This window comes from Flagellimonas flava (assembly GCF_050617915.1).
GTDB lineage: Bacteria > Bacteroidota > Bacteroidia > Flavobacteriales > Flavobacteriaceae > Flagellimonas > Flagellimonas flava_A.
In genome coordinates, this window is the sequence record NZ_JBODQE010000005.1 from 1 (window position 1) to 427,705 (window position 427,705).

General features: G+C 42.2%; 405 protein-coding genes and 4 tRNA genes. 183 read left to right on the forward strand and 226 right to left on the reverse strand.

The genetic code is table 11. The features are described from left to right. Window positions 1-476: 476 nt before the first annotated feature. Window positions 477-749, reverse strand: coding sequence for a hypothetical protein (locus ACRHOZ_RS13195; RefSeq protein ID WP_431126372.1), 273 nt, complete (start codon window positions 747-749; stop codon window positions 477-479). Between the two features lie 226 nt (window positions 750-975). Between ACRHOZ_RS13195 and ACRHOZ_RS13200 the strand changes: the two genes are divergently transcribed. Continuing rightward, complete coding sequence (locus tag ACRHOZ_RS13200) at window positions 976-1,992, forward strand: helix-turn-helix domain-containing protein (protein WP_431126374.1); 1,017 nt, start codon at window positions 976-978, stop codon at window positions 1,990-1,992. A 207-nt stretch (window positions 1,993-2,199) separates the two neighbouring features. Then, the gene (locus tag ACRHOZ_RS13205) at window positions 2,200-3,366 is read left to right on the forward strand and encodes a hypothetical protein (protein WP_431126376.1); all 1,167 of its coding nucleotides are present in this window, start codon (window positions 2,200-2,202) and stop codon (window positions 3,364-3,366) included. Window positions 3,367-3,486: 120 nt separating this feature from the next. On the opposite strand, the gene ACRHOZ_RS13210 is transcribed toward ACRHOZ_RS13205, so the two are convergent. The 5 genes from ACRHOZ_RS13210 to ACRHOZ_RS13230 form a co-directional block, all read right to left on the reverse strand. Beyond that, on the reverse strand, window positions 3,487-4,059 hold the full coding sequence (locus ACRHOZ_RS13210) for a hypothetical protein (RefSeq protein WP_431126378.1): 573 nt from the start codon (window positions 4,057-4,059) through the stop codon (window positions 3,487-3,489). 334 nt (window positions 4,060-4,393) lie between these two features. Then, window positions 4,394-4,696: a hypothetical protein gene (locus ACRHOZ_RS13215; RefSeq protein ID WP_431126380.1), complete on the reverse strand. Its 303-nt coding sequence runs from the start codon at window positions 4,694-4,696 to the stop codon at window positions 4,394-4,396. Between the two features lie 85 nt (window positions 4,697-4,781). After that, the gene (locus ACRHOZ_RS13220) at window positions 4,782-6,974 is read right to left on the reverse strand and encodes a molybdopterin cofactor-binding domain-containing protein (protein ID WP_431126382.1); all 2,193 of its coding nucleotides are present in this window, start codon (window positions 6,972-6,974) and stop codon (window positions 4,782-4,784) included. Further along, window positions 6,971-8,488, reverse strand: coding sequence for a CRTAC1 family protein (locus ACRHOZ_RS13225; protein WP_431126384.1), 1,518 nt, complete (start codon window positions 8,486-8,488; stop codon window positions 6,971-6,973). Before ACRHOZ_RS13225 ends, ACRHOZ_RS13220 begins: the two co-directional genes overlap by 4 nt. 118 nt (window positions 8,489-8,606) lie before the next feature. After that, window positions 8,607-9,362 (reverse strand): LytTR family DNA-binding domain-containing protein, encoded by a 756-nt coding sequence (locus ACRHOZ_RS13230; protein WP_431126386.1) that lies wholly within the window; start codon window positions 9,360-9,362, stop codon window positions 8,607-8,609. A 184-nt stretch (window positions 9,363-9,546) separates the two neighbouring features. On the opposite strand from ACRHOZ_RS13230, the gene ACRHOZ_RS13235 reads away from it, so the two are divergent. From ACRHOZ_RS13235 to ACRHOZ_RS13250, 4 genes are all read left to right on the forward strand, one after another. Beyond that, on the forward strand, window positions 9,547-10,386 hold the full coding sequence (locus ACRHOZ_RS13235) for a bifunctional helix-turn-helix domain-containing protein/methylated-DNA--[protein]-cysteine S-methyltransferase (protein ID WP_431126388.1): 840 nt from the start codon (window positions 9,547-9,549) through the stop codon (window positions 10,384-10,386). A 14-nt stretch (window positions 10,387-10,400) separates the two neighbouring features. Then, a complete protein-coding gene (locus tag ACRHOZ_RS13240; RefSeq protein ID WP_431126390.1) occupies window positions 10,401-11,096 on the forward strand; it encodes a 2OG-Fe(II) oxygenase in 696 nt (231 codons plus the stop codon). After that, window positions 11,096-11,344, forward strand: coding sequence for an Ada metal-binding domain-containing protein (locus ACRHOZ_RS13245; RefSeq protein ID WP_431126392.1), 249 nt, complete (start codon window positions 11,096-11,098; stop codon window positions 11,342-11,344). The genes ACRHOZ_RS13240 and ACRHOZ_RS13245 overlap by 1 nt, the downstream gene beginning before the upstream one ends. Before the next feature lie 164 nt (window positions 11,345-11,508). Then, complete coding sequence (locus ACRHOZ_RS13250; RefSeq protein ID WP_431126394.1) at window positions 11,509-12,105, forward strand: GNAT family N-acetyltransferase; 597 nt, start codon at window positions 11,509-11,511, stop codon at window positions 12,103-12,105. 76 nt (window positions 12,106-12,181) lie between these two features. Here the strand turns inward: ACRHOZ_RS13250 and ACRHOZ_RS13255 are convergent, their stop codons facing one another. The 5 genes from ACRHOZ_RS13255 to ACRHOZ_RS13275 form a co-directional block, all read right to left on the reverse strand. Beyond that, a complete protein-coding gene (locus tag ACRHOZ_RS13255; RefSeq protein WP_431126396.1) occupies window positions 12,182-13,312 on the reverse strand; it encodes a glycerate kinase in 1,131 nt (376 codons plus the stop codon). 9 nt (window positions 13,313-13,321) lie between these two features. After that, window positions 13,322-14,926: a sodium:solute symporter gene (locus tag ACRHOZ_RS13260; protein WP_431126398.1), complete on the reverse strand. Its 1,605-nt coding sequence runs from the start codon at window positions 14,924-14,926 to the stop codon at window positions 13,322-13,324. After that, window positions 14,923-15,516: a GNAT family N-acetyltransferase gene (locus ACRHOZ_RS13265; RefSeq protein WP_431126400.1), complete on the reverse strand. Its 594-nt coding sequence runs from the start codon at window positions 15,514-15,516 to the stop codon at window positions 14,923-14,925. Before ACRHOZ_RS13265 ends, ACRHOZ_RS13260 begins: the two co-directional genes overlap by 4 nt. Before the next feature lie 8 nt (window positions 15,517-15,524). Beyond that, window positions 15,525-16,841, reverse strand: coding sequence for an MGH1-like glycoside hydrolase domain-containing protein (locus tag ACRHOZ_RS13270; RefSeq protein ID WP_431126402.1), 1,317 nt, complete (start codon window positions 16,839-16,841; stop codon window positions 15,525-15,527). Window positions 16,842-16,928: 87 nt separating this feature from the next. Continuing rightward, window positions 16,929-19,598 carry a TonB-dependent receptor domain-containing protein gene (locus ACRHOZ_RS13275; protein ID WP_431126404.1) on the reverse strand — a complete coding sequence of 890 codons (2,670 nt, stop codon included), beginning with the start codon at window positions 19,596-19,598 and terminating at the stop codon, window positions 16,929-16,931. Window positions 19,599-19,767: 169 nt separating this feature from the next. Between ACRHOZ_RS13275 and ACRHOZ_RS13280 the strand changes: the two genes are divergently transcribed. Genes ACRHOZ_RS13280 through ACRHOZ_RS13290 form a run of 3 tightly spaced genes read left to right on the forward strand, consistent with a single transcriptional unit; the run spans window position 19,768 to window position 22,061 of the window. Continuing rightward, entirely contained in the window at window positions 19,768-20,793 is a 1,026-nt protein-coding gene (locus ACRHOZ_RS13280) for a LacI family DNA-binding transcriptional regulator (RefSeq protein ID WP_431126406.1), read from the forward strand. A 43-nt stretch (window positions 20,794-20,836) separates the two neighbouring features. Further along, window positions 20,837-21,535, forward strand: a complete 699-nt coding sequence (locus ACRHOZ_RS13285; protein WP_431126408.1) for an SIMPL domain-containing protein — start codon at window positions 20,837-20,839, stop codon at window positions 21,533-21,535. Between the two features lie 34 nt (window positions 21,536-21,569). After that, window positions 21,570-22,061 carry a DUF6265 family protein gene (locus tag ACRHOZ_RS13290; RefSeq protein WP_431126410.1) on the forward strand — a complete coding sequence of 164 codons (492 nt, stop codon included), beginning with the start codon at window positions 21,570-21,572 and terminating at the stop codon, window positions 22,059-22,061. Here ACRHOZ_RS13290 and ACRHOZ_RS13295 read toward each other — a convergent pair. Both ACRHOZ_RS13295 and ACRHOZ_RS13300 read right to left on the reverse strand, forming a co-directional pair. After that, window positions 22,055-22,639: a TetR/AcrR family transcriptional regulator gene (locus ACRHOZ_RS13295; protein WP_431126412.1), complete on the reverse strand. Its 585-nt coding sequence runs from the start codon at window positions 22,637-22,639 to the stop codon at window positions 22,055-22,057. The two genes, ACRHOZ_RS13290 and ACRHOZ_RS13295, sit on opposite strands and share 7 nt — an antisense overlap. 36 nt (window positions 22,640-22,675) lie before the next feature. After that, window positions 22,676-23,425 (reverse strand): SDR family NAD(P)-dependent oxidoreductase, encoded by a 750-nt coding sequence (locus tag ACRHOZ_RS13300; RefSeq protein WP_431126414.1) that lies wholly within the window; start codon window positions 23,423-23,425, stop codon window positions 22,676-22,678. A gap of 134 nt (window positions 23,426-23,559) precedes the next feature. Here ACRHOZ_RS13300 and ACRHOZ_RS13305 point away from each other — a divergent pair, with 134 nt between their 5' ends. Together ACRHOZ_RS13305 and ACRHOZ_RS13310 are read left to right on the forward strand one after the other, a co-directional pair. Then, a complete protein-coding gene (locus tag ACRHOZ_RS13305; RefSeq protein ID WP_431126416.1) occupies window positions 23,560-24,132 on the forward strand; it encodes a pentapeptide repeat-containing protein in 573 nt (190 codons plus the stop codon). Window positions 24,133-24,143: 11 nt separating this feature from the next. Then, window positions 24,144-24,497 (forward strand): hypothetical protein, encoded by a 354-nt coding sequence (locus ACRHOZ_RS13310; RefSeq protein WP_431126418.1) that lies wholly within the window; start codon window positions 24,144-24,146, stop codon window positions 24,495-24,497. Between the two features lie 7 nt (window positions 24,498-24,504). Here ACRHOZ_RS13310 and ACRHOZ_RS13315 read toward each other — a convergent pair whose 3' ends face one another. Further along, the gene (locus ACRHOZ_RS13315) at window positions 24,505-24,978 is read right to left on the reverse strand and encodes a CBS domain-containing protein (RefSeq protein ID WP_431126419.1); all 474 of its coding nucleotides are present in this window, start codon (window positions 24,976-24,978) and stop codon (window positions 24,505-24,507) included. A 122-nt stretch (window positions 24,979-25,100) separates the two neighbouring features. Between ACRHOZ_RS13315 and ACRHOZ_RS13320 the strand changes: the two genes are divergently transcribed. From ACRHOZ_RS13320 to ACRHOZ_RS13335, 4 genes are all read left to right on the forward strand, one after another. Then, entirely contained in the window at window positions 25,101-27,380 is a 2,280-nt protein-coding gene (locus ACRHOZ_RS13320) for a M28 family peptidase (RefSeq protein WP_431126422.1), read from the forward strand. Further along, a complete protein-coding gene (locus ACRHOZ_RS13325) occupies window positions 27,373-28,182 on the forward strand; it encodes an SDR family oxidoreductase (RefSeq protein ID WP_431126424.1) in 810 nt (269 codons plus the stop codon). Before ACRHOZ_RS13320 ends, ACRHOZ_RS13325 begins: the two co-directional genes overlap by 8 nt. Before the next feature lie 122 nt (window positions 28,183-28,304). Then, a complete protein-coding gene (locus tag ACRHOZ_RS13330; RefSeq protein ID WP_138836255.1) occupies window positions 28,305-28,679 on the forward strand; it encodes a hypothetical protein in 375 nt (124 codons plus the stop codon). Between the two features lie 124 nt (window positions 28,680-28,803). Beyond that, window positions 28,804-29,499 carry a hypothetical protein gene (locus ACRHOZ_RS13335; protein WP_431126428.1) on the forward strand — a complete coding sequence of 232 codons (696 nt, stop codon included), beginning with the start codon at window positions 28,804-28,806 and terminating at the stop codon, window positions 29,497-29,499. A gap of 3 nt (window positions 29,500-29,502) precedes the next feature. On the opposite strand, the gene ACRHOZ_RS13340 is transcribed toward ACRHOZ_RS13335, so the two are convergent. Beyond that, window positions 29,503-30,000 carry a nuclear transport factor 2 family protein gene (locus ACRHOZ_RS13340; protein WP_431126430.1) on the reverse strand — a complete coding sequence of 166 codons (498 nt, stop codon included), beginning with the start codon at window positions 29,998-30,000 and terminating at the stop codon, window positions 29,503-29,505. Beyond that, window positions 29,990-30,493, reverse strand: a complete 504-nt coding sequence (locus tag ACRHOZ_RS13345; protein ID WP_431126432.1) for a hypothetical protein — start codon at window positions 30,491-30,493, stop codon at window positions 29,990-29,992. Before ACRHOZ_RS13345 ends, ACRHOZ_RS13340 begins: the two co-directional genes overlap by 11 nt. A gap of 64 nt (window positions 30,494-30,557) precedes the next feature. On the opposite strand from ACRHOZ_RS13345, the gene ACRHOZ_RS13350 reads away from it, so the two are divergent. Beyond that, complete coding sequence (locus ACRHOZ_RS13350; protein ID WP_431126434.1) at window positions 30,558-31,502, forward strand: NAD-dependent epimerase/dehydratase family protein; 945 nt, start codon at window positions 30,558-30,560, stop codon at window positions 31,500-31,502. Window positions 31,503-31,505: 3 nt separating this feature from the next. On the opposite strand, the gene ACRHOZ_RS13355 is transcribed toward ACRHOZ_RS13350, so the two are convergent. From ACRHOZ_RS13355 to ACRHOZ_RS13415, 13 genes are all read right to left on the reverse strand, one after another. Continuing rightward, window positions 31,506-31,796, reverse strand: a complete 291-nt coding sequence (locus ACRHOZ_RS13355) for a hypothetical protein (RefSeq protein ID WP_422349869.1) — start codon at window positions 31,794-31,796, stop codon at window positions 31,506-31,508. A gap of 42 nt (window positions 31,797-31,838) precedes the next feature. Then, the gene (gene moaC / locus ACRHOZ_RS13360) at window positions 31,839-32,267 is read right to left on the reverse strand and encodes a cyclic pyranopterin monophosphate synthase MoaC (RefSeq protein WP_431126436.1); all 429 of its coding nucleotides are present in this window, start codon (window positions 32,265-32,267) and stop codon (window positions 31,839-31,841) included. Window positions 32,268-32,271: 4 nt separating this feature from the next. Then, entirely contained in the window at window positions 32,272-32,712 is a 441-nt protein-coding gene (locus ACRHOZ_RS13365) for a molybdenum cofactor biosynthesis protein MoaE (RefSeq protein ID WP_431126438.1), read from the reverse strand. A gap of 244 nt (window positions 32,713-32,956) precedes the next feature. Continuing rightward, a tRNA-Arg gene (locus ACRHOZ_RS13370) sits at window positions 32,957-33,028 on the reverse strand. 47 nt (window positions 33,029-33,075) lie between these two features. Next, complete coding sequence (locus tag ACRHOZ_RS13375) at window positions 33,076-33,489, reverse strand: DUF6691 family protein (RefSeq protein WP_431126440.1); 414 nt, start codon at window positions 33,487-33,489, stop codon at window positions 33,076-33,078. After that, window positions 33,486-34,049 carry a YeeE/YedE family protein gene (locus ACRHOZ_RS13380; RefSeq protein WP_431126442.1) on the reverse strand — a complete coding sequence of 188 codons (564 nt, stop codon included), beginning with the start codon at window positions 34,047-34,049 and terminating at the stop codon, window positions 33,486-33,488. Before ACRHOZ_RS13380 ends, ACRHOZ_RS13375 begins: the two co-directional genes overlap by 4 nt. A 111-nt stretch (window positions 34,050-34,160) precedes the next feature. Next, entirely contained in the window at window positions 34,161-34,736 is a 576-nt protein-coding gene (locus tag ACRHOZ_RS13385; RefSeq protein WP_431126444.1) for a RidA family protein, read from the reverse strand. A gap of 36 nt (window positions 34,737-34,772) precedes the next feature. Then, on the reverse strand, window positions 34,773-35,987 hold the full coding sequence (locus ACRHOZ_RS13390) for a selenocysteine synthase (RefSeq protein ID WP_431126446.1): 1,215 nt from the start codon (window positions 35,985-35,987) through the stop codon (window positions 34,773-34,775). A 16-nt stretch (window positions 35,988-36,003) separates the two neighbouring features. Next, window positions 36,004-36,474, reverse strand: coding sequence for a RidA family protein (locus ACRHOZ_RS13395; protein ID WP_431126448.1), 471 nt, complete (start codon window positions 36,472-36,474; stop codon window positions 36,004-36,006). A gap of 33 nt (window positions 36,475-36,507) precedes the next feature. Then, window positions 36,508-37,446 (reverse strand): RraA family protein, encoded by a 939-nt coding sequence (locus ACRHOZ_RS13400; RefSeq protein ID WP_431126450.1) that lies wholly within the window; start codon window positions 37,444-37,446, stop codon window positions 36,508-36,510. 10 nt (window positions 37,447-37,456) lie between these two features. Continuing rightward, entirely contained in the window at window positions 37,457-38,554 is a 1,098-nt protein-coding gene (locus tag ACRHOZ_RS13405) for a bile acid:sodium symporter family protein (protein ID WP_431126452.1), read from the reverse strand. Between the two features lie 10 nt (window positions 38,555-38,564). Continuing rightward, window positions 38,565-39,818: an amidohydrolase/deacetylase family metallohydrolase gene (locus tag ACRHOZ_RS13410; RefSeq protein ID WP_431126454.1), complete on the reverse strand. Its 1,254-nt coding sequence runs from the start codon at window positions 39,816-39,818 to the stop codon at window positions 38,565-38,567. Window positions 39,819-39,830: 12 nt separating this feature from the next. Continuing rightward, the gene (locus ACRHOZ_RS13415; protein ID WP_431126456.1) at window positions 39,831-41,603 is read right to left on the reverse strand and encodes a PQQ-dependent sugar dehydrogenase; all 1,773 of its coding nucleotides are present in this window, start codon (window positions 41,601-41,603) and stop codon (window positions 39,831-39,833) included. A gap of 278 nt (window positions 41,604-41,881) precedes the next feature. Between ACRHOZ_RS13415 and ACRHOZ_RS13420 the strand changes: the two genes are divergently transcribed. The 3 genes from ACRHOZ_RS13420 to ACRHOZ_RS13430 are packed head-to-tail and all read left to right on the forward strand — an operon-like array spanning window position 41,882 to window position 44,446. After that, entirely contained in the window at window positions 41,882-43,102 is a 1,221-nt protein-coding gene (locus ACRHOZ_RS13420) for a sulfite oxidase (protein ID WP_431126458.1), read from the forward strand. A 1-nt stretch (window position 43,103) separates the two neighbouring features. Further along, window positions 43,104-43,556 (forward strand): monoheme cytochrome C, encoded by a 453-nt coding sequence (locus tag ACRHOZ_RS13425; RefSeq protein WP_431126460.1) that lies wholly within the window; start codon window positions 43,104-43,106, stop codon window positions 43,554-43,556. Window positions 43,557-43,564: 8 nt separating this feature from the next. After that, window positions 43,565-44,446, forward strand: a complete 882-nt coding sequence (locus ACRHOZ_RS13430; protein WP_431126462.1) for a sterol desaturase family protein — start codon at window positions 43,565-43,567, stop codon at window positions 44,444-44,446. Here the strand turns inward: ACRHOZ_RS13430 and ACRHOZ_RS13435 are convergent. The 18 genes from ACRHOZ_RS13435 to ACRHOZ_RS13520 form a co-directional block, all read right to left on the reverse strand. Further along, complete coding sequence (locus tag ACRHOZ_RS13435; RefSeq protein WP_431126464.1) at window positions 44,443-44,712, reverse strand: heavy-metal-associated domain-containing protein; 270 nt, start codon at window positions 44,710-44,712, stop codon at window positions 44,443-44,445. The two genes, ACRHOZ_RS13430 and ACRHOZ_RS13435, sit on opposite strands and share 4 nt — an antisense overlap. 33 nt (window positions 44,713-44,745) lie before the next feature. Continuing rightward, a complete protein-coding gene (locus ACRHOZ_RS13440; protein WP_431126466.1) occupies window positions 44,746-45,126 on the reverse strand; it encodes a rhodanese-like domain-containing protein in 381 nt (126 codons plus the stop codon). Window positions 45,127-45,132: 6 nt separating this feature from the next. Then, window positions 45,133-46,542: an MBL fold metallo-hydrolase gene (locus ACRHOZ_RS13445; RefSeq protein WP_431126468.1), complete on the reverse strand. Its 1,410-nt coding sequence runs from the start codon at window positions 46,540-46,542 to the stop codon at window positions 45,133-45,135. Window positions 46,543-46,608: 66 nt separating this feature from the next. Further along, complete coding sequence (locus ACRHOZ_RS13450) at window positions 46,609-48,333, reverse strand: SulP family inorganic anion transporter (RefSeq protein ID WP_431126470.1); 1,725 nt, start codon at window positions 48,331-48,333, stop codon at window positions 46,609-46,611. A gap of 62 nt (window positions 48,334-48,395) precedes the next feature. Continuing rightward, window positions 48,396-49,028, reverse strand: coding sequence for a Crp/Fnr family transcriptional regulator (locus ACRHOZ_RS13455; protein WP_431126472.1), 633 nt, complete (start codon window positions 49,026-49,028; stop codon window positions 48,396-48,398). 51 nt (window positions 49,029-49,079) lie between these two features. After that, the gene (locus tag ACRHOZ_RS13460; RefSeq protein WP_431126474.1) at window positions 49,080-49,493 is read right to left on the reverse strand and encodes a GNAT family N-acetyltransferase; all 414 of its coding nucleotides are present in this window, start codon (window positions 49,491-49,493) and stop codon (window positions 49,080-49,082) included. Window positions 49,494-49,538: 45 nt separating this feature from the next. Further along, window positions 49,539-50,690 carry a phosphatidylserine decarboxylase gene (locus tag ACRHOZ_RS13465; protein ID WP_431126476.1) on the reverse strand — a complete coding sequence of 384 codons (1,152 nt, stop codon included), beginning with the start codon at window positions 50,688-50,690 and terminating at the stop codon, window positions 49,539-49,541. A 20-nt stretch (window positions 50,691-50,710) separates the two neighbouring features. After that, a complete protein-coding gene (locus ACRHOZ_RS13470; protein WP_431126478.1) occupies window positions 50,711-51,289 on the reverse strand; it encodes a DinB family protein in 579 nt (192 codons plus the stop codon). A 6-nt stretch (window positions 51,290-51,295) separates the two neighbouring features. Further along, entirely contained in the window at window positions 51,296-51,622 is a 327-nt protein-coding gene (locus ACRHOZ_RS13475; RefSeq protein WP_431126480.1) for a winged helix-turn-helix transcriptional regulator, read from the reverse strand. Between the two features lie 91 nt (window positions 51,623-51,713). Next, entirely contained in the window at window positions 51,714-52,388 is a 675-nt protein-coding gene (locus tag ACRHOZ_RS13480) for a hypothetical protein (RefSeq protein ID WP_431126482.1), read from the reverse strand. After that, window positions 52,385-55,030, reverse strand: a complete 2,646-nt coding sequence (locus ACRHOZ_RS13485; RefSeq protein WP_431126484.1) for a T9SS type A sorting domain-containing protein — start codon at window positions 55,028-55,030, stop codon at window positions 52,385-52,387. Before ACRHOZ_RS13485 ends, ACRHOZ_RS13480 begins: the two co-directional genes overlap by 4 nt. Before the next feature lie 126 nt (window positions 55,031-55,156). After that, window positions 55,157-56,242: a phosphoglyceromutase gene (locus tag ACRHOZ_RS13490; RefSeq protein ID WP_431126486.1), complete on the reverse strand. Its 1,086-nt coding sequence runs from the start codon at window positions 56,240-56,242 to the stop codon at window positions 55,157-55,159. A gap of 101 nt (window positions 56,243-56,343) precedes the next feature. Beyond that, complete coding sequence (locus ACRHOZ_RS13495) at window positions 56,344-57,525, reverse strand: Gfo/Idh/MocA family protein (RefSeq protein ID WP_431126488.1); 1,182 nt, start codon at window positions 57,523-57,525, stop codon at window positions 56,344-56,346. A 15-nt stretch (window positions 57,526-57,540) separates the two neighbouring features. Then, on the reverse strand, window positions 57,541-58,869 hold the full coding sequence (locus tag ACRHOZ_RS13500; protein ID WP_431126490.1) for a Gfo/Idh/MocA family oxidoreductase: 1,329 nt from the start codon (window positions 58,867-58,869) through the stop codon (window positions 57,541-57,543). Window positions 58,870-58,873: 4 nt separating this feature from the next. Next, window positions 58,874-60,256 carry a 3-keto-disaccharide hydrolase gene (locus ACRHOZ_RS13505; RefSeq protein WP_431126492.1) on the reverse strand — a complete coding sequence of 461 codons (1,383 nt, stop codon included), beginning with the start codon at window positions 60,254-60,256 and terminating at the stop codon, window positions 58,874-58,876. Between the two features lie 59 nt (window positions 60,257-60,315). Next, window positions 60,316-61,740, reverse strand: a complete 1,425-nt coding sequence (gene uxaC, locus ACRHOZ_RS13510; protein WP_431126494.1) for a glucuronate isomerase — start codon at window positions 61,738-61,740, stop codon at window positions 60,316-60,318. After that, window positions 61,737-62,942, reverse strand: coding sequence for a mannonate dehydratase (gene uxuA / locus ACRHOZ_RS13515; protein ID WP_431126496.1), 1,206 nt, complete (start codon window positions 62,940-62,942; stop codon window positions 61,737-61,739). The genes uxaC and uxuA overlap by 4 nt, the downstream gene beginning before the upstream one ends. 12 nt (window positions 62,943-62,954) lie before the next feature. Continuing rightward, window positions 62,955-63,806 (reverse strand): SDR family oxidoreductase, encoded by an 852-nt coding sequence (locus tag ACRHOZ_RS13520; RefSeq protein WP_431126498.1) that lies wholly within the window; start codon window positions 63,804-63,806, stop codon window positions 62,955-62,957. A 91-nt stretch (window positions 63,807-63,897) separates the two neighbouring features. Here ACRHOZ_RS13520 and ACRHOZ_RS13525 point away from each other — a divergent pair, with 91 nt between their 5' ends. The 3 genes from ACRHOZ_RS13525 (at window position 63,898) to ACRHOZ_RS13535 (ending at window position 65,436) form a co-directional block, all read left to right on the forward strand. After that, the gene (locus tag ACRHOZ_RS13525) at window positions 63,898-64,572 is read left to right on the forward strand and encodes an NUDIX hydrolase (protein ID WP_431126500.1); all 675 of its coding nucleotides are present in this window, start codon (window positions 63,898-63,900) and stop codon (window positions 64,570-64,572) included. A 109-nt stretch (window positions 64,573-64,681) separates the two neighbouring features. After that, window positions 64,682-64,894 (forward strand): hypothetical protein, encoded by a 213-nt coding sequence (locus ACRHOZ_RS13530; RefSeq protein WP_431126502.1) that lies wholly within the window; start codon window positions 64,682-64,684, stop codon window positions 64,892-64,894. Between the two features lie 62 nt (window positions 64,895-64,956). Further along, the gene (locus ACRHOZ_RS13535) at window positions 64,957-65,436 is read left to right on the forward strand and encodes a GNAT family N-acetyltransferase (protein WP_431126504.1); all 480 of its coding nucleotides are present in this window, start codon (window positions 64,957-64,959) and stop codon (window positions 65,434-65,436) included. Between the two features lie 123 nt (window positions 65,437-65,559). Here ACRHOZ_RS13535 and ACRHOZ_RS13540 read toward each other — a convergent pair whose 3' ends face one another. Next, window positions 65,560-67,806, reverse strand: coding sequence for a DUF5916 domain-containing protein (locus ACRHOZ_RS13540; RefSeq protein ID WP_431126506.1), 2,247 nt, complete (start codon window positions 67,804-67,806; stop codon window positions 65,560-65,562). Between the two features lie 102 nt (window positions 67,807-67,908). On the opposite strand from ACRHOZ_RS13540, the gene ACRHOZ_RS13545 reads away from it, so the two are divergent. After that, the gene (locus ACRHOZ_RS13545) at window positions 67,909-68,796 is read left to right on the forward strand and encodes a helix-turn-helix domain-containing protein (RefSeq protein ID WP_431126508.1); all 888 of its coding nucleotides are present in this window, start codon (window positions 67,909-67,911) and stop codon (window positions 68,794-68,796) included. Between the two features lie 372 nt (window positions 68,797-69,168). Here ACRHOZ_RS13545 and ACRHOZ_RS13550 read toward each other — a convergent pair. Both ACRHOZ_RS13550 and rseP read right to left on the reverse strand, forming a co-directional pair. Continuing rightward, window positions 69,169-69,242 (reverse strand) — tRNA-Asn (locus ACRHOZ_RS13550). Window positions 69,243-69,415: 173 nt separating this feature from the next. After that, a complete protein-coding gene (gene rseP / locus ACRHOZ_RS13555) occupies window positions 69,416-70,750 on the reverse strand; it encodes an RIP metalloprotease RseP (RefSeq protein ID WP_431126510.1) in 1,335 nt (444 codons plus the stop codon). Window positions 70,751-70,903: 153 nt separating this feature from the next. Here rseP and ACRHOZ_RS13560 point away from each other — a divergent pair, with 153 nt between their 5' ends. From ACRHOZ_RS13560 to ACRHOZ_RS13600, 9 genes are all read left to right on the forward strand, one after another. Continuing rightward, complete coding sequence (locus tag ACRHOZ_RS13560; RefSeq protein WP_431126512.1) at window positions 70,904-71,578, forward strand: SCO family protein; 675 nt, start codon at window positions 70,904-70,906, stop codon at window positions 71,576-71,578. Between the two features lie 91 nt (window positions 71,579-71,669). Next, entirely contained in the window at window positions 71,670-71,912 is a 243-nt protein-coding gene (locus ACRHOZ_RS13565; protein WP_431126514.1) for a FeoA family protein, read from the forward strand. Further along, window positions 71,909-74,134 (forward strand): ferrous iron transport protein B, encoded by a 2,226-nt coding sequence (feoB, locus tag ACRHOZ_RS13570; protein WP_431126516.1) that lies wholly within the window; start codon window positions 71,909-71,911, stop codon window positions 74,132-74,134. The genes ACRHOZ_RS13565 and feoB overlap by 4 nt, the downstream gene beginning before the upstream one ends. Continuing rightward, window positions 74,134-74,283 (forward strand): hypothetical protein, encoded by a 150-nt coding sequence (locus ACRHOZ_RS13575; RefSeq protein WP_431126518.1) that lies wholly within the window; start codon window positions 74,134-74,136, stop codon window positions 74,281-74,283. The genes feoB and ACRHOZ_RS13575 overlap by 1 nt, the downstream gene beginning before the upstream one ends. Before the next feature lie 162 nt (window positions 74,284-74,445). Beyond that, window positions 74,446-74,943, forward strand: coding sequence for an RNA polymerase sigma factor (locus ACRHOZ_RS13580; RefSeq protein WP_431126520.1), 498 nt, complete (start codon window positions 74,446-74,448; stop codon window positions 74,941-74,943). Between the two features lie 5 nt (window positions 74,944-74,948). Continuing rightward, window positions 74,949-75,743, forward strand: a complete 795-nt coding sequence (locus ACRHOZ_RS13585; RefSeq protein ID WP_431126522.1) for a zf-HC2 domain-containing protein — start codon at window positions 74,949-74,951, stop codon at window positions 75,741-75,743. Between the two features lie 44 nt (window positions 75,744-75,787). Next, the gene (locus ACRHOZ_RS13590; protein ID WP_431126524.1) at window positions 75,788-76,540 is read left to right on the forward strand and encodes a DUF4097 family beta strand repeat-containing protein; all 753 of its coding nucleotides are present in this window, start codon (window positions 75,788-75,790) and stop codon (window positions 76,538-76,540) included. A 38-nt stretch (window positions 76,541-76,578) separates the two neighbouring features. Continuing rightward, window positions 76,579-77,292, forward strand: a complete 714-nt coding sequence (locus tag ACRHOZ_RS13595; protein ID WP_431126526.1) for a hypothetical protein — start codon at window positions 76,579-76,581, stop codon at window positions 77,290-77,292. A 54-nt stretch (window positions 77,293-77,346) separates the two neighbouring features. Next, the gene (locus tag ACRHOZ_RS13600; protein WP_431126528.1) at window positions 77,347-77,817 is read left to right on the forward strand and encodes a nuclear transport factor 2 family protein; all 471 of its coding nucleotides are present in this window, start codon (window positions 77,347-77,349) and stop codon (window positions 77,815-77,817) included. Window positions 77,818-77,821: 4 nt separating this feature from the next. Here ACRHOZ_RS13600 and ACRHOZ_RS13605 read toward each other — a convergent pair whose 3' ends face one another. The 6 genes from ACRHOZ_RS13605 to ACRHOZ_RS13630 form a co-directional block, all read right to left on the reverse strand. Continuing rightward, the gene (locus tag ACRHOZ_RS13605) at window positions 77,822-78,214 is read right to left on the reverse strand and encodes a DUF423 domain-containing protein (protein ID WP_431126530.1); all 393 of its coding nucleotides are present in this window, start codon (window positions 78,212-78,214) and stop codon (window positions 77,822-77,824) included. An 11-nt stretch (window positions 78,215-78,225) separates the two neighbouring features. Then, window positions 78,226-78,657, reverse strand: a complete 432-nt coding sequence (locus ACRHOZ_RS13610) for a DUF2141 domain-containing protein (RefSeq protein WP_431126532.1) — start codon at window positions 78,655-78,657, stop codon at window positions 78,226-78,228. A gap of 9 nt (window positions 78,658-78,666) precedes the next feature. After that, window positions 78,667-79,092: a hypothetical protein gene (locus ACRHOZ_RS13615; protein ID WP_431126534.1), complete on the reverse strand. Its 426-nt coding sequence runs from the start codon at window positions 79,090-79,092 to the stop codon at window positions 78,667-78,669. Between the two features lie 66 nt (window positions 79,093-79,158). Next, a complete protein-coding gene (locus ACRHOZ_RS13620; RefSeq protein WP_431126536.1) occupies window positions 79,159-79,890 on the reverse strand; it encodes a CPBP family intramembrane glutamic endopeptidase in 732 nt (243 codons plus the stop codon). 79 nt (window positions 79,891-79,969) lie between these two features. Continuing rightward, window positions 79,970-81,100: a helix-turn-helix domain-containing protein gene (locus ACRHOZ_RS13625; RefSeq protein WP_431126538.1), complete on the reverse strand. Its 1,131-nt coding sequence runs from the start codon at window positions 81,098-81,100 to the stop codon at window positions 79,970-79,972. Beyond that, window positions 81,100-83,130 carry a S9 family peptidase gene (locus ACRHOZ_RS13630; protein WP_431126540.1) on the reverse strand — a complete coding sequence of 677 codons (2,031 nt, stop codon included), beginning with the start codon at window positions 83,128-83,130 and terminating at the stop codon, window positions 81,100-81,102. Before ACRHOZ_RS13630 ends, ACRHOZ_RS13625 begins: the two co-directional genes overlap by 1 nt. A gap of 133 nt (window positions 83,131-83,263) precedes the next feature. Between ACRHOZ_RS13630 and ACRHOZ_RS13635 the strand changes: the two genes are divergently transcribed. The 7 genes from ACRHOZ_RS13635 to ACRHOZ_RS13665 all read left to right on the forward strand — a co-directional run bounded on the left by ACRHOZ_RS13635 (window position 83,264) and on the right by ACRHOZ_RS13665 (window position 88,080). After that, window positions 83,264-83,611, forward strand: a complete 348-nt coding sequence (locus tag ACRHOZ_RS13635) for a hypothetical protein (protein WP_431126541.1) — start codon at window positions 83,264-83,266, stop codon at window positions 83,609-83,611. 30 nt (window positions 83,612-83,641) lie between these two features. Next, entirely contained in the window at window positions 83,642-84,748 is a 1,107-nt protein-coding gene (locus ACRHOZ_RS13640; protein ID WP_431126543.1) for a helix-turn-helix domain-containing protein, read from the forward strand. A gap of 83 nt (window positions 84,749-84,831) precedes the next feature. Beyond that, window positions 84,832-85,350 carry a hypothetical protein gene (locus ACRHOZ_RS13645; protein ID WP_431126545.1) on the forward strand — a complete coding sequence of 173 codons (519 nt, stop codon included), beginning with the start codon at window positions 84,832-84,834 and terminating at the stop codon, window positions 85,348-85,350. A 117-nt stretch (window positions 85,351-85,467) separates the two neighbouring features. Then, window positions 85,468-86,226: an SDR family NAD(P)-dependent oxidoreductase gene (locus tag ACRHOZ_RS13650; protein WP_431126547.1), complete on the forward strand. Its 759-nt coding sequence runs from the start codon at window positions 85,468-85,470 to the stop codon at window positions 86,224-86,226. A gap of 1 nt (window position 86,227) precedes the next feature. Continuing rightward, on the forward strand, window positions 86,228-86,701 hold the full coding sequence (locus ACRHOZ_RS13655; protein ID WP_431126548.1) for a hypothetical protein: 474 nt from the start codon (window positions 86,228-86,230) through the stop codon (window positions 86,699-86,701). 61 nt (window positions 86,702-86,762) lie between these two features. Next, on the forward strand, window positions 86,763-87,458 hold the full coding sequence (locus tag ACRHOZ_RS13660) for a DUF4386 domain-containing protein (protein ID WP_431126550.1): 696 nt from the start codon (window positions 86,763-86,765) through the stop codon (window positions 87,456-87,458). A gap of 88 nt (window positions 87,459-87,546) precedes the next feature. Next, the gene (locus ACRHOZ_RS13665; RefSeq protein ID WP_431126552.1) at window positions 87,547-88,080 is read left to right on the forward strand and encodes a hypothetical protein; all 534 of its coding nucleotides are present in this window, start codon (window positions 87,547-87,549) and stop codon (window positions 88,078-88,080) included. Window positions 88,081-88,083: 3 nt separating this feature from the next. Here ACRHOZ_RS13665 and ACRHOZ_RS13670 read toward each other — a convergent pair whose 3' ends face one another. Then, on the reverse strand, window positions 88,084-88,905 hold the full coding sequence (locus ACRHOZ_RS13670; RefSeq protein WP_299382546.1) for a ZIP family metal transporter: 822 nt from the start codon (window positions 88,903-88,905) through the stop codon (window positions 88,084-88,086). Next, window positions 88,905-89,561, reverse strand: coding sequence for a metal-dependent transcriptional regulator (locus tag ACRHOZ_RS13675; RefSeq protein ID WP_431126554.1), 657 nt, complete (start codon window positions 89,559-89,561; stop codon window positions 88,905-88,907). The genes ACRHOZ_RS13670 and ACRHOZ_RS13675 overlap by 1 nt, the downstream gene beginning before the upstream one ends. A gap of 158 nt (window positions 89,562-89,719) precedes the next feature. Here ACRHOZ_RS13675 and ACRHOZ_RS13680 point away from each other — a divergent pair, with 158 nt between their 5' ends. The 3 genes from ACRHOZ_RS13680 (at window position 89,720) to ACRHOZ_RS13690 (ending at window position 93,014) form a co-directional block, all read left to right on the forward strand. Next, on the forward strand, window positions 89,720-91,990 hold the full coding sequence (locus ACRHOZ_RS13680) for a TonB-dependent receptor (RefSeq protein ID WP_431126556.1): 2,271 nt from the start codon (window positions 89,720-89,722) through the stop codon (window positions 91,988-91,990). A gap of 74 nt (window positions 91,991-92,064) precedes the next feature. Next, complete coding sequence (locus ACRHOZ_RS13685) at window positions 92,065-92,619, forward strand: hypothetical protein (RefSeq protein ID WP_431126558.1); 555 nt, start codon at window positions 92,065-92,067, stop codon at window positions 92,617-92,619. A 215-nt stretch (window positions 92,620-92,834) separates the two neighbouring features. After that, the gene (locus tag ACRHOZ_RS13690; RefSeq protein WP_431126560.1) at window positions 92,835-93,014 is read left to right on the forward strand and encodes a SymE family type I addiction module toxin; all 180 of its coding nucleotides are present in this window, start codon (window positions 92,835-92,837) and stop codon (window positions 93,012-93,014) included. 240 nt (window positions 93,015-93,254) lie between these two features. On the opposite strand, the gene ACRHOZ_RS13695 is transcribed toward ACRHOZ_RS13690, so the two are convergent. Beyond that, entirely contained in the window at window positions 93,255-94,541 is a 1,287-nt protein-coding gene (locus ACRHOZ_RS13695) for an alpha/beta hydrolase family protein (RefSeq protein WP_431126562.1), read from the reverse strand. A gap of 110 nt (window positions 94,542-94,651) precedes the next feature. Between ACRHOZ_RS13695 and ACRHOZ_RS13700 the strand changes: the two genes are divergently transcribed. After that, the gene (locus ACRHOZ_RS13700; protein WP_431126564.1) at window positions 94,652-95,794 is read left to right on the forward strand and encodes a lycopene cyclase family protein; all 1,143 of its coding nucleotides are present in this window, start codon (window positions 94,652-94,654) and stop codon (window positions 95,792-95,794) included. Here the strand turns inward: ACRHOZ_RS13700 and ACRHOZ_RS13705 are convergent. Continuing rightward, on the reverse strand, window positions 95,791-96,774 hold the full coding sequence (locus ACRHOZ_RS13705; RefSeq protein ID WP_431126566.1) for a polyprenyl synthetase family protein: 984 nt from the start codon (window positions 96,772-96,774) through the stop codon (window positions 95,791-95,793). The genes ACRHOZ_RS13700 and ACRHOZ_RS13705 overlap by 4 nt on opposite strands. 120 nt (window positions 96,775-96,894) lie before the next feature. On the opposite strand from ACRHOZ_RS13705, the gene ACRHOZ_RS13710 reads away from it, so the two are divergent. From ACRHOZ_RS13710 to ACRHOZ_RS13735, 6 genes are all read left to right on the forward strand, one after another. Continuing rightward, a complete protein-coding gene (locus tag ACRHOZ_RS13710) occupies window positions 96,895-97,464 on the forward strand; it encodes an RNA polymerase sigma factor (RefSeq protein ID WP_431126568.1) in 570 nt (189 codons plus the stop codon). A gap of 10 nt (window positions 97,465-97,474) precedes the next feature. Continuing rightward, complete coding sequence (locus tag ACRHOZ_RS13715) at window positions 97,475-97,897, forward strand: hypothetical protein (RefSeq protein ID WP_431126569.1); 423 nt, start codon at window positions 97,475-97,477, stop codon at window positions 97,895-97,897. 217 nt (window positions 97,898-98,114) lie between these two features. Next, the gene (locus ACRHOZ_RS13720; RefSeq protein ID WP_431126571.1) at window positions 98,115-98,720 is read left to right on the forward strand and encodes a TetR/AcrR family transcriptional regulator; all 606 of its coding nucleotides are present in this window, start codon (window positions 98,115-98,117) and stop codon (window positions 98,718-98,720) included. Beyond that, window positions 98,721-100,055 carry a TolC family protein gene (locus tag ACRHOZ_RS13725; protein ID WP_431126573.1) on the forward strand — a complete coding sequence of 445 codons (1,335 nt, stop codon included), beginning with the start codon at window positions 98,721-98,723 and terminating at the stop codon, window positions 100,053-100,055. A 25-nt stretch (window positions 100,056-100,080) separates the two neighbouring features. Further along, window positions 100,081-101,256 carry an efflux RND transporter periplasmic adaptor subunit gene (locus ACRHOZ_RS13730; protein WP_431126575.1) on the forward strand — a complete coding sequence of 392 codons (1,176 nt, stop codon included), beginning with the start codon at window positions 100,081-100,083 and terminating at the stop codon, window positions 101,254-101,256. 19 nt (window positions 101,257-101,275) lie between these two features. Further along, complete coding sequence (locus tag ACRHOZ_RS13735; RefSeq protein ID WP_431126577.1) at window positions 101,276-104,785, forward strand: efflux RND transporter permease subunit; 3,510 nt, start codon at window positions 101,276-101,278, stop codon at window positions 104,783-104,785. Between the two features lie 70 nt (window positions 104,786-104,855). Here the strand turns inward: ACRHOZ_RS13735 and ACRHOZ_RS13740 are convergent, their stop codons facing one another. Then, window positions 104,856-105,206, reverse strand: coding sequence for a toxin-antitoxin system YwqK family antitoxin (locus tag ACRHOZ_RS13740; RefSeq protein WP_420401641.1), 351 nt, complete (start codon window positions 105,204-105,206; stop codon window positions 104,856-104,858). Window positions 105,207-105,540: 334 nt separating this feature from the next. Here ACRHOZ_RS13740 and aspS point away from each other — a divergent pair, with 334 nt between their 5' ends. From aspS to ACRHOZ_RS13760, 4 genes are all read left to right on the forward strand, one after another. Further along, the gene (gene aspS, locus ACRHOZ_RS13745) at window positions 105,541-107,289 is read left to right on the forward strand and encodes an aspartate--tRNA ligase (protein WP_431126580.1); all 1,749 of its coding nucleotides are present in this window, start codon (window positions 105,541-105,543) and stop codon (window positions 107,287-107,289) included. A gap of 61 nt (window positions 107,290-107,350) precedes the next feature. After that, window positions 107,351-109,135, forward strand: a complete 1,785-nt coding sequence (locus ACRHOZ_RS13750; protein WP_431126582.1) for a chloride channel protein — start codon at window positions 107,351-107,353, stop codon at window positions 109,133-109,135. Beyond that, window positions 109,132-109,395 carry a hypothetical protein gene (locus tag ACRHOZ_RS13755; protein WP_431126584.1) on the forward strand — a complete coding sequence of 88 codons (264 nt, stop codon included), beginning with the start codon at window positions 109,132-109,134 and terminating at the stop codon, window positions 109,393-109,395. The genes ACRHOZ_RS13750 and ACRHOZ_RS13755 overlap by 4 nt, the downstream gene beginning before the upstream one ends. An 80-nt stretch (window positions 109,396-109,475) precedes the next feature. Then, a complete protein-coding gene (locus ACRHOZ_RS13760; RefSeq protein ID WP_138836430.1) occupies window positions 109,476-109,670 on the forward strand; it encodes a cold-shock protein in 195 nt (64 codons plus the stop codon). Between the two features lie 63 nt (window positions 109,671-109,733). On the opposite strand, the gene ACRHOZ_RS13765 is transcribed toward ACRHOZ_RS13760, so the two are convergent. Both ACRHOZ_RS13765 and ACRHOZ_RS13770 read right to left on the reverse strand, forming a co-directional pair. Beyond that, complete coding sequence (locus tag ACRHOZ_RS13765) at window positions 109,734-110,099, reverse strand: hypothetical protein (RefSeq protein ID WP_431126586.1); 366 nt, start codon at window positions 110,097-110,099, stop codon at window positions 109,734-109,736. A 78-nt stretch (window positions 110,100-110,177) separates the two neighbouring features. Further along, a complete protein-coding gene (locus tag ACRHOZ_RS13770) occupies window positions 110,178-110,627 on the reverse strand; it encodes a nucleoside deaminase (RefSeq protein ID WP_431127130.1) in 450 nt (149 codons plus the stop codon). A gap of 84 nt (window positions 110,628-110,711) precedes the next feature. Between ACRHOZ_RS13770 and dxs the strand changes: the two genes are divergently transcribed. Together dxs and ACRHOZ_RS13780 are read left to right on the forward strand one after the other, a co-directional pair. Beyond that, window positions 110,712-112,475, forward strand: a complete 1,764-nt coding sequence (gene dxs / locus ACRHOZ_RS13775; RefSeq protein ID WP_431126588.1) for a 1-deoxy-D-xylulose-5-phosphate synthase — start codon at window positions 110,712-110,714, stop codon at window positions 112,473-112,475. 6 nt (window positions 112,476-112,481) lie between these two features. Continuing rightward, a complete protein-coding gene (locus ACRHOZ_RS13780) occupies window positions 112,482-113,540 on the forward strand; it encodes a DUF3078 domain-containing protein (RefSeq protein WP_431126590.1) in 1,059 nt (352 codons plus the stop codon). Here the strand turns inward: ACRHOZ_RS13780 and dgt are convergent. Continuing rightward, window positions 113,537-114,895: a dGTP triphosphohydrolase gene (gene dgt, locus ACRHOZ_RS13785; RefSeq protein ID WP_431126592.1), complete on the reverse strand. Its 1,359-nt coding sequence runs from the start codon at window positions 114,893-114,895 to the stop codon at window positions 113,537-113,539. The two genes, ACRHOZ_RS13780 and dgt, sit on opposite strands and share 4 nt — an antisense overlap. 150 nt (window positions 114,896-115,045) lie before the next feature. Here dgt and ACRHOZ_RS13790 point away from each other — a divergent pair, with 150 nt between their 5' ends. Further along, window positions 115,046-117,322: an inorganic phosphate transporter gene (locus tag ACRHOZ_RS13790; protein ID WP_431126594.1), complete on the forward strand. Its 2,277-nt coding sequence runs from the start codon at window positions 115,046-115,048 to the stop codon at window positions 117,320-117,322. 18 nt (window positions 117,323-117,340) lie between these two features. Then, entirely contained in the window at window positions 117,341-118,057 is a 717-nt protein-coding gene (locus tag ACRHOZ_RS13795) for a DUF6503 family protein (RefSeq protein WP_431126596.1), read from the forward strand. A 2-nt stretch (window positions 118,058-118,059) separates the two neighbouring features. On the opposite strand, the gene nadD is transcribed toward ACRHOZ_RS13795, so the two are convergent. The 6 genes from nadD to ACRHOZ_RS13825 form a co-directional block, all read right to left on the reverse strand. After that, window positions 118,060-118,644, reverse strand: a complete 585-nt coding sequence (gene nadD, locus ACRHOZ_RS13800; protein WP_431126598.1) for a nicotinate (nicotinamide) nucleotide adenylyltransferase — start codon at window positions 118,642-118,644, stop codon at window positions 118,060-118,062. Window positions 118,645-118,648: 4 nt separating this feature from the next. Then, window positions 118,649-119,248, reverse strand: a complete 600-nt coding sequence (gmk, locus tag ACRHOZ_RS13805) for a guanylate kinase (protein ID WP_431126600.1) — start codon at window positions 119,246-119,248, stop codon at window positions 118,649-118,651. Beyond that, window positions 119,245-120,102 carry a YicC/YloC family endoribonuclease gene (locus ACRHOZ_RS13810; protein WP_420401628.1) on the reverse strand — a complete coding sequence of 286 codons (858 nt, stop codon included), beginning with the start codon at window positions 120,100-120,102 and terminating at the stop codon, window positions 119,245-119,247. The genes gmk and ACRHOZ_RS13810 overlap by 4 nt, the downstream gene beginning before the upstream one ends. Before the next feature lie 76 nt (window positions 120,103-120,178). Beyond that, on the reverse strand, window positions 120,179-120,937 hold the full coding sequence (locus tag ACRHOZ_RS13815) for a 3-keto-disaccharide hydrolase (protein ID WP_431126602.1): 759 nt from the start codon (window positions 120,935-120,937) through the stop codon (window positions 120,179-120,181). Between the two features lies 1 nt (window position 120,938). After that, complete coding sequence (locus tag ACRHOZ_RS13820; RefSeq protein WP_431126604.1) at window positions 120,939-121,688, reverse strand: 3-keto-disaccharide hydrolase; 750 nt, start codon at window positions 121,686-121,688, stop codon at window positions 120,939-120,941. Next, on the reverse strand, window positions 121,685-122,737 hold the full coding sequence (locus ACRHOZ_RS13825) for a sugar phosphate isomerase/epimerase family protein (protein ID WP_431126606.1): 1,053 nt from the start codon (window positions 122,735-122,737) through the stop codon (window positions 121,685-121,687). The genes ACRHOZ_RS13820 and ACRHOZ_RS13825 overlap by 4 nt, the downstream gene beginning before the upstream one ends. 143 nt (window positions 122,738-122,880) lie before the next feature. Here ACRHOZ_RS13825 and ACRHOZ_RS13830 point away from each other — a divergent pair, with 143 nt between their 5' ends. Then, window positions 122,881-124,584 (forward strand): GMC oxidoreductase, encoded by a 1,704-nt coding sequence (locus ACRHOZ_RS13830; RefSeq protein ID WP_431126608.1) that lies wholly within the window; start codon window positions 122,881-122,883, stop codon window positions 124,582-124,584. Between the two features lie 9 nt (window positions 124,585-124,593). Beyond that, window positions 124,594-125,058, forward strand: a complete 465-nt coding sequence (locus ACRHOZ_RS13835) for an ASCH domain-containing protein (protein WP_420401623.1) — start codon at window positions 124,594-124,596, stop codon at window positions 125,056-125,058. A gap of 51 nt (window positions 125,059-125,109) precedes the next feature. Here ACRHOZ_RS13835 and ACRHOZ_RS13840 read toward each other — a convergent pair whose 3' ends face one another. The 5 genes from ACRHOZ_RS13840 to ACRHOZ_RS13860 are packed head-to-tail and all read right to left on the reverse strand — an operon-like array spanning window position 125,110 to window position 130,193. Then, complete coding sequence (locus ACRHOZ_RS13840; protein ID WP_431126611.1) at window positions 125,110-126,246, reverse strand: Gfo/Idh/MocA family protein; 1,137 nt, start codon at window positions 126,244-126,246, stop codon at window positions 125,110-125,112. Window positions 126,247-126,264: 18 nt separating this feature from the next. Further along, window positions 126,265-127,485 carry an MFS transporter gene (locus ACRHOZ_RS13845; protein ID WP_431126613.1) on the reverse strand — a complete coding sequence of 407 codons (1,221 nt, stop codon included), beginning with the start codon at window positions 127,483-127,485 and terminating at the stop codon, window positions 126,265-126,267. 22 nt (window positions 127,486-127,507) lie between these two features. Further along, window positions 127,508-128,737, reverse strand: coding sequence for an MFS transporter (locus ACRHOZ_RS13850; protein WP_431126615.1), 1,230 nt, complete (start codon window positions 128,735-128,737; stop codon window positions 127,508-127,510). A gap of 7 nt (window positions 128,738-128,744) precedes the next feature. Continuing rightward, window positions 128,745-129,188, reverse strand: coding sequence for a DinB family protein (locus ACRHOZ_RS13855; RefSeq protein WP_431126617.1), 444 nt, complete (start codon window positions 129,186-129,188; stop codon window positions 128,745-128,747). Between the two features lie 21 nt (window positions 129,189-129,209). Further along, window positions 129,210-130,193 (reverse strand): sugar phosphate isomerase/epimerase family protein, encoded by a 984-nt coding sequence (locus ACRHOZ_RS13860; protein WP_431126619.1) that lies wholly within the window; start codon window positions 130,191-130,193, stop codon window positions 129,210-129,212. Window positions 130,194-130,329: 136 nt separating this feature from the next. On the opposite strand from ACRHOZ_RS13860, the gene ACRHOZ_RS13865 reads away from it, so the two are divergent. The 3 genes from ACRHOZ_RS13865 to ACRHOZ_RS13875 all read left to right on the forward strand — a co-directional run bounded on the left by ACRHOZ_RS13865 (window position 130,330) and on the right by ACRHOZ_RS13875 (window position 134,445). Then, window positions 130,330-132,048, forward strand: coding sequence for a GMC oxidoreductase (locus ACRHOZ_RS13865; protein ID WP_431126621.1), 1,719 nt, complete (start codon window positions 130,330-130,332; stop codon window positions 132,046-132,048). Beyond that, the gene (locus ACRHOZ_RS13870; RefSeq protein WP_431126623.1) at window positions 132,048-132,698 is read left to right on the forward strand and encodes a gluconate 2-dehydrogenase subunit 3 family protein; all 651 of its coding nucleotides are present in this window, start codon (window positions 132,048-132,050) and stop codon (window positions 132,696-132,698) included. Before ACRHOZ_RS13865 ends, ACRHOZ_RS13870 begins: the two co-directional genes overlap by 1 nt. Before the next feature lie 205 nt (window positions 132,699-132,903). After that, the gene (locus tag ACRHOZ_RS13875) at window positions 132,904-134,445 is read left to right on the forward strand and encodes a Kelch repeat-containing protein (RefSeq protein WP_431126625.1); all 1,542 of its coding nucleotides are present in this window, start codon (window positions 132,904-132,906) and stop codon (window positions 134,443-134,445) included. Between the two features lie 299 nt (window positions 134,446-134,744). Here the strand turns inward: ACRHOZ_RS13875 and ACRHOZ_RS13880 are convergent, their stop codons facing one another. Next, on the reverse strand, window positions 134,745-137,222 hold the full coding sequence (locus tag ACRHOZ_RS13880) for a ribonucleoside-diphosphate reductase subunit alpha (protein WP_431126627.1): 2,478 nt from the start codon (window positions 137,220-137,222) through the stop codon (window positions 134,745-134,747). 45 nt (window positions 137,223-137,267) lie between these two features. On the opposite strand from ACRHOZ_RS13880, the gene ACRHOZ_RS13885 reads away from it, so the two are divergent. Then, a complete protein-coding gene (locus tag ACRHOZ_RS13885; protein WP_431126629.1) occupies window positions 137,268-137,465 on the forward strand; it encodes a hypothetical protein in 198 nt (65 codons plus the stop codon). Here ACRHOZ_RS13885 and ACRHOZ_RS13890 read toward each other — a convergent pair. The 3 genes from ACRHOZ_RS13890 to ACRHOZ_RS13900 form a co-directional block, all read right to left on the reverse strand. Continuing rightward, window positions 137,462-138,448, reverse strand: a complete 987-nt coding sequence (locus ACRHOZ_RS13890; RefSeq protein WP_431126631.1) for a ribonucleotide-diphosphate reductase subunit beta — start codon at window positions 138,446-138,448, stop codon at window positions 137,462-137,464. The genes ACRHOZ_RS13885 and ACRHOZ_RS13890 overlap by 4 nt on opposite strands. 287 nt (window positions 138,449-138,735) lie before the next feature. Next, on the reverse strand, window positions 138,736-138,930 hold the full coding sequence (locus ACRHOZ_RS13895) for a hypothetical protein (RefSeq protein WP_431126633.1): 195 nt from the start codon (window positions 138,928-138,930) through the stop codon (window positions 138,736-138,738). Window positions 138,931-138,940: 10 nt separating this feature from the next. Beyond that, window positions 138,941-139,063, reverse strand: a complete 123-nt coding sequence (locus ACRHOZ_RS13900; protein WP_422349769.1) for a hypothetical protein — start codon at window positions 139,061-139,063, stop codon at window positions 138,941-138,943. Window positions 139,064-139,350: 287 nt separating this feature from the next. Here ACRHOZ_RS13900 and ACRHOZ_RS13905 point away from each other — a divergent pair, with 287 nt between their 5' ends. Both ACRHOZ_RS13905 and ACRHOZ_RS13910 read left to right on the forward strand, forming a co-directional pair. Beyond that, window positions 139,351-140,085 carry a LytR/AlgR family response regulator transcription factor gene (locus tag ACRHOZ_RS13905; RefSeq protein WP_420401609.1) on the forward strand — a complete coding sequence of 245 codons (735 nt, stop codon included), beginning with the start codon at window positions 139,351-139,353 and terminating at the stop codon, window positions 140,083-140,085. Window positions 140,086-140,160: 75 nt separating this feature from the next. Next, complete coding sequence (locus ACRHOZ_RS13910) at window positions 140,161-142,068, forward strand: tetratricopeptide repeat-containing sensor histidine kinase (protein ID WP_431126636.1); 1,908 nt, start codon at window positions 140,161-140,163, stop codon at window positions 142,066-142,068. On the opposite strand, the gene ACRHOZ_RS13915 is transcribed toward ACRHOZ_RS13910, so the two are convergent. Next, window positions 142,058-142,630, reverse strand: coding sequence for a DUF3109 family protein (locus ACRHOZ_RS13915; RefSeq protein WP_431126638.1), 573 nt, complete (start codon window positions 142,628-142,630; stop codon window positions 142,058-142,060). The genes ACRHOZ_RS13910 and ACRHOZ_RS13915 overlap by 11 nt on opposite strands. A 123-nt stretch (window positions 142,631-142,753) precedes the next feature. On the opposite strand from ACRHOZ_RS13915, the gene ACRHOZ_RS13920 reads away from it, so the two are divergent. Together ACRHOZ_RS13920 and ACRHOZ_RS13925 are read left to right on the forward strand one after the other, a co-directional pair. Continuing rightward, window positions 142,754-143,332, forward strand: coding sequence for a MarC family protein (locus tag ACRHOZ_RS13920; protein WP_431126640.1), 579 nt, complete (start codon window positions 142,754-142,756; stop codon window positions 143,330-143,332). A 20-nt stretch (window positions 143,333-143,352) separates the two neighbouring features. Next, complete coding sequence (locus ACRHOZ_RS13925) at window positions 143,353-143,556, forward strand: hypothetical protein (RefSeq protein WP_431126642.1); 204 nt, start codon at window positions 143,353-143,355, stop codon at window positions 143,554-143,556. On the opposite strand, the gene ACRHOZ_RS13930 is transcribed toward ACRHOZ_RS13925, so the two are convergent. The 4 genes from ACRHOZ_RS13930 to ACRHOZ_RS13945 all read right to left on the reverse strand — a co-directional run bounded on the left by ACRHOZ_RS13930 (window position 143,553) and on the right by ACRHOZ_RS13945 (window position 147,161). After that, window positions 143,553-145,178, reverse strand: coding sequence for a S41 family peptidase (locus ACRHOZ_RS13930; protein WP_431126644.1), 1,626 nt, complete (start codon window positions 145,176-145,178; stop codon window positions 143,553-143,555). The two genes, ACRHOZ_RS13925 and ACRHOZ_RS13930, sit on opposite strands and share 4 nt — an antisense overlap. Before the next feature lie 17 nt (window positions 145,179-145,195). Further along, a complete protein-coding gene (locus ACRHOZ_RS13935; protein ID WP_420401604.1) occupies window positions 145,196-145,633 on the reverse strand; it encodes a deoxycytidylate deaminase in 438 nt (145 codons plus the stop codon). Between the two features lie 86 nt (window positions 145,634-145,719). After that, on the reverse strand, window positions 145,720-146,304 hold the full coding sequence (locus ACRHOZ_RS13940) for a HupE/UreJ family protein (protein ID WP_431126645.1): 585 nt from the start codon (window positions 146,302-146,304) through the stop codon (window positions 145,720-145,722). Window positions 146,305-146,420: 116 nt separating this feature from the next. Next, a complete protein-coding gene (locus ACRHOZ_RS13945) occupies window positions 146,421-147,161 on the reverse strand; it encodes a TerB family tellurite resistance protein (protein WP_431126647.1) in 741 nt (246 codons plus the stop codon). A gap of 122 nt (window positions 147,162-147,283) precedes the next feature. Here ACRHOZ_RS13945 and ACRHOZ_RS13950 point away from each other — a divergent pair, with 122 nt between their 5' ends. From ACRHOZ_RS13950 to ACRHOZ_RS13970, 5 genes are all read left to right on the forward strand, one after another. Then, on the forward strand, window positions 147,284-147,694 hold the full coding sequence (locus ACRHOZ_RS13950; protein ID WP_422349761.1) for a BrxA/BrxB family bacilliredoxin: 411 nt from the start codon (window positions 147,284-147,286) through the stop codon (window positions 147,692-147,694). A gap of 113 nt (window positions 147,695-147,807) precedes the next feature. Further along, window positions 147,808-148,548 carry a lysophospholipid acyltransferase family protein gene (locus ACRHOZ_RS13955; RefSeq protein ID WP_431126649.1) on the forward strand — a complete coding sequence of 247 codons (741 nt, stop codon included), beginning with the start codon at window positions 147,808-147,810 and terminating at the stop codon, window positions 148,546-148,548. After that, window positions 148,545-149,195, forward strand: a complete 651-nt coding sequence (locus ACRHOZ_RS13960; protein ID WP_431126651.1) for an HD domain-containing protein — start codon at window positions 148,545-148,547, stop codon at window positions 149,193-149,195. Before ACRHOZ_RS13955 ends, ACRHOZ_RS13960 begins: the two co-directional genes overlap by 4 nt. A gap of 60 nt (window positions 149,196-149,255) precedes the next feature. Then, the gene (locus tag ACRHOZ_RS13965; protein WP_431126653.1) at window positions 149,256-150,680 is read left to right on the forward strand and encodes a Gfo/Idh/MocA family protein; all 1,425 of its coding nucleotides are present in this window, start codon (window positions 149,256-149,258) and stop codon (window positions 150,678-150,680) included. Window positions 150,681-150,759: 79 nt separating this feature from the next. Next, window positions 150,760-151,854, forward strand: coding sequence for an acyltransferase family protein (locus tag ACRHOZ_RS13970; protein WP_431126655.1), 1,095 nt, complete (start codon window positions 150,760-150,762; stop codon window positions 151,852-151,854). Here the strand turns inward: ACRHOZ_RS13970 and ACRHOZ_RS13975 are convergent. Genes ACRHOZ_RS13975 through ACRHOZ_RS13985 form a run of 3 tightly spaced genes read right to left on the reverse strand, consistent with a single transcriptional unit; the run spans window position 151,851 to window position 153,859 of the window. Further along, complete coding sequence (locus ACRHOZ_RS13975) at window positions 151,851-153,092, reverse strand: RNA polymerase sigma factor (RefSeq protein ID WP_431126657.1); 1,242 nt, start codon at window positions 153,090-153,092, stop codon at window positions 151,851-151,853. The genes ACRHOZ_RS13970 and ACRHOZ_RS13975 overlap by 4 nt on opposite strands. Before the next feature lie 51 nt (window positions 153,093-153,143). After that, window positions 153,144-153,497, reverse strand: a complete 354-nt coding sequence (locus ACRHOZ_RS13980) for a YciI family protein (RefSeq protein WP_431126659.1) — start codon at window positions 153,495-153,497, stop codon at window positions 153,144-153,146. An 8-nt stretch (window positions 153,498-153,505) separates the two neighbouring features. Beyond that, window positions 153,506-153,859, reverse strand: a complete 354-nt coding sequence (locus ACRHOZ_RS13985; protein WP_420401593.1) for a YciI family protein — start codon at window positions 153,857-153,859, stop codon at window positions 153,506-153,508. A 156-nt stretch (window positions 153,860-154,015) separates the two neighbouring features. Here ACRHOZ_RS13985 and ACRHOZ_RS13990 point away from each other — a divergent pair, with 156 nt between their 5' ends. Next, a complete protein-coding gene (locus tag ACRHOZ_RS13990) occupies window positions 154,016-154,669 on the forward strand; it encodes a hypothetical protein (RefSeq protein ID WP_431126661.1) in 654 nt (217 codons plus the stop codon). Here ACRHOZ_RS13990 and ACRHOZ_RS13995 read toward each other — a convergent pair. The 8 genes from ACRHOZ_RS13995 to ACRHOZ_RS14030 all read right to left on the reverse strand — a co-directional run bounded on the left by ACRHOZ_RS13995 (window position 154,666) and on the right by ACRHOZ_RS14030 (window position 165,923). Next, window positions 154,666-155,739 carry a PA0069 family radical SAM protein gene (locus tag ACRHOZ_RS13995; RefSeq protein ID WP_431126663.1) on the reverse strand — a complete coding sequence of 358 codons (1,074 nt, stop codon included), beginning with the start codon at window positions 155,737-155,739 and terminating at the stop codon, window positions 154,666-154,668. The two genes, ACRHOZ_RS13990 and ACRHOZ_RS13995, sit on opposite strands and share 4 nt — an antisense overlap. Before the next feature lie 52 nt (window positions 155,740-155,791). Then, window positions 155,792-156,244: an META domain-containing protein gene (locus ACRHOZ_RS14000; RefSeq protein WP_431126665.1), complete on the reverse strand. Its 453-nt coding sequence runs from the start codon at window positions 156,242-156,244 to the stop codon at window positions 155,792-155,794. A 54-nt stretch (window positions 156,245-156,298) separates the two neighbouring features. After that, the gene (locus ACRHOZ_RS14005; RefSeq protein WP_431126667.1) at window positions 156,299-157,855 is read right to left on the reverse strand and encodes a hypothetical protein; all 1,557 of its coding nucleotides are present in this window, start codon (window positions 157,853-157,855) and stop codon (window positions 156,299-156,301) included. A gap of 21 nt (window positions 157,856-157,876) precedes the next feature. After that, window positions 157,877-158,659, reverse strand: a complete 783-nt coding sequence (locus tag ACRHOZ_RS14010) for an enoyl-CoA hydratase/isomerase family protein (RefSeq protein WP_431126669.1) — start codon at window positions 158,657-158,659, stop codon at window positions 157,877-157,879. A gap of 122 nt (window positions 158,660-158,781) precedes the next feature. After that, window positions 158,782-160,188 (reverse strand): ATP-binding protein, encoded by a 1,407-nt coding sequence (locus tag ACRHOZ_RS14015; protein ID WP_431127133.1) that lies wholly within the window; start codon window positions 160,186-160,188, stop codon window positions 158,782-158,784. A gap of 143 nt (window positions 160,189-160,331) precedes the next feature. Continuing rightward, window positions 160,332-160,877, reverse strand: a complete 546-nt coding sequence (locus tag ACRHOZ_RS14020) for a CopD family protein (RefSeq protein WP_431126671.1) — start codon at window positions 160,875-160,877, stop codon at window positions 160,332-160,334. A 59-nt stretch (window positions 160,878-160,936) separates the two neighbouring features. Beyond that, window positions 160,937-162,712 (reverse strand): MutS-related protein, encoded by a 1,776-nt coding sequence (locus ACRHOZ_RS14025; protein ID WP_431126673.1) that lies wholly within the window; start codon window positions 162,710-162,712, stop codon window positions 160,937-160,939. A gap of 76 nt (window positions 162,713-162,788) precedes the next feature. Continuing rightward, the gene (locus tag ACRHOZ_RS14030; protein ID WP_431126676.1) at window positions 162,789-165,923 is read right to left on the reverse strand and encodes a WD40/YVTN/BNR-like repeat-containing protein; all 3,135 of its coding nucleotides are present in this window, start codon (window positions 165,921-165,923) and stop codon (window positions 162,789-162,791) included. A 213-nt stretch (window positions 165,924-166,136) separates the two neighbouring features. On the opposite strand from ACRHOZ_RS14030, the gene ACRHOZ_RS14035 reads away from it, so the two are divergent. From ACRHOZ_RS14035 to ACRHOZ_RS14085, 11 genes are all read left to right on the forward strand, one after another. Next, complete coding sequence (locus ACRHOZ_RS14035) at window positions 166,137-167,270, forward strand: SPFH domain-containing protein (RefSeq protein WP_431126678.1); 1,134 nt, start codon at window positions 166,137-166,139, stop codon at window positions 167,268-167,270. Window positions 167,271-167,341: 71 nt separating this feature from the next. Next, the gene (locus tag ACRHOZ_RS14040) at window positions 167,342-168,430 is read left to right on the forward strand and encodes a DNA helicase PriA (RefSeq protein ID WP_431126680.1); all 1,089 of its coding nucleotides are present in this window, start codon (window positions 167,342-167,344) and stop codon (window positions 168,428-168,430) included. A gap of 103 nt (window positions 168,431-168,533) precedes the next feature. Next, window positions 168,534-168,740, forward strand: a complete 207-nt coding sequence (locus ACRHOZ_RS14045; protein ID WP_431126682.1) for a hypothetical protein — start codon at window positions 168,534-168,536, stop codon at window positions 168,738-168,740. Between the two features lie 17 nt (window positions 168,741-168,757). Next, entirely contained in the window at window positions 168,758-169,399 is a 642-nt protein-coding gene (locus tag ACRHOZ_RS14050) for a hypothetical protein (protein ID WP_431126684.1), read from the forward strand. Between the two features lie 151 nt (window positions 169,400-169,550). Further along, entirely contained in the window at window positions 169,551-170,306 is a 756-nt protein-coding gene (locus tag ACRHOZ_RS14055) for a LytR/AlgR family response regulator transcription factor (RefSeq protein WP_431126686.1), read from the forward strand. A gap of 95 nt (window positions 170,307-170,401) precedes the next feature. Continuing rightward, window positions 170,402-172,627, forward strand: a complete 2,226-nt coding sequence (locus tag ACRHOZ_RS14060; RefSeq protein ID WP_431126688.1) for a DUF5916 domain-containing protein — start codon at window positions 170,402-170,404, stop codon at window positions 172,625-172,627. An 11-nt stretch (window positions 172,628-172,638) separates the two neighbouring features. After that, complete coding sequence (locus ACRHOZ_RS14065) at window positions 172,639-173,103, forward strand: nuclear transport factor 2 family protein (RefSeq protein ID WP_431126690.1); 465 nt, start codon at window positions 172,639-172,641, stop codon at window positions 173,101-173,103. A 41-nt stretch (window positions 173,104-173,144) separates the two neighbouring features. Next, window positions 173,145-174,257: an alpha/beta hydrolase-fold protein gene (locus tag ACRHOZ_RS14070; protein ID WP_431126692.1), complete on the forward strand. Its 1,113-nt coding sequence runs from the start codon at window positions 173,145-173,147 to the stop codon at window positions 174,255-174,257. 96 nt (window positions 174,258-174,353) lie between these two features. Then, window positions 174,354-175,301 carry an SMP-30/gluconolactonase/LRE family protein gene (locus ACRHOZ_RS14075; RefSeq protein ID WP_431126694.1) on the forward strand — a complete coding sequence of 316 codons (948 nt, stop codon included), beginning with the start codon at window positions 174,354-174,356 and terminating at the stop codon, window positions 175,299-175,301. Between the two features lies 1 nt (window position 175,302). Next, window positions 175,303-175,719, forward strand: coding sequence for a hypothetical protein (locus ACRHOZ_RS14080; RefSeq protein ID WP_431126696.1), 417 nt, complete (start codon window positions 175,303-175,305; stop codon window positions 175,717-175,719). Continuing rightward, entirely contained in the window at window positions 175,712-176,689 is a 978-nt protein-coding gene (locus tag ACRHOZ_RS14085; protein ID WP_431126698.1) for a hypothetical protein, read from the forward strand. The genes ACRHOZ_RS14080 and ACRHOZ_RS14085 overlap by 8 nt, the downstream gene beginning before the upstream one ends. Here ACRHOZ_RS14085 and ACRHOZ_RS14090 read toward each other — a convergent pair. After that, window positions 176,686-177,786 carry a lactonase family protein gene (locus ACRHOZ_RS14090; RefSeq protein WP_431126700.1) on the reverse strand — a complete coding sequence of 367 codons (1,101 nt, stop codon included), beginning with the start codon at window positions 177,784-177,786 and terminating at the stop codon, window positions 176,686-176,688. The genes ACRHOZ_RS14085 and ACRHOZ_RS14090 overlap by 4 nt on opposite strands. Window positions 177,787-177,868: 82 nt before the next feature. On the opposite strand from ACRHOZ_RS14090, the gene ACRHOZ_RS14095 reads away from it, so the two are divergent. The 3 genes from ACRHOZ_RS14095 to ACRHOZ_RS14105 all read left to right on the forward strand — a co-directional run bounded on the left by ACRHOZ_RS14095 (window position 177,869) and on the right by ACRHOZ_RS14105 (window position 180,557). After that, window positions 177,869-178,882: a helix-turn-helix domain-containing protein gene (locus ACRHOZ_RS14095; RefSeq protein ID WP_431126702.1), complete on the forward strand. Its 1,014-nt coding sequence runs from the start codon at window positions 177,869-177,871 to the stop codon at window positions 178,880-178,882. 81 nt (window positions 178,883-178,963) lie between these two features. Then, window positions 178,964-180,115 (forward strand): PQQ-dependent sugar dehydrogenase, encoded by a 1,152-nt coding sequence (locus tag ACRHOZ_RS14100; protein ID WP_431126704.1) that lies wholly within the window; start codon window positions 178,964-178,966, stop codon window positions 180,113-180,115. A 16-nt stretch (window positions 180,116-180,131) separates the two neighbouring features. Then, the gene (locus ACRHOZ_RS14105; protein ID WP_431126706.1) at window positions 180,132-180,557 is read left to right on the forward strand and encodes a nuclear transport factor 2 family protein; all 426 of its coding nucleotides are present in this window, start codon (window positions 180,132-180,134) and stop codon (window positions 180,555-180,557) included. Window positions 180,558-180,562: 5 nt separating this feature from the next. On the opposite strand, the gene ACRHOZ_RS14110 is transcribed toward ACRHOZ_RS14105, so the two are convergent. Together ACRHOZ_RS14110 and hemH are read right to left on the reverse strand one after the other, a co-directional pair. After that, window positions 180,563-181,945: an MATE family efflux transporter gene (locus ACRHOZ_RS14110; protein ID WP_431126708.1), complete on the reverse strand. Its 1,383-nt coding sequence runs from the start codon at window positions 181,943-181,945 to the stop codon at window positions 180,563-180,565. Then, window positions 181,946-182,977, reverse strand: a complete 1,032-nt coding sequence (gene hemH, locus ACRHOZ_RS14115) for a ferrochelatase (RefSeq protein ID WP_431126710.1) — start codon at window positions 182,975-182,977, stop codon at window positions 181,946-181,948. 244 nt (window positions 182,978-183,221) lie between these two features. Here hemH and ACRHOZ_RS14120 point away from each other — a divergent pair, with 244 nt between their 5' ends. After that, window positions 183,222-183,947 (forward strand): N-acetylmuramoyl-L-alanine amidase-like domain-containing protein, encoded by a 726-nt coding sequence (locus ACRHOZ_RS14120; protein ID WP_431126712.1) that lies wholly within the window; start codon window positions 183,222-183,224, stop codon window positions 183,945-183,947. Here the strand turns inward: ACRHOZ_RS14120 and ACRHOZ_RS14125 are convergent. Both ACRHOZ_RS14125 and ACRHOZ_RS14130 read right to left on the reverse strand, forming a co-directional pair. Next, a complete protein-coding gene (locus ACRHOZ_RS14125; RefSeq protein ID WP_431126714.1) occupies window positions 183,933-184,685 on the reverse strand; it encodes a ThuA domain-containing protein in 753 nt (250 codons plus the stop codon). The genes ACRHOZ_RS14120 and ACRHOZ_RS14125 overlap by 15 nt on opposite strands. Window positions 184,686-184,694: 9 nt before the next feature. After that, window positions 184,695-185,573, reverse strand: a complete 879-nt coding sequence (locus ACRHOZ_RS14130; RefSeq protein WP_431126716.1) for a helix-turn-helix domain-containing protein — start codon at window positions 185,571-185,573, stop codon at window positions 184,695-184,697. Window positions 185,574-185,783: 210 nt separating this feature from the next. Between ACRHOZ_RS14130 and hemA the strand changes: the two genes are divergently transcribed. From hemA to ACRHOZ_RS14200, 14 genes are all read left to right on the forward strand, one after another. Beyond that, a complete protein-coding gene (gene hemA / locus ACRHOZ_RS14135; RefSeq protein WP_431126718.1) occupies window positions 185,784-187,040 on the forward strand; it encodes a glutamyl-tRNA reductase in 1,257 nt (418 codons plus the stop codon). Next, window positions 187,037-187,963 (forward strand): hydroxymethylbilane synthase, encoded by a 927-nt coding sequence (hemC, locus tag ACRHOZ_RS14140; protein WP_431126719.1) that lies wholly within the window; start codon window positions 187,037-187,039, stop codon window positions 187,961-187,963. The genes hemA and hemC overlap by 4 nt, the downstream gene beginning before the upstream one ends. Beyond that, entirely contained in the window at window positions 187,941-188,606 is a 666-nt protein-coding gene (locus ACRHOZ_RS14145) for a uroporphyrinogen-III synthase (RefSeq protein WP_431126721.1), read from the forward strand. The genes hemC and ACRHOZ_RS14145 overlap by 23 nt, the downstream gene beginning before the upstream one ends. 59 nt (window positions 188,607-188,665) lie before the next feature. Further along, on the forward strand, window positions 188,666-189,691 hold the full coding sequence (hemE, locus tag ACRHOZ_RS14150; RefSeq protein ID WP_431126723.1) for a uroporphyrinogen decarboxylase: 1,026 nt from the start codon (window positions 188,666-188,668) through the stop codon (window positions 189,689-189,691). A gap of 59 nt (window positions 189,692-189,750) precedes the next feature. Next, window positions 189,751-190,245, forward strand: a complete 495-nt coding sequence (locus ACRHOZ_RS14155) for a DUF6973 domain-containing protein (RefSeq protein ID WP_431126725.1) — start codon at window positions 189,751-189,753, stop codon at window positions 190,243-190,245. Next, window positions 190,242-191,147, forward strand: coding sequence for an oxygen-dependent coproporphyrinogen oxidase (gene hemF, locus ACRHOZ_RS14160; protein ID WP_431126727.1), 906 nt, complete (start codon window positions 190,242-190,244; stop codon window positions 191,145-191,147). Before ACRHOZ_RS14155 ends, hemF begins: the two co-directional genes overlap by 4 nt. Before the next feature lie 33 nt (window positions 191,148-191,180). Continuing rightward, a complete protein-coding gene (locus ACRHOZ_RS14165) occupies window positions 191,181-191,540 on the forward strand; it encodes a four helix bundle protein (RefSeq protein ID WP_431126729.1) in 360 nt (119 codons plus the stop codon). A gap of 27 nt (window positions 191,541-191,567) precedes the next feature. Further along, window positions 191,568-192,356: a PhzF family phenazine biosynthesis protein gene (locus ACRHOZ_RS14170; RefSeq protein ID WP_431126731.1), complete on the forward strand. Its 789-nt coding sequence runs from the start codon at window positions 191,568-191,570 to the stop codon at window positions 192,354-192,356. Window positions 192,357-192,443: 87 nt separating this feature from the next. Next, complete coding sequence (locus ACRHOZ_RS14175) at window positions 192,444-193,052, forward strand: hypothetical protein (RefSeq protein WP_431126733.1); 609 nt, start codon at window positions 192,444-192,446, stop codon at window positions 193,050-193,052. Between the two features lie 13 nt (window positions 193,053-193,065). Next, window positions 193,066-194,055 (forward strand): porphobilinogen synthase, encoded by a 990-nt coding sequence (gene hemB, locus ACRHOZ_RS14180; protein ID WP_431126735.1) that lies wholly within the window; start codon window positions 193,066-193,068, stop codon window positions 194,053-194,055. Between the two features lie 121 nt (window positions 194,056-194,176). Continuing rightward, window positions 194,177-195,373, forward strand: coding sequence for a serine hydrolase domain-containing protein (locus ACRHOZ_RS14185; RefSeq protein ID WP_431126737.1), 1,197 nt, complete (start codon window positions 194,177-194,179; stop codon window positions 195,371-195,373). 52 nt (window positions 195,374-195,425) lie between these two features. Continuing rightward, window positions 195,426-196,547, forward strand: a complete 1,122-nt coding sequence (locus ACRHOZ_RS14190) for a CNNM domain-containing protein (protein ID WP_431126739.1) — start codon at window positions 195,426-195,428, stop codon at window positions 196,545-196,547. Continuing rightward, window positions 196,547-197,017, forward strand: coding sequence for a methylated-DNA--[protein]-cysteine S-methyltransferase (locus tag ACRHOZ_RS14195; protein ID WP_431126741.1), 471 nt, complete (start codon window positions 196,547-196,549; stop codon window positions 197,015-197,017). Before ACRHOZ_RS14190 ends, ACRHOZ_RS14195 begins: the two co-directional genes overlap by 1 nt. A 9-nt stretch (window positions 197,018-197,026) precedes the next feature. Further along, window positions 197,027-197,740: a 3'-5' exonuclease gene (locus ACRHOZ_RS14200; RefSeq protein ID WP_431126742.1), complete on the forward strand. Its 714-nt coding sequence runs from the start codon at window positions 197,027-197,029 to the stop codon at window positions 197,738-197,740. Window positions 197,741-197,828: 88 nt separating this feature from the next. Here ACRHOZ_RS14200 and ACRHOZ_RS14205 read toward each other — a convergent pair whose 3' ends face one another. Both ACRHOZ_RS14205 and ACRHOZ_RS14210 read right to left on the reverse strand, forming a co-directional pair. Further along, window positions 197,829-200,024 (reverse strand): S8 family serine peptidase, encoded by a 2,196-nt coding sequence (locus tag ACRHOZ_RS14205; RefSeq protein WP_431126744.1) that lies wholly within the window; start codon window positions 200,022-200,024, stop codon window positions 197,829-197,831. 157 nt (window positions 200,025-200,181) lie between these two features. After that, entirely contained in the window at window positions 200,182-201,126 is a 945-nt protein-coding gene (locus ACRHOZ_RS14210) for an endonuclease (RefSeq protein WP_431126746.1), read from the reverse strand. A 95-nt stretch (window positions 201,127-201,221) separates the two neighbouring features. Between ACRHOZ_RS14210 and hflX the strand changes: the two genes are divergently transcribed. Then, window positions 201,222-202,433 (forward strand): GTPase HflX, encoded by a 1,212-nt coding sequence (gene hflX, locus ACRHOZ_RS14215; protein ID WP_431126748.1) that lies wholly within the window; start codon window positions 201,222-201,224, stop codon window positions 202,431-202,433. Window positions 202,434-202,460: 27 nt separating this feature from the next. Here the strand turns inward: hflX and ACRHOZ_RS14220 are convergent, their stop codons facing one another. The 3 genes from ACRHOZ_RS14220 to ACRHOZ_RS14230 all read right to left on the reverse strand — a co-directional run bounded on the left by ACRHOZ_RS14220 (window position 202,461) and on the right by ACRHOZ_RS14230 (window position 207,481). Next, window positions 202,461-203,030, reverse strand: coding sequence for a porin family protein (locus ACRHOZ_RS14220; RefSeq protein WP_431126750.1), 570 nt, complete (start codon window positions 203,028-203,030; stop codon window positions 202,461-202,463). A gap of 123 nt (window positions 203,031-203,153) precedes the next feature. Next, window positions 203,154-205,874 (reverse strand): hybrid sensor histidine kinase/response regulator transcription factor, encoded by a 2,721-nt coding sequence (locus ACRHOZ_RS14225; RefSeq protein WP_431126752.1) that lies wholly within the window; start codon window positions 205,872-205,874, stop codon window positions 203,154-203,156. A 677-nt stretch (window positions 205,875-206,551) separates the two neighbouring features. Continuing rightward, on the reverse strand, window positions 206,552-207,481 hold the full coding sequence (locus ACRHOZ_RS14230) for a DUF3078 domain-containing protein (protein WP_431126755.1): 930 nt from the start codon (window positions 207,479-207,481) through the stop codon (window positions 206,552-206,554). Between the two features lie 714 nt (window positions 207,482-208,195). Between ACRHOZ_RS14230 and ACRHOZ_RS14235 the strand changes: the two genes are divergently transcribed. After that, window positions 208,196-209,713 carry an IPT/TIG domain-containing protein gene (locus ACRHOZ_RS14235; protein ID WP_431126757.1) on the forward strand — a complete coding sequence of 506 codons (1,518 nt, stop codon included), beginning with the start codon at window positions 208,196-208,198 and terminating at the stop codon, window positions 209,711-209,713. 53 nt (window positions 209,714-209,766) lie between these two features. Here ACRHOZ_RS14235 and ACRHOZ_RS14240 read toward each other — a convergent pair whose 3' ends face one another. From ACRHOZ_RS14240 to ACRHOZ_RS14285, 10 genes are all read right to left on the reverse strand, one after another. Next, window positions 209,767-210,270 carry a DUF2480 family protein gene (locus ACRHOZ_RS14240; RefSeq protein ID WP_431126759.1) on the reverse strand — a complete coding sequence of 168 codons (504 nt, stop codon included), beginning with the start codon at window positions 210,268-210,270 and terminating at the stop codon, window positions 209,767-209,769. 72 nt (window positions 210,271-210,342) lie between these two features. After that, a complete protein-coding gene (locus ACRHOZ_RS14245) occupies window positions 210,343-210,672 on the reverse strand; it encodes an iron-sulfur cluster assembly protein (RefSeq protein ID WP_431126761.1) in 330 nt (109 codons plus the stop codon). Between the two features lie 74 nt (window positions 210,673-210,746). Then, window positions 210,747-211,169: a SufE family protein gene (locus ACRHOZ_RS14250; protein WP_431126763.1), complete on the reverse strand. Its 423-nt coding sequence runs from the start codon at window positions 211,167-211,169 to the stop codon at window positions 210,747-210,749. A gap of 71 nt (window positions 211,170-211,240) precedes the next feature. After that, window positions 211,241-212,467: an aminotransferase class V-fold PLP-dependent enzyme gene (locus ACRHOZ_RS14255; protein ID WP_431126765.1), complete on the reverse strand. Its 1,227-nt coding sequence runs from the start codon at window positions 212,465-212,467 to the stop codon at window positions 211,241-211,243. Window positions 212,468-212,470: 3 nt separating this feature from the next. Then, window positions 212,471-213,787 (reverse strand): Fe-S cluster assembly protein SufD, encoded by a 1,317-nt coding sequence (sufD, locus tag ACRHOZ_RS14260; protein ID WP_431126767.1) that lies wholly within the window; start codon window positions 213,785-213,787, stop codon window positions 212,471-212,473. 96 nt (window positions 213,788-213,883) lie between these two features. After that, entirely contained in the window at window positions 213,884-214,636 is a 753-nt protein-coding gene (gene sufC / locus ACRHOZ_RS14265) for a Fe-S cluster assembly ATPase SufC (RefSeq protein ID WP_431126769.1), read from the reverse strand. Between the two features lie 83 nt (window positions 214,637-214,719). Next, the gene (gene sufB, locus ACRHOZ_RS14270; protein ID WP_420401539.1) at window positions 214,720-216,165 is read right to left on the reverse strand and encodes a Fe-S cluster assembly protein SufB; all 1,446 of its coding nucleotides are present in this window, start codon (window positions 216,163-216,165) and stop codon (window positions 214,720-214,722) included. Between the two features lie 45 nt (window positions 216,166-216,210). Next, window positions 216,211-216,540, reverse strand: a complete 330-nt coding sequence (locus ACRHOZ_RS14275) for a HesB/IscA family protein (protein WP_138836632.1) — start codon at window positions 216,538-216,540, stop codon at window positions 216,211-216,213. Window positions 216,541-216,657: 117 nt separating this feature from the next. Next, window positions 216,658-217,998, reverse strand: a complete 1,341-nt coding sequence (locus ACRHOZ_RS14280; protein WP_431126772.1) for a hypothetical protein — start codon at window positions 217,996-217,998, stop codon at window positions 216,658-216,660. 9 nt (window positions 217,999-218,007) lie between these two features. Next, window positions 218,008-219,285 carry a choice-of-anchor B family protein gene (locus tag ACRHOZ_RS14285; protein ID WP_431126774.1) on the reverse strand — a complete coding sequence of 426 codons (1,278 nt, stop codon included), beginning with the start codon at window positions 219,283-219,285 and terminating at the stop codon, window positions 218,008-218,010. A gap of 65 nt (window positions 219,286-219,350) precedes the next feature. Between ACRHOZ_RS14285 and thiL the strand changes: the two genes are divergently transcribed. After that, complete coding sequence (gene thiL / locus ACRHOZ_RS14290) at window positions 219,351-220,397, forward strand: thiamine-phosphate kinase (protein ID WP_431126776.1); 1,047 nt, start codon at window positions 219,351-219,353, stop codon at window positions 220,395-220,397. Between the two features lie 119 nt (window positions 220,398-220,516). Here thiL and ACRHOZ_RS14295 read toward each other — a convergent pair whose 3' ends face one another. Beyond that, complete coding sequence (locus tag ACRHOZ_RS14295; RefSeq protein ID WP_431126778.1) at window positions 220,517-220,774, reverse strand: hypothetical protein; 258 nt, start codon at window positions 220,772-220,774, stop codon at window positions 220,517-220,519. A gap of 271 nt (window positions 220,775-221,045) precedes the next feature. Between ACRHOZ_RS14295 and brnQ the strand changes: the two genes are divergently transcribed. Then, window positions 221,046-222,329: a branched-chain amino acid transport system II carrier protein gene (gene brnQ / locus ACRHOZ_RS14300; protein ID WP_431126780.1), complete on the forward strand. Its 1,284-nt coding sequence runs from the start codon at window positions 221,046-221,048 to the stop codon at window positions 222,327-222,329. Here brnQ and ACRHOZ_RS14305 read toward each other — a convergent pair. After that, complete coding sequence (locus tag ACRHOZ_RS14305; RefSeq protein ID WP_431126782.1) at window positions 222,326-222,490, reverse strand: hypothetical protein; 165 nt, start codon at window positions 222,488-222,490, stop codon at window positions 222,326-222,328. The genes brnQ and ACRHOZ_RS14305 overlap by 4 nt on opposite strands. 81 nt (window positions 222,491-222,571) lie before the next feature. Next, window positions 222,572-223,894 (reverse strand): aminopeptidase P family protein, encoded by a 1,323-nt coding sequence (locus ACRHOZ_RS14310; RefSeq protein ID WP_431126784.1) that lies wholly within the window; start codon window positions 223,892-223,894, stop codon window positions 222,572-222,574. A gap of 86 nt (window positions 223,895-223,980) precedes the next feature. Between ACRHOZ_RS14310 and ACRHOZ_RS14315 the strand changes: the two genes are divergently transcribed. From ACRHOZ_RS14315 to ACRHOZ_RS14340, 6 genes are all read left to right on the forward strand, one after another. Continuing rightward, window positions 223,981-226,824 carry a glycosyl hydrolase gene (locus ACRHOZ_RS14315; RefSeq protein WP_431126785.1) on the forward strand — a complete coding sequence of 948 codons (2,844 nt, stop codon included), beginning with the start codon at window positions 223,981-223,983 and terminating at the stop codon, window positions 226,822-226,824. Window positions 226,825-227,020: 196 nt separating this feature from the next. Then, complete coding sequence (locus ACRHOZ_RS14320; protein WP_431126787.1) at window positions 227,021-228,199, forward strand: DUF1624 domain-containing protein; 1,179 nt, start codon at window positions 227,021-227,023, stop codon at window positions 228,197-228,199. Window positions 228,200-228,247: 48 nt separating this feature from the next. Further along, on the forward strand, window positions 228,248-229,114 hold the full coding sequence (locus tag ACRHOZ_RS14325; RefSeq protein WP_431126789.1) for a helix-turn-helix domain-containing protein: 867 nt from the start codon (window positions 228,248-228,250) through the stop codon (window positions 229,112-229,114). A gap of 120 nt (window positions 229,115-229,234) precedes the next feature. After that, window positions 229,235-230,356, forward strand: coding sequence for an acyl-CoA dehydrogenase family protein (locus ACRHOZ_RS14330; RefSeq protein WP_431126791.1), 1,122 nt, complete (start codon window positions 229,235-229,237; stop codon window positions 230,354-230,356). A 20-nt stretch (window positions 230,357-230,376) separates the two neighbouring features. Next, the gene (locus ACRHOZ_RS14335) at window positions 230,377-230,913 is read left to right on the forward strand and encodes a hypothetical protein (protein WP_431126793.1); all 537 of its coding nucleotides are present in this window, start codon (window positions 230,377-230,379) and stop codon (window positions 230,911-230,913) included. Window positions 230,914-231,064: 151 nt separating this feature from the next. After that, window positions 231,065-231,553: a hypothetical protein gene (locus ACRHOZ_RS14340; protein WP_431126795.1), complete on the forward strand. Its 489-nt coding sequence runs from the start codon at window positions 231,065-231,067 to the stop codon at window positions 231,551-231,553. Here ACRHOZ_RS14340 and ACRHOZ_RS14345 read toward each other — a convergent pair. Beyond that, window positions 231,550-232,509, reverse strand: a complete 960-nt coding sequence (locus ACRHOZ_RS14345; protein WP_431126797.1) for a succinylglutamate desuccinylase/aspartoacylase family protein — start codon at window positions 232,507-232,509, stop codon at window positions 231,550-231,552. The two genes, ACRHOZ_RS14340 and ACRHOZ_RS14345, sit on opposite strands and share 4 nt — an antisense overlap. Beyond that, window positions 232,487-233,377: a RimK family alpha-L-glutamate ligase gene (locus ACRHOZ_RS14350; protein ID WP_431126799.1), complete on the reverse strand. Its 891-nt coding sequence runs from the start codon at window positions 233,375-233,377 to the stop codon at window positions 232,487-232,489. The genes ACRHOZ_RS14345 and ACRHOZ_RS14350 overlap by 23 nt, the downstream gene beginning before the upstream one ends. Before the next feature lie 198 nt (window positions 233,378-233,575). On the opposite strand from ACRHOZ_RS14350, the gene ACRHOZ_RS14355 reads away from it, so the two are divergent. From ACRHOZ_RS14355 to ACRHOZ_RS14365, 3 genes are read left to right on the forward strand one after another with little or no spacing between them, the layout of a single operon-like run. Beyond that, window positions 233,576-234,244 carry a succinate dehydrogenase cytochrome b subunit gene (locus ACRHOZ_RS14355; RefSeq protein ID WP_422349693.1) on the forward strand — a complete coding sequence of 223 codons (669 nt, stop codon included), beginning with the start codon at window positions 233,576-233,578 and terminating at the stop codon, window positions 234,242-234,244. Window positions 234,245-234,246: 2 nt separating this feature from the next. Beyond that, entirely contained in the window at window positions 234,247-236,250 is a 2,004-nt protein-coding gene (locus ACRHOZ_RS14360) for a fumarate reductase/succinate dehydrogenase flavoprotein subunit (protein WP_431126802.1), read from the forward strand. Window positions 236,251-236,255: 5 nt separating this feature from the next. Next, window positions 236,256-237,002, forward strand: coding sequence for a succinate dehydrogenase/fumarate reductase iron-sulfur subunit (locus ACRHOZ_RS14365; protein WP_138836668.1), 747 nt, complete (start codon window positions 236,256-236,258; stop codon window positions 237,000-237,002). Window positions 237,003-237,054: 52 nt separating this feature from the next. Here ACRHOZ_RS14365 and ACRHOZ_RS14370 read toward each other — a convergent pair whose 3' ends face one another. Both ACRHOZ_RS14370 and ACRHOZ_RS14375 read right to left on the reverse strand, forming a co-directional pair. Further along, entirely contained in the window at window positions 237,055-238,020 is a 966-nt protein-coding gene (locus ACRHOZ_RS14370; RefSeq protein ID WP_431126804.1) for a WD40 repeat domain-containing protein, read from the reverse strand. Then, window positions 238,021-238,605 (reverse strand): YceI family protein, encoded by a 585-nt coding sequence (locus ACRHOZ_RS14375; RefSeq protein WP_431126806.1) that lies wholly within the window; start codon window positions 238,603-238,605, stop codon window positions 238,021-238,023. A 108-nt stretch (window positions 238,606-238,713) separates the two neighbouring features. On the opposite strand from ACRHOZ_RS14375, the gene ACRHOZ_RS14380 reads away from it, so the two are divergent. Genes ACRHOZ_RS14380 through ACRHOZ_RS14390 form a run of 3 tightly spaced genes read left to right on the forward strand, consistent with a single transcriptional unit; the run spans window position 238,714 to window position 241,270 of the window. Continuing rightward, window positions 238,714-239,595: a winged helix-turn-helix domain-containing protein gene (locus tag ACRHOZ_RS14380; protein ID WP_431126808.1), complete on the forward strand. Its 882-nt coding sequence runs from the start codon at window positions 238,714-238,716 to the stop codon at window positions 239,593-239,595. A gap of 59 nt (window positions 239,596-239,654) precedes the next feature. Then, window positions 239,655-240,128 carry a very short patch repair endonuclease gene (locus ACRHOZ_RS14385; RefSeq protein ID WP_431126810.1) on the forward strand — a complete coding sequence of 158 codons (474 nt, stop codon included), beginning with the start codon at window positions 239,655-239,657 and terminating at the stop codon, window positions 240,126-240,128. Then, a complete protein-coding gene (locus ACRHOZ_RS14390; protein ID WP_431127136.1) occupies window positions 240,128-241,270 on the forward strand; it encodes a methionine aminotransferase in 1,143 nt (380 codons plus the stop codon). The genes ACRHOZ_RS14385 and ACRHOZ_RS14390 overlap by 1 nt, the downstream gene beginning before the upstream one ends. A 4-nt stretch (window positions 241,271-241,274) precedes the next feature. Here the strand turns inward: ACRHOZ_RS14390 and ACRHOZ_RS14395 are convergent, their stop codons facing one another. Continuing rightward, the gene (locus ACRHOZ_RS14395) at window positions 241,275-241,982 is read right to left on the reverse strand and encodes a helix-turn-helix domain-containing protein (RefSeq protein ID WP_431126812.1); all 708 of its coding nucleotides are present in this window, start codon (window positions 241,980-241,982) and stop codon (window positions 241,275-241,277) included. A gap of 144 nt (window positions 241,983-242,126) precedes the next feature. Between ACRHOZ_RS14395 and ACRHOZ_RS14400 the strand changes: the two genes are divergently transcribed. Continuing rightward, window positions 242,127-242,447, forward strand: a complete 321-nt coding sequence (locus ACRHOZ_RS14400; protein ID WP_422349684.1) for a hypothetical protein — start codon at window positions 242,127-242,129, stop codon at window positions 242,445-242,447. Here the strand turns inward: ACRHOZ_RS14400 and ACRHOZ_RS14405 are convergent. From ACRHOZ_RS14405 to ACRHOZ_RS14435, 7 genes are all read right to left on the reverse strand, one after another. After that, window positions 242,436-242,966: a GNAT family N-acetyltransferase gene (locus ACRHOZ_RS14405; protein ID WP_431126813.1), complete on the reverse strand. Its 531-nt coding sequence runs from the start codon at window positions 242,964-242,966 to the stop codon at window positions 242,436-242,438. The two genes, ACRHOZ_RS14400 and ACRHOZ_RS14405, sit on opposite strands and share 12 nt — an antisense overlap. Before the next feature lie 313 nt (window positions 242,967-243,279). Continuing rightward, window positions 243,280-243,933: a CoA transferase subunit B gene (locus ACRHOZ_RS14410; protein ID WP_431126815.1), complete on the reverse strand. Its 654-nt coding sequence runs from the start codon at window positions 243,931-243,933 to the stop codon at window positions 243,280-243,282. A gap of 151 nt (window positions 243,934-244,084) precedes the next feature. Next, window positions 244,085-244,324 (reverse strand): four helix bundle protein, encoded by a 240-nt coding sequence (locus tag ACRHOZ_RS14415; RefSeq protein ID WP_431126817.1) that lies wholly within the window; start codon window positions 244,322-244,324, stop codon window positions 244,085-244,087. A 59-nt stretch (window positions 244,325-244,383) separates the two neighbouring features. Beyond that, complete coding sequence (locus tag ACRHOZ_RS14420) at window positions 244,384-245,085, reverse strand: CoA transferase subunit A (RefSeq protein ID WP_431126819.1); 702 nt, start codon at window positions 245,083-245,085, stop codon at window positions 244,384-244,386. A 226-nt stretch (window positions 245,086-245,311) separates the two neighbouring features. Next, on the reverse strand, window positions 245,312-247,645 hold the full coding sequence (locus ACRHOZ_RS14425; RefSeq protein ID WP_431126821.1) for a penicillin-binding protein 1A: 2,334 nt from the start codon (window positions 247,643-247,645) through the stop codon (window positions 245,312-245,314). A gap of 4 nt (window positions 247,646-247,649) precedes the next feature. Further along, a complete protein-coding gene (locus ACRHOZ_RS14430; RefSeq protein ID WP_431126824.1) occupies window positions 247,650-248,138 on the reverse strand; it encodes a gliding motility lipoprotein GldH in 489 nt (162 codons plus the stop codon). Next, a complete protein-coding gene (locus ACRHOZ_RS14435; protein ID WP_431126826.1) occupies window positions 248,128-249,285 on the reverse strand; it encodes a PSP1 domain-containing protein in 1,158 nt (385 codons plus the stop codon). The genes ACRHOZ_RS14430 and ACRHOZ_RS14435 overlap by 11 nt, the downstream gene beginning before the upstream one ends. 500 nt (window positions 249,286-249,785) lie before the next feature. Here ACRHOZ_RS14435 and ACRHOZ_RS14440 point away from each other — a divergent pair, with 500 nt between their 5' ends. Continuing rightward, a complete protein-coding gene (locus tag ACRHOZ_RS14440) occupies window positions 249,786-251,246 on the forward strand; it encodes a BspA family leucine-rich repeat surface protein (protein ID WP_431126828.1) in 1,461 nt (486 codons plus the stop codon). Window positions 251,247-251,457: 211 nt separating this feature from the next. Here ACRHOZ_RS14440 and ACRHOZ_RS14445 read toward each other — a convergent pair whose 3' ends face one another. Further along, on the reverse strand, window positions 251,458-252,489 hold the full coding sequence (locus tag ACRHOZ_RS14445; RefSeq protein WP_431126830.1) for a rhodanese-related sulfurtransferase: 1,032 nt from the start codon (window positions 252,487-252,489) through the stop codon (window positions 251,458-251,460). Between the two features lie 293 nt (window positions 252,490-252,782). On the opposite strand from ACRHOZ_RS14445, the gene recA reads away from it, so the two are divergent. The 5 genes from recA to ACRHOZ_RS14470 all read left to right on the forward strand — a co-directional run bounded on the left by recA (window position 252,783) and on the right by ACRHOZ_RS14470 (window position 257,801). Further along, window positions 252,783-253,790: a recombinase RecA gene (gene recA / locus ACRHOZ_RS14450; RefSeq protein ID WP_431126832.1), complete on the forward strand. Its 1,008-nt coding sequence runs from the start codon at window positions 252,783-252,785 to the stop codon at window positions 253,788-253,790. 89 nt (window positions 253,791-253,879) lie between these two features. After that, on the forward strand, window positions 253,880-254,302 hold the full coding sequence (locus tag ACRHOZ_RS14455) for a hypothetical protein (protein ID WP_431126834.1): 423 nt from the start codon (window positions 253,880-253,882) through the stop codon (window positions 254,300-254,302). 42 nt (window positions 254,303-254,344) lie between these two features. Beyond that, a complete protein-coding gene (locus tag ACRHOZ_RS14460; protein ID WP_422349671.1) occupies window positions 254,345-254,875 on the forward strand; it encodes an RNA polymerase sigma factor in 531 nt (176 codons plus the stop codon). Further along, window positions 254,876-256,408, forward strand: coding sequence for an outer membrane beta-barrel protein (locus ACRHOZ_RS14465; protein ID WP_431126836.1), 1,533 nt, complete (start codon window positions 254,876-254,878; stop codon window positions 256,406-256,408). A gap of 226 nt (window positions 256,409-256,634) precedes the next feature. Then, window positions 256,635-257,801, forward strand: a complete 1,167-nt coding sequence (locus ACRHOZ_RS14470; RefSeq protein WP_431126838.1) for a histidine kinase — start codon at window positions 256,635-256,637, stop codon at window positions 257,799-257,801. On the opposite strand, the gene ACRHOZ_RS14475 is transcribed toward ACRHOZ_RS14470, so the two are convergent. After that, window positions 257,784-258,515 carry a lysophospholipid acyltransferase family protein gene (locus tag ACRHOZ_RS14475; RefSeq protein ID WP_431126840.1) on the reverse strand — a complete coding sequence of 244 codons (732 nt, stop codon included), beginning with the start codon at window positions 258,513-258,515 and terminating at the stop codon, window positions 257,784-257,786. The two genes, ACRHOZ_RS14470 and ACRHOZ_RS14475, sit on opposite strands and share 18 nt — an antisense overlap. 56 nt (window positions 258,516-258,571) lie before the next feature. On the opposite strand from ACRHOZ_RS14475, the gene ACRHOZ_RS14480 reads away from it, so the two are divergent. Both ACRHOZ_RS14480 and trpS read left to right on the forward strand, forming a co-directional pair. Next, window positions 258,572-258,814, forward strand: a complete 243-nt coding sequence (locus ACRHOZ_RS14480; protein WP_420401493.1) for a GlsB/YeaQ/YmgE family stress response membrane protein — start codon at window positions 258,572-258,574, stop codon at window positions 258,812-258,814. A gap of 85 nt (window positions 258,815-258,899) precedes the next feature. Next, the gene (gene trpS / locus ACRHOZ_RS14485; protein ID WP_431126842.1) at window positions 258,900-259,868 is read left to right on the forward strand and encodes a tryptophan--tRNA ligase; all 969 of its coding nucleotides are present in this window, start codon (window positions 258,900-258,902) and stop codon (window positions 259,866-259,868) included. Between the two features lie 412 nt (window positions 259,869-260,280). On the opposite strand, the gene dprA is transcribed toward trpS, so the two are convergent. After that, entirely contained in the window at window positions 260,281-261,387 is a 1,107-nt protein-coding gene (gene dprA / locus ACRHOZ_RS14490) for a DNA-processing protein DprA (protein ID WP_431126844.1), read from the reverse strand. A 104-nt stretch (window positions 261,388-261,491) separates the two neighbouring features. Here dprA and ACRHOZ_RS14495 point away from each other — a divergent pair, with 104 nt between their 5' ends. Together ACRHOZ_RS14495 and ACRHOZ_RS14500 are read left to right on the forward strand one after the other, a co-directional pair. Continuing rightward, complete coding sequence (locus ACRHOZ_RS14495; RefSeq protein ID WP_431126846.1) at window positions 261,492-262,436, forward strand: SPOR domain-containing protein; 945 nt, start codon at window positions 261,492-261,494, stop codon at window positions 262,434-262,436. 61 nt (window positions 262,437-262,497) lie between these two features. Continuing rightward, window positions 262,498-263,010: an acyl-CoA thioesterase gene (locus tag ACRHOZ_RS14500; protein ID WP_431126848.1), complete on the forward strand. Its 513-nt coding sequence runs from the start codon at window positions 262,498-262,500 to the stop codon at window positions 263,008-263,010. A gap of 130 nt (window positions 263,011-263,140) precedes the next feature. Here ACRHOZ_RS14500 and ACRHOZ_RS14505 read toward each other — a convergent pair whose 3' ends face one another. The 7 genes from ACRHOZ_RS14505 to ACRHOZ_RS14535 all read right to left on the reverse strand — a co-directional run bounded on the left by ACRHOZ_RS14505 (window position 263,141) and on the right by ACRHOZ_RS14535 (window position 270,001). Beyond that, entirely contained in the window at window positions 263,141-263,977 is an 837-nt protein-coding gene (locus tag ACRHOZ_RS14505) for an aldo/keto reductase (RefSeq protein WP_431126850.1), read from the reverse strand. A gap of 1 nt (window position 263,978) precedes the next feature. Beyond that, the gene (locus ACRHOZ_RS14510; protein WP_431126852.1) at window positions 263,979-265,205 is read right to left on the reverse strand and encodes a murein hydrolase activator EnvC family protein; all 1,227 of its coding nucleotides are present in this window, start codon (window positions 265,203-265,205) and stop codon (window positions 263,979-263,981) included. Window position 265,206: 1 nt separating this feature from the next. Further along, on the reverse strand, window positions 265,207-265,995 hold the full coding sequence (locus ACRHOZ_RS14515; RefSeq protein WP_431126854.1) for a DUF4292 domain-containing protein: 789 nt from the start codon (window positions 265,993-265,995) through the stop codon (window positions 265,207-265,209). Next, window positions 265,995-266,912, reverse strand: coding sequence for a tetratricopeptide repeat protein (locus ACRHOZ_RS14520; protein WP_431126856.1), 918 nt, complete (start codon window positions 266,910-266,912; stop codon window positions 265,995-265,997). Before ACRHOZ_RS14520 ends, ACRHOZ_RS14515 begins: the two co-directional genes overlap by 1 nt. A gap of 28 nt (window positions 266,913-266,940) precedes the next feature. After that, window positions 266,941-267,957 (reverse strand): sugar phosphate nucleotidyltransferase, encoded by a 1,017-nt coding sequence (locus ACRHOZ_RS14525; protein ID WP_431126858.1) that lies wholly within the window; start codon window positions 267,955-267,957, stop codon window positions 266,941-266,943. Window positions 267,958-268,107: 150 nt separating this feature from the next. After that, window positions 268,108-268,542: a dUTP diphosphatase gene (gene dut / locus ACRHOZ_RS14530; protein WP_431126860.1), complete on the reverse strand. Its 435-nt coding sequence runs from the start codon at window positions 268,540-268,542 to the stop codon at window positions 268,108-268,110. Then, window positions 268,532-270,001, reverse strand: coding sequence for a lipopolysaccharide biosynthesis protein (locus ACRHOZ_RS14535; RefSeq protein ID WP_431126862.1), 1,470 nt, complete (start codon window positions 269,999-270,001; stop codon window positions 268,532-268,534). The genes dut and ACRHOZ_RS14535 overlap by 11 nt, the downstream gene beginning before the upstream one ends. Before the next feature lie 118 nt (window positions 270,002-270,119). On the opposite strand from ACRHOZ_RS14535, the gene ACRHOZ_RS14540 reads away from it, so the two are divergent. Then, the gene (locus tag ACRHOZ_RS14540) at window positions 270,120-271,757 is read left to right on the forward strand and encodes a sulfatase family protein (protein WP_431126864.1); all 1,638 of its coding nucleotides are present in this window, start codon (window positions 270,120-270,122) and stop codon (window positions 271,755-271,757) included. A gap of 177 nt (window positions 271,758-271,934) precedes the next feature. On the opposite strand, the gene atpG is transcribed toward ACRHOZ_RS14540, so the two are convergent. The 11 genes from atpG to ACRHOZ_RS14595 form a co-directional block, all read right to left on the reverse strand. Beyond that, entirely contained in the window at window positions 271,935-272,795 is an 861-nt protein-coding gene (atpG, locus tag ACRHOZ_RS14545; RefSeq protein ID WP_431126866.1) for an ATP synthase F1 subunit gamma, read from the reverse strand. A 99-nt stretch (window positions 272,796-272,894) separates the two neighbouring features. Beyond that, a complete protein-coding gene (gene atpA / locus ACRHOZ_RS14550; protein WP_431126868.1) occupies window positions 272,895-274,475 on the reverse strand; it encodes a F0F1 ATP synthase subunit alpha in 1,581 nt (526 codons plus the stop codon). 102 nt (window positions 274,476-274,577) lie between these two features. Beyond that, window positions 274,578-275,117: an ATP synthase F1 subunit delta gene (gene atpH / locus ACRHOZ_RS14555; protein ID WP_431126870.1), complete on the reverse strand. Its 540-nt coding sequence runs from the start codon at window positions 275,115-275,117 to the stop codon at window positions 274,578-274,580. Between the two features lie 6 nt (window positions 275,118-275,123). Beyond that, window positions 275,124-275,624 (reverse strand): F0F1 ATP synthase subunit B, encoded by a 501-nt coding sequence (locus ACRHOZ_RS14560; protein ID WP_422349649.1) that lies wholly within the window; start codon window positions 275,622-275,624, stop codon window positions 275,124-275,126. Window positions 275,625-275,710: 86 nt separating this feature from the next. Beyond that, entirely contained in the window at window positions 275,711-275,902 is a 192-nt protein-coding gene (gene atpE, locus ACRHOZ_RS14565; RefSeq protein WP_045801726.1) for an ATP synthase F0 subunit C, read from the reverse strand. A gap of 91 nt (window positions 275,903-275,993) precedes the next feature. Then, window positions 275,994-277,124 (reverse strand): F0F1 ATP synthase subunit A, encoded by a 1,131-nt coding sequence (gene atpB, locus ACRHOZ_RS14570; protein WP_422349648.1) that lies wholly within the window; start codon window positions 277,122-277,124, stop codon window positions 275,994-275,996. Between the two features lie 119 nt (window positions 277,125-277,243). Further along, on the reverse strand, window positions 277,244-277,633 hold the full coding sequence (locus ACRHOZ_RS14575) for a DUF6168 family protein (RefSeq protein ID WP_431126873.1): 390 nt from the start codon (window positions 277,631-277,633) through the stop codon (window positions 277,244-277,246). Further along, window positions 277,633-277,863 carry an AtpZ/AtpI family protein gene (locus tag ACRHOZ_RS14580; protein ID WP_420401473.1) on the reverse strand — a complete coding sequence of 77 codons (231 nt, stop codon included), beginning with the start codon at window positions 277,861-277,863 and terminating at the stop codon, window positions 277,633-277,635. Before ACRHOZ_RS14580 ends, ACRHOZ_RS14575 begins: the two co-directional genes overlap by 1 nt. Then, window positions 277,841-278,275: a bactofilin family protein gene (locus ACRHOZ_RS14585; RefSeq protein WP_422349646.1), complete on the reverse strand. Its 435-nt coding sequence runs from the start codon at window positions 278,273-278,275 to the stop codon at window positions 277,841-277,843. The genes ACRHOZ_RS14580 and ACRHOZ_RS14585 overlap by 23 nt, the downstream gene beginning before the upstream one ends. Before the next feature lie 6 nt (window positions 278,276-278,281). Continuing rightward, complete coding sequence (locus ACRHOZ_RS14590; protein WP_431126876.1) at window positions 278,282-280,837, reverse strand: tetratricopeptide repeat protein; 2,556 nt, start codon at window positions 280,835-280,837, stop codon at window positions 278,282-278,284. 242 nt (window positions 280,838-281,079) lie between these two features. Then, window positions 281,080-282,093: a GlxA family transcriptional regulator gene (locus ACRHOZ_RS14595; protein ID WP_431126877.1), complete on the reverse strand. Its 1,014-nt coding sequence runs from the start codon at window positions 282,091-282,093 to the stop codon at window positions 281,080-281,082. 110 nt (window positions 282,094-282,203) lie between these two features. Here ACRHOZ_RS14595 and ACRHOZ_RS14600 point away from each other — a divergent pair, with 110 nt between their 5' ends. The 4 genes from ACRHOZ_RS14600 to ACRHOZ_RS14615 are packed head-to-tail and all read left to right on the forward strand — an operon-like array spanning window position 282,204 to window position 283,921. Continuing rightward, window positions 282,204-282,518: a hypothetical protein gene (locus ACRHOZ_RS14600; protein WP_431126879.1), complete on the forward strand. Its 315-nt coding sequence runs from the start codon at window positions 282,204-282,206 to the stop codon at window positions 282,516-282,518. A gap of 2 nt (window positions 282,519-282,520) precedes the next feature. Then, entirely contained in the window at window positions 282,521-282,847 is a 327-nt protein-coding gene (locus ACRHOZ_RS14605) for a TfoX/Sxy family protein (protein ID WP_431126881.1), read from the forward strand. A 4-nt stretch (window positions 282,848-282,851) separates the two neighbouring features. Beyond that, complete coding sequence (locus ACRHOZ_RS14610; RefSeq protein ID WP_431126882.1) at window positions 282,852-283,511, forward strand: DUF2461 domain-containing protein; 660 nt, start codon at window positions 282,852-282,854, stop codon at window positions 283,509-283,511. 38 nt (window positions 283,512-283,549) lie between these two features. Beyond that, window positions 283,550-283,921: a SnoaL-like domain-containing protein gene (locus ACRHOZ_RS14615; RefSeq protein ID WP_431126883.1), complete on the forward strand. Its 372-nt coding sequence runs from the start codon at window positions 283,550-283,552 to the stop codon at window positions 283,919-283,921. Window positions 283,922-284,080: 159 nt separating this feature from the next. Here the strand turns inward: ACRHOZ_RS14615 and ACRHOZ_RS14620 are convergent, their stop codons facing one another. The 3 genes from ACRHOZ_RS14620 to ACRHOZ_RS14630 all read right to left on the reverse strand — a co-directional run bounded on the left by ACRHOZ_RS14620 (window position 284,081) and on the right by ACRHOZ_RS14630 (window position 288,564). Continuing rightward, a complete protein-coding gene (locus ACRHOZ_RS14620; protein WP_431126885.1) occupies window positions 284,081-285,883 on the reverse strand; it encodes an Ig-like domain-containing protein in 1,803 nt (600 codons plus the stop codon). A 332-nt stretch (window positions 285,884-286,215) separates the two neighbouring features. Continuing rightward, entirely contained in the window at window positions 286,216-286,911 is a 696-nt protein-coding gene (locus tag ACRHOZ_RS14625) for an ABC transporter ATP-binding protein (RefSeq protein WP_431126887.1), read from the reverse strand. Between the two features lie 183 nt (window positions 286,912-287,094). Then, window positions 287,095-288,564, reverse strand: coding sequence for a DUF5687 family protein (locus ACRHOZ_RS14630; RefSeq protein WP_431126889.1), 1,470 nt, complete (start codon window positions 288,562-288,564; stop codon window positions 287,095-287,097). Window positions 288,565-288,687: 123 nt separating this feature from the next. Between ACRHOZ_RS14630 and ACRHOZ_RS14635 the strand changes: the two genes are divergently transcribed. Next, the gene (locus ACRHOZ_RS14635) at window positions 288,688-289,737 is read left to right on the forward strand and encodes an FAD-binding oxidoreductase (protein ID WP_431126891.1); all 1,050 of its coding nucleotides are present in this window, start codon (window positions 288,688-288,690) and stop codon (window positions 289,735-289,737) included. Between the two features lie 110 nt (window positions 289,738-289,847). Here ACRHOZ_RS14635 and ACRHOZ_RS14640 read toward each other — a convergent pair whose 3' ends face one another. Further along, window positions 289,848-290,633: a patatin-like phospholipase family protein gene (locus ACRHOZ_RS14640; protein WP_431126893.1), complete on the reverse strand. Its 786-nt coding sequence runs from the start codon at window positions 290,631-290,633 to the stop codon at window positions 289,848-289,850. A 308-nt stretch (window positions 290,634-290,941) separates the two neighbouring features. Between ACRHOZ_RS14640 and ACRHOZ_RS14645 the strand changes: the two genes are divergently transcribed. The 3 genes from ACRHOZ_RS14645 (at window position 290,942) to arsS (ending at window position 293,237) form a co-directional block, all read left to right on the forward strand. Next, window positions 290,942-291,634 (forward strand): TIGR04282 family arsenosugar biosynthesis glycosyltransferase, encoded by a 693-nt coding sequence (locus ACRHOZ_RS14645; RefSeq protein WP_431126895.1) that lies wholly within the window; start codon window positions 290,942-290,944, stop codon window positions 291,632-291,634. A 102-nt stretch (window positions 291,635-291,736) separates the two neighbouring features. Beyond that, window positions 291,737-292,072, forward strand: coding sequence for an arsenosugar biosynthesis-associated peroxidase-like protein (locus ACRHOZ_RS14650; RefSeq protein ID WP_055397919.1), 336 nt, complete (start codon window positions 291,737-291,739; stop codon window positions 292,070-292,072). Between the two features lie 76 nt (window positions 292,073-292,148). Beyond that, window positions 292,149-293,237: an arsenosugar biosynthesis radical SAM (seleno)protein ArsS gene (gene arsS / locus ACRHOZ_RS14655; protein ID WP_431126897.1), complete on the forward strand. Its 1,089-nt coding sequence runs from the start codon at window positions 292,149-292,151 to the stop codon at window positions 293,235-293,237. A 23-nt stretch (window positions 293,238-293,260) separates the two neighbouring features. On the opposite strand, the gene bla is transcribed toward arsS, so the two are convergent. The 4 genes from bla to ACRHOZ_RS14675 form a co-directional block, all read right to left on the reverse strand. Then, window positions 293,261-294,163: a class A beta-lactamase, subclass A2 gene (bla, locus tag ACRHOZ_RS14660; protein WP_431126899.1), complete on the reverse strand. Its 903-nt coding sequence runs from the start codon at window positions 294,161-294,163 to the stop codon at window positions 293,261-293,263. 122 nt (window positions 294,164-294,285) lie between these two features. After that, a complete protein-coding gene (locus tag ACRHOZ_RS14665; RefSeq protein ID WP_431126901.1) occupies window positions 294,286-294,765 on the reverse strand; it encodes a hypothetical protein in 480 nt (159 codons plus the stop codon). 24 nt (window positions 294,766-294,789) lie between these two features. Then, on the reverse strand, window positions 294,790-295,668 hold the full coding sequence (locus ACRHOZ_RS14670) for a HEPN domain-containing protein (RefSeq protein ID WP_431126903.1): 879 nt from the start codon (window positions 295,666-295,668) through the stop codon (window positions 294,790-294,792). 94 nt (window positions 295,669-295,762) lie between these two features. Continuing rightward, window positions 295,763-296,473: a hypothetical protein gene (locus tag ACRHOZ_RS14675; protein WP_431126905.1), complete on the reverse strand. Its 711-nt coding sequence runs from the start codon at window positions 296,471-296,473 to the stop codon at window positions 295,763-295,765. A gap of 415 nt (window positions 296,474-296,888) precedes the next feature. Here ACRHOZ_RS14675 and ACRHOZ_RS14680 point away from each other — a divergent pair, with 415 nt between their 5' ends. Continuing rightward, window positions 296,889-297,506, forward strand: a complete 618-nt coding sequence (locus tag ACRHOZ_RS14680) for a TetR/AcrR family transcriptional regulator (protein ID WP_431126909.1) — start codon at window positions 296,889-296,891, stop codon at window positions 297,504-297,506. Between the two features lie 364 nt (window positions 297,507-297,870). On the opposite strand, the gene ACRHOZ_RS14685 is transcribed toward ACRHOZ_RS14680, so the two are convergent. From ACRHOZ_RS14685 to ACRHOZ_RS14695, 3 genes are read right to left on the reverse strand one after another with little or no spacing between them, the layout of a single operon-like run. Then, a complete protein-coding gene (locus ACRHOZ_RS14685) occupies window positions 297,871-298,920 on the reverse strand; it encodes a glycosyltransferase family 9 protein (protein ID WP_431126911.1) in 1,050 nt (349 codons plus the stop codon). Beyond that, window positions 298,904-299,509 (reverse strand): DUF4254 domain-containing protein, encoded by a 606-nt coding sequence (locus ACRHOZ_RS14690; RefSeq protein ID WP_431126913.1) that lies wholly within the window; start codon window positions 299,507-299,509, stop codon window positions 298,904-298,906. Before ACRHOZ_RS14690 ends, ACRHOZ_RS14685 begins: the two co-directional genes overlap by 17 nt. Before the next feature lie 36 nt (window positions 299,510-299,545). Continuing rightward, window positions 299,546-300,478: a DUF6427 family protein gene (locus ACRHOZ_RS14695; RefSeq protein WP_431126915.1), complete on the reverse strand. Its 933-nt coding sequence runs from the start codon at window positions 300,476-300,478 to the stop codon at window positions 299,546-299,548. Between the two features lie 39 nt (window positions 300,479-300,517). Here ACRHOZ_RS14695 and ACRHOZ_RS14700 point away from each other — a divergent pair, with 39 nt between their 5' ends. Continuing rightward, on the forward strand, window positions 300,518-300,739 hold the full coding sequence (locus tag ACRHOZ_RS14700) for a DUF6341 family protein (protein WP_420401455.1): 222 nt from the start codon (window positions 300,518-300,520) through the stop codon (window positions 300,737-300,739). A 49-nt stretch (window positions 300,740-300,788) separates the two neighbouring features. Here ACRHOZ_RS14700 and purD read toward each other — a convergent pair whose 3' ends face one another. From purD to ACRHOZ_RS14720, 4 genes are all read right to left on the reverse strand, one after another. Next, window positions 300,789-302,060: a phosphoribosylamine--glycine ligase gene (gene purD, locus ACRHOZ_RS14705; RefSeq protein ID WP_431126918.1), complete on the reverse strand. Its 1,272-nt coding sequence runs from the start codon at window positions 302,058-302,060 to the stop codon at window positions 300,789-300,791. Window positions 302,061-302,119: 59 nt separating this feature from the next. After that, window positions 302,120-303,112, reverse strand: coding sequence for a UDP-glucuronic acid decarboxylase family protein (locus ACRHOZ_RS14710; protein WP_431126920.1), 993 nt, complete (start codon window positions 303,110-303,112; stop codon window positions 302,120-302,122). A 77-nt stretch (window positions 303,113-303,189) separates the two neighbouring features. Continuing rightward, on the reverse strand, window positions 303,190-304,488 hold the full coding sequence (locus ACRHOZ_RS14715) for an exopolysaccharide biosynthesis polyprenyl glycosylphosphotransferase (RefSeq protein WP_431126922.1): 1,299 nt from the start codon (window positions 304,486-304,488) through the stop codon (window positions 303,190-303,192). Between the two features lie 159 nt (window positions 304,489-304,647). After that, complete coding sequence (locus tag ACRHOZ_RS14720; RefSeq protein ID WP_431126925.1) at window positions 304,648-305,652, reverse strand: NAD-dependent epimerase/dehydratase family protein; 1,005 nt, start codon at window positions 305,650-305,652, stop codon at window positions 304,648-304,650. A gap of 41 nt (window positions 305,653-305,693) precedes the next feature. On the opposite strand from ACRHOZ_RS14720, the gene ACRHOZ_RS14725 reads away from it, so the two are divergent. Together ACRHOZ_RS14725 and ACRHOZ_RS14730 are read left to right on the forward strand one after the other, a co-directional pair. Then, window positions 305,694-306,767, forward strand: a complete 1,074-nt coding sequence (locus tag ACRHOZ_RS14725) for a glycosyltransferase (RefSeq protein ID WP_431126927.1) — start codon at window positions 305,694-305,696, stop codon at window positions 306,765-306,767. Window positions 306,768-306,771: 4 nt separating this feature from the next. Next, a complete protein-coding gene (locus ACRHOZ_RS14730; protein ID WP_431126929.1) occupies window positions 306,772-307,923 on the forward strand; it encodes a hypothetical protein in 1,152 nt (383 codons plus the stop codon). 12 nt (window positions 307,924-307,935) lie between these two features. Here the strand turns inward: ACRHOZ_RS14730 and ACRHOZ_RS14735 are convergent, their stop codons facing one another. The 19 genes from ACRHOZ_RS14735 to ACRHOZ_RS14825 all read right to left on the reverse strand — a co-directional run bounded on the left by ACRHOZ_RS14735 (window position 307,936) and on the right by ACRHOZ_RS14825 (window position 328,045). Further along, window positions 307,936-308,706 carry an O-antigen ligase family protein gene (locus tag ACRHOZ_RS14735; RefSeq protein ID WP_431126930.1) on the reverse strand — a complete coding sequence of 257 codons (771 nt, stop codon included), beginning with the start codon at window positions 308,704-308,706 and terminating at the stop codon, window positions 307,936-307,938. 484 nt (window positions 308,707-309,190) lie between these two features. Further along, entirely contained in the window at window positions 309,191-309,823 is a 633-nt protein-coding gene (locus tag ACRHOZ_RS14740; protein ID WP_431126932.1) for a DUF6418 domain-containing protein, read from the reverse strand. A 635-nt stretch (window positions 309,824-310,458) separates the two neighbouring features. Further along, the gene (locus ACRHOZ_RS14745; RefSeq protein ID WP_431126933.1) at window positions 310,459-311,487 is read right to left on the reverse strand and encodes a polysialyltransferase family glycosyltransferase; all 1,029 of its coding nucleotides are present in this window, start codon (window positions 311,485-311,487) and stop codon (window positions 310,459-310,461) included. Continuing rightward, entirely contained in the window at window positions 311,468-312,766 is a 1,299-nt protein-coding gene (locus ACRHOZ_RS14750) for a lipopolysaccharide biosynthesis protein (protein WP_431126935.1), read from the reverse strand. Before ACRHOZ_RS14750 ends, ACRHOZ_RS14745 begins: the two co-directional genes overlap by 20 nt. Further along, complete coding sequence (gene pseI / locus ACRHOZ_RS14755; RefSeq protein WP_431126936.1) at window positions 312,748-313,761, reverse strand: pseudaminic acid synthase; 1,014 nt, start codon at window positions 313,759-313,761, stop codon at window positions 312,748-312,750. Before pseI ends, ACRHOZ_RS14750 begins: the two co-directional genes overlap by 19 nt. A 13-nt stretch (window positions 313,762-313,774) precedes the next feature. After that, window positions 313,775-314,377: a hypothetical protein gene (locus ACRHOZ_RS14760; protein WP_431126939.1), complete on the reverse strand. Its 603-nt coding sequence runs from the start codon at window positions 314,375-314,377 to the stop codon at window positions 313,775-313,777. 5 nt (window positions 314,378-314,382) lie between these two features. Further along, on the reverse strand, window positions 314,383-315,423 hold the full coding sequence (locus tag ACRHOZ_RS14765; RefSeq protein WP_431126940.1) for a hypothetical protein: 1,041 nt from the start codon (window positions 315,421-315,423) through the stop codon (window positions 314,383-314,385). A 2-nt stretch (window positions 315,424-315,425) separates the two neighbouring features. Then, the gene (locus tag ACRHOZ_RS14770; protein ID WP_431126942.1) at window positions 315,426-316,298 is read right to left on the reverse strand and encodes a hypothetical protein; all 873 of its coding nucleotides are present in this window, start codon (window positions 316,296-316,298) and stop codon (window positions 315,426-315,428) included. Further along, the gene (locus tag ACRHOZ_RS14775) at window positions 316,288-316,533 is read right to left on the reverse strand and encodes an acyl carrier protein (RefSeq protein WP_420401441.1); all 246 of its coding nucleotides are present in this window, start codon (window positions 316,531-316,533) and stop codon (window positions 316,288-316,290) included. The genes ACRHOZ_RS14770 and ACRHOZ_RS14775 overlap by 11 nt, the downstream gene beginning before the upstream one ends. A gap of 9 nt (window positions 316,534-316,542) precedes the next feature. Then, window positions 316,543-317,466 carry a ketoacyl-ACP synthase III gene (locus ACRHOZ_RS14780; protein WP_431126945.1) on the reverse strand — a complete coding sequence of 308 codons (924 nt, stop codon included), beginning with the start codon at window positions 317,464-317,466 and terminating at the stop codon, window positions 316,543-316,545. A gap of 24 nt (window positions 317,467-317,490) precedes the next feature. Next, complete coding sequence (gene pseF / locus ACRHOZ_RS14785) at window positions 317,491-318,156, reverse strand: pseudaminic acid cytidylyltransferase (protein WP_431126947.1); 666 nt, start codon at window positions 318,154-318,156, stop codon at window positions 317,491-317,493. After that, window positions 318,149-319,300, reverse strand: a complete 1,152-nt coding sequence (pseC, locus tag ACRHOZ_RS14790; protein ID WP_431126949.1) for a UDP-4-amino-4,6-dideoxy-N-acetyl-beta-L-altrosamine transaminase — start codon at window positions 319,298-319,300, stop codon at window positions 318,149-318,151. Before pseC ends, pseF begins: the two co-directional genes overlap by 8 nt. After that, window positions 319,290-320,315, reverse strand: a complete 1,026-nt coding sequence (gene pseB / locus ACRHOZ_RS14795) for a UDP-N-acetylglucosamine 4,6-dehydratase (inverting) (protein ID WP_431126951.1) — start codon at window positions 320,313-320,315, stop codon at window positions 319,290-319,292. Before pseB ends, pseC begins: the two co-directional genes overlap by 11 nt. 22 nt (window positions 320,316-320,337) lie before the next feature. After that, complete coding sequence (locus tag ACRHOZ_RS14800; protein WP_431126953.1) at window positions 320,338-321,381, reverse strand: hypothetical protein; 1,044 nt, start codon at window positions 321,379-321,381, stop codon at window positions 320,338-320,340. Between the two features lies 1 nt (window position 321,382). Further along, entirely contained in the window at window positions 321,383-323,068 is a 1,686-nt protein-coding gene (locus ACRHOZ_RS14805; RefSeq protein WP_431126955.1) for a DUF6909 family protein, read from the reverse strand. Between the two features lie 140 nt (window positions 323,069-323,208). Beyond that, window positions 323,209-324,462: a sulfate adenylyltransferase subunit 1 gene (locus ACRHOZ_RS14810; protein ID WP_420401434.1), complete on the reverse strand. Its 1,254-nt coding sequence runs from the start codon at window positions 324,460-324,462 to the stop codon at window positions 323,209-323,211. Window positions 324,463-324,474: 12 nt separating this feature from the next. After that, window positions 324,475-325,380 (reverse strand): sulfate adenylyltransferase subunit CysD, encoded by a 906-nt coding sequence (gene cysD, locus ACRHOZ_RS14815; protein WP_431126958.1) that lies wholly within the window; start codon window positions 325,378-325,380, stop codon window positions 324,475-324,477. 298 nt (window positions 325,381-325,678) lie between these two features. Continuing rightward, window positions 325,679-327,175, reverse strand: a complete 1,497-nt coding sequence (locus ACRHOZ_RS14820; RefSeq protein ID WP_431126960.1) for a GH3 auxin-responsive promoter family protein — start codon at window positions 327,173-327,175, stop codon at window positions 325,679-325,681. Next, entirely contained in the window at window positions 327,176-328,045 is an 870-nt protein-coding gene (locus ACRHOZ_RS14825) for a M23 family metallopeptidase (protein ID WP_431126962.1), read from the reverse strand. Between the two features lie 170 nt (window positions 328,046-328,215). On the opposite strand from ACRHOZ_RS14825, the gene tatA reads away from it, so the two are divergent. The 3 genes from tatA (at window position 328,216) to ACRHOZ_RS14840 (ending at window position 331,132) form a co-directional block, all read left to right on the forward strand. Further along, window positions 328,216-328,410 (forward strand): twin-arginine translocase TatA/TatE family subunit, encoded by a 195-nt coding sequence (tatA, locus tag ACRHOZ_RS14830; RefSeq protein WP_138836833.1) that lies wholly within the window; start codon window positions 328,216-328,218, stop codon window positions 328,408-328,410. A gap of 229 nt (window positions 328,411-328,639) precedes the next feature. Then, on the forward strand, window positions 328,640-330,700 hold the full coding sequence (locus ACRHOZ_RS14835; protein WP_431126964.1) for an OmpA family protein: 2,061 nt from the start codon (window positions 328,640-328,642) through the stop codon (window positions 330,698-330,700). Window positions 330,701-330,961: 261 nt separating this feature from the next. Continuing rightward, on the forward strand, window positions 330,962-331,132 hold the full coding sequence (locus ACRHOZ_RS14840) for a DUF6747 family protein (protein ID WP_431126966.1): 171 nt from the start codon (window positions 330,962-330,964) through the stop codon (window positions 331,130-331,132). 86 nt (window positions 331,133-331,218) lie between these two features. Here ACRHOZ_RS14840 and ACRHOZ_RS14845 read toward each other — a convergent pair whose 3' ends face one another. The 3 genes from ACRHOZ_RS14845 to ACRHOZ_RS14855 form a co-directional block, all read right to left on the reverse strand. Further along, window positions 331,219-332,208 (reverse strand): DUF4837 family protein, encoded by a 990-nt coding sequence (locus ACRHOZ_RS14845; RefSeq protein WP_431126968.1) that lies wholly within the window; start codon window positions 332,206-332,208, stop codon window positions 331,219-331,221. Window positions 332,209-332,220: 12 nt separating this feature from the next. Then, window positions 332,221-333,852: a LysM peptidoglycan-binding domain-containing protein gene (locus ACRHOZ_RS14850; RefSeq protein WP_431126970.1), complete on the reverse strand. Its 1,632-nt coding sequence runs from the start codon at window positions 333,850-333,852 to the stop codon at window positions 332,221-332,223. A 118-nt stretch (window positions 333,853-333,970) separates the two neighbouring features. Then, the gene (locus ACRHOZ_RS14855; RefSeq protein WP_431126972.1) at window positions 333,971-335,161 is read right to left on the reverse strand and encodes a phosphoglycerate kinase; all 1,191 of its coding nucleotides are present in this window, start codon (window positions 335,159-335,161) and stop codon (window positions 333,971-333,973) included. Between the two features lie 132 nt (window positions 335,162-335,293). On the opposite strand from ACRHOZ_RS14855, the gene ACRHOZ_RS14860 reads away from it, so the two are divergent. From ACRHOZ_RS14860 to ACRHOZ_RS14870, 3 genes are read left to right on the forward strand one after another with little or no spacing between them, the layout of a single operon-like run. Further along, window positions 335,294-336,445 (forward strand): ATP-binding protein, encoded by a 1,152-nt coding sequence (locus tag ACRHOZ_RS14860; protein WP_431126974.1) that lies wholly within the window; start codon window positions 335,294-335,296, stop codon window positions 336,443-336,445. Between the two features lie 12 nt (window positions 336,446-336,457). Next, window positions 336,458-336,853, forward strand: coding sequence for a DoxX family protein (locus tag ACRHOZ_RS14865; RefSeq protein WP_431126976.1), 396 nt, complete (start codon window positions 336,458-336,460; stop codon window positions 336,851-336,853). A 22-nt stretch (window positions 336,854-336,875) separates the two neighbouring features. Then, window positions 336,876-338,867, forward strand: coding sequence for an amidohydrolase family protein (locus tag ACRHOZ_RS14870; protein ID WP_431126978.1), 1,992 nt, complete (start codon window positions 336,876-336,878; stop codon window positions 338,865-338,867). Between the two features lie 53 nt (window positions 338,868-338,920). Here ACRHOZ_RS14870 and ACRHOZ_RS14875 read toward each other — a convergent pair whose 3' ends face one another. The 5 genes from ACRHOZ_RS14875 to ACRHOZ_RS14895 all read right to left on the reverse strand — a co-directional run bounded on the left by ACRHOZ_RS14875 (window position 338,921) and on the right by ACRHOZ_RS14895 (window position 346,357). Then, complete coding sequence (locus tag ACRHOZ_RS14875; protein WP_431126980.1) at window positions 338,921-339,427, reverse strand: OmpH family outer membrane protein; 507 nt, start codon at window positions 339,425-339,427, stop codon at window positions 338,921-338,923. 238 nt (window positions 339,428-339,665) lie between these two features. Continuing rightward, complete coding sequence (locus tag ACRHOZ_RS14880; protein WP_431126981.1) at window positions 339,666-340,496, reverse strand: class I SAM-dependent methyltransferase; 831 nt, start codon at window positions 340,494-340,496, stop codon at window positions 339,666-339,668. 149 nt (window positions 340,497-340,645) lie between these two features. After that, complete coding sequence (mnmG, locus tag ACRHOZ_RS14885) at window positions 340,646-342,514, reverse strand: tRNA uridine-5-carboxymethylaminomethyl(34) synthesis enzyme MnmG (protein WP_431126983.1); 1,869 nt, start codon at window positions 342,512-342,514, stop codon at window positions 340,646-340,648. Window positions 342,515-342,516: 2 nt separating this feature from the next. After that, window positions 342,517-342,936, reverse strand: coding sequence for an rRNA maturation RNase YbeY (gene ybeY / locus ACRHOZ_RS14890; protein WP_431126985.1), 420 nt, complete (start codon window positions 342,934-342,936; stop codon window positions 342,517-342,519). Continuing rightward, window positions 342,929-346,357, reverse strand: coding sequence for a hypothetical protein (locus ACRHOZ_RS14895; protein WP_431126987.1), 3,429 nt, complete (start codon window positions 346,355-346,357; stop codon window positions 342,929-342,931). Before ACRHOZ_RS14895 ends, ybeY begins: the two co-directional genes overlap by 8 nt. 141 nt (window positions 346,358-346,498) lie before the next feature. Between ACRHOZ_RS14895 and gltX the strand changes: the two genes are divergently transcribed. The 3 genes from gltX to ACRHOZ_RS14910 all read left to right on the forward strand — a co-directional run bounded on the left by gltX (window position 346,499) and on the right by ACRHOZ_RS14910 (window position 350,320). After that, window positions 346,499-348,007 carry a glutamate--tRNA ligase gene (gene gltX / locus ACRHOZ_RS14900; protein WP_431126989.1) on the forward strand — a complete coding sequence of 503 codons (1,509 nt, stop codon included), beginning with the start codon at window positions 346,499-346,501 and terminating at the stop codon, window positions 348,005-348,007. A 58-nt stretch (window positions 348,008-348,065) separates the two neighbouring features. After that, a complete protein-coding gene (locus ACRHOZ_RS14905; RefSeq protein ID WP_431126991.1) occupies window positions 348,066-349,289 on the forward strand; it encodes a hypothetical protein in 1,224 nt (407 codons plus the stop codon). Between the two features lie 98 nt (window positions 349,290-349,387). Then, window positions 349,388-350,320: an SPFH domain-containing protein gene (locus ACRHOZ_RS14910; protein ID WP_431126993.1), complete on the forward strand. Its 933-nt coding sequence runs from the start codon at window positions 349,388-349,390 to the stop codon at window positions 350,318-350,320. A 73-nt stretch (window positions 350,321-350,393) separates the two neighbouring features. Here ACRHOZ_RS14910 and ACRHOZ_RS14915 read toward each other — a convergent pair whose 3' ends face one another. Both ACRHOZ_RS14915 and ACRHOZ_RS14920 read right to left on the reverse strand, forming a co-directional pair. Beyond that, complete coding sequence (locus ACRHOZ_RS14915) at window positions 350,394-351,671, reverse strand: POTRA domain-containing protein (RefSeq protein WP_431126995.1); 1,278 nt, start codon at window positions 351,669-351,671, stop codon at window positions 350,394-350,396. Window positions 351,672-351,882: 211 nt separating this feature from the next. Then, window positions 351,883-353,568: a glutamine--tRNA ligase/YqeY domain fusion protein gene (locus ACRHOZ_RS14920; protein WP_431126997.1), complete on the reverse strand. Its 1,686-nt coding sequence runs from the start codon at window positions 353,566-353,568 to the stop codon at window positions 351,883-351,885. Between the two features lie 259 nt (window positions 353,569-353,827). On the opposite strand from ACRHOZ_RS14920, the gene ACRHOZ_RS14925 reads away from it, so the two are divergent. The 6 genes from ACRHOZ_RS14925 to ACRHOZ_RS14950 all read left to right on the forward strand — a co-directional run bounded on the left by ACRHOZ_RS14925 (window position 353,828) and on the right by ACRHOZ_RS14950 (window position 373,387). Beyond that, window positions 353,828-356,089, forward strand: a complete 2,262-nt coding sequence (locus ACRHOZ_RS14925; RefSeq protein WP_431126999.1) for a gliding motility-associated C-terminal domain-containing protein — start codon at window positions 353,828-353,830, stop codon at window positions 356,087-356,089. Window positions 356,090-356,094: 5 nt separating this feature from the next. Continuing rightward, window positions 356,095-358,152, forward strand: coding sequence for a PorP/SprF family type IX secretion system membrane protein (locus tag ACRHOZ_RS14930; protein WP_431127001.1), 2,058 nt, complete (start codon window positions 356,095-356,097; stop codon window positions 358,150-358,152). Window position 358,153: 1 nt separating this feature from the next. Beyond that, window positions 358,154-371,896 (forward strand): T9SS type B sorting domain-containing protein, encoded by a 13,743-nt coding sequence (locus ACRHOZ_RS14935; RefSeq protein ID WP_431127003.1) that lies wholly within the window; start codon window positions 358,154-358,156, stop codon window positions 371,894-371,896. A 19-nt stretch (window positions 371,897-371,915) separates the two neighbouring features. After that, the gene (locus ACRHOZ_RS14940) at window positions 371,916-372,866 is read left to right on the forward strand and encodes a PorP/SprF family type IX secretion system membrane protein (RefSeq protein WP_431127005.1); all 951 of its coding nucleotides are present in this window, start codon (window positions 371,916-371,918) and stop codon (window positions 372,864-372,866) included. 42 nt (window positions 372,867-372,908) lie between these two features. Further along, window positions 372,909-373,271 carry a dihydroneopterin aldolase gene (folB, locus tag ACRHOZ_RS14945; RefSeq protein ID WP_431127007.1) on the forward strand — a complete coding sequence of 121 codons (363 nt, stop codon included), beginning with the start codon at window positions 372,909-372,911 and terminating at the stop codon, window positions 373,269-373,271. A 45-nt stretch (window positions 373,272-373,316) separates the two neighbouring features. Further along, window positions 373,317-373,387, forward strand: a tRNA-Cys gene (locus ACRHOZ_RS14950). 28 nt (window positions 373,388-373,415) lie between these two features. On the opposite strand, the gene ACRHOZ_RS14955 is transcribed toward ACRHOZ_RS14950, so the two are convergent. Genes ACRHOZ_RS14955 through rnr form a run of 3 tightly spaced genes read right to left on the reverse strand, consistent with a single transcriptional unit; the run spans window position 373,416 to window position 376,990 of the window. Next, entirely contained in the window at window positions 373,416-374,075 is a 660-nt protein-coding gene (locus tag ACRHOZ_RS14955) for a LysE family translocator (protein ID WP_431127009.1), read from the reverse strand. A gap of 1 nt (window position 374,076) precedes the next feature. Continuing rightward, complete coding sequence (locus ACRHOZ_RS14960; protein WP_431127011.1) at window positions 374,077-374,757, reverse strand: head GIN domain-containing protein; 681 nt, start codon at window positions 374,755-374,757, stop codon at window positions 374,077-374,079. A gap of 49 nt (window positions 374,758-374,806) precedes the next feature. Beyond that, window positions 374,807-376,990 carry a ribonuclease R gene (gene rnr / locus ACRHOZ_RS14965; RefSeq protein ID WP_431127014.1) on the reverse strand — a complete coding sequence of 728 codons (2,184 nt, stop codon included), beginning with the start codon at window positions 376,988-376,990 and terminating at the stop codon, window positions 374,807-374,809. A gap of 590 nt (window positions 376,991-377,580) precedes the next feature. Between rnr and ACRHOZ_RS14970 the strand changes: the two genes are divergently transcribed. The 15 genes from ACRHOZ_RS14970 to ACRHOZ_RS15040 all read left to right on the forward strand — a co-directional run bounded on the left by ACRHOZ_RS14970 (window position 377,581) and on the right by ACRHOZ_RS15040 (window position 385,820). After that, window positions 377,581-378,012: an RpiB/LacA/LacB family sugar-phosphate isomerase gene (locus ACRHOZ_RS14970; protein ID WP_431127016.1), complete on the forward strand. Its 432-nt coding sequence runs from the start codon at window positions 377,581-377,583 to the stop codon at window positions 378,010-378,012. A 9-nt stretch (window positions 378,013-378,021) separates the two neighbouring features. Then, window positions 378,022-378,939: a cation diffusion facilitator family transporter gene (locus tag ACRHOZ_RS14975; RefSeq protein ID WP_431127018.1), complete on the forward strand. Its 918-nt coding sequence runs from the start codon at window positions 378,022-378,024 to the stop codon at window positions 378,937-378,939. After that, window positions 378,939-379,379, forward strand: a complete 441-nt coding sequence (locus ACRHOZ_RS14980; protein WP_431127020.1) for a GNAT family N-acetyltransferase — start codon at window positions 378,939-378,941, stop codon at window positions 379,377-379,379. Before ACRHOZ_RS14975 ends, ACRHOZ_RS14980 begins: the two co-directional genes overlap by 1 nt. Before the next feature lie 188 nt (window positions 379,380-379,567). Beyond that, window positions 379,568-379,789, forward strand: coding sequence for a type II toxin-antitoxin system RelE/ParE family toxin (locus ACRHOZ_RS14985; RefSeq protein ID WP_431127023.1), 222 nt, complete (start codon window positions 379,568-379,570; stop codon window positions 379,787-379,789). A 1-nt stretch (window position 379,790) separates the two neighbouring features. After that, on the forward strand, window positions 379,791-380,081 hold the full coding sequence (locus tag ACRHOZ_RS14990) for a helix-turn-helix domain-containing protein (RefSeq protein WP_431127139.1): 291 nt from the start codon (window positions 379,791-379,793) through the stop codon (window positions 380,079-380,081). 4 nt (window positions 380,082-380,085) lie between these two features. Then, on the forward strand, window positions 380,086-380,481 hold the full coding sequence (locus ACRHOZ_RS14995; protein ID WP_431127025.1) for a VOC family protein: 396 nt from the start codon (window positions 380,086-380,088) through the stop codon (window positions 380,479-380,481). 114 nt (window positions 380,482-380,595) lie between these two features. Continuing rightward, the gene (locus ACRHOZ_RS15000; protein ID WP_431127027.1) at window positions 380,596-381,492 is read left to right on the forward strand and encodes a carboxypeptidase-like regulatory domain-containing protein; all 897 of its coding nucleotides are present in this window, start codon (window positions 380,596-380,598) and stop codon (window positions 381,490-381,492) included. A gap of 59 nt (window positions 381,493-381,551) precedes the next feature. Then, on the forward strand, window positions 381,552-382,046 hold the full coding sequence (locus tag ACRHOZ_RS15005) for a hypothetical protein (RefSeq protein ID WP_431127029.1): 495 nt from the start codon (window positions 381,552-381,554) through the stop codon (window positions 382,044-382,046). 40 nt (window positions 382,047-382,086) lie between these two features. After that, window positions 382,087-382,944 carry a HEPN domain-containing protein gene (locus tag ACRHOZ_RS15010; RefSeq protein ID WP_431127031.1) on the forward strand — a complete coding sequence of 286 codons (858 nt, stop codon included), beginning with the start codon at window positions 382,087-382,089 and terminating at the stop codon, window positions 382,942-382,944. Next, window positions 382,931-383,347: a hypothetical protein gene (locus ACRHOZ_RS15015; RefSeq protein ID WP_431127033.1), complete on the forward strand. Its 417-nt coding sequence runs from the start codon at window positions 382,931-382,933 to the stop codon at window positions 383,345-383,347. The genes ACRHOZ_RS15010 and ACRHOZ_RS15015 overlap by 14 nt, the downstream gene beginning before the upstream one ends. A gap of 118 nt (window positions 383,348-383,465) precedes the next feature. Then, window positions 383,466-384,038 carry a hypothetical protein gene (locus ACRHOZ_RS15020; RefSeq protein WP_431127035.1) on the forward strand — a complete coding sequence of 191 codons (573 nt, stop codon included), beginning with the start codon at window positions 383,466-383,468 and terminating at the stop codon, window positions 384,036-384,038. After that, entirely contained in the window at window positions 384,035-384,508 is a 474-nt protein-coding gene (locus ACRHOZ_RS15025) for a hypothetical protein (protein WP_431127037.1), read from the forward strand. The genes ACRHOZ_RS15020 and ACRHOZ_RS15025 overlap by 4 nt, the downstream gene beginning before the upstream one ends. A gap of 22 nt (window positions 384,509-384,530) precedes the next feature. Next, window positions 384,531-385,223, forward strand: a complete 693-nt coding sequence (locus ACRHOZ_RS15030) for a nitroreductase family protein (protein WP_431127039.1) — start codon at window positions 384,531-384,533, stop codon at window positions 385,221-385,223. A gap of 56 nt (window positions 385,224-385,279) precedes the next feature. Further along, a complete protein-coding gene (locus tag ACRHOZ_RS15035; protein ID WP_431127041.1) occupies window positions 385,280-385,531 on the forward strand; it encodes a type II toxin-antitoxin system ParD family antitoxin in 252 nt (83 codons plus the stop codon). Next, on the forward strand, window positions 385,524-385,820 hold the full coding sequence (locus ACRHOZ_RS15040; protein WP_431127043.1) for a type II toxin-antitoxin system RelE/ParE family toxin: 297 nt from the start codon (window positions 385,524-385,526) through the stop codon (window positions 385,818-385,820). Before ACRHOZ_RS15035 ends, ACRHOZ_RS15040 begins: the two co-directional genes overlap by 8 nt. A 5-nt stretch (window positions 385,821-385,825) precedes the next feature. On the opposite strand, the gene ACRHOZ_RS15045 is transcribed toward ACRHOZ_RS15040, so the two are convergent. The 21 genes from ACRHOZ_RS15045 to ACRHOZ_RS15145 form a co-directional block, all read right to left on the reverse strand. Further along, window positions 385,826-386,434 (reverse strand): hypothetical protein, encoded by a 609-nt coding sequence (locus tag ACRHOZ_RS15045; protein WP_431127045.1) that lies wholly within the window; start codon window positions 386,432-386,434, stop codon window positions 385,826-385,828. Beyond that, window positions 386,424-387,656, reverse strand: coding sequence for a DNA (cytosine-5-)-methyltransferase (dcm, locus tag ACRHOZ_RS15050; RefSeq protein WP_431127047.1), 1,233 nt, complete (start codon window positions 387,654-387,656; stop codon window positions 386,424-386,426). Before dcm ends, ACRHOZ_RS15045 begins: the two co-directional genes overlap by 11 nt. Window positions 387,657-387,674: 18 nt before the next feature. Beyond that, window positions 387,675-388,202 carry a DinB family protein gene (locus ACRHOZ_RS15055; protein WP_431127049.1) on the reverse strand — a complete coding sequence of 176 codons (528 nt, stop codon included), beginning with the start codon at window positions 388,200-388,202 and terminating at the stop codon, window positions 387,675-387,677. Then, window positions 388,199-389,602 carry a pyridoxal phosphate-dependent decarboxylase family protein gene (locus tag ACRHOZ_RS15060; protein ID WP_431127051.1) on the reverse strand — a complete coding sequence of 468 codons (1,404 nt, stop codon included), beginning with the start codon at window positions 389,600-389,602 and terminating at the stop codon, window positions 388,199-388,201. The genes ACRHOZ_RS15055 and ACRHOZ_RS15060 overlap by 4 nt, the downstream gene beginning before the upstream one ends. A gap of 41 nt (window positions 389,603-389,643) precedes the next feature. Next, window positions 389,644-389,946 (reverse strand): ArsR/SmtB family transcription factor, encoded by a 303-nt coding sequence (locus ACRHOZ_RS15065; RefSeq protein WP_422349564.1) that lies wholly within the window; start codon window positions 389,944-389,946, stop codon window positions 389,644-389,646. A 66-nt stretch (window positions 389,947-390,012) separates the two neighbouring features. Beyond that, entirely contained in the window at window positions 390,013-391,362 is a 1,350-nt protein-coding gene (locus ACRHOZ_RS15070; RefSeq protein WP_431127054.1) for an amidohydrolase family protein, read from the reverse strand. Window positions 391,363-391,389: 27 nt separating this feature from the next. Then, window positions 391,390-391,878 (reverse strand): GDYXXLXY domain-containing protein, encoded by a 489-nt coding sequence (locus tag ACRHOZ_RS15075; protein ID WP_431127056.1) that lies wholly within the window; start codon window positions 391,876-391,878, stop codon window positions 391,390-391,392. Continuing rightward, window positions 391,875-392,939 (reverse strand): DUF4401 domain-containing protein, encoded by a 1,065-nt coding sequence (locus ACRHOZ_RS15080; protein ID WP_431127058.1) that lies wholly within the window; start codon window positions 392,937-392,939, stop codon window positions 391,875-391,877. Before ACRHOZ_RS15080 ends, ACRHOZ_RS15075 begins: the two co-directional genes overlap by 4 nt. Continuing rightward, complete coding sequence (locus ACRHOZ_RS15085; protein WP_431127060.1) at window positions 392,918-393,877, reverse strand: DUF2157 domain-containing protein; 960 nt, start codon at window positions 393,875-393,877, stop codon at window positions 392,918-392,920. The genes ACRHOZ_RS15080 and ACRHOZ_RS15085 overlap by 22 nt, the downstream gene beginning before the upstream one ends. A gap of 108 nt (window positions 393,878-393,985) precedes the next feature. Beyond that, window positions 393,986-394,537 (reverse strand): DUF7010 family protein, encoded by a 552-nt coding sequence (locus ACRHOZ_RS15090; RefSeq protein ID WP_431127062.1) that lies wholly within the window; start codon window positions 394,535-394,537, stop codon window positions 393,986-393,988. A gap of 17 nt (window positions 394,538-394,554) precedes the next feature. After that, entirely contained in the window at window positions 394,555-395,280 is a 726-nt protein-coding gene (locus ACRHOZ_RS15095; RefSeq protein WP_431127064.1) for a GNAT family N-acetyltransferase, read from the reverse strand. Window positions 395,281-395,284: 4 nt separating this feature from the next. Continuing rightward, window positions 395,285-395,698, reverse strand: coding sequence for a nuclear transport factor 2 family protein (locus tag ACRHOZ_RS15100; RefSeq protein WP_431127066.1), 414 nt, complete (start codon window positions 395,696-395,698; stop codon window positions 395,285-395,287). A gap of 12 nt (window positions 395,699-395,710) precedes the next feature. Beyond that, complete coding sequence (locus tag ACRHOZ_RS15105) at window positions 395,711-396,250, reverse strand: NADPH-dependent FMN reductase (protein ID WP_431127068.1); 540 nt, start codon at window positions 396,248-396,250, stop codon at window positions 395,711-395,713. Window positions 396,251-396,323: 73 nt separating this feature from the next. Further along, the gene (locus tag ACRHOZ_RS15110; protein WP_431127070.1) at window positions 396,324-396,902 is read right to left on the reverse strand and encodes a Crp/Fnr family transcriptional regulator; all 579 of its coding nucleotides are present in this window, start codon (window positions 396,900-396,902) and stop codon (window positions 396,324-396,326) included. A 56-nt stretch (window positions 396,903-396,958) separates the two neighbouring features. Continuing rightward, on the reverse strand, window positions 396,959-397,246 hold the full coding sequence (locus ACRHOZ_RS15115) for a DUF6150 family protein (protein ID WP_431127072.1): 288 nt from the start codon (window positions 397,244-397,246) through the stop codon (window positions 396,959-396,961). Window positions 397,247-397,338: 92 nt separating this feature from the next. After that, window positions 397,339-398,529 carry a hypothetical protein gene (locus tag ACRHOZ_RS15120; protein ID WP_431127074.1) on the reverse strand — a complete coding sequence of 397 codons (1,191 nt, stop codon included), beginning with the start codon at window positions 398,527-398,529 and terminating at the stop codon, window positions 397,339-397,341. A gap of 3 nt (window positions 398,530-398,532) precedes the next feature. Continuing rightward, window positions 398,533-400,158, reverse strand: a complete 1,626-nt coding sequence (locus ACRHOZ_RS15125) for a S41 family peptidase (protein WP_431127076.1) — start codon at window positions 400,156-400,158, stop codon at window positions 398,533-398,535. Continuing rightward, complete coding sequence (gene rnpA / locus ACRHOZ_RS15130; RefSeq protein ID WP_431127078.1) at window positions 400,139-400,522, reverse strand: ribonuclease P protein component; 384 nt, start codon at window positions 400,520-400,522, stop codon at window positions 400,139-400,141. Before rnpA ends, ACRHOZ_RS15125 begins: the two co-directional genes overlap by 20 nt. A 65-nt stretch (window positions 400,523-400,587) precedes the next feature. Further along, complete coding sequence (locus tag ACRHOZ_RS15135; protein WP_431127080.1) at window positions 400,588-402,432, reverse strand: M1 family metallopeptidase; 1,845 nt, start codon at window positions 402,430-402,432, stop codon at window positions 400,588-400,590. 1 nt (window position 402,433) lies between these two features. Next, window positions 402,434-404,083 carry a S8 family peptidase gene (locus tag ACRHOZ_RS15140; protein WP_431127082.1) on the reverse strand — a complete coding sequence of 550 codons (1,650 nt, stop codon included), beginning with the start codon at window positions 404,081-404,083 and terminating at the stop codon, window positions 402,434-402,436. Between the two features lie 29 nt (window positions 404,084-404,112). Next, window positions 404,113-404,979: an MBL fold metallo-hydrolase gene (locus ACRHOZ_RS15145; protein ID WP_431127084.1), complete on the reverse strand. Its 867-nt coding sequence runs from the start codon at window positions 404,977-404,979 to the stop codon at window positions 404,113-404,115. Window positions 404,980-405,267: 288 nt separating this feature from the next. Here ACRHOZ_RS15145 and ACRHOZ_RS15150 point away from each other — a divergent pair, with 288 nt between their 5' ends. Both ACRHOZ_RS15150 and ACRHOZ_RS15155 read left to right on the forward strand, forming a co-directional pair. Then, window positions 405,268-407,094: a cation:proton antiporter gene (locus tag ACRHOZ_RS15150; protein ID WP_431127086.1), complete on the forward strand. Its 1,827-nt coding sequence runs from the start codon at window positions 405,268-405,270 to the stop codon at window positions 407,092-407,094. 153 nt (window positions 407,095-407,247) lie between these two features. Beyond that, on the forward strand, window positions 407,248-407,562 hold the full coding sequence (locus tag ACRHOZ_RS15155; RefSeq protein ID WP_431127089.1) for a hypothetical protein: 315 nt from the start codon (window positions 407,248-407,250) through the stop codon (window positions 407,560-407,562). Between the two features lie 4 nt (window positions 407,563-407,566). On the opposite strand, the gene lepA is transcribed toward ACRHOZ_RS15155, so the two are convergent. Then, entirely contained in the window at window positions 407,567-409,363 is a 1,797-nt protein-coding gene (gene lepA / locus ACRHOZ_RS15160) for a translation elongation factor 4 (RefSeq protein ID WP_431127091.1), read from the reverse strand. Between the two features lie 154 nt (window positions 409,364-409,517). Here lepA and ACRHOZ_RS15165 point away from each other — a divergent pair, with 154 nt between their 5' ends. Together ACRHOZ_RS15165 and dusB are read left to right on the forward strand one after the other, a co-directional pair. Beyond that, on the forward strand, window positions 409,518-411,935 hold the full coding sequence (locus ACRHOZ_RS15165; protein ID WP_431127094.1) for an outer membrane beta-barrel protein: 2,418 nt from the start codon (window positions 409,518-409,520) through the stop codon (window positions 411,933-411,935). 51 nt (window positions 411,936-411,986) lie between these two features. After that, window positions 411,987-412,979, forward strand: a complete 993-nt coding sequence (dusB, locus tag ACRHOZ_RS15170) for a tRNA dihydrouridine synthase DusB (protein ID WP_431127097.1) — start codon at window positions 411,987-411,989, stop codon at window positions 412,977-412,979. Here dusB and ACRHOZ_RS15175 read toward each other — a convergent pair. Both ACRHOZ_RS15175 and rbfA read right to left on the reverse strand, forming a co-directional pair. After that, window positions 412,976-414,184: an FtsX-like permease family protein gene (locus ACRHOZ_RS15175; RefSeq protein ID WP_431127099.1), complete on the reverse strand. Its 1,209-nt coding sequence runs from the start codon at window positions 414,182-414,184 to the stop codon at window positions 412,976-412,978. The two genes, dusB and ACRHOZ_RS15175, sit on opposite strands and share 4 nt — an antisense overlap. Window positions 414,185-414,186: 2 nt before the next feature. Beyond that, window positions 414,187-414,579 (reverse strand): 30S ribosome-binding factor RbfA, encoded by a 393-nt coding sequence (gene rbfA / locus ACRHOZ_RS15180; protein ID WP_420401368.1) that lies wholly within the window; start codon window positions 414,577-414,579, stop codon window positions 414,187-414,189. A 103-nt stretch (window positions 414,580-414,682) separates the two neighbouring features. Here rbfA and mce point away from each other — a divergent pair, with 103 nt between their 5' ends. The 4 genes from mce (at window position 414,683) to ACRHOZ_RS15200 (ending at window position 417,600) form a co-directional block, all read left to right on the forward strand. After that, window positions 414,683-415,090, forward strand: coding sequence for a methylmalonyl-CoA epimerase (gene mce / locus ACRHOZ_RS15185; protein WP_431127103.1), 408 nt, complete (start codon window positions 414,683-414,685; stop codon window positions 415,088-415,090). A gap of 58 nt (window positions 415,091-415,148) precedes the next feature. Then, window positions 415,149-415,222 (forward strand) — tRNA-Ile (locus ACRHOZ_RS15190). A gap of 223 nt (window positions 415,223-415,445) precedes the next feature. Continuing rightward, on the forward strand, window positions 415,446-416,669 hold the full coding sequence (locus tag ACRHOZ_RS15195; protein WP_431127105.1) for a site-specific integrase: 1,224 nt from the start codon (window positions 415,446-415,448) through the stop codon (window positions 416,667-416,669). A gap of 97 nt (window positions 416,670-416,766) precedes the next feature. Continuing rightward, a complete protein-coding gene (locus tag ACRHOZ_RS15200) occupies window positions 416,767-417,600 on the forward strand; it encodes a hypothetical protein (RefSeq protein ID WP_431127108.1) in 834 nt (277 codons plus the stop codon). Between the two features lie 175 nt (window positions 417,601-417,775). On the opposite strand, the gene ACRHOZ_RS15205 is transcribed toward ACRHOZ_RS15200, so the two are convergent. Then, window positions 417,776-418,438 (reverse strand): ATP-binding cassette domain-containing protein, encoded by a 663-nt coding sequence (locus ACRHOZ_RS15205; RefSeq protein WP_431127111.1) that lies wholly within the window; start codon window positions 418,436-418,438, stop codon window positions 417,776-417,778. Between the two features lie 856 nt (window positions 418,439-419,294). Then, a complete protein-coding gene (locus ACRHOZ_RS15210; RefSeq protein WP_431127114.1) occupies window positions 419,295-420,290 on the reverse strand; it encodes an IS110 family transposase in 996 nt (331 codons plus the stop codon). Between the two features lie 436 nt (window positions 420,291-420,726). Between ACRHOZ_RS15210 and ACRHOZ_RS15215 the strand changes: the two genes are divergently transcribed. Continuing rightward, a complete protein-coding gene (locus ACRHOZ_RS15215) occupies window positions 420,727-423,153 on the forward strand; it encodes a S8 family peptidase (RefSeq protein WP_431127116.1) in 2,427 nt (808 codons plus the stop codon). A gap of 15 nt (window positions 423,154-423,168) precedes the next feature. On the opposite strand, the gene ACRHOZ_RS15220 is transcribed toward ACRHOZ_RS15215, so the two are convergent. Further along, entirely contained in the window at window positions 423,169-424,197 is a 1,029-nt protein-coding gene (locus ACRHOZ_RS15220; RefSeq protein WP_431127119.1) for an AAA family ATPase, read from the reverse strand. A gap of 311 nt (window positions 424,198-424,508) precedes the next feature. Here ACRHOZ_RS15220 and ACRHOZ_RS15225 point away from each other — a divergent pair, with 311 nt between their 5' ends. Continuing rightward, entirely contained in the window at window positions 424,509-425,270 is a 762-nt protein-coding gene (locus ACRHOZ_RS15225) for a hypothetical protein (protein ID WP_431127122.1), read from the forward strand. 566 nt (window positions 425,271-425,836) lie between these two features. Then, window positions 425,837-427,054 carry a phage integrase SAM-like domain-containing protein gene (locus ACRHOZ_RS15230; RefSeq protein WP_431127125.1) on the forward strand — a complete coding sequence of 406 codons (1,218 nt, stop codon included), beginning with the start codon at window positions 425,837-425,839 and terminating at the stop codon, window positions 427,052-427,054. 117 nt (window positions 427,055-427,171) lie between these two features. Here the strand turns inward: ACRHOZ_RS15230 and ACRHOZ_RS15235 are convergent, their stop codons facing one another. After that, window positions 427,172-427,645 carry a tetratricopeptide repeat protein gene (locus ACRHOZ_RS15235; RefSeq protein WP_431127128.1) on the reverse strand — a complete coding sequence of 158 codons (474 nt, stop codon included), beginning with the start codon at window positions 427,643-427,645 and terminating at the stop codon, window positions 427,172-427,174. Between the last annotated feature and the right edge of the window lie 60 nt (window positions 427,646-427,705).

The window sequence follows — 427,705 nt, forward strand, 5'->3', positions numbered from 1 at the left end:
ATTTTTTCAAATACAAAAGAAACCACTATACAAAACCATAACAGTCTAGCCTTTGTCCCATATTGTATATAGGTGCCTGGATTAAGGACGATTGAAAGTCAACCCCTAGATTCTTTTTCAGGTTCAGGAGGGTTTTTTATCTTCGAGGTATGAACCCAAAGGACTTGATTATAGGCGTAATCATTGGAGTAGGAGCTGCGATATGGTTGCGGCTTTTGATAAAATCCAATAGAGAAAACAAGCATTACAGCCATTCTCTGCTGTCGTATGACATTAAAATTGTCTTCAGTTTGGTCGTCATCATTATTATAGGACTTCTTTTAATACTCAGAGGGGTAGGCATCCATGTAATTTGAACCGATACTGTACCAACCAAGATTAACCAGTAACATTCAATCTCTTCAAATCCGTTTGTCCCATATTGTATATAGGTGCTAGTTAACGCAATTATCTGGCCTCTAGATTCTTTTTCAGGTTCAGGTGGGTTTCTTACTGTCTCTGTAAAAGCCTATTCCTGTCCTAAAAATGACGTATGCCAGTAGCCAACCAACAAATTGAGTGAAAGAAGAATATCTAAAGGAAAACAAATCACCTGGTTCGTAGGTAATCAATTTGGTTAACTTTCTTATCAGTGCCCAAAGACCCGGAATAAGGAAGATGGCAATTGCAACGCTCAGAAGTATGAGCAATACCCCAACTGTTCTATCTAAAATTTTTCGGCTTTTGGACACTTCATTAAAAGTATCCATTTTCAATCATTTGAAAAACTTCTTCAGTGTTTGTCCCGCTTTGAATATAGGTGCCGACTAGGCCGGAACTTATCTCACTACCCATTGCATCGTACATAAACTAATTATTTTGCTTTGTCTCACGTCTCACGTCTCTTGTCTCTTGTCCCCAATATTGCCCAATCACTAAAACCCCATAATTATTTTGATTATTTTGTAACCCTACAAAAAGGAATGAAATGCATACATGACCTCGATTTTCATCAACATTTTTACCATTGCCGTTACCTTGGTCCTGTTGTTTATCATGTCCATACTTCCGGTTAGAAAAAAGGAGCGCACCAATTACCTAACACTGCTTTTTGCTGCGCTACTGGTGCATTTGGGAAGTGAGCTTCTGTATCTCATCGGTGCATTTGAACCTGTTGAATATTCTGTGCTAAGTGTAAGCGCTGTTCTTATTTTTGGGCCTACTTTGTATTTCCATGCCCGCGAACTTAGTGGGCTGTCCACAAGAAATTTTCTGGTCCATATCATTCCGTATCAAATTGGGGCAATTACCATATGGATTCTTCTTTTTAGCAATGCATGGCGCGTACCACAATGGTTCTTGAGCGGCTATTATGGTTCCATTCTTTTCATTTACTTTTTACTCACCTTGGATATCCGCATAAAAAAACCTTTGACAAAGCACAGTTCGTGGGTAAAATCCATTGAAATTGGTTTTGGCATACTTGTAATGCTGCTGTTATCCGAAATTTTATGGCTGAACTTTTTTAAGACCAGCAAGTATATCGCAATTCAATACTTTAATTCGGGCCTTGATATCTACTCCATTCTTTTTATGACATTGGTCCTGAAACAGATAATTACCAAACCCACCTTATTTTCAAAGGTTCAGCTTAGGAGACCTTACAAACACGACAATTCCCCTATTAACCCAACCCAGCTTCAACTTATCACTCGCTATGTGACTGAGGATAAAAGCTTTAAAAACTCCAATCTAAATCGTGAAACAATCGCCAATTCCACTGGATTGAGCATCAATCAAGTATCCGAGATCATCAATACCTCTTTTAAGAAAAATTTCAACGATTGGATCAACGACCTAAGAATAGAAGAGGCAAAGCACTATCTAAAAGAATCCGAACTTAGTATTAAAGAAATCTACTATGAAGTGGGGTTCAATTCAAAATCGGCTTTTAACAGCGCCTTTAAAAAACGTTTGGGGACAACTCCATCCTCCTATAGATCCACCCTTTGATTTATTTGTAATTATTTCTACTGGCCGTTAATAACCTGAGCATACAGAAAAAGGTTCTGGATGCTACTTTCGCACTCCTGTTGGGCATTTATCCTTTTTATTTACAAAACAACGTTACATACGCAAAAAGATGGACAAAAAAGATTGCCTTATTCTTTCCTTGCGGAAGCAATGAACGGATTGAAGGCAGCATAAAACACCCAATACATGAAAAAACATATCCTGTTTCTGTTTATCCTTCTTAATTCCCTCCTGCTAATAGGTCAAGAATGCTATAGGACCATTCCTTTCTCCCACACCCCTTTGTATTCATTTCAAGGAGGCCTTCAGCATATGGGCAAAAAGGACTCGGTGGTCCTTTATTGTTTCGATTATGAAAACGATGCCCTGCAAAGCGTTACGTACCAAATCAATGGCAAGATAAAACCATTGTATGAAAACTACACCTGTAGTGATTTTATCTGGGCCCCTATTAACCTATTTGAACATCGGGATTTTAAAATCACGATAAAACATTATAACTATTTAGGCCTTCCACCAGAACCAAACCCGGCATCATCAGTATATACAAAGGACGCGGAAGGTAGAATTGTAGGGCTCAAATTCTTTGACCATTCCGGAAAGCCAACAGAGTTCAGAGGTATTCATGCGTATAAATGGAGCTATCTTAAAAATGGGATTGGCGAAATCAGGTACTCCAAGGACCAAAAAGTTGTTCCCATGAACAACTGGTTTTCCTATACCTGGGCCATCCTAAATTTTGACAGCAACAACATCCTAAAATCCATTTTATCAACCGGCCCAAACTGGGAACTTCAAAAGGATGCCGTTCAAATAGATTTGATCAGTGATAAAAAGGAAATTGTACATTGGTTCGCCACCAATGCAAGTTCCGGTGATAAAATAAATGCAACAGGGCCTAAAATTGCCGAAGCATGTCATGATTTTAACGAAAATGGGTACTTAATTCGCACACGATTTTATGATGTTGATGGCAACCGCACCAAAGCTGCTTGGGGCCACAAAGGCTTTGAAAGAACATATAACCCGCAAGGCAACCGATTATCGTACCATTTTATCAATGAAAAGGATAAAATTGAACTTTCAGAAGATCGGGGATATAGCGGTCAAAAATTTATGTGGGACAAAGAAGGAATGTTTAGACTACGAACCCATTACATGAATGAAAAAGGGGAACCTATATATAGGCAAAGCCGAGGTTATGCGAGCATCCAATATTTGTATGACCATAAAGGCAAAAAAATAGGCGAAATCTACAAGGATGAAAAGGAGCAACTACTTCGAACGGAAAAAGCACAATCCTTTATCCTTTTGGAAGACATTAATGGAAAAGTAGATAGAGTAAACCTCTAATACACTTTTTTACTGCATTCCAATATACATAGAACAGGCTTCGTTTTTAGGTTCACGAAAGCTAAAAAAAGAAATGGCCCGCAATTATGCGGGCCATTATAAACTTCTTTGGTATTGGTCTTAATTGCCGTCCTTACATACCACGGCATGTGCTATCATGTAGATTTCCCCAGATAGTCCTTCAATGGTATACGTGTCCGATACCGCTCCGTCCAAATCACCATGCTTATAGGGATATTGACCGGGAGCCACCGTAGGAACATAATTCCTCCCACGCTGTTGCATCGGGTAGGGGTCTTTTCCTATATAAAGGTGCGTTTCCTTAAGGGTATAACCCTCCTTGGCGTTGTACTCAACAACCGCTACTCCAGTTTCACTGTCATAGTCGATACTGACACCAACGGCCAGTTTACCCTTTGAGGTATCACATTGACCGGCTCCGGTAAACATTTTAAACAAATGTTCGCTCGTGGACATTGGCCCAATTGTCCATCCCCATCGGTTAAATCCGTCGTCAATAAAACAACTGGATAGGTTGGCGGCACAGATGGCAAAGCCAGTTTCACATCCGGCATCGGAAGAGGCCTTTGCATTCGTCGCTTCCAAAGTGTTTTCCTCGTACGATTCAACCTCACAGGAAACGGAAAAAAGCATTACCCCCATTAACATCAATAGTAATTTAATGTTCTTCATAAGGTTCTTGTTTAAATGGTTTCCAGCAAAATAGCAAAGAGCTGTTGGAATGCACAAGATGCTCCACAAACAGCCTATTTAAACTATAAAATGCTAGATTTTAGTCTATTATCGCTCAATGCTGTGCATAGACGCTTAAGTTAGGTGTAAGAAAGGGGCTAAACTAGACTATTCCTTAATTCTTTTTTTAGATTGGTAACGTCTGTACAACCAAATTGCCACCAAACTTAAAGCGGTCAAAATTGCACTTGTAAGTACTGCAGTGATTTCGTTTTGGGCTTCCATAGTAGGGTTTTATAGGCTATAAGTTAGCACATTTATTGCAACCCTGTTGTTATTCCTTGACAATCACGATGTTCCCAAATTCCTTATTCACTGAAAATGGTAAATGAATCTGTTGCACCCTATTCTGCCAATAGGTCATTTCATATTGGCCCGGCTTCATTTTTTTGGTAAAAGGAAATTCCACCCGTTCCATGATAAATTCTGTTGGCCCCGAAACCTCAAACTTATTCTTGATCTTGCAACTTTCACACTTGAACGTGACCAGAATCAAATCTTGTTCTCTCAAATTATCGGGCTCAAATTGAGGAATCAACAAAAGAAACAATATGAGTAGACCTCCTATAATTTTCATGACGCTTTAATTTTTATGGGATTCGCTTTCATAACAATAGACGTCTCTACCAAGGAAATGGTTGTCTAATATATTTGGGCTTAGATCATACCTTAAAACTCCGAGACAAAGGCAACTTCCTGATTCGCTTCCCTGTTGCAGCAAAAATGGCATTGGCCAAAGCGGGAATGGCAGGTGGTAAGGGAGGTTCGCCCAAGCCTCTTGGTGGCAAATCGTTTTGAATGAACTCCACATGGATTTCAGGCACATCCCTCATCCGAATCCAGGGATAGTCATGAAAATTGGACTGCTCAGTTGCTCCATCCTTAAAAGTTAACTCTCCATACATTGCGGCAGAAAGTCCTTCCAATATCCCACCTTCCACCTGAGCTTCTGCTCCCGAAGGATTCACCACAATACCACAATCCACCACGGCATGCACCTCCAATATCTTGATGCTGTCCTCAACCACCTCTACCTTAATCACTTCGGCGATAAAGGATCCTGCGCCTTTCCGCGCCGCAAAACCCCTTCCCTGCCCTTTGGGCAGCGGGGTATCCCAATTGCTGAGCTGCCTTACCTTTTCAATAACATGGATAAACCGTCCATTATCAAATTCGTACTCCCCTACCACAGGCACCATTCGGGCAGGTCCCAAAAATCTTAGAAAGTAATCGATGGGATCCATCCCATTTTCAAAGGCCAACTCATCCAAAAAACAGCCTATGCTAAAAGCATTGGCAGAGGCTGATACGGCACGCCATTGCCCTAAGGGAATATCGCTCAGTACATGTCCATATTCCAATTGCAAATTAGGGACGAACCCTGCCGGAAACTCATATTCGTCTATTTCTGTACCAGCTACCCTTCCTTCCCGTCCCAAAGAAGTCATTCGGGAAGCATTGGCCAACACATGTCGCCAAGCCGTTACCATTCCATCTTTGTCCAAGGCAGCAGACAATTTTTGTATGCTTCCAGGTCTATACCAATCGTGTTTCACATCTTCTTCCCGGGTCCAGGTCAACTTAACCGGTTGTCCCATTTTTTTGGAAAGGATGGCAGCGTCCATGGCGTAATCCACATAATATCTTCTTCCAAAAGCGCCCCCAATCCTTGGAATATGGATTTTGATCTGCTCAGCTTCCAAACCAAACAGCTTAATCAAGCCATTTTGTAGTGCCTCTGGATTTTGGGTGGGTGCCCAGACCTCACAAAGATCATCCCTAAAATCCACTGTACAATTCATGGGTTCCATGGGCACGTGCGCCCAAAAGGGGAGCTCGTATATGGCTTCATGGATCCTTTCCGCATTTTGCATGGCAATGGCAACGTTGCCATCTTTTCGTTCTATAGTGGTGTCTGAAAGTTGGTCATGGAAGCGCTGAAACAGTTCCTCGGAATTCTCCAACCTACAGCCTGAATTATCCCATTCCACTTTCAATTTTTCCGCTCCTTTAAAAGCTGCCCAAGTTGAATTGGCCACCACTGCAACTCCATTCACGAAATTAGGACTGTTGGAACCTAAAAGTCGCCCCCCATAATCTTTGTTGTTGAGTTCATGTACAGCAATTACCCCTTGCATCGCTTTGGTTTCAGACGCATCAAAACTGGATACACCACCCTCGTGGACTGGGTTTTTCCGCACGGTGGCATATAGCATATGGGGCAATTTTATATCTATCCCAAAGATGCTTGATCCCGTGACCATCTCGTCCAAATCGGTTTGAGGCGCGCTTTTGCCGACAATGCTATAAGCATCCAAAGGTTTATATTCCACTTCTTCCGGAAGCTCCACCTGAGAGGCTTGTTCCAATAAAACTTCAAAAGGCAGGGAGTTACCTGACTCCTGATGGATTACCTTGTTGTTTTTGGTAGTTAGTTCCTCAAGCGGTAAATGCATTTGCTTGGATGCCGCTGTTTTCAATGCATGCCGTACCTGGGCCCCAGCTTTACGCATTAAATCCCAATTGAGGATGATGGCATAACTGCCACCGGCCCATTGTTCATCGTACATTTTATCAAAATCGGCCTGCTCAATCTTGACTTTATTCCAATCGGCACCCAATTCCTCGGCCAAAATCATAGGCAAAGCCGTCTTTACACCCTGACCTATTTCAGGGTTTTTGGCCATCAGGGTTACCCATCCATCCGTATCAATTTTAATCAGTGGTGAAAACTGGTGTGTGATGACAGGTGATTTTTCAGTGAGACAGGACTGAAACTGCACCCCAACCACCAATGCTCCGCTGGCAGTGGCCGTGAGTTTGATAAAATTCCTTCGATTTAAAGCGTTTTTCATTTTTTTATGGGTTTGATTTCCTTTCCCTCAATGGCTACATACTCGGTGTTTACCAAAATGTTTGTGCTGGATTGTTGGATTCCTGATGGCCATTCAATGTCCATTTTTTTGATTTGATTTTCGGATGGAATTCCAATGTGGATTTCCGGAGCATTTTCACTTCCGTAGCCTGTTTCGCGAATAAAATAGCGGGTCAACTGGGTTCCATCGGTAAGCGTTAAGGTAACCCAGCTTCCAACTCCAAAACTGTTGGATTCCGTACCTTGAAGTCTCAACTTTAGCCATTGCCCAGTTGTATTGTCATTGATGTAAATGTCATCGTCCTCTGCCTCTCCACCCCAATTGCATACATAAAGGTCCAAATCACCATCATTGTCCATATCCCCAGAAGCTGTACCTGCCGAAATATGCCCCTGATTGGCCGGAAGGGAATTGTAAACTCGTTTGAAACCACCGTTTTGTTTTCCAGAAATGAGAAAATTCTGGATTTCTGGATATCCTTCGGTCCCATTTGCTATGTAAAGATCCAGCCAGCCATCATTATTAAAGTCCCCCCAAGTCTGCCCTTTGGAAGGTCTTCTTACTTCGTACGTAACTCCGCTTTCCAATTGCTTTTGAAACTTTCCGTCTCCCAAGTTTTCATAGAGTGCGTTTTCATCCGAACGGGCTACGTTGGTCACATAAATATCCAAGTCCTTGTCATAGTCTACATCTACCAAAGCAACTCCATAGGTGGCTTGCAGTTCTTCGACCAAAACACCCTCCTTTTGCTCTGCAAAACCACCATCAGAAGTGCTTAGATAAAGGTAATTTCTGTGCTTTCCTGTAAACTTCCCATCTTTTTTAACGACAAAATTGGCCACAAACAGGTCAGGCTTGCCGTCTCTGTTCAAATCACCCCATACGCAGGATCGACCGTCACCTTTGTTCCCAATCCAAGGTCCATTTTTTGCCCTATTAAAAGTTCCATTTCCATCATTCACATACAAACTATCGTCCGCTCCATCCCTGTTCACCACAAAAACATCCATGTCCCCGTCCAAATCAAAATCGCACCAACAAGCCCCCGGAGAATTCGTCAAATCTGTGGTTAGATCTCCTGCATCGGTCGGGTTGAAATTACCTTTGCCATCATTTTCAAAGAGTAGATTAGGGACACCAAATTGGGTAGTAAAAAAGATATCCAGGTCATGATCGTTATCTACGTCCACTGTGTGTACCGATTCACTCCAGGCTTCTAACTTGTTATTTGCAATAGCCTTTCGATTGAATCCTTCGCCAGTATTGAAAAGAATCGTATTGCCAAGCTTTAACAAGGAGTCCACCTGATTGGCAACCACAATGTCCAAATATCCATTCCCATCCAGATCGGCAATGGAGACCCCTCTGGAACCCTGAGGTTTTACATTAAGATCCAATCGTGTGAACTCCCATTCTTGGGCACTTAGTTGCAGCATCGGTAGTATCAACAATACCCAGAATTGCGGAAAACGGTATATACAATTGAAACCCATAGCGAAGATTTGATTGATGATTGAATGCTTGGCTTGGTCGGTTCCTTAAACTTACCCAATAGCATGGCAGCGGCAACCATGTTGCAGTAAAATGACTGAATTTTGATAGCGAACGGTCTTAATAGGTTCGCTCCCTAAACAATTGTGTGATTTCCTTAATGAAGCTTTTGCTTACCCTTCTTCGAGTACCGTCCTTCATGATCACTTCCAGGGTGCTTCCATTGCCCCTTGCAAGTTCCGAGACGTAATCAAGGTTGATAATGGTGGATCGGTGAATTTTTCGAAAAGTATCCATGGGCAAGACTTCCAAGAATGTTTTCAACGGCTTTCGCATGACAAAAACTCCTTGGGTGGTAAACAATTTGGTATAATAGTTCTCTGCAGCCAATAACTGAATCTGGGAGGGTTCACAAAAATAGGTGCTGCCACCACGGGTGAGTTCCAGCTTTATGGAAGGTTCGGTTTCTTGGGGTTTTGGGTTCCTCAACTTATCAACAACAAACCAAACCAGGCCAATATCTATCAGCGTCCAAAAAATAAAGAAGTAACGATATACCCCAAACTTGGATCCTTCCAAATCCAAATAGGGGCTAACCGTTGAACTAAGTCCAAAAAACCATCCAAAATGAAGGCAAATCAATAGCAACCCTCCTGCCAAGAGAAAGGGAAGACCCCATTTTGTATTTCTGCTGCGCTTTTCGATTCTGTCCAACACCAAAAAGCCCAAAATCCACGGTATCCATATCCCAATTTGCCATAACACTACCTGAAACCAAGTTACCTGATCTCTTGTTGCATATTCGCGCCAATAGATCAATACGCCCAGCAAGAGTGCTATCGATAAAACAAGAATTGTGAAGTTTTTAAGTTTCATTTGTACTATCCAAGCTATTGGGAATTCATAAAGTTACTAAACCCAAAGCAGCTGTACCCAACCAAAATTATTTCATTTTAGGAAACCCTTGCTAAATTTATGGGTACAAAGACAAGTCCGCAAGAAACGGGTTTTAAGCCCTTCTAGGTCGCTTTACTTTTGGGTCAAACAAAATGCGAATATCATGAGTGAACAGGAAAATTTGAACTACGACCGAATAGCCAAAGCGATTCAGCACATTAGCAGCAACTTTAAGGAGCAGCCTAGTTTGGATGAAATTGCAGAACAAGTGCACCTGAGTCCATACCATTTTCAGCGAATTTTTAAGGAATGGGCAGGTGTTACCCCCAAACAATTCCTAAAATATACAAGTGTACAACATGCAAAGACACTGCTGAAAGAAGGAGGAGCCACCTTGTTTGATACCGCCATGGAAACTGGACTTTCGGGTACCAGCAGGCTACATGATCTTTTTGTCTCCTTGGAAGGTATGACTCCTGGAGAATTTAAAAACGACGGAGAAAACCTCTTCATAAATTATAGTTACGCCCAAAGTCCATTCGGCTTGGTGACCATAGCCTCTACCCAAAAAGGGCTGTGCCATGTGGCTTTTATTGAAGATGAAGAAAAGGGCCTTTATGAGCTAAAACAACAATTTCCGAAAGCGACCTATCACCAACGCGTGGATCAAACCCAGGTAAATGCCTTGATGATCTTCGCCAACGACTGGAGTCAGATATCCGAAATAAAACTCCATCTCAAGGGCACCGATTTTCAGCTCAAAGTATGGGAATCCCTATTAAAAATCCCTAAGGGAAAACTGGCTACCTATGGCAGCATTGCCGAGGACATTGGAAAGCCCAAAGCTTCAAGGGCGGTAGGTACGGCCATTGGCAGTAATCCCATCGCCTATTTGATTCCATGTCATCGAGTAATACAATCTTCCGGACAATTAGGCGGTTATCGATGGACCCCTACCAGAAAAACGGCCATCATTGGCTGGGAAGCAGCACAAGTTCAATAGTAAATCATAGAACCATGCAATTGAAAATCAATAGGGATTTCGTTCAAAACGAAATCTCCCAAAAAGGTTATGCCGTCATTGAAGATGTTCTAAGTGATCAGGAATGCCAACAGCTCATTTCCAAATTTGAAACAGCCCATCTCTATCGAAAGACCGTGGACATGGAACGCTACCGATTTGGAGCTGGAACCTACAAGTACTATAAATATCCTCTTCCCAACATCATCCAAAGACTTCGGGAAATGGTGTATCCCGAATTGGTTCCCATTGCCAATCAATGGATGTTCCAATTAAAATTGGATATGGTCTATCCGCAGGATTTGGGGAAACTTCATCAACACTGTGCCAATCATGGGCAACACTTGGCCACTCCCTTGATTCTTAAGTATCAAGAAGGTGGCTTTAATACGCTCCATCAGGATTTATACGGTGAAGTATACTTCCCCATGCAGGCCGTGCTATTTCTAAACGATTATGGCACCGATTATTCTGGAGGGGAATTTGTGCTCACGCAACAGGTTCCCAGAGCGCAGTCAAAAGCCATGGTCTTGCATCCCAAAAAAGGATCTATGCTCATTTTTTCCACCAATTTTAGGCCAGTTCAAGGGAAAAAAGGTTTTTACCGAGTGACCATGAAACATGGGGTGAGCGAAGTGCATTCTGGGGAACGGTACACCTTGGGCATCATCTTTCACGATGCGGCGCAATAATGAAAAAGCATGATGAACTCTCCAAATCGGAACTCTTTCATGCACTAAGGCATCAAAAGCTCCAATGGGCGGGAAACCGCAGGCTTAAAATTTATGGCACTTTACGCTGTAAATCCGGAATGCGGATGAAAGTGGAAAACCGAGTCTTTTTCCACACGGAACAAGAAGCCAAGGATGCGGGATATCGCCCTTGCGGGCATTGCATGCGTACAAAATATGTGGAATGGAAACAATATCAAGATTTCTAAGATTCAAGCTTAATGGGATACTTGCGTAAACCTAGTTCTCGATACTTTTTCTTGTCGAAGAAACTCGAACTGACGGTTTGCGCAATAAAATCTTATCGAGAATAGAATTTTCATTGAAACACACCATGGTTTAAAACTATCTTTGGGGACTAAAACCGAACACCATGGCAAACTGGCTGCAACCAACTACCCTTGAAGGCAAGAGGTCCAAATTGATACCGCTTCAAAAATCCCATAAAGCTGAACTTTTGCAAGCGGCTTCAGATGGTAAATTATGGGAACTATGGTTTACGTCAGTTCCTTCGGAAAAAAACATTGATTCCTATATTGAAACAGCATTACAAAATCAGGAGGAGGGGACGGCCTTGCCCTTTACCATAATTGACAAAACCACCAATCAAATTGTAGGGTCTACCCGATACCTCAATGTTGAGGCCGAGCATAGACGACTTGAAATTGGCGCCACCTGGTATGCCAAAAACAACCAACGAAGCGGTCTAAACATAGAATGCAAACATTTGTTGCTGCAATATGCCTTTGAACAATTGAAGTGCATTGCCGTGGAATTCCGAACGCATTACCATAATCTTGCTTCCAGGACAGCTATCTCAAAGCTTGGGGCCAAACAGGAAGGAATCTTACGCAATCACCGGATTGACCCCCAAGGAAATTATAGGGATACCGTAGTGTTTTCCATTTTGGAAAGTGAGTGGGCCACCGTGAAATACGGATTGGAACACCGGATGAATAAAACGTATTGAAATTTCTAGGTGTCTTATGTCTCGACAGCTCTTTCGACTGCGCTCAAGATTACAGCTCAACCTGACATGAGTAGTGCTATCCTACTTCTAGTAGCTTCGCAAAATTGAAACTGGCTTGTTCCAAATTGGAAAAACTGTTGGCCTTGGCGTCCTCCAAACTCCCCACTTGGTTAAGCACAGATACGGCATAGTCCAAGCCCATTTCCTGAATTTGTTCAATAGAAGCATTAACGGATCCACATAAAGCCGCCACTGGAATTTGGCGGGCTTTTGCCATCTTGACTACTCCAGCTATGGTCTTTCCTGCAGCAGTCTGATTATCCAATTGTCCTTCTCCGGTAATCACCCAATCCGCATCCATTAAGGCCAAATCAAAATCTGCCATTTCCAAGACCAAATCCACTCCTGAGACCAATTTGGCATTTAAAAAAGTCATGGCTCCTGCGCCCATTCCCCCGGCGGCACCCGCACCAGGGACATCCCGAACATCATTACCAAAATGGGATTGCAGTACATTGGCAAAATTCTCAAGGCCTTGATCCAGTATATCAATTTCTTCGGGCGAAGCTCCCTTTTGTGCCGCGTAAACATGGGCGGCCCCATTTTCTCCATACAACGGATTGTTTACATCACATGCCACCTTAACTTGGATTTTCTTCAACAACCCTGAAGTTTCATCATCCACAATCTTTTTTGCATGGACCAAATTCTTGCCCACAGGTTGCAATCGATTTCCATCGGCATCTAAAAACGCATAACCAAAGGCTGATGCCATTCCCATTCCGCAATCATTGGTAGCACTCCCCCCAATGCCCAAAACAATGTGCTGCGCTCCCTTATGCACAGCATCCAAAAGCAATTGCCCTGTTCCCAAAGTGGAGGTATGCATGCAGTTCATTTCATCTTTCCGAAGCAGTTTGTAGCCAGAGGCTTCAGACATTTCTATATAGGCTGTTTTTTTGTCTTGGGACAATAAATAACCTGCTTCAATATCCCTAAACAGGGGGTCTTTAACCTTGATTGTTTCCAAAGATGCCTTCAGGTAGTCTTGGACCACCTCCAATGTGCCATCTCCCCCATCTGCCAAGGGTTTTTTAAGTATTTGCGCTTGGGGAAACACCCTTTGGATCCCTTTTTCAACAGCCTCACAAAACTGTGATCCTGTCAAGGAACCTTTGTATTTATCGGGTGCTATCACAAACTTCATAGGAGATTCTTAACTGAACAAGCGGGGCAATCCCATGCTCAATATTACGATGAAAAGAAAGAATCCCAATAAAATATAGAGCTCTTTTCTCCCCGGATAGTATACCACTTCCAGACCTTCGTTCACTTTTCTTCTGATCAGGTAACTGGATAACATGGCCACAATGATGGTAACCATGCATCCAATGGCATTCCACCAAAACCAGAAAATTTCTGGTACGTACAACCACAAATACATATTGAACAGCACCCCCACCACAATACCTAAATTGGCTCCCAAAGCGTGGGTCTTTTTAGTAAGAATGGCCAAGACAAAAGCGGCCAAAATGGGACCGTAAAAGATAGAACTGATTTTGTTGATGACCTCTATGACAGTTCCTTCAATATTTCCTGCAAAGAAGGCAAAGAACAGGCAGACCAATCCCCAAAACAAGGACAGTAGTCTTGAAGTGAAGACGTATTTCTTATTGTCCATATCGGGTTTAAATCGCTTGACAAAGTCTTCCATGGTCACCGCAGAAAGTGAATTCACGGTAGAGCTAAGGGAAGACATGGCGGCAGACATTATAGCCACGATCAATACACCGATGACCCCATTTGGCAGGTACTTAATGATGAAAACCGGCACCATCAAATCTGCCTTTTTCCCCTCCAAGGAACCTATATTGGCCTGATACACCGCATCCATGGACGCTTGAAAACCGCCATCCTGCATGAGCAAGGTTCCTAAAACCAATCCCATGATACAGTAGGTCAGGGTTAGTGGAAACCTGAAAAGTCCGTTGGCCAATAGTAGTTTTTTAATGGTGGGCAACCCTTTGGCGGATAAAAGCCTTTGCGATTGGGTTTGATCCGTGCCGTAGTAGGAGGCATACAAAAAGAATCCGCCTATGACCATGGGCCAAAACCCAAATTCATCTTGTTTATCTGCATTATCGAATCCCCATTTACCAAAATCCACGGCAGTAATCCTGTCTTGGTCCACATGGGTCAAAAAGTTATCAAAGCCACCCAGCTCGCTTATTCCAAAGGCCAGGCATATGATAATCCCCAGAAATAGGATGACCATTTGGATGACATCGCCCCAGATAACAGCTTTCATCCCTCCTTGAAAGGAATATACCAAGGTAATTACCCCGATGATCAGGATGGATATCCAAAAATCGACCCCAACAGTTGCCTGTAGGATCAAGGCCATGGTATAGACCATAACCCCAGTGGCCACGGAACGACTCACTTGGAACACAAAACTGATCAGTAATCTGGAAGAAGCATCAAAGCGTGTCTCTAGATATTCATAAACACTGACAATTCCAGATTTGTATAAGGTTGGAATCAGGGCAATGAGCAAAAATGCCATGGCCAAAGGCACCCCAAATTCGTATGTCAACCATTGCATTCCACCTCCATCTTTTAATCCAACAAAGGCTGGGGCGGAAATAAAACTGATTGCGGACAATTGTGTGGCCATGGTGGAAAGACTCAAGGGTAGCCACCCCATACTTCGTCCACCCAAAAAATAGTCCCCTGAGCTTTTATTTTCCTTGAAGAAATATCCTATCCCCAAAAAACCGATGAGATAGACCACAATAATGATATAGTCAACGTAATTCATAATCTAAGTCTTAAGTTTTTTTCTATTCCGCTCTTCCATTCTTGTTTTAAAATTCCCAAGAGAACGGCATCAGCCCTACCTTTTCCGTGAATTGAAGGAAAGAGGTTTCTTACCACTCCCTCGCGCTTACAGCCCACACTTTCCATGGCGGCCAGACTTATCTTGTTTTCTGCATGTGCCCCCAACCCAACACGTTCAACTCCCAAGTGTTCAAAGGCGAATTGAAACATTAGGTACTTGCAGTTTTTATTGAGACCCGTTCCCCTAAATTCTTTACCGTACCACGTATATCCCAGACGTATCGTATTTAAGTCCTGTTGATAGTCAAAAAAACGAGTGCAGCCCGCAAAACTTTCGGTCTTCTTGTCAAATACTGTAAAAGGATATTCCTTCTTCTGTTTTCGGGCATCAACGGCATCATTTATATAATGGGTAAAGTCCTGGCTTCCATCAGAGCGGCCCAAAAAATATGTCCAGATTTGTTGTTCTTTTGCCACTTCCTTTAGAACATCAATGTGTTCCAATTCCAATGGCAACAACTTTACCCGTTTATTTTCCAGTATGTATGTTTTTTCAAAATCCAACCGCACGATCTAACTTAAGGGTTCTCGTTCAAAAAGTCTATCAACAAGGCAGCGCTCCAGGAAAAATTGTTCCCCCCGTATCCGTTCAAAGGCCCATCAGGGTTATCTTTTCTAGAGTCAAAATATTCATAAAAACCGTTTTTGGAAATCAGTTCCAGGGAATCCGCCTTAACCTGCTTTGCCACTTCTTCAAAACCGTAGCGTTGCAGACCATGGTACAACATCCAATTCAGGTTGATCCAGACTGGCCCCCTCCAATATTTTCTGGGATTGAACCGATCATGGGTAGGGTCAAAAGAGGCACATAAATAGCGCCCTTCATCCCCAAATTTTGCCAGCATGGTGTTCACCAAACTCTGCGCCTGCTGGTTTGTAGGTGCGCCTGAATACAGGGGTGCAAAGGATGAGGAACAGACATAAGGTATTTGTTTGTTGTTCCTTTGATCAAAATGAACATAGGCCCCCAGCTCTTTATTGTACAATTTGCTATTTAGACTCTCAATGCCCATAGCTTGTTTGGACTTCAGGTAATCTACCTTGTCCTGACTCCCTCCAAAAAGATCATAGAGTTTGATAAGGGCCTCATTAGATCGTATGAGCATGGAATTGAACAAAGGATCTATCACCAAAAAGGGAGAATGGGCCGCTATTTTGCTATCCTCGTAATTGTACTTTTTGGCAATGTCAATAATATATAGATAATGGTCGTATTCTCTTTTGGATGGTCTTTGTGCCGGATCAACATGTGAGGTATCCCTTCTTTCAAACTCATATTCCGGGGGATTCATGGTATCCCAGATATCGTCCCAGATCGGAGAATTATCTGTACCTGATTCCCAATTGTGATAGATATAAACAAGTCCGTCATTTTCCACGTCCCGATGCTCATAGAAATACACATGGTTTTGATATACCTTATCAATATGTTTTTTGATAAATCCTATCATGTCTTCACTATGCTTGGAAATTTCCAAGAGCCTTTCCAATACAAATCCCGTTACCGGAGGTTGTGTCATTCCAGTAGATGGAAAATTCTTGTTGGATTGCGGATGCAAATGGGACTGGTGAAAATCTGCCCCAGGAAAATAGGTGTCGCTATCATTATGGAAAATGATATGGGGAATAAAACCATTCTCCCACTGCGATTGCAGCAAGGTTTCAATTTCCTTTTTGGCCTTTTCCATATCAAAGTATGCAAACCCCAATGCTATAAAGCCAGAATCCCATTTCCATTGAAAGGGATACAATCCTTCGCAGGGAATGGTAAAGCCCCCTTCTTGGTAGTTTCGCTCCAGAACCTGTACGGCCCTTTCCATCAATTGTTCTCTCATAGAATTTATATAAAAGCATATTGGCGGGAATCGGCCGCCAATATGCCACTTGAACCAATAAACTAACTTAAACTAATTCGTTGCCGATTAAAAATTAAAGGTTGCCGTTAAAAACACCCTTCTGGGTAAAATGGGTCGACCAAAGAAGAAATCCTGATTTCCTGCTTCCCCAGCGACACCCGCTCTTGGGTTTCCTTCGGTTATCCCATCGCTATCAAATAAATTAAAAACAGAGAATCCCAATCTTACAGAATTATCATCGTTTGTGTTGAAGGTATATCCGGCCCCAATACGGGCAATGGTAATAGCATCCAATTCCACATCATTGATGTCCGAAGTGAATTTTTTACCGGTATGGTTCAAGGAAACAATAGCATCAAATGCACTGTCATTATAGTTTAAGGCTATACTTCCCAATATATTGGGCTGTCTGGCCAATTCGTTCCCTTCATTGGTTACCGTTGTTCCACCATTTACCAAATCTTCCTGGCTATTTTTTGTAATCTCGTGATTCTGATAGGTTGCGGTTCCCTGAAGACTGAACACATCGGTAAATCTATAGTCCCAGGTTGCCTCCAAACCAACTGTTGAGGTATTTTGTTCACTTCTGGTCTGATCCACCAACAGTCCCCCAACAATAGCTTGATTGATCCGTACCCTGTCTTTTAAACTTACGTAATAGGCAGCAGCAGAGCCTGAGAATTTAGGCGTTCCAAATTTGGCGCCAGCCTCAAACTGGATAATGTTTTCCGCATCATAATTGGATTCTGGGATTCCAGCCACTGGAGCAAAACTCCTAATCTGCGGGAAGAAAAATCCACGGGAGAAGTTGGCATAAAGGTTGGTACTTTCCGAAAGCTCATATAATCCTGCCAAAGAAACGGCCCAATCCGTGGCACTGATCCGTGCACGGGTAAAACTACCATCCGCAAAACGTACATTCCTTAAATCATCAGTGAGTTCTGTGTTGTCATATACCGTGGTTTCCACCAATCCACCATTACTAAAGTTTCCCTCCGTGGACTCTAAACGGAATCCGACGTCAAATCGCCATTTGTCAAATACCATTTCATCGGTAATATAAAAGGCCGTTCTGTTTTGATCCAAGAAGCGGTTGGATGTCATCCCAACCCTATTGGTGAGTCCACCTTCCGAGAAAATGACATTGGCACCTCCGGCATCGGTATAACTCAGGTTTACCAATCGAGGGTTGTTATTAAATTCGGACAAAACACGATACTGATAATTCACATCCTCGGCCTCAGTTCTTGATAGGAAGGTTCCCAAGGTAAAGTTGTGAAAACCATCATTGGACCTCAAAGTCAAGGAAGCTTCGCCAGAATAGTCTGTCATAGGACGCAAACGATCTACGTGCAAATTATCCACTACCAAATCGGTTCCACTGATCTGGGTATCCCCGCCTCCTTGATAGGTAGCAGAAAACCCTTGATTGTCCGGAGCTATGCTCGCCATATATCCGTTCAGTGAAATGGGATTTCCATTGGTGCCATTCCCGCCTACATACAAGGCAAAATTATGCTCGTAATTCGCATATCTGAGCTTGGATTTAAACCTCAAGTTATCTGAAAAATTATAGGTGAAATCCCCCATGACATATCCACCTTTGGTAAATACCCCATCTTCTATAGGACTTTCGTAAACGCCTCCTGCAGTAAGGAAGGAGGTCTCCTCCAGTTGGCCAGATAGCAATTGCTGTACAGGCTCGCCGTCATTCCCGTTGATGCCTTCCCTGTCTGCACTCAAGGGAAGTGGCAAATAGAACTGGGCACGGTCATTGATGAATTGACCATGGACGGTAAAGGTTCCTTTTTCAAAACGTTTTTTGATATTCCCACGGAACTGTACCCCTCTGGTGGCCAATCCTGTGTCCAAAGGTCCTTGATCCGTTCTAATGAATCCTGTGAACGCATAAAAGGTATTGGAGTCCTCTCCTCCAAGTCTACCTCCACTATAAAAATCGGTTTTTAGCCGATCTCCATCGCCCCATTCCACATTAATGGTGTTTCCTGGGTTGGTATCTCCCGTTTTACTGGTATAGTTGATGATACCAGCCACAGATCCTGCACCATATAATATGGCAGCACCACCACGGACAAATTCCACTCCCTTGAATCCGATATCGGGTCTGGCATATACATCATGCGCAGAGGAGTTTAGTCCAAAGGAACTGATCAATGGCATTCCATCGTATTGCAACGGATTGAACACGTATTGCCCGCCCGAGGGTAGACCTCTTACAAATAAATTGGTAGCCGTTTCACCCCCACCACCTTCAGCGGTGATCCCGGGCACGGTCCTCAAAATATCGGCCTGGCTATTGGCAGATAATTTGGTAATCTCCGCCATCTTTTTGGAACTGATGGACAAGGGCGCCTGTTTCTGTGACCTAAATGTACTGGAAGCGGTAATCACTACTTCGTCCAGTTGTTGACCACTTTCCTGTAGCACCACATCCATGTTGACCGCTGTTCCGCCAAGCTCTACCACATTTTCCACAGCGGTAAAACCCACAAAGGAAATACGGATGGTTTGACTACCTGTCAAATTTGTCGTCAAAAGGAAGTTACCATCAAAATCTGTGGTTGTCCCTTCAGTGGATCCCATAATCAGCACGTTGGCCCCTAAAATGGGAACCCCGGCCGCATCCTTAACGTTACCTGTAATCTCGGTTTGTGCGATTGTGGACCCAAAGCAAAAAAGGGCAATTATCGCAACTCCTAAATTTTTCATCATCATTAAAGTAATTAGTTAGACTTTTTGAGTTGTTTTTATGTTTTTGGATAACATCAGGCTAAAATTATCCGAATACCATACTGTTTTTACACTTTTTTTGCCAATTTTGTATGCAAACGTTTTCGCAAACGTTTGCAATTTTGAAATTGGGAAATCCATAGCGCATTGATAGATGAAAAAGAAGCCAAACATTACCTTGAAAGCATTGGCCAAGGAGCTAAACCTTTCTATTTCAACAGTTTCTAGGGCACTTAGCGATCATCCTGATATTCGTTTGGAAACCAAGGATAAGGTGAAGCAGTTGGCGGACAAGTACAATTATATTCCCAATCTGTTTGCCAGTGGTTTCCGAACCAATAGGACGCATATTTTGGGGGTCATTGTTCCCAACATATCCCACTATTTTACAACCACCATTTTAAAGGGAATTTTGGAGGAAGGAGAAAATCTAGGGTACCGAGTCATCATTTCCGAGTCTAAAAACGATGAAAAAAAACAGTCCGAGATGCTCCGAACCATGATGCAATTTGGAGTTGATGGCGTTCTTCTGGCCCTTTCGAGAAAGACAAAATCCGTTGATGACATTATTAAGGTGATGAACCGTATTCCCATGGTCATGTTCGACAAGGTCTCAGGTAAAATTCCGTGCACCCAGGTGGTCATTAATGAAGAGGAAGCCGCCTACAACGCTGTGGAGCATTTGATCAATACGGGAAAACGAAGAATTGCCATCATCAAAGAACTTGAAGGCTCCTATAATTCCCAGAAACGATATGAAGGATATCTGAGGGCGCTAAAAGACCATAAGATTCCCATTGATGAAAAGATCATTTTGAGCACAGAAGACATCTCACTTGGCAAGGGCAGGATGATGGCCAACATTTTACTAAGTCTTAAAGAAAGACCGGATGCCATATTTGCCATAACCGATAGTGCGGCCATTGGAACCATTCAAGCCCTAAATAAATTTAAGGTGCCCATTCCAGAGGAAATTGCCGTGGTGGGTTTTAGCAATTCCCTTAGCTCCACCATAATCAATCCTTCCTTGACTACTGTAGACCAACCTGGAAATAAAATCGGTAGAACTGCCATAAAATACTTAGTCGAGGAAATTGAAAACCCCAAGGAGGACCATTTCACCAAAACCATAGAGGTCAAGACCAACTTAATTGTTCGCGATTCTTCTTTTAAGGCTTAATTTTGGAATGGAAGTTGTATAGCTTGAACCAAAACTCAGTATCATGAAAAAATTTATAACACTATCCTTATTTGTTGCCTTAACCATGACCACGTATTCACAAACCAAAAACTTTTTGGATATTCCTTATTTAGAAACCTCAGCCAGGGTGGACACCTTGGTAACACCCGACAAAATTTTCCTGAACATTACCATTCAAGAAAAAGATTCCAAGGGACGCAAATCTGTGGAAGAACAAGAAAACAAGATGGCCAACAGCTTTAGGGCATTGGGCATTGATTTGGAAAAACAATTGGTGATCAAAGACTTGAGCAGTAATTTCAAAAAGTACTTTTTACGACAAAAAGAGGTTTTAAAAAGCAAGCAATATTCCCTTTTGGTCCACTCTGGAAAGAAAGCTGCCGAAGCCTTGATGGCCTTGGAAAAATTAGGTATCGCCAATACCTATTTGGAAAAAACCGAGTACTCCAAAATGGAGGAACTGGAGTTGGAACTCAAGTCCAAAGCAGTGGCAAAGGCCAAGAAAAAAGCGGAGGCGCTAACTGCTCCCCTTGGGCAAAAAGTTGGGGCTGCCATTCATATCATGGACACCTCTACTCCCTATTATCCAAGATATAACCAACCCAGAATGGAGATGAAAGCCATGACCATGGATGCTGGTGAAGCCCAGCCACTGGACATCGATTTTGAAAAAATCAAAGTGGAAACTTCTGTGAACATCAAGTTTGAATTGTCCAAATAAAAGCGCCTCGTTCGTCCTTTTAGAAATGGACGTCATGAGACTTTTAATACCACTTTTACTTTTGAATTGGGGTTTAACCCATGCTCAAAACACATTGCAATTGGAAGAAGGGGAATCTTCCCCAAATGCTACCTTGGATAGGGTCGCCTGGATAGAGGGGTCTTGGCGGGGTGAAGCGCTGGGAGGAAAAGTCGAGGAAATTTGGAGTCCCCCTTTGGGAGGATCCATGATGTTTTCGTTTAAGCTGGTTCATGAGGGTAAAATTTCCTTTTACGAGTTTGGGCATATCCAAGAAAAGGACAATACCCTTGTACTACAACTCAAACATTTTAATGGGGATCTGACCGGCTGGGAAACCCAAAAGGAGACAGTTGATTTTAAACTGGTACAACTGGAAAAGGATAAGGTCTATTTTGAAGGTCTTACCATGGAAAAACTGGACGGGGACGAAATGCGGGTTTCCGTAGTGGTAGGACAAGAAGGAAAAACGAAAGAGCTGGTTTTCAATTACCGAAAGTACTACTGATCCAAAATGGAAAGCCCCGTATCCAACATCTTTTTAAGCTTGATCGGGTCAGGGTCTACCTTGGACACCACGCGCATGCCACTGTAGAGGGTAAAGAGCATTGCAGCCACATTTTCTGCATCCATATCTTTATGGAATTCCCCTTCCGCAATTCCTTTTTGGATGCATTGGGCAAAAAAATGTTCCATATTGGACTTGTTTTCATTCAAGATTTGAAGCAATTCCCCATCTCCCGGGATAAGTTCTGTAGTGGTATTGACCACAAAACATCCTTTTCGGAATGGATCTTCCATGGATTCCCTAATGGACATATCAAAAAGTTGTTGAAACCCCGCCTTGACACTTGGTGCCTTTTCAAACAGGCTATGGAGCATATCACTGGTAGCACTCCTATAACGGGAAAATGCCTTGTTGAACAATTCCTCCTTTCCACCAAAAGTAGCATAGAGACTTGCTCGGTTAATACCCAAACGCGAAACCAAATCTTGCATTGATGTGGCATGGAACCCTTTTTCCCAAAAGAGTTCCATGGCCTTGATCAATATTTCCTCTTCATTGAATTGTTTCGTTCTTGGCATATATTTTGGAATATATGTTCCAAATTTATTCAAAAACTAAACCTGCGCCAAACCGCCGTCCACAGGGATTTCAGCACCAGTAATATAGCTGCTGTCTTCGGAAGCCAAAAACAAAGCTGTTGTGGCAACTTCTGATGACGTACCAAACCTTCCAAGCGAGACCATGGATGGTAGACTGGAAGCCATTTGATCCACATTTTCCTGGGGCACATTATGTTTCCCATAAAGCGGCGTGTCAATTGGGCCAGGAGCGATTGCGTTAACGCGAATGCCCTTAGGGCCAAATTCGGCGGCCAATGTTCTGGTCAAGGACCGAAGTGCAGCCTTACTTGATGCATAAGCGGCCATTCCTGCAAAACCCTTGACATTGACTATGGAGGTATTGAATATGATGCTGGCTCCTTCATTCAAATGTTCATAGGCCATCTTCACGGTAAACAAAGGTCCTTTGACATTGATGTCATAAACCTCGTCATAAATATCCTCAGTCAGTTCATTGATTCCCTCTAGACGAAATACCCCTGCATTTAGGAACAGAATGTCAATCTTTCCATATGTTTCAATGGTTTTTTCAATCAACTGCTGACTGTCCGAAGTGCTGGAGGCCTCTGCTCTTACCAAAAGATATTCTCCAGAAAGTTCTGTCTTGAGCGCTTCAAGTTTTTCCTGATTTCTTCCAGTCAACACTACCTTAGCGCCTTGTTCCAGATACTTTTTGGCAGTTGCCAAACCTATTCCACTTGTGGCTCCTGTTACTACGGCCACTTTGTTTTCGAGTTTTCCCATTTTAAAGTAATTTTTGATTCATATTTTATTTTGGAACGCTCATTCCGATACAAACATATACTTTTTGGAATGATTGTTCCATAATAAATTCAAGCTTTAACATTTATTTATCTTTATGCTTCAATTCAAAACCCATGAACCTTCCCTTTATCGCAGACAAGACTTTTAAAAATCAAGATTTTTCCCAAACCCGACTGGATAAAGGAGAATATGAAAATTGCGTTTTTGAAGGTTGTAATTTTTCAGAGGGCTATCTGGACAACCAAAACTTTATGGAATGTCAATTTGTGGATTGCGATATAACCAATGCGAACATAAAGCACACCATTTTTAAGGAAACCGAATTCCATGGCTGTAAGTTGGTAGGGCTACGTTTTGAAGATTGCGATGATCTTTTGTTCAGTGTCCAGTTCCATGGTTGCAACTTAACCTTAAGCTCCTTTTATGGCTTAACCCTGAAGGCCACACCTTTTTTGGATTGTATCCTTAGCGAGACGGACTTTACCGAGGCTGACCTGAGTATGGCCGTTTTTTCCCAATGTAATTTGGAAAATGCCATTTTTGAGCTGACCAATCTTAGCGGAGCCAATCTGTCCTCTTCTTTCAATTTAAATATAGCTCCGGAACGGAATCAGCTTAAAAAAACAAGGTTCAGCAAAGACAATCTGATCGGTTTGTTGAAAAAATACGATATTGTTGTGGAGTAAATGCAGTAGATATGTCCGGGAAGAAGTGTTTGGAATGTGGTGATGTGCTCATTGGGCGAATTGATAAAAAGTACTGTTCCGATCATTGCCGCAATGCCTATAACAATAGGCTAAACAAGGACAGTAAAAACCTAGTCCGAAGCATCAACAATCGGTTACGGAAAAACTACCGCATCTTGGATAGTTTTCCCTTAAAGGAAGGAAAAACCAGAACCACAAAAATGCGGTTGATGGACAAAGGTTTCGATTTTGAATACATCACAAACCTCTACACCACCAAAAAAGGAAGCACCTATTATTTTGTGTACGATCTAGGTTATTTGCCCTTGGACAATGACAATTACATCATTGTAAAACGGGAGTAGTCCAGAACTACTTTTTCCAATTCTGGGCACTAAGCTTCAGCGCTGCGATCACAATATCCTTTCTACTGATCTGTCCCACCAGAATATCATTCTTCATCACAGGAAGCCTGCGGCGGTTGTGCTTATCAAAAACACCAGCAGCGTCAAAAATGCTCATATCGTGCGGGATGGTCTGCACATTTTTAGTCATGAATCGCTCCACGCTCTTATCCAAAATGGGTTGATTGAAGTATCGACTTTCGGAAATTTGCTTCATGCAATCCGCCTCGGAAATAATTCCTACCAAAAACCCATTTTTATCCATCACCGGACCACCTGAGATGTGATATTTGGCAAACGCCTCCATCACTTCCAAAATGGATTGTTCTGGCGAAAAAGTGACCAATTTTTTGGTCATATAGTCTTCCACAAGAATAGGCGCATTATATTCCTTCTTTGCAGCATCTTTAGATCGAACACCTTGAAAACTCTTGATTGCCATATCATTTACTTTTAGGGTTGATTAATAAATATAGGCTTTTTTAACGAATTATTTAAATTATTGGCAATGAACGTGCTAAGGTTTAAGAATTTCATATTTTTGGAAGCCAACTTAATCGAACTATGAAATTTTCTAAAAATCTTGCACTACTTCTGCTGGTTTTCTCTGTGTATTGGAGCTATCGGGCCCTAATGCCGCAATACAGAGGTGATGCTGACAAGGCGCCTCAATCTTTCGCTACGGATAGGGCTTTGGAACATGTTAAAAACATATCCAAAGAGCCACACGCAGTAGGTTTTCCTGGACACGAAAAGGTCAAAAGCTATATTATCTCACAGCTTAAAAAATTAGGGCTGGAAACCACTACCCAAGAGGGGTATACTGCGGGGGATTGGGCCAATCTGAGCAGGGTGACCAATATTCTGGCCAAAATAGAGGGTTCAGGGAACGGGAAAGCTTTGCTTTTACTAACCCATTACGATAGCAGTCCCCACTCCTCCCTAGGGGCTAGTGACGCAGGAAGTGGTGTTGCCACTATTTTGGAAGGGGTGCGGGCTTTTTTATCTGAAAACAAAACACCCAAAAACGATATTATCATTCTTTTTTCGGATGCAGAGGAATTGGGTCTTAATGGTGCCGACCTGTTTGTAAACAAACACCCTTGGGCCAAGGATGTGGGGCTTGTCCTAAACTTTGAGGCAAGAGGTAGTGGCGGCCCCAGTTATATGCTCATTGAGACCAATCGGGGCAACGCTAGATTGATTGAGGAATTTACCAAGGCCAGTCCAAAATACCCGGTGGCCAATTCTTTGGCCTACAGCATCTATAAAATGTTGCCCAACGATACAGATCTCACGGTTTTTAGGGAAGACGGGGATATTGAAGGTTTTAATTTTGCGTTTATAGATGATCATTACGATTATCATACCGTAATGGACAATTACGAACGACTTGATAGAAATACGCTAGCTCACCAAGGCAGTTATTTAATGCCTTTATTGGCCCACTTTAGTGAAGCTGACCTTGATCAGCTAAAAGCTGAGAGTGATTATATCTATTTCAATCTGCCATTTTTTAGATTGATTTCCTATCCCTTTTCTTGGATATGGCCCATACTAATCGCAGCAGTTGTTATTTTTCTATTCCTTTTGGGTTATGGTCTAAAACATCAAAAACTCAACTTCATAGATATTGGGAAAGGGTTTATTCCCGCATTGGTTTCCCTTATAATCAATGGCACCCTGGGCTACTTTGCTTGGTCCATGATCACTTGGTGGTATGGGGAATTCAATGATATGCTTCATGGATTTACCTATAATGGGCATCTTTACATTGTGGTATATGCCATGTTTTCACTGGCTGTTTGCTTTTGGGTATACCATAAATTCCGAAAAATTAATACGGCCAACCTTTTGGTCGCACCCATTTTTCTATGGCTGATTATTTGCATATTGGTCGGGATGTACCTAAAGGGAGCCAGTTTTTTTATCGTTCCGTTATATGGAACCTTAGCGGCTCTAATGGTCCTTATCAATCAAGATAAACCAAATCCGCTTTTATTGGTTTTTCTGGTCTTGCCTGCTATCTTTATCCATGCTCCCTTTATTAAAATGTTTCCTGTAGGACTCGGTCTCAAAATGATGGTGGCGGCAACAGTATTTACCACCTTGCTGTTCTTTTTGGCACTCCCTTTTCTAGGTCAACTCAAAAACAAAGAGCGGTTTGCCTATGTATTCCTTTTCCTGTTCTTTGCTTTTGGTATATCAGCCCATATAAATTCCAAATTCTCCGCAGAAAAGCCCAAACCTAGTAGCTTACTCTATGTGTACAATGCAGATAACGACTCCGCAGTTTGGGCAACCTATGATAAAAGCCTGATTGATTGGAACGCACAGTTTTTGGGTGAGGGAAAAAGGAAAGTAGATTCTGGGGATTACAATGCACTAACAAGTAAATATGGCACAGGGTTCCGATTGGTCAAAGAGGCTCCAAAAAAGGACATCCCTACCCCTTGGATAGATACACTCCTGGATACCATTATTGGGAATGAGCGCATTCTAGAGCTTTGTGTTACCCCTAAAAGAAAGGTCAACCGATTGGAAGTATTTACCAACGACATCCAACTTAATGCGGTCAAGCTCAATGGTATTATTCTATCTGATAGTTTTCTCGCTAATCGAAAACAAAGACTGATAACACATTATATTAGTAACAATGACTATACAGAATTGGAACTGAGTTTTCCAAAGGACAAAAAGTTGGAATTGACGTTTTATGAGTCCTCCAATGATCTCCTTTCCCATAAAGATTTCACCATCCCGCCAAGACCCGACTACAGCATTCCAATGCCCTTTGTTTTGAACGATGCGATCTTGGTAACGAAAACCTTGCGATTTGACTGAAAAAATTGGGATTTTAGGATGTGGTTGGCTGGGCTTTCCATTGGCCAAAGCGCTGGTACAGAAAAATTATGAGGTGCATGGGACCACCACATCTTTGGATAAGTTGGAATTACTTAAAAATGCAGGTATTAATCCTTATATGGTCTCCTTATCAGCATCTAAAATAGAAGGGGATATCCAAGATTTTTTATCCCAAATTGATACGCTCGTCATCAATGTTCCGCCAAGATTAAGAGGGGCAAACAAGGAAAGTTTTTTTGACAAGATGCAATTGCTTCTTAAGGCAATTAAAAATTCATCGGTATCAAGGATTATTTTCATCAGTAGTACAGCCGTTTATGGGGATGTAAGCGGTGAGGTCACTGAAGAAACACCTACCATGCCCAATACTGAATCTGGCAGGCAACTGGTACAGGCCGAAAAACTCTTACAGGCCGATGATTCCATCAGAACCACGGTTATACGCTTTGGAGGACTCATAGGGCCAAAAAGAAATCCCGCAACCATGTTATCTGGAAGAACAGGTCTCCGTAATGGGCATGACCCCATAAACCTGATTCACTTGGAAGATTGCATCCATATGATCATCACCATCTTGGAAAAAGGGTATTGGGGAGAGCTGTTCAATGGGGTTTACCCCCATCATCCTGCCAAACGGGATTTTTATACGGAACAGTCCCAAAAACTGGGCATTCCTCCGCCCATCTATCTCGAAGATTCGGAGAAAACCTCTGGGAAAACAGTGCTTAGTAAGAATTTTCTTGATAAATCACATGTCTTCAATACCTCCATAGCTTTGTAGTTGACCACACGGACAACACATTTCACAACAATTAAGATAAATTTAAGTTAATTAAACTCTTGGTTTCTAATATGTTACGACTGACAGCGTTAACTTTATATAAGCATTAAGTTATACATGTCATGGGAAATTCAAGATTAACGACAAGAATCTTGATGGAGATGGAGAATTTGATTACAAAAAGTAGTACAAGAGAAAACATAACCTCAAGATTTCAAGAATTACATCAGTCCATTCTGAGAAAGCACTACAATGCGGCCGATGTGGAAATTGACTATCACAATCACCGCATAAAAATGGATGTGGTACTTGATGATGGCGAATACGATCCAAAAACCATCAATATGGTGGTATCAACAATGCCCGTAAATCTCTTTTATAAAAATCTATGCGATTTTCTAAAGTCCTGTCTTTCCAAGGATGTAAAGAGTTTGGCATTTTATGCCAGCTTATTAAAACAATACACGGATAAGGACATTGCCATGATGGCATTGTAAATCAAAAAACTTGCTAGTGAAAAAGATGTCCTAAGGGCATCTTTTTGTTTTTGATTCATATAGTATTCTTTAACAGCATCATACCAATAATTTTTTTAGTTTTGGCGCACCTAAACGTGAACAAATGAAAAAGTTAGTTGTGTTGTTGCTCGTGTTCGTGGGCTTCAACGGAATTTCCCAGACGCAAAGTGAGCTATTAAAACACTACCAAGACTACTACAAGGAAATGCGCTTGCAAGGTGACATCAATGGAGTTATCGGGGCACTTACCCACTTGAATGTTTTATCCCCTTCCAAACAACGAAAGGATACTTTGGCCTTTGTGTACATGAACAACGGTCAGCATATGCAGGCTTTAAATACCATTGGAATAGAAAAAAATGGGGATGACTCGGATTTGGCCGTACAGGTAAAGGCTGTTTCCCTGAAGGCCTTAAATCAACCTAAGCGTGCCTTGGAGCATTTCGAGATTCTTTTTACGAGAGCTCCTTCTGCCTATCTCGCCTACGAATTGGCTGATCTAAAAATTCAGACTGGTGATATAGAGGGTGCTACCGCTAATATTGAATATGGCATTACCAACGCCCAAGATGATATGAAATATGCCTTTTATGAAAGGCAACAACCATACGAAGTTCCTTTAAAGGCCGCCTTTTATCACTTACAAGGATTGGTGATCTACAACAAGGACAAAAGCAAGATAGACGACGCAATCGCCTCTATAGATGAAGCGCTTAAAATAGATGCCAACTTTAATCTGGCAAGTTTGAGCAAACAAGCTTTGGAAGCGAGAAAGGAAAAACCGGAAGGAGAAAATTAAAATCTATTGTTTGCCAAGCTGCAGTAAAAGCAAACTGTCCTTTTCTTTCTTGAGTTCGATCAATTCCGACACATTTTCGTTGGGAACGGCTATGGACAACACATAATGGGCAATTTTCCATTGCCCATTTTCTTTTTTTAGGGCCCCGGAACCCCTACATAGTTTCATCTGGGTATCCAACAGCTCATCAAACCAAGCAAAATCCTTGGATTCGTTGATATAAACATTTCGCTCCACGGCGGTAAAACTCCATGCTTTTCCGCGGTCAAAATAGGGTTTGGAAAACTCCCTAAATTCCTTGTTTTGCCAATTTTCCGTGGCATCTGTTCCCAAAAACACCCCATCATCCGTCATTTTGGAAAAATAACCGTCAAAATCGGCATTGGATGCTGCCAAATGCCATGCATCCAACAGTTGACCTATCTGTTGTTTATCATCAGTTTGGGCTTGTAAGGATACAGCGCAAATCATCAAAATCAGCATCAAGAATCTACTCTTCATCCAAAATCAGTTTTTTGTCCAATTGACTATTAACAACAACATTGAGTTGCGCCCGCATGGCATTATAGGCCCTGATCATCTCAATGGTGGGCTCCGTTGTTTCACTATTGTTAAGCACGTGGGATTTTGCTTTGAACAAGTAGGTCTTTACCACCCTTAACCGACTCTTGATCTCAAAGGCGTCAAACATTGCTGGATACTGCGATTTCTCCAACAGGCTTTGTTTATCGATCAAATCATCCAGCGCCAAAGCAAGGTCTTCATTGTTCTTGGCCTTGTACAAGACATCAAAACTTGAGTTGAATGCCCTAAATTCAGGCCAGTCTTCCAACAGCTCATTAGCCTTGGTATTCAATACCGTTCGTTGTGGCATCTTTTGATAGTTGAAAACAATCTCTTCAAAAGTGGACTCTTCCGGGCTTGCATTCTTATCCTTGCACCCCAATCCCATTAGAACAATTCCGGCTGCCAATAACCCTAACAATTTTCGCATGGACGAATGTACAAATTTTAATAAAGGCTATCTTTACGGGCTAACTCAATTAACTTCATTTTAAATGCAAAAACCAATTCTTATTCTTGGAGCATGCGGTCAAATTGGCACAGAGCTAACCATGGAATTGCGTACCAAATATGGGAAGGACACCGTAATAGCAAGTGACATTAGAGAAGGAAGCGAATCCCTGATGGATTCAGGGCCATTTGAGCTTTTGGACGCTACCAATTATGAGGCTATTGAAGATGTGGTGATGCATTATGAGATTGATGAGGTATACCTAATGGCAGCCATGTTGAGTGCCACAGCGGAAAAATTCCCCATGCGCGCCTGGAACCTCAACATGAACTCCTTGTTCAATGTTCTCAATTTAGCGAAAGACAGGAAAATCAGTAAAATCTTTTGGCCCAGCAGCATTGCCGTTTTTGGACCAAATACACCTAAAGAGAACACCCCCCAAAGTACCGTCATGGAACCTAGCACGGTATATGGCATAAGCAAACAATCTGGGGAACGTTGGTGCGAATATTATTTTAACAAGTTTGGGATTGATGTCCGTAGTGTTCGTTATCCAGGACTTATAAGTTGGAAGACCATGCCAGGCGGTGGTACCACAGATTATGCGGTTGAGATCTATCATAAAGCTTTGGAAATGGGGCAATACAACTGTTTTCTTCAGGAAGACACTAAGCTCCCCATGATGTATATGGATGATGCCATAAGTGCAACCTTGAATTTGATGGAAGCTGATACGGAAAAAATCAGCGTGCGATCATCCTATAATTTGGGAAGCATGAGTTTTACCCCAAATGAAATTGCCCAAAGCATCAAAGAGCATATTCCCGAATTCCAGATGGATTATCAACCCGATTTTAGACAGGCGATAGCAGATTCCTGGCCTAGCAGTATTGATGATAGTTTTGCCAAAAGGGATTGGGGGTGGCAACCCAAATTTGATTTGGACAGTACCACTGCTGAAATGTTGCGCAATTTAGGTCAGGAGTGAGGACTATTCTTCTTCTGAGCTAAATCCATGCTCTGATGAATTGTCCATTCCAAGAACAGTGGCATCCGCTTCATCAAAATTAATGATGGTGTGTTGAAGTTTTGAACTGATTTTGACCAAAAAAATAGTATCGATGGTGGTCACTTCAACCGCTTCAACAGCCTCTCCTTTGATATTCTTAAACTTAATGATATCCCTGTCCCCATATCCATCAGGATACTTTTGAACTAAAAGTTGAAGTACCCCAGGGGTAAGCTTTTTATAATCGATAATGACTCTCTTAGGATTGGACATCGGAGCGAGATTATCATCAATTGCCTCTTAAAATTATAAAAATTATCCGTTGTGGATATCCGATTTGCCCCCGGTCTTCTTTAAAAGCTTAATGTGATGTATTTCCACACCTTTGTCAATAGGCTTGAGCATGTCGTACATATTCAGTGCCACAACGCTTGCTCCATGCATGGCCTCCACTTCCACTCCAGTTTTGTAAAAGGTCTGCACCTTCACTTCAACGGTAATTTCCAAACCGTCAATAGTGTAATCAATTGCGCAGTGTTCCACTGGGAGTGGATGGCAATCCGGAAGTAAGTCTGCGGTTTTTTTTACCCCTAAAAATCCTGCGGCCTTGCTCATGGAAAAAACATCGCCTTTGGGAACCGTACAAGTTTGAATGGCCTTTATGGTCTCCTTTTTGCTAACCTTGACCACTGCTTGTGCAATGGCCGTCCTATGGGTGGACTGTTTCTGGGTAATATCTACCATAGGTTTAAGTGTTTACCTTCCATTGATAGGAATCATCTTCAAAAATCTCTTTTCCAAAAACGGGAACCTTTGCTTTTATCTCCTCCACAACATAACGAATAGCGTCAAAGGCAGTCTTTCGATGCGGGGACGATACAAATACAAACAGACAAAGTTCTCCCACCGGGACTTTGCCCAAACTGTGATATATATGCATACAAGTAAGGTCGTATTGGTCAAACGCACTTTCCCTTATCTCATGGAACTTTTGGTTGGCCATTTCCTCATAAGCCGTGTACTCTATGGCCCCTACAGTTTTGCCATCAATTTTGTCGGCCCTAACCTGTCCCAAAAAAATATCATGCGCCCCAATTTGGGTCTTATGTTGATGATGCGTTATGGATTCTGCAATAAATGAGGGGTTTATGGCTCCCTCAACAAACACGTTTTTAACCTTCTTTTCCATTTAGGAACTGTTTTTTGCTAAGGTAACCAAGAAATGGGAAAGCTGAAGAAAATTTGTAGCCCTGGCAAGAATTGCCGCAACCAGGTACGGCATAAACATCGGTTCCAAAGCCTTGCTTTGGGTGCTACGCACCTTTGCGTGTCTACTTTGTAGCCCCGGCAACAATTACCGTAAACAGGTATGGCATAAACTTCGATTCCAAAGCCTTGCTTTGGGTGCTGCGCACCTTTGCGTGTCTACCTTGTAGCCCCGGCAAGAATCGAACTTGCATCTAAAGTTTAGGAAACTTCTATTCTATCCATTGAACTACGGGGCCATTCCCATAAACGGATAGCAAAAATATGTTTTTTTGGGAATCAAATACTAATGTGGCAGTTTGCTTTTTAGAAGACCGTAGGTAAAAGTGCCCAGTAAAGCTCCAAAAAGGACAATCAGAATGGGAAGGAATCCTGCTCCTACCAGTGTATACATGGGTCCAGGACAGGCGCCAGCCAAAGCCCAGCCCAAACCAAAAAGAACACCACCAACAGCATTGGCAATGAAGTTTCTTTTCTTATCCTCTATGACAATTTCATTCCCCTGAAATGATTTGGCTTTGGAACGCTTCACCCATTGAACAAACAATACCCCCAAACCTACCGCGGACCCAATAATCCCATACATATGGAAAGCATCGAACTGGAACATCTCGTAGATTCGGAACCAAGAAGCTGCCTCGGATTTGTAGAGCACAATCCCAAAAAAGGTGCCGACTATTAAAAAAGCTAAATTTCTCATGGGCTAAAAATTAAGGGAAACAAGAAGTGTATCATGACCAGGCCGCCAAGGAAAAAGCCCAATACCGCTACCAAGGAGGGAAGTTGAAGATTGCTCAAACCTGAAATAGCGTGTCCCGAAGTGCATCCACCCGCATAACGGGCGCCGAAGCCCACCAAAAACCCCGCTACTATTAAAATAATCCAAGTGAAAGGACTGGATAGGCTTTCCACTGAAAAAAGTTCCGAAGGTAAGTAAGCACTTCCTGCACTTGAAAAGCCAAGTTCATTCAAAGACGTAATTGAAGATTCAGAAATGGCCACACCCGCTTCGGAAGATAGAAGGTTTGCGCCTAAAAAACCTCCAATGACCACCCCTACAACCACCATCAAGCTCCAACTTTTGGATTTAATGTCGGTTTTAAAATAGTCCGCAATTCGACCCGCACCACCAATAGAGCACATCGTTTCCAAATTGGTTGACATACCAAAGCGCTTGCCCATTAATACCAACAGCGCCATAACAAGGACAATCAAGGGTCCAGAAACGTACCATGGCCATGGTTGCAATATAAGGTCCATTTAGAATAAAATTTTTCCAAAGTAAAACACTTGACCTGAAACCTCAGGTAACCAAAGTTACACAAGGGATTTCCCGGTAGCATTGGAAATAGACTGGTAACCAAAAAGTTCTTAGTCCTCTACCTCTACGATCATTTCAATCTCCACGGCAATGTTACGTGGAAGTGAGCCCATTCCAACCGCAGCTCTGGCATGCTTCCCACGGTCACCGAAGACTTCGACCATTAAATCGGAAAAGCCATTGATGACCTCGGGGTGATCGCCAAATTCGGGTATGGCATTCACCATCCCCAACACCTTTACCACGCGTTTTACCTTGTTCAAATTTCCCAATTCAGCTTTAAGAACTGTAAGTTGGTTGATACCGGTAACCCTTGCCGCTTCATATCCTTGTTCCACGGTCAAGTCACCACCCACTTTTCCAGTAATCAATTCCCCGTTGGCTTGGGTTGGTCCCTTTCCAGCCAAAAACAGCAGGTTGCCTGTCCGCACCACGTTCACATAGTTTGCAACTGGGGAGGAAGGTGTACCAAGAGTTATGTTTAGATCAGCCAATTTGGCTTCTGGATCGTAATCACTTACAGCAACAGGATCAGCTGTAGCTGGCTTTTGCTCCTCTTGGGCTTGTGGTGATTCTTTACATGCTATAAAGGCAATGGTCAAAACAAATAGAATGTACTTTTTCATTTTAGTCTGGTTTAAACGTTTTGGTGTTTCCCAAAGTTACGCATTGGCCAGAATTTCCTTAAGTCTCTCTGCAACAATCCTTTCCTGACCGGGAACCATCATCCATGTGGTAATCCCAATGGTTTCCTTATTGCCCACGGTAGCAATGGAAGGATGTCCTTCCTTCAGTTTTTTTCGAGCTTCCTCTGGGGTAATCTTGACCTTATTTTGATCCCATTTGATCCGTAGCGATGGTACATGATTGGCATGGGGTGGTACATGAATCTCAGATTCTACCCCATCAACCGAAGTTGCGCTATCGCTAATCAATTGAATCTGGTTTTCCCACATTTCCCATTCTTTTTTGTGGTCTTTGTTCAGATAAAGTTCAAGGGCTACCAACATCCCCAAGACCTCCTCTTTGTTCACCTTCATCCCCCTAGCGATAGTTGTGCCTCTTGGTGGAGTATGCAATCGTGCAGCTTTAATCAAATCCTTTCTGCCTAGCAATAGTCCAGCACTTTGTGGCCCTCTTATTCCTTTACCTCCCGAGAATGCAACAAGATCAAAACCTAGTTTGGTGAACTTAAATAGATTTTCCACAGGAGGAACATCCGCCGCACAATCTATAAATGTTGGTATGCCATGCTTTTTCCCGATGGCTACAAATTCCTCATAGCCCACTTCCCCTTGATCCGTATTGGCATTCAAAAACCAGAGCATCGCCGTCTTATCATTGATTTTCTTCTCCAGTTCTTTGGCAGTTTTGACCTTCACCAACTTGGCGCCAGTATTTAATAAGGCATGGGTATACCCTATATCATGGGCCTCTTGGAGAATTACTTCATTTTTCAAACCCGTAGTGTCCGGTAATTGGGCTACCTTTTTTTGGTCCATCCCGCAAATCACACCTGCTAAACCTATGGTCATGGCGCCAAAAGCTCCGGAAGATACCGTGGCATATTCACAGTCCACGAGTTCCGCAATACGTTCGCCAACCTTGTCATGTAGTTGGTCAAGGTCTACATACTCGGTAGTTCCAAATTTGATGGCTTCCACTACCTCTTTGGGCATCATGGAACCTGTCATGGAGGTATACGTTCCAGCGGCATTGATAAAAGTCCTTAAACCCAGTTCCTTAAATAAATTCCTTCCTACAGGCTTAGCCATATTGGCACCAATAGTTTGAGGGGTCAACAATCCAGCTCCAGCCAAACCTCCTATTACAGGAAGACTGGACAATGTTTTTAATAATTTTCTTCTGCTGATCATGATTCTGTTCTTAGTGTTAATCCAATGCGGCTATACAGTCTATTTCTACCAGTGAGTTTCCTGGCACACCACCATAGGTTGCCACGGTAGTTCTCACGGGAGGGTTTTTGCCAAATCGGCCTCTATATACCTCGTTCATTTTATGATAATCGGCCAAATCTGCGAGGTAAACATTCACTTTTAAAACCTTGTCCATTGAGGTTCCGTTTTTGACCAATTCTTTCTCTACTTCCTTAAGCACATGATCTGTATGGGCTTTGATATCCCCATCAAAATGAGCTCCTTTTCCTGCTACATAAAGGGTATTGCCATGTCTTATCGAGCCTGAAAACAAGGGCACATCCTGGTCGTTTACAATTTCTCCCACAACTTCCTTTACGGCCCTTTTTTCCTTTGCAATTGCGGCTACCGTTCCTGCACCAAAAAATGCGGCCACACCCAATCCTATGCGCTTCAACGATGATCTTCTATTTGTTACTTTTTTCATTTTGTATGTTTTTGATTTTAGTTATTAACTGATTTACCACATGCGTTTTTTGAGCAACTCCTGAATCTGCTCTTTGGGGACCGGAAGCTCATCTATATGATCTTTCAGCCATCCTGAAAAATCCTTTTCAATTTCATCTGTCCATTTGTTATCAATTTGCCCAGGGGTATATTTGCCTTCTTTCAATCGGGAAATCCCGAACAAATCACGAAGTCTTACCACTTCGGAGGTAACCACCACTTTTTCGGCCAAATGGGAGGGAACAAAGACCACTCCTTCCTTTTTTGCCAAAACCACATCTCCCGGCAAAACCGTTGCCGCTCCCATTCGGATAGGCTGATTGATGCCTAGCAGCATCACCTCTGTTAAAAATGACGGGTGCCAACCACGCACAAAAGCGTTAAAGCCCTCTATCTCGGAAAGTCCTTCCATATCCCTACTGGAAGCATTGAAAACAACCCCAGTCTTGGACTTTGCATAGATGGAATTTCCCAAATTATCACCAATCAAGGTTCCATCCACTATTTTTCCAAAGGCGTCGGCAACATAGACGTCCCCTTCCTCCAACATGTCTATGGGCCAGGAATTGGTGTTTCCAATCCTTCCCTCCTTTGTCCCGTTTTCTTTGATCACAGTTGCCACATCCGGGCGATTGGGCATGTATTGAACCGTAAGTGCTCTTCCTACCACCACAACATCATCATGCAAGGGCTGCCAGCCACCTTCAAACTGGTTGTGATATCCCTCATTTCTCAAAACGCCCCAGGCTTCTTCTATGGTAACCTTTTTCATTCGTTCCAAAACATCGTCAGCCACTTTAGGCCGACCATCATCAAAGCGCTCTCCCTGCCACTGTGGTGTCAGAAAAAGGATCTGCTCCTTGGAGGTGGTCTGTGCTTGGACTGAAGCCTGAATAAGAAAAAAGGCTACTAAACAGACTATTTTACAATACTTGAATAGGGTTGGTTTCATTTTTGAATTTTTATTTTTCTTCTTGATTCTCATTTTTAAAAGGGCTTTTTTCGCGCCACCAGGTGGCCAAAGAGGAACCTGAAATGTTCATCCATGGGCCAAAAATGGCCGGGGCCAATCCGATGGTGGCCACCTTGCCCATTTCCAGAGCAATTCCTGAAGCCAATCCAGCATTCTGCATTCCCACTTCCAAGGCGATGGTCCTGCAATCCTGCTCTTTCATTTTCAAAATCCTGCAACCCCAATAACCCATGAAATAGCCCGCCATATTGTGCAAGATGGCAGCAACAACCAGGAATAATCCAATAGATAATAGGCTATCCCTACCAGCAGCTGTTATGATTACAATAATAAAGGCGATTCCTGCCATGGAAACAATGGGCATGGCCTTATCCAACCATTTTGCCTTTCCGTGAAAAAAGTGGTTGAACAATAGTCCTACCGCCACAGGCAGAATCACAATTCTTACAATGCTCAACATCATGGACCAGAAATCAATAGGTACAAATTCACCTGCAAATACCTCCATCAATAATGGGGTCATTAGGGGAGCCAATAAGGTGGAAACAGCCGTTAGCGTAACCGAAAGGGCCAAATTGGCCTTGGCCAAATACGCCATTACGTTGGATGCCAGACCACTTGGTGACGATCCCACCAAAACTATACCAGCCGCAATCTCTGGAGGAAAAGCAAACAGAGTAGCTATGCCAAATCCCAAAACCGGCATTATGGTGAACTGACATACCAATCCCACCAATACGCCCTTGGGCATTTTTACCACGCCCATAAAATCCTTAAAACTCATGGCCGTCCCCATTCCGAACATGATGATCTGCAACAGCGGCACAATCAAGATCTTGAACTCAAATCCACCAGCTTCTTGAAAATAGGATGGATAGTACATGGCCAAAGTGACCGCCGCAAAAATTAAAATGGTATAGGAAAACCCCTTTAAAAAAGAATGCCCTCTTAAGGCCAAGGCCAATAAGAGGAAAAAGAGGACCAAGGCAGGTCCTGAAAGTTGGGTATTCCCCGTTACCAAAAATGCAATTCCAGCAGCAAGACAGACGAGTCCAATCGCAAGCAGGATCTTATGTTGTTTTTTCATAAATATGTAGTTAGTTAGCTTTCCATTCTTCTTTGGATATTCCATTCATGTCCCAGACCACTTTCCCTTCCCTAAGGGTAAGTTCGCATTCAATACGCTCAGAACCAGTAATCTTTTTTCCTCGGACATCCACAAACCCAAATTCCCCCTTTCTTACACTGATCAGGGTAACATCGGCTACAGCGCCTTCACTAAGATGACCCAAATCGGGTCTTTTAATAATGGTGGCCGGGTGATGGGTAACGGCATGCACCACTTCCTTTAAGGACATCCCCATCGCCAAAAATTTGGACATGATATTGCTCAAATCCTTCATACCAGCATTCATACTGCCCGTATGCAAGTCCGTACTGATCGAATTGGGTTTGAACCCTTGTTCCAAGGCAGGAATGGCTTGATCAAAAAGAAAACTTCCCCCGCCATGGCCCACATCGAAAATTATTCCTTTTTTTCGAGCTTCAAAAACGTAATCACGCACTTTTCCGCTGCCATCAACAATGGGAGTTCTACCTCTGACATTGGCGTAGGCGTGCGTAAAAATATCACCAGGCCTAAGTTTCTCGAGCAGTAAGGTTTTTAACGGAAGTTCAGGTTCGCTGCCCCCAAAATCAATCATAACAGGAATACTTGCCAAGGTGCCAGCTTCCACGGCACGTTCCGTTGGTGTCCAGTCAAAACCAGAATAATGGGCCAATTTTACCCCAACCACAGCCTTCGGATTTTGCTTGGCCACCATAGCGGTCAACTTGGCATCCATATCCGTTAAATTTTGCTCAACAGCCCCGCCTTTCATCCCTGACCCAATAATGTTCAAAAAAGCCAGTACCCTGGTTTTAGAGCGGTCAATAACTTGTTCTTTAAATACATTAAAATTCCTCCATCCCGCACCGCCAGCATCCACTATGGTAGTTACGCCACTCCTAAACGTAAATCCATCCGGTGGTAGGGCCGAAAAGCTATTGCTCAAATAGGCTCCTGGTAAAGTTCCATGAAAATTATGGCTATGGATATCCAAATATCCAGCGGATACGATCAATCCTTTGGCATCCACAACATTTTTTGCGCTTTTCTTGGGAATGTTTGCAGCCACCTTGGCAATCTTTCCATCGCTTATGGCTACATCCATGGCTTGATCAATATTGTTTTTTGCATCGATGACATGACCGTTCTTAATCAGAATGTCATAGTCCTGCGCGTGCGTCTGTAATGTGGTAACAGCAAACGCGCAACATAGCAATATGCTGAGGATTGGATTTGCTTTCATAATATGTTCTATTTAATGGGTATGGTTATTCTCGTCTTCTTCTTCCTGCGTATCCAATTTTGCTCGTACCGCCTGAACCTCTTCTTCGGAAATAGCACTCGCATCATTGCCAAAGTTCGATCGGATGTAGGTAAGGACCTCCGCTATATCTTCATCACTTAAAAAACTGTGCTGGGGCATTACACCGTTATAAACGGTTCCATTGATCTCAATGCTACCGTCCATTCCTTCCAAGGTAACTCCGATAAGACGTTCCTTATCCCCAGTCACCCAATCGGTGTCCACCAAAGGTGGAAATCTCCCTGTGGCACCTTGACCATCTCTTTGATGGCAGGCACTGCAATAGGTGTAATAGGTTTGTGCGCCTCCTGAAATGATTTCATCCTTTGTCAGGTCATCTTCAATTTCGTCCGGGGTACGAATGTGGGACAACTCCTTTCTTGCTTCCATTGCTGCCAAGTCAGTTTCACCAAAAGTTGCCTTATCACCTTCAAAAACAATTTTCCAAATTTTTCCTTTTACGGAATCCGATAAATACATAGACCCATCAGGTCCAAATGCAATTCCCATAGGTCTGAATTTTGCATCCCTAACACTAACTATGGGGTCTACTTTGGCAAAACCATCCGCAAAAACCTCCCATTCCCCAGAAGGTTCTCCATTCTTAAAAGGTACAAAACCTACAAAATATCCCGATTGCGGATAGGGCGCCCTATTTGTGGATCCATGGAAAGCGATAAAAGCCCCGTTCTTATAGCGTTCGGGAAATTGATCGCCTTGATAAAAAACCAAATCGTTGGGAGCCCAGTGGCCTGGAAAGCCAATTATGGGGTCATCGCACTCTTCGCATCTGCCCACTATTTTGCCATCCCCACCATATTCAGGGGCCAGGACCTTTTTCTCTTGTAGTTGATCATAGTAGCAATAGGGCCATCCAAAATCAGAACCTTCCTCAACCCTTATAAATTCCTCAGACGGAAGCAATGCACTTTGCCAGCCATTGAATTTATTTGGAAACAATCGCAATAAATCATCCCGTCCATGGACAACCACATAAAGGTTCTTATCATCTGGGTTCCAATCCATAGCCACAACGCTACGAATCCCAGTCGCAAATTTTTGCCCATCCTCCTGGGTCTGGTTCAGTTTATTGGCATCAAATTTCCAAATGCCCCCGTGTTTCTCCAAATCCGGACATGGATCCTGTCCTGGAGCTCCTGGGGTTCTTTTTGGACTCTGGCAGGCATTGGATGGAGCACCAAAGGGCACATACATATTCCCTTGATCATCAAAAGCCAAAGGCTTGCCAATATGCTCATGTTTACCGTGTTCATGGTCGTCTGTAAGAACCACCTCCACATCTCCTTCAGGAATCCGGCTTCCAGGAGTTAATTTATAGCGATAAACCACCAGCTCGGAGCTAAAATAAAGGTAACCGTTATACACATGCATAGCGGTTGCATAGCTCCATTTTTGCTTTTTTCGGTAACCTCCAAACTTGAGGACTTCTTCTGCTTTGCCGTCATTATTGGGATCGTGCAGTACGGCAATAGCCGAATTTTCATTTGAGTTGCGAAGTTTGGCATACACTTGACCTTCCGGTGCTACCGCCAAATGCCTTACCCGTTCAGCTATACTATCCACCATGACAGTGGCCTTAAATCCTTCAGGTAAGAACAACCCTCCGTTGGGTTCACCTGTATCTTTTTCACATCCTGATGCCATTATACCGAATGCTACACCAAACAGTATAACCTTTAACTGTAGACGAATGCCTTTCCCCATGTTTTTGCTGTAATAATGGTTGATTATTGAGCGAGGTTCTTCAAGAACCTTTTTAAGGTATAACTATATTCCGTTCGTTGCCAAAAAAGTAGACGAAGGACGTTGTTGCGCCTCTTTACGCCGATATTCTACTGATAATATGCAATTTACCCATATTTGGCCAAACCAACCCTTTAGAATGTGATGCTCCCACGGCATAAATTGATTCATTTTTAAGCCTGTCCCTACTGCTATAATCCGTATCTTTTGATGCGTGGATTTGATAGCTAATTTTGACTATGGACAGAAGAAATTTCTTGGGCAAAAGCATATTGGGAACCCTTGCTGGGACTTTTGGTTTTGAGATTGTTTTTGCCAACAAACTTCCCTCCAATTACCTTCCTCTTTTCTTGCAGGATCAAGACCCGTTCAAGCTTTTTGCCAAGGACAAGGAGATGGTGGTACTCAACAACAAACCTTGGAACATGGAGGCCCAAGCCCATCTTTTGAATGATCGGGTAACTCCAAACCAATTCATGTTCATCCGAAACAACGGTATCATCCCCGCAAACATAGATGCCTCGCAATGGACCCTGACCATTGATGGGGAATCCGTGCAATCCCAAAAGCAATTTTCGTTACAAGATTTAAAAAACAAGTTTGGACAATATACCTACCAATTAACCCTTGAGTGTGGTGGTAACGGGCGTAGTGAGTTTGACCCTCCTGCCAAAGGAAACCAATGGACGATCGGGGCTGTTTCTTCTGCCCAATGGACGGGTGTTCGCTTACGCGATGTTTTGGAATCCGTGGGGCTCAAGTCCGATGCAGTTTATGTTGGATACCATGCTGCGGATACCCATTTGAGTGGTGACCCAAACAAAGAACCTATTTCCAGAGGTGTCCCTATTGCCAAGGCACTACAGGATGAGACCTTGCTTGCCTTTCAAATGAACGGGGAGGACATTCCTTTGGCCCATGGTTACCCTTTGCGATTGGTTTGCGGAGGATGGCCAGCTTCAGCTTCGGGAAAATGGATCAACCGCATCAGTGTTCGAAACAAAGTACATGATGGAGCCAAAATGGGAGGCAGTTCGTACAGAGTCCCTTGTGAAACCGTATCCCCAGGAACCAAGGTTGAGGATGAGGATATGTGTATTATTGAATCCATGCCTGTAAAATCCTTGATTACCTACCCCAAAAGTGGAGCCCTGATCAAAGCCGACAGAAAGCTGAATATCAATGGCCATGCTTGGGCAGGTGATCTTCTAGTTGCCCAAGTGGAGTACTCCATTGATTTTGGAAGTACCTGGATAAAATGCAAGTTGGAGCAGCCTGTCAATAGGTTGGCTTGGCAGCATTTTTCAGCCACTATCAGCTTTCCCAAAAAAGGATATTATGAAGTTTGGGCCAAAGCCACAGACCAAAATGGCAAAAGTCAGCCCATGGTATTACCAGGTTGGAATCCCAAGGGTTATTTAAACAATGCTTGTCACCGAATTGCCATTAAAGTAGTATAGCATGAAAGGGGATTTTATCCATCAAGTGAAGCAGCTATCGCGACTTCTCTTTTTATTTTTACTCTTATTTATAGTGTTGTTCGGCGGCTTGTTCTATTGGGTCAATCGACCACCAAAACCAGCATTAGAGATTGATGAAATTATACCCGTTGTTGCTGTGGATGATAGCATAGAAAATGGCATTCATCTGGCAACAGGATTTGTCGACGATGAGGGCATGCAGGCGACCATTCAAAATTGCACCAATTGCCATTCGGCCAAATTGGTGACGCAGAACCGTATGAGCCGGGAAGGTTGGGAAGCCACCATTCGCTGGATGCAAGAAACCCAAAACTTATGGGATTTAGGGAATAACGAAGACCTCATCCTTAGCTATTTGGCCAAAAACTATGCTCCTACCTCCAAGGGCAGACGGCAAAACATAGACCAAACTGTATGGTACGAACTTGAGTAGATTTAGTCATGGAATATATTGAAGCTTTTACGAACAGCTTTTTGGGCACCGCACAATGGACATGGAAGTCCATCCTATTTCAGGTGCCTTGGAACACCAACTATTTTTGGGGATTGATTATCATCTCCTTGCTCGTATGGGGCCTGGAAATCCTATTTCCATGGCGAAAAGGGCAATCGATTTTCCGCAAGGACTTCTGGCTGGATGGTTTTTATATGTTTTTCAACTTCTTCATCTTCGCCATAGTGGTAAGCGGGGCGTACAAGATTTTGGAAATCCTCTTTGGCAAGCTCGGAATTACCGCAAAAAGTATTGCAGTGGTCGATTTAACGGCACGGCCCGTTTGGCTTCAGTTATTCATCTTTTTTATAGTGTTGGATTTTGTCCAGTGGTTTACCCATGTCATGCTTCATCGGTTTCCGGTACTGTGGAGGTTTCATCAGGTGCACCACAGTGTAAAGGAAATGGGATTTGCCGCACACTTGCGGTACCATTGGATGGAAAATATTCTCTATAAACCTTTAAAAACCTTTGGGGTAATGCTCTTGGGAGGCTTTGAACCTGAACAGGCTTTTATTGTACACTTTGCGGCCATTGCCATTGGTCACCTGAATCATGCCAATGTCAAAATTACCTATGGGCCATTAAAGTACATTTTCAATAATCCCGTAATGCACTTGTACCATCATTCCTATGTGCTGCCCAAAGGGAGTTATGGAATTAATTTTGGGATAAGCCTAAGCCTTTGGGACTATCTTTTTAAAACGAATTACATTCCTGAAGATAGCGGTACCATTGCACTGGGATATCCTGGTGATGAACATATGCCCAAAGGTTTTTGGGGACAACTTTTTTACGGTTTCGGAAAAACCAAATCAAAGGATTCTTAGTTTCCGAATCGTCCTATCGCACAACTTACATACGATTTTGCTTTGAGCAAAACCCCATTGTCATCTTCCAAGACAGGATAGCCAAGAGTTCTTAATTTTTCCCTTAGCGCCACAGCTGTAGGCTCAGAACCATAGCTTACCTTGACCATTCCAGATTCCGGATTCACCTGTACCTCCTCAACATCTTCCATAGATTCAAGTTTGGATACAATGGTATTGGCACAACCTCCGCATTTAAGGTTTTGCACTTGAAATTCAATTTTCATTTTAAAAATACTAGGTCTGGGAGAAATTTCTTTTTATTCCGATTTTATCCAATCATCATAACCTCCTGAATAGTCATAAATAGTTTCGAAGCCCAAGTCCTGTAAAATCCCTACTGCACGATTACTTCTTCCACCCTTCTTACAGTAGAGGTAAATGGGAGCCTCCTTGTCCATTTGCGATATCCGCTCTTCGAAATCAGAGGCATTAACATTGATATTAACAGCGTCTCCAATATGCCCTTTCGCATACTCCTCTGGGGTTCTAACGTCCACCAACTGGACACCTTGGCCCAAAGCCTCAGCCTGCATGGTAGCTTTGTCAATTTTCTTTATTGCGTTTTCCTTCTGTGGTTGACAAGAAAAGCACAGTAGGCAACAAACAATTGACGCCAGGTACCGCAAGCTATTTTTCATTTGATACTATTTCAAGGTAGTTGGACACACATAGTCGGTCACGGGAATTCCCGCTTCTTTGATGGCTTTAAATCCACCGGCTACGTCCACTAAGTTATGAATTCCCCGACTTTTGAGAATGGAAGCCGCGATCATACTACGGTAACCTCCTGCACAATGCACATAAAAGGTCTCTTCCGAAGGAAATTCAGCCAAATGATCATTCAAATAGTCAAGAGGTGCTAAGGCAGCGTCTTCAACGTGCTCAGCCAAAAACTCCGGTTCCTTTCGAACGTCAAAAACGGGAACTTTTTGCTCCAATCGTTCTTTAAACGTGGTTGCATCAATACTCTCAACGGAATCCAATTCCTTACCAGCATTTTGCCAAGCTTCCACTCCACCTTTTAAGTAACCCAAAGTACCATCAAACCCAACCCTGGACAACCTTGTGATGGTTTCTTCTTCCTTGCCTTCCGGGGCAATTAAAAGAATGGGTTGCTTTACATCCGCAATGAGCGCTCCTACCCAAGGAGCAAAACTACCTCCAAGTCCAATAAAAATTGAACGTGGCACATGTCCTTTGGCAAAGTCGTCTTGATGACGCACGTCCAAGAGCACTGCTCCCGTATCGTTCGCTGCTGTTTCAAAAGCATCCGGGCTTAGCCCTTGGGTTCCGCGTTCCAAAACCACATCTATATCCTCATACCCTTCTTTGTTCATTTTTACATTTAATGGAAAGTACTGCGGTGGTGGCAATAGCCCGTCTGTCACCTCAGCAATAAACTCTTCCCTTGTCATATTGGCTCTTAGGGCATAGTTCATTTTTTTCTGATTCCCTAAGGTATCCACCGTCTCTTTCATCATGTTTTTTCCACAGGCAGACCCAGCTCCGTGCGCGGGATATACAATAACATCATCCGCCAGGGGCATAATTTTACTTCGCAAACTATCATAGAGGGTTCCCGCCAGCTCTTCCTTGGTCATGTCCGCAGCTTTCTGTGCCAAATCCGGTCTACCCACATCCCCTAAAAACAGGGTGTCACCGCTGAATATGGCATGGTCTTTTCCAGTTTCATCCTTGAGCAAAAAGGTGGTGCTCTCCATGGTATGTCCTGGAGTGTGAAGCACTTTTATGGTGAGCTTTCCCAACTTGAATTCCTGACCATCCTTTGCAATAATGGCTTCAAAGGACGGGTTGGCCATTGGGCCGTAAACAATGGGTGCGCCAGTTTCCTTGGATAAGGTGACATGGCCGCTCACAAAATCAGCGTGAAAATGCGTCTCCAGAATATACTTGATCTTTGCGTTGTCTTCCTTGGCTCTTTTGGTGTAGGGTTCCACTTCTCTAAGCGGATCTATAATCGCTACTTCACCTTCGCTTTCAACATAATAAGCCCCTTGGGCCAAGCATCCTGTATATATCTGTTCTATTTTCATGATTTTGAAATTTTGTTCAAAAATAACTTCATTGCATCAACCCTACAGTGACCAAAGTTACAAAGCTTAGGTTTTAGATTGCAGGGATATTTTTTCCTGGATTTTACTCCGTTTCTTTTGATTGGAGCAGTATTCCACGGCCTCCAAGATTCTTACAAAAAGGTTTTCTTTACCAATGATATCGATTAAACCACTGCTCTTAAAGATATCCCTTGTAGGGCCAATAGCTCCTGAAATAAAAAACTGGATTCCTTTTTTCCTAAGATCTTTGACGATCCGCTCCAACATGGCCGCTCCACTACTATCAATATAATTTATGGCCTCTGCATTGAGAATTACGAATTTTAGTTGGCTTCCCTTCAAGTCAACCTGTTTGTAAAGCTGCCTTTTAAAGTAGTCCCTATTGCCAAAATACAATTGCGCATCAAATCTTAAAATCAACTTATCCGGGTCTACCTCCACCTCTTCAGAAAAGCGATCAATATTTTTGAAGTAATCCGTGTCCTTAATTCTGCCCAAAATGGCAATATGGGGATGCGAAGTCCTGTACACCAACAAAAACAAGGAAAGCAAAACCCCCAATAAAATGCCTTCAATGAGACCTATGAAAAGTGTCATTGCGAATGTTACGAGCAATAAGAAAAATTCATCCTTTCTGTTTCTCCACAGGGTCAAGGGATATTTCAAATCCACAAGCCCAAACACAGATACCATAATGATGGCGCCCAAGACGGCCGTAGGTAAATTATAAAACAAGGGAGTCAGGAAGAGTAATGTTCCAGCAATAAAGAGGGCACTGAACACCAAGGACATTCCAGTCTTGGCACCCCCATTTTCATTGACCGCTGTTCTTGAAAAGCTCCCAGATACAGGCAAGGATTGGAAAAATGAACCCAATACATTGGACAATCCCAAGGCCCTTAATTCTTGATTGGCATCCAGTTCATACTCCGGATGACGTTCCTCCAAAGTCTTAGCTATGGAAATGGCTTCCATAAATCCATAGAGTGCCACAGTGATGGCCAAGGGCAAAATTTCTCCAAGCTCAATCAGCTGAACATTGGGGAATTGAAACCCCGGCAGACCTTCGGGAATGGCCCCTACCAGAGGAACACCTCTATTTTCCAAGCCAAAAAAGGTCACTGCCAAAATCCCCAGAATAACAATGAGCAAAGCTATGGGCAATCTTTTTCCCACTTTTCCCAAAAGCAGGATTATGGCAATGGCCACCAAACCAACAATAAGGGCAAAGGTGTTGATATACGACAGGCTGTTGAAAATGTTCTGAAGCAGCTCATGAATTTTGCTCGATTGCGCGAATTGGGTTCCCAGAATATGTTTCAATTGCCCTAAACCAATTAAAATGGCCGCCGCGGATGTAAACCCACTGATGACCGGTTTGGACAGAAAGTTAACGAAGAACCCCATTCTAAAGATTCCAAGCAAAATCTGCACCCCACCTACAACCATGGTCAAAAAAAGTACCGCTGCTATATAATCTTCCAAGGAAGCCAAATGTAAGGCTCCGATACCAGCGGCCACCAACAGGGAATCCATTGCAACTGGCCCAACTGCCAACTGTCTGGAAGTACCTGTAAGTGCGTAAACAAGTTGTGGTACCAGAGCGGCGTACAATCCATAAATGGGGGGTAAGCCGGCAATCATGGCATAAGCCATGCCCTGGGGCACCAACATAATCCCCAAACTTATGCCTGCAAACAAATCACTCACAAAAGCCGAACGATCGTACTTTTTTATCCAGGACAAAATGGGAAAATACCGTGCTAACATTTAGTGGCTTTGGGCAAATGTAAGGTAGTTCATTCTGATTTTCGGTAACCTAAGACACAAACCTAAAGGTCTATAAGTTCTATATAGTTTCTATGCAAAATCAGTTTCTGCATCTTTTCCAGCTTCTTCAGAAGCCTGGAAACCACTACTCTGGAAGTATGCAGATCATACGCAATTTCTTGATGGGTGCTCCTAATACATTTATCATTGGTAACCTCGGATTTCTTTACGAGATAGTCCACCAATCTCTGGTCCAAATTCTTGAATGCTATGCTGTCCACAGTCTGCATTAACTCGTTCAATCGGCTGTGATAACTGTCAAAAACGTAATTTCTCCACCCCCTGTACTTTGCCAGCCATTCTTCCATTTTTTGCACGGGAACCATAATCATTTTTGCTTCGGTTTCCGTAATGGCCCTGATCTCACTTTTGGTCTGTCCCAAGCAGCAAGCCATGGTTACGGAGCAGGTCTCGCCTTGCTCCAAATAATACAAAAGCAGTTCGTCCCCTTCATCATCCTCCCGCAGTATCTTTATGGCTCCGGATAGTAGTAAAGGCATACTCCTTACATAATTGCCAATATCCATCAACATTTCACCTGCTGGATATTCAACAAGCTTGCCCACACTCATAATTTCATCCAACAACGGCTGCTCAAAATGATTCCCGAAGATGTTGTACAGTTCAGTCTCCATGGTACAGAATTACCTTTTAAAAGTAGTCATTTAACTTCTTAAATTCCCAGGTTATTTCTGTACGATTTTGAACATGCCGGGACCTTTCATTGGACGTTTGGAATAGCCAAATTGATGATAGAACGCAGCTACTCCCTGTGCAGCCATAAGCCCCACAAAGGCATATTGGGAGATGGTTTCATTTAGGTACTTTTCAATTTCCTGCATTATCATTCTACCTATGCCCTTCCCTTTAAATTTCGGATGAACAATTACATCCTGAACGTAAAAATAGATGGCTCCATCTCCCACTACCCTTCCCATTCCTATTGGCTGATCGTTATAGCACACACAGACCGAGAACAGTTCGTTTTGCAATGCCTGTTCCACTTGGGCGTCCTCCAGTTTTTCCCATTCGGTAGTAGCTCTTAAATGCTGATAATCCTCCAGGGTCAATGGTCTAAAGTGTAGCCTTGAGCTGTCCATGTTAATTTGACTTTTTATGAATCAAAATACAACCAAAAGCCTTCCTTAGTTATGCAAATCCCCAATTTTTTGACCCAAGTTAACGCTGACACCTCCCAGTTTCCCTTTTTCGAACAATAGAAGCACCGTGGAGCCACCATAGGCAAAATGACCCAACTTATCTCCTTTATATACCTGTACAGGGTCTGTAGATTTGATGTTTTTAAACCTTTCTTCAAACACAACCGATCCAATGGTTTGGAGTCCGATGGGAATCATGGCAATGTGACCAAATTCCTTGGTGTCAATAATGTAATATCCATGTTTGAAATTTTGGAAAACACTATAATCTTTATTGTAAGCAACATTGCCATCATTGATGATGTCCAAAATATCAGGCATTCCAAAAAGCCGATCTCCAACTTCTTCATTGGATTCTACCATAATCCCAGATATGGGTGCATGAAAATGGTGATAATTGGTGGGTAATAGAAACACGGCCATGGCCTTTCCTCCAATAAATTTTTCAGCAAATTTTGAATTCCCAAGGAGTTCCTTCAAACTTAAGGTCATTCCCGCCTTGGTGGGCAGCTTGGAATCCATTTGGACGTCATTATTGATCATGTTGATCACTCCATCTGCTGGGGAAACCAAAACCGAATTGTCATCTACTGCGGTAATGGGCCTTGCGCCAGGCTTTAAATCGCGGGTGAAGAAGTGGTTGAAGGAGGTAAATCCGCCTTCTGGATACACAAAATCCTCATGGCCCAAATTGGGGTTGGATAACCATTTATCCACCTTTTTGGTGGAAGCCCCACTATCCATAAATTTCCCTCGGTCCTCCACAAAATCCAAAGACCAACTTAGGCCAGGCTCTTCCAAAATAAATTGCATCCCATCTGGATTTTTAAAGTACAGAAACGAGAATTCTATAATTCGATCCAGGCCATCATCCGTCATGGGAAGAAAATAGAACCACTCGTTCAAAAAGGCATATAGGTCTTCCACACCTTTGCCCTGCCATGGATTGGCAGAACCATCGGGTAAGGCGTGGACATTCTTGAACATTTTGTCCACAGTTTGCTTAAAACCCTTGTCGGTTGTATATAGTTGTTTCAACTGACTTACAGGTTTACAGTCTTCTTGGGCCCATAGTCCAGTTTGGAGACCCACAAACAAAAACAGGAATACAAGATTCCGATGCACTTGCTTTTTCATAGTTGCATTCATTTAGATTACTAATTAAAATTGCGGGGGAACCAAAGGCTTCTTTTAAGGTACCTTTCTTTGATAATGTTTATATGCCGGAGCTCGTGACCAGCTATATGATAGGCCAAGGCCCTGACAGTTCGCTTGTTGATAATACTGCCATCATAATCTATTCCAGCACCTCCTCTTAGGAAGCTATCTTCTGGTAGATTCAAAAAAAGTGAAATCGTTGCTTTTCTAACGGTTTCATATTCCTCAAAGATATCATCCAGACTTCTGGAATTGGCATTGGAACAGCTGGCATACGCATCTTGGTCAAAGCCATGTAGCGGTGTGGAATCGTTACGGGCGTACCTCAAGGCCCTATAGGCAAAAATTCGCTCGTCATCAATCAAATGTACCAAGATTTCCTTGATGGTCCATTTACCCTCGGCATATCGATAGTTCAATTGGTCTTCCGTCAAATCCAGTACCATTTTTTTTAGGTCCAGGAAATTCGTCCATAAGTGTTCCAATACTTTTCCATCATCTTTCATCAAATCCATATAGATGCAGGAATAGGCGGGGTATTCCTCGGGTAATGGTTTATCTATCCTTCGGGTTGTCATACTATCCTATTTAAAATTCTTGGCCCATTCCTTTGCCCAGCTACCCAAGGGCTCAATGAGTTCATACAATTCTTTTCCCTGTTGGGTCAGCGCATACCCGTCCACAGTTCTAACAATAAGATGGGAATCCCTTAGTTCTTTTAACCGCTTATTTAATGTGGTTGGGGAAATGGCCTCACAATATTCCTGCAACCTTCTAAAGGTACTGGGGCCCTTGTACAGGTGCCACACGATACCCATGGCCCAGCTGCGACCCAATAAATCCAACAGCGCCATAACCGGTGCTCCTGATTTTGAGCCCCTAACGGGTTTTCCTGGAATTGGTAATGCCATGCTTTTCTATTTTGCTACATTATTTATAGCAAAGCTACATATTGTGTAGCATCTTGCCAAACTTTTTGATATCATTCAAAATTCCACTGTGTTAATTGCTTTCGAAAGTCCAGATTGGGCCAAGGGTGACACCTCCATTACTGTCCTTGGCTACAACTTTCCAATAGTATATGGTCGATGGATTTAGACTGACCGTGAAAGAGGAAGTGGAAAGGTCTGTTTCAAATAGTGGTGGGTCTTCTGCTGTTCCAAAATAAAGGTCAAAAACCAGGATGTCACCAACATCTGGGTCATTTGCCTCCCACTCCAAGTTTATCTCTGAGGTATCCAAACTGCTTCCCAATGACGGATTTAACAGCTCTGGAACCGTGGGAAGTGCGTTTTGCACCAGTTCGGTCTCTGTATAGAAACGCCATGAAGCCGAAAATCCACTTTGATTTTGGGCATCATCCTCAGCCAAAACCCTCCAGTAAAAGGTTTGCCCATTTTCCAAAGTGAAAGTTCTACTGGTTTCCTCCAGCAAATCTGTATGGATAATGTTGGTAAACCCTTCATCACTAGAGACCTCAATTCTGTACGTTATCCCATCTCCCTCTGCATCAGATGAGGCGTTCCACCTAAACTCCAAAACATTTTCGATACATAAAAGATCATTGGTCGGATATACCAAGGAAGGTACCGATGGTTCGCTATTGACCCCATCACTTCCCCCACAGGAAATTACCAGAAAACCAATTGCCATGAAAAGGAAGTGGCTGCTCTTCATATTTTGATCATTTTTAAGGTTTTCTCTACTGCAAGGTGTAATTGGACATAATAAATTCCTGAAGGCAGTCCTGATGTTGACAACTCTAACTGTTGATTATTTATATCATGTATTTTGGTTGATACTTTTTGCCCGTGGGCATTAAAAATATCTACCTCCACACTTGTGACCTGTTCAGCAATCCAAATTCTTGCTGTGTCATTTGTAGGATTTGGGAATAAGATCAAAGGGAGGTTGGAGCCGTTGATTTTTTCAAATAACTTTCCTTCACAGGGCTTGCTGGTTTCTATTTCCAATGTATCACCATTCCCTACCGGCACTTCAAATTCACCTAATGCAAATTCTCCAACTAGCTGGTCATTCACCCTTACCGTATAAGGCGCTGTCCCTTCAAGGATATGGATCTGCGCCTTGCTGACTCCCCCCGTGCTTTCCACATTGATAAGTCCATCTATTGGGACTGCGGCTTCCACCTCAAACTGAAAACACTGTTCAAAATTTGGGTCGCTTTCGATGGTAATGCACAGATCATGGATACCATTAGCCACGTTTTCCACCAAAATTTCATTGGTAAAATTGTATGTATTCCCACCCATATTGGCTTGATACTGGAAATTACTCTTGGCAACAATTTGAATAGAACCATTGGCCTGTCCGGCACAGGACTCCCCACTCACAACAATTTCAAAATTGTCATTTTCCACAATAGCATCACCTTCAAAGTATTTTTTTGCCAAGGCAAAGGCATCTTTCCCAATTTTATCCCCAATAATTCTTCCTCGAATATCATCAATAGGTGGGTGGATACCTCCCCAGATTCTAGACAAACTGGTCTGGTCAGAAGCGTCCCTATAGGTAGCCCATTGCAATGTCAAATTCTCGCTTGGGCCATTTTCAAACACCAAGAAATTTCCTTGTTCCGCATCAAAAACACCCATTCCGCCCGGGAAAAAGGCGTCCCCAGTAAACATAGTCAATACCTCAGCTGCTGCTCTGGAGAAAGTGGAATGACCTGAGACATAACCCGCAAATGGAGGCGTAACAAAAGTAGCTCTTTGATAGGGCCACCATTGGGTTCCCAAAATCCAATCTACACCAGCTACATCCGTAGTGGGGTCTGTTATAAAATCAGGCCCCTTCCATGCGAATATTTTTATTCTTCCCACATTTTCATTGTTATCCCCCGCCAAGGGATCTCCCACTTCAACAAGCTCAATCAGCCCTGGAATCAATGGAATGCCAAAGGGGTCATAACTGGGTAGGGCTGCGTTGGAACTTTGGCCATTACCTGCCATGTGCCGGATGGCCGAAATGGGCCTGATATAATCATAGTATCCTTTTACTCCCCAAGTATTCACCGCTGAATCGTGCATAGCTCCACCCAGCGCCAGATACGCCTTCACATCCCATTCCAAATCATCAAGAATGGTTCCTTGGCCTTCAAATTGCTTAATAGTTTCAGGATGGTCGTTTACATAATTCAAAATAGTAAACCAATGTCCCGGCGGTGTTTCCGAGTCTGGACCATCCGCCCAAAACTCGGCAAGCACCCTGGCGTAGTCTGCCCGTTTTACCAGTTGTGGCGTATACGGTGCATCAGTCACAGGATTTAGGGCATGACCTGTTCCTGGATCACCACCATTTACAAAATCGTAAAAGGCTTGATATTCCTCAAAGGTCTCAGGATAGTCCGATAAATCCACATTCCCAAGGGTTCCTGGAGATATATCAATCAAAGTTGGATCCGCTGGATCCAAGTGTGACGACCAAGAGGCCACTAGGGCAAAATGCCATTTATAAGGGTCATCTATCCCATCTTCATTGGAAGCTTGCATATAAACCGGATGTCCTGGGTCGTTGTACACATAACTATCAAACCCATTATTGAGTATTTCAAGGTCGCTCTTTACCAAGGAAAAAGGGGTAACCTGTCCCCATTCAGGACTCAAAAAATCCGGTATCTCATCAGGAAAAACATTCCCAGCCTGACCTATAAAAACATCAAATGCCAGTGGTTGCCAGCGATTAGGGTCAGCTAATGGATAGGTTTCCTCGTAGGTCTCCAAAACGAGTGGAGCATTGGTTGGATCATAAAATTGATTCCCATATCCATTTTGCTCATTAGACCCATCCTGCAATCCAAAAGCTATCATCTGGCTTGCCAAATAATTCCCAAGGGCGGCGAAAGATCCGTTGCTGTAATCCACAGAATCAAAGGAAGCTTCATAACCATATCCTGCCAAAAGGTTGTTAAAGATTTCCAAGGATTCCGTTGCCCCTGGTGAATTGGCAAATCTATGGGTCAACAATCGATACACCCCATAACTAATAATCTCATGTCTTGCTGCTTGGATTTCAGCGGTATCCGTGGGAATGTTGATACCTTCGAAATCGCAAATATATCCACCCAAGGTTTTGCCCAAAAAAACAGTTTCTGCTGTATCATCAAACAAAGCCCAAGCATCATACATGATCATGGAACTGTGGAAAAGGTTGCGGGCATGTACGGTGGGTCGGGCAATATCCTCGCGAATAGCGGATAATACGGCCTCATTCCATTCCCTAGCAACAGAATGTTGCGCGTTTACATAGGTTGTTTGCGCGATTACAGCTAAAAAAAGTAATGCAACAACTTTTTTCATGAGGTGAATTTGGTTGGTCAAGGAAAACTTCCCCTTTTGCTAAATATAGCAAAAAACCCTTGCCAAGGTATGGGTTTCAACTAAACTAACTCAAACTAGTAATTGCTAAGCGGAACTTTCTTAAACTTAAAATTTTAGTGGTTTTCCTTTGACCCCTTGGTCATTTGTGGGCACACTTAATATCTCTAATATGGAAGGTGCAATCTGGTTCGTAAACCATTGTTCCTCCCTGTCAACTTCTCCCAAAGGCGTTATCCCATTTCCAAAAACTACCAACCATACCTGATCCGCTCCTTTAATGTTGGACCCGTGGCTTCTCCAAGTGTCCAAAGGTTGGGTTCCCCGACCATGGTCCGTGGTTACTAGGAAGACGGTTTGGTCTCTATAAAAATCATCCTGTTGGGTGAATTCCCAAATTTCCTTGATCAATCCATCCGTATTATGGGCCGATTTCAAATAGGCTTGATAGTCCCCATCATGCGCAAAATCATCGGTCTCCCCATAGGCAATGTATACCAGTTTGGGATGCTCCTTCTTCATGTATTCCAAGGCAAAATGGTGTGTAAAAGCATCCAATCTGACGGAACCCCATGGGCTGGGAATTTGTTTCTGCAACTTATTCAGAAATTGTTCCCGATCATTTGGATTTACTGTAGCTGATTCAAAACCAGCGTTAACCGGTACGCCGGAACGCTCCTCGTTTACAATGAAAGGGAACACATCCCAACTCCCAAAAGCTGCCACATTTCCTTTTCCTATTTCGGTTTGGTTGTAGCGTTCCAAAACCGTGGTATTGGGATTATTGAATTTGTCATTGCTGGTAATTCGGGCATCATCCGCTGCCCCCGTCAAAATTTCGTTATAGCCAGGATAGGAGAACCACTTTGTATTGGTCAGGTTCATCTTACTTCCCAACAAACGGTTACCGTGCAACTGACCCATGGAAGTAACCTTTGTCCAGAAAAATGGCATTAAGGCTTCTCTGCGTTCTTTCGCATGCGCTCTCCAAAAGGTCTTTTTCAACTGAGTGGTATCATGCACATATTCCTTGTTGGCAATCAAAAGGGAATCAGCTCCAGTGAAAAGTTCTTGCCAACGCAATCCATCCAAAGTAATCAAGACTACCTTGGGGGTTTCATTGTTCTGTGCAAATACTCCAATAGAACAAAAAGTAAAAATGATAAGCCATAGGTTGGCAGAAAGCTTTTTCATGATACAAATGGGTTGATTATAGGACACAAGGTATGGAACAAAATCCGTTTCCAGCTTGCCCAATCCTATTTGTTTTGGCCTAAATGTTAGGTGTAGCGGACTTAGGACTTAAAATCCCAGTGTACAATCTTTTGGTCATACATTGCATCCAGACCCATCTGCACACAAATAGCGGTGTTGGCTCCAGTGGTTATATCCGATATTGGTTTTTTATCGTTAAAGATACTGTCCCTAAAATCTATCAACGCCTGCTTGCTTGGATCTAAGTGTTCCGCCTTGATGGGGATTCCCTTACCTTCTTCCCAGTTCACAGTGGCTCCGGATACACCATCCACTTCACCCAGCTCTCTTTTGTATCCTTTTTCTGGATAGAACCACGCCTTTGTATAGCCCAAAACTATACTTCCTTTATCTCCCATGACCTTAATCTGGTAATCTCCCATCGCGTTGCCCGTCAAACAGGTAAAGGTTGCTTTGACACCACTTGGATAACTATAGATCAATTGGATATTGTCATAGGTTTCCCGACCATCTTTCCAATAATCAATACCTCCTACACCCATTACTTGTTTTGGGGTATCTTCCAGCACCCAATTGACAAAATCTATTTGATGGGAACAAAGTTCGGCTACCAATCCGCCCGAATATTCCCGATACATTCTCCAATTGATAGCGCGTTCCCATTTGGGATCTGGAACCGGACGTCTCCAATCTCCATTTCGGTTCCACTGACAATCAAAAGCAATGACTTTTCCAATCTTGCCTTGTTTGATCAAATCCACCACATGGGTGTATAATCTTGAACTATGGTATTGATGGCCTGTTTGAAAAATGGCTTTTGAACTATTTGCTTTATGAATCAGTTTTCGAATACCATCATATCCCTTGGCCAGTGTCTTTTCACAATAGACGTGTTTTCCGGCATCCAGCGAATCTATGGCAATTTTGGAATGTTCATTGAAGGGAACCGCTACCAAAACAGCATCCACATTCTTGTTGTCCAAAAGCTCTCTATAGTCTGAATATCCTTTGGCCTTTCCTCCGGCCTTGGTCAATCCATTTTCCAGTCGAAATGGAAGTATGTCACAACATGCAGTCACCTCCAACCCCTGAATATCTTGAATAATTGGGGCCAATCCTGCCCCTCTATCTCCTGTTCCGATTATTCCTATTCCAATATTCTTTTCCTTCTTCCCAAGTATGTTGGCTCCCCAAACAGGGCTAGCTGCAGTAATTGCAGTTGCGGCCAAACCACTTTTTGCGACAAACTCCCTTCGCTTCATTCTATTTTAGATTTCTTATAATTTAGGTTCCCACCCTTTTTCATATTCACGCCCCCAGTTTTTCATGGCGGCTTCACTATTAAGGACTTTCCCTGTCTTGGTGTCTATTTTTAAGGTATGGCCAACATCTTGGGCCATGTTCCCCAAATGACAGAGCATGGAGGAGATACTTGCATCGGCTATTGGAGCATTCATTGCCTTGTCCTCTCTAATAGCGTCAAAAAAGTTACCCACGTGATCTACATCCAGACCACCAATTCCTTGGGTGTTGGTGGTGGCACTTGCTGTTCTTTCAAACTCTAATTTAATAGGGTTTCCTGCAAGGTCGTACAATTTATAAAAGTTTCTGCTTAATTCAATGCTTCCTTTGCTCCCATAAATGGTAATTCCCCGTCCTGGGCGTTCTGGTTTCATTACTCCTCTACTGTGGCCTGTCCAAGTAATGAACTTGTCACCCTTAAAGCCATAGGTCACTTGTTGGTTGTCCACAAATTCCCAATCGTCATCATAGGTATATTTCCCACCAAAGGATGTCACTGTTTCTGGGAGGTCCACACCCAAGGCCCATCTACAAATATCTATCTCATGTGTTCCATTGTTATGAATTTCCCCTGTACCCCAAGTTCTGAACCAATGCCAGTTGTAGGGATGCACATTGTCTTTGTAAGCTGTTCTGGGTGCAGGCCCTTGCCAAAGGTCCCAATCCAAGGTTTTGGGAACATCAATAACATTTCCTTTACCAATGGATCCCCTATTGTTGGAATAATAGGCTTCTCCTTTATAGACGTCTCCAATAATTCCTTCCCTAATTTCCTTTACAGCCAATTGTGAAGTCTTGGCCGAACGCTGTTGATTCCCCATCTGTACTTTTTTGTTGTACTTCTTTTGGGCAGCTACCAACAAGGTGTTTTCATGCGCGTTATGGCTACATGGTTTTTCTACATACACATGCTTGCCTGCCTGCATGGCCATAATGGACATAGGGGCATGCCAATGTTCAGGGGTTGCAATAAATACAGCATCCACATCCTTGTCCTCCAGGATTTTTCTGAAATCTTTCTCCACTTTAGGTACATATCCAATGTTTTCCTGACACCAAGCATTGTGCTCTTCTATGATCAAATCGTCCACGTCACAGTTGTAAAGCACTTTGGCATTTGGAAAAGCACTAATGGCCTTTACATGGGCCTTTGCCCTGCTTCTTACCCCAATAACCGCACAATTGATACGATCGTTGGAACCCAATATGTTGGCGTATCCCATTTTGGGAAGAACTAATCCCCCCATGGTCAATGCAGCGGTTCCCGCTGTTGTTTTTTTGATGAAATTTCGTCTTGTTCCCATGGCCTTAATCTTGAATTATTGATTTTATTTTAACGTTCCTGAAGCTAACCAAATCCCCGTGGTCCTGCAGTAAAATGTGCCCCTTGTCTGCCTCGCCAAAATTGGGCCACTTTTCATATTTGCTTTCGGATACCAGTTTGCGATAGTCATCGCTCTTTCTTTCGTATTCCAAAACCTTTACTCCATTGAGCCTATGCTCCACCTGATTGTTTTTGGAAATGATATGGGCCGTGTTCCATTCCCCAATGGGATTTGCCGGTTTGTTTAGGTCGGCTTGGATCAAATCATAAAGGGAGGCCAGTGTACGACTGCCTTCGTGATTCCCCAATTTGGCATCCGGGTGCCGGGCATCGTCCAAAATTTGATATTCCAAACCTATGGATGATCCAGGCCCCTTGTTTAAATCCGTGTCCACATAGTATTTGATTCCACTGTTGGCGCCTTCGGTCAATTTAAAATCCACCTTTAGCTCAAAGTCTCCATAGGTGTCTACGGTAACAATGTCCCCTCCTGCTGTAGATTCAGCACCGCCTGATGCCAATACAGAAAGTACTCCATCTTCAATGGTCCAACCCTGCTCTGGAAAGTCATCAAGTCTGGCTCCTCGCCATCCTTTAGTGGATTCCCCATCCCACAATAGCTGCCATCCTCTTTTTTTCTCGTCAAGAGTAAGTTGATTTTTGGTTAGGATTGGCTTTATCGGCGATGTTTTGGAATACTTTGAAAGACTATCGGTCAAAATTTTAATGTTTTTCCATATCACCTCTGTTCCTGCCTCTTTATCCTTTCCAATACTATGCACTTGCAATGCAATGAATCCTTCCGCTGTTTTGTCATCGATTAAATGTGCGGCCGGAACGCCATTTATCCAAGTTTTTAAAGTATCCCCAATGGCCTCAATCCGATAGTGGTTCCAATCATTTTGTTTGAATGCCGCCTGCGCCTCAGGATTATTTTCCAAAGGATTTAGCCATCCTCGTCTTCCTTCATCATAAATTCCCGCACTCCAAGCGCGGTCAGATGGGTCTATTTCAATTTGATATCCATGGACGCGCCCATCCAAATAGTATGGAAAACTATTGCTCCTAATCTGGATTCCTGAGTTCATCGTGGAGTCCACTAAATATTCCAACTCCAAGATAAAGTCGCCATATAGCTTGTCCGTAGTCATAAACGAATTCGGGGTATCATGTTTCGTAATTCCCACAATACTGCCATCCCTAACTTCATACGTGGCAACCCCTCCTTTTTGGTTCCATCCTGTAAGCGTTTCCCCATCAAATAGATAGGTCCAAGGGGTGTCATCCTTGTCCTTGTCCGTGCATCCCGTAAAACAAAGGCCCAGGAGTACAAAAGCCGCAATTAAACTGATTTTTATTTTTCCCATTTCAATAGATTTAAGGTTTTTGATTGTTCTTATTTTTTTATTTCTGATTTGCTATTTATTCAACTACCTGCAGTTGTACTGTTCCCATCAAAATCAAAGTAGGATTTTGCATTGTGGTAACTAATATCCTGAATCATTTTGCCAACAAACGGAATGTCTTTGGGGACCAATCCCTTTTTAATGTCGTTTCCGAAAATGTTACAGAGCAACCTTCGGAAGTACTCATGCCTTGGAAAGGAAAGGAAGCTTCTGGAGTCCGTCAGCATCCCCACAAAAGTGCTCAACATGCCCATATTGGACAGGGTGTTGATTTGCTTTTCCATCCCGTCCAACTGATCCAAATACCACCAAGCCGAACCGTACTGCATCTTTCCTTTTATAGTTCCATCGTTAAAATTCCCGGCCATGGTCACAAACACCTCATGCTGTGCCGGATTTAAGTTATAAAGAATGGTCTTTGCCAACTGATCGCTTTTGTCCAGTTCGTTCAAAAATTTGGACATGGACTGAGCCTGCTGGAAATCCCCAATGGAATCAAAGCCCGTATCGGGGCCTAAAGTGCTTAGCATTCGTTCATTATTGTTACGTAAAGCTCCCAAATGAAATTGCTGCGTCCATCCGTATTTATGGTATTCCTTGCATAGGTGAAGCAGGGTTTCAAACTTAAAATAATGGATTTCTTGAATCTCCAGTGCCTTGCCTTTCAGCACTTTTTTAAACAGGGTTTCAATATCGAAATCACCTTGTTCAAAGAAGTAAAGCTGATCCAAGCCGTGATCGGATAAACGGCTTCCCGCTTGATGAAAAAAGGCAATCCTATTTCTTAAAGCATCCAGATAATCCTGATAGCTGGTAATGGAAATCCCTGTGACGTCGGCCAAACGTTCAATATAGTCCATCACAGTTTTCACATCTTCAACCGCATAAGCCTTGTCTGGCCTAAAAGCAGGTAACATTTGTATCCCCAAGTCGATTTGTCCAGCGCTCAGGTGATGTTCCAAACTATCCAAGGGATCATCCGTGGTACAAAGCAGTTCTACATTCCTCTGCTTTAAAAGTCCCAAAGTACTATGCGTTTTGTCCTGCAACCTTTCGGAGGTTTTCTGATAGATCTCCAAACCGTTTTTTGGCGTCAGTAATTCGTCTATGTCAAAATACCTTAGGAGCTCCAAATGGGTCCAATGATAGAGTGGATTGCGAAGCGTATGGGGAACCGTCTCTGCCCATTTCAGGAATTTGTCCTGATCGGAAGCGGTCCCGGTAATGTACTTTTCATTAATCCCCAAGGCCCGCATGGCCCTCCATTTGTAATGATCACCATGCAACCATACTTCTGTAATATTTGCAAACTGATGATTGGAGGCAATCTCCGCAGGAGGTAAATGATTGTGGTAATCAATGATGGGCATCTCCTTGGCATAATCATGGTACAGCTCTTGGGCAATTTCGGTTTCCAACAAAAAATTTTCCGTGATGAATTTCATAGCTCCATGGATTTTTCAATGCCCAACATTAATCCTCGCAATTCTGCCAGCCCTCTAAGCCGACCTATGGCCGAATATCCTGGGTTGGTCTTTTTGGACAAATCGTCCAGCATCTGGTGACCGTGATCGGGCCGCATGGGCATGCGACTATCCTTCCTTTCACTTTTCAATCGCTTTCCTTGTTCCATCAATAAGGATTTCATAACTCCGTACATGTCCACATCCCCATCCAAGTGATCCGCTTCAAAAAAGTTTCCTTCAGCATCCCTTTTGGTACTCCTCAAATGGACAAAGTTTATCCTATGCCCTAACCTGTCCACCATTCCAGCCAAATCATTGTCTGACCGAACCCCATAGGAGCCTGTACAAAAACACAGTCCGTTGTTGGGACTTTCATAGGCTTCCAACAACTGCTTTGCATCTGCTTCGGTGCTAACCACACGGGGCAATCCAAAAATGGGAAATGGCGGGTCATCTGGATGAATAGCCAATAACACTCCAGAGGCTTCCGCAACAGGTGCAATGGCCTGTACAAAGGCATAGAGGTTTGCCCTCAATTCCGTATCACCTATACCTTTATAGGTATCCAACACCTTTTGAAATTGATCTACGGTATAACCCTCTTCCGCCCCTGGCAAGCCCGCAATGATATTTTGGGTGAGCTTGGTTTTTTGGTCTGTATCCATTTGATCAAATACCTCTTGGGCTTTACTTTTTTCAGCTTCGGAATAAGATTCGTTGGCCCCAGGTCTTTTCAAGATAAAAAGCTCGAAAGCTGCCAATTCTGCTGCATCAAATCGCAAGGCTTTGGAACCATCTGGCATTTCGAATGAAAGATCGGTACGGGTCCAGTCCAAAACAGGCATGAAGTTGTAGCATACCGTATCAACGCCGCATTCACCCAAGTTTCGGATACTTTGCTGATAGTTGGCAATATATTCCTCATAATCACCTGTGCGCTTTTTAATATCCTCATGAACAGGAATGCTTTCTACCACGGACCAAGTGAGGCCTTTGGCCTCAATTTTGTTTTTTCTCTGGATAATTTCCGCTTTGGACCATACCTCCCCGTTGGGAATATGGTGCAGGGCCGTAACAATTCCGGTAGCTCCCGCCATGGCAATATCATCCAATGAAACAGGGTCATTGGGACCGTACCAACGCCAAGTCTGTTCTAAGCCTAATTGTTTTGTTGCTTCCATAGTTTCCTTTGTTTAAACCCCGCTAAAAGCACTAAATCCACCATCTATAGGTATGGTAATCCCTGTTACGAATTGGGATTGGTTGCTGGTCAACCATAAGGTGGTTCCCACCAAATCCTCTGGTTCCCCAAAGCGATTCATCGGGGTGTGTTCCAAAATGGTTTGCCCCCTTGGAGTCAGGTTCCCATCGGCTTGGGTCAGTAAGGTTCGGTTCTGTTCCGTCAAGAAAAATCCGGGAGCCAATGCATTTACACGAATGCCCACTGGGGCAAAATGTACCGCCAACCACTGGGTGAAATTGCTCACCGCCGCCTTGGCCCCGCTATAGGCCGGAATCTTGGTCAACGGTCTATAGGCATTCATGGAGGAAACGTTCAAAATGGAACAACCCTTCCTGTTTACCATGTCCTTGGCAAAAATTTGGGTAGGTAATAGCGTTCCAATAAAATTAAGGTTGAACACGAACTGGATTCCCTCGGGATCAAGCTTAAAAAAGGTCATTAGATCCTCATCGGCCTGAAGGTCCTCTGGAAACAAATGGGTTTTACTGGTAGTTCCCTTGGGATGGTTTCCACCAGCTCCATTGATCAAGATATCGCAGGGTCCCAATTTCTGATTTACTTCGGCATGGGCCAGCTCCAAACTTTCCTTTTGCAGCACATTGGCCTTTACGCCAATAGCTTGCCCCCCTTGTTGAATAATGTTATTGGCAATCTGGTCGGCTGCATCTTTGTTTAAATCCAACACGGCCACCTTGGCTCCTTGCACCGCCAGATAATCTGCCAAGGTACTGCACAGCACGCCCCCACCTCCGGTCACGACTGCCACTTTCCCTTTTAAATCTTCGTATTTCGGAATGGTCATTTGCAATTTTATATTATTCTGTGTACTTTTTACACAGATAAAGATATACATTTTTTTATAAGCACAAAAATTCTACTTTAGCATTCCTCCTATGACTAAACAAAAAGACCTCCAAAACATCCAAGTTAGACTGGACTCCTTTGAGTGTTCAATTACTGCGGACATCACCGTTTTTGGGTATGTGGACAATAAGTTGAAGGTCTTGCTACTGAAGAAAACAGTGGGGGATTTTAAAAATCACTGGATGGTTCCAGGAGGGGTCATGGAGTCGCACGAGACCGTAGAGGACTGTGCGGCCAAAGTTCTTTTTGCGCTTACAGGTTTCAAGGATATTCATTTTGAACAGGTAAAAACCTATAGCTCCCTGGACAGACACCCGCTAAAAAGGGTAATCACCGTTTGCTATTATGCCTTGGTCAAACCTGAGAATCACCCCTTGACATTGCGCAGCGATGTGCAACAAATCCATTGGTTTGATGTGGACAAGCTTCCCGATGAACTGGGTTTTGACCATGGACAACTTATTAAGGATGCCTATTTGTTTGTGCAGACCAACCTTAGGGACCGATTGGTTGTTGGGGAGTTGCTGCCCAAGCAATTTACCTTACCTGAACTTCAGAATCTATATGAGCATATCCTCAATGTAAAATTGGACAAGCGAAATTTCCGAAAGAAAATGTTCCAGATGGACATTCTTCAAAATACCGGGCAAAAAAAGGCTGGTATTAAAGGTGGTCCCTTGCTCTATGAGGTTAAAAAAGCTTGATTATCAGCTCACTATATTCTTTACTCTTATTTTTATTTCCGATTTTGTAATTCCATAGGTGACATCACTACAAAAAAAAGTGTCCTATAATTGAACAAACAACTAACTCATGGAAATACGCAAAGTAAAAAAGTACAAGGTGAAAGAACGATTCACCATTGGCATGAAAATGTGCGACAAAAATGAAATCCTCTATATAGAGGACGCCAATGAAGAAACCGACGACGTTCAAAAGGTCTTTGGTGAAAACAAAAACTACCTCAACGACATCTCACTTCAAATGTTCCTGGCCCTCAAGGGTGAATTTATACAGAAAGCCTAAGGGCATTCACTGCTTTTTTTTAGCTACTTTATTGGATGTACCTTTAATCCAATGGGCAACCCATGAAACTGAAAGAGGTAAAAACAGAGCAAGAATACCAACAGGCTGTTGGCCTGTTCAAAATGTATGCTGCCCAAATTGGGGTGAATCTGGAGTTTCAGAATTTCAGTCAGGAAATAAAAAACCTTCAAGTGCAATATGCAAGACCCTCCGGAGTCCTGTATTTGGCCTATGACGACCCAGAATTTCCCCTAGGTTGTTTTGGTGTTCGAGCGTTGGAGGGATCCATTTGCGAATTAAAAAGAATGTTTATTGTTAAAGAAACAAGGGGCCAAGGTCTTGGGAAACAGATGTTGGAAAAGTCCATTTCCTGCGCTAAAGAATTAGGCTACTCAAAAATGCGCTTGGATACCTTGCCCAGTATGCTACCCGCCATTGGATTGTACACCCAAGCGGGTTTTTATGAAATTGAACCCTACCGTTTTAATCCCATTGAGGGTGCCAAATATTTTGAGATTGACTTTAGTCAAATTCCAAATTGAAAATCCCAAATTGCATAATGAGAAGAATCCAACCATCCAATAATCGAGCTGTTCAGAGAAACTATGTTTTGAAAGGATATGCCGTGCTCCTACGAGCTTACTTTCCTTAACTAAGGCGGATGCTCAAAGATTTAACCAATAATTTACTTTTAAGACAATAGCCCGTTGTCTTGGGAATCTAATATCTGGAAACAACAGCCCCCCATTATCGGATAGACTTTCAGCAAAATAATTGTCCGTATATACCAAATAGATATCCGAAACCGGCTTAAATCGCCATTGGAGTCGGGTATTTATATTCAAATTTTCAAGCTGGCTGTTCAATTGCACAAAAGTGGTCAAGAAGAAATTTTTGGTAAAGGTAAAGTCAAAGCGGGTTCCCAAAAGCAATAAATCGGAGTCATTTAATCCATCTGGCAATCGGATTCGGTTGTAGGAGAAATTAAGGGAGGTAAAACCCAATGGTTGGTAGCGATAGGTCAAGGTACCTCCCAAATTGTAAAGATTCCCATTAAAATGTTCCCCCAAACGGCTGCTCAAGAAATAAGAAAACTTCTTGCGGGCATCGGATCTATAGTCTGCCTGAACATAGGAAAAAACATAGTCCGTCCCAGAAGCCAATGGCAATGTGTTAAGGCCACTAGGGTCAAATGGGTTTAGCAAACGAACATATTGCCTTCTTCCAGAAAAGTTCAAAATGGCTGTGTTCTTGAAATTTACCCGATAATTAAGGTCAAGGCTCCAATCCAAATCCTCAAAATTTCGATTGTCCCCCACCCAATCGCCAGAAATTCCAGGCCCGTGCCTTTGTATTCCTCCTTGTTTTGGATAGGCATTCCACCACAGCTCTGGCGTTACTTGGAAAATGTTTCGTCTTCGCACAAAACCTACTTCGGGATTAAATCCTGCCCCGATACTTTGCAAGGTGAAGTTACATTCCCAACGGTACGAATTGTAATTCACATAACCCCCAGTTGCAAATTCCGAGCTGCTGTTCCGTTCGTCAATAGACTGGTGGTAAAAGAATTTGGAATTCCAGGTATTGTCGTTGGAAGCCAAGTTCAGATCTAGTCCAAACGTCCTGTTGTATTCCTCTGGCGACAGTGTGAAATCCTCTCCAATGGCATTGGTGAATGCTTGTTTGTTGATGAAAAAGCCACCGATATAGGATCTTGACAGTATCCGTTGCTGTAGGGCCGCCACAAAGTAGTTGGTGGATGGGAGTTGGATAGCCTCATTTTCTTCGAGCTGGGCATCCAGGACCCCAATCCTAAGGTTTTTGTTGAGCTTTCCATTTAGCCGAAGACCCCCGTATATCCTGTTTTGAAGATTTTGACCTGTGGTGGGATCAACACTTACGCCAATACGTCTGGAGAAAAAGGGTCGGGTTCCATCCAAGCCGAAATTGGCAAACAAATCGGCATTCTCTAAAAAGAACTGTCTTCTTTCAGGAAAGAAAATCTCGAACCTGTCCAGGTTGGTCACTTGGGTGTCCACTTCCACTTGGGAGAAATCCGGATTTACGGTTAAGTCCAAGGTCATGGCCGGCCCCAGCCCAATTTTGGTATCCAATCCAAAGTCAAACTTGTTTTCAGTTGGGGAATCCAGCTCAAAGTTTTTTGAATTATTAAATATCCCATAAGGAATAAGGGAAATGTTTTTCTTGCTCTGATTTAGGGGTTCGTCCCAAACAAGCTCCTGGGTAAAGGCTAGATTGATGATAAACTGGTTTCTAGGAATTCGAGTCCAAGTGGATTGTTCTGCATATTCACTATCAAACCGATAAAAATTAATGTTCCAGTGAGGTGCTTCCTTTTTATAGCGCAACGTCTTTAAGGGAATGGCCATTTCAACCAACCAAAAGTCGTCGTAAATTTTGGCTTCAGAATACCAAACATTGTCCCACCCCGTGGAGAAAGTGCTCGGACTTGCGAGGCTCCCGCCGTTGGCTATCAAACCCTCGCGTTGCACCCCAAAGGGATTGACCCCAAATAAAAATGCATTGTTTTTATCAGCATAGGTGTCCAGAACAATTGAAAAAACATCATTGGCTTCCCCTCTAAAATCCCGTCTCAAAGAGGGGGTCACGTAGGAGCGGGTGCCCAAGTTGTTCATTTTGGCCAATACATAGAGGTTGTTTTCATCATAGGTGAGCCTAACTTCAGTATCGGCGGCAGCCCGTGTGGAATCACTTGGGAAATACTGCCAGAACCTATCGGCAACCTCGGCCTTTGCCCAATCGGGTTCGTCCATAATGGCATCAATACTGATTTTACCTGTGGCTTTTTTTATATTTAATCCTTCTTGGGCCAAACAAAGGTTTAGGGAAAAGACCATAATGGCGACAGGAAAATAGAACCAAAATTTCATGGATAAGGTTTTCTGGCAAGCTATGCAGCCTTTATCCAAGGTGTGTATTATATCGGGAGGAACTGTTATTGTTTCAGCGCAAACTGAAAGTTAAAATACATAATGATAAAAACTCTTGAAGGAAAAGGATTTAAGGGCCAACGGACGGAAAAAGAGCTCGAAAATTTTCTGTTGTACAATTCCAGTCTTCGTACCACGGAGCCCGTTGAGTTTGTGGTGGACGGGGCAGATAATTGGCTGCAATTCCACTACCAACTTTCTGGGGATACCAATACCCTAATTGTTGAAAAGGAAATGATCGTTCCCATCACATCCAATTCATTTGCCATTCTTTATCAAAAAAAGGGATGTTGCAAAATCCGATTTCCCAAGGACTGCGTATACGAGAGTTTTGGTTTTAGGGTAGACCCAAAATACTTTGTGGATTCTTTTTTGAAGGATTTCAAGGAATTGGTTTCCATTCAACAGGCCATTAACAATGACAGCCTTTTCTTTTTGGACAAAAAATATGCCTCCCTTGATTCCAAAACCAGGGACATCATCCAAGAGATCTTGAACCATCCATATCAAGGTTCCCTTGGTGATGTTTATGTGAAACATAAATTGGTGGAGCTCATTTTTCATTCCATCCCCGTGTTACGGGAAAACGCTGAAAAGCTGTTAGAGGAAAAGCCCGCAAAAAGAGAACATATTGAGGATGCCAAGGCTTTTATTGCTGCCAATTTGAATCAAAAACTCTCCTTAAAGGTCATTGCCCAACATGCTGGGCTGAACGAGTATACCTTAAAACGTGAATTCAAAAAAGAATACGGTCAGAGCGTCATTGATTATTTTATTGACCTCCGATTGAAACGGGCTTTTGAGGATATTCAAAATACGGACAAAAAAATCACTGCTATTGCCTACGAAGCGGGGTACTCCAGTGCGGGGAATTTTTCCAACGCCTTTTTCAAACGATATGGATTTAGACCCAGCGAGCTTCGGAAGTGATTATTTTCATTTGACTAAAATGCCCCAATCCTATTTTTTCTGATTCGAGAGATACGAATATCAAATGGATTTATTAAAAAAATAGCGCATTAAATAGGTTTATTGCCCAACTTTCCCAAACAAAAAAACCACCCACTTTCGTGGATGGTTTTGTCTCGCTCTGCTCCCCCTCTTGGGCTCCCCTCGACTTCGCCCGGGATAAACTTCTCGCCCAACTTTCCAAACAAAAAAACCACCCACTTTCGTGGATGGTTTTGTCTCGCTCTGCTCCCCCTCTTGGGCTCCCCTCGACTTCGCCAGGGATAAACTTCTCGCCCAACTTTCCCAAACAAAAAAACCACCCACTTCCGTGGATGGTTTTGTCTCGCTCTGCTCCCCCTCTTGGGCTCGAACCAAGGACCCTCTGATTAACAGTCAGATGCTCTAACCAACTGAGCTAAGGAGGAATATCAATAAATACAGCTAAGTTTTAAATCTTTCATCTTTACCCCAAATCTGCCGGAAAAACTAGTAGCTCAGTTCTGAGCCCTGCCTGCCGGCAGGCAGGTAAGGAGGAATATTTTACCTTAAGCGGGTGCAAATATAGCAGTTTCTTTAAAACGCCACAAGCAAAATTAGGCTAAATAAATCTTTTGATAATATTCCAGATATCATTACCAAAAATAACCGCCATTAATCCCATCAAAATCACAAATCCTACAATCTGGCCCCGTTCCAAAACCTTTTGGCTTGGTGGTCTTCCGCTTATCATTTCATACAACAAGAACATTACATGTCCTCCGTCCAGTGCCGGAATAGGCAATACATTGATAAACGCCAACCAAACCGAGAACATGGCCATAAAGCTCCAGAAAAAGCCCCAATCCCAGCTTGTGGGCATCAATTCCACAATACCAATGGGTCCTTTTACCTGTTTATACCCTTGAATAATAGGGTTAAAAATCAGCTTAAACTGTTTTACCTGTCTTACCAATACATTGATGGTCTCCATAAATCCACGTGGAATGGCCGAAGCCACACTGAATTCCTTGGTTATGGACAACTGCTCTGTAGCCAAATTTCTATCTGGTGCAATCCCAACCGGTAAACTATCAGGAACTTGAACCTGTAGATTCACCAGCCTTCCATCCCTGGTCAAATCCACATTCAAGGTTTGGCCCCTATTCCCATTTATTTGGGTAGTAACCTCATCCCAGAAACTAAGGGTCTGACCATTGATACTTTCCAAACGGTCCCCAATTTGGATTCCCGCTTCTTTGGCCTGGGAGCTATCGGACACATGCCCTATTACCAAGGTTGGGTACCTAGGCACAATAAATTGACGCCCTCTACTTTCCAGGGCGGCTTTCTTTCCTTCATCGCTAAGTGGCACCGTCATTTCCTGTCCATCACGCAGCACTTTGATCTCATCCCCAAACAGAATATCCATGGATAGGTACCTGTCCAATTTTTCAACCTTTTTCCCGTCAATCTCCAGAATTTTATCTCCTGTTTTGAGTCCAATCTTCTCACTTACAGGATCTACGTGAAGTCCATGTTCAATCTTGTTTACAGGGATAAAAGTCTCCCCATTGCTGGCAAACATGGCGGTGTAAATGACCCAGGCCAAAAGAAAGTTCACCGTAACTCCACCCAACATAATAATCAATCGTTGCCAAGCCGGTTTGCTTCGGAATTCCCATGGCTTGGGCTCTTCCTTCATTTGTTCGGTGTCCATGCTCTCATCAATCATTCCGGCTATTTTCACATAGCCCCCCAGTGGCAGCCACCCAACACCATAGACCGTTTCTCCAATTTTCTTCTTGAACAAGGAAAATTTGACATCAAAAAAGAGGTAGAACTTCTCCACTTTGGTCTTGAAATATTTTGCAGGGAGAAAATGTCCCAATTCGTGCAAAATCACCAAAACAGAGATGATCACTATAAACATTACGATCTGTATAAAAAGATCCATTAGCTTCTATATCTTATATTAAACCCCGCAAAAGTACGCTTTTAGCCCTTTTATAAAAAGATGATTTTGGGCAATGGGCGTATTTAAGAAAGTTTTAGGAACAAAAACTCCATTTCACTTGAAGATTCCTTGAGCCGAATGTAATTTTGCAGCATGAGGAATTTCTTTTCCAAGTTTAAGTTTTTTGGTGCCGTTCTTTTGGCACTTTCAACAGTGATCATTTACCTTTTTTACAACGCGTTACAACCCAAGAAAACGCTACCTGTGTACCAACCTTCCATGGTAGATCAAGCTTTGGTGGACAGCACCCTGCACTATAAAAAGAAGTATCATACCATTGCCGATTTTGAATTGACAAACCAAAACGGAAAAAAAATTACAGAGGAAGATTACCATGATAAAATATATGTAGCTGATTTTTTCTTCACCACCTGTCCCACAATCTGTCCCATAATGACCAAGAATATGGTCGAAATCCAAAATGCCATCATGGACAAGAATGATGTACTCTTGTTATCCCATTCCGTCACCCCTGCCATAGATTCGGTTGCCCAATTAAAGAAGTATGCCAAAGAAAAGGGCGTGTTGGATCACAAGTGGAATTTGGTCACCGGGGACAAAAAACAGATATATGAGCTGGCCAGAAAATCCTATCTGGCGGTGAAGACAGACGGTGATGGCGGACCTTATGACATGATCCATACGGAAAATTTTATCTTGGTGGACAAGGAACGAAGAATCCGGGGATTTTATGACGGAACCAATCGCGAGGAGATTGACCAGCTGCTTGCCGACCTTGCCATTTTGGAGGCCAGCTATGCGCAGTGATCAGCTGTTTCAATTAGTAAAAGTTTGGCAATATTATATGGTCATTTTTGCCTATTTTTGCCCTTAATTAAATTTATTCTAAATAAGATTTGTGGCAACGGTTCTAGATCTAAAACAGGGACAATCTGGGGTAATCAAGGAATTTTCCGATTTAACCCTCCCCATTAAACTCTTGGAACTGGGGTGCCTTCCAGGAAATACCGTGGAAGTGGTTCAGGTTGCTCCATTAAAAGATCCCATTTACATCAACGTAAACGGTAGCCATATTGCCATTAGACGCTCCCTTGCCCTACAAATAGAACTTGAAATTGAAGAAGACCCCGCCTCCGTATGAGTAAGAGCATCAAAGTTGCACTGATCGGTAATCCCAATACTGGAAAAACTTCTGTTTTTAATCAACTTACCGGCCTCAAACAAAAGGTGGGCAACTATCCTGGTATTACTGTTGAAAAGAAAGTGGGGGTTTGTAAACTTCCAAACGGGCAGAAAGCACAGATCTTAGATCTTCCAGGTACCTACAGCCTCAATACCACCTCCTTGGACGAAAGCGTTGTGGTGGAATTGTTGCTCAACAAAAACGACAAGGATTTCCCGGATGTGGCGGTAGTGGTGAGCGATGTGGAGAACTTGAAACGGAACTTGCTGCTCTTTACCCAGATCAAAGACCTTCGGATTCCAGCAATTTTGGTCGTTAATATGGCCGACCGAATGTCCAGAAAGGGCATTTCCCTTGATTTGGCCGCTATGGAGCAAAAGTTGGATACCAAAATTGCCTTGGTCAGTACACGAAAAGGCAGGGGTGTAGATCATATAAAGGAGTTGATTGAAGATTTCGAATCTCTCCCCAATACCCCAAATATAGATACATCCCGTATTGCCCCTGAATATTTTAGCCGATTACAAAAGGCATTCCCCAATGAAGATCTTTACAAGCTTTGGATGGTCATCACCCAGGATGTAAATTTCATGCCCTTAGAAAAAAAGCGAATTCAGGATGCCACTTCTTTTTCCACCAAATCCAAGACCGAACTCAAAAAATTACAACATAGGGAAACCGTTCTGAGGTATCAGTTCATCAATAATGCGTTAAAAGAAACATACAAGGTAGATTTCAATGCAGCCAAAGGATTGCGGGCTTCTTTGGACAAAATCCTGACCCATAAAGTTTATGGGTACGTGATTTTCTTTGCCATTTTATTGCTGATGTTCCAAGCTATTTTTGACTGGAGCACCTACCCTATGGACTTTATTGACGAGCAATTTGCCAATGCCGCGGAGTGGTTAAAGAGCACATTGCCTTCTGGGGTGTTCACAGATTTGTTGGCCGAAGGAATCTTGGTGGGTATTGGCGGTATCGTCATTTTTATTCCGCAAATAGCCTTTTTATTCCTGTTTATCTCCCTTTTGGAAGAATCAGGGTATATGAGTCGGGTGGTATTTTTGATGGACAAACTCATGAGGCCGTTTGGATTGAGTGGCAAGAGTGTTGTCCCGCTGATTTCTGGAACTGCCTGTGCTATCCCCGCTGTGATGGCGACACGTACTATTGAAAATTGGAAAGAACGGCTCATCACTATTTTGGTGACTCCGTTTACCACTTGTTCAGCCAGATTGCCCGTTTACCTTATTCTTATAGCCCTTGTTATTCCCGAAGGGCGAATCTTGGGATTAAGTTATCAGGCTTTGACGTTGATGCTATTGTACTTGCTAGGTTTTGGGATGGCAATCTTCTCCGCATCCGTTTTGAACAAGATTTTAAAGATCCGTAGTCGTTCCCTCTTCATGGTAGAGATGCCAACCTATCGTTTGCCCCTTATCAAAAATGTGGCCTATACCGTGCTTGAAAAAACCAAGAGTTTTGTGTTTGGTGCCGGTAAGATTATCTTAGCCATCTCCATAGTCCTATGGTTTCTGGGATCCAACGGGTCTTCTGAGGACTTTAAAAATGCAGAGGAAATTGTTTCCCAGAGAATAGAAACGGAAGGTCTTAGCACGTACAGTAAAAATTACATCCAGAACAACATCAACAGCTATATTGAGGAAAGGCAAACCCAGTCTGGAGAAGTGATGCCCAAAGCATCCCAAGATTCCATACAGCTCTTGACCGCCGATTTGGAGCAGCGCGCAAAAGCCCAGGAAATAGCAAGTCATAAATTGGAGCATTCCTATATTGGCTACGCCGGAAAGGCCATTGAGCCAATTGTAAAGCCGCTAGGCTACGATTGGAAAATTGGTATCGCCGTATTAACCTCCTTTGCCGCACGTGAAGTATTTGTTGGCACCCTTGCCACTATATATAGTGTGGGCAGTGATGAAGAAGAAACCATTAAGAACAGAATGGCTGCCGAGCTGGACGAGTCGGGGAAAAAGCCCCTCTTCAATTTGGCCTCGGGCATATCCTTGATGCTTTTTTATGCATTTGCCATGCAATGTATGAGCACCTTGGCCATTGTGAAACGAGAGACCAACAGCTGGAAATGGCCCTTGCTTCAACTGGGTTTCATGAGCGTTTTTGCGTATCTTGTAGCTCTGACCGCCTTTCAAATCCTTAATTAATGGATCTACTGCAACACATATTGGTCTATCTTACCCTTGCCTTTGCCATTGGCTATTTGGTCTGGAAGTTCTTTTTGCCCAAGTCATTGGTTTCAGGCAAAAAAAAGGATTCCAAGGCCTGTGGCCAGGACGGTTGTGGCTGCGAATGATTCCTAATCACCTTTTTAGTTTTTATAATCCGCCTGCATTGGCAGATGACTCTTTTTTGACTTTTTTTTCACTACCAGTGTAACCTTTCTTAATTTCCTGACTATATAGGATAACAAACCAGCTAAAGAAAAGCATTGGAAGCGCTTTCAGATGAAATTATAATGCGAAAAGTCGCCGACGGCAATCTTGATTTGCTCAAGGTACTTTTTGACCGACACCACAAGCATGTCTACAACTATCTTTTTAAGATGTCTGGAGATGCCATGTTAAGTGAAGATCTAACGCAGGATGTTTTTTATAAGCTGATAAAGTATAGAAGTTCTTACAAAGATGGGGCCTTTGTTTCATGGCTGTTCAGCATTGCCAGAAACAACTTGAAGACCCACTTTACCAGAAACCACAAATATCATGAACCTGTGGATGTGCTGGAATATAAAACGGTTGCGAATGATGCGGAGCGTGGAGAGGATTATGGACAATTGCAAAATGCCCTTAACCAACTCAACCCCCAAGATCGAGAGCTTATAGTTCTTAACCGTTACAAGGAAATACGCTATGAGGAGCTGGCCGAAATTGTAGGTAGTACCCCAGGTGCGGTCAAGACCAAAGTAAGTAGAATTTTGAAAAAACTCCGGACTATTTATCTGGAGTCCAATTAGAAAATATGAAGTCAGAAAAAGATAAATTTATTTCAAGCCAGCTACCAGCCTACCTGGATGGACTGTTGTCTCCCAAGGAAAAGCAAGAAGTGGAAGACCATCTTGCGGTAAGCGAATCCTGCCGAAAAGAACTGGAGGAGCTTAGGACGTTGTTCACCGCTTTTAATAAAGAACAGCTGCAGGTACCCTCAGATAGATTAAGGGTTCAATTTGATCAGGCCTTGGAACAAGAAAAGCTTTCCCAAACCAAGGTGGTCAAGCTTGAAAACAACAAGGGCAGCTGGGCGTCCAACTTGCTCAAAATAGCTGCCAGTGTTGCTTTGCTTATCGCCACATTTCAAACCGGTAGAATCTTGGAAATGGAAAAATCCAATCAAGATGTAGCTGCTATTCTGGAAGAAAGTCTCCAAATAAAACAAACGGCCATGCTTTCCTTAATGGAAAATCAATCCGCCAGTAAACGGATTCAGGGGGTGAGCTATATCGAGGAATTCCCAAATCCGGATGAAGCCATTATCAGTGCATTGGCCAATAGATTATTGTTTGACGAGAATGATATTGTGCGACTCAATGCCTTTGAAGCACTCACCAACCTAGCTTCGTCCGAAATGGTTAAATCCGTATTTATTGAGGCATTGGGCAAAGAGAAAAATCCAAGCATTCAGATTGGTATTATACAGGCCCTGGTCAAAAATCAGGAAAAGAAAGCGGTGGCACCCATGCAAAGATTGTTGGAGCAGGAGGACACCCAACCCTTTGTTAAAAATGAAATCAAATTGGCATTGCCAAAAATTATATAAAAACCCGTGCTGAGCACAGTCGAAGCATCAAAAAACGAAAAATCATGAGAAATTTATCAATTTTAGTAGTAGCATTTGTAACAAGTACCCTGGCCCAAGCACAGGCCGATTACACCAAAGCCTTAAACGGGGTGGAATGGGTCAAAATTGAATCCAAATCAGATATTACCCTTAGAACCCAAACTGCCAACGAAATCAGAATAAAAGGTAGTGGAAGCACCAAGGTATCCGAAAAATCCAAAGGTCTCCGACTAGTTGGCGAAGGAGGTTCGGACAATACCGAGGTCGGATTTTATGTGGTGCAAGACGGGAACACCTTAATCGTAAAGAATTTGAGGAGATCCGAAGGAGCCATCATCTATCTTCCCAAAACCCAAAACGTTTCAGTAAAAAGTACTTGGAGCGGGGATATTGAAATTGACGGCTTTTCCGGGGAAGTGGAGGCCAATGCGCAATTGAACGGAAGCATTGAAATTTCCAATGTAAACGGACCGGTAACTGCAAATGCACTCAACGGTGGAATCACGGTAGACTTTGATACGGTTAAACAAGACACTCCCATTTCCATTTATACCACCAACGATGATGTGGACGTGACCCTTCCTGCCAACACTCCCGCAGATTTGCAACTTGGAACGGTCAATGGGGACATTTACACCAACTTTGAACTTGAACGGGAGGAGAAGAACGGATTAACCTCCATTTCCGACCGAAAAGTAAGGGCTGCCATCAACAATGGCGGGGTCAAGATTTCCTTAAAATCCACCAATGGGAACATTTACCTAAGAAAGCAGTAGGCAACTTCAAGTTTATTCATCTCAAAAAACAATACATCATGAAAAATTTAGCAGCAATGCTGGTGATGGGCCTTATGGGCCTATCACTAAGCGCTCAAAAAGTGATAGAAAAAAACATCAATTACAACAATCAGGTTATTGATATGGATGTGAAATTTGCTTCTGAAATTGAAGTCAAGACCTGGGATAAATCGACAGTATACTTTAAGGCAAGCTTACGCACCAAAGAGGGCAAGTACTTAAATCTTTACAAGCTAAACATACATGAAGGTCAGGGGTATATTGGAATAACATCCGAGCCCGAATCCGTATTTAAGGCTTTTCACGACGAGTGGGAGAAAACTCGTCCCGCTGGGGAGCACAGCTACTATCACACCAGCGATATGTACACTTTTAATTATGTTCTCTACGTGCCAAAAAATGCTGATTTTACGGTAAGCAGCATCAATGGGCATCTTAACGCAGAGGTAATTGAAGGGGATTTTACCGCGGATTTGATCAATGGCAATATAGACATCGCCCAGTATAAGGGCAATATGGATTTAAAGACCATCAATGGAGAAATTGATTTGGTCATGAGAGATTCACATCTTACGGCAGAAACCATTCATGGGTTGATCTATGCTGATGAAAAATTGGACTTAAAAGTAACCGATAGACATGTGGGCCAAAAGGTGGAAGGAAGTTTTGACAGTGCCACTTATCGGTTGAAACTGAACACCATTAACGGGAACATGTATCTACGGCTTTAGGGTATGAAACCATTCTATTATTTAGCGTTGGTATTTTTCATTCTTTCGGGTTGTATGCATGAAAAATCGTCCAATGCCGATGCCGACACCAGGAAAAAGGATTCCTTGGCCCTGACACAAATGATTGCTCTTCGGGAGGAAGCCATGATTGCAAAAGATGTGGCCTTGGTCATGCCCCAGTTTGCTGATGATGCCACCTGGATAAACTCCCAAGGGTATTTTTTTGAAGGAAAAAACGAACTGGAAAGGTTTCATTTGATGTTTGCCAATAATGACTCTTTGGACTACTACTATGAAATTGGGGAGCCCAAGATCCGTTTTTTGGACGATGATAGTGCCCTGGCTTATTATTCTTGGAAGATGTTTTGGATCAAAAAAGAACAACCAGCTGATACCACATATAAGGAAATTGGTTTGATGACCCTAAGTGCGCAAAAAAAGAATGACCAATGGAAATGGGTGGCAGTTACCAATCAACATACGCCTTGGTTTTATGGTAAAATAGAGCCCGTTCAGGTTGATTGACCGCCTATAGCATGGACGAGACAAAGGAATAGAGCAAAAGAGCCCATCCAACAACCAATAGTAGACCTCCCAAGGGGGTAATGGGGCCCAAAAAACGTAGTTTTTTTCCACTGGCGGCACTCAGGCACAGTCCATAAATGCTAAAGGAAAAAAGTAAGGTTCCAAAAACGAAACAATTGACGATATAGCTGTCCAGTGCATTGTCAAAACCAAGGTTAAAGGCAAGGATCAAAAGCACAATGGCATGATACATTTGATATTTGACCCCGGTCTCAAAACTATGAAGTAGATCTGGGGTCAATTTCTTTTTAAGGGCATGGGCCCCAAAAGCTCCGAAGACAACAGCCAATAAACCATACAGGGCGCCCATGAACTGGGCCAATAATATTGTTTCCATACGGAAAGTTACTAAAAAGTAATGCTGATGGCCTTATCCCCCTTAACCTTAAAACAGCAATCGCGATACGATGGCGGCCCAAAGGTTTTCATCTTGGCCCGTGAGAAGGCCACTTTTTCCGTTGGAATTCCAAGCCAGTTTTTATCCAGCTTATCGTTGCCGTTCTCATCATGAAAAATGGCAAGGGCGTACTCCCCTTCAGGAATGTTTTCCAGTTTCAGATTCACTTTACCCTTTTTGGCCTCCACACTGCTGGCTTTCACAACCCCTTCAAATTTCAAAAAAGTAGATTCTGAATCGTAAACCGCGATATTGACCTTGCCTTCCGCTGAAGGAATGTTGGACACCTCTATGGAAATGGTGTTCTGAGCAATAATGGCCATGGGAGCCATGGTTATAAAAAGCCACAACAGTTTCTTGGAAAAGCTTCGGGTCAAATGCATATTATCCGATCAATTTGATTTATTGGATTGCTCTACTAGGCGCTGTAAATTTTCAAAAAAGTCTTGGGTCTGCAAACTGTCCTTAAAATTAATGAACATCCGAAGGCTATCATGGTGTACCACCTTTATCTTGTGCTGTGCCAAATCATCCACAAAAAAATACACCTTGGATTGGGTGATGGAATCCACGAAAACCCCTTTTTCCGCCACCATCCAGGAAAATCCGCTGGAACGTTCCAATTCAGGAACTTTTTCCACCAGTTTAAGGCTGTCTATTTCGTGCAATGGAACTTTTTGATAATAAATCCCAGAAACGATTTTGAACTCTCCCTCTTCTATCCTATACCAGTTTTTATAGTGGAGTACAAAGGCAAATAAACACACGATAAGTGTAAGCAAAATGAGCAAGTTCCAAAGCCAATGTCTTTTTTTCATTTCATAAATGGGATGTGTCCTCCAAATATAACGTAGCCAAGGTATTTAAATTTTCCATTCGGGTATTCAGCTGAAATAGATGTTCAAAAATAGCAAGCTATCCATATAAACGTGTGCCAAAATGGGAATATTGAGTTTTTTCCCAAGCAAAACATAGCAGGTTGCCAAGGCCATTCCCATAAAAAACGTTTGGACCACACCAATAGTGCCCCATTTATAATGGGCCAATGCGAACAATATGGAACTCATAAGAATGGAAATTATATTTTTTGCCCATGAACCACTGAACAGCAAACCGAACCTATTGATCAAAAAACCGCGATAGATGAACTCCTCCCCAAAAGATGAAATGAAATAGACCCCGACCAACGACAAAATAAAGATCCCTGGATTGTTCTTTAAATATTCATACCCAGAAATATCGATCTGGACATCGATGGAAAATAGCAACATTCCCACCTTATGTCCCAACCCAAATGAAATCAGGGCAATGGCAAAGACCAAAAGTGACCATAAAAATGTCTTCAAAACATCCTTTGCCCGCCCCAAACGAAAAGAGATTCCGAAATGCCGCCAATTTTCTCCTCTCAACCATAACCCGGTCGAAATCAATGCGATCATAATGGCATTGGCCAACCATACCATTCCCTGTTGCATAAATAGGTTTCCCTCCACCAAGGGAATGGTCAAGGCCATAAAAATCAGGGCAATGGCAAAAACCAAAATAATTTCAAGCATGATGGCAATTTTTGATCGTTGCAGCAAGCCCCCCAATCTGTTTTTAAGTGGGATTTCCATAATCCAAGAGTTTGATTTGAAGCAAATCTATACGAGCGGCAACCCGTTGTGGTTCTACTTCATGAAACCGAACCTTTTTTTACTTTTTGGCCGGATTTTGTTGATTTCTAAATTCGGTGGGAGTGAGTCCTGTTCTTTTTTTGAAGATGGTGTTGAAGGAAGACTTGGATGAGAACCCAACTTCATACATGATTTCCTGCACGGTCAATCCCGAATCGGTATCGGACAACAGTCTTTTGCACGCATCGATGCGGTAGGAGTTCACAAAATCGAAAAAGTGCTGGTCAAAAGTCTGGTTGATAATCTGGGAAATTTCTTTGGATGACAAATCCATTAGCGTTGCCAAATCGCCAATGTTCAAATCAGGATTTGTATACAGGCTGTCTTCCTCCATCCTGCGAGCTAGTACCTCGGCATACTCCACCCTTTTGTCTTCTGAGAGATTGGAGCCCGCATACTTTTTTGCCCACCCGTCTGCTCCTTGTAAAAAAAGTTGTGGTCTTTTCAACACCCTGAACAGCACACTGTTGATGAAGGCAAACAAAAGGACTACAAAGAGAAAAAGTGTAATGAACAAATATTTCCGCAATGGCGTAAAGGGAATGATGGAATGCAACATCCCCAAGACCCAAATTGCGGCAATGGAAAGAAGGATAAAATCGAACCATTTTACATCAATTTTGGAAGCATTGGAATAGCTTTCCTTCAATGACATTTTATATTGGTCCAGAACTTTTTTCGATTGCCAGAAGTAAATCAATGGATGAAGGTAGAGTATTATTGTCCCCAATAGCACCCTGTTGGAGCTTCCCAGGGTTATAGTTTTTTGCACTTCTTCATAGCTTGATGAACCCTTGGTAAATATCAAAAACAATACTGCCAGAGCAATAAGAAATGGAACTACGTGCACAATCTCCCTTGGCCCAAGTTTGAATTCTTGCTGTATATTGGATCTGACATACCCGTAAATCAATGGCCCAAAAAGCAGGAGGAGGGCATCATCCAACAGAAAAAAAAGCTGAAAGTTCCCAAGGTTATTGGTCATTTGCAAGAGCATGTCACCAATATTGATTCCCAATGCCAAAAAGAAAATCCCCAGAAATAGGTTGCTTTCCTTTTTTCCGGGGTTAGTGGTCAATAAAAAGACTGCGATAAAGAAAAATTGGAACGTAACGACAAGGAGTAGCGCTATGTTCCAATCCAACTGCATCAATCTTTCTTCTTGAACTTATCGAACCAGGCCACGGTATGGGCAATCTTGGTTATCAAATTACTCGGTTTGCTGGCAATACCATGACTTGCGCCCGGGATTTCGACAAGTACCGTTTCAATTTTTCGGAGCTTAAGCGCGTGGTACAACTGCTTTGCCTCGCTTGGCGGAGTTCGTAAATCGTTCATCCCCACCATCACCATGGTCGGGGTCTGTATATTGCCAACGAGCGAGATGGGCGAAAACTTCCAATAACCCTCGAAATTTTCCCAAGGTTGTCCTGGATAACGATGATCATAATAGTAAAAGTAATTATCAGCCACCAAGGTCTTGCTGATCCAGTTCATTACTGGTTTGGCCACCACAGCAGCTTCAAAACGATTGTTTTTCCCAATCATCCAGGCCGACATTATTCCGCCTGCACTGCCACCTGTTACAAACAATTGGTCTTCATGGGCTATGCCCATGCCAATGCAATGGTCCACACCATCCATTACATCATTGTAGTCCTCTCCAGGATAGTTGTTGAACAATAGATTTCCAAATTCCTCTCCGTAACTAGTACTCCCCCTGGGATTGGGATAAAATACGATATAACCGGCGGAGGCATACAACTGCATCTCTGCGGAAAAGCGGTCTCCATAATTTAAAATGGGGCCTCCATGGTTCTCCACCATAAAGGGATATTTTTTGGAAGCATCATAGTTGGGAGGGTATACTACCCAACCTTGAATGTCCCGTCCATCCACCGAGGATTTGTACCACACTTCTTCTACCCTACCCAATTCACGATAGTTTAGCAGACTTTTGCTCAGACCTGTGATTTTGACGGGATTCTTTCCCTTTGGTTTGAGTACTGCCAACTCCGCAGGATAATTAGGTCTGGATTGGGTGTACACAATTGTCCCATTATTCGAGACGCTATAGGAACCGCTAGGATAAGGTCGGCCTAAAGTTGTTCCTCCTACATTGTCCAAAATTTTGGAGGTATTGCCAGACAAGGAAACCAACCCTACTTTTCCATTTCCCTTGTCATCATAGGCAACATACAATCCGTCCCCTTTGGAATTCCATTGAATGTCGGAAATGGTTCGGTCCAGCCCTTCAGAAATTACCCTTTTACCACTTCCATCCACATTCATGATATGCACTTTTCTGATTTGATATGCCTGTATCTTGTCTTCAAAACCCAGATAAGCTATTAGTTTTCCATCCGGAGAAACCTTTGGGTTATAATCCGGCCCATTTCTATCGGTCAGTGCTTCTACATTCCCATTTTGCACATCCACAGCATAAATCTCACTGTTTCTAAATCGGTATTCCCAATCTTCTACCCTATTCGCGGAAAAATAAATTTTACTTCCATTCTTGGCCCAAGAAAGTGTTCCTCGGTGATGCCAGTTCCCGGAGGTGATCTGCCTTGGGGCACCCCCGTCTGAAGGAATGATGAAAATATGATTGAACCCTGGTTTGATATAACCTCTCCCGTCGGCTTCATGATACACCCTATCTGTAATTCTTGGCTTCTCGGCCCATTTGGCACCCTTGGGATTTTTGGGCATTTTGGCAATCACGGGTGGAGCTTCCGGCACATTCATGGAGAAAGCCAATTGCTTCCCATCTGGGGACCAGGTCAGGGAACTTGGACTAAAGGGCAACTGCGTTAATTTGGCCACCTTTCCAGATGCCACCCAATACATGAAAATCTCCGAGCCCTCGTCCGTGCTACTGGAAAACACAATCCGATCGCCAGTGGGCGACCATTTGGGGCTGCTCTCATTAACTTCGTTGGAGGTCAGTTTTTGGTGTTGACTCCCATCTATGCGAACCAACCAAAGATTTCCTTTGGAAGCATCCTTCATGATATCATATCCCATTCTTCGGTAAACCACCCACTCACCATTGGGTGAAATCTGTGGATCCGATGCGTATTGCAAATCAAAGACATCTAAATAGGAAAAATGTTGTTTTTGGGAGGTTGATAACTGTAAAGCCCCTAAGGTAAAAAGGAGCAAAAGAAATCGCTTCATATGATCAAAATTTGTAGCTTTAAAGGTAGCGAAAAGAAGTGGTCAAGCTGACCCCTACCCATAGTAAATTTTTAAATCCAGCAGCTCCCGCAACCAACCTCGTGAAGCTGTCTCGTCATCGTTATTTTGTTTTATGTTTTTTCTGGGCATCCATTTATCCATTCAATCCTGGTACGAGGGTTTTTACTCCGCTGCTCTGGGCTTAAGCGTCCTGGTTGGCATATTTTATATTGTTACTTATGGGTATCGATTTGTAAAATCCCGTATTGAAAAAATTGCCGAGAACCGAGGTGTTAGTTGTAAAGTGCTGCTGCAAAGAACCCAGACCATTTGGTATTCGCAACCCAAGCAAGTCACCAAAAAACAACGGGTCTATTTAGAGCTTCTGCTGTTTTTGCATGTCTTTGGCCTCATTTTAATCGGGATTTTGTGGTTGGGATTAATGGTTGGCCTGGCCATGTTCCTTCAAATCTTTTCATAACTTCACTCCAAGTGACCATAACCCATTGCATTGCAATTAGAACTTTCCATTATCCAATTAATCACCATTTGCGCCGTGGCCAATGGATTTGTATTTGGGTTTTTGGTCTTGGAGAAAAGGGAAAATAGATATGCCAACCGCTTCCTTTCCCTGACCATTATTTGCATGTGCTTGACATTTACACCTTATATGTTGGATCCCTCCATTTGGCATTCACATAGGTGGTTGGCTTGGTTGCCGTTTTCGTTATCCTATTGGATTGGGCCTTCTTTTTACTTTTATGTAAAAACCCTTACACATTCCGGATTCCGTTTTGGCCCCAAACAACTTTGGCATTTTAGTCCTATTGTGCTCAATTATTTGCACAGTATCTACCATCTTATTTACTCTGGAAACCATCACCCATACCATTGGTTTCACTTTACCGCCGAATTGCTTGAATCCATGGCCATAATTTCCATACTATTTTACATGATGCTTTCCTTGGGGATTATCAATAGCTATCAGCGAAACCTTCTTGAAAATGTATCCAACACCCATAAAATTGACCTGCAATGGGCCAAGCATATTGTAGTGGTGATTGTTGGTTCTTTTGCCATTATTCTGATTTTTCTTGTAATAAGCTCTGGTATTAGTGGCATGTTGTTCTTTGATCAGTGGAGCGAATATAGATATGCAGTCCTATTGTTATATGCTTGTGTGCTGTACTGGCTTAGCATACATGGTTATCTGCAAGCACAAACAGTTCAATTTCTACCATCAGAAGTCCCTGCAACGGTTTTGCCTAATGATGAATTGGCGGAAGTAATCAGAAAGCTAGATCTGGTAATGCAGGAACAGAAATTATTTAAAAATCCAGAACTGGGATTGATGGATCTTAGCAGAACGGTGGGGCTTCCGGGCAGAACCATCTCAGAAGCCATCAACAGCAGCCTCAACAAAAATTTCTTCCAGTATATTAATGGGTATCGGGTGAAAGAAGTTCAGGAAAAACTGAAAGACCCCAAAAATGCGCACCTAAAGATTATGAGCCTTGCCTACGATTCCGGTTTCAATTCAAAGGCTAGTTTTAATAGGGTTTTTAAATCCTCCACAGGATTGACACCCAAGGAATATAAAATGAAAAATTCTTCATAAAAACAGGTTTTGATACCTAAAAACAGAAATTGAGACTTCTGTAAAGGGGCTGCTTTTTACTTTGAGTGGAAAACTCAATCAAAATGCAAAAAACTATCCTTGTTACTTTCGCTTTTATTTTATGTAATGCCACCTATTCCCAATCCATTAAAGATCTTGACTTTCTTATTGGCAGTTGGAACATTGTGGAAACCATACTTCCCGGAACGGATAGGGCCTATCAGGAAATTGGAACCCGTTATTGCGAGTACTACCTCAATGGGCAGTTCATCCGATGTGAATCCGAAACAACAATTCAGAAAACAGGCCGAAAACGATATTACTCTTATATCATCAATTATGATGAAAAGGAAGGCTGTTTCCGAGCCACCAACTTTGCCCATGACTTTCCCTTGCATGGACAATTCAAATGGTTCTTGGACAAGGAAAACGAACGCATCATTGCCATTACTCCCAAGAATGTAATTGAAGATCGGTTTTTTAGGGCAACCATTTCTTATGCTGATCGGGACAAACTGGTTTGGAATGGCTGGGCCAGTGTCTTTGAAAAAGACAAGGATTGGATCCAGATATTCAATGATGTAGCCACAAGAACAAAATAACATGGAGGCACAAAACGTCATTCAGCTCCGGTGCATTCCAACTTTTTCCATCGTTAAAATCTAATCAATTGTATCCTCCACTTAGTTGCTATCTTTGATAGCATCAAAAGACAATGGATGGATTTTACTGGCAAAAACATTTTGATCACTGGTGCCTCCCGTGGCATTGGTAAGGCCACTGCCATAGCCTTCGCTGAAAAAGGTGCCAAAGTAGGTCTCAATTTCCGCAGTAATACCGAGGAAGCTGAAAGAACCCTTTCCCAATTATCGGGTTCAGGGCACCAATTGTTTCAACAGGATGTTTCCGAAAAAAATGGCCCTGAAACTTTGGTCCATAAGTTCATAGAACATTATGGTCAACTTGATATTTTGGTGAACAATGCCGGAATTTCCATTTTCCACGATATAGAGGAAGTGGATTTTGACCATTGGGCCAATGCTTGGGAAAACATTTTTAATACCAACCTTTTTGCGGTATCCAATCTCTGTTATTGGGGTGCCAAAGCCATGATGCAATCTGGTGGGGGGAAGATTGTAAATGTGTCCTCCAGAGGTGCGTTCCGCGGCGAGCCCACCAAACCGGCCTATGGTGCCAGTAAGGCGGCCTTGAATTCCATGAGTCAGTCCTTGGCCAAAAAATTGGCCAAACACCATATCCATGTCGGTGTAGTGGCTCCAGGATTTACCGAAACGGAAATGGCTGCTGAAACCTTGACCCCAGTGGAACGGGAAAATTTGCTGCGGGAATCCCCTTTTCAGCGGATGGCACAACCCGAAGAAGTGGCCCACGCCATTTTGTTTTTGGCCTCGGAAGGAGCTGGCTATTCGTCCGGCACCATCATAGATGTGAACGGGGCATCTTATCTGAGAAGTTGATATGAAAGCGTCCACCATTGCCCAACTCAAAAAGGAACTGCAGCACCGATCCCCGGATGAGCTTTTGAATTTATGTCTTCGCTTGGGCCGATTCAAAAAGGAGAACAAAGAACTGCTCACATACCTTCTTTTTGAAGCCGATCACGAGGAAGGGTATATTGAATCCGTCAAAGCCGAAGTGGATGAAATGTTTGCCGAAATCAATACCAACAGTTTTTACTACATCAAAAAAAGTGTCCGGAAAATTCTTCGTACCATCAAAAAATACGTTCGGTATTCTGGGAACAAAGAAACCGAGGTGGAGCTGCTGTTATACTTCTGTCAGAAACTAAGGAACTTCCGTCCTTCCATTAAAAGCAATATAGCCCTGCGCAATTTATATGACAGACAATTGGGTTATGTTGAAAGGAAAATAAGTGCCCTTCACGAAGATTTGCAATACGATTTCGGCCAAATCTTGGACGACTTAAGATAGAATCGGGCAACCAAAAGACTCCCAAACTCGTCTATTCTTTAATAACCATAATCAATCAAAAATGGGAGTCAACCAAAAAACTGCCCGACTTGCTGGGCTATTGTATTTTTTTATTGCCATCACAGGTATTTTCAGCCTCATGTATGTTCCCTCACAGCTCATTGTTTGGGATAATCCAGCACAAACTGTCCAAAATCTCACATCCTCCGAGTTTCTATTCCGATTGGAAATTTTATGTGAGCTATTGTGCTATTTAATCTTTGTTTTTCTGCCTTTGGTGCTTTTTCAGTTGTTCAAGGAGGTCCATAAAAACATGGCAGTGCTCATGGTCGTCTTGGTCCTTATGAGTGTCCCTATTTCGATGGGTAGTGTGATATACAAATTTGATGTGTTGTCCCTTTTGGGTGAATCTGGATTTTTGGAGGTGTACAGTGCAGCTCAAATTGAGACTCAGGTGATGCAGGCCTTTCAATCGTATTTTAAAGGCATTCTGATATCCCAAATTTTCTGGGGCCTATGGCTATTCCCCTTTGGCTATTTGGTTTATAAATCCGGATTTCTCCCGAAAGTTTTAGGGCTATTCCTAATGGTGGGAAGTATAGGCTATTTTTTGGATTTCATAGGCAGGGTGCTTTGCCCCGATTACAATTCCCTTTGGATTTCGGATTATATCACCATACCTGCCAGTATTGGGGAATTGGGTACTTGTCTGTGGCTGTTGATCATGGGAATCAAAACTCCTGTTGTCCAAGAGTAATAAGTTTTTACCTTAGCCACATATCCAGGGCTAACGTGATGATACAGCCCAAAATGTGCAATGAGTAAAATGATAAAGCAATAGGACTATGTTTGATGAAGATGATGAAAATCAAAGGAACTCATACGAATCGATAAGAAAAATGCCCATCTATCAAAAAGGGCAGGAGATATTTCAACTGGCAGAAAAGATTTCCGAGTTGGTAATTGATGAGGAATATAACCTATTGCCCGAAGCAAAAAAAAGCGCGCTCCAACATCATGCGCAATACCTGAAAAGCAATGCAATGATGATTAATCCTAAAATGGCAGGTGCCATAGGAGCAGATTTGTATGACATTAAAATGGAAAATGCGGCCATAATCAGAAAAGCGGCAAGAGAAATTTTAACCGACAGTACAGGGTTAAAAATGCACGGTTTTAAGCACTTGGAATATTTGGAACTTCTTCGAAACGAAGTAGAACAGTTTCGTGTGCTATTTGCAGAGTGGGTCAAGACTTTTGATCCTTGGAGCTATATCATTGACAGATGGGGTCTTTTTAATCCACCAGGAGTCAATTATGACGATATAGATCCGGATGATGACATCCCCTTTGACCCAGAAGATTATTTTAACGATTGACTTTTAACCCAGCCCCACATCCAAGGTCATCATTATGATAAATCCGCCGATAAAGCCCAGTGTGGCGATATCGGTGTATTTGTCCCTTTGTGTTTCGGGAATCACCTCTTCCACTACCACAAAAATCATGGCTCCTGCTGCAAAGGACAATGCATAGGGTAAAATAGGCTCAAAAGTAAGTACGGCCCAAGCGCCCAAGACCGCTGCAATAGGCTCAACAATAGCAGATGCCTGCCCATACACCCAACTTTTCCATCGGCTTAATCCTTGTCTGCGCAAAGGCATCGCAACTGCAAATCCTTCCGGAAAATTTTGAAGACCAATCCCCAAGGCCAATGCGACCGCACCTCCAATGGTGGCTCCATCAAAACCAGCAGCAACACCACCAAACAGCACCCCTACCGCAAGACCTTCAGGAATGTTGTGCAAGGTAATGGCCAAGGTCAATAAGGTGGTTCTGTGCCAAGGTGTTTTTACCCCCTCGGCTTCACTTTCCTTAAAATTTATATGCAAGTGGGGCAATACCTTGTCCAGCCCAAAAATAAAAGCGGCCCCTAATAAAAATCCGACTGCAGCCGGAATCACTTTTACAAATCCCTCGCCTTCGCTCATTTCAATTCCGGGTGCCAACAAACTCCAAAAACTGGCAGCTACCATTACCCCTCCGGTAAAGCCCAACATACCATCCAAAACTGCGCGGTTCATTCCCTTGAACAAAAAGACCAAGGCAGCCCCGGCAGCCGTCAATCCCCAGGTGAAAACGGTGGCATAAAAGGCCGCCAATATGGGATCTATACTTTCAAAATATTGGATTACTTCTTCCATTAATCGTTCAATTTTACGTAAAGGTTAGATGCTATTTGATGTGAAATATGAAGTTCCTTGCCATCCATTTGAATGTGCAAAGATTGATCAAACTCCTCCTTTTCCAAGATTCGGATGGTGTTCCCCAAAGCGATGTTGTTCTTGTCCAAAAATTTCAAAAAAGTGGGCGAGGTATCCTTGACGCCAACACAAACTCCTTCGGTGTCTTCTGGAACATCGCTCAACAGTTGCTTATCCCGAATCATGAACTTTCCGTCTTTGCTCGGGATAGGATCACCATGGGGATCAAACTTTGGAAAATCCAACAGTTCGTCAATCTTGTCGATGAGCTTTTCGCTTTTGATATGCTCCAGTTGCTCAGCCACCTCGTGAACCTCATCCCAGGTAAAATCAAGCTTTTTAACCAAGAAAGCTTCCCACAAACGGTGTTTTCTGATGATGGAAAGTGCTGTTTTGATTCCGATATCCGTGAGGGAGACCCCTTGGTACTTTTTGTAATGCACCAATCCTTTTTCCGCCAACTTCTTGGCCATATCGGTTACCGATGAAGGTTTGGTTTCCATCTGCTCCGCAATGGCATTAGTGGCAATGGGCACAGAATCGCTTCCTCCCAAATGAAAGATGGTCTTGATGTAATTTTCCTCTGATCGGGTCATTTTGTTTTTGACATCACCTCGAGCGCAGTCGAGAGGTTATTACCATATATAGCCCTCAACTCCGCTGGGGCTAATAATACTTTTGAAATTTTTCCAAAAATACATTTTTATTTATAAAAACAAATTTTTAGATTTGTCTAAATTTAATTTTACCCGAATTGAAAAACAAGTATAACTATCTAGCTTTCTTAATTGTAAGCATCTTGGTCTGCTCAAACTCTTTGGCTCAGGGAACCCTAACAGGCACCTTATCCGAAAATGGTCAGCCTATTGCCTATGCCAATGTCCTATTAAAGGGCACTCAAATGGGTACGGCAACGGATGCTGATGGGCATTATGAGCTCGCCAATATTGAGCCTGGACAATACACACTGATAGCGTCTTCCATAGGTTACATCGCCTATAGGACTTCCATTTTGATAGGTAATGGCGAGGTAAAAACTTTGGATATTGAGCTAGAGGCTTCGGCCGAAAGTCTGGAGGAAACTGTGGTTACTGGAACCTTAAAACCTGTCAGTAGATTGGAAAGTGCGGTACCCGTTGAGGTGTACACCCCAACATTCCTTAAAAAGAATCCAACTCCCAACATTTTTGAAGCCCTTCAAAATGTGAACGGGGTACGCCCGCAAATCAACTGCAATGTTTGCAACACTGGGGATATTCATATCAACGGCCTGGAAGGCCCATATACTTTGGTGTTGATTGATGGCATGCCTATCGTCAGTGGCTTGGGTACGGTGTACGGGCTATCAGGAATTCCCAACTCCTTGATAGAACAAATTGAAATTGTAAAAGGCCCGGCTTCTACCCTATATGGTAGTGAAGCAGTAGGTGGGTTGATCAATGTTATTACCAAACATGCCCCCAATGCCCCGGAATTTTTTGCGGATGCCTATGTAACGGGTTGGGGCGAGTACAATTTGGACGTGGGCTCCAAAATTGAAGTGGGCCAAAACACCGACCTACTCCTTGGGGTCAACTATTTTAACTTCGATGAGGTAGTGGACAACAATGGGGACAACTTCACCGACCTCACGCTACAAGACCGAATATCAATATTCCAGAAATGGAATTTTAAGCGTAAGGATTCCAAGTTATTTTCCCTGGCTGGCCGATTCTTTTACGAAGACAGATGGGGCGGTGAACTACAATGGACTCCAGAATTCAGGGGTGGTGACGAGATTTATGGGGAAAGCATCTATACCCGAAGATGGGAGGTTTTGGGTAAATACCAGCTCCCCATTGATGAAAAAATGATGTTGTCTGTTTCCTATAATGACCATAACCAAAACTCGGTGTATGGGGATGTGAGTTATTTGGCCGATCAGCGCATTGGTTTTGGACAATTGACTTGGGATAAAACCGCAGGAAAGCATGATCTGTTGTTTGGAAGTGCAATCCGTTACAATTACTACGATGACAACACCCCCGCAACCGAAACTAGGGACGAAGTTTGGATTCCCAGTGTTTTTGTGCAAGATGAGTTTAAGTTTGCCGAGAAGCATTCCTTTTTAGGTGGATTGCGTTATGACTATGATCAACGGCACGGCAACATCTTTACCCCAAGGGCGGCTTATAAATGGAAAATCTCGGACAATGATATTTTTAGGGTCAATGCGGGTACAGGATTCAGGGTGGTCAACCTTTTTACCGAGGATCATGCGGCCCTAACGGGATCTAGGGATGTGATCATTGCCGAGGAGTTGAAACCGGAACGTTCCATCAACGTTAACCTTAACTATCTGAAGAAAATTTATGGTGACAACGGCACCTTTATCGGCATAGATGCCTCAGTGTTCTACACCCATTTCTCCAATATTATTTTGCCCGATTACGAAACCAATCCCAACCAGATTATCTACGACAACCTGGATGGAAAATCCGTTTCGCAAGGGGTAAGCGCCAATGTGGATTTGGTTTTGCCCAACGGCCTAAAATTTTTGGTGGGCGCCACCTGGCAAGATGTTAGCAATACCGAAAACGGGGTGACCCAGCGCCAGATTCTCACCGAAAGTTTTACAGGTACTTGGAATGTCTCCTACACCTTCCGAAATTTGGACTTGACCGTGGATTATACGGGTAATTTGTACGGCCCAATGCGATTACCTTTGTTGGGAGATTTGGATCCAAGGTCACCTGAATCTCCCACATGGAGTATCCAAAATATCCAGTTTACCTATAAAGGATTGGATAAGTTTGAGTTCTACGGAGGTGTAAAAAATCTGTTGGACTGGACACCCAACCGTGGCAATCCCTTTATCATTGCCCGAGCAAATGACCCGTTTGACAGAAACGTACAGTTCGACCCACAAGGGAATGTAGTGGCCACTGCGGACAACCCTTTTGCCCTTACTTTTGATCCCAGTTATGTGTATGGCCCCAACCAAGGGATTAGAGGGTTCTTTGGGTTGCGGTATACGGTTTTTTAGGGCTTTCGACTTTTGTTATATTAGCTACATAATGGTAATATATTCATCATTAAAACTAATAGCCGATTGGAAAAATGAATATAAATGTAGGAGTCTATAAAGTTGAATTAAGAACTGATGAAACCTATTCTGAGTCTTCTTCAGATAACATGAATCTTTATGACAAGGTTCATTTTGAGACATCCGAACACAAATTTTCAACCAAAATTGGCCTGAAAGTATTTAAAAATAACAGGTTGATTAATTCGGCCATAATTGGTTCAATTGGTGGTGGAACTGGAATCCACAAGAATTCTCAAATAATTGAAAATGATAGAATGGTTATATGTTGCTCAGATTCAATTTTTTGCTTATCAATTCCTGACTTAGAATTGATATGGAAAACACAGGCTGATCAAGCTACATGTTTTGAGATTTATAAGTACAATAACAGTTACATTATTCACGGAGAATTGGAAATCACCAGAGTTGATTCTGATGGAAATATAATGTGGAAGAGAAGTGGATCAGACATTTTCACAACTCCCACAGGAGTAAATGACTTTGAAATCACTGAAAAATATATTCTTGCAACTGATTGGGGAAACCGTACTTATAAATTTGATTTCGACGGAACACTCGTTAAATAAATAAACCAACTATACACTCAAGCTGAGGATTATGTATGGTTCCTTCTTTTGTGCTAAAACCCAAAAAGCTCCTATAAAATAAGCCCCAACCTCTATTTCCCTCCGTTTTTTTGAGCTAAAAGTCCAATTTTAACATAATTAATGCCCTGTTGTTCACTATGCCGAACACGACAATAAAAATTCCAACTTATATTCGTCTCATCGAATATTTGTAATTGAAATCCTTCAGAAAACTTAAGATCCATACCAAATTCCGTCGCCGTACTTGGGATCATACCACCGTTCCCGAAATCCGTTTGGAAGGAAAGTGGTTGGAGGAACTCGGTTTTGAGCAGGGCAAGACCGTTAAGGTCATTCAGGAGAATAAGGTTTTGGTTCTTGTTCTAGAAGATTAATTGTGCAGTTTTACACGATTCTATCCCAAGCCCACGGAAGTTTCATATAAATTCGTCAATTCGAGTGATTTTTCAAGATTCCCGCTTGAAAAATTGTATCGAGAATTAGAATTTTCAAATCAAAACCTTGTTCTCGATACATCCCGAAAAAATTCGGGAAACTCGAACTGACGGTTTTGTGTTTGAGATGAAAAACTAGGTATCACAAATTGTGATACCTAAAACGCAACTAGAATCATATCACTCAGGAACCGCATGCAACAACTCCATCCCCGTAGATGATCTTGGCACAAATCCTGGCCAGGTTTCCTCGTTGGAGTCTTCCTTGATATCCAAAAATTTGCTGTAGTCCTGCTGCTTTAGGTGGATTCCTAAAAAGGCGGTCACAAAATGCTGGTTGATGTTATTGATTCGTCTTTGATCCCAAGAAGGTTCCGCATAGCGGTAATACTCATCAATATGCAAACCAGCTTGCAAGGCCTCGGCAGGTGGTGGGTTGGGTGCCACGTTATGTCGTGCATCCATATAGGTCAACAGATATCGATCTGCATTTACAGCGCCCTCGTAAATGGCTTTGATCCCTTTTTCATAGCCCGAAATATCATCTTGGTCACCCGCAACAAACAGGGTAGGCGTCTTTAGGCCTTTCAGGGTTTCTGCATCCCAAACGCCACGCTCCATTCCCCAGGGTGCAAAAGCGACCACCGCTTTGATCCGTGGATCCATGGAGTTTTGATATGCCTCGCTTGCACCGCCTCGAACCGCCAAAGCATTGCTGCCTCCCGTCATCCCCTTAAAGAAATTAATGGCAAACTCACTGTAGGCCGCTCCTGCTACATTTAACACGCCATAACCGCCCATGGAATATCCTACTATTCCCGTATTATCTCCATCAACATGCTCGGAAAGAAAGTGTTTCCCAGCTGCCATTTCGTTCACCACAAAAAGGATATCCTTGGAACGATTGAGCAAGGTGCTCTGAAAAGGAGCTGCGTCCTTAAAGGTTGATTCCGTATGATCAATGGCCGCAACTATATATCCTTTGGAGGCCAGATTTTCGGTAAGATAAGTCATCAAGTAACGGGAACCCACATAGCCATGGGAAACCACGACCAAAGGAAATTTTCCATCCGAAGTTACTGCGGCCGCATCCCTGGAGGCCCTTCCATTAAAGGTAAAAGGAATTATGGGTCTGTTGGGGTCTCCGTTGGTACCCATGACTTCATCATATGATATCAATCCTTCGGTTTCAACGGTTGCGGGATACCATACCTCCACCGTTAAAGGTCGATCGTAAAGAGGATCATTCCCCTCTTTGGAATTAAGAACATCCACTTGCCCCTTGTTTACAAATTCCAAGGTTCGGACTCCAACCTTATACGATCCTCGAGCCGATAGCTCAGGTGCATCTGGCAAAGCATCTCCGTAAACAAATGATGTTTCTTTTTGGGCAATTAATAAAGCGGGTAATAGCAGACCCATAAGGAAAAGGGTCCGTAACAATTTGCGAGATTGTACAGTTTTCATTGTGCGATGGTTTTAGTTACTAAGCTCCTTACAAGATACCCATTTTGAATTCATTGAAGCACTCTTGTCTGGAATAATGATCTACTGTGTTCCTTTCCTTATTTTTGGGCATGCCCAAGTACGATTACATCATTGTTGGAGCTGGTGCATCTGGACTCTTGCTGGCCGATGCCTTAGGAAATGATTCCTTTTTTTCTGACAAGTCCATCTTGATCTTGGACAAGGACAACAAATCCAAAAATGATCGCACTTGGTGTTTTTGGGAGAAAGGTGTCGGGGATTTTGATAGTATATTATTTAAAAACTGGCCCAATATCTTTTTTGGAGGAAAGGATTTGAGCTTATCTTTTTCCATTACCCCCTACAGGTATAAGATGCTACGCGGCATAAACTTTTACAAGGAATTCAGATCAAGATTGAAGAAGTATTCCAACATCCAATGGGTACGGGATGAGGTGTTACGGATTGAAGAGAATGGAGACTGGGTAACTGTTTCAACCCAAACTGACCAATTCCTGGGCAAACAAGTCTTTAATAGCATTTTTGATTCCAAAGCAATCAAAACCCAACAGAAGTATCCCGTTATTCAACAGCATTTTTTGGGATGGTTCGTAAAAACCCCTAAACCGGTTTTTAATCCAAACGAGGCCACCTTTATGGACTTTTCCGTTCCCCAAAAAGGGAATACTAGATTTATGTACTTACTCCCATTTTCAGAGACTGAAGCCTTAGTGGAATATACTTTGTTTTCAGAAAATCTATTGGAAAAGTCTGAGTACGAAGAAGCCATAAAGGATTATCTGAAAAACAAACTGAGTTGCGCGAATTTTGAAATCATCGATAGTGAACAAGGCTCCATTCCCATGACTAGCTATCCATTTCATAAGCATAACTCTGATAGGGTTTTTAATATTGGCATTGCTGGAGGTTGGGCCAAACCCAGTACCGGTTTTACCTTTTATAACACCCACAAGAAAGTGAAACGTCTGGTAAATCGCATAAAAATGGATAAGAGCCTTACTGGGTTGTATCAAAAGAAAAGATTTTGGTTCTATGATCTATTGCTTTTGGACATCCTATCCAAACAAAACCATTTGGGAAGCAGCATCTTTGAATCGCTTTTTAAAAAAAGAAAGCCACAACTGATTCTGAAATTTCTGGAGGAAGAGACTTCCCTTTGGGAAGACCTCCAAATCATTTGGGCCTGTCCCAAACGTCCCTTTCTAAAAGCACTTTGGAACAGGTTGTTTTAAACGGTACGCTGCATGAGCTTGTTCCCAAATGCCTTTAAAAGTTCTTTGTTCTTTTCGGGAATGTTGAGGGATTCCAAGGTGGCAAAAGCTTTTTGGGTGTAGCTTTCGATTTCCTTTCTGGCCGCATCCACCGCTCCACTTTCCTCAAAAATGGTCTTGACCGTATCTACCTTGGCATTTGAATCTTCGGGTTGAATGGAATAGAGGTGCATCAGCCCCTCTTTGTCTTCCTTAGGCGCAAATTCCAAAGCTTTTAAATAGAGGAAAGTCTTTTTATTCTCAATGATATCTCCCCCAACCTGCTTTCCAAAAGTTTTGGGGTCGCCGAAAGCGTCCAAGTAATCGTCCTGTAACTGAAATGCTATCCCCAGATTTTGTCCAAACTCATAAATGGATTGTGCATCCTCTTCCGAAGCCCCTGCCAAAATCGCTCCCATTTTCATGGCACAAGCCACCAAAACAGCCGTTTTATACTCGATCATCTTAAGGTATTCCGGAATGGTGACATCATCCCTGGTTTCAAAATCCACATCGTATTGTTGGCCTTCACAAACCTCAACCGCCGTTTTGCTAAAAAGTACCGTAAGTGATTTAAAAACTTCAGGAGAATAGTCCTCCAAATATTGATAGGCATTGATCAGCATGGCATCCCCTGACAAAATTCCCGTGTTGATATCCCATTTTTCATGAACGGTGGTCTTCCCTCTTCGTAAAGGGGCATCGTCCATGATATCGTCGTGCACCAAGGAAAAATTGTGGAACACCTCTATGGCCAGTGCCGCATCCAACGCATCGGCGGGGCTACCTCCAAACAAGTCCGTTGTCATTAATGTCAACACAGGGCGCATCCGTTTTCCGCCCAAGCCCAATATATAGGCGATGGGCTCATAGAGGTTGTGGGGTTCTTTTGGAATCAGTTTGTTTTCCAAATGGGAATTGAACATTTCTCGGTAACGTTCAATGGCGTCTGAATTCGTCATGGATCAAAAATACGGTCAATTTAAACAGTATCCCAATCCCAAACAAAAGGGCAATTCAGCAAGATTTGAAAAAAGTTTCTTTAAAAAACGCAATAGATTTGAAAATCATCGTCTCTATAGATGAAGACCGCTAATAGGCTTTTTTTAATGGCAGCCAATAAAGAAAACTATAACAGACTCACTAGCTTTTTTAATGAGGAATACCATTCCTTAAAAGGTTATGTACAGTCTAGAATTGACGATACCACGGAACGTGACGCCGAGGATATTGTTCAGGATGTGGCCTTGCGGATTTTTTCAAGGACGGATGACCTATCGCCCATAAACAACATTGGGGGATTTGTATACAACTCCATTAGAAACCGAATTATTGATCTGATGCGAACCAAAAAGGACAAGGTAAACGAAGGAGATGATTTTGAAGCCCAATGGGCCGAGTTTGCCGAGCTCTTTTACGGGGATGCGGACAACAACTACCCTGAAAATGTTCAGGAAGCACTGAAACTTGGAATTAAAACCCTGAAACCAGTTTACCAAGATATTATTATAGCGGTAGACTTTGAGGGGTATACCTATAAGGAAATTGCAGAGGACACAGGTATTTCTATCGGGACATTAATGTCCAGAAGACATCGCGCTTTGTCCTTGTTATCAAAATATTTAGAAACTATAAAAAATTCAACATTATAATTAAAAGCATATGGAACCTAAAGAAAGATATTACGAAAAGAGGGTGGAAAAGTATGTAACCAAGGGTTTTAAAATATTCTTTGCCTTCATCATTTTTTGCATTTTGGTGCTGCTTGCAGGTTATGTATTCATGCACTTATGGAACTGGTTGATGCCTGACATCTTTGGATTGACCACTATTGGCTATTGGCAATCACTTGGACTGATACTATTGGCCAAATTTATCTTCGGATTTGGAAATCATTCCTCCAAAAAGTCCAATCATAAATCCGAAAAACGTCATAAAGGTGATCGGTTCTGTAGAACAAAAAAAGAGTTTTCCAAATGGCAGCACTACGATCAGTTCTGGAAAGAAGAAGGAGAAGAAGCCTATAACGCCTATTTGGAGCGAATTACTAAAGAAGAACAGCATGGCACCCAGGAAGAAAACTAAGGCCATAGAAAAAATTGACAGCTATCGACGCAGAGCTTTTTTCTGGCGTTCAAGTCCTAAATCAACAACTGAGTCCAATTCTGATTTCCAAAATCGCCAGTATACTGTTGATTAGTAACCCATAAGACCATAGGATTAAACATTCGTTAAAAAAATGTAAAACCTTGGAAACTTTTTTTGTTTTTAAAGTTTCCGGGTTTATTTTTGTCGCCCAATTATGCGAGATAAGATTTTACATAAGGCAACGGATATGTTCTTGACCCTAGGTTTTAAGAGCGTTACAATGGATGACTTGGCCAATGAAATGGGGATTTCCAAAAAGACGATCTACTCTCATTTTGAAAATAAGACCAAGTTGGTAGAGGAATGTGTGATGGACCTTTTCTGGTTTATCTCCAATGGTATTGATGAGATTATATCATTACAGAAGAATCCTATTGAGGAGCTTTATGAAATCAAAAAATTCGCAATGTGCCATCTGAAGGATGAAAAATCATCTCCCCAGTACCAATTGCAAAAGTACTACCCCAAACTGCATGACACATTAAAAAAGAAGCAGTTTGAGGTGATGCAGGAATGTGTTTTGGATAACATTAAGAGAGGCATAAAAATGGGAATATACAGGGATAACCTCAACGTTGAGTTTGTATCCCGAATTTATTTCTCCGGAGCTTTTAGTTTAAAAGATCCCGGTTTGTTCCCAATGAGCATGTTCTCCCATCCGCAACTGGAGGATATTTTCTTGGAATATCACTTGCGTGGCGTTGTAACACCCGACGGAAGAAAAATATTAAACTCAATCATCAATTCAAATCAAGAATAAATGCGAACAACCATCATTAGCCTATTTTTAATTCTATCATGGTACAGTCAGGCGCAGGAAACCAGCCCATACAGTTTTAGTATGGACGAGGCCATTGCCCATGCACTGGAACATAACTACAGCGCTATCAACGCCAGTAGGGATATTGTGGATGCCCAAAAGCAAAAATGGGAAACCATTGCGGACGGACTTCCTCAAATATCTGGGGACATTAGCTATCAAAATCAATTAAAGCAACCTGTAACCCAAATTCCAGCGGAGTTCTTTGGTGGTGAACCAGGAACCTTCCAGGAAGTTGTCTTTGGTCAGGCACAGTCTGCCAGGGCCACGGCCACCCTTACCCAACAGATTTTTGATGGGTCTTATATCGTGGGGGTTCAGGCCACTAAAGCTTTTCTGAGTTTTAGTCAAAACAACAAGGAAAAGAACGAACTGGATGTCCGGAAAGCAGTTGTTGAGGCTTACGGCAATGTGCTTTTGGCCCAAGAGAGTGTTTTGATTTCCGAGAACAACAAAAAGACCTTGGAGAAAAACCTGTACGAGACCCAAAAAATATTTGAAAATGGTCTGGGGGATGAAGAAAGTGTAGATCAGTTGAAAATTACACTCTCCTCTGTGGACAATCAACTCAAAAATGCCAAACGTTTGGAGAAGATTACGCTTCAAATGTTGAATTTGGTCTTGGGACTCCCTATTGAGACACCAACGGTTTTAACCGAAAACTTGGATGATCTTACGCAAAAGCAAATCGATTTTGGGTTGGTGGATTCTGCCTTCAATATTCAAAACAATGTGGATTATAAATTGGCCATTAATCAAGAAGAGCAGCGTTATTTTGAACATAAGTTGGCCAAAAGTAGGGCACTGCCCACTTTGAATGCCTTTGTGAATTACGGGGGAAACTCGTTCAGTGACAGCTTTAATTTTCTGAGCAGCGGACAGGAATGGTTCGGTTCCTCTGTTTTGGGGTTTGACCTTAGCATTCCTCTTTTTAGTTCGCTGAAACGAAGTGCCAGTACGCAACGGGCCAAGATTGCCTTGGAAAAAGCCAAGACACAGCTCACAGAGGCCGAGGAGCAAATCCGATTACAACTAGAAAGTGCCAAAAGCGACTATATCCTGGCTATAGAAGAGTACGGAACCTCCAAAGAAAATTTGGAGCTTGCGGAGCGTATCGAAAATAAAAATCAAATCAAATATTCTGAAGGATTGGCAACCAGTTTTGAGCTAAGACAGGCCCAAACCCAATTGTACACTACCCAGCAGGAGTACCTTCAATCCATGGTGGATGTTATAAATAACAAAACCGAATTGGAAACCATCTTAAATAATTAAACTCATCAAATAATCCATATCAATCATGAAAAAAATAACATATATCATACTAACAGCCGTAGTTCTTTCCTCTTGTGGAGGTGGTTCACAAAGTACAGTTGAAAGTGTGTTGGCAGATAAAAACCTTGAGGCCATCCGAGGAAAGCGAGCAGAAATTTCAGAGCAGCAAAAAGCGTTGGAGAAGCAATTGCATTCCCTTGATTCCGCCATCGCTCAATTGGATGACCAGGCAAAGTTGCCTCTTGTGACCACTATTTTGGCCAATGCGGAAAAGTTTGACCACTATTTGGAACTTCAGGGAGATGTTATGACCAAACAAAATGTATTGGTTTACCCTGAAATATCCGGAACGTTGAACCGTGTTTATGTCAAAGAAGGTCAAAAAGTGTCCAAAGGACAATTGCTGGCTTCCATAGATGATGGTGGACTATCCAGTCAATTGGCACAAATGAAAACACAAGCAGCCTTGGCCAAAACCACCTTTGAGCGTCAAAAAAGATTATGGGAACAGAATATTGGTTCTGAAATCCAGTATCTAGAGGCCAAAACCACTTATGAAGCTCAAGAGAGTGCCGTAAAGCAGATGCAGAGCCAGGTGGCCAAATCCACCATTCGGGCGCCATTCTCCGGAATTATTGACGATGTGATCCAGGATCAAGGTACTGTGGTAAGTCCAGGTACTGGGGTAGCTGTTTTTCGAATCGTCAACCTTTCCAATATGTATATCGAGGTGGAAGTTCCAGAAAGTCATTTGCCTAATGTAACCCCTGGAAAAAATGTTGAGGTTTACTTTCCTGTACTAGGCGATAGCGTAACCACCAAGGTTAGACAGACTGGAAACTTCATCAATCCAAGTAACCGTTCGTTTACGGCTGAAATTCCAGTTCCTAGCGAAAATGGAAAAATTAAGCCCAACCTTACGGCCAAGGTCATGATCAATGACTACACCAACGAAAATGCCATTTTGATTCCCCAAAGTATCGTTTCCGAAAATGCGGAGGGAGAACAATATGTGTACTTGGTGGATGCAGATTCCGTTTCGTCTGACGCCATTGCCAAAAAAGTAATCATTGAAACCGGAAAGACGCAAGGTGATTATGTTGAGGTATTGGCAGGAATCAATAATGGTGACGGTATCATAGATGAGGGTGCCCGGAGCGTAAAAGAGGGCCAAAAGGTAAGAATCAAAAACGGCGAATAGACCAAAGACTTAAATTATTATGAGCAAGCAAAAAAAGAAAGTCGACAAAGAATTTAGGCTGTCCTCATGGGCCATTGACAACAAAACAACCATGTATGTTTTGATTGCTGTGATACTTTTTCTTGGTGCATCCGCATACTTTAGCATGCCTCGGGAAAACTTCCCTGAGATTAAGGAAACAAAAATCTACATAAGCTCCCTTTATCCAGGAAACACTGCTGAGGATATTGAGAAATTGATTACGGATCCGTTGGAGGATGAGCTTAAAACAGTCAGTAATGTCATAGAAATAACCTCTACCTCTCAGGAGGATTATTCCATGATCATAGTGGAGTTTGATGAAAACATCTCGGTGGAAGCTGCCAAGCAAAAGGTAAAGGATGAGGTGGATTCCCAAACGGCGGGAGAAGATTGGCCCACCTTTAACGGTGCCAAAGTGGAACCCAATGTGTTTGACCTAAGTATGTCCGAGGAGATACCTATTTTGAACATCAATATTTCTGGAGATTACCCAGTGGATAAACTCAAGGAATACGGGGAATATTTAGAGGATGAAATTGAGGGACTGGCGGAAATTAAGCAGGTAGATATCCGTGGTGCGCAAGAAAAGGAAGTGGAGGTTGCGGTTGACATCTATAAAATGATGGCTGCCCAAGTTAGCTTCAATGATGTGATCAACGCCATTGGCAATGAAAACATGACCACTTCCGCCGGTAACCTGATTACCAGTGGTCAACGCAGAACCATTAGAATCGTAGGTGAAATTGATGAACCCAAAGATTTGGATGATTTTGTGGTGAAATCTGAAAACGATGACCCAGTTTACCTTAAGGACATTGCCGAAGTGACTTTTAAGGAAGAGGACAAAACCACCTATGCGCGTGAATTTGGACATCCTGTTGTGATGTTGGATGTGAAAAAACGTGCAGGTAAGAACATGGTGGCGGCCGCCGAACAAATTCAAGTTATTGTGGACAATGCCGTTGAAAATGTGTTTCCACAGGATTTGGAAATCAGTATAGCCAACGATCAATCTTCCAAGACTATTGGGCAGGTAGACGACCTTGTAAACAACATCATCTTCGGTATTATTCTAGTAGTAACGGTATTGATGTTTTTCTTAGGATTTAAGAATGCCCTTTTTGTTGGGTTCGCCATCCCCATGTCCATGTTTATGTCGTTGATGATCTTAAGCATGTTGGGATACACCATGAACACCATGATCTTGTTTGGATTGATTATGGGATTGGGAATGCTGGTTGATAATGGAATTGTGGTAGTTGAGAACGCGTACCGATTGATTGATCAAGAAGGGATGACACCCATGCAGGCAGCTAAAAAAGGGATTGGTGAAATCGCCTTTCCAATTATCATCTCTACCTTGACCACAGTGGCAGCCTTTGTTCCTCTAGGATTATGGCCAGGGGTTATGGGACAATTTATGATCTATTTCCCTGTTACATTATCCGTAGTTCTAGGGTCATCGCTCTTTGTTGCCATCTTCTTTAACTCCGTATTGGTCTCACGCTATATGACCACGGAAGACAAAGAAATGCCGCTAAAACAAATAATCCAGATAACCTCCATTGTTGGAGGAATTGGGCTGTTGATTATGATTTTTGGCGGAAGCTATCGGGCTTTGGGAACCCTTATGGTTGTTACGGGCATTCTGCTCTGGATATACCGACTTTTCTTGAGGGGCTGGGCCAACGGTTTTCAAAATACCATTTTACCCAAATGGGAAAGATTTTATGAGCGCACGCTTAGAAGGGCATTGGCTGGCAGAAAACCTATCTATATTGCCATTGGAACTTTCGTATTGTTGCTAATTGCATTTATGGGATTTGGAGCCTCTGTAGGAAGTCAGCGAACCAAGGTAGAGTTCTTTCCGGACAATACTCCCAATCAAATCATTGTCTACATAGAGTATCCTGAAGGAACCGACATTAAGAAGACCAATGACATTACCGCAGAAATTGAGCAGCGTGTTTATGGCATTATCAATGAGGATGCTTATTTACATGGGGACTATAACTTTTTGACGGAAAGTGCGGTTTCCCAAGTTGGCGCCGGTGCGGGAAATCCGCAGACCGATGGAGGGTCTACAGCTGAAATGCCACATAGAGGAAAGATTACTGCCACCATGCGGGAATATAAGTTCCGCGAAGGAGCGGATAGTAACGATCTGTTGAAAAAAGTTCAGGAGGCCCTAAAGGACATATATCCTGGGGTGGCCATTTCTGTTGAAAAGGATGCAGTAGGTCCGCCCGCGGGTTATCCCATCAACATTGAACTGGAAGGAAACGATTACTCTGAGCTTATTGCTACCGCTGAAAAAATGCGGAATTACATCAATTCCAAAAATATTCCAGGAATTGATGAGCTTAAGGTGGATGTAAACAAATCAAAGCCTGCCATGTTGGTTGACGTGGATCGGAAAAAGGCCGGTGAATTAGGTGTTTCCACAGGACAGGTAGGGCAGCAACTGCGAAATTCCATCTTTGGTGCCAAGGCCGGGATTTACAAAGAAGATGGTGAGGATTATGATATCTATGTTCGCTTCAATGAAGAGAACCGATACAATACCAGTGCGATCTTTAACCAAAAGATCACCTTTAAGGATCAGAATTCCGGGCAAACCAAGGAAGTTCCAATTTCCGCGGTAGCCAAACAGGTCAACACCTCTGGATTTAGCGCCATTAAACACCGTGAAACGGAAAGAGTGGTTACGGTCTATTCTGCCCTTGCTCCTGGTTTTACGGATGCCAATGCCGTGGTAAGCAAGATCAAGGATGAAATGGATTCGTTCACCGAGCTTCCAGCCGATATCAAGATTGACTATACAGGACAATTGGAGGAGCAGAACAAACAAATGGCATTTTTAATGGGTGCCTTCTTTACAGGATTGGGGCTGATTTTCTTTATTCTGATATTCCAGTTCAATTCCGTTTCCAAACCAGGAATTATTATGCTGGCCATCTTCTTGAGTTTGATTGGGGTGTTTGGTGGAATTGTAGCTACGGGAAGTGCATTTGTGATCATGATGACCATGATGGGAATTATTTCCTTGGCGGGTATTGTGGTAAACAATGGAGTGGTGCTTCTGGATTATACCCAACTCTTGATCGATAGGAAGAAAGTGGAATTGGAATTGGAAGAAGATGACCTTTTGGAGCCAAAGGACTTTTTGGAGGCCGTGGTCAAAGGAGGTAAAGCGAGGTTACGTCCAGTATTGCTAACAGCTATTACCACCATTCTCGGTTTGATTCCGTTGGCAACAGGATTCAATATCAACTTCTTCACCTTGTTCAGTGAGTTTAACCCCAATATCTACTTTGGTGGGGACAATGTGATCTTCTGGGGGCCTTTGGCCTGGACGGTTATTTATGGACTGTTTGTGGCCACCTTCCTAACCTTGATCGTGGTGCCTATTCTCTTTAGCCTGGTCTACCGAATTAAGGTAAGAATCCATAAAAGAAGGGTAAGAAAAGAGGAGCATAAAAAAGAAGTGTTGGACATTGCGGCCTAAGCCTGTTCATAACAAATAAAAAAGCCCCCCGATTACTCGGGGGGCTTTTTTATTTAAACACTATCTCAATTTACATATCAACAGAAACAATCTCGGATTGGTTCCAATTCTTCACATGTACTATGCGGTTTTCCACAAAGTCAACTTCCTTCAAAATCTCATCTTTCCAGAAAAACCATTTTCCCGATTTTTTCCCGTTAATATACTTTCCGGAGGCTATTTTCTTACCTTCCAAGTTGTACATGAACCACTGCCCATGTAATTTTTCATTTAAAAAATAACCCGTTTGGGCTATCTCGCCATTTTCGTGAAAATATGTAGCCTTAACCATGTCCCCTACCTTTTCCATAGTGGGTTCAATATTTTGTGAGTACATACCAACCGAAAACATCACTGCCAAAAAAAATATTGCTTTCTTCATATGATATGGGATTTAAATTATTGTTTCAGTAACATTAACGACATAAAGGTACTTAATATTTTACGTTAAATATATATTTTCGTAACATTAAATTTACATTACCCATGTAGTTATTTGTTTATCAGACTTTTAACCTAAAAGATATTTTTAACTACAATCCTTTCATCGAGAAATATTGCTAAAAATCTAGACCGCATTTTAGATCAATCCAGATTTCGCCAAACCCAAGTGATCTTTAATTGTATTGGATAAAGACCGATATAATTAGAAAATGCATTTATCTAGCAGAAAATAATGGCATTCCCCTTAAATTTGCCCCTCCATAGCAAATAAGATGTATAGAAATAATACTTGTGGTGCCCTAAGGGCCTCAGATATCAATTCGGAAGTTGTACTAAGTGGTTGGGTCCATAAAGTAAGGGACAAAGGTTTTGTGGTTTGGATAGATTTAAGAGATCGATATGGTATTACCCAATTGGTTTTGGATCAAGACCGAACTCTTGTCGAACTTTTGGATATGGCCAAGGAACTGGGTCGTGAAACCGTAATCCAGGTAAAAGGTCAGGTGATAGAACGGGCTTCCAAGAACCCCAACATCCCAACTGGTGATATCGAAGTTTTGGTAACCGAGCTTCAGATTCTTAACGAATCCATCCTCCCTCCTTTTACCATCGAAGATGAGACGGATGGTGGAGAGGATATCCGAATGAAATATCGTTATCTTGACATTAGGAGAAATCCTGTCAAGAACAATTTGATCTTTCGGCACAAAGTGACCATGGAGGTTAGAAAATACCTTTCCGACCAGGGATTTATTGAAGTAGAGACTCCCTACCTCATCAAATCCACTCCCGAAGGTGCAAGGGATTTTTTGGTGCCAAGCCGCATGAATGAGGGACAATTCTATGCTTTGCCACAATCCCCCCAGACCTTTAAGCAATTGCTCATGGTAGGGGGAATGGACAAATATTTCCAAATCGTAAAGTGCTTTAGGGATGAGGATTTGCGTGCAGACCGCCAACCCGAATTTACGCAGATTGATTGCGAAATGGCATTCGTGGAGCAGGAAGATATCCTAAATGCATTTGAAGGGTTGACCAAACATCTATTGAAAGAAATCCACGGGATTGATCCCGGGGATTTTCCCAGAATCACTTTTGATGAAGCCATGCAGAAATACGGGAACGACAAACCCGATATTCGGTTTGGAATGGAATTCGGAGAGTTAAATTCAGTGGCTCAGCACAAGGAATTCAATGTCTTCAATACAGCAGAGTTGGTTGTAGGTATTGCTGTTCCTGGGGGAGCGGCTTACACCCGAAAAGAAATAGACAAGCTAATTGACTGGGTCAAGCGTCCTCAAGTAGGGGCTAAGGGCATGGTCTATGTAAAATGTAATGAGGATGGCTCCTTTAAATCTTCCGTGGACAAATTCTATGATCAGGAAGATTTGGCCCAATGGGCCAAAGTGACAGGAGCAAAAGCCGGTGATCTTATTTGTGTACTTTCAGGGAACACCAACGAAACAAGAGCGCAGCTAAGTGCACTTCGAATGGAATTGGCGGAGCGTTTAGGTCTAAGGAAACCGTATGAATTTGCCCCGCTGTGGGTCATTGACTTTCCGTTGTTGGAATTGGACGAAGAAACGGGAACCTATCACGCCATGCACCACCCCTTTACCTCTCCTAAACCAGGTCAGTTGGAATTACTGGACTCGAATCCAGGGGATGTAAAAGCCAATGCCTACGATTTGGTGCTCAATGGAAATGAGATAGGAGGAGGTTCCATCCGTATTCATGACAAGGAAATACAAGCCACCATGTTCAAACATTTGGGTTTCACCCCTGAAGAGGCCAAGGAACAGTTTGGATTTTTAATGGATGCCTTCCAATATGGTGCTCCTCCACATGGAGGTATTGCATTTGGACTGGATAGGTTGGTGTCTATTTTGGGTGGCCAGGAAACCATCCGTGATTTTATTGCATTCCCCAAAAACAACAGTGGTAGGGATGTTATGATCGATGCTCCGGCCAACATTGACGAGGAACAATTGAAAGAGCTCCATTTAAAGCTAGATCTTTAAAGTAGTTACAAATCCCGCCGCTGAGCGGGATTTTTAATACTTTTAAGTACAGTTGCATTCAATGCCCAACAAAAAGAAAAATCTCCTCACGCGATTCCTCAAATGGCGGTATAAAAATATCTCCAACAAAACCTTTGTGCATATTATGAGCGTGGTGGTTGGGTTTATGGCCGGATTGGCGGCAGTCTCCCTAAAAAACATCACCTACTTTATACAGGCACTACTGGAAGGGGCTATTGTTATTTCAGAGAACCAGCTATACTTTATCCTGCCCGTTTTTGGACTGACCTTGGTGTATCTATATGTGAAGTTTGTGCATAAAAAGCCCATACAACATGCCGTTTCTTCCATTATTTTTTCCCTCTCCAAAAAAGGTGGCTTGCTAAAGGTCAAAAACATTTATACACCGCTAATAGCGGCACCATTGACGGTAGGTTTTGGAGGTTCCGTAGGGTTGTTGGGGCCAGCTGTAAAATCAGGAGCGGCCCTAAGTTCCAATCTAAGCAGGTTGTTCCATATTGATGCCAAGACCCGTTCCCTTTTGGTGGCCTGTGCTTCCGCGGGAGCCATTTCTTCCATTTTTCAATCGCCCATTGCGGCCATTATTTTTGCGGTGGAAGTGTTTACTCTTGACCTTACCATGCTATCCATGTTGCCCTTGCTGTTGGCCTCTATTTCCGGAGTGCTTACCTCCTATTTCTTTTTGGGCAACGAAGTACTTTTTAGTTTCTCATTATCTGAGGGGTTTGAACTTAAAGACACTTTCTTTTACATATTATTGGGCGTCGGAACCGCTTTTGCTTCCATCTACTTCACCAAAATGTACTTCTCCATTTTGGAGTTTTTCAAACGCTTTAAAAGCCCAAAATACAAGCTTTTGGTTGGTGGTTTGGCCATAGGAATCATGCTCTATGCCATTCCGCCCTTATATGGTGAAGGGTTTGGTTTCATAAATAATTTGTTGGACGGAGATCATATTGAAGCATTGGGCAAAACCCCTTTTGATGCCTACACCCACAATATTTGGGTGGTGATAGCTCTTTTGTTTGGCATTACCATTTTCAAAGCCATTGCCATGACAACCACCTTTGCCGCTGGGGGTGCTGGAGGGATTTTCATCCCAACGATGGTGATGGGAAGTGCTTTGGGAAATGTGGTGGCCAAGGTCATCAACAATCTGGGGCTGGGCTTCGATGTCTCAGAAAGTAATTTTACCTTGATTGGAATGGCGGGCTTGATTGCGGGGGTTATCCATGCCCCATTGACCGCCATATTCCTGATTGCGGAAATAACAGGCGGGTATCAACTTTTTGTACCCTTGATGATCACCGCTTCAATTTCCTATCTCATCACCAAAAACGCATTGGATTACACCATTTACACCAAAGAACTGGCTAAAATTGGAGCCCTGCTTACCCACAACAAAGACCAAATGGTCTTGGGGTTGATGGAAATGGATGACGTCATAGAGACAAACTTTAAGTCGGTACATCCAGAAATGTCCTTGGGGCTAATGTTACATGAATCCGTTTCCAAATCCAAACGGAACATATTTCCTGTGTTGAACGAGGATCAAAAGTTAATGGGCATTATCGTTTTGGATGACATCCGTGAATTTATGTTTGATAAAAAGCTTTATGACACGGTCTTTGTCAAAAATCTGATGCATGCCCCCCCGGAACATATTTTTTACAATTCGGATAACATGAAACAGGTGATGCGAAAATTTCAGGACAGTGGCGCTTGGAACCTTCCTGTGATCAAGGATGGTAAATATGTCGGTTTTATTTCAAAATCCAAGCTCTTGACCGCCTATCGAAGAAAATTGATCAATTACACCCGATGAAATTCAAACTAAAATATATCATCATTTTTGCGGTAATAGCTTCCTTTGGTTCCATCATCTATGGTTTCACAATCAAAGAAGAAAATACCCGAATAGCCAATAAATTTATTGGCGCCGGAACCGCTGGACTGTTCTTGGTAGCCATGCCCCTTTTCTTACTAAAAGCAAGTAAGGGTAAGCAGATGAAAGATTATATGTTGACCAAGGAGAACATTAAAAAGATGCAGTCAAACGAGGAAAAAAAGACTGAAAATCAATAATTTTCTTAAGATTTAAAGTTGAAATCATCCAAAGCAAATTAAAATAAACTACATTAGTACTTTAACAATTATTTATTTTAATGACTGGCACAGTAAAATTTTTTAATGGATCCAAAGGTTATGGCTTCATTACCAACGACGACACAGGAAAAGACATTTTCGTTCATGTTACCGCATTGAACGGAGTGGAATTGAACGAAGGCGACAAAGTAGAATACCAAGAAGAAGAAGGAAGAAAAGGAGTGGTTGCTGCACAAGTGCAGGTAATCGGATAACAATATTTTATTTTGATTTGACAAAGCCCTGATATCTAATCAGGGCTTTTTTAGTGGCAAAATCTATTGTTTTTCATCTTCCTTTTCATCCAATGGGCAAGAGCACAACGCAGCATAGAGGGCTGAATTATTTTTCTTGTCTATCTTCGAACAGACTGATGGTTTTCTACACCCTTCCCTAGCTCCCTTTTTCTTGATGGGACTTTCACCCGATTTACATCGTGCAATACCGTCCATGATTCCTTTGGCATAATCTATTTGCCCCTTACTTCGCCATTCATCAGCATGTTGTTCTCCCACGCGCATTGCTTCTGCACTATGACAATACATTTTTGCGGTGTTCAATCCTTGCTCAAAAGTCCACTTTTCCTGAGCACTTGAAAAGAAGACCATTGTTAAACCCAAAACTAAAGTCAAGTAAAATTTCATATTCGATATTTATAAGTTAGAATATCAAATATATGTAATCTTTTTCTTACACATTTATCCGGTGAGAGATATAAAAAGTTAATTCAAATTCCGCCGTTGAATAAAAAACCGTTTAAGCATTTCAGAAGATTCATGCTCCAAAATCCCACCAATGACCTCGGTTTTGGGATGCAGATGACCTCCCATTACCTTATATCCCCGCTCCAAATCGGGTGCGCCATATACCACTCGGGACACCTGACTCCAATACAAGGCCCCTGCACACATTTGGCAGGGTTCCAGTGTCACATACAAAGTGCAGCCGTGTAGATACTTCCCTCCCAAAAAATTGGAAGCAGCGGTGATCGCTTGCATTTCGGCATGTGCAGTAACATCTTTCAAACGTTCCGTTAGGTTGTGGGCACGTCCAATGATCCTGTTGTTGACCGCAACCACTGCCCCAACCGGAACTTCCCCATTTTCAAAGGCTATTTGGGCCTCTTGTAGTGCCTTTTTCATAAAATAATTATCATCGAACGGATTCTCCACCATTTACTTGCAGTCTTTTATAAGATGGCTAAGCTACGGATAAATTCATTTTAGGGAATATGGGTATTTTTGTTTTTTGTTTCCTTGAAAAAACTTTTAACACATATCAATTCCCCTCAAGACCTCAAAAAGCTGTCCGCGTCAGAGTTGCCTCTGCTCGCGCAAGAACTTCGGGAATTCATCATCGACATTGTTGCCACAAAAGAGGGACATCTGGGTGCCAGTCTTGGAGTTGTGGAACTCACCATCGCATTACATTATGTTTTTGACACCCCCAATGATAAGCTCATTTGGGATGTGGGACATCAAGCCTACGGTCATAAAATACTGACTGGAAGAAAGGAAATCTTTGATACCAACAGGCAAAAGGATGGGATTAGCGGTTTTCCCAAACGCGCGGAAAGTGAATATGACCATTTTGGTACTGGGCACAGTTCTACCGCCATTTCTGCCATCTTGGGAATGGCCATGGCCTCAAAACTTCAGGGCAATCAGTCTAAACAGCATATCGCCGTGGTCGGGGATGCTTCCATTGCCAGCGGGATGGCTTTTGAAGGGCTTAACCATCTAGGGGTATCCAATACCAATGCCCTAATTGTTTTGAATGACAATGCCATAGGGATTGATCCAAGTGTAGGAGCTTTAAAAAAATACTTGACCAACGTAAAGAAGGGGACGGCCAAGGATGAAAATATCTTTGAATGCCTCAATTTGAATTATTCCGGCCCAATGGATGGGCATGATGTGCATGCTTTGATAGCGGAGTTGGAGCGATTAAAAAATGTTCCTGGACCAAAACTATTGCACGTCATCACCACAAAGGGAAAAGGCCTTAAAAAGGCTGAAGAAAATCAGGTGGTATACCATGCTCCTGGAAAGTTTGATAAACATACCGGAGAGCGTATCCCTAAAACAGGGGAACAACAACCCCCAAAATACCAAGATGTATTTGGACATACGCTTGTGGAACTGGCAAAGAAAAATGACAAGATTGTTGGAATTACTCCAGCCATGCCCACAGGAAGTTCGTTGAAATTCATGATGGACGAAATTCCGGATAGGGCTTTTGACGTAGGTATTGCTGAACAACATGCCGTGACCTTGGCAGCTGGAATGGCCACCCAAGGATTGATTCCATTTTGTAATATCTACTCCACTTTTTTGCAACGCGCCTATGACCAGGTCATTCATGACGTTGCCCTACAAAACCTTCCGGTCGTGTTCTGTTTGGATCGCGCTGGACTGGTGGGTCAGGATGGCCCTACCCACCATGGTGTTTTCGATTTGGCCTATTTAAGGTGCATTCCCAATCTCACTATTTTTTCCCCCATGAACGAGATGGAACTGCGAAACATAATGTTCACCGTTCAACAAGAAACATTAAGTCCCATTGCCATACGATATCCCAGGGGAAGAGGTGTAAATCTGGAGTGGAAAAACCATCTTGAACCCATTGCATTGGGCAAGGGCCGTTGTTTAAAACAGGGTTCCAAAATTGCCATCCTTTCCATTGGACATATAGGAAATCGTGTTTCAGAATTATTGGAAAAACTGGACAATCCGGATGAAATTGGCCATTACGATATGCGTTTCGTCAAGCCCTTGGATCACAAATTGCTGAAGCAAGTGTTTCAGACGTATGACCATATCATAACCTTGGAGGATGGATGTAAAATGGGCGGCTTTGGCTCTGCCATTCTTGAATTTGCCAATCAAGAAAATTTTACAAATCCCGTTAAGATTTTCGGGATACCTGATAACTTTGTTGAACATGGAACAATTTCCGAAACACATACCATGGCTGGTATAGATTTTGATGCAATTTTTTCTTATATAAAATCAACCTAAAGCAAAATGCGATCAACCCTTTTACTGTTTTTATTCTTTACATTATCCTTTTCCATCAGTGCACAAGTAAATTCTTTAAATGTATTCGAAAGAGACTCCGTTGAACCTGGTTTTCAGGTGGTAAAAATCAAGGATGTCAAATTGAAATACCTTACTAGGGCGGCCAAACTTACCGACCCGAGAACACCTTTGAACCGTGTAAAACCCCTGCTTAAAAAGTTCAAGAAATTTGTCCCCCAGTCCTTTTGGGCCAAGACCAATGAACTGGGCATCAATCTTAATGAAGTGGCCTTTGTAAATTGGAATGCAGGAGGCGACAATTCCGTTTCGGCATTGGCCAATGCACGGTTTACGCGAAACTATAAATTTAGATACCTCAATTGGAACAATGAATTAAGGCTGCGATACGGACTAAATGCCCAAGAAGGGCGACAGCTAAGGAAAACTGATGATCAGATCAGGATTGCTTCAACCTTTGGTTTTAGAAAGGACACCATCACCAATTGGTACTATTCTGTAAAGGCCAGCTTTAACACACAGTTTTCCAACGGTTACAAATATCCCAACAGAACCAACCCCATTTCCCGTTTTATGGCACCTGGCTACTTGTTCCTTGGTGCGGGAACCTCCTATATTCCCGATGGGAAGAAATTCAATTTGTACATTTCCCCAATTACCCAAAAGGCAACTTTTGTTCTGGACGAAGAGCTTTCCAACCAAGGTGTTTTTGGAGTTGAGGCAGGGGAGAACACTTTTATGGAGTTTGGATTTTTGGTGACCAATTCCTGGGAAACGGAAGTGCTCAAGAATGTATTGATGAATCATCGTGTCAGCCTTTACAGCGATTATATTGAAAGTTTTGGCAATGTGGATGTGGATTGGGAACTCAACTTTAATCTCACGGTAAATAAATACATCAAAGCCAATATTGGAACACATGTGATCTTTGATGACGACATTAAGTTTGATGAGGTGGCGGACGCCGATGGAAACATTATAGACCCTGGAATTCCTAGAATCCAATTCAAACAATTGTTAGGGGTTGGGCTCAACTACGCCTTCTAGAATTCTTTCCCCATAAGTTTGTTGTGCAGGTGCACCGCCGCACTGTCCGATAAACTGGCCACATAACAACTGGTGTCCAATAGGATTTTGTAGACCGATGCATCGGTGTTGGTATAATTTTCCGGAAGACTCTTGATCAACAGTTTATCGTAATTGGTCCCTTTGCCATTCTTAATATTGAACAAGGCCGTTGTGTAGATATCCAGAATGTCGGAAATAATCCGATACCCTGCCAATTCCTTGTCTATAACTTCTTGGGATTGATAAACTTTTTCAACACTCAATTTAATGATGTCATCTATTTGGGCTTGATACTTTCCCTTATCCAGCAAGGCAGACGCAAAGCCCCCACCCATAATGTCATCAGAGTGTTTGTCAAAGACTTCTACGGCATCACTGATCAGGGTGTTGATGGCCAAGGCCCGTAAATAACTCAATCTGTCACTAGAACTGGCAATGGCATTGTATTTTTTGGTATTGATATTGTCCTTCACCAAATTAATGAGATATTCCAAGGCGTATTCTTCAGGAATAAGGCCAAGATTGATCCCATCCTCAAAGTCAATGATGGTATAACAAATATCATCCGCAGCCTCTACCAAATAGGTCAAGGGATGTCTATAGAAACCAATATCAGGATGGCTCGGGTTTTTAACCAACCCGATTTCCTCTACCACCTCCAAAAAAATGTCTTTTTCCGATTGAAAGAACCCAAACTTTTTGTCAGCGATATGCTTTGAAGGTTTTTTGGGCAACGATCCCTTGGGGTATTTCATAAAAGCTCCCAAGGTTCCATAGCTTAAACGAAGTCCACCTGGAATTCCTTCTTTGGATTCTGTAAGCAACTTAAATCCGTTGGCGTTGCCTTCAAAGTCAACCAAATCTTGATATTGATTCTCCTTTAAATAGCTTTTGAACGCCTTTCCGTTCCCTTGCGCAAAGAAATTGCCAATGGATTTTTCACCACTATGTCCAAAAGGCGGATTTCCAATATCATGGGCCAACGCCGCCGCAGCGACTATGGCTCCAAAATCATTGAATTGATATCCATGTATCTCGGTCAAATAGGGATTTTTGGCCAAGATTCGTTGCCCGGCAACCCGGCCCAAACTCCTCCCTACTACCGAAACTTCCAAACTATGTGTCAACCTTGTATGTACAAAAGCCTTTTTAGATCCAACACTTATGGGCATGGGAACAACTTGGGTCTTGTCCTGGAGACTTCGGAACGCCGAAGAGAAAATGATTCGGTCATAATCCACCTCAAAACCCAATCGGGTTTCATTTTGCTCCTTTCGCAATCTTTTATGGGTATCTCCTTGCCTTTTTAGAGACAATAATTGTTCCCAATCCATAGGTGATTTAGTTTTGGACGAAGATATGTCAAAAGACATAGCCCAACTCGGAAAACCCCATATATTTGCATGATTTGTTACGTGATTTGGTAACACTTTGGTAACTTCATTTCGAATTTATAATGGCATTTTTGCCATATTTCTTTTTTGATGGGGGAGAACATCTATATTTTCATGGTTATTGCTTTGGGAATCTTGGCAATTACCGATTTGGTAGTGGGTGTCAGCAACGATGCCGTTAACTTCTTAAACTCCGCAATCGGGTCCAAGGCCATATCCTTTAAGACCATTATGATCATTGCAAGTGTTGGTATCGCCTTTGGCGCCATGTCTTCCAGCGGAATGATGGAAGTGGCCAGAAAGGGAATCTTTAATCCGGGGGAATTTGTATTTGAGGAAATCATGTTCATTTTCATGGCAGTCATGATCACGGATATTCTGCTACTGGATTTTTTCAACACCTTGGGCATGCCTACCTCGACCACGGTATCCATAGTTTTTGAACTCTTGGGTGCCTCTGTTGCCATTTCCTTGGTGAAAATCATCAATGTGGATGGTACTTTCTCGGATTTGGGAGCTTATATCAACACGGATAAGGCAGCCCAGATTATTTTCGGGATACTATTATCGGTCTTTATAGCCTTTACCGTAGGAGCCATTATTCAATTTATATCACGGCTCTTAATTTCATTTGACTTTAAGTCCAAACCGAAATGGGTAGAGTCCATTTATGGTGGATTGGCTATCTCCGCCATTATTTACTTCATCTTGGTGAAGGGATTGAAAAGCGCCGCACTGTTCAACGATTCCGTTTCGGATTTTGTAGCCCAACAGCCCTTTTTGTTCATCTTGGCCAATATCATTATTTGGAGTTTCATCTCTTACATCTTGGCGGTTTTTCTAAGATGGAATATCTATAAAATCGTAATTGCTTTTGGAACTTTTGCATTGGCCATGGCCTTTGCAGGTAATGATCTTGTCAATTTTATTGGTGTTCCGATTGCTGCATTACAGTCATTTCAAGATTGGCAAATATCTGGGATTGCCCCCAATGAATTTAACATGAGTGGCCTGTCGGCTGCGGTTCAAACGCCAACTTTACTATTGCTGTTGTCTGGAGGCATCATGGTAATCACCCTTTGGTTTTCTTCCAAAGCCAAAAGCGTTGTTAAAACCAGTGTGGACCTTTCCCGACAGGATGAGGGCGAGGAGCGTTTCCAGCCCAATTATCTTTCAAGGCAATTGGTAAAATTCAGTATTACTGCCTTTTCCAATTTAGGCAAGGTTGTACCTCCCTCCATACAAAAAAGGGTGGACAAACAATTTGTGCTTCCCAATACTTATGTACCCAAAACCAAGGTGCAAGATCAACCTGCATTTGACCTCATCAGGGCGTCTGTGAATCTTATGGTGGCCAGTGTTTTGATTTCCATTGCCACATCCATGAAACTTCCGCTGTCAACAACCTATGTGACTTTTATGGTGGCCATGGGAACCTCTTTGGCGGACCGGGCATGGGGCGCGGAAAGTGCAGTGTATAGGGTCGCAGGGGTATTGAATGTGATCGGAGGTTGGTTCTTTACGGCCCTTAGTGCTTTTGTGGCAGCAGCCATAATCGCTTACATCCTCCACTTGGGCGGATTTGTGGCGCTGATTGTTTTGCTACTTTTTGCTGCCGTGATCCTTCTTCGCAACTATTTGTCACATAATAGGAAAACCAAGGAAATCAAAGCAGAGGATAGTCTTCGTAGGGCCGAAAGCAGTTCCATTCAAGGGGTCATTGAGGAAAGTGCCAGTAACATTGCCAACGTAATCAAAAGGACCAATAAAATCTATACCAATTCCATAAATGGGTTGGCAAAACAAGATTTGGAACTTTTAAAGAAAAACAAGAAACAGGGCGCCAAACTTTCGTCCGAAATAGAAGATCTCAGAAATCATCTTTTCTTCTTTATCAAGAATCTGGATGAGGCCAATGTAGGGGCAAGTAATTTTTACATTAATACTTTGACCCACTTAACTGACATGTCCCAATCCTTGGAATACATTGGGAAAGTGAGTCATAAACATGTGAACAACAACCACAAAAAGTTAAAATACAATCAAATCAAGGAGCTAAAAGAACTTGATTACAAGATTGATGCACTTTTTGAACAAGGGTATAAAATATTTGAGAATCGATCCTTTGAGGACATTCAGCGAGTCTTGGAAACCCGAGAGGAACTCTTCAATTTGGTATCAGACAAAATAGCCCGACAGATATCAAGAACAAGAACAGAGGAATCGAGTCCCAAGAACACTACACTTTACTTTTCCCTATTGACCGAGAGCAAGGATCTAATAGAAGTCATCTATGAGCTTTTGGAGCTCTACTTTGTGGAACATGACAGTTCCGTGGAGCCTGCCCGTATCCCCGGTTCCGAGTAATTTAATTAACTTGCCCGTATGCGTTATCTTACTTTTATACTGACCTTGCTGGTCTGCAATGTGCTTCAGGCCCAAACAGCCCTGCCTGCCGAGGAATTACTGGAAAGAACTATCAATTTTCATGACCCGCAAGGGCAATGGTCCACTTTTAACAGTGAGTTTGTGGTGCGCATGGAAACGCCTAAATCGGAGGATCGCATCAGTGTAATTTCACTAAATGTTCCCAAACAACAATTTGGGCTGATGGTGGAGCAAAATGGAAACCAATTTGGTTTTAAGTTTGACAAACAGCAATGTACCACCACTTTAAACGGTAGTTCAGAAATATCCGAGGAGCAACGGAAAGAATTTCGTTTGACCTGTGATCGTGGCAAAATCATGCGCGATTATTACACCTACCTCTATGGGTTGCCCATGAAAATCAAAGATCCTGGCGCCGTACTGGACAACAAGGTCCAAACCAAAACGTTCAAGGGGAAGGAATATCTGGTCTTAAAGGTCAGTTATGAAGAAGGTGTGGGCAACGATGTCTGGTATTTCTATTTTGATCCCAAAACCTACGCCATGGAGGTCTATCAATTTTACCATGATGAATCCAAGGGCGATGGAGAATATATTTTACTGCAAGGTTTGGAGGAGGTCAATGGTATTAAAATGCCCAAAACCAGAGCTTGGTACTACAACAAGGATGACAAATATCTAGGTACGGATATCCTATCAAACAAGGCCGAATAGGTTTATCGATAAAAGTTCATTTCATCCATATACTTCCAAACCGCTTCAGGAAGCAAGGCTCTAATATTTTTTCCTTCTTGATGTGATTTGCGTATAAAGGTGGAGGAGATTTCCATAATAGGGGCATTCACCCTATGAATTTTTGGATGTTCTTTAAATTGGTGTTCCAAAGTACCTTCCGAAATTCTGGGATACACATAAATGGAATGATTTTCCAATATAGTCTCGTAGTTTTTCCATTTATGGAAACTCTTAAGATTGTCCTCGCCCATAATCAGGGAAAACTGATGCTCCTTTCCAAATTGTTCCTCCAGATGAACCAATGTATTGACCGTATAGTTGGGTTGTGGGAGGTTGAATTCAATTGTGCTGGGTTTCAACTTCGGATAATCCTGGACTGCTTCATAGACCATCTGATATCTGTGGTGGTCATCCAAAAGCGTTTGCTTGGCCTTAAACGGACTTTGTGGGGTAATCACAAACCAAACCTCATCCAAAGAGGAAAACTCCACCATATGGTTGGCAATGGCCAAATGGCCTATATGAATGGGGTTGAACGTACCAAAGTAAAGTCCTACCTGTTTCATCTTTCTATTTTTCCTCGAAATCTGGAATTTCAGCTCCAACAAATTCCGCTACCAGCTTGTGGGATTCTTGAAGTGCCACGTCAAGGTCATAGTTCTTGATTACCTTGTCAAACTGAGGTGCAGTGGCCAATTCCACCGAAGCTTTGGCCACACGCATATTTATTTTGTCGTCACTTTCAGTGCTTCGCTTTTTAAGGCGAATCTTAAGTTCATCAACACTCGGTGGTTTTACAAAAACCGCCAAGGTTTCTTCAGGAAACTTCTTTTTGATTCGTAGTCCCCCTACCACATCGATATCAAAAATCACATTTTTTCCTTCGGCCCATAATCGCTCCACCTCACTGTTCAAAGTGCCATAGAAATTATCTCGGTACACTTCTTCCCATTCCAGGAAGTCGCCATTTTTTATGTGTTTTTTAAACTCTGAAATAGAGATGAAGTAATAGTTCTCCCCATCTTTCTCATCGCCACGTTGTGGCCTGGATGTAGCTGAAACCGAAAAGGCCAAATTGAGCTCCGGTTGTTTCAAAAGATGTCTAACAATGGTGGTTTTTCCACTGCCCGAAGGGGCTGAAAAGATAATGAGCTTCCCTCCTTTTTTCATAGCACATTCAACATTTGTTCCTTGATCTTTTCCAATTCATCCTTCATTTGCACCACCAATTGTTGCATAGGCGCATAATTGGCCTTGGAACCAATGGTATTGATTTCGCGGCCTATTTCCTGGGCAATAAATCCTAGCTTTTTGCCATTGGAGTCATTGGACTTCAAGGTGGTCTCAAAATATTTTAAATGGTTGTCCAACCGTACCTTTTCTTCCGTAATATCATACTTCTCCAAGTAGTAGATCAATTCCTGCTCAAAGCGATTGGCATCCACCTCAACTGTCAAATCGGAAACGGCCTTTTCCAAACGTTCCCTAACCGTGTTCAATCGTTCGGGATCCATTTCCCTTACTTTTTGCAATAACTGATTCAAGCCGTCCAATCGAGACAAAAAATCTTTTTCCAACACTTTGCCCTCCTCGCTTCTAAACTTGGATATTTCGGACAGGGCCTGCTTCATCGCCTTGACAATTTCCTCATACTCTGCCGGGTCAATATCGTTCTTTTCTGTTTTTAGGGTATCGGGCATTCTCAGGGCAAGTTCCAACAATTTGAGGTCATCCCCTTCGGTAATATTGGACAATTGCTGCATGTATTTCTTAACCACGCCTTGGTTCACCTCTGCCGTGGTCTCCTCTCCAGTGATTTCAACATAAAGTCCCAGATCAACCTTGCCACGCACCAGCACATCTGCAATCATCTTTCTCAATTCCAGTTCTTTCTCCCTATACGATTGTGGAATCCTGGCATTGATGTCCAGGTTTTTGCTGTTGAGGGATTTGATCTCGATGGTCACTTTTTTGGAAGGAAGTTGCACCACGTGCTTTCCAAAACCAGTCATGGATTGAATCATATGGGATGGTTAAATTTTGGCAAAGGTAACCAAAATAGGATTTGGCCTCTTCTGCGAAAACAATAGATTGAGTATCCTAGTCCAGTTCCCGAACCCAGATATTTCTATAGCTTACCCTGCTATTGTCCCTATGATCCTGTAGCATCAAGGGTCTCTTTCCATGTGATTTGTACCGAGGCCAACCGATATATTCAGAAGGACCTTCAATCTCAAAATGATCTTGGATCAAAACGCCATTATGCAACACCGTAATAGTGGCAGGAGCAACTATGTTTCCGCCCCTACTGAATTTTGGAGCGTGATAGATAATATCATAGGTGTTCCATTCCCCAGAGGGCACGGACGCCATGGCCAAGGGAACCGATTGCTTGTAGATGGATCCTACCTGCCCATTCACATAGGTGCCATTATCGTTGTTATCCAACACCTGTACCTCGTAAAGCCCTTGGAGAAAAACACCGCTATTGGCTCGGTTTTGTCCAGACATTTGAACCTCCTTTGGGGACTTCCATTCAATATGAAGCTGCATGCTCCCAAAATTTTGTTTGGTCTGAATGTTTCCTGTTTTGTCTTTGACAGTCATGCTGCCGTCCCTGTTCAAATGCCATTTTACCGCTGTACTATCAGCAGTGCTGACCCAATGGTCAAAATCCTTCCCATTGAAAAGCACAATGGCATCACTAGGCGGTGCTCCATCCGATCCAGGAGTAACCCTTGGGGGTACCGGTTCATACGTTTCTGTAGCTTCGGGTTGTGTAGGTCCATTTACTTGTCCAAACACCGAGCTTGCCGTCAAAAGAACTGACAAGGCAAATACATAAGATTTTAAGGGCATACTAAAGCTCTTTGATTTTAATGTTTCTGTAAGACACCATATCCTGGTGATCTTGCAATCCAATTTTTCCGGTTTTATAGGCTCCAAATCCTTCCCAGTCGGCAAACTTGGAATCTGCAACCATGGCATCCCATTCATCGCCATGAACAGGGAACTCTACAATTTTTTCTCCATTGAGCATCACATGTCCATTATTTGTCTCATGGTTGATCATTAACTCAACATGATTCCATTCCCCGGCAGGCTTAACCGTTTTTTTGGAAGGTGCAATCATATCATAAAGTGATCCAGCCTGGTGGGTGGTCCCATTTTTGGCATCGGGATGCCTTTCATCATCCAACACCTGGATTTCAGGCCCGGTTAAATACGGTTGTCCATATTCACTACTTTCATAAATCCCCCAAAAAATGCCACTGTTGCCCCCTTCAGAAATCTTCCACTCCAAAGACAACACAAAATTGGTGAATTCCTTGTCTGTGACAATATTGTAGTATTCTCCTTCCTCTCTTTCCTCGGGTGGGTAAAACACCATGTTCCCATCTTCCAATTTCCAAGGCTCGTCAATTTCTCCCGAATTATATAAGTGCCATCCGTTAAAGGAGGAACCATCAAACAAGGTAACCCATCCGTCATCTTCCTTGTCCATTTGTGTTTCGGTTTCCTGTGGTGTTTCTTCCTTAGGTTCGTCTTTGGCTTTCTCCTTACATGCAAAGAGCACGGCCACCAAGGCCAACAAGGTCAATTTTTTCATAATCCCAATATTCTTTTAAGTTTTTCTTTATCTGTTGCAGCACCTGCAAAATCATCAAAGGTTTTGGTGGTGGCCTCTATAATATGATCCTGAATGAAGATTGCCCCCTCACGTGCTCCTTGTTCAGGACTTTTAATAACGCATTCCCATTCCATTACCGCCCAAACATCGCAACCGTATTGCGTTAGTTTGGAAAAGATGGTCTTGAAGTCGATTTGACCATCTCCCAACGAACGGTATCTTCCTGCCCGGTCGCCCCAGTCATTGTAACCTCCGAAGGCACCTTTCTTTCCGGTTGGATTGAACTCTGAATCCTTGACGTGGAAAGATTTGATGAATTCGTGGTAGTGGTCTATGTAGGTGATGTAATCCAACTGCTGCAACACAAAGTGACTTGGATCGTATAGAATATTTACCCTTTTATGGTTTCCAGTGGCTTCCAAAAAGCGTTCAAAGGTGTCTCCATCATGCAAATCCTCTCCTGGGTGAATCTCATAGCAAATATCTACACCTTCTTCATCAAAGTGGTTCAAAATGGGCATCCATCTTTTGGCCAGTTCCTCAAAACCCATTTCCACCAAACCTGGAGGTCGCTGCGGCCAAGGATGCCAGGTATGCCAAAGTAACGCTCCCGAGAATGTGGCGTGGGCCTTAATTCCCAACCTTCTGCTTGCCGTTGCCGCCTTTTTTACCGTCTCTACAGCCCATTCGGTTCTTGCCTTTGGGTTATTTTTTACGGCATCTGGCGCAAAATTATCGAACATGATATCATAGGCCGGATGTACCGCCACCAACTGTCCTTGCAAATGGGTGGAAAGTTCCGTGATTTCCAAACCATAGGAATTGATCTTACCCTTAAGTTCATCACAATAGTCTTGGCTTTCCGCAGCTTTATCCAAATCAATCAGAAAGGGTACCCAAGTGGGAATTTGAACCCCTTTGTATCCCAAATCCGAAGCCCATTTACATAATCCGTCCAAGGAATTGAAAGGGGCTTGGTCATCCACAAATTGGGCTAAAAATACTGCAGGTCCTTTAATTGTTTTCATTTAAAATGCTTTGCTAAGAATTGTTTGTTCGTTAATTTTTTATGATTTATCTCCTATTTTTAAGAAAAAACCAAGGATGTTTTTATCTTCCGTAGCAGAAGTTATAAATATAGGGATTAGCCAACAATAAAAACAGCACAATTGTGAACGAAAATGTGGTTTATGACGCCATAGTGGTAGGAACCGGAATCACTGGAGGTTGGGCGGCCAAGGAGCTTTGCGAAAATGGCCTTAAGACCCTTGTGCTGGAACGAGGCCCCATGGTCAAACATATTGAGGATTACAAGACCATGAACTGGGATGCCTGGGACATGCCCTATAATGGTGAACTTTCCTTGGAAGACAAGAAAAAATACCCCAAGCAACTTCGCGTGGGCTGGGCCCCCAAGGATGACGTCAAGCATTTTTTTGTGAACGATTTGGAGCACCCCTATCAGGAAACCAAGCGTTTTGACTGGATCAGGGGTTACCATGTAGGTGGCAGATCTATAACCTGGGGCAAACAAAGTTATCGTTGGAGCGATATTGATTTTGAGGCCAACAAGAAAGATGGACATGGGGTGGACTGGCCTGTTCGGTACAAGGATATTTCCCCTTGGTATGACAAGGTGGAAACCTATATAGGAGTGAGTGGGCAAAATTTAGGGCTCAAACAGTTGCCTGATGGTAAATTTCAACCCCCCATGGAACTGAATTGTGTGGAAAAGGAGCTTCAGGCATCCATGAAAACCGGTTTTGAAGATAATAGGCTCTTGACCATTGGAAGAGTTGCCCATATTACAGATAAGACTGCCCAGTTTGAAGGCCGTACAGTTTGCCAATATAGAAATCGATGTTGGAGGGGCTGTCCTTTTGGAGGGTACTTTAGCAGTAATTCATCCACACTGCCGGCAGCAGAACGCACCGGCAATATGACCTTACGCCCCAACTCCATTGTGCATGAAGTCATTTATGACGAGAACAAAAAAATGGCCACTGGAGTAAGGGTGATTGATGCAGAAACCCATGAGAAATTGGAGTTTAAAGGGAAAATAGTCTTCCTCTGTGCTTCTGCCATGGCCTCCGTTGGAATTTTGTTGCAATCCAAATCCAAAACATTCCCCAATGGAATGGGTAACAATTATGATCAAGTGGGTCGTAATATTATGGATCACCATTACCAATTGGGAGCTTCCGCCAAGGTAGATGGTCATTTGGACAAGTACTATAAAGGAAGAAGACCCAACGGTTTTTATATTCCCCGATTTGTCAATCTGGATGCCAAAACCAAGCGCGAAGGTTTCTTGCGCGGCTTTGGCTATCAAGGTGGGGCTGGAAGAAATAATTGGTCTGAAATGGTAGCCGAAATGGGTTATGGCGCGTCCCTAAAACAAGCTATTTTAAAGCCGGGAGGATGGCAAATAGGCATGACAGGTTTTGGAGAAATGCTTCCGTACCCAGACAACCGTGTGTCCTTGAGCAAGGACAAAAAGGATCAATGGGGATTGCCCCAACTGGATTTTGACGTGGAGTTCAAGGAGAACGAGCTTAAAATGCGGGAAACCATCAAAGAAGAAGCAGTTGCCATGCTCAAAGTGGCTGGTTTTCGGGATGTTAAGGCATACGAAAATGAAACAGGTCCAGGTCTTGGCATTCACGAGATGGGTGGAGCACCCATGGGCCACAACCCAAAAACATCGGTGTTGAACAGACACAATCAAGTGCACGATGTCCCCAATGTTTATGTGACAGATGGGGCTTTCATGACCTCTGCAAGCTGTGTAAATCCATCGTTGACCTATATGGCCTTTACGGCCAGGGCTGCAAATCATGCAGCGGAACAGTTTAAACAAAATAAATTTTCTTAAATACCTACTATGGAAAATGCTTCAGCTAGAAACTTATGGGGCGATTTTCTGGACGCCCATCTAGAATTCGCCGATGAAGATGCACCAAGGGTAATCCATTTTTGCGACAATGAAAAGGATTCCAATACCTGTGCCGAATTGGTCTGCAAAGACATCAAACGTGCCACCTCACATTCCTTGTTGGGGCTTCAATACAGGAAGGAAATCCTGCCAAAAATTGGTGACTTTGCCGTGGTTACGGACTGGGCCGGAAAAGCAAAATGCGTGATAAGAACCACCTCTGTGAAATTGGTTCCTTACTTTGCCATCCATGCAGAGCATGCACGTTTGGAAGGGGAAGGTGACAAAAGCTTGGAACATTGGAAAAAAACCCATTGGGATTATTACACACGGGAACTCTCCGAATTCAACCGTACGCCTCGAGAAAGTATGATCGTGGTCTTTGAACGTTTTGAAAAGGTCTTTCAAAGATAATGGCCGCAAAAAGCGGCCATTAAGTATCCTTTTATAAGTTGGGATTGCTCCTTAATCCAATTCTACCCAAACATTCCCTTGTTTGTGGGAAGCAACGGTGCTTTCAATAAAGTTCATTCCTCGAACTCCATCTCTCATGGTAGGGAATTCTCCATCATTGTAGTTCTCTCCGCGAATGGCCCTGGCAGCTCCCAAGTAAATATTGGCCATGGAATCAAAAATACCTTCTGGATGCCCTGCGGGTATCTTGGAAGCATTTAAGGAAAGTTCGGAATTGTACGCATGTCCAGGTTTGTACACCTGTAGCGGTTCTGTATCGCTCATCTTATACAGGAAATTGGGCTTTTCCTGCTCCCATCTAAAGGCGCCTTTTTCTCCATAAATGGCAATGGCCAATCCGTTTTCTTCTCCTGTCGCCACTTGGCTCGCCCGCACCACTCCTTTTACATGTTTGTCCATTCGGATCAACACTGTGCCGTCCACATCCATTAGGTTGTCATCGTATAGATAGTTGAAATCGCACAGAACGGATTTAATCTTTAGTCCAGTTGTGTATTCAATCAGATTGGATGCATGGACTCCGATATCCCCAATACAAGAACTGATTCCAGCCTTGGCGGGATCCAAACGCCATACGGTTTTCCGTTTTTCTGGATCGTGAATAACAGTATTGATCCATCCTTGATAGTAGCGTGCATCCACTTTATGGATTTTTCCCAAAGCACCTGCCTTGATCATTTCACGCATCTGACGTACCATGGGATAACCTGTGTACGTATGCGTCAGGGCAAACACTTTTCCAGATTTTTCGTGGACTTCTTGAAGGGTCTTGGCCTCCTCGTAATCCATGGTCATCGGCTTTTCACAGATGACATGAAATCCATTTTCCAACAGTTTTTTGGCCATGGGGAAGTGCAAGAAATTGGGAGTCAGAACAGAGCAGACTTCAATACGCTCGTCCTCAGGAAGTTTTAGCTCCTCCTCTACCAAAGTGTCAAAATCCTTATAAATACGATCGGTTGGTACATCAATCTCTTTTGCAAAAGCCAAATTTTGCTCAAAGTCCGGATTGAAAACCGCCCCTACAATTTCATAATTGTCATTGATAAATGAGGCTACTCTATGCAGCACTCCAATGAGGGAATCTCCTCCACCTCCAATAATTCCTAATCTAATTTTTTTTGGCATTGATATTATATTTATGATTTAGTGTTCTTGTTTCAATCGCTGTTCTTCTAGCTTCTTCCGCATTAGAAACAAAATTCCGAAGAGCCCTATCAGTATTACGGGAAGCCACATAATGTTTCCAAGGGTTGCCTGGCCTGCTACCAGATCTGCGGCTTCGGGTGAGACTCCAGATTCCAAGGCCTGGGTTCTTTGTTGATCCAACATCTGGCCAATTTTCGGGAGGGATATTCCCGTAATCAGCATTCCGAACCCTCCTATAATTGACATCCCCAGAGCACCTGTTTTATGATTATACTCGCTTACGAATCCAATCATGGTTGGCCAGAAGTACATCACTCCCACTGAAAACAATATGGCAGCCACATACACCATAGCGCCAGTTGCACTGGAAAGTAAAAACAGGGCGATCGAAGCAATTATAGCCGATCCGAAAAGCACGCCAATAGGGTTAAACTTGTGAACAATAGGGCCTGCAAAATACCTACCCACAGCCATCAATCCTGTTACAATGGCCAAAATGATAAGCGGAGGTGCTCCTGCCTGTCCAAGCAGTCTTTCAATAAACTGCCCGGTACCTAGTTCCGTAGTTGCAGTTAGGCCCATACAAATAAGCATGAAAATAAACAGAGGGGTAAACATGGACTTCATATTCTGACCAATATTGGCCTCAATATTTTCGGCTTTCGGGAATTTTTGACCCAGAATGAGGTATCCGTAAATCAAGGTAGGTACGATCATGATGGCAATTTGAATCTGCCAGGACAGTCCCATATTTCCCATAAGCTCGCCCAACAAAGCTCCAATAACAATTCCCCCTGGGAACCAAACGTGGAATTTGTTCAACATGGTAGTTCGGTTGGTAGTATACATATCAGCGATAAGCGGGTTACAAGCTGCCTCCACTGCGCCGTTGGCCAAACCAATAAAGAAGGTTGACACAAGAAGCGGAATAAAGCTCTTCGACGTTATCGTCAATATCAATCCTAGCAAGTGGCATATAAAGGCCACCCAGAGGATGGGTTTTGGTCCTATTTTAGGGTAAATAAGACCCCCTATGATCATGGATACTGGAAACCCATAAAAAGCCATGGAGTTCATCCACCCCAATTGGGTGTCGTTAAAGCCGAATTCGACATTAAGTTCACCCATAATTCCTGCCCTAAGGGCAAAGGTCATGGCTGTAACTATCAGTGATACACATGAGGCCAAGAAAAGCCTATTCTTGTTTATATTTTCCATGGTAATTCTATATTGGTTGTTTTTAGGTTTTATATTCTATATTTTCATTTTTGAACAAAAGGGCAAAGACTATAAATACTGCCAAGGCAAAAATGGCGGGGTAAATCCACACTTTTTCCCACAATGCGGTTCCATCAAGCTGAACAAATTCGTCATATATTTTTCCTGCCACCCAAAAGCCGATCAGCATCCCAACCCCATAGGTGGCCAAGGTAATCAATCCCTGAGCGGCACTCTTATATCTTTCCCCGGCCTTGGAATCGGTATAAATCTGACCGGAAACAAAGAAGAAATCATAACAGATACCATGCAATGCAATTCCAAGGATTAGCATGAAGAACAATTCACCCGAGTCCCCAAAACTGAACAACAGATATCTCAGGGTCCATGCCAGCATCCCTACCAAAATGGTTTTCTTAAATCCATACTTTCTGAAAAAGAATGGCAAGAGCAGCATGAAGAAGATTTCTGAAAATTGACCCAGGGAAGCCCACGCGGTTGAATTCTCCACATTGGATTCTGTCAAGAAAGTACCGATATGCTGATAATAAAATGCTAATGGGATACATATTAAAATGGATGAAATAAAGAACACCAAAAAGTTTTTGTCCTTTAATAGCTGGAGGGCATCCAAGCCCAACAGTTGTCCAATGCTCCTTTTATCATCCTTGCTAACCGTGGGTGGTGTTTTGGGTAAGGTAAAACTGAATATACCCAATACCGCCGAAGCGACGGACACCATCAAGAAGGTATTCTTTAAGAAACCGGCTTCAATATTCTCTATAGCATCCCATTTAAAGGCCAAACTTATGATCCAGCCTGCCAAAATCCAACCTGCAGTACCGAATACCCTTACCAAAGGGAATTCTTTGGATGGGTTTTTCATTTGGTTAAAGGCCACAGAATTTACCAAGGCCAAAGTGGGCATATATAATATCATGTAACCCAACACATAAGGATAGAAAGCGGCAAAGTTTTCCGACCCATACATTAGGTACATCAGTCCAGCACCAACCAAATGTAGCACTCCCAAAATTCGCTCCGCATTAAAAAAGCGATCTGCGATCAATCCAATAATAAAAGGTGCAATTATTGCTCCCCAGGATTGTGTGGAATATGCCATCGCCGTCTCGGCTCCGGATGCATTCAAATTATTGCCCAAAAATGGTCCCAGGGTAACAAACCAGCCTCCCCAAATGAAGAACTCCAAAAACATCATGGCGGACAACTGGAACTTTACTTTTGAACTCATAAGGGGGTTATCTTTTATAAAAAATGTAATCCAAAGGTTCGGGTTCAATGCCCGAGTTCCTGAAATCCGTCAAAATCTGGCCCCTATGATGGGTAGAATGGTTGATGATATGAAACAGGATATCTTTTAGGTCATTGGCATAAGTCCTCCCCTGACTATTTTCATAATCAATTCTTCTATTGAAATCCTCGGTGTTCCTAATGATTTCAAAAGAGGTACGCTGATTCTCATAATGAAGGTCTCCCCACTCTTCCAAGGAGTGCAACTGCCATACCGTATATTCTGATGGCTTGCCTATAATTCTATGGTTCCAGATATGGTGGGCGTTCAAAATATGGCTGAACAGTTGCATACTTTTTTCAGGAACCTTTCCCATAGCGGAACATTGCTCAATGAGCTTTTTGTTGCTATAAAAATTGTAATCAAAAAGTTGCTGTAGAAATCCCTTCATAGGCCTGAGGTTTGGTAAGGACTACTTCATCAATTTACGCAATAAGTCTCGAGTAGCAATAATCCCATCCTCCTCACTTAGCTCGCTTCCTTCGTATTCCACTCCAATATAACCAGAGTATCCCGCATCCTTTACAATCTTGAGCATGCGTCCATAATCTGAATGGATCTCATTGCCATTTTCATCAAAATCATGGGATTTGGCACTAACCGCCTTGGCATAGGGCATTATTTCTTCCATTCCCTTGTACCTGTCATACCACTCAAGACACTCGGGCCATTCTCCCCAAGTAATACAGAAGTTGCCAAAATCCGGGAGGGTACCACAGTTGTCCATATTTACCGTTTTAAATACATTGGCCAACATTGCTCCATTGGAGGACAGCCCTCCGTGGTTTTCCACCAAGATGTTAATGTTCTTGTCTTTGGCATAAGTGGATAGTTTGGTCAATCCGTCTACCGAGGCAGCGGTCCATTCATCAGGGTCTTGGGTACCGCTTAGGTTTACCCTTATGGAATGACATCCCAATGCAGCGGCGGCATCTACCCATTTATAATGGTTTTCCACTGCAGCATTGCGTTCGGCTTCATCCGGGGTGGCCAAATCTCCTTGACCGTCAATCATGATAATCAGATTTTCCAAACCGTGTTTTTTACTTTCAGCAAGGCTTTTATCCACAAAGCTCTTCATGGCCGCCTCTGAGAAATTATCCTTCTCCAATTCTGGATAGTACAATCCGCTTACATATTCCAATCCTTCAAATTCCCAGGCTTTGGCTTTTTCGGCAAAGGTGTATGGGTCTACCCCATCTTCCCGTATCATCTTGTGCATGGACCATTGGGCCAACGATATTTTGAAATTGGGTTCGGTGCTCATTTGAACTTCTTCAACAGTTTCGGAAGCTACTTCTTCCTGTTTCTTGTTTTGCTTACAAGCCACGGCGCTAGCAAGCAATAAAACAATCACAAATTTGGTACTGAAATGTTTTAAATTTCTTCTTTTCATAAGGGTTGATCAACTTAAATTAAATGGAATTTAAAAACTACAACGTTATAGTAGTGAATTCTCAATAAACATAAGGATTAAATGTAGAAAATTAATTTAATAATTAATACTTTTAGGAAATAAACAATCCTTATTGATGAGTAAATTTTATTATAACGAAGAGCAGGAATCATACGATGCCATTGTAGTAGGAACGGGCATTAGTGGTGGTTGGGCTGCTAAAGAACTGTGCGAAAATGGACTGAAGACCTTGGTGCTGGAACGCGGTAGAATGGTCAAGCACCGAGAGGACTATCCAACGGCAAATTTGGATCCCTGGGACTTGCCCAATAATGGGGAACCCACAAGAGAGGACATTGCCAAACAGGAAAAACAAAACCGGACTGGCTATACGGTTAAAACTCCTTCCAAACATTGGTTTGTTGATGATCTAAAACACCCCTATAACGAAACCAAGCGTTTTGATTGGATGCGTGGTTACCATGTGGGTGGACGTTCCATTATGTGGGGACGTCATAGTTACCGTTGGAGCGACCTGGATTTTGAGGCCAACAGAAAAGATGGCATTGCCGTGGACTGGCCTGTTCGCTATAAAGATATTGCTCCTTGGTATGATAGGGTTGAGAGTTATATAGGAGTTACCGGTGAAAAATTGGGACTTCCGCAACTTCCAGACGGGCAGTTTGAGCCCATGATGGAGTTGAACTGTGTGGAACAACATGTTAGGGATAAAGTCTACGAACATTTTGATGGCCGTGTAATTACTGCCGGTCGTGTGGCACATATAAATAGTAACAAGAAATTTGAGGGAGACGGAAGAACACGTTGCCAATTCCGTAACCGTTGTATAAGAGGGTGTCCTTTTGGGGCTTACTTTAGTAGTGTGTCCTCCACCCTACCTGCTGCCGAAAGAACAGGGAACATGACGCTACGTCCGGATTCCATTGTTCACGAAGTAATTTACGATCCGGATACCAAAAAGGCCACGGGTGTAAAAGTCATTGATCGGGAGACCAAGGAAGAGTTTGAGTTCAAGGCAAAAGTGATTTTCCTTTGTGCTTCTGCCATTGCTTCCACATCCATTTTGATGCAATCCAAGTCCGATAGGTTTGAGAATGGTCTTGGAAATGACTCCGATCAATTGGGAAGAAACATCATGGACCACCATTTGGGCGTAGGTGCCGGTGGAAAGTTGGATGGATACGATGACAAATATTATAAGGGAAGAAAGCCAAATGGTATTTACCTACCTCGATTTAGAAACTTGGGCGGTAGTTCCAATACAGATAAGTTTATTCGAGGATATGGGTATCAAGGAGGTGCAAGCCGAGGCAATTGGGAAGATGTAATTTCCGAAGTGTCCCATGGAAAAGACCTTAAGGATGCCATCCTCAAGCCAGGAGGCTGGACCTTTGGAATGGGTGGTTTTGGTGAAGTGCTTCCGTACGAGGACAACCGCATGACCCTGGATTATGACAAGTTGGACGAATGGGGCTTGCCTACCGTTACCTTCGATGCCGAGTTCAAGGAAAATGAATGGAACATGCGCGAGGATATGAAAAACCAAGCGGTGGATATGCTTGAAAAAGCAGGCTTAAGAGACGTTCAACCTTTTGACAGACCTGGAGCCCTTGGTTTGGGTATCCACGAAATGGGAACTGCCAGAATGGGAAGGGATAGAAAAACTTCCGTACTTAATGGCTTTAACCAAGTGCATGATTGTAAGAATGTTTACGTCACCGACGGGGCCTTTATGACCTCTGCCAGTTGTGTTAACCCATCATTGACCTATATGGCCTTTACGGCAAGAGCTGCCAACCATGCAGCAGAAGAACTTAAAAAAGGAAATTTATAATGGAAAGAAGAGTAGCATTAAAAAATATGGGGCTTGTCTTTGGTTATGCCGTGGCCACCCCTACCCTTTTAGGAATTGTACAAAGCTGTCAAGGTAAAAAAGTCCTGGACTGGAATCCCAATTTCTTTTCCAAAGATGAAGGAACTGTTGTTCATACCTTGTTGGACATCTTGTTACCAAAGACCGACACGCCATCGGCCACTGATGTGAATGTGCATGTGTTTATAGATACGTTTGCCAATGAGGTACTTCCCGAAGAGCAACAAGCTTTTCTAAAAATGTGCATGGGCAAGTTTACCGATAAGGTCTTGGCCGACACCCAAAAAGAATCTTTGGCAGATTTGGATGCAGAGGATTTAGAGCCCGTCTTTGCCACTTATTTGAAAAAGCAGACCGATGAGGTGGAAGAAGCGCATGGAGAGGCACTACAGGCTTATTTTGAAGCCGTAGAGGAAAATGGAAGTGCTGTGTTGGATGATGAGATTGCTAGATACCAATTTGCCACCAACTTGCGTAATAGTGCCATTTGGGCCTATAAAAACAGTGAGTTTGTTGGTGAGGAGGTTTTGGCCTACTTGCCAGTACCTGGAGAATATATTGGTTGTGGGGATTTGGAAACCTTGACCCAAGGCAGAGCCTGGTCGTTGTAACTTAATTCCTTTCCAGAAGATAAAAAGCCGCTTAAAGCGGCTTTTTTTGTATTCATTGTCAAGATTGACCTTCTAAAAATCCAGAAATCCAACAATCCACATATCCAAAACACCCATCCGTCAATCCAAAAGGGCTGTCCGTCAATTGAGTAGGTTTTTTTAGGCCATTATAGGCTTCCTTTAAAAAGAACCCAAATAACTTGCCATGAAAAAACGTTACCTACTTTTTATCTGCACTGCGACCTTTCTGTTTCTTAATTGCAAAAAAGATGATGGTTCTCTTCCTGTGGATGATAATCCATCGGAAGAGGTTGAAAATCCAGAAACGGACATCTTTGACTTTTCTCCCGCACTTGGGGGATGGGGTACCAAAGTAACCATCAGGGGGGAGAATTTTGATCCCTTACCTGAAGGAAACCAAGTCCAGTTCAATGGGAGGATGGCAGAAGTAGAAAGTGCATCCGAGACTACTTTAGTAGCAATTGTTCCCGAAGATGCCACTACAGGAAAAATAAGCCTTTTTGCCCTTGGGTATGATTATACCTCCTTTCAAGATTTTACGGTTTTGCTTCCGCCTCCCATTATAAATGATTTTGAACCCAAGGAGGGCGTGGAAGGCGATGAGGTGACCATTACTGGTGACCACTTTGGGGATAATCCCAGTGCTGTGGATGTGCTCTTCCATGGTGCCGAAACTCCGGCCGAGTTAAAGAGTTTTTCAGATACCAAAATTGTTGTTAGGGTGCCAGATGGGTATAAAGGTCCTATACAAATGAGGGTGAAAGACCAATACACTATTTCAGAAGATGAATTCACCTATTTACCTTGGCGAAGAAGAGCAGATTTTGAAGAAGGAAAAAGAAGGTTTGGTATTGCAGAGGCAATAGAGGACAAAATCTATATGGGTTTTGGAAATTATGGTTCAGCCAAAAAAGATCTTTGGGAATATGATCCTGAATTGGATAGCTGGACCCAAATGACAGACTTTCCTGGAGAAGCCCGACATGGCGTTTTTCATTTTGTTATTGATGGGCTTTTATATGTGGGAGGTGGGACCAATGGGACTTCGCAAACAGGGCCCAATGATTTTTACAGTTTTGACCCCGCTACGAATACTTGGACTTCGTTAGGCGATTTTCCAGGGAACCCAAATCAAGTTCGTCGAGCTCCTAGCACTTTTACCATTAATGACAAAGGCTATGTGTATGGAGGCACTAATTTAGGAATTGATCTTTTCTACAACGACCTGTGGGAATATAATCCAACCAACGATTCTTGGGAAGAGAAATCCGGATTTGAAGATATCGGGAGAGCTTCCGCTGTTTCATTCTCGATAGGCAATAAAGGATATATATCAACAGGATTCTATAGTCAAACCCAACTCTTATCAGATATTTGGGAATATAGTCCCCAATCCGATTCATGGACGGAAAAAGAACCTTTACCTGATGGTAATGAAAGATATGGCGCAATAGGGTTTAGTATCAGAAATAAGGGTTATGTTGGATTGGGATTCAACAACAACTATCAGCAACAAGCCAATTTATGGGAATTTGACTCCTCTGATAACTATGGTGAAGGTAGCTGGACATTGAAAACCACATTCTCTAGCAGCTATCGGCAATGGCCTTTTGCAGCAGCCTCGGCTAACGAAAAGGCCTATATTGGGTTAGGCATGGAATATATCAATAATGTTTTTGAGTTTCCTACTGACATTTGGGAATATACCCCAAGGCATGATGAGTAAGATAAAGTCCAAATGCCGTCAGTTCGATTGGATTTTGCCCATGGTAATGGGTAAAATTTGTATCGAGAACAAAGTGGTGCCGCTTCGTCATCAGTTCTCGATACGTCTCGAATCAAATTCGAGCCACTCGAACTGACGTTTGGTTATTCCGGCCAAATAAAAAAGCCGCTTTAAGCGGCTTTTTTTGTTGTTGAATCTTGCAATTCAAGGAAAACACCTCGGAAGTTGTTCGTGTGGGGTGAACTATCCGAGGCATCTAATCAATAAACACTATCACATACTGATACGTTCAGTATTTGTTATGATCCACACATTAAACAGTCATCGTCAGCCTGGCCTTCTTTGGCCCGCGCGATCAATTCCTTCATCTCCTCCGGGGTCATAGGCTGCACATCCACCTCTTGCTGTTCTGCCGGAATGGCTTCCACCTTAAGTTCTTCAGCAGCTTTTGGTGTTGCGGCCAATACTTCAGCTTCCGCGGCTACACTGATTGGCACTTCTTTTTTCTTGGTATTGTCCAAGGTGAACTTAATGGCATCTACAGCTGCCTTGGTTCTGAGATAATACATTCCTGTTTTTAGTCCGCTCTTCCAAGCATAGAAATGCATAGAGGTTAACTTGGAGTAGTTGGCATTTTCCATAAACAAGTTCAAAGACTGGCTTTGGTCAATGAAATAACCACGGTGTCGGCTCATATCTATAATGTCCTTCATGCTGAGCTCCCATACGGTCTTGTACAATTCCTTGATATCATCTGGAATCACATCAATATGTTGTACCGATCCATTGGCACGCATCAATTCTTGCTTTAGATTTTCGTTCCATAGGCCCAGTTTCACCAAATCTTCCAATAGGTGCTTGTTCACCACGATGAACTCGCCAGACAATACCCTTCGGGTATAAATATTGGAGGTATAAGGTTCAAAACACTCATTGTTTCCTAAAATCTGTGAGGTTGAGGCGGTAGGCATAGGTGCTACCAACAAGGAGTTACGCACCCCATGTTTTTTCACATCCTTTCTCAGTTTGGCCCAATCCCATCTTCCGGACAACTCTTCGTCCTTAATGCCCCAAAGGTTGTGCTGGAATTCGCCTTTGGCCATAGGAGAACCTTCGTAGCTGGAATATACGCCATCGGTCTTGGCCTCTTCCATGGAAGCGGTAACCGCAGCAAAGTACAGGGTCTCAAAAATTTCTTGGTTCAATTGCTTGGCCTCATCACTGGTAAAGGGCAAACGAAGCATAATAAAGGTATCTGCCAATCCCTGAACACCTAATCCCACAGGGCGATGTCTCATATTGGAGTTTTCGGCCTCTTTTACCGGATAGTAGTTACGATCAATGACACGGTTCAAGTTCTTGGTCACTCGTTTGGTCACTTTGAAAAGCTCCTTATGATCAAATTTGCCATTCTTTACAAACATGGGGAGGGCAATGGAAGCCAAGTTACATACCGCTACCTCATCTGGAGAGGTATATTCCAAAATCTCCGTGCACAAGTTGGAGGAACGAATGGTTCCCAAATTTTTCTGGTTGCTCTTTCTGTTGGCCGCGTCCTTGTAAAGCATATAAGGAGTTCCTGTTTCAATTTGGGACTCCAAAATCTTTTCCCAAAGATCACGGGCCTTTATGGTCTTGCGTCCTTTTCCTTCAGCTTCATATTTGGTGTACAGCGCTTCAAATTCTTCACTATGGGAATCGAAAAGTCCTGGACACTCGTTAGGGCACATCAACGTCCACTCTCCATCAGCCTCTACTCTTTTCATAAACAAATCCGGAATCCACATGGCATAGAACAAATCCCGCGCACGCATTTCCTCTTTTCCGTGGTTCTTTTTCAAATCCAGGAAATCATAGATATCCGCATGCCAAGGTTCCACATAAATGGCAAAGCTTCCTTTTCGTTTTCCGCCTCCTTGATCCACATAACGGGCCGTATCGTTGTACACCCTAAGCATGGGCACAATTCCATTGGAAGTTCCATTGGTTCCGGCAATATACGATCCAGTGGCCCTAACATTGTGAATAGATAGTCCTATCCCTCCTGCCGACTGGGAAATTTTTGCGGTCTGTTTGAGGGTGTCGTAAATGCCATCAATGCTGTCATCTTTCATTGCCAAAAGGAAACAGGATGACATTTGTGGCTTAGGCGTTCCAGAATTGAACAGGGTAGGTGTTGCATGGGTGAAATACTTTTTGGACATCAGCTCATAGGTCTCGATGGCCGAATCCAAATCATCCAGATGAATTCCAACCGCAACCCGCATCAACATATGCTGAGGGCGTTCTGCGATTTTTCCATTCAACTTGAGCAAGTATGATCGTTCCAAAGTCTTAAAACCGAAATAATCGTAGCCAAAATCCCGGTTGTAAATAATGGTGGAATCCAATTTTTCTGCATTCTCCGAAATCACCTTAAAGACCTCATCAGATAATAATGGGGCTTCCTTTCCAGTTCTTGGATTCACATATTCGTAGAGATCCTTCATGGTCTCGGAGAAGGACTTTTTGGTGTTTTTGTGCAAATTGGAAACCGAGATGCGAGCCGCCAACTTAGCATAATCTGGATGGGTAGTGGTCATAGTTGCCGCAATTTCGGCAGCCAAGTTATCCAGTTCGGATGTGGTTACCCCATCATACAGTCCCTCAATGACCCTCATGGCTACTTTTACCGGATCAACCAGACCGTTGAGGCCATAACAAAGTTTTCTTACTCTGGCCGTGATCTTGTCGAACATCATCGGCTCTTTTCTTCCATCTCTTTTTACTACATACATGTGCTACGATTTTTTTAAAATGATACCTGTTGGTTATACCAAAGCATGATCAATAACCGTGGGCATTCCCACGATACATTTGAGGCCAAGTTCTTTCACACCTCTGGGGCAAGAGGCTATATTATATTGTTATCGGTCTTAATAAAGAATTTCAAGAAATTCTGTTATTTAGATTCCCATTTTGATGGGAATGACAATTTTATAGGTAACCCACAGCAAGCTGTGGGGAATTTTTTCAATTAAAAGTCCGCGTCGAAGCTAATTTTCTGGGAATCCGTGTCCTTTTCCTTGTTCAAAACACCTGCTTTCTGATATTCAGACACGCGTTTCTCGAAGAAATTGGTCTTTCCTTGAAGCGAAATCATATCCATGAAATCGAACGGATTTGTGGCATTGTACACCTTCTCACATTGCAGTTCCACCAACAGTCTGTCGGTCACGAACTCCAAGTACTGGGTCATCAATTTAGCATTCATTCCTATAAGGCTTACCGGAAGTGATTCGGTAATAAATTCTCTTTCTATATTAAGGGCATCCACAATGATCTCCTTGATTCTTTCCTTCGGCACTTTGTTCACCAAGTGATTGTTGTGCAGGTGTACCGCGTAATCGCAATGCATTCCTTCGTCTCTGGAGATCAACTCATTGGAGAAAGTCAGTCCTGGCATCAATCCTCTTTTCTTTAACCAGAAAATGGAACAGAAGGCTCCGGAAAAGAAAATCCCTTCCACAGCGGCAAAGGCAATCAAACGCTCGGCAAAGCTGGGTGACTCAATCCATTTAAGTGCCCAATCTGCTTTCTTTTTGATAGCTGGAAAATTCTCAATAGCCTTGAAAAGCACATTTTTTTCCTTTTCATCCTTTACATAGGTATCGATCAACAAAGAGTAGGTTTCTGAGTGGATGTTTTCCATCATAATCTGGAAACCATAGAAAAACTTGGCCTCGGAATATTGCACCTCGTTCACAAAATTTTCCGCCAAATTTTCATTCACAATACCATCTGAAGCTGCAAAAAATGCCAAGATATGCTTAATGAAATAACGCTCATCCTCATTGAGCTTGTTGTTCCAGTCTGTCAAATCTTGGTGCAAATCGATTTCCTCAGCAGTCCAAAAACAGGCTTCCTGCTTTTTATACCAGTCCCACAAATCGTGATGTTGGATTGGAAAAATTACAAATCTGTCTTTGTTTTCTTGTAATATGGGTTCTATGGCTGCTGACATAAGTGTGCGTTAAAAAAATTATAAAATGGAGAAAATTTCCTTGCGAACAGGGCTAACAAAGATTCAAAAATGTCACCAGATAGTAAAGGCAGTTTTATTAAATACGATCCAAAGTTTTTAACACAAAATGTTGACATCTAGGCTGGCTATTGATGTTACTTGGGTTTGAAGAAGATGATCCCCAAGGCGGTTTTTTGATCGGAATCTTCCAAAATAAAATAGACCAAAAAGTATATGTTTTTTATACTTTTTGGTCTAAATATTAATGGAAATTACGCTTGTTGTTGTCATTCCGTAGGTTCATTATCAAAAGTACGGCCATTCCCAGTTACATCTTTGGACGGTTTTAATTCTAGGTAGTTCCCCCGAAACCTAAAACCAAACAAATCCGTGGATTCCCTGGGATATCTTTTGCAAGCAGTTTCTATGATCAAGAGGTTGGTTGCTCTGGCCGTACGTTTGTTGATAATGTGAAAGAACATATGGAAAAGGCTACCTATTGTTGGCCACCTCGTCCCAGTTGGAATGTATCTTTAAATCTTTTCCCTCTTCCATTACAGCAGCGCAAATCAGGGCAACAATCAGAAGCACAAATAAAATAAGACACTTTCGCATTGGAGTAGGGTTGATTACTTTCAATTTTTAACAAGACCAAAGTATAAAACAATTGCCCCTGAGAGGGTGCCGTATGTATAATCGGTCTTTTTTTGTGTATAAATGGTCAATGATTTTCAGGCTTTTAGATGTAAAACCAGAAGAATATAGCATTCAATAGGTGAAAGTTGCCCATTTTCGGTTAATCGGTATTTCCTACCAGTTATACGTGTAAAACGTCCATTAGCACATAATTTTAATACCTTATAGAGAATAATCCTAAATTTGAAAGTATATTAAAATAGAGCATGTTAGAAGCAGTTATTGTTGATGACGAGGTCAAAGCGTTGCAAAGTCTTAGTTGGGAGTTGACAAATTTGAGCGATGAGGTTGATATCGTAGCATCTTTTACTGATGCCCATGAAGCTTTGGACTATTTGGAGCGGAATACCCCGGATTGTTTGTTCCTGGATATTGAGATGCCGGCAATGGACGGATTTCAGTTCATCAAAAGCCTTAAGAACAAAAATTTCCCTGTGGTCATCACCACGGCCTACAACCAATATGCCCTAAAAGCCCTTAAGAACGAGGCCATTGATTACTTGCTAAAACCGATTGATACAGATGATCTGGAAGTCACCATTGCCAAGATCAAAAAATACAACACCAAGAATTTGACTTCCGAAAAACTGGAAAAGATTCTTTTGAATTTCAATGCTGAATCCCATAGCAAGAAAATCACCATCAATACGGACGGAAAGCTTTTGTTCCTTAACAGTGACGATATTCTATATGCGGAATCCGATGGAAACTATAGTACCATCTTTTTGAGTGATGGCCAAAAGATCCTGCTTACCAAAAAGCTCAAAGAAGTGAATACTTTGCTTCCCGATAATAGTTTTTTCCGAATTCACAATTCGTACATCATCAATCTAAACAAGATAAAAGAATTTCTAAAGACAGATGGTTATGTGGTGCTGGAATCCAACCATAAAATCCCTGTTTCAAGACAAAAGAAATCCGATTTTTTGGATATGCTGTAACCCCCGATAACTCCCGTGTCTATTTTCCGATCAACAAAATCCCTACACTCGGTAGTCCTCAAAAGAGATTTTCTTTTGTCCCTCTTGATTTTAGGGATTTTCCATTTTGGTCATGCCCAAGAAATTCCCGAAGCCTTCAAGGAAAAAGCGGAACGCATCGTGGAAATGAGGCCCAAGACCTATTTGGTCTTAAACACGGAACTCAAATCGGAAGGTAGGGATACCACCCTACTTCGGTATTTTGCCAATTTAAGCCAGGACGCCAAATATTTAGAAGGAGAGTCTTATGCCTTGGACCAGATAGGTGCCATCTACAGGAACTTTTCCAAATTTGAGCAAGCTGTCAATCTGCACCAAAAAGCTCTTGAGTTGGCAGAGGAAGCCAACAATGTGGAGCTAAAGGTAAGATGCCTGAACATGCTGGGCGTGGTGTACCGAAGAACCGACGCCATTAAAACCGCCTTGGATTATAATCAGCAGGCCTTGGAGATGGCCGAGCAAGTGGAGAAACCCTCCCACCACATCAAAAGAAATATCAATGTATCCCTCAACAGTATTGGCAATCTATATCAAACTTTAGAGCAATACGACTTGGCCATCCTCCAATTTAAAAGGGCTCTGAAAATGGAAGAGGAGCTTGGCAATAAACTTGGACTTGCCATTAACCATCAAAATATTGGGGAATGTTTGGATCGTAAGGGAGATTTGGAAGGTGCCTTGGAGCACTATCGAAAATCCTTGGCCTTTAATGAGGACATCAATTCCACCTACGGCCGGATCATTTGCAAAAACAGCTTGGCACAAATTTATTTGAAACAGGACATGCCCTATGCGGCCCTGGTACTTTTGGAACCACTGCACGAGCAGTCCAAGACCATTGGGGATTATTTTATTACCCCTCTTATTTTCATTAATACAGGTTGGGCATATACCGAATTGGGCAACTATGACAAAGCCCATGATTTTATCATGGAAGGTTTGGAAATGGCCCAAACCCATAATATCCCTAGTAATGTTCTCTATGCCTACCAAAAGCTTTCCGATTTTGAACATAAGCGGGGAAACTACCAGGCTGCTTACAATTACTATAAAAAAGCGGACGAGTTTGATGAGGAGATTTCCAGTGCCACCAATTTTAGGTACATGAACGATGTAATCGTCAAATACGAAGCCGATAAAAAGAACAACCAAATTTCGGTGTTGGCCAAGGAGAACGAAATTGTTCGTTTAAGACTCCGAAAAAACCAGACCACTTTGTTGGTAAGTGCCTTGATCGTTGGCCTTATTTCTTCCATACTTTACATCTTGTACAGACAGTATCAAAGCAAGAACGAAAAAAGGGTGCTCAGCTTGGAGCAAAACATGCTTCGTAGTCAAATGAATCCCCATTTTTTGTTCAACTCGTTGAACTCCATCAAACTTTATATTATAAACAACGAGCAAAAAAATGCCGTGCATTACCTCAACAAGTTTTCCAAGTTGGTGCGTAAAATATTGGAAGCTTCTTCCTTAAAGGAAATTACATTGGCCGAAGAACTGGAAACCGTTGAGCTATATATGAACATTGAGAACATCCGCTTTTCCAATGAAATCAAGTTTAGCATCAATGTTTGTGACGAAATTAATCCCGAGGCTGTTAAAATACCTTCCTTGGCCCTACAACCCTTTTTGGAAAATTCCCTTTGGCACGGACTGTCTCCCAAAGAAGGCGAGAAAATCATTTCACTGAACGTTCTAAAGAAAACTGCGGGACATGTCACCATAGAAATTGTTGACAACGGTGTGGGAAGGGGCGCCGCCCAGGTGAACAAGGAAAACAGGGTGCTTAAAAGAAAGTCTGTAGGTATCAGGATTACCAAAGAGCGTTTTGCCAACTTCTCCAAAGATTACCAAAACAGCTTTGATGTGGATATTGTAGATCTCTTTGATGAAAAGGGAAAACCCAAGGGAACCAAGGTTATTCTGGATATCCCTACGATTTAGTCTTTTCCTTGGCCACTTCCTCCAATTCTTGATACCATGCGGCTCCAAACTTCCGAATCAGGGCGTCTTTCACAAACTTATAAATAGGGACTTTTAGTTCCTTTCCCAACTGGCAAGCGGGGTCGCAGATTTCCCATCTGTGATAGTTCACAGCCGTAAATTCTGAATATTCCCGTGTTCTAACGGGGTACAAATGACAAGAAACAGGTTTTCTCCAAGAAACAGCCCCATCTAGATATGCTGCTTCTATCCCACATTTGGTAATTCCTTTGTCATCGAAAATGACGTATGCACATTCACTTTTATTGACCAAAGGCGTTTCCCATTCGCCATCTTCCCCTTTCACAAAGGCTCCTTGTTCCATTATGGCCTCGACTCCTTCGGGGCGTAGATAAGGTTTTACCTTTTCAAAAATATCCACCAGTATTTGGGTTTCCTCTTCTTCAAGGGGAGCACCGTATTCCCCATCCACGCAGCAGGCACCTTTGCAGGCCGTAAGGTTGCACACAAAATCATTGTCAATAATCTCTTCGGAAACTATGGTCTTATCAATTTGGAACATGCCGAAACCTACTTTTTGGGTAAAGGTAAACCAAAAGCAAAAACTTGGCCATTTCATCATGTCGAACAACATCCAAAACCCTCTTTTTCATCGTACATTTGCGTACTAAAAAAAATACAGGCTATGAACTTCAGTTTTAAGGAAATAGTTACCGCAAGCATGGTACTCTTTGCCGTGATAGATATCTTGGGCAGTATCCCAATCATCCTCTCACTTCGCAAAAAGGTGGGGCATATCCAATCCGAGAAAGCATCCATAGTTGCTGCTGTAATTATGACGGCTTTTTTGTTTGTTGGAGAGCGCATCTTAGGGCTTATTGGAATAGATGTTAATTCATTTGCTGTGGCGGGCGCCTTTGTCATCTTCTTTTTGGCCTTGGAAATGGTTTTGGGCATTACCTTGTTCAAAGACGACGGGGTGGAGACTGCATCCGTGGTGCCTATCGCTTTTCCCTTGATTGCCGGAGCTGGCACACTAACATCCATTTTGGCGCTAAGAGCAGAATTTCACGTAGAGAACATAGTAGTGGCCATTGTGGTAAACATTATCTTTGTGTACACGGTACTCAAGTCCAGTGCAAAGATTGAACGATTACTGAGCAAAAATGGACTTCAAGTGATCCGTAAGGTTTTTGGGGTCATCCTGTTGGCCATTGCGGTCAAACTTTTTGCCACCAACGTCAATCAATTATTCATTAACTAATTATTTCGAGCTTATTAGCTATGAACAAAGCTTTTGTTATTGTTTTGGTGATTTTAGCACTGGGGTTGATAGCCTTTAACGTTACCTTGGTCGATTTTAATGACCCTCTTCAAGGAGATAGCACTATCGCTTTGATCGGTATTGTGGCCTCATTGTGTGCCTTGTTATTGATCCTGATATTTGCCCTCAGCAAAAAAATTGACAAAAAGTTGAAAGAGGATTAATCCCTCAACTCCACAGTCTCCACATCAGAGGTATTGAATAGGGCCTGATCCATCTCCATTACCTTTTTTAACATGGCATCGTACTCTCCCTTAATTTGAGCGGAAAGATTGGGTGAGAACAACTGCTCTGCGATGTTGGCTTTTAGATAGTCCTTGATCTTGTCTTCCTGGGCATAAAAGTCCAGTTTAATTTTTCGATTCAACACAAACTGGATGAATTCATCAAATAGGATGTCGTCCACTCTAAAATCGTCCAAGAATTCATTCTTTGAAAGATAGGAATAACGGGTTCTGTCCTTTTCCAAATGTTCGAACACAAAACGGGAAAAGAACTCTGCCCCATCCAAACTTTCCACGGCTTCCTCCTCATTGTTGCCAATAGGCACAAACACATCGGGGATAATTCCACCCCCACCATATACTATCTTGCCCTTTGGCGTAACAAATTTCAAAGAGTCGGCCACCTTGATGCTGTCCACAGAGGTCAATTCTCCATTTCTATAGCGCTCCATAAAAGTTTGATAGTAATCCTTATGCCCTTTTTTGTACGATCTTTGGATGGATCTACCCGTTGGGGTGTAATATCTTGAAACCGTTAAACGTACCGCAGAGCCGTCGCCTAAATCCATTTCCCGTTGCACCAATCCTTTTCCAAAAGAACGGCGACCAACTATGGTGCCTATATCATTATCCTGTAAGGCTCCAGCAATAATTTCACTGGCCGATGCAGATCGTTCATTGATCAGCACATACACCGGTTTGTCTTCAAACTCTCCTTTCTTGGTGGCAAAGGCTTTCTTGATTCTCCCCTTTTTGTTTTTGGTGTACAGGATAAGCTTGTCATCCGTAAGAAATTCATCCGCAAGTTTTTCCGCGATGCCCAAATAGCCCCCTGGATTGTCCCTTAGGTCAAGCACCAATTTTTCCGCACCCCTGATCTTAAGTTTTCGAAGGGCATCCTTGAATTCATCAAAAGTGGATTCTGCAAACCGATTGATTTTGATATATCCCATATCCCTGGAAAGCATATAATAAGAATCTACACTTCGGATGGGAACCCTATCACGGGTTACCGTAACATTCAGGGTTCGGTCTTCCTGCTTTCTAAATACCTTCAAATCTACCTTGGTTCCTATTTTTCCTTTAAGGGTGGCCACAACCTCATTGTTGGGAATCCTTTTTCCAAAGAGGGTATCCTGGTCTGCTATAAGTATCCGATCACCTGCCTTGATACCACTTTTGTGGCTAGGGCCATTTTTTATTGTTCTGATTACCGTAATGGTATCTCGATACATATAGAAGCTGATTCCGATCCCTACAAAATCCCCCTTCATGTTTTCGGAAACTTCCTCCATCTCACTCCTTGGTATATACACCGAATGCGGATCCAGCTTCCCTAGGATATTGTTCACCGTAACGTCCACTATACTGTCAGTATCTATATCATCCACATATTCATAGTCGATGTAATCTATAAGCCGATTGAGTTTGTCTTTCTTGGAATTGGTGCTGAAGAGCTTTTCTGGAGAATCATCAAAGTGAAGTTTGCCTCCAATAAAAATGCCCACAGCCAGCACAAAGGCCAGAATGGTGGGGAGTATATACTGATATTTCTTTTTCATAACGTAAAATGGTGAGGTTAGACCATTTCTTCCAGAATGGGCAAATGATAGGTCTCTACGCCTGCCCTTTCTAAAAATCGCAGCCCTGAATCATCTTTATAGGCCGTCTGGTAAACCACACGTTTTATGCCAGCCTGATGAATCAGCTTACTGCACTCCCTACAGGGAGACAAAGTGATGTACAATGTTGCACCTTCACAAGATTGGGTAGAGGCGGCTACTTTTAAAATGGCGTTTGCCTCGGCGTGAAGCACATACCATTTGGTGTAACCTTCTTCATCTTCGCAAAAATTCTCAAAACCTGTGGGTGTGCCGTTGTAGCCATCAGATATGATCATTCTGTCCTTTACAATGATGGCGCCCACTTGTTTTCTTTTGCAATAGGAGAGTTTCCCCCATTCCTTGGCCATTCTTAAATAGGCCTTATCATACTTTTCTTGTTTGCGCTCGTTCATAGATCGGTAAATAGACTGATCATTAATTAAATATACCCGCTTTACAAGACTCGTACAACCTTATTCAATTAATTTTAACGAAGGCCCTATTGGGGAAACGTTGCAATTAGCAGCGGTATTGTAATGGCAATGACTAAAATGGATGCAATTCCGATGAAAAGCTTTCTTTTCACTTTTAAGAGGTCCAAAACCGCAAAAGCCACGCTCAAAATGATTAAAATGATGGCCACTTGTGAAAACTCGATCCCTGTGGCAAAACCCAATAACGGAAGTACCTTATCTTCCTGCTCCGCCATGAGCATCTTAAAATAATTGGAGAACCCTAAACCATGAACCAAACCAAAAAATGCTGTGGCCAATACATGCACATACCTGCCAGATGCTTGGGAATCACCAAAAACATAGGTCAAGTTGTACAGTGCAGTCAATAAAATAGTAACAGGAATCAGGAATTCAATAAGGCCTACATCCATGGTCATCACTTCAAAGGCAGACAGAGCCAGAGAGGTACAATGTGCTATGGTAAAGATTGTGGCCAAAATAACCACGCGCTTCCAGTTTTTAAAAGTAAAGGGTATGGCCAAGGCCGATAGAAAAAGGATATGGTCATAAGCTCCCAAATCCAGCACATGGTTAAATCCCAATTTAATGTAGAACCAGAATTCTTGCATTGTTCAGTTGTTAGTTAATTAGTAATTAGTGACAGTTAAGTTCAAACTCAAAATACAAGTTCAAGTTCAAAGTTTGAGCTCCATCAGTCCAATCATCGAATAATCCAAATATCGGCTTAGGATATGCCCCGCTCCTGCTGAATTGTCTCATAGGCTTTTTGAACTTCCTTAAACTTTTCCTCCGCTCCTTTTTTGATGGCTTCATTTTCCATAACCACACGATCGGGATGGTACTTTTTGGCCATTTTTCTATACGCCTTTTTCACCTCATCATCCGAAGCCGATTTTTCTATCTCCAAAATCTTATAGGCATTGTCCGCAGATTTGATGAACATGGCCATGATGCTTTCAAAATCGTGCAGACCAACACGAAGGTAACCCGCCAATTCCCGTAGCTTGTTCACTTCGGCCTTGCTGACCTGTCCATCCGCTTGGGCAATCCCAAAAAGGAAGTGCAATAGCTGCAATCGTACTTCGTAACGTGTGCGCTGAACCAAGTAAGTGCAAATTCTTTGGGCAGAAACTTCCCTTTTTTTAATGACATCATTAAAAGTCCTAAAAATGGCATTGGCCTTTTCCTTGCCATAGGTGCTCAAAAAATATTGGCGTACATAGTCCAATTCCCGTTGACTGACCTGCCCATCGGCCTTGATGACAATGGAGCATAAAGAGAGGAGATTCAGTTCAAAATCGGCTGGGGAAACGGACTGTCTGGTAAAGTCTGAAAACACACTTCCGCCCCCTCGGGAACCTGAACCGCCCAAGGTGTCCAAAAAACTGCCCACAAGAAAGCCAATTATGGCTCCCGCAAAACCTCTGATAAAAAATCCAACGAAGGCGGCCGCCCACTTGATCATTGCAACAAATTTAGAGCCCAAATATAGGCTTTTGCCTTAGAACAAAACTGTTTACAGCTGTTAAGGCTTCCTCAAAAAATGCGACAAAAACCATATCTTTGTACCTTAAAAATTAATAGATTATGTATCCTGAAGAATTGGTAAAACCTATGAGAGCCGACCTAGCCACTGCTGGGTTCGAGGAACTATATACAAGTGAAGCCGTGGAAAATGCATTGAAACAAGAAGGAACCACCTTGGTTGTGGTGAATTCCGTTTGCGGATGCGCCGCGGCAAATGCAAGACCTGGAGCAAAGTTGAGCTTACAAAACAATAAAAAACCAGACCATTTGGTTACTGTCTTTGCCGGGGTAGATACCGAAGCTGTTGACACTGCCAGAAACCATATGGTTCCCTTTCCTCCATCTTCACCAAGTATGGCATTGTTCAAAAATGGAGAGTTGGTGCATATGATCGAGAGACATCATATTGAAGGAAGACCAGCGGAATTGATCGCGGAAAATTTAATGGAAGCTTATAACGACCATTGTTAATTTCCAACAAATGAGATTTGAAGAACCACCCTTAAGGGTGGTTTTTTATTTTTGTGCCATAGATAACCGACTTTTATTTTCTTAGCACTTCAGAGCTACAATAGAATGTAAGCATGCAAAAGTTTCTTTCTTATCCGATTACCATCCTATACTTTATCTGTTTTGGGTTGACTTTGGTGATTTTTCATCCCATACAATGGGTATGTTTAAATGTGTTCGGGTATAAAGCACATAAGGGAAGTGTGAGCATCCTTAATTGGTTCTTGATGCGGTGTACGAATCTTTTGGGCACACGATATCATTTTGAAAATTCCCATGCCATACCGACTGACAGGCCCCTGATCATCGTCACCAACCACCAGAGCATGTACGATATTCCGCCCATAATTTGGCACATGCGAAAGCACCATCCCAAATTTGTGAGCAAAATAGAATTGGGCAAGGGTATTCCCAGTGTGTCCTACAATCTCCGACATGGAGGTTCCGCCTTAATAAATAGAAAAGACCCCAAACAATCCATTGAAGCCTTGCAGCAACTAGGTCAATACATAGAAAAACACAACCGTAGCGCTGTCATCTTTCCGGAAGGAACTCGAAGCAGAACCGGTGTTCCCAAACCATTTCGAACCACGGGATTAAAAGTACTGATGAAGCATGCTCCGTCCGCCTTGGTTGTCCCAATAAGCATCAACAACTCCTGGAAGATGCTTCGTTTTGGACAATTTCCAATGGGATTGGGCTCTTTGATTAAGTTCAAAGTGCATCCTCCAGTTGCCATTCAAGGAGATGCCGAGGCACTGATTGACAAAGTTGAGGAACAAATCAAGAATGGAATAACCGAAGTCAAATCATGAATGAACTTTTGATAGAAGCAACCAAGAATTTTGTAAAGGAGCAACTTAAGTATGCAGAAGGGGGCCATGACTGGTTTCACACGGAACGGGTTTTTAAAACGGCCAAGAAAATTTCGGAAAAGGAACAAGTGGATCCGTTGGTGGTTCAGCTGGCAGCGCTACTTCATGATATTGCTGATCCCAAATTCCATGATGGGGATGAGGAAATCGGCCCAAAGACCGCCCAAGAATTTTTGGCCTCACAGCACTTAGATCCTGTCCGAACGGATCACGTTGCGAACATTATACGGCATATGTCGTTCAAAAATAGTTTGGACAAAGGTCAACCCAAGTTTACTTCGCTGGAATTGCAGGTGGTTCAGGATGCGGATAGATTGGATGCCATTGGAGCGATCGGGATTGCCCGAACATTCAACTACGGTGGATTCAAAAACAGGCCCATGTACGATCCCAGGATTGAGCCCAATCTGAACATGACCAAGGAAGAATACAAAAAATCCAATGCCCCCACCATTAACCACTTCTACGAAAAATTGCTACTGCTCAAGGACAAAATAAACACGGATACAGGTCGGGAATTGGCAGCGGAACGTCATCAGTTCATGTTAGATTATCTGGAACAATTTTACAAAGAGTGGAATACATAACAAGCTGTATGTCTCTACGGTTGTTTTTTGTATCTTGATAGCTTAACTAAACAATCCAAAATGCAAAGAAGAAAGTTCCTTAAAAATACAGCAGCGGCCTCTGCTGCTTTTTCCATTGTCCCCAGTCATGTTTTGGGCAAGACCCATGTCGCGCCCAGCGACACTCTTTACGTAGGTGCCTTTGGTGTGGGCGGACGTGGTCATGGGGTAATTAATGGCCTGGCCAGCACCGGAAAGGTGAAATTTGTCTCCTTTTGTGATGTCGATGATAGACGTGCCGAAAGGACTTTTAAGGAATTCCCCGATGTTAAACGTTATAAGGATTTTCGAAAGGTTTACGATAAGCATTTGAAAGATATTGATGCGGTAATGGTGGCCACTCCCGATCATACCCATGCAACCATTGCGCTCCCATTTATGCGTGAAAAAAAACACGCCTATGTGGAAAAACCTCTGACACATAACATTCATGAAGCCCGTTTGATGACCCAAGTAGCGGCTGAAAATGGTATTGTGACCCAGATGGGTAACCAAGGAGCTTCCAGTGATGACAGTCGGATAGCACGCGAATGGGTAGAATCTGGAATTATTGGGAAAGTGCACACGATAGATTGTTGGACGAACAGACCCGTTTGGCCACAAGGTGTTCCCGTTCCTGTTGAAAAACAAGCTGTACCCAAAGGACTGGATTGGGATCTGTGGTTGGGACCTGCAGCAATGCGTGATTATAATGAAGCCTACCTACCATTCAAATGGCGAGGTTGGTGGGATTTTGGCACTGGAGCCTTAGGAGATATGGGATGCCATATCATGGAAACCCCATTCAGCGTTTTGGATCTAGGTTATCCTACGGAAGCTGAAGCCAGTTGTACCTCAGTTTGGGTAGGGGATTTTGTGGAAGCTGATTATAGCCCTTCTTGCCCTCCTTCTTCCAAAATTCACTTGAAATTTAATCATGAGCACCATGGAGACATTGCGCTAAATTGGTACGATGGTGGTCTAATGCCCGATTTACCAGATGAACTAAAAGATGGGGAAAGTGTAGGTAACGGAGATGGTGGAACCGTGATGTATGGTGATAAAGGCATCTTGGTTTGCGATACCTACTCCAGAAACGCGCGCTTATTGCCTTCTGATATGATGGGCTTGTTCAACGCTCCAAAACCGAAATACCCAAGAGTTCCAGATAGTATGGGCGGCCATATTGCCAATTTTGTTGACGGTTGTATCAAAGGTGATGCCACCTCTTCCAACTTTGCCAAAGCTGGCCCATTGACGGAGACCGTGCTTATGGGTAATCTTGCGGTAAAAGCATATCAGTACAAAGTACTGCAGGCAGGTAAAAAGCCAGGTGATTGGGCTCCTTATGACTATCCTGGAAGACGTAAATTGCTTTGGGATGGTGAGAACATGAAAATCACCAATTACGATAAAGCCAATGAATGGGTTACCCGCGAGTATCGAAAAGGCTGGGAACTATCGTAATTCCAATAAAGAAATGAAAAATACGGGCTGCAAGGTGATTTCTTAACGGAGTCAGTTGCAGCCCAATAACCAACCTAAAATGGGCCAACCATCTAAAAGAATCCTTTCCATTGATGCATTGAGAGGGTTTGATATGTTGCTCATTATTTTCGCCGACCACTTTTTCTATAATCTATATCAGGGTAGCCAGACCTCATTTACCGAAGGCCTGGCCAAACAGTTCAGTCACCCCGAATGGTTTGGTTCCACTTTTTATGACATTATCATGCCGCTATTCCTCTTTGTTGTAGGGGCCGTAATTCCTTTCTCCATGTCCAAAAGAATGCAGGACAAAAATGGCAGGGGTCATGTCTATAGAAAGCTGGCTAAGCGGTTTGTGATTCTTTTTGTTCTCGGGTGGATCGTACAGGGTAATTTGTTGGCTTTTGACCTCTCGCGATTTCATGTCTTTAGCAATACGCTACAGGCCATTGCGGTTGGATACCTGTTCTCATGCCTTGCCTATATCCATCTGAATCAAAAATGGCGTTATGTGGTTTTTGCCTCTTGCCTAGTTGTCTATGCCTTACTTTTAACAGTACCCAATGTTCCTGGGGCGGGGCAAAGCATGTTGTTACCAGATCAAAATTTTGCGCTTTATTTTGACCGATTGATATTAGGAAGATTTGATGATGGTCTACAATACACCTGGTTACTCAGTGGGCTTGGGTTTACCGCAACCACCTTATCCGGAGTCTTTGCAGGTGAATTGATAAAATCCAAGCTGCCTAGAAACAAAGTTGCGCTCTATCTCTTTATTAGCGGACTAGTTGGATTGGCCCTTGGCCTGATTTGGGGCATCTGGCATCCCATAGTCAAAAAAATCTGGTCAAGCTCCTTTGTGCTGGCATCCTCAGGGGTGTGTTTTCTGCTCTTGGCTTTGTTCTATTGGATCATTGATGTTAAAGGCAAGACCAAATGGACGTATCCCCTAAAAGTCATCGGGATGAACGCCATTACAGCCTATGTTTTGTCACATGTGATCAATTTTCCAGAAGTTTCCAAATTTCTTTTGTTCGGATTGGAACCATACGCTGGATCCTATTATCCAATGCTGACTTCCATAGGAGGGTTTGGCATCCTCTATTTGTTGCTTTGGTATATGTACCAGAACAACACCTTTATCAAAGTTTAGGGCAACTTTTTTTGTAGGTGTCTTTTCACCAAATCATTCTCTGAGAGTTCGATGGCTTTGGTCAAAGCACTTTGATAATCCATATCGTTCAATTCCTGAAGCAGTTCGGCTTTTATAGCATAAAACAGACCTGTGGTTTCAAAGTTTGATTTTTGGGCCAACATATTCAGTTCTTCCAGTGCCCTTGCTGCACCATGAATCTTTGCAAAGGGAACAATACTATTTAAAGCGACCATGGGTGAATACTGTTGTTTGAGTTGTACATCATACAGATAAAGGATGCTCTTCCAATCCGTCTGCCCAAAACTTTTTGCAGCACAATGATAATAGGATCGAGCAGCCTCCAAATGATAATGCGATGGCGTTTTGTCCAATGTCCCGGCTCCCTCCAAATGTCGAATTCCAATTTCAATCAACTCCCTATTATATTTGGAGCGATCCTGAAATTCCAGGGTGACAAGCGCACCAGCATCGTCCAACCTTGCCTCAAATCGAGAAGCATGGAAACACATTAGGGCAATCAATGCTTCCAAATTGGGATGTTTGCAGTATTTGTTTTCCCTGAGCAATAGGGCCAAACGTAAGGCCTCATAACAAATATCCCGTTTGATGACCTGTGAGCCTGTCGAAGCTGCATAACCCTCTGTAAAAAGCAGATAAATAACCCGAAGAACAACAAACAATCTTGACTGAAGCCCCATTTGCACCGGAATTTTTAGCATTTGTACCTCATTCCTGAATTTCTTTTTCCCACGGGTGAAAGATTTAGCAACAGCTTCCTCCTTTTTAAGCAGGGCTTCCGCCAATTCTTTATTACTAAAACCGCCTATAAGTTTTAGGCTTAAGATAATCTGATGTTCTAGGGAAAGGGAGGGATCGCAACAGGCAAAAATGAGCTGGAGTTGACTGTCCGAGATTACATCTTCCAGCAGTACCCCATCAGAGGGATTTTCCGAAACTTCCTTAAGCACATGCTCCTCAAAAGTCGAAGATTTCTTGTCTTTTCGGAGCACATCAATCAACGAATTGTTGGCCACACGATAGAGCCATGCTGTTGGATTGTTGGGCATCTCCTTATAGGCCCAAATCTTCATGGCCTTTAAAAAAGTGTCTTGCACGGCATCCTCTATTTTCTCAACATGGGACGTCCCATACTTCCGAATCAAAACGGCCACCACCTTTCCGTACTCGTTACGAAACAGGTGTTCAATGGTATTGTCAAGTTGGTTACTTTCCATGTTATAAAAAAAGCCTGAACCACGTCAGGCTTTCTTCTTCATATGCTAAAATTAATGGACTTCATCATCAATAATCTGCCGAACTTCCAGGGTTCCTTCTTCAAATCCAAAATGGGGATTACCCTTGGAAAGCGCCACGGCCTCTGCCAAATCCTGCGCGGATATGATGGTATATCCTCCAACCACCTCGGCACCTTCAGCAAAAGGACCATTGGTGACCAGTTCTCCTCTGTTATAGACTACGCGACCTTCTTGTGAAAGTGGAAAACCTTCAATCAGCTTGCCTGCTTGCTTCAGATTCTCCAACCACTTGATCCAATCCTGGTTCAAGGCCTCCCTTTCTTCATCAGATAGTTGGTTGTAGTCCTGGTACCCTCCTCGGAACAGCCAAAGAAAATTACTCATCGCCACAATTAATGTCCGTCCATGGATAAGATTTCCCGAACCTCTACATAGCTTCCATCATAATCAAAAATTGGGCATCCTTTAGACATTTCAACAGCTTCATCAATATCCTTGGCCACAACAATCAGATAGCCTCCTACCACTTCAGCGCCTTCGGCAAAGGGTCCGTTGGTAACCATTTCACCCCTTTGATGCACCACTCTTCCATCCTCTGCCAAGGGGAGCCCGTCCAAAAGTTGGCCTTTTTCTTTTAGGCCTCCCATCCACTCTCCCCACACTTGCATATGGGCTTGTTTTTCTTCTTGTGATAGCTCTTGGTACGCATCATGACCTCCTCGAAATAAATACAAAAAATTACTCATTGGTTTAAATTTTATGTCCCCTAAGGAACCGGTTTATACTTTGTTTCGATGTTATGACGAAGAGCAAAGTGTGGATTGGACAATCCTTATAAATTTATTCAAAATTATCTCATAACAGGCTTGGGCTATGGCATATTTGTTGATAATCTATAGCCTATGAAACACCTATTGGCATTTCTTCTTTTTACCTCGCTCTCCGTAAGTTACTCCCAGATGCAACCCCCAGAAGCCTATATTTCGTTTGCTGCTTTTTATGAGGACGAGTTTGAGCCATCGGCCTATCTCAACTTTTCAGTGGGTTCCGAGCTTTTTGCGCTTAAACATGTGGCTCCCGAGGTTGATGTAACTTATTATTTTGGAGGTCGCTCCGATGAAGATTGGGCTAATGATCCTTTGGGTGATATTGGCTTTCGCTCTTTTTTAGACCGCTTTTTTGATGCTTGGGTCTGGGGTGTAGGTCCCAAGTTTTTTATTCAGGATGATTATAGTCGGGTGGTGTTCATTCCCAAATATCATTTTGGAAATCAAAGAGCTATTGGAGATTACACGGACACCGACCAAATTGATATCAGACAAGAAACCAAAAGCAATTTTAACTTTTGGACCTTCTCTATTGGTTATGAATTCCTGGGAACGGACAAAATTGGAAAGCTCGGCCTTTATCTAACCTATACTGCCTTTAATGCTGGGAAGTCTTTAAACCAACTCGATTTTTCTGAGCAAGATTACCACAAACAAAACTTCAATACCAAAGCCATAGGTATCACGGTTCGCCTGTCCACGGGTTTTGGAAAGCGCAAAACATCTTAGAATAATTTCATCTGCCCTGTTTTGTACTGCTCATGCAAATCGTGATTGAGCTTGGGAAACACTCGGCCTCTAAAATACTTTTGCCGCGCAAGCCTGGCCATTTCATGTATCTGCGTGGCAATCTTCCCCTCGCCCCGTGTTCTAATTCCAAACCTGCTATCGTTTAAGGTTCCTGAATGGCAGTCTTGGATCAGGTGCAGTACTTTTTCCGCCCTATGGGGCATTGCTTTTTTTATCCAATCCGCAAAAATCTGACCTATAGCGCCATTTAAACGCACTACGGTAAAACCAAAGGACAATGCTCCTTCATCTGCAACAGCTTTGGCCAGTTTTAGCATTTCATGACTATTGATTCCAGGAATCATGGGTGCCAACATCGCATTTACAGGAATTCCATTTTCACTCAGTACCCGAATTGTTTTCAGTCTTTTTTGAATGGATGCGCTACGAGGTTCCAACTTCCTTCTTGTTTTTTCTGATAAGGAGGTAACGGATATATTTACCCCAACCAACTGGTGAGAACCTAATTCGGTCAGAATGTCCAAATCCCGAAGGATGAAGGCATTTTTGGTGATAATGCCCACAGGATGCCTATATTTTAGAAAAACCTCTAGGCACTTTCGAGTAATCCTAAATTGTTGTTCGGCTGGCTGATAGCAATCTGTATTACCGGATAATACAATGGTATTTGCCTTCCAGTTTTTATGTTTGATTTTGGCCTCCAACAACTTCGGTGCTGCTTTTTTGACCAAAATTTTGCGTTCAAAATCCTGTCCTGCACTATAGCCCCAATACTCATGAGTATTTCTGGCATAGCAATAGACACATCCATGCTCGCACCCTTGGTACGGGTTCATGGAATAGAGCATGCCCACATCAGGACTGTCCACTTTATTGACTATGGTTTTGGGAAAAATGGGAATGTATTGGGTTTTGTGGACTTCTGCTTCCTCCCCTTCCAGTCGGCAGAATTCGAGAAAGTCTTCCCTTATTTCATATACATCTTTTAGGAATCTGTTGTGTGGATTTTTTTGGGCACCTCTTCCTTTTTGCAGGTCATTCAGGTTCATTTCATGGATTTATTCCAAATATATGGATATAATCCATTTTATATTGTTAAGATCATTGCTTTTGCAGACCCAAAAATTTGAAGTTCTGGTATTCAAGATTTAGCCGGGTGTCGTCTTGGAAAGAAAGTTCAAATTCGGAAAACCCCGTGTCAGTACTTCTACTCCCTTCAAAGGCTTCATAAAAAGCTTGCCCAAATACGGTATCGGCTACCTCGGTGGTTATCATTTCTTCAATAAAAAGGGTGGTATCGGTAGCTGAAAATTCCCCGCCAAAAGTATTTGCCGAAGTGGTTCCTTCAAAGGTTCCATTTTGAAAAAAAATAATGGAAATAATCTCCCCTGTGAGTGGCCCTAAAGTGGGTCCGGAAGGACTTGAGTTGTGGATGGCGGTCACCCGCCACTCCCCAATAATTTTTTGATTGTCAACATCAACATCGTCACCCGTACACGCTATCAAAGCAATACAAAGGAATGTGAAAATACACCTTCTCAACCCTACGCCCATGATTATGGTTTTTACTTTGAAGAGTCAAGGAAGAGGAAAGCGTTGCTTATGATCTTATAAAAAGGAGACTTTTACCAGCTGTTTTTTACTACCGCGCTTGGCGTAAAAGAGCATTTTACTTTCATCGACATCCTTTAACGGTTTGGAGACCATTAAAGGGAGTCGGGCTTCCTGGTTGTCTATGATCTTTTCATAGTCCATAACCCCATTTTCATCCAAGGAAATCATGAACACATTTCGGTTTCGGCTGAGTCCCTGTTTAAAGATTAGGCGTTCGTTATTGATCAATTGTGGGTTATCCGCCGCGGTGCAAATGAAAAAATAGGTCTTTCCATTTTTACAGTAGGAGCTATAGGAAGCGTATGCCCCATCACCTTGCGTTACCTCGGCTTTATTGATGTTTCTGGCCCAAACCAAATCCCCTTGGGTATCCAGTTTGGCACTCACAATGTCATTATGGTGAAACCGTTCCAACTTAACCCGTTGGCCAGCACCGGTCACCTCCATACCTGTGGTCACGAAGTACTCCTCGGCATTGAAAAAAATCTCGTTGCTTTCGGTTATTTCAACACTTTTAAAAACAAGGTTCTTGACTACCTTGTCTTCCTCCCTACCAAATTTATCCTCCATAAACTGAAGGGAAAATGGATTGTATTTTTTGGCGTTGATAGCCAAGCTTATCGGATTAAGGTCAAAATAAGCGATGCCATTATAGCGATTGTCCTTTCTATCCGCATAAAATCCCGTACAGACCAGTCTGTTCCGTAAAATTATGGGGTATAAGGCCTCTGGATACTTTCCTTCATCCACAAACGATTGGGTTTGGCTTCCATTGGCCGAAACCTTGATCAATTCATATTGAAACTTTCGTTCGTCCACCCTAAAACGCTTCTTTTTGAAATAGGCTTTCCCTACTATGTATGCTGTGGACAAATCGGTGGAGATAGCCAGATTTTCAAAGGCATAGTTTTTCTCCTCGATTTCATGGGAAAAGTCATGTTCAAACCTTTTGTTTAGGCCTGTATCATATAAGTGAATGATGTGCTTGTTGTTTTTTCCTCTTTTGTGGTGCGTACTGATCACAAAACCCGTTTTCTCCTGATTGAACAGGATGGAAGTGGAAAATCCCTTGGAGAAGTTTCTGTTATAGTAGTTCTTGTCTACCGGATTCCGTACTTCTTCCGAAGCAATGGACAGTAGTTTCTCGGGCCTGAAATTATAGCTGACAATTGGGCTTCTATGCACCCAATATTCATATTGCCCCCTATCGTAGTTGTAGTTGAGAAACAGCAGATTCAACTGTCCGTTTTTAAGGAAGCCATCCACAAAATCGAGTCCCTTTAACTTATAGTTGTATTCTGAGACCAGCTCCAAATTGCTATTGTACTGTTCAATCAAATAGCCTTTTGGCTTTAAGATCAACCCCTGAAAATAGGCTCTAACCAAAATATAACCGCCTGAGCCATCATCGGAAATGGTCAGTAAATTGGAGTAACGGTATCTATCATTGAATTTTTCACCAAAATCGTAGGTTACGGGCATCTTATCCTGGGCACATACCAGTGCTCCAACAAAAAGCAAGCAAAACAACAGGATTTTTTGTTTCATCATAGTCTGGTTTGGTTACCATGGCTATGACCCGGGGAAATCGGCTTTTCGTTTTTCCAAAAAGGCGGAAGTACCTTCCTTGAAATCGTTGGTGCCAAAGCAGGTGCCAAAGGCATCTATCTCCGTTGCATAACCATTCACATCATACTTAAAACCAGCATTTACCGCTTTTATTGCATATTTTATGGCCACAGGGGAGTTATTCGATATCCTGCTCGCTATTTTAAGACTTAGGGGCAATAATTCCTCTTGGGGCACCACATGATTGACTAAACCATACTGCAAGGCTTGATCCGCGGTAATCATCCCTGCCGTCATGATTATTTCCATGGCTCTTCCCTTTCCTACCAACTGCGGTAAGCGTTGGGTTCCTCCATATCCAGGAATAACACCCAATGATACTTCTGGGAGGCCCATTTTGGCATTGTCGCTAGCAATTCTGAAATGGCTGGACATGGCCAACTCCAGTCCCCCGCCTAGAGCAAAACCATTGACCGCGGCAATTACCGGGGTAGACAGGTTTTCTACAAAATCAAACAGGATTTCTTGTCCTTCGGCTGCCAGTTTTCTTCCTTCTTTAACCGAAAAATCAGCAAATTCAGAAATATCGGCTCCTGCCACAAATGCCTTTTCCCCGCTTCCAGTGACAATAATCACGCGAATTTCATCATCCTCGTCCAGTTCCTTAAAGGCCGTATGCAATTCAGAAATGGTTCTTTTATTGAGCGCATTCAACTTTTTGGGCCTATTTATGGTAATGGTGGCAATGTTGTTCTCCTCTTCGATGTAAATGTTTTCGTAGTTCAAGGGCTTTGTGTTTGGTGTTTGGTGTTTGGTGTTTGGTGTTTGGTGTTTGGTGTTTGGTGTTTGGTGTTTGGTAAAATTACACATCCACCATCAATCATCCAATAGCGCTGGATATGGGCAGGTTATTCCTTGGGAAATTTTACGGTGAATACTGTTCCTTTTCCTTCCTGGGATGTAAAATCAATGGTTCCCTGGTAATTCTCCACAATGTTCTTTACCATTCCCAAGCCAAGGCCCATACCACTGGACTTCGTGGTAAACTTAGGCTCAAATATTTTATCCTTGAAATCATCGGTGATTCCCACGCCATTATCCGCAACGGATATTTTCACTTCTGCCCCTTCAGAGGCCACGGTCACCAGAATTCTGGGAGATTCCACCTCGGGAACGGCCTGGATTGCATTTTTGACCAGATTGGTGACCACTCGAATCAACTGGGTTCGGTCCAATTTGGCTATGATCTCGTTTTCATCGGAAATAAAATGGATATAATCCTCTTGAAATATTTCCAGGGCCAACTTAACAATTTTAACAACATTCAAAGTCTCATTTTGCTGGGCAGGCATGTTGGCAAAATTTGAAAAGGCAGAGGCAATATTGCTCAACGTATCTATCTGTTGTATCACGGTCTTGGAAAATTCCTGGATTTTTTGTTCCGCTTTGGTATCATTGGGATCAAACTTGCGTTGAAAACTTTGAATGGTGAGTCGCAAGGGAGTCAAGGGATTTTTGATTTCATGAGCCACTTGCTTGGCCATTTCTCGCCAGGCCTGCTCCCGTTCGCTACGGGCCAATTTGGCTGCGCTTTCCTCCAGTTCATCAATCATCCCATTATAGGAATCCACCAGTTTCCCAATCTCCTCCGTAGGTCTTTCAATGTAGATTTTTTCATTGCGCTGGGTCAAATCCGTTTGGGCCATTTTATCAGAAATGGTCTGCAGGGAGCGCGTAATGTATTTGGAAATGAAGTAGGCCAAAATAATGGCAGAAAGTAGCATAAGCAAGTAAACCCCTCCCAATCTGAACATGAATTCCTGCAGCTCCATATTGCTAAAGGAATTGTCCTCAAAATAAGGCAGATTTACTATACCGATTGGTTTAAACTGTGAATCGTTAATAAAGGTATAGGAAGCTTGATAGTTGTCGCCCGCAGCTTTTTTCTTCTCAACATAGCGCTTTTCTGCCTGCACTTTTAGCATGTTCAACACTTCGGCATCCAGGCAATTGGAAATGGAATCGGCTTCAAATGCGGGTCGGGAACTTTTGATCAATCCACCTTCCAAATCATAAATATTAAAGGTGACATTCTGGACATCTGCAATCTTATAGATTTCATCTTTAAAGATGTTGCCCAAATTTTCCGTGGTAACGGGATAAGTGGTTTCCTTGAGAACATAGGAGATACTTTGGAGTATTTGCTCTTCCTTTCGCTCCAGCCTGTTTTCATGGTAATCCTTGCTCTGTTCCCTATACTGATAAATAGTGACTCCGGCAATCAACACGGAAGCGATGACCACTAGCATGATCATGGTGAAAAAGATACGGGAACGAAGCGATAGTTTTTTAAACAATCCTTTTGCAGTTTGGAATAAAGTTAGCAATAATCGAACCAAAAAATTCCAAGCACCAAAATCCAAAATTTGGGATTTGGAATTTAATAATTGGATTTTGTTTACGCATTCGGATTTTTATCCCGGATTCTTTTATACAATCGAATCCCGAGCATAAGCAAAATGGCAAGTACCATAATTCCAAGGGTGCCATAGATCCAATCCAAGGAATTTTTTAAGATTACAAGGAACACCACGGCGAACAAAACCATGGTTGCCAGTTCGTTCCAAATACGCATAAATCGAGAAGTGTATTTCACCTCATCCCGTTGCAACTGCTTAAAAATTTGATGGCATTTTAAGTGGTAGAAAATTAGTAGTCCCACAAATCCCAACTTGATGTGCATCCAGGATTGATTGAGCCATTCAGGCATCAATACCAATAGCCAAATGGCAAAAAGCGTACACAAAATAGCAGATGGCCAGGTAATGATATACCACAAGCGTTTGGTCATCAATTTGAGCTGGTCGGATAAAATTTCCCTTTCAGGAGAAGGTTTTTGCCAAGCCTCAATATGATAAATGAACAAGCGCGGAATATAGAACAAGCCGGCAAACCAAGTAACCACAAAAATCAGGTGTAACGATTTTATATAGGGATATAACATTGGGTTATGGATTAGGTTCAGAATTCCAAGGCTAAATTTAAGGTTTAACAATCCTTAAATCATTCAACTATGCCCATTTTTTTTAGCAAAAAACTCGCATTCATGTTTTGGCAAACACCTTTTTTAAATTGATAATCGAAGATAAGTTCGCCATCCACTATTTGGGCATCAAAAAAATAATTGGATACGTTTTCATGCTTTTGTGCAACTTCACACAGGCTAAGGTCATGGGTAGCCACAATTCCTGTACATTTCATACCGACCAGTTTATCAATGAATTTTTGGGATCCAATGGCCTTGTCCTTACTATTGGTTCCTTTTAAAATCTCGTCCAGAACAATAAAGTACCTATCGGAATCCATCTCTTCAATAATAAATTTCAGCCTTTTTAGTTCGCTGAAAAAATAGCTTTCATCATCCTTCAGACTATCGGTAGTGCGCATGCTGGTAATCAACTTTATTGGTCTATAGCTTGAAGATTCAGCACAAACCGGAAGTCCAACATTTGCCATGACCAAGTGGAGGGCAATTGTTCTTAGAAAGGTGCTTTTTCCCGCCATGTTGGCTCCTGTAATGATATAAAAATCTTCAAGGTTGATGGTTATATCATTGGGCACAGCTTTATCTGGAGCCAATAGGGGATGCACAATTGCTTTACATTCCAAGGTTTTTCCTTCATCCATTAAAGTGGGATAAACATGGTCTGGATGATTGAAGGCATAATTGCCTAAACTGTTGTACGCATCAAAAAAGGCAATGACATCAAACCATTTTGGAACTACATGCTTGTTTTGATCTATCCAAGCTTCGATGTAGCCGCAGATCATCAAATCCCGCAGAAAAAATCCATTGAGGATGAACCCAACCAAAATGTTATTTCGCTGATCCAATCGATCCAAAAGATTAGAGAAATGTTTCAACACCCCAGCACTTGAGTTCGCTTCATTTTTGATTTCCTTATGCCTTTGAACTAGAAGCTGACTTTCAAATTTTTGATCTTCCAAGAGGGCCAGTAAACGGGCGTATTGGGTAAAGGTGTTTTGTATTTCGGATACATGTACTGAAAGTGTGCTTACCTTCTTCACAAACTTCCCGCTTATTGCCATACCCACAACAAACACCACCAATGTCCAAATCCAGGAAATCCATCCTATACTGCATACGGTAATAATCGTCAGGGAAATTGCTGAAAAACCATAAGTCCCTTTTATCATGCTAGTGGGAACAAAAGGGACATAATTGGACAGCCACTCAACAATCTTATATGCCGGGATCTGTGTTCTAACCAAGGTGGCCGTAGCACCATATTCCTGCCTCCATTCCGGCTTGGTGGCCAACTCGGCTATAGCAGCTTGTTTTAAATCAATGTCTTCAATATTGTTGGATAAAAGCAACCTTGCCAGCTCCTTGGAGCCGCTTTCCAAAGCAGTTCTATTTAGGTATTGGTAAAAGGATCCGCTGCCAAACAAATCGATATCCTTGCTGTACCAATGATTGGAATCTTGAAATTCCTTTCCATCCGGCAAATCGGAAAACTGCCTTTGGAGTACACGAAGTTCTTTTTGATTTCGGGCCAACAACTCCCGAGTCAGGTTCTGCCGATATTTAATCCGATCATGGCGAACGACCATATAGGTAAAGGTTGCTGCTCCTAAAAGGAAGAGGGGAATGACTAATTCCATGGTTCCCCAAGCCAAATAAATCCCCAATAAAGTTGCAATGGCCACCAAAAGTCTAATGGCGCTTGAAACATCCAGCTTTTTCCCAAGGATGGTCAGCTCATTTTCAAACTTTAAAGACTGGCTAGTATAAAATGTTTTGGGATCATTACTCATAAATCGTCTATAAAACTTCTGCGGCTCTTGGTTACCAAGAGCCGTAAATTTAGACGAATTCCCTTCAGTTCTTTATTTATTCCTCCACAAATAGATAATTCAAGTTCAAACTGTTGAATTCTCTATTGAACTGTTGCATCTCCTCGTCCACCAAGGCATCAAAAGCGTCCAATTGGGTGTTGATTTTGGCGGTCAGTTCATTTTTAACGGCTATATCCTGAGCTGTAGGTGGGAAATCATCAATGGACACCAAACTGTTCAAATGGCCCAGTTTATTGGTCAACCGAATCGGGAAATTCAAAGGGTCTTGATTGCTGCGGTTTTTGGTTTGGTACAAGGCCTTTTCAATTGTGCCAAAATCCTCCTTCATTTTTTTGGCTTTCTCTACCAAGTCCTTGGTACGTTCATCCTCCTTGTATTGCTTACTAAAAGCATCCAACCGCTCCGTTATTTTCCTGATTTTTTTGATGGACTGATGCGCCCTATTCACGGTAGTATTGATATCTGTGATAAACTCATATTGTCTTTGCATATCAGCTACGGAGACCTCAGCCCTTGGATCGGGTAAAATTTTGAATTGCTGTGTTTGGTTTGACCCGTTTACATTTAAGTGAACCTTGTACGAACCTGGAACTGCTTTGGCACCATCCAAATTTGCCCACCACAGAATCATCCCTTTCAATTTTTCAGCTCCTTTTCTCCGTGTATTCCAAACATGGGTATTACCCCCTTGCTTCGCTTTGAGTTTTTTCTTCTCCTCTTTGGCAAAAGTGCTATAGCTGGCCAAGGTGTCTCCCGCCATGGATGTATACGTCAAACTGATACTATCTTTATCCGATACGTTTTTCAGATAGAAATGTGAAACAACACCATTGGGATGGTTTTGCCCTTCTGTCTTTGATGGCTTTTTTGCTGCCGTCCCTTTGGTGCGATAGCTGTCCTTGGGTTGATACAAAATGGCAGCGGAACTTTTCTTTGATGCATCCAGTTGGTGCAAGACCGTCAAATCATCTATAATCCATACGCTCCTACCCTGCGTTGCCACTACCAAATTGTTGTCCTTTATGGTCAAATCGGTAATAGGAACTATAGGGAGATTCAATTGGAAGCTGTCCCAATTTTGTCCGTCATTGAAGGAAATATACATCCCGGTTTCTGTCCCTGCATATAGCAATCCCTTTCTTTTAGGGTCCTCCCGTAGCGCTCGAGTAAAATGCTCATCATTTATACCGTTCGTTATTTTTGTCCAGGTTTTTCCATAATCCGTGGTTTTGTAGAGGTACGGCCTAAAATCTCCCAACTTGTATCTAGTGGCCGCTACATAGCAGGTGCCTTCATCAAAATTGGAAGGTTCTATGCTGTTGATCATGCTCCACTCTGGCATATTGGTAGGAGTCACATTCTCCCATGTGGATCCCCCATCCTTGGTTACATGGATCAAGCCATCATCACTACCTACCCAAAGCAAGCCTTCTTTTAAAGGACTTTCATTGGCTGCAAAAATGGTACAGTAATATTCAACTCCTGTGTTATCTTGGGTGATAGGCCCTCCGCTGCTAACCAATTTAGCAGGATCGTTTCGGGTTAAGTCATCGCTCAACAACTCCCAGCTTTGCCCTTCATTGGTACTCTGGTGCACATGATTGGAAAAGGTATACAGCTTCTTGGGATCGTGTTTGCTAAAAATAATGGGGAAGTTCCATTGAAAACGATATTTCATTCCCTCGGCACCATAGCCCATGGGATTGTCTGGCCATACATTAATACCGCGCACTGTTCCTTTATCGTGATTCACCCTAGTTAAAAACCCTCCATAACTGCCTCCATAAACAATATCATTGTTTGTGGGATCTACTGCAATATGTGCCGATTCACCACCAGCAGTTGGTTCCCAATCATCTTCGCCTATGGAACCTTCATCACTTCGGTGATTGATTCGGATGGTGGAATTATCCTGTTGGGCCACATAAATCCGATACGGGAACGCATTGTCCGTAGTAACGCGATAAAATTGTGCTGTAGGCTGGTTGTAGTAGGTGCTCCAGGTTTCCCCACCATCGTAGCTTACCTGCGCCCCTCCATCATCTCCAATAATCATACGCTTGGCATTTTCTGGGGAAATCCATAGGTCATGGTGATCCCCATGAGGCGCATTGAAGGTATTAAAGGTCTTTCCGCCATCGGTGGATTTATGATACCGAACATTGAGGACATAAACCACATCTTCATCCTGAGTATCCGCATAGACACGGGTGTAATACCAAGCCCGCTGACGCAATTTTCTTTCGCTGTTGACCTGTGTCCATTTTTTCCCACCATCATCAGAACGATATAGTCCGCCTTTTTCCTTGTTCTCCACAATCGCCCAGACTCGTTCGCTGTTCTTAGGGGATACTGTTACCCCGATGATGCCTAAAGTGTCTTTTGGAAAACCTTCATTTTTGGAAATCTCCGTCCAGGTTTCGCCACTATCCGTACTTTTCCATAACGCCGAACCGTCACCTCCGCTGCTCAAACTGTAGGGAGTTCGTTTGGCCCTCCATGTAGACGCATATAAGATTCGAGGATTATTGGGGTCAAAAGTAAGATCTACTGCTCCAGATTGATCGTTGACAAACAAAACTTGTTTCCAGCTTTTGCCACCATCCGTACTTTTGTACACTCCCCTTTCCTTTGTGGGTTTGTAAATGTTCCCCAAAACTGCAGCGTATACCGTGTTATAATCTGTAGGATGAATTCGGATGCGTGGCACATGCCTACTTTTTTCCAGACCTGCTTTTTGCCAAGTCTTACCAGCATCTTCCGTTTTCCAAATGCCATATCCACTGGAAACATTCCCACGCAGGGTCTTTTCACCACCTCCAACATAGATTACATTGGGGTCGCTTTGGGCCACTTCCACTGCTCCTATGCTTCCGCCAAAATAACCATCCGAAATGTTCTCCCACGAACGTCCACCATCCGTAGTTTTCCAAACGCCACCTCCAGTAGCCCCAAAATAAAACAGATTGGGTTCTCCGGGCACACCGGTAACCGCAGCGGAACGGCCTCCTCTAAACGGGCCTACCAAGCGGTACTCCAAACTGGAATACAATTCCTTGGGATATTCTGGGCTTGTTTGGGTTGATTTTCTTCTTTGGGATTGCGTCGAGGTTGCAAAAAGGCAAAAAACCAGCAAGAATAAGCCGGTTTGCGAAAGCAAATGTTTCATTTTCTACGATGTTGAATTAGTCGGTACTAAATGTAGGGAAAAAGTAAGTACCGTTTTTGTTTTAGGAACAGATTCAATCAGCCCCAATATTAATTCCATTTCAAATCAATTTTGATAGCGTATGTAACAATGTGGATAATTTTATACTAATCCCTTGGAGGAAGTAATCTTCCAATTTCTTACTTTAGAAACATCAACATAAAACACTTTACCATGGATATTTTTAGCAAGATCAAGGAGAAACTCACCCACGAGTTTATCGATATTATTGAGTGGCTGGATTATACGGATGACACCATTGCGCATCGGTTTGAACGCTACCAAAATGAAATTAAGAACGGGGCCAAGCTTATTGTGAGGGAAGGGCAGACCGCTGTTTTTGTGAACGAAGGTCAATTGGCAGATGTATTTGAACCTGGCACTTACGACCTCACCACCAAAAACCTACCCATCTTAGCCACCCTAAAGGGATGGAAATACGGTTTTAATTCGCCTTTCAAAGCCGAGGTTTATTTTGTAAACACCCATCTGTTCACTGATGAGAAATGGGGCACCAAAAGTCCGATTACTTTAAGTGATGAGCGCTTTGGCTTGGTAGAAATTAGGGCATTCGGAACCTATGCCTTTAAAATTTCGGACGCCGGAAAGTTCATCGTTGATATCGTTGGAACGGATAATAACTTCACCAGTTTTGAAATCAATGAGCATCTTAAAAGTTTGATTGCCACGCGATTTACAGATACAGTTGGCGAAGCCAATCTCCCCATTGAATTGTATGCGGCAAACACCTCGGAGCTTTCAGACACTTGTAGGGAGGTTATGGCTCCGGAATTTGAGACCGTGGGCATCGCTTTGGAGAAATTCTATATCGAAAATGTCTCCATGCCGGAAGATCTTAAAAAAGAAATCTTCGAGTATAGCCGAATCGACAAATTGGATCTGGACAAGTTGACCAAGTTCAAAACGGCCAAAGCCATTGAAGCTGCCGCCAAAAATGAAGGCGGAACCGCGGGTGCAGGAATGGGAATGGGAATGGGATTTGTATTGGCGCAGCAAATGGGTGGTATGATGAGTCCTCAAATGGGCGGCAATCCACAAATGCAGCAAGCAGGAACTCCCGTTCCACCTCCAATGCCAGTGGCAGTGCAATACTTTTATGCAGTTAACGGGGTGCAACAAGGGCCTGTTTCCCTTGAACAGTTGCAAGTCTTATTTGCTGGCAGAACCATCAATCGCGATAGCCTGGTATGGAAGCAGGGAATGGCCAACTGGACTGCATTGAAGGATGTGGAAGAGTTAAAGTCGTTTTTGGGCGGCAATACCCCGCCTCCTTTACCCAACCCATAATCTTATTTTGTTATTCCTGTGAAAGCAGGAATCCATAACACAAAGATTCCCGCCTTAGCGGGAATGACCGCATGGAGAAATCAATTCAAAAAACAGAGCTAAAAAAGCCCTGCGTCAACTGCGGGGCAGAGCTCAAGTACAAACCTGGAACCACCAATATCAGTTGCGAATATTGTGGGCATCAAGAGTCCATTCAAGTGAATGAAAATGGGTTTGAGGAGCTCGAGCTTTATCCATATCTACAGGAGATGGGTTCCCAAAAGCACAGTGAGGAGATTTCCATGCTCCACTGTAAAAACTGTGGTGCCAATCAACATGTGGAGGAAAACTATAAATCGCTCCATTGTGTGTATTGTAGCATGCCCTTGATCTTGGAAGACGCCTATAAAGAGGATTGGATTTTGCCCGGCGCCGTACTGCCATTTCAAATAGAAAAAGAAAAGTCATTTCTTATTTTTAAAAAATGGGTGGATCGCTTGTGGTGGGCCCCGAACAAACTAAAAAAGGCCGCATTGGACCCCCAGTTTATCAAAGGGCTTTATTTACCGTACTGGACCTTTGATGCACAACTGTCAGCTTCTTATTCAGGACAGCGGGGGGAATACTACTACGAAACGCGGAGAGTGAGAAATGCCCAGGGGAAAATGGTTGCACAGCGCGTTCGGAAAACGCGTTGGTATCCTGCTTCTGGGCGAGTTTCTGGTTTTGTGGATGATACTTTGATAGAGGCCTCAAAGCAAAAATCGGGGAGAATCCCAAGTAAAATTGCACGTTGGAACCTGAAGAAACTTCAACCTTTCAACAGCAGTTTTCTATCTGGTTTTGTAACGGAAAAATATACTATCCCCTTAAAACAAGGCCATCTTCATTCCAAGGAAATTGCTAAAGATATTGCCCGCCGTTGGTGCAGACAAGATATTGGCGGAGACACCCAAAGGGTGACGCAAATGGACATGCAACTGACGGAAGAGACTTTTAAACACATTTTACTTCCGGTATATATAAGCGCTTATCGATACCAAGGCAAGGAATATAATTTCTTCATTAATGGAGAAAATGGGCAGATTTCTGGATCCCGGCCCTATAGTTTTTGGAAGATTTTCTTTGCGGTACTATTGGTTTTGATGGTTATTGGCCTAATCATTTTTTTGAATAAATAAATAAATACACTCCTAGTAACTTTCCAGACACTCAAAATGTGACCAAACATCTCATGTGGTGTCCCAATACGTATATTATACATTAACCATTAAATCATGTAATATGCTGACTAAGAAACTAATGGCCCTCATTTTTGCGATTGGCCTTTTGGTGTTGGCCTGTAAAGACACCAAAAAAGAACAGGAAGAATTAAATCAGAAATTAGAGCAAATTGAAGCTGTGGAAACAGCTTTGGACTCGACCCTGAACGCTGTGAACGAAAAGACAGAAGAGGTAGAACAACTGATCAAAGAACTGGATAGCATATAAAACAAAACCGAGAAAAAATGAAAAACATAGTAAAATCAATGTTCCTTTTGACGATGATGTTAGGTCTTATTGGAAATGTGAACGCTCAAGGTAAATCGCAAGAAAAAGGCAAGAAGGACAAAACCGAAAAGGTAAAAAAAGCTAAGAAGGATGTTGAAGATGAGGCCGAAGAAGTGCAGGAAGAGGCCAAGGAAAAAGGGAAGCAAATGATGGAGAAGGCCGAAAAAAAGAAAGAAAAGCTAAAGAAGGAAGCTGAAGAGTTGGAAGACGATTTGGGGAAAGCCAAGGAAAAAGCAGAGAAGGTGAACAAAGGCAATGCTTATGGAAAGAACAAAGGTGATATGACCGGCAAAGAATTTGGACAATATCGCGCTTCCCAAGCCAAAGAAAAATTAATGATTTCAGAAAACACCCTTAACGAAGATGAAGAAGTTCTTAAAAGAGGACGAAGATCTTTGGAAGATGCCAAAAAAAGGGTTGCGGAAGCCAAGGAGAAAGGAGAGGAAGATGCGGAAATTATTACCCAAAAAGAAGAAAAGCTGAAAACAGTGGAGCAAAAATTGGATGAGCTGGAAGTTTCCATCAAAAAAGGAAGGGAAAAACTAAAAGAAAAGACCGAGCAGCTCAAAAAAGTCATAGAACCTGAGGTGAAGCAATAATTGAACACTAACACGGACAGAAATATAGACCGTCTTTCCATAAAAATGGAAAGACGGTTTTTTTGTATTTAAGACTTTGTGCAAATTCCAAAACCTTTAACTAAATCATAAAGTTTTGGTGACCAAATGCTAGAATTCCTACTTTTAGCCTATGGCTAAACGGATTTCACTCATTAGCATTTTTGTGCTGCTCAATATGGGCCTGGGCAGACTGTTTCAGGAAAGTTTGGGAGCCAGCTGCTTTTCCGAACTATCTATTTTGGCCATTACCAGTTTCTTTTTCTGGAATTTCTCCGCTCGCCAAATCAAAACTTGGGGTGGAAAGTGGGGTGCTACCACATCCGGCAAGAACATATTGATTCAAGGTGGTCTGGGCTTGTCCGCTTCCGCTATAAATATTATCATTGGACAGGTCTTGGTGGTTTTCTTGATGACCACCATCTACAACTGCACCTCTCCCAGTTTCAATATGCTCAATGCAAGTCTTACCAATAACATAGCGGTAAACCTGCTTTGTTACTTTGCACTGTTATTTTATTTTATCCCATCTGAAAAATCAAAAGAACAGACACCGACACCCGAACCTAAAGAAACCCGAATTCCCGTTTCCAAACAGGGGTATCAATTCCAGCTGCAACCCAATGAGATCATTTATGTGGAAACCAGCAACAACTGTGTGGTTCTGCACACTGAAAAAGGAAAATTTGTAAAATACCAAAGTTTAAAATCACTTTCCGAGTTGCTGTGCCCCAATAAATTTAAGCGGGTACATCGCTCGTATTTGGTCAACTCAGAGTTTATTGATCATATCCAAAAGAATCATAGTGGAGATGGCAAGCTTAAACTGAAAACTGGGGACGACCTTAAGTTTAGCAGAACCTATCTTCAGGAATTGGCCCAAATTTAAATTCCGCAACTCGCCCTTTTTTTTCCGCAGCTTACATAGCTATTACATCCTCGAAGATTTTCTACAAGTAGATTTGACCAAAACGGTGATTCTACATGCGACGATTAATCTTCCTAGCCATTTCTTTTGCACCAATGGTTATGCTATCCCAGGATTATTTAAACAACACCACAAACATCCATGAAACGACCCATGAGCTCCATTTGGATGGTTTTCTAAATGAAGCCCTATGGGAAGAAGCCCAGCAATTCCCGTTTATGGAATGGCGCCCCGATTGGGGAGCTTCGGACAGTCTTACCACACTTTTTGTAACCTTTGATAAGGACTATCTCTATGTGGCCTTGGATGCCAAAGACCCGAATCCAGAGGAGATTATTGGAAGAAATCTGGTTAGGGACGGCTGGTACGGCGATGATTATTTTGCTTTTCAAATAGATCCCAACCGAACACGAAAGAATGCCTTCATCTTTAGTATTTACCCTACGGGCAGTAGATACGATGATGCGATTTACAATGACAATGTGCCCTTGGGCAATGCCCCTTCCACTCCAGCCTATGATATGCTATGGGAGGGTAAGACCCAAATTACGGACAAAGGATGGCAAGCTGAATATCGAATTCCCTTGTCCAATTTGAGATTTGAAATCAGGGATGGAGAAGTTTTGGGTGGGATTTCCGCACAGCGCACGATCAATTATGACAACAAGCTTTTGGTGTATCCTGAAGTCCCTCAAAACATTACCGGGGCCAATGGCAAACCCTCCTTAAAAAAACCAGTGCGATTTGTAGGTTTAGAGCCTAAAAAGGACCTGCAGGTCACCCCCTACCTACTGGCATCCACCCAAAACAATTATCGCCTTAATTCCAACCAATCAACCTATGAAAAAAATGCATTCAATGAATTGGATGTTGGATTGGACGTTCGCTATGGTATCACGCCAAGCCTTACTTTGGACCTCACCTTAAACACGGATTTTTCCCAGGTGGAAATAGATGATCAGATTGTTAATTTAGGTCGGGTTTCCATATTTTTTCCTGAGCGTCGGAAGTTCTTTTTGCAGCAATCAGGGCTGTTCGATTTTGATATGGGCATCCTTTCCCAACTCTTCTACAGTAGGACTATTGGTATCAACAATGGACAATTAACCCCCATTATTGGAGGGGCCAAACTCACAGGGGAATTGGGCAATTGGGACGTAGGATTCCTATCCCTACAGACTGAAGGGACCCGCATAAACTCCGAAGCATTGCCCACAGAAAATTTTTCTGTACTGCGATTGCGCAGGAAGGTCTTTAACGATAGATCTTTTATTGGCTTCATGGCCACCAATCGGGCAAGGAAAGATTATGTCAATACAGCTTTGGGAGTAGATGGGGTTATTGATGTTGGCGACGAAAACTTCATCATTACCTCCTTGGCAACAACCGTGGAAGGTGAAAATTTTTCCAGTGCGGATTATGACTTGATTGACAATTCCCGTTTCGCATTTCAGTTCGCCCGGCGTAAACGCGATGGATGGTTTTATCGCGGAGCCTACGAATTTTCTGGGAAGGCATTCAACCCGGGAATGGGATTCCTACTTAGGGAAAAACACCACAATTTTTATGTTGGGCTCAATCATGGAAAATTCAATTCCGACAGCGAAAACAATACCTTTCAATACAGAAGATGGATGCCCGTCAATTCCGACCTGTATTTTACCACGGATTTTTCGGAAGTCCTAACATGGTACAACAGAAGCCAGTGGTCTGGAACCTTATTTAATAATGATGCGGTTATGCTCTTTGGGCAAGTCCAATATGAATTCCTTCAAGAACTGCTTCAATTTTCGAACAAGATTACGATACCTCAAGGTGATTATTTTTACACCTTTTTTGGCGCATCGTACACCAGTGGTTTTCAAAGGGCACTTAAAATCCCAATTTCCGTGGAATACGGAAGCTTTTTTGATGGGGAGAATCTAGAGTTCAGGCTATCTCCCGAATGGAGTGTAAATGAACATCTTACCTTTGAAGGATCCTGGCGCTTAAACTACCTCAACTTTAAGGAAAGGGAAGTAAGTGAGTGGATCAATGTGCCCCAACTTCGGGTTAATTGGGCCTACAACCTACATCTTTCGGGAAGTATCACCGCCCAGTACAACTCCATTCAAGATCAAGTGTTCACCAGTGCCCGATTGCGATACAACTTCCGCGATGGACATAATCTGTATGTAGTTTACAATCAGGATTACAACACGGACCGTATGCAGTTTATGCCACAACTACCTCGATTCAACAATCAGTTGGTTACCCTAAAATATGTTTACACATTCTTCTAAAACTTCAAATCATGAAAAAAACGATTGGTATTTTAATTTTACTTTGCGCACTATCAGCTTGCAAGGAAACTCCGATGGCGCGGCAAACTATAAGCCTCATTACTCCAGCAGACCACGGAATCCTAAGAAATCTTAAGGAAGTACAATGGCCCAAAGCCTACAGGGAACAAGACACAGTACTACTGAATAAAATTCTTGGAGACGACTTCCAAATGATCGATGCCAGTGGTACCTGGTCTGACAAGCAAGGGGAATTGGAATGGATCAAGGAAAATGCCATGCAGCACGACTCCTTTCATTATGAAATAAAGCGCTTGGATGTTTTGGATAACGGAACCGCCCTGATTTGCGGTACCGGTCATATCATCAATGATTCCATTGAGACCATTTATCAGTCCAGTAATATCCTGATCAAACGCAATGGAATGTGGAAGGCCGTGGCATCGCATGTGTCCGGAATCAAACAACTTGATTGATCTTTGATATTTCAGTAGTTTTAATTCGATTCCATAAAAAAATGCTGAGAATTAAGCTCATTCTGTTCTCTATCTTTTCAGTTTTTGTATCCTTCGGGCAAGAGATTGATTCCAAATCAACAGTGGAGTTATACTCCCAAATACTACAGGAATATAGAACCCTTCAGATTGCAACTCCAGATTCGTATGCCATCTCCAATAGGGCTTATCCTGTTCTTTTTGTATTGGATTCGGAATTCATTTTTGAGTATGCCAAGGGTTCCGTGGATTTCTTGAGCAACGACTTTGGATTTCATCCCGAAGTCATTCTGGTTGGTATTCCCAACACGGATAGAAATCGAGATCTGTATGTTACTCTTCAACCCGACGGGTCCTACCTGAAATTTATCCAATTCTTGGAGGAAGAACTACTTCCATACATCCAAAATAATTATAGAACCAACGGTTTCAACCTGCTTTTTGGCTGGTCTTCCGGTGCAGGGTTGGCCAATTACGTGATGGTGAAAAAACCCAAAGCATTTGATGGCTATATCTTGGCTGGAGCCGGCATCGGTCCCAATACGGCAGCATTTATTAAACAAGAATTGGACTCCAATGCATATAAGCACACCTTCTTTTTTGCTTCCGCGGAGGGTACAACTCCAAGAGCCGAAGGACTTAAAACACATCAACAGTTGATCGAGGAAATCAATCCGAAAGGGTTGGATTGGAAGTTTAAAACTTACCCTAGTGCAAACCATGTGGAAGCCATGTCAGAAGGACTTTATGATGGGTTGAAATTTGTTTTTAGGCATCTTCACATTCCTGATTCCTTGGTTTCCCAGGGAAGCCAGAAAATCCTGGATTACTACCAGGATTTGCAAGGCAAGTATGGTTTCAAAACCCAAATTCCAATAGGCGCCATCAACGAAATAAGCGGAATTCTGATGCATCAAGAACAGCGGGAAGAAGCCCAAAAATTGCTCGGCCATGGCCTTTCCCTATATCCAGAAAGCCATGTGCTTTGGGCCGCTAAAGCTGAAATGTATTTAGGTTTAAATCAAACTGAAAAAGCCATCCAGAATTATCGGATGGCCTTGAAGAAGGCAACAGATACACATGCCAAAAATAAATACCAGATCCTGTTAAAAGGTTTGGCAGAAGAACAAGAATAGTAGTTGGCGAGATGATTTAATGGGTTTAACATAAATTTTAAACCTTCTAAAAAAATAATGCTTAATCTTGAGTAATTCATTCAATCAGAAGACCTTATGAGATTCTTGTTCTGGAGTCTTTTTTTTGCGTCCGGAGTCGTCATGGCCCAAAATAATTCCACGGAGGTGGAATTGGGTTTTGAAAAGGACCTTATCCCAGAAGGTATTGCTGTGGACCTGCAACACCAAAAACTTTTCATAAACAGTTTAAGACATAACAAGATTGTACGTTGTAATCTGGATGGAAGCCATCCCGAAGACTTCATTGAAAATGGGGAGCACGGATACCAGTCCGGTTTTGGAATGACCATCAAGGGCGATGTACTTTATGCGTTGGGCAATAGCCTGCCCAAACCAAAAAACGAATCCATTTTATTGTTGTTAAATGTCAAAACTGGGGAGTTGATCAATTCCTTTAAACTGAAAGAAGCTGGTTTTGCTTACCTCAATGATTTGGCTGTAAGCAATGAGGGAACGCTCTACATCACGGATTCGGAAAGCAATAAAATCTACACCCTAAATTCCAAGAAGGGTGAGCTGCAAGTTTTTTATGCCCATGATGAACTTAAACACTGCAACGGCATTGCCATTTCCAATGACGATAAATATCTATACTTTGCCTCCTATACCAGTGGCCTTCGGGTGTTGGACATTGCGTCCAAAACCTTGGTGAACCAGCCCAATAATTTCAAGGGCATTGACGGACTTAAGTTCCACCAAAACAGTTTGATTGCCATTGTGAATACGAAAAGAGATGCAACACAAAATGGCGTCTACCAATTTCAACTCAATCAAAATCTAACTGAAATCACAGGTGAGGAAAAAATTTGGAATCTCAGAAACGAATCGGATATCCCAACCACCTTTGCCATTAAAAATGGCTGTATGTATTTTGTTGCGGACTCGCAACTGGACAATTTGGATCAGGAAAAAGTTATTATTTCAGATGTGTCCAAATTGGAAAACTATACCTTGATCATCCATCCACTCCCAAAAGAAAATTAAAATGAAATTAAAAGTCCTGCTCTTCTGTTTTATCTGTTTGTTCCACGTTGCTGTCTCTTTTGGGCAGGACAAAAAGGAAAACACGGTAATTTCTAAAAACTACTGCACCGAAATCGGCCGCTTTGATCTTCTGTTTGATGGGGATGAAATTGCGGGAGCCTATTATTTGATGCCCAAAAATGCCCTGGGCGGAATCTGGGGAAGGCTCGAGGGTAATGTAATGACGGGCAGGTGGCTTGATGCAGATGGCGAAGGAGACATCATACTCACTTTTAATGAGGACTTTTCCTTTTTTACCGCAGATTATAGAGGTGATGATGAGCCTGAAAAATGGTATAGGGATTCATGGCACGGATCCCTCCGCCCAAACAATGACAAAACTTTTGAGTCCAATGGTAAATCGTATCGCTGTGAGTAAATTAAACTTCCTTCCCCTTTTTATGTTGATTGCAATTCTGGGGTGTCAAAATCACCAACAACATGTTCAACCAGAGACAGTGGAAAAGCCCAAAAAGCTTGGCCCTTTTTATGGTGTTGTGCCCAGTGCTTCCCCAAAACTTTTGGCTCCGGAACTATTGGCTTCGCCAGCTACGGAATATAACGGTACCTTCACGCCAGACGGTATGGAGTTTTTCTACACCACGGATTTACCCAACAATGCTTATATCACCTTTACCCGAATGAATGCTGACAGTACTTGGAGTGAACCTCGTATTGCGCCATTTTCAGGTACGTATTCAGATTTTGACCCCTTGTTTTCTCCTGATGGGAATCGATTGTATTTCAGCTCAAGTAGACCCAAAGGGGACAACGAAAACAGTAAAATATGGTATGTGGAACGGGAAGGTAAAGACTGGGGAAGTCCCGTAAGAGTAGTTTTGACCGGGGAAGATGATAATGAATACTATAGTTCCTTGACCCATTCAGGTGCCATCTATTTTAATATCTGGTCCAAGGGGGACATCTATAAAGCAACACCTTCGGACTCCACATACACGATAGAGACATTACCTGATATCATCAATCAAGGTAGGGACAAAGGAGATCCCTTTATAGACCCCAATGAGGAATATCTGATTTATAGGGGATACGATGATACAATAGGACGAGGGGATTTATATATCACCTTTAATATGGATGGCGAATGGATCGAGCCCGAAAATCTTGGAACGCCCATTAATTCCGACCAGCATGAAATGTGTCCGTGGGTAAGCCCAGATGGAAAACTGTTCGTTTTTGCCAGTGGAAGGTTGGAAGAGCCGGCTCCCACCAAGGCATTGGATCCCATTAAAAATATTAACAGCACCTACAACAGCGGGCAGCTCAATCTGTATTATATGTCCGCGGATTTCATTCAGGAAATGAAAGCCAAGCACATCAAGGGTTAGTTTAAAAACTCAAGGCAAACGGGGCTCGGCATTTTAAATTCGTTTAAGAATTGAAGGGTTCCCTGTTCCTCATCCCTGGAATAAACGGTAATGTTATGGCTTCTTTGGTTAGCGACCAATAGGAACTTTCCTGTGGGATCCAAGCTAAAATTCCGTGGCCAATCTCCATGGACGGAAGTTCTGCCCACCACATTCAAAAGCCCCGAGTTTCCATCTACCGAAAAGACCACAATGGTATTTTCACCCCGATTGGAACCATATAAAAACTTGCCATCCGCAGACAAATGAATATCGGCACAATAGCTTTTCCCTTCAAAATCCGAAGCCAAGGTTTCCACGGTCTGAATTTCCTCGTAATCGCCATTTTCCTTCTTTTCAAAAACCGTTACAGTCGAGTTGAGTTCATTGATCACATACAAAGTCCCATTTTTGCCAAAAGTAAAATGCCTTGGTCCTGCACCTTCGGTCAGGTTCAAGGATGCTTGCTTTGCTGGACCAAACATATTTCCATCCAATTGGTATCTTTTTACCGCATCCAATCCCAAATCAGCCACAAACAAGTTATCCCCCTCAAATTGGGCCATATGAGCATGAGAGGTTTTAGAAGTATCCAGCACCTTATGGTCTATCACTTGTGAGTTTTCTGGAAGCAATCCATCATCGTTCAACTTAAAGACTGAAAAGTTCCCACCAGAGTAGTTGGAAGCCGCCAAAAAACCATTATCCGAAAGGGAGACATGGCAGGGATGTTTCCCTCCAGTACCCATACTATTCTGAAATTCCAAAATACTATCCTTTACAAGAAATGCAGAGACCCCGCCTCCCAAACTATCAAAATCTGCCACTTCATGCACCGCATATAGATTTGTCTTGTCTTCAGAAATCTTTAAAAAGGAAGGGTTGGCCAATTCCGCTACCAGGGTTTTGTTGCTTAACTCTCCCGTGGAAGCATTGAAAGTCAATCTGTAAATTCCTTCACTTTCCCCATCAGTATAGGTGCCTACAAACAAATGATGTTTCTTTTCCATTTTTTTCTTTTCAGAGCATCCTATCCCAAATAACAGGAGCATGGCCAAAATTGAAGTATATAATCGCATCTAAATCAAAGTGTTTTGCTAAAAATAACAACTTAAAACGGATTCCGGATTTTCTTTGGGTAGGACTTTCTATTTTTGAGTCATGAATGAAGATGTTATTTGGTTGGTTTTGAGCTGTTTGGGAATTGCACAAGCCCTTTTCCTCTTTGTTTATCTCGTCTCACTTCGCAAAACAAGTGATAAAACCAACATATTTCTGGCTTTTGTTATTTTGGGCCTTACCATTAGGATCGGGAAGTCCATTTTGAACGTTCATTTTGATTTGCTTCCCTGGCAACGCAATCTGGGAATTTCAGGGATTCTAATGACGGGGCCTTTTCTTTGGTTTTATGGCAAAGAACTTCTCGCCAATCCCAGAAAGTTTAATCGCAAAAACTATTTTCACCTGTTGCCCTTTGCCTTGTTTGCAGTTTTCTGTTCCTTGATTCCAAACGATGGCCGCCCTATTTCCTATGTTATTTACATCTTGGTCTTTGTACATCTTCTGCTCTACCTTGGACTTTCGGCAATGGTCTATCTTAAGGGTAGAAATAAAGTACATCCACAACGTGCTTCTTGGTACAGAAATTTGATTATTGGGGTCAGTCTCCTTTGGCTTTTCTATATGGGAAATCTTGCAGGACTCATCCCATTTTATATTGGGGGTGCTGTCTTTTTTTCCTTTCTGATTTACATTTTCTCCTTTCTCTTCCTTCAAAAACACGCGTTTCAATTAGGAAAATATAACGCATCGACCTTGAACAAATCCGAATCTGGAAGTTTGGTCAAGGAAGCGAAAGCACTACTGACCAAGGAAGAACTTTTTTTGGATGCGAATGTTTCGCTGGAATCCATAGCGCAGCGGATGCAAACACCCCCACGAAAATTATCCCAGGCCATCAATGAAAATGAGCGCAAGAATTTTTCTGATTTTGTAAACGAGTTCCGGATTGAAAAAGCCAAGCAGATGCTTGCTGACCCGAAACACCAACAAGATAAAATTGTGGCCATTGCCTACGACTGTGGATTTGGAAATGTCACTTCCTTTAATCTGGCCTTTAAGGCCAAGACCCAACTGACCCCGACTGCTTTTAGGAAACAAGCACAGGACTCCTAGGAAAGTTTTTCGTTTTAAAAATCATGATTTTTAAAGCCTTATGGGCTGAATTTTATCTCATTTGCATCAAAGTTTTTACCCATGAGGAAATTCATTCCAGTTTTACTGATGCTGACATTGTTGCTGGCCTGTGACGAAAAACAAGAGTCTTCTTCCATACCAGTTCCCGTGAAGAAAACTGTACTTGATGGGCTTAACCATCCGTGGAGCATGGCTTTTCTTTCGCCTACCCAAGCGCTGATATCAGAAAAGGATGGCAACCTGCTCAAAGTTGACCTGGAAACCAAAAAAAAGAGTGTCATCAAAGGCTTTCCAGTTGACCTAACGGATAGCATTCGCGCCGTTCATTTTGGTGACAACTCTGGAATCTTTGAAGTTTTAATTGACCCCAACTTCACGAAAACCCCTTGGGTGTATTTGAGTTATGCAGCTAAAAAGCCAGGTGTGGGAACTACCACTAAGGTGATTCGCGCCCAATTGAAAAATGATTCGCTTTACGGACATGAAACTTTGATCGAGGCAGCACCATATACCAAGGAATATTTCCATTATGGCGGAGGTATGGTGTTTGGTCCAGAGGGGAAACTCTACATAACCATTGGGGAACGGCTTTTTTGGGAACGGGATGAACCTGAAATTCCCATTGCGCAGGATCTAACTGACAAACGAGGAAAAATCTACAGGATAAACCCTGATGGGAGTATCCCGGAAGACAATCCGGATTTTGGGCCCGATGCTGTTCCAGGAATTTATGCTCTTGGGATTAGGGCCGCCCAAGGCATCACGGTGCAACCAGGCACTGGGAACATTTGGTTCAGTGAGCATGGCACCATTCAGGGGGATGAAATCAACCTTTTAAAAGCTGGAGGCAATTATGGTTGGCCCAATGTAACCTCAGGTAGGCTTCGAAGTTCAGATTATACGCCTCCTAAATTGGAAGGGGTCATTTTTACCCCTCCCATTTGGTTTTGGCCACATACTGTAGCTCCCACAGGACTTACATTTTATACTGGGGATGAATTTCCGCAATGGAAGAATGACCTTTTTGTTCCGGGATTGTCAAGAGGAAGTCTTTGGCGATTCCAAGTAGAAAATGAAACCATAAAAAGTGCTGAAGAATTGTTCGTGGATGACCGTGTTCGCATTCGGAAAGTACGGCAAAGTCCAGATGGCAAGCTTTATTTCTTGACGGACGAAGACAACGGAAAACTCATTCAAATTATACCACAATAAATCATAATCATTTAGCATGCACAAAACACTTTTACTTACCATTACCCTATTCGCATTCCTATCCTTGAAAGCCCAAGACGAAGAGACCGCTATCCGCGCCACCCTTCAAAATTACCTGGACGGGTCTTCCTATAGCAATCTGGAACAGATTACCTCAGCCTTTTATCCTGAAGCTGATTTGTTTCTATCAAAAAAAGATCAAGAATTGTGGGTTTTATCTCCTCAAGAGTATGCAGATCTATTCAAAAATAGAGAGCATGGAAAATTTAACGGCCGAGTGGGAAAAATTCTATCCATAGATCAATCCCATAATATTGCCATGGCCAAAGCCTCCATTGAAATCTCATCCAGAAATATGGTGTTTATTGACATCTTCCTTCTGAAAAAGCTTGCAGGGGAATGGAAGATCATTAGCAAAGCGGCCACCTTGATGCCAGAGTAATAAAGCTAGGCCACAGTTAGTTTTGTCTTTATTTCCTTCCTTAAGTAGTAGCCCGTTACTATGGTCGCCAATACGTCGGCAATAGGAAAGGAGAGCCAAACGCCCAGTTCACCCATAAAATGTGGAAGTAAGAGAATCAAAGGAATAAAAAAGAAGCCTTGGCGGGTCAAGGTCAGTAGCAAGGCTGGAATGGCCTTGCCCACCGCTTGGAAATAGGCCGCCCCTATCAACTGTAAAGCAATAATGGGAGTGGCTGCAAAAACCATCCGCATGGCATTGGGAGCATGATCCATTACAAACGCATTGGTCATAAGTTCCTCTGGAGGCAAATTCTCCTTATTGCTTAAAAACAAGCCTGTAAAGAAATCGGGGAAAATCATAAGTCCGATGAAAACTACTGTAGCGACCAATGCCGCATATTTAATGGCCGTATAGATGGATTCCTTGACACGATCATACTTGACCGCTCCGTAATTGAATCCAGCAATGGGCAAAAATCCTTGGGTAACTCCAAAAACGGGAAAAAAGGCAAACATCAACATGCGACCAATGATGGCATATACGGCCACCATGGCTTCTCCTCCCAAGTTGAACAAAATATTGTTCATCAACAGGTAGGTGATGCTGGTTACGGCCTGTCTGGCCAAGGTGACAAATCCCAAAGATCCCATCTCGGATAAAATGGGAAGGTTGAGCCAAAAATGGGAAAGCCCAATCTTTAGTTCGGAGTTCTTGGACAGAAAAAAATAGAGAATGTACGCAAAGCAAAAGAGATATCCTGCCGTAGTGGCCCAAGCGGCTCCATGCATCCCCCAATCGAACACATAGATAAAAATATAATCCATGAGCAAGTTCCCCACAGAAGGAATGATCATGGCAATCATGGCAAACTTGGGTTTGCCCTCAGCTCGGATTACCGTATTCCCCATCATGCAAAGAGCCAAAAATGGCACCCCGTAGAGTACAATGGTGTAGTAAACCTTAGCCAGTGGAAAAATGCTCCCCTTTCCCCCAAAGGCCGGAATAAGATCATCTACAAAATAGAGGCCCAAAGCAACCATGGCTATGGTCAGCAAGAGGGTAAGGGCTATCTGATTTCCAAAAGTTTTGAGAGCCTTTTGTTTGTCTCCAGAGCCCAGTGCGCGGGAAATTATACTGGATCCGCCCACCCCAATGGCCATTCCCAATGCAGCAATAAAAAAAGAGACCGGGAGCACCACATTAATGGCAGCAATAGCGATGGAACCAATCCAATTCCCCACAAAAATGGAATCTACCAATACATTTAGGGACATCACCAAGATACCAATGGAAGCAGGAACGGCCTGCTTGATCAGCAGTTTGCCAATGGGTTCTGTTCCCAATTGATCTGAGGAGACTTTGGCCATCTAAACAGGTAAGGATTCAGTGGCCTCCCACGTATTAACCCATTTGGACATCAAAGACACCCAAGAGTCGGTATCATTAAGACAGGGCACATGAATATAATCCTCACCTCCAGCTTCTTGGAATTGATGTTTTCCTTCCATGGCAATTTCCTCCAGGGTTTCCAAACAATCACTTACGAATGCTGGAGTAATAACGGCAAGCTTTTTTATCCCTTCCTGTGCAAAACGCTCAAACTCCTTATCGGTAAAAGGTTGCAACCAAGGATCACTTCCCAACCTTGACTGAAAAGAACTGCTGACCTTCTTCGTATCCAGCTGCAGTTCTTTTTTGACCAGTTCTGTAGTATCATAACATTGATGGCGGTAGCATGTATGATGCGCAACTGAATTGGTCTTACAGCAGTTGCCATCTATCTTACAGTGAAACTTGGTTGGGTCGGATTTCTTGATATGCCGCTCCGGGATTCCGTGATACGAAAACAGGATATGGTCGTATTCAAAGTCTTTCAATCCTTCTGCAATACTTTCGGATAGTACTTTAATGTACTCCGAATTTTTATAGAATGCCGGCATAGTGGTCAACTTAATGTTGGGAAACAACTCCTGTTGGATCTCCATGGTCTTAACCACCACCGTCTCATAAGAAGACATGGCGTAGTGTGGGTATAAGGGAACCAGAAGCACATCGTCCACACCTTTATCCGCTAATTCTTTCAATGCGTTTTTAATACTCATTGAGCCATAACGCATCCCCAAGGCCACCGGCATCTTGGTTTGCTGTTGTACCTTTTGTGCAAATCGCTCTGAAATAACAATCAGGGGCGAGCCTTCTTCCCACCAAATTTTGGCGTAGGCCTCAGCCGATTTTTTAGGACGTGTATTCAAAATGATGCCACGAACAATGATATTACGCAACCATTTTGGGGTATCAATGACCCGTTCATCCATCAAGAATTCATCCAAATAGGGTTTTACATCTTTAGCAGTTGGACTGTCCGGTGAACCTAAGTTGACAAGTAGTACTCCTTTCATAGCGGCTTATTCTATAGCATGGCAAAAATACTATTTGGGATTGATCTACTATTTGATTCCTTGAATTTGTTTCCTATAACTCTATAGATAATATTAATTTAGAGCGTAAATAGTAAAGATGAACCGGATATTCCTATTTCCTTTGGCGCTTTTTCTTTTAACAACTTGTGTCCTCCAAGCTCAAATTGTTTGTTCCCCCAACGATTCAGTTGCCTTTTCCATAAAGATGAATCAACTGGAACAAATGGATAATGCTGTTCTGGAAAATCCGATCATGGCGGTGGGCAAATCTTTTTTGGGAATGCCCTATGTTGAAAAAACCCTCGAAATTGGAGAAACTGAGTCCTTGGTGATTAACCTTAGGGGCTTTGATTGTACAACCTATGTGGAGAATGTTTTGGCCTTTAGCCTCTTGCTTCAAAACAAGGAACTGCAGTTTGAGAATTTTGCCAAAAACCTAGAGACCATTCGGTATAGAAATGGCAAATTAGATGGATATCCTTCTCGTTTGCACTATTTTACGGAATGGATTAGAAACAATGAGCAAAAGGGATTGGTCAAAAATATCACCAACGAATTGGGTGGCAAAGAGCACAAAAAAGCCATCAACTTTATGGGTACCCATAGAGAACTTTATCCTTTTTTGGCGGATCAGCAAAACTATCAGGATATGCTACAGGTGGAAAAAGAATTAGCCAAAGAAAGTCTTTGCATTTTGGCCCAAGATGAAATCGAAAACAAGGAAAATAAAATCCGCTCTGGAGATATCATCGCACTTGCTACATCCATTAAAGGACTGGATGTTACCCACACTGGATTTGCCATCGAGCACAATGGGAGAATCCACTTACTTCATGCGTCCAGCTCAGGTTCGGTTAGAATTACCCAAGAACCCCTGGTGGACTACCTGAAAAAAATAAAAAGTAATATTGGGATTATTGTGGCGAGGCCAAGCTTACTTTCGCCCTAAACACCATTCAATTCCGCCTAGAAGATGTTGTTTAAAATCGGCATCGTCAAAGGCTGCTTCTGTATGCCCCAATCCGGTGTAAAATGCCCTGCCCCCATCATATTCATGGTACCACGCTATAGGATGGTTATCTCCATTGGTTCCTCCATCATAGCTGGATTCATCCAACTTCATTAGCACATGGACATCGGGATTGAGATTCATGAAGTTGTACCACTCGTCAAAATGAAACCACTCTTCCTTTAGGTGCTGCGTGGAGGGATGGCTTCTGTCCACTACCTCAATTCTGGCCTTTTGCTGTTGTGGATGGTTTTCAAAATAGGCCCCTACCATTTTACCATACCAAGGCCAGTCGTATTCGGTGTCGGTAGCCGCATGGATTCCCATATAATTCCCGCCACTATTTATATAAGCTTTGAATGCATCTTGCTCTTGATCGTTAAGTACATCCATAGTAGTGCTCAGGAAAACAACAAGCTTGTAGTTTTTAAGGTTTGCCGCATTGAAGTCCGCTGAGGTTTCCGTCTGCAATACGATAAAACCATTAGCCCTTCCCAATTCCTTTAAGGTCTGCGCACCTTTTTCTATAGACTTATGCCGATAGCCTTCGGTTTTGCTAAATATTAAAACCAGCTCCGGTATTTTGGTTTGCGCGGACTCTTCTGTTTCTGTTTGGTCTTGGGCATTTACCCCTATGGCCATGGAAAGGGCCAAAAGGAACAGCTTGTAGGACTTCATGTTGATTATTTAAGTGCTTGAAGTTAAATATTTTTTGGGTGTTGTCCCATACTTCTTTTTAAATGATGCTATAAAATGACTGGCAGTGCTATACCCAACTTTTAAACCCACCTCATTGACATTGTGCCCGCCAGCCTCCAGCATTTTTCGAGCGTATTCCATCTTGTAATCAAACAAAAATCCATACACAGAGTCGCCATAAATTTGCTTGAAACCTTCCTTAAGTTTTTTTAAGCTCAGACCTATTTCCTGTGATAGTTCAGCCAAAGTGGGAGGTTCCGCCATTCTGGATATAATGATTTCCTTGGCCAATTTTAACCGCTTAACGTTGTCTTCATCAGCCAGGAAGGGACATTGTTCCAAATCGGCATCTTGGGTTTTGTTGAAATACAAGGACATCAGTTCATAAATCTTTCCCTTTACATACAACGTCTTGATGGAAGGATGCAGGTTATAGTTCATCAACTGACTTAGAACCACGGCCATAGCGGGAGTAACCACTTCTTGGGAATAGTATTTTTTCTCCTTGTTCTCCTCGCTCAGGAAAGGAATATAGCTGGCTTCATTGGAGAATAGCGAATGGAATTTTCGTATGGTCATGACCACGGATAGTAGCCAAGTATCTGGAAACACGCTGAGATTCAGAGGCAAATCCTTTTGGGTGTTATAGAGTAAAAGTGAATTTTCCTCAGATACTTCCAATTGATAATTTCCTTGGTTAAAATTGAATTTTCCACCCCCTTTTAAACAAAAGTGAAACTGAATGAAGGAGCTGTCAATCTCCCTTTCCACAAATCGGGTTTGATCCGTATCGTTCTGAATCTTAAGGACATAAAAGCCTTCTTCAATCAAAATTTCCTGGTATGACCCTTTGGCGACATTTTCCATATAAAAATCAGCTTGGATTATTAATTTCCTTCTATTTAGAATGGCTCTAAATTAAGTAACTTACCATCAAATTTACCAATAAAATCAATGTTTTTGGCAAATTATCGCTAAAAGAACCCTTAATGGCCTCTTGTCTGATACTTATAGTACCGCTAGCGTTATTTTTTATAAAATAGTGCACTTACTTTTGTTACCGTTTTAATATCCTTTATGAGGAGTTACCACATTTCAAGACATAATTCTTTTTATGCCATTGGCTTAAGCTATAAAAAAGCGGATGCCGAGGTCAGGGGAAAGTTCAGTTTGGATGTCCCTGCCATTGATCGCATTATGGTTCAAGCCAGAGAACAGGGTGTGGATGGACTCCTAGCTATTTCCACCTGTAACCGCACCGAGTTGTATGGGTTTGCCCAACATCCCTTTCAACTTATAAAAGCACTTTGTGATGAAACCCCAGGAAGTGTGGAAGAGTTTCAAGAGGTAGCCTATGTGTTCAAAAACCATGATGCCATATCTCACATGTTCAAAGTGGGTACGGGATTGGACAGTCAAATTTTGGGCGACTTTGAAATCATTAGTCAGATCAAACAGGGCTTTTACCGTGCCAAAAAGCACGAAATGGCCAATCCATTTATAGAACGACTTTGCAATGCCGTGATTCAGGCAAGTAAACGAATCAAAAATGAAACCGAGCTTTCTTCCGGCGCCACATCGGTGGCCTTTGCCTCGGTAAAGTATATCCTAAACCACGTTTCGGATATTGAAAACAAGAATATTTTATTGTTCGGAACTGGAAAAATAGGCCGTAACACTTGTGAAAACCTGATCAAGCATTCCAACAATTCCCATATTACCTTAATCAATAGAACGAGAGCCAAAGCAGAGGACATTGCCGGGAAATTTCATTTAACGGTCAAGGATTATGGAGATCTTCAGACAGAAATTAGAAAGGCTGACATCCTTGTAGTTGCGACCGGTGCCCAACTACCTACGGTTTCCAAGGCCCTCATTTATCCTAAAAAACCCTTGTTGATTCTGGATCTATCCGTTCCAAAAAATGTTTCGGATGATGTTCAGGAGTTGGACAATGTTACTTTGGTGCACTTGGACCAACTTTCTCAGATTACAGACGATACCCTGGTCAAACGAAAAGCCTTTATCCCAAAAGCCGAGGGCATTATTGAAGAAGTGAAAAAGGACTTTATCAAATGGTTGGAAACCCGAAAATTTGCTCCCGTCATCAATGCGCTTAAAGAAAAATTGAACACCATGAAGGCGGAGGAAATCGATTTCCATTCCAAGAAAATCTCCGATTTTAACCAAGATCAGGCGGAAATTTTGTCTGAACGCATTATCCAAAAAATCACCAAACAATTCGCAAACCATTTAAAGAGTGCCGAGGTAGATACTGCCGATAGTTTGGAACTTATCCAAAAGGTGTTCCAATTAGAAATCGATTCGAAATGAGCAAAATCATAAGAATTGGTACTCGCGATAGCGAGTTGGCATTATGGCAAGCTACAACCGTCCAAAATCAGTTGGCCGATTTGGGATATGACAGCACCTTGATTCCTATAAAATCTACTGGTGACCAAGTTTTGGACAAGCCGCTTTATGAACTTGGCATAACCGGAATTTTTACGAAAACGCTGGATGTGGCCATGCTTAAAGGCCAGATAGATATTGCTGTCCATTCCATGAAAGATGTGCCAACGCAACTCCCAAAAGGAATCGTTCAAGCTGCTGTTCTGGAAAGGGCTGTTACCCAAGATATATTGGTTCACAAAGGGTTGGATTTTTTGGATAAGGAAGTTCCAGCAACTATTGCCACAGGGAGTTTGCGAAGAAAAGCACAATGGCTCAACAAATATCCAAATCATAAAGTTGTGGATCTTAGGGGCAACGTGAACACGAGGCTCATCAAGCTCATAGAAAACGATTGGCAAGGGGCCATTTTTGCCAAGGCTGGTTTGGAACGAATCAAGTTGTTGCCTAAGGATGTACTTCATCTGGATTGGATGGTTCCCGCTCCCGCACAAGGCGCCATGTTGGTGGTTGCCATGGAAAGTGATGAGTTTTCAAGAGAAGCCCTCCAAAAACTGAATCATTCCAATTCTGAGTTGGCAACTAGTATAGAAAGGGAGTTCCTGAGGACTTTGGAAGGGGGTTGTACAGCACCCATAGGTGCGTTGGCCCACATAGAAAATGAAAATGTTCATTTTAAAGGAGTGCTCTTTTCCTTGGATGGACGTCAAAAGCTTCAAATAGAAAAGACCGTTTCCATGACCGCTGCCAAAGAATTGGGACAAAAATGTGCCAAAGAAATCCTTGACAAGGGGGGAGATAAATTAATGGACGAGATACGAAATGAAAACAGTGCTCTCCACTAAGGTTCTATCCCATTCCCAAAAAGAATTGTTCCTTAATTCCGGTATTGGTCTGGTAGAATACAACGCACTAAAGTTTAATTTTTTGGAGGTTGATATTCCACAACACATTACTCACCTAATTTTTACCAGCAAGAATGCGGTAAGGGCATTTCTTGATCAATCCGCTCACCTACAAGTTTCAACCTACCGCATATTTTGTGTGGGCGAAAAAACCAGGACACTTTTAGAAGAAACCGGTCTAAATGTGGTAAAAATGGCTGAAAATGCCTCGGAATTGGCCTATTTTATAGAAAAACAACATAAAAAAGAGCATTTTTTGTTTATCTGTGGAAATCGGAGAAGGGAAGAATTGCCCAACATTTTATCAGAAAATAACATTCGGTATGATGAAATAGAGGTTTATCAAACGGAATTGGTTCCAAAAAAGTTTAACCGCTCCTTTGATGGTCTTCTTTTTTTTAGTCCAAGTGGTATAAAAAGTTATTTGCTGGAAAACAGGATTAACGACAGTTGGCTTTTTTGCATTGGACATACCACAGCCCAAGAAGCCAAGAAATATTCAGATAAGTTGATTGTCGCGAAGCGACCAACAGTGGAAAACGTGTTGGTACAGGCTGTGAAAAAGCTGTCATTCCGCACTTGATGCGGAATCCATAATATTAAATTAAGACTCCTGCCAAGGTAGGAATGCAAATGACACATATGATTAAAAACGATTTGTTCCTTAGAGCACTAAAAGGTGAAACGGTAGACAGACCTCCCGTATGGATGATGCGTCAAGCGGGGCGTTATTTGCCCGAATTCATGGAACTAAGAAAGAAATACGACTTCTTTACCCGATGCCAGACACCAGAATTGGCTTCAGAAATCACCGTACAACCGATTCGAAGATACGGAATGGATGCGGCCATTCTTTTTAGCGATATCCTCGTAATTCCCCAAGCCATGGATATTGAGGTTCAAATGAAGCCTAATTTTGGCCCTTACCTCCCTTCCCCCATTCGCTCCTTGGAAGATGTTGATCAGGTTGTGATTCCGGATATCCAAGAATCCTTGGGCTATGTTATGGATGCCATTACCATGACCAAGGAAAAGTTGGAGGATGAAATCCCATTGATCGGTTTTGCGGGATCACCATGGACGATTCTTTGTTATTGTGTGGAAGGGCAAGGCAGTAAGAGTTTTGACAAGGCAAGAGGGTTCTGTTTTACCCAACCTGAGGCTGCTCACCAATTGCTTCAGAAAATTACGGATACTACAATTGCCTATTTAAAGGCTAAGGTGAAAGCTGGGGTAAATGCTGTCCAGGTATTTGATTCCTGGGGCGGGATGTTATCTCCTGTGGATTATCAGGAATTTTCCTGGAAGTACATTCAGCAGATCGTAGATGCTTTGAAAGATGAAGCTCCGGTTATTGTTTTTGGAAAAGGATGCTGGTTCGCCCTTAGGGAAATGGCCCAATCGGGTGCTTCAGCCGTTGGTGTGGACTGGACGTGTTCGGCACAAAATGCCCGCTATCTTACTGGAGGCAAAATTACTTTACAAGGAAACTTTGATCCTGCCCGATTACTTTCTCCTCCAGCTAAAATCAAGGAAATGGTCACCCAAATGATCAGGGATTTTGGTAAGGACAGATATGTGGTGAATTTAGGGCACGGCATTTTGCCACATATTCCTTTGGAGAATGCCCAAGCCTTTATCGAAGCGGTAAAAACATATAAAGAATAGAAAAAAGCAAGGATGCCGTCTGAATTTGACTTTTGGGAACTAAAGATCAAAACAACACCATGAATCCTTTCAAGGTTTTGCAACGATTGGATCTTAAAAGCATTTGGCTTCTTATAAAACTGTGTTTGAAATACCCTTTGTTGGTTTGGCCTACCATATTGGCAACCAGGGAATGCATGGCGATTTCAACAAGGGAATACTGCAAACTGCATCACAAAAATGGCCCAGCCAATGCATTCAGGCACGCATTATGGAATTTTTTGATTGCCCAAAAATGCCATAAATGGAATAAAAACAAGCAAAGGGTATTGAAATGGACGGAGAAAATAACGGACTGGCATGAGCATGCATTTCCAAATTCGGATTTAGCAAAAAAGATGGATTTGCACAACAATGCCATAGGCAGGATTCTTTTTCGGGAACAGGAATCGCATTCCGTACATCACATGGTAGTCTTGCTAAAGCAAAAGGCAGCAGTCTCCACAAAAGTTGACTCCACTTCAGACCTTGACAGCTTACATAACAAATTGATCCATATCGTAGAAGAACAATGAAAGATAAATTTTATGCCTACATAGAGCAATTACAAGACACCATAACTTCCAAATTGGAAGAAGTGGATGGAAAGGCGAAGTTTCAACAAGATCTATGGAAACGTCCAGAAGGAGGCGGAGGTCGAACCCGGGTGATCGAAAATGGAAACGTCTTTGAAAAAGGAGGTGTAAACATATCTGCCGTTCATGGGGAACTTCCTAAAAGCATGCAACAGTATTTTGGGGTTCAGGATGCAGATTTCTTTGCCTGTGGTTTAAGTTTGGTTATACACCCAAAGAGTCCAATGGTGCCAACGGTACATGCCAACTGGCGTTACTTTGAAATGTATGATAAACAAGGCAACATAGTAGATCAATGGTTTGGGGGCGGGCAGGATTTAACGCCCTACTATTTATTTGAAGAAGATGCCAAGCATTTTCATTCGGTTTGCAAAAAAGCCTGTGAGACCCATGACCCAGAATTTTATCCGAACTATAAAAAGCGCTGTGACGAGTACTTTTGGAATGCGCATAGAAACGAGGCAAGGGGCGTCGGCGGCCTTTTCTTCGATTACTGTAAAAAATCGGATGCCATGCAAATGGAGGATTGGTACAGCTTTGTAACCGAGGTTGGGAACAGCTTTATCGACGCTTATGTACCAATCGTTACAAAAAGAATGAACCTGCCTTATACGAAAGAACAAAGGGATTGGCAGGAAATCAGGCGGGGGCGTTATGTTGAATTTAACCTAGTGCATGACAAGGGTACATTGTTTGGTCTAAGGACCAATGGTCGCATAGAAAGTATCTTAATGAGCCTTCCACCTCATGTGCGATGGCAATATGACCATCATCCAGAACCGGGAAGCGAGGAGGAGAAGTTGATTGAGGTGTTACAATCACCCCGAGAGTGGGTAAACTAAGCTTACGGCAAACAGCTTCTAGCAAAACAGCTTATGGTTGATTATAGAAATTATAAAGTTTGGCAAAAAGCTCACCTTATGGTAATTGAAGTTTATCAAACTACCGACGCTTTTCCAAAAAAAGAACAATTCGGTTTGGTATCACAAATTAACCGAGCAGTGATATCAATTCCAACAAATATTGCAGAAGGTTGTGGAAGAGAAACCCAAAAGGAGTTGACCCGGTTTCTATACATCTCATCCGGTTCTGCTCACGAATTGGAATATTTAATAATGCTTTCAAAAGAACTAAACTTCATTAACGATGAACAGTTTAGTAACTTATCCTCCAAAATTGAGGAGATAAAGAAAATGTTGGCCTCCTTGATCAAAAAGATAAAACAAGACTTATAACCGTAAACCGTAAGCTGTAACCTTATAATGAAACTAACCCTATACCAAATAGACGCTTTTACTGACCATGTTTTTGGTGGCAATCCCGCTGCTGTTTGTATTTTGGATTCTTGGTTGGATTCCCAATTGATGCAGCAAATTGCAGCGGAAAACAACCTGGCCGAAACCGCATTTGTAGTTCAAAAAAACAACGTTTTTGAATTACGCTGGTTTACTCCAGAGACAGAGGTAGATCTCTGTGGACATGCTACATTAGCCACCGCTTATGTGCTGTTCAACTACCACGGAGTCAATGAAAAAACCATCAATTTTCATTCCCCACGAAGCGGTGCTTTGTCCGTAGAGCAACATTCCAATGCGTTGATGACCTTGGATTTTCCCACGGATCAAACAGCTTCATTAAGGGGAATCTCAGAAATAAACAATGCCATTGGCCTTACCCCCATAAAAACCATCAAAGGAAAAACAGACTATCTATTGATATACAATTCCCAGCAGGAAATTGAGGCCATTAAACCCAACTTTCATTTGTTAGATCAGTTGGATTGCAGAGGAGTGATTGTGTCCGCGCCAGGAGATAAGGTTGACTTTGTTTCAAGAGCCTTTTTCCCCCAATGTGGCATTCCTGAAGATCCAGTTACGGGGTCAGCACACACCACATTGACCCCTTATTGGTCCAAAGTCTTAGGAAAAACCAAACTCACGGCAAGGCAGTTATCAAAGAGAGGCGGCGACTTGCTCTGCGAATATCTGGGTGATCGGGTAAAAATATCCGGGAAGGCAGTACCGTATCTGATTGGTGAAATTGAAATCTAAAACATGCGCTCCTAACAAGGCCATTTGCGAAAATTAATGAAACCTGCCTACCGGCAGGCAGGTTCGTGTCCGACCACGATTAAAAACATGAAAAAACTAAGACTGGAATATGCCTCCCTTTTGCAAGGTGAATTTGCTCCTGGAAAACGGAATTTACTTTTCGTTTTTCAAGTGAATTGTCCAGGTTGTTTTTTCTATGGCTTTCCAACAGTTAGCAATCTCCAAAAGGCATACGGTGAGCAATTAAGTTTTTTGGGATTGAGCACTGCTTTTGAGGATTTTGAACTGAATACCCATGATAATACAAGCTTGTTATTGTCAGAAAAAAAGCTGGTTGGTGAAACCAAAAAGGCAGCTGAATCCCATCCCAATGATTTTCAGCTTTCAAGTATTGATTTTCCCGTGGCCATGGATGTGTTGAGTGATGCATCTTTCATTACCCAAGAAAACATCTCCCGCATTGGAAATAATTTCCCAAATTATTCCGAAGCATCAGCGGAGGAGCAACAGCAATTTGATCTAAAAATCAAGGATTATCTGACTACCAATCCCATAATCCCTGTTACTTTTACATTGAACCAATTTCGAGGCACCCCCACTTTTGTGCTTTTTGATGAAGCATTCAACGTCCTTGAACATTGGTTTGGGCACAAGCCCTATGATGAAATAGAATCTATTATTAAACCTTGGCTTTAAAATTTAAGTATTTATGTTTCCACTAATTCGAAATAGAAGACTTCGAGCTTCCGAATCCATAAGACGCCTGGTTCGTGAAACTACAATTACCCCAGATGATTTCTTGGTTCCCCTTTTTGTGGTTGAGGGAAAGGGTATTAAAGAGGAAATCCCTTCCATGCCCAATTATTACCGCATGAGTTTGGACTATCTGGAAAAGGAAGTGAAGGAACTTTGGGAAATGGGCTTTTGTGCCGTTTTGCTTTTTGTCAAGGTCGCTGATGAATTGAAAGACAACACGGGTAAGGAAGCTTTAAATCCAGATGGGTTGATGCGGCGATCCATTAGGGCGGTCAAAAACGCTTGCCCACAAATGTTGGTCATGACTGATGTTGCTCTTGATCCCTTTTCTTCTTATGGTCACGATGGTATTGTGGCCGAAGGTCAAATCTTAAACGATGAAACTTCCGAGGTGTTGGCAGAAATGAGCGTCTCCCATGCTCAGGCTGGAGCGGATTTCGTTGCTCCCAGCGATATGATGGATGGCCGAATCCTGACGATTCGTGAGGCGCTGGAAGATGAGGGTTTCCATAATACAGGAATTATGAGCTATTCTGCCAAATATGCCAGTGCATATTATGGTCCTTTCAGGGATGCTTTGGATTCGGCACCAGTGGACATTGCCGATGCGCCCAAGGACAAAAAAACCTATCAAATGGATTTCGCAAATAGGTTTGAAGCCATCCGTGAAACCCAAATGGATGTTGATGAAGGAGCCGATATCGTGATGGTAAAGCCTGGTTTGCCCTATTTGGATATTGTCCGTGAAATCAAGAACGAAGTGGATGTACCTGTTGCCGTTTATCAAGTCTCCGGTGAATATGCCATGCTTAAGGCAGCTGCCGAAAAAGGTTGGCTGGATCATGATGCGGTAATGCTGGAGCAACTCACCGCAATCAAAAGAGCTGGCGCCAATATAATTGCCAGTTATTTTGCCAGAGATTTTATCCGCATAATGGGTTAACTTTAAGGCATATAACCGTCCTATGAAACAACCCATACTGCTCTTGATGTTTTTAGTTACATGTTATGGGCAAAATTTTGCCCAAACTAATTTGGAACATTCAAGTCCATCCCACATGGGCATGGATGAGTCATCCATTGACCAACAAGTGGATTCCATCATGCAGCTCGGAATCCAAGAACAAGCTTTTCCAGGTGCCCAAGTATTAGTTGCCAAGGGCAACAAGGTTATTTTTCACAAAGCTTATGGTTACCATACTTATGACAGTGTTCAAAAAGTTGGACTGGACGATTTATATGATCTCGCCTCAGTAACCAAAATTACCGGGCCCTTGCCCGCCCTTATGAAGTTGGTGGATGAGCAAAAACTGGATTTGGATGCTCCTTTCAGTAACTATTGGGAACCCTGGGCGAAACGCAAAGACAAAAAAGACTTGACCCTTCGCCAGATTCTTAGCCATCAGGCTGGTTTGGTTCCGTACATCATCTTCCTGGAAAAGGTGATGAAAAAAGAAAAAATCAAGAGACGTTTTATCCGTACAAAGCCATCCGAAAAGTTTCAAAAACAGGTGTATGAAGGACTCTATGTCAAAAACAGCTTCCTCAGAAAAATCTACAGGATGATTAATAGGTCTGAAGTTTCTGCAGACAAAAAGTACCGTTATTCAGGACTCACCTTTTTGATTTACCCAGAACTGATTTCCAATCTAACTGGGACAGCATATGAGTCCTATTTGAAAACTACCTTTTACGACCCCATTGGCAGCAAGACCTTAGGCTTTAATCCCATGACCAAGGGATATCCGAATAAAATTGTTCCTACAGAAGTAGACACTCTATTTAGAAAAGATTTGACACATGGCTGGGTCCACGATGAAAATGCTTCCCTTCTAGGTGGAATATCGGGCAACGCCGGGTTGTTTGGTACAGCAGAGGATTTGGCCAAGATCATGTTGTTTTACCAAAATCTCGGTGTCACCCTGAGCGGAGAACAGATCATATCCAAAGCTACCGTAGAGGAATTCATAAAAGTGCAGTATCCTGAAAATGAAAACCGCAGGGGACTGGGCTTTGACAAACCACTTTTGGGCAATGATACCTTGGCCATAGCAGATGCCTACCCGTCCCCAAAGGCTAGCCCCAAAAGTTTTGGGCATGCTGGATTTACCGGGACATTTGTTTGGGCAGACCCAGAAAACCAATTGGTATTTATATTCTTGTCCAACAGGGTATACCCTTCACGTACGCATCGTAAACTTTACAGTTTAAATATAAGGACAGCGCTTCAGGATGTTTTTTACACGGCTCTTGCCAAATGACGTAGTTGGAATTCAATCTGAATTATTACCTTAGTACAACTAGATAAATCCCATGGGTCTTCTCCTTTTTTACGCCTTTATTTCCATCTTTTTCTCATTTCTATGCTCCATTTTGGAAGCAGTATTGCTTAGCATCTCCCCCACTTTTATCAACCTTAAAAAACAGGAAGGAAAGGAATATGCTGCGCAGTTGGAAACCCTTAAGAAGGATGTGGACAAACCTTTGATTGCTATTTTGACCTTAAATACCATAGCCCACACTGTCGGTGCCATTTTGGTAGGGGTGCAAGCCAAGGTTACCTACGCTGAACTATACGGCAACACCACCAGAACAATTTTTGGAATTGAATTTACCGAAGACCTCATGGTCGGGGTAGTTTCCACCATCATGACCATACTTATTTTGGTGGCTTCCGAGATCATTCCCAAAACCATTGGTGCCACCTACTGGAAGCAGTTGGCCAATTTTACCGCCAAGGCTCTTAAGGTTATGGTTTTTCTTCTAAAATGGACAGGATTGCTGTGGCTTTTGCAATTGTTCACTAGACTTATTGGTAAAAAAGGACATCATGGAAGTGTCCTTAGCAGGGAGGATTTTACAGCCATGACCGAGATTGCCCATGAGGAAGGTGTTTTCCAAGAATCTGAATCCAAGGTGATAAAAAACCTATTGAAATTTGATGAAATCCTGGCCAAAGATGTGATGACGCCCAGAACTGTTATGAAAATCGCCTCTGAAGACACCACAATCCAAGAGTTTTTTGAAGCCAATAGACCTTTGCGCTTTTCCAGGATTCCACTTTATAAAAACAGTATGGATAACATTACGGGCTTTTTCTTAAAAGATGAACTGCTCGAAGCCATTATCAACAAAAAGGGGAAAGAAAATCTGGGAACCATTAAACGGGAAATTTTGGTGACCAACAGAAACAAGCCCATTCCTGAGCTTTTTGAAAAGTTTGTGGAACAAAACGAGCATGTTTCCTTGGTTGTAGATGAATACGGTTCCGTAAGTGGCCTGGTAACCCAGGAAGATGTGATTGAAACCCTTCTTGGATTGGAAATCATGGACGAAAGTGATAACGTGGAAGACCTTCAATTACTGGCCAGAAAGAACTGGGAATCCCGAGCAAGACGTTTAGGACTTATTGAAGATATAAATGAAGTAGAATAGTGGAAGTAGCTTATTTACAAACCCCTATAGGAATATCAGAATTCAAGGGAGATGAAAATGGGCTTGTTTCTGCACGAGTTTTGGATGAAAATATACCTATCGGAATAATTCCAGAAGTGCTGGAAGATGCTGTATACCAATTTCGGGAATATTTTGAGGGAAAACGGCAAAGATTCGACCTAACTCTCAACCCTGATGGCACTTCATTTCAAAAAAAAGTATGGGAATTACTGCAAGAGATCCCCTACGGAAAAACTATTTCGTATCTTGAGCTTTCCAAACGCTTAGGCGACCCCAAAGCCATTAGGGCAGTAGCCGCTGCCAATGGCAAAAACCCACTCTGGATCATTGTTCCATGCCATAGGGTCATTGGAAGCAATGGCGACCTCACCGGATATGCTGGCGGTTTACACCGCAAAAAATGGCTTTTGGAACATGAGAGCCCTGCCAAACAGATGGCTCTTTTTTAATATTTGACCATGCTTTACAAACTTAACCTGGAACACATCCTCTTTTTGGATATTGAAACCGTGCCCCAGCAACCTGAATTTGGGCAACTGGATGAGATCACCCAACAATTGTGGGCCCAAAAAACACAGTACCAACGAAAAGAAGAATTCACTCCTGAAGAATTTTACGAACGGGCTGGGATTTGGGCAGAATTTGGGAAAATCATTTGTATTTCCGTAGGCTATTTTACACTCAAAGGAGATTCCAGAAATTTTAGGGTCACCTCATTTCATGGAGAGGAAACGGAGTTGCTCAAACAATTCAAACAGCTTTTAAAGGACCACTTCAATCAAGCTAAACACCTCCTCTGCGCCCACAACGGCAAGGAATTTGACTTTCCCTATATTGCCCGTAGAATGGTCATCAATGGAATTAATTTGCCCTACAAGCTGGATCTTTTCGGGAAAAAGCCATGGGAAGTACCACACTTGGACACCATGGAACTATGGAAATTTGGGGACTACAAACATTACACCTCATTAAAATTGATGGCCCATGTATTGGGAGTTCCTTCACCCAAGGAAGATATGGACGGCAGTATGGTTCGGGAAGTCTTTTATCAGGATAAAGACTTGGACAGAATTATCTCCTACTGTGAATTGGATGTTGTGACCACAGCTCAGGTTTCCCTCCGTCTACGGAATGAAACGCTCTTGGAAGAACAAGAAATCAAAAGAGTCTAAGAAAGAAAACCTTCAAGTGGAATTTGGCGGTTTTTTCTTCGCAGATGACCACACCTCCCGTTCTAAGGTTATTGAAAGTTGTCATGGGTCAGCTTTTATAGAATTTTGTTGTTCGCATCCCTGCATGGTCTTCCACCATCAAAACATACAATCCAGAAGCTAAACAGGAGACATCAATAGGACCTCTGGCTTTCCCGGCCTTAATTGTATTTCCTGATGTGGTAATTATGGAATACATGGCATCTTCCGAGAGTTTGGCATCCACAGCTATTTGGCTTACAGCTGGATTCGGAAATACTGTGATGGAAAGTTCTTCTCCATAAGCTAATCGTTCGTAGGTGAACAATTCCGTTTCTTCACCCTTAAACTCAAATTGGATTTCATCCGAAAAATCAGAAACAGCGCTTTCGGTACAAATGGAACGTAACCTTACTTGATAAACCTGTCCGGTAATCAAATCAGAAAGATCAGTGCTGTTTTCCCATAATAATTGGGACTGCCACTCATTTTCACTATAGGTCTTGTACTGCAACTCAAACAGTGTTTCCGCCTCTTCTTCCCATCCCACAGTAACTCCATCTGTATGGGACAAGAGTAAATCCAACCCCTCAGGAACGGAGGTCTCGCAAAGCGAAGCTTTAACCCCTGATAGGATCAAGGAAAAATCCTGGAATCCATTTTTCAAACTCCCTTTGTGCGAAACAGTGATGGTATAAGTTCCTTGAGCATTTAAAATTTCAATTCGTTCATAAGGGTCCACAAGATTGTCGCCTTGGGTCGCAGCATCTGAGGCTCTGGAAGGGTTCAATTTCCATGGGAAATAGGTTTTTCCGTCTTTTGAAATTCGGATGTCCAAATCATTAGTCAAGGCTGCAGTTCCGTTGTTCATCTCCCCTCTGTTGATGTATTCCCCTTCTGGATCGGTCCAGCTTATGGAAGCCATTAAGGTTTGTCCTTCCCGGGCATCAATGGTCATGGAAAAAGTTTCGCCATCCAAAAGACTTTCTTCCTCCACCATACTGCTGTATTCCCTATTTTGAAGTAATTCCGCCGCGGTTTTGGCATTCATTACCCCCCAGCCCATTTTATAGTCCGGGCCTTTGGTCTCCACATCATCTGCTGTATGCAAGGCCAAACCTTTCAGTGTGGCAGCCTTCATATAACTACCAAACAATTCTTCGTGATATTGCTGAAGCAAAAGCAACGAACCGGTTACCCCAGGTGCTGCCATGGATGTTCCAAAAGAAGTATTATAGCTTGTATTGCTTTCCGAAGAAGCAGAAAGAATCGATGACCCATCTCCCGCCAAATCAGGTTTTACTCTTCCATCATCAATCGGTCCCAAACTGCTGTAGCCTGCCACTTTCACATTTTTAAGTTCTCCTTTGCTTCCAATCTCCGTATTGGCACCGGCCACTACAAGCCCATTTTTGGAAGTGGCAAATCCCAGAAGCAAATCATATCCATCAGCGGTCTTGCCATAAATAGGAGTTTCATTGTCATAGGATTTTTGGGCATTTCCCGCGGCAGTCACCATCAAATAATAGGGTGCATTATACATGATTTTGTCCCAATCCTGGGAAACTCTGATATAAGCTCCAAAATACCAATCGGGTACCCTGTCGGATTTAATTCCATAGGAATGATTGCTCATCAGAAGTCCGTTCATGGCAGCTTCTCCCACCTCAATTTTATCTCGCGTCCAATTATGGGAAATGGCCTGGGCTTGATAGGCTACACCTTTCGCATTGGGTTTAATCCCAGATGAGATTAAATTTCCCGTTACCATGGTGGCATGTGCATCCACTTCTTCACTAGCATCCCCATTTATGGCCCGCCCGTTAAACTCTTGGTGCGTAGTCAAGCTAACTCCAGCATCCCATACTCCTACAGTCATTCCTGTACCATCCAAGCCCAAATCCAAAAGTCCATTGCTATATAGGGTATGCGCACGCGAAGTTTGACGCGTTGGATCGTTCAGGGTGGTGTAAAATATGGGTGTACCATCCGGTCCGATGTCCTGAAGGGATACTACGGCACCATCTTTCTGCTTTTCTACTTGTTTCCAAGCTTTCCCCGCAATCAATTGCCGTAATTGGGCTTCCTTGGTATTTTGTTCTTCCTTCCATGCTGAAATAAAGGAAGCCATCTTTCTTTGATCGTATGTGGAACGGATAAATTGTTGCTGGTCCGTAGTCTGACCATGTCCCAAATAAAAAGAAAAGAGAAGAAAAAAATAGGAGGTAAAAAGCCCTTTTGCCCAAGTAGAATTTTTGCCGTCCATAATATTGATTAAGTAAGATTAGGACTACAAAAATAATTTTGCTTGTTAAATCATCGACGAAAACCCCTTTTAATTCGATGAAATACACCGCTTTTTGGAAAGAGATGTTGTGAAACACTTAAAAGGTGTTGTGTAGTAATTTTCTTTCTTTTTATTTTTATCGATTTTCCTTCATCACTATATAAACAGGAAAGTGATCACTATACCCTCCCAGGTATTTTTTACCCACATAGGTTCGGAATGGGTTGCCTTTATATTTTCCTTTCCATTCCTTTAAAAATTTTGGCGCGAAGATTTTGGCCTTTTTAAAACTATGGGTTCCTTTTTGGTAATTCAAAAAACTATGGGAAACCAAGATTTGATCAAATAAACTCCATTCCCCTTTATAATTTGCGCTTCCCGTAGCAGGGGACAATAATTGCTGCATGGGATTCACAAACAAACCAGAGTCCATAAGGGTTTGGATGCTCTTGGAATTGGGGTCGTCGTTAAAATCCCCCATGACAATAATATTGGGGTTCTCGCTTTCCAAACCATTGATCTTGTTCAAAACGGTTTCCGCAGCTTTGATGCGCTTGTGCTCTGTTTCATCTGCTCCATCCCTTCTAGAGGGCCAATGGTTCACAAAGACATGTATTTCTTCGTCATGTAGTCTCCCGTGAACATATAAAATATCCCGTGTGTAATCCCTATCCCCATTACCATTGGAAATCAGTAGTGGAATAATCTCCGCGTCCAATACTTTAAAATGATCTTTATGGTAGATCAATGCGGTGTCTATTCCCCGTTCATCCGGAGAATCAAAGTGGACATAATCATAATCCACTTCCTTAATCGACTTTGTTCCAAGAATGGCATCCAAGGCTATTTTGTTTTCCACTTCGGCCACCCCAACCAACACCGGAGGTACAGAACTATAGTCTTTTCCCATCAATGCAATGGTCCTACCCAGCTTCTTGGACTTTTTCCGAAACCTGGATTCACTCCACTCCTTTCTTCCATCCGGAGTAAAATCATCATCCAAGGTATGGGGGTCGTCATGGGTATCAAAGAAATTTTCGAGATTGTAAAAAGCGATGGTAAACTGGTCTTCCTGATGCATCAGTTCTATGGAATTAAATGGAATAGTGTTTAAAAACACAAAGTACAAAAAACAGCTTCCAAAACATTGATTAGATTTGCACTTTAATTGATTTCATGCTAGAAAAGAAAGCCATAGATTATGAAAAGGCGGTGCTTATTGGAGTAATCAATAAGGATCAAAATGATGCCAAGGTTAAAGAGTATTTGGATGAATTGGAGTTCTTGACCTATACTGCCGGTGGGGAGGTCACCCAAAGATTTACCCAACGCATTGAGGTACCCAATCCAAAGACATACATTGGCAGCGGTAAAATGGAAGAAGTGCAGCGCTATGTCAAGGAAAATGAAATAGGTTCTGTCATTTTTGATGATGAGCTTTCCCCAGCCCAACAGAATAATATTGAGAAAATCCTCAAGTGCAAGATTTTGGATCGAACCAGTTTGATCCTAGATATTTTTGCCCAACGCGCCAAAACGAGCTATGCCCGAACCCAGGTGGAACTGGCCCAATATGAATATCTGCTTCCGCGTTTAACCGGGCTTTGGACCCACTTGGAACGTCAGCGAGGGGGTATTGGTATGCGTGGTCCAGGGGAAACAGAAATTGAAACGGATAGACGTATTGTTCGTGATCGGATTGCCTTGTTAAAGAAAAAGCTCTCCAAGATCGATCGCCAAATGGAAACCCAAAGGGGTAACCGCGGCGCTCTGGTCAGGGTAGCTTTGGTGGGCTATACCAATGTGGGCAAGTCTACGCTGATGAACGTCATCAGCAAAAGTGATGTTTTTGCGGAGAACAAGCTTTTTGCCACTTTGGATACCACAGTCAGAAAAGTGGTCATTGGCAATCTTCCTTTTTTGTTGAGCGACACTGTTGGTTTTATCCGAAAATTGCCCACCCAATTGGTGGAGAGTTTCAAGAGTACCTTGGACGAGGTAAGGGAAGCAGATTTGCTCCTACATGTGGTGGACATTTCCCATCCCAATTTTGAAGAACATATTGCCTCGGTAAACCAAATTCTAGATGAAATAAAAAGTGCGGATAAAAAGACCATTATGGTCTTCAATAAAATTGATCAATACGAAGCGGAGGTAATCGAAGATGACGATTTGGTCACGGAAAAGACCAAGGCACACTTTACTATAGAGGAATGGAAAAAGACATGGTTCAGTAAAATTGGTGATCGCGCCCTTTTTATTTCCGCGTTGAACAAGGAAAATTTGGACGAGTTTAGAAAACGGGTGTACGATGAAGTAAGAGACATCCACGTAACCCGTTTTCCTTATAACAACTTTTTATACCCAGAACACCTGGATCAATATTAGTCCTATCTGGGTTTCAGTTGGGAGGTTTCAATCAAAAAAATACCCGACAAACAATTGAAATACCCGATTGGCGAATTTATCTGGATCCTCATCCAAATCATTTACATCCGACCCCAAGATATAGCGAGCCCCAAAATTAAGCCCATTGTCCAATTTGTATCCCATCCCAAAGGCAATGCCCAAATCGATTGATTTGGTAATGTCCTTTAAGTCTGTGGTTTCTCCATCGTCCTCAACTTCGGCCTTGAGCAAAACACCTATTTGTGGTCCAGCCTCAATACTAAGGTTTTCGGCCACATAAAACTTGGCCAAGATGGGAAGGGTCAAATAATCCAATCTAACTATCTCATCATCATCAGATTCATCCTTTGTCCCCTGGGCAGAGAACAACAACTCCGGTTGGATGGACAGTTTCTCTGAAATGGAGACTTCAGCTACCGCTCCCAAATGGAGGGCGGTTCGCGTGGTGGGGTCATTCAAATCGGGTTGAAGAATGGCAAAGTTGGGTCCAGCCTTAGCCCCAAACTGAACATCTTGAGCCTGCAGCGTCAAAAGGGGCAAGATCAAGGTCATTGAAAACAAAATCAATTTTTTCATTGTAAAAGTATTTTTGTTTAACATTGTGGGGACACTTTGGAATCTCTCCAAAACTAGTTGCCATATCTGATGCATGCTGACAGTTTAATCCCAGATGATGACACTTGTGTTCCTGGAAGGCAATTAATAGGACGAAGGGGAAACTCCGTAGAGTGCTTTAAAGCATTTGGCAAAATAGGAGAGATTGTTGAAACCTACCTGATAAGCAATCTGGGTAACCGAATCCGACTTGCTGGAAAGAAGTTGCGCCGCCCGTTTTAATCTAAAATTTCGAAGAAGTTCTCCAGGGGATTCATTGGTAAGCGCTTTTAATTTTCGATGCAATTGGGTTTTGCTCATGGCCATGGTTTCTTGCATCTGGGGAACTCCAAATTGGGGATTTGAATGTTCTTCCTCCAAAACTTCCAATAATTTTTCCAGAAACTTTTGATCCAATGAGCTAGTTGCCACTTTGGAAGGATCCACCTTGTTTTCCAAATCAGTAAAATGCTGTTTGAGGCGCTCTCTTTGAGCAATCAAGTTTTTTACCCTGGTTCTAAGTTCCTTTGCATTAAATGGCTTGGTCATATATTCATCCGCTCCACTTTCCAGGCCTTCAATCTTGTTATCCATTCCCGCCCTAGCGGTCAGCATGATTATGGGCAAATGACTTGTGTCCAAATCGCTCTTCAATATTTGGCAAAGTTCTATCCCATCCATTTTTGGCATCATCAGATCGGTTATTACCAAATCGGGTTCCATGCTCCTGGCCTTTTCCAACCCAGCCGCTCCGTGATGCGCTTCGGTAATTCGGTATAAATCCAAAAGATTCCCTTTGATGAACTGCCTCATATCCGCATTGTCCTCCACCAACAAAATTTGGGGCAATTTTCGCTTATCTGCCTTGGTAAGCTCAAAGGGGTTTGGTCGCTCTTTGTCTGAATCTAACTGGCGAATTGCATCCGACTTTGTCCGCCTTGTTTCAATTTTGATTATAGGTATTTGAACCGTAAAAAAAGTGCCTTTTCCTTCCTCACTGGTTACCGTAATGGTTCCATCCATCAACGCGACCAAATCCTTGGAAAGTGATAGTCCAATACCTGAACCTCCCTGTTCCCTCGTGCTCCCACCATCCACTTGATAAAAGCGATCAAAAATAAAAGGGAGTTTTTCTTCGGAAATGCCCTTTCCTGAATCGGAAACCTGCAAATTGAGCTCCCCCTCTTTATAACTGGCCCAAAAACTGATCAAGGATCCATCTGGCGTAAATTTAAATGCGTTGCTCAATAGGTTATAGACCACTTTTTCCAGTTTGTCGCGATCAAAAGAGGCCCACAAGGGCGTATCTGGAATTTGTACGCGATAGTCCATGTTCCGCTGGGCCGCATGTGAATTAAAGGACGAGGTAGCAGCCCAAAGACATTTGAACACATCACCCTCCGTAGGTTTTAGTTTTAGTTTCCCCTGGTCTATTTTGGAAAGCTCCAACAGCTGGTTGACCAACCCAAGAACCTTATTGGCATTCCTGCGTATCATTTTCACATCCTCCCGATCCAGATTTTCATCAGGATTTTGTTCCAATCGTTCAATGGGCCCTTTGATCAGTGTTAAGGGGGTTCTAAATTCGTGCGAAACATTGGCAAAAAAATTGGACTTTAGTTCATCCAATTCACGGAGTTCCATGTTGGCTTTTTTCTTGATTCGAAATTGGTTATAAAACAACCCTCCCAGTAAAAGCGACAAGAGGGTCAGCACAATGATTCCATTTCTTTCGGTTTCCCTTTTTTTAAGTTGGAGGGATTGAAGCTCCTTCTCTGATGCCAAGAGTTCTATTTCCTTGGTCTTTTGATCATTTTGGTATTTGGCCTCCAACTCGTTGGTTACGGAAAGCATGTTTTTGCTGTACAAACTATCTGAAAGCACCTGTCTTTGAAGGGCGTGCGTGTGGGCCTTTTCAAAATCTCCCAGTTTGGCATAAGAGCGTTGCAGATATTTGTGAAGTTTTAGGTCCAGCTCCAAGTCCTTGAGGGGTTTGGATTGTACCAATAAATTCTGGGACATGCGAATGCTTTCCTCAAAATTCCCTAGACCAAATGCTGTCACAACTTTGCCAAACATAGCGTCAGAATACAGGTTTTTGTCGCCCACCTCTTGGGCCAGCGAAAGCGCCTCATCAAATTTTGGTCCTGCTCTTTTAAAGTCTTCGAGCTTGTTGTAGACCACCCCGATGTTGTTCAAAACCCTTCCCTGTCCCAATCTATCATTCATCAATATTTTAAGTTCCAGCGCCTGTTCATGATGCTTTAAGGCATCTTCAAATCTGTCAACCTCCATGTAAACACCGGCCAAATTAGTTAGACAAGCAGAAATACCTGGTTTAAAATCGAGTTCTTCAACTAGGGCCAATGCGCTTTTAAAATGGGATATGGCTTTGTCGTACAGCTTTTGCTTTTTGTAGATGCTTGCAACATAATTTAAGATACGTGCCTCGTTGTCCTTGTTTTCAACTTCCTTGGCCAATTCCAATGCAGCAAAATAATGGTTCAGGGCAGCCTCAAAGTTGGATTGGATGTGATCCAGGTAGCCAAGTTCAGTCAATACGTCGGCCTCCATCTTTTTATCATTCAGGCGAACAAAAATTTCTAGCGCTTCATCCAGAGCTGTCTCGGCTTCCACGTTCCTCCCCAAACCTGAGAGCGCAAAGCTCTTTACCCGTTTGGCGTCTGCATACTCAAATTCACGATTAAGCTTCTTTGTCAATTCCTCCGCTGCCAAGGCGTAGTTGAGCGCATCTGGGTAGCTATTTCTAAACGTTTGCCAAAACAGGTCAAAGTATGCTTTTACTTTGAGGCTGTCATCGGGCATAGATGGCAATTTTTGAAGTATACTGTCCACCTTCGATTGGGGGAACGCAAAAATCGAAACAAGAAAAAAAAGGATATGGAGTTGCCGTACCACCTTTGGGCCTATTACCTACAAGTTATTCAAATTGAACGAATAATGGTAGTACAATCTCATTTGGAACACTAACAGGGAAGTTCCATTTTATCCCATTTGTGTATCCAAAACAAGATTTTCAACGGCAATTTTCAACTATTGTCCAGAGGATTCAATCGCTTTTGAAAAAGACCAACGGTCAAGTTCTTCGATGAAGTGTTTGCCCCCTCATCTTCCACCACAACTTTTGGATTGTTCACAACAAAAGTTTAGGCACAAACAACAGATGGGCTACTTTCATATTGTTTTTAAGTGTTAGTGTTACAACCGGTCTTCCATAAGCTTAACCTACTTAGACCTTGGTACACAAAACACCCCAAATTGTAAAATAACCCCACAAAAAAGCCCTCCATTTTGAGGGCTTTTTTGATTTAAAAGGTGAATTGTCCTTCGTGTAAATTCGTGCAACCTGCCTGCCGGTAGGCAGGTTCGTGTCAAACCAGAATTTGCAGTCTGAAAAGCTTCCGCTTCAGTTCTCGATACATCCCGAATTTCATTCGGGACGCTCGAACTGACCGTGAAATCGATTTTCCCTGTTCCTTGATCTAAAAGGAATAGCTCAACCCGAAAGTCCAATAAGTCTGCAACTCATTATCAATAGTGTCGAAGGTTGCTGTTGGGTCAGGTGTTGGAGCGTTGTTTACTATGTAATTGAGGGTCTCCTGTTTGTTGTTTCGCAAACCAAAATCGAACCCAACCCCGATGACCTTCCATAGGGTATAGGCGAATGAGTTGGTCCAGGTCCAGTTGCTCAGATCCCCACTCTCATAGCTTTGGAACATGGACAAATTGGTCTTAAAGCTTACGGCTCCCAATTTCTTGGTATAGTCGGCCACAATCTTTGCTCCAAGTGAAGAATTGAATATGGTATCCTCATTGCTAAACACAAAGTTGTAGTTCAGTGGATGAATAACCACCACTAAATCCGTAACGGGTGTCCAAGTACCCCCGACACCCAAATCCAGATAACCGGGGTCATTAAAGTTGCTAAGGATAGTGGTTCGGTATTCGCCTAATCCCGAAACTGCAAATTTGTCACTGAGTTTTCTACCATAAAGCGATGAGATGTTGAACACATCCGTTGCCTCTCGGAATCCGTCATCATCGGTAGGATCATCTTTATCGTCCAGTTTTACCCAACTTAGATTGATGTTAACCGCATTGCGCCAAAAGAATTTTTCTTCCTGTTGGTTGGCAAAGGCATTTACAGTAAATCCTATAGTACCCGAACTGTTGTTGGGGAGACCCTGGGCAAACCAGTTGTTAAAGTTGGACAAGCTTCCGCCAATAGTTCCAAAGGCACCCACCTTCCATCCCGGAAGAGCATCCAATTGGGACTGGAGGGCATCTACCCTACCCTGAATGGCCGCAATGGAATCTTTCTTTGGAGCCATTTCGGCCTTGATTTCCTCTGCGGTTTGGGCTTGGGATAAAAATGAGGTTAGCAGTGCTGTTGCAAAAAGTAGTCGTTTCATAGTATGGAGTTTAATGCTTAGAACCACAAAATTATGAAATGTCACATTGAATATCTGAAAGTAAAATCAAGTTCAAGTTCAAAATCAGGTACAATGGGCAATGACTGAAGTCAGATGTTAGATGTTAGATGTTAGATGTTAGATGTTAGATGTTAGATGTTAGATGTTAGAAAGTTTACAAATTTCAATTCCACACCCATTACCTTTTACCATTAACCCTCAAGTAAACAATCTTAAGCCCAAATTCAAGTTCAATGCCTGATGTTTGGTGTTTGATGCTGATTACTGATTACTGATTACTGATTACTGATTACAAAAGAACAACTTTCCATTTTCCGTTTCCACCTCCTTAACCTTTAACCCATTAACCCTCAAGAAAACAATCTCAAGCTTAAATACAAGTCCACTGACCGGCGTTTGTTGCTCAATGCTGGATGAAGCTGATAGCTATCAACTTTTAACCATTAACTATCAACTGACCACCGACTACCGACTACCGACTACCGACTACCGACTACCGACTACCGACTACCGACTACCGACTACTAAAGAACAATTTTCAATTCCCACTCCCCTTAACCTTTAACCCTTTTACCCATAAACCCTTAACCCAAAACCCCCATCCGTCAATTCAAACAGGGCATTCGTCAATTGACACCCTAAATCACGCTCATTTTATACTTCCTTGCTCCTTTAACCCTTAAAACCAATACAATGAAAAAAATTGCCTACTTCGTTTCCATGCTACTTTTGATAGGAATTATAATTGTGGCCTGTAAAAAAGATGATGATTCCACGCCACCAGGTGCTGATCATACGGTAACGGGTTTTACCCCTCCCAGCGGTTCAGTTGGCACAACTGTTACCGTAAAGGGAACCGAGTTTACAAACCAAAATATTCAGGTTAAATTCGGAGTTACCCTCGCAACAGTATCGGGTGTTCATGTAAATGGAACCGAACTTTACACCTCCGTTCCAGAAGGAGCCGAAACCGGAAAAATTTCCGTGACCATAGATGGGGTGGAGGTCAAGAGCACCAGCAATTTTACCGTGACCGAAGAGGTTTCAGGGCCGGAAGCCATTGAATTGGCTGAAACCAGTTTGGAAATGCACACCTTGGATACTGCTAAATTTCCCGAGATTACCAATTTGGACGAATTTGAAAACCCAACCATTTCCTATGAATCTGACAATACAGAAGTGATATATGTGGATGCAGAAGGCAATTTAATAGCACTACAAGCTGGATCGGCTAATATTACTGCAAGTATTGGTAACTTGAACGCCAGTATTGAAGTAGATGTAGAATCCAGCATTTTTGTTGGGGGTTATATCGAGAAAAACAATGGCGAGTATGGTGTGTCAACGGTATGGAAAAATGGTGTTGCACATGAACTTTCCGATACCAACAGCTATGCCACATACATAGCTGTGGAAGGGCCCAATCTTTATGCCACACATGTTGAATACAGTTTGGATGATACCCGACCCATTAAGGTTTATAAAAACAACACCCTTTACGGAACCGTTGGAAACGTGGATGAAAACAATAGGGCCCCTAAAGCCATGCAGGTAGTAGGAGATGATGTTTATATCTGTGGTTTTGAAAAGACCGATGGTACCCAATATGCCAAATATTGGACAAATAGCACGGAGACCGTCCTTAGCGCTGAAGGCAACCCGGCCGTTGCGCACGGTTTGTTTTTAAGTAATGATAAACTTTACGTGGCAGGCAAAGAAGACATAGATACTGACATAGCAAAGTACTGGATAAACGGAAACCCTGCCGAATTAGCTAATACTAACTCTGTTGCTTATGACATCTATGTGAATGATATAGGTGAAATATATACCGCAGGGGAAAAAGGAAACATAGCAACAATTTGGAAAAATACAGAGATATTGCACCAGTTTGAAGAGGGTAACAATTCTAACCAAGCAAATTCCATATCAGTCCATAATGACAATGTTTTTGCAACCGGTGTGGACTGGACAACCCAAATGGGCAAGCTTTGGATCAATGGGCAACTAGCATATGAATGGCCCGGTCATGGAAGTGCCCTTACTGTTTATAACGGGTCTATTTACGTAGCAGGCTGGAAATATGATGCAATATTGGAAACAAATACTGCTGTTGTTTTAGAAATCAGCTCTGAAGGAGAGCTTATAGAGGAAAAATTCCTTTCTTCAATCTCAGGAAGCACCTACGCTAATTCTATAGTGGTCAAATAACCCCTTTGTAACACGGAATTCAATACATACGCCCAGCCAATTGTGGAGCTTTTTTATTTCCTTTTATACAACGGCACCGCAGAACAAGCCTCCCCATACATTACGCTTTTGGCCACTAGTTGTATTTGGGTCATGGCCAAGATATAGGCGTTTTCCGGCACGGGTTTGTTGGAGCAGCCTTTAATAATCACAGGTTTGTCTTTAAAAGGTTCCAAGTTTAATTGTGAGAGTTGTTCTTGGTAAAGCGACGTTTCCAAGGTTTCCAAATCGCCCACAACCACTTTTTTGGCAAAGGGCGCCAATTTAGAGGTCACTAGCATATAAGCCCAACCGGGTACAATGGCATCTGTGGAGCATGTCAACGCCACATAAGCGTCTTGGTATTGGGACCAATCCACACTTTCTAAATGGGCTCTAAATTCCTTTTCGCGAAGAATAAAGCCCTCATGTAGCCAGTCCTTAATATCCAATACTTCCCTGCGACCTTCTTGGTAGAGATCCTCAAGGTCAAAGGTGATCAATTTGCTTTCTGCTACTCTATTTCTAATCTCAGTCATGGGTCTTTAGTCTTGAGTATTGAGATAAATGAGATTTTTACTCATGACCCAACACCCATTTCTCATTACCATTTACAATAACCCCAACTCCAACTTCGCCTCTTCGCTCATCAGGTCTTGGGTCCAAGGGGGATCAAAAGTAATCTCCACCTCAACATCCTTTAGGATATCCAAGGACTTCACTTTTTCCTCCACCTCAACCGGCAAGGTTTCCGCTACTGGGCAATTGGGCGTGGTCAAGGTCATTAAAATTTTCACATCGTAATCCTCGTTGACGAACACATCGTAAATCAATCCCAGTTCGTAAATGTCCACTGGAATTTCTGGATCATAAATGGTTTTAAGCACCCCAACGATTTTCTCGCCGAGTTCTTGGGTCTCTATAGTGATTTCTTCGCTCATTTTTTTAGTTTAGGTGTTTAGATGTTTATTGGTTTAGAAGGCCTATGAACTCCTAAACTCTTACCCTTCTAAACTCAATTCAACTGAGTTTGATAGGCCACAGCATACAACTTCAGCTGCTTGATCATACTTACCAAACCATTGGCCCGTGTGGGCGATAAATGTTCCTTAAGGCCAATCTCATCAATAAACTCCGTGTTGGCATCAATAATATCCTGCGGTCTTTGGTTGCTAAACGCCCTTATCAAAATGGCAATGATTCCTTTGGTGATTATGGCATCGCTATCCGCGGTAAACACTAATTTGTCAGCATCCAGTTCGGCATGTACCCATACCTTGCTTTGACAGCCTTTGATGATATTGTCCTCGGTTTTGTATTGCTCCTCGATCAAGGGAAGGGATTTGCCCAGTTCAATCATGTACTCGTACCGCTGCATCCAATCGTCAAACATGGAAAACTCGTCAACAATCTCTTCCTGTATTTCAGCTATGGTCATCTAAAAATTTTGTTCAAAAATACGATTCAGGCTCTTGCCCATCAAACCTTTAAGATAAAGATAACTTTAGGCTAGAGCAGCATGTTCCTGGCCCGCTTAACGCCTTCCACCAACACATCCACTTCCTCCTTGGTATTGTAAAAGCTAAAACTTGCCCTTACAGTTCCTGGAATACCATAAAAGTCCATGATAGGTTGTGCGCAGTGGTGCCCGGTACGTACGGCAATGCCCAGTTTATCCAAGATGGTTCCTATATCGTAGGGATGAATGCCTTCAATATTGAATGAAATCACCGAAGTCTTGTCCTCTGCTGTACCATAAATCCGAAGTCCTTCAATACTTAACAACTGCTCCGTGGCATAATCAAGTAAGTCCGATTCGTATTGGGCAATGGCTTCCATTCCAATGCCGTTCAAATAGTCCAATGCTGCACCAAATGCAATCCCGCCACAAATATTGGGAGTTCCCGCTTCAAATTTATGAGGTAAATCGGCATAGGTGGTCTTTTCAAAGGTAACCTCGGCAATCATCTCACCTCCACCTTGATAGGGGGGTAATTTTTTCAGCCATTCCTCTTTCCCATAAAGCATTCCAACCCCTGTTGGGCCACACATTTTATGGGCCGAAGCTGTATAGAAATCCACATCCAAAGCTTGCATATCAGCCTTAATATGGGCTGCAGCCTGTGCTCCATCTATCAATACTGCAGCGCCTACCTTATGGGAAGCTCCAATAATTTCTTCAATGGGATTTACCGTACCCAAGGCATTGGATACATGGTTGCAGAATACCAGTTTAGTTCGGTCTGAAAGCAGCTTATGGAACTCTTCCATCACCAATTCCCCATTTTCGTTCATGGGAATTACCTTCAACACACCTCCAGTTCTTTCACACAACATCTGCCAAGGCACAATATTGGAGTGGTGCTCCATGGCCGAAACCAGAATCTCATCTTCTTTTTTGAGCAGAGAAGTAAATCCACTGGCCACCAGGTTGATGCCATGGGTAGTTCCCGAGGTTAGGATTACCTCGTATGCTTTGGCAATATTGAAATGATTCTGGATTTTTTCGCGTGCAGCCTCATAGGCATCCGTGGCTTCCTGGGACAAGCTATGTACCCCACGATGTATGTTGGCATTGTACCTATGGTAGTAATCCACAATCACATCAATGACCTGCTGCGGGGTTTGGGATGTTGCCGCGTTGTCCAAATACACCAGCGGCTTTCCATTCACCTCTCTTTGCAAAATGGGAAAATCCTTTCGGATTTTTTGGATATCCAAGCCTACTTCCAACATAGATTACAGATCAAATCCCACCCTTACACCAAGGGTATTGGCGATAATTTTGTTGATGCGTTTCTTGAGTTCGGGAATGCGAACACTTTCCAATACGTTGTTGGCAAAGGCGTACATCAATAATGCAGTGGCTTCCTTTTTTGGAATTCCCCTGGATTGTAGATAGAACAAAGCATCTTCATCCAACTGACCTATGGTACAGCCATGGGAGCATTTTACATCGTCTGCAAAAATTTCCAATTGGGGCTTGGTATTAATTGTTGCCTTATCACTAAGTAGAATGTTATTGTTCTGCTGAAAGGCATTGGTCTTTTGAGCTATCTGATCTACGATGATCTTCCCATTGAAAACTCCAGTTGACCTCTCCCCAAAAATTCCCTTATAATCCTGATGGCTTTCACAATTGGGCTGGGCATGGTGCACCAAAGTATGATGATCCACATGTTGCTTTTCACCCAAAATGGTCACCCCTTTTAAGGTAGAATCAATTCGTTCCCCGTTTTGATAAAAATTGAGGTTGTTACGCGTTAGTTTTCCGCCAAAGGAAAAGGTATGCACGCGAACAACACTGTTATCTTTTTGGGAGATATAGGTGTTGTCCACCAAGGAAGCGGTCTTCGCATCATTTTGAACCTTGTAATAGTCTACAATGGCATCCTTGGCTGCAAAAATCTCCGTCACCGCATTGGTGAACACTTCATTTTCAGTCAAACTTTGATGACGTTCAATAATCTGAACCTCAGCGTTTTCTTCTGCAATGATCAAATTCCGGGGTTGAAGCATCAAAGCCGCCTCATTTCCAGTTGCAAAATGTACAATCTGAATAGGTTTTCTTGGCGCCTTGTTCTTCGGAATATAAATATAGGCTCCCTCTCTACTAAAAGCGGTATTCAAGGTAGTAAGCGACTCGTCTTTCGAGGCCACTTTATTAAAATAAAGCTCTATGATCTGCTTGTACATGGGCTTGCTGAATGCAGCACTCATCAAACAGACATCTACCCCATCATGGGTGGTCTCAGACAAGTACGAGCTATAGACCCCATCAATAAAAACAATCTTGTAGGTATCTATCTCGTGAAGGAAATATTTTTTGATGTCCCTGTATTCCAAGGTATTTTCCTGTTTTGGAAATACACTGAAGTCCACTTTTTGAAGATTGTTCAAGGAAGTATATTTCCAGGCTTCTTCTTTTTTGGAAGGAAACCCTTTTTCCTCAAAATTCTTGATGGCCTCTGACCGAACTTCGTGTATCGGATTATCCAAATCCACGTTGTTCTCAAAAGCTATAAATGAAGAAAGTAATTTATCTTTTAAATCCATTTTCTTTCTCGTTGTCATTCCCGTGAAAACGGGAATCTTAAAATTATCGGTTTATCACATCAATGGATTCCTACCGTCGCAGGAATGACATAGGACTTATACAGCCGTCTCTTGCTTTATCCAGTCGTACCCTTTTTCCTCCAATTCCAAAGCCAATTCCTTGGTGCCCGATTTTACAATTTTTCCATCGTGCAATACGTGCACAAAGTCGGGGACAATGTACTCCAGCAATCTTTGGTAGTGGGTAATCACAATGATGGCATTCTCTCCGCCACGCAACTTGTTGACCCCATTGGCCACAATGCGCAATGCATCGATATCCAATCCAGAGTCGGTTTCATCCAAAATAGCCAGCTTAGGTTCCATCATCGCCATTTGGAAAATCTCATTTCGTTTTTTCTCACCTCCAGAGAATCCTTCGTTCAATGAACGGGACAAAAACTTGCGGTCTATTTCCAACAGCTCGGACTTTTCACGAATCAATTTTAGCATCTGGTTGGCTGGCATATCTTCCAAGCCCCGTGCTTTTCTGGATTCATTGATGGCCGTTTTCATGAAGTTGGTCACCGATACCCCTGGAATTTCAACCGGATATTGGAAGGAAAGAAAAATTCCTTTGTGCGCTCTTTCTTCAGGAGCCAACTCTTCCAAATCTTCGCCTTCCAGGGCAATGCTTCCTTTCTTAACCTCAAATTCTTCCTTGCCTGCAATTACCGAAGCCAAGGTACTTTTTCCAGAACCATTGGGTCCCATAATGGCATGAACCTCTCCAGGATTCACCTGAAGGTTGATTCCCTTAAGGATTTTTTTATCCTCCACGCTGGCGTGTAAATTCTTTATCTCTAGCATTTTCAAAAATTGTCTTCTTTGTTTGAATTATTTGATTTCGGCTACGCTCAATCACCCTGATAGGTAGCTGAGCGGAGTCGAGGCTATCCCACTGAGCCTTCCAGGCTTATTTCCAATAATTTTTGGGCTTCAACGGCGAACTCCATGGGAAGCTTGTTCAAAACCTCCTTGCTAAATCCGTTTACGATCAAGGCTATGGCCTTTTCCGTATCAATCCCTCTTTGGTTGCAATAGAAAATTTGATCCTCCCCAATTTTACTGGTCGTGGCCTCATGCTCTATTTGCGCCGATTTATTTTTTGTTTCGATATATGGGAATGTATGCGCACCGCAACGGTTGCCCATCAAAAGTGAGTCACACTGTGAAAAGTTTCTGGCATTTTCCGCTCTACTGTTCACCTGAACCAAACCACGGTAACTGTTTTGTGATTGCCCCGCAGAAATTCCCTTGGAAATAATGGTACTCTTGGTGTTTTTCCCCAAGTGAATCATTTTGGTTCCCGTATCCGCTTGTTGAAAATTGTTGGTTACTGCAATGGAATAAAATTCCCCAATGGAATTGTCGCCTTTCAACACACAGGAAGGATATTTCCAGGTTACTGCCGATCCTGTTTCTACCTGTGTCCAAGAAATTTTCGCATTTTTCTCGCAAATTCCTCTTTTGGTCACAAAGTTGAATACGCCTCCTTTACCTTCTTTATCTCCAGGAAACCAGTTCTGTACGGTAGAGTACTTGATCTCCGCATCATCCAGGGCTATAAGTTCTACTACAGCGGCATGCAATTGATTTTCATCCCGTGATGGGGCGGTACACCCTTCCAGATAACTCACATAACTTCCTTCATCCGCAATGACTAAAGTTCTTTCGAACTGACCTGTACCCGCTTGGTTGATCCTGAAATAGGTGGAAAGCTCCATCGGACATCTTACCCCCTTCGGGATATAGCAGAAAGACCCATCAGAGAAAACTGCCGAGTTCAGTGCTGCATAAAAGTTATCTTTTTGGGGAACCACTGTCCCGATATATTTTTTGACCAGTTCCGGATGTTCCTGGATCGCTTCAGAAATGGAACAAAAGATGATTCCTTTTTCCGCCAAGGTTTTTTTGAAGGTAGTGGCCACGGAAACAGAATCCATAACAATATCCACCGCAACGCCTGCCAACTTTTTTTGTTCATCCAAAGAAATTCCCAACCGCTTGAAAGTATCCAGCAACTCGGGATCTACCTCGTCCAAACTATTGTATTTGGGTTTTTTGTTGGGCGCGGAATAATAGGAGATGTCCTGAAAATTGGGTTTCTCGTATTGCACATTGGCCCACTCCGGTTCTTCCATGGCTTTCCAGGCACGGAAGGCCTCCAGACGCCATTCGGTCATCCACTCGGGCTCCTGTTTCTTTTGGGAAATGGCAATAACAATGTCCTCGCTCAATCCCTTGGGAAAGGTGTCCGATTCAATATCTGTGTAGAAACCATACTCGTATTCCTTGGTTTCCAGTTCTTTCTTTAATTCTTCCTCTGTATAAGCCATACTTTACATTTAGCCAATGAGCAATGGACAATTAACAATGTTCAATTAGAGTGAAAAGCTTTCTCCGCAACCACATGTTCTTTGGGCGTTGGGATTGTTGAAGACAAAGCCTTTACCGTTGAGTCCCCCGGAATATTCCAGAGTGGTGCCCACTAAGTATAAAAAGCTCTTTTTATCTACGATAATTCGCACTGCATTATCCTCAAAAACCTTGTCGTTTTCAGCAGCGGATTTGTCAAAATTCAGTTCATAGGATAATCCACTGCAGCCCCCACTTTTCACACCAACCCGAACAAAGTCCGTGGATGCATCGAAGCCTTCCTCAGTCATCAAGCTAACTACCTTTTGTTTGGCTGTTTCCGAAACTTTAATCATTCTACTTGGATTTATTCTAAATAGCGTACAAATATAGGTCTTTAGTGGGGTTTTACCATAGTTCCTAACATTATAATAACGAATGCTGGAATAGGGGTTATCTATGGAACAGGGAAGTTATTTTATTTTAATGACTACAAGGTCGCTCAATCCTTTGGGCACAAGGCCTGGGAAGTCATCACTGGCACTTTCGCCAACAAGCACCAAGCTGCCATCGCTGTTATCTACAACATCAAAACCAAAATCGATTCCTGAACCTCCAAAAGTTTGCTGATATTCGATATTCCCAGATGCATCTGTCCTAATGATCCAAAGGTCGTTTTCCCCCTGATTTTCCAGGGCATCTCCATCAGTGCTTTTGGAATTCCCGGCAATCAATAGACCCCCTTCCGCAGTAATACTCACGGACTGGGCCGCATCAAAGGCCGTTCCCCCATACGTTCTTTCCCAAATCAATGCGCCGGCATCACTAACCTTGATCAACCAGACATCGGACTCTCCATTATTTCTCGAAATATCCGTGTCTGTACTGAACGTGTTTCCAGTAACCACATAGCCCCCATCCAAAGTTTTGGTTATACCATAGGCCTTGTCAATGCCTGTTCCTCCAAAAGACTGCTGCCAAAGTAACTCTCCCTGATTGCTCACTTTGAGCACCCAAAAATCATAGCTTCCTTTGGGATCGGTAATATCAAAATCATCGCTTTCCGAAGCCCCCGCCAAAACAAATCCGCCATCGTCCGCCTGAACCACACCATAGGAGCGGTCATTGTTGGTGCCTCCAAAATATCTACGCCATTCCAGATTGCCTTGTGCATCCAATTTGGTTCCCCAAAATTCTCCGACCCCGTGCCTTGTGAGATAACCTCCTTTGCCCTCATTCCCTGCTCCACCAGAGGAGGTTACATCCAAAAAACCTGAGAAGAAGAACCCGCCATCGGCCGTCTCAACCACATCATACGAATGGTCGTGACCGGAAAACCCAAAGCTCTTTTCCCAAAGAATGTTTCCGGAGTTATCCAATTTCAAAATCCAGTTGTCATGGAACCCTTCATTATTGCTCCCATCTCCATCATCACTCATAGCATAGCCCACTATGGCATAGCCGCCATCCCTGGTTTGAATCACGGATTGCCCCCGGTCATCTTTGGTTCCTCCGTAGGTTTTGCTCCAACTGAGATTTCCTTCTTGATCCAGCTTCAATAACCAATAGTCATTAACGTTGGTGGACTTGCCTGACAAATCCCCATCCATACTGTTGCTATAACCTAAAACCGCATAGCCGCCATCTGAAGTTTGAATCACGGATTGGGCAGTGTCCTCACCACTTCCTCCAAAACTTTTCATCCAATCCACCTCTCCTTCAAAAATTCGTTGTGAAGGAATGTTTGTTGGCGAATCGTCACTGAGACACCCCAATGCTGTTACCAACACCAACATTCCTGCTAACTTCTTCATGATGCAATTTTAATTGGATTTTTGAATGACAAAGAGACCGCCACCCGTATCACTGATAACAATTTTACCGCTTTCAAAAAATGGATATACACTCCAAACACCGTCAAATCCAGCAGTATTGTTGGCAGGGAGAGTATCGAAAAAAGCCTTTTCCGAAATGTTCTCATTTTCAATATCCGAAATGTCGAGAACTCGCAGTCCAGCGGAATAATTGGCCAAGAAAAACTCATCTCCCAACACATAGCCGTTATGGTCTATAGCACCTGTAGGGCCTAAATAGGTAGTATGCAGGCTTGGGTTGTCCAGATCGGAAAAATCAAAAATGAGGGTTCGGGAATTGAATCCAAAATCGGGTTCGTCCAGTTCATCCCCTAAAATAAAGTAGCGGTGATCCTCAGTAAACCATCCCTGATGGGTATATCCCACATTGGTATAGGACAAAGTGGATATACCTACTGGATTGGACTTGTCCGTAATATCCACTATGGCAATTTGGTTTTCATTGGCTCCAACAAAAATCTCTTGGCCCGTGTAGTCCGTGTCCGGCCCTTGATAGGTAATCACTTGGGCGTCATGGGTGTATCCGTTGCCACCGTAGCCACCAACTCCAGACGGACTGGTGGGGTTTTGCACGCTTATGAAATGAACCCCGCCGTTAAAGGCATCGTTGCGGGCTGTTCCTACAGGATAGGCATAGCCCATTTCTTCATTGATGACAATGTTATGCGCATTCCCTATTCCTGTGTACCTGGCATCTGCCGTCAAAACTTGGGGAGGGCTTTGCACATTGCGAAGTCTGGTCAAATCAAAAACCTGCATCCCGTGTCCAGGGGCTTCCGAAACAACAAAGGCATGGTTATTATAGACTTTTATATCTCTCCAGGTGCTATTGTCCGTTGCCGTTGGCATTTTTCCAACGTAAATTGGATTTGAGGCGTCGGTAATATCCACAAAAGCAGTTCCGTTGTTTAGCCCAATCAATGCGTACTCTCTATTGTTTTCGGTATCTGTCCATCCCCAGATATCATTCCCGGAACCTGCGCTCAAGGAATTCAAATTCATATGGAATAGAAGGTCATACCCATCACAGGGATAAATTGCCGCCATTCCACTTTCACAAGGTGTGGCTCCGCGTGTTACATCCCCGCTTCCTACGTCTATTGTAGTACCACCGCCATTATTACCCCCATTGTTTCCTCCATTGTCTATGGGAGAAACAAAACCGTCATCGCTGGAACACGATAGCATAATGAAAACCAAAAGGATGGTAAAGTGAGGTTTTACCATTTCAAAGCAATTTTAAGTTTAATTTAAAGATACCATTTTATAATTATCCTATTTACTTTTGCAAAATGCTAGAAAACAAGAACTCGCAGCGAACTGCCCTGGAGCAAATGGGTGAATTTGGTTTGATCAAACATCTGACCCAACATTTTGAACTGACCCAACCTTCATCTTTCAAAGGGGTGGGCGATGATGCGGCAGTTTTGGACTTCAAGAACCAAAAAACCATTGTGTCCACTGATCTTTTAGTGGAAGGCGTGCACTTTGATTTAAGCTATATGCCCCTGAAACATTTGGGTTATAAGGCCGTCATGGTAAATCTTTCGGATATCTATGCCATGAATGCCACTGCTACACAAATCACAGTTTCGCTTGCAGTTTCCAACCGATTTCCTTTGGAAGCCCTTGAAGAATTCTACGCAGGGGTTGCCCAAGCTTGCAAAATTTACAAGGTGGACTTAGTAGGAGGTGATACCACCTCATCCACCAAAGGGATGCTGATTAGCGTAACAGCACTTGGGGTTGCCAACGAGGTTGATTTGGTTTATCGCTCAGGCGCCAAAGCCAATGATCTATTGGTGGTATCTGGGGATTTGGGAGGTGCGTACTTGGGCCTTCAGGTCTTGGAACGTGAAAAAGAGGTGTTCAAGGTAAACCCCAACAGCCAACCCGATCTTGACCCCTACTCTTATATTGTAGAAAGGCAGTTAAAGCCCGAAGCTAGAAAAGACATTGTTGAACTACTGGACAAACTGGAGGTAAAACCAACCGCAATGATTGATATCAGCGATGGTCTTTCTTCGGAAATTTTGCACCTCTGCGAGCAAAGTGGAACGGGTTGTAATCTTTTTGAGGATAAAATCCCATTGGATCCAACGGTGATTTCCACTGCTGAAGAGTTTAAAATGGATTCCACTACCATAGCTTTAAGTGGCGGGGAGGATTACGAATTACTCTTTACCATTGACCAAGCAGATTTCCCAAAGATCAAGGCCAATCCTAACTTAACGGTGATTGGTCATATGACCTCAAAAGAAGAGGGAACCCATTTGATCACCAGAGCCAACACAAAAATTGCTTTAACTGCTCAAGGTTGGAGTTCCTTCAACAAATAAAAATCCCGAAAACAAGGGCAACACTCGAAAGACGGTCTTGGGGCACGCGACTGCACTGAACGAGTTGCTTACTTAATTTCCGGGATTACCCTTGAAATTTTTTAAAAGCGTGACGATTACTACGCCACTTGGGGAACTTGTCTATTACGTCTTTTGCGATACATATCTGCCAAAGTACTGTTGATGTCCTGTCGCTGTGGGGTTAAAGCAGAAAGTTTACCACTTGCATCCGTGGTAACTTCTTTTTGACAATGCAGACATTTGTACTCTTTAATATGTTCTGTGACCTTTTTGGAAACTACATAATGGTGTCCAAAAATGTTGCAGAAGAAAGAAGAAAATTTGTTGCCATGGTTGTTGGAGGAGGAAGTCTTCATAAGTTGGTGTTGTTTGGGGGCATTCAAACGATTTGGGGATCGAAAAATGCGGTAACATTTAACTGTAATTCTATTTTATAATTCTAATGTTTTAGATTAGACATTTATTACTGCAACGGCTGTTGATAACTTTTTATTTTGTGAATCTAGCTGAAAAAGTTTTTTTTCGATGAAATACACACTTATCGATAAAAAGGGGCTTTCGGCCGTTGACTTACTTGTTCGAAATATAATTATTTGATTTATTTTAACAAAAAATTATTAACACTTTATGAACAAAAAAACTGTCGCCGTAACCGCATTTGCACTTTTCTCCCTTTTTTTTGGCGCAGGTAATCTTATTCTACCCCCGCTGCTGGGTTTTAAGTCTGGAGATTTATGGTGGTTGGTTGCCCTCGGGTTTTGTTTATCGGCGGTTCTCATTCCCATTCTGGGAATTCTCGCCCACGCCAAATTGCAGGGCACCATGTTCGACTTTGCAAAAAAGGTTTCTCCCACATTCAGTTTGGTCTATTGTTATATTGTGTATGCCATTTCCATTGCGTTGCCATCGCCCAGGACAGCATCGGTTACACATGAAATGGCCATACAGCCTATTTGGGATTCCTCTTCCCTGCTGACCAGTATCATCTATTTTGTGTTGGTCTACATTTTTGTGGTCAACCGTTCCAAGATTTTGGATGTGATAGGTAAATTTTTGACCCCAGGAATTTTGATCGTGTTGGTATTGATCATGGGGGCTGCCATTTTTAGCTTGGATTTCAACTTTGGAATTTCCCAGTTCAGCAACTCATTTACTGCTGGAATCTTGGAAGGTTATCAAACTTTTGATGCCATTGGCGCTGTTGTGGTAGGTGGGGTAATTATCATATCCATTAACCTAAAATACAAGAAGGCTTCCTATGAAACCAAAAAAGGTCTTATCGCAAGAGCTGGATGGTTGGCTGGTCTTGGGTTGTTCCTTATTTATACAGGCTTGATCTTAACGGGATCTCTCTTCGGGGATTCTTTTGATTCTGAAATTTCCCGAACAGCACTGCTTAGTGGCATAAGCCAGAAAACTTGGGGAAACACCGCTGCGTTATTGCTCAGTATCCTGGTGAGCCTTGCCTGTTTTACAACAGCCGTTGGAATCGTCACGGGAACCGCGGATTTCATCAGAGGACGCTTTAACGACTCCAAAACCGCCTATACCATTACAGCTGTAATAGGTTGTATCCTCGGGATATTGATGGGGCAGTTCAATGTAGGCTATATCATCGCCGTGGCTTTACCCGCACTAATGTTTATTTATCCCATTACCATTGTATTGATCATCCTTAATGTACTGCCTGAAAAATGGGCTTCGGCCAAAGTCTTCAGATGGGTGGTTATTACTGCCGTCATATTTAGTATTCCAGACTTTTTGGGAAGCATCGGCTGGGGCGAATCCATTTCTGGAATTACCCAATGGATTCCTTTGAGCAAAGCTCATATGGGTTGGGTATTGCCTGCCTTGGTGATGTTCATAATCTCCAATCTAGACCTAAACAAGAAACGGAATGTTAGTAGTTAACCCCTTTTCTTTCTATTGTAATGATAAATGGCATAAGCAATCCCCACCAATACCACAAAAGGCAAGTATGACCCAATAACCACCCCTATCTCGTACCAACTGTCGGGAGCCTCCTCTATTTTCTTGTCTATGTCTACTTGAAGTAAGCTTAAAAATCGCATTTGTTCCTTTGTCTTAATTGTCACTCCAAACGAAGTGAAAAGTCCAACTTTTTAATGCTGCAATTAGATGCTTCGCGATACTCAGCGAGACATTGCAGCCCAAATTTCTTGCTGCTGGTTCATCAACTCCTCAATTTCCTCAGCTTCAATTGGGATGTTCCGCATAAGATTAAATGGCTCCCCTTTCTCTTGAATGACCACATCATCTTCCAATCGCACCCCAAAGCCCTCATCAGGAATATAGATTCCAGGTTCCACGGTGAACACCATATTCGCTTTCATAGGGGTCTTGAGTTCCCCATAATCATGCGTGTCCAATCCAATATGGTGACTAGTGCCATGCATAAAGTACTTTTTATAGGCAGGCCAATCTTTATTTTCATTTTGTACATCCGCCTTGTCCAATAGTCCCAAGCCCAAAAGTTCGGAGGTCATGATCTTCCCCACTTCTTTGTGGTACTCGGCCCAAATTGTTCCAGGCACCAGCATTTTTGTTGCCTCGTTTTTAACTCGAAGTACGGCATCATAGACCGCTCGTTGCCGGGCATTGTATTTCCCGTTTGCCGGGATGGTCCGGGTAAGGTCACTGGCATAATTGGCATATTCCGCGGCCAAATCCATAAGGATCAAATCCCCGTCTTTTACCTGCTGGTTGTTCTCAATATAGTGCAGCACATTGGCATTGTTTCCCGAAGCAATAATGGGCGTGTAAGCGAATCCTTTGGAACGATTTTTTACAAATTCATGGAGAAACTCTGCTTCCATTTCGTACTCCCAAACCCCCGGTTTGGTGAATCCCAATATCCTTCTAAATCCTTTTTCGGTGATATCACAGGCTTGCTGCATCAACGCAATTTCCTCCGGCTCTTTTACCCCTCTAATTTGCTGTAAAATGGGATTGCTCTTTGCCCATCTATGCGCTGGAAAGTCTTTTTTACACTTTTCGATAAACCGATCTTCCCTGGTTTGGGTTATCACAGCCTGCCTGTAGTGTTCATTGGTATTAAAGTAAATGGTATCCGCCTCCGTCATCAAATCAAAAAAGATCTTGTCAAAATCGGTGAGCCAATAAACCGTTTCAATTCCGGAAACCTCCGTCGCTTGTTCCTTGGTCAATTTTGCTCCTTCCCAAACGGCAATATGCTCATTGGTTTCCCTAACAAACAGGATTTCCCTGTGTTTTTTATCCATGGCGTCTGGGAAAAGCAACAACATGGTTTCCTCCTGATCAGCCCCACTTAGATAAAAAATATCCCTGTGTTGTTCAAAGGCCATGGTGCTATCCGCACTAATGGGATAAATGTCATTGGAATTGAACACCGCAATACTTTTGGGCTGCATTTGAGCCATAAATTTCTTGCGGTTTTTAACAAAAAGCTGATTGCTGATCGCGTGGTATTTCATGTTTCAAAAAGGTTTGTCCAAATGTAGGTAATTGCTATACCGATGACAAATTCATACCTTCCACAATGAAACAAAACAGCTAGTTCATGAAACAATTCCTACTCCCATTGCTGCTCCTTCTTTTTCAAGCGATTCCTGCACAACAAAAGCCCACCGAGGCCCATACGGTAATTGAGGCTTTGTCACATAAAACACAAATGGCTCAAACGTCCTTGGTTAAAAATATTCCCTTAAAAAATATTGGCCCTTCCGTGATGAGCGGTAGGGTGGTGGACTTGGATGTCAATCCCAATGATCCAACAGAATTTTATGTGGCTTACGCTTCCGGGGGACTATGGTACACCCATACCAATGGGATTTCATTTACCCCGATCATGGATAATTCCAACACCCAAAATATTGGGGATATTGCTGTGGACTGGAACAATGGAACCATTTGGGTAGGAACAGGCGAAAACAATTCCTCCCGTTCTTCCTATGCCGGCATTGGCATTTTAAAATCCACTGATAAAGGGAGAACTTGGCAAAATATGGGATTACATGATTCGCACCATATTGGTAGAATCTTGATAAATCCCAACAACCCGAATGAGGTTATAGTGGGAGTAACGGGGCATCTTTATTCACCAAATAAGGAGCGGGGAATTTATAAAACCACAGATGGTGGACAGACCTGGACACAAACACTTTTTGTAAATGATGCAACAGGAATCATTGATATGGCCTTTGCACCCAACAACTTCAATATACAATATGCCGCGACCTGGGAAAAGGATCGTAAAGCCTGGAATTTTACTGGAAATGGCTCAGCTTCTGGTATTTATAAAAGTGTGGATGGTGGTAGCCACTGGACATTGATCAGTGCTGAGGGCAGCGGTTTCCCTACGGGAGATGGTGTTGGCCGTATTGGACTGGCAGTTTTTGATGACAACACAGTCTACGCTGTGCACGACAGTCAATTCCGAAGAGATAAAAAAGAGAAGAAAAAAGAGGATGGGTTAACCAAGGACGACTTTAAGGCTATGGATGTGGAAGTATTTCTTGCTTTGGACGATAAAAAGTTGAACGAATATTTGAAGACCAATGGCTTTCAGGAAAAGTATCGGGCCCAGAACGTAAAACAACTGGTGCGCAGTGGCTCAGTGAAGCCTGTGGATTTGGCCAAGTATTTGGAAAATGCCAATTCGCTCTTGTTCGACACCCCTGTAATTGGTGCGGAAGTGTATCGCAGTGACAACGCAGGATCCAGGTGGCAAAAAATGAATTCAAACTATATTGATGACCTATTCTATAGTTACGGTTACTACTTTGCGCAAATCAGGATAGACCCAAATAACAAAGACCATATCTATTTGGCCGGGGTGCCTCTTGTCAAGTCTGAAGATGGAGGGGATACCTTTACATCCATTGGCAAGGAAAATGTGCATGTGGACCACCATGCGCTTTGGATCAACCCAAAACGATCTGGGCACTTGATCAACGGCAATGATGGGGGGCTCAACATCAGCTATGACGATGGAGAAAATTGGGTAAAAAACAATTCGCCCAAAGTAGGACAATTCTATGCCATCAATATAGACCATGAGGAACCCTACAATGTATATGGCGGTTTACAGGATAATGGGGTTTGGAAAGGGGCACACAACAACAAAGAAGATCGGGGTTGGCACCAAAGTGGTTCCAATCCTTGGAAATCCATTCTGGGAGGGGATGGCATGCAGGTCCAGATAGACAATAGAAATTCCAATACAGTATATACCGGGTATCAGTTTGGCAATTATTACCGTTTGGATTTGGAGAATGGGAAGCAAAAGTATATTCAGCCTAAGCATGAGTTGGGCGAATCTCCCTACCGCTTCAACTGGCAAACTCCCATCCTGTTGTCAGGGCATAATCAGGACATCCTCTATTTAGGTAGTAACAAATTGCACCGATCGTTGAACCAAGGTGACGAGTGGGAAACCATTTCCAACGATTTGACCCAAGGAGGTAAACCCGGTAATGTGGCCTTCGGCACCCTGACCACATTATCTGAATCGCCATTTAAATTTGGGCTATTGTACACTGGTAGTGATGATGGTCTAATCCAGGTCTCCAAAAATGGAGGTGGAAGTTGGGACCTTATCTCTGGTTCCCTTCCCCAAAATTTATGGGTAAGTGAAGTGGCAGCATCCAAACACAAAAAGGAAAGGGTATATGCTACTTTGAACGGCTATCGTTCAGACGACTTTACTCCTTATATATATGTAAGCGAGAACTATGGAAAGTCTTGGAAGAATATTTCAAGCAATATTCCTGCATCACCCGTAAACGCGCTGGTGGAGAATCCCGAGAATGAAAATCTACTATTTGCAGGCACGGATAATGGTTTGTACGCCAGCTTTAACCGAGGGGATTCCTGGGAACTTTTCCAAAATGGAATGCCCAATGTGGCCGTACATGATTTGGTTATTCAGCCCGAGGCCAAACATCTTTTGGTTGGAACCCATGGCCGAAGTATCTATAAGGCAGATATTTCAGTGTTGCAGCAAATGACACCCAAAGCTCTTTCCAAAGATTTGGTCGTTTTTGAGGTAGATGCCATCAAGCATTCCAAGAGTTGGGGCAATGCTACTTACACTTGGGGCAAACCTGAAACGCCAGGCTTGGATATAAGTTTCTATTGTTCCGCTTCAGGTTCTTGCATTACCAGAGTGTTGACCGCGAACGGCACGGAAGTCAGTTCCACCGAAATGGAAGCTGAAAAAGGATTAAACATCCTTTCCTATGATTTGGCCTTCTCCAAAAAAGGGAAAAGTAACTTCCTTAAACGAAACAAAATGAAATTGGAAGAAGCCAAGGATGGAAAAACCTACCTCCCAAAAGGGGCTTATATGGTGGAAATTTCAGGAAATGGGCAGACCCAAAAAATTGAATTCGTGATAGAGTAGTTTCCATGAGGTTTGTGGGACTATATTCACTTTATCAATTTGAGTCAAATTTCTGAGGTATCAGGTTGGAAGACAGCTGTAAAGAATTAAAGATTTTCTTAAATTTAGAAAACTTGATGGTTCAATTGTAACCTTCCCCCACTTTTGATTGAACCCTTTAGCGCTGGCAAACACATCAACCTAAACCTTTCAAATCATGGAAAATGTTAGACGAAAACGCATTAAGTCCATTGACATGTTGCGTGGATTGGTAATGATCATTATGGCATTGGATCATGTGCGTGATTATTTCCATGCCGACGCCTACTTTTTTGATCCTTCGGATTTAACCCAGACTAACGTACCATTGTTCTGGACCCGCTTTGTGACTCACTTCTGTGCACCCGTTTTTGTTTTTCTTGCAGGAACCTCCGCTTTTTTTGTAGGACAGCGTAGAAATAAAAAATCACTTTCCGTGTGGCTTCTGAAAAGAGGGATTTGGTTGATCATTGCTGAGTTTACCATCATTAAACTGGCCTGGATGTTCAAATTGGACTATTCGGGAGTACTCCTACAGGTGATCTGGGTGCTGGGCATGGGCATGATAGTTTTGGCCGGTTTTGTCCATCTTCCCAAAAAACTGGGCCTTGTCATTTGCTTAGTGGCGGTATTTGGCCATAATTTGTTGGATTCGGTAGCCCCCACCACACCTTTTGCAACAGGGCTATGGTCCTTTTTGCATGTGTTTAATCTTGTCGACTTGGGATTTATCAAGGTTTTTGTGGGTTATCCCTTGATCCCATGGGTTTTTGTGATGCCCTTGGGATACTATTTTGGGGCTTTTTACAAACCCTCTTTTGATCCCAAACTCAGGATTTCCAGATTGTTTCAAATAGGTTTGGGATTAACCCTTTTATTTTTTGCTCTGAGGGCCATCAATATTTATGGGGATTCATACCATTGGGCCACACAGGATTCAGTTGGACTCACCATTGCTTCCTTTTTCAACATTACCAAATATCCCCCATCCCTGCATTTCTTGCTGATAACCCTTGGCCCCTCTTTGGTGTTCTTGGCCCTGGCAGAAAATTGGCAGAACAAATGGACCGAAAAAATGGTGGTTATTGGTAGGGTTCCCATGTTTTTTTACATCGTGCATATTTATGTCATTCACGCATTGGCCGTAATTGCCGCAATGATGACGGGCTTCAGTTTTTCTGATATGGTGATCGATCTTTGGATCACCCTCCAACCCCAATTGCAGGGGTATGGATTTAAACTCTGGGTAGTTTATCTTATTTGGGTTGTGCTCATTATTGCGCTTTATCCCATTTGCAGTTGGTACAACAACTATAAGACAGCTCATAGGGAAAAATGGTGGTTGAGTTATTTGTAGCTAATTTTATGGCAGGCCCATACTTTCAATTGGCCTAATTGACAAAGAATGATAGTAGATATTCAGCGGTATTTTGAGCGACATCCCAAGTTCAACAAACTCATGGGTGACAACTATTTGTTTGTGGAATACAAATGCCCCATAGATGTTGAGAATTTTCAGCTATTTACCGATTCCCACATCATTAACTATGTTATAAGTGGTAAAAAAGATTGGTTCGGGCCTAATAAATCTTATGAAATCCAGGGAGGAGATGCTCTTTTCGTTAGGAAGGGCGTATATACCACACGTCAACATTTTGAAGTGGACTACTGCGTGATCCTCTTTTTTATAACGGATGATTTTGTGGCCAATTTTTTCAAGGATCACCCAGATTTAGAATTTAACTCTTCCCAAACCAATTTTGACCAGATTTTTGAAGTTGATGTAAATGATTCCTTCGAGGCCTTGATCTTGAGCATTTTCAACTACTTCAAACAGGATGGAGAAATTCCCAAAAGTTTGGTGGAGATAAAATTTCGGGAGTTGCTTTTCAACATCCTCTTGAATCCCAGAAACAGAAGCTTGGCGCAATACCTCTATTCCCTTTTGAACACTCAAAAATCGGATATGGAACATATGATGTTACGCAACTTTCAATACGATCTTGGCCTTGATGAATTTGCCCGGCTTTGCGGACGCAGTCTTTCCGCATTCAAGCGTGATTTTAAATCACATTTTAAGGAAACCCCTGGTCGCTGGATCAAGAACAAACGGCTCGAATATGCCAAAACCCTCTTGAACCAATCTTCATTGACCATCAATGAAATCTGTTACGAAAGCGGGTTCAAAAACACCTCTCATTTCAATAGTACCTTTAAGGAAAAGTATGGACTACCTCCCCTTCAGTTTCGGTCCAGAATACAATCACATTAACTGCAACATTCTGTTTTTAAGTTGAATAGCCTGGGCTTTAGCACAAACTATTTGGGCTTTTGGGAAAATCCATCCTTTTAAGGTTGTGCCAATTTTGCATGGTAATCAAATTAGAAAACCATGGAATCAACAATCAAAACAGAAAACTGGACCCGCTTGGCCCAACGGTTGGGAGCACTTTTTGCCGAACGGGCCAACGAAAAAGATCGCACGGCTTCCTTTGTACATGAAAACTACGAAGACTTAAAAGCCCATAGATTTTTCTCCGCCCTTATTCCAAAAGAATTGGGCGGCGGCGGAATATCCTATACGGAAATGTGTGAGATCATCAGAATCATTGGTAACCATTGCGGCTCTACTGCCTTAGCCTTTTCCATGCACCAGCATTTGGTTGCAGCCGCTGTTTGGAAATACAAGAATAAAAAGGAAGGTGCCGAAACATTGACAAAGATTGCGGACCAACAGCTGGTCTTGGTCAGTACGGGAGCCAAGGATTGGTTGGACTCCAATGGATCGCTTAAAAAAGTTAATGGAGGATATTTGTTTTCGGCCAAAAAGCACTTTGCGAGTCAATCTGTAGTTGGGGACGTAGCCGTAACCAGTTCTGTATTTACAGATGAGGATGGGGGAGAATATGTGCTTCATTTTTCCATTCCGTTAAAACAGCAAGGAGTATCCTTATTGGATGATTGGTACACCTTGGGTATGAGGGCCACGGGATCCCAAACCATCATTTTTGAAGAAGTGTTTCTTCCCGAGGAAAGTATAGCACTAAAAAGGGAAAGGAATGAATTTCATCCTGTTTGGAATGTGGTGCTAACGGTGGCCATGCCATTGATCATGTCTGCCTATGTAGGTATTGCTGAAAAAGCTGAGCATCTGGCCATAGCCGCTGCACAAAAAAGTTGTCAGCACCATTTACCCTATAGTCTTGGAAAACTCCACAATACGTTTTTGGGTTGTAAAGCTCAATGGATGGCCATGCGGTCCTTCGCCAACAACCTCAACTTTAAACCTCTGGGATTGACCTCGGCCGATATCCTGGCCTATAAGACCAATGTGTCAGACTTGGCACGGGAGACCGTTAGCTCAGCAATGGAAATAATCGGGGGGCAGGGGTTTTATCAAAAGCACTTGTTGGAACGTTTGTTCAGGGATGTACAGGCATCACAGTTCCATCCCTTGCCCAAATGGAGCCAGTACGAATTTACCAGCAGGCACCTAATCGAAAATCATAAATAGTAATCCTAAAAAACCAAAAAATGAAAAATAAAGTATTCAACACCGCACTTTTAGCGTTGGCCCTGTTAACAACGGCCAGCGGACAAGAATTAGATCTATTGGCCTTTAACCAAGTAGATGAACCTAGGATGTTTGCTTCTATTACAAAGAGCAATCTTGAGGAACCAAACGCGCACTATATCTCCAAGATAGCTTCAAGTAGGTTTAGTACTTCTGTACACCCTTTGCAGCAAAAAGTGGCCAACTTTGAATTAAATGATTTGCAAGAATTCGATGAAAACGAACCGTCACGTTATCACGTTGTTTTCTCCAATGAAAATGCGTTGGTTCATGCTTGGTATGATAGTAAAGGTGAACTTAGTAAAACTATAGAACGATACACAAATCAAGTCCTCCCCTCCAATGTCAGACAAAAAATCGCCTTGGAATATCCAAAATGGTCATTCGGAGACAATGTGTTGGTTGTTCGATTTGTCCGTGGGAAAAAATTGCGGCACTATTTACGACTGCAATTGACCCTTGGCAAAAATCGAAAAACGGCAAAATTTAGCTATTAGAAAAAGACCCGTAAAAGAAAAACCTCGATCTTTTGCGGGTTTTATTTTACAGATATCCTTGAAAACCCCAGTTACAACAGGGTGTTTACTTAAAAAAAACAAACATAATCCTCAAATTTCTGGGGGATTAAGCCCAATAATTCCTATTTTTATGGTTTCCAACCAACCTTTTTCAATCTTTTTAACCAATTACCTCTTTTTGGAACGTATGCAACGTGTTCGGGAAATAACATTCTTTAAAAATATTCGGGAGATCCGTGAATATGATTTTGGTGTATTCTATTTTTTTGATGGTCTTGTTATTTCCGAAATCAAAGAGGGTGTTGTCTTTAATTGGTCCATGGCCCAAAAAGCCATAGATGCCGCTTATGAAGTGATTGGACAAGACAGGCCTATCGCCTATATTTCCAACCGAATCCACAACTACTCTGTGGTGCCTACGGATTGGATCAAGTTCTATACGCACCGTCACAAACTGGAACTTTACTCGGTTGTAGCTTATAACAAAAGTGGGCTTGCCAGCATTATTCTGGAGAAAATGTTCTTCAGGAACAACATTCGTCAATTTTCTGATTTGGAGACTGCCATCAATTGGAGCATATCAAAAATTGAGGCCAAAAACGAACAGCCAACAATTTAACACCCTAAATGGAATAGGGCATCTCCTTGGTTAACCACCGCCTGATGGTTAATGCAAAAGATATATCCGTCAAAGGGCGCTTTTATTTTCTTGTTTTTTTTGGCGTCCGTATCGGTGATCATCCCAATGACTTCACCCTTGACCACGGCACTCCCATTGCTCTTTTGGGGAATAAACATACCTGCCCTGGAAGCCCTGAGCCAGCGTGTTTTGGTTAATTCAATAGACTGCCGTTCCCATGACGTCCCCTTTTTAGAGAGCATTCCAAGGGAATTCAATACATTTTTAATTCCAAGGATTCCTTGCTCAATTGACCCTTCATCAAAACGCATGCTTTCTCCCGCCTCATATACAATGGTTGGGATTCCCATCCTGAGCGAAGCCTTCCTAAAGGAACCTGCTATCAATCTAGATGCAAAATAAAAGGGAGCGTTAAAAGCCTCCGCCAATTTTTTGCTTTGCTTGTCTTCTTGGGAATACCTGATCTGTGGAAAATTGAACCGCTGCCCACCTCCGGTATGAAGGTCTATACCATAATCGATTTGGGGTAAAATTTCAGAGGTGTAGGTATAGGCGATCCTACTGGCCAAGGAACCGGTTTTTCTTCCAGGAAAACTCCTGTTCACATCCTTCCCATCCGGTACATCCCGTGAAAAATGTATAAAACCAAAAATATTTAGAATGGGTACTACTATTACGGCACCTTTCTTGATATCAAACAAATCGTTCTGAAGCATTCTCCGGACCGTTTCCACCCCATTGATTTCATCGCCATGCAAGCCTGCCTGCACCAAAACCGTTGGGCCTGCTTTTTTGGCATTAAAAACATGCACGGGTATATGAATCAAGGTGCCGGTTGGCAATCGGGCAATATCTATCTGCACCAACTTATTCTGTCCTGGAGCCACCTTCTCTCCATTGATGGCAATGGTTTTATTTTCGCTTTCGATACCCATTTTTTTCCACAAATTGAATGATGTGCTTGGCCACGTTAACCCCAGTTGCAGCTTCAATACCCTGTAAACCTGGTGAGGCATTGACCTCAATTAGAACCGGGCCTTTTTTAGAGCGCATTAGATCTACACCAGCAACGCCAAGCCCTAAATATTTGGTGGCGTTCAAAGCTATGTACTGCTCCTTGGCGGTAGGTTTGATAGCCGTCGTATCGGCCCCACGATGTACATTGGATCGGAAATCGTCCAAATCGCTGGTTCGCTTCATGCTGGCCACCACCTTGTTGCCCACCACAATAATTCGGATGTCCTCCCCATTGGCCTCTGAAATATAACGCTGCAAAAGAATACTGGTATCCATCTTGTAAAGTGTATCTATGATAGACTTGGCCGATTTTTTGCTTTCGGCCAAAATCACACCCATCCCATGGGTACCCTCTTGAAGCTTAATGATTACCGGGGGGCCACCCAATAGTTTGATCTGTTCCTCAATGTTATCAGGATTGATGGAAAAGACGGTTTCGGGAATGGGTATCCCCTTGCGCGCCATAATTTGTAGAGTGCGCACCTTGTTCCTTGCCCTGGTGATTCCTAGGGAACGCGCCGTACTGAACACATTGTTCATCTCAAACTGTTTTACAATGGCTGCTCCGTGCCTGGTAACCTTGGCTCCAATTCTTGGGATGATAGCATCAAACTCATTGGTCACGTTTTCCTCATCCAGATAAATCTGGGGGTTCCCCTCACCCAATTTTACAGAGCATTTGGTATGGTCAATAACCTCCACATAATGTCCGGCATTCTGGGCTTCCTCAACAATTCTCTTGGTAGAGTGTACATTAAGGCTCACGGATAAGATGGCAATGTCCATAACGGATTTTGGTCAGTTATAAATCAATTGTAATATCGGTTAAAAATCCCATTTGTTGGAATTTTGGCCCAATTAAATGCTTCAAGTTGAAGCCATTCCAAGCTTAGGTTATAATCGGTCTAAATAAGACACTTATGGCTGTTGAAAGCTTGTTAAAAACTCAATCGTGACGTAAATTTGTAGCTAAAACCAACGCTAATGAGTGGATTGATAAAATCTTCGATTGCCCGCAAGGTAGTGATGGCACTTTCGGGTCTCTTTCTGGTAATTTTTCTTGTACTGCACGTAACCATCAATTTAGCATCGGTCATCTCCCCCGATTTTTTTAATGAAGCCTCCCACTTTATGGGGTACAACCCACTGGTGCAATACCTCATGCAACCTATTTTGATCATTGGGGTCATTGTACATTTTGTGATGGGGTTTGGCCTTGAATTACAAAACAAAAGGGCCAGGGGAATCAGCTATGTAAAATATAGTGGCAGCGCCAACGCTCCCTGGGTTTCCAGAAACATGATCTATTCCGGTCTTGTTATTTTGGCATTTTTGGGATTGCACTTCTACGATTTTTGGGTTCATGAAATGACCTACAAATACATCGAAATGAATCCTGAAAACCCTACCCGATATTATGCGGAAACGGTTGAAAAGTTTGCCCCTTTTTGGAGAACTATCATTTACGTGGTTTCATTTGTGCTGCTAAGTCTACATCTGTGGCACGGATTTTCTTCCTCCTTCCAATCCATGGGAGTTAACAACAAATACACCCCAGCCATTAAATCTTTTACGAAAATATTTGCGGTGGTAGTGCCTTTGGCCTTTGTGTTCATTGCACTATACCATCACCTTAACCCAATAACACATTAATTATGGGCATATTGGATTCCAAAATTCCATCCGGTCCTTTGGCCGATAAATGGACCAAGCATAAAAATGACATCGACCTGGTTAACCCAGCCAACAAACGAAACATTGACGTGATTGTGGTTGGAACTGGATTGGCAGGTGGAGCCGCGGCAGCCACATTGGCCGAGTTGGGTTATAATGTGAAGACTTTTTGCTACCAGGATTCTCCCAGAAGAGCGCACTCCATTGCGGCACAGGGAGGCATCAATGCAGCCAAGAACTACCAAGGAGATGGGGACAGCCCTTATCGGTTGTTTTACGACACCATCAAAGGTGGGGATTACCGTTCCAGGGAAGCCAACGTATATCGTTTGGCTGAGGAATCTGCCAATATCATAGATCAATGTGTGGCACAAGGTGTACCCTTTGCCCGAGAATATGGCGGCCTTTTGGACAACCGTTCATTTGGAGGGGTTTTGGTCTCCAGGACCTTTTATGCCAAAGGACAGACAGGACAACAGCTGCTCTTAGGTGCTTACGCTGCCATGAACCGACAGATCAACCGAGGGAAAATCCAAGCGTACAACCGCCATGAAATGATGGATTTGGTTTTAGTGGATGGAAAAGCTCGAGGCATTATTGCCCGTGATTTGGTTAGTGGAGAAATCCAAAGGCATAGTGCCCATGCTGTAGTTTTGGCAACTGGGGGATATGGAAATGTTTTCTTCTTGTCCACCAATGCCATGGGAAGCAACGTGATGGCAGCTTGGCGCGCCCATAAAAAAGGAGCATTCTTTGCCAATCCCTGTTATACGCAAATCCACCCAACCTGTATACCGGTTTCCGGAGAACATCAATCCAAGTTGACGCTGATGTCAGAATCTTTGAGGAACGATGGTCGTATCTGGGTGCCGAAACGCAAGGAGGATGCGGTTGCCATTCGCGAAGGTAAATTGAAGCCTACCCAACTGGGCGAAGAAGAACGCGATTACTATTTGGAACGTAGATATCCCGCCTTTGGAAATCTGGTTCCCCGTGACGTGGCTTCAAGAGCCGCCAAAGAACGATGTGATGCCGGGTTTGGTGTAAACAAAACCGGTGAGGCCGTTTATCTTGATTTTGCCGCGGCCATAGAACGTTATGGTAAGGAAAAAGCCATGACCTCCGGCATTAAAAATCCGGACAAAGAAACCATTATACAACTGGGGGAGGAAATTATTGAGGCCAAATACGGTAACCTTTTCCAGATGTATGAAAAAATTGTGGATGAGAATCCTTATAAGACCCCAATGATGATCTATCCTGCGGTGCATTACACTATGGGAGGTCTTTGGGTAGATTATAATTTACAGACCACCATTCCTGGTTGTTACTGTGCTGGGGAAGCCAATTTCAGTGACCATGGCGCCAACCGACTTGGGGCTTCAGCCTTGATGCAAGGCTTGGCAGATGGTTATTTTGTACTGCCGTATACCATCGGTGACTATTTATCTGATGACATCCGTACAGGAAGCATTTCAACTGATTCTCCAGAATTTGAAGCAGCTGAAAACGAAGTTAGGGGTCGTCTGGAAAAATTGATGTCAGGGACTGGAATCCATTCTGTGGATTACTATCATAAAAAGTTGGGCAAAATCATGTGGAACAAATGTGGTATGTCCAGAAACGAAAAAGAATTGGAGGAAGCCATTGGCGAAATAGCCGAATTGCGAAAGGATTTTTGGGAAAATGTAAAAATTCCTGGTCAAGCTGATTCCAAAAACCAAGAGTTGGAGAAAGCTGGAAGGGTTGCCGACTTTTTGGAATTGGGAGAACTCTTTGCCAAAGATGCCTTGCATAGAAAAGAATCTTGTGGAGGACATTTTAGGGAAGAATACCAGACCGAAGAAGGAGAGGCCTTGCGTGATGATGAAAACTTCAAGTATGTGGCTGCATGGGAGTTTAAGGGTGAACCCAAGGATGCCGAGCTACACAAAGAGGATTTGGTCTACGAGAATATTGAATTAAAGACACGTTCTTACAAATAAAAGCTATGAAGTTATATCTAAAAATTTGGAGACAAAAGGATGCCGAAACTAAGGGTCAAATCGTGGATTATACCCTAGATGGTGTTGAGGGCGATATGTCTTTTTTGGAAATGCTGGATATCCTAAACGAAGAACTGGTTTCTAAAGGTGAGGAACCAGTGGAGTTCGATCACGATTGTAGAGAGGGTATCTGCGGAACCTGTTCATTACAAATCAATGGGGAACCTCACGGGCCCGATAGATTGATTACCACTTGCCAATTGCACATGCGCAAGTTTAACGATGGGGATACTATCGTAATAGAACCTTTTAGGGCCAAAGCTTTTCCTGTCATCAAGGATTTGATTGTTGACCGAAGCTCATTTGACCGAATTCAACAAGCAGGGGGGTTCATCTCTGTAAACACCTCAGGGAACACCGTAGATGCCAATGCCATTCCCATTCCTAAAGAAGATGCGGACAAAGCCATGGATGCCGCAACCTGTATTGGTTGTGGGGCCTGCGTGGCAGCCTGCAAAAATGCCAGTGCCATGCTGTTTACCTCAGCAAAAGTTTCCCAATTTGCCTTATTGCCCCAAGGTCAGGTGGAGGCCGCTGATCGTGTACAGAACATGGTTCGCCAAATGGACTTGGAAGGTTTTGGAAATTGTACCAATACGGGGGCTTGCGAAGTGGAATGCCCCAAAGGAATTTCCTTGGAGAATATCGCCCGAATGAACCGGGAATATCTTTCTGCTACAACGAAAGGATAAAATTCCAATACTCATAAACCAAAACCCAAATTCCTTAAGGAGTTTGGGTTTTTTATTCCTCAATAACTCTAAGGAGGTTGGCATTTTTATCCCATAAAGCAATCTTCCCCTCGCTGCTTGAAGTTACTATAAACTTTCCATCAGGACTCCAATCCACACCCCATAGATAATCATTTGCCGATGCCGATTCAGCTATAAGCTCTCCTGCTTGGGACCAAATCCGCAATGCATCACTTGCACTGGCCAATCTTTTTCCATTTGGGTTCCATCTTATATTTCTGTATTCGGCCTTTTTTGGCTTGATTTCATGAAGCTTTTTACCATCGCTATTCCAAAATTGGAGGAGTTTGTCCTTATCGTTTACTTTATTTTCAAGTAGGCCATAATCCCCAACAGCAAAAAAGTCGCCAGAATTATGCCATTCCACACACAGTACAAGGGTCTCTGCCTTTCTTGGCAGAAAAGCATTGATCGTATCCCCCAGATGTGTGTAAATCCCTATCTGATCCCCAACCGTGACCATAATGTTTTTTGAAGGATGCCAATCCAAGCCAGCAACTCCCTTTGAGTCGGCTAAAAATCGACTTACACGGCTCCCATGCGTGGTATAAATGGACACCGCTTTTTCTAGTTCGGAAACAGCGAGCAGTTCTCCAGTATGGTTCCAGTCCAGTGCTCTAAAGCTCGATTCCAAATCCTGGAGCTCTCTCCATTTCCCAGTGTCCAAATCAAGTATTTTGGCTTTAAAGGTTCGTCCTTGGGTAATAACGGCCAAAAGATTTTTGCTTGGATGCCACTTTAGGCGACTTAATTGTACTCCCTCTACGGGATAAGTTTTCAGTAGCTGAAAAGTTTTGGCATCAAACACTTTTAGTACATCCTGATTACCCCCTGTTGCAATATGTTTTCCATCTGGACTCCAAGCTATGGTCCATAGGGTTTCTTTATCCTCTGCTTGCTGCTGACAACAGATATTGGTCAAGGTGTACAACAACAGAAAAAAGAAAAGCTTTTTCATTTAACACCCTGGTTTGGTCACCAAAACCACCTCAAATGCGACAGCATCTGAAATGATGCTTTCCTTGACACTTCCAACAATTCCTTTGGATTCATAGCTAATGCCCCAGCGGGTGCGGTCAATTGCAAACTTGGATTTAAACACATAGGCTTGACCTCTTTGTTCAACGCTCATGTTAAATTTTATGGGATGGGTAACCTCCTTTATGGTCAACAGGGCTTCAACACCTATCTCGTCTTCTTCAACATACAGGGCCTCCACAATCTTTAATTGGGCAATGGGATGGTTTTCCACATCAAAGAAATCCTCATTTTTTAAATGGGATACCAGCATATCATTGTACTTGCCATCGGTATTGACAATGGAATTCATGTCCGCCTCAAAATAGCCTCCCATGACCATATCTCCTGACCAAAAAATGGTGCCCTTTGAAAACGCTACCGTGCCATAATGCTCATTGAACTGGAACAGTTTAGATCCCGACCATTTGATGACACTCTTTTCTGTATCAATATTTATGGTACCTTGTCCATACATAAAGGCATTAAACCCAATGCCCACAACTAATAAGATGATTTTTATCATTGTTTTGTTTTGGACAAATCTAGGTTTGAGGGTCTCAGGGGAGGTGAATAAAATGTAAATGATGTGCAAAAAATTGCAAATTTTTAATTTGGCAAAAATCCGCCATAAATGAAAGTTGTACTCTATATATATAGCGCGTTGTTCGTGTTTGCACTTTCTTTTGCGGTGATCAAAAATGAGCCCAAAAACCAAGACGACACTTTTTCAAACCGGGTAAAGGTTGCGCTTAGGAACACGGGAAACACCTTGTTGTTGCAAACCCGGGATTCCAGCTCGTTGGTCTTGCCCATAATACAAAATGGACCTCATATTTTTCAGCTAACTTTTGAAATGGAGTTACCCATAGTTCCGGATAGCTTAGTGGCATCGGTAGAGCGAAATTTTAAGGCCATGAATTTGCCCAGCGACTATCTGGTGGAAGTCGTGGACTGCCAACAGAACGAAGTGAACTATAGCTATGCGGTATCAGATAGTGAAGAGCGGAATATTGTGCCCTGTTTGGGTAGAAATCTCCCTATGAATTGCTATTCCATCCATGTGATTTTTCCCAAGCCCACGGTTGTCAAAGAATCCAAATTGAGTGCCCCATGGTACACGCTAGTGGTGTTCGGCACTTTAGGAGTAGGTCTATTTTTCCTGGTAAAACGAAAGGAAACGGCAGAACCCCAAAATGCATTGGCCTATATACCCATTGGCAATTACGCTTTTTATACAGATCAGAACAAATTGGTCAAGGACGGTGCAGATATCCAATTAACTGCCAAGGAAACGGACCTACTTAAAATTTTTGCCGACAACATCAACCAAGTGGTTAGCCGTGATCAATTGCTCAAGGAAGTTTGGGAAAACAAGGGTGTCTTTGTTGGTCGAAGTTTGGACACCTTCATCTCCAAACTAAGAAAGAAGTTCAAGGACGAAGATCATATCAATCTTATTAATGTCCATGGGGTTGGTTATAAACTGGAAATACTGAAGGATTCCAAGAAATAATCCGCACAAGAAATCCCATCTGAATGAAATTTAAGCTTCCCTTTTTGCTATCTTGAAACATGCCCAAAAACTATCCCAAAGAGCGCATTAAAGTTCCTCGGTTCAATGAGGAGTCCGGTTTTTACACCACCCCTGAACGTTCCAAGATCATGGGCAAGATCCGCGGCAGGAACACCAAACCAGAGTTGGCTTTTAGAAAAGCATTATGGACCGCTGGCTATAGGTATCGCATAGATTATAAAAAATTGATTGGAAAGCCAGACATTGTTCTTAAAAAATATCGAACAGCCATATTTATTGATGGGGAATTTTGGCACGGTCACAATTGGGAGGAACGCAAGCACAAAATCAAAACAAACAAAGAGTTCTGGATTCCTAAAATAGAGCGAAACATACAACGCGATCAGGAGGTCAACGAAGCCTTGGCAGAAATGGGATACACCGTATTTCGATTTTGGGAAAGTGAAATCAAAAAAGAACTTCATCGTTGTTTGGATGAGGTAATTGTATGGTTAAAAAAGCAACCCGAATGATTAAAATCAATTCCAAATTGCCCAATTTAGGCACTACAATTTTCACGGTCATTGGTCAGTTGGCCAAGGAACATGACGCCATCAACCTATCCCAGGGGTTTCCCAATTTCTCCCCCCATTCCAAATTGTTGCAGCTGGTAGACAAAGCCCACCAAGACGATTTTAATCAATATGCCCCCATGCAAGGTGCTTTAAGTCTACGGGAAACCATTTCAGAAAAAACAGAAAGTCTCTACGGTAAATCCTATCATCCCGAAACAGAGATTACCATTACTGCAGGGGCCACTGAAGCCATCTTCACCAGTATAGCGGCCTTTGTTCAGCCCAAGGATGAAGTTATAGTACTTCGCCCAGCCTATGACTGCTATGAACCCGCCATTGAACTATTTGGTGGCATTGTGGTTCCTCTTGCATTACAAGGGCCATCATTTAAGGTAGATTGGAACAGGCTTAAAAAGGTCATCTCCCCTAAAACTCGAATGATGATCATCAATACGCCCCACAATCCCACGGGTACCATTTGGTCGGAATCAGATATGATTCAATTGCAGGAAATCCTTAAGGACACCAACATAATTTTGCTGAGTGATGAGGTCTATGAACATATTACCTTTGATGGGGAACAGCATCATAGTGTATCCAAATTTCCTGATTTGGCCTCTCGAAGCATTGTTTGTTCATCCTTTGGAAAGACCTTCCATGTTACGGGTTGGAAAATTGGCTATTGTGTAGCCCCCAAAGCTTTGATGCAAGAGTTCCATAAGGTTCACCAGTACAATGTTTTTTCGGTAAACCATGCGCTCCAAATTGCATTGAATGAATACCTACAGTCTCCTGAACATTATCTTGAACTAGGGAGTTTTTATCAAAAGAAGCGGGATTATTTCTTAAATGCCATCCAAGGTTCAAGGTTTGAGGCCGTGCCTTCCGCTGGCACCTACTTTCAATTGTTGGATTATGGAAAAATAACGGATGAGAAAGACATGGATTTTGCGATACGTCTCATCAAAGAATATCAATTGGCCAGCATTCCCATTTCGGTATTTTGCGGGCCTGATTACAATCAAAGGTTCTTGCGGTTTTGCTTTGGGAAAACCGAAGATGTCCTGGACCAAGCGGCAGAAATACTACAACGAATCTAAGCGGTTATAGCTGTCTTCTTGCAATCCGAAATATTTGGAGCACATCCTTGCCCGAAAGCTCAAAATCCTGGAACTCTGGGGCCTTGTTTAGATTGTTACACTGATAAACATCTTTTTCAACATTATAGTTGGTGATGCGCTTACAGATAATGCGGTCCTTGCAGACCAAAACATACGATTTGTTGCATAGCCCATTGTTTTCCAAAGCAAACTCCTTGACATCCACCTCTACGCCTAGAACTATGGATTTGTTGGGAATGGAATCTATGGTACCGTCATACATGGAATTCCCCGTTATTTCAAAAGCCATATGAAGTTCATCGTCAATGGAATCCATCACAAACCCAGTTTCGAAGGCATTTTGGGAAACAAGACCGGTTTTTACGCGGGTAATATATTCCTTTTGCTGCTCCATAAGCACCAAAGGGGACATTACCAATAGTTTTCCGTGTTCCAAAGGGTAGAACACGCTACCCTGTTTGGCGTAGGGTTTCTTTTTCCCATAGGTATCGTTGGGGTCGTGGAACTCATGAATGACGAGTTCGGGGATAGTCATATCAAAAAATTGGGCAATTTTCTTTAAATTCTTATTTGGAATGTTGGCATCTCTTCTCTCATAAAGCTGCACGGTTCGCAGGCTAACACCAATGGCATGGGCAAATTCTGTTTGACTTATTCCTTTTTTTCGTCTTAACTCTTTTATTATGTGCATAAAATCACTATCTTGTGTAATATTTTTACGCATACCCATAAAAATGCGTAATTCTCAACTTCACCTTTGTACTTCCCTTACGATCAAATATAGAAAAAGGGAATTATTTCATTTATTACAAGTTTAACTTAACAATTTACAAGAATGGGCACGCTCAAATCTTCCGACCTACGAATTAAAAACGAGGAAATGTTTACCAGCTCCGATTTTGGTAAACCTATAGGACAAGAACTCTCTACCATTTTGCGAAGAAACCTGAACAAAGACAATTTGGCCAATATTGCTTCAGGGTGTAGTATCAGTTTTTCCACAGTAAGGGACCTGGTTTATCGAACCAATAGTTTAACCGAAGGCAACTCCATGGCGTTGGCCCTGCTCATCCATGCCGCCTTGGAAAATTCTGTAGCAAGGAAATTGCAGTCCGAAGGAGACATTATGTTTTTGGATGGTATATTAAAGCATTAACCGAAGCAACCAATCTGTTTGTTTGTCGTTCCCGATGTAATACGGATGGGTGCCAAATTTGGTGAACCCATGTTTTTGGTAGAATCTTATGGCTCCCGGGTTATGTTCCCATACCCCTAACCACACATAGGCCATACCATTATGTTTGGCCAAATTGATAATTTGTTGGAGCATCCATGCCCCAATGCCCTTGCCTTGGTGACCATCAACAACATAGATCCGTTCCAGTTCCAATGAATTATTGTCCTTGACATCTGTTTGCGCTTGCCCGTTGTTCACCTTGAAGTAGCCCACCAAATCCATGTTTTCAAAAACAAAATAGAATTGGGAGTCTACATTCAACAGTTCCTTTTGCACTTGTTCCCTGCTAAACGCTGATGCTATATACTCCCTAAAATCTTCGGGTTCATTTTCTTCTTCAAATGCTGCAATAAAAGTGTCTTTGGATATTTGGATTAAGGCATCCAAATCCGATAAAGTGCATTCCCGAAAACTTAAATGATTTGAGGGTTGATTCATCCCTCTAAATTATGGAATAAAAAAAGAGCCTAACAATTTTGTTGGCCCTTACATTTTTTCATTTTATGAGTCTTAAAGCATAAAAAGCTTCTTGATCAATAACATAAATCCTGTGAAAAAATCGTTTCTGTAAACTTGAACGTTGTCCTCTACGGAGGAACGGAAAAATTTGGGTGCCATGGTGTTGATTTTAAGGATGGTTAATTTGGGAAAAATATTCTACACTGCCAAAATACCGCAAAAGAAATTTTAGTTAAAAAAAATGTTGTGTAGGTAAGCTATATTGTGGTAAACAAACCGATAGGTATTGGGACTATATTTCCATCTCGGGAATCTCCCCTTGCACCAGCAGTTTACCTTCTGTTGCGTTCACCACTTCCTCCACAGATACCCCAGGAGCCGTTTCCAATAATTTGAACCCTTCAGGGGTCACCTCCAATACGGCCAAATTGGTAACAATTTTCTTTACGCAGCCCACTCCTGTCAGTGGAAGCGAACATCTTTTGAGCAATTTGGATTTTCCCGCCTTATTGGTATGCATCATGGCTACAATAATATTCTCAGCTGAGGCCACCAAATCCATTGCACCGCCCATGCCTTTTACCATCTTACCCGGAATCTTCCAGTTGGCGATATCGCCATTTTCTGCCACCTCCATAGCTCCTAAAATGGTCAAGTCTACATGTTGCCCCCGAATCATGCCAAAACTCAATGCAGAGTCAAAAAAAGACGCACCGGGAAGGGTGGTTATGGTCTGTTTTCCGGCATTTATGATATCGGCATCCTCTTCGCCCTCAAACGGGAATGGTCCCATGCCCAACACCCCATTTTCACTCTGAAATTCCACACTGATATCTTCCCGTACAAAATTGGCCACCAAAGTGGGTATTCCTATCCCTAGGTTCACATAATATCCGTCCTTGACTTCTTTTGCAATCCGTTTTGCGATTCCGTTTTTATCCAACATAGTTAATGTGCTAATTTTTTGATTTGAAAATGTGCCAATTCTCTACTTTTTTGAATTTCTTTTACTTGTACTTACAATTTTGCCTAAAATCAATCCCAATTCCTTGGTCATTGTCCCCAGTTTGGGCTTTGAAGGATACGTAGGGGCCTTTTCACAAATTTCCAACCAGTATTTGGTCCTCCAACTCTTTGGCTGCAATTTTTAGCTTATGGATGAAGTCAGCCCTGCTTTCTGCATGTTGCGCTTCTCGAATATTTGCCCAAACACTTGTTCCCGACCTTAATAGTTGCTTGCCCACAACAAACTTTCTTTTCGCTTCCAGCACTTCGCAAAATGAAATTATCTCCAAAGCCAATTCCGTAGATTTTACCACAACAACATTCTCCTTCATTCCAATAAACTTATTAGGCCATTTTTACATTAGCTCATTTTCAAATTTCCACAAAGCAATCAGTCCATTGACCTCACGGTCCGCTGCTCTATTCGTTTCTCGTACCGCTCCCCTTGAAAAATGCGCTGTACAAAAATCCCTGGGATATGAATTGTATTGGGATTCAGACTTCCAGCAGGAACCAATTCCTCCACCTCCGCAACCGTTATCTTGGCAGCACCACACATACAAGGATTAAAATTTCTTGCCGTCCCCTTGAAAATCAAATTGCCCGCTTCATCCCCTTTCCATGCTTTTACAAAGGCAAAATCCGCTTTGTATGCAGGTTCCAAAACATACATCTTGCCATCAAATTCCCGAGTTTCCTTTCCTTCAGCAACCTCGGTTCCATAACCCGCTGGGGTGTAAAATGCCGGGAATCCAGATTGAGCCGCCCTACATTTCTCTGCCAACGTACCTTGGGGAGTCAATTCCACTTCTAATTCCCCACTCAGCATCTGGCGCTCAAACTCATCATTTTCGCCCACATAGGAAGAGATCATTTTTTTTATTTGATGCTGTTGCAGTAAAAGTCCCAATCCAAAATCGTCAACCCCCGCGTTGTTGGAGATACAGGTAATATCCTTAATCCCTAAGCTTACCAATTGCCCAATGGCATTTTCCGGGATGCCACAGAGCCCAAACCCTCCTAGCATAAAGGTCATTCCATCTGCTACCCCTTCCAAGGCTTGCTCTACAGTTGCTACAGTTTTCTTGATCATGGATTTCCAATTTTATTGCTGTTGAAATTACGATAATTAAAGAATTCTTGAAACCGTTTTGTTTTCAAAAGAAGCCCTAAGAGTTTATCCGTATGGTTTCCTGCTTAAGCAGGAATGACAATGCCACGGAATCTACGCCGTTAACGTTGTGATTCCAGTGGCAAAAAAAAAGCCCCAAGGAATTATCTTAACTTGGAGCTCGTTTTTAAGTGTTTTTTCCTTTGGCCTAAAAGCCTATATCCTCGTCCAAATCGTCTTCAGTATCCGTCTCTTCTTTGAGTTCCTCCAAAACTTTGGTACAGTCCACATTAATGGACAACTCTTCGGGCTCCTCAAAAGCTTCCGTGGATACCCCCAACTCCTCATTTTCATAGTTCTTCTTCATGTACAATGCCCAAATAGGTAAGGCCATGGATGCTCCTTGACCGTAGGTAAGACTTTTAAAATGTATGGATCGGTCATCACCGCCTACCCAAACTCCTGTGACCAAGTTGGGCACCATACCCATAAACCATCCATCACTTTGATTTTGCGTGGTTCCCGTTTTTCCCGCAATGGGATTGGTTAATTCATATGGGTATCCTGTTATAATGTCTTGGTAAACCCGCTGTTCCTTGGCAAAAGTGTGTCGCAATCTTGTTCCCGATCCACCTTGGGTTACCCCTTCCATGAGATTAACCATGGCATAGGCAACATCCTTACTCAATACATCTTTGGTCTCGGGAACATACTCATATAGTACAGTTCCATTTTTGTCTTCAATCCGGGTAACCATTACAGGCTTAACATAGACTCCTTGGTTAGCAAAAGTACCGTAGGCCCCCACCACATCATATACGCTAAAATCATGGGTGCCCAATGCAATGGATGGCACTTCAGGAATATCCTCTCCCAATCCCATGCCTTTGGCAATATTTACTACCGATGCTGGCCCCACTTGATCAATCAATTGGGCTGTTACCGTGTTGACCGAGTTGGCCAATGCATTTTTCAACGTTAAATTTTTACCTGAGTATTTCCCATCTGAATTCTTTGGACACCAGGCCTCCATATTCCCATGCTTCAATGGCTCTATACAATACTGATTGTCTGGCAGCGAATCGCAAGGTGAATAGCGAAGTTGGTCAATTGCCGCAGCGTACACAAAGGGCTTAAAGGTTGATCCCGCCTGACGCGCACCCTGAATTACATTGTCGTATTGAAAGTGTTTATAATCCACTCCACCAACCCAAGCTTTCACATGACCTGTTTGTGGTTCCATCGACATCATGGCCGTTCTCAAAAACATTTTATAGTAGCGAATGGAATCCAAAGGAGTCATAATGGTGTCCTTTTCATACGAATCACTGTTCCAATCAAAGACGGTCATTTCCGTTTTTTCATGGAAAGATTTTTTAATTTCCTCTTCAGATTTTCCTTGTCTTGACATACTTCGCCAACGTGCTGAACGTCTCATAGCGCTACGCATTATGGTATCGATTGCCCCGTTAGTAATATCTAAAAATGGTGCCGTAGGGTTCCTTTTTGGGGTGTTTTGATGGAAGAACTCGGCTTGAAGATTTTTCATGTGTTCTTCCATGGCTTCCTCTGCATTCTTCTGCATGCGGGAGTCAATGGTGGTGAAAATCTTTAATCCGTCCAAATAGATATTATACTTCTCCCCATCTGGTTTTGGATTTTCCTTTACCCATCTGTTCAGCCATCGTTGGGCATACATCCTGAAATAGGTTGCCAAACCCTCTCTATGGGATTCTGGACTAAAGTTGATGTCCATTTCCATGTTTTGAAGGGAGTCTTTTTCAGCTTGCGTTATGTAGTCATACTTCGCCATTTGTCCCAATACCGTATTCCTTCGGCCTAAAACCATTTCCGGTCTTCTAATGGGATTGAATAGGGAGGAGTTCTTCAGCATCCCCACCAAAACAGCGGACTCTTGTGTTCGTAATTCCGATGGCTCCTTTCCGAAATAAATTCGGGCTGCGGACCGAATGCCATCTGCGGCATATCCAAAATCATAGATGTTCATATACATGGCTATGATTTCCTCCTTGGTATAATTGCGTTCCAAACGGGTGGCAATTACCCATTCCTTAATTTTTTGAAATAGGGCGTTTGTGGTGCTTTGCTTGTCCCTCACCCCTATGAAGAGTTGCCTTGCCAATTGCTGGGAGATTGTACTTGCACCTCCCTTTCGTCCTAAATAGGCAAAGGCGCGTATGGTTCCCCTGGCATCAATCCCTGCATGGTCAAAGTACCGGGCGTCCTCAGTAGCCACCAAGGCGTCCACCAAATTTTGGGGCAACTCCTTAAAGGCAACAGGAGTACGGTTATCGTCCAAGTAAAGTTTCCCGAGGGTTTCCCCATCCGAAGAAATGATTTCCGTGGCTAAATTGGTGTTGGGGTTTTCCAAGTGCTCAAAGGTGGGCATTTCACCAAAGGCGCCCCATGATGCCAATAAAAAAATCAATGCTGCCGAGAAAATCCCGACTCCGAAAAGAATCCAAAACCATTTGATGAAAGGAAGGAAGCTCTTTGGCTTCCCTTGTTTAGCTTTTGCCATTGCTTTACTGGGTGCTTTTTTCAATTTCCAAACCTACATCGGTAATGCCCTCCAAAAGGTAAAGGCCATCCACTTCTCCATTTTTTCGCATGGCATGGGCCACGCTCAACTTATATACGCCGGAATCCGGAAAAACGATGTTTTCCCTGTACCAAAGCTTGTTTTCCTTGATACTCCCAAATCCTTTGCCCAACCATTCCCCAGTGGGTTCCGCCATCTTGTATTCCAAGGTATCCTTCTGGGTCTGGCCATTGGGAAACTCCAGTTCCGTAATCAAAAAGAGGTTGCTGAACGGGTAGGTATTATCATTTCTTATATTGATGAACATGTTATGGCCCTGTACCGAATCCAATTCTGAAAACTGGAAATCCACCAGCTGATCCATTTGCCATTTGCCATTGGACATGGGTTCAAATTCAGAAAATACCAGATTGCTGTTACACGATACCAAGCCTAGAAATACAACCAAGGCATAGTAAATTTTATTGTGCATTGGAAGAAGATTTTGGATTGTTTTTTCTTCTCTTTTTGTGTCGTTTCTTTCGCTTGGGGCGATCAAAACGGGTAAGGCTGTCCTGACCCACCACATTTTCAAAGGCCATTTTTTCATCGCTCACATTATCTTGGGCATATTCCTCCAAGCTGGCAATCTTTTCATTCTTCTTGTTCAGTTCCAAGATTTCCAACACATGATCCTTGTCCAAAGCATGCCAAGTGGCCGGGTCATCCCTATAGGAAAACCAAAGAGTCTGCTTAAAAATATCCGCTTTTTGGCAAAAGGCAACTCCTTTTTTGGTCTGAAGCTTACTATCCTGTGATGGGAAATCTTTCAGTGCCTCCAGATACATGTCCAATTCGTAATTGAGGCAACATTTGAGCTTGCCACATTGCCCTGCCAGTTTTTGGGGATTCAATGCCAATTGTTGATAACGCGCCGAAGCCGTACTGACCGATCTAAAATCAGTTAACCAAGTGGAACAACACAGTTCGCGACCACAGGATCCAATCCCCCCCAAACGTTGGGCTTCCTGTCGGTACCCAATCTGGCGCATCTCAATTCGAATGCCAAAGGCCTTGGCCATGTCCTTGATCAGTTGGCGAAAGTCCACCCTTTCCTCGGCGGTATAATAAAAAGTTGCTTTGGAGCCGTCACCTTGAAACTCCACATCGCTCAATTTCATTTGCAATTTTAGGGAAATGGCAATTTCGCGGGAACGCTTTTGCACCTCCGCCTCTTTGCTCCGGCTTTTTTGCCAGATGTCAATATCACGTTGCGAAGCTTTTCTATAAATCTTGGGAAGGGTTTTGTCGTCCAGCGCTACTTTTTTTCTTCGCATCTGTACCTTGACTAATTCCCCGGTCAAAGTTACAATCCCCACATCATGGCCAGATTTGGCCTGAGTGGCCACTACATCTCCAATGGAGAGCGGAATGCCGTCCACATTTCTAAAGAATTCTTTTCTACTGTTCTTGAATCGTACCTCAACGCAATCAAAAGGTTTTTGACCGTTGGGCAGCGACATATTGGAAAGCCAGTCAAAGACTGTAAGCTTGTTACAACCATCTGTGCCGCAAGTACCGTTGTTCTTGCAACCCCGCGGTTGTCCATCCTTGCCGGTTGAACAACTGCTACATCCCATAATTTATATCTTGGTTTGGAGCGCCCTAAAAACCCTGTCAGTTCGAGCGCAGTCGAGAACGCTTTAAGTTACTGATGTTCAATGAACATCTCGACTACTCCTTCGACTGCGCTCAGGATGACAGCTAGATGCGACATTGAACTAGTTTCAAGGTTTTATTGCCCCCCAAATAGGGTTCATAAAAAATCTTGAGGTAAAGATAGCATAATTTAAGGCAGCTCGGAAATGCCGCTTTTATGCTAAACTGATTTTTCATCGCTCGTAACCCAATTCCTGAAATGACCTTAGGTGCCAGTTCTCGATACGAAATTCTTCCAGAATTTCACTCGAACTGACGGCTTGCCAAGTTTATTCCGTCGCATTTGAATTGACAAAACCTCAAAAATTCCATCAACCCAAAACCCCCATCCGTCAATTCAAACAAGGCATCCATGAATTGGAACATAGTTCTACAGAAAATAGAGGGCATTTTTAGGGTTTAATCCTAAAAAACCCAAATTATGAAACTGAAAAACCTTTGTGCATTGGCCTTATTTGCCCTCGCAGCTCTTGCCTGTAGCAAGGATGATGACAAAACCACACCAGAGGCAAACGCCCCTACTATTACAGGCCATACAGAAAGTGGCCCTGTTGGCTCTACCTTGATCATAAACGGAACCGACTTTGGCGCCACAATCTCTGATAATACAGTGACCCTTAGCGGTGTTAGCGTAACCCTAAGTGACGCCAATACCACAAAATTAACCGGAACTGTTCCTGCTGGAGCCGAGACCGGTAAAATCAAGGTGACCACGGAAGGTGGCACTGCCACAAGTGCAGAAGACTTTGAGGTGACAGTAGAGGAAACCAACCAAGCACCGACCATTACTGAAGGCCAAAGCTTTTCTGTTAAGGAGGACATAGATGATACATTCGTAATTGGCACTGTGGAAGCTACGGACAATGATGGCGACCCTCTTACTTTTTCCATTGCCGACGAAATCTCCCCGTTTGAAATTACAGAAAATGGAACCCTAAGCCTAATTCCCAGCAAGACGCTGGATTATGAAACGGCAACCGAACATATTGTGACCATTGAGGTTGGTGATGGTACGGACACTGTGCAAGAAACAATCACCATTGTGATAGAGAATGTCCCCGACGCCCCTTATGCATTGGACAAAACCTCTTTTGTTCTGGAATTTACAACCACAATGGCCGACCAGGAAATTGGTGTTGGCACCGACTTTTTCAATGATGGGTACGATTATCTTATTGACTGGGGTGACGGTTCCCCTGTTGAACATATAATAAACAGTACCGAACCAACTCATATCTATGCAGACGAAGGCACCCATTCCGTTGCAATCAACGGCTCTTTTCCCAGGGTAACTTTTAATGATCGTCCCTGGGCAACCAATTTAACTGGAATTTTGAACTGGGGAACTATTGAATGGGAAACCTTTGCAGATGCCTTTTTTGGTTGTACGGAATTAGAAAACTATACTGCTACCGATGCTCCAGACCTCTCCAATGTTACGGATATGACTAATATGTTCCGTGATGCCCAATCTTTTAACGGGGATTTGAGCAATTGGGATGTAAGCAAAATCACTAACATGGGCTATATGTTCAGTGGCGCGTCCTCCTTCAATGGAGATATTGGGAATTGGGTTGTAAGCAGCGTTTATGCCATGAATGACATGTTTAGGTTTACCAATGATTTTGACAAAAACCTAGGTTCATGGAACATTCAAAATGTTGAATCAATGGTCAATATGTTCTCTCATTCTGGACTTTCATCAGATAATTACGGCAAGACATTAATTGGCTGGGCAAATCTAGAAGGGGTTCCTGATAATATTGTCCTAGGAGCACATTTGCTTGGCTACTGTGGTACCGATGCGGTTGCCGCTAGAAATATATTGACCGATTCCAACGGGCTAAACTGGGATATCCAAGGAGATATTCAATGCGATTGATTCAAAAAAACTAAAAAAGCAATTTAAAGAAACCCAAAAGCCATGCTTTCTAGGGTTTCTTCTATTCTGTAAAAACATTTCCCGCATTTCGCTTTGCGAAACCTTCCCTTCTCAAGAAGGAAGTTGGCAACTGTTCCCCTCTTGAGAGGGGTCAGGGGTGTGTTCTCGATACATCCCGAAGTAAATTCGGGACACTCGAACTGACGGGAGGTCATTTCTTATACTTCAATACTTCCGAGCGCCCCTTTTTAAAAATCTTGTTGCTGGCATGCTTGCCTTTTCGTAAGCGCTTTTGTTCTGCATAAGGTAGGGCATGTACTTCTTGGCATTCGGTAGAGCAACAGTTGTCCATGGCCTTGGCGCAGTCCTCGCATTGGATAAAGAGCAAATGACAGGCTTCGTTGGCGCAGTTTACATGGGTGTCACAGGGTTTGCCACATTGGTGACAATTGGCAATCACATCTTCTGAGATACGTTCTCCCCTTCTATGGTCAAAAACAAAGTTTTTGCCCAAAAATTTGTTTTCCAAGCCTTCGGCCTTTACTTGACGGGTGTACTCAATGATTCCGCCCTCCAATTGGTACACATTTTTAAAGCCTTTGTGCTTGTAGTACGCACTGGCTTTTTCGCAACGGATACCACCCGTGCAATACATTACCAATTTTTTATCCTCTTTGTGTTCCTTTAAATCTTCCTCAATAATGTCCAAAGAATCCCTAAAAGTGTCCACATCTGGGGTAACGGCATTTTTAAAATGGCCTATCTCACTTTCATAGTGGTTGCGCATATCAACCAGGACAGTATCTGGATCTTCAATAAGCTCGTTGAATCTTTCAGCTCCAACATGCACCCCTTTGTCTGTGACGTCAAAGGTGTCATCGTTCAAACCATCCGCAACAATCTTGTTGCGCACCTTCACTTTGAGTTTAAGGAAGGATTTGTTGTCCTGTTCCACGGCAATGTTCAAACGAACATTTTCCAAAAAGGAAATGCTGTCCAAGTGGGTCTTGAAGGCCCCAAAATTATCCGCGGGAACGGAAAGTTGGGCATTCACCCCTTCATAGGCCACATAAATTCGGCCCAGAACGTCCATTTCATTCCAAGCGATAAATAAATGGTTCCTTAAAATTTGTGGATTTCCAATGTGTGCATATTTGTAGAAAGAGATGGTGAGCCGATCCTTGCCGGCCTCCTCAATAAGCTGTTCTCTTTCCTTTGCACTTAATGTATTGTACAGTTGCATGCTATACCAATAGTTAAGATTAAAGAATAGATTGTCTAAAAGTGGGGCAAAGTTATAAAATCCAACCAGCTAAAAAAGAAAAAGGGTTTCTTAAAAAGAAACCCCTCCCAACCGATTAATCCTTTTTCATAGCGCAAATTTTCCCTTTTGCCAAAGGCAACGAGCCCTAGTTGGGCCCGCTATGATAATACGAGTTAGTAACGTTTAGATACAGTTGTTCAAAAAGGTTGCGTGAGGCTGTTGTTGCGTGCCAAAAGAAATGGTATTTTTAGCCTTCCAAATAAGATGATACCATGAGCAACGAGAAAGAAGCAAAGTTAAAAGCCTTAAAACTAACCCTGGATAAATTGGACAAAACCTATGGAAAAGGAGCTGTCATGAAACTGGGGGACAGTGTAGTTGAGGATGTGGATGTTATCCCATCTGGATCCTTAGGTTTGGACATTGCTTTGGGCGTTGGCGGTTATCCAAGGGGTAGGGTCATCGAGATTTATGGGCCCGAATCTTCCGGTAAAACTACCTTGACGCTTCATGCTATTGCCGAGGCGCAAAAAAATGGAGGCATTGCCGCTTTTATTGATGCGGAACATGCCTTTGACCGTTTTTATGCCCAAAAATTGGGCGTGGATATTGACAACTTGATCATTTCCCAGCCCGACCATGGGGAGCAGGCTTTGGAAATTGCGGACAACCTGATTCGCTCTGGAGCTATTGACATTGTTATTGTGGATTCTGTTGCGGCCCTAACCCCAAAAAGTGAGATTGAAGGGGAAATGGGAGATTCCAAAATGGGATTGCATGCTAGATTGATGTCGCAGGCTCTGCGTAAGTTGACCTCAACCATTAGCAAGACCAATTGTACGGTCATCTTTATCAACCAGCTACGCGAAAAAATTGGGGTCATGTTCGGAAACCCTGAGACGACTACCGGGGGTAATGCACTAAAATTCTACGCTTCGGTTCGCTTGGATATCCGTCGCTCCACCCAAATAAAGGACACGGATGGTGGTGTTCAAGGAAACAAGACCCGTGTTAAAGTGGTAAAGAACAAAGTGGCACCACCCTTTAGGACTGCAGAATTTGATATTATGTACGGAGAAGGCATTTCGAAAATTGGGGAAATCCTAGACCTCGGAGTGGCCTATGAAATTGTGAAGAAAAGCGGTTCCTGGTTCAGTTACGGAGACACCAAATTAGGCCAGGGAAGGGATGCCGTAAAGGCACTGCTACAAGACAATCCAGAGCTTTCCGAGGAGCTGGAGGGCAAGATCAAGGAAGCCATTTCCTTGGTAAGCGCATAGCACTCCCAACAAATAACTGGATTTAAGGTTGCAAATCTTACGCAACCCTTATGATTGCTGTTCATCTAGGAATAAAAAAGGAAATTTTTATGATGAGAAAGGCAATAATGCTTATCATGCTTATTGGAACAGCGGGGCTGTTCAATGCCTGTGATTTGGATGATGGTCAAAACTTTCGTTTTACTACCTTGTCCATTGTGGATGCCAACGTCCCCGAATCCTTTGAACTGAATGAAACCTATAGCATTGAGGTCACCTATGTAAGACCTAACGGCTGTACATTTTTTGAAGGATTTGATGTGGCCAGAACGGCCCAGACCGACCGCGAAGTGGTTGTTATTGGTTCTGTTCTGACCGATGATACGGCATGCACTCAGGTAGTCCAGGAAGTAAATGCTTCATTTGATTTTCAAGTGTTGTATACTGGGGAGTACCATTTTAGGTTTTATACTGGACAGGATGAAAACGATAATTCCGAATTTTTGGAATTTACCATTCCCGTAATTGAGTAATCATTACATTAAGGGCATCCTTAATCCAAAATTGACCAACATTTGGATATAAACGAGCTGATACATAATTGCAAAAAAGGCAAAAGGCAGGCGCAGGCCGAATTGTACCGGAAATATTCCGGTATTCTTTTCGGTATGTGTCTCAAGTATTCGCGGAACCGAACGGAGGCCGAGGATAATTTGCACGACAGCTTTATGACCATCTTCAACAAGATCGATCAGTACAAGTTCAATGGGTCATTTGAAGGTTGGATCAAAAGAATCACCGTAAACACGGTGCTTCAGAAATATAGAAAAGAGCAGTACCTGGATGTAGTCTCGGAAAATGTTGGCGAAGAGGTGGAAGTAGATACGGAGCAGACAGACATAAGCCTTTCCACCTTACTGGGGTACATTCAGGAACTGCCCAATAAATATAGGTTAACGTTTAACCTATACGTATTGGATGGCTATAGCCATAAAGAGATCAGTGAGATGTTGGGGACATCCACAGGCACTTCCAAGAGTAATTTGGCGAGGGCCAAAATGATCTTGAGAGAAAAGATAGAAAAGGAAAACATAAACATTGCTTAGATGGGGAAAAAGAATTTAGAGCAATTGTTCAAAGAAAAGTTGGGAGACTTTCAGGAGCTTCCGGATGATGCAGTCTGGAAATCCATTGAAGCCTCTTTGGACAAAAAGAAACAGAAGAAAAGGGTTGTGCCCATTTGGTGGCGGCTTGGGGGAGCTGCAGCCGTACTGGCCATCCTGTTGTATGTGATCAATCCATTTGGTGACAGTGACAACAAAGAATCGATCATTATTACGGAAACGGAAAACACCGAAATCCTTGATGAACAAAACAATGCCTCGGACAAGGTTGAACCGTCCACTATTTCTGATGAAGATGGATTGGTGGACACTCAGGAAAACAACTCCTCGGAATCCAATTCCAATGCGGTAGCGGAAACCAGCAAGGGAAAATCCAATTCGGTAAGCTCCAATCCAAGTCAATTTGTGAGCGGGCAGGAAGTTGCAGAAAGTCCATTGACTGGTAACCAGAATCCAACCAAAGTGGATCCGTTAAGGAAAGATGCGCCAAAAACCAATGAATACACTGATGTTGCGACTACCGAATCTTCGGAAAAAGGCAATGCTGTTGGTCAAGAAGTGCAAAACAAGGAACGTAAGGATGTGTTGGATTTGGCACCTCAACTTGAGAAAGAAGCAGTAGCTGCCAACGATTCAAATCAGCAGCAATCCAAAACCAATTTGCTGGAGAATGCAACCCAGGTAGAAGAAGCCCTTGCCCAAAATCAAGTGGAAGAAACTAAGGATGAAGGACAATCCATTTTTGATGCCATTGCGGAGCAGGAAGAAGAAGTGGTTGCCCAAAACTCTGGCAGCAAATGGTCCGTTGGGCCATCTATTGCGCCAGTCTACTTTAGCGCAGCTGGCGAAGGGTCGCCAGTGCATTCCTCTTTTGCTTCCAATTCCAAATCCGGAAACGTAGATCTTAGCTATGGTGTTTTTGTAGCTTATGAGGTAGGTAAAAAATTAAAGGTGCGTACAGGAGTGCACCGTGTCAATTTTGGATACGACACCAATGATGTGGTTTTCTCCTCTTCTTTGGATGGCTCCTCCGTTAATCTTATTGATAATATAGACTATGCCAGACAATCCGAGAATATTGTTGTGGAAAGTAGGGATAAAGGCGCCCTCAGTTTGGATAAGGAAGAAGTTAACTTTAGTTCCAGTGCTGTATTGGATGGGAAGATGATCCAAAACTTGGGTTATCTGGAAATTCCCCTGGAGCTGAATTATAGTCTTATAGATAAAAAGTTTGGAGTAGACCTGATTGGTGGTGTAAGTTCCCTTTTCTTGGTGGACAACTCCGTATTGTTGGAGTCCGAAGGTTTAGTGACCGAAGTGGGCGAAGCCAACAATGCCAACTCCATGAATTTTAGTACCAATGTTGGGCTTGGGTTCAACTATAAGTTTTCGCCTAAAGTGCAATTGAATCTGGAACCCGTATTCAAGTATCAGTTGAATACGTTTTCCGATACTTCTGGCTCCTTTAGACCATTCTCGGTTGGAGTTTACAGTGGTTTCAGCTTCAAATTTTAAAAAAACAGGGGCCACCTATAATTTCCTGTTGGGCTGAACCGCACAAAGACGTTGGTTAGGTTGATTGTCCCTTTAGACAATCATGAAGCACCCTGCATTCCTGTGGGGTGTTTTTTTATGCTTTCATTCGACGAGGCATGTCAGATTTTTCCCTTGAACTTGATTGTAAAATGTGTCGCAGTGACAAAAAATCCTTAATTTACTCTGCCTTCTAAGTCCCTTATACTTGAAAACTAACCAATTTGAGGACATACTTATCTATTTTTCCAAATCGCTTTTGGGAAAGGAAAATGAGGATGAGATTTTGTGGGATCTCGCCAAGAACTGCATTGCCAAACTGGGGTTTGTGGATTGCGTGGTCTATTTGATAGACCAAGATCAAAAGCTACTGGTACAAAAAGCAGCTTACGGCCCTAAAAATCCAAAGGATCATAATCTGTATAATCCGGTTGAAATAGGTTTGGGAGAGGGCATTACTGGTGCGGTTGCTGTTTCGGGGAAAGCCGAAATTGTTCCGGACACCTCCAAAGATTCCAGATACATTGTGGATGATGACCAACGGCTTTCAGAAATCTGCGTGCCCATTTCCAATGAAGATATCATCTATGGGGTAATAGACTGTGAACATCCCGAGGAAGGATTTTTTACCGAGCACCACCTAAAAATGTTGTCCGCCGTGGCATCCATTTGTGCCATCAAAATCAAAAGCGTACGGGCCAACAAAGCGTTACGGGAAAAACAGGAAAGCTTGCTTCAGATCAAGGAAGAAATGATGGAGCTTAAGCTCAAAGCCCTCAACTCCCAACTTAATCCCCATTTTGTGTTCAACGCGCTAAATGCAATTCAATACTATGTGACTTCCGAAGACAAAAAATCGGCTTTGGAATATTTGTCCACCTTTAGCAAGCTTATCAGACACAATCTAAAACATCTGGGAGCTGAGGTGGTGGAGCTCAAGGAAGAAATTAAAATGCTGGGGTGGTATTTAAAACTTCAAAAGTTGCGCTATGACGACCAATTTGAATTTACCTTGGACGTTGGGAATCCTGTAGGGCAATGGGATGCTTTGGTACCTGCGACACTTATCCAAACCTTGTTGGAAAACACCATCGAAAACCTGATGTCGAGCAATCGAAACAAAGTTCATCTGAACATCGTCTTTAAACTTTCAAAAGATCAGGTTTTATTGGAAATCCAGCATGAGCACAACGAGATGAATTCCTTGTTGGAGCCCACTCCCCAATATCAAGAACACAATGCACAACTTTTGGATCAAATACGATTATTAAATACCCATAAAGGGTATCGGATAAGCAAGGAGGACTATCTGGATTCAAATGCCAACAAGAGTACAATTGTATTGGCCATGCCCAATTTATTTAAGCTCATTTAAAATCACCTCTCTAACCTCTTCCCGTAAAGTAGATTTATCTTCCTCGCCCAAAATTCCTGTTTCAAAAAAGGAATGTACTTTGACCCTGACCCGCCCCGGACCTCCACTAAAAAAGGTAAATGAAAAACGTTTTTTGTTGTCATAAAAAGTAATTGGAACCACAGGAATCTTATGGGCTATGGCCATCTTAAACGCCCCGTCTTTAAAGGCGTCCAAAACAATGTGTTCCTCTGGCACACCCCCTTCGGGAAAAATACAAATGCTGAGCCCTTGATCCAATCTTCGTTGCGCCCGTAGATATACACCTGTTCTGCTTCTAATGCTGTCTCGATCCACCATAATGCAGACACGTTTGTAGAAAAAACCAAAAACGGGAATCTTCACCAGCTCCTTTTTGCCCACAAAAACAAAGGGGTTTTTGCTTACCGCCAACATCAACATAATATCGAGCATGCTGGTGTGGTTGGATATCAGCATATAGCTCTTCCCTTTTTTCATTTGTTGTTCCCTTTCAATTTTTGGGAAACAGCCCATGCCATACAAAATGGGTCTGGCCCATAGGTTTCGGGCCAACCAAAAAAACTGCGGATAGGTCTTTTCGGAAAAGACGGTCAGGAGTAAAAATGGGAAAAAGAGAAAGATGGGAAGGGCAACCAACACATAGAACCAAATTCGGTAAAGGACATGCCCAATGTTTCTGAAAAATTGAACCATATTTCAAAAGTAGAATTTTTGAATATCTTTAAGGAAACAACCTTAAAAACTTGATTATGGGAATTTTGTATGCCATTTTAGTTGGAGCGGCAGCCGGTTGGCTGGCGGGAAAAATCATGAAAGGCGGCGGTTTTGGTGCCTTGATCAACATTATCTTGGGTATTGTTGGTGGTGCTGTGGGCAACTGGCTCTTTGGCACCTTGGGTGTTCAGATTGGCTCAGGTCTAGTGGGCGACTTGATTACTGGAGTTATTGGTGCCGTGGTGATTCTTTTTGTAGCGGGCCTCTTTAAAAAATAACATTTTACCCTCTTTTTCGGCAAGCGGTCTATCCTTGCTTTTTTTATCGCATGCGGATTGTTACTTTTACGGCCAAAATTAAGGTATGGCCAGAATCTTAACAGGAATCCAAAGTACGGGCGTTCCGCATTTGGGAAACATATTGGGGGCAATTGTTCCTGCCATTCAAATGGCGCAAGACCCCAACAATGAATCGTTTCTTTTTATTGCGGATATGCATTCCCTTACCCAAATAAAAAATGGGGAGGAATTGCGAAACAACACCTATGCCACTGCAGCAACTTGGTTGGCCTTTGGACTGGACATTGAAAAGACCGTTTTCTATAGACAAAGCGATGTTCCGCAGGTAACGGAACTGGCCTGGTACCTGAGCTGCTTCTTTCCGTACCAACGCCTCACCTTGGCGCATTCGTTCAAGGATAAGGCAGATCGGTTGGAGGATGTCAATGCTGGGTTATTTTCTTATCCCATGTTAATGGCCGCCGATATTTTGTTGTACGACGCCCACATTGTCCCTGTTGGAAAAGACCAACTCCAACATTTGGAAATGACCCGTGATGTGGCTTCCAGGTTCCATCACCAATTTGGGGAAACTTTTGTTTTACCAGATGCAAAAGTGCAGGAAGAAACCATGTACATTCCAGGTACGGACGGCGAGAAAATGAGCAAGAGCAAGGGTAACCTTATCAATCTGTTTCAACCAGATAAAAAACTGCGTAAGCAGATTATGGGCATTGTTACGGACAGTACTCCCATGGAAGACCCCAAGGATCCCACCAACGACAATGTGTTTGCCCTATATAAAATCTTGGCGCAACCAGACCAAATTGAAGAGATGAGTGCCAACTATCTTGCGGGAAACTACGGTTATGGCCACGCCAAGCAAGCCCTCTTTGAGGTTATCATGGAACGGTTTGCCGAGCCACGGGAAAAGTTTGAATACTACATGAATAACTTGAAAGAGGTGGATGAGGCTTTGGCCATTGGGGCTGAAAAAGCCAAAAAAGTGGCGGATGGTGTGCTCGCCCGTGTTCGGGAGAAAATAGGGTATTAAGGGTTGCTAAGTCATTCTGAACCCGAGCAAGGCACGGGTGAAGAATCCCACTAAACCCGGAAATTGCCTAGAGATACTTCACTTCGCTCAGAATGATATTTTCATGATGTTCCGACAATCTTCGTGTCTAATTGTTGGTTATTTCAGAGTAAGAACACGCATATTTTGATTTGTTATAACCCATTGTCTATTTCATCATGAATCCGTCAGTTTGAGTGATTTTTTGAGTTGGAAACTGAAAAAATAGTATCGAAAACAAGGATTCCATGATAAAAACCTTCATTCTCGATACTTTTTCTTTTTGGAAAAAACTCGAATTGACGGTTTTCCATTTTATTTTCAGAATGCATAACAAGCTGGTCATAATGTATTTATGGCAAATGCGGTTCTCCTGCATGGTCAGCGTGACGTTTTAAATCGCTTCAAACAACTTCCCCGGAAGGGCGCGTACCAAACCCTTCATTTCCATGGATAATAGTGTGGACGAAACTTTAAAAATGGGCAAGTGACATTCCACAGCCACCAAGTCCAAAAGCTGCTTTCCATTCGATTGTAGATAAGAGTAAATGGATTTTTCGGTTTCATCCAGTTGAACAAAGAGTTGTTTTTGGATGGGAGTTTTGGCTTCCTCAGGTTCCAATTCCCATCCCAGATGGTAAACCAATTCCGCGGCAGAGGTAAGCATATGGGCCTGCTGTCGCTTAATAAGATTATTGCACCCTATGCTATACTTATCTGTATATCGTCCTGGAACTGCAAAAACTTCCCGATTATATCCATTGGCTAAATCCGCTGTGACCAAGCTGCCTCCCTTTTCCGCCGATTCCACTACTAGGGTCGCTTCACTAATGCCCGCTATAATCCGATTTCGTTTTAGGAAGTTCTCTCGGTCAGGATTGCTCGTGCTCCAAAACTCGGTGAGGAACCCGCCATTTTCCTCAACTCTGGAAACATATTTTCTATGGGCCTTGGGATACATTTGATTTAAGCCATGTGCCAAACAACCAATGGTCTGCAAACCGTGCTCCAATGCCAATTTCTGAATCGTGATATCCACTCCGTAAGCAAAACCACTAACAATAATCGGATTCAAAGGAGCAATTTCTTCAATAAAAGCCTCGCAGAACACACTTCCATAATTGGTAATGTTTCTTGTGCCCACAATGCTGATTATCTTCTTGTGCTTTAAGTCGATGTTGCCTCGATGAAAAAGCAGTAGTGGCCCATCTGCACAGTGCTTTAAATAATCAGGATAGGTTATGTCCATAAAATAGGAATAGTCCAACTTTTCTCGGGAAACAAATTCAAACTCACTTTCAGCTTCCTGGGCATAATTGGAATCATGAAGTCCCTTAAGGATCATTTTTCCAATGCCCTCAATCTTTAATAAGTGGTGCACCTTATCTTGAAAAACTGCTGTTGGACTACCGCAGTGGGCAATCAGTTTTTTGGCGGTTAAATCCCCAATATTTGGTACAGCCTGCAGCCGAAGAGCCGCAAGAAATTCATCCTCAGTCATTTATTAAGTAGGTTAAGTTGTTCACAAAGTACAGATTTTCAAATGTTAATAAAAAGTTATCAGGCATATTTTGTCCTCAGGGATTTTTTGCAATATTTGTGTCGATGCGTATCGACTCGTACATAGAAAATTTGTTGTACAATTACAATTGTGTGGTGGTTCCTGAGTTTGGTGCCTTTTTGGCCCATGGGAAATCTGCAGCCTTGGATTTGTCCACCAATACCTTGATTCCTCCCACCAAGTCTGTTTCCTTTAATGCGCAGTTGAGCAAGAACGACGGACTTTTGGTTTCCCATATAGCCGAGGTAAAAGGTCTGGCCTATGACGAGATACTCTCTGAAGTGGAAGCCGTTGCCGAGGATTGGAAAAAGAGATTGAACCAAGGGGATAGCATCGAGCTTTTTGGGGTTGGAAAACTATGGCTCAATAACGAGCAAAAAGTGCAGTTTCAGCCTGAGAACAAAAACAACTTTCTTACCTCTTCTTTTGGGTTGTCTGCGTTTGCGGCTACTCCAATCCAAAGGGAATCCCTTAAGGAAGAAGTGGAGGAACTCGAAGAGCGAATTCCATTTATTATCACCCCGGAAAAAAGAGAACAATCCTCTTTTAGACCATGGTTAAAATATGCGGCCATTCTGCTGTTGGCTGTTTCAGTGGGAACTACTTCCTTTAGAGCTTACGAAAAATTACAGGAAAACCAATTGGCCACCCAGGAGGATGCTCGGAATCAGGTGGAACAACTTATCCAAGAGGCCACTTTTTTTGACAGTGCGCCCTTTGAACTCCCAGCTTTGAATATTGAGGTAACCAAAAAGCAATTGGGTAAACACCATGTTATTGCCGGCGCGTTCCGTGTGGAACAAAATGCCGAAAAGAAGGTGGCCCAGCTAAAGAAGCAGGGTTACAATGCCTTTTATTTGGGTGTTAACCGCTTTGGGCTCCATCAAGTGGCCTATGACAGTTTTGAGGATCCCAAGGAAGCTCTAGCCTACCTTAAAAAGATCAAAGGAACGGAATCTCCAGATGCTTGGTTATTATCTGAGCGATAATCCCCGTCTCTTTTCTTTAATTCCCTAATTCTCTTCAATATCTTTGCGCAAAATTTTAGGTATGCGCCCAAAAAAGCCCAGTGAATCAAGAACGGTTATGACCGATATGGTTTTACCCAGTGAGACCAACCCATTGAACAATCTATTTGGAGGTGAACTTTTGGCCCGTATGGATCGGGCTGCCAGTATTGCCGCCAGAAGACATAGCCGTAGAATCACGGTTACGGCTTCTGTGAACCATGTGGCTTTTAACCGCTCCGTCCCTCTTGGAAGTGTTGTTACTGTGGAAGCTGCGGTCTCTAGAGCTTTTAGAACCTCTATGGAAATCTATATTGATGTATGGATGGAAGACCGATTTACAGGGGAACGCGCCAAGGCCAATGAGGCGATCTACACCTTTGTTGCGGTTGACGATACAGGAATTCCTACCGAAGTGCCTCCGCTGGAACCTGAAACCGAACAGGAAAAAGAACGGTTCGCGGCAGCCTTGCGAAGAAAGCAGCTGAGTTTGGTTCTAGCAGGCAAAATGAAACCTTCGGACGCATCAGAATTGAAGGCTCTATTCACTTCTTAGATACTGTCAGGTCGAGCGCAGTCGAGACCTATTTTAAGTTATGAATTTTATGCACTTCTCGACTACGTTCGAAGTGACAATTCCAAAAATTAACAAGTGCCGCTAGAGCCTTACACGGTTCTTTTTCTTTTTAGAAATCAAAATTGTTTGGGTCTGGGCCAAAGCGCTGGCCACGGTCAAGATTGTCCAATACATGAACATCTTCCGTGCTAAGCTCAAAATCAAATAGGTCTGCATTGGAAACAATGCGCTCCGGTTTTGAGGACTTTGGAATGGTGACCACACCTTTCTGCAAATCCCATCGCAGTACAACCTGGGCCACGGTTTTGCCATATTTTTCCGCCATCTGCTTTAAAATGGGCATATCAAAAATATTCCCTTGCATCATAGGAGACCAAGCTTCATATTGAATGCCCTTACTCTTACAAAAATTGACAAGGTCTTGCTGCACCAAATAGGGATGAAATTCCATTTGATTTACCATGGGGACTATCTCGGCATCGGTCAATACATCTTCGAGGTGATGCTGCATAAAATTACTTACCCCTATGGCCCGCACTCTCTTTTCCCTGTAAATCCGCTCCATGGCTTTCCAAGTTTCTTTGGAGCGCTCACCCTTGGGCCAGTGAATCAGATAAAGATCTAGATAATCCAATCCAAGTCGTTCCAAACTGGCATCAAAAGCCTTTAATGTGGAGTCGTATCCCTGGTCAGAATTCCACACCTTGCTCACCACAAAAACATCCTTTCTGTCTACATCACTTTCTTTGATGCCAAGGCCAACACCCACCTCATTATTGTAGATGGAGGCCGTGTCCACATGTCTATACCCATGGTTAAGGGCAACCTTAACGGCATTGGACACTTCTTCCCCATCCTTGGCAAGGTATACGCCTAAACCAAAATATGGCATTTGGACTCCATTGTGTAATTCAAAAGATCCTTGTAAATCGGTAATTTTTCCCATGCTATAATTGATATATCCAGTCTTCTGGATTTAATCGATTTGTATCTTGATAAAGATAGAACTTAAGTTTGGTGGTTCCATCAAACCGATTGGTATAAACATCTCCCAGAACGTCTTTGGCCGCTACTTTGTCACCCTTTTTCACATAAAGATTCGTGAGATTATAATAGGTGCTTATATAGTTACCATGCTTTACGGACACTCCTTTGCTACCTCCCGGTACAGCAATTACGGCAATAACCTCCCCTTCAAAAATGGCCCGCGCCTTACTTCCCTTATCCGTTGCAATGGTAACCCCATTGTTCCTATGTTTTATTCCAGGATAAAAGCGATCTGCATAAACTCCATACCCCTGGCTTTTAATTCCTTTTTCCACTGGCCAAATCAGCTTTCCTTTATTGGCCGAGAAATTTGTCGCCACCAATTTGGCTTCGGGGGTCAATACAAACTTGGTTCTTGAGCTTGAAGAGCCTGCTTTTCGGTTCGTGCTTGCAATTGCGCTTTTAATAAGTCGCTCAATCTCCCGGTCAATCTTGCGGGCCTCTCGTTGTTTCTTCTGAATGGCCGCTGTATACTTGCTCTCATTTTGACGAATGCTCTGCAACAGGTCTTTTTGCGTTTGAATCTCATCAAAGAGACTTGCTTTTACCCTTTTATTTTCCGCTAGCAATTGCTCCTTGGACTTTCTTTGCTGGACCAATTCTTGGTTCAATTGAGCCAATTGGTCTGTCTTTTTCTGAATATCCTCACCCTGCTTTTTTCTATGCTTAGCATACTGCTCCATATATTGGAGCCGTTTAAAAGCTTGAAAGAAGTTGTCAGCTGACAACAAGAACATCAAACGATTGTTCTGGGCCCTGTTCTGATAAGTTTTGCGGATCAATTGTGCATAATCCTCCTTTAAAATCTTTAAATCTTCCCGAAGCTTGCTAATGCTTCTGATGTTCACATTGATTTGCCTGTTGAGTAAGTTGGACTGCTGGTTGGTAACACGAATCAACTCCTGACGAACATTGATTCGATTATCCAAAGCCTCCATTTGATCCAAGACGTTCCCTTTTTCCTTCTTTTCTGCAAAAAGTAATCTGTTAATTTCCTTGATTTCTTTTTGTAGTCGCTCCCTTTTGGCCTCCAATGCTTTTTGTTCACTCGTCTGAGCTGAAACCGTACCAGTGAATACCAAGGTAAAAAGCAATAGGTAAATACAATATGGGAGTTTATTGAACATATTACTTTAATATAATTTCATCAAACCCTTTTGGAATTTTATAGGGAAAATTCAAGGGTCTGTTCAATTCAAGGCTTTTAAAACTAAGGTCAATTTTTGTGTTCTCATTATTTTCCAATGCAACAATATGAATTTCATTGGGCAATATACTTCCGGAAATATCCTGATAGGTATATTCAGCCGTTAGCAGTCTGTTGTTTTCTGGCTGTGCTATTTCCTGGGAATGAATTTTAAAATTTCCAGGTTCCAACTGGAACAGGATCTTAAACAATTCCCTGGCTTTCTTAGGTTTTAACTGATAATTGCTCCCATTTATTGTGGAGGTATATTTTTCATCCCTCATATCTAAAACCGCTGTGCCCAAAAGCAGGTTCTGCACCTTGGTAAAGTCCAAGTCTGTTCCCAGCAAATCGCTTAGGTAGCTAAAGTCCCCGTCAAAATATTCGTTCTGCAGTTTGTTATAGAAAGATACCCGCTCTGGGGTAATATGAGCCTTAACCATTCCCAATGGAGCGCTGATCCAAATCACCTCATCTTTTTCCATTCGGAGACTCACCGTGACCCCTTGGGCATCTTCACCATCAGAATAATCAATTTTGACCCGCCCACTTAGAGTTTTAAATTCAAGCTGGTTCGCATAATGGTTCTCAATGATCCGTTTGGTAGATAGCCTAGAATCCACTTCACCGCCAGTTACACTCTTGGCAGATTTACAAGCGGTAAAGCCCATCAACAGGGCAATCGCAATTGCTGAATAAAGGCTTTTTAGATTAAATTGAATGCCCATCATTACAATCCGGGTTTTATTTTGTTAAGATACTCTGTTGCCTTGGAGGAATTTCCAATTTTAGTGTAGGCCTTGGAAAGTTCCTTATATATTTTATTGGCAAGAGCATCGTCGTCAAATAAAAAATCCAAAGCTCCTTCCAACACTTCTATGGCTTTTGCCGTGTCCGATTTTCCATTAAGGGCTGCTCCATAGGCATAGTGAAAATAAGCCTGTAATGGATAAGCTTCCAGTGCTTCCTCGGCCACTTTTTCCAAAGCCCCGTAGTCCGATGTCCCTAAAAGCTCCTCCATTTTGGCAACATTCTGGGACACTGGATCATCTTCTTGGGGAGTATCTTCCTTTACCGGTTTTGCCGTGGAGTCCTTGTTCTTCTTGTTTAAGGAATCCTTTATTTTCAATCCAAGCTCATTGGCAAATTTGGAGTTGCCCATTTCTTTTAAAACCTTTTGAGCCTTGCCATATTTAGCCTGTTTGAAGTAAATCAATGCCAGGTTCTCCTTTAACTTCGAATTTTCTAAAGGTAACCGCCCCTTCAACGATTCAATAGAACTCCCTTGCGCTTCAATAATGTTGACGAGGTTTTCCAAATACCAAAAATCCTCTGATTTGGCCATGAGGGTTGCAATGGCATATTCTTGGGCTTGGATATATTGCTTATCCAAAAAATAGGTTTTGGCCAATTGGTAGTCAATAACATCACTTGAAACATCCAATTGCTTACATTCCAAAAAAAGGTTGATGGCCTTATCATAATTTTGGATGCTCTTCTGCTTTACCGCCTCAAAGAAGGTCTCTTGAAATTCGTCGGTATATTCCTCCAGATAGACTTCGGCGCTCTCTTCTTCCTGGGCATAGATTGTATATCCCGTTCCGAGGAACAGGGCCAATACAGCCCAAAAATTAAAGTTCTTTTTCATCCGTCCATCACTTATATCTGCCAGCTATTTATACCAATACGGAATAGTCCCCAATACTAATGGATTCGAAGTTGCCGTCAAAAACCACATTGTTGCCAATCATGGCATTATCCAGATTGGCATTGGAAATCCTACTGTTGCTTTGTATCAAACTGTTTTTTATGGTAGAGTTCTCCACGACAGTGTCCGCCCCTATTGAAACATATGGGCCAACGGTCGTGTCTTTTAGTATTACATTTTCGCCAATGAAACAGGGTTCAATGATATTTGCATTTTCCTGTTTTACTGAATCAGCGATCAAACTTTCACCGTCCTTTTCCAAAAAGCCCAACATCCGTTGATTGGTTTCTACGGTTACATTTTTGTTTCCGCAATCCATCCATTCATCCACCTTTCCAGGAACAAACTTCATGCCCTTCTCCATCATCCGTTTGATTCCGTCATTGATTTGATATTCCCCGCCATGCACGATGTTGTTATCAAGTACATATTGAAGCTCATTTTTCAGGACTCCAACATCTTTAAAATAGTAGATGCCAATAACTGCTAGATCAGACACAAATTCCTTGGGCTTTTCCACCAGCTCAACAATCTCATTGTCCTCATTCAGGTTGACTACCCCAAATGCTTCCGGATGCTCCACCTGTTTAACCCATATTACACTGTCAGCCGACTTATCCAGATCAAAATCCGCACGAATTAAAGTGTCCGCATAAGCAATTACAGCGGGGCCGCTAAGGGATTCCTTGGCGCTCATAATGGCGTGTCCAGTGCCAAGCGGTTCATCTTGCCTATAAATGGATCCTTTTGCTCCCAATTCTTCGGCCAAGTTCATTAGGCTCCCAACCACATCATCGCCAAAGAACGCAGGATCTCCCAGGATGAAGGCTACTTCCTCGATTTGTTCACCCAGCACCTTGGCAATATCCGTCACCAAACGATGTACAATGGGCTTTCCTGCCACAGGTATCAATGGTTTGGGAATGGTTAATGTATGTGGTCTTAAGCGAGATCCCCGTCCCGCCATAGGTACTATAATCTTCATATAATTGCCTGCTCCAGCAGGTGTTTTTTTAGTTAAAAATTCTTTTTTTGGGGGAAAACTTATTTTAACTTTTTAAAAATTGTTTCTCCACATAATAGATGGACACAAATTTCAGTAATTCCTCAGATTCATTTTTGCTTGAACAGGAAATCATTGTGAGCCCGTACTTCCAAACCCTCCAGCCCCTCTATCTGTATTGGAAAGTTCTTCCACCTCGATCCATTCGGCTTGTTCGTGTTTGGCAATGACCATTTGGGCCACCCGTTCGCCATCTTCAATGGTAAAATCCTCTGTGGACAAGTTGGCCAAAATAACCCCGACCTCCCCCCTGTAGTCGGCATCTACAGTGCCAGGGGCATTCAAAACCGTGATTCCTTTTTTAGCTGCCAATCCACTACGGGGCCTTACCTGTGCTTCATAGCCAACAGGCAGTTCTATATACAGACCTGTTGGGATTATGGTTCTTTCCAAGGATTTTAATGTGATGGGTTGGTCGATATTTGCCCTCAGGTCCATTCCAGCCGAAGCTATAGTTTCATAATGGGGCAATGGGTGGTTTGATTTATTGATGATCTTAACTTTCACGCTGCAAAAATATGGTCTTTAACTTATCCCCTTCCATTTTATAAACTAACATCAAAAATAATAAAAGTAACAGGCCTCCAGCTATTAAATTTCGGTTAAAAACGTAGAAGGCGAGGGCAGAAAAAGTCAAAGAAACTGACATGTAGAAAATGATTTTCCTCATGTTGTAAGGAACTGGGTAGTACTTTCTCCCAAAGTAATAGGACATGAGCATCATGCTTCCGTAAGCGGCCAGGGTTGCAAGGGCGGAAGCCATATACCCAATTTTATCAATAAAGGCCACATTAACGATCAAGGTGATCAAAGCTCCAATTGAGGAAATGTAAGCGCCAAACTTGGTCTGGTCCGTAACCTTATACCATACCGATAGGTTATGATAGATCCCCAAGCAAAAACTGGCCAAAAGAATAATGGGTACCACCCGAAGCGCTTCCCAATAGGTAGAATTCCGAATCAATAGTTTTCCCAGAGGTTCCACAAAGACAATCACCGTGAGCAATATCAGGCTTCCCAAAATGACAAAGTAATTGGTAATCTGTGCATATGTTTTTTGGGGTTTCTCCGAATTTGCATGGCTAAAAAAGAAGGGTTCCACGCCCATTCTAAATGCGGTTCCAAAAAGGGTCATAAACAGGGCCAATTTATAACAGGCCCCATATTTGCCCACCTCGGCCTCGGCCACATCAGGATGTAAAAGTTCGGTCAATAGAATTTTATCAAATACCTCATTGATGGTAAAAGCAACCCCTGCTACCATTACGGGGCCTGCATATTTGAGCATACCTTTCCAAATGGAAAAATCGAAGCTATAGGACGTTTTAAAATAGGTGGGCAACAATAATAACAGCGTTGTTCCACTGGCAATAATGTTGGAAATGAAGATATACTGAATTTCCCATCCCTCATGGTACATTCCCGCCAAAAACCCTTCTGGATTTTGCTGCGCGAGTCCAGGGAGGATCAAAAGGAAAAATACATTGAACCCAAGGTTGATTGCCACATTGATCGTTTTCAACATGGCATATTTCATAGGTTTTTCCTGAGCTCTTAGTAAGGCAAAAGGAATGATTACCAAGGCATCCAGCACCAAAATATACGTGGTAAACTTGATATAATCGATATTGATGTTGGTGATATTGGCCAAGTTCTCTTTGACAACCAAAGCCAAAATCAAAAACAGCAGCGAGGAACATAAAAGGGAAATCAAAGAAGTGGAAATGACCGACCTTTTATTTTCCTGTTTATGATAAAATCGAAAAAAAGCGGTCTCCATCCCATAGGCCAAAAAAACATTGAATATCGCTATCCAAGCATAGATGTTGATATACTGCCCATAACCTGCCGCGTTTTCAAAAACCGAAGTGTACAAGGGAAGAAGGAAGAAGGAAAGTACCCTGGGCAAAACGGTGGCCAGGCCATAGATAAAAGTCTGTTTAAAAAGCCGCTTAAGTGGGTTCAATAGAAACTACTTGTTATAATACCATTCCTTTGAAGAGTACAAGTTACGCAAAACGTTTTGGTTATTGCTTTAGCGGAACAATTTGTACCTTTTTGACTTGTATAAATAAATCAACCTAATGCAGACCATTTCCAAAACATTTTGCCTCATCTTTTCTATCCTATTTTTAGTCTCATGTGCAGAGAAGAAAAAAGAAGCCCAAACCGAAAATCAAGCAAGACCCAACATCCTGTTTATCATGTCAGATGATCATGCCTATCAGGCCATAAGTGCCTACAGTGACCATCTGATCCAAACCCCACATATTGATCGAATAGGAAAGGAGGGTATTGTCTTTACGAATGCCTGTGTTACCAACTCCATATGCGCTCCGTCCAGGGCTACAATTTTAACAGGAAAGCACACTCATATCAATGGCAAAGTGGACAATTTAATGCCCTTTGACACCACTCAGGTGACCTTTCCACAGTTGTTCCAAAAAGCGGGCTACCAAACCGCTATGTTTGGAAAACTCCACTTTGGGAACAACCCCAAAGGAGTGGATGACTTTATGATTCTTCCAGGCCAGGGTCAATATATCAATCCTGATTTTATCACTCAAAATGGGGATACGACCATAACAGGTTATGCTACGGATATCACAACGGACATCACGCTCAACTGGTTGGATAAAAAACGAGATCCCAACAAGCCTTTCATGCTGATGTATCTGCATAAGGCCCCCCATAGACCTTGGTGGCCAACCCCGGAAAAATTTAAGGAATTCTATGGGAAGGAATTTCCGATTCCTGAAACTCTTTTTGATGATTATAGCAATAGAGGTTCAGCAGCAAAAACAGCGGAAATGAACCTATTGACCCATATGAAGTATGTCTATGACACCAAGGTATGGCCAGAAACCATTGCAAACATGGGCACCGTGACTCCAGAGGTGCCTGATTTGGTCAATGCCTTTAATAATCAATACAACCGTGCCACGGAGGAGCAAAAAGCCCAATTAAAACCCTTTTTGGATGCCATAAGCAAAGATTTTGAAGAGAACTGGCCCTCTATGAGCGATAGGGAAAAGATGATTTGGAAATACCAACGTTATATGCAGGATTATCTGGCCTGTATTTCTTCTGTTGATGATAATGTGGGGCGCGTCCTGGATTACTTGGATCAAAATGAGCTATCGGAAAACACCTTGGTGGTTTACACTTCAGACCAAGGATTTTACCTTGGGGAACATGGTTGGTTCGATAAGCGATTTATTTATGATGAATCCTTTAAAACCCCTCTATTGATTCGATGGCCAAACAAAATAAAGCCAGGAATCACCAATGAGGAAATGGTACAAAACTTAGATTTTGCCCAGACCTTTTTGGAAGCTGCACAAATTGAAATTCCTGATGATATGCAAGGTGAAAGTTTAATGCCTCTTTTGACATCGAACGAGGAGAAATGGACACGGGATGCAGTGTATTACCACTATTATGAATATCCCGCTGAACATCAGGTGATGAGACATTATGGAATAGTGACCGTTGATTTTAAACTGGCCCATTTCTATTATGATGTGGACGAATGGGAGCTCTATGACCGTAAAAAGGATCCACAGGAGATGAACAATGTTTACAGCAATCCAGCTTATGCTGAAGTAGTAGATGAACTAAAGATGAAGCTGGAGGAGCTTAGGGAGCAGTATAAAGATTCGGATGAACTCAACCAGTACTATATTGATTTGCACGAGTCCAGAATGGCCGGAAATCACTAATCCGTCCATTATGTTTATGATTCGTTCTCGACTGCGCCTGTCTGCCGACAAAGGCAGGCTCGAACTGACTTAAATAAAAAAGGCCGCTTCGTTGAAGCGGCCTTTTTTATTCTTATTACTTGACACTAGTTGTTCAATGCTTCCGCACTTAAGCTTTTTGGCTTCACTATGTTTCGCCTAATTGTTTAGTGCTTCCGCACCACCAACAATTTCCAAGATTTCGTTGGTTATTGCAGCTTGCCTTGCCTTGTTATAGGTAAGCGTCAATTGATTTTTAAGTTCAGACGCGTTATCCGTTGCTTTGTGCATTGCCGTCATACGGGCACCATGTTCACTGGCAAAGGAATCGCGAACCGCTTTGTACAATTGGGTCTTTAACGACTTTGGAATCAACTGCTCAACAATCTCTGGCTTTGATGGCTCAAAAATGTAATCGGCCGCACCTGTGTTATCTCCTTCAACAGGGACAATGGGCAAAAACTGCTCTGTCATCACAATTTGGGTAGCAGCATTCTTGAACTTGTTGTAGACCAACTCAATCTTGTCATAATCCCCTTCCGTGAAGTGGTTCATCAAAGTTTCAGCAATGGCTGCAACGTTATCAAACGTCAGGTCATCAAAAACTTGGCTATGATTGGCAACAACATTTCCATTCTTTCCCAGAATATCATTTCCTTTTTTACCAATAGCGATAACATCAACCTGTTTTCCAGCATAGGTGTCATTGATCAATGCATTGGTCTGTTTGATGATGTTGGAATTGAACGCACCACACAAACCACGATTGGATGTAATGGCCACTACCAATACTTTGTTGACGGCTCTTGCATCAGCAAATTTGCTTCCGGCATCCCCGTCCAAATTTGCGCTAAGGCTCTGCAGCAATTCCGTAAGTTTATTTGCATAGGGGCGCATAGCGGTAATGGCGTCTTGGGCCTTTTTCAACTTGGCAGCAGATACCATTTTCATGGCACTGGTAATCTGCATGGTCGACTTTACCGATGCTATCCTATTTCGTATTTCCTTTAGATTCGCCATTCCTTTTATTTGTCATTCCGCACTTGATGCGGAATCTTATTATTATGGATTCCCGCTTTCCTTCGACTGCGCTCAGGATGACAGCGGGAATGACAATTGTTATGCACTATACTTTCCAGACAGGTCTTTACAGACCGCAGTCAAAGTATCGGTAACCTCATCTGTCAATTTACCAGCCTTAAGCGTATCCAATACGTCTCTATGCTTGGCGTTCATAAACTCGATGAAATCTCTTTCAAACTCTTTTACCTTGTCCACAGGAACATTCCTCAACAGGTTTTTAGAACCTGCGAAGATGATAGCCACCTGATCTTCCACGGTAAATGGATCGTTCTGGGCCTGCTTCAAGATTTCCACGTTTCTACGACCTTTCTCAATTACGTTCAAGGTTGCAGCATCCAAATCGGAACCGAATTTGGCAAAAGCTTCCAATTCACGGAACTGGGCTTGATCCAATTTCAAAGTACCTGCCACTTTTTTCATGGATTTGATCTGCGCCGAACCACCTACACGGGATACGGAGATACCCACGTTGATCGCTGGTCTAACCCCTTGGTTGAACAAATCCTGCTCCAAGAATATCTGACCATCGGTAATGGAAATTACGTTGGTTGGGATATAGGCGGAAACGTCACCTGCTTGGGTTTCAATAATTGGAAGTGCAGTCAAAGAACCTCCCCCTTTTACCATAGGCTTAAGCGCATCTGGCAAATCGTTCATGTTCTTGGCAATATCATCATCCGCAATCACTTTTGCGGCGCGCTCCAACAATCTTGAGTGCAAGTAGAATACGTCACCAGGATATGCCTCACGACCTGGAGGTCTTCTCAAAAGAAGGGATACCTCACGATAAGCAACTGCCTGTTTTGACAAATCATCATAGATAATCAATGCAGGACGTCCCGTATCGCGGAAGTACTCTCCAATTGCAGCACCTGCGAAAGGAGCATATACCTGCATCGGTGCAGGATCGGATGCGTTAGCCGCTACGATAGTGGTATAAGCCAAAGCACCTTTGTCTTCCAAGGTTTTGGCAATAGCTGCAACAGTAGAAGCCTTTTGACCTACAGCAACATAGATACAATATACAGGCTCTCCAGCATCGTAAAATTCCTTTTGGTTCAAGATGGTATCGATACAAACGGTGGTCTTACCTGTTTGACGGTCACCAATAACCAACTCCCTTTGTCCTCTACCAATTGGAATCATGGCATCGATCGCCTTAACTCCGGTTTGCAATGGCTCATTTACTGGCTGACGGTAAATTACCCCAGGGGCTTTACGCTCCAATGGCATTTCGTAAGTGTCACCAGCTATAGGCCCTTTACCATCGATAGGGTTACCCAAGGTATCCACAACACGACCAACAATTCCTTCACCTACATTGATGGATGCGATACGTTGTGTCCTTTTTACGGTTGCACCTTCCATTACTTGTTTGGATGGGCCCAACAATACTACACCAACGTTATCTTCTTCCAAGTTCAAAACAATACCTTCCATGCCCCCATCGAACTCCACAAGCTCTCCATATTGAGCATTGGAAAGTCCATAGACGCGGGCAATACCGTCACCTACTTGTAATACGGTACCTACTTCGTCCAAGGAAGCGGATGCCTCAAATCCTGATAATTGTTCCTTCAAAATTGCTGATACTTCAGCGGCTTTTACTCCTGCCATTTTGACTAGATATTAGACTTTAGACGATAGACTTTAGATACTATACGTCGTGTTTTTATTTCTATTTTGTTAATCGCTTATAGTCCGTAGCGTAGCGAAGGACTATAGACTATTTGTAAATTCTCTTTTTAAACTGTTCAATTTGTTGGATACGCTGGCATCATACTGTAAATCGCCGATGCGCAACACAAATCCACCCAAGATGTTTTCATCCACCTTGTTTTCTATAGTGACTTTGTTTCCTGTGATTTTATTCACTTGGGCCAACACCTCTTTTTCCAAGGCTGCCGTTAATGGAACCGCAGTGGTCACATAGGCTACATCCTCACCTTTCAATTGCTCATGAAGGATGATGTACTTGTAGGCCACCTCTTGCAACAGACCAACTCTTTTATTGTCGGTCAAGGTATTGATCAAGCCCAAAGTAATTTGGTTAGACCCTTTGAATATCTTTTTTAGCGCCTCCTTTTTTGCTTCACCTTTAATGACCGGGCTTCCCAATAAGCTCTGAAGCTCGGCATTATCGTTGATGGTAGCAGCAATGCTTCGCATATCTTTTTCAACGGCATCTGCCGCTTTCTTTTCGATAGCGAAATCCAAGGTTGCTTTTGCGTAACGTGCGGCTGCCCTACTTTCGTTCATCTATTCTTAGTTCAATTCGATGTCACCCAACATGTCCTGAACAAGCTTTTCCTGCTTCTTCTTATCGGACAGTTCTTCCTTGATTACTTTTTCTGCAATATCTATGGAAAGATTGGCTACCTGAGCTTTGATGTCGGCAACGGCAGCTTTCTTTTCACTTTCAATGGTTGCTTGGGCCTGTTTGATCATTTTGTCGCCTTCCACTTGGGCCTGCTCTTTGGCATCGGCAACTATTTTGTCCTTGATCTCGCGCGCCTCCTTCAACAGGGTCTCACGTTCTGCTCTGGCTTCCTTCAACAACTTCTCGCTATCCGCAGTAACGTTTTGCATTTCCTTTTTGGCCTCCTCAGCGGCATCCAAGGCGTTTTTGATACCTTCCTCACGATCGTTGATTGCATTAAGAATGGGCTTCCATGCAAATTTCCAAAGTAGGAACAACAACAACCCGAACAATAAAGTCTGCCAGAAAAACAATCCCAACGAAAACTCTTCCAATAACTTTTCCATAATCTATTCTATGCTTTTATACTTTGAATTCTTAAACTAAGTAAAAGCTGCAACCAACCGTTACAGCCTTTACTTTGTGGGTTTGATTATACTGCGAATAGGGCAGCAAAACCAATACCTTCAATCAACGCTGCTGCAATCAACATCGCTGTTTGGATTTTTCCGTAAGCTTCAGGCTGACGAGCGATAGCCTCCATAGCAGAACCACCGATTCTACCAATACCAAGACCTACACCGATCACTACCAAACCTGCACCTACCATTACTGGAATTTCCATATCTATCTAGTTTAAAAATTAAATATTCAATCTTTGATTCCTGCTTTCCGTCTCGACTGCGCTCGACATGGCAGCAGGAACGACATACTTATTAATGTGCAACCTCTGCTTCATGCTCATGGTCGTGCTCATGCTCTTCGGAGGCAAATCCGAAATACAGAGCGGACAACATGGTGAAAATATATGCTTGCAGCAAGGCCACCAATACTTCAATCAAAGAGATGGCGAAAGCCAGTCCAAATGACAAAGGACTTCCCAACCAGCTCTTAAAAATGAACATCAATCCAATCAAACTCATCAATACGATGTGACCTGCCTGCATGTTTGCATACAAACGAATCAATAATGAGAAAGGCTTAATGATCAATCCCAACAATTCGATGGGAACCAAAATAATGTACAATGGAATTTTACCGTACCAAGGCAGGGATTTACCCAATGGATCAAACTGGTGCATCCAGTAATCCTTGGTTCCTGTGAAATTCGTAATCAAAAACGTCATGATCGCCAAAGAAACCGTGATGGCAATATTTCCCGTCACGTTAATTCCAAGGGGGGTCAATCCAAAAATGTTCAAAAACCAGATAAAGAAAAAGATGGTCAACAAGAAAGGCATGTACTTCCTGTATCTTTTTTCCCCAATGTTTGGTCTTGCAATATCATCCCTAATATATAGGACTATTGGTTCGAAGAAACGCCCTGCACCAGTGGGAATACCATTGTTCTTGCCATAGGATCTTGCCAAACTGGAGAACAACCACAACATCAACAAGCCAGTTACGATAATCATCACCACGTTCTTGGTAATGGAAAAATCCAAAGGCTTTACATTGGTAGCGTGGTGGTCTTCATCATAGTGGATGGTCCCTTCTGCATCTGTTTTATATATCTTGCTGTGATAAAGCTTGTAATAGTTGCCATCAACTTCGGCCAAAGTTTCGCCGTGATGGAATTTTGAAGAGGAAAAAACCTTCAATCCGTTATCCCAAAGAATAACCGGCAACGGAAATCCAACATACTTGTGCTCCCCATTTTCCTTGGTATAGGAAAATAAAGAAAAATCATGGGCATCTTGAAGGTGATGGGCGATGTATTCCTTAATTTCTGTCTTAAGGTCCTTGCCGTGTCCATCGGCTTCTTCTTTGGTCTCACTTGCAAAAGTGAACTGACCTAAAAATAGTGCTGCAATAAGAAGAAATCTCGTAAAAAAAGTTTTTCGCATTTCGCTCAAAATATCGGTCTCTCAAAATCGGTGCAAATGTAAGTCATTCTCACAAAAAGAAAAAAGCTTTCAAACTTTTATTTTTGAGCACCTTGAGTGGGATAATTTTAAGGTCTATCCTATAGGTTTTTGAGCATTTTGGAAGTAAAAAATGTCTCCAAAAAAAGTGAGATGGCGTAGGGAACAAAAAATGCGGCAAACTCCAAGCCTGACATATCGCCGTCACTCTTGTACGCGGGGTAAAAAAGCAAGAAGAAAAAAACAAACTTGAGGAGGCTTCCACCCATGAACAAAAATCCAATCTGATTCTTCAACTTCTCCCTGAATTTATACAGCAAGAGGAAAATTACGGCGGCCAAAATTGCGTTGACCAAATAGGAAAGCACAATAAGGTTGTCAAAAAGAGGAAGGTTCCTCAACGACAGAATGCCTAAATGCACTCCAAAGGACAGGAGCAACAATAACAGAAGAAGTGCAATGAATTTGGTGGGCAAATTGAGATTGGGCATTAGTATTTTATCCGTTTTAGCTGTTGCAAAACTACCCAAATAGAAATTGCCACTCCCAATAAAGTGGCAATTACCGTGAAAATATTTTTTTCGTTCCCGTAATGGGCGTCCAGCCATTTCCCTCCCTTAACGGCAAGAAAAATTATGGCTCCCATTTCAAACGCAATGCCGGAAAGCATTGCGGCATTCTTAAAATTGTTCTTTTTTTTAGGAGACTTTTGCTGGTTCATTGGTCTTGTTGGGCTGCAGTTTGTGCGTTGAGGCCGCAGCTGGTGCCGAAGCTCCCTTGCCCATGGTACAAGCAGCATTAAATGTGGCTCCAGGTTCTACCGCCAACTTGGAAACACTCACCGTTCCCTCTATAATTGCAGATGCCTTAAGGGATAATAAATCATTTACTTGAAGTTCGCCATTGAATTTCCCTTCAATATCGGCATTTACACATTCTACTTTTCCTTTGATGTAGCCATCTTTTCCGATAACCACTTTTCCGGAAGTTTTTACGTTGCCTTCGAGTTTACCATCGATTCGAAAATCGGCCTCTGAAGTAATATCACCCTTAATTTTGGTGTTCTTTTCAATTCTGTTGGGTTGTCCTCCAAACTCGTTCATAGTTCTAGGTTTTTTGTTGTCTGAAAACATTGTTTTCTAGGGTTTTGGGGTTAAAATCTGCGCTTTGTACGCAGCTAAGTTTTTGTGTACTTGTATGATTTTATAATTATTGGATAAAACTACAAAATTCTCATCGTAGATGCGGTAGTCCCTGTTCTTTTTTATAAGCTCAGCATAGCCTAGGGCAAAGTCCTTTGACTTAAACCCGTGTACTACCACAAATTGATCCTCCAACGTATAAATATCCTTGGAAACCACATTTTTATAATTAAGGTCCTTGATGGATGCTTCCAATCGTTCCTTTAATTTCAACGCTTTTTCGTTGTCCTTTATTTTGAATGGGAAAACTACTTTCCAATTCCCAGCCCCTGTCGATCCCGTTTCAGGAGAAAATTCCTTGGTTTCCAATTTGGGCAGTTGTTCCGCAACCATGGCTTCGGCTTTTTTCCCTTCTGGATTGTTGGGATAGGTCAGCGCCACAAAATTCAGTGCTTCCTTGAACGACTCAAATCCCTGAAGTCGCCCAATGGCATTGGCCTTCAACATTTCAAATTTGGGAACAATGGGATCCCCTGTAAATTTATTGATGTAATCCTGGGTCAGGGTTATTACCTGAAGATATTCTTGCTGTTCGTACAATTTGAAAAGCGACGCATACCTAGCATCCGGACTATCCATATTTCCAGCCAGTACGGCTTGGGGATTCAATAGGATTTCGGCATACCTGGTATCAGGATGGTTTGTAATGATGTCCTGTTTCATGTTCAGGGCCAAAGGACTGCCCGTTTCCTCATATATTTTGTACAGATTGTATTTGGATGGAAGGATCAAACGTTCCTCTGGATTCAAAGCCAGCACTCTCTCCAGTTTTCCTGCAGCCAATAGGTTCTCCTTGAATTTTTCCTTATAGATCAACCCCAATTGATAGTTGGCAAAATTGCGTTCCCCCCAAAGACTATCGATCACCTTTTCATCCGTGGGTATCTGGCTCAAATAAAAATCCAATGAATATTTTTGTTCCTCCGAAATTGCTGTAGCAGGCTGACCATCCGCGGAAACAACTTCTCCAGTAGCTTCCGAAACCAGGGTTCTACTTTTATTGCTCCAGCGCCAATCGTCCTCCAAGGTACGATCGCCCCAACGGGTTCTAAAATCGTTTTTTCCGTAGCCCAAACTGGTAATGTTGTAAAAGTAGAACTTGCCCTTGTTTTCTTTTCCTCCCTTGGATTCAGCAAAGGTGGCAAAGCCAGCGGTTGTTCGTTCCAACTCCGCTTGGGCCGCTTCCTCATCCTTGCGTTTGAGCTCTGCAATGAGTTCTTCAAAATAAGCCTTGCGTTCTGCTTCGGGCATTTCATACAAAGTGATAACACTATCGGCGTGCTGTACAATGTCCTCGTACTTGATCACATCTTCCAAGTTGTCCAACTTCTTCTTGATCCGACGATGTTCCTTAGTGTTTACCACAAGGTTGGTCAGGGTGCTATCGTAATATGCTCCAGAAGTTTTGTAAGCGTCTTGATCAAAGTAGTAATCCCCCAAATCCTTATAATTGAGCGCATTTAATTTACGTTCCCCCGTATTGGCCCTCAAAGATTTGTTGAAATAGACAATGGCCAAGCTGTCGGATTGTGTGTTCAAATGGAACTGCGCAATCTCACGATAGATCTTGTCCAAAAAAGGGCGGTTTTCCCTATTCTCTTCCAGCTCGGTCAGATATTCTAATAATTCTTCCTGATTGGTATCCGTAATCTGCGTGTTCTGGATTTTCTTAAGATGGGCATTGATCATATAAACTCTTGGGGACTTCCTGTTCAATGCAATGACCTTATCAAAAGCATAGTTGGCGCTATCCTTGAATCCCAAACTGTTGTAAAGCTGTCCGATGATGAACAGGTATCTTCCTTTTTCAGCATTCTTTCTGGTGTAGGCCTGGGCTATTTTTAATTTTTGGATGGCCGTGTCCTTGGCCTTTAGGTTGATGTAGCACTGGGCCATCACCGCATTGGCATCGGCATGCTCCTGGTCTTTCAAACGCTCAAACTTGAACAGTCTTTCCAGATTCTTGATGGCCAGTTCAGGATTGTCCAAACGCATGTTGGTCTTCTCCCGCCAGATGGTGGCTTCGTTCAGCTTATCGCTTTCGGTATACTTTCTTAGAATGTAATTGAAAGATTCCAAAGCCGGAATGTAGCGTTGGTCAAAATATCGGGCCTTGCCCAACAAAAGAAAAGCCTCATCCGTTTGTGGATTGCGCTCTTCGTCCTTAATGTCCATGCTGTGCTTTTGGATGGCCTTGGTGGCCTTCTCCTCGGCAATGATAAAATTGGGGTTGTTGTCTTCAGAATCCAACTTCACCTCATCCGTCACTTCCAAGCGTTCCACTGGTAGGATTTCCCAGTAGTCATCACGGTAATTGGCGTTGAGTTCTTCCCTTCCTTGCTCAAAGGCAATGTTGCCGTTGTAAAGGGTGTTGTATTTGGTGTTTAGGGCGTGCCAATTGCGATTAAGGAACTTGTCCTTTTTTGTGGAACAGGAGTTAAAAAGCAATCCTCCGCAGACAATTGCGCCAAAAATGATATGTTGAAGCTTCAAAATTATCGATAATCGTGTCTAACCTTAACTGAAAAACATCCAGTTTATTATAAGGCTCATCGGTAAAATGCAATAATTTTTCTTCTTGGATTTTTTGCACACCCCTAACCCCTCTGGAGAGGGGAATTTAATCTTGGATATTTTGGAAAACCCTCCCTTCTAGAGAAGGGATAGATTTCGAGCTGCGAAATCAGGGATGTGTTGTTGAGAACTATGCCATACCTGTAACAAAACAGCAGAGATTACCAGGCCGACGATCGTTCAAAATTGGTCCTGCTCCTATTGTATTTTGACTTGTAGGCCACCGGGGAAAGTCCCACATATTTTTTAAAGACGGTACGAAACGCTTTTTGATCCGCATAACCCACCTGGTACATGATCTCATTCACATTTTGTTGGGTGGATTCCAAGCTGCGCTTTGCAGCCTCAATCTTCACTCTTTGAATGTATTCCAATGGGGTGTTCTGGGTAGCCTTTTTAAATCTTCGCACAAAATTGCGACTGCTGATTGCATATTTTTCTGCCAAACGTTCCACAGATATCTTGCTCTTCACATTATTTTCAATGTACTTCTGAGCTTCTTTTATGGCATCATCCTCGTGATCTTTTTGTGCTTGAAAAATTGCAAATTGGTTCTGGTCCTGCCGATCCATATCAATCTCAAAAAACTTGGAGAGATAAATAGCTGCAGGTCGGCCACAGTATTTTTCAACCAAATGGAGGATAAGGTTCAAAAAGGAAAAAGCTCCGCCACTTGTATAAATGCCATCTTCGTCGGTCACAATTTTGTTGGACACCAAGTTTACTTGTGGAAACATCTTTCTAAACATTTCCATTCCCGCCCAATGGGTAGCGCATTGCTTGCCGTCCACCAACCCTGTTTGAGCCAACAAAAAAGCGCCCATACACATGCTGGCCACTTCGGCATTGTTCTGGAGTCGCTGGTTAAGAATCCATGGAATAAAGTTCTTGTTCCTATCCAGGTCCTCATTCAATTTATCAGGTCTTAGGGCAGGAATAAGAATCAAGTCCGTTTTTTTGATATCAGCAATGGTGCTATCACAATGGATGCTAAAGAGGCCTTCGTACAATGTGTGGTCCTGGTCCAACCCCACCAAGTGCAGCTCAAAAAAATCGTTTTCCTGAATCCTGGTCTTCTTTAAAAACTGGTTGGCGGCCATCAATATTTTAAATGGGCCCACCACGCTGCTTAAAATGGCATTGCCCTTGGGCACCAATATACTTACATGTTTCATTATCAGCTTTTTTTGAACTATAAATGTAATGGGAATACTTGGCACAATCAACCCTTAAAAGTGTCATATTTACCCTTATAGGTGCATTTTCTCTTTTGTAGCTTTGGGATATGGAGTTGGAAAAATTCTTGGAAATACGGAATAAACTTTGCTTGCAAGAGGCTGATGTTACCGAGGGCAAAATGATGAGTTCACCTGCAATCCATTATAGGGGAAAAGTGTTTGCCTTCTTTTCCAAGCATGATAAAATGGTCTTTAAGCTTGGGAAATCATATCCGGCGGAGCAGCTCCAGGTTGAGCTGTCCGAATTCAACCCATTTAAAAATAAAGGGCCATTGACGGGCTGGTTCGAGCTTGATTTTGGCCATGAAGATAAATGGGAGCAACTTGCCACGAATGCCCTTGAACTCATTAAACAAAACTGACCATGGGAGTAAAAGGAGATAGATTATCAAAATTTTCTGTTTTAGCCACTGAGGAACTTGTGCAAAAGTTAGCTATGATCAGTGGTGTTTCAACCAAAAAAATGTTTGGGGGACATGGGGTGTTTCATGATGGCAAAATGTTTGGCATTGTGGACTCGAAAGGGGCGGTTTATTTTAAAGTAGATGAGAACATGGTATCCACCTATTTGGACAAAGGCAGCACCAAACATGGGAGAATGCCCTATTATTCCGTTCCGGAAACAATCTTAAATGACCTTGATGCGCTCAAAATCTGGGCGCAAAATTCCATTGAGCATTCAAAAAAATAGCTTTATGATAACTTCAGCATACAGTTCTTTTTTGAAAGAGCTGGCCAAGAACAACCATAAGGAATGGTTCCACGCCAATAAAAAACGGTATGAAAATGATGTCAAGAATCCCTTTTTGAATCTATTGGAAGAATTGATTCCTACCTTGACCGAATGGGATCATAGAATTCTTGCCGACCCCAAAAAGGCCATGTTCAGAATCAACAAGGATGTCCGGTTTTCCAAAGATAAAACGCCTTACCATACCTTACTAAAAGCGGGCTTCTCCCCAAATGGGAAAAAGTCCGTTTTACCAGGGTATTATTTGGGCATTGATGCGGAAAATATCCATGTAGGAGGTGGGCTTTTTATGCTTCGCCCGCCGGAGTTGAAGAAGGTAAGGGAGCATATTGCAGATAATCCCGAAACTTTGATGAATCTTCTCTCGGACACCTCCTTTACCCAAAACTTTGGGAAGCTTAAGGGTGAAAAAGCAAAGCGTTTGGATAAAGGTTTACTTCCCATAGCAGAAAAAACAGATTTGATCTATCACAAACAATTCTATGCAATGGCCGAGTTTCCTTTGGAGCCCTTTTATGGAAGTAGCCAACTACAGAATGAGATTTTATCCCATTTTGAAGCCATTAAACCTTTGAATACTTTTCTAGGCCAAGCATTGGATTGAAAACAAGTTTATTTATTAATCATAAAAACAGAAACAAAATGACAACACAAGAAGTAGCAGACAAACTAGTGGGCCTTTGTAGGGAAGGCAAATATGAGGAAGCTTATGGCCTCTATGCCAAAGATGCCGTGAGCGTAGAGATGCCTGGTGTACCCAACGAAAAAACCGAAGGACTGGACAACATTCTACAAGGTTTTGCCCAATGGGCGAGCAATATTGAGGAAGCCCATGGCGGAACAGTTGGTGATCCCATGGTAGTGGGCAACCACTTTGTAGTGCCCATGACCAGCGATGTAACTTTTAAACAAGGCGGCCGGATAAACATGGAAGAATTCTGTATGTACCAGGTAGAAAATGGGCAAATCACCAAAGCCCAGTTTTTTTACGATCCTTCTGTGATGGGGGGGTAAGAATAGTGTCAGTTCGAGCGCAGTCGAGAACTTTTTAAGCTTGATACTACTGAAATGAAAAGGCTCCGCTTTAAAAGCGGAGCCTTTTTTCGTACTGAAAACAGGATTGTGCTAAGACTTAAAGTTATTTGGCTAAGTCCATAACTCATCTTTGCCCGTTTATCTCACGACGATATCGTATGCTCTGGCATTAAAGTTACCATCTGTAAGCTCTTCTGTTACAATGTCGCCTTCTCCATCTCGCCACCAATATGTTGCCACATTTATGGTGCCATTTGTGCCGCTTCTTTCATATCCTGAGAAATACGCAATGTTGCCATGAACAAACACTGAATAGGAAATTGAATAATAGTCTTCTGTTGTTAGGTCAAATTTTTCCAAATCTTTCCAATATTTTGCCTTAGGGGTCCCTTGAGCTTCAAAGCCGGTTGTATAAACATTTTCTACGCCGGTAAAAATATCATAAGCCCGGGCGTTGTTATCCCCTTCTGTTAGGTTGATTCCTTGGCCAATAATCCACAATTTTGCCGTGCCAACATTGTTAGCGTCATTCTCATGTCCGCACATCCCAATTACATCATCTTCAATAGCAATTGATGAAATCTGTATATCATAATTGCCATTGGTTTGAGTATCAATCAGATTACCGTTCATCCACACTTTACCTTCTCTATAATTCCCATTTTTCTCGTAACCACTGGAATAAATATTATTATCACTGTCAATAGCAATACTAAGTGCTTCGGCATGGTTATTCCCATCTGTCAGGGCATATAGCTCATTCCCGTCTTGCCAAACCTTCGCAACCTGTACATTCTCATCATTCATTTCATAACCGACTGTAATTACATTACCATTAAGTAATGCTATATCATGTGCTTTGGCATCCGTATTTCCTCCTGTTAAACTAGTTTCTTGTCCATTTATCCAGTATTTAGCCTCAAGTTTGGAGCCATTGGACTCGTATCCAGAGGCATATATATCTCCTGTTGCGGAATCTACAAATCCAGCTAAGATTTCAGCATTGTTATTACCATTCGTCAGATAATCTGCAACACCATTTTTCCATACCACGGCCCTATTTTTTGATCCATCACTTTCCGCCCCAAAAGCAATAACATCATGTTTTACGGTTATCACACGATTTGTTGAAGCATTATCCACGGTCACGGTTATCTCCGCTTCCCCAGGTGAAATTGCAGTTACCTGTCCTTCTTCATCCACAGTTGCTACTTCTTCATTATCCGAAATCCATGCCGCTGCGCCAGTACTTTCAACCTCTGCTTCAATGGTAAGCTCTAAGTCCACCGTATCATGTCTAAAAAGCTCAATTTCTTTGGGTGTTATTTCCAGTGAATTTACAGGCCCATCTGCCACAGTTATGACACATTCTGCGGTTACTCCATTAATGGAAGCAGTAATGGTGGCAGTTCCCAATGTCAAAGGGGTCACCTCTCCATTCTCGTCTACAGTAGCTACATCCGTATCGCTGCTATTCCAGTTAATGGTTGGGTTATCTACGTTTGTAGTGGCCTCCAAAGTTTCTATATAATGTTCGTAAGGATAAAGGGTCAACGTGGTTTTGTTCAAGGATAGGGTGGTATTTCCATCCCCTGTGGTCACCTCAAAATCATCTTCGCTGGTATCGGAACCCCCTGTAGTAGTCACCTTGATCTTACCAGTAGTGGCATTTGCAGGCACTTCACCTGTCAGTTTGGTGGTATTGGCACCGCTTAGGGTGACAGCGGTTCCGTTTAAGGTCACTGTATTTTCAGCAATGGAGGCACCAAAGTTGGTGCCATTAATAATCAGGGTGGAACCAACAGGTCCACTTTCCGTATGGCTTACAATATTCGGGGCTTTGGCCTCTGGTGCATTTGGCCCATCATCTTTGCCACAGGCCAGTACTATTAAAATCATTGATAGGGCCGCAGCGGCCCATTGCGCAATTCTTTTCATCATTTGGGTTTTTATGGTTAAACCATAAAGTAAAATGATGACAGCCAAGTGGGAAGCGCCCAATTGACGGATGCCCTATATGAATTGATGGATGGGGGTTTGGAGTTGATACAGTTTTTTCGAGACCGTCAATTTGAGTGTCCCGAACTTTATTCGGAATGTATCGAGAACAACACACCCCTGCCCCTCTCGAGAGGGGAATTTAAATTGAATATTTTTAAAACCCCTCCCTTCTTGAGAAGGGAAAGATTTCGGAAACGAAATCAGGGATGTGTTTTTACGTTCATACTTAAAAAGTTGAAAACACTCCCAACTCATCTAGAATGGCAAACCAATTACCCCCCAAAGAAAGTTTCCAGTTCTTGAAGGGTTTCTTTAGAGGTCTGGATATCTTTTACAATTTCTCCCTTGTTCAAAACCACAATACGTTCACAGACTTCTGTTACATGGGCAAGATCGTGACTGGAAATCAATACGGTAACGCCTTCTTTCGCCGCTAGTTCCTTAATGATGGCCTTGAGCCGAATTTGCGTAGTGGGATCCAAATTGGCAAAGGGTTCGTCCAAAATCACCACTTCCGGGTTGCCAATAAAGGATGCAACAATGCCTGCTTTTTTCTGGTTTCCTTTGGATAGATCCCGTAAATATTTCTTTTGCCCCAGAATCTCCCCATGGAAAAAGTCTTCAAAAGAGGCCAACAGCTTATCCACATCGGCTTTGTTTCTTCCGCGTAGGTCGCCTATAAAATAGAAGTATTCCTCTGGTGTCAAATATCCTATTAAAAAGGACTCGTCTATAAAGGCTGAGGTGAACGGCTTCCAATCCTCGCTAGTGTTGATCTGAATCCCATTGTTTTCCACATGCCCCGTAGTGGGTTGGATCAAATCCAACAACAGACTAAAAAAGGTGGTCTTCCCCGCCCCATTGTTCCCGACCAAGCCAAAGCTCTGTCCTTTGGGTATATCCAGGGATTCTATATTCAATACTAGCTGAGATCCGTATTTTTTGGTGAGGTTTTGTGCAGTTATCATAATGATAAAGTATCAAGTTCTGTATTAAAATTCAAGCTCAAAAATCAAGTTCAAGTTCAATCTTTTTTTTACCCAAGTCTATTCGAGCCATTCGTAAAATTCGTGTCAAACTATTAAAGGTGTCATTCGTGAAACCTGCCTACCGGCAGACAGGTTCGTTTCAAACCACAACACGTAATAGTTTTACCCTTCCTTTTCTTTAAAGCCGGCTATCATCCCATATTTTTTCTTTCGATAGCGTTCCGTGATGGCATCCAGGAGTTTACTTTTCAGCGCAAATCCCACAATTCCCAAAACGGAAAGTGTAATCACAGCCGCTTCCAAAGAAATAAGAAAATACACCCCGGTAAAAATCAAAATAGGGAGTCCTAAGACCGGCAGAATAATCAAAAACTGCGTAGCACTGGTGCCTTGCATATTCCCCAATGGACTCTTGTCCAAATCGATTCGTTTTTTATTGAACGACCCAAAAAATAGGATAACCGGAATGTTCACGCCGAGGTTGTAAAGTGCGCTCCCAAAATTAATCGCCAGGGCATCCCATCCAAAATATACATAGGGAATGGTCAACAGAAACATGACCACCACACTGACCGATATCAAACTAGCCTTGGATTCCAAATATTTACGAAGGGGAATGTTCTGGGACATCATCATACTGTAATAGGAGCTATCCCAAGCCGGGATGAACTGTCCAAAATTGGTCAGGAAAATGCCTGTCATAAAAATGCCCAAGAATGCCAGCATGGGCATCATATTGGCAAACTCTTCCTGCGAATAAAAAATCAAGCCGTAAAAAACAAAGAGCAGGGAGATAACTACTTGGGCTTTGGTTCTCTTGTTGCGCCAGATCATTTTAAGGTCCAATTGTAAAAAAGGCGCCATATCCCCAAAGCGTTTGGTCCAAGCCAAATCCGAAGTCTTTGCTTCCTTGGATTTGGTCTTGAGCGAAGCATCCAAAAATATACGGTTCCTTAAATATCTGTAGTTGACGTAGTAGGTAATTGCAGCCAGGGTAAGCGGTATCAAAACCGTAATGGGATATTGGTACAATCCATGAAATAGCGGCCCAAAAAATTCCCTGACAGGAAGCAGTTGAAAATAGTCAAGCCCATAAAGGCTCAACAAAATTCCGCCGATGATCATCAAGGCCTTGTCACTCTTGTTTACTATAAAATTCAGGTAGTTGATGCACAGCACCAAAGCCATAATGGACACCAGCCATAGGCCTACATTCAATCCAGGATATCCATAAAAGAGAAGTACTATTCCAAAGGGAACAAAGAGGAACAGTGCCATGAGATTATATACTGAAACTGCTGATTTCCCTAAAATGTAATGGGTTATCGTACTTTTTTTGATGGGCATGGATAGCAGGGGTTTGACATCCATTACTGGAAGTTTTTGCATAAAATATCGGAAGAAGAGCTCCACCAAAATCCAGTATATCATAAACTGGCTCAGCATCCACATTGGATTTTGATCCGGGAAAATTTTTCGAAGGACAAAGTAGAGCACAACCCCCAAACCAACCAGGGCAGACAACAAATAAAGTCCAAAAAAGATCATCACAATTTTTAGAGCCAACCCCTTTCCGAAAGAAGAGGACCGAAAAAAGGATTTCCACTGCAGCTGGATAAAACGTTTAAACATGGTTGGAGGTTTATCGATTGGTTAGTAGCCCATTCCACCCATTTGTTACAAAAAGTACTCTTTTTTCAAAATTGGCACTCCAGAATAGCCCGAATCCGTAGTTTTGCACAAAAATTGATTACAATGAGCGAATTCCATGCTTTGAAAATAGCTTCGACTGAAGCATTGACCCCAAATTCGGTTGCACTTACTTTTGAAATAACACCTGACCTAAAAGATACATTTTCCTTTACCGCCGGTCAATATATCACGCTAAAACATGTGGTGAACGGAGCCGAGGTCCGACGAGCCTACTCCATTTCCTCTTCCCCATCATCAGGCCAAATCACTGTGGGGATTAAGAAAGTACCTAACGGTACATTTTCTGTTTATGCCAATGAGCAATTAAAGGCTGGGGATGTATTGGAAGTAATGGTGCCAGAGGGTCGATTTGTGTTTGAACCAAATTCTTCTCCAAAAAATGTTGCTGCCTTTGCTGCGGGTAGTGGTATTACCCCAATCATGAGCATCGCCCAAACTGTTTTGGAATCCCACCCAGAAAGCACATTTGTGCTGGTCTTTGGAAACCAGACCCCAGGAGAGACCATGTATTTAAAGGATTTGGAAGAATTACACACAAAATATTCCGATAGGTTTTTTATTCAAAATGTATACAGTCGTTCCCAGGAGGAAGGTGCCCTGTTTGGAAGGATTGAAACCTCAACAGTCAACTTTATTATCAAAAACAAGTTCAAGGAAACGACTTTTGATGCCTTTTACCTCTGCGGCCCAGAGGAGATGATCAATACGGTATCGGACACTTTGAAAAACAATGGGGTTTCTAAAGATAAAATTCTCTTTGAGCTATTTACCGCCTCAGAGTCCGAAGATACCTTGGCCGAAAACTTGGACGGAAAAACCCAGGTAGAAGTAGTCGTGGACGATGAGACCTTTTCTTTCGCCATGGATAAAAAGAGTCTTGTACTCGATGCCGTATTGAAGGAAAAAATAGATGCTCCTTATTCCTGTCAGGGTGGGGTTTGTAGCAGCTGTATTGCCCGTATCACGGAAGGAAAGGCGGAGATGGTGAAAAATCAAATCCTAACTGACGGGGAAGTTGCCGAAGGGCTGATCCTAACCTGCCAAGCACATCCTTTGACGCCCACTTTAAAGGTGGATTATGATGATGTATAAGTAAAAGGTGCTAAAGGTTAAGGGTTAAGAGCTTGCGGGCTTATTATGGAACCGGTTTCAATTCGATAAATTGGTGAAACCTGCCTGCCGACAGGCAGATCCGTGTCAGGCTAATTTGGAACGCTTGATAGTTCTAACGCCCTGCTTCCATGTTCATATCCGATATTAAAGGCCTTTTCTATCCCTTTTTTGTCCAATACCCCAATACCTTCCAGCTCTTTGGGCTCTATACTGATATCACATTCCAACAATTTCCGATGACTGGAGGCATAAATCATCAGGCCAGTTACCCTTCCTGCCAATAAAATGGAATTTCGGATGGCCCTTTTATCAATTTCATCTGCAATGGAAACATTACTGCCAATGATGAAATCCGCCTTATCATCCACATATTCCTTTGGGAAGTTGTTCATGACCCCGCCATCCGCGTAAAAGGTCTTTTCAATTTCTATTGGACTAAAAACTGGCGGCAAGGCGGCCGAAGCCAACAGCGGCCTAATCAATTCTCCTGTAGAAAAAACCTTTTCTTCTCCTTTAAGGAGGTCGGTTGCGACTACAAACAATGGAATTCGCAATGCCTCAAAAGAATCCTCAGGAAAATAGCCTTTAAAAATCTTGAAATAACGTTCAGTGTCAATAAAACCAGGCTTGTTGATGGCAAAAAAATCGTACTTGAACAAGGGAGTCTCCTTAAAAAACTGCAACATCTCATCAATGGAATTCCCGTTGGCATAGAGCGCTCCCACCAAAGCTCCAACACTCGAACCTGCAACTAGCTGTGCCTGAACACCTTTTTCTCCCATAGCCTTGAGCAGACCAATATGGGCCATGCCTCGGATTCCACCTCCAGATAGCACAAGTCCTACAGATTTTGCATCAGAAATTACTTTGTTCATAGATTCAAGATTTTAGGCTCTATAAAATTAGCCTCCATTAGGGAAAAATCCAGTTTTTACCTGAAAATTTATGAGATTGTTACAGACTGACGAGTCGGTTTGAAACCCAAATTTGGATCGTTTGTGCATTTTATCGAAATGTCATCGATTTTAATCTGGACTTTTTTGAGCGTGCCTTTTTCGTTGACCGACTGGGGAGTCGGTTTGTTAAAATTTGGAAAAAGCGGCATAAATTGTAAACTGAAAACCCATTTTTCGACCTAAATTGAAGCCTAGATTGTTGTAAGTTTACTTGTATTTAAGCTGTTTTGATCAAAGAACATGCAAAACATACCGCCATTTTGCTCTTCGCCAATTCCGCCGAAGAGGATAGTCGCGCAAAAAAATTACATGTGGACAGCGGTTTGTTGGAGTCCCTCAACCAACACGCTTTAAAGGTTATTGAGGCCACTGATCTTCCCCATTTTCATTTTTCAGAAAAGGAACAGGTAGGACATTCCTTCGGTGAACGCTTTGCAAATGCCATTCAGGCCATATTTGATAAAGGTTATCTCAACGTTATTGCCATTGGAAATGACAGCCCCCATCTTGGAAAACGTCATATTCAAAAAGCCGCAACACTACTTTTGCAAAAGAAAGTGGTTCTGGGCCCGTCATTGGATGGTGGGTTTTACCTTTTCGGAATTACAAGGGAACATTTTGACGCCCATGGGTTGGAATCCCTTCCCTGGCAGACCTCGTTCTTATATCAAGACACCCTTGCTTATTTTGATACCGTTGCTTGCCAAACGGCTACATTGGAAACCTTGTCGGATATCGATACTGTAAAAGATATTAAACGGCTTACCAATTATATTAAATCCCTGGGGAGCAAATGGATGATACTGTTTTCCAAATTACTCTCCCAAAGGATGCAGTTTTCCCAACGAATGGAAATTGCTCCTGAAATCCTTGTTCAACAAACTCCATACAACAAAGGATCTCCTTTCTGTTTTGCTTAACACTCCTGACTCTTGAACCTATCCACAGGTTTTTATCCTTTTAATTTATTTGAAATAGTGCTTTAGCGTTATTTCCATTTACAACCAAAAAAAGCAAAACACATGGCAAATTCATATTACGATCCCGCGGACTTACGGAAGTTTGGAAAAATCACCGAATGGAGCGAGGAATTGGGCAACAAATTTTTTGATTACTACGGAAAAGTCTTTGAGGAAGGCGCACTCAGTGCCCGTGAAAAATCCTTGATCGCCCTTGCAGTGGCACACGTGGTCAAATGCCCATATTGCATTGATGCCTATACCAAAGATGGGCTACAGCGAGGAATCACCAAAGAGGAAATGATGGAAGCGGTACACGCCGGAGCCGCTATTGAAAGTGGCGCTACCCTAGTGCACGGGGTGCAAATGATGAACAAGTACAACAAATTATCCATGTAAGCATGGACGCGCTGCGCTCTTGGATGTTAGACCGCTTCGCTTCAAGAAACTAGACCAAATAATTGAGTTTACACAAATGGAACAAAGCATATTACCTCAAATAAAAAAGGCGGCCAAAAAATCCCTTAAAGCCAGGGAAAATGAGCTTGCGGAAACCAACAAGCAATTGGAAATCCTGAATGGGGGAGTTTTCGCCGACGGGGAGCTTCCTTATTTTAAGGATAAGATTGCGGAGATTGGACATTTTCCACTGCGCCCCAATAAGCTGGAAATTTTGCAGATCAATGTGGGATACATGTGCAACCAAGTTTGTGAACACTGCCATGTGGATGCCGGGCCTGATCGCAAGGAGATCATGACGCGCGAAACCATGGAGCTGTGTTTGGAAGTCATCAGAAATACAGGTGCCCATACCTTGGATCTTACTGGGGGAGCCCCTGAAATGAATCCGAATTTTAGATGGTTTGTTGAGGAAGCGGCCAAAGCGGGTATCCAGGATTTTATTGTGCGTAGTAACCTCACCATTATACGAGCCAACAAGAAGTATTATGACCTCCCTGAATTCTTTAAAAAACACAATGTGCATGTGGTTTCCTCTATGCCGCATTATACCAGAGGCAAAACGGACAAACAGCGAGGGGATGGGGTTTTTGACAAGTCCATCAAAGCTTTGCAGGAACTAAACGCTGTGGGCTATGGCATGCCGGGAAGTGATTTGCGATTGGATTTGGTCTACAATCCTTCGGGCGCTTTTTTACCTGGCGATCAAATGGCCATGGAGCGCGACTTTAAAAAGGCTCTGGATGAAGATTTTGGAATCCAGTTCCATAATCTGTTTGCCATCACCAATCTGCCCATATCCCGTTTCTTGGATTATTTGATTGCATCGGACAACTATGAGGACTATATGTATGCTTTGGTTGAGGCCTATAATCCCTCAGCAGTTTCCAATGTGATGTGTACCAATACCATTTCCGTAAGTTGGGATGGCTGGCTGTACGACTGTGACTTTAACCAAATGCTGGAACTAAAAGTAGCCAGTAAGGTGAAGCACATTAAAGACTACAACGAGGATTTGCTAAACGACCGGAATATTGTGATATCCCAACATTGTTATGGCTGTACGGCAGGAGCAGGGAGTAGTTGCCAGGGTACAGTGGCTTAATCCAACGACATATGTGGAACTTATTATTGTTCCAAAAAGTAATCCCAAGCTGCTTTGGAAATGTCCGCTATAATTTTCTCGTTGGCCTCAAGGCTTTCGGATGATTCTGTGACAAAGACGCTAATGGTAAAATGCTCCCCGTTAGGTAAAAAAACAATTCCGATGTTGTTTACTGCAGCGGTTATTCCTGTTTCCTTATGTTTTCCCGACCAACCTGTTTTATGCGCCACTATGGTTTCCTCAGGTAGGTGTCCCCTTAATCGTTTCTTTCCTGTTTTGGTTCCTTTCATTATGTCCCAGATAAAATCATAGCTTTCTTGGGAAAGCAAGTTGTTGTTGTTCTCATAAAATGCTGCCAACATCCTGTTGGCTTCTTTTGGGGTTGTCCAGTTTAAGAACTGTAGATCCCAATTGCCCTGCATGACTTCTTCATTTATCTTAACCGCAAAATCGGTAAAGCCCAGTTTGGAAAAATATCTTTCAACGGCCTGTGGTTCGCCAAGTAATCTTAACAGCGCATCGCAACCCACATTATCGCTCAAAGCGACCGTGTACTCTATAATTTCATCTATGGCGATGGAGCCCCCTTTGGGGTACTTTTTTCGGAGTGGACTCCACAGACCTGGCAATAATTGGCTTTTCTTGATGTCGATTTTTTGGTCTAGGGAGAGATTGCCTTTATCAACTTCTGCTAAAATGGTCAACGCAATTGGAAACTTGAACACGCTTTGCATGGGAAAGTGCCTTTGGCCATTGATGCTCAAGGTGTCTTTACCATCCATCCCATTGATGGCCACCCCAACAATTGCATTCTTGGAATTTATGATGCCCTCTATTTGATGTCTTAAGGTTTCCATTTTTTGCGAATAGGTATGGGCGGAAACCATTAAGAAGGCAAAGATTGTTGCAAGCGTGTGTTTTAGCATTATTGATTCTTTGTTTATGGTGTTATTTAAAAAAATCTTCATTCTTTCCACTAAAGTGGACACCTTTTAGGGAAAAGAATTGAAATTTCGATTATACATTGTTGCACGCTGGCTCTTTTTTATTACAAATGGTTAAATACGAATTTTAAAATCTGCTTTTTCACATTTATTTCCGCTTCAATCGGTTCCATTCCGTCGTCTAAGTCCATAAATTCAAATCCAGATTCAGTCCGAAACCAACTTCCTCGATATTTAGTCTTTTTTAGTGAATCGGTTGCTACTTTGAAAAACTGCAGGTTCTCATTTCCAGCAATCTGATATCTGCCTCTTTCACTTTTGAATCTACTTAACTCATCAAAATATGGTTCAGTTTCAATTTGTTTTATAATTCGTTCAAGCTCGTCTTTATTCAGTTTGATATTAAGCTCCAATGTATAGTCACTTTCAAAACCATTATGAGAGACATCTTTATCCTTTAAAACTTCATATTTTTCTCCAAGGTCAATATTCAATTCATTTTCAAGTAGGATTATCCGCCTTTCTTGATTTGAACAAGAACCAAGCAAACCAATAAGAATTAAAACCTTAAAAATGCTTTTCATTGAGTTTTCAAGTCTATTTTAGATTTATTTCGTATCCCTTCCCCCGATCGCAACAATCTTCTCCGCACATATGCTTTGGGTAAGCTCCTTTAACTGCCTAACCTTATCCGCAAGGTATTCCAGTTCGGTTTTGGTGATCTGGTACTCGTCCATTTTGTAGCGGGCATCTATGTAGGCGCGCTTTAGGAGTTCAAAACGATGTTTTTCCTCATCTGTGGTTTTGGGGAAAACGGCAAAACGTTGGTTGCACATTTCTACTTTTATGCCCAGGGTCTCCAGATTGTGGTCTTTGGGGCGGTAATCCGTAAAGACAAGCAAAATGGTGGTATAAAAACGTTCGGTGGCTTGGTGTAAATTAAACGCCGCCTCATAAATAAGGTTTTCTTGAAAACTGAACTTGAAAACCTTGAGCGCATCAGAACCTTTTTCAAACCATTGGTCAAAATAGTCCTGGGCTTTTTGGCGGTACTGCTCCGCAGTAAGTTTTTTGGGGTTGGCCAGTTTAAATTTTTCGGAATTGTAGAGCACTACGCCCTCCTCTTTAATGTCCTTAAAAAAGTAATTGCCCATGGCCAAAGAGGCGTTCAGTTGTTTTATGCCATGGAAGATGAGACTTACCGTTGTGGTGACCTTCCCTGTAGCAACCAGCCCGGCCTTGATCTTGTCCTCTATCCTGAATTTTTGTTTAAGGTCTTCGTGGGTGAGCACTACAAGGATGTCAAAATCGCTGCGGTATTCGTAGGTGATGCCCTTTTCCACATACTGGTCTTCTACCCAATTGCCCCGCGCATAGCTGCCAAAGAGGATGACCATTTCCACCTCCTTAAAAGCGGAAAGCTGCTGCGCCAGCTGCTGCAGTTCTTCCTGTTTGGATTTAGGTAGGTGGTTAAGCTTTTCTTTCACAAATGCAAGGTAAGGGATTCTTGGGTTTTGGGGATGTTATGCGTTAATATTGGTTAGGTAGTATTTGAAACGATTACTTAGTAGGTAGAGTCGGCTACTTTTTATTACTTAATTCATGTCCACTTACAATACTCTCAAAGATTTTTCTAGAATTTTCTGTTTTAAAAAATGAGTTCAAGAATAAATCATCAAGAATTATAGGGTTCTGTCCTTGTTTTGTCGTTCTTCTGAAAATCACCTCCGATTCAACTTTATCTTCAGTTTCAATTTTTCGGCAAATTTCTTCCGCTTTTTCAATAAGTCTGTCATTTGTATTGTCATATAATCTAATTCCAGAAGCTGGGAAAATACAATCTTCAAAGACACTTTTCCCATATAAACTAACATTGTCAAAAGTCATATCGGCCAAATGGCAATTGCTAAACACCGTTTCATTGTTTTTTACTTTTGGATGTTTGTCATTGAGTATTGCATTTTTCATTAATCCAGACAATCTGCAATCATAAAAATGTTGCCCTGTGAATAGGTCAGTTCCTATAAATTGACAACTCTCAAATCGACAATTGAAATATTTACTTGGCTTACCAAGAGAACTATATTTTCCGTAAAACTTGCAATCAATAAAAACACAATCTGTATACTTAGATTCTAATCCTAAATAACAATTTTTGAAATGAACGTTTTTAAAAACTACCTTTTTTACTTCCGCTTTCATTACGGTAAGCTCTTCAAATAGAATATTTACAAATTCTTTTCCTTCAATTCTACCCTTCCATTCTATTTTGTGTTTTTTGATTCTACCCATTTTGTCAATTTGCAGCTAACGTTTGAGATATCCCTTGTTAAAATAAGAGCTAAGTGAAGTTCGGGAATTTTTGGGTGAAATTCCTGCCTAAATTGAAGGATATAATATTTGGATGGCTGTTTTTAATCCCAAAAAAGAATCCCTTAAACCGACCCAACGGTCGGTTCCTTTTTTTCATCTTTCCAGATTTGGGGCCTTTTTGGTCACTTCACCGATTTTTCTTACAAATACGTCCTTGATTCTTGAGCCTGGGACAAAACTGGGGAAACTTTGTAACCGACTTAACAGTCTAATCAAGGAATTTCCGAAAATGAAATTCGCTTGCTAAGATTCCACAAAAAATGTGGAATGACACACAAAAGATTCCCGCTTAAACCGCGGGGAATTCTTTTGAAAAACCCAAAACCCAAATCTTATGGACAAGAACCTAAAAAAACGCGAAACCATGCACCGCCTGTGTGCCAAAGGCCTGGAAGTTTTCCATGAAAAAGGCTATTACAACACCAATCTGGATGACATTCTAAAAGACCTTTCCTTATCTAAAGGTGCATTTTACCATCATTTTAAATCCAAGGAGGATTACTTTATTGCCATTGTGCAAAATCTAGTGCAGCAAAAGGTGTACGCCCTATTGGTAGAACCATTAAATACCCATGAAAATCCGTTGCCGGTAATTTTGGATAGTATTGAGAAGGCCTTGGAGCCCGGTAAATCCAATGAAATTGCCTATGGCTTTATGTTGAATGATTTTATCACCGAATTTAGTAAGCGAAATGAAGAGATTGCCACCTATTTAAGGGATATACTAAAAGTATGGGAGGTCAACTTGGTCTCCATCCTAAAAAGAGGAAAGGTGGATGGCTATATTGCCCGACACGTGGATTGTGAAGGTGCTGCAAGCTATATTATTGCTTCTTATTTGGGAATGCGAACGCTTTTAGCTGAAAGTACAAACAGACAGCTGAAGTATAATTACGTTCAGCAGCTGAAACTGTATTTTAATGCGATTGAGGAAAGACGGGTAGTGGCGTAAATCAGTGAGGAATCCGTCACTTCGAGTTAAATTTCTATGAAATTTAGTATCGAGAAGTGCTTAAAGCCTGAAATTTTCTTGTTTTCGATACACCAAATCTTTGATTTGCCACTCAAACGGACGAAAATTTTCCACTTAGCTCTCCAATATGTTGATAAGCCTATCCACCACTCTTTGGGGTGGAATGGATTCCATCACGGATTCGTATCCTTTGGCAGGCAGTGGCTTAAATCAGTGAGGAATCCGTCACTTCGAGTGAAATTTCTTTGAAATTTAGTATCGAGAAGTGCTTAAACCCCGAATTTTCTTGTTTTCGATACACCAAATCTTTGATTTGCCACTCAAACGGACGAAAATTTTATTCTTAATTCTCCAATATGTTGATAAGCCTATCCACCACTTTTTGGGGTGGAATGGATTCCATCACGGATTCGTATCCTTTGGGCAGTTTGTTCCCATATACCGATGTGGGAATCAAAGGAAATTCATTTCGGTCTGATAGCAGTAAATTCTCCTTGGGCTGCGCAAATGGTGCAAAACCAGCAAAAGGGTGGGTAACCCCCCAAAGGGTTACCACCTGAATACTATAGTTGGCCGCCAAATGGGCATTGCCACTGTCCATAGAGAGCATTACATCCAGATTGGATATTAATTCCAACTCTTCGGCCAAACTCAACTTTCCCGCCACATTTTGAATGTTACTATTGGATACTGCAATAGCATTTAGCTGTTCTACTTCGCTGGTACCTCCGCCAAAAAGCAATATTTTATACTTATCGGTATCCGCTAGTGCCTTAACGACTTCCCTCATTAGTTTCAACGGGTACATCTTGCCCACATGGGCTGCAAAAGGTGCAATGCCCATCCATTTCTTGGTATCCTGTTTTACCGCTTTCAGGACATTTTCTGAAAGTTGTAATCGAGCAAGGGGTTTTGCATCTACCAAATTAATTGGGTAACCCAGTTCTGAGAACACATCTGCATACCGCCGGTGCGTGGTCTTTAATTGGTGGAAGGCTTTGTTGGATTTCCGCGTTAATGCCTTTTTTTCCTTTCTTCCCTTGTCAATTTGAACAAAGGGCACCCCATCCAGGGCAAAATATTTCTTCAAAATCCGACTTCGGAGGACATTGTGAAGGTCGGACACGGCATCGAACTTAAACTTGGACAGTTCCTTGTACAATCGCCATAGCCCAATTAGTCCTTTATGCGTGGTTTTTACCTCAGCGTGATGCACTGACACCCTATCCAGTTGGGAAAAAATGGGAGCAAAATGCTTTTTGGTGAGAACGGTAAGCCTTACCTCTGGATAAGCATCCAAAACAGCATTTAAAACGGGAATGGTCATGGCAACATCACCCATGGCCGAAAGCCGGATGACCAAAATGTGGACAGGTTTACCCTTTTTGTCCACGAAGCACTGGATTTAGTTCATCATCGTTATACATTTTCATCTGTTTATAGACTTTCATGTACTTGTTTCCTGCTTCAATATCTGCCAGCAGCTGATCTATTGCGGAAGAAAGATCCTTTTTCTGTTCTTGTAGCACAGCAAGTTTGGCAGAGCACTTCTCAACATGCTCCTGTGAAGCATCGGAACGATTCACCTCCTCTTGCATGTGGTAAATCTTCAAAGCCAAGATGGAAAGACGATCTATGGCCCAGGCTGGGCTTTCTGTATTGATGGTGGCATCATCCTTTACCTGAACCGATTGGTATTTTTGAAGAAAATAGCTGTCAATATACTCCACCAAGTCCGTTCTTTCCTGATTGCTGGCGTCAATTTTTCGCTTTAAATCCAGGGCTGCCGTGGGTTCAATGGCAGGGTCACGAATAATATCCTCATAATGCCATTGTACCGTATCTATCCAGTTTTTTCGATATAACAAATGCTCTATTTGATCCTTTGGATAAGGATTTGTAAAATCCTGGTATACGTCATCCTTAATGTGATAGGTATCTATACTCTCCTGAAAAATGCTAAAAGCAAACGCGCTAAACATGTTGTATCAATTTGCGCAAAGATATTGCTTTATGGTTTATTGATTTAGGCTTTGAACAAAAAGCAAAACGGGAAGCACTATACAAGCGGCCAAAACCAATTCCTTTATTCTTGGACGCTTGATGGTTTCCAAAAAATTGGTCAGAAAAACAGCGGCAGGGAAAAAAGTGATGAGTATGGTGGCCGTTCCATTTTGGGTGAGAAAACAAAATATGGCTCCCAAAATAAAAGCCAGGAACAAAATACGCAAAGGTACCAGCCTACCACCTCCCTTTCTTCTTACTTGAAGAAACACCAAGGAGGCCAAAGCCCCTACCAGTGACAGATAAATTAGCGACAGCAGTACTCCCTTTTGGGCGAAAAACCCATCTTGCAAAAAGCCAAAGGAAAATCGATAGTGCAAAAGATAAAAATCAGAAATGCCAAACAGTCTTGTAATCCCAAATGTTAAAACAAAAAAGGTACAAATGGCCATGAAGGGAACTATCCAATTTTTTACGGTTTTCCTGTCATAAACGTTGATCACCACAAACACCAAAATTATGAAAACAATAGCCCAATCATAGAACAAACTGGCCACACATATTAAAAAAGAAGCATCAAAAATCTTGTGTTTCACATTTTTGATGGATCTAACGGCCAAGAGTCTCCAAATGGCAAGCAACAGAAAAAATGAGGCAAAAATTGCATTTTTATCCTGAATGATGTTAGAAAATGCGACCAAGAGCAAAACAAAAAACAACATGGCATAGGAGCTAAACTCGGTAACTTTTTCCGTTTTTATAATCTGATTGATCACAAAAATGGTCAGGATCAAAGTGCCTAAGGTCAAGACTTCCAGTGGGATAGAAAGATTCCTTTCGCTGCCATGGATTTGAAGAATATGGAACAAGCCATAGAACAGAACCAAAAAGACGGACAAAACAATGTAGTTTATGGGTTTTGTTTTTCCGAAAAAGCTTGAAATCATCGTGGGTTTTACTACTTTTGCAAAGTAAATATAGCCAACATGAGCAAGTTTTTTTACGGCATTGAAGACTTATTTGTAAACTACCTTTTTGCCCCTTATGATTTATTCCGATTTATGGAAAGCTGGTGGGCCTCCAATACTGTAAACTGGATCTTTACCATTATCGGTTTTGTAGCCATGGTGTATTGGATGAAGGAGTTGAAGATTTTCAATGACAACGGCGAGGAAGACAAGAGCATCACTTCCCACACTTACCTATAATATCTCCCTGATATTCGTTTTCTTTTTTAGGATAATCCTGGCTATTTGGCTATAGGTCAAATCCTAGGTCTTTGCGGTAGTATATCCCATCAAAATGGAGTTTTTCCATGTTGCTGTAGGATTTTTTCAGGGCTTGGTGGAAATCATCTCCAAAGGAAGTTACAGCGATTACCCTTCCGCCATTGGTTACCACTTTACCTTCTGAGATTTTGGTTCCCGCATGAAATACCAAAGAACCTTCCACCTTATCTATTCCTGTTATCTCCTTGCCTTTTTCATATGCCTCAGGATATCCGCCTGAAACAGCCATAACGGTGGTAGCCGCCCTTTCATCAATTTGAAGGTCAATTTGATCTAGTGTTCCATTTGCCATGGAAGTCAGAATGTCTACCAAATCTGTTTGGACCCTTGGGATAACCACTTCGGTTTCCGGATCTCCCATTCTAACGTTGTATTCTATGACTTTGGGTTGATTCCCAACCTTGATCAATCCAATAAAAATAAATCCAACATAGGGCAATTGATCCTTTCTAAGGCCTTCTACGGTTGGTATAACAATTTGCTCTTCTATCTTGTGCATGAAGGCATTATCTGCAAATGGAACGGGAGAAATGGCACCCATACCGCCTGTATTTAATCCTGTGTCTCCCTCGCCAATACGTTTGTAGTCTTTTGCGGTGGGCAAGACTTTATAATTGGTTCCGTCCGTTAGTACAAAGCAACTCAATTCTATCCCGTCCAAGAACTCTTCAATCACCACTGTTGCGCTGGCCTTTCCAAATTTGGAATCCAGCAACATGGCGCTAAGTTCTTTTTTGGCCTCTTCGAGGTTCTGGAGAATAAGAACACCTTTTCCAGCAGCCAAACCATCTGCCTTGAGTACATAAGGAGGTTCCAAAGTTTCCAAAAAGGCATAACCTTCTTCCAGATTATCAGAAGTAAAACTTTGATAGGCAGCGGTAGGAATGTTATGTCGCATCATAAATTCCTTGGCAAATTCCTTGCTCCCTTCCAAGGCCGCAGCTGCCCTTTGCGGACCAATCACGGACACCTTTTGTAGTTCTGGGTCGTTCACGAAAAAATCATGCACTCCGTTTACCAAAGGGTCCTCTGGCCCCACAACAACCAGATTGATGTTCTTGCCTAAAACCAACTTCTTAATTCCATCAAAATCATTGACCCCAACCTCAACATTGCTGGCAATTTGGGAAGTGCCCGCGTTACCTGGAGCGACATAAAGATTGTTGATTTTAGGGCTTTGTGAAATCTTATGGGCCATCGCATGTTCACGACCCCCAGAACCAAGGACAAGAATGTTCATCAATCAAAATTTTGGCAAAAATAGTTCAATTTGAGAACCTCTTTACCGCATAAAAAGGTTTATTTCCCATTTAAATGTGAAAAATCCCGGTGTTCTTTTTGGTGCAATTCCTCAGGAGATAGGGATTTAAAGTATTCATAAACCTTCTTCAAACCTTCGGAACGATGCACTTTGGGTTCCCAGTCTAATATTTCCTTCGCCTTGGAAATGTCCGGTTGCCGCTGCAGGGGGTCATCGACTGGTAACGGCTTGAATACAATTTTTTGATTGGTTCCAGTAAGTTTTATGATTTCCTCCGCAAACTCGAGAATGGTGGTTTCGTCCGGATTTCCAATGTTAACGGGCTCCACATAGTCACTCATCAATAAGCGATAAATTCCCTCGATTTGGTCATCTATATACGTAAAAGAGCGGGTTTGTGAGCCATCCCCAAAGACCGTTAAATCCTCTCCTCTCAGTGCTTGCCCCATAAAGGCCGGCACCACACGGCCGTCATTCAATCGCATTCTGGCACCATAGGTGTTGAAAATCCGAACTATACGGGTATCCAAGCCATGATGACGGTGATAGGCCATGGTAATGGACTCCATAAAACGTTTGGCCTCATCATAAACACCACGAGGGCCAATGGGGCTCACATTTCCATAGTACTCCTCATTCTGGGGATGCACTAGGGGATCACCATATACCTCGGAAGTGGAAGCGACCAAAATCCGTGCATTCTTTTCCTTGGCCAATCCCAATAAGTTAAGGGTCCCCAAAGAGCCTACCTTTAAGGTCTCAATAGGAATTTTAAGGTAGTCTATTGGGCTTGCAGGAGAGGCAAAATGTAAAATATAATCCAACTCGCCTCCCAAGTGGACAAAGGTGGATACATCATGGTGATGGAACTCGAAACGTTCCAATGGGAAAAGGTGTTCTATATTCTTTAGGTCGCCAGTAATGAGGTTGTCCATCCCAATGACATGGTATCCCTCAGCAATAAATCGATCACAAAGATGGGATCCAAGGAAGCCCGCTGCTCCGGTAATCAATATGCGTTTAGTTTTCATATAAATTCATTTAAAGCACAAAAATAGAAATACCGCGCAGTATTCCGCAGAAAGTTTTTAAAAACAACCCATCAGAATCAATACGCCTTATCCTCACCTCTAAAGGCATTAACTATTGTTTGGACAATTATCTTAAAATCTAAAAACATTGACCAATTCTCAATATAAAAAATGTCAAATTTAATTCTGTTTTGAATGTCAATGTCATTTTCAATCTCTCCCCTATAACCTCTTATTTGAGCAAGCCCTGTTATGCCGGGTTTAACAAAGTGGCGTACCATGTACTTGTCCACGCTCAGTGAGTATTCATTGGTGTGCTTTACCATATGTGGTCTTGGACCCACTACTGACATGGTGCCAAAAAAAACATTGTAGAACTGAGGTAACTCATCAATGCTGGTTCGTCTTATTATTTTACCAATCTTGGTTACCCGCATGTCATTTTTTGTTGCTGAATGACTGTCCGCATTGTTGTTTGGAGCCATGGAGCGAAACTTGTAGCAATAAAACTCTCGATTGTCTATGCCATTTCTGGTCTGTCTAAAAAAAACCGGCCCTTTGGATTCCACGGTAATCAAAATTGCCAATAAGGGAGTTAACCAGGACAATAGACCTAAAATTACCAATAGAGAAAAAAAGATATCGAAACTCCTTTTGAAAAAAGCGTTGATTGGATTTAATAATGGGATGTCCCTTAGTGATAAAACCGGGATATAATCATAGTATTCAAACTTTAGCTTCTTAGCAAAAATGTTTTTATTGTCCGGTATGAATTTTAGGGTTTTGAGATTATTGTCCGCAAAATTGATGAACTGAGTCAACTCATCATCCTTAAGTTCAGAAACGGAGCAATATATCTCATCTATTTTGTTGTCTAGAATAAAGTCATAGCAACTTTCAATGCTGTATTCTCTTCCTTTCAAGGAAAACTGTTTTACAAAATTATAGCCATACTCTGTGCGTTCATTAAACACCGATATTAGTTGATCCGTCTTCTTGTTTTTACCCAAAACCACAACATTTCTGATATTTCCCTTTGTTCTTCCCCTATACTTCATCAACAAATAATAGTTCATGAATTTAATAGTTGAAACCAGCACCAAGGATATAGATAAATACTCCGCAATAGCTAGTCGACTCATATTTGGTTGCTTAAAAAACCCAATAAACGCATATTGCAGTAAGAAGAAGAAAAAGAATTGCCTAAATATCAATACCAAAACTCGTGTGACCTTAGTATACCTATGAATAAGATAAAATTGAACTTTGAAAGCCGTAACTATCCAAGCTAGGGTTATATAAGAATGAAAAAGAATCGGATATCTAAACTGGAGAGGAAAATAATAGGCCAATAAATTTATTACTATCAAATCCATTAAAAGTGATAGGGGTAAAATAAGGCCTGAATATCTATAATTGCTAAAGAACAAATTCGACAAGGTTTAATTATGCAATCCAATCATGTAAACATACTGTTATTCCTTTCGGCTCCTTATTATTTTCTATTTTAAGGACTATCCGAATCCGTTTTATAATCAAAAATCATCTGGTGCCACGGATTTCCAATGCTCTAAAGATTTCTCGAAATCGTATCTAAAATCAAATCCACTTTCTATCAGGAATCCAGGTTTGATATTTGTGGGGAAACTTGCCTTTTTTACCCTAACTGGATGAATATCCGATTTTTTACCCACTATCCGGGTAGCCACCTGAATAATTCCCGCAATAACAGCCAGAAACGAGGTGGGCACCGAAAGTGCGGGTCTTGAATACCCAAACTTTTTTCTAACTATTTGTGTCATCTCCTTAAGTGGAACCAATGGATTTTCCGCATAGTTGTAAACTATAAGTGGTTCTTTTCTTGAATCCATAGTGAACAATATACTTTCCACAAGTCCAAAAACATAACCATAGGCTTTTATGACTTTTCCTCCATTGGGCAAGACAAAGGTCCCTTTTTTCAACGCCTTAATCATTCTTAGAACATTACCTGGGTCATGAGGGCCATAAATGACGGAAGGTCTTACAATTATAAGCCTTCTTTTTGTCTGATTATGGTTATGCCATTTTTGATGAATCTGTTCTGCGATTGCCTTGGAAATTCCATAACCCGTTTCCGGATACAGGGTAGACAATTCACTCCTCTGTTCCCTAGACCTCCCATATGGAGCAATACTACTTGTAAAAAAAATGTTCTCAACTTCCAATCTCAAGGCGAGGTCGTTGACATTTATTGCTCCTGGTATGTTCGTGTCGAAATATTCTTTAAAGTCATGACCGGGCTCTCTATGTACTGCGGCTAGATTAAAAATCCAAGATTCTTTCCCATCCAGTTTTATGTCAATCTTTGGGAGAGTTTTTCTAACATCAGCCTCCATGAACTCAACTTTTCCAGAATCTGTTTCATGTTTAAACCCCTCCAAAGGTTTAATGTCCATCACAATATATTGGTCAAACCTGTTTTTCTGTAGAAAGTACATCAACAAGTTTCTACCTATATACCCAGATCCTCCAATAACTATGGCAACTTTACTCTTCATATTTGTATATCCGGCTTAAAAATAGTTTTATTTTTGACGGTATGAAAAAAATAAGAGTTTTGCATATTACAGAACCTTTTGCCGCAGGGGTTTACAACTATGTAAAGGAAATATGTGGTTTTTTTGACTCTGAAAAGGAGTTTGAAAGTTATGTGATTTATAGCCCAAACCGGAATGGAACCGATTTCGATAAAATTGCAAAGGACTTCTCTAAAAAAACTAAACTGATTCAACTCCCAATGTCCCGTGAAATAAATTTTAGGTCAGATATAAGGGCAATAATTTCGTTGGTGAAACAAATCAGAAAAATACAGCCGGACGTGATACATCTTCATTCCTCAAAAGCTAGTATCCTTGGGCGTGTTGCTTCAGCCTTTTACAAAAAAGCCAAGGTTTATTACACTCCCAATGGGTACTCTTTTTTGCGAGAGGATGTAAGTAACGGCAAAAAAGGGCTCTTTCTCTTTATTGAAAAGTGGGTTGTAAAGATCTTTGGTGGTACGACGATAGCATGTGGGGATACAGAATATGAGCATGCCAAAAAAATTGGGCGTGCTTTTTTAGTGAGAAATGGGGTGTCTCCAAACGAAATATCCGAATTCAAGAAGCCCCATACTAACGGGAAATTTACAATTGGTACCATGGGACGCCTAAGCCCACAAAAAAACCCGGCTCTTTTTAATCAGGTTGCTCAAGAGTTCCCAGATATTGAATTTGTATGGATTGGTGATGGTCAATTAAAAACCGAATTAACCAGCAGCAATGTCTCTATTACCGGTTGGAAAATTCATAGCGAGGCAATGGAGCTGGTGAATACCTTTGATGTTTACATCCAAACATCTTTATGGGAAGGATTACCTTTCACTATTATTGAGGCCATGGCTTTGGAAAAACCAGTCGTTGCTACCAATGTGGTAGGAAATAAGGATGCTGTTGAACATGGCCATAATGGTTTTCTGTGCGATAATCTTGAAGATTTTACCAGCGGTATTGGCGAACTCTACAAAAACCCAGAAAAGCTTAGTAAAATGGGTCGAAACTCTGAAACTCGATGTAGAGCTCTATTTGACCAACATAAGAACTTCACTACCTTAAAGAAAATCTACTTGACGTAGGCCCATGAGTTCCAAAAAAGCGTATTATTGTCTTTTGTTAATTTTTCTATTCTTTTCCTGTGATACATCAGATTATGAGCCTGAAGAGGCAATGTTCGATTATTACATCAGTAGTTTTTACGATTTATCTTCCAACGGACATGTTTCAGAAGGCGGGCTAGCTAGGCTAGGAGAGAATCGTGTTATTGCCATTTACCGAAAGGATTCCTCCTTCTCCCATGTTAGCAACTATGGAAAAATCGTGGGGAAAATAAGTCCAGACAATGGGGTGTCTTGGGGATCCGAGTTCGATATTTATGATAGTATGTTTGACGACAGAAACCTAGTAGTGGGAACCTTGGGCTCTGGCGAAATTATTGTGGTTTTTAGAAGGTTTGATGCAGAAAATTCTACAACGATTGATTCTGGGTTCATTAAAAGCAGCAACGGCTCTGAATGGTCTGTCTACAATGAAATTCAAAACACTCAGAACATTCCCAATCAACCTTTTGGGATGGTCAATTCCGATTCAGGGCAGCATTCCTTTTTGATTGCATTTCGGAATGGTACTGTTCGTAAGTATTTTTCAACAGATAACTTCTCAAGCCATTTGGATGATTCGCTAATCATCCAAGAACCTTCTATGGAATTACAAGAGCCTTTCCAAATTGATCTTGGAAATGGCAGAAGCATTATTTTGTGCAGAAATGGAAGTGGGGAGGAAGGGGCCCCTTCTTTTTTTCAGTTTAGTTCTTCTGATGGACTGAACTACGGTTTTGACGGCCATACCAATTTATTTGCCGATTTTGAATATTCTGTCAGATGCCCTGTGTCCTTGGCTTATGACCCTATTAGTGATATGTTGGAAGTAGTTGGAAACACCAGGTATCTATACAATACTTCAAAAAATCACGACAATGAGCTCAGGGTTTATAGACAAACAGCCACCATGGTTTTTGAAAACGCACAAAATTATGAGCATGTACAAACACATAACAGGCCTTTGCCCTCCAACCATTGGTTTTATGGTTATCCCAAAAGTTTGGATTTGGACTTAAATAATCGGCTATATATGGTGACCGATGCCAAAATTCATCAAATGGATGGAACCTCGCATCTGCAAAATGAGGACGCAAACTTATATTTGTTTCAAATAAGAAAAATTAAGGAAAACTGATTTTTGTTTAAATCAAGCCTCTTTTTTCCTGAGACTTCGACTGTCCTTTTCCACCATATTTAAGCTTAGAATTATTGCAAAAACAAAAACTCCTTTTTGTCTTACTAAAATAGACTCCGTATTGAAGGCCAAAAACAAAACCACAATGCATAAAAGTTGCTGCCAGTTTTTTTTCTTGATGGCATGATAAGCCAAAACTATAAAAATTGAAAGCAGACTAAATAGCCCCACCACTCCGTGGTTCAACGTAGTAGTCAAGAATTGGTTATGAGAATTGAATCCTTCCAAATTAGAATACCCATTTCTTTGATACTGTTCTTCCAAAAATTTCTGAGACCCATTGGGTCCAAATCCAAGTATAGGTTTGGATTTGATCAATTCGAACGAGCTGCTCCATAACATGGTTCTCAATGACATTTTATGATAATCCGACCCTATCTCCGAGACATATTTTTCGGTTCCCAAGCCAAAATTGGATAGTGTATCAAAAAACTTGTCTTTAGCATATTTACTGCTGCCAATCATAAGTACCGCTATTATTCCGAGAATAATTGCCTTTGCCACGAACCGAAGATTACATATCTCCCTAAAATTCTTTATAAAGTATATCGTACTGATTACACCGAAAGTAAAAACCCCCATTCTAACGCCTGAAAGAAGAATAAAAATGAAAAAAACGGCACCCATCCATCCACGAAAAGTCTTTAACTTCTCCTCACTCAAAAGGAAAACGTATGCTATATTGATATACAGCACATCATATGGATAATGAAAGTGGTACATTGACCTTTGAATAAAGTTATAGTTTAACCTATGCTCATAATTTAAAGCCAGGTTATACCCGAGTGTTACAAACGCAAGAATACAAAGTAAAAGGCAGGACCAAACAAAGACATATTTGGCCTTTTTAATTTGTTCTTTTTCAACATTTGCTATAGAAACAAACAAGGGAAGCAGCAATAAGGGAAGTTGTGATGCTATTCTGCTATACTTGAATCCAAGTTCATAGGAATAGAACAAACCAATTACCCCTATTAGATAGTATATAAAAAAAAGTGGGAAAACCTTATTCCCCGTTAAACGGGATTTTGTCTCCTCCCAATTACCATATAACAGTACCATTACCACAAATAGTACCATTACTATTGGGGCCAACACCATCAAAAATGGCAATGAGGCCATTAATAACATAAGTGAATATGCTATCAGTTGCCGTCCAGTAGTTTTCCCCAATATTCCTCTAATCCAGTTCACTTAAAACAAAGGGTTAGGTTAAGGAACTCCGCCTACTCTGATATACCATAAAAGCAAAGAATGTATAGAACAAAACAAAAATCACTGGGATTTGAAGTTTGTAAAAGTATCCCATTTTAAACGCATAAACTACCCAATTGAAAAGCTGGAAAGAAATCACCGCAAAAACTACGTTTTTACCGGTAATAATTTTCTTGAACATCCATAGAAGGGGGCCAAGAACAAATATCATAAGTACGGCATGGGCAAAATAGGAAAGATAAACAGGGAAGATTCGCAATAAGATGGCAGGATAGGCATTCGTAAAACTAAATCCGATACTAATAGATCTATTAAGCTGTTCAATATCCCCCGGGTAAAAATGCCTCATAAGGTGGTGCATACCTTGATTTAGTTCCCAAACCCTCCATGTATTTTCCATCCCATGGGTTACGTAGTTTTCAACACACCCCCAAAATATGTGGGCCTGTAATCCGAATGCTCTATAAATAATGGCCTCAAATGGCGTTTCAGCGCCTGCGCGTACGAAGGGATTGTGTAAGGAATACTTGTAATACACAATGGAGAATAAGGCTAAAAAAATAAGTGCTGTTCTTACCGTAAGGAACCTTCTTATTCTTATTTGCGTATTGGACCCGAGCCTCATAACTATGGGGAAAAAAAAGGCATATAATCCGCTAATTATTGGTGAGAACTTTTGGCCTATCAATACCATGTTTAGAAAATATAACACGAGAAGTGAAATCGCCAGATATCTATATTTTCTAATTAATATTCCAAGGGCAAATGGCACAAATATGGAAGTATTTCCAAAAACACCGTTTAGAAAACTCAGCCTTGAGTTTTGCCAATAGGTAAATCGGGTGACTTCGGAACTAAAAAGTGGGGATGGTGATAGGTAAACATTTAAATACAAAAGAAAAAGAACCAATACTATGAAGAACAGAAGGAATCTATACCCTATCCTTAATTTAAACAAAGAGATGTTGAAATCCGAAAAGGCCAGGTTCTTGTCAAGATATTTTATCGTTTTTTCACACAGAACAATGGTAAGGAAAAAGAACAGTATGTAAAAAAATACCGACCCAACAAAGTATCCGTCCCTGCCCTGCTCATTTATAAAGACCCCTTCCTCTATATAAGTAAGAGACGCAATGGTGTTAAACCCCTGAAAATAAAAAAGCAAAAGAATGTAGAAAATCTTGAAGTCTCGTTTCAGAGCGTAGTACGAGAAGGTCAAAAAAATCAAAAACAAAAATAAATTTAATGCCAGGGTAAATGTCATCTCAATATTCGTATTCCAAACTTCTCAAATAATTCAACCAATCTGGGGGCAGAGGCAAATGGGTGCGCATAAAAACAAACGTTAGAGTCCTCTGCCAAAGCCAACTTGATGTTAAGAAGTCCAGAAGAACTAAATGAAAAAATTTTACTTGGCCTTATGTCCGATACCATTTCTTCAATGGGTGTATCGTCCTTATGCAGTTCAAAAGCATCTCCAAAATTGATTCTGCCATACTTCCGTGCCAGGAACGAATCACCATTTCTGTGCGGCTTATAAATCAATCTGTCTCTATGTTGATCAAAATTTGTTATCTCGTTGATTTTACTAAAAAAATAAGCAATTCTTTTTTCATATTCTTCGTTGCCACAGACGTTGGCAATTATATCCTGGCCAATGAACAAGAAAGTGCTGTCCAAGGGAGTATATGCTATTTTATCAAAAGGGAGCTGTACCGCCTTTTCCGGAGCAATGGCAACTTCAGGTAATCTTACATACTGTTTTTTTACATGCCCATAATCTACCCCTGTGATATTTCCTTCAAGAAATTTAAATGGTATGTTATGCAATCTACATAGAAGGAATTTGATAAAGTATATAAAAGACTTATTGTTTTCAATTTTTCGTTCATAATAGTTCAATATCCCATCTTCAACAATTATTTTTTCTTGGGGCTTTGTTTTCCTAAATGAAAAGAAAAAATAATTGTTCAACACATCCTCTAAATGAGAATAATAAATAGCATAACTCGCAGCACTTTCAATATTGCGTTCAATATGGACTATAAACTTTTTGTACCACCTTATCTTATAAAATTGGTACTTAATTTTTTTTATCCGTTTCGTTTCCTTTGATACCGACAAATTCCCATTAAACACCTCATCCCATAATTTACCATCATACATAAAGCCTCCTGGGTTCAATAAAATATTTTGCCCTTTTAAGTGTTGCGTTGAAACAATACTTTCAAAGTTCCGCGTGTGCATGGGAGTTATCGAAACAAAGATATTAAGATGAGTATTGCCCATTCTCAAATATTAAATCCTTATTAAACCTAAACCAATTGATCGTTTTAAGAAAATAGATTAGAATAAAACTCGCGGCAGTAGCAATTGCCGCTCCAATAATATTCTGCAAAAAGAACAGTAAAATCAGATTTAAAGCTATGTTCAAAAACATTCCCAGAACCATAGGTGCGATGTTCTTCTTGTCCTTGTTAAAGGAATATAGCAAATAGTGTGGTAAGAAAGATAGGTTTAAGAAAACATTGCCTATCAGAAGTAAAAAGAACCCAGTAATAAAAGTATTGTATTCTTCCTTGTTTATCCAATCGAGAACTGGAAAAATAGTTATTGCAAGCAGAATACTTATTCCAAAGGTTACCAAAATCAATTCTTTTCTGAATTTTTTCTTATAGAAAATATACTCCTGGTGCCGTTTTTTTTTGACCGAAGACACCAATTTTGGGAAAATCATAAGGGTTACCACAGTATTGACAATAATGTTCACAACATTTGCATAATTGCTAAACAGGCCATAGATCCCAACTTGCTCCTTTCCCAACATTATATCTATAATAAACCTGTCGGAGTATTCTATTAATTTATATGAAATAGTACCAACCAATATTGGAATGCAAATCATTAGCGCTTTTCGAATCTTTGAAAAGTCGATATCCGAAAATGAAAAAAAATTGGCCATTGGTTGCGGATACTCCTTATAAAGGAGAAACAAACCAATTAAAAAGGAGAAGAAACTACCAAAAATCCAATAGGTCAAAATTAGTTCTGTTGAGAAGGAGTGTATCTCAAAGACCTGCACATCCAAACAAATCAATACTACCCACAAAAACGTTCTAAAAGCCAGCAATATGTTGGAGGTCAAATGTTTATCGTGAAAAATGAAAATTCGATAAAGTTCCTGTGAGAAATGTTCCAAAACCAGCAGAACATAAAATGCTATAAAAAAGTCTGCGGAAAGAAATTGCCTGCAAAATAGGTATATCAAAGGGGCAAAGCACAAATAAACCAAGCTGTGAAAAACAAACTGATGCTTAATAAACACAAATTTTTTGTCCCCCGAAGTAGCCAAAATCTCTCTTGCGGTATAGCTATAATAATCAAGGCCCAACAAAAACATCAAAAATGTTATACTGGTAACCATCAAGGTATATTCACCATATTCTTCAACTTGCATGAATTTGGAAACATATAGGGCAAATAAGAATTTTGCTCCCATCGAAATGCCCCTCAAAAAAAGGTTGGAAAATTTGTAGTAGGTGGAATGAGTTAGTCCAGATACTCCCATTTCAATGCTTCTCCTTTGGCTATTTTGACCTTTGTCCTTTTGCCCATAATATTTGGCAATTCTTTTGGGTGAATCCCATAACCTGGTCTAATGGATCTAACGTTCTTCGAGCTTATTGCCTCACCTGGTTCCAGATCCTCCGTTACGAAAAGTGACCGTCTTCTGTGTTTGTTGTTTTCCGATACCTCGTATGTAATGTTTCCCAAGGATTTTTCCGCGTTTCTTACTCCCTCAACCATTGCCTTGAATTCTTGGGGCTCCATAGAAAAAGAAGCGTCTGGACCTCCCAAACTCCTGTCCAAAACAAAGTGCTTTTCAATTACGGTAGCTCCCAAAGCTACGGAAACAATGGGTGCAATACTGCCCATGGTATGGTCTGAAAGACCCACCTTGACATTGAAAGTTGATTTGAGATGCGGTATTGTCATCAAGTTGGCATCTTTAACTTCAGCAGGATAGTTAGAGGTACATTTTAACAATGTAATGTCATTGTTGCCAACCTCCCTGCATGCATCCACCGCAAGCTTTATGTCTTCTTGCTCTGCCACTCCAGTGGAAATTATCATAGGTTTACCCTTCGAAGCGGCATACTCTATCAACGGAATATCCGTAATCTCGAAAGATGCTATCTTATATATTGGGTTCCCCATACTTTCCAGAAAATCCACAGCTTCTTTGTCAAATGGCGAACTGAAAAATTGCATCCCCAATTTTTCTGCTATTATCTTTAGCTTAGGTTGCCAATCGTAGGGCATAGCAGCTTCTTTGTAAAGTTCCCATGGCGTGTATCCTTTCCAGAGACCTTCTGTTTTGGGAGCAAAATACCCCTCGTTTAAATCCAGGGTCAAGCTTTCGGGTCTATACGTTTGAACCTTTACGGCATCTGCGCCCGCTTTAGCCATTTCTTCAATGGTTCTAACCGTCAACTCAAAATCATTGTTGTGGTTAGCTGAAAGTTCAGCAATGATAAAAATGTTGGAATTGTCTTTAGCCATACTTCTAACTAGGTTATTGTTGTGGGACTTTGGAAAAGAATATGTTTCCTATTATGTCACCATCAAATGCTATGCTTGATTTAGTGATTTTTGACCCTATGTTTTTTATCAATTGAATTTCGATGTTAGATGCCTTAATTGGATTAACATCTTCAGACACTTGTAATCGAGCAAAATACCATTTTCCAGGGTCGGGTAAAATATGGCTTAATAAAATCTTGTTCATTGCAACTACAAGTTCAATATTGGAAAATTTGTCTTTAGGAGCTAATCTTATCCGCTTTTCTTGGGCATGGATTACGGCCATTTGTTCAATTTCACTTTCGCCGTAATCATATCTTTCTTTAACGTTCTCATCTGTTTCGGATAAACCCACAAGATACTTTTGTCCTTTATGCTTAAATTTAAAAATGCACGCTTGATCGGAAAAATCCAAGGAATGGTCCTCCTGCTCCAATACGAGCATCTTGAGTTGCTTGTTTGCAACTTTGTGGAAACTTAATTCCAGCATTTCAAGTGGTTCATATTCTTGCTTAAGCACCTCCACAAGTCTCGTGTAAATATCGGTTCCGTGAACGTAATCTCTGTCGCCTTTAAATTTAAAATTGAGGTTCATTTTCTTCAAATTAAGATTTTTTCTATTTCCTCAGCCACCTTTTCAACCCCCTTTGGGTTTATCAGTCCTCTTAGATGGTCAAGTCTTGAATAAAATTCAGTGGTTCCCAAAACCAATTCTTTTTCCAATAGTTCAAATTTTTCAGTGGATAATGGTTCATCATAGTTTGATATGGTTAACCCATAGTGCTGGTCATTGAGAAATTTTGCAATTGGTTTTTCCCGGGGAGAACTCGAAAGCAGAATTGTGCGCAATCCCAATAAAATGGATTCCCAATATACCATTCCAGGAGAACACACGGCAATTGCACATGACTGCATTATCTCCTTCATTCTATTTGTATTGTAATGAACGCTCACATTTCCAACACCAGAGCACATCTCCATTATATCATCTAACTGCGGGTTCAGTGGACCGACCACAACATGGAAGTTAATGTGTTCCAGTTCTGTCTTGGTCAAAATAAATTTCATTAACTGAAAGGTGTAATTACATGGGTCCGCACCGCCAAAAGCAATCAATACATCTCCGTTAGTTTTTGTTTTTTTCCTTACCTCTTCATCCCTGTATTCGAGTTTGTATATAAAGTATTCCGGTCCAAATAGTGCTCTTGTCTCTTTTGAAGTATCATAGTTCTGGGATAGGGAGAGTATGTTTTGGTTTAGAATTAGATGGGAAACATACTTAAAATTGGGATTCACCGTAATGATCATCAATTTCGTTCCCGTTTGGATTACGGCATTCTGAAAATCGAGTTCGTAAAATTCGGTTAAGTCGCTATCCACTATTAGCAAATTACTCCTTTGCCTGCCTGATTGTCCATTCAAGTATTCCGTAAATCCCTCTTTTAGAGTCGTATTTAGGGCAGTACCTGGATATTCTTTTTCAGCAAGGACTTGTTGTAATTTATCAGATAATGAGGTGTACAAAAAAGTTATTGCTAGTTGCCTTTTCCTAAGTTCATCTGCAATATTAAGACACCGCCAGAAATGACCGGATCCTATTTTGGAATTTCCATTACAGTAAACAAAGACATTCTTTTGCACTGTTATTTTTCTCTATCACCTATTTTTCTTGCTGGATTGCCCAGATATAAGCTATCTGGCAACGCATCTTTTATAAGTACCGCCCCTGTGCCTATTTTGCAGTTCTTTTCTACCCTTATATTGTCAGTAAGAGTAACACCTACGGCCAACCAACAATTATCCTCAATAACACAGGCTCCGCCAATAGTAACTCCAGAGGAAATGTAGCAGTTTTTCCCTATTTGAACACTATGTCCAATGTTAACATTGTTGGCAATCCTGGTTCCGGACCCAATGACAGTGTCCTCCAACATACCTTTCAAAATGCTGACATTGGATCCTATGGTTACATTGGATCCTATTTTCACCCCGCCCAGGTGCACAAATTTATGGTAGCTTCCTTCGTGCCATAAATCTCCCAGCCCAGGAAGACCTATCACCGTTCCAGACAAAATTGTGGAATGACTCCCAATCGTTGTTTGATTAAAAAGGGAGACATTGGGATAAACCTTGCAATCTTTACCCAAACCCACCTCCTTTTCAATGTATGCCATCCTAGAAATCTCCCCGTTCCCTTGGACCTCTTTTAAATCTTGCTCAAAGAAAGTGTCTACAAAAAAATCCTGGAGCAATTTTAAGAAGGTATATTTGGGCTTAGGAGAAAACACTATAGCGCCTGAGTTAAAATCTCCAACCAATGATTGAAGTTTTGAATCAGCAATGACTATTCCGGCATTAATTTCTTCAAGGTAAGCCTTATCGTGTCCGCTATAAAAAATAATTGAAGTATTATTTGCGGTTCGAAGCGATGCAATATTATCCGCTTCAAAAGTCTCGCTGCCATGAAATGGCAATTCAAAATAGCCAGGGGTAGTTGGTGGGATGCTAGTGTTCACCTATTTTTTCTTTCAGATAATCAAGAATATCATTAATCGACTTCATCTTATCAATATCATCATCCGGTATTTGAATCCCAAAGGTTTCTTCGATATTTAGATAAAAATCCAACATGTCCAATGAATCCACTCCTTGTTCCGTCAAACCGTTCTCATTGTCAAATTCCTCCACTTTCTCTCCCAGTGAAGAAGATTTTGATAACACCTTTTTTAGGTTCCCAGCTGTTAATTCCATATAGTTTATCTAATTTTTTCTTTTTAAAATAGAGCTTGACCAAGAAAGACCAACTCCAAAGCCGCAAATTAAAATAGTCCTCACTTCCTTGTTGGCCAATTGTTTTTCTATAATCAAGGGTATGGAGGATGATACCGTGTTCCCATATTCCATAGCATCAAAAATGACTTTTTCTTTAGGTAATCCAAGTTTTTTTGAAATTGTATCAACTATATACTTGCTTCCCTGATGAAAAACAAAGCTGTCTATGTCTTCGATCGTCATCTTATTTTTTTCCAACAATTGATTTACATCTTTTGGAACATATCTGGCAGCAAAGTTAAAAATACTTCGGCCATTCATATTCAAATATCCATTCATCGTATGAAGCCCCTCCCAATCCTTGCCAATTGAACCAAAATTGAATTGCCCAGCCAACAGTTCCGGCTCATCTGAAATGTAAGTTGCTGTTGCTGCATCTCCAAACAGTAAAGAAGTGTTTCTATCATTTGGGTCAAGGATTTTAGTATAAGGGTCTGAAGTAAGTAAGACCCCATGTTTCATGCCATTTCCCTTCATAAAATTCATGATGACGGACAAACCATAAACAAAGCCTGAACAACCCAGAGAGATATCAAAACACGCACAGGTCTCTGGTAACTCGAGTGCCTTATGAACCAAGGCTGAGGTGTGGGGAATATTTGAGTCCGGTGACTGGGTTACCAAAATTAGCGCCTCAACATTTTCTTTGTCTATTTCTATTTTGGATTCAAGGTTCCCAAATGCCTTGATGGCCAAATCTGAAGTGTCTTCTTCATTGGCTTTAACGGCGACACTCGAAATTCCTATTTTGTTGAGAATAAAGTCCTCGTTGGTATCCAATTCCTCCATTCTTTCAAAATTGGATATCCTCCCCGATGGGATATATACTCCTATTTCTTTTATTCCTAACATGCTTAGTTATTTTAAAATAAACCCTTAGCCAAACATCTGTTTGTACTTTAATTCCGCCAACAGCCAATCCTCATTATAATCTATATCCTGTACCTCCCTTTCGTCGATAATTATGGCGCCTTTGTTTTCACTTTTTAATCCTGATTCTACCTTCATCCAATAGAATTGTCCTGCATCATGATATGCCGCTTCCAAATCTTGGGATCTATGATTGAAAAACTCCGGATTCATAAAACTAATTCTATTATCCGAACTTATCCTAATCGCCCTTTGAATGGGATAACTAAATTTTGAAATTGGTCGCACAGAGTCAAAACTATTTTCAATAAGTACTTTTAATGCCAAGTCAATATTCTGAGCTTTTATCAAAGGTGCAGTGGGTAAAATACAACATGCATACGTATACTTGTCCTTATATGGTTGTAACACTTCCTCCATTACGTCGGCCAGCGTCGCAAAATCATCAGAATTTTTGTCTGATCTCATAAAAGGGACAGTTGCCCCATGTTTTTTTGCTATGTCCCCAATCTCATTGCTGTCTGTTGATACTATTACTTCGTCAAAAAGATTGCTGTCCAATGCAGCTTTAATTGAGTAAGCAATGATTGGCTTTCCCAAAAAGTCCTTAATATTTTTCTTAGGAATCCTTTTGCTTCCTCCCCTAGCAGGAATAATTGCCAAGTTACCCATGATGATGCTCTAAAACCTTATTTATCACAAACATCTGCTCTTCATGCTCCAGTGTTGGATACATTGGCAGGCTAATACATCTCTTATAATATGCTTCGGCACTTTTTAGGTCAGCTTCACCATATCCTATTTTCTTGTAATAAGGCAACTTATGTATTGGGATGTAATGTATTTGGGCAAAGATGTTATGTGCTCTTAAATGCTCATATAGTTCCAATCTATTCTCAACCTCAATAACGAATAAGTGATGGGCATTGTAAAATCCCTCAGGTAAATCTTGGTACTTTATTATGTCCCTAAAGGCTTGTTGATACTTCTGAGAAATTAGATTGCGTTTCTTTACCCCTTCATGATTTTTGGACAACTGCGTTATCCCTAGGGCACATTGTACATCGGTTAATCTATAATTGTAGCCCAACTCCTGCATTTCATAATACCATCCTCCATGGTTTTCCTCCATGTTTTGCTTAGTAATACCATGTGTTCTTAATAACTGCAGTTTTTGGTACAATTCTTCATTATTGGTGGTAATCATGCCTCCTTCACCACAGGCAATGTGCTTGACCGGATGGAATGAAAACACACTTAGGTCTGCATAATTTCCATTCCCACATAACTGTTTCTTGCCCGTTGAATCAACAAAATAACCTCCAGGGGCATGACATGCATCTTCAATTAGCCACAGCCCATATTCGTCAGCAAGCTTACGAAATTGCTCCAAGTCTACTGGGAGTCCCGCAAAGTCGACAGGTATGATTCCATTAAAGTACCCCTTTGGTTTACTTTCTATCAGTTCTTTCGTCTTCTGATAGGAAAGAAGATACGTGTTCGGGTCAATATCAGCAAACCAGACTTCACCCCCAACATATCGAATGCAATTTGCCGTAGCCGCAAACGTAATTGGTGTGGTAATTACGCGATCATGCTTCTTTGTTCCCAAAGCCGCAACTGAAAGGTGTAGCCCTGCAGTTGCATTACTGACAGCCACCGCATATTTGGCGCCAACATAGTCTGCAAAACTTTTTTCAAATTCTTGGATTTTAGGGCCCTGCGTTAAAAAATCAGAAGTTAATGCTCCAACAACTGCGGCTATGTCCTGTTCGTCAATATGCTGACGGCCATAAGGGATTATTTTATACTTCATTTACTTTAAAACTTGAATCCACATGTTCAGCGATGAGGTTTCTAAGACTGTCCACGGTTTCCCATTCTTCGTTCTCCCCTGAATTGTATTTAAATCCATTGGGAACTTTTTTTGCGCTAAAGGTTTTGATAAAGTCGTCCAACTTCCATGAATGGGTAACGGGTAGTATTGCATAGTATTTTCCTAGGTCATAAGTATAAAAAGAGTCCGATACGGTTATCATCTCTTCATGTACTTTTTCTCCCGGCCGTATGCCAACTATAGGTTTTTCACATTCGGGGCCTATGGCTTCCGCCACATCCATTATTTTGTAAGACGGTATTTTTGGAACAAAAAGCTCTCCTCCCCAAGCATGTTCCAATGCATGCATAACCATATCGACGCCTCCTTGTAGTGAAATATTAAAGCGTGTCATTTTTGGGTCGGTTATAGGAAGCTTTCCATCTTGCTTGCTTTTCTTTATAAAAAAAGGGATTACAGATCCATTGGATCCCATCACGTTTCCGTAGCGAACAACTGAAAACCGTATGGGGTTGCTCCCTTTAATGTTATTGGCGGCTACAAACAATTTATCAGACGTAAGTTTTGTTGCCCCATACAAATTAATCGGGGCACAGGCTTTGTCCGTTGAAAGTGCAACTACCCGCTCCACATTTGTTTCAAAACAGGCATCCACAACATTTTGTGCTCCGCCAATGTTTGTTTTGATGCACTCCTCTGGATTATATTCTGCCAAATGCACATGTTTCATCGCTGCAGCATGAATTACATAATCCACACCTTTAAAGGCTCTTATCAATCTATCCTTATCGCGGACATCGCCAATAAAGTATCGTATCTGAGGATATTTATCAACAGGATATTCCTGAGCCATCTGAAATTGCTTTTGCTCATCTCGTGAGAAAATAATCAATCTCCTTATTTCAGGGTGGTTTGATAAAATATCCTTAGTCAATGCCTTGCCCAAAGATCCCGTACCCCCTGTAATTAATAGTGATTTACCCTCAAAAGTCATAGTCTAATTACTTGATTTCTAATTATTTATATTGTTTTAAAAAAGTGTTCAAGCGCAAAATCGCCAATATGAAAAATACCATCCCTAATAATATCAGCGGCAACAAAACTTTATAACTTTTTAAAAGCCCTTTCTGTTTTACTCCCCGAGTTGGGAAATCGGAAATAACATTTAAAATCTCCGATTTATTTGCCCTTTCACGGTTAAGCTCAACCAGTCTTTCTTTTAACACCTCCCGTTCCTGTACTAAAGCAAGTTCCTTATTTTGGGACTCTCCATTTTCTGCCAAGTTAATATTTGTGCCCTGCATGGGTTTGTCAGCTCCCTTGATTAAAACTGTTCTATAAAGGCTTTGAAGCGAATCTATTTCAGTTAATTGCTTCTGGTAAATTCTTTCTTGCAAATCCAAATTTTCATCATTGATCTTCTTTTGGAGTTTGAAATAGTCATTGACGGAAATGGATCCAATAATAGCGGGTTGCAGCTTTTTTGCTACCTTATTGTCATAACTAACTACAGATATCTGATGAAACCTTGCATCAAGGGAATTGAAATTCTTTAGATAATTTTCAAAATCTATGGTCTTTATCGTTGTGGTATCCAAATTTTTGATAAAGCCATCAAAAAGTTCAATTTTTTGATTTTCATCAGAGTAGGAGTCAACAAAAATCTGCTTGATACTACTTGCTTCATGCTCCGTTATATTAAGTGCAGTTGCCAAAGTGGTAGAATCTTGGGCTTTGGCCAAATCATTGTAAAAATCAATATTGTTGTACAGTTGCTGAACACTATTGAAATTAGGTTCCACTACCATCTTGGAGACATACTTTTCTGGTAAGCTTTTGTCCAGAAAATAACCGGCAACTCCTCCAACTAGCACCGCAGCCGATAGCACAATAAAGTTCTTTTGAACAAAAAGGAGTAAAAGAATCACCAAATGGAAAATTCCTTTAAAGATGCTCCCAATAAAATTGAAAAAACGCTCAAAGGCCCTTCCGACCATTTGGAATAACTGGCCCAAGTCTATTTCTTCCGAACTACTGTTGTTATTTGGTTGTTCTGCCATTTTATGAATTGAATATTTGTTTTAAAATCCGATCTGTAATCAAATACGTTGGTTTTACGCCGGTGGTTCCTAGTCCGCCTGATGCCAAGGTACTACCTGTTTCCAATGGATTATCCGAGGCGTAGTACGCATAACGCACTTTTACATCCTTTTTAATGCTTTTCCGAATCTTGGAAGCCGATTGAATGGCCTTTTGATAATGCACCCCCTCCATCTCCAGGCCGATCACGTTCCAGGTAGATTCATGAAAAAACTTGAGGATGTCCTTGTTCTGCAAGGACGTACCCAAAACGGTTACCATTGCTCCTTCCAAAACCAGTAGGTCATGCCCTTCAAAGTCTTCCTTGCACAATTCGTTTTCAAAAGGATAATTGTCCGCAGATCCTTCAAAAATATGGGCCGAAGGAATCATCAAATCTCCCTTGCCTCCTTCCAAAATCCCAGCTTTGCCCATAACGGAAATGGAATCCACATTCAAAAATTGCTTCTTTCCCTTATACTCTATTGGCTTTAATAACTCGTCTATGGTCTCATACGCCTGTTCACCAAATGCGTAATCCATTACAAAGATAACAGGTTTGTCTGCCTCAGATATTCCATCTGGAAAGTCATAACAACAAGCGTTAGCACCAAATTTGGCCGAATCAAAGATTTGAACATCGATGTTGGCTCCAGATTCGTCATCCAAAAACAGCATCCCATTCTTTTGGGCCACTTGTTGCACTTTTTTTCTCAACTCTTTGTTTTTAGATGAGCTCAAAGCTTCATAAATGTCCAAGGATTTTGTTTCTGGCAATTCCTTGGACAAAGTTTTCTTCGCGAATAAGGAATTCATTACACTGTGCATATTAGCACTGATAATGTGGAGGGGGCGCCCTAACAAACCGTTTTTAATCAGCGTTTGTTTAATCATGTCTGCCCAGCGTTCCCCATGAATATGATGCCCCAATCTTTCCCGTAAAAGCGGGCTAAAAGTGATGGTCCGCTTTAAGCCTGTTGTTTCCTCTTCAATGGCCAGCTTGCCAAGCCAATAGATTACATCCAAAAAGCGATCTGGATTTTCCTTTGTTCTAAGTTTATCCTGAATCTCAACCACTTCCTCAAAAGTCCTGCCTAGAATGTTGGCAGCATGAATCATGGCGATTTCCCGTTCAGCACCACTCTTTTCTTCACTAGTGATAAATTCTGAAAGTTTATCCCAGTCCCTAATGGTTTCGGTTTGGTCCACCAATACCCGTTTGCAGATCTTTCCCGATTCAATGTACAGAAACGTAAGGTGCGTAAGAATATCATAGATATCGCTTCGACCACGAGTAATCTCAATATTCATTTGCTCCTCGTCTATACGATAGCAATTCCTTCTCCTTTTAGGCGGAATAATAGCAGATAAATGTGATTTGGAAAACCCCTCGTCCGAAGTAAGATTGATAAATCGGCATTCCTCTATGCCTTCCGGCAATCGTTCCAAAACATAAATAAGTCCGTTCAGTTCCGCCTTATCCTCCGCTACAGAACCATATATCTCAGGCCTTAACAACAGAAGGGCGGTCCTAAGCGCATTGCCCGATACTCCCGATGGTTTATAAAACCCGCGGTTCAGTAAATGGCGCATGGTAATATAAAGTCGCTCTATGGCATTAGTGGATTCCTGTGCGCGAGTCGCCTGTTTCACTTTGGTGGTCATCATAATTTAGCGACAAAAATACATGAATTCCTACGAAAGATGTGCCTAAATGCGAAATCTAATAGGAATAAGCTATATGCCAGTAGAATGCTTGAAAACAAACCCTAAAAATGCATTCTGGATTACAGCCCTTTTTTTGTTGGTTAAACTACCATTCCGGCAGCCACCGTTTCATTGGTGTTCTCATCAATTAAAACAAAACTTCCCGTGGTTCGGTTCTCCCGATATGAATCGATCAGCAATGGTTTTGTGGTCCTTATTCTAACCTTGCAGATATCGTTCATTCCCAATTCAACATCGTCCGGCTTTCTATTGAGCGTATTTATGTCAATCTTATAAACAACCTCTTTGATCATGGCTGTCTGCTCATTGGAGGTATGTCGGATCGTGTATTTTGCTCTTGGTTTGGCAGGGTCATTGTGCAACCAACAAAGCATGGCTTCCACATCTTGACTAGGTTCTGGTTTGTTGTTGGAGCGTGCAATCATATCGCCTCGGCCTATGTCAATATCATCCTCTAGTGTGATGGAAACTGACATAGGGGCAAAAGCTTCTTCCAATTCCCCATTATTGGTGTCAATAGATTTTATTTTTGAAGTAAACCCCGATGGTAGGACGGTCACTTCGTCCCCTTTCCTGAACACGCCACTTGCAACCCTGCCAGCGTACCCTCGATAATCACGGTATTCCTCACTTTGTGGTCTCAAAACGGTTTGCACGGGGAATCTGGCGTCCACTTTATTGATATCGCTGCTGATGTGCATGGTCTCAAGGGTATGTAGCAAAGGTGCTCCTTGATACCAGTCCATATGTTCCGATCTGTTGACCACATTATCCCCCAGCAAAGCACTTATTGGAATAAAACGAACGTCTCTAACCAATAATTTGGATGAAAACTCCTCGACCTGGCCAATTACGTTGTTGTAGGCTTCCTCTTTGAAGTCAACCAAGTCCATTTTATTTATACACACAATTATATGTGGAATTTGTAACAAGGAGGCAATGAACGCATGTCGTTTGGTTTGTTCAATTACCCCATGTCTGGCATCTACCAGAATAATTGCGGCATTGGCCGTAGAGGCTCCTGTTACCATATTTCTGGTATACTGAATATGGCCTGGTGTATCTGCGATGATAAATTTCCGTCTTGGGGTGGTAAAGTAGCGGTAGGCCACATCGATGGTGATACCTTGTTCCCGTTCGTCCCGCAACCCATCCGTAAAAAGTGCTAGGTCAACACCTTCATGTCCTTTTTGTTTGCTTGTGTTTTCAATGGCTTCCAATTGATCCTCAAAAATGGACTTGGAATCGTAAAGGAGTCGCCCAATTAAGGTACTCTTTCCATCATCTACACTTCCAGCAGTGGTAAATCGTAATAACTGATTGTTGTCTAACATCTGTCTGTTTATCTAAAAATAACCTTGCTTTTTTCTATCCTCCATGGCAGTTTCCGAACGTTTGTCGTCACTTCTGTTACCCCTTTCCGTTTTCCGCATAGCGGCCACTTCTTGGGCAATTTTTTCCACAGTATCCGCATCCGATTCAATACCCCCCGTAATAGTTATGTCACCTAGGGTTCTGAATCTAATTCTTTTGGTTTCAATTTTTTCGTCCTCCTCCAACTTTAAAAATTCGGAATTTGGGATCCAGGAATCATTCCTCCATACCACTTCCCTTTCGTGGGCGAAGTACAGGGATGGGATTTCAATATTTTCCCGGTTGATGTAGTTCCAAACATCCATTTCCGTCCAATTGCTAATTGGAAATGCCCTAAAGTGCTCCCCTTCAAAGTGCTTTCCGTTGAAAAGGTTCCATAATTCGGGCCTTTGGTTTTTAGGGTCCCACTGACCAAAATCATCGCGGTGCGAAAAGAAGCGCTCCTTGGCCCTGGCCTTTTCCTCATCCCTTCGACCTCCACCAATTGCACAATCTACCTTGTTGGTTTCTATAGCATCCAAAAGGGTGGTAATCTGAAGTGCGTTCCGCGTGGCGTTTTTTCCTTTTTCCTCGGCAACCCTTCCAGTATCAATGGATTCTTGAACCGAACCCACAATTAACCTAACCCCCAAATCGCTTATAAGGTCGTCCCTGAATTTTATGGTCTCAGGGAAATTATGGCCAGTGTCAACATGCATTAGAGCAAAGGGGATTTTGCTAGGATGAAACGCTTTTTTCGCCAAATGGGTCACGACAATTGAGTCCTTCCCGCCCGAAAATAAAATCACTGGATTTTGGAATTGCGCCCATACCTCACGAAGTACAAATATAGCCTCGGATTCCAGTTCATCCAGATAGTTCAAATAGTATTTGCTCATGTTACTTAATTTCTAATTTTTCACGAATAGCCCTATAGTTGATTTCGATGCTATTCGATTACCTTTTGCTTTACCTTTTTATTTGGTTTCCAAATCTTTGGGGAGCATTCGGAAAGATTCTGCCAACCACAAGTCAAAATTAATTCCTCTTAGGTTATTATCAACCTTTAATCTGTATGTTTTAATGCCCGAATTGAATATAATGTGTTATAAAATCAAGTTTTAAGATTACAGCATCTTTAACTTGAGCAGTGCTGTCTTTTGCTTACTTGAAGTGTCAAGGGTAACCTCATGAATTCTACAAGAGGAAAGGTTTCAAGCCTTCTGCAACCTTGCGGTCGTTGGATAGACGTTGCACCTTATTTTGTCCGCCCAATTTTCCGATGGTCTTCATATATTCTTGGAATCCCCCGGCTTGCACTTTGGAAATTTTTAGCGGTTGAAGAATATTTCCAGCGATCAAATCCAAATAATAACTGTTTTGGCCCTTCATACTTTCTTCCAAATGGGAAATGAAGGTTGGCACATCCGAAGGTTGCTTTTCAAATTCTATAAGCCATTCGTGATAGGGGAGTTCTCCGGTGGGTGGGGAGGTCTGGGGCGCCACAGTAAACTCATTGACTATGGCATCTGACTTTGAAATGGCGGTTTGAATGGCTTGCTCCACTTCTTTGGCAATGACATGCTCCCCAAAAGCAGAAATGAAATGTTTGATTCGCCCAGATACCACAACTCTATAGGGTTTGGCAGAAACAAACCGAATGGTATCCCCTAGATTATACGCCCACAGCCCGGCATTGGTAGATATGATCATGGCGTAATCCACCCCAACTTCCACATCCTTAATGGTTATTCGTTTGGGGTTTTCGTCAAAAAATTCGTCCGCCTTGATAAATTCATAGAAAATGCCCGCATCGAGCAATAAGAGCATTCCCTCCTCTTTCTGGGAGTCTTGATAAGCAAAAAACCCTTCACTTGCAGGGAACAATTCAATGCTGTCCACCTTTTTGCCCATCAATTCCTCAAATTTGGCCCTGTAGGGTTCGTAATTCACTCCTCCATAAATGAACAATTGAAAATTTTTGAAAAGCTCCCCGACTTTCCTGCCTGATTTAGCATTCAACTTTTCAAAATACATCTGGACCCAGGATGGAATACCGGCTATAACCGTCATATTTTCATTTTCGGTCTCCTCTATAATTTTGTCCACTTTGGTTTCCCAATCCTCAATACAGTTGGTCTGCCAGCTTGGAAGTCTGTTTTTCTGTAAATAGTTGGGAACGTAATGGGCCGATATTCCCGAAAGCCGTCCCAATTTTATACCACCTTTATCCTCCAATTCCGGGCTTCCCTGTAAAAAAATCATACGGCCATCAACGAAATCAGCGTTCCCTGTTTCATGGATGTAGTTTAGAATTGCATTTCTGGAGGCCTCAACCTGATTTTTAATGGATTCCCTGGTAATGGGTATGTATTTGGCTCCTGAAGTAGTTCCCGAGGTTTTTGCAAAGTAAACCGGCTTTTCGGGCCATAGCACATCATTTTCTCCATCAATAATTCTATGAACGTAGTCCTTGAGCTCCTCATAGTCCCGTACAGGTACCTGTCTAGTAAAATCCGAATGCGATTTAATCCTATCAAAGCCATGATCTAAGCCAAACTGGGTGTTTTTGGCCCTTGAAATAAGATTTTGAAATAGCCGATCCTGAACTTGGACAGGGTTGCGTGACCATGCCTTTGTTTTTTTGGCTATTCTTTTGGCAAAAAGTTTTGCTGCAAATGACTTTAGGGACATTTATTTGAAGTCGATATAATTTAATGGATTTACGGGCTTGCCCTTTTTCCAGAGTTCAAAATGGAGGTGGGGTCCCGTGGTCAATTCGCCGGTATTTCCAATAGAAGCAATCACTTCCCCAGCTCTGACCAAGTCTCCCTGTGATTTGCTCAAGGAGCCATTGTGTTTGTACACCGAGGTCAAATCATCCTGGTGTTTAACAATGATCACATAGCCCGTCTCTGCCGTCCATTCGGAAAAAAGTACCGTTCCATCCGCTATGGACTTAACCGGAGTGTCCTTGGGCGCCACAACATCCACCGCATAATGCTTGTTGTTGGGATCAAAGTTTTGCGATATCGTTCCGCTTAGTGGTGCAAACAGCAAGGCGCCTACATTTTCGATGTTCCGTTCAAAAAGATTGTACTTGTCTTCCAAGTCCACCTCTTCCCGAAGCAGTAGATCCTCCCGAATTGGGGTTAAATCCACCGTTGAAGGATCTAATTTGTACTTTTCAAAAAGCGAATCCCTGTTGACCTCATTGTTTTCCACGTCTCCTCTCAGCACCAAACGGACATTGTCCAAATACCTATTGGTATAATTCAGCACGGTGACCAAGGAATCCGTTTTATAGGTAAGCTCCGTAGCCTGTCTTTTTAAACGAGTTGAAGAATAGCCAGGGATATACTCCCTAAGAGGTGTAAAGGCAATGATCAAGGTGGTCAGCCCGATAAGGACAATGATAAAAAGAGTTCCTGTAACAAAAACATTGAGTCTGCTCAGTTTAAATGAGATCTTCTCCTCAAAAGTGCTCTCGTTCAAAATCACCAAGCGATACTTGTGCAGAAGCTTTTGCTTGATTTCTTTTCTTTTCTTCTTGTCTTTTGCCATGATGGACAAAGATAGCCTTAGATTTTTATATAGATGTTAAGCTTTTATAAAACCCCTTCTGTGGCAACTATTTGTTCCAGAAACAGCTGGAACTGCTAATTTTCGTTAATCACCTAGAGCCTTACAGTTCTTTTTACTAATTTTACCGTTCATTTAAAGGCATTGCGATTATGATTGCTCAAACTTTTTTTCTTGGTATGCTAGGCCCATGGCAAATTGTACTTATTGTAGTAGTTGTTCTTTTGCTGTTTGGAGGCAAAAAAATTCCAGAACTCATGCGAGGTTTGGGAAGCGGCATTAAAGAATTCAAAGATGCTTCCAAAGAAGACGAAAAGCTGGAAAGCGGCAAGGAACCCGAAGCTTAAATCCATTTTTTTGGGCAGATTTTTCTTACTCACAAATTCCCAGTATTTATAGGGGATTGTCGATGAAAAACAACATATTTGCCTAGTTCATGCCATAATTCCCCCCTTTCACAACAAAAACTTATTCGCGCTAATACCATATTTTATTTTAGCGGTAGATATGCTACTAATAGGTTAAAGGCCTATGTAGCAACCATACCAAATGGTGTGTAGTTCAGAAGGAGGGACTATGAAAAGACCTATTTTTATTTTATTCCTAATGCTGGCCTTGGGGCTTAATGCCCAATCTGTGTCCTTTTTGCAATTTGAGGATGAAGATCTCTACAAGGAAACCCAAAGCGTTCGCGAAACATATTCCTCCCAAACCGCATTTTTAAAACATCTGGAAGGGATGAGCAACAAATCCCTATCCAAATTTGTGCGCAAAAAAGGAGTAACGGAAAAGCTTATAAAGCAAGCCAACGAATTCTTTGATAAGATGTGGTATGCAGAAGCAGCACGCATTTTCGACATTGTTCTTGAAAAAAGTGAAGCAGAGCACACTTTTGAGCTGTTGTCCAGGGCAGGGGACTCTCACTACTTCTCAGGCAATATGGAAAAGGCCTATAAGTGGTACCACGAATTGTATTTGACCTTTACCGACGATATCTCCGAAGAAAAGTTTTTTAAATATGCCCATGCTCTTAAGGGCACCGGACGTTACCGCAGAGCGGCCAAACTTACACAACTGTTCAGACAAAAAAGAAATGAGCCCTTGAACGAACTAGGGAAAGACCCTAACTCCTGGAAAAGTCCTCGATTGGTGGAGGTAAAGAATTTGGCCATTAACTCCAAATATTCCGAGTTTTCACCCATGTTTCACAAGGACAATGAAGTGGTTTTTGCTTCTTCGTTGGATTCCTCCTTTCTGACCACCAGAAAATACCGCTGGAACAATCAACCGTTTTTAGACCTTTATGTGGCAAAAGCGGATGTTGAAAACGACAACCTGACCCAGCCTAAAAAGTTCTCAAGGAAAATCAACACCAAATATCACGAAGCTTCCGTTTCCTTCTCCCCTGACCAAAAAACCATCTATTTTACCCGTAACAACTATGGGAAAAAATTAAAGCGGGGTAAAAATGGAATCAACCACCTTAAAATTTATAAGTCCCAACTAGTGGATGGTGAATGGACCAAGGCTGTTGAATTGCCTTTTAACAGCGAAGATTACTCCACTGGGCACCCCTCTGTAAGCCCCGATGGGAAGAAGATTTATTTTGTCTCGGACAGACCGGGTGGTTTTGGCGGAACTGATGTTTACGTGGCGGACATTCTTGAGAATGGGAAATTCTCCGAGCCCCAAAACTTGGGGCGTACCGTCAACACCAGCAAAAAAGAAATGTTTCCCTACATCACCAATGATGCGCTTTACTTCTCTTCAGACCGAACCATGGGGCTCGGCGGATTGGACATATATAAGTCTGATCATGTTGATGGGATCTTTAGTGTGGGTATCAACCTTGGGGAGCCCATAAACAGTAATCGAGACGATTTCTCCTATATTATAGAAGAAAGTGGTGAAAAAGGATATTTTGCTTCCAACCGAAAAGGAGGTAAGGGAGATGACGATATCTATTCCTTTAAAAACATCCTCAACCTCAATGCCATTTCTGGAAATGTTTTGGACGACCTAACGGGTGAAGCCATTGCCGAGGCCGAAGTTATGCTCTTTGATAAGGACGACATCCAAGTTGCACAATTGCGGACGCAGTCAGATGGAAGCTTCATCTTTAAAAACCTTCAACCAGTTTCCAGATATACATTAAAAACTGTTAAAAAGGGTTATTTTGATGCCGCCACCAACGTAGATACCAAAGAAAATGAGGATGTCTCATTGATACAATCGCTTATACCCGTGGAAGAGATTATTGCAGAAGATGAGGGAGTCTTAAAGTTGGAGGTGGAAACCATCTATTTTGATTTTGACAAATTCAACATTAAGCCTAGAGCAGCGCAAGAATTGGACAAACTGGTAGCGGTCATGACCGAATACCCCGATATGGTCATCAAAATTGAATCCCATACCGATGCAATTGGTACCCGCGCGTACAACAAATACCTATCTGACAAACGGGCCAAATCAACACGGGATTATATTATTGCACATGGGATAGACCCCGGCAGGATAGAAAGTGCTGTGGGCTACGGAGAGGAGCAGCTGCTCAACGACTGCTCAGATGGAGTACGGTGCGGCAGAACAAAACACAGCGAAAACCGCCGATCGGAATTTATCATTGTGAACATGTAACAACTAATCAACCAAATATTGGGCCCCGAAAATGGGGCCTTTTTTAGTTTATAAATCCATGCATGCACTTTATCGATCAAGTCCCTCGATAAAGCAACATCCCTCGCCTTACCGTTGGTCGATGAAACTTTTACGTTAGTAGGGTTTTCCGCTGATTTGATTGCATTAATCAAATTTTTATGCCCGTTCATCCCATTGTTTTCTGATCTGTTTGGGCTTGCATAATCTTTGTAATGTCTTTAAATCTTAAAACTTATACTTATGAAAAAACTATTACTCATTAAAGAAATTTATTTGGACGGATTCCGAAACTTGGGACACATTTTATTGGAAAAATATTTTAAGGCTTTTTCCTGGTTCTGTTTCATTATGTTCTTTATAGTGCTATACGCTTTTGTTTACAGAATTGCTACAGGATTTGCCTTTGACTAAAAATTACGTTTAAGCATTTAGAGAACAAAAAAGCCCGGTATGTTCCGGCATACTGGGCTTTTCTGTATCTGTTTTATCTTATTTCCTCAAGGTCCCGATTTGAACTCCACTGTCTTCAAGATGGCCTCCAGTTGGAACATATAATCCCGCTTTTCCTCGTTAGGGGCAAAGGTGAAACCTTCCAATACCATTTTTCTATTGTTCTCCTTATCGTTGATAATATAGGTGACGAAAGGGCCTGCCATTGGATAACCCTCAATTTCCCAGGTTCCTCTTGTTTCTGCTGCCTTCTTTCCACCAACTTGAGCCGGGAAAACATAAGGCGAAAAAGCCTTTTCCGTAATCATATATGTGCCATCATAAGGTCCTGGAATGTATTTCTTTCCAATACTGTCCCTCATTTTTACAATATCCTGCACAAAAGTGGAGTCCGTGGCAAAACTGTCCCATGGCATTTCATAGGCTAAAATATTCATGGAGCCTTTGGGTATCTGGATATCCATCCAAACAAAATTATCTTCATGCTTTCCAACTGTATACAGCGAAGGCACCTTTAAGCTGATTCCAAATTCGTCCTCGAAAACCGTTTCTTTGGTAAGCGATCGGGTGAATCTCCGCTGGGCTTCTGCAATTTCTACTTTTTTAAAAGCGGCAATGGCCATTCCTGCAATAGAGTCCAAATTACCAGCCAAATCGTTATAGGTTTCCCCAGTGACCACTGCAATCCTTTGAGGTTTGGCATACATGTTCGTCTTAATATGCGCTGCGGATACGGAATCTTGTTCCACAAAAAGAACAGATCGTGAATACGCAGTAGCTCCCTTAAATACTTGAGGTGGTATTTGGGTGATGGTAAACTTAGGTTCTGCCCTGGGAAGACCTAATATAGGTGCGGCAAAATGCTCCCTTACCTTATCTCCTATACCACCCTTCCAGAGTTCGGTATCCATTACAACCATCAAAGAATTGATTCCCCCTGTTGAGGGGGGTAAAAAGCGTTGTTTGGGGCCAGAATCCCCACATGACATCCCAACCATAAGCAAAATGGCGAGACATAGTGTTCCAAATTTTTTCATATCGTGTTCAATTTACGAAGAACAATCGCACAATTTAAGTTTTGTGCCGGGTTTAAGATTGTTCCCGCTAAGACCGTTCCATTCTCGAAGATTTTCAATGGAAACACCAGGATATTTTCTGGAAATGGTCCAAAGGGAGTCCCCTTCTTGCACTGTATGAACCTTGTTGCCGCTAGCCACTGAACCGGAACTGGCCTTTGAAGTCGTTGAATTGGAAGTTGATTTACTGGGAATGTAAGGCTTTCTCGGGAAAATAGTGAGCCGCTGCCCAATTCTCAAGTTATTGCTTTGCAATCCATTCCATCTTTTGATCTGGCTAACCCCAACGCCGTATCGCTCTGCAATCTTTCCTAAATAATCCCCACTTCTAACCTTGTATCGAATCTGGTTCTTGGTCTCTACAAATTGCGGCAAAGGTTTTTCCAGAGAATCCAGCTCCTTTTTTACAAAAGCATAAATCTCGTCCTCATTGCTTACAAACTGACCAATTTTGGTTACTGGCAATCGTAATACATAGTCCTTTCCCTTTACCTTTGGAATGATATTGAGCTTGTAGGAAGGATTCAACATTTCCAGTTCTTCGGTGCTTATGTCCACCAACTTGGAAATCTGGTCAAAGGTTATCAGTTGCTTTACATGGATTGTATCGGTTTCAAAATAGGGTCGTTCCGCCTTTTTATAATGTAAGCCATGTTCCTCCGCATATTCAAAAATGTACATGGTCGCCAAAAACGCGGGTAAATACCCTGCTGTTTCACGGGGCAGATTTCTGCGGATGTTCCAATAGTTTTTATATCCTCCAGAACGTCTAATGGCCTTGTTTACGTTTCCTGGGCCAGAATTATAGGCGGCTAAGGCCAAATCCCAATCATTGAAAATGTCATACAATTTGGACAGGTATTTACTGGCTGCCTTAGTGGCCAAAATAGGGTCATGGCGCTCATCCACATAACTGCTTACGTCCAACCCATACATTTTTCCCGTGCCATACATAAATTGCCAAAGGCCTTTTGCGCCCACTCGGGAACGCGCCTTTGGGTTTAGGGCAGATTCCACAATGGCCAAATATTTTATTTCCAACGGAATATCATGGTTGTCCAGTTCCTGTTCAAATAATGGAAAGTAAAATTGGCTTGCCGTAATCATGCGCTGCATCAAGTCCTTCTTTCTGACCAAAAAGGATTTGATAACAGATTCCAAAGAAGAGTTGTACGAAATATTGAACGGTGTTTTCTCGTCCAAAAGCGCCAACCTTGCCTTGAGTGTGTCTGTTGGCAAGTCTACCATTTCAATTTCTTCCTCGTTCGGGTTGATAATTTCCAACTCCAACTCACTAAACAGTTGGGCGCTCTTATACAATTCCCTTAACCAAAGACTGTCATATTTTCTGGCCTCCTCCCTGTCCTTCAAGACATATTTCTTATCGCCATTGGTTTCAATAACCTGAACACCATCAATGGGTTTTTCGGTATTTTTTATCTCGAATGAGCTTGCATTGGGGGTAGAAACGGAATCGGCAATCTGTGTGTTTTGCTTCCCAGAATCGGTTTGGGCAGTCTCTGTAGACTTGGCCTCTTGGGCGTTAATCAATGGAGCCGAGAATATCAGCGCCACTACAACAGCTTTTCTAAAAACTTGGTTCATGCTGGATTGGGTTTGATTTTGGGGCAAACGAAAATGGGGTTTTTTTCCGAAAAATTAAAGTTTTCGATCAAAAACCTAACACTTTTAGGATTTCTCCTATTAATTCATAACGTGTGGGTTAGCCCAATATTGCAGCAATTCCAGGTAGGGTTCTGCCCTCTAAACTCTCCAACATGGCACCTCCTCCTGTGGACACATAACTGACCTTCTCCTGAAAACCAAATTGCTTCACGGCGGCTACCGAGTCGCCTCCACCAACCAAAGAAAACGCCCCGCTTTGGGTAGCTTCGTCAATAGCATTTCCTACGGCGATGGTTCCCTTGGCAAAGCTTTCCATTTCGAAAACACCTACAGGTCCGTTCCAGAGTATGGTCTTGGATTCCAAAATTACCTGCTTAAAGTTTTCCAAGGTTTGTGGCCCAGCATCCAGACCCTGCCAGCCATCGGGAATCTGGTTCACATCCAAAAACTGGGTATTGGCACCATTGTCAAATGCGTCTGCCGCCAAAACGTCCACAGGCAAATGAATCTTTACTCCTTTTTCATCGGCCTGCTTTAAAATGTCCAGGGCCAATTCCATTTTGTCATCCTCGCAGATGGAATCGCCTACCTTGCCTCCCTGTGCCTTGACAAACGTATAGGTCATTCCACCACCAATGATCAAATTGTCCACTTTGTCCAAAATGTTTTCGATAATGGTAATCTTGGACGAAACTTTGGCCCCGCCCAAAATGGCGGTAACAGGTTTCTCTCCCGTTTGCATCACCTTTTCAATCGCCTTGATTTCCTTGGCCAACAAATACCCAAAGCATTTGGCCTCCGTAAAATAGTTGGCTACAATGGTTGTTGAGGCATGCGCTCTATGCGCCGTTCCAAAGGCATCATTTACATAAATGTCCCCTAACTGGGAAAGTGATTCTGCAAAACTTGGATCCCCTTTCTCCTCTTCTGCATAAAAACGAAGGTTTTCCAAAAGCAATACCTCACCATCTTGTAACTCAGAGACTGCCGCTTCCGCAGTGTCTCCAATACAGTCATTGGCAAATTTTACCTGTACCCCAATAATTTCTGAAACCTTTTCAACGATATGGGACAATGACATGTCCGGATTGGCCTGTCCTTTAGGTCTACCCAAATGACTCATCAGAACTGCAGCTCCCCCGTCTTCCAAAACCTTAAGAATGGTTGGCTTGGCTGCCTCAATCCTACTGGTATCGGTAACATTGAAATCCCCGTCCAACGGCACATTAAAATCAACACGGATCAGTGCTTTCTTCCCTTCAAAATTATAATCGTCTATGGTCTTCATCTATCTTGGTTTAAGGTAAGCCCAAATGTAAAGATTTCCTACTTTTCCTGCCTTGGCGATGGGCCATATTTTTAAACTTTCAACAAAAAAGATGGGAAACCACACAGAACCTAAAAAATGTATCTTTGGCTTATGCTGTTCAAAGACGTTTTGGGCCTCGAGCACATAAAAAAACACCTGGTGACCACTGCAGAAACCGGAAGGGTTGCGCATGCCCAACTTTTTGTTGGCCCTGAGGGTTGCGGAACACTTTCCATGGCCATTGCTTATGCACAATATCTTCTTTGCGGAAACACTGGCGGAGAAAATGAGGGGGGCGATGTGGTCTGCAATACCAAATGTCATTCACTGACCCATCCCGATCTTCATTTTGCGTTCCCGGTATCGAATTCGGACAAGGTTAAATCCCATGCGGTCAGCGATCATTATCTGGAAGAATGGCGTCAGTTTGTGCAGGATCAACCTTATGGTAATCTCTTTGATTGGTACCGCTTGATCGGGATAGAAAAGAAGCAAGGTCAAATTGGGGTTGATGAAGCTCAGGATGTAGTTAAAAAACTCTCCTTAAAATCCTATGAGGGGGGATACAAGGTTTTGATCATCTGGATGGCCGAAAAAATGAACATCTCCGCCTCCAACAAACTGCTGAAACTGATTGAGGAGCCACCAGAAAAAACAGTTATTCTTCTAATTGCGGAGGATGAGGAGTTGATTATCAATACCATTCGGTCACGCTGTCAAATTTTACATTTTCCACCCCTGCCCGAAACGGCAATTCTAAATGCTTTGCTACAAAAGGGTGTGGCCGATGCCGAGGCCAATTCCATTGCACAAGAAGCCAACGGCAACTTCAATAAGGCTCTGGATCTGCTCAATAAAGATTCTGAAGATCTAGTTTTTGAACGCTGGTTTGTACAATGGGTAAGAAGCGCCTTTAAGGCAAAAGGCAATAAAGCTGCTATTCAAGAACTTATTATGTGGAGTGATGAAGTGGCCAAAACTGGACGGGAAGTGCAAAAGCAGTTTTTACACTATTGCATTACTGTTATGAGACAAGCCCTGCTTCTGAATTACAATGCCAATGATTTGGTTTATCTAAAAATCCATTTGGAAGGGTTTGACCTCAACAAGTTTGCTCCCTTTGTACACGAAAACAACATTTTGGCCATAGTTGAGGAATTGGAAAAGGCCATTTTTCACGTGGAACGCAATGGGAATGCCAAAATCATTTTTACCGACCTATCTATAAAACTAACTCGTCTGCTTCATACCAAAGCAGCATAAAACCAACATATCATGGAACAATTTACATCCAATGCGGCACAAGTTCTTTTGCTCGCAGGCCTCACCATTACATTTTTACAGAGCGGATTTGACAAAATTTTGGATTGGAAGGGCAATCTAAGCTGGCTTACTGGACACTTTTCCAAAACGGTCTTCAAAGCAATGGTGCCCGTACTCCTTGGTGTAGTTCTTTTTGCCGAATTGGCCTCAGGAGTTTTATGTGCCATTGGTATTTATGAATTTCTATATTCCGGAGGCGGCTCCATGGCATTCTGTGGTGCGGTTCTTTCCTCCATCACCTTATTGATGCTGCTTCTTGGGCAACGAATTGCAAAGGATTATGAAGGCGCCAAGACCATTGTGGTTTATCTTATTTTGGCCATCTTTTTGGTTTACATTCTACAATAACATTTTAGTCAAATTCAACTTCATGAAAACGTGTTTTCCCTTACTTCTGATAGCGCTCTTGGTTTCCTGTCAAGAATCCGACACTAAAAAGAAATATGCTTCCAAAACCTATCAAGTATTTATGCGCGACAACCTTGCCGGTTCCCATACCAGCTCAATGGATTCCTTGGGCAACTATGTCTATACTTTTGAGTTTAATGACAGGGGAAGAGGCCCGGAGATCTTGGAAAAAATCAGATTGGATAAGGCGGGTAACATTTCCTATTTGGAAATTTCTGGAGTCAATTATTTAAAAGATACGGTAGCAGAGACCTATTCCTACGTTAATGGTGCTGCAGAATGGAAAAGCACCTCCGAAGCTGGTGAAAAAGAAACAGACGGTAGTCCGTTTTATTCCAGTGTAAACAGTACGCTTGGGGATAACGAATTGTTGATTCGTCGCCTACTCTCTGCTGAAAACCATACCATTGAATTACTCCCCAGTGGAACCGCAGCCATTTCAAACATTGAAAATATTACTGTGGATTCCATTCCGTTGCGCCTAGTTGAAATCACAGGTTTTGGGTTTACCCCATTCTATGAATGGATTGATGAGGATGATCGGATTTTTGCCTCTGTTTCTTCGTGGTTGAGCATCATTTCTGAAGAACATTCCGGAATGATAGAATCCCTGTTGGATATCCAGAAGAAAAAGGAAGATGCGTTTTTCGCTTCCTTGGCCAAGGAGTTAACCGAAACTCCCAAAGCCAAAACCCTAATTCAAAATGTGAACCTGTTCGATGCAAAAAATGGGCGTATTGTTCCTGGCCAACATGTGGTGGTCAATGGGAACCTAATTGAATCAATTTCCAGTGTGGCTCCAAACCTTTCCGAAGGAACCAAAATAATTGATGGAACTGGAAAAACGCTCTTGCCAGGACTTTTTGATAACCATTGCCATGTGCAAAAGGAGGATGGCATATTGCATTTGGCCGCTGGAGTGACCTCGGTTAGGGACATGGCCAATTCCATGGAGCTTTTGGAAATCAAAAAACAATTTGACGAGAACAGTAATATTGGGCCTCGGGTAGTCACCTTGGCCGGGTTCATAGATCAGAAAGGGCCATTTGCCGGACCAGGCCTTACCATTACCAATGTTGCCGAGGGAGAGGAAGCAATCCAAAACTACAAGGACAATGGCTATCAACAAATTAAACTCTATAGTTCCATTGACCCCTCCTGGGTAAAACCGCTAGCACAAAAAGCCCATGACCTGGACATGAAACTGAGTGGTCATATTCCTGCACATATGTTGGCCGAAGATGCGATAAAAGATGGTTTTGATGAGATTCAGCACGTAAACATGGTCGCTTTGAATTTCTTGTCCGATACTATTGATACCCGAACACCTTTGCGGTTTTCCGCTGTTGCCGAAAACACCCATAATTTGGATTTGGATGGGGCCGAATTCAAAGCATTTGTCCAACTTTTAAAGGAGAAGGAAATAGAAATAGATCCCACAGTTTCCATTTTTGAGGGCATGTTCTCTACAAAAGCCGGAGAGCCAGACCCACAATTCGAAGCGATAATAGACCGTCTGCCCATCCAAGTTCAACGTGGCTATTATTCTGGGGGGCTTCCCATTCCCGAAGGGAAGGAACAACAGTACAAGGATTCTTTTTCCAAACTCTTGGCAATTCTTGAGAACCTGCATTCCAATGGGATCACGCTTCTTCCTGGTACGGACGCCATGCCAGGATTTGCTTTGCACAAGGAGCTGGAAAACTATGTTAAGGCAGGAATTCCTGCCAACGAAGTACTTCAACTTGCCACCATTGTATCCGCAAAAAATGTTGGTATGGAAGATCGGTTGGGATCCGTTGAAAAAGGGAAAATGGCCGATCTGGTTTTAGTTGATGGAAATCCAGCAGAAAACATTAGTGATATCCGACGGGTGGAGCTTACCATCAAGGACGGCAAAGTTTTCGATGCAAAGGAACTTTACGGCGCTCTTGGTATTCAACATTACAAATAAAAAAGCCCGTTCAAAAGAACGGGCCATTTCCTAATTTGATTTTATTTTAGGTCTTACTTTTTGTACTTGTCGTTCAAGATTTTGACAATGGCATCCGTAAGGTTTTGAGGGTCTTGTCCGTAAAGCACGGCGCCTCCTGTTCCCCCAGTAAGAATATAGGTGAAGCCATTGGCCTTCCCATACTCCTTAACCTCTTTTCTTACTTTGCTCACCAATGAGTCCATTTCGGTTTGACTGCTCAACTGCAATTGCTGTTCTTCCTGTTGTAGTTGCTGTCCCATAAATTGCCCTCTTTGTTGCAGTAAGGCGTACTCCTCCTGTGCACTTTTCTGGGACATTTTTTGCGACTTGGTCTGAAACTCTTGAAGCTCGAATTGAAAAGCTTGGGAAATGCTATCCCTTTTTTTGGTCAAGGCATCAACCTTGGTTTTGTATTTTGCCTCAATATCTACTTTCTCCTGATAATCGTCCAGTAGTTTAACATTATCTACATATCCAATTTTGTTCTGTTGACAAGCCATTGCGCTCATCGCCAAAACAACCATCACTAATTTTTTCATCTTTTTCTTTTAAGGATGCGCTAAAATAGAAAAGCTTTTTTAATGCTCCTCATTATCTTTTTGATAAGTCGGTATGGCCTCAATATAAGTCTATAGAAAACATCTATTGTTTCAAGAGGAATCGATAAGGTTCAATTATTTTCTTGAAGTCTTAACGCGCATACTGTGCGCTTATTTTTTGAACACTGGCAGATATTTGCCATAAAGCCCGAAATGTCCGTAAATCAGCTTAAAATGGCTATTGCCTCTTTTTGATGAGATAAATCACTGATGAATACTCTTTGCTAAAAAGCGCACTTATATTGGACCATAGACCAATTAAAAATGCACTAAAGAAATAAAATTTGTTTCCTCTATATTTTTCTGATAACAGGGATACGTAGAAAGAATCAAAAATCATTGGATGTGTTTTGATTACCTCCATCTGATGCCTTTCAATCAACTTGGAAATGGATGTTCTTGAAAAATGCCATAAATGTCTAGGTACATCATAGGCGGCCCAATGCGATTTGTAGTGTTTGGCATCAAAGGATTTATAGTTGGGTACGGCAACAACCAATAAACCATCCTCTTCCAAAAGCTCCTTTAAGTCCTTCAGTTGCCCTTCCAAATTTGGAAGATGTTCCAGCACATGCCATAAGGTAATCACCCCGAACTTTCTATTATTTAAATCTGTAAGGCTTTCGCTAAGTTCAATTCCCTTTTGTTTGGCTCTGTCCCTGGCCTTTTGATTAGGTTCTACTCCATAAACCTCAAATCCCCTTTCCTTAGCGGTGGCTAGAAAATCCCCTGTGCCGGCACCGAAATCCAAGAGTTTTTTGGCTCTAATGTTCTGATTTTCAACTATTTGAATCTTTTTCCTGAGGTTAAACCCCTTTACAAGTTGATATAACTTATCCACAACGGAAGTCTTAGCGTCTGTATGGGATATATAGGCTTCACTTTCGTAATACTGAAACAGGTTTTCAGGTTGTGGTTGAGTAACCAACATATCCAATTCCGAATCATAGAGCAAATCAAACTCTTCGTTGGAGACGGAATAATCTTTGGTTTTTAGAAACAACTTCATAAAAGAGTGAAAACTAAAATTTCTTTCTGGGATTTCGAAGATACGCTATAAGCTTGTTTGAACAGAACAAGATTGTTTAGATATTCCCAGCTGAAAGAAACAGATAAAATAATTAAGGGTATATTTTGTTCCACGTGGAACATTTTGAGCTATCTTCCTAAGAAAACCAAAAGAACACTAATATCGGAAGGAGAAACCCCACTTATTCTAGAAGCCTGAGAGATTGTAACGGGTTTTATCGCTTTTAATTTTTCCCTGGCTTCGGATGAAAGTGATTTTAATTGAGAATAATCAAAGTTTTCAGGAATTCGAACATTTTCCAGGCGGTGCAACTTATCGGCATTGTTTTTTTCCTTTTCTATGTAACCCGAATATTTAACCTGTATCTCGGCTTGCTCTAAAATTTCAGAATTAAAATCATTTTCATCCACGAATTTTGAAACCGACTCCAATTGTAGCATATGGTCCATAGTTACCCTTGGTCTGGAAAAAACTTTAAACAACTTGTCGGATTGTTTTACTTTGGAAGAATCCAATGATTCTAAAATTGGATTTATCTCCTCTGGAACAAAACTGGTTTTTCTAAAAAACTGAATGAACTTATCAGACTGAGCTTCTTTTTGTTCCATCTTTCTCATTCGCTCCTCCGTTGCTAACCCAATCTCATGGCTTTTGGGGGTAAGTCTTAAATCGGCATTGTCTTGACGTAATAGAGTTCTGTATTCTGCCCTTGATGTAAACATCCTATACGGTTCCTCGGTTCCTTTGGTAATCAAGTCATCAATCAACACCCCTATATAGGCTTCATCTCTTTTAAGCACAAAAGGCTCTTTTTGGTTGATCTTAAGATGCGCATTGATTCCAGCCATTAGTCCCTGCGATGCCGCCTCCTCATATCCGGTAGTGCCATTTATCTGACCCGCAAAGTAGAGATTGTCCACCAATTTGGTTTCCAAGGTGTGTCGTAATTGCGTTGGAGGGAAATAATCATACTCAATAGCATAACCAGGCCTAAAAAACTTAACCTCTTCAAATCCTTTTACAGATTTTAAGGCCTTATACTGGATGTCCTCTGGCAACGAAGTTGAGAAACCATTTACATAAACCTCAACTGTATTCCATCCTTCAGGCTCCACAAAAATTTGATGGGAATCTTTGTCCGCAAAGCGGTTAATTTTGTCCTCAATGGACGGACAATATCTAGGTCCAATGCTTTTTATTCTTCCGTTGAACATTGGAGAGCGGTCAAAACCTTCTCTCAACAAATCATGAACCAATGCACTTGTGTGGGTCATATGACAGTCTCTCTGAGAAGTCAATTTCTGTGTGTCCAAATAGGAGAATTTTTCCGGTTTTGCATCTCCTGGTTGCGGAATCATCTTGGAATAGTCCAGCGATCTTCCATCAACTCTTGGTGGTGTTCCCGTCTTCATCCTGCCACTATCAAAACCAAAATCAACTAGCTGTTCAGTAATACCCGTGGCAGCCTTTTCCCCTGCTCTACCACCGCCAAATTGTTTTTCTCCTATGTGGATCAATCCATTTAAAAAAGTTCCGTTTGTAAGAACCACGGCCTTTGCTCTAATATCAATTCCCAAAGAAGTTCTGACTCCAACAATTTTACCATTCTCTTCCAATAGTCCGGACACCATTTCTTGATAGAAATCCGCATTTGGCGTTCCTTCCAAAGCAATCCTCCATTCTTCAGCAAACCTCATTCTGTCATTCTGCGCTCTAGGACTCCACATTGCAGGACCCTTGGATTTATTGAGCATCTTAAATTGGATTGCAGACTTGTCAGTTATAATTCCGCTATAACCTCCCAGAGCATCAATTTCCCTTACAATCTGGCCCTTTGCAATACCGCCCATGGCCGGATTACAAGACATCTGACCAATGGTCTGCAGGTTCATGGTTACCAGTAAGGTCCTAGATCCCATGTTAGCGGCTGCAGCTGTAGCTTCAGCTCCTGCATGCCCCCCGCCTACAACAATTACGTCATATTCCTTCTCAAACATACCTATGGTTCCACGTGGAACAATTTAATCTTTTCCTCTTCCTTCTGTCGCATGACTTTAGCCTCATCTGTGCCTTTGTCTTTATATCCCATAAGGTGCAGCACTCCATGTGCCATCACCCGCTTAAGCTCATTTTTAAAAGCCACATCAAACTTAGCTGCATTCTCCTTTATCCTGTCTACGGATATAAAAATATCCCCAGAAATCAAATTTGCATCTGTATAGTCAAATGTAATAATGTCGGTAAAAGTATCGTGGTTTAAATACTCTTGATTAAGGTTCAACAAGAACTCGTCCGAACAAAAAATATAATCTATATCCCCACATACAAAAGCCTCAGAACTAAGAACCCTTTCTATCCAATCAACATACCTTTGCGGCTCCTCAAGATCAAAATCGGCTTTGTAATGAAACTCAATCATTATTGAAATAACCCTTTACCCTGTTTTCATAATTTCGCCGCAAAGGTAAGGCTTGTCTGTTTAAAATCTCAATGTTATTGTTCCCCCTATTCAAGAGTGAAGGTTTGGTAGTTATAGGATTCGAAAACTGATCTCTGCTGGTGTCACTTTCTCTTTCTTTCTTCTCACCTTGTTTCAACGCGGCATTCTCCAGTTTAAGCAATTCATGTTGGATTTGGTTGACTTTATTCTGAGTCCTTTGGGTAATCCCATTTTCCAATAAATCGTTTTCAAAATCCTCCATCTGCCTAACCAGCTTTTTGGCCAAATTTCTATCCGATTTCTCAATCAAATTATTTAACTGCTCCTCCAATTCCATTCGAAGTGCCTGTTGCTGTTTATAAATCTCATAAATTTCATTCAATCCCAATTCATCCCCCTGACCAGATCCATTTTGGCCACCAGATTCAGAACCATTACCTTCTGTACCGCTTTTACCCTCTTTGCCACCCTGCTTGCCTTCCTGCTTCCCGTTCTTTCCTCTATCATTTCCATCGTCACCTTCTCCATTTGCACCCCCCTGTTCGCCCTCCTTACCAGATTTACCCTGACCTGAGGAACCGTTCATTTTATCCTTTACACTCTGCTGTCCCTGAATAATATCTGGAAGTTGAAAGTCACTGCCCTGACCACCTCCTTGACCAGGCTTCATACTCTGCTGCATATTCCCCAAAACATCTGCCAAAAACTCAGCTAAAGAATTAGTAGCATTAATCACATACTGCTGGTACGAAGCGCCCTTATAAACTTGGTTGTCAGCAATACTTTCCAATGCCTTATCAATATTGTAATAAACCTCCGTTATCTCCTCATTAACAAACTCAGAAAGCTCAACCCTACGCAGTGAAAGCGCGAACAAGCTATCATCAACATGTTCAAACAGTCTCCTAAGTTCCTTCTGATCCCTAACGGTTTCCGAGAAGCGTGAAATATCAACATCTGACTCACTAACCTTGTCAAACAAGGTTTCTTGCTTGAATGAGAAGACGACTAAATTGTCCAACACCTGCCGTAACATTTCGGCATCCTCAGTAATGTTCGAACCTCCACCTCCAGAAGAACTCTCTCCTAACGCTTTACTCATTTCCTTCATCTTTTGAGCGGCAGACTTCTGTTTCTGCTTTACCTTATTGGCTCTTTCCCCATCCTCATCTTCACTTATGCCTTGTTCACTATCAGCACCCCTCTGTATCTCCTCCAATGCATCCTTTTGGTCTTCCTTAACCCTATTCTGATCCTTAGGCGTAACACCAAGGCCAACAGGCTTACGTAAATCCTGATTATCCTTCCTTAGTTCATCAATCTCGTCGGACAATTTTTCAAACTGACTATTTAAATCGTCTTGTTTTTCCCCGCCCAAATCCTCTTTAAATTCTTCTTCCGAAAGCTTACTTTGCTCATCAGATAGCCCTTCGAGTTCCTGAGAAAGCTGCTTCATCTTCTCCGTTACATAATATCTTTTTGTAAGTTCCAGAATTTGCTCCAAATTCCGAGCGCCCGAACTTTGATTTTTGCTCAACTCTTCCAGCTTGTTCTTTAACTCCTCTTTGTTAATCTTATCAGCTATCTCGTTAAGTTCCTCTAACAACTTTTTGTTCTTTCTAGCTTCCAATTCTTGCCGTTCCAAACGTTCTTCAAGCATTCTCTTAAACTCATCATTTCTATCCGATTCAGAAACACTCCTTTTTAAATCCTTGGCAAACTTCTCCATCATCAATTCCTGCGCCTCTTGCTTTTGTAACAGCTCCCTTATCACTCCCTCTTTTTCAAAAGACGATTTCTTATCTACAACCTCCTCATTACTAAACTCACTTACCGCCTGCCCATTATTTTTATACTCCAACAAAGACCTTTCAAAATCTATTAAACTCTGTTTGCCATTATCTAACTCCTTGTTTTTCAACTCTTTATCGTTATAAATCTTAGTTCTAAAGCTCCGGCTTCTAGAAACCTTTCCTCCACGAAGACCATCGTTGTCAACCACCTCAAAGTGAATCAGATAATCCTGGCCCTCTACCAGCCTCAATCCAGACGGAAATGTGTAATAAAACTCCCTAACGGCAGTATTGGGCCGCTCTAAAACCAACCTTTGGGGATTCTTTATACCGCCTACTACATTACACACCACCCTAATTTCCTTAATCCCATGATCATCACTGGCCAAACCGGTATACCAAAGCACATTAGGATTCAATGAGTCTCCAGCTTGTTCCATATCCAATGTAGGATAAGCATCCTTCACTACCTCTATCTCATATCCCAATCGCTCATAGTCCCTAACATCCCCGTTTGAAGTTGATACCTCGTACCTAAAATCCTCAAAAATCTGCCTCCTCCAATGAAATCCATCTTCCAATTCATCCATCAAAACCAAGGTGTCGGCATAACCTAATCTCACCTCATCTACATTGCTCCCCTCTATCATCCAATCTATTCGGGTTCCTTCTGGAACTGCGCCATTACCCGTGCCTGAAATCACATCATCAGGCATAGCCAAATAAGCAGGATACTTCAACTTCATGACAAAATCCTTTAGAACAGGGCTCCGTAACTTGCGTATCTCATAAACCCGGGAATCCCATCCATTGGCACTAAAATAAAAGCTAATATCCTCACTAAGTGAATTAACCAAATGAACAAAAGAACCTCCATCCCACTTCATCAAAATCTCCTTGCCCTCAGTCACCAAGAAAACATCCTCTGGAATAGCATCACCAACAACCCCCACCTTAATCTCCAACGGCTCTGAATCCAAAACCTCAAGCTTATCATTTAGCAGAACAAACTTAAAAGGAGCGGGCCTTTCATACGCAACATCATAATTAACAATTCGAGAATGGGAACTCATTAAAGAACCAATATCCCCTAGAACCCAAAAACCTACCAATAACACAGCTGGAATAATCAAATATCTCAAATATCTAAATCCCTCCATTACCTTAACAGCGCGAGCAAAAGGAATAGGCTTCAGGTCCTTTGCCCGCTGATCAATACTGGCCAATAAAAGTTCACTGGAGTTTGTGTCATCTGCTAAATCCAACAGATTATGAAGTCGATCACTAACATTCGGGAAATGCCTGGAAATAATTCTTGCTGCATCCCTATTTGAAATTCCCCTTCTTAAGCCGAACAGGAAAATCAAAGGAACGACAACGAAGTGATACAAAAGCACAAGCTCAACCACCACAAAGACACTAAACAGCACAAGTCTGCCTTGCTGATTCAACCACAACATATATTCCAAGGACAAAACAAGCAACCAAAACAACAGGCCCAAGGACACGAAAAGTAGCACTCCCTTAATTAGGCGTTTGGTATAGAACTTTTTTGTGAACTCCTCTAGCTTATCCAATATGTGTTGATACTCACCCAACCCTTTCATATTTATAACCAAGATACCCGATACGACACAATACGATCGAAAATTATTTGTTAAAACCCATACAAAATGCCTAAAACGGATAGGATTAAGCCTTTTTTCGTCTTTTAAACCGAACTATCTTTGCAGGCAAATAAAATGACTATGCCCACTAAAGTTCGGGTTCGTTTTGCCCCCAGCCCAACAGGCCCTTTGCATATAGGCGGTGTTCGTACCGCTCTCTTTAACTATCTGTTTGCTAAAAAACATAACGGAGATTTTGTCCTGCGTATTGAGGACACAGACCAAAATAGGTATGTGAAAGGTGCCGAAGACTATATTATTGAAGCCCTAAATTGGTGCGGGATTCCATTTGACGAAGGCCCCGGAAAAGAGGGTGGATTTGGACCCTATCGTCAAAGTGAGCGCAAAGATCTCTATAAAAAGTATGCGCTTCAGCTTATAGATCAAGGGAATGCCTATTACGCCTTTGATACGCCAGACACCCTTGATGGCCACAGAAAACATCATGAGGCTAAGGGGAAGACATTTATTTATAACTGGCACAACAGATTAAAACTTACCAACTCCCTATCCCTTTCAGCAGAGGAGGTCCAAACCCGATTGGAATCTGGGGAGCCTTATGTCATTCGTTTTAAAACCCCGCAGGACCAACTTCTTGAGCTACAGGACAGCATAAGAGGGACCATAAAAATCGACACCAATGTCCTGGACGACAAAATCCTTTTCAAAAGTGATGGGATGCCTACCTACCACTTGGCCAATATTGTGGATGACCATTTAATGGAAATTTCACATGTTATCCGTGGAGAGGAGTGGTTGCCATCCTTGGCCCTGCATCAACTCCTATACGACTCGTTTGGATGGAAAGCTCCTGAGTTCGCCCATCTTCCATTGATTATGAAACCTGTAGGGAAAGGGAAACTCAGCAAACGGGATGGAGAGAAAGGTGGTTTCCCAATATTTCCATTAACCTGGAACGAATCTGAAGGCTATAGAGAAGCTGGGTACTTTCCTGAGGCTGTTGTCAACTTTCTGGCGCTGCTTGGATGGAATCCAGGCACAGAGCAAGAGATCTTCGATTTGGCCTCATTAATAAACAGCTTTAGTCTAGATCGCGTAAACAAATCCGGTGCGCGTTTTGATCCAGAAAAAACGAGATGGTACAACCATCATTATCTACAGCAAAAAAGTAATGAAAGTCTGGCATCTGATTTCATGCCCATTCTGTCAGGACATATTGAACCGGATCAAATCCCAGATAAGGCATATGTTACCTCTGTAGTTGGTCTTATCAAAGAACGGGCGGACTTTACTAAAGACCTCTGGGAACTGGGAAACTTCTTTTTCCAAGCTCCCACTTCCTACAACGAAAAGGCAGCCAAAAAGCAATGGAAGGAGGGCACCTCCCATCTTATGACACAAGTGGCCCAACTCATTTCCGATACCAATGATTGGAGTTCATCATCATTGGAATCCAACATCAAAACTTGGATCACCGACCGTGAACTTTCCTTCGGAAAGATCATGGGTCCACTAAGAATGCTGTTGGTGGGCGACCTAAAAGGCCCCCATTTATTTGACATCATTGCCTTGTTGGGCAAGAAAGAATCGATAAACCGTATTGAATCGGGGATAAAAGCCCTTGATTAAGCCCGCAGAAAAATAAATCCCTACTTTTAGGAAGATAACCAACCTTCCTAAAAACCTCATGTACAAGTACATACACTTAGTGCTTCTTCTTGTATGCATTATGGTCATGTACCCCTTTCACGCAACTTTAGCCCAAAATAAACGTAACGACCTTCACCTCAAAAATGGTATTTCCAAACCCAACACCTTGGCCACCCACCCTTTTGGAATACTGTTTTATACTTTGCCGCATAATTTTAAATCCAGACCAGACAATGCAACTCTGTTTGACATTCACCTGAGTAGCGGCAATATTTGGGGACAAGCCGTTGATGTTTTTGTCCCAAGCCTAGCAGCAGATCAAGCAAGAATGGAAGCTCTTTCGTTTTACAGCCGCAATTCTCGATTCAATGCCTTAGAGAGTCCATCCGAATATTACTTCTTCCAATATGATGGGGTGATCAAAGATTTCCGGTTGTCCTTATCCATACCGTTGAACGAACGAAACGAACTTAAAGTTTCCGCTCGGTCCTTTCTATTGACCACGGGAAGATTTCCGTTTTCAACCATAACAGGAGACCAGTTTATTGAATTTTTTCATAGCAATGTGGCTGGTGGTGAGGATCCCTTTGGGCGGAGGGCGCTGGGAATGGATCAGGCTCAAATCCAATATATTGACCGCCACGGCAACTCCTTTAACCTAACGGAAGGTTCCTTCATATTCTCAGGAATAGAAACCGCCTTCTACACCTATTCCAACTTGTTGGCGAAACAACATATCATCCTCAACTTTGGCGCACACGCCGGACTAAACCTTAGCTCTATAAATACATCCCTGGATCTAGGAGCCTCTGTAGGAGGAATAAAAAACTTTAGTCCAAATCGCAAAGGTCAATTCTTGGTTGGCATGGGTCTCAATATTTTAAGAAAAAGAGCTGTCGGCTTAAACAGCAATCAGGTTGATTTGGGAACCAGTTCCTACTTTGGAAGTTTTGAAGGCCATTTGGAATACTCCAAGCAAACACCAAAAGGTGCCTACCATTCCTTTGGGTTGAACTATCGCATACAAACTCCGTACAACAACAAAAAGGAGGAGGGTCATTATGTTCCGTCTAGCCCTGACAGAATTGCCAGGTGGCATGAAGCCGCCAGACACCTGTATAAATTTCCAAGCTATTGGTCCTTAATCTACTCTTTCACCAAAAAAACAGAAATATCGGTCTACCTACAGCAGGATATGTTGGTCAACAATGCACCGGACATCCAACTGGGCGCAAACTTGAAAATTCCATTTTCCTTTTAATCCCATCCGCTGAACCTTGTAACAAATGCGTCAATTTGCCTACCTATCATATTGAAGGGTTTTGTACCTTAAACGTCTAATCTAAAATCATTTTATCCATGAGCAATTTTTTCGTGTATCCACTTCTCATAATTATAGGGCTCTTGTTTTTCATCTCCCTAGTTTTCATTGTAAAACAACAAACAGCTGTTCTCATAGAGACCTTTGGAAGGTTCACCAGTGTAAGACATTCCGGAATCCAGTTCAAAATTCCTTTTATTCAGCGTATAGCTGGAAGGTTAAGCCTAAAAATTCAACAGCTGGATGTTATAGTTGAAACCAAAACCCTGGACGACGTATTTGTGAAACTGAAAGTTTCTGTTCAGTATGTGGTCATTAGGGAAAAAGTTTATGAGGCTTTCTATAAACTTGAATATCCACATGATCAAATTACTTCCTACGTTTTTGATGTGGTGCGTGCCGAAGTTCCGAAGATGAAGTTGGATGATGTCTTTGTTAAAAAGGATGATATTGCCATTGCGGTTAAGTCCGAATTACAAGATGCCATGTTGGAATATGGATATGATATCATTAAAACTTTGGTGACGGATATTGATCCTGATGCCCAAGTGAAGGAAGCCATGAACCGAATCAACGCTTCTGAACGGGAAAAAATCGCAGCCCAGTTTGAAGGTGATGCCGCTAGGATTCTTATTGTGGAAAAAGCCAAGGCCGAGGCCGAGAGCAAAAGACTTCAGGGGCAGGGTATCGCAGACCAACGTCGAGAAATAGCCAGAGGTTTGGAAGAATCTGTGGAGGTGTTGAACAAGGTTGGCATCAACTCGCAAGAGGCGTCCGCCTTAATCGTGGTTACACAACATTACGACACCTTACAATCCATTGGTGAGGAAACCAACACCAATTTGATTTTATTGCCCAACTCCCCTCAAGCTGGAAGTGACATGTTGAACAATATGGTGGCTTCATTTACGGCAAGCAACATGATTGGGGAGCAGATGAAAAAAACTGGGGTTACCAAGAAAAAGGAATAAGCAAATCTGCCTGACCAAAATTCATAGGGGAGCTAAATTGCTCCCCTTTTTAATTGATTGTATGTCCTTTAACCTAAAAATATTGGCCTATCCCAAAGACAATCCCATTGGTGGCATTGTCTCCCAAACCAAAACCATAATCCAATCGGAAAACCGCATTAAAAATTCGCTTGTGTATAAACCGAACCCCAAGGCCTGGGTACACCCTAATGTTGTTGCTATCGAATAAATCGGAAAACCCTTCTCCTGGATTTCTCCATGTGCCCGTATCCAAAAAAGCATTTCCCTGCAATACAAACCATCCCTTTTCATATAGGGTGTGCCTATACTCTGTGTTCAACACCGCTGCAGCAATTCCCCTATCAACCGTGTTTCCAACTCCGCGAATATTCAACTGATTGTCCAAAGTGAAGGGCGCAAAAGGTGAATCCTCGTTGCCAAAAGTGGTTGCCAAACGCAATCTGCTTGCCCAATTTCCATTTTGCCCAATCTTTTTATAATAGATGGCATCATTACGTAGCGACACAAAGGATTTTAAAAATTGGTTTCCCAATGCGTCGCCGTTCAACAAATCAATATACTGTGCAGTAAACTCATTGATCACCCCATCAAAATATTGATAGTCGATATCCAAATCCACATACCGATACTGACCTCGATAAATAAGTTTGTCAGCTTCAAGAAACAACAGATCATTAACAGCTTCGTCTTCGCCCAAAAAATCATATTGCTCTTTTACATAAGAAACGCCAAGTTCTGCTTCATTGTTAAAGTCAAAAGAAAACAACAACGCTCCCTCAACATTTCTAGCATTGAAACGATAGTTTTCTGTTCCCTCTTCAAAAAAGACAGGTTCCTGTGTTGTTCGGTCTTGATAGTTGAACCCTATACCCAACTTATCGCTAAACAAAAATGGATGCTCCCAAAAAATCCCGTACGAATCAAAAACGTCGCGTTCATAGAATCCACCCAAAAGTTGGTTGTTGCCAAATAGGTTAAATTCAAAAGCGGACAATCTAAAAGCAAACTCCCCATTATTGTCGGTTGAAATTCGAAGACCGGGGATAATGGTAAAATTTTCCTCTATCTCATAAAGCACCTCAATCCCATCATTAGTTTTCCGGGTTGAGGAAGAAGCGTTGGCAATTCCAGGTAATCTTTTCAAACGCTCAATATCTTCTTTGATCAAAATAGTATCATAGGCAGCATTGGGTTTTACCTTCACCAACCTTCGCAAAAAAGATTCCTTTGTCCGTTTTAGTCCTTCAAATTCCAGATTGTGTATTTCTTGTTCTTGTGCATACGAGTGCGCTCCGTAAAAAAGGAGGACAACCCAAATAAAGTTTCTCATCAAAGCAAATTTTAGTACTAAGACGAGAAATCACAACCCACCCTACAGGTTTAGGGGCGTTTTTTGTTTTAAGCGCCTCTCCTGCAACTACTCCTCACACCCTAAAGCAGTACTTTCCCAAAAGATGAAGTGGACAGAAACCACACTTAAAATTGGTCCTTTAAATAGAAAAAATAGATGTGTTTCGGAATCAGGATAAGCTTTTCTTATACTAGGATTTTTGCTCCAATTTTGCCCAAGTATCCCTTAAAGTTACCGTTCTGTTGAAAACTAAATTTTCTGAAGAGGAATCCAGATCTACATTAAAATATCCCAATCGCTGAAACTGAAATCGATCACCTGTTTGGGCATCTTTAAGGCTTGGTTCCAAAAACCCGATAACCTTTTCCAATGAATTGGGATTTACAAACTCCATGAAATCCTTATCCTTATGTCCGTCAGGATTTGGATCATTGAAAAGACGATCATATAATCTCACCTCTGCTTCTATGGCATGCGGAATGGAAACCCAATGTAAAGTTCCCTTTACCTTTCTCAAACTTTCCTCTGTTCCACTTCCGCTTTTACTTTTAGGGTCATAGGTGCATTGAACCTCTATGATATTACCATCTTCATCCTTGGTGCAGCTTTCCGCTTTAATGATATATCCATTTTTTAACCGTACCTCACCTCCAAGTTTCAGTCTAAAAAACTTTCGGTTTGCTTCCTCCCGAAAATCTTCTTTTTCTATATACAATTCCCTAGAAAAAGGAATCTTTCGACTTCCTGCAGATGGATCTTCTGGATTGTTTTCGGCTTCCAGCCATTCTTCATTGCCCTCCTTATAATTAGTGATAACAACTTTGAGCGGATTCAGAACCGCCATAACCCTGGGGGCAATTTTATTTAGATGCTCCCGAACATGAAATTCCAATAAGGAAACATCCACAATATTCTCACGCTTTGCTATTCCAATGGTATCAGCAAAGTTTCTAATCGATTCGGGGGTATATCCTCTTCTTCTCAATCCTGAGATAGTCGGCATTCTTGGATCATCCCAGCCAGAAACGTCGCCATTCTCTACCAATTGAAGCAACTTTCGCTTGCTCACAACAGTATGACTAAGGTTTCTCCTAGCAAATTCTCGCTGTTTAGGCCTCAGTTTTTTCGAATCTACCAATTGGTCTAAAAACCAGTCATAAAGCTCACGGTGTGGAAGAAACTCCAGCGTACAAAGGGAATGGGAGACTTGTTCAATATAATCGCTCTCCCCGTGTGTCCAGTCGTACATAGGATAAATACACCAATCGGTATTTGTTCTGTGGTGGGCTTTATGCAGAATTCTGTACATAATGGGATCTCGCATCAGCATATTGGAAGAACCCATATCGATTTTCGCCCTAAGCACATGCTCGCCTTCCTTGAACTCGCCATTTTTCATGGCTTCAAAAAGGTTTAGGTTTTCTTCAACGGATCTATTCCTAAAGGGGCTTTCCTTTCCAGATTCGGTAGGTGTTCCTTTTTGATTTGCGATTTCTTCAGAAGTTTGGCTATCCACGTAAGCCTTTCCCTTCTTGATCAACTCTACCGCCCAATTGTAAAGTTGCCCAAAATAGTCTGAGGCATAACACTCCGTATCCCAAGTATATCCCAACCACTCAACATCTGCTTTGATGGCCTCAACATACTCCCGTTCCTCCTTGGCTGGATTGGTGTCATCAAATCTCAAATTAACAGGGGCGCCATATCTCAAACCCAATCCAAAATTGAGGCAAATAGAGCTGGCATGACCTATATGCAGGTATCCATTGGGCTCCGGGGGGAAACGAAATCGAAGGTCCTTTTTGGCATAACCATCCTTCAAATCATCCTCGACAATGTGCTCTATAAAATTTAATGATCGCTCTTCTTCCGACATAATCTAAAATTGAAGCGCAAATGTAGCAAAATGTAGGGTTTATAGCTATTCCAACCAGATAAGTGTATACAAAGAAAGCCATTTCACAACACTTTTATAGGTGCCTACAACAATATCTTTCCGTTCGACGAAAATAAAAGCATATTTGTTATTAGAACATTATATGGAATAGTTGGCGCTTTTGGCGCCCTCATAACTGAACAACATTAAGGGGCACAACATAGGCATTATTGCCACAACCCTCTTAAAACTAACGCTGATGAGGAAAACTAGTTCATATAACATCATTTTTGTGATAGGCTTCACAATGATGTTGCTTGGTGCAAACGTGCTAACTGCCCAAGTACTCAACAAACCTGTTGCGGCGGACAATCCCAATCTTGCAGGTAACTCTGCCTGGACCGCTGCCTGTGCTTCTGATAGTTTCAACGAATACTTTGTCAACTTTACTTGGAGCCCGCCCTTGGTGGCTTCCGACAACGAATTTGTTTTAGAACTTTCCGATGCCAACGGAAACTTTGGCTCCCCAATCGAGCTTGCCCGTGTAGACGATAAAAACGCAAATTTCGATTTTGAATTTGAGTTCCAGGTTCCTGGTGACGTTCGGGGAGAAAGCTACAAAATGAGGGTCAGAAGCACCAATCCTGCTAAGACCAGTCCGCCTTCTGATGCATACCCTATGCACTATGTGGATTTTAGTTCGCCTTTACTTATCAGTCAAAACGGGAGTGGGGACATACCTCCCGGAGGGGCAATACAACTATGCGGTGGAGGGGATGTAACTTTACGTCCGCATAATATCCCTAACGCAGACACCTACATTTATAATTGGTACCGAAGTGGTACCCTGCTTGCGGAAAAAGGAGCGAGTATTACGGTTTCCGCCGATGGCATGTATTACGTGGAGTTGGATTACGGTTCAGTCTGCTCTGGATCTGCCAATACGCTCTCCAATACCATAGAAATAAGCACCGGAACAAGTTCCGGAATTGCACTTAATGGCTCTAACGATGTAGGCCTTTGCCCTGGGGATACCCATCAGCTTGAAGCCAACATCAGTGGCATGGGCCTTACCTATACCTGGTATAAGGACGGTTCCATAATCTCAGGGCCAACTTTGGAACAGCACACCCTCAATATTAACACAGGAGTTTTAGGTTTTGAAGGGGCCTATGAAGTAGAGATTGATGGACCCTCAGCCTGTTTGGAGCGTTCTGCCTCCGTGCAAATAAGAAACTTAGGCGACTTTGAGGTGACGCGTGAAAACGATTCCAATATTGTGCTTTTGCCGTCGCAAACAACAATGCTTTCCGCTTCATCAACAGCAACCAGCCCGTCATATCAATGGTACAAGGATGGTTCGCCGATTACCGATGCTACAAATTCAAGTTTGGAAATCAGCGAGATTGGTGACTACCACGTTCGTGTAGTTGAAAATGGAGGTGGATGTTCTGCTTCGCCCGTGGATTCACCAACAACCACTGTTGAAGCACCTGCATCCTTTGAGTTTGTTGTGGAATATGCCGGAGCCTATACTTCTTGTCAAAGTGGTGATGTAACCCTAAGCTTGTTGCGTATCAATGCTGTTAGTGATACAGGGGCCAAGACGGATGTCACTTCAGAACTGGAATCCACCTTTACCTATCAATGGATGCATAATGGAAGTGCAGTTTCAGGGGAAACGTCCAAAACCATGACCGTTTCAACTTTTGAGAATAATGGAGATTACTCCTTAACGGGTACAGTTGATAGCTTCAATGCCACATCCAATGAACTTGAGGTTACCATGTCTGCCAATACCACCTTGTCCATTTCCACCAATGGCACCGTTTTGTGTGAAGGTGCAGATCCCATTCGATTTGATGCTTCCGAAAGCCTTGGAGGTGAAACTTTTGAATGGTTAAGGGATGGTGAAGTCATTGACACGGCAACAGAAAGAATTACGGCATCAGAAGTCGGAGTTTATCAGTTACGAATTCTTACCCATGATTGTCCAATTGTTTCCAATGAACTTGAGGTTCGTGCTTTTGATGAATCCTTGTTAAGCTTAGATCGCTCAGAGGACCTTATTATTGTTGAGGGCGATACCGAAACCATCACTGCAAGTGGGGCAGAGTCCTATCAGTGGTTTGATGCTGAAAACAACCTTCTTGGGGCTCAAGATTCCTATGGTTTTCAAGAAGAGGGTGAATACCTATTGGTGGCCAGTTTTGGAAACTGTACGGTAAGCAGGGTCATTAATGTAACCTATAGAGATTTATTTGCAATCCCAAATGTGATTACAGCCAATGGGGATGGAATCAACGATTTGTGGGTATTGCCCAACAGCTACTCAAGACAAGACGACGTGCTTGTAACCATATATGACGAACGAGGTAAAGAGGTCTTTAGTCAGACCAATTATGAAAACAACTGGCCTCAGTCCGTCACACAATTCAACAAACTAAACATGATTTTCTACTATCGGGTAACCCGGGCAGGGGAAAGTCTGAAACAAGGAACCATAACAGTCATTAGATAAAGCGAATGCGCACCAACAAACCTCTACTAATACTAACCTTCTTACTACTTGCTTTTTCTGGAATACGCGCCCAGGAAGAGACTCCCTTTGTGGTATATGATGTGCCGTCCCAAAACTTGTTGAAATTCAATAGGTTTTTGATCAACCCCACATTTTCAACGGTTAGGGAGGACAAGTCTTATATCAACCTTTTTCATAGAAACCAATCGGTATCTTTTGATGACAACAACCAGGTATATTTCTTAAGTTATAGCGGAAGAGTAAGCGATAGAAGTGGTGTTGGCCTTAGCCTATTTACCAATAGGGAAGGGCTTTTCAACAATTTTGGTGTGCATACAAATTACGCCTATGGCATACGATTGAGTCCAAAAAGCAATTTCACCTTTGGCGCCAATATTTCATATTATCAAAGCTCTTTCAATCAAGACAGGGCCAATGCGCTGGACAACGACCCTTTCCTAAACTCATTGGAGAGCAGCTCATTGGTATTGTTTCAACCTGGGTTCAACCTTTCCTTCGGAAATTTTGATTTTGGGGGTTATGCCGAAAACTTGTTCGATTACAACCTTAAATCCAGTGAATCCGTAACGGAATTTGATGAAAAGACCTTCTCGGGTCATTTACAATACACCCATACGTTTGAAAATGCCGCCGGAATTCTTGAGCAAGCACGTTTAATGCCTTTGGCCAGGGCAAGGGTAACCGGCCAAAATGACGTAACCCTTGGCGGAAACCTTATCCTTGACCTTCCAAAGCTTGGATGGATTCAAGCGGGATATGATGATTTCTATGGAGCTTCTGCAGGTCTTGGTTTCAATTTAAACAAGAACCTTTCCATTGGCTATACGGTAGAAAAAGGATTGTCCAGCAACTTTGAAAACTTTGGTGTTAGCCATGAAGTTTCCCTTGCTTATTCCTTTACACCCAACCTAACTGAAAATCGTGTGTTGTTGGATGACGAACTTGATTTGGTTTCATCTGACAGCATTCCACAAGAAAATCTAAGTCTTACTGAGAAAGACCTGGAAATTGCTCGATTACAAAACAAGCTGGCCGAAAATGATGCCATTTTGGACGAACTATTGTTACGCCAAGATTCTATGGAACAGGCAAGGGTGGGCGACCTTGAAAAAAGGTTCGAAACCGTTATGAAAATGGTTAGACGGGAAACTAGAGGAGAACGACCCGACCTTGAACAAAAGGCCAAAGAGGTCTACTTTGCCAATATGGACAGCACGGATATAATTTCCAAGCAACCTGTTCAACCTCTTGCCAATCATGGCCTTACAAATACAACCGCAGCAAAGAAAGTCATTCGTTTAAGCGATTCAAAAAACAAAGCGGTGGCCAGAACCTCAACGGTTAAAAAAGACAAGACCACTAGGGCTTCAGTCAAGAAAAACACAAGGTTCCGACCCTTCAATATTCCCAACGTGGAAAGTGGTCATTATCTAATTGCCAATGTGTTTAAAAATCCAAATAATGCAGACGCATTTGTGGCCAAGCTTCAAAACCAGAATATCAATGCAGATTCCTTTGTAAACCCAAGAAACGGAATGATCTATGTGTATCTGGAGGGATTCAAGAACAAGAGCGAAGCCCTTGGCGCTTACCACTCCCAGCTGAATGGCACATACAATGGCGATGCGTGGGTGATGAACGTTAATGGCATTGACGCCCTTAATCATGTATCCCCAACATCACGCGGTGCTTCTTCAAAATATGGGGATAACACCTTGACCAAAAATGTGACCAAGTCAAATAGCACGGGGAGCGGTCAGGTTGCCTTTAAAACTTACAAAATCAACGGCCTTGGGTCTGGATTCTACATTATAGCCAATGTTTTTGAAAAACCTTCCAACGCCAAGAGATTTGTTCGTGAATTGAACTCCCGAGGCTTAAATGCCAGCTATTTCATAAACCCAGAAAATAAGTTAAGGTATGTCTATCTCAAGAAACATGAGAATTGGACCAATGCCCTTACCTCATACTATTCCAAACTAAATGCCTCGTATGATGACGAAATGTGGATCATGCGGGTAAAACCAAACTCCCATAGTTAAAATGACCAATCAAATTTATAAAGTACTTCTAGGTGTCCTATGTCTTGTTGGCATAGGTTTCAACGCCACAGCCCAAGAGGTTCCTTTTACACCGCGTCTTAACGATGGTGGAAATACCTATTTGAACATTAAGGGGGATTATACGTTCTTGTCCAACAGTGTCATGAACTCTGTGTCCAATGGCCATGACGTAAATACACCTTATAACGGCAATGGGAGTAACAACAGCTTGCATGTGGAATACGTTGATATCGACTCTGATCCCTCAACCTTCAACTCCAGTAGTTCAACCTTATCTCTTCCCGCTTGTTCGCAGATTTATTGGGCAGGACTTTACTGGGCAGGAAACTATGATGTTGAGCGAGATGGAGATCATCGCAGTAGATATGAAAGCGGCTATACAGACGACCCCAACCACTATGATGTAACCCAAGTAAAGTTAAGGGTGCCGGGAAGCGCCACCTATATAGACCTACAGGCCGATACAGCCGCCGATCCGGTTGGAGAAGAGGATGATATTATCGTCAACGGATACAACATCTTGCCCAACGACCCCTATGTGTGTTACAAGAACGTAACCAATATTCTTCAAGGTCTTGCCGACCCGACAGGTGACTATTTTGTAGGTAATGTAAGGGGTACAAGAGGTGCTACCACCTATGGTTGTGCTGGATGGACTTTGGTTGTAATTTATGAAAACCCAACGCTTCCAGGAAAGTACATTTCTGTTTTTGATGGGTACGAAGGGATTACCACCCAATCAGGAAATTCAACTGCTGATATAACCGTATCCGGATTTAACACCATTCCTGTTGGTCCTGTAAATGCCCGTATTGGTGTAAGCACTTTGGAAGGTGAAACTTCGCTTTCTGGAGATACCTTTGGTATTGTTTCCAACAGTAGTGCTTCATTTACCGATATCTCAGATGCCGCCAACCCCAACAACAACTTTTTTAACTCCACTATTTCCGAAGATGGAGCCAATGTAACCACAAGAAATGTAAGTAGTACCAACGCTATTGGGTTCGATTCTGATGTGTTTGATTTGAACAACCCTAGTAATAGTATCATTGATAACGGAGATACCAGCGCCACCCTTAGATTGGGAACAAGTGGGGACTGGTTTGCATCTTTCTTGGTGACTTTTGGGGTAGAGATTATTGAACCATCCATCGTCCTGGAAAAGAAAGTAGAAGATATTGGAGGTAACGACATTACCGGTTTGGGTGTAAATCTTGGGCAATACTTGGATTACGTACTCTCGTTCGTAAACACAGGAAATGACGATGCCACCAACTATACCATTAGGGACGTTTTACCTGCCAACGTAACACTGGACGAAACTACCGTAACCATGCCTGCGGGTGTTACCTATACCTATAATTCCGCAACCAGGGAAGTTGTTTTTAGCATTCCTGATAATTTGGTAGAAGAGGGCGACCCTGTTGCTGAGATCAGAATGCGCGTTCAGGTGGCGGAGAACTGTTTCGACTTTATTGACGCATGTACAGATATTATTGAAAACCTGGCCTATTCTACCTATGAGGGCTCTATCAATGCCAATCAAATTAGTGATGACCCCAGTGTATCTGATTTTGATGACTGCGGATTTACTACTCCTGGAGCCACCAACTTCTTGCTGGACGACCTTTCAGCCTGTAACTTCACAAGGACTGTTCAACTTTGTGGGGCTGACGTATTGTTGGATGCAGGAGATAATTTTGACGCCTATATCTGGTATCGGGATGAAAATGGAAACAGCCTTATTGATGCTGGAGACACCGTTTTAAATGACGGTGATCCAGATGGTGACCCCAGTACGTTCTTGGTTAGCGAAACAGGAACTTTCATGGTGGACAAGCAAGTGGCAGATCCCTGTAAGGATTTCACCGAAATCATTATTGTTGAGCTTTTTGGTACTACACAAACCAACCCCATAACGGCCTTGATCAATGACACCACAAACACTGTGGATGGTGAGATTGTTATCTGTCCCAATGACGGAAGTGAACTTCCTCAAATTTTCCTTTGTGGTTTGAACGATACTGAATTGGTGCAAGTCAACATCCCCGATGCTGATAGCATTGAATGGGAACAATTGGACGAAACCAGTTGTGGTGCCGCCACAGCAGATTGTGCAAATACGGACAATTCCTGTACTTGGAATGTGATAGATACCGGAAACGACTTTTTGGCTTCAGATGCTGGCCAGTATAGAATGGTAATCAATTATCAAAACGGTTGTTTTAGCCGATTCTATTTCAACATTTTCAAAAACCCATTAGACCCACAATATACATCTAGGGACATCATCTGTAATTCCGACGGGAACATTACAGTGACCAATATGCCCATCGACTATGAGTTTAGGTTAATTGACCAAACTACGGGAACCGTTTTGGTGCCTTATAATGCCAACCCAAGTTTTGATATCACTACCAATGGTGCATACATGGTTGAAATGAGACAACAAGGCGTTGTTGACGGCTGTGTGTTCGTATTGGACAACATAGGTATTCTGGAAAGGGATTTTCAGGTAGACGTTGTTCCCCAGGACACTGACTGTAACGGTTTGGGTGAGATCGCCATTTCCGTTCTGAACGTAGAGCCACAATACTATTACGAAATTTCACAAGGAGGTACCGTAGTGGACACTTTTGGTCCTTCTGCAGACAACAATTACACCTTCGAGAACCTCAATGATGGCGTTTATGACGTGAACGTATCTACTGACGATGGGTGTACCTATACCGAACAAGTAACCATCAACGATCTTACAGACCTAGACTTAACTGCCCGGGTTTCCCAACATATAACTTGTAGGGAAGGAAATATACAAATGGACTCTTCCGGTGGGCAAACACCCCACACCTACGCCATTTGGTCCTATGTTAATGAGTCTGGAACCACAATTACCTCATATCCCACAGTTGGTGACATCCCAGCAAGCGCTTATCAGACGAGTGTTATTTTTGACATTCTTGATCCGGGTGATTACACATTTGTAGTTGTTGACAGGAACAACTGTCATGCCATTTCCAATACGGTAACCATTTACTTTGAGCCCTCAGTGGACTATACCACTGCCGCTACAGATGAAACTTGTTTTGGTGCCGAAGACGGAACCATTGCGTTCAACTTGATCAGCACTAATGGATATCAAGTGGAGTTCTTCTTGATTGACGATGCAACTGGATTAGAGATTGCTTCCAACACCTCTGGATTGTTCACCAACCTTCCACAAGGAAATTATACGGTTCGGGTCAACCAAAGAAAAGGAAGTGCTTCTTGTGATTATTTTGAAAATTATACGATCAGCGGCCCTACTTCTGGAGTATCCGGAGATGCTGTTCTCATTCAGGATTATACCTGCCTTCAGGACGGCATAATAGAAGCACAAAATGTAGTGGGGGGAACTGCTCCCTATGAATATAGTGTTGATGGTGTAAACTTTGTAAGTGGTGCCGGAGCAGAACGTTTTTCCAATCTAACAGATGGAAGCTACGCTATTACTATCCGTGATGCCAACAATTGTACTTTCGTTACAAACACCATAACTTTTGACCCATTAAATCCTCCCTCGGACTTAACCTTTTCTGCTAGCACTCCCAACTGTCCTGCACTAACCTCTGATGTGACTGTGACCGTTGTTGACGGAAATACACCTTTCGTTTTTGAGATTACTGCGCCCGCACCTATTGCGGCCACTTCCATCTCTGGGAACACCGCAGATTTTGATGGCCTTGCTCCTGGAACCTATACTTTCCGGGTAACAGACAATAAAGGATGTGTTTATGACGAATCCTTTACCATTAATCCCGTTTCACAAATTAGTGTGGTTGGTAACTTGGTCAGCAACATAACTTGTTTCACAGATACAGATGGAGAAGTTGATTTCATCGTTTCCGACTTCAACACGGACTATGACTATTCCGTAACTGGGCCAGCCAATTTCTCTGGAAACAACCAAACGGGAGGAACTATTTCCTTAACTGGATTGGATGATGGTACATATACAATAGTTGTAACCGACAACCTGACCAATTGTATCGCAACAACCGATGTCACGGTGAACGCTCCTGCTGCTGCATTGACACTAAGTGCTGCAGAAACCCAACCCACCTGTATCACGGATGGAAGTGTAACACTTACTTCAACCGGTGGCTGGGGAGGAAATACCTTTGTCCTTACTAACCCTGACGCTACTCCTTTTGGAACAAATAGCACTGGGGCATTTAACAATCTAACCCAAACTGGAACGTACAGCGCAACAGTAACTGATGCCAATGGCTGTGTGGTCAATACCACATTTACATTGAATGCTGCCGTTCCGCCGGTTCTTGCAGTTGTGCCGAACGACACCTGCTATGACGATGCCGTTGGATTAACCTTAACGGCCAACGTAACTTCTGGTGGCGATGGTAATTATCAGTATAGCTTAAACGGAGGGGCTGCCCAGGCAAGCAATGTTTTTGCCGGATTGACCTCGGGAACTTATACCATTGAGGTTAGGGACGGGAATAACTGTACCGACACAGCATCCATAACTATTGACCCAGAACTGAGTGTAACTGCAACAGCAAGCAATATTACGGCCTGTGCAACAGATACGGATGTAAACATTGTTGCTGCTGGTGGAGATGGGAATTATGTATATGCTGTGGTTGCCGATGGGGTAGTTCCAACAGCGGGTGATTTTGCAGCTACCAATCCTGTTTCAGTTACTGGAGCAGGAGATTACGATGTATACGTTCGCGATAATAACGGAGCCGCTGGATTTTGTGAAGCTTCTTTTGATATTAATATTGTTCAAGATGCGCCATTGGCAATTACACCGAGTTTTACTTCGGTAAGTTGTTTTGGCGGATCAGATGGAACTATCACTTTAGTAGCGTCTGGCGGAGAAGCTCCTTACCAGTACAGCATTGACAACGGAACAAACTATCAAGTTTCTGGGAACTTCATCAACCTAACCCAAGGAACCTACAACCTAAGAATTAGGGATGCCAATAACTGCGAGGCCACGGGGACGGTAACTGTTACCGAGCCCAATCAATTGGTGGCCGAGGCGCAACAGACCCAAAACTATACTTGTTTACAATTAGGACAAATTTCCGTAGGAAGTGTTACGCCCACCACTGGTGGCTCAGGAAATTTCCAATACAACATTAATGGAGGGCCATGGACAGCTTCTACCACCGGTGGTCATGTCTTTACTGGCTTAACCGACGGAACCTACACGATTCAGGTACGGGATGCCAATGAAATTGGCTGCTTTATTACCCTTCCAGATGTAATTATAGCTCCACTTCCTGTTGAGCCAACATTGACCACTTCTGTGGCTTACAACTGTGATGGCACGGGGGATATTACCATATTGCCCAACGACCCCTCCTATACTTACAGCTTAAATGGAGGTGCTGCCCAAGCAAGCAATGTGTTTACTAGTGTAGCTGTGGGAACACATACCATTGATGTAAATTATGGTAGTGATTGTGTTACTCAAACCACGGTAACCGTGGAACCAGGAAACGCCTTTGCCGCAAACATAACTGCATTCTCGGACATCAGCTGTAATGCAGGAACTGACGGTTCCATCACTTTTGAAATAGAAAATTTTGATGCTGTCAATGGCTTTGAGTACCAGATAAATGGAGGAGGTTTTTCTGCTCCACAAACTACAAGTCCGATTACAATTAACGGACTTGCTGCTGGCGCCTACACTATTGATGTAAGGGATGTGCTGGATAACACCTGTTTGATTACCCTAAATCAGACCTTGTCCGAACCAGCTGCCGTGGTAACTACGGCATCAATCACCTCAGTGTTGACCTGTACCAATGGTGGGGCTACTATTACGGCCTCCGCTACGGGTGGAACGCCGGCTTACGAATATCAACTTGAAGATAATATTGGAACAATCCTAACGGCTTACCAAAGCTCCAATGTGTTTACTGGACTTGCCGCCGGAGATTACATTGTAAGGGCTAGGGATACTAATCTTTGTGAAGATCCCATCGATGCCGCTTTGACTGTGGTTACTCCAACACCAATCACCTTTACCTCAACACCAACCGCATGCTACAGCGGAAGCAACGATGGAACCATTCAAGTAGATGTTACAGCTGGAAATGGGGATTACCAGTTTAGCCTAAATGGCGGGCCTTGGATTACCCCAACACCAGCCAATGCAACATCGCACACATTCACGGCTTTGGCCGCTGGCAACTATACAATCAATGTAAGAGACGGGTTCGGTTGTACGGGAACCTTGCAAAATATTACCATAAACGATGCCCTGGTAGCCACCGTTGATGTGGTTGATATCAGTACGTGCGCAAATGGTAGCATCACCGTAACTGCATCTGGTGGAGTTCCCAATTTGGAGTACGCATTCGTGCCAACCACCACCAGTCCGACAGGTCTGTTCACCACAACCAACACCTTTACCGTTACAGCTGGTAATGATGGTGACTACGATGTTTATGTTAGGGATAATTCGGCTACAGTACCGTTCTGTGAATTCATGGAAACGGTGACCGTTAATCCAGCAACTCCACTTACCATTACAAGTACCCCGACCGACCCAGAATGTCATGACGGCTTTGGTTCCATTCAAGTTGATATAACCTCGGGAATTGCACCTTATACGATCCAAATTATTGATTTGGACAATGGGGGTGTGGGCAACGTAACGGATACCAATGTGTTGGTAACCAGCAGAACATATTTCAATTTACTATCTGGTGACTATACCATCAATGTAACAGATGCTACTGGCTGTTTGGTAACAGATACACCTGTAAATATTGCCAATCCTGATGAATTGACTGCTACCATTTCAGGTGTAACCCCAGCCACATGTACTGGAGACCCCAATGATTTTGGCTTTCAATTTACTGGATACCCAACTACTTTGGGCACAATTCAATTTAGTGATGATGGAGGTGCCACGTGGACTGCTGGTGACAACTCTGTTCCCGGAACCACAGATGTGATTACTGGATATAATTCTGGAGATATTGTTAATCCTTCCATGAGAACCGTGGATGGTTTGGGCAATACGGTTTGTCAAACCGATTTCCCTCCATTTTTGATTCCTTATCCTTTGGATGATCTGGATATTACCATTTCGGCCTTGGTCGTAAACTGTAATGAGCTACAGGTCACCGTTCAAGGGTCTGAGGGTGCTCCGGGCTATGAGTATACCTATTCTGACGATCCTAACAATTTCAATCCTGGAACCGCTACATGGTTCCCTGGTGACAGTGTGGACAATCTTGGAAATCCTGTGACAGCAGGTCATGGTAGATACATTTGGACAGGTTTGGTGCCTGGTAGAACATATCTTTTCTACGTAAGGGATAGTGGTGGATGCGTTAGACAAAGTAATGTGAACGTTAATGACCTGATCACAGTTCCCTTGGAAATTACTTCCGCGATTACTCCATCTTGTAGTGGGGCCAATAATGGAAGTATTACGTATACAGTAACTGATAACCAAGCTCCATTTGGAACAGAATTTAGATGGACGGTTTATGATATGACCACAGGTGTTCCTGTTGCAGTGGCCAATAGTGGTGGAAATGTTCCCTATACATCGCCACAAAATGTAACCGTTACTGGTTTGGGCGCTGGAAACTACTTCATTGAGGTAGTTGAGGTTGATGGAGGTTTGGACAGTTGTGTGGGCGCAACCGAAAATGAACTTTTGGACGAGCTTGATCCTTTGACTGGAACCCCAGTTGTACTACAGAACATTAGTTGTGACAACCCTGGTCTAATTCAGGTTCAAAACCCTCTTGGTGGTGGTGGAACTTACACTTATACGGTAACAGGTCCGGTTCCTTTTGTTACAATTACATCTACTTCAGATAATCCAATCGAGATACCTGCCAACTCTCCTGCTGGAAACTATCATGTTACCATCGAAGATCAATATGGCTGTTCTACTCCTTTGGGTAATGTTGCCTTGACCTTGACCCCGGACCCAACCATTGATTCCACTAATGTGGATAACTGTTCTGACCCAGCAACGGTCACTATAAATGCGACAAGTGGTGCTGCGCAGATATTCTATTCTTTGGATGGAGGAACCACATACCTGGATAATGGAGGTGTTTTCAACAACGTTGCTGCTGGAACGTACAATATTTCCATTCTTGACAGTAACGGATGTACCGATACGGATGTAGTGACCGTGCATCCTGTTTTGGAAGTTGATGTTGCCTTGACCAAGCTCTTGGATTGTTCTGTAAGTCCAGATGCTGAAATAACCATTGAGGTCCTTGCAGGATCTGGCGATTATGACTATCAAATTACGGATGGTACTGGAACGGTAGTTGCAAGAACGGCACTTCCATCGAATCCGTTTGTTTTTAGCACAACCACTGTTGAAAACTACACTATCACTGTCTTTGACAACCTGACTTCCACACCTTGTACAAGAGTGTTCAATATCCCGGTTGCCCCAGCCTTAACTCCATCTTTCAACATTACTTCAACTGCAGATGTTACTTGTAATGGAAATGATGATGGAACCATAGATGTTGCGGCTGTTGATAACGGAACTGGTCCGTTCACTTTTGAAATTATTTCTGGGCCTGGAAGTTCGGCTACTTTCCCGTTGGCGCCAACAAGCAGTAATGCTACTACAGCATCTTTCACAGGGCTTGAGGGAACTGCAGCTGGAATCACCTATACCATAGAAATCACAGCGGCCAATGGATGTACTTCAACACAGACACAGACCATTACCCAACCAGATGTGCTGTCTAACATAAACACAACTGTGGTAGAGTTCGGTTGTACAACAGGCAATAACATGGACAATGCCACTATTACGGTGGATACAGCATCTATAACCGGTGGAAGTGGAAACTATGTGACCTATGAGTTCATTGACGATCAGGGAACTGTTCCTACAGGGGACGATGTTGTGGTTCAGGTGGGCCCAAGCAATGTGTACACCGAAACCGATACGGCTGGTGGCAGCTATATCATCAATGTTTATGACGACAATGGTTGTGTGGGTACTGTTACTGAATCCATTGCGCCTTTTGATGAGCTTGTTTCGGCCAGTATTGCCATCGACGCTGCTGCAACTTGTTTAGCTGGCGAAGATATTACCATCACCGCCAACGGATCGATAACCAATTCTGGAACAACTCCTGCCAATTATGAGTTCAGGTTGTTGCCTGCTGGAATTTTCCAAGCTTCTGGAAGTTTCACAGGTTTGGCCGTGGGCACACACAATTTCGAAGTTAGAAATGTGGTTACTGGATGTGTCTTGGCCACTTCGCATACGGTAGCCGATCCTGAGATATTGGATTTGGTTGTGGTAAGCACCACTAACATTACCTGCTTTGGTGATACCAATGGAGCGGTGGAACTTGATCTACAGGATGCATTGACGGTGACCTACGCAAGTGCGACCACCTACACCCTATACTACGACATCAACAATACTCCTGGTAATTTGGCAGATGATGTTGTTACTGCTGGCGGCGATGCCGATGGTAATTTCAACCTTACAGGTTTGGCCGCAGGTAATTACTATATTGAAGTTACGGACACCAATCCTCCCGGTTCTGCCTGTATTTATACAGAGTCTTTCACAATAGCCGGGCCAAGCGTGGGCATTTCGGCCAACACCCAGGTCACAGATGTTACTTGTGCACTTAACGACGGTATAATTGAAGTTATAAATCCAGCTGGAGGTTGGGGAGGCTACACCTATTTCGTTGATTTGGCTTCAAACCCTGCACCTACCTTCCCTGGAAGTTATCAGGTTTCTCCACAGTTCTCCGGTTTGGCCGGTGGAGCTGGAGCAGGAACGGATTATCAGGTTTGGGTGGCCGATGTAAATGGATGTGAATTCCAATTGCCCAATGTAAATCTGGTAGACCCGACCCCAATAACGGCAACCCTACAAATCAACCAAGAAAACTGTACTGCGCTTCAAGGTGAAATTGAAGTAGTTGGAACAGCTGGAGGACAAGGAAGCAACTACACTTACCAGCTAATCAGAAATGGTAGCAATGTTGGTTCCCCTCAAACAAGTCCAATTTTCTCTGGTCTTGGAGAAGGTTCATATGAAGTACTTATTGCGGATCAATGGTCCTGTACTACCACAATTGGTCCAGAGGTCTTAATCGAATCCATGTCTGCTACGGCAACAGTGGTTAAACCAATAGATTGTACGGTAGATCCAGGTGGTCATATCACCATAAATGTAACAGGCGGTTCCGCCAACCTTTCTTATGATGTGTTATTCCCTGATGGATTGACCACAGCAAACAATGCTACTGGTGTTTTTACCGGTTTAACACAAGCAGGAACATACACCTTCACCATTACTGATGGAGATACGGTAACCCCTTGTACTGTGGTATTGACCCAGGATCTGGATGCACCGGTAACCCCAGTGATCGATGATGTGGTTATGGCTCCGGTAAGCTGTAATGGAGGTTCCGATGGTAGCTTGACCGTGGTTTTGGATCCTGCTACGGTACCAAATCCGGTATATACCTATGAGCTTTACGAAGTCACAAACTTGGCAGTGCCATACAGAGTAGCGCAAACAAGCAATGTCTTTGACAATCTGCCTCAAGGCGATTATAGGGCCCGAGTTATTTCTGGAAGGTCTTGTGATGATTTCTTTGATCAGACTGTTACCGAGCCTACGGTATTAAATGTTTCTGCTTCGGCTACAGCATTTGTATGTAACGCGAGCAACGCAGTTAACACCTCAACAATTACCGTAACAGCTTCAGGAGGAACAGGTCCATATCTGTATAGCATTGACAATGTAAATTTCCAAGCGTCCAATACTTTTGATATAGTGGATACAGGAGTTGTTCAAAACATTACAGCTTATGTGACCGATGCCAACTCTTGCGCCCAAACAGCAGTTGTGGCTCCAATTCAGCCAATCAATGTATTCACGGTTGCGGTTACACAAAACATCGGTATCACTTGTGCCAATCCTGAAGAGGTTTTGGTTACTATTACGGATGATGGAAACCCAGCCAACACCTATACATTTGAGTTGTTGCCTGTCGGAAACCCTGCAGGGACTCTAACGGCAACCCCAACCAATGTAACAGCAACCTTTGAGTTGACACAACCTGGAAGCTATACGTTCAGGATTACGGACAACGCCACTGGTTGTTATGTGGATACGGCTCCTTATGATATCGCTCCATACGATACTATCGATGTGGTGGCTACGCCAACAGCTCCTGCTGTTTGTTTTGGAGACACCAACGGTGCATTGGAAATCAATGTCACTGGATATACAGGAGCTTATGACTACGAAGTTTTCAACTCCGACGGAACCACAACGGGGGTAACAGGATCAGCAAATACAAGCACCAATCCATTGCCAATAGCAGGATTCCCAGGAGGCAACTATTATGTGCGTGTTACCCAAACAGCCAATCCATTATGTGTTGAGGATTCCAATACCATAACCATAGCATCTCCGGATATGGCCTTGGCCGCAACGCCAATTGAGGTGGCCAATGTGACCTGTGCCAATAATTTAGGAGAAATAGAAGTCTCGCCTACAGGAGGTTTCGCTCCATATGATATCCAATTGACCAACACTACTACCGCTCAGGTTTACAATGTGTCCAATGTAGTAAGCTTTGTGTTCCAGGGCTTGTCTGCCGGTCTTTTCGATGTAGAAATTACGGATACTGCAGGTTGTACTATCAATGAGCCAATTACATTGACTCAACCAACGCCGATTACGGCCGATATTGATGCCACACCAACCACCTTAGTGTGTTACGGTGACACCAACGCAACAGTAACCGCCATAAACGTATTGAATGGTAGAGGTGTTTACTTGTACGAATTAAACACCTACGACCCAACAGGAACGACCATTGTGTCAACTACTGGGGCTCAAGGAAATCCAGCCTTCAACAATCTTGGAGCCGGAATCTACAGCATTACTGTTTCTGATGGATGGAGTTGCGATGTAGAGACCGTTCAGGTTACCATTTCTGAGCCTGTTGAAGTTATGGCCAGTTTAGTTCAGCTTTCACAACTAACTTGCACCGCTCAAGCACAAATTGAGCTTACGGCTGCTGGAGGAACAGGGCCTTACGAGTTCAGTTCAGACGGCGTGCTTTATACCAATATGTCTGGTGGAAACACCCATACATTTACTGTTCCAGCTGGGGCCTACCAATACTATGTTAGGGACGCCTTTGGCTGTGAGGCCATGATTTCCAATCAAGTGACTATTGAACCAATAGTTCCTTTGGATGTTATTATTGACGATAGTGCGGCAACCATCAATTGTACGGGTGAAGCTTCCGCAACCATCAGCGCAACAGCTATTGGTGGTCTTGGAAACTACACCTACGAACTGTTTACTGACGCAGGTCTCACCAACTCCGTTGCTGGACCACAAAATGACGGTGAATTCACTGGATTGATTGCTGGAACATACTTTGTGAACGTCATCAGCATGGATTGCCAGATAACTAGTCCCGCTATCAACATTACTGATCCTGCACCTCTACAGATTGACCGACAAGAATCCACGGATGTAACATGTTCCGGTTTGGACGATGGTACCATCACCGTAGAAGTATCTGGTGGAACTGGTGAAATTTTCTATGCCATCACTCCTAACTTGGATCAGTTTGACACGGTAGGAACTTTCGAAGATTTGGCACCTGGTATTTATGATGTAATTGCTCAAGATAGAAACGGATGTTTTGAAACCTTCCAATTTGAGATTTTGCAACCAGAACCTATCCAAGCTCAGGCCATCAATGTGATGCACGAAGTTTGTTTCAATAGTGCGGATGGTTCCTTTGAATTAGATATCACAGGTGGTACTGCACCTTATTTCTCCAGTTTGAACTCGAATGCCGATACAGATTTTGTTCAAGATCAAATCTTGTTCCAGAACCTTCCTGCAGGAATGCATGTTGTATTCGTAAGGGATGCACAGGGTTGTGAAACCAATATTATTGTAGAAATCAACGCTGGTGTTAATCTTGCAGCGGAAGTTACCCCGATCTATGAGTGCGATGGAAATCTACCCACAAACCGTTTGGATATTGTCTTTGAAGACACCTCGGTTATATCAGATGTGATGTATGCCATTGATTCCACGGATCCTGCAGATCTTCAGCTGACATCCGACTTTGTGAACATAGCGCCTGGAGATCATTATTTGACCATTGCGCACGCGAACGGGTGTATCAATACCATCGATTTCAGCATAACTGGATTTGAGCCATTGACCCTGGTGTTGGAGAACAACAACATCAATGAAATTACAGCCGTGGCAGAAGGAGGTCTGGAAGACTACACCTTCATCTTTGATGGCGTGGACAACGGAACGGACAACACTTACATAATCAACAGAACCGACACCTACACCGTTACGGTTATTGACCAAAACGGATGTGAGGTTACCATGGAAATCTTTATGGAATTCATTGATATTGAGGTACCTGACTTCTTTACTCCAGATGGCGATGGAATGAATGACAACTGGTTGCCAGACAATCTTGAAGCCTTCCCTAACGTACTAATGATCATTTTTGATCGTTATGGTAGAGAGCTCTATCGTATGCGTTATGGCGATGCCGGATGGAACGGAATCTACAATAACAGTGAGCTCCCAACTGGAGATTACTGGTACATCATCAAGCTCCAAGGCGAGAATGATGACCGTGAGTTGGTTGGACACTTTACCCTATATCGAAATTGATCCTTTAACCTACTGCATCATGTTAAGAAAAAGCATAACCTCAATCTTTATCCTACTGCTCTCCCTCGGGGCAGTGGCACAGGAACTGACCATTCCGCAGCTTTCGCAATATATTGCGGACAACCCTTTTCTAATGTCCCCAACCTATGCGGGAATTGGCGATCACATCAAGGTTAGACTTAACGGTCTTACCCAATGGGTGGGTATTGAGGATGCCCCGGACACCCAAACTTTGGCTGCAGATGCTAGAATAGGAAATAGATCAGGCCTTGGCATGCTGATGTACAACGATAGTAACGGGGAAACCAAGCAGCGAGGAGCCAGGGTTTCCTTTGCACACCACTTGACCTTGGATAGGTATGAGGATATCTTCCTGTCCTTCGGTATTTCCTACAACTTCAACCAGTTCAGGATCGATGTGGAAAACTTTACCGATTTTGGAGGTCAAAGACCAACTGATGACAAGGCTACCACCAACCACAATTTTGATTTGGGCGTCTTATATCGATTCAGCAAGTTCTATATAAGCTTGAATGCATCCAATATTTTGCCCAAGGATTTGGCTCAGTTCAATCCTGTTTTTGAACCCAACACCTTGAGAAACTACTACGCCTATGCGGGCTATAGTATTTCCAAAAACAAAAACAGCAAACTGGAGATAGAACCTTCGGTTTTCTATCAATATTTTGAAAGTGATGGTCGATCGGTGACAGATTTAAATGCCAAATTCCGTTTTCACGATTTTGAAGATTATTATTATGTGGGTGTTACCTATCGCTTCTTGAACGATCAGTTGGGTAAACCTTTGTATATAGCCCCTATTGCAGGATTGAAAAAAAACAATTTCTACTTTGGCTATTCCTATCAGGTCATCACCAACGAGATTTTGGGATATAGTACAGGTACCCATGTTGTAACGGTGGGTATGGATCTCTTCCAGGGTATCAGTAATTGTAGGTGTATGTACTAATTACTGGGTTTCACTTATTTTTGTCCCACCAAAGCAACAATTGTGGGGAAAATAAGGCTCAACAATATTAGAGTGCACTCCAACCATGGGTGTTTAAAGGAAGAGATGCTCATTGGAAGTGATTATCGGGTAGATTTGGAAGTATATACCAACTTATCCAAACCCTCTGTTTCCGACAAACTCAGTGAAACAGTTGATTACGTTCATCTTAACAACATTGTCAAGGAAGAAATGGCCATTCGTTCCAATCTTTTGGAACACGTTGCCAAACGCATTCTAGATCGTGTTTTTATAGAATTGACCACCGTTTCCAAAGCTGAAATAGAGGTCGCAAAAATCAATCCTCCAATAGGAGGGGATGTGCAAAGTGTAAGCGTAGTTTTAAAGGCCGAAAGACCTGTTTAAAGGTTTGGGTAAGCTAAAAAAAGTAGTACATTTGCACCCTGAAATGGCATCGTGGCCGAGTGGCTAGGCACAGCTCTGCAAAAGCTTGTACAGCGGTTCGAATCCGCTCGATGCCTCAAGAACCCAACCAAATGGTTGGGTTTTTTATTCGCTAATGCGTTCTATGCCTTCTTTGATATCAAACTTTTCCTTGGGTAAAAAACCTTTGATAATCAAGACTATTCCACAAACAATGATCACCAACCCAAGTACTTTCTTAATCAACACGATTCTTTCCGCAGTCAAATACTTTTTCAATTGTTTGGCCAAAAGGATCTTAAAGACGTCCGTGATAAAATAAACAACGATCATGGTGCTGAAGAAGACCAAAATCCTGTTTGGATCGTTGTCCAAGCTAGGACCCACGATCACAATCAATCCCAACCAAAAGGCCAGTACCCCAATGTTGATAAAATTCAAAAGAAATCCTTTTATCATCAGCCCAGCGTAGGTGCCTTTGGAGGCTTTCAGGTTTTCTTTTTTGGATGCCTTTTTCGCAAAAATAACAATGCCGTATACCAGCAGAATCATGCCCCCAAAGACAAAGAGACCTGGTTGGTTGCTTAAATTTTCCAAAAGCTGAAAACTACTGAAATAGGCTATCAACAAAAAGACAACATCAGCCACAATCACCCCAAAATCAAAACTAATACCGGCCCTAAAACCTTTGGTTGCGCTGGTTTCCAAAAGCACAAAAAAAACAGGGCCTATCATAAAGGCCAATAAAAACCCCAAAGGTATTGCCGCTTGAATGTCTTCTATCATACTAATCCATCCGAATTACTTTCCCGCCAAAAACCGTTTTTTCATCCATCTTTAAAGGGTCTCCGTACACCAGAACCTCTCCTCCAGCTTTAACGTTGGCCTTCACGTAGTCCGTAGCATAAATTGCCCCATTTCCGCCAGCATTCACGGTAATTGTGGAAAATTTGGTCTTGAATTCCTTACCATTATATTCTCCCCCAGTGTTGATAATAACATCCTGCGTATCCGCAAAGCCCTTTACTTCTATTTGCCCACCTGTGATTGCTTTGACCAAAAGTTGTTCTGTTTGACAGTTGATTTCCAGTTCCCCTCCTTCTTGAGCCCTTAAATCCAATACACTTTGAACCATGGTTTCTTGCGAGCTTATCTTGGCATCTTCGTTGACATCTATAACCACAAGTTCATCCGCATGGAATAAATCAACAAAAGTTCTATAACCACTAAAAATTTTGTTAATTTCCATTCTAATTTTTAGCACACCATCGTTATTCACAATGGCCACTTTTTGTGTATGGGCCCCTTTGATCACGGCTTTGTTTTCATCCGATTTTATCAGATTGATGGAGATTCCATCAAAACCCTTAACCTCCGAAAAAGATTCCAGTTCTTTTGTAAGCTGCTCTTCTTGTGCCTGCATCAGCTGAAACGAAATGAACAGCATCAGTATTCTTAAAGCTTTCATGTTTCAAAGTATTATGCGCAATTGGTTCACAAAATGTATTCCAAAAAAATCACTTTTTCCTGCCCACAAGGGAAAAATCCAAATGTCTTTTTATTAAATCCGTTTCCTTTACCATCACATAGACCTCGTCCCCTAATTGGTACATTCGTTTGGTACGCTCTCCCACAATGGCAAAATTACGTTCATCAAACACATAATAATCATCTTTGATATCCCGTATACGCACCATTCCTTCGCATTTGTTCTCAATTATCTCTACGTAGATGCCCCATTCGGTAACACCTGAAATCACCCCAAGGAACTTTTGATCCCTGTGGTCCTCCATAAATTTAATCTGCATGTACTTAATGGAATCCCGTTCAGCATTGGCAGCCAATAACTCCATATCCGAAGAATGCTTGCATTTATCCTCATACAAAGTATCCTTGGGAGGTTTGCCCTTATCTAGGTAATGCTGCAGCAATCGGTGCACCATTACATCCGGATACCTTCGGATTGGTGATGTAAAATGGGTGTAGTATTCAAAGCCCAAACCGTAATGGCCAATGTTTTCCGTGGTGTAAATGGCCTTGCTCATACTCCTGATTGTCAAAGTGTCCACCAGGTTCTGTTCTTTCTTCCCCTTTACATCCCTTAAGAGCTGGTTTAGAGAGCTGTTCAGGCTCTTTTTGTCCCTAAGGTTAATAGAGTGTCCAAATCTTGAAATAACCCCGTTCAAGGCCATTAATTTTTCCTCATCCGGTTCGTCATGAATCCTATAAACAAAGGTCTTTTTTTGTTTGCCAATAAACTCCGCAACCTTCCTGTTGGCCAACAACATAAACTCTTCTATAAGTTTGTTGGCATCCTTGGATTCCTTAAAATAAACTCCTTTGGGTTCATTCTTCGCATTCAGGTTAAATCGCACCTCGATTTTATCAAAGGAAATGGCCCCGGCATCCATCCGTTGTTTACGCATGATCTTGGCCAATTTATCAAAGGTCAAAATCGCCTCAACAACATCCTCGGAAATGGTATAGGCATCCTCCCGAATGGATACTTCCTTTGGAATCTTGGCTTGTTTGGTTTCAATCACATGCTGCGCCTCCTCATAAGCAAAACGCTCATTGGAATTAATGGCAGTACGTCCAAACCATTGATTGATCAACTTGGCATTTTCATCCATTTCAAAAATGGCCGAAAACGTATATTTTTCTTCATTGGGCCTCAAGGAACAGGCTAAATTGGAAAGTACCTCAGGTAACATGGGAACCACCCTATCCACCAAATAGACCGAAGTAGCCCGTTCATATGCCTCGTCCTCCAAAACCGTATCGGGCTGCACATAGTGCGATACATCTGCAATATGAATCCCAATTTCATAGTTGCCGTTTTCCAGTTTTTTGAAAGAAAGGGCATCATCAAAATCCTTGGCATCCTTGGGATCGATGGTAAAGGTCAACACATCCCGCATATCCCTTCGTTTGGCAATCTCGGATTCTTTGATGGAGGTATCCAAGGTCTTGGCAAACTGCTCCACTTCATACGGAAATTCATACGGCAGACCATATTCTGCCAAAATCGAATGGATTTCGGTATTGTGCTCTCCAGGTTTTCCCAAAATTTCCAAGACTTCTCCATAAGGTGATTCGGCATCATCAGGCCAATTTCCGAGTGCAACCACAACCTTGTCCCCGTCCTTTGCCTTTTTAAGTTTGTCCAGGGGAATAAAAATATCAGTATACATTTTGGGATCGGTAGGCCTAACAAAAGCAAAGGTCTTTTGCTTGTCCACAATACCCACATAGCTGCTTTTTCTTCGTTCCAGTACTTTGGAAATTTCCCCTTCTGGTTTCTTTCCATTGCGTCTGGGTCTTAGAAATATCTCAACCATATCGCCATGAAAGGCCTTGTTGAGTTTGTTGTATGGAACAAATATGTCATTATCAAAATCTTCCGTAATAATGTACGCATTCCCACTGGTGGTCAAATCCACTTTACCGGTATAATATGTATGCAACGAAGGTTTTTTCTTGAACTTGCCCCGTTCCACTTCCAAAATCCTATCCGTGGCCTTTAGCTGCCCCAATCGTTTGATCAAGGCATTCCTGTCACGGGTATCCGTAATACCCATTTTTGAGGCTATTTGTTTGTAATTGAAGCTTTTAGAAGGTTCTTTCTCCAGTACTGTAAAAATGCCCTTGGTAATCTCGTTCTTGCGTTGACTCCTGGCTCTCTTCTTTTTCTTTGACATCTACAGTTTAATTTTTTGAAAATTACGAATTATAATAAGGCAGCATCATTTTATGGCAAACAATCGTTTCACAAGAGCTGCTTTATCAACATATATTAATATTCTTTTTTCTTTCTTTTTTAAAATTTATAAAAATGATGATTATGATAGTTTGTTGAAATGTGGAATAAATTATTTACGAAAAAATTGACTTCAACAGATAAGAAAGTTTGTGAACAAACTATCAATGGAAAAGAAAATTAAAAATCAACGGATTAGATTTTTAATGAACATAATTTGATAAGTGTTTTCAACATGGATTTTTTGAAAACTAAAATCAAATTTATTGTTGATTAAGGGAAATAATTGTTGCTTAAAAGTTAATTACTTTCTGATGGATTAAACGCACAATTTTGGATTTTAATATGTAATGCCAATATTTTTTGAATAATAAAAATTTAATTCCCTCAAGTTTTCTACGAACGATCAACAAATCCCAATTTTTTTCAATGTTCTGAATATGAAGCCAATGGAAATAATAGATGATTTTTATCAACATCCCAACTTTAAAAGAATCGTACCTTTGTATTTACCAATCTAAATCTTGAACAATGAAAATAGCTATAGGAAATGACCATGCCGGTACAGACTACAAACTGGCAATTATTGGCTTGTTGAAATCAAAAGGAATTGAAATAATCAATTATGGTACCGATGGTACTGACAGTGTGGATTATCCGGATTTTGTGCACCCTGTTGCGGATGATGTTGAAGCGGGTAAAGCAGACTTGGGCATTGTCATCTGCGGCAGCGGAAATGGGGCTAGCATGACCATCAACAAACATCAAAATGTAAGAGGGGCCTTGTGTTGGAGCAAGGAAATTACCGCTTTGGCCCGTGAACACAACGATGCCAACATTCTAAGCCTTCCAGCCCGCTTTATAGCACTCCCACAAGCTCTGGAAATGGTGGAAACTTTCTTGAATACAGAATTTGAAGGCGGTCGACACGAGCGACGCATTGAAAAAATTCCCTGCAGATAAGATGGATTAATGGGGCACCACCACTATCATGGACATTCGCATTCCCACAATGATTTAAAGGGAAGGAATCTTCTCATATCCATAGTTCTCAATATTGCCATTACCGTTTCACAGGTAATAGGTGGTCTTATTTCCGGTAGTCTTGCGCTCTTGTCGGATGCCCTGCACAATTTCAGTGATGTCCTCTCCTTGGTCATCAGCTATGTTGCTGCTTTGTTGGGGCGAAAAAAGGCCTCAAAAAACAAGACTTTTGGTTATAAACGAGCCGAAATCCTGGCTGCCTTCATAAACGCGGCAACCTTGATGGTGGTAGCCGTTATTTTGATGATTGAAGCCGTGGATCGCTTTTTTGAACCCCAGGAAATAGAGTCAAATCTGGTTATTTGGTTATCGATTATTGCGATTTTAGGTAATGGATTTAGCGTGTTGTTACTTAAAAAGGATTCCGAGGACAATATGAACATGAAATCGGCCTATTTGCATTTGCTTACGGACATGATGGCTTCCGTTGCGGTCTTGGTAGGAGGTGTATTGATGAAATTTTACCAAATTTTCTGGGTAGATGCCGTACTTACGATGGCCATTGCCCTGTATCTAATTTATATGGGATACGATTTGTTAAAGGAATCCACCAAGGTGCTGATGCTGTTTACCCCTTCAACAATTGAAGTGAAGGAAATTGTGGAATCCATTTGTACCTTGGAACCAGTTAAAAATGTACACCACGTACATATTTGGCAGCTCAACGAAGAGGAAATTCATCTAGAGGCGCATATCGATTTTAAGGAAGACATCAAACTATCAGAATTTGATAAGATTTTGGTTGATATTGAAGAGCATGTATATCATAAACATGGTATCAACCATGTAAACATTCAGCCCGAGTTTGATAAATGTGATTCCAAAAGCGTAATTGTTCAGGATTGATGGAAATACAGATAAAAACCTTTGATCAATTAACTACCAAAGAGCTCTACCAGCTTTTGCAATTGCGAAGCGCCGTTTTTGTGGTGGAACAAGATTGCGTGTACCAAGATGTGGACGGAAAGGATCAAAAGGCAATCCATGTTTTGGGAACAAAAGAAGGCAAACTTGTAGCTTACACCCGAATGTTTGGCCCTGGGGATTACTTTGATAATCCAAGCATTGGAAGAGTAGTGGTAGCCCAGGACGAAAGGCAATATGGCTATGGCAAAGTGATTATGGAAGCCTCCATCCAAGATTTGGAATCCAGATTTCCAGAGATGGCCCTAGAACTTTCCGCACAGACCTATTTGTTAAGATTCTACAACAGTTTAGGTTTTAAGGAAACGGGTGCGGAATATTTAGAGGATGGAATTCCGCATGTGAGGATGGTGAAGCAGTAAACTTTTCGCAATACATTTTTCATTTGGATTTTGAACAATGTAACTTTTAAGTTACCTTTATGATAATGAAGAGGGTTAGGGAGGTAGTCCAGTATAAAAATTATTTCGAGGAGTTTTTGCTAAAGCAACCCAAAAAGGTTCAAGACAAAATATTCAAGGTTATCGAAATTATTGAAACCTACGAATGAGTGCCTTCTAACTACCTTAAAGCCATTTCAGGGGCAAAGGGTCTCTATGAAGCAAGGATAAAATTGGGCTCCAACATTTGGCGGGTGTTCTGCTTTTTCGATAGCGGAAAATTGGTAATCCTGTTGAACGGATTCACAAAGAAAACGCAAAAAACCCCACAGAAAGAAATAGACAAAGCTGTTACACTAATGCATATGTGCTATGAAGAGAAAAGGAAATAAAATGGACACTAAAAGCTGGAAAGACATCAAAGATTCTGTTTACGGAAAAAAAGGAACAGAACGGAGAGATGAACTGGAACGGGATTTTGAATCATTTAAGATTGGGCTTTTGTTGCGCAAGGCCAGAGAAGAAAAAAACCTTACCCAAGCGCAGTTGGGCGAATTAGTGGATAAAAAACGCACCTATATTTCACGGGTAGAAAACAACGGGAGCAACCTTACCCTAAAAACCCTTTATGACATTGTTGAAAAAGGGCTTGGGGGCAAGGTGAATATTTCCATTGAATTATAGGGCTATGAGAGTAACTTTAATAAGCATTCCCGTATTGGACCAGGAAAAAGCGCTAAAATTCTACACAGAAAAACTTGGTTTTATCAAAAAACGGGATATTCCCCTGGAAGGTGGCAATAGATGGTTGACCTTGGTTTCGGCAGAGAATCAAGATGGCCCCGAACTTTTACTGGAGCCTGCCCCCCTTCATTTTGAACCCTCAAAAGTATACCAAGAAGAGCTTATGAAAGCTGGAATTCCCTATACCCAGTTTGATGTGGACGATGTGCAAAAAGAACACGACCGACTTGTGGATCTCGGGGTAGAGTTTAGCGTAAAACCCACCGCAATGGGCACTGTAAAAGTTGCAGTTTTGAATGATACCTGTGGGAATAATATTCAGTTGGTGGAGGAATTATAAAAGTATCTTTCTAACTTTTATCGATTACTCAACCAATCACCCACTTCACTCATTCTTGATTTCATAAACCGACTCGAACAGGTACTTTTGGTTTGAACAATTAGCCAAACCGCTGTGAAAAAACTCACATTGCTCACATGCTCATTCATTTTTAATCTTGCCTTTGGACAAACAACAGACTATTTGGGTATAGTCCTAGCTAAAAGCGACAAAGGCCCATTGCCCGCGGCAATAGTAATTGTAAAAGGCACAAAAATTGGGACACAAACAGACTTTGATGGAAATTTTAAGATTGCAGTTCCAGATTCGTTGAGCGTGCTGACCATTTCATACATTGGCTTCAAAACACAGGAAATAAAATTGGATGAACCACGGCTACTGGAAATTGTCCTCAAAGAAGATTGTAACATATGTTATTTTGATTATCAAGATATAGGTATTCATGCCATGAGTGGTGTATTTAACAACCCTGTTGGCGGGCAATTGTATTTTTCAACACCAGCCATGTTTGGCGGTACCACTTTAAAAGCAAATTTGGCTTACCAAACCAACTTTGGAGAAAATAGGTTTTTAAGTTCTTCCGTTAGTTTAGTCCATTTGTTCATGGATTGTGGGTTTGATTTGGATTTAAAAGCATCCCTCAAAAACTTAAACCACAACAATAATGTAGACTCACAGAGCTATAGCTTAGAAAGCAGTATAAATATTAGAGGAATAAACCTACTGGCTGGATTCAGTACTATAGATTATGTGGAATCGGATAAAAACAAAATGGTTAATTCAAGCGGACCGTTAGTTGGTTTTGGCAAGTGGCTAGGTGAGCCTTTCTATGCTGAATTTAATGCAACAATGAGCGTTTACAGAAATTTGAGCGAATATCAAGTGGAGGTAAAACGTAATTTTAAACGAATATCAACTTTTATCCGATATAACAAAATAGGCGCGTTTAATGAAATAAGCTTGGGAGTAGGATATCAATTTAACTACTATTTGAAAAAAAGAGAAAAGTGATAGGAAACAAAGATTTTATGAAGGTAAAATGCTTTTTCCTTTTGGTCTTGATTTTACCCATGTTCAATTTTGCTTTTGGCCAACAGAAACTTACAGGATATTATGCAGAAAGCAGGGAAAAAGCAGATTTGGTTTTTGATAAGATCATTCTAAATCAAGTTAATCAAAGTTGCCCATACTTGCTTTTCTCTTCAGGAAATAAACATTACCTGATTATCCTAGATAGAGGAACCCATTATACAATAGTTCGTGCTAATCTTGATTTGATTGATAAAGTTGAAATCAAGAAAGTAAAAAATGAAATCAAACCAAACGAATTGCTTGCAAAGGCATTTGACTTCTCAGTTTATAAGAGTGAATTTATCTCCTTTGAATCTGATTTTTTCAAGGAAGGTTATGAAATTGCTAGGGGAAATCCTACCTATTTTGTGGTCAAGGATAAAAACAAAAAAAGATACGGAGAGTACGTTTTATCTTTTTTCGTCTCGCCAGTTCCTTATAATAAAAAGGTATATGGCTATATAACCTCTACCCTTATCAACATGACTGAATGATTTAACTCTCCTAATATCAAAAATTTCTTACTTTCCCCTTGTGAACCATCTGCCCAAATCCAAACAAGAAGAATTGCAACTGCTTACCCAGCAGCTTTCCGCCTTTAAAGAAGTGGAAATGGTGATTCTCTTTGGCAGCCACGCCCGCGGTAATTGGGTAGAGGACAAATACGTGGAAAAAGGCATCACCTACGAATACCGCAGCGATTTTGACCTCCTTGTAGTGTTCACCCATGAAGATTTAAAGCAAAAATTCCGGATAGAGGGCAGGATAAAACAAGAATTGGTGGATTCCGGAAAAGTGACCACACCCGTAAGCCCGATCTTCCACGGCATAAAACAACTTAACGCCTCCTTGGCCCAGGGCAATTACTTTTTTAAGGACATTAAAGAAGAGGGGATTGTACTCTACGATTCCGAAAAGTTTAAGCTCGCCAATCCCAAAAAACTCACCCCAGAAGAGTACCGCCAAAAAGCCCAAGACCATTTTGACCAATGGTTTAAAAGCGCGAACAGTTTTCTTATCGATTTTCAACATGGAATGGATAGAGAGGATTTTCATAAAGCCGCATTCTATCTCCATCAGGCAGTCGAGCAATTCTACACTACTATTTTGCTCGTCTTTACGGACTACCGCCCCAAAGACCATAATCTGGAGACCTTGGGCATAAAAGTGGAAATGTGCGATGCCGGTTTTGCTGTCTTCCCCAAAACAACTGACCAAGAAAAAAATCTGTTTGAACTCCTTAAACGCGCCTACATAGATGCTCGCTATAAAATGGATGAGTACACTATCAGCAAAGCTGAATTGGAGCATCTGGCTGGGAAGGTAGATGAGCTAAAACAACTAACAGAGAGTATTTGTAAATCTAAAATCAATAAAATTGGCACAACGTAATTTTGGTAAAAGAGTTAAAACATGGGCCGCCTTGCTTGGCTTTATGGCATTGGTGGGGTGCAGTAAAGATGCAGAAATATCTCCAGATGCTATACTTGGAGAGTGGCTAACTGTGGGGCGTGAGACAAAATCCGGTGTTCCGGATGAGATATCATTTTGCGAAGCGCGTATTTACAGGGAGTTTAACACGGATGGCAGTATGGTCGCCAAATGGACAACAGGTGATGCCCCAACGGAATGTGCTGATTTGAGTCTCTCGACCTTAAAATGGAAAAATATTGGAAACAATAGATGGGAGCTGGGTACCGGGGTACTTGTTTTGGGAATTTTACGGTTAGAAGGAAACCGAATGGTAGAAGAGAACCAGGATAACGATTGGGTTTATTTCTACGAAAGAAGATAAGTAATAGTTTTACCCGCTCGGATAAATGAACTCAAACAGCTTACGGAGGAGATTTGTATGGTGAAGATCGGGGAAATAAGAGAGAAATGATTTATTCGCAAAGTGTCCATAAAATCAAATGAAACCAACCTCAATCACCAGCCTAGCATTTATAATTACCTTTTGTTTTTCATGTAGCACTCCAAAATTTGTTACTAGGGATGACAGTTATCAAAGAATCAATCTTGATTTGAATCCTGCGGCAATAATAATTGAGGACAAAAGGGAAAATGTTGCTGTTTCTGACGATTTGAAAATTCCTTTTTTTTCTAAAGGGGGACAATATGATATGGTGGCCCCACCACTCGATAACAACCATGAAAATATTATAAGGCAAACCATTTTGGACAACCTAAGCTCTCAATCGACTAAATCCGTAATATTAAAGGCCCAGGTTCTTGAGGCAAGAAAAGAATTTTCTGCGACGTTTTGGTATGAAAAAGAAACTTCGTACGTGGAACTGAAAATAACCATAAATATTAATGGGAAAGAGATTGAAGTTATTGAAGCAGGAGAGTTTTATAAGAAATCAGCTGATGCAACGTATAAAAGATCTGATCGGATATTTGATAACGCTTTAAAAGAAGTAACGTATAGAGCATTAAAAAGACTTGAAAAGAGTGCTGGGATTCCGAAAAGGGCTGCACTATGAACGAAAACGAAAAATACTTCAAAATTTCCAAAAGCGGCCATGTCCACACTTTAAGCAGCCGCACTCCATTTAAATGGAAAGAATTAATGATTTGGACTTCGGCTTCGTTCGTTTTCTTGCTCATTTGGACAGGTTGGCTGGCCGTTCTTTTAATCACTATTCTTACATCAGTTGGATATATGCTTTACAGGTTTGCGGCTTGGGTGTTCTATGCAGAGTTAAAAATCGATGAGAAAAGCGGCAAAATCATTCGTTTAAAAAAATTTCTGGACAGTGTCCAAAAAGAGGAGTTGATCGCCGAAAATTTTGACCCAAACCGATTTGAATTCACGGAATTGATCCGAAGTGGGAAAACAAAATACCTAATGTCTTATCGGACACATAAAAACAATGAACTTTTGATTTTAAGAAGCCGAGCGGACAAAGAATCCGTTCAAAAATATATTTTGGAAAAAATCAGCGGAACCTAAAATCATTTAAAAGGTAAGCACAATGACAACACCAGATCACATTACCCTCAACGGCTATAAACATGTTTTATATGAAGGAGAGAGGTATTCAATAGATGAATCTAAAGAGCGCAGTCAAGAATTTCATAAATGGTTGGATAAACGCAGGTCGGTTAGGGAGTTTTCAAACCAAGATGTACCCAAGGAAATCATAGATAATTTAATTTTAAGTGCGTCCACAGCACCTTCAGGCGCCCACAAGCAACCCTGGACCTTTTGCGCAGTATCCAATCCAGTTTTGAAGACAGAAATCCGCAAAGCTGCCGAAGCTGAAGAAAAGGAAAGCTATGAACACCGAATGAGCGAGCGTTGGAAAAAGGATTTGGAACCCTTGGGAACGGACATGCACAAACCTTTTTTGGAAATCGCGCCTTGGTTGATCATAGCCTTTAAAAAGGTATATGAGTTTGACGAAAATGGAGAAAAACACAACAATTACTACGTAAATGAATCCATTGGGATTGCTTGTGGCATGCTGATTTCGGCCATTCACAATGCTGGGCTGGTTACCCTGACCCACACCCCAAGCCCCATGAATTTTCTAACCAAAATATTGGATAGGCCGAGCAATGAACGAGCCTTTTTATTACTTCCAGTAGGCTATCCAAAAAGTCCGGCTTATGTGCCGGATATCCATAGAAAGGGACTGGATGAAATCGCCATTTTTTATGAATAGTTCTTCGTTCTTTGAGAATTTTACCAATTTTTGGTAATTTTATACAAAGAACAAAAATGAGCAAAAACACATCCATATCACTAGGGAATTATTTTGATGAATTTGTGCAAAATCAAGTTTCCGCAGGGCGATATAAAAATGTTAGTGAGGTGATTCGCGCCGGACTTCGGCTTTTGGAAAACGAAGAGAGCAAGGCATTAGCTTTAAAAAAGGCTATTCAAGCAGGCTTGAATAGCCCAAGGATGGAGAATTTTGACTTGGACGAGAACCTTCAAAACCTAAAGGCGGCAAAAGAAAAGAATGGCTAGGATTATCTGGAGACAAAGAGCCATTGAAGACTTGAATGCCATCTGGGAATATACCTTAATAGCGTGGTCAGAAAACCAAGCTGACACCTATTATAATGCAATAAAATTTGCAAGTAATGAAATTGCCGCAAATCCTCTCCTTGGAAAAACGTATTCCGGTATTAGTAATGATCTGCTAGGCCTAAAATCAGGTAAGCACATCATATTCTATCATGTTGTTTCAGAAAATGAAATTGAGATTATCAGAATATTGCACGAAAGAATGGACCTTAAAAACAGAATATCATAAGCACATTATATTAATCTCTTTCCTACCCCGATACTGTACAATAACTCTAGCTTTAAAATGAGGTTAACGGGCTTTTCTATCTTATTTCTTCTCGAGAAAAAAAGATAACCTTCCGAAAACGAATCGAGGTTTTCCAATTGCATTTTGCCATGATAATGCGGTTGGGAGTGGGTCAGTCTCATCATTTTTTCGCGGGTTATGCCCTTGGAATTCAAGAAATCCAGCAGCTTTTTACGGTTTACAAAGGTGATATTGCAAGTGGTGAAACAGTCCTTTTCATCTGCATAAATTCCGGTAATCAAGGAATAGAAATCGGTTTTTTTGTTGACGTCCAAAAACCAGCCTATTTTCTGTTCTCCGTCTTTTTCATAGCACAATTCAAACGCAAAAGTGGGGAGGTTGGTGTTGAGATAATCTAGTTGCGCCTTTTCGTCAATATGGTATACGGAACCCGTTTGTTTGTGGGTGAATGTCAAGTCAACACCTAAAAGCTGTTCTTCTATATTGGAAGTACGTTTAAAAGAATAGTACTTCAAACACTTTTGATACTGGCCATCAAGAAAATGGGAAAATAGCCGCTCCCTGGATAAATCGTCTTTAAAATTACTCTTCAAATTCCCGGATTTTCCGGAACAGGGCCGAGCCTATTTCTTTAACCACACCTATCACTAAAGCATTGCCCATAAAAAAAGCACGCTTGGCATCGGAAATGCCCTCAAGTTGGGTGTGATTGTCCGGAAACATGTTCAACCGTTCCAATTCTACTGGGGAAAGCCTACGCAATCCCTTGGGTGTTTGCACCACATGTTTAAACCGGGATGGGGACTTTCCGCCCTCTCCGGTAATAATGGTTCTGGAAGGTTGATCAAGGGCATCTGGGAAAACCATACTGCCCTCACTATAATTATATTCAAAACCAGCTTTGGTTCTTCGAATTTCTTTTTTCGCCCCTTTTAAATACTCCCATTTTGGGAGCTCCTCTTCGGAGATAAACAGGCTTTCATCTGCACTTCCGTTTTCCAAAATATCGGCAAGCACCTGTCCCTTTTTTTGGGGAAGCGGTTCCGTTTTTAAGGTGGACACCCGTCCGTCAATGCACACTCCTGAATTTAAAAAGGGGGAAAGCCCTTTTTCAGCATTGAACCCCTCTGAAAGTTCTACCAAACTTTGGTCTATGGAAAAGCGCTGGACTTGTTGCGAGCTAGCTTTAACGGCAAATGCCGAGGCTAGCGTTCCTTGCTCCAATATCCAATCTTTGGCTGGAGCTTTTCGCAGAGACTCGAAAAGGGGTGAGGACTTGTGGTAGCCCAGGAAAAACACCCGCCTTCGGCGTTGGGGCATTCCATACTCAGCAGCATTGATCACACGCCATTCCACCGCGTAGCCCAAGTCGTTGAGACTTTTCAACATAATGGCAAAATCCCTTCCGCGTTGCGAAGATGGAGATTTTAAGAGCCGATCTACATTTTCAAAAAAGAGGTATTTGGGCTTGTTTTTCTTCTCGGACAAAATACGGTGGATGGACCACCAAAGCACACCCTTTTTTCCAATAAGCCCCTTGGAATTTTTTAGAGTTGTAGCCACGGAATAATCCTGGCAGGGAAACCCACCGACCAACATATCATGGTCAGGAATTGCATCCGTGGACACTTCTTCAATATTTTGGTTGGAATGGTTTTCGGCCCCAAAACGGGCTTCATAAACCAAGGAAGCATGTTGCATCTTGGTGGAGGGCTCCCATTGGTTGCTCCAGACCACCTTAAAGTGCTCGGTGTCCTCCAATCCCAATCGGAACCCCCCAACTCCGGCAAAAAGCTCACAAACCGTCAACTGCATTCCCAAAAATAGGATTTTCTATAAGTCCTTCAGGATTCTGATGTATTTTTTCCAAGGGCCTACATCCTTGGCGTAGTGTTTAACCATTGCACGGCTAAATTGATTGATATGCGCCAGATCATGAACCGTCCAAGTGGAGAGCAATTGACTTAGTGTAACTTCTCCCAAGTCGGGATGTACGCCGGTTTTATCCAAATCTTCTTCGCTCAAATTCCAGGATTTAAGCTGGTTCAATGACGATTCCCGAAGGCTGGCAAATTCTTCCAACAGATCTTCCATGGTTTTCCCTTGGGAAAGTTTTTCCTGGGCAAAACGGTCAAATGGCGCAAAAGTCCTATCCGGACCATCGCTTAAAATTATTTCAGCCCGGGGAATCCAATCGGTTTGTTCCCCATGAATAAGGTGCCCTACAATATCATAGGCGCTCCAGGTACGGGGGCCTTCATTGATAGTGGCCCAGTCCGCATCCAATTCGTAAAAAAGGGCCTTAAGAACTGCGGGAGTCCGTTCCAGTATTTTGATGGATTTGTTCAATTCGAAATTCATGATCGTTGTTTTTTAGCTTTTGACAATGATTGATTAAATGAAGCTACGGCCTTGGAAATATCATCTTTGGTAGTTGCCCAAGAGCAAATGCTCACACGGATAACCTTTCTGTTTTTCCACTGCGAACCTCCAACCCAACAGACTCGTTCTTGTTGAATGTTGAACATGGTGTTCTGGGTCAGTTCATCTGTTTCACATTGCACCAAAACTTGGTTGAAAACGACATCATTAAGCACTTCAAAACCTGCTATTTTTGAAATTTCATTTTTAAACTTGGTTGCCCTGTGGTGCATGGTTTCAACCAGTTCGGATACCCCTTCCCTGCCCAAATATTTTAAGGCTGCCCAGAGCTCAATAATACGGGCGCGTCTAGACATTTCTGGGGTATAGAACATCCCATCGCGTTCTTCTCCTTTTACAATATAACTACCTGTCATGTGCAAGGCTGATTTTAGCGCTTCAGGATGTTTACAAAGAATGATTCCGCTATCGTAGGGAGTGTTCAGGGTCTTGTGGGCGTCCACGGCCCAGGAATGGGCATGCTCCATACCATGGGTAAGGTGGGAGAGGTTTTTTGTCGCTCTGGCCCAAAGCCCAAAAGCCCCATCAATATGGATCCAAGCCCCTTTTTCAGCCGCCTTTTTGCAAATTACCTCAAAATCATCAAAAGAGCCGGAATTTACATTCCCCGCCTGAAGAATTAGAATGCAGCTATCATCAAGTTCCGAGATTTGGGAGGGGATGATTCGGCCTTGGTCATCCGTGTCCACCCATTCAATATTTTTATAGCCAAAACCCAGCAAAGAAATAGCCTTGATCACTGTGGAATGCGCTTGATTGCCTGTAATGACTCGCAGTTTTGGACTGCCGTTCAGACCATTTTCGTTCACGTTCCATCCCAATTTTTCAAGTTGGTGGAATCGACCAGCCGCCAAACCGCAAAAATTGGCCAAGGAGGTTCCGCTGACAAAGCCCGCGGCGGTATTGTCGGCCAGATTAAATAGCTGCCGTAGCCACTGCTCAACAACGGACTCCAGCTTGCTTCCAATAGGCGATAATACTTGCATGGCTGGAGCTTGGTCCCAAACCGTTGACAGGGATTTTGCCGCAAGGGTAATGGGGAGTGAGCTGCCATTTACAAACCCGAAATAACGGCCACCAAGAGTAGCAACTGTGGCAGAACCTCCATGAGTGTTCAATTGTTCCAAAATTTGGGAGGAATCCCCGCTATGTTCGGGTAGGTCCTCTTCAAAATGTTTCAAGTTTTCCAGGGCTTCCTCGGAGGGGTATACATTTCTGTCGAATACGGTATCAATATATGATTTGGCATAGTCGTGAGCTGCTGTCAAGTCGGATTTGGTTTCCAACTCGTGAAGCATTTGTTCTTGCAGATTTTTCATATTGATATATTGAAAATTATCGATTTAAAAACATAAAATTTTTAGAGCTCTTTGCTCATTTCCTTTAAATAGGCTTTAATGTTTTTCTCATTGCGTTGAAAGTAGGTCCATTTTCCAATTCGGGTAGGGGTGATAAGCCCAACATTTTGAAGCTGCGACAAATAGTTGGAGATGGTGGACTGTGAGAGGCCGGATTTCTCAAAAATATATTGCCCACAGACCCCAAATCTAAAATGCCCCAATTCCTTATGTGGTGGAAATTCCTTGGAGGGCTCCTTCAACCATTTAAGGATATCCACTCGGGTTTTGTTGGAGAGTACTTTATTTATTTCAACGACATTCACTTTTCAAATATAGTAAATATCGAAATATGTCGATATAACATTTGCGGCAATCTAACATTATAGGGATTATTCGCCCAAGCGCTTTTGGACAACTCCCTTTTTGATCACGGTGTTAATTTCCAATGTATTGTTGATGGAAACCAATGGGTTTTTATTGAGCAAAACCATATTTGCGATTTTCCCAACCTCGATGGAACCTAAGCTATCTTGGGCATTCACCATTTTGGCCGCGTTCAACGTTCCCATTTTAAGGATTTCCAGTGGTTCCATACCCCCAAGTTCAAAAAGCTGCATTTCTTCATGAAGACTATACCCATGAAAATTAAATTTATTGCCTGCGTCAGTTCCTAGAACCATATTGATGCCAAAATCCTGTAAAAACTTGATATCCTCCACTTGGGGAACCATAAATGCACTAAGGCTGTTTTCGGTTAAACCATATTCCTCCATTAAAATTGATACATACATGTTGCTCATTTTAATCCGTGTCGGAGTTAACTCTAGTACCTTATCCCTATAGGTGGGGAGCATGGCCTCAACTTCGAACCATTCAGGATGCAAAGGATAAAGGAAAGATTTATCAATCATTAATGTCGTGACCCAATTGGGTTCTCTTTGTTTGAACTGTTCCAAAAGTTCCATTTGACGTTCATCCTGTTGCTCAATGTTTACCCCTGTAAAATGCACCAGATTTTGAACACCGCCCATAATGGCCATTTCCAACTCTTGATTGTCACTTACATGCGCAAATACTTCCAAGCCGTTTTTTGAGGCTTCTTTGGTTACCTTGTTTATGAATTCTTGCGGGATGCGCTCCACAAAGGGTGGGGCGGGGCCATCTTCTATGGTCAACTTTATACCTTGAATGGGATATTGCGCTACTTGCTTAACCAGTTTTTCAATCTGCAGGGTGTCCTTTAAATAGAAAATAGTTTCCCCATCTCTCCAATCGGGGGAAGGATACGTCTTGGAAGGATGGCGGCCTTCCATGGAAAAATGTTGACTGGTATGAAACACATAGGGAGCTGGAATGCTATCTTGATTTCCCCTATCTCGCATGGCCTTAAAATACTGGTTGGTGCAGCCCCCGCCTCCAGGAACAAATATGGAAGTTACCCCGTAGTGCATCAGTCTTGGAAAATCCGTTTCAAAATCTTTAGTGTGCACGTGGCAATCAAACAATCCTGGAATCAGAAATTTTCCAGAGCCGTCAATGGTATTTGTGCTTGGTTGGGATATGGAACGCTCAATTGCACATATTTTCCCATTCTTTATTCCAATGCTTACGGTTTGTGCGGGGTTTGCAGTGCCATCAATCAGGGTTACATCGGAAATAACTAGATCGAGTGAATCTATAGGGTTGGAATTGCAGCCCAGCAGAATGGCCAATAGAACCCACCTAAGTAAAATTTTCATTGTCTTGATTTTTATAAAGGGGAAACTTTATTCAATCAAATTCTTGTCCTCATCATAGAGGCCTATCAATAGGCTATTACCATTTCCATCCACTTTGACCCCACCATATTTGGCATTTTCATACTTCTCTCCTTCACCTTCCTGGAAAAAATAGGATTCGGCTCCAATGTTGATGTTGTTCCAGCTCTTTTTGGTGTAGTTGATTAAAAATTCACCGGGGTGCAATGGCAATTTTTCACGCTGTACCCTAAATTGATCAAGGGTGTTGTCCGAATGGAGAGTAACTACGCAAAAACCGGTTTTGGAGATTTTATCATAATCAATATCACCGGATATACCATAACGTAACCGCATATAATCCCCCTGAATTAGAGAGCGGGGATCCACTGGGGCGAGCTCCAGAAGGATGAGCTGCCCATCCTCCAACAGTTTCTCCTTTTGAACAACAGAATTGCTGAACAGCACCAGTACCAAGACCAAATTTGCCAATATTACAATTTTCTGAATGTGGTTCATTTCTTGGTCATTTTAAGGGTGAACAAATAGAAAAGTAGAAATACCACTCCAGATGAAAACAGGATTATGGACTTTGTCAACAGGGTCAGGTTGAGGTCGTAGTAATATTGTGAAACAAAATAGGTGAGGGCAATGATTCCAATAGCCAGACCTGTTTTGTAATTTATTTTAAAACTCAATAATATGATCAGGATTGCACCTGAGATCGCGGGCGCCATGACAGCGGGCAACAAGACTGCCACGCTAAGGACATAAATCAAGATTTTGGTATTTACCGAGACCACACCAACTACCTTGATCAAATCCTTGACCAAATAAAGCACGGCCAAAAAAGATACCACTGAGGAGAGCCAGATATAGCTTTGATCAATGGGAAACAAATCTCGCTTGCCCAAGGCAATCGATCCAATTAAAAAGGAAAACAGCAATCCAATTCTTAGGGGAGCGTACAGTTTGGAAAGCTTATTGCCAGATGTAAGGAACTTGGCCTCGTTGAGAAAACAATATACCAACAGCAGTGCATAAACCGCTAGGTACAGGTGAATCAAATTATACTGGTCATTGGAAATGATCAAAATCAGCAAGCAGCCACCAACACCAAGAATGGAGAGAAAGGACAGCATATAGGTCTGTGTAACAAACAAACTGCCCAAGGCCGTAATCAAGACCAAAAGAGTAACCATATCCTCATTTACTTCCAAGTTCAATAAACTTATGATGACCAAGGCAAAGCCTATAAGGTAAATGGAGATGCTAAAAGTGTCGATGATGAGCCGATCGAACATTTTGTTCAAGATCAAAGCTCCAGATATTAAAACTACACCCAGCACCAGCATTCCCACTTCGGATTCGTAGACGCCTAAAATGAACAGAAAGCCCAAAAATGCCAAGGAAGCCAAAAAGCCACCAAAAATGGAAAGCACCTTTATGGCCAAACTGGAAGTTTCGCTCTTATCCCGGACAAGGGCTTCCAAAATGGCGCTTTCATCAGATTGAAAGTGCTCCCCTTCCTTTTTTTGGATGGTTTCTAGAAATGTCTTTACCCGATTTGTGCGTTCCATTTTCTGTGAAGTTTTATGAGCCACATGATTAACAAGGTCACACTGCTTATAATGAACAAGCTTATGATCAGAAACATTCCAGCATCATCCGACAGTTTGATCAGAAATGCAGAAAACATAATAATCGAGCTAAAGCCAATGATGGAAGGGTAAAAGGCGTTTTTGTTCTGTAAGCCATATAATACCCCTGCCACATAAAGCAGCAGCACAGTAAACAGGAGCATGTAAAATGCAGTCTCTGGCGGGTCAAAAATTCCGATACAGACACCCATGGTGGCATAAACAATGGCCGCCAACGCAATCAAATGAGTAAACCAGGACGGGGGATCTATATTTTTAGCCCATTCGGAACCCAATAGAAATACTACGAGAATAAAGCTATTGACCCCAAATAACAAGGCATGATGAAAGACATCTGACCACCCATGAGCGACCTGCTCTGCATAAAGAACAATTGTAATGTTTATCAAGGTGATGAAAACGGTCCATAAGGGTGCAAAATTTACAATGGCTACCCAAATGGCAATTAGCAAAGTCCAATTGAGAAATAGATCATAAGCATTAGCGCCTGTCTGGTACACTTGCCCAAAAACAGCCAGGAATACCCCAACCAGAACAGCGCTTGCCGTAAGCAGGGCTTTTTTAACCAAAGGATTCATCTGGGCCAATACCGCTGTTATTGTAGTGGCTACAAAAAGGCCGCTGATCAAGCCGAGTTTGGCAAACTTGTGAAGCGCATCCCAATTATAGGCAAAGAAAAAGATGATACCTGCCACTGTGAAGGAGACTCCGAGGCCCAAAAAAAAGACTTTCAGGAATTTCAGCCAGTCCCCGGAAGCATTGTAAATATAATCATGTAAAGCCCTGGACACTGAAGAAGTAGACCAGTTGCTATTTTTTGCAATGATTCGAATTTCCTCCCTGCGGATTTTTTCCATATCCAGAAAGATAACAAAATAGTGGGTCTGTTTATCACTAAATTGATGGATGACTCCTTCAAATTGATAGATTGCTCATTTTGCTTTATAACTTGGAAAGGAGAAAACCTAATTTGCCGTTCTTCGTTGCCGTAAGACCAAAAGGGTTATTAGATAAATCAATACAATCCCAAAAGGGATGGCAACAAACCGATGTTCAGGCAAAGCATACCAGAGACCTAGAACCAGAAGGGTTCGGGTAGCCGCATGAAAGATCCCAACCCAATGTTTAATGATCCAAGAGAAGGGAATCCACATTCCCCCCAAAAGGATTCCAACCGTTAGGGGAAGGGAAGTGTAGTCCACTAGAAAAAAGGGGATGGCAATGGCGTATACCATTACTGCCTGGCCAACGGTATAAAAAAACAAAGCATCAAACTCGTTTTTGGCCTTATTCCTCGCTAAAAAATTCTCGCCCGTAAACTTGGAAATGAACATGGCCAAATACACAATACTCCCTGTTCCAATGAAAAGCACCCAAACGGTGGCCTTAGCGGAAAGGAAAAGGGAAGCAATGCCCACCAAGGCCCATATAATAGCACCTGCCAAAGGAGTTGCCAAGAATTTACTGCTTGCAAAAGCGATGCGTTGTTTTTCCAAAGAAGCTCCCTCGTTTTCCATAGTAGAAATGTATTTGCTTAGACACTAAAACTGACTAATGAACCGTGGGTTTCAAAACCCAGTTTTGCATAGATGGGTTCTCCCAATTTGGAAGCGACCAGAAAGACCTTTTTGGTTCTTGATGCCTCAGCTTTGGACAATAAAGCCTGTGTCAATCTTTTGCCCAGTCCCAATCCTCTGTAAATGGGAAGCACCCCGATCATATGGATACCTGAATTTCCATCACCATCAAAATAAACCATGCCGCAACTGGCATATATTCCTAAATGCACGCCCAAATATAAATGAAACTGTTGATGTCCAAGCAATGCATTTATGGTACCTGGATGAATGGTATAACCAAAAGCCTTGGAAGCCACTGTGGCAAATTCAAGAGCATGTTTTGAGCTACTAACGACAACGATATCATCAGGTAACCCATGGGGATGATCTTGATCTGATGAAAGGCACATGGCCTTGACCCGGGAGGTTTCTTTAAAGCCGTTGAGCTTCAATTTTTCGATTTGTTTTTCGTCCTCCCCTATGGAAAGAGAATTGGGAAGAATACCAATCTGCATACTTCGTTGGATGTATTCAAAGTCCGTTATGGAGGAATCGGTTATAAAAACTTTGCTTGGCCAAGAATTGGAAGGGGCAAGGGTGGAGGTATATCCCTGCCCCGTCTTGGTAAACCCTCCTTGGTTCCCAATTTCGGACCAAAACTCAAACAGATGGCCCACTATCTCTTGGTTAAAAGTATTCATAGCACTAGACACTTGAAGCTTCAACGAAAGCCGCAGAGTCCTCATAAAACCTGTACTCCTTGATTTTGTCATCTTCAATAATGCTCAATTGGACCCAATCGCTGACGAACATTTTCCCTGTTGCTTTTAGTTCGTGGCTAAAAGAACCATTGGCAAATACCACGTTATCCTGTGCCACAATTCGTTCCACTTCAAAACTTTTGGTGTTGAATACGGCGAGTATGTTGGCAATAAATTGTTTGGCTTCCTTTTTAGTTCTGTACATGCCGTGCAATTGTTCTTTGGGTCTTTGCTGCTCTTTTACACTTACAATAAGGCAGTCTTCGTGAAAGGAATCCAGCACCTGAGTTGTATTTCCATTTTGAAAGGCGGTAAAGTAGTCGTTAACTACCTGAATGTTTCGATTTGATTTTTCCATGATTTGATTTTTCTATGAATGAAGTATTTGTAAAAAGTTCTGGATGACCCCGTCAAACTTGGCAGCCTCTTCCTTATTTGTAATTTTATGATTGACAGGGTCAAAGTTGTGATTGAAGCTACCAAGGGAATACGAATCCGTAAGATTCCCGCCCCAAATAGGCAGGAGTTTTTCCAAAACTTTTAGATTGGAACCCCCGCCATTGTATCCTGGAGATGTGCTTAGGAGCAACACTGGCTTATCGCCAAAGAATTTTTGATCTATTCTCGAAACCCAGTCAATAAGGTTCTTCAAAAAAGCTGTGGGGAGCCCATTGTGTTCTGGAGATGCAACAATAAAACCATCTGCTAGCGCAAATTCCTTGAAAAGCAATTTAATGGGTTTTGGTAATCCCTTTTCCTCCTCTTGAAGGCTATAAAGGGGCACATCCAATGTGGTTGAGCTTATCCTAGTGATTTGGGACGAGTGAAGCGCCCCCAAAGCAGCCGTCATTAATTTTTCATTGATGGAATTTGGGCTGTTACTGCCCGTTAAAGCGAGTATCTTTTTCATTGTACCGTGATTTATGGTACAAAGTTTCCAAACTCTCGGGGCCTGAATCTTAAGGTATCTTAAGAAAGAGGGATTAAGGAGAATTTTTTCGCAATGAGCTTAAAAATTCGGGGGTAATCCCCAGATAAGAGGCAACCATGTATTGAGGGACACGTTGTTCTATGGCACGGTATTTAGAACGGAATTCCTGATATCGCTGCTCGGCCGTTTTGCTCATGGTATCCATGGTACGTTCTTGAAAAGCCACATAAGCTTTTTCAAACTTCAACCGAAAAAAACGCTCAAGTGAAGGGATATCATGAAACAATTGGTCAAGGGTGTTTTTTGATATTTGAACCACGGTGCTGGGCTCAAGAGCCTGAACAAATTGCCTGGCAGGGGATTGGGTAAGGTAACTGTATAAGTCATTGATCCACCAACCCTCTATTCCAAATTGGACCACATGTTCTTTAGCCTCGGAATCCATATAGTAGGCCCGCAAACATCCTTTGGATATAAACCTCATGTGCTTGGAAGTATCTCCTGCAAAAAGTAAAACATCTTTTCTTCCAAGTTCAATAACCTTACAGTGTTGTTTTATAAGATGTTCCTCTTCCAAAGAAATGGCAACTGAGGTTTTAAAATGATTTAAAAGATGTTCAACAGGATTCACCTAGGCGCTAATTAAGAAGGAGACTTCCAAGATAGGGAATTTGAAGCCAGCTTACACTACCACATCCAATGCTGCAGGGAAGCGTCTCTCCATTTGGCCTTATAATCCGAGTCCACTACATAAATGATTAGATCAGCCTTATAATCGGCATCCACGAAATAGACTTTTTTGTCAGCTTTGTAATCTGCATCAGTGAAAAACCATAGCCCCTTGTTGTCTTGTGCTTTATAATCCCTGTCAACTTTATAAACCAAGAGATCTGCCTTGTAATCCCGATCGGCAACAAAGACTTTTATATCAGCTTTATAGTCCCGGTCCACAGCAAAAACTTTTTGGCCGTGCATGAAGTGCGTGCAAAATAGAAATACTAGAAAAGAAAATAGCGCTTTCACGGTTTTTGGTTTATTCTTAGGGAACCAAAACCATGCCAAGCCGCCTAATTGGATTTTAACAGGTCAATAAACTCATCTATAAATGTAGACTGGGCACTGGATTGTGCATGAATCAACTCGTTTTTCCTCGAATACAATCGGACAAACAAATCAAAGCGGACACGATAGACCATATTTTGGACTTCTGCATTTTCGGTATCTTTGAGTTTATCCAGTTTTCCCAGTTCTTTTTTCCACCATTCCCAATTCACTTTTTGCGGTTGTGCGAAGTCCTCCCGTAGTTGTTTGTCCCAAGCCATCACCCATTTTCGTTCCCGTTCCAATGTTTTTCCCAACTGGGCCAATTTCTTTTTGAGCGGCTTGGATTTCAGAAGCGCTGTATATTGGGTTTCTATACTGTCGATGTCCCAAATTCCTTTGTAGTCTTTTATGATGCGTTCCAGTTGTTCTGCTTCAAACAAAAGCCGTTGTTCCGCTCTGAAACGCTTTACCAGCGCATAGTCTTTTACATATTGAGCCCGTAATTTATCTGTTGGAATGGGCTTTTCCTTTTTGAGCTTTTGAAGATTTAACCAATCAAAAGCGCGCAGGATTTGTTCTTTTGGTGGCCATCGATGCTCCTCATCAAAAGTAATTAGGGTGCTGTTGAAATTGATGAGGTTTAGGAAGCCTTTGTTCTCTACCATTTCCTTATAGTTCATGTCCCTGTTCCCGCAGAGACCCACATAAGAATAGTCATGGGCCGCGGGCATATGCTCCTTGATTCCTGAGAACCCTGCCCCACAACCGATGACACCGGCAAACTTATTGGTCAGCGATGCGATGGCACTTGCCAAACGTGAACCCCCGGAAAAACCGGAAGCATACATCTCATCCTCTTTAATATTGAAATGGGAAAAAACATGGTTGAACAAGTTGTTGGCCAGGGCAAAGTTTCTTTCGTAGGGGGCGTTTCTGGAGTTGTTGGAACAGATGAGGATATGACCATACTTTTCCGAAGCGGGAATAAAAGGTTGAATACCGGAAGCTCCCCTAGCGGCAGGATCAAAAATAAAGACAATGGAACTCAGTTCCTGATTGGAAAAATTCTGGGGCAAATAGAGCGCAAAGGTCTCTTTTTGGGCTCCATTGACTGGGATAGAATCGTGTATTTCCCCTTTTTCATAGTGTTGTTGACCAAATAGGGGAATGTTGAAAACCAGTATCAGAAATAGGCATGGGCTACACCTTTTCATGACCTACCGAAGAATGCCATTGTATTTGGAATCATCTCCGAGCAAGGCCGTGGCACTGAGAATGGCATCATCATGCTTTAGGTAATATTGATAAAGACCTTCTCTATAGAAGTATCGTTTGATGATCTCGTCTTCAAGATTTTTCCTGATTTCCCTTTGATAGGTATCCAAAGCGGAAATTTTACCGTTGTTGATGGCCAATAACAGATCCTTGTACTTTTCTTGGACATTGGATCCCAACAAGTGATCCTCGGAGTTCATGGTTTGTTCCAATAACTCTTCTGTTTCGGTCTGGAATGAAAAATCCTGTGTTTGCGCATATTTTTTGAATGCCCCAAAATCCGAATCCGTAAAAGTGAAATCACCCACCGAGGCAAAGGAGTGGTCAAAATAGAAATCCGTGGCAAAGTCAAAGATGATGTTGTTTTGCTGCAATGCATCAATAAGGCTGTTGGTTTTGATGGATGCAATTTCCACATCTGGCATTACCCCTCCACCGTCCTGTACCTTGCGGCCATTTCTTGTGGTGAACTCCTGAAATTGGGTGTTCCTGACGGCGTTTCCTTCCTCATCCCTGTTCCAATAATCCAAGGACTGGATACACCTTCCTGAGGGGGTATAATATCGTGAAATGGTTACCTTAAGTTGGGTGCCATACGTAAGCTTGAGCGGTCGCTGTACCAAGCCTTTTCCAAAACTACGGGCGCCCATGACCACGGCTCGGTCCAGATCCTGCAATCCCCCGGAAACAATTTCACTGGCCGAGGCACTTCTACCGTCCACCAACACCACGAGCGGGATATCCAAATCTTCTGGCTGATTTTTGGTCTTGTACTCTTGATTGAATTTTTTGACCTTGGATTTTGTGGTTACGATCAGCTCTCCTTTGGGAACGAACAAATTGGTCACATTGATGGCTTCTGTAAGAAGTCCCCCAGGATTTCCCCTTAAATCGAGAATCATCCGCTCCGCGCCTTTACCCTTTAGATCTTGTAGTGCCGATTTGGTTTGGCTGGAAGCTTTTCTATTGAAACGGGAAAGAACGATATAACCCGTTTTTTCGTCGATCATGTCATAAAAAGGAACCGCATCCACTTCCACTCCTTCGCGGTTTAGAGTGGCGGTCTTGGTTTCTCCCTGTCTTACAAAAGTGACATTTACGGAAGTGTTGTTGGCCCCTTTGAGCAATTCGCTGGCGTTATCGTCAAAATCGGCAACCGTGATGTCGCCAATCTTTATGATTTCATCCCCAGCCTTCAATCCAGCCTTATCAGCGGGATACCCTTTATAGGGTTCAACAATGAGTAATTTGCTCTCATAGGATCTGACCAAGGCCCCAATACCTGAATATTCGCCTGCGTTGTTGATTTTATAGGCCTCCACATCCTGTTCATTCAGAAAACGGGTATAGGGATCCAATTCTTCCAACATGTTCTTAATGGCTGAATCCATCAATTCCGCAGGATTCGTCTCATCCACATAATTCATGTTGAGTTCCTTGAAAAGCGTGGTGAAGATTTCGATTTGTTTCGCTATCTCGAAGAAATCGCTTTTAAATCCGGAAGTGGCAACCAAAATGGTGAGCGCTACAACTGGAACCCAAATTCTTTTATTGATCAGATTTTTCATGGGATTCTTTTTTTATGAATGCTTCCAAAAGCTGAGTCATGGCTTTGTCCACCTCCTTGGCGTTGGGCATCGTATTACCAAGGTATAAAAATAGAAACGCAAAGTTTCCCTCTACATTGTTAAAAAGAAGGTGCTTGTTCAACCGATAAGATTCGCGAAGCAGGCGCTTTACCCGATTCCGATCAACGGCATTTTTAAACTTTTTCTTTGGAGCTGCTACACCAGCCTTGAACTGAACATCATCGAATTCACTTTTGATGTAAAGCAGCCTAATTGGAAAGGCCTTGACACTTTTTCCCTCAACAAAAAGTTGCTCAATCAGCTTTTTGCTCTTGAGTTTTTCTTTTTTGCTGAAGGAGGCCATTTTAGTGCTACTTAAATTATCTCGCTAAGAATGAACTTCGGCCTAAAACGAAGGCCGCTCTGATCTTAAGGCTGCCAAACGTTGTTTTCTCCATTTACATCGGCCATGAGCTGTGATGGATCAATGACCAAAGCTTGGATATCGCCCAAGGGCTTGTCTATGATCAACTCATAGGTGGGATGCGCCCAAGTCCAATCTTTTGCCACGGTTCTTTTTAGATTGGGATAGGGGTTATCCTTTTCACCTCTCATCATTTGAAGAGGGATGTAATAAGTTTCCTGGGAGCCATCCGTATTGGCTACCAACAAATCAATGGGCATGGGCATATCTCCAATTCTTTCCAAGATCACCTTGGTCTGGTTTCCGGAAGCCTCAACACTTTTGATGGCATAGTCAATCGTGTTGGTTGTTTGGGTCCAATCCACCAGATACCATTCGAGCTCCATTCCTGATATTTTTTCCGCTGTGCGCTTTATATCGTTGGGAACAGGATGTTTGAACTTGAAATCTTCATAGTATTTACGCACCGATTCCATGAGCTTATCCTGTCCTATTACATAACCCAATTGGGAAAGGAAAATAGAACCTTTGCTATAGGCGGCAATGCCATAGGCAAAGTTGGTGCTATAGCGATCGGCATGGGTGGCCTGTGGTTTTTCCAAACCAGAATTGACGAGTGCATAGTATCCTTTGTAGGAACCCTCAAACGGATTTTCCTTGCCCTGTTCCATAATCTCATTCATACATAGACTGCTGATGAAAGTAGTAAAGCCTTCATCCATCCACTCATGCTTGGATTCGTTGGTGGCCAGCACATGTTGAAACCAGGAATGTGCCATTTCATGCACCATAACACCAACCAAACTTCCGAAAGAACGGTTACCTGTGATCAAGGTACTCATAGCATACTCCATTCCGCCATCTCCACCTTGAACCACCGAATATTGCTCATAGGGATATTTGCCAATATTCTTGCTAAAGAACCGCATGGCATCAGCCGTTTTGGGCTGCAGATTTTTCCAGTTTTCTATGATTTCCGGATTGTTTTTGTAATAGAAATGGAGGGTGGGTCCATCTTCCATTTGCAGGGTATCATGAATGTATTCAGGGTCCGCTCCCCACATAAAATCATGGACATTTGGCGCCTTAAAATGCCATGTCAAGGTTTTGCCCCTGGTCTTAACCTTGGTGCCGGGGGCCTCATATCCATGTCCCACCTCTTGCGGGTTTTGAAGATAACCTGAACCGCCAACCACATAGTCTTTATCCAACGTCAATTTTACATCAAAATCCCCCCAAACCCCGTGAAACTCTCTTGCGATGTAAGGGTTGGCATGCCAACCTTCAAAATCGTATTCGGATAATTTGGGATACCACTGGCTCATGGAAAGGGCCACGCCTTCGGATGTGTTTCTGCCCGACCGTCTAATTTGGGCAGGCACTTGTCCTTTAAACGCCATATCCAAGGTAGTTTTGCCTCCTGAGGGAATGGGTTGTGCCAAATCCACCACCAAAATGGTTCCTTCTTCGGTAAAAGATACAGCTTGACCATCCTGGGTAAGGGTTTCTACATGCAAATAACCCATTTCAGATTCAGATAGGGAAGCAATCCTGCTTTTCCCATTTTCCATCATCCTGCCATCGGGATCTTTAATGCTTTGCAAGCGGGCATCCATCTGGCTACCAGGCTGAAAGGCATTAAAAAATAAATGATAGTACACCCGATTCAATGCATCGGGAGAGTTGTTGGTATAAATTAGTTTTTGTGTACCCGTATATTGAAATGTCTTTACATCCATCTCAACATCCATGGTATAATCTACATGCTGCTGCCAATATGAAGTGTTCTGCGCAGGCAATGAAAACACAGCGGCTAAAGCAATTGAAAAGAAAAACCAGGCCTTCTTCATATTATTTGGTGTTGTTGCTAAGGGTTGCTTTTCCTTTAGTGATGCTTTCTGCCAGCAGTAAGGCGTTGTAAGCATTCACCATTTTCCCAGATTTGGAAATCTTGTCAAAAGTTGAGGCGTTGGCCGGATCTCCCGAAACAATTACGGAAGCTTTGGTGCCCAACCCTGATTGGATAATAATCTGCTTTACTTGTACCGCTGACAACTGCGGGTAGTATGATCGTACCAATGCCGCAACGCCTGCCACAGCCGGGGCGGCCATGGAAGTACCTCCCATAAAATCATATTTATTGTTTGGCAAGGTGGAATAAATGGCATCTCCAGGCGCAAAAACATCCACGTTTTGGCTGCCGTAATTGGAGAAAGTTGCCACCATTTTGGAACCATAACTGCTGGTTAATGCCCCAACTGTGATTACGTTGTTGGCAATTTCCATGGCTCCAAACATGTGATCATTAGGGTAGTTTGGATTTTCAGGACTATCCAAATCATTTCCATCGTTTCCTGCGGCATGTACAATTAAAACATCTTTTGAAGCGGCATATTTTATGGCATCATACACCCATTGCGCGTTGGGGGAAAAGGATTTTCCAAAACTACAGTTGATGATTTTGGCACCATTGTCCGCGGCATATCTAATGGCCAAGGCGACATCTTTGTCATATTCATCACCATTGGGTACGGCGCGCACACTCATGATTTTCACATTTTTGGCAACTCCGTTCACCCCTTTTCCATTATTCCGTTCCGCAGCTATAATTCCGGCAACATGGGTTCCGTGGCTTTCCGTATCCACCCTATTTTTTGGGTTTCCGTTCCCATACTTTTTGTCACTAAAGTCATAAGGATTGTCCCCAACGGTCTGTCTTCCGTCAAAATCCTTGTTGAGGTTGTAGTTGACCTGATCCGTGAAATAGGTAATACCCTCGTTGAGTTCTTCCATTACACTGGGAATATTCTCGCCATAGGAGAACATTTGGGTGAGTACGGCAACATGCTGCTGCATTTCCTCCGTTTTTGGCTCAATGGACAACAACTCTTTTTTGGTGTATGAACTTTTGCCCAACTCTTTTTTCACTGCCTCATCGGCGCCCTTAACCACTTGGAAAATCTGCTCGTACTGTTGTTTATTCTGCAATGCTTTTGGATAAGCTTCGTCCAGTTTTAAGCGAGCCTTGGCTCTTGCAGAGGCATCCCCAACACCTACTCGGAGCATGCGCACATACTCCAATTGTTCGTTATAGGCCTCGCCAAGGAAATTATAGCCATGGATGTCATCTATGTAGCCATTTCCGTCATCGTCCCTGCCATTATTGGGTCGCTCACCTTTGTTGGTCCACAGCACCCCGTCCAAATCTTCGTGTTCAATATCGATTCCCGAATCAACTACGGCCACAATAACGGTTTTCCCGTTTTTGTTCTTGATAATTTCCCGGTAGGCCTTGTCCACGCTCATGCCTGGTATGGTATCCGTAATGAGGTCTGCATGCCCCCAGGTTTTTTTCTGATATTCTGACAATTCCGATACCTTAAGAGGAATGGTATCTATATTTTCAACGGGTGTTGAAACAAGAGTAGTGGCACCGCACCCCATTAGGAAAATGGAGGCGGAGACCATGGAGAAAGAAAGATTGAAATAACTGCGATTCATATAGATGATTTTAATTGAAATGTAAAACTTTATTGTGAATTGAATACTTCATCAAAGGAAAACAATTGATCCAGGCGCACGCCTTTTTCCGTTTTTTTGAGGGTGCATAATTGGTTGTGTGCATCGTGCTCAAAAAAGAGGAGGTAATTGTTTTCCGCAACTGTATTCAAAAAATTAGCCTTTTCCTTCAAGGTTAGTAGAGGTCTAGTATCATAACCCATAACGTAAGGTAAGGGAATATGCCCAACTGTTGGAATCAAATCTGCAACAAAAACCAAGGTCTTGCCCTTATAGGTAACATGGGGCAACATTTGTTTTTCCGTATGTCCATCTGCAAAAAGAATGCCGAACCCCAACTCTGAACGCTCTTGAAATGCAACTTCTTTCCGATCTACAAAATGAAGTTGGCCACTTTCTTCCATGGGCAAAAGGTTTTCTTTTAGAAAAGAGGCTTTTTCCCTAGCATTTGGATGGGTTGCCCATTCCCAATGCTCTTTGTTGGACCAAAACCGTGCATTTTTAAAAGCAGGCTCATACCCCGTTCTATCGGTATTCCATTGGATACTTCCCCCACAATGGTCAAAATGGAGATGGGTCAAAAAAACGTCCGTGATATCATCCCTATGAAACCCCAATGTTTCCAATGAAGCATCCAAACTGTGGTTTCCCCAACGATAATAGTAACTGAAGAATTTTTCTGATTGCTTGTTTCCCAGACCATTGTCAACCAAAATGAGCCTATTGCCATCTTCAATGAGAAGACAGCGCGCGGCCAAATCGATCATATTGTTGTTATCTGCCGGGTTGGTTCTGCTCCAAATAGATTTGGGCACCACTCCAAACATGGCCCCCCCATCCAATTTAAAATTTCCGGTCTCAACGGGATAAATAGTCATTCAGAAAAGCAAATGGCGTGCAAAATAAGAAAAGCAAGCCTTAAATAGTTAAAAAACATGGGTTTATTGGCCGTATTTTAACAAAAATCAAACAGGCACGGATGGCCTCAAAAGTTTGGTGAGCTGCCGCCCAAAATAGATCATGGCCTTGGTTTCTTGAACACGCAACAATCGTTCTTTTTTAGGAATGGGGCCTCAAAATATCACAATATGAAGAAAGAAGTACCCAATGTCATAAGTTTGACAAAATTCTAAAAGAAAAACGTTAAATTTCAAGAAAACTAACTCATGGTAGAGCTTGCGGGCATTATAATTTTGGGAATCATTGCACAATGGGTGGCATGGCGCTTTAAACTTCCCGCTATTTTACCGTTGATTCTGATCGGGCTTTTGGTAGGTCCAATTGCCACGTTGTACACGGAGGATGGAGGCAAACTAATTGAGCCCATTTGGAATGGGAAAAAGGGACTTTTTCCTGGAGAGGGCCTCTACTATTTTGTATCCTTGGCCATCAGCATCATTCTGTTTGAGGGAGGACTTACCCTTAAACGAGCCGAAATAAAGAATGTGGGTCCGGTAATCACCAAACTGATTACTGTGGGGACCGTGGTTACTTTTTTTGGAGCTGGAGTAGCTGCGCATTACATATTTGAACTTACTTGGCAAATTTCATTCCTGTTTTCTGCATTGATCATTGTCACAGGACCAACCGTAATAACACCAATTCTGAGAAACATCCCATTAAAAAAAGATGTTTCAGCAGTGCTTAAATGGGAAGGCATTTTGATAGACCCCATCGGAGCCTTGGTGGCGGTATTGGTTTTTGAATTTATTAGTGTGGGAGAAGGCCAGGCGTTTACCAAAACCGCATTGATCGAGTTTGGCAAAATCCTATTGTTCGGGACCACCTTTGGTTTCACTTTTGCCCATGCCCTGGGGTTTGTCATCAAAAAAAACCTGGTGCCACATTATTTGCTGAATGTGGTATCGCTTTCTGTGGTGCTGTTGGTGTACGTGGAATCAGATGTGTTTGCCCATGAATCGGGATTATTGGCCGTGGTGGTCATGGGAATGGTCATGGGAAATATGAATTTGCCCAATTTGAAAGAGCTCCTATATTTTAAGGAATCGCTAAGTGTTTTGCTGATTTCCATTTTATTTATCCTTTTGGCGGCCAACATTAATATTAGTGACTTGGAGCTCATTTTTAATTGGAACACGGCCATTCTGTTTGCCGTGGTTGTTTTTGTGATACGGCCGTTGGGTGTTTTTCTAAGTTCTATGGGTTCCGATTTGAAACTCAATGAAAAGCTTTTTATTGGTTGGGTTGGCCCTAGGGGTATTGTTGCGGCGGGAATAGCTTCGCTATTTGGCTCCAAGCTGTTGAGCAAAGGGGAACCAGGAGCTGAATACATTACGCCTTTGGTGTTCATGATTGTGTTGGGAACGGTACTTTTGAATGCGACTACAGCCCGTTTTGTGGCCAAAATTGTGGGGGTGTTCTTAAAGAAATCCGAAGGAGTGTTGATCATTGGCGCTTCCAAAGTGTCCCGTCTTATTGGGAGCTACCTCAAAAAGAACAATAGGCATGTGGTATTGATAGATAACAACCAAGCCAATATTGAAAAAGCACAACGTTTGGGACTTGAAGCTATGACAGCCGATATTTTTTCGGACTCGCTGACGGACAACATTGAACTGAACGACATGGGTTTTTTGTTGGCCTTAACCGGAAACTCGGACATTAATGAATTTGCTATTGAAAAATTCCAACGGCAATTTGGGGAAAACGGGGCGTTCAGATTGGTAAACTCAGATGAGATGAACGATCCTGACAACAACCCACAAGAAGGGCTGTTCTCCCATACGGACGACTTCATCAAATTGATTGAGGTGGTGCGGAAATACCCTGCCATTCAAGAAATAGACCTAAAGGACAAACAACATTATGATGATCTGATCGATCTGGCCCAAAAGGACAGCGAGATCATCCCTGTTTTCACAAAAGCCCCAACTGGGGTCATAGACGTTATCCCTGCCAACAGCAAGGACTTTTCTCCAAACGGGAATGGTTACAAGCTGGTGTATATGGGAAAAACCATTAATATTGACTAGAATCCCAGTCTTAGGATTCCTCTCAAAACTACATTTTTAGCAAAAATCCCTTCATCCGTCAATTGAAAACGGCCATCCGTCAATTTGGAGCATGATTTAGGTTGTATCTGTTGGTACTTTACCCCAGTTATGAGTTACCTAAATCTTTCAAAAATGAAAAAGTCTACACTTGTATGGTTATGGTTGATTACCTTAACAATTGGTTGTTCAGTTGATGCGATTAAGATGGCTGAGACTTTGGAATCAACAAAGGATTCCCCTGAAGTAGTCAAATCATCTGAATGTTTTTCGTGTATAGCACAAAATGGTTACAAGCTTGAAATTTGTGATAATATGGACGACACTTATACTTTGTTTTTAGCAGGAGAAAACATGAAGACTATTGGACCAGAAGAATTAGAAGGTAAAACTCCTAAGGAATTTGTTGCCGAGGGATGCCAATTGGACAGGTTGGATTTTGCAGAGTAATTTCCTAGTCGTTCAGTTTAAGGACTGCCATAAACGCTTGTTGTGGAATCTCCACATTCCCCACTTGGCGCATGCGTTTTTTCCCCTTTTTCTGTTTTTCCAAGAGTTTACGCTTTCTGGAAATATCACCCCCGTAACATTTGGCGGTAACATCTTTCCGAAGCGCTTTTATGGTTTCCCTGGAAATGATTTTGGAACCTATGGCCGCTTGGATGGGAATATCAAACTGTTGCCTTGGGATAAGCTCCTTTAATTTTTCGCACATCTTCTTCCCAATACTATGGGCGTTATCAAAATGAACCAATGCAGATAAGGCATCAACAGGCTGCGCATTCAACAAGATATCCACGCGGACCAATTTGGAAGTTCGCATTCCTATTGGGGTATAATCGAAAGAGGCATAGCCTTTTGAAACGGTTTTCAATCGGTCGTAAAAATCAAAAACGATTTCAGCTAGGGGCATATCAAAAGTGAGCTCCACCCGCTCGGTGGTCAAATAGGTTTGATTGGTGATTTGACCCCGCTTTTCAATGCATAAAGACATCACGTTGCCCACAAAATCCGACTTGGTGATAATGGTGGCCTTTATATAAGGCTCCTCAACACGATCTACTGTGGAAGGATCGGGCAAGTCCGAAGGATTATTAACAATGATTGCTGTTTCCCTGTCCTTGGTAGAGTATGCGTGATAGCTAACATTGGGCACCGTAGTAATAACGGTCATGTTGAACTCCCGCTCCAATCGCTCTTGGATAATCTCCATGTGCAACATGCCCAAAAATCCACATCTAAAGCCAAAACCAAGTGCGGCACTACTTTCAGGAGTAAATACCAAGGAAGCATCGTTCAACTGCAATTTTTCCATGGAGGAGCGAAGCTCCTCAAAATCTTCCGTGTCCACAGGATAAATTCCAGCAAAAACCATGGGCTTAACGTCCTCAAAACCTTCAATGGCGTTTTGGGTGGGTTTATTGGCATCTGTTATGGTGTCCCCAACCTTGACCTCCCTAGCGTCCTTGATCCCCGTAATAAGATACCCCACATCTCCAGAGGAAACAACGGGCTTGGGAACCTGATTTAATTTTAAGGTGCCAATTTCGTCGGCAAAATAGTCCTTGTTGGTGGCCACAAACTTGATTTTCTGCCCTTTCCTTATTTCTCCATTGATGACCCTGAAATAGGTTTCCACGCCTCGAAAAGGATTGTAAACGGAATCAAACACCAAGGCCTGTAGGGATTCATTTGGGTTTCCCTCAGGAGCGGGAACCCGCTCTATGATAGCAGTGAGGATATCCTCTATTCCAATACCGGTTTTGGCACTGGCTGGAATCACTTCCTCTGGGGTGCACCCCAAAAGGTCAACAATATCATCCGTAACTTCCTCTGGGTTGGCACTGGGTAAATCCACTTTGTTGAGCACGGGAATGATTTCCAAATCGTTTTCCAGGGCCAAGTATAAGTTTGATATGGTTTGGGCTTGGATACTTTGGGCCGCATCAACTACCAAAAGGGCGCCTTCGCAGGCTGCGATGGATCGCGAAACCTCATAGGAGAAATCCACATGCCCAGGGGTGTCAATAAGGTTGAGGATATAAGTTTCTCCCTCATGAACGTATTCCATTTGAATAGCATGGCTCTTGATGGTAATTCCACGCTCCCGCTCCAGATCCATATTGTCCAACAGCTGATCCTGTTTTTCCCGATCGGTAACAGAGCCTGTAAAGTCCAATAAGCGGTCTGCCAAGGTACTTTTACCATGGTCTATATGTGCAATGATGCAAAAATTCCTAATCCTCTCCATATCAATAATTGCCCGTAAAATCTTAGGCTTTAAAGCAACTGCAAATATAGCTCTTTTAGCTACCCGACTACTGGTTTTTTGTAAATATGACGTAAGGACGACGTATATGGCTCTAAAATATTTTCTTAGATTTGATATCCAACCCCAAGACTAAATGAGACACCTTGCCTTTATTTTTTTATTGGCGTTTTTCCCCTGCACGCACTTGCTTGCACAGACTTACCAGATTACGGGAAAGGTTGTAGATCAAGAAAATAATTTAATTCCATATGCCAACATTCTTTTGTTACAGGCAGTTGATTCCACTTTTGTTATGGGAACATCGGCAGATGAGTTGGGCTACTTTTCTTTGAACGAGGTTGAACCTGACCTATATTTATTACAGGCCAGTTATGTGGGTAGGGGCTCCGAACCAAGAGCATTGGATATTGCCGGCAACGTTTCCTTGGGAGCTTTGATTATTCCTCTGGAAACTAATACCCTGGACGAGGTTGTGGTGACCGCAAAGCGACCAACGCTGCAAAGACTGCCAGACAGACTGGTCTTTTCCGTTGAGAACACCATTGTTTCACAGGGAAGTTCTTGGGACATATTGAGAAGCACTCCAGGGGTTATTGTAAATCAGGAAGATTTACAGATAAAGGGGCAAAGTGCCACTGTTTATCTGAATGACCGAAAGGTGCAGCTCTCTGGTCAAGAAGTAAAGGAATTGTTGGAAGGCTTTTCAGGGAACAATATAAAATCAGTGGAAGTAATTGCCAATCCCCCAGCGCGCTACGACGCTGAAGGCGGTCCCATATTGAACATTGTTACCTCCAAAAACATTACGCCAGGGTATAAAGGCAGTATCAACGGGAGTTATACCCAGGCCTCGTTCCCAAAATTTGCCACAGGGATGAGCCACTATTTCAAGACGGACAAACTCAACCTGTTTGCCAACTATTCCATAAGCCAAAAAAAAGAATTGCAGAAGACAAGAAAGGGAACAAATTATATGGATGACACCAATTCGATTTTTTCGAGATGGACCACCTTATACAATGAAACCCTGTCTTCCCAGGCTCAGAATGCCAGCTTTATACTGGACTACGATTTTGATGAAAGAAACAGCCTTAACCTTACTTCCAATTTGGCCTTTAATTTTGGACAGGAAAGGGAAATAGACTTGAATGCGGAAATTAGGGATGGACAGCAGCAGTTGGATTCAACTTTTGTGACCAGGAATATTGCCGATTTGGACAATTCCAACTTGGCCTTTGACCTTTCATATGTCCATAAACTGAAGAAACCAGGAGCCAGGCTCACTTTTAATGGACACTTTACCAACTATAATGGGGAATCGTTTCAAAATTTGAACTCCAATTATTTTGACGACAATGCCATGTTCATACGAAATTTTGGCTTTGACACGGATTCCAAACAGGACATACAAATTTTTACGGGACAGGCAGATTTCTCAACGCCCTTGGGATCCAGCTCATTTGAAACAGGGCTTAAGATGTCCTCCATTACTTCCGAAAGCAGGGTAGACTTCCGGAATTTTATTGGGTCGGATGACACTGTTAGTCCATCCTTGTCCGATGTTTTTTCCTATGATGAGAAGGTTTATGCAGGATATTTGAGTTGGGTCAAGAGCTGGGATAAATGGTCTATGAAATTAGGCGTTAGAGGGGAACTAACCGAAGCCGATGGAACATCACAAACTCTTGATGAGACCAATACCGTGGATTTTTTTGAACCCTTTCCTTCCGTTTATATACTATACTCTCCATCTGACAAACATAGCTTTGCCTTTGACTATGGAAGAAACGTGGACAGACCTAAATACAATGACCTAAACCCCTTTCGGGTCTTTTTCAACGAAAATGACTTTGAAGAGGGCAATCCTGGTTTAAGGCCAAGTTTCAGCAATAATTTCAACTTCAATTACTCCCTGAACAGCGAGTTCTTTGTTGATATTTATTACAGAGACAACGGACGCAATATTGGGTATTTGGTGTTTCAGGACAATGATGAGCAAACCTTGGTGGAGTTGAAACAAAACATGTTGGCAAGTAAGTCCTATGGTCTGGATTTCACAGTTAGCAAGGGGATAACCCCATTTTGGTTTATGTATGCGTACACTTCCTTTTTTCATGAAGAAGAGACGTTTCTCGCAGTGGAAAGCAACAATCAGGAATACACCAACGAAGTGGATGGGGTTTATGGCTATTTGGCCAATTACCTGACCCTCTCCAAAGATGGCACTTTTACTGGAGAACTTACCATGACTTATATATCCCAATTTTTATTCGGTTCGTATATCTCAGATGAGCAGTTGAATCTGACCCTGGGATTGCGTAAATCCCTCTGGAACAATCGAGCAAGTATTTCTGTTGCCGCAGAAGACCTGCTTGAACGATACCTTACCACATACACCTCAAGATACCTTAATCAGTACAATTTTTACAGACGCAGACCGGAGGCCCAGTTTATCCGATTTGGGTTCACCTATAATTTCGGAAACTTTAAGCTACAGGATAATGAGCGGGCCATCGAGAAAAAAGAGCGTGACCGATTGGAGAGCGAGTAACTCCCTGATTTTCCTGTATTTTGTATTTTTGCAATCCTAAAAAAGAAGGATTTGCCAAAGATTGGAAACATAGAACTCCCGGATTTCCCGTTGCTGCTTGCTCCCATGGAGGACGTTAGTGACCCACCTTTTAGGGCCCTGTGCAAAGAACAGGGTGCAGATGTGGTCTACACCGAATTCATTTCGTCGGAAGGGCTTATCAGGGATGCAGCCAAAAGTGTGATCAAGCTGGATATTTACGAAAAGGAACGCCCAGTGGGAATCCAAATATTTGGTGCTGAACTGGATTCTATGCTGAAGGCTGTTGATATTGTTGAAAAATCCAAACCTGACATAATCGACATTAATTTTGGATGCCCCGTGAAGAAGGTGGTATCCAAAAATGCTGGTGCCGGAATTCTTAGGGACATTCCCTTGATGGTGAAACTAACCGAGGAAATGGTAAAGCGGACGCATTTACCCGTTACGGTTAAGACCAGATTGGGATGGGATTCGGATTCCATCAAGATTATAGAAGTCGCGGAACGATTACAAGATGTGGGAATTCAAGCTATCGCCATTCACGGTCGAACCCGGGTGCAGATGTACAAGGGCGACGCCAATTGGGCACCAATTGCAGAAGTAAAGAATAACTCCAGAATGCATATCCCAGTATTCGGAAATGGGGATGTGGACACTCCTGAGGCCGCCGTGAGAATGCGGGATGAATTTGGACTTGACGGAGCAATGATCGGAAGGGCAAGCATTGGCAATCCATGGTTCTTTAAGGAGGTGAAGCACTACTTTAAGACAGGAACACATTTGGCACCTCCCACCATGGAAGAACGCGTGGATGCTGCTCGAAGACACCTACAAATGGCCATTGATTGGAAAGGTGAAAAGTTAGGGGTTTTTGAAACCCGTAGACATTATACCAATTACTTCAAAGGTATTCCCCATTTCAAGGAGTACCGCATGAAAATGGTAACCAGCGACGATTCCTCAGATGTTTTTGCTGCATTCGATGAGGTTTTGGAAAAATTCGGAGATTTTCAGTTTGTTTAGGAAGCAATCAAACGCCTGCTAATCCTACTACTGGCTATTTTGGAAGAAATAAACCCAAGCACTACAATGGTGCCCACCACCACCACAACATTCATCAAATTATATTCTACTGGATAGGCCAAGGAAGGTGTAATTTTTAACCAACCGAAAGCAAGTTGCGACCCAATCAAAAGTGACCCAATTAGCACCCCGATAAGTCCACCCAATGTGGTAACAAGAAGACCTTGGGTAAAATAAATGGAGCGCAGCTCTTTAATGGTGGCGCCAAGGCTAAAAAGGGTTTTGGAGTTTTGTTGTTTGTCCAAGATCATCATTATGATGGCCCCAACCACATTGAACAAAGCAATGATCAGAACCAGGGTAAAGATTAAATAAGTTGCAAGATTTTCGGTGTTGAGCATGCGATAAAGGGTACTGTTCTGCTCCTGTCTGTTGAGCACCAACACCTTATTGCCCAAAATTGTTTTGAGTTCGTTTCGAACGTCTTCCAAAGGAAGTTGCCCATTCAATTTAAAGTTGATTCCAGAGATTTGAGTACTATCCTTTTCCAAAAAAGTCTGCACAAGGGGCAGCTGGGCAAACACATATTTTTTATCCAGATTTTCCTCAACCGCATAGACCCCGCTCACAACCAACGGCAATTCATTATAAGGTTTGGAGCTGAAACTCTGCTGAGAAATGGAACCCTTTCCTGGCTTTGGTACCAAGGCGGTCAAAGGAGTTTGGTAATTGTCCAAAGGAACATTCAGCAAATTGTAAATACCGATTCCCACCACTCCGTTATATTCTGTAATTCCCCAATTGCCAAAATACAGGGTGCTGTCCACGCCGGTTACAGATCTGTAATTTCCATCAATGCCTTTGATGTAGGCAAAATGGCTTTTGTCCCTAAAGGTGAGATAGACCCGTTCCTCCAGTTCCTTGGAGTAGTTGGCCAGACCCTGTACCTGCTGTAGCTTGTTTTCTTCCTCTGGAGCAATGGAAAAGTGCTTCCCATAGGCTGGAAGTGCCTTAAGATCTGGATCAAAAGTATTGGTAAAGGAAAGACTAAAGGTTTTTAGCCCAGCGAAGGCCGAAAGCACAATGAATAGCGCAGCGGATCCAATAACGATCACTAAAAATGTGATGAAATTGATAATGTTTACCGCATTTTGACTGCTTTTTGACCGTAAATAGCGCTTCGCGATATAAAATGGAAAGTTCAAAATCAGGATTTCTTTCGTTTGGCAAGCAAGTCCCTGTTCTCAATGGGGTTTTCTTCTCCCTTTAATGATTTTTCAATTTGATCGATGTATTCCAAGGAATCATCATGATAGAAACTAAGTTCTGGAACCCGGCGCAATTGATTTTTGGTTCGTTGCGCCAACTCGTGCTTGATCAGGGGTTGATTGGACTTGACCCCATCCAACAATTCGTTGGCCTTATCATTTGGGAATATGCTAAGGTAGACCTTGGCAATGGAAAGATCGGTGGTAACATAGACCTTTGAAACTGAAATCAATGTTCCTTTTAAACCTCCATCTGTTGCGGCCCGTTGAAGGATATCCGCAATATCCTTTTGAATGATCCCCGCAATTTTCTTCTGCCGCTGTGTTTCCATACTGCAAAATAACGGAATAAATGACGAACCTCATGATATCATAAGAAGACAGTGCTTAATTTTGGAGAGAAATACCTGCAAACGATTCAAAAAAGCAAGAAATATGGATAAAATAGAACATATTGGGATAGCCGTTAAAAATATTGGGGAGTCAAACAAATTGTTTGCAAAACTGTTGGGTGTTGAACCTTATAAAATGGAAGAAGTTGCTTTGGAAGGGGTAAGGACTTCCTTTTTTCAATCGGGGCCCAATAAAGTGGAACTGTTGGAAGCGACTACCTTGGATAGCCCCATTGCCAAATTTTTGGATAGGAAAGGCGAGGGGATTCATCACATTGCCTTTGCCGTGGAAGACATTGAATCGGAACTACAACGGTTAAAGAAAGAAGGCTTTAGAATATTGAACGAAACACCCAAAAAGGGGGCTGATAACAAGCTGGTGGCGTTTTTACACCCCAAGGGAACCAATGGGGTTTTGGTGGAACTTTGTCAGGAGATAAAGGAAGAGTAGCGGTTTAAAACCTTGCGACGAAGAAAAATAAGTAGTAATATTGCATCCGCAATTTGCGGGTCCTATAGCTCAGTTGGTTAGAGCACCTGACTCATAATCAGGGGGTCCCTGGTTCGAGCCCAGGTGGGACCACAGGAAGATTTCAAAATTTACCTAAAAGCCTGAAAATGAACTGTTTTCAGGCTTTTTCATTTTCATTGATTTCATATAAAACCATTTGAAATCAACCGTTCTGGTGAGTAAATCGGTGAGTACTTTTTTATTCGCAAAAATGCCACCCAAACTATGTTAAAGAGTTGATATTCAATTCTTTGTTCGGATTTGTAATCGATATTAAAATCCAAAAAGCACGGTTATGGAGGCAAAAAACACATTTTCCATCCTTTTTTACCCAAAGACCAGTGACTCCGATAAGAACGGAATGTCCCCTCTTTTCCTTCGAATCACGGTCGATTCCAAGAGGGCCGAACTCAGCCTAAAAAGAAAAGTGAACCCCGAGGACTGGTGCCCAAATTCGGGCAAGGTCAAAGGAAGGGGACGGATACCAGAAGAGATCAACGGCTACCTTGATGAACTGAGAACACGTATACGTCGTATACAGGGGGAATTTGTGGCACAGGCAAGGCCCTATACGGCATCGATGTTAAAAGGATGCCTGTTGAACAAGGGCAATGAACTCAAAACGGTACTATCCATTTATGATGGCCACAATGCTAAGGTGAAAAGCTTAATGGGGAAGGATTATACCTATAGCACCTATAGAAGGCATGTACGGACACGAAACCATTTGGAAGGATTCATCCTAAAAGAGTATGGACAGAGAGATTTTTTTATCAAGGATGTAGATTTAGGGTTTATTACCCGGTTTGAGCATTATCTTCATATGGTCAGCGCGGGAGGCCATAATACGATTACCAAATATGTGACCAATTTCAAGAAGATAGTGCGAATGGCGTTTGCCAATAATTGGGTTGTCTCTGACCCTTTCTTCCATTGGAAGGCCAAATGGCAGAAAACCGAACGGGAGGTACTGACCGAGGCCGAACTACAAACATTGATGGAGAAGGTATTCAAATCGGAGCGTTTAGCGCGAGCGAGGGATGTCTTCATTTTTTGCTGCTTTACAGGTCTGTCCTATGTTGATGTCAAAAAATTGACAAGAGACGATATTGCATTAGGAATAGATGGTAGGCGATGGATAAAGATCTTGCGAACAAAGACCAAGGTCAAGAGCACTGTCCCACTTTTGCCAATGGCGGAAAGAATATTGGAGAAGTATAAAAAGAGCTCACAGAAAGCTGAAAATGTACCCTTACTTCCTGTATTGAGCAACCAAAAGTCAAACCAGTACCTAAAGGAAATATCGTCATTGTGCGGGATAAACAAACGGATAACCTTCCACCTTTCCCGGCACACTTTTGCCACTACTGTTACCTTGGCCAATGGAGTACCCATCGAATCGGTCAGTAAGATGCTTGGGCACCAGTCCATAAAGACCACACAGATATACGCCAAGGTGCTTGACAAAAAACTTATGGAGGACATGGAATTGGTCAGGAGTAAATATGCGGGTATTTAACACGGTTTTTGTTAAGTTTTTTATAAACACATTGGAGCTGGAGAATGGTTTTAGTTCCTTTAATTGCCATTGAGGTAAGTAAACTTGTTTAAAAAATGTGGCATCAAAAGTGAGAATTGTTTCCAGCATTAGGGCAAGGGTAATTATTGTTTGTATTCTACTACTCGGATGTGGTCTTGCTTTTGGACAACAAAAGAAAACACTTATCGGTAAAGTTGTCCCTGATACTTCCGAGAATAGCTCTGTGAATGTTCAGAACATTTCTGCAAGAACGGGAACCATCACAGATTCCATTGGGAATTTTCAAATATTGGTTAGACCAAATGATACTTTGGTCTTTTCGGCCGTACATCTAAAAAGAAAAACAGTGATAATTAATGACTCCATCTATTATGGGACTTCCTATATCGTCGTGCCTATGGAAGTTTTTGTCAACAAGCTACGAGAAGTGGTAGTACAGCCATATAATCTTTCTGGTAAATTGACTCAGGATTTGAATACCCTAAAGCTACAAAAAGATGTCAGTGCCGAGGCACTTAAATTACCCAACGCGGATGTAAAAATCATCTCGCAAAGTGAGAACAAGCTCCATGATGCAGATCATGGTAAGTTTTTCTATTACTATATTATTGGTGCGGCAATAAACGTCAATAAAATATTGAATAGATTAAGCGGTAGAACCAAAATGCTCAAGGAAAGGGTTGAAATAGATAAGAAATATCAACAAACCCAGGATATAAGAACTTCCATTGTTGATTCTCTTTTCTTGAATGAACTGAAAATTCCGCATGAAAGAATTTCAGATTTCATGTATTTCTGTGAGGTTGATAAACAATTTCAAAAATTGGTCAGTGAGGGCAACCAACTGTTGCTTTGGGAATATCTATTGGCCAGGGGAGAGCTATATAGAAAAAATAACGGATTGGAATAAACCTTGTCGACTTTAAAATAATATCTTATTTCATTTTATCCACTCAAAAAGCTTAAAAATGTTCTTCCCTTAATACGCCTCTTATAAAAAGATTGACGGATTGATGGGGAAAATAGTTAGCATAAAATCCATAGAATATTCACATGGTTAACAATATAGAGCGCAGGTAACGAATTTAACTTTTTAAATATCCTCGGCTCACTAAATCATCCTCATTCAGAATATCAAATGTTTTTGAGTCCTTGATCAAGATCTTCTTATCGGCCACGGCCAAGACATCTCTATAGTAGTGGTCAGTTAGGATAATCCCTTTTTCCTTTTTCAAGTCGATAAGAAAATCCCGTATAAGATCCTTATAAAGAGGTTCAATCATTGAAAACGGCTCATCCAAAAAAAGAAAGTCGTGATCTAAGAAAGAAACCAATACCAATTCAAAATAGCGAAGTTCCCCCAAGGACAAATCCTTGATTCTTCTATTCTCAATTCCATGAATTCCCGGGGCATAAAATACATTATCCTGCCGTTCACTGTCAGGAAAATACATGGGGATTACCTTATTGACCTTTATGTTTTTTGGAAGAAAACTTTCCTGTGGAAGGTACCCTATTCTACGATTTGGTATTATCTGCTTTGGATTTGTTTTGATACCATCGATTTCCATGTTTATGCAGTCTGCCTTAAGAGTTCCAAAAACACACTTGAGCATGGTTGATTTGCCAGTACCATTGCGACCAAAAACGCCCACTATTTCATTTGTCCTGCAACCAATGCCTATATTATCAAGGACTTGATTGTCCCCAAAACTTTTTGATAAATTTTCAACTTTCAACTCAGCCATCAACGAAACATAGAATAGAACACTGCACAAACCAATAGTGAGACAAAGGGGTTAATTAGGAATGCATTGAACATCAATTTTCTTTTGGTAATACCCAAATTGTAGAAAAAGTAGTACTGGTTTTTATGGATGATATTATATATAATGATGCCCAAAACCAAGCCAAAAGTGGCAAAAACCAAACCCCCCAACAATGGCCCCAGTACAAGGGCAATGGCAGTAGAAAAAGTAAGGTTATAGATTAGTACGTACTTGTAATAATTAAAATATACTTCCAAATTTTATAATTGATGGTCTTGTCAGTATTATCAAAAATATGGTATGGGTCTGCTCCTAAGGACGAATTTAACCCAATTTTAGCTATTCCCGATTTTAGGAGCGTAGCGGAGAAAATGGGATAGCGAGAGGGTAGCACGCTAAAGCGGTGCTACGTTATCCAATTTATGGCCAAAAGGCCAATGAAATTAGGGCTTTTGCTAGCTCATTCTCATGAATGAATTTTTATTTTTTTACTGTAAAAACACTAGGAACCCCTATAAACATTGAAAAAATTTACAGTAAAAACACAAAAACCATGAATAAAGAAATGATACTTTTTTGGTTGGTTCAGGAATACAGGGGACCAGTCGTTTTCCAATCAATGTTTTTTGTGAATTGGGTCAAATCCTTTGGGAGGCCTAATAAACACAGTAAAAAATTGACCCAATTTGCTTCCAATTATATGCTTTACCTCGCTCAGTAGTATTAGTATTCTATGAGTTTTCCAAATAAAAAATGATATAATAAGTGCATTATTTTTCCCATTCAATACACCCCTTGTTTTGTGGGGGGCGATATTGAAGGAAAAAATAATGTGTTAGGTGGCATGTCCATAAACGCTCACGTATGGTGTCCCACGATTGACGGCCGCGAATATCCTGGCGATCAGTTTGTTCCTTATGATGTTCAGTGTGCTCATCTTGTTCTTTCCCTCTTGCGTTCTCCTTTCGTAATAACGTTTCATTTCCGGGTTGTACTGTATGGCGGCGGTCGCGCACATGTTCAGGATGCCCTTCAGTTGCTTATTGGCGATATGGGACACTCTGGAACGCCCCTTTATGCTGGTTCCCGATTGGTTTGGAAAGGGTGCCACACCACAATAGGATGCGAATTTTCTCCAAGTTTTGAACTTCGTGAACCTGTTGGTGTGGACGATCACCAATAGGGCGGTGATGGGACCCACTCCCTTGACACTGGTCACCAGTTCGAACAGTTCCTTGAGTTCTTTGTCCCCATTGACCACTTCCATCATCTGGCCCTCAAGTTTGAGCATCTTTCCAGAAAGGACCTCCACAATGCTCTTCTGCATATCGAATAGCACCTTGTAATCCTTGGCTCCTAAAACGCTTTTCTGCTCTTTAAGGGTTGTCCTGTACCCGGCCCTTTGCCTGGCCATCTTGGCCCTTAATGAGAACATTGCGCTCAATCGCCTGATTTTGACATCTGAGATTTTGGAAGGTTGGATCTCGTCCCTCAGACGGTACGCATAGAGCGCAATCCTCTGGGCATCCACCCAATCGCTCTTTCCCCTGGCAATTCCCAGAGATCGTTTCACCTCTAGACCGGGCACGATATGGCATGGAAGGTTCTCGGAGACAAAAAAATCGGATAGGGCATGGGAATATAGTCCGGTGTGTTCAAAAACGAATAGGGTTCCTTCTTTGGCTACCGAACTCTCCTTAAAAGCCCAATCCACCAGTTTCTTAAACCCCTTGGGATCGTTCCTGAACTTGCCCTTGCTCCCGGTTGAATGGATGCATACATCCAATGTCACTTTGCTGACATCAATGCCAACGGTCTCCTTGATTTCCATAACTTTATAGTGTTTAAAAATGGTTACTTTGACTAAAACCTTTAACAGGTAATTCCTAAAATTCTATTTGGTCCTTGTAACCGGGTTATAAAGAACGGAGACTAATACTAATCATGGTCCGGATGGACTATTTGTGTAAAGAGTTCACTCCGTTCTTTTTCCATTAAAAACCAAAGTTATCCACAAAAAAGGAAGTTGTGAGTCTCCCCCGGACCCCCTCTTTTCAACATCATCAACATGGTTCTTATATGGAATCCAATCTAAGGGTATTTGGGACGCTTGCAGCGCGAAACCTTGTTTCGCTCGCTAAAACACGTATTAGTATTATAGAGTACACTGAATAGAAAAAACGCTTCCCAGCTAAGCATCTAGTGTATTTCGGATGATAAGATTACTGTATCTTTAAGAATTGTATTACAACAAAATCAAAACACCTATGGCCATACAGCCACACGTGAAACTTAAATCCGATACACAAAAAGAAAATCCAGTCACCATGGAATTCAATTATGGATTTGGAAGTGATAAGGAGGAAGCGAAACCAGAACCTAATTATGAACCCATGGTCAAGCGTTTTCGAGGTTCTTTGGTACAGCTTAGTTCTGATATCGAAAATAGGCATGAACAAAGAAATGAAGATTTAGAAATTCCCGCACATTACGATTTTATTCGTATTAGGTTCCAGGATCAATTCAATCTTAAAGAATACCAAAGATGGTATAACGACTTTGGTCTGGCAGGGGTCCATTTTTCAGAGTTCAATAGGGAAGGCTTATTTGCCGTGGCGGATGAGAAACTGTTTCAAACCTTTGTAAAAGGAATTGAACAATTTATAGCCAAGGAATCAGGTGAAGTGAACAATGCAGAATATCCTGCAAGAATCCGTTTTGTTCGTGACTTTCGATTACTGACCACATCGGAAATATTAAGTTATGAAGAGCGAACACCTTTGATGTTTTTTCAGTTAATTGAATTTCCGGTTGGCTCTCCAGAATCAGTCGCGATTTATCAGAAACTAGAAGAATATCTCCAAGAAAATGCTTATGAATTTCGATTGGTGGAGGAAGGAAGTGTTTTGGAAATCCACGGGGCATCTCAAGAACGAATTGAGGAGATTGCCAGCAACTTTGATATTGTGTTGAGCATAACCTCTTCCTTGGCTACCACGGTGCGACCTTCGGAACTGAATACTGTAGAAAGGTCTTACGGTTTCGAAATAAACAATGCGGATGAAGAACTTCCTATTATAGGCATTCTGGATACTGGGATTAGCAGTGAAACACCATTAGCAAGTATTTTGTTGAAAGATGACAGATTCAATTTGACAACAACCAGTGTCTTTGTTGATAATGCCAACGACGGCTATGGACATGGCACATCGGTAGCTGCATTGGCTTCATTGGGTCGGGAACCGTATTTGACTAATTTCGAAGGGGAATATCCTGCACATGCCAAATTACTGTCTATGAAGATATTGGACGCAAATAGTGGTTTTTTATCTATTGCGGAGGTCATTAGCCTACTAAAGGGAGCCAAGCAGGAATACCCTGAAATCAAAATTTTCGTACTGACCACTTGTTTCCCAGCCCCTAAGCCAACCAATGAGGGCTTTTCATCATACGCCTACAAATTGGATAAATTTACACATGAAAATGATTGTCTCATTTTTATCTGTACTGCAAACAATAATAATGCTTCCGCCCAACTAGGGTATGACCTTAATTACTTTTCTGAAGAGGACACCAATCTATGTACTCCTGCAGAAAGCATGAATAATGTAGTCGTGGGTGCTGCAGCTGATAATTTGAGTACTGGTGTTTTTGAAGGCATTTCCAAGGGCAGAGAGTTTCCTGCTCTTTATTCTAGGAAAAGCCATTTGGATTTAAGCGGATTGTTACCCAGCAATAAACAGAACAAACAATTGTTTAGACCTGATGTCATCGATGCTGGAGGGGATTATGAACAGTCTGGTTTTTTCATTGGAGTAGGAGAGAATGCCTCAATCGAGGTGCTTTCCGCTAATCCAGCATTTGGCTTTTACAAGGATTCTGGTACAAGCTTCTCTACCCCTTTGGTTGCGAATACTGCCGTACAAATTCAAAAAAAATATCCTGCTATTAGTGCTCAGACTATCAAGGCTTTGATTGTTAACGGTGCGTCTTTGGAAAATATTAGGTTTGATGATAACCTTAGACCTTTCCAAAATAAAACAGTGGGAAATGGACTAGTCAAACCTTTAAGAAGCCTTAATTCCTCTGATAACGAAATAACATTTGTAATTGAAGATAAAATAACTCCAGATCAAATGAAAGTTTTTCCTTTGAACTTCCCCACCTATCTTACAGCCGGAAACCTTGGAAAAAGCATTGGTCTACTTAAGTGTACTGCAACACTATGTTTTAGTTTTGAACCTGTAATGAACAATCACCTTGGATATTGTCCACTTCAAATGGCCTTTTCGATTTTCAGAAATCATTCTGGAACCCAAATCTTAGAAAAAGAGGAAGATATAAAATCCAAGCTGAAATCAAGTTGGTCGCAAAACAATCGGTGGAAACAGAAACCCATCCCTGCTTCTAATACTCAAAAAATTAGTTTCTCGATTAGTGAGAAGGACCTAAAAGATGAAGAGCTTACATTTAAATTAGCTGTACACTGTCTCGTGAATTCTCAACTTTTGGGAGACACAAAAAAGTACGCAAAGGAACACCCTTTTTCTATGGCCATTACCATTGAGGAAACCCTTCGAGATGCTAAAAAGACAGGAAAACTTTATGCCGAAATGAGTGCTATTAATGAAGTCGAGAATATAACTGAGTTAGAAAGCGATGCGGGAATTGATATCGAACTGGAAAATGAGTGAGCCGGGCACCGATGACTAATCCTTACTGAGCGTCTGCTTTTCTTCTAAAAGCAGTTCCTTCCATATATCAATATGAATTGTTGGTTTTATATCTCTGACTTTTTCTTGTTGATCAAACAAACTTCTTTTTATAGCGGTTACTAATGCTTTTTGAATGCTGTAGTAGGAAAGACCTTCAGCAATTGAGATGGCCTTTTTTATAGCCCTAGGTTTGTCGAATTTGAAATTGCCATTTTTTAAGGTTAGTCTGATAAGCTCCCTTATATTTTCCGTGTCGGGTAACGGAAACTCGATATTGGTATCGAATCTTCTTAACAGAGCATCATCAATCATATCTTTTTGGTTAGTGGCAGCGATAACAATACTGCTTTGTGGTAAATAATCAAAAAGTTGTAAAATGGTATTCACCACGCGTTTCATTTCTCCATGATCTTGATTGTAATCCCTTACTTTTCCCAACGAATCGAACTCATCAATAAATATGATGCAGTCTTCTGTGGCCGCTTTCCTGAAGATTTTTGCCAAGTTTTTACTCGTTTCCCCAAGCTTGGATGAAACAATGGCACCCAAATTCACCACAATCATAAGCTTCTTCAATTCCCCTGCGATGACATAAGAAGCCAAAGTCTTACCGCATCCTGACGGACCATGGAGCAAAACCTTATTAGAAACTGGTAGATTGTACTTCTGCAACAATTTTAGGGATTCATGTTCCTTAACAAAGAAATCCAATTGTTTTCTCACCTGGTCACCACAAACCAGATTTTCAAAACTATATTCCGAAGTCAACTTTTCCAAAATTAGGTCGCCGACTTCCCTATCCACAACACGGTCATAATATGTATCGGAACCTACTTTGCTTAATCCACTAGTGCGCTGCTCTTTAATGGCATCCTTCAATATGGATTGCAACTGAATGGCAAAGTTTACTTTTTTGGTTTTTTTAGAGTATTCTATGAGCTCATTCAATGAAGACAAAAGACCATCCTGATCATTCTCAAGACCATATTTTGCAATTTCTTTTATGTAATCAAACTGACTCACAAGGCAATTCTGCGGATTAGGTTGTAGCTAAGCATACCAAGAATATAATCTAAGTATAACTGTAGTATAATTAAAATAGAACAAATTACTATACAAAGTAAAGGAATTTTTGGGTTAAATTTTTTATGCCGTTTTTATATGGGTTAATCCCATACTACATAGAACTGCATAGAATTTTAATCAAACTTAAAGCAACCTGCGCAAATGACTAACCCGATAATGGATTGTAAGAATTTGTTATTTTGCTATATTGATTTAGTAAATTGGGTAAGCTAACAAATTGGTTTTGTTAGCATTGATCAAAGATTAAAATGACAAAAGAATTAAACATAAAATCATCTACAATTGAGAAGGGATTAGAGCTGGTGAAAGACTTTGTGGAAACACTCATTGGACCAACTATAGAGGAAGTTGGACTGTTAATGTCTGATAAGATAAAGTATTTTCGATTTAAAAATCAAGTGAAAATCTTAACAAAAGCAAAGGAGTATGTAAAGGATAAAAATATGGATATTAAGGAAATCCCAACCAAAATCCTTGTTCCCCTACTAGAAAGCGCCTCCCTCGAAGAAGATGAGAAGATGCAAGATAAGTGGGCTTTCATGATAGGTAACCTTGCTGATTCCGAACAGAATTTGCAAAATCAAATATTTCCGTACCTCTTGACCCAGATATCATCAAATGAATATGATAGATTATTTGAATTTGGGCAAAAAGAAAGATCTTATATGATTGACCATATTAAACTGCTTGATTTGAAGAAGGAACACAAATATTATTACAAGTGGAAGAATCGCGAATTATACACTAGAGTAAACAAAGTACAACAGGAAGGATTTGTAGTGGATGGCCTTGAGAATTATGAATATTCTAATCTACAAAGGTTGGGGCTTTTAAAGCAAATGCCCCCTAGAATTATTATCGATGAGCTTGAAATAGAACATAAGGGGGTTGAAGAAAGTGAATACTATCCGATTGAAGCCGAATACGACACTGATGATTATGGATACCGGATAACGTCGTTAGGCATAAGGTTTCTTTCGGTATGCAAGGAGAAAAAAGATAAAAGTTGATACTAAAATTAAAAATGGGTAAGTCAAAAGATATTTCAGAATCAATTTAACTAGTTGAAGCAAAACAAACCTGTTAAGGGTAGCATTTTGATAAATAATAATTACATTTAACCATAAACAAGTTCATTTAAAATCCGATACAGTTTTGGTGAGTTTTTTGGTGAGTAATCAAACTTATTCATTTGCAAGTCACTGAAAATGAGACCAATATAAAAATAGTTCAGTCCCAGGTGGGACCACAAAACATTACTTTAAGTTACTAACAGATATAAACCTTGTTCATTTGGACAAGGTTTTTCTTTTCCTGAAGAATTCCCAGCTAAATGTAGAAATTAAAAAAGGGATAAAAAGTCCAAACAACTTATTATCCCTTTAGTGGAGAATACCGGATTCGAACCGGTGGCCTCTTGCCTGCCAGCAAGAGGATTAGCATGCCAAGCTGAATCAAAATTATATATAACTAATTATTAATAAATGTTTTAATTAAATTTATATTTATTTTACAACAAACAAATCCATCTATTTGCGTGCAAATTGCGTGCAAATTTTTTTTACCTTTGATTAGGATGAACACTAATGTAAAACTTTCTTTGGATACGCGCAGGCAGAAAAAGGATGCCTCCTACCCAGTTATTTTACGATTGACTCATTTTCGCAAAACAACGTCAATAAGTTTAGGCCAATCTGTGCAAAAGGAGTTTTGGGACAATAAAAACGAGAAGATAAGGAGAGCGTTCAAAGGTACTTCATCAGTTAGTAAATTGAATAATCAGCTTTTGAAGGAAAAGACTAGAGCGGTGGACATAATTAATGACCTGCACGAGAAAGATGAACTTAATTTTTTATCCATTCTACAACTCAAAAGCAAAATCATAAAAACCGCCTCATTCGAATCATTTTTTGAATATAGTAAGGAAATAGTTAACGAGTTGAAGGCTGCAGAACGCTTTGGAAATGCGAACACATACTATGCTGTAATCAAAGTATTGGAAAAATTTACCTCTGGGAATGATATCAAATTCAACGAAGTTAATTACGACTTTCTAAAAAGGTTTGAGAGTTGGCATTTTTCTAGAGGGAACTCTGTAAACGGTCTTTCAGCGTATATGAGAACAATAAAGGCTATTTTTAATAAAGCTATAAAATCTGATTTAGTTTCAAGAGATGTTTACCCCTTTACACATTATAGAATTAAAACAACTCCTACTGAAAAAAGAGCCCTTGATATCAAGAGTATTAAGTCAATCATGCTTTTAAAGCTTGAAGAAACAGACTCTTTGTTTCATTATAGAAACTATTTTTTATCGTCTTATATGCTTTATGGAATTTCGTTTATGGATTTGGCATTTTTGAAGGTTCAAAATATCGTAGATAATCGTATTAAATTCCAAAGAAGAAAAACTTCTAAACCCTATGATATAAATGTAACACCTCAATTAAAAGAGATTCTTTCCTTTTATCTTCGGGATAAAGACAAATCAGACTTCATATTTCCAATAGTTAAAAGAGAGGTTTTTGAACTTCAATACAAAGATGTATTGTGGGCACGAAAGAGATACAATAAAGGGTTAAAAGAAATTGCAAAAAAGTGTAATATCGAACAACGATTGACTTCATATGTGTCTCGTCATAGTTTTGCTACACAAGCCATGTTGCAAGATGTTCCCTTACAAGCCATTTCAGCCATGCTAGGACACAATCGCCTATCAACTACTCAAATATACCTTAAGTCTTTGCCAAGCGAGGTATTAGATGGTTACAATAAAAAATTAGTGGAAATATAGGTTTGTAACTATAAAGTTCCTTATCTATAAATTTTGTTGACGGAAGCTGTAAAATTTTATAGTTTTCAGCTTGATCAAGCTTAAAGCACAAAACGATCTGAGCTATATCTAGAAAACTTATTTAATCTTTTCTTCTATATGTTTTACCATGTTACAAGCATCTTGGCTGCCGTTTTTACAAGCAGATTTGTAAAACGATAGGGCTCTGTCTAAATTTTTTGGCAGTTCTTTACCGTTAAAATATAGATTCCCCAATTGTACTTGTGCATTTGTATAATTTTGATCAGATGCCAACATAAAATAGGATATTGCGGTTTGAACATTCTTTTCTACCCCTTGATTGTTCAAATACATGATTCCCAAATTATATTGTGCTGGAGCAAAACCTGTATCGGCCGACTTTTTGAAATAATTCTTGGCCTTCCCATAGTTAACAGGAACGTTTTTACCAAAATAATACTTACACCCTATTTCAAAAGGAGTTCCTCTATTCGGAAAATACCAAATGATTGCAAGAACCAATAGTAAAATCCATAATGCAAACCCCCAAAGCCAATCTGTAAGTGGTATCTTATTGGATAGGGCGGTCAATGTATACCACCTGCGGCGGATGAAAGTGAGCAGTGCAAATCAAGTGCACGAGATCGACTC

What these genes read in the sequence shown, in the direction of transcription:
- ACRHOZ_RS15215 (WP_431127116.1), top strand. Translation starts at nt 420,727, where the DNA reads ATGGCCATACAGCCACACGTGAAACTTAAATCCGATACACAAAAAGAA.
- ACRHOZ_RS13665 (WP_431126552.1), top strand. Translation starts at nt 87,547, where the DNA reads ATGTTTGATGAAGATGATGAAAATCAAAGGAACTCATACGAATCGATA.
- ACRHOZ_RS13815 (WP_431126602.1), bottom strand. Translation starts at nt 120,937, where the DNA reads ATGCCCTTAAAATCTTATGTATTTGCCTTGTCAGTTCTTTTGACGGCA.
- ACRHOZ_RS14730 (WP_431126929.1), top strand. Translation starts at nt 306,772, where the DNA reads ATGAGTTCCAAAAAAGCGTATTATTGTCTTTTGTTAATTTTTCTATTC.
- ACRHOZ_RS13535 (WP_431126504.1), top strand. Translation starts at nt 64,957, where the DNA reads ATGAAACTGAAAGAGGTAAAAACAGAGCAAGAATACCAACAGGCTGTT.
- sufB (WP_420401539.1), bottom strand. Translation starts at nt 216,165, where the DNA reads ATGGCTTATACAGAGGAAGAATTAAAGAAAGAACTGGAAACCAAGGAA.
- ACRHOZ_RS14430 (WP_431126824.1), bottom strand. Translation starts at nt 248,138, where the DNA reads ATGCACAATAAAATTTACTATGCCTTGGTTGTATTTCTAGGCTTGGTA.
- ACRHOZ_RS14235 (WP_431126757.1), top strand. Translation starts at nt 208,196, where the DNA reads ATGAAAAAAATTGCCTACTTCGTTTCCATGCTACTTTTGATAGGAATT.
- ACRHOZ_RS13600 (WP_431126528.1), top strand. Translation starts at nt 77,347, where the DNA reads ATGCATGAAAAATCGTCCAATGCCGATGCCGACACCAGGAAAAAGGAT.
- ACRHOZ_RS14860 (WP_431126974.1), top strand. Translation starts at nt 335,294, where the DNA reads ATGCTGTTCAAAGACGTTTTGGGCCTCGAGCACATAAAAAAACACCTG.
- ACRHOZ_RS14805 (WP_431126955.1), bottom strand. Translation starts at nt 323,068, where the DNA reads ATGATGACCACCAAAGTGAAACAGGCGACTCGCGCACAGGAATCCACT.
- ACRHOZ_RS13875 (WP_431126625.1), top strand. Translation starts at nt 132,904, where the DNA reads ATGAAAAAACGTTACCTACTTTTTATCTGCACTGCGACCTTTCTGTTT.
- ACRHOZ_RS14960 (WP_431127011.1), bottom strand. Translation starts at nt 374,757, where the DNA reads ATGAAAGCTTTAAGAATACTGATGCTGTTCATTTCGTTTCAGCTGATG.
- sufD (WP_431126767.1), bottom strand. Translation starts at nt 213,787, where the DNA reads ATGGATTTAAAAGATAAATTACTTTCTTCATTTATAGCTTTTGAGAAC.
- ACRHOZ_RS14335 (WP_431126793.1), top strand. Translation starts at nt 230,377, where the DNA reads ATGAAAAATAAAGTATTCAACACCGCACTTTTAGCGTTGGCCCTGTTA.
- ACRHOZ_RS13615 (WP_431126534.1), bottom strand. Translation starts at nt 79,092, where the DNA reads ATGAAAAAAAGACATTGGCTTTGGAACTTGCTCATTTTGCTTACACTT.
- ACRHOZ_RS14780 (WP_431126945.1), bottom strand. Translation starts at nt 317,466, where the DNA reads ATGTTAGGAATAAAAGAAATAGGAGTATATATCCCATCGGGGAGGATA.
- ACRHOZ_RS14000 (WP_431126665.1), bottom strand. Translation starts at nt 156,244, where the DNA reads ATGGGCGTAGGGTTGAGAAGGTGTATTTTCACATTCCTTTGTATTGCT.
- ACRHOZ_RS13470 (WP_431126478.1), bottom strand. Translation starts at nt 51,289, where the DNA reads ATGACAACCCGAAGGATAGATAAACCATTACCCGAGGAATACCCCGCC.
- ACRHOZ_RS13460 (WP_431126474.1), bottom strand. Translation starts at nt 49,493, where the DNA reads ATGGACAGCTCAAGGCTACACTTTAGACCATTGACCCTGGAGGATTAT.
- ACRHOZ_RS13905 (WP_420401609.1), top strand. Translation starts at nt 139,351, where the DNA reads ATGTTAGAAGCAGTTATTGTTGATGACGAGGTCAAAGCGTTGCAAAGT.
- ACRHOZ_RS14285 (WP_431126774.1), bottom strand. Translation starts at nt 219,285, where the DNA reads ATGGTAAAACCTCACTTTACCATCCTTTTGGTTTTCATTATGCTATCG.
- ACRHOZ_RS14980 (WP_431127020.1), top strand. Translation starts at nt 378,939, where the DNA reads ATGGAAATACAGATAAAAACCTTTGATCAATTAACTACCAAAGAGCTC.
- ACRHOZ_RS15035 (WP_431127041.1), top strand. Translation starts at nt 385,280, where the DNA reads ATGAGCAAAAACACATCCATATCACTAGGGAATTATTTTGATGAATTT.
- hemH (WP_431126710.1), bottom strand. Translation starts at nt 182,977, where the DNA reads ATGAAAGGAGTACTACTTGTCAACTTAGGTTCACCGGACAGTCCAACT.
- atpG (WP_431126866.1), bottom strand. Translation starts at nt 272,795, where the DNA reads ATGGCGAATCTAAAGGAAATACGAAATAGGATAGCATCGGTAAAGTCG.
- ACRHOZ_RS13920 (WP_431126640.1), top strand. Translation starts at nt 142,754, where the DNA reads ATGAACTTCAGTTTTAAGGAAATAGTTACCGCAAGCATGGTACTCTTT.
- ACRHOZ_RS15145 (WP_431127084.1), bottom strand. Translation starts at nt 404,979, where the DNA reads ATGACTATTTATCCCGTTGAGACCGGAAATTTTAAATTGGATGGGGGG.
- rseP (WP_431126510.1), bottom strand. Translation starts at nt 70,750, where the DNA reads ATGGATCTTTTTATACAGATCGTAATGTTTATAGTGATCATCTCTGTT.
- ACRHOZ_RS13390 (WP_431126446.1), bottom strand. Translation starts at nt 35,987, where the DNA reads ATGATCAGCAGAAGAAAATTATTAAAAACATTGTCCAGTCTTCCTGTA.
- ACRHOZ_RS14725 (WP_431126927.1), top strand. Translation starts at nt 305,694, where the DNA reads ATGAAAAAAATAAGAGTTTTGCATATTACAGAACCTTTTGCCGCAGGG.
- ACRHOZ_RS14480 (WP_420401493.1), top strand. Translation starts at nt 258,572, where the DNA reads ATGGGAATTTTGTATGCCATTTTAGTTGGAGCGGCAGCCGGTTGGCTG.
- ACRHOZ_RS14695 (WP_431126915.1), bottom strand. Translation starts at nt 300,478, where the DNA reads ATGATTTCAAGCTTTTTCGGAAAAACAAAACCCATAAACTACATTGTT.
- ACRHOZ_RS13200 (WP_431126374.1), top strand. Translation starts at nt 976, where the DNA reads ATGACCTCGATTTTCATCAACATTTTTACCATTGCCGTTACCTTGGTC.
- ACRHOZ_RS15055 (WP_431127049.1), bottom strand. Translation starts at nt 388,202, where the DNA reads ATGAATTTCGAATTGAACAAATCCATCAAAATACTGGAACGGACTCCC.
- ACRHOZ_RS13660 (WP_431126550.1), top strand. Translation starts at nt 86,763, where the DNA reads ATGGGAGTCAACCAAAAAACTGCCCGACTTGCTGGGCTATTGTATTTT.
- ACRHOZ_RS14750 (WP_431126935.1), bottom strand. Translation starts at nt 312,766, where the DNA reads ATGGGAGTATCTGGACTAACTCATTCCACCTACTACAAATTTTCCAAC.
- gltX (WP_431126989.1), top strand. Translation starts at nt 346,499, where the DNA reads ATGCCCACTAAAGTTCGGGTTCGTTTTGCCCCCAGCCCAACAGGCCCT.
- ACRHOZ_RS13440 (WP_431126466.1), bottom strand. Translation starts at nt 45,126, where the DNA reads ATGAAAAATAGCTTGCGGTACCTGGCGTCAATTGTTTGTTGCCTACTG.
- ACRHOZ_RS14075 (WP_431126694.1), top strand. Translation starts at nt 174,354, where the DNA reads ATGAGATTCTTGTTCTGGAGTCTTTTTTTTGCGTCCGGAGTCGTCATG.
- ACRHOZ_RS14080 (WP_431126696.1), top strand. Translation starts at nt 175,303, where the DNA reads ATGAAATTAAAAGTCCTGCTCTTCTGTTTTATCTGTTTGTTCCACGTT.
- ACRHOZ_RS13270 (WP_431126402.1), bottom strand. Translation starts at nt 16,841, where the DNA reads ATGAGAGAACAATTGATGGAAAGGGCCGTACAGGTTCTGGAGCGAAAC.
- ACRHOZ_RS15080 (WP_431127058.1), bottom strand. Translation starts at nt 392,939, where the DNA reads ATGGAACGCACAAATCGGGTAAAGACATTTCTAGAAACCATCCAAAAA.
- ACRHOZ_RS13590 (WP_431126524.1), top strand. Translation starts at nt 75,788, where the DNA reads ATGAGAAATTTATCAATTTTAGTAGTAGCATTTGTAACAAGTACCCTG.
- recA (WP_431126832.1), top strand. Translation starts at nt 252,783, where the DNA reads ATGAGCAACGAGAAAGAAGCAAAGTTAAAAGCCTTAAAACTAACCCTG.
- ACRHOZ_RS14775 (WP_420401441.1), bottom strand. Translation starts at nt 316,533, where the DNA reads ATGGAATTAACAGCTGGGAACCTAAAAAAGGTGTTATCAAAATCTTCT.
- ACRHOZ_RS14230 (WP_431126755.1), bottom strand. Translation starts at nt 207,481, where the DNA reads ATGAAACGACTACTTTTTGCAACAGCACTGCTAACCTCATTTTTATCC.
- ACRHOZ_RS13930 (WP_431126644.1), bottom strand. Translation starts at nt 145,178, where the DNA reads ATGAAAAAGAAATATCAGTATATACTCCCCACCATTCTGGCCTTTGTG.
- ACRHOZ_RS13215 (WP_431126380.1), bottom strand. Translation starts at nt 4,696, where the DNA reads ATGAAAATTATAGGAGGTCTACTCATATTGTTTCTTTTGTTGATTCCT.
- ACRHOZ_RS13890 (WP_431126631.1), bottom strand. Translation starts at nt 138,448, where the DNA reads ATGTCAGCAGCCATAGAACCCATATTACAAGAAAACAAAGACAGATTT.
- ACRHOZ_RS13965 (WP_431126653.1), top strand. Translation starts at nt 149,256, where the DNA reads ATGCAAAGAAGAAAGTTCCTTAAAAATACAGCAGCGGCCTCTGCTGCT.
- ACRHOZ_RS14280 (WP_431126772.1), bottom strand. Translation starts at nt 217,998, where the DNA reads ATGAAGAAGTTAGCAGGAATGTTGGTGTTGGTAACAGCATTGGGGTGT.
- ACRHOZ_RS14165 (WP_431126729.1), top strand. Translation starts at nt 191,181, where the DNA reads ATGGTTGATTATAGAAATTATAAAGTTTGGCAAAAAGCTCACCTTATG.
- dgt (WP_431126592.1), bottom strand. Translation starts at nt 114,895, where the DNA reads ATGGATTGGGAACAATTATTGTCTCTAAAAAGGCAAGGAGATACCCAT.
- ACRHOZ_RS13560 (WP_431126512.1), top strand. Translation starts at nt 70,904, where the DNA reads ATGAGGAATTTCTTTTCCAAGTTTAAGTTTTTTGGTGCCGTTCTTTTG.
- ACRHOZ_RS14970 (WP_431127016.1), top strand. Translation starts at nt 377,581, where the DNA reads ATGAAAATAGCTATAGGAAATGACCATGCCGGTACAGACTACAAACTG.
- ACRHOZ_RS14825 (WP_431126962.1), bottom strand. Translation starts at nt 328,045, where the DNA reads ATGGCAAAAGACAAGAAGAAAAGAAAAGAAATCAAGCAAAAGCTTCTG.
- ACRHOZ_RS13705 (WP_431126566.1), bottom strand. Translation starts at nt 96,774, where the DNA reads ATGACGAATTCAGACGCCATTGAACGTTACCGAGAAATGTTCAATTCC.
- aspS (WP_431126580.1), top strand. Translation starts at nt 105,541, where the DNA reads ATGTATAGAAATAATACTTGTGGTGCCCTAAGGGCCTCAGATATCAAT.
- pseB (WP_431126951.1), bottom strand. Translation starts at nt 320,315, where the DNA reads ATGACTTTTGAGGGTAAATCACTATTAATTACAGGGGGTACGGGATCT.
- ACRHOZ_RS13595 (WP_431126526.1), top strand. Translation starts at nt 76,579, where the DNA reads ATGAAAAATTTAGCAGCAATGCTGGTGATGGGCCTTATGGGCCTATCA.
- dcm (WP_431127047.1), bottom strand. Translation starts at nt 387,656, where the DNA reads ATGCAGTTGACGGTTTGTGAGCTTTTTGCCGGAGTTGGGGGGTTCCGA.
- ACRHOZ_RS13400 (WP_431126450.1), bottom strand. Translation starts at nt 37,446, where the DNA reads ATGAAACCAACCCTATTCAAGTATTGTAAAATAGTCTGTTTAGTAGCC.
- ACRHOZ_RS14810 (WP_420401434.1), bottom strand. Translation starts at nt 324,462, where the DNA reads ATGTTAGACAACAATCAGTTATTACGATTTACCACTGCTGGAAGTGTA.
- ACRHOZ_RS13505 (WP_431126492.1), bottom strand. Translation starts at nt 60,256, where the DNA reads ATGGGAAAAATAAAAATCAGTTTAATTGCGGCTTTTGTACTCCTGGGC.
- ACRHOZ_RS13645 (WP_431126545.1), top strand. Translation starts at nt 84,832, where the DNA reads ATGCAAAAAACTATCCTTGTTACTTTCGCTTTTATTTTATGTAATGCC.
- ACRHOZ_RS13980 (WP_431126659.1), bottom strand. Translation starts at nt 153,497, where the DNA reads ATGAGTAATTTTCTTTGGCTGTTCCGAGGAGGGTACCAGGACTACAAC.
- ACRHOZ_RS13240 (WP_431126390.1), top strand. Translation starts at nt 10,401, where the DNA reads ATGCAATTGAAAATCAATAGGGATTTCGTTCAAAACGAAATCTCCCAA.
- ACRHOZ_RS14920 (WP_431126997.1), bottom strand. Translation starts at nt 353,568, where the DNA reads ATGTCGGAAGAAGAGCGATCATTAAATTTTATAGAGCACATTGTCGAG.
- ACRHOZ_RS15140 (WP_431127082.1), bottom strand. Translation starts at nt 404,083, where the DNA reads ATGAATCGCAGTTATTTCAATCTTTCTTTCTCCATGGTCTCCGCCTCC.
- ACRHOZ_RS13380 (WP_431126442.1), bottom strand. Translation starts at nt 34,049, where the DNA reads ATGGACCTTATATTGCAACCATGGCCATGGTACGTTTCTGGACCCTTG.
- ACRHOZ_RS14340 (WP_431126795.1), top strand. Translation starts at nt 231,065, where the DNA reads ATGGTTTCCAACCAACCTTTTTCAATCTTTTTAACCAATTACCTCTTT.
- ACRHOZ_RS14425 (WP_431126821.1), bottom strand. Translation starts at nt 247,645, where the DNA reads ATGGCAAAAGCTAAACAAGGGAAGCCAAAGAGCTTCCTTCCTTTCATC.
- ACRHOZ_RS13925 (WP_431126642.1), top strand. Translation starts at nt 143,353, where the DNA reads ATGAACAAAGCTTTTGTTATTGTTTTGGTGATTTTAGCACTGGGGTTG.
- atpE (WP_045801726.1), bottom strand. Translation starts at nt 275,902, where the DNA reads ATGGAAATTCCAGTAATGGTAGGTGCAGGTTTGGTAGTGATCGGTGTA.
- ACRHOZ_RS14305 (WP_431126782.1), bottom strand. Translation starts at nt 222,490, where the DNA reads ATGCGATTTTTAAGCTTACTTCAAGTAGACATAGACAAGAAAATAGAG.
- ACRHOZ_RS15135 (WP_431127080.1), bottom strand. Translation starts at nt 402,432, where the DNA reads ATGAAGAAGGCCTGGTTTTTCTTTTCAATTGCTTTAGCCGCTGTGTTT.
- ACRHOZ_RS13865 (WP_431126621.1), top strand. Translation starts at nt 130,330, where the DNA reads ATGAGTAAATTTTATTATAACGAAGAGCAGGAATCATACGATGCCATT.
- ACRHOZ_RS13435 (WP_431126464.1), bottom strand. Translation starts at nt 44,712, where the DNA reads ATGAAAATTGAATTTCAAGTGCAAAACCTTAAATGCGGAGGTTGTGCC.
- ACRHOZ_RS13575 (WP_431126518.1), top strand. Translation starts at nt 74,134, where the DNA reads ATGGATCTACTGCAACACATATTGGTCTATCTTACCCTTGCCTTTGCC.
- ACRHOZ_RS13710 (WP_431126568.1), top strand. Translation starts at nt 96,895, where the DNA reads ATGAAGACCGCTAATAGGCTTTTTTTAATGGCAGCCAATAAAGAAAAC.
- ACRHOZ_RS13345 (WP_431126432.1), bottom strand. Translation starts at nt 30,493, where the DNA reads ATGCGAAAATTGTTAGGGTTATTGGCAGCCGGAATTGTTCTAATGGGA.
- dprA (WP_431126844.1), bottom strand. Translation starts at nt 261,387, where the DNA reads ATGACTGAGGATGAATTTCTTGCGGCTCTTCGGCTGCAGGCTGTACCA.
- ACRHOZ_RS13620 (WP_431126536.1), bottom strand. Translation starts at nt 79,890, where the DNA reads ATGGAAATCCCACTTAAAAACAGATTGGGGGGCTTGCTGCAACGATCA.
- rnpA (WP_431127078.1), bottom strand. Translation starts at nt 400,522, where the DNA reads ATGGCCTCCTTCAGCAAAAAAGAAAAACTCAAGAGCAAAAAGCTGATT.
- ACRHOZ_RS14330 (WP_431126791.1), top strand. Translation starts at nt 229,235, where the DNA reads ATGGAATCAACAATCAAAACAGAAAACTGGACCCGCTTGGCCCAACGG.
- ACRHOZ_RS13275 (WP_431126404.1), bottom strand. Translation starts at nt 19,598, where the DNA reads ATGATGATGAAAAATTTAGGAGTTGCGATAATTGCCCTTTTTTGCTTT.
- ACRHOZ_RS13885 (WP_431126629.1), top strand. Translation starts at nt 137,268, where the DNA reads ATGATCAATAACCGTGGGCATTCCCACGATACATTTGAGGCCAAGTTC.
- ACRHOZ_RS14130 (WP_431126716.1), bottom strand. Translation starts at nt 185,573, where the DNA reads ATGGAAAATGTCGCCAAAGGGTCATACCAGGAAATTTTGATTGAAGAA.
- ACRHOZ_RS13765 (WP_431126586.1), bottom strand. Translation starts at nt 110,099, where the DNA reads ATGAAATTTTACTTGACTTTAGTTTTGGGTTTAACAATGGTCTTCTTT.
- ACRHOZ_RS13255 (WP_431126396.1), bottom strand. Translation starts at nt 13,312, where the DNA reads ATGAAGTTTGTGATAGCACCCGATAAATACAAAGGTTCCTTGACAGGA.
- ACRHOZ_RS14350 (WP_431126799.1), bottom strand. Translation starts at nt 233,377, where the DNA reads ATGGACATTGCCATCTTATCCGTGAGCCTTAATGTACACTCTACCAAG.
- ACRHOZ_RS13375 (WP_431126440.1), bottom strand. Translation starts at nt 33,489, where the DNA reads ATGAGAAATTTAGCTTTTTTAATAGTCGGCACCTTTTTTGGGATTGTG.
- ACRHOZ_RS13335 (WP_431126428.1), top strand. Translation starts at nt 28,804, where the DNA reads ATGAAAAAGTTAGTTGTGTTGTTGCTCGTGTTCGTGGGCTTCAACGGA.
- ACRHOZ_RS13530 (WP_431126502.1), top strand. Translation starts at nt 64,682, where the DNA reads ATGGAAATACGCAAAGTAAAAAAGTACAAGGTGAAAGAACGATTCACC.
- ACRHOZ_RS14100 (WP_431126704.1), top strand. Translation starts at nt 178,964, where the DNA reads ATGAGGAAATTCATTCCAGTTTTACTGATGCTGACATTGTTGCTGGCC.
- ACRHOZ_RS14955 (WP_431127009.1), bottom strand. Translation starts at nt 374,075, where the DNA reads ATGATAGAAGACATTCAAGCGGCAATACCTTTGGGGTTTTTATTGGCC.
- ACRHOZ_RS14500 (WP_431126848.1), top strand. Translation starts at nt 262,498, where the DNA reads ATGCGCCCAAAAAAGCCCAGTGAATCAAGAACGGTTATGACCGATATG.
- ACRHOZ_RS14680 (WP_431126909.1), top strand. Translation starts at nt 296,889, where the DNA reads ATGGACAAGAACCTAAAAAAACGCGAAACCATGCACCGCCTGTGTGCC.
- ACRHOZ_RS14505 (WP_431126850.1), bottom strand. Translation starts at nt 263,977, where the DNA reads ATGGGAAAAATTACCGATTTACAAGGATCTTTTGAATTACACAATGGA.
- ACRHOZ_RS15120 (WP_431127074.1), bottom strand. Translation starts at nt 398,529, where the DNA reads ATGAAAAGGTGTAGCCCATGCCTATTTCTGATACTGGTTTTCAACATT.
- ACRHOZ_RS13415 (WP_431126456.1), bottom strand. Translation starts at nt 41,603, where the DNA reads ATGGGGAAAGGCATTCGTCTACAGTTAAAGGTTATACTGTTTGGTGTA.
- ACRHOZ_RS14310 (WP_431126784.1), bottom strand. Translation starts at nt 223,894, where the DNA reads ATGAAATACCACGCGATCAGCAATCAGCTTTTTGTTAAAAACCGCAAG.
- ACRHOZ_RS13330 (WP_138836255.1), top strand. Translation starts at nt 28,305, where the DNA reads ATGGGAAATTCAAGATTAACGACAAGAATCTTGATGGAGATGGAGAAT.
- ACRHOZ_RS14060 (WP_431126688.1), top strand. Translation starts at nt 170,402, where the DNA reads ATGCGACGATTAATCTTCCTAGCCATTTCTTTTGCACCAATGGTTATG.
- rnr (WP_431127014.1), bottom strand. Translation starts at nt 376,990, where the DNA reads ATGTCAAAGAAAAAGAAGAGAGCCAGGAGTCAACGCAAGAACGAGATT.
- ACRHOZ_RS13450 (WP_431126470.1), bottom strand. Translation starts at nt 48,333, where the DNA reads ATGTTAGCACGGTATTTTCCCATTTTGTCCTGGATAAAAAAGTACGAT.
- nadD (WP_431126598.1), bottom strand. Translation starts at nt 118,644, where the DNA reads ATGAAACAGGTAGGACTTTACTTTGGTACGTTCAACCCCATTCATATA.
- ACRHOZ_RS14925 (WP_431126999.1), top strand. Translation starts at nt 353,828, where the DNA reads ATGAGGAAAACTAGTTCATATAACATCATTTTTGTGATAGGCTTCACA.
- ACRHOZ_RS14240 (WP_431126759.1), bottom strand. Translation starts at nt 210,270, where the DNA reads ATGACTGAGATTAGAAATAGAGTAGCAGAAAGCAAATTGATCACCTTT.
- pseF (WP_431126947.1), bottom strand. Translation starts at nt 318,156, where the DNA reads ATGGGTAACTTGGCAATTATTCCTGCTAGGGGAGGAAGCAAAAGGATT.
- ACRHOZ_RS13730 (WP_431126575.1), top strand. Translation starts at nt 100,081, where the DNA reads ATGAAAAAAATAACATATATCATACTAACAGCCGTAGTTCTTTCCTCT.
- ACRHOZ_RS14820 (WP_431126960.1), bottom strand. Translation starts at nt 327,175, where the DNA reads ATGTCCCTAAAGTCATTTGCAGCAAAACTTTTTGCCAAAAGAATAGCC.
- ACRHOZ_RS14250 (WP_431126763.1), bottom strand. Translation starts at nt 211,169, where the DNA reads ATGACCATAGCTGAAATACAGGAAGAGATTGTTGACGAGTTTTCCATG.
- ACRHOZ_RS14155 (WP_431126725.1), top strand. Translation starts at nt 189,751, where the DNA reads ATGAATCCTTTCAAGGTTTTGCAACGATTGGATCTTAAAAGCATTTGG.
- ACRHOZ_RS13310 (WP_431126418.1), top strand. Translation starts at nt 24,144, where the DNA reads ATGTCCGGGAAGAAGTGTTTGGAATGTGGTGATGTGCTCATTGGGCGA.
- ACRHOZ_RS13995 (WP_431126663.1), bottom strand. Translation starts at nt 155,739, where the DNA reads ATGAACCTGAATGACCTGCAAAAAGGAAGAGGTGCCCAAAAAAATCCA.
- ACRHOZ_RS13195 (WP_431126372.1), bottom strand. Translation starts at nt 749, where the DNA reads ATGGATACTTTTAATGAAGTGTCCAAAAGCCGAAAAATTTTAGATAGA.
- mce (WP_431127103.1), top strand. Translation starts at nt 414,683, where the DNA reads ATGGATAAAATAGAACATATTGGGATAGCCGTTAAAAATATTGGGGAG.
- ACRHOZ_RS14175 (WP_431126733.1), top strand. Translation starts at nt 192,444, where the DNA reads ATGAAAAAACTAAGACTGGAATATGCCTCCCTTTTGCAAGGTGAATTT.
- ACRHOZ_RS14035 (WP_431126678.1), top strand. Translation starts at nt 166,137, where the DNA reads ATGGATATTTTTAGCAAGATCAAGGAGAAACTCACCCACGAGTTTATC.
- ACRHOZ_RS14465 (WP_431126836.1), top strand. Translation starts at nt 254,876, where the DNA reads ATGGGGAAAAAGAATTTAGAGCAATTGTTCAAAGAAAAGTTGGGAGAC.
- ACRHOZ_RS13810 (WP_420401628.1), bottom strand. Translation starts at nt 120,102, where the DNA reads ATGATTCAATCCATGACTGGTTTTGGAAAGCACGTGGTGCAACTTCCT.
- ACRHOZ_RS14710 (WP_431126920.1), bottom strand. Translation starts at nt 303,112, where the DNA reads ATGAAAACTAAACGCATATTGATTACCGGAGCAGCGGGCTTCCTTGGA.
- ACRHOZ_RS13990 (WP_431126661.1), top strand. Translation starts at nt 154,016, where the DNA reads ATGAAACACCTATTGGCATTTCTTCTTTTTACCTCGCTCTCCGTAAGT.
- ACRHOZ_RS13365 (WP_431126438.1), bottom strand. Translation starts at nt 32,712, where the DNA reads ATGGAAAAGAAGGTTAAAAACGTGTTTGTTGAGGGAGCCATAAACCCC.
- ACRHOZ_RS13420 (WP_431126458.1), top strand. Translation starts at nt 41,882, where the DNA reads ATGGACAGAAGAAATTTCTTGGGCAAAAGCATATTGGGAACCCTTGCT.
- ACRHOZ_RS15225 (WP_431127122.1), top strand. Translation starts at nt 424,509, where the DNA reads ATGACAAAAGAATTAAACATAAAATCATCTACAATTGAGAAGGGATTA.
- ACRHOZ_RS15105 (WP_431127068.1), bottom strand. Translation starts at nt 396,250, where the DNA reads ATGAAAAAGATACTCGCTTTAACGGGCAGTAACAGCCCAAATTCCATC.
- ACRHOZ_RS13465 (WP_431126476.1), bottom strand. Translation starts at nt 50,690, where the DNA reads ATGAAAAAGCAAGTGCATCGGAATCTTGTATTCCTGTTTTTGTTTGTG.
- ACRHOZ_RS13475 (WP_431126480.1), bottom strand. Translation starts at nt 51,622, where the DNA reads ATGGCATTACCAATTCCAGGAAAACCCGTTAGGGGCTCAAAATCAGGA.
- ACRHOZ_RS14445 (WP_431126830.1), bottom strand. Translation starts at nt 252,489, where the DNA reads ATGCAACTGTACAATACATTAAGTGCAAAGGAAAGAGAACAGCTTATT.
- ACRHOZ_RS13205 (WP_431126376.1), top strand. Translation starts at nt 2,200, where the DNA reads ATGAAAAAACATATCCTGTTTCTGTTTATCCTTCTTAATTCCCTCCTG.
- thiL (WP_431126776.1), top strand. Translation starts at nt 219,351, where the DNA reads ATGCTAGAAAACAAGAACTCGCAGCGAACTGCCCTGGAGCAAATGGGT.
- ACRHOZ_RS14015 (WP_431127133.1), bottom strand. Translation starts at nt 160,188, where the DNA reads ATGATCATGCTAGTGGTCATCGCTTCCGTGTTGATTGCCGGAGTCACT.
- ACRHOZ_RS15005 (WP_431127029.1), top strand. Translation starts at nt 381,552, where the DNA reads ATGTTCAATTTTGCTTTTGGCCAACAGAAACTTACAGGATATTATGCA.
- ACRHOZ_RS14865 (WP_431126976.1), top strand. Translation starts at nt 336,458, where the DNA reads ATGGAACAATTTACATCCAATGCGGCACAAGTTCTTTTGCTCGCAGGC.
- ACRHOZ_RS13945 (WP_431126647.1), bottom strand. Translation starts at nt 147,161, where the DNA reads ATGATCAAGTGGGCGGCCGCCTTCGTTGGATTTTTTATCAGAGGTTTT.
- ACRHOZ_RS13410 (WP_431126454.1), bottom strand. Translation starts at nt 39,818, where the DNA reads ATGAAAGCAAATCCAATCCTCAGCATATTGCTATGTTGCGCGTTTGCT.
- ACRHOZ_RS14870 (WP_431126978.1), top strand. Translation starts at nt 336,876, where the DNA reads ATGAAAACGTGTTTTCCCTTACTTCTGATAGCGCTCTTGGTTTCCTGT.
- purD (WP_431126918.1), bottom strand. Translation starts at nt 302,060, where the DNA reads ATGAACATTCTTGTCCTTGGTTCTGGGGGTCGTGAACATGCGATGGCC.
- ACRHOZ_RS14840 (WP_431126966.1), top strand. Translation starts at nt 330,962, where the DNA reads ATGAAAAAACTATTACTCATTAAAGAAATTTATTTGGACGGATTCCGA.
- ACRHOZ_RS13870 (WP_431126623.1), top strand. Translation starts at nt 132,048, where the DNA reads ATGGAAAGAAGAGTAGCATTAAAAAATATGGGGCTTGTCTTTGGTTAT.
- ACRHOZ_RS14105 (WP_431126706.1), top strand. Translation starts at nt 180,132, where the DNA reads ATGCACAAAACACTTTTACTTACCATTACCCTATTCGCATTCCTATCC.
- ACRHOZ_RS13860 (WP_431126619.1), bottom strand. Translation starts at nt 130,193, where the DNA reads ATGAAAAGAAGAAATTTAAAACATTTCAGTACCAAATTTGTGATTGTT.
- ACRHOZ_RS13540 (WP_431126506.1), bottom strand. Translation starts at nt 67,806, where the DNA reads ATGAAATTTTGGTTCTATTTTCCTGTCGCCATTATGGTCTTTTCCCTA.
- hemB (WP_431126735.1), top strand. Translation starts at nt 193,066, where the DNA reads ATGTTTCCACTAATTCGAAATAGAAGACTTCGAGCTTCCGAATCCATA.
- ACRHOZ_RS15090 (WP_431127062.1), bottom strand. Translation starts at nt 394,537, where the DNA reads ATGGAAAACGAGGGAGCTTCTTTGGAAAAACAACGCATCGCTTTTGCA.
- ACRHOZ_RS13850 (WP_431126615.1), bottom strand. Translation starts at nt 128,737, where the DNA reads ATGAGTTCAAAAGTAAAGTTCCAGTTGTCCGCCATGATGTTTTTGGAG.
- ACRHOZ_RS13915 (WP_431126638.1), bottom strand. Translation starts at nt 142,630, where the DNA reads ATGTTCCAAATTGATAAGACCATAGTTTCCGAAGAGATTATTGACAAT.
- ACRHOZ_RS15210 (WP_431127114.1), bottom strand. Translation starts at nt 420,290, where the DNA reads ATGGAAATCAAGGAGACCGTTGGCATTGATGTCAGCAAAGTGACATTG.
- ACRHOZ_RS13685 (WP_431126558.1), top strand. Translation starts at nt 92,065, where the DNA reads ATGAATATAAATGTAGGAGTCTATAAAGTTGAATTAAGAACTGATGAA.
- ACRHOZ_RS13825 (WP_431126606.1), bottom strand. Translation starts at nt 122,737, where the DNA reads ATGAAAACAATTAAAGGACCTGCAGTATTTTTAGCCCAATTTGTGGAT.
- feoB (WP_431126516.1), top strand. Translation starts at nt 71,909, where the DNA reads ATGAGTAAGAGCATCAAAGTTGCACTGATCGGTAATCCCAATACTGGA.
- ACRHOZ_RS13485 (WP_431126484.1), bottom strand. Translation starts at nt 55,030, where the DNA reads ATGAAAAAAGTTGTTGCATTACTTTTTTTAGCTGTAATCGCGCAAACA.
- ACRHOZ_RS14895 (WP_431126987.1), bottom strand. Translation starts at nt 346,357, where the DNA reads ATGAAAGGGTTGGGTGAGTATCAACACATATTGGATAAGCTAGAGGAG.
- ACRHOZ_RS13315 (WP_431126419.1), bottom strand. Translation starts at nt 24,978, where the DNA reads ATGGCAATCAAGAGTTTTCAAGGTGTTCGATCTAAAGATGCTGCAAAG.
- ACRHOZ_RS13295 (WP_431126412.1), bottom strand. Translation starts at nt 22,639, where the DNA reads ATGCCAAGAACGAAACAATTCAATGAAGAGGAAATATTGATCAAGGCC.
- ACRHOZ_RS13735 (WP_431126577.1), top strand. Translation starts at nt 101,276, where the DNA reads ATGAGCAAGCAAAAAAAGAAAGTCGACAAAGAATTTAGGCTGTCCTCA.
- ACRHOZ_RS14070 (WP_431126692.1), top strand. Translation starts at nt 173,145, where the DNA reads ATGCTGAGAATTAAGCTCATTCTGTTCTCTATCTTTTCAGTTTTTGTA.
- ACRHOZ_RS14355 (WP_422349693.1), top strand. Translation starts at nt 233,576, where the DNA reads ATGAGTGGATTGATAAAATCTTCGATTGCCCGCAAGGTAGTGATGGCA.
- ACRHOZ_RS14515 (WP_431126854.1), bottom strand. Translation starts at nt 265,995, where the DNA reads ATGATGGGCATTCAATTTAATCTAAAAAGCCTTTATTCAGCAATTGCG.
- ACRHOZ_RS14735 (WP_431126930.1), bottom strand. Translation starts at nt 308,706, where the DNA reads ATGTACCACTTTCATTATCCATATGATGTGCTGTATATCAATATAGCA.
- ACRHOZ_RS13280 (WP_431126406.1), top strand. Translation starts at nt 19,768, where the DNA reads ATGAAAAAGAAGCCAAACATTACCTTGAAAGCATTGGCCAAGGAGCTA.
- ACRHOZ_RS13700 (WP_431126564.1), top strand. Translation starts at nt 94,652, where the DNA reads ATGCCCAAGTACGATTACATCATTGTTGGAGCTGGTGCATCTGGACTC.
- ACRHOZ_RS14375 (WP_431126806.1), bottom strand. Translation starts at nt 238,605, where the DNA reads ATGATAAAAATCATCTTATTAGTTGTGGGCATTGGGTTTAATGCCTTT.
- ACRHOZ_RS14055 (WP_431126686.1), top strand. Translation starts at nt 169,551, where the DNA reads ATGGCTAAACGGATTTCACTCATTAGCATTTTTGTGCTGCTCAATATG.
- arsS (WP_431126897.1), top strand. Translation starts at nt 292,149, where the DNA reads ATGGAACAAAGCATATTACCTCAAATAAAAAAGGCGGCCAAAAAATCC.
- rbfA (WP_420401368.1), bottom strand. Translation starts at nt 414,579, where the DNA reads ATGGAAACACAGCGGCAGAAGAAAATTGCGGGGATCATTCAAAAGGAT.
- ACRHOZ_RS13625 (WP_431126538.1), bottom strand. Translation starts at nt 81,100, where the DNA reads ATGCAGTTGGATTGGAACATAGCGCTACTCCTTGTCGTTACGTTCCAA.
- ACRHOZ_RS14615 (WP_431126883.1), top strand. Translation starts at nt 283,550, where the DNA reads ATGACAACACAAGAAGTAGCAGACAAACTAGTGGGCCTTTGTAGGGAA.
- ACRHOZ_RS13260 (WP_431126398.1), bottom strand. Translation starts at nt 14,926, where the DNA reads ATGAATTACGTTGACTATATCATTATTGTGGTCTATCTCATCGGTTTT.
- ACRHOZ_RS14650 (WP_055397919.1), top strand. Translation starts at nt 291,737, where the DNA reads ATGGCAAATTCATATTACGATCCCGCGGACTTACGGAAGTTTGGAAAA.
- ACRHOZ_RS14040 (WP_431126680.1), top strand. Translation starts at nt 167,342, where the DNA reads ATGGAGAAATCAATTCAAAAAACAGAGCTAAAAAAGCCCTGCGTCAAC.
- ACRHOZ_RS13630 (WP_431126540.1), bottom strand. Translation starts at nt 83,130, where the DNA reads ATGAAGCGATTTCTTTTGCTCCTTTTTACCTTAGGGGCTTTACAGTTA.
- ACRHOZ_RS14435 (WP_431126826.1), bottom strand. Translation starts at nt 249,285, where the DNA reads ATGGGATGTAGCAGTTGTTCAACCGGCAAGGATGGACAACCGCGGGGT.
- ACRHOZ_RS14495 (WP_431126846.1), top strand. Translation starts at nt 261,492, where the DNA reads ATGCGTATCGACTCGTACATAGAAAATTTGTTGTACAATTACAATTGT.
- ACRHOZ_RS15100 (WP_431127066.1), bottom strand. Translation starts at nt 395,698, where the DNA reads ATGGAAAAATCAAATCGAAACATTCAGGTAGTTAACGACTACTTTACC.
- ACRHOZ_RS13790 (WP_431126594.1), top strand. Translation starts at nt 115,046, where the DNA reads ATGGGGGAGAACATCTATATTTTCATGGTTATTGCTTTGGGAATCTTG.
- ACRHOZ_RS13320 (WP_431126422.1), top strand. Translation starts at nt 25,101, where the DNA reads ATGAAATTTTCTAAAAATCTTGCACTACTTCTGCTGGTTTTCTCTGTG.
- ACRHOZ_RS13715 (WP_431126569.1), top strand. Translation starts at nt 97,475, where the DNA reads ATGGAACCTAAAGAAAGATATTACGAAAAGAGGGTGGAAAAGTATGTA.
- ACRHOZ_RS14030 (WP_431126676.1), bottom strand. Translation starts at nt 165,923, where the DNA reads ATGAAACATTTGCTTTCGCAAACCGGCTTATTCTTGCTGGTTTTTTGC.
- ACRHOZ_RS14045 (WP_431126682.1), top strand. Translation starts at nt 168,534, where the DNA reads ATGCTGACTAAGAAACTAATGGCCCTCATTTTTGCGATTGGCCTTTTG.
- ACRHOZ_RS14020 (WP_431126671.1), bottom strand. Translation starts at nt 160,877, where the DNA reads ATGTTATATCCCTATATAAAATCGTTACACCTGATTTTTGTGGTTACT.
- ACRHOZ_RS14365 (WP_138836668.1), top strand. Translation starts at nt 236,256, where the DNA reads ATGAAGTTATATCTAAAAATTTGGAGACAAAAGGATGCCGAAACTAAG.
- ACRHOZ_RS14315 (WP_431126785.1), top strand. Translation starts at nt 223,981, where the DNA reads ATGAAACAATTCCTACTCCCATTGCTGCTCCTTCTTTTTCAAGCGATT.
- ACRHOZ_RS13250 (WP_431126394.1), top strand. Translation starts at nt 11,509, where the DNA reads ATGGCAAACTGGCTGCAACCAACTACCCTTGAAGGCAAGAGGTCCAAA.
- hemA (WP_431126718.1), top strand. Translation starts at nt 185,784, where the DNA reads ATGAGGAGTTACCACATTTCAAGACATAATTCTTTTTATGCCATTGGC.
- ACRHOZ_RS15060 (WP_431127051.1), bottom strand. Translation starts at nt 389,602, where the DNA reads ATGAAAAATCTGCAAGAACAAATGCTTCACGAGTTGGAAACCAAATCC.
- ACRHOZ_RS13750 (WP_431126582.1), top strand. Translation starts at nt 107,351, where the DNA reads ATGCCCAACAAAAAGAAAAATCTCCTCACGCGATTCCTCAAATGGCGG.
- ACRHOZ_RS13725 (WP_431126573.1), top strand. Translation starts at nt 98,721, where the DNA reads ATGCGAACAACCATCATTAGCCTATTTTTAATTCTATCATGGTACAGT.
- ACRHOZ_RS13430 (WP_431126462.1), top strand. Translation starts at nt 43,565, where the DNA reads ATGGAATATATTGAAGCTTTTACGAACAGCTTTTTGGGCACCGCACAA.
- ACRHOZ_RS14385 (WP_431126810.1), top strand. Translation starts at nt 239,655, where the DNA reads ATGCCCAAAAACTATCCCAAAGAGCGCATTAAAGTTCCTCGGTTCAAT.
- ACRHOZ_RS14110 (WP_431126708.1), bottom strand. Translation starts at nt 181,945, where the DNA reads ATGGCCAAAGTCTCCTCAGATCAATTGGGAACAGAACCCATTGGCAAA.
- ACRHOZ_RS14675 (WP_431126905.1), bottom strand. Translation starts at nt 296,473, where the DNA reads ATGGGTAGAATCAAAAAACACAAAATAGAATGGAAGGGTAGAATTGAA.
- ACRHOZ_RS13820 (WP_431126604.1), bottom strand. Translation starts at nt 121,688, where the DNA reads ATGAAAAAATTGACCTTGTTGGCCTTGGTGGCCGTGCTCTTTGCATGT.
- ACRHOZ_RS14915 (WP_431126995.1), bottom strand. Translation starts at nt 351,671, where the DNA reads ATGAGAAACTTTATTTGGGTTGTCCTCCTTTTTTACGGAGCGCACTCG.
- ACRHOZ_RS15230 (WP_431127125.1), top strand. Translation starts at nt 425,837, where the DNA reads ATGAACACTAATGTAAAACTTTCTTTGGATACGCGCAGGCAGAAAAAG.
- hemC (WP_431126719.1), top strand. Translation starts at nt 187,037, where the DNA reads ATGAGCAAAATCATAAGAATTGGTACTCGCGATAGCGAGTTGGCATTA.
- ACRHOZ_RS14405 (WP_431126813.1), bottom strand. Translation starts at nt 242,966, where the DNA reads ATGAATCAACCCTCAAATCATTTAAGTTTTCGGGAATGCACTTTATCG.
- ACRHOZ_RS14220 (WP_431126750.1), bottom strand. Translation starts at nt 203,030, where the DNA reads ATGAAAAAATTGATTTTGTTTTCAATGACCTTGATCTTGCCCCTTTTG.
- ACRHOZ_RS13650 (WP_431126547.1), top strand. Translation starts at nt 85,468, where the DNA reads ATGGATTTTACTGGCAAAAACATTTTGATCACTGGTGCCTCCCGTGGC.
- ACRHOZ_RS13235 (WP_431126388.1), top strand. Translation starts at nt 9,547, where the DNA reads ATGAGTGAACAGGAAAATTTGAACTACGACCGAATAGCCAAAGCGATT.
- ACRHOZ_RS15150 (WP_431127086.1), top strand. Translation starts at nt 405,268, where the DNA reads ATGGTAGAGCTTGCGGGCATTATAATTTTGGGAATCATTGCACAATGG.
- ACRHOZ_RS13655 (WP_431126548.1), top strand. Translation starts at nt 86,228, where the DNA reads ATGAAAGCGTCCACCATTGCCCAACTCAAAAAGGAACTGCAGCACCGA.
- ACRHOZ_RS14595 (WP_431126877.1), bottom strand. Translation starts at nt 282,093, where the DNA reads ATGAAACATGTAAGTATATTGGTGCCCAAGGGCAATGCCATTTTAAGC.
- ACRHOZ_RS13395 (WP_431126448.1), bottom strand. Translation starts at nt 36,474, where the DNA reads ATGAAAAAAGTAACAAATAGAAGATCATCGTTGAAGCGCATAGGATTG.
- ACRHOZ_RS13675 (WP_431126554.1), bottom strand. Translation starts at nt 89,561, where the DNA reads ATGACCCGATCAGAGGAAAATTACATCAAGACCATCTTTCATTTGGGA.
- ACRHOZ_RS14880 (WP_431126981.1), bottom strand. Translation starts at nt 340,496, where the DNA reads ATGAAGTTGTTTCTAAAAACCAAAGATTATTCCGTCTCCAACGAAGAG.
- ACRHOZ_RS13985 (WP_420401593.1), bottom strand. Translation starts at nt 153,859, where the DNA reads ATGAGTAATTTTTTGTATTTATTTCGAGGAGGTCATGATGCGTACCAA.
- ACRHOZ_RS14520 (WP_431126856.1), bottom strand. Translation starts at nt 266,912, where the DNA reads ATGAAAAAGAACTTTAATTTTTGGGCTGTATTGGCCCTGTTCCTCGGA.
- ACRHOZ_RS13305 (WP_431126416.1), top strand. Translation starts at nt 23,560, where the DNA reads ATGAACCTTCCCTTTATCGCAGACAAGACTTTTAAAAATCAAGATTTT.
- ACRHOZ_RS13935 (WP_420401604.1), bottom strand. Translation starts at nt 145,633, where the DNA reads ATGAACGAGCGCAAACAAGAAAAGTATGATAAGGCCTATTTAAGAATG.
- ACRHOZ_RS14910 (WP_431126993.1), top strand. Translation starts at nt 349,388, where the DNA reads ATGAGCAATTTTTTCGTGTATCCACTTCTCATAATTATAGGGCTCTTG.
- ACRHOZ_RS14715 (WP_431126922.1), bottom strand. Translation starts at nt 304,488, where the DNA reads ATGGATTTGATAGTAATAAATTTATTGGCCTATTATTTTCCTCTCCAG.
- trpS (WP_431126842.1), top strand. Translation starts at nt 258,900, where the DNA reads ATGGCCAGAATCTTAACAGGAATCCAAAGTACGGGCGTTCCGCATTTG.
- ACRHOZ_RS14800 (WP_431126953.1), bottom strand. Translation starts at nt 321,381, where the DNA reads ATGGCAGAACAACCAAATAACAACAGTAGTTCGGAAGAAATAGACTTG.
- ACRHOZ_RS13900 (WP_422349769.1), bottom strand. Translation starts at nt 139,063, where the DNA reads ATGCGAAAGTGTCTTATTTTATTTGTGCTTCTGATTGTTGCCCTGATT.
- ACRHOZ_RS14370 (WP_431126804.1), bottom strand. Translation starts at nt 238,020, where the DNA reads ATGAAAAAGCTTTTCTTTTTTCTGTTGTTGTACACCTTGACCAATATC.
- ACRHOZ_RS14210 (WP_431126746.1), bottom strand. Translation starts at nt 201,126, where the DNA reads ATGCATCAGGAAGACCAGTTTACCATCGCTTTTTACAATCTCGAAAAT.
- ACRHOZ_RS14740 (WP_431126932.1), bottom strand. Translation starts at nt 309,823, where the DNA reads ATGAGGCTCGGGTCCAATACGCAAATAAGAATAAGAAGGTTCCTTACG.
- ACRHOZ_RS13520 (WP_431126498.1), bottom strand. Translation starts at nt 63,806, where the DNA reads ATGACCATTCCGAAATACGAAGATTTAAAAGGGAAAGTGGCAGTCGTG.
- ACRHOZ_RS14320 (WP_431126787.1), top strand. Translation starts at nt 227,021, where the DNA reads ATGGAAAATGTTAGACGAAAACGCATTAAGTCCATTGACATGTTGCGT.
- lepA (WP_431127091.1), bottom strand. Translation starts at nt 409,363, where the DNA reads ATGGAGAGGATTAGGAATTTTTGCATCATTGCACATATAGACCATGGT.
- ACRHOZ_RS13340 (WP_431126430.1), bottom strand. Translation starts at nt 30,000, where the DNA reads ATGAAGAGTAGATTCTTGATGCTGATTTTGATGATTTGCGCTGTATCC.
- ACRHOZ_RS14395 (WP_431126812.1), bottom strand. Translation starts at nt 241,982, where the DNA reads ATGCACATAATAAAAGAGTTAAGACGAAAAAAAGGAATAAGTCAAACA.
- ACRHOZ_RS14700 (WP_420401455.1), top strand. Translation starts at nt 300,518, where the DNA reads ATGAGCAAGTTTTTTTACGGCATTGAAGACTTATTTGTAAACTACCTT.
- ACRHOZ_RS13635 (WP_431126541.1), top strand. Translation starts at nt 83,264, where the DNA reads ATGTTTTTTCTGGGCATCCATTTATCCATTCAATCCTGGTACGAGGGT.
- ACRHOZ_RS13975 (WP_431126657.1), bottom strand. Translation starts at nt 153,092, where the DNA reads ATGGAAAGTAACCAACTTGACAATACCATTGAACACCTGTTTCGTAAC.
- ACRHOZ_RS14205 (WP_431126744.1), bottom strand. Translation starts at nt 200,024, where the DNA reads ATGGACGGCAAAAATTCTACTTGGGCAAAAGGGCTTTTTACCTCCTAT.
- ACRHOZ_RS13425 (WP_431126460.1), top strand. Translation starts at nt 43,104, where the DNA reads ATGAAAGGGGATTTTATCCATCAAGTGAAGCAGCTATCGCGACTTCTC.
- ACRHOZ_RS13355 (WP_422349869.1), bottom strand. Translation starts at nt 31,796, where the DNA reads ATGTCCAATCCTAAGAGAGTCATTATCGATTATAAAAAGCTTACCCCT.
- ACRHOZ_RS15155 (WP_431127089.1), top strand. Translation starts at nt 407,248, where the DNA reads ATGAAAAAGTCTACACTTGTATGGTTATGGTTGATTACCTTAACAATT.
- ACRHOZ_RS13840 (WP_431126611.1), bottom strand. Translation starts at nt 126,246, where the DNA reads ATGCCAAAAAAAATTAGATTAGGAATTATTGGAGGTGGAGGAGATTCC.
- ACRHOZ_RS13220 (WP_431126382.1), bottom strand. Translation starts at nt 6,974, where the DNA reads ATGAAAAACGCTTTAAATCGAAGGAATTTTATCAAACTCACGGCCACT.
- hemF (WP_431126727.1), top strand. Translation starts at nt 190,242, where the DNA reads ATGAAAGATAAATTTTATGCCTACATAGAGCAATTACAAGACACCATA.
- ACRHOZ_RS15085 (WP_431127060.1), bottom strand. Translation starts at nt 393,877, where the DNA reads ATGGAAAAAATCCGCAGGGAGGAAATTCGAATCATTGCAAAAAATAGC.
- ACRHOZ_RS15095 (WP_431127064.1), bottom strand. Translation starts at nt 395,280, where the DNA reads ATGAATACTTTTAACCAAGAGATAGTGGGCCATCTGTTTGAGTTTTGG.
- ACRHOZ_RS15020 (WP_431127035.1), top strand. Translation starts at nt 383,466, where the DNA reads ATGAAACCAACCTCAATCACCAGCCTAGCATTTATAATTACCTTTTGT.
- ACRHOZ_RS14525 (WP_431126858.1), bottom strand. Translation starts at nt 267,957, where the DNA reads ATGAAGATTATAGTACCTATGGCGGGACGGGGATCTCGCTTAAGACCA.
- ACRHOZ_RS14120 (WP_431126712.1), top strand. Translation starts at nt 183,222, where the DNA reads ATGGATAATGCTGTTCTGGAAAATCCGATCATGGCGGTGGGCAAATCT.
- ACRHOZ_RS14635 (WP_431126891.1), top strand. Translation starts at nt 288,688, where the DNA reads ATGAGCGAATTCCATGCTTTGAAAATAGCTTCGACTGAAGCATTGACC.
- cysD (WP_431126958.1), bottom strand. Translation starts at nt 325,380, where the DNA reads ATGAGCAAATACTATTTGAACTATCTGGATGAACTGGAATCCGAGGCT.
- ACRHOZ_RS13210 (WP_431126378.1), bottom strand. Translation starts at nt 4,059, where the DNA reads ATGAAGAACATTAAATTACTATTGATGTTAATGGGGGTAATGCTTTTT.
- ACRHOZ_RS15115 (WP_431127072.1), bottom strand. Translation starts at nt 397,246, where the DNA reads ATGCACGGCCAAAAAGTTTTTGCTGTGGACCGGGACTATAAAGCTGAT.
- ACRHOZ_RS14095 (WP_431126702.1), top strand. Translation starts at nt 177,869, where the DNA reads ATGAATGAAGATGTTATTTGGTTGGTTTTGAGCTGTTTGGGAATTGCA.
- ACRHOZ_RS13480 (WP_431126482.1), bottom strand. Translation starts at nt 52,388, where the DNA reads ATGAAGAGCAGCCACTTCCTTTTCATGGCAATTGGTTTTCTGGTAATT.
- ACRHOZ_RS15040 (WP_431127043.1), top strand. Translation starts at nt 385,524, where the DNA reads ATGGCTAGGATTATCTGGAGACAAAGAGCCATTGAAGACTTGAATGCC.
- ACRHOZ_RS13455 (WP_431126472.1), bottom strand. Translation starts at nt 49,028, where the DNA reads ATGGAGACTGAACTGTACAACATCTTCGGGAATCATTTTGAGCAGCCG.
- ACRHOZ_RS14625 (WP_431126887.1), bottom strand. Translation starts at nt 286,911, where the DNA reads ATGATAACTGCACAAAACCTCACCAAAAAATACGGATCTCAGCTAGTA.
- ACRHOZ_RS13795 (WP_431126596.1), top strand. Translation starts at nt 117,341, where the DNA reads ATGCGTTATCTTACTTTTATACTGACCTTGCTGGTCTGCAATGTGCTT.
- ACRHOZ_RS15205 (WP_431127111.1), bottom strand. Translation starts at nt 418,438, where the DNA reads ATGGCTGAGTTGAAAGTTGAAAATTTATCAAAAAGTTTTGGGGACAAT.
- bla (WP_431126899.1), bottom strand. Translation starts at nt 294,163, where the DNA reads ATGCTAAAACACACGCTTGCAACAATCTTTGCCTTCTTAATGGTTTCC.
- ACRHOZ_RS14090 (WP_431126700.1), bottom strand. Translation starts at nt 177,786, where the DNA reads ATGCGATTATATACTTCAATTTTGGCCATGCTCCTGTTATTTGGGATA.
- ACRHOZ_RS14415 (WP_431126817.1), bottom strand. Translation starts at nt 244,324, where the DNA reads ATGAAGGAGAATGTTGTTGTGGTAAAATCTACGGAATTGGCTTTGGAG.
- ACRHOZ_RS14440 (WP_431126828.1), top strand. Translation starts at nt 249,786, where the DNA reads ATGAAACTGAAAAACCTTTGTGCATTGGCCTTATTTGCCCTCGCAGCT.
- ACRHOZ_RS14410 (WP_431126815.1), bottom strand. Translation starts at nt 243,933, where the DNA reads ATGTTGGATAAAAACGGAATCGCAAAACGGATTGCAAAAGAAGTCAAG.
- ACRHOZ_RS14200 (WP_431126742.1), top strand. Translation starts at nt 197,027, where the DNA reads ATGCTTTACAAACTTAACCTGGAACACATCCTCTTTTTGGATATTGAA.
- ACRHOZ_RS13585 (WP_431126522.1), top strand. Translation starts at nt 74,949, where the DNA reads ATGAAGTCAGAAAAAGATAAATTTATTTCAAGCCAGCTACCAGCCTAC.
- ACRHOZ_RS14905 (WP_431126991.1), top strand. Translation starts at nt 348,066, where the DNA reads ATGTACAAGTACATACACTTAGTGCTTCTTCTTGTATGCATTATGGTC.
- ACRHOZ_RS14640 (WP_431126893.1), bottom strand. Translation starts at nt 290,633, where the DNA reads ATGAACAAAGTAATTTCTGATGCAAAATCTGTAGGACTTGTGCTATCT.
- hemE (WP_431126723.1), top strand. Translation starts at nt 188,666, where the DNA reads ATGATTAAAAACGATTTGTTCCTTAGAGCACTAAAAGGTGAAACGGTA.
- ACRHOZ_RS13755 (WP_431126584.1), top strand. Translation starts at nt 109,132, where the DNA reads ATGAAATTCAAACTAAAATATATCATCATTTTTGCGGTAATAGCTTCC.
- uxaC (WP_431126494.1), bottom strand. Translation starts at nt 61,740, where the DNA reads ATGAAATTCATCACGGAAAATTTTTTGTTGGAAACCGAAATTGCCCAA.
- ACRHOZ_RS14835 (WP_431126964.1), top strand. Translation starts at nt 328,640, where the DNA reads ATGAAAAGACCTATTTTTATTTTATTCCTAATGCTGGCCTTGGGGCTT.
- ACRHOZ_RS14575 (WP_431126873.1), bottom strand. Translation starts at nt 277,633, where the DNA reads ATGCCCAATCTCAATTTGCCCACCAAATTCATTGCACTTCTTCTGTTA.
- ACRHOZ_RS13495 (WP_431126488.1), bottom strand. Translation starts at nt 57,525, where the DNA reads ATGAAGCGAAGGGAGTTTGTCGCAAAAAGTGGTTTGGCCGCAACTGCA.
- ACRHOZ_RS14170 (WP_431126731.1), top strand. Translation starts at nt 191,568, where the DNA reads ATGAAACTAACCCTATACCAAATAGACGCTTTTACTGACCATGTTTTT.
- ACRHOZ_RS14065 (WP_431126690.1), top strand. Translation starts at nt 172,639, where the DNA reads ATGAAAAAAACGATTGGTATTTTAATTTTACTTTGCGCACTATCAGCT.
- ACRHOZ_RS14760 (WP_431126939.1), bottom strand. Translation starts at nt 314,377, where the DNA reads ATGAACCTCAATTTTAAATTTAAAGGCGACAGAGATTACGTTCACGGA.
- ACRHOZ_RS14620 (WP_431126885.1), bottom strand. Translation starts at nt 285,883, where the DNA reads ATGATGAAAAGAATTGCGCAATGGGCCGCTGCGGCCCTATCAATGATT.
- ACRHOZ_RS13285 (WP_431126408.1), top strand. Translation starts at nt 20,837, where the DNA reads ATGAAAAAATTTATAACACTATCCTTATTTGTTGCCTTAACCATGACC.
- ACRHOZ_RS15125 (WP_431127076.1), bottom strand. Translation starts at nt 400,158, where the DNA reads ATGAAAAATCTGATCAATAAAAGAATTTGGGTTCCAGTTGTAGCGCTC.
- pseC (WP_431126949.1), bottom strand. Translation starts at nt 319,300, where the DNA reads ATGAAGTATAAAATAATCCCTTATGGCCGTCAGCATATTGACGAACAG.
- ACRHOZ_RS13880 (WP_431126627.1), bottom strand. Translation starts at nt 137,222, where the DNA reads ATGTATGTAGTAAAAAGAGATGGAAGAAAAGAGCCGATGATGTTCGAC.
- ACRHOZ_RS13955 (WP_431126649.1), top strand. Translation starts at nt 147,808, where the DNA reads ATGCAAAAGTTTCTTTCTTATCCGATTACCATCCTATACTTTATCTGT.
- moaC (WP_431126436.1), bottom strand. Translation starts at nt 32,267, where the DNA reads ATGGTAGATATTACCCAGAAACAGTCCACCCATAGGACGGCCATTGCA.
- atpB (WP_422349648.1), bottom strand. Translation starts at nt 277,124, where the DNA reads ATGCGAAAAACTTTTTTTACGAGATTTCTTCTTATTGCAGCACTATTT.
- ACRHOZ_RS14855 (WP_431126972.1), bottom strand. Translation starts at nt 335,161, where the DNA reads ATGAAGACCATAGACGATTATAATTTTGAAGGGAAGAAAGCACTGATC.
- ACRHOZ_RS14930 (WP_431127001.1), top strand. Translation starts at nt 356,095, where the DNA reads ATGCGCACCAACAAACCTCTACTAATACTAACCTTCTTACTACTTGCT.
- ACRHOZ_RS13490 (WP_431126486.1), bottom strand. Translation starts at nt 56,242, where the DNA reads ATGAAAAAGCTTTCTGCCAACCTATGGCTTATCATTTTTACTTTTTGT.
- ACRHOZ_RS14275 (WP_138836632.1), bottom strand. Translation starts at nt 216,540, where the DNA reads ATGATTAAAGTTTCGGAAACAGCCAAACAAAAGGTAGTTAGCTTGATG.
- tatA (WP_138836833.1), top strand. Translation starts at nt 328,216, where the DNA reads ATGATTGCTCAAACTTTTTTTCTTGGTATGCTAGGCCCATGGCAAATT.
- ACRHOZ_RS14005 (WP_431126667.1), bottom strand. Translation starts at nt 157,855, where the DNA reads ATGATGAAACAAAAAATCCTGTTGTTTTGCTTGCTTTTTGTTGGAGCA.
- ACRHOZ_RS14050 (WP_431126684.1), top strand. Translation starts at nt 168,758, where the DNA reads ATGAAAAACATAGTAAAATCAATGTTCCTTTTGACGATGATGTTAGGT.
- ACRHOZ_RS14665 (WP_431126901.1), bottom strand. Translation starts at nt 294,765, where the DNA reads ATGAAAAGCATTTTTAAGGTTTTAATTCTTATTGGTTTGCTTGGTTCT.
- ACRHOZ_RS13845 (WP_431126613.1), bottom strand. Translation starts at nt 127,485, where the DNA reads ATGGAAAATATAAACAAGAATAGGCTTTTCTTGGCCTCATGTGTATCA.
- atpH (WP_431126870.1), bottom strand. Translation starts at nt 275,117, where the DNA reads ATGAACGAAAGTAGGGCAGCCGCACGTTACGCAAAAGCAACCTTGGAT.
- ACRHOZ_RS14610 (WP_431126882.1), top strand. Translation starts at nt 282,852, where the DNA reads ATGATAACTTCAGCATACAGTTCTTTTTTGAAAGAGCTGGCCAAGAAC.
- ACRHOZ_RS14975 (WP_431127018.1), top strand. Translation starts at nt 378,022, where the DNA reads ATGGGGCACCACCACTATCATGGACATTCGCATTCCCACAATGATTTA.
- ACRHOZ_RS14510 (WP_431126852.1), bottom strand. Translation starts at nt 265,205, where the DNA reads ATGTTCAATAAACTCCCATATTGTATTTACCTATTGCTTTTTACCTTG.
- ACRHOZ_RS13405 (WP_431126452.1), bottom strand. Translation starts at nt 38,554, where the DNA reads ATGAAAAAACAACATAAGATCCTGCTTGCGATTGGACTCGTCTGTCTT.
- ACRHOZ_RS14720 (WP_431126925.1), bottom strand. Translation starts at nt 305,652, where the DNA reads ATGAAGAGTAAAGTTGCCATAGTTATTGGAGGATCTGGGTATATAGGT.
- ACRHOZ_RS13580 (WP_431126520.1), top strand. Translation starts at nt 74,446, where the DNA reads ATGCGAAAAGTCGCCGACGGCAATCTTGATTTGCTCAAGGTACTTTTT.
- ACRHOZ_RS15070 (WP_431127054.1), bottom strand. Translation starts at nt 391,362, where the DNA reads ATGAAAATTTTACTTAGGTGGGTTCTATTGGCCATTCTGCTGGGCTGC.
- uxuA (WP_431126496.1), bottom strand. Translation starts at nt 62,942, where the DNA reads ATGGAAGCAACAAAACAATTAGGCTTAGAACAGACTTGGCGTTGGTAC.
- ACRHOZ_RS14995 (WP_431127025.1), top strand. Translation starts at nt 380,086, where the DNA reads ATGAGAGTAACTTTAATAAGCATTCCCGTATTGGACCAGGAAAAAGCG.
- mnmG (WP_431126983.1), bottom strand. Translation starts at nt 342,514, where the DNA reads ATGTTTGAGAAGGAATATGACGTAATTGTTGTAGGCGGGGGGCATGCA.
- atpA (WP_431126868.1), bottom strand. Translation starts at nt 274,475, where the DNA reads ATGGCAGGAGTAAAAGCCGCTGAAGTATCAGCAATTTTGAAGGAACAA.
- ACRHOZ_RS14455 (WP_431126834.1), top strand. Translation starts at nt 253,880, where the DNA reads ATGATGAGAAAGGCAATAATGCTTATCATGCTTATTGGAACAGCGGGG.
- ACRHOZ_RS13610 (WP_431126532.1), bottom strand. Translation starts at nt 78,657, where the DNA reads ATGCATTTGACCCGAAGCTTTTCCAAGAAACTGTTGTGGCTTTTTATA.
- ACRHOZ_RS14255 (WP_431126765.1), bottom strand. Translation starts at nt 212,467, where the DNA reads ATGTTGGAAGTAGGCTTGGATATCCAAAAAATCCGAAAGGATTTTCCC.
- ACRHOZ_RS13350 (WP_431126434.1), top strand. Translation starts at nt 30,558, where the DNA reads ATGCAAAAACCAATTCTTATTCTTGGAGCATGCGGTCAAATTGGCACA.
- ACRHOZ_RS14185 (WP_431126737.1), top strand. Translation starts at nt 194,177, where the DNA reads ATGGATGAGTCATCCATTGACCAACAAGTGGATTCCATCATGCAGCTC.
- ACRHOZ_RS13855 (WP_431126617.1), bottom strand. Translation starts at nt 129,188, where the DNA reads ATGAAGGGATTTCTACAGCAACTTTTTGATTACAATTTTTATAGCAAC.
- ACRHOZ_RS13225 (WP_431126384.1), bottom strand. Translation starts at nt 8,488, where the DNA reads ATGGGTTTCAATTGTATATACCGTTTTCCGCAATTCTGGGTATTGTTG.
- hflX (WP_431126748.1), top strand. Translation starts at nt 201,222, where the DNA reads ATGCTAGAAAAGAAAGCCATAGATTATGAAAAGGCGGTGCTTATTGGA.
- ACRHOZ_RS14690 (WP_431126913.1), bottom strand. Translation starts at nt 299,509, where the DNA reads ATGTTTAGCGCGTTTGCTTTTAGCATTTTTCAGGAGAGTATAGATACC.
- ACRHOZ_RS14935 (WP_431127003.1), top strand. Translation starts at nt 358,154, where the DNA reads ATGACCAATCAAATTTATAAAGTACTTCTAGGTGTCCTATGTCTTGTT.
- ACRHOZ_RS14380 (WP_431126808.1), top strand. Translation starts at nt 238,714, where the DNA reads ATGAAAGTTGTACTCTATATATATAGCGCGTTGTTCGTGTTTGCACTT.
- ACRHOZ_RS14225 (WP_431126752.1), bottom strand. Translation starts at nt 205,874, where the DNA reads ATGCCCGATGACAGCCTCAAAGTAAAAGCATACTTTGACCTGTTTTGG.
- ACRHOZ_RS13960 (WP_431126651.1), top strand. Translation starts at nt 148,545, where the DNA reads ATGAATGAACTTTTGATAGAAGCAACCAAGAATTTTGTAAAGGAGCAA.
- ACRHOZ_RS13230 (WP_431126386.1), bottom strand. Translation starts at nt 9,362, where the DNA reads ATGAAACTTAAAAACTTCACAATTCTTGTTTTATCGATAGCACTCTTG.
- ACRHOZ_RS13300 (WP_431126414.1), bottom strand. Translation starts at nt 23,425, where the DNA reads ATGGGAAAACTCGAAAACAAAGTGGCCGTAGTAACAGGAGCCACAAGT.
- ACRHOZ_RS13895 (WP_431126633.1), bottom strand. Translation starts at nt 138,930, where the DNA reads ATGTTCTTTCACATTATCAACAAACGTACGGCCAGAGCAACCAACCTC.
- ACRHOZ_RS14630 (WP_431126889.1), bottom strand. Translation starts at nt 288,564, where the DNA reads ATGTTTAAACGTTTTATCCAGCTGCAGTGGAAATCCTTTTTTCGGTCC.
- ACRHOZ_RS13970 (WP_431126655.1), top strand. Translation starts at nt 150,760, where the DNA reads ATGGGCCAACCATCTAAAAGAATCCTTTCCATTGATGCATTGAGAGGG.
- ACRHOZ_RS14745 (WP_431126933.1), bottom strand. Translation starts at nt 311,487, where the DNA reads ATGGGCAATACTCATCTTAATATCTTTGTTTCGATAACTCCCATGCAC.
- ybeY (WP_431126985.1), bottom strand. Translation starts at nt 342,936, where the DNA reads ATGATTGAGTTTCATTACAAAGCCGATTTTGATCTTGAGGAGCCGCAA.
- ACRHOZ_RS14540 (WP_431126864.1), top strand. Translation starts at nt 270,120, where the DNA reads ATGCAGACCATTTCCAAAACATTTTGCCTCATCTTTTCTATCCTATTT.
- ACRHOZ_RS13740 (WP_420401641.1), bottom strand. Translation starts at nt 105,206, where the DNA reads ATGAAGAAAGCAATATTTTTTTTGGCAGTGATGTTTTCGGTTGGTATG.
- ACRHOZ_RS14190 (WP_431126739.1), top strand. Translation starts at nt 195,426, where the DNA reads ATGGGTCTTCTCCTTTTTTACGCCTTTATTTCCATCTTTTTCTCATTT.
- ACRHOZ_RS14605 (WP_431126881.1), top strand. Translation starts at nt 282,521, where the DNA reads ATGGGAGTAAAAGGAGATAGATTATCAAAATTTTCTGTTTTAGCCACT.
- ACRHOZ_RS15165 (WP_431127094.1), top strand. Translation starts at nt 409,518, where the DNA reads ATGAGACACCTTGCCTTTATTTTTTTATTGGCGTTTTTCCCCTGCACG.
- ACRHOZ_RS14420 (WP_431126819.1), bottom strand. Translation starts at nt 245,085, where the DNA reads ATGATCAAGAAAACTGTAGCAACTGTAGAGCAAGCCTTGGAAGGGGTA.
- ACRHOZ_RS15195 (WP_431127105.1), top strand. Translation starts at nt 415,446, where the DNA reads ATGGAGGCAAAAAACACATTTTCCATCCTTTTTTACCCAAAGACCAGT.
- ACRHOZ_RS14025 (WP_431126673.1), bottom strand. Translation starts at nt 162,712, where the DNA reads ATGAGTAATGATCCCAAAACATTTTATACTAGCCAGTCTTTAAAGTTT.
- gmk (WP_431126600.1), bottom strand. Translation starts at nt 119,248, where the DNA reads ATGAAAAAAGGAGGGAAGCTCATTATCTTTTCAGCCCCTTCGGGCAGT.
- ACRHOZ_RS13605 (WP_431126530.1), bottom strand. Translation starts at nt 78,214, where the DNA reads ATGGAAACAATATTATTGGCCCAGTTCATGGGCGCCCTGTATGGTTTA.
- ACRHOZ_RS14585 (WP_422349646.1), bottom strand. Translation starts at nt 278,275, where the DNA reads ATGTTTTCAGACAACAAAAAACCTAGAACTATGAACGAGTTTGGAGGA.
- ACRHOZ_RS14475 (WP_431126840.1), bottom strand. Translation starts at nt 258,515, where the DNA reads ATGGTTCAATTTTTCAGAAACATTGGGCATGTCCTTTACCGAATTTGG.
- ACRHOZ_RS14580 (WP_420401473.1), bottom strand. Translation starts at nt 277,863, where the DNA reads ATGAACCAGCAAAAGTCTCCTAAAAAAAAGAACAATTTTAAGAATGCC.
- ACRHOZ_RS15025 (WP_431127037.1), top strand. Translation starts at nt 384,035, where the DNA reads ATGAACGAAAACGAAAAATACTTCAAAATTTCCAAAAGCGGCCATGTC.
- ACRHOZ_RS14940 (WP_431127005.1), top strand. Translation starts at nt 371,916, where the DNA reads ATGTTAAGAAAAAGCATAACCTCAATCTTTATCCTACTGCTCTCCCTC.
- ACRHOZ_RS13720 (WP_431126571.1), top strand. Translation starts at nt 98,115, where the DNA reads ATGCGAGATAAGATTTTACATAAGGCAACGGATATGTTCTTGACCCTA.
- ACRHOZ_RS15075 (WP_431127056.1), bottom strand. Translation starts at nt 391,878, where the DNA reads ATGAACCACATTCAGAAAATTGTAATATTGGCAAATTTGGTCTTGGTA.
- ACRHOZ_RS14295 (WP_431126778.1), bottom strand. Translation starts at nt 220,774, where the DNA reads ATGAAGACTTCCTCCTCCAACAACCATGGCAACAAATTTTCTTCTTTC.
- ACRHOZ_RS14145 (WP_431126721.1), top strand. Translation starts at nt 187,941, where the DNA reads ATGAAAACAGTGCTCTCCACTAAGGTTCTATCCCATTCCCAAAAAGAA.
- ACRHOZ_RS14850 (WP_431126970.1), bottom strand. Translation starts at nt 333,852, where the DNA reads ATGAACCAAGTTTTTAGAAAAGCTGTTGTAGTGGCGCTGATATTCTCG.
- ACRHOZ_RS13445 (WP_431126468.1), bottom strand. Translation starts at nt 46,542, where the DNA reads ATGAAAATAGAACAGATATATACAGGATGCTTGGCCCAAGGGGCTTAT.
- ACRHOZ_RS13835 (WP_420401623.1), top strand. Translation starts at nt 124,594, where the DNA reads ATGGAAAATGCTTCAGCTAGAAACTTATGGGGCGATTTTCTGGACGCC.
- ACRHOZ_RS14360 (WP_431126802.1), top strand. Translation starts at nt 234,247, where the DNA reads ATGGGCATATTGGATTCCAAAATTCCATCCGGTCCTTTGGCCGATAAA.
- brnQ (WP_431126780.1), top strand. Translation starts at nt 221,046, where the DNA reads ATGAACAAAAAAACTGTCGCCGTAACCGCATTTGCACTTTTCTCCCTT.
- ACRHOZ_RS14400 (WP_422349684.1), top strand. Translation starts at nt 242,127, where the DNA reads ATGGGCACGCTCAAATCTTCCGACCTACGAATTAAAAACGAGGAAATG.
- ACRHOZ_RS15030 (WP_431127039.1), top strand. Translation starts at nt 384,531, where the DNA reads ATGACAACACCAGATCACATTACCCTCAACGGCTATAAACATGTTTTA.
- ACRHOZ_RS14875 (WP_431126980.1), bottom strand. Translation starts at nt 339,427, where the DNA reads ATGAAAAAATTAGTGATGGTTGTTTTGGCGATGAGCGCAATGGCTTGT.
- ACRHOZ_RS14245 (WP_431126761.1), bottom strand. Translation starts at nt 210,672, where the DNA reads ATGAGCGAAGAAATCACTATAGAGACCCAAGAACTCGGCGAGAAAATC.
- ACRHOZ_RS13670 (WP_299382546.1), bottom strand. Translation starts at nt 88,905, where the DNA reads ATGGAAGAAGTAATCCAATATTTTGAAAGTATAGATCCCATATTGGCG.
- pseI (WP_431126936.1), bottom strand. Translation starts at nt 313,761, where the DNA reads ATGGCTAAAGACAATTCCAACATTTTTATCATTGCTGAACTTTCAGCT.
- ACRHOZ_RS13545 (WP_431126508.1), top strand. Translation starts at nt 67,909, where the DNA reads ATGATAAAAACTCTTGAAGGAAAAGGATTTAAGGGCCAACGGACGGAA.
- sufC (WP_431126769.1), bottom strand. Translation starts at nt 214,636, where the DNA reads ATGCTAGAGATAAAGAATTTACACGCCAGCGTGGAGGATAAAAAAATC.
- ACRHOZ_RS14125 (WP_431126714.1), bottom strand. Translation starts at nt 184,685, where the DNA reads ATGAAGTCCTACAAGCTGTTCCTTTTGGCCCTTTCCATGGCCATAGGG.
- ACRHOZ_RS14325 (WP_431126789.1), top strand. Translation starts at nt 228,248, where the DNA reads ATGATAGTAGATATTCAGCGGTATTTTGAGCGACATCCCAAGTTCAAC.
- ACRHOZ_RS13385 (WP_431126444.1), bottom strand. Translation starts at nt 34,736, where the DNA reads ATGAAAAAGTACATTCTATTTGTTTTGACCATTGCCTTTATAGCATGT.
- ACRHOZ_RS13525 (WP_431126500.1), top strand. Translation starts at nt 63,898, where the DNA reads ATGACTAAACAAAAAGACCTCCAAAACATCCAAGTTAGACTGGACTCC.
- ACRHOZ_RS14560 (WP_422349649.1), bottom strand. Translation starts at nt 275,624, where the DNA reads ATGGAAAAGTTATTGGAAGAGTTTTCGTTGGGATTGTTTTTCTGGCAG.
- ACRHOZ_RS14990 (WP_431127139.1), top strand. Translation starts at nt 379,791, where the DNA reads ATGGACACTAAAAGCTGGAAAGACATCAAAGATTCTGTTTACGGAAAA.
- ACRHOZ_RS14345 (WP_431126797.1), bottom strand. Translation starts at nt 232,509, where the DNA reads ATGGGTATCGAAAGCGAAAATAAAACCATTGCCATCAATGGAGAGAAG.
- ACRHOZ_RS13940 (WP_431126645.1), bottom strand. Translation starts at nt 146,304, where the DNA reads ATGCAAGAATTCTGGTTCTACATTAAATTGGGATTTAACCATGTGCTG.
- ACRHOZ_RS13950 (WP_422349761.1), top strand. Translation starts at nt 147,284, where the DNA reads ATGTATCCTGAAGAATTGGTAAAACCTATGAGAGCCGACCTAGCCACT.
- ACRHOZ_RS14600 (WP_431126879.1), top strand. Translation starts at nt 282,204, where the DNA reads ATGGAGTTGGAAAAATTCTTGGAAATACGGAATAAACTTTGCTTGCAA.
- ACRHOZ_RS13290 (WP_431126410.1), top strand. Translation starts at nt 21,570, where the DNA reads ATGAGACTTTTAATACCACTTTTACTTTTGAATTGGGGTTTAACCCAT.
- ACRHOZ_RS14845 (WP_431126968.1), bottom strand. Translation starts at nt 332,208, where the DNA reads ATGAAAAAATTTGGAACACTATGTCTCGCCATTTTGCTTATGGTTGGG.
- ACRHOZ_RS13245 (WP_431126392.1), top strand. Translation starts at nt 11,096, where the DNA reads ATGAAAAAGCATGATGAACTCTCCAAATCGGAACTCTTTCATGCACTA.
- ACRHOZ_RS13695 (WP_431126562.1), bottom strand. Translation starts at nt 94,541, where the DNA reads ATGAAAACTGTACAATCTCGCAAATTGTTACGGACCCTTTTCCTTATG.
- ACRHOZ_RS13500 (WP_431126490.1), bottom strand. Translation starts at nt 58,869, where the DNA reads ATGGGAACAAGACGAAATTTCATCAAAAAAACAACAGCGGGAACCGCT.
- ACRHOZ_RS13760 (WP_138836430.1), top strand. Translation starts at nt 109,476, where the DNA reads ATGACTGGCACAGTAAAATTTTTTAATGGATCCAAAGGTTATGGCTTC.
- ACRHOZ_RS13780 (WP_431126590.1), top strand. Translation starts at nt 112,482, where the DNA reads ATGCGATCAACCCTTTTACTGTTTTTATTCTTTACATTATCCTTTTCC.